The organism is Variovorax multivorans, from assembly GCF_051216835.1.
GTDB lineage: Bacteria > Pseudomonadota > Gammaproteobacteria > Burkholderiales > Burkholderiaceae_C > Variovorax.
In genome coordinates this window covers 111,979-558,711 of record NZ_JBPJZL010000001.1, presented here as the reverse complement: position 1 = coordinate 558,711, position 446,733 = coordinate 111,979, and the positions used below count along the sequence as shown (strand labels likewise).

Here is a 446,733-nt window from a genome sequence, read left to right as displayed (position 1 = left end):
GGGGCCGATCCTGGCGCTTGCGTACATGCCCTGGGCGGTGGCTCGCTGCACCTCGGCGATGGTGCTCTTGAAGTGCTCGTCGAATTGCGGGTCGTCCACGCCTGGTTGCCAGGCGCGCTTCATGTCGTACACGTAGACATCGATCCAGCCGACGCTGCTTTCGAAGCGGTGGCTGTTGCCGAGGCCTGCATTCAGCGCCTCGTAAGACTTGGAGTTGATGTAGCGCCACTGCACGCCCGCGGGCGGCGCCGGAGCCGGTTCAGCGGCGGGCGGCGTTGCTGCCGTTGTTCCTGCGGCCGGTGCCGTGTTCGGTGCGCTCGCGCAGGCGCAGAGCAGGGCGGAGAGGAGCAGGGCGAACAGCAGTTTCATGGGCTGGTCCTGGAGTCGGGGGAAAAGGCAGGTCAGTCGAGGCGGAGCTCGAAGTAAGCCTCATCGGCTTCGCCGAGTGCGCGAAAGCCGGCGGTCTTGGCGGCTTCGTAGGCCTTGGCCCAGGTGGCGGCCAGCGCAAGCTCGTCTTTGCTGAGTTCGTCAGCGCTGGACTCGCTGGCATTCTCGAAAGCCTTCAGCGCGGCTTCGACGCTGTCGCCCAGCAGCTTGTCGAGTTCGCGGCGAAAGCGCGACTCCGCGGTGGCGATGACGTCGGCCGGGGCGTCGGGGAAATCGACCAGTTTCACGGTGTAACTCATGGCCGGGATGCTACGTGATTGCGCAGGCCGGATGGAGGCAGTTTTGCTACATCCGCCTTGGGCATCGCGTCGCATGTCATCTGAATCCTGGAGGGCGTGCGCGTAGTTCGAGCGCAATTCACGCCTCGCAAAGTCGAACCCGAGACGAGCACGTGATGCTTGCCGCCGCCGGTGGTGCCTCGGCACAAAGCTTGACCCGCGACGAAGTTGTGGCGCAATTGAGGGCTGCCCATTCCAGCGGACAACTCATCGCTCTGGCGGGCGAGGATTCAGGACCGGGATTTCTTGCAAGCCGTGGATTTGAAACGGCTTCTTGAGAATTTCCAGGATCGCGTCGGACCCTGAATTGGAGCGGGTGAAGGGAATCGAACCCTCGTATGAAGCTTGGGAAGCTGCCGTTCTACCATTGAACTACACCCGCATCTGGCAAGTCGCCGACTGCATGCCTGCGAGCGACGACAGGCGGGAGTATAGATGCATGTCCTTCGACCCAGGAGCCCCGACCGAGCATGAAACTCAAGCCCACCCAACTCGCCCTTCACATGTTCTTCGCCGCAGCAGCAAGCTCGGCCGCAGCCGGAACGATCGCATGTGTACCAGCCCACAACAGCGCAGGGCCGGCCCCCTGGATCCGCAGGATCTCGATCGACGAGCACTCTCGTACCGTCAACATGGACATCGTGCGCCAAAGGACGAAAGACACGGACACCATGGGCAAGATGCGGGCCGAGTTGCTGAGCATGGACGAGACCCAGGGCGGCGAGCCGGTCTACGTCTTCAATGCCATTCCCGCGGCAGGCGATGAAGTCACGAACCTCTTCAAGCTGTTCAAGGCGGGGGAGTGGCGTCTGATAAGTGCCGGGGTGACTTTCGTGGGCAAGGTGCCGGTGCTGCGGGCGGTCGATCCGGGCACGGTCTTCAATTGCAAACGGTCGGATATGGGGTAGTCCGGCAGCGGTCAGCGGCACTCATAAATTTTTTTCGCGCACTGCCTCTTTCGCAGGCATCGCGTTGCAGGCCACGCCAGGCAAGGCTTTCGAGCGATGCGCACACAGTTTTCCACAACGTTGTCCCCGTCAAGAAGGAACAACGTGTCATGGCCGTGTGGTATGGGCAAGTCAAGAGAAAAATGGGTAGCCCGAGGGTAGGCGCGTTCCGACAGACTTGAAGGCGGGCGCGGAGGAACATGGCTTGCACCGCACCCTTGCGGTAAGGAGCGTGAAATGACGTTCGACTTCTTGTTTCGCCCGAATCACACCGCGTACCTCCGGCGCGCGGCGGCACTTCTGGAAGAGGCGCAAATGGCGCGCATCGAGCATCAGGCGGCGGCAGAACATCACAGCGCCCTGGCCCGGATGTACGCCGAACGCGTCAGGCGCCTCGAGAACGAGCTCTATCGCCAGCCGCAGGCGGTGGCGCATGGGCTGGTGGCAGAAGGCACAGCGGAAGACCGGCCGCAGCTGTATTCGCTGGACGGAACCCGCAAGCCGGGGCTGACCTCGGCGAACTGAAAGCAGCGGTGGCCGGGCGTGGGCTCGGTCTGTGCGGCGTCGCGCCAAAAAAATACCCGCCGAAGCGGGTCCGAGTGACCCTGGTGGGCCGGCTCTAAGCACTGACAGAGAGCTCTTCTTTTATGCGGCCCTGTTGCGTGACAGCGTCGGTATGGTCTGTCGTCGCCCCGGGCGGTGGTGTCAGCCGGAAACAGGCAGTCGCCGTAGGACACTTATTAAAACGTGAACTATTTGGCAGTTTTGTGCGGTTGGCAGACCGCTGGCGCTCACCTGATCGGGCCCATCAATCTGAAGTGTCGGTCCTGTCCGACAAGGCGCCGGGGCATGAGGCCCTAGATTTTGCGGACTCGCTTCGAAGTGCGAGTTCTCTGTGCGTGACAGCACTCAAGAGGTTCAACCCAGCCCTGTGCTGGGTTTTTTTTGTGCGGCGCCGGCGGCAACCCGCGTGCCTATCGATCCATCCATCCCTCAGCGCAGGAACACGTGCTGCATGAACTGCCTGATCGGGTACTGGATCACCGCTTGCACCTTCGCCGGCAGTTCCAGCGGCCGCATCAGCATCTTGAGCGTGTTGCCGGGGCTCAGGTTCGTGCGGATGGTGCTGTTCATGTCCGCGCTCAACCGCTCCACGTAGGCCGTGTCGCTGGCGCGGCCAGGCGAGCGCGCCTTCACCACGTGGCGAATCGCGCAGTCGGCGTCTTCGCTCTTGAGTTCGAGCGTGCGGCGGCCGATGGTGCCCATCACGCGGAAGCGGCTCAGCTTTTCCTGCTCGCGGTAGCGGCGGAAGAAGCGGTAGAAGTGCTTGTAGTGGTTGACCTCGTCGGTCGCGATGCGGGTTGCCAGGTCTTGCAGCACGGGCTCATTGGTGCTGCGGGCCATGGCGCGGTAGTAGGTGGCGGTGCCGGTCTCGACCACGCAGCGGGCGGTCATTTCGAGGGCGCGAGTCGGCGCCAGCAGCTCTACCTTGCAGTAGGTCGCGTATTCCTCAAGGAAGCCCTGGTAGGCGGTGTCCCATTCGAACTCGGGCCACACATGGCGAACGTAGGCGCGCAGGGCCTTGCCGTGCTGCAGTTCTTCCTGTTCCCAGTGGTTCGACAGCCAGTCGGTGACTTCGTCGTCGCCCCGGAAGAAGTCGACCAGGTTCTGCGTGTAGAGGTCGGAGCCGCTTTCTATGAAGGAGGCAGACGTCACCATGTAGAAGAGATTCTCGTCCGGGCGTACCTTGTCGAGCGCGATGCGCGAGAAATCCAGGTCTTCGATCTGCCAGTGTTGTTCCGCCTCTTGGCTTGCCATGCGAACTCCTTGATCTTTTGTCCGTACAAGTACGGATGGCGCAGACCGTATTTGGTTCTCGTTTTTTGCGCCAAGTCACATATTAGCCGCGGAGTCCGGATCGTGCAGTTTTCCCGGTGCGGTCCGGTCCGGGTGCGGGCACCATGGCCAAACCTATAATCGTTTGTTCAAGCAAATCAAGCAGTTAGGCCGGTTCGCCGCAGTGGGTTCGACATGAGGGTCGCCATCGCCGCGCCGCCCTCGACAGAAGACGAATCCAAAGATGAGCCAGCCCACATTCACGGTCGCGGACATCCGCAAGACCTTTCTCGATTTCTTCGCCTCCAAGGGCCACACCGTCGTGGCCTCGAGCTCGCTGGTGCCGGGCAACGACCCGACGCTCATGTTCACCAACTCGGGCATGGTCCAGTTCAAGGACGTGTTCCTCGGTGAAGACAAGCGCAACTACGTGCGTGCAGCCTCGGTCCAGGCCTGCCTGCGCGCCGGCGGCAAGCACAACGACCTCGAGAACGTGGGCTACACCGCGCGCCACCACACTTTCTTCGAGATGCTGGGCAACTGGAGCTTCGGTGACTACTTCAAGCGCGAATCGCTCACCTGGGCCTTCGAACTGCTGACCAAGGTCTACAAGCTGCCGGCCGAGAAGCTCTGGGCCACGGTCTACATCGAGGACGACGAGGCCTACGACATCTGGACCAAGGAAATCGGCCTGCCGCCGGAACGTGTCGTGCGCATCGGCGACAACAAGGGCGGGCGCTACATGTCCGACAACTTCTGGATGATGGCCGACACGGGCCCGTGCGGTCCGTGCTCCGAAATCTTCTACGACCACGGCCCCGAAATCCCCGGTGGCCCGCCCGGCAGCCCGGACGAAGACGGCGACCGCTACATCGAGATCTGGAACAACGTGTTCATGCAGTTCGACATGCAGCCCGACGGCTCGGTCAAGAAACTGCCCGCACCCTGCGTCGACACCGGCATGGGCCTGGAGCGCCTGGCCGCGATCTTGCAGCACGTGCATAGCAACTACGAAATCGACATCTTCGACGCGCTCATCAAGGCCGCTGGCCGCGAGACCGGCACGCAAGACCTGGCCAACAACTCGCTCAAGGTGATCGCCGACCATATCCGCGCCACCTCGTTCCTGGTGGCCGACGGCGTGATCCCGTCGAACGAAGGCCGCGGCTACGTGCAGCGCCGCATCATCCGCCGCGCCATCCGCCACGGCTACAAGCTGGGCCAGAAGAAGCCCTTCTTCCACAAGCTGGTGCCCGACCTCGCGAAGCTGATGGGCGACGCATATCCGAAGCTCGTGGCCGACGAAAAGCGCATCATCGACACGCTGAAGGCCGAGGAAGAACGCTTCTTCGAAACGCTGGCCAACGGCATGGAAATTCTCGATGCGGCACTGGCCGGCGACGCCAAGGTGCTGCCGGGCGAAGTGGCCTTCAAGCTGCACGACACCTACGGCTTTCCGCTCGACCTGTCGGCCGACGTATGCCGCGAGCGCGGCGTGAGCGTCGACGAGGCGGGCTTCAATGCCGCCATGGAAAAGCAGAAGGCCGCGGGCCGCGCAGCCGGCAAGTTCAAGATGGACCGCAACGTCGAATACGCCGGCGCGGGCAACACCTTCACCGGCTACGACCACCTGGAAGAAAGCGCCAAGGTCGTGGCGCTGTACTTCGAAGGCGCGGCTGTTCAAGAGCTGAAGGAAGGCCAGAGCGGCATCGTCGTGCTCGACACCACGCCTTTCTATTCGGAGAGCGGCGGCCAGGTCGGCGACCAGGGCGTGCTCGTTGCCGAAGGCGTGCAGTTCGGCGTGGAAGACACACAGAAGATCAAGGCCGACGTGTTCGGCCACCACGGCACGCAGACCCAGGGCACGCTCAAGGTCGGCGACGCAGTCAAGGCCGCGGTCGACACCGCCCGCCGCGCCGCCACCATGCGCAACCACTCGGTCACCCACCTGATGCACAAGGCCCTGCGCGAAGTGCTGGGCGATCACGTGCAGCAGAAGGGCTCGCTGGTCGATGCCGACAAGACCCGCTTCGACTTCGCGCACAACGCACCCGTCACGCACGCGCAGATCCTCGAGATCGAGAAGCGCGTCAACGCCGAGATCCTCGCCAACTCCGAGACGCACGCCCGCGTGATGGACATGGAGTCGGCCCAGAAGACCGGCGCGATGATGCTGTTCGGCGAGAAGTACGGCGAGACCGTGCGCGTGCTCGACATCGGCACCAGCCGCGAGCTGTGCGGTGGCACCCACGTGGGCCGCACGGGCGACATCGGCCTCTTCAAGATCGTCAGCGAAGGCGGCGTGGCCGCTGGTGTGCGCCGGATCGAAGCCGTTACCGGCGCCAACGCGCTGTCGTACCTGCAAGACCTGGAATCGACCGTGCACAGCGTTGCCGCCACGCTCAAGTCGCCGGCCGCTGAGCTGCAAGGCCGGCTTACGCAGGTGCTGGATCAGGTGAGGGCGCTGGAGCGCGAAGTGGGTGCGCTCAAGGGCAAGCTCGCATCGTCCAAGGGCGACGAACTCGTGTCGCAGGCCGTGGACGTCAAGGGCATCAAGGTGCTGGCCGCCAAGCTCGACGGCGCCGACGCCAAGACGCTGCGCGACACCATGGACAAGCTGAAGGACAAGCTCAAGACCGCCGCCATCGTGCTGGCCGCAGTCGACGGCGACAAGGTGCAGATCGCGGCTGGCGTCACGGCCGACAGCGTGGGCAAGGTCAAGGCCGGCGAGTTGGTCAACTTCGTGGCCCAGCAGGTCGGCGGCAAGGGCGGCGGCAAGGCCGACATGGCCATGGCCGGCGGCACCAATGCGGCGGGTCTTCCGGCCGCGCTCCAATCGGTGCAGGCCTGGGTCGCGGAACGCGCCTGACAGACAAACTCACACCCGGAACAAGCACGCCACCCATGCCAGACGCAATCCCCGGTGAAGTGCTTGTGATGGGGGCGGGCACCATCGGGTGCTTCATAGGCGGCAGCCTTGCGGCGGCCGGAGTGCCGGTCACTTTTGTTGGCCGTCCGCGCGTGCTCGAAAAGCTCGCGAAACATGGCCTCACGCTCACCGACATGGACGGCGCAACGCGCAAGCTGCCCGCTGAAAAGCTGCGCTTGTGCGAGCAGGTTCCCGTGGGTGCGCGGCCTTCGCTGGTGCTCCTGTGCGTCAAGAGCGGCGCCACGGCCGCGGCGGCGGGCGAGCTGGCTTTCGCGTTGCCCGCGGGCACCACGGTGGTCTCGCTGCAGAACGGCATTTCCAACTGCGCGGCCGCATCGCAGACCGGCCCCTCGCTCAATGTGCGCGCCGGCATGGTGCCCTACAACGTGGCCGAGATCGGCCACGGTGCCTTCCATCGCGGCACCCCCGGCCGGCTGGCCGCGGAAGACGACGCTGCGCTGCGCCCGTGGCTGCCCCTGTTCGAGCGCGCCGGCGTGCCGCTTGACCTGCATGCCGACCTGCTGCCCGTGCAGTGGGGCAAGCTGATGCTCAACCTCAACAACCCCGTCAATGCGCTCTCGGGCCTGCCCCTGCGCGAAGAGCTGATGCTGCGCGGTTACCGCCGCTGCTTCGCATCGCTGATCGAGGAAGCGCTGGGCATTCTCAACGTTGCGGGCATTGCGCCGGCGCAGGTCGCTGCCGTTCCGGCGCATCGGCTGGTCAGCCTGCTGCGCCTGCCCAACTGGCTGTTCCGCATCATCGCGGGACGCATGCTGCGCATCGATGCCAAGGCGCGCTCGAGCATGGCCGACGACCTTGCGCTGGGCCGTCGCACCGAGATCGATTCGCTCAGCGGGGAGGTCGTGCGCCTCGCACAGGAGCACGGCCTGAGCGCACCTCGCAACGCGCGCATGGTCGCGCTGCTCGATGCCTGGCCGCAACAGCCCAGGCGCTGGACGGCACGGCAATTGCAGGATGCGCTGGGCCTGTAGCGCTTAGCCTGTACCCTCGGCTGCGTTGCAGCAGCTTTCAAAGGGTTGTTCTCATGCAGGTCTTGATTCTCGGCAGCGGTGTCATCGGCACCTCGGTGGCGTATTGCCTGGCGCGTGCCGGGCACGAGGTGACGGTGTTGGAGCGCCAGCCAGCACCCGCGCTCGAAACCAGCTTCGGCAACGCGGGTGAAGTCTCGCCCGGCTACTCGGCGCCGTGGGCCGGGCCCGGCGTACCGGTCAAGGCCATCAAGTGGATGCTCATGCAGCACAGCCCGCTGGTCATCAAGCCCATGCTCGATCCGGCCATGTGGCGCTGGGGCCTGTCGATGCTGCGCAACTGTACGCAGGCGCGCTACGAGATCAACAAGGGCCGCATGGTGCGGCTCGCCGAATACAGCCGCGATTGCCTGAAGGCCCTGCGCGCCGACACCGGCATCGCCTACGACGAGCGCATGCAGGGCACGCTGCAACTTTTTCGCACGCAGCAGCAACTCGACGGCACCTCGAAGGACGTCGAGGTGCTCAAGGCCTCCGGTGTGCCGTACCAGGTGCTCGACCGCGAAGGCTGCGTGCAGTACGAGCCCGCGCTCGCGGCCGTGAAAGACAAGTTCGTCGGCGGCCTGCGCCTGCCCGGCGACGAGACCGGCGACTGCTTCAAGTTCACGCAGGCGCTGGCCAAGCTGGCGGAGGCCGAAGGCGTGAAGTTCAGGTTCGGCATCAACATCCAGGCCATCGAACACGATGCAGCCAAGGGCGTGACGGCAGTGCGCACCGATGCCGGCAGCTTCACCGCAGAGCGCTACGTGGTCGCGCTCGGCAGCTATTCGCCCGCGCTGGTCAAGCCGCTGGGCATTCGGCTGCCGGTGTATCCGGTCAAGGGCTTCTCGATCACCGTGCCCATCACCGATGCCGGCGGCGCGCCCGAATCGACCGTGATGGACGAGACCTTCAAGGTGGCGGTAACGCGCCTCGGCGACCGCATCCGCGTGGGCGGCACCGCCCAGCTCTCGGGTTTCGACCTGCAACTCAACGAGCGCCGGCGCGACACGCTCGAACACGTCGTGACCGACCTGTTCCCCAAGGGCGGCAATGTGCGCGACGCCTCCTTCTGGACCGGCCTGCGCCCCATGACGCCCGACGGCACGCCGGTGATCGGCGCCACCCGCATTCCCAACCTGATGCTCAGCACCGGCCACGGCACCCTCGGCTGGACCATGGCGGCAGGCACCGGCCGCGTGATGGCCGACCTGATCGCGGGCAAGGCGCCCGAGATCGACATGGAAGGCCTCACCGTGGCGCGCTACGGCGGCTGAAGAGCCCGACGCTCCCACCCCTCACAGGGCGGCCCGAAAAGGCCGCCCTGTTTTCGTTGAGACACAAAAATCAGGGTTTCTACTTAGCCACGAAGTTGTCTTCCTCGGTATTCTCACGGCGTTCCATTAATAAATCGTTGTTTCTTTAGTGAAACAAAGCCACGATCACACGGACCCGATGAAACAGACACGCCGCCATGCCATCGCCGCCGCCATTTCCCTGGCCGCCGCTTGCGCCACCGGACTCGCCTGGGCAGACAGCTACCCGAGCAAGCCGATCACGTTGGTCGTCGCCTATCCGGCCGGTGGCGACACCGACGCACTGGCGCGGCTCTTCGCCGAAAAGCTCTCGACGCGCGTCGGCCAGCCCGTGGTGGTCGACAACCGCCCCGGCGCCAGCGGCATCATCGGCAGCGCTTACGTGTCGAAGGCCGCGCCTGACGGCTACACGCTGCTGCTTGCGCCCAGCACCTTCTCCATCGCGCAACTGGTGCTGAAGACGAATGGCTCGTCGGGCTACGACGTGTTGAACGGCTTCACACCCATCGTGCAGACGGGCAGCCAGCCGCTGTTCCTCGTGGCCAGCGGCGGTAGCGGTTTCGCTGCGCTGAAAGACGTCGTGGCCGCAGCAAAGGGCGGCAAGTCGTTGAGCTATGCGAGCCCGGGCAGCGGCTCGCCGATGCACATCCTCGGCGAGATGTTCGCCCGCGCCTCGGGCACGAGCCTCGCGCACGTGCCGTACAAGGGCGTGGCGCCCGCCGTCAACGACGTGCTCGGCGGCCATGTGCCCGTCACCTTCATCACGCTCGGTCCGGTGTCGCCGTACTTCGCCAACGGCAAGCTGCGCCCGCTGGCCGTGGCCTCGGCCCAGCGTTCGCCGCTCGCGCCCAACGTGCCGACCCTTGCCGAGCAGGGCTACAAGGACGTCGAAGTGACGGCCTGGAACGGCCTCTGGGGTCCGCGCAACCTGCCGCCCGAGATCGTGAAGACGCTCAACGGCCACTTCAACGAGATCCTGAAGATGCCCGAGATCGTCACGCGCATGGCGGTGCTCGGCACCACGCCCGTGGGTGGCGACGCTGACGTGCTCGGCAAGACCAACGCCGCCGACTACACGCGCTTCGGCAAGGTCATCAAGGAGCTCGGCATCCAGGCCGACTGAACCGACCCGAGCCCGCATCCCCATGACCGAACTCAAAGCCATCCCCGATCCATCGAGCCTGCAGGCACTGCTGGCCGAACTGCCAGCCAACCTGCTGGCTGGCCGTCGCATCCTCGTGACCGGCGGCGCGCGCGGCCTGGGCCTTGCCTTCGCGCAGTGCATCGCCGCGGCGGGTGCGAGCGTGGTGCTGGCCGACATCCTGGGCGAGCTGGCCGAGTCCGAGGCGAAGGCGCTGCGCGACGCGGGCCACACCGCACACGCGCTGCCCGTCGACCTGGCGAACCCCGGCTCCATCGCAGCTTGCGCCGATGAAGCCATTCGCCTGCTCGGTGGCCTCGATGGCCTCGTCAACAACGCTGCCATCACCAACTCCGGCGGCCGCGATGCGCACCAGCTCGAAGTCGACATGTGGGACCGCGTGATGAACGTCAACGTGCGCGGCAGCTGGCTCATGGGCCGCGCCTGCCGCAGTGCACTGGCCGCAAGCGGCCGCGGCGCCATCGTCAACCTCGCGTCCGACACGGCGCTATGGGGCGCGCCCAACCTGCTGGCCTATGCGTCGAGCAAGGGCGCCGTCATTTCCATGACGCGCTCGCTGGCGCGCGAGTGGGGCGGCGACAACATCACCGTCAACGCCGTGGCGCCCGGCCTCACGCTGGTCGAGGCCACTGAATACGTGCCGATGGCGCGCCACCAGAAGTACCTCGAAGGCCGCGCCATCCCGCGCGAGCAGCAAGCGGCCGACGTGTGCGGCGCGACCCTGTTCCTGCTTTCCGGCCTCGCGCGCTTCGTGACGGGCCAGCTGCTGGCCGTCAACGGCGGCTTTGCGATGCACTGATTTTTCCGACCAAGGAGTACACCCGATGAGCGATCTGTCCGAACAGCAGAAGATCAACGAAGCCGGCACCAACAGCCTGGCGCAGCCCGAAGGCAGCAGCCTCGCGGAGTGGATGAACACCCGCATCGCGCGCTACGAAACCCGCAAGTACGACTGGGACGCGCTGAAGTTCCAGTCCGACTTCGACCCCAAGTTCCGCCGCGCGCAGATGCGCTACGTGGGCACGGGCGGCACCGGCGTCGCGAAAGACGTCAACACCGTGCCCGCCGAGCACTTCACCTTCTCGACCATGGTGATTCCGGCCGGCCACGAAGGCCCGCCGCACCTGCACACCGACGTGGAAGAAGTGTTCTTCCTGATTCGCGGCAAGCTCAAGGTGGTGATCGAGAAAGACGGCGAGCGCTTCGAAACCATCATGACCGACCGCGACCTGATCTCGGTGCCGCCCGGCGTGTACCGCGAAGAGATCAACATCGGCGACGAAGACGCGCTGATGTGCGTGATGCTCGGCGCGAAGAAGCCCGTGACGCCGACGTACCCGGCCGATCACCCGCTCGCCAAGATCAAGCGCTGAGCGAACAAGCCATGAACGACGCCATCGCCACCGACGCGCTGACGCTGCCGGCCTCCGAGCTGGCACGGCTCGACGCACGCTTTCCGGCCCGCAATGTCGCGGTCGGCAGCGGTGCAGTGGTGTCGGTGCGCGAATGCGGCCAGGGCCCTGTCGTCGTGTGCCTGCACGGCATCGGCTCGGGTGCGGCGTCGTGGATCGACACCGCCGCGCTGCTCGCGTCGCAGGCCCGCGTGATCGCGTGGGACGCTCCGGGCTATGGCGAATCGACGCCGCTCGAAGCCGCCGCGCCGACAGCCGCCGACTACGCGGCACGTCTCAGCGCCTTGCTCGATGCACTCGGCATCGAGTCGTGCGTGCTGGTCGGCCATTCGCTCGGTGCGATCACCGCTGCCTCGGCTGCGCGCACAGATTCGCGCATCCGCCGGCTCGTGCTCGTCAGCCCGGCCATCGGCTACGGCGCCCCGTCTCGCGCGGAGGCTCGTGCCAAAGTGCGCACCGAACGCCTTGCCACGCTCGACGAACTCGGCATCACCGGCATGGCCGCAAAGCGCGCGGGCCGGCTCGTCTCCGACAAGGCCAGCGACCACGCCCGCCAATGGGTGCGCTGGAACATGGCCCGGCTGAACGACCGCGGCTATCGCCAGGCCGTCGAGCTGCTGTGCAACGCCGACCTGCTGGCCGACCTGCCGCCGCCCATGCTAGTGCGCGTGGCCTGCGGCGCGCTCGACGTGGTCACGCCGCCGGTCGCCTGCGAAGAAGTCGCGCGCCAGTGCGGCGTGCCGCTCGAATTGGTGGACGATGCGGGCCACGCCGGCTATGTGGAGCAACCGCAGGCCGTCGCCGCACTGCTGCGCGAATCGCTCGCCGGCTGACCGCAACACAAACACAAGACATCCAAGGAAGGAAAAAGAGGCATGGCCAACAACGACAACGAGGCAATGGAAGAGGGCGCCGACCGCTACAACGTGCCCGCGCTGGAGCGCGGCCTGCGCGTGCTGTGCGAGTTCAGCCGCGAAAGCCGCACGCTATCCGCCCCCGAACTGGCCCGCCGCTTCGACCTGCCGCGCTCCACCGTTTTCCGCCTGCTCACCACGCTGGAGAACATGGGTTTCCTCGAGCGCGCCGAGGGCGGGCGCGACTACCGCCTGGGCCTGGCCGTGCTGCGCCTGGGCTTCGAATACCTCGCCTCGCTGGAGCTCACGCAACTGGGCACACCGCTGCTCAACCGCCTGTGCGACGAACTGCGCACGCCCTGCAACCTGGTGGTACGCGATGGCCGTTCCATCGTCTACGTGGCCAAGGTCGCGCCGCCCACGCCCTTTGCCAGCTCGGTCACCGTGGGCACGCGCTTGCCAGCCCATGCCACCGTGCTCGGCCGCATCCTGCTCGAAGACCTCACGCTGCCGCAGCTGCGCGCGCTCTACCCTGAAGACAAGCTCGAAACCTTCTCGCCGAGCACGCCCAAGACCGTGAACGAACTCTTCGACATGGTGCAGGCCGACCGCCAGCGCGGCTATGTGCTGGGCGAGGGCTTCTTCGAGTCGAACATCTCCAGCATCGCCGCGCCGGTGCGCGACCACAGCGGCCACATCGTGGCAGCGCTGGGCGCCACCATCACCTCGGACCACATCGAGGAAAGCCGCATGGACGAGATGGTGCTGCGCGTGCGCGGCACGGCCGACGAGATCTCGGGGCTGCTCAACTACTCCCCAGCGCGCGCCGCCAAGGTGGTGCCGCTTCGCAGCGCATGACGGTCATGGCACAGCAGGCTTCCTCCTTCTTTGCAGCCAAGGCGCTGGCCGGCCGCGTGGCCGTGGTCACGGGCGGCTCCTCGGGCATCGGCTTGGCCACCGTCGAGCTGCTGCTCGGCTGCGGCGCATCGGTCGCGCTGTGCGGCCGCAATGCCGAGCGGCTCGATGACGCCGTGACCGGCCTGCACGCGCAGTACCCGAACGCCAAGCTTTTTGCCCAGCCGTGCGACGTGCTCGACGGTGCCTCGGTCCGCTCCTTCGCCGCCGCCAGCGAAGCCGCGCTCGGCCCGGCCTCGATGCTCGTCAACAACGCAGGGCAGGGCCGCGTCTCCACCTTCGCCGATACCGACGATGCGGCCTGGACCGAAGAGCTCAACCTGAAGTTCTTCTCCGTCATCAACCCCACGCGCGCCTTCCTGCCGCAGCTGGCGGCACAGTGCGCGGTGCTGGGCGACGCCTCCATCGTCTGCGCGAATTCGCTGCTGGCGCGCCAGCCCGAGCCGCACATGGTTGCCACCTCGGCCGCGCGCGCCGGCCTGCTGAACCTGGTGCGCTCCATGGCCACCGAGTTCGCGCCGCAGGGCGTGCGCGTCAACGGCATCCTGATCGGCCTGGTCGAGTCGGGCCAATGGCGCCGCCGCTTCGAGGCGCGCGAAGACAAGTCGCAAGACTGGGCCGCATGGAGCGGCCAGCTCGCGAAGAACAAGCACATCCCGCTGGGTCGCCTGGGGCTTCCGACCGAAGCCGCGCGCGCGATTCTTTTTCTTGCTTCCCCGCTCGCGTCGTACACGACGGGCAGCCATATCGACATTTCCGGAGGCCTTTCGCGCCATGCATAACCCCACGAACAACAACACGGTCACCGTCGGCGCAGTCGTCGCCGCCTTCCTCGAGCAGTGCGGCGTCAAGGCGGCCTTCGGCGTGATCTCGATCCACAACATGCCGATCCTCGACGCCTTCGCGCAGCGCGGCGCGATCCGCTTCGTGCCGGCGCGCGGCGAGGCCGGGGCCGGCAACATGGCCGATGCGTATGCACGTTCGACCGCCAGCCTCGGCGTGTGTCTCACCAGCACCGGCCCGGCTGCCGGCAATATCGCGGGCAGCCTGGTCGAGGCGCTGACCGCCGGCGCGCCGCTGCTGCACATCACGGGGCAGATCGAGACGCCGTACCTCGACAAGGGCATGTCGTACATCCACGAGGCGCCCGACCAGCTCACCATGCTCAAGGCCGTGTCGAAGGCTGCGCTGCGCGTGCGCAGTGTCGAGACGGTGCTCGGTACGCTCAAGCGCGCGGTGCAGCTTGCCATGACGGCACCGACCGGCCCGGTGAGCGTGGAGATTCCGATCGACATCCAGTCCGCGCTGACGACCATGCCGGCCGACCTGTCGCCGCTGCCCATCGAGCGACCCGTGCCTTCCGCTGCTTCGCTCGATGCGCTGGCTGCACGGCTGTCTGCTGCCAAGCGCCCGATGCTGTGGGTCGGCGGTGGCGCACGCCACGCCCGCGCGGCCATCCAGCGCCTGCAGAAGCTCGGTTTCGGCGTGGTCACCACCACGCAGGGTCGCGGCACGGTGCCCGAAGACGATGCCGGCTCGCTCGGCTCGTACAACATCCACAAGCCGGTCGAGGCGCTGTACCAGCGCTGCGACGCGATGCTGGTTGTCGGCTCGCGCCTGCGCGGCAACGAAACGCTCAAGTACGAACTGAAGCTGCCGCGCCCGCTGCTGCGCATCGATGCCGATGCGGCCGCTGAAGGCCGAGGCTACGCAACCGACCTCTTCGTTTGCGGCGACTCAGCGCTGGCCCTCGAAGGCCTGGCCGACCGCCTCGAAGCCGCGAAGTACAAGGCCGACCCCGAACTGCTCGCCGACCTGCGCGCCGCGCACGAGCAGGCCGTGGCCTCGCTCACCGACGGTCTCGGCCCATATGCCGCGCTTGTGAAGGCGCTGCAATCGGCAGCCGGCCGCAACTTCAACTGGGTGCGCGACGTGACCGTGTCGAACAGCACCTGGGGCAATCGGGAGCTGCGCATCTTCGAACCCAGCGCAGGTGTGCACGCCACGGGCGGCGGCATCGGGCAAGGCATGCCCATGGCCATCGGCGCGGCCATCGGCGCGGCCGAAACGGCCTCGGGCCGCAAGACCTTCTGCCTGGCCGGTGACGGCGGCTTCATCCTGAACCTGGGCGAGCTTGCGACCGCGGTGCAGGAGCAGGCCGACATGGTCATCGTGCTCATGAACGACAAGGGCTACGGCGTCATCAAGAACATCCAGGACGCGCAGTACGGCGGCCGCCGCTGCTATGCGGACTTGCACACGCCCGACTACGCGCTGCTGTGCAAGTCGCTGTCGCTGCCGCACGCTCGCGTGCAACGCATGGACGAGCTGAAGGCGAAGCTGGGCGAGGCGCTGGCGAAGAAGGGCCCGTTCTTGCTGGAAATCGACATGCTCTCCATCGGCGATTTCAAGAGCGCCTTTGCTGGTCCGCCGACCAACACCGTCACGCAGATTCCGGCGCTCGGCAAGGCTGCTGCCGCTTCGGTGGAGTGAAGGACGTGAGCGTGTTGCCCGCATTGCGTATTGCTCTCGTAGGCTGCGGTGCCATCGGCACCTCGGTGCTCGAACTGCTCAAGGGCGATGCCGCCCTGGCTGTGGTTGCCATCGTCGTGCCTGCCGAAGGCGTGGCCGCGGCGCAGAAGGTTGCGCCTGGCGTGCAGGTTGGCAGCAGCGTGCCTGCGGATGGCATCGACCTCGTGGTTGAGACGGCTGGCCATGCGGCCATCGAAGAGCACGTGCTGCCCGCGCTGGCACGCGGCACGCCTTGCGTGGTCGCCTCGGTCGGCGCGCTGTCGGCAGCAGGCTTCGCCGAAAAGCTCGAAGCCGCTGCCATCGCCGGCAAGACGCAGGTGCAGCTGATTCCCGGCGCTATCGGCGCCATCGATGCACTCGCCGCGGCCCGCATTGGCGGCCTCGACAGCGTGCGCTACACCGGCCGCAAGCCGCCACAGGCGTGGAAGGGTACGCCGGCCGAACAGGGCCGCGACCTCGATGCGCTGGTGCAGCCCACCGTGATCTTCGAAGGCAGCGCGCGCGAAGCGGCCTTGCTCTATCCGAAGAACGCCAACGTCGCCGCCACCGTCTCGCTCGCGGGGCTCGGGCTCGACAAGACACTGGTGCGGCTGATTGCCGACCCCTCCACCACCGAGAACGTGCACACCGTCGAAGCCGAAGGCGCCTTCGGCAGCTTCGAGCTGACGATGCGCAACAAGCCGCTCGCGGCCAACCCCAAGACATCCGCGCTCACCGTGTACAGCGCCGTGCGCGCGCTGCGCAATCGCGTCGCCGCGCTCGCCATCTGAGTTACCCCATGATTTCTTCCGAACTCCTTCCGATCTGCATTGCCGGCGAATGGCGCCTGGGCGGCGGCGACGTCTACGAAAGCCTGTACCCCGCAACGGGCGAACCCATCGCACGCCTGAAGGCCGCGAGCCTCGCCGACGTCGAGGAGGCCATCACCCGTGCCGACCACGCGTTCCGCACCAGCGGCTGGGCCCAGCGCCTGCCGCACGAGCGTGCCGCCGTGCTGCACCGCGTGGCGCAGCTGATCCGAGAGGAGAGCGAATCGCTTGCGCAGAAGCAGCGCCTGGACAACGGCAAGCCGATCAACGAGACGCGCAACCTCGTGGCCAGCGCCGCGGGCACCTTCCAGTTCTTCGCCGCCGCGCTGGAGACGCTGGAAGAAACCATCACGCCGTCGCGCGGCGCCTTCGTCACGATGAGCGTGCACGAGCCGATGGGCGTGGTCGCGGCCATCACGCCGTGGAACTCGCCCATCGCCAGCGAGGCGCAGAAGCTGGCACCCGCGCTGGCTGCAGGCAATGCGGTGGTCGTGAAGCCCGCCGAAGTCACGCCGCTGATGGCGCTGGAGCTGGCCCGCATCTGCGAGCAGGCCGGCGTGCCGAAGGGCATCGTCAGCGTGCTGCCGGGCAAGGGTTCGGTGATTGGCGATGCCATCACCAAGCACCCGTTGGTCAAACGCGTGTCGTTCACCGGCGGCACCACCACCGGCAAGCACATCGCGCACATCGCGGCCGACAAGATGATGCCGGTGTCGCTGGAGCTCGGCGGCAAGTCGCCGACCATGGTGCTCGACGACGCGGACCTCGACCATGCGGTGAACGGCGTTTTGTACGGCATCTTCAGTTCGTCGGGCGAGTCGTGCATTGCGGGCTCGCGCCTCTTCGTGGCGCGCGGCATCTACGACGAGTTCCTGACGCGTCTCGCGGAAGGTGCCAATGCCTTGCGCGTGGGCGACCCGGCTTCGGAGCGCACGCAGATGGGCCCGCTCATCACGGCGAAGCATCGCGAGGGTATCGAGCGCTATGTGGACCTCGGCGTGTCCGAAGGCGGCAGGATTCGCACGGGCGGCGTACGCCCGCACGGTGATGGCTATGACCGTGGCTACTTCTACAAGCCGACCATCATCGAAGGCCTGGGCAACAGTGCCCGCATCAGCCAGGAAGAGATATTCGGCCCGGTGCTGGTCGCGATGCCTTTCGACAACGAGGAAGAGCTGATCGCGCAGGCCAACGACAGCGTCTACGCACTGGCTGCCGGCGTGTGGAGCCGCGACTTCAAGCGCGCCTGGAAGCTCGGCCGCGCAGTGCAGGCCGGCACGGTCTGGGTCAACACCTACAAGCAGTTCTCCGTGTCCACTCCCTTCGGCGGCTGGCGCGACAGCGGCCTGGGCCGCGAGAAGGGCCGCGAAGGCATCTTCCAGTACATGGAGCAGAAGAGCATGTACTGGGGCACGAACGAACAACCGCTCCCGTGGGCGAACTGAAGAGGACCGCACCATGAGCGTACTTGGCATCGACCAGATCACCTACGGCGCGGACGACCTGCCCGCATGCCGCCGGTTCTTCGAGGACTGGGGCCTCGCGCTGAAGTCGGAAGCCGCCGATGAACTCGTCTTCGAATGCCTCAACGGCTGCAAGGTGGTCGTCGCGGCGTTGGACAAGCCGGGCCTGCCGCCCGCGATGGAAGAGGGCCCGACGCTGCGCGAAGTGGTATGGGGGGTCGAAAGCGAAGCAGACCTCGACCGCTACGCCACCGCCATCGCGCAAGACCCGGCCTTCTTCGACAGCACGATCGAAGGCGCACGCCGCATCGGCTGCATCGACCCCAACGGACTGGCCGTGCGCCTGCAGGTCAGCCGCAAGCGCGCGGTGGAAGTCGATTGCGCTGCCATGAACACCTGGAACGCCAAACCGCGTATCAACCAGGCAGCACCGATCTACGAACGCGCGACACCCATCGAAGTTGGCCATGTCGTGTTCTTCGTGAGCGACGTGAAGGCCACCAGCGCGTTCTACGCGCAGCGCTTCGGCTTCGTGGCGTCCGACAGCTACCCGAACCGCGGCGCCTTCATGCGCTGCGCGGCAGAAGGCGGCCACCACGACCTGTTCCTGCTGCAGATTCCCTCGGGCAAGCGCGGGCTGAACCATGTGGCCTTCACCGTGCGCGACATCCACGAAGTGTTCGGAGGTGGCCTGCACTTCTCGCGCCGCGGCTGGGAGACGCAACTGGGCCCGGGCCGCCACCCGGTGTCGTCTGCGTACTTCTGGTACTTCAAGAACCCGGCCGGCGGCCTCATCGAGTACTACGCCGACGAAGACCAGCTCACCGCCGAATGGCAGCCGCGCGAGTTCGAGCCGGGCCCGACGGTGTTCGCCGAATGGGCGGTGGACGGCGGCCTCGATGGCAACACCCGACGCCAGAAGAACGCGGAAGGCCCGAAGGGCGCCTTCCTGACCGAAAAGAAATGAATCCCCTGATTCCCTCGACTCTCATGCAACGACGTTTCTCCTTCTCCGTTCTGTTCGCCGCGCTGGCGGCCTTCACGCTCGCGGCACCCGTACACGCACAGCAGAGCGAGGCCCAGAAGCAGCTCGCCAGCGAGCGCTTCACCATCATCTCGCCGTTCCCGCCCGGCGGCCCGGTCGACACGCTGGCTCGCGTGCTTTCCGATGGCCTTGCCAAGCGCTACGGTCAGGCGGCCGTGGTCGACAACCAGGTCGGCGCAGCCGGCAACATCGGCATGGAAAAGGTCAAGCGTGCCAAGGGCGACGGCCACACGCTGCTGGTAATTCCCGCGGGCAATGTCACCATCAACCCCACGCTGATGCCCAACTTCCCGTTCGACATGGCGAAGGACTTCGTGCCGATCACCATGCTGGCCAAGGCGCCCAACGTGCTGGTGGCGTCGCCCGCATCGGGCATCAAAAATGCGAAGGATCTGGTGGCGCAGGCCAAGGCCAAGCCCGGCACGCTGTCGTATGCCTCGCCCGGTGTGGGCAGCGGCCTGCACCTGGCGGGCGAACTCTTCAAGCAGCAGGCCGGCATCGACATGCTGCACGTGCCCTACAAGGGCACGCCGCCCGCGCTCAACGATGTGCTCGGCGGCTCGGTGCCGCTGATGTTCAGCAACCTGCCCGCGACGCTGCCTTTCCTGAAGCAGGGCAAGCTGGTTGCCATCGGCATCACTGAGGCCAAGCGCAGCCCCGCCGCACCCGACATCCCCACGCTGGCGGAGCAGGGCATCCAGGGCGTGACCGTGACCTCGTGGTACGGCCTGATGGCGCCCAAGGGCACGCCGCCCGCCGTGGTCGAACAGCTTGCGAAGGACGCAGCCGAGATGCTGTCGCAGCCCGAGGTGCGCGAACGCCTGAAGCTGCAGGGCATGACCGATGCGGCCATGAAGCCCGCCGAGTTTGCCGCCTACATCCGCGATGAGACGGCCACATGGGCCCGGATCATCAAGGCCCGCAACATCGTGGCCGAGTGAGCCGGCGCTGGAACAAGAGAGACACCCATGAAGACCACAAGCGAATCCACCATCGGCATCGTCGGCGCCGGCATCGGCGGCCTCGTGGCTGCTATTGCGCTGCGGCGCGCGGGCCACGACGTGATCGTGTTCGAGCAGGCCAAGCAGTTCGCCCGCGTCGGCGCGGACATCAACCTCACGCCCAATGCCGTGCGCGCGCTCGACGGCCTTGGCGTGGGCGAGGCGGCCCGCGTGACGGCGGCGCGGCCGTCGCACCGCATCAGCCGCACCTACGACACCGGCGAGGAAACCTCGCGGCTGGAGATGGCCGACTCGGCCGAGCAGCGCTATGGCGCGCCGCAGCTCACCATCCACCGCGCCGACCTGCTGGCCGCGCTGGCCGACATGTTCCCGGCGGAGCAGGTCGCGCTCGGCAAGCGCGCGGAAAGCATCGCGGCGGACGACAAGGGCGTGAGCATTTCGTTCACCGACGGCACCAGTGCCCGTGTCGGCGCGCTGATCGGCGCCGACGGCATCCACTCTTGCGTGCGCACCGCGATGTTCGGCGCGGAGAGCCCGCGCTTCACCGGCATCGTCGCGTACCGCGCCGTGGTGCCCGCAGAGCGCGTGGCCGGCGTGCCCAACCTCGGCGCTTTCACCAAGTGGTGGGGCCCCAACCCGCAGAGCCAGATCGTCACCTTCCCGCTCAACCGCGGCAAGGACATCTTCATCTTCGCCACCACGCCGCAGGACACCTGGCACCTCGAGTCGTGGACCGCGCCGGGCAGCGTCGACGAGCTGCGCGAGCAATACGTGGCCTACCACCCCGAGGCGCGCGCCTTGCTCGATGCCTGCGACACGGTGCTGAAGACCGCGCTGTACGAGCGCGACCCGATGCCCGCCTGGGCGCAGGGCCGCATGGCGCTGCTGGGCGATGCCGCACACCCGATGCTGCCCTTCATGGCGCAGGGCGCCGGCATGGCCATCGAAGACGCGGTGGTGCTGTCGCGTCACCTCGAAGGCGTGGCCATGGCCGACATTCCCGCCGCACTGCAGGGCTTCGAGAAGGCTCGCATCGAACGCGCCAGCCAGGTGCAGCTCGGCTCGCGCGGCAACAACTGGCTGCGCGAAGGCGGCAACGCCGACTGGGTCTACGGCTACGACGCCTGGACCGCGCCGCTCGCAACCCCGGCCATGGCCGCCGCCTGATTCATTTCACCTCGCTCGCCCCACGGAGGCTCACGATGCAACCCCAAGACCGCTACCTGCAACCGCACCAGGCGCGCCAGCGCCCCGCGACCACCTACGAAGACCTGCTGGGCGACGTGATCGAGCGCGCCTTCGGCGATGGCATCCACGACCTGCCAGGGCTGGTGCAGCGGCTCAACGACAGCGGCCTCGCCACGCCGGGCGGCCAGCCCTGGACCGAGGCGCTGTACCGCAAGGAAATGGCCTCGCTGGCCGCCTGAGGAGTACCCACCATGACCATCGCCATTCAACCTGTTCCCGCAGACCCGGTCGACCATTTGCTCGAGATCGGCCTGAAGGACCTCTGGTATCCGATCTGCCCCTCGCACTTCATCAAGGAGAACCCCATCTCCCTGCGCCGCCTCGGCCGCAAGATCGCGCTGTGGCGCGACGGCGAAGGCGTGCTTCATGCGCTGGAAGACCGCTGCCCGCACCGTGGCGCGCCACTGTCGCAGGGCGTGGTGTTGGGCGACCGCCTCTCGTGCCCGTACCACGGCGTCGAAGTGCGGCATGACGGTGTCGTCACGCGCGTGCCCGGCAGCCCCGGCTGCAAGCTCGAAGGCTCGCAGGCCACGCGGCACTTTCACGTGCAGGAGCGCGCGGGCGCCGTGTTTCTCTACAACTCGAAGGAATCGGTCGACGTGCCGCCGCCGCTGGTGCTGCCCGAGCAACTGACCGACGACGCCGAGTATTCGAGCTTCCTTTGCTACACCGAGTGGAAGGGCGACTACCGCTACGTGCTCGACAACGTGATGGACCCGATGCACGGTACGTACCTGCACAAGCAGTCGCACTCGATGGCAGAGGGCGACTCGAGCGCGAAGTTCGGCATTCGCCCGACCGACATCGGCTTCGTGTTCGAGAAGGAAGGCCAGCGCAACGTCAACTTCGACTGGACCGAGTGGGCCGACACCGGTATCCACTGGATGCGTCTCGAAATCCCGTATCCGAAGACAGGCGGCCCCGGCGGCAACTTCATCATCATTGGAGCCTTCTCGCCGATCGTGAAGGGCATGACGGCCACCTTCTTCTGGCGCGTGCGCAAGCTGCAGCCGGGCTGGCAGCGCGACACCTGGCGCTTCCTCTACAAGAACCGGCTGGAAGCGCGCCACTGGCACGTGCTGGAGCAGGACCGCGTGATGCTCGAAGAGATGGAGCCCGACGCCAACCAGCACGAGAACCTGTACCAGCACGACCTGGGCATCGTTCGCCTGCGCCGCCACATGCGCGGCCTTGCGCAGGCTCAGCTGGCAGAAGCCGCCACGGCCTGAGCGGGAAGCGATCGCCATGTCTTCTCCCACGCTCAACGCCCTCGTGCACACCATGCGCTACGAGGCCGACGGCATCGTGAGCGTCGAGTTCCGGCCGGCCACGCCTGCCGTGGACTTTCCTGCCTTCGAGGCCGGCTCCCATATCGACCTGCACCTGCCCAACGGGCTGGTGCGCAGCTACTCGCTGTGCAACCCGTCGAGCGAACGCCAGCGCTATGTGGTGGGCGTGCTCAACGACCGCAAGAGCCGTGGTGGCTCGCGCTACGTGCACCAGCAGCTGCGCGTGGGCATGACGCTGCCCATCTCGGCGCCGCGCAACAACTTCAGGCTGGAGGAGGGCGCCGAGCGCTCGGTGCTCGTGGCCGGCGGCATTGGCGTAACGCCCATCTGGTGCATGCTGCAGCGGCTGGTGGCCATTGGCAAACCAGTTGAAATTTTGTACTGCGCGCGCACTCGCAAGGAAGCTGCCTTCTGCGACGGCATCGAAGCGCTGGCCAAGGAAAAGTCGGTGCAGCTGACCTGGCACTTCGACGACGAGAAGGGCGCGCCGCCCAACTTGGCCGAGCTGCTGTCAGGCAAGGGCGCGGCCAGCCACTACTACTGCTGCGGCCCCACGCCGATGCTCGATGCCTTCGAGAAGAGCTGCGAGCAGCTGGGCTACACCAACGCGCATATCGAGCGCTTCGCCGCCGTGCATGTGGAGGCGCCCAGCGCCACGCAGAGCTACGTGGTGCAGTGCGCGAAGAGCGGCAAGAGCGTCGAGGTGCCGGCGGGCAAGTCGATTCTCGACAGCCTGATCGACGCCGGCCTCAACCCCGACCACAGCTGCAAGGAAGGCGTGTGCGGCGCCTGCGAAACGGCTGTGCTCGAAGGCGAGGTCGACCATCACGACGGCATCCTCACCAAGATCGAACGTGCGTCCAACAAGACCATGATGATCTGCGTCTCCCGCTGCAAGGGCGAGAGGCTGGTGCTCGACATCTGAGGCCCGCGGCCAGAGAAAAACCACTCCCGAAAATCCAATGAAAAACTACTTGATCGCGCTGGCTGCGGCCAGCACGGCTGGCGGAGCGCTGGCCCAATCTTCCCTCACGCTCTTCGGCGTGGTCGACGCAGCCGTCACCTACACCAAGGGCAGCGGCGACGGTTCGGCCCACAAGACGCAGCTGACCAACAGCGGCAACATGTTCAGCCGCCTCGGCTTTCGCGGCACCGAAGACCTGGGTGGTGGCTACTCGGCCAACTTCTGGCTGGAGATGGGTCTGCAGAACGACAGCGGCACGGGCTTTCCGTCGAACTCCAACAATCAGGCCAGCGGCAACGGCACCGCGGGCGTGCTGAGCTTCAACCGCCGCTCCACCGTGAGCCTCGCAGGGCCGTTCGGTGAAGTGCGGCTGGGGCGCGACTACGTGCCGGCGTTCTGGAACACCGCCATCTTCGACCCCTTCGGCACGGGCGGCGGCATCGGCGCGAACCAGATCTACTTTTCGGGCCTGGGCGGCCTCGTCGCACCCACGGGCACGCGCGCCTCGAACAGCATCGGCTACCTGCTGCCCGCCAACCTTGGAGGCTTCTACGGGCAGGTGATGTACGCGATGGGCGAGAACGACTCCAACTCGGTGCTGCCGGGCACGCGGGTGTCCAACGAGCACGACGGCGACCACACGGGCGCGCGCTTCGGCTACCAGAGCGGCGGACTCAACATCGCGTTGGCCACCGGCCGCACGCGCTATGCGAGCGGCGACCTGCGCGTGACCAATCTCGGCGCGTCCTACACCTTCGACGCCTCGCTCATGAACCTCAAGCTCACGAGCGAGCTGTACAAGGAGTCGAAGGGCACGACCGATGCCAAGGGCGCGCTCATCGGCTTGCAGCTGCCCATCGGGCCCGGCGAGATCAAGGCTTCGTATGCGCGCTACCGGCTGGAGCCTGCCGGCGCAATGCTGAAGCCAACCTCGTCGAAGCTGGCGATCGGCTACGTGCACAACCTGTCGAAGCGCACCGCGCTGTACGCGACCATCGCGCGCATCAGCAACAGCAATGGTGCGTCGCAAGCCCTCTCGGGCGCTATCACCGCGCCGAACCGCGCCTCCAGCGGCACCGAGTTCGGCATGCGCCACATGTTCTAGGCGCACGGGCGCGTCACCACTCCCACATCGGCAGGACAGGTCATGCAGAGCAACAGCATCGGCAGTAGCAAGAACTTTCGTTGGTACGGTGTCATCACGCTGTTCGTGATCGTCGCGATCTCCTACGTGGACCGCATCAACATCGCAGTGCTGATCACCGATGCTGCGTTCCTGAACCATGTGGGCATCGCGGCCACCGACCGCGTGAGCCAGGGCTTCCTCGCGACGGCCTTCATGCTGGGCTATGGCGTGTCGGCTTTCGTGCTCACACCGTTCTGCTCGGCGCTGTTCGGTGTGCGGCGCAGTCTGGTGTACGGGCTGATTCTCTGGGGCGTGGTGACGTGGGCCTCGCCGATGTTCCACAGCTACGGCATGTTGCTGGCCTCGCGCATCCTGCTGGGCGTGTCCGAGGGGCCACTGTTCTCGCTGGCCTCGGCGTACATCAAGGCGCATTTCCGTAGCGATGAAAACGGCAAGCCTAATGCCTTCGTGAACATGGGCACGGGGCTGGGGCTGGCCATTGGCTATCCGCTGGTTGGCTACCTGCTTACGCAGTTCGCGTGGGACACCTCCTTTCATGTACTCGGCGTGTTGAACATCGTGCTCGGCATTCCGCTGGTGCTGGCCTTCGTGCGCATGCCGATGGCTCAAGCCGATGGCGTGAAGCCTTCGTCGTTCGGCGAAGCGATGGCGCGCGTTGGTGGCATCGTGAAGGGCGCGCTGCACACGCGGCACCTGTTCCTCATCACGCTGCTGACCTCGGCGGCATTGGCCTACCTCTGGGGCAGCAGCAACTGGCTGCCAACGTATCTGCGCGAGGCGCGCGGCTTCTCGATGCGCGAGATGGGCTGGCTGGCCTCGCTGCCGCAATACGCCACGGTGCTTGCTGTGTTCGTGGGCGGCGTGCTCATCGACAAGGTCGGGCGCGAGCGTGTGCCCTTCATCTTCATGGGTGCAAGCGCTGGCGTGGCGCTGTCGGTGCTGATGGCCATCAATGCTCGCGATCCGTATGCGGCGGCATGCTGCCTCGTTGCAGCCAACTTCTTCTGGGGCCTCCAGAGTCCGGCCATTCCGAGCACGGTGCAGTACTGCTCGCGGCCCGAGCACACGGCCAGTGCGTTCGGCGTGACCAACGGCGCGGGCAGCCTCGTGGCGGGCTTCATGCCGGCGTTGATGGGCGGCGTGATCAGCGCGGTGTCGCATGTCTCGGGCACTGCGAGCGCGGCGGCTGCATCGGCGGCTTCGGCCTCGGGTTTCTTCGCGGGCTTTGCGCTGCTGATCGGCACGCAGGTCGTGGTGTTCGCATGCGGCCTCTTGCTGTGGCTGCGCGACCGCACGCACGGCGCTGCAGCAGTCTCAGGTTCACAGCTTTCCTGATCTTTTCGAAGGCTTGTACCTTCGTACTGTGGCCACTCAGTCACAGTGCGTGCGGCCGATTCCTGTCATCTGCGTGAGCAGGTGTTTCGGCGCTAGAACCATCTACATATCGCACGGCATGCGCTGCATGCCATGACGCCATTCGGCCTATGGAACGCGAACATTTTGAGAGAGAAAAGTTCCGCGATTCGTTGAGCTGACTTGTTCGTTCAGCTAAAACTGGCGCACATCAATGGACGAGGGAATGCGCGTGAAATCAACGACAAGAGCCGCAGAAAGTCTTGCCATAACCGACATGGCTCGTGCCGCTTCCGCTTCGCGGAAACGCATCGCGCAGATGCGCCGGCGCTGAGCGCGAGCCTTCGCACTACAAGCCCCGCGCTTGCATCCCATCACCCCGCGTCTGACGGGAATGGAACCTCTTACGCCTCGCATCCTGGGACCACCGCCTCGCGCGCGGTGCGACCTTGCATGACTGTGTGGTCCTGACGAACGAAAGCGTTCGCCGGGAGGGCACTGTGTTGCCCTTTTCTTTCAGATAACCCCGTTGTTCATCTCATCATCGCGCGCGTCACGCGCATCGCCGGCTATCCGCCGGGCGCATACGGGACGGCGCATGTTTCTTCTTACCAAGAGTACTCAGAGGCGATCATGAAAAAATTCAGTACCCCGGTGGTCAATCATCTTGCCATCACCGCAGTGACCCTTGCCGTTCTGACGGCATGCGGCGGCGGCGGAGACAGTGGCGGCGCTTCGCTCGGCGGTGCCGGCACCGGCCTCAGCGCACCGTCGGACTCCGTTGTTTCGGCACCCGTGTCCGACCCCACCGCGAAGACGCCCGACGATGGCGTGCCCAATGCGGCGAATGCTGCCGTTGCAGCGGTCGATCGTTCGGCCAAGCCGATGGAGCTGCCCGACACCATCTGGCCCAGCAACTACAAACTGTGGTTCCGTCCCGATGCGGCGCTCAAGACTTTCGTGGGCCGTGGCGATGTGGAGATCGAAGTGCTCAAGCCGGTCGATGCCATCGTCGTTGCCGCGCACAACCTGAACTTTGCAAAGGGCCGCACCACGCTGCGCAAGGTGTCGAGCCCTGGCGAGGCGATTGCGCTGATTCCCACGCCGCAGACGCTGGGCGACTTCGTGCAACTGCGCCTGAACGACGGCCAGATCGCCAAGGGCAAGTATCTGCTGCACATGGAGTGGGACGGCAAGATCCAGTTCTCCGACGCCGAGTACTGCCCGCCCGCGGAGGTGGCACGCAACCCGTTCTGCTCGGCCGCCACAGGCATCTTCAAGGTGGGGCTCTCCACGCCCGAGGGCGTGAGCAGCGATGCCATCGTGACGCAGGGCGAAACCAACTACGCGCGGCAGTGGTTCCCGGGCTGGGACGAGCCGGCCTTCCGCCACACCTTCGAGATCTCGGCCGAGGTGCCGGGCGACTGGAAGACGGTGTCGAACGGCGCACAGACCGAGGCAACGAAGCTGCCCGACGGCTACCAGCGCGTGGCCTTCGAGAAGACGCCTTCGATGCCGATGTACCTGACCTTCTTCGGCGGCGGCAAGTTCGACATATTGGCCGACAACTTCAAGAACCCGCTCGACGGCAGCGACATGCCGCTGCGCTGGTTCACGCCGCCGGGCCGCGCCGACTGGGCCAAGTTTGCGATGGAGTGGACCAAGGTGTCGATGGACTACTACTACAAGTACACCGGCATCCCGCTGCCCTTCAAGAAGTTCGACACCGTTGCGGCCAACGACAGCTACAACAACAAGCCCAACACCGGCTTCGGCGGCATGGAGAACTGGGGCTCGATCTTCGAGTTTGCCGACTCGGTGCTCACCAAGCCGGGCGACACGCCCACGCTGTACTCGGTGACGGTGGTCACGCATGAGGTGGCGCACCAGTGGTTCGGCGACCTGGTCACGCTCGACTGGTGGGACAACGTGTGGCTCAACGAGTCGTTCGCACGGTGGTTCGAAAGGCGCACCACGATCAAGTTCCACCCCGAGTACTACAGCTTCTCCGACTACGTGCTGGACAAGCACAACGTGATCGTGGCCGACCTGAAGAACACGGCCGTGCCGGTACAGCGCAACCTCAACGACGCGGGTTCGTTCGGCTTCATCAGCCCGTCGATCTTCGTCTACAACAAGGGCAGCCACGTGCTGGAGACCATCCAGAACTACATCGGCGAAGAGGCGATGCAGAAGGGCCTGCAGATCTACCTGAAGGACTACGCGTACGGCAATGTCACGCCTTCGCGGCTGTGGAGTTCGCTGGAGAAGGCCACCGACAAGAAGGTGAGCGACATCGGCGACAGCCTCATCCGCCAGACCGGCATTCCGCTGCTCACGGTCGATGCGCAGTGCGCGGGCAACAGCACCTACGTGAACATCACGCAGGAGTCGTTCCCCAACCAGAACGTGTACCCGGCCTCGACCTGGACCGTTCCAGTCACGCTGGCATACGGCGACGCGATGGAAAAGCGCCAGACCTTCGTGATGTCGAACAACAGCACGCAGATCGAGTTGCCGGGTTGCACGGCAGTGCTGGCCGGGCCGACCGGGCAGGACTACTACGTGAGCAACTACAGCGCGCAGTCGTGGAGCGCACTGCTGGCCAAGGCGCAGAGCTTTGCGAGCAACAAGCCATTGCTGCTGAACATCGAGCGCGATGCGTTCCGGCTGCTGAGCGTGGGGCGCATCACGCAGGCGCAGTACGATCAGATCAAGGGCGTGGTCAACCTGCCGGCGACCTTGCTGGCCAAGACGCAGGTGAGCCAGCAGAAGATGGCGGCGGTCGATGCCGGGGTCGAGAAGGAAGAGTACCCGCATGCGCTGCGCTTCCAGGGCAGCCTGAAGCTGCGCGACAACGACAAGCGCTGAGCATTGTTTGAACTGGCGCGCACCGTTTGGCCTATCGGTCGGTGCGCGCCTCATCGCACGAGGATCATCATGAACACAGCATTGAAATGGCTGGCCACCGGGGCGTCGGCATTGCTGCTTGCCGCATGCGGCGCAAGCAACAGCAGCGGACCCGAGGCCGAACTGGTCGGCACCTACGCCATCAAGCAGAACGGCGCGCTCAAGGAACTGATCAAGATAGAGAAGCAGGGCGACCGCTACGTGATGCGCGACAAGGTGCGCACGCCCGAGTGGAGCGAACCGAAAATGCAGATGAAGCCGGTCACGCGCGAGCAATGGACTCGCATCACCACCGACAAGGAGAGCACCGCCTTCGTCGGCATGGCGAGCGAGCAGCTAGGCATCTTCAAGGTGCCGGCGGGCTGGAAGAAGAACGGCTTCCAGACTTCGACCGGCTACTTCCTGTTTTATTCGCGGGGGCCGGTGGAGGCGTACAAGCTCTGACTAGATGAGGCACCGGCGCGTCAAGCCGCGGGCGCCACGCTCGCGCCCTCGATGCGGTGGCGCTTGAGCGCATCGGCCACGAAGCCACTGGCCTTCATCTCCTCGACGAAGGCGGCGAGCAGCGCCTGTGCTTCGGCTCCGCGGCTGGCCGGCGTGCCCATGGCCTGCTGGATCACCATGAAGCGGCCCGGCAGCACGCGCACGCCGGGTGCGCGCTGCGCTTCTCCTTCGAGCATCTGGCGGATGCCGGCCGCCACTTCGACGTCACCAGAGCGCAGTGCTGCGAGTGCCGGGCCCGCGCCTTGCAGGCGCACGATCTCGGCCGCCTTGATCTCGCGCGTGAGGAACAGGTCGTAGGCACTGCCCGAGCCGACCGAGATGCGATGGCCCTTTGCATCGACCTGCGCGTTGTCGGCGAGCGCAGAGGTTTCGGGCACGAGGTAGCTGCCTTCGATCAGCACATAGGGTGCGGTGAACAGCAGCCCTTCGCTGCGTGCCGGGTCGATGGCGAAGAAGCCGATGTCGGCCTTCTCGTTCTTCACCGCATCGACCGAAGCCGCCGCCTTCTCGAACACCACCAGTTCGACGCCCACGCCGAGCCGCCGCGCGAACTCGTGCGCCAGGTCGATCGAGACGCCTACCGGCTCGCCGCTGGCCGCGTCCTTGTTGGCGAGGATCGGGTTGCCGAGGTTGATCGAGGCGCGCAGCGTGCCGCTGGGCGCGAAAGCGGAAACGAGGGCGGGGGAGATCGTCATGGCTTGGGTCGTCGATGAGAGCTGGGGGATGCGTGGCAGTTTACGGCGCAGTCAGCGGCTCCAGCCCCGTCTTGGCAATGGTGGGCGCGGCGGCGGGCGAGTTGAGATAGCGGATCAGCTGCCGCGCCGCATCGGGTTGCTTCGAAGCAGTGGCCACGCCGGCGGAGAACACCGTCACCTGCTGCACCTCTGCCGGCAGCGGGCCGATGTAGTCGATGCCTGCGATGGGCAGCAGCTCGCTCACTTGCTGCAGGCCGAGCGCCGCGTCGCCGCGCGCTACCACCGTGCCGACGCGCTCGCTCAGGATGCGCTTGCTCTTGGGCTTGACCTGGTCTTCGATGCCGAGCTTCTTGAGCAGCTCGGTCTCGTAGTAGGTGCCGCTTGCGCTGGCCGAGTAGGCGATGGAGGGTGCTGCGAGCAGCGTGCGCTTCAGCGCATCGACGGAACTGATGTCGGGCTTGGGCGCACCCTTGCGTACCGCGAAGCCGATGGCCGAGCGCACCAGGTCGACCTGGCTGCCGGGCACCACCTTGCCCTGCGCGACGAGTGCATCGAGCGCGGGGCGAGCGAGGATCACCACATCGGCCGGCTCGTTGCGCGCGAGGCGGCTGGGGATCGAGTCGCTGGCGTTGCCCATCGAGGCGCCGTATGCCGTCTTCACGGTGCGGCCGCTGCTGTGCTCGAACTCGGGGCGCAGGTCGTTGTAGGCGGCGGTGAAGCCGCCCGAGGTCATGACGTGGATGTCGCCACCGGCGGGCTTGCTGCCGCCGCCGAGGCTGCCGCAGCCGGCGAGTGCGAGGGCCGCAATCAGCGGAAGGGCTGCGCGGCGGGTGAGGGTGCGAAAGGAAGAAAAAAGAATGGGCTTCGTCACGATGTCTCCAGTAGGAAGGGAGCGGCGGCGTGGGCGCCGCCTGCTACTGCCATCGTAGAAGCCGGGGCTGTCATTCGGCCTTCAGCGGATTTGGGGTTATCACTGAGGGGATGACGCAGGCTCGTCGGGCTTGCCCGCGTCCGCGGCGGGCAGCCTTCCTCGCCTGACCAGCCCTTCGCGCAGCAGGAACTCGACCTGCGCGTTCGCGCTTCGCAGCTCCTGCGCCGCCAGGCGTTCGATCTCGGCCCACAGGGCCGGATCGATGCGCAGGGGGTAGGATTTTTTTCCGGGACTGGCCATCGGGTGCGGGTAGAGAGGCGGGCTTCAGGTGTACAGCGTACCGGTGTTCACCACGGGCTGCGTCTCCCGGTCGGAGCACAGCACCACGAGCAGGTTGGACACCATCGAGGCCTTGCGCTCGTCGTCCAGCACCACGAGATTGCGCTCTGACAGGCCCTTGAGCGCCGCCTCGACCATGCCTACCGCGCCCGCCACGATCTGGTGCCGCGCGCTGACGATGGCCACTGCCTGCTGGCGGCGCAGCATCACCTGTGCGATCTCGGGGGCGTAGGCGAGGTGGGTGAGCTTGGCGTCGAGCACTTCGACGCCCGCGCTGGCAAAGCGTTGGTTCAGCTCGTCCTTGAGCGCGTCGGCCACTGTGTCGAGCCCGGCGCGCAGCGTGGTTTCTTCGCTTTGCAGGTCGTCGCCGCTGTCGTAGGCATAGAGAGTGGCGAGGTGACGGATGGCGGCTTCGGCCTGGATGGCGACGAACTTGTTGTAGTCGTCGATCTCGAACACGGCCTGCGCCGTGTCGTAGACCCTCCACACCACCGCCGCGCCGATCTCCACCGGGTTGCCGCGCTTGTCGTTCACCTTCAGCGGCGGCGTGTTGAGGTTGCGTGCGCGCAGCGAGATCTTCTGGCCGCTCTGCAGCGGGTTGGTCCAGCGCAGGCCCTCGGTGCGGTCGGTGCCCTGGTACTCGCCGAACAGCGTGAGGATGATGCCCTCGTTGGGCTGCAGCATGTAGAGGCCCGGAATCAGCACGAGGCCGATCACGATCAGCCCAATGCTCATGGGCAGCGGCATCAGGCGCTGCACTATTGCCCATACGCCGACAGCGATCAGCAGCAGCACCACGGCCGACACGCCGTAGCCGTTGATCGACCGGTAGGGGCGCTCCTTGCGGACCTTGCGCGGTGTTGTGGGGGTCTTCTCTTGCATGTAGCCTCCGTTAAAAGTGATATCACTTTAATATCTTTTTGAAGGCAGTCAAGATGTTTTCGATGCGAGGGCGCCGCTTCGCCGTTCGAAAGTAAAGGCGGCTTGCTTTACCCCGGGTTTACGGGCTCGCAACGCCCGGGACAGCTGTCGCGCCTGAAATGCGCGGTGGTCCTTCGAGGGCCAAGCATCGAAGGAACCCGCAATGACGATGAATCGACCCCTGCAACGCTTCGCGCTCGCCGCAGCCCTTGTCGCCGTGAGCGGCCACTGCTTTGCGCAATTCGGCGGGGGCGGTGGCATGGGCGGAGGCCGGCGCGGCACGCGGCCCGACAGCACGACGAGCCCGCGCACAGGCGATGGCCTGTCCACGCCAGCAACCGCTGCGGGCAAAGTCCGCGACAAGCTCTACGACCTGCGCGTGCAGCTCATGATCACGCCCGAGCAGTCCCCGCTGTGGGACCGCTTCTCCGATGCGGTGTGGGACATGGCCAGCCGCGTCGGCATGACAGCCGCAGCGCCGCCAGACGACCTGACCGCCGTGCAGTTCGCACAGCAGCGCGCCGCGCAGGCGCAAGACCGCGCCCGGCGCACGCAGGCAGTGAGCGATGCACTGTCGAAGCTCTACGACTTAATGACGCCCGAGCAGCGCCACACGGCCGACCAGAACCTGCCGGCCGTCATTCCCTGATCGGCACGATGCATCAGCGGCCGATCAGGTGATGAGGTCGAAGCAGCAGCCCGCGTAGTACGGCTTGTCCCCGCCATCGACGAAGGGCACCTCGATCGGCTTGCCCTCGTTGCGCCACACATCGCGCTTCCTGTAGCCGGAGCGCGCGAGGTCGGCCAGCAGCTCGTCGTGGTGCTGGATGCGATACGGGCACACCGCCACGCCGATGCTGTTGAGCGTGTAGATCGTGCGCTCGGGGTGCACGGCCGTGGTGTTCATGATGATGCGCCTGGGCTTCACGGCCAGCGAAGAAAGAATCGCGTCCATTCGGGTCGGCAGGTACTGCAGGCTGCCCGACACATACAGCACGTCGCAGCCGCTCGCATCGCGGTAGTCGGTGGTAAAGCCGAGCTGCTCTGTCGCTTCGCGCTTGACGGCCATCGCGCGGCCGCTCTCGACCACGCCGGGCACGTCGCACACGGTCCAGCGCAGGGTGTCGGGATAGCTGAGTACGCGGCGGAAGGCGTAGTACTTGATGCCGACGTGCCCGCCCAGGTCGAACACGCGCGTCAGGCCCGCATCGATGGAGCGGCCCAGCCAGAAGAGGCCGGGGTAGTCGTAGAAATAGATCTGCGGGCTGTAGAGCTCGCCCGCGTCGGCATTGGCGTAGCCGACGGCCTTGCTTGGCGGTGCACCAGCCTCGGCCGCCGCGAAGCTCTCGAACGAACCCATGAAGAGGTTCTCGTCCGTGTTGTTCAGGAACTTGCGCCTGTACGCACTTTCGCGGGGAGGAAACTGCAGAAGGCTTGAAAGCATCTATTTCTCCGGTGGCATGCCCATTCTGGGCGCAACCGGAGCATTCGAGAGCTATAGCCCAGTGCCGTTGGGGCGGTTACCCCATGGAGGTTACATACCGCTCGCCAGCGCCGCCGCAGCCGCCCGCGTCTCCACCCCCAGCTTCTCGAAGATGTGCTCCAGGTGCTTGTTCACCGTGCGCGGGCTGGTGCCCAGGATCTCGCCGATGTCGCGGTTGGTCTTGCCCTTGGCGAGCCATGACAGCACCTCTGTCTCGCGCGGCGTGAGTGCGGCGTCGGCAAGGCGGGCCGCCGGCCCTTCGCGCTGGATGGCGAAGAGCAGCATCGTCTCGCCGAGCGCCGCCGCGCCGAGGTTGCGCACCGACAGCCGCATGCCCGTGGCGGTGCCAATGGCAATGGCCGCGCCCGGCGCCAGTGCCGGTTCCAGCGATGCGGGCAGCAGGCCCGGCGCCACCGGGTCTTCCAGCGCATGCAGCCACAGCGCGGCCTGCGGCGAGCGCCACGCGATGCGCCCGCGCGTATCGACGAACACCACTCCCATGCCGGCCACGTCGACAGCGTCTCGCGCCATACGCGTGATGCGGGCGTTGCGCGCGTGCGTGTGCAGCCGCGCCAGCACCTCCTGCGCGCGGATGGGCTTCACCACGTAGTCGACGCCGCCGCATTCGAAGCCCTCGACCACGTGCGAGGTTTCCGAAAGCCCCGTCATGAACAGCACCGGTATGTGCGCCCATGCCGGGTTGGCCTTGATGCGCCTGCAGGTCTCGAAGCCCGAGAGGCCGGGCATCAGGCCGTCGAGCAATATCGCGTCGGGCACCACCAGTTCGAGCCGCTGCAGCGCGGCCTCGCCGTCGGCCGCCACCAGCACGGTGTAGCCGCTGGCCTCCAGCGTGTCGCACAGCATGCCGAGGCTGCTGGGTGCGTCGTCCACCACCAGCACCACGGGGCGTTCGGATGATGATGGCGATTCAGGGGGCGAGGGTGTCTGCATCTTCGGCCAGTGCGTTGCGGAGGTTGTCGAGTTCGAAGCGCGTGACCATGCCGCGCAGCCAGGTGCAGGTCGATGCCGCTGCGGGCGAGGCGGCCGCCAGCCGGTCGAGCGCCGTGTGCAGGCCGCGCACATGGCCCATCTGCACGAGGCGCATGAGTTCGGCTCTGTCGTCTTCCGACAGGGCAAGCTGGCGCGGGCGCTGCGGCGTGTCTTCTGCAGCGGCGGGCGGCAATGCATCGCTGCCCGACAGCCATTCGAGGCCGAGGTGCCGCTCCAGCGTGGCGATCAGCGCCGACTCGATCACCGGCTTGCCCACAAAGGCCTGGCAGTCCGCCGCGCGCAGCCGCTCGCTCTGGTTCTCGAACATGTTGGCCGAGACGATGATGATCGGGATGTCGCGAAAGCCCGAGGCGCGCACCGACGCGGCGGTCTGCCAGCCGTCCATGTCGTCCATCGTCAGGTCGAGCAGGATGGCCGAGGGCAGCTCCTCGCGCAGGCTGTCGAGGCACTCGGTGCCGCTCGCAGCCTCGCGCACCTCGAAGCCCAGCGGCGCGAGCATGCCGGCGAGCATCTGGCGTTGCACGGGCTGGTCGTCCACCACCAGCAGCGTGCGGCGCGCGCCGATGTAGCCCGACACGGGTTGCCGCAGCGCGCCGGCCTTGCTGGCCTGCGGGCCGGGGTCGGCCACTTCGCGCAGGTACACCCGCACGCTGAATGTGCTGCCTTGCGAAGAGGTAGAGGCCAGCTTGAGCTCGCCGCCCATCAGCGAAGTGAGCAGCCCGGTGATCGTGAGGCCCAGCCCCGTGCCGGGCTCGCCGCGGCGGCGGCCTGCCGCGCCGCGCTCGAAGGGCAGGAAGATGCGCTGGTGGTCCTGCGCCGCCACGCCGATGCCGGTGTCGACCACGTCGAAGCGCAGCACCTCGCGCCGCGCATCCACATGCAGCGTGACGGTGCCGCTGTCGGTGAAGCGCACCGCGTTCGTCAGCAGGTTGATGAGAATCTGCCGCAGCCATTTCGCATCGGCATGCACCCATGGCGGTAGCTGCCCGGCGTGCGTGAAGACGAAGGCCAGGCCCTTGTTCTCGGCCTGCGGCCGCACCATGTGCACGAGCTGGTCTAGAAAGGCCGGCAGTGCGAGCGGTGCGGGTTCGAGCTGCAGCCTGCCGGCCTCGATGCGCGCCAGGTCGAGCAGGCCATCGATCAGGCCCAGCATGTGCTCGCCGCTGCGGTGAATGGTCTGCACCGCCTCGCGCGGCGGCGTCACGGCGTCGCCCTTGAGCAGGATCTGCGAGTAGCCCAGGATGCTGTTGAGCGGCGTGCGCAGCTCGTGCGTCATGCCCGCCACGTAGCGCGTCTTGGCCTGGTTCGCGGCCTCGGCGGCTTCCTTGGCGGTCTGCAGTGCGGCATCGGTGCGGCGGTGTGCCTCGATCTCCAGCGCGAGCAGGTTGTTGTGGCGGTTCGATTCTTCCTGTGCCATCTGCCGGCTTTCGCTGCCCAGCACCACCCACCACGCGGCCACCGCGGCCACGACGGAGAGCAGCGCGAACACTTTCAGGAAGGCCGTCGCTATGACCGAATCGCTGGTGCCCGCCAGTGCCTCCTGCGCGTAGACCACGCCCACCACTGTGGCCAGCAATGCGATCAACGAAGCCGCGATCAGCAGGTAGTGCGCCACGCGGAAGTTCAGCCGCGCCGACAGCGCAGGTGGCAGCAGCGCTTGCAGCCAGCCGCTCATCTGCTCGGCCGCGCGCGAGTTGGTCTTGCAGCGGTCGTGGCAGCGCGATTCGAGCGTGCAGCACAGCGAGCAGATCGGCGCGCTGTAGGCCGGGCAGTGAGCCATGTCTTCCGACTCGAAGCTGTTGTCGCACACCGAGCACTTCACGCTCTGGCCCGGCTTCCAGCGGTCGATGTCTGTGCGCGCGAGGTAGTAGCGCCCGCGCGTACGCCAGGCCAGCAGCGGAGACACGGCCATGGCCGTCACCAACGCGATGAAGGGCGAGAAGGCGCGGGCCCAATGCCCCAGTACGCCCGAGTAGGCCAGCATGGCGAGCGCAGCCGCCACCAGCATCGCCATCAGCCCCACCGGGTTGATGTCGTACAGGTGCGCGCGCTTGAACTCGATGGTCTTCGGGCTCCAGCCCAGCGGCTTGTTGATGACCAGGTCGGCCACCAGCGCGCCGACCCATGCGATGGCGATGTTGCTGTAGAAGCCCAGCACGTGTTCGAGCGCCGCGAACACACCCAGCGCCATCAGCAATATCGCGATGACCACGTTGAACACCAGCCACACCACGCGCCCCGGGTGGCTGTGCGTGAGCCGCGCGAAGAAGTTCGACCACGCGAGCGAACCCGCATAGGCGTTCGTCAGGTTGATCTTCATCTGCGAGATCACCACGAACAGCACCGTGATGCCCAGCACCCAGGCCGGGTCGCGCAGCACGTACGAGAAGCCCGTGAGGTACATCTGCGTGGGCTCGATCGCATGGTTGGCCGGAATCTCGTGCTGCAGCGCCAGGAAGGCCAGGAACGCGCCGCCCATCATCTTCAGCATGCCCGGCACGATCCAGCCCGGCCCGGCGATGAGCACCGCGGTCCACCAGCGGCCACTGTTGGCGGCTGTCTTCTCGGGCAAAAAGCGCAGGTAGTCGACCTGCTCGCCGATCTGCACCACCAGCGAGAAGGCCACCGTGGCGGCGGCGCCGAACATCAGCGGATCGAAGCCGCTGCTGTCCGAAGTGCGGCCGACCAGGCTGGTGAAGTCGGCGTACAGCTCGGGCTTCTTCACCAGCACTGCGATGAAGGGGCAGACGAACAGCACGATCCAGATCGGCTGCGTCCACAGCTGCAGCCCCGATATGAGCGTGATGCCCCGCGCCACCAGCGGAATGATGACGATCGACGACACCATGTACAGCAGCCACAGCGGCCAGTCGAGGTACATCTGCAGCGCCAGCGCGAGGATGGCCGCCTCCAGCGCGAAGAAGATGAAGGTGAAGCTCGCGTAGATCAGCGATGTGAGCGTGGAGCCCAGGTAGCCGAAGCCAGCGCCGCGCGTGAGCAGGTCCATGTCCACGCCGTGCCGCGCTGCGTAGTACGAGATGGGCAGGCCCGTGAGGAAAGTGATGAGCCCCACGACCAGGATCGCCCACAGCGCGTTCGAGAAGCCGTAGCTCAGCGCGATGGCGCCGCCGATGGCTTCCAGTGCCAGGAAAGAGGTGGCGCCGAAGGCCGCGTTGGCCACGCGGAACTCCGACCACTTGCGAAAGCTGCGCGGCGTGTAGCGCAGCGCGTAGTCCTCCAGCGTCTCGTTCGCGACCCAGGCGTTGTAGTCGCGGCGGATGCGAAAGATCTTCTGTCCGGAGACGGATTGCATGGCGGGTTCTCGCGGCGGCGGTGGCATGGGGCAGGTACAGCAAGAAGCGCTCCCTGTGCTTCTTTCCCCTCGATGTTTTCCACCGATGTCTGGCTCGCGAGTCTGCGGGCAGGGCGGGCTCCCGCCGCTACGTTGAATGACGTATTCGCGCAAACCCGGGTGATTTCTAAAGTACCAGCCATGGTGCTCGGGGCACCGTCCGATGCACTGCGATGGTGCGCGGCTCTACTTTCCAACAACCTGCCTGGAGTTTCCTGATGTCGCGTGATTCAGATCTTTCTCTCGATGCCCTGGCATTGCGCCGCCGCCGTCTGCTGCAGGGCGCCGCCGCGCTGCCCGTGATGGGCCTGAGCGGCCTGAGCTTCGGCCAGGGGCAGTTCCCCACGGCCAAGGTCAACACCACCAAGCTCGCCGTGACCGACACCGAGGTAACGGTAGGCCAGCTGCATTCGTCCACCGGCACCATGGCCATTTCGGAAACCGGCTCCATCCAGGCCGAGCAGCTCGCCATCGACCAGATCAACGCCATGGGCGGCGTGCTGGGCCGCAAGATCAAGGTCATCAAGGAAGACGGCGCCTCCGACTGGCCCACCTTCGCCGAGAAGTCGAAGAAGCTGCTGGTCAACGACCACTGCGCGGCCGTGTTCGGCTGCTGGACCAGCGCCTCGCGCAAGGCAGTGCTGCCTGTGTTCGAGAAAGAGAACGGCCTCTTGTACTACCCGACCTTCTACGAAGGCCTGGAGCAGAGCAAGAACGTGATCTACACCGGCCAGGAAGCCACGCAGCAGATCATCTGGGGCCTGGACTGGGGTGCGAAGGAGAAGAAGGCCAAGACTTTCTTCCTGGTGGGCTCCGACTACATCTGGCCGCGCACCTCGATGAAGATCGCGCGCAAGCACATCGAGAACTTCCAGAAGGGTTCGGTCAAGGGCGAGGAGTACTACCCGCTGGGCCACACCAACTTCAACTCGCTGATCAACAAGATCAAGGTGGCCAAGCCCGACTGCATCTTTGCCGCGGTGGTTGGCGGCTCGAACGTGGCCTTCTACAAGCAGCTCAAGGCTGCGGGCATCACGGGCGACAAGCAATTCCTGCTGACGCTGGCCGTGACGGAAGACGAGATGACCGGCGTGGGCGGCGAGAACTTCGCAGGCTTCTACTCGTCGATGAAGTACTTCCAGACGCTGGACAACCCGAACAACAAGAAGTTCGTGGAGGCCTTCAAGGCGAAGTACGGCAAGGACGCGGTGATCGGCGACGTGACGCAGGCGGGCTACCTCGGGCCGTGGCTGTGGAAGGCGGCGGTGGAGAAGGCTGGCAGCTTCGACGTGGACAAGGTGGTGGCCGGCTCGCCGGGCATCGAGCTGAAGACGGCGCCCGAGGGGTACGTGAAGCTGGACGCGAACCACCACTTGTGGAGCAAGGCGCGCATCGGGCAGGGGCAACTTGATGGCACGTTCAAGGTGGTGGCGGAGTCGGCTGAGTTGATCAAGCCCGATCCGTTCCCGAAGGGCTACCAGTAAGCAGGCCGTCGGCCCTCACCCCAACCCTCTCCCGCGTGCGGGAGAGGGGGGCAACTCCAACATTCCGGACTTCCCGCCATGACTCTGTCGGACATGATGAACATCGGCCTCATGCAGGGCTTCGCGGGGCTGAGCCTCTTCGCGGTGCTGCTGCTGATGGGGCTGGGCCTGGCGATCATCTTCGGCCAGATGGGCGTGATCAACATGGCGCATGGCGAGTTCATGACCATCGGCGCCTACTCGATCTATCTGGCCGCGCGCATCACCGAAAGCCTGGCGCCGGCTTTCATGCCTTACTACTTCCCGATCGCCATCGGGCTGGCCTTCGTCTTCGCTTTCATCACCGGATGGATCGTGGAGTGGGTGCTGATTCGCCACCTCTACAAGCGCCCGCTCGATACGCTGCTCGCTACCTGGGGCGTGAGCCTGGGCCTGCAGCAGATCTTTCGCACCTTCATCGGCCCGAAGGAGGTGAGCCCGACGCTGCCCGAGTGGCTCATGGGCTCGTGGACGCCGCATGAAGGCCTGGACATTCCGATCAACGGCCTGTTCGTGCTGGCGCTCACCGCGCTGGTCACGGGCGGCGTGCTTATCGCTCTGCACAAGAGCCGCTGGGGCCTGCGGGTGCGCGCCACAGTGGCCAACCGCACGATGGCCAACGCCACCGGCATCGACACGAAGAAGACAGACCGCCTGACCTTTGCCATCGGCTGCGGCATTGCCGGCATGGCGGGCGCGGCCTTCACCACCATCGGCTCGACCGGGCCGACTTCGGGCTCGCTCTACATCGTCGACGCCTTCCTGGTCGTCACCTTTGGCGGCGCGGCCAGCCTGTTCGGCACGGTGGTCTCGGCCTTCGGCATTGCACAGACGCAGTCGATCTCCGAATTCTTCATGACCGGCTCGATGGCCAAGGTGCTGACGCTCTCGCTGATCGTGCTGATTCTGATGATGCGGCCCCAAGGCCTGTTCGCCGTCAAGGTCCGCCGTTGAACCCGATTCCCTCCTGGAGAACGTTCCGATGAATTTCATCAAGGCCTCGATCCAGCGCTACCAGCTCGGCAGCCTGCTGCTCCTGGTGCTGCTGCTCGCGGTGGTGCTGCCGCTGTCGCTCGACATCTTCCGCCTCAACCTCGTGGGCAAGTACCTCACCTATGCCTTCGTGGCCGTGGGCCTCGTCATGGTGTGGGGCTACGGCGGCGTGCTGAGCCTCGGGCAGGGCGTGTTCTTCGGCATCGGCGGGTATGCGATGGCGATGTTCCTCAAGCTGGAAGCCTCCGACCCCATCACGACCAAGATCCAGTCGACGCCCGGCATTCCGGACTTCATGGACTGGAACCAGATCACCGAGCTGCCCACGCTGTGGCTGCCGTTCAAGAGCCTGCCGCTGAGCCTTGCGCTGGTGGTGCTGGCGCCGATGGCGCTGGCCTGGCTCGTGAGCTTCGCGATGTTCAAGCGGCGCGTGGGCGGGGTGTACTTCGCGATCATCACGCAGGCAGTGGCACTGATCTGCACCGTGCTCATCATCGGCCAGCAGGGCTACACGGGCGGCGTGAACGGCATGACCGACCTGAAGACGATGCTGGGCTGGGACACGCGCACCGACGGCGCCAAGTACGTGCTGTATTACGTTTGCGTCGGCCTTCTGGTGGCGAGCATTCTGCTGTGCCGCTGGGTGCAGACCAGCAAGCTGGGCACGCTGCTGCTGGCCATGCGCGACAAGGAAGATCGCGTGCGCTTCTCGGGCTACGACGTGTCGAACTTCAAGGTCTTCATCTTCTGCCTGGCGGCCGGGCTCTCGGGCATCGGTGGCGCGATGTTCGCACTGCAGGTGGGCTTCATGTCGCCGAGCTTCGTGGGCATCGTGCCGTCGATCGAGATGGTGATCTTCTGCGCTGTGGGCGGGCGCATGAGCCTGGTGGGTGCGGTGTACGGCGCGCTGCTGGTGAATGCGGGCAAGACGCTGTTCTCTGAAAGCTTTCCGGACCTGTGGCTGTTCCTGATGGCCGGTCTCTTCATCGGCGTGACCATGGCCTTCCCGATGGGGCTTGCCGGAGTGTGGGAAGAAAAGATCCGGCCGTGGTGGAAGTCGCGCCGGCAGGCGCTGCGCGATGCGGCTGTCAAGCCGCCACCAGTTGCAGCAACCGCACCCGCACCGGTGGCGTCGACCGCATCACAACCCGAACCCACGCTGCCGGAAGGCGTCGGCAGCCAACGCGCCTGAACCGGAACACCCTATGAGCAACACCGACTTCGCGCTCGCCGTGGAAGACCTCACCGTCTCCTTCGACGGCTTCAAGGCCATCGACGACCTCACGCTGTACATCGACCGCAACGAACTGCGCGTGATCATCGGCCCCAACGGAGCAGGCAAGACCACGCTGCTCGACCTGATCTGCGGCAAGACGCGCGCGAGCGCCGGCAGCATCAAGTTCAAGAACACCGAACTCACGAAGATGGCCGAGCACAAGCGCGTGCGGCTGGGCATCGGCCGCAAGTTCCAGACACCATCCATCTACGAGAACCTGAGTGTGTTCCAGAACCTGGAGGTGTCGTTCCCGAAGGGCCGCTCGGTGTTCGGCGCGCTGGCTTTCAAGTGCGACGACGAGGTCAAGGCCAAGGTGCAGGCGATTGCCGAAGAGATCGGCCTGGCCGACCGCCTCGACACAGAGGCCGGTCTGCTGAGCCACGGCCAGAAGCAGTGGCTTGAGATCGGCATGCTGCTGATGCAGGAGCCCGAGCTGCTGATGCTCGACGAGCCCATCGCCGGCATGAGCGCGCGCGAACGAGAGCTCACGGCCGACTTGCTCAAGCGCATCTGCCAGAACCGCGCGGTGATCGTCATCGAGCACGACATGGCTTTCGTGAAGCAGATCGCGCACAAGGTCACCGTGATGCACCAGGGAAAGATCCTTGCCGAAGGGCCTATGGAGAAGGTGCAGGCCGATCCCAAGGTCATCGATGTTTATCTGGGGCACTAGATGAAGCGCTGTCGTTCAGGGCACTGGTTGATTGGCCGATACGAGAGCCGCGCCCACTGTGCGAAGAGCACCGGGTGCTCCCCGCAGCGAAATAAAGGAGGAGGCCGAAGGCCGGGGGACATTCGCGGAGGGGAGTACCCGGTGTTCTTCGCACGCACCCCGAACACAAGCACCTGGAGTCCAACAAGATGAGCAACATCATGCTGAAGGTCGAAGACCTGCACGTAGCCTACGGCCAGAGCGAGGCCTTGCACGGCATCTCCTTCGAGGGCCATGCCAACGAAACCATCGCCATCATGGGCCGCAACGGCATGGGCAAGACCACGCTGTTCAAGAGCTTGATGGGCGTGCTGCCATTGAAGAGCGGGCGCATCGAAGTGGCGGGGCAAGACGTGTCGCGCGACGAGAGCTTTCGCCGCGTGGCCAAGGGCATCGCCTACGTGCCGCAGGGCCGGATGATCTTTCCGACGCTGACGGTGGAGGAGAACATCCAGACCGGGCTCGAGAACTCGAAGACCCGCCGCATCCCCGAAGAGATCTACGCGCTGTTCCCCGTGCTGTGGGACATGAAGAGCCGCAAGGGCGGCAACCTCTCGGGCGGCCAGCAACAGCAGCTTGCCATTGCACGCGCCCTCGTCACCGACCCCAAGGTGCTGCTGCTCGACGAGCCCACCGAAGGTATCCAGCCTTCGATCATCAAGGACATCGCCAAGGCGCTCAACGAGATCCGCAAGCTGCGCGGCATCACCATCGTCGTGTCCGAGCAGGTGCTCAGCTTCGCGATGGATGTAGCTGATCGGCTCTTCGTGATCGAAGGCGGCCGCCTCGTGCACGAGACCGCGCGCGACAAGACCGATGTGGACCACATCAAAGCCTACCTCTCCGTTTGATCTTTCCGTTCAACCACAACCCAACCAGGAGCCACTGCAAATGACGGACACGCTGATCAAGGTCGATCTGACCAAGTCGCCCACCGAGAACGAGTTGATTCACAACCGCTGGCACCCGGACATTCCGATGGCCTGCTGGGTCAACCCGGGCGACGACTTCATCCTCGAAACCTTCGACTGGACCGGCGGCTTCATCAAGAACAACGACAGCGCCGACGACGTGCGCGACATCGACCTGAGCACCGTGCACTACCTCTCGGGCCCCGTGGGCGTGAAAGGCGCAGAGCCCGGCGACCTGCTGGTGGTCGACCTGCTCGACATCGGCGCCAAGCAGGACAGCCTCTGGGGCTTCAACGGATTTTTCTCGAAGAAGAATGGCGGCGGTTTCCTGACCGATCATTTTCCCGAAGCGCAGAAATCGATCTGGGACTTCAAGGGGATGTTCACCAGCTCGCGCCACATTCCGGGCGTGAACTTCGCTGGCCTCATCCACCCCGGCCTGATCGGCTGCCTGCCCGACAAGCCCATGCTCGATATGTGGAACGAGCGCGAGAAGGCGCTCATTGCCACCGACCCCGATCGCGTGCCCGGCCTGGCCAATCCGCCGTTCGCCGGCACCGCCCACATGGGCAAGATGACTGGCGAGGCGAGGGCGAAAGCCGCTGCCGAGGGTGCGCGCACCGTGCCGCCGCGCGAGCACGGCGGCAACTGCGACATCAAGGACCTGTCGCGTGGCTCGAAGGTGTTCTTCCCGGTGTACGTCGACGGCGCGGGCCTGAGCGTGGGCGACCTGCACTTCAGCCAGGGCGACGGCGAAATCACCTTCTGCGGCGCCATCGAAATGGCTGGCTGGGTGCACATGAAGGTCACGCTCATCAAGGGCGGCATGGCCAAGTACGGCATCAAGAACCCGATCTTCAAGCCCAGCCCGATCACGCCGCAATACAACGACTACCTGATCTTCGAAGGCATCTCGGTCGACGAGAGCGGCAAGCAGCACTACCTCGACGTGAACGTGGCCTACCGCCAGGCCTGCCTGAACGCCATCGAGTACCTGAAGAAGTTCGGCTACTCGGGCGCGCAGGCCTATTCGATTCTTGGCACGGCGCCAGTGCAGGGCCACATCAGTGGCGTGGTCGACGTGCCCAACTCGTGCGCCACGCTGTGGCTGCCCACGGGCATCTTCGACTTCGACATCAACCCGAACGCCTCGGGCCCGGTGAAGATGATCGACGGCAGCATCAGCATGCCGCTGTCGCACGACCTGCGTTGAAAGACAGCCACGCCATGCCCACCTACGACTACGCCTGCGGCCAGTGCGGTGGCTTCGAAGCGCTGCGGCCCTCGGGCCTGCGCGACGAGCCCGCCGCATGCCCCGATTGCGGATGCGCTTCGCCGCGCGTACTTTCGGCCGCACCGCGGCTCGCACTGATGGCCTCGGGCACGCGCCGCGCCATGGAAACCAACGAGCGCGCGCGGCATGAGCCCGGCAGTTCGCGCGACTACGCGCGCTTCAAGCACCCGGCGGGCTGCGGCTGCTGCAGCAGTTCGGGCAAGCGGGGTGCGACGGTGACGGCGCCCAACGGGGCCAAGTCCGCGCCTTCGCGGCGGCCGTGGATGATCAGCCACTGAGGCTGCTGTTTCATGGGGCAACCCCTATTGACCGGCTTCTTTTCAAGGCCCTGATTGTTTCAATCCTGTGAACGCCGTGGTTCATTTCGACGGCGTTTTTCAGGGCTCTTCAGGATCAAACTTCTCCTCACCAACCCATCACCTGAAGGAGATTGAAATGAATGCCTCGAAGATCCTCGCCGCTGCTGCCCTCTCGCTCCTGGCTGCTGCCGGAGCCCACGCAGAAACCTACGACGGCGTGCACGTCGTGAACTCTTCTGTGACCCGCGCTGAAGTCGCACCGCAAGCCGTTGCCGCCGCTCGTGCTGGCAACGAATACAGCGATGCCTCGGGCGCTGGCGCACAAGCCTTCACCTCGACCGCCAACCGCGCGACCGTGCAAGCCGAAGCCGTTGCCAAGGCCCATGACCCGTTCGCCAGCCTCGACCGCCGCGCGTTCTACCGCGACGAAGTGCCGGCTGCCTACAAGAAGCCCAGCGTGTCGTTCACGCGCCAAGCTGGCCTGTAAGCGCCGACCACGACACCTTCGGGTGTCGCAAAAGAAAGAACGGGCCCTCGGGCCCGTTTTTTCATGGCCGATCGCTTTGTGGTTGTTGTCAAAATATACGCATTGAGTATATATTCGCGGCCCATGAACATGCCGCAACAGGTGCTCCTCCGCGACGCGATGCGTCAACTCAACATGACGCGCGATGCATTCGCAGAGCGCATCGGCAGCCGGAGAAGGGCGCTCGACGCCTGGCTCCTGCCCGACGAATCCAACGAATTCAGGGCCATGCCCGAAGTCGCGCGACGCTTTGTCAGCGAAATCCTGGCTTCGGACGGCCGGCGCAGTGAATATACGCAAAGCGCACATGAAGGCGCTCTACGCCAGGCGCTGGCCACCGAAGGCTCGCACCACCTGCTGTCGGTCAGCCAGTTCAACCGCGACGCCATCGATGAGCTGTTCCAGCTGGCCGACGTCATGCAGCCCATCGCGCGCCGCCGCAAGGTCAGCCGCGTGCTCGAAGGGGCAGTGCTGGCCAATCTGTTCTTCGAGGCCAGCACGCGCACCCGAGTGAGCTTCGGCGCGGCGTTCTGCCGGCTCGGCGGTTCGGTGTGCGACACCACCGGCTTCACCTTCTCGTCGATGGCCAAGGGCGAATCGATCTACGACACCAGCCGCGTCATCAGCGGCTATGCCGATGCGATCGTGGTGCGGCATCCGGAGCAGGGCTCGGTCGCCGAATTCGCGCGCGCCACCAACGTGCCGGTCATCAACGGTGGCGACGGCCCGGGCGAGCACCCCAGCCAGGCGCTGCTCGACCTGTACACCATCCAGCGCGAGTTCTCGCGCCTGGGCAAGCTGGTCGACGGCGCGCACATCGCGATGGTCGGCGACCTGAAGTACGGGCGTACCGTGCATTCACTCATCAAGCTGCTCGCGCTGTATCGCGGCCTGAAGTTCACGCTGATCTCGCCGCCGTCGCTCGCAATGCCGGCGGAAATCGTGGAGGCCGTGAGCCGCAACGGCCACGTCGTCGAGACCGCCGCCACGCCTGCGCAGGCGCTGGCCGGCGCGGACATCATCTACGCCACGCGCATCCAGAAAGAGCGCTTCGCGAACGACGAAGTGCTGGAGGGCTTCGACAACGCGTTCGAGATCAACCGCGCACTTATCGAATCAGCCTGCAAGCCCGAAGTGGTGGTGATGCATCCGCTGCCACGCGATGGCCGCCCCGGTTCGCACGACCTGAGCGTCGACCTGAACAACGACCCGCGCCTGGCCATCTTCCGCCAGACCGACAACGGCATCCCGGTGCGCATGGCCATCTTCGCCACGCTGCTGGGCGTGGAAAAGCTCGTGAGCCGCTCGATGCGTGACGCAGCCTGGACGCCGCCCTCGCACATCGGGCCGGACGACAGTGTGTTTCACGGGCTCGATTGAGGCTCAGCAAGAGCGCGCGGCCCTCAGGCGTGCGCGAGGATGTTGACCAGCTTGCCGAACGGATCGCGCACGTAGAAGCGGCGCACGCCCCAGGGTTCGTCTGCAGGGCCGTATTCGATGGCGAAGCCCGCTGCCTTCATGCGTTCGAAGGCCGTGTCGATGTCGTCGACCTCGATGGACAGATCGGGCACTGGCGTACCCGAGCCGCCTTCCGACGCGAAGCTGACCTGCAACGTCATCTCGGCCTGCGAGCCGTAGGTCTGGATCCAGCCGTGGTCCATGAGCAGATCGAGGCCGAGGATGTCCTTGTAGAAGACAGCCGCACGCGCGGGCTCGAGCGCGGCGAAGTTGGCGACCAGTCGTTTGACTTTCATGGTGCGGGTTTTCTGATCGTGAAGGTTTGGAGTTGGCCGTCGCGCTCGACGTGCAGCAGGTCGCCCTCGACGCGGATGCCGGTCCACCGTTCGATACGCTCGTTCGAATGAACGATCTCGATGCTGTCGTCGGATATCACGCGGTAGTCGAACAGCGGCCCGGCCAGAGGGCCGTTCTTCTTGCCGATCGTCGCGGTCACACGGCCGGTCGATCGAAAGCAGTAGCTGTTGACCAGCGTGTCGGACACGAGGTCGAGGAAGTGGTCGATGGGCAGGGGGTGGTTAGGCGTGATCGTCATGCTCTGGCGCTCGTTGTCTCCACAAGGCAGCCTTCCGATTCAGAAGCGGCCGAATATAGAGCCTCAAGCGGCCGCACGCCGATACGTCAGCAATCGCCCCCTGTATGCCACCCGGCTCACGGTTGCGAGTTGATCCAACCGCTCCTCGCACATGCCGAAGCCCTCGTCCGCCATCTGCCTGTTGAACGCCGACCGGTTGCCCCGGTCCGGGTCGACGATCCACACCTCGGCGGCGGGGCTGGTATGGCGGGCGATGAAGGCGGCGAGCAGGCCTTCCGCATCGCGCTCGTACAGCAGGTCGCTGCCGATCACGAGGTCGAACAGGCCGTGCACGTCGCCGTCGGCCCCGGTCTCCTGCATGCCCCAATGGCCGCGCCTGTATTTCATGGGCGGCAAGGCGTTCAGCCGAAGGTTCTCCAGCAGGAAGCCGCCAGCGAGCGGGTGGCAGTCGCTCGCCGTCATGTCGTTGCCGCGCCGATGGCCGACCAGGCTTGCGAGCGCGAGGCCGCAGCCGATCTCGAGCACGCGCGCGCCCAGCACCACGGGGTGCAACGCCATGCGCGCGGCCAGTTGAGCGCCCGAGGGCCACAGCAGCCCGAACATTGGCCATGAGGCGGAAGAGATGCCCTGCGCGGCTGCCGCACCCGAGGGGTCGGAGAACTGCTGCCGATCGAGCAACGACTGGATGACGAGGTCGTCGGCACCCGCGATGGCGATGCGCTCCAGCTTGAGTAGATAGCCCGGCATCGAAGGGAGCAGGGTCTCGCGTGCGAGGCCCCGGTGCAGCAAAGGTGGGCCAGTATGCGCCCTGGCCGGCTTCGCGCCTTCTCACGCTCATCTAAGCAAACTCTCACTGCTGCGTAAGCGGCCTCTCACAGCCTGGTAAGTACCGCGTCCTAGAGTGAATTCATCGTCATCACTCAAGGAGACAACCATGAGATTTCGTATCGCAACCCTTTGCATCGCAGCCGTGCCCGCGCTGGTGCTGGCATCGTTCGCGCATGCTGGCGGGCTGGCCGACCCCGACTATCCGCAGATCTCGCATTCGACCCAGTCGCGCGATGCGGTGGCCGACGACGCCGTGCGCGCCAACAACGGCATTCACGCAACGGAAGTTCTGGAATCGCAGGTGCAGGCGCCCGTGTCGGGCGCCGACCGTGCGCAGGTGCAGGCCGAGGCGATTCGCGCGAACACCGGAATCCATCCGACGGAAGTTCTGGAATCGCAGGTGCAGCCGCCGGTGGCTTCTGCGAACCAGCCGGATGCGGCGATGACACACGCCACCAACGGGGCCGGCGCAACCACCTACTGAGCCGCCGCGGCGCCTCGCACGCCCGGCGTCAATCGCGTGTGAGCACGAAGCGCCTGCGGATGCCGCTCGCGGCCGAAGGCGCCACCCACAGGTCGAACTCGCCGGGTTCGACGGTCGGCTTCATGTCGCGGCCGATGAACGCCAGGTCATCGGCCGTGAGTGTGAACTCGACGACCGCTGAAGCTCCCGGCGCGATGCCGATTTTGCGAAAGTTCTTCAGCTCGCGCACCGGCCGCGTCACGCTGGCCGCGCGCTGGCCGATGTAGAGCTGCACCACTTCCTCCGCATCGCGCTGGCCGGTGTTGGTGACGGTGGCGCGCACGCGCAGCGTGCCCGACGTCGGCAGCCGCTCCGTGCTCAGCTCGACGTTGTCGTAGCGCACCGGTGAATAGCCGATGCCGAAGCCGAAGGGGTAGAGCGCCTCGTTCGTTGCGTCCAGGTAGCGCGTCTTGAATGACGTGTTGGGCGCGTTCTCGGGTGATGGACGCCCGGTGCGCTTGTGGGCGTAGTAGTAGGGCACCTGGCCTGCCGTTTGCGGAAAGCTCACGGGCAAGCGGCCTGAGGGGTTGAAGTCGCCGAACACGACGTCGGCGATCGCGTTGCCGGTCTGCACGCCGAGGAACCACGTGACGAGGATGGCGCGCGCATTGCGCACCGCGCCCTTCAGCGCCATCGCGCGGCCGTTGCTCAGCAGCACGATCACGGGCTTGCCAGTGGCGGCCACGGCCTCGGCCAGGTCCTGCTGCGCCTGCGGCAGCCCGATGTCGCTGCGCGAGCGAGCCTCGCCCGACATCTTCTCGCTCTCGCCGATGGCCAGCACCACCACGTCGGCATCGCGCGCGGCCGCCACCGCGGCGTCGATGCCGCCGGACAGCTGCGACTCGATGCCCGAGCCGCGCACCACGTTCACCGATGAGTTGGGGCCCAGCGCCGCGCGCAGGCCCTGGTCGATGCCCACCGGCCCCGACTGTCCGGGGAACAGGCTCCACGCACCCATCAGGTCGACGGTGCCCTCGGCGAAGGGGCCGATGAGCGCGATCTTCGTGCCGGCCTTGGGCAGCGGCAGCAGCATGCGCTCGTTCTTCAGCATCACGATGGAGCGGCGCGCGCTCTCGCGGGCCAGTGAGATGAATTCGGGGTTCTCGGGGCGCTGCGAGGCGGGTGGGCCGTCGAGGCCGTGCATCGGGTCGTCGAAGAGGCCCAGCTTCTGCTTGACGCGCAACACGCGGCGCACGGCCTCGTCGAGCCGCTCCATGGGCACCTCGCCCGAGGCCACGAGGTCGGGCAGGTAGCGCATGTACAGGCCGCTCTGCATGCTCACGTCGGTGCCGGCCATGAAGGCCTGCTTGGCAGCCTCGCGTGGGTTGGCGGCGTAGCCGTGCTCCACGAGTTCTTCGTCGGCCGTGTAGTCGGAGACGACGAAGCCCTGGAACTTCCATTCGTCGCGCAGCACGCCCGTGAGCAGCGCGGGGTTGGCGGTGGAGGGCACGCCGCCGATTTCGTTGAAGGCGCTCATGACCGAGAGCGCACCGGCGTCCAGCGCCGCGCGGAACGGCGGCAGGTACACCTCGCGCAGCGTCTGCTGCGAGATGTCGCTCACGTTGTAGTCGAGCCCGCCTTCGCCCGCGCCGTAGGCCGCGAAGTGCTTGGGCGTGGCCAGCATCGCGTCGGGCCGGGAAAGGTCTGGGCCCTGGAAGCCGCGCACGCGGGCGGCTGCGAACTGCCGCGAGAGGTACACGTCTTCGCCAGCGCCTTCGAGGCCGCGGCCCCAGCGTGCGTCGCGCGCGATGTCGACCATGGGCGCGAAGGTCCAGCGGAAGCCGTCGGCCGTGGCCTCGACCGCTGCGGCGCGCGCGGTGCGCTCGGCCAGGTCGGGCTCCCAGCTGGAGGCCTCGGCCAGCGGCATCGGGAACATGGTGCGAAAGCCGTGGATCACGTCCGCGCCGAAGATCAGCGGAATGCCCAGGCGCGACTCGTTCACCGCAATCTGCTGCAGCCGCCGCTTGCCTTCGAGGCCGGCGTTGTTGAACAGGCCGGTGAGGCGGCCGGCGCGCACGTCGGCAGTCTCCTGCTGTGCATTGCGCCAGCCGGCCTGGGGGTTGTTGGGGGTGTCGATGTCGGCGGGGCCGTACAGGGTGAGCTGGCCGGCCTTCTCCTGCACCGTCATGCGGGCGATGAGAGCCTCGATGCGGGCCTCGGGCGTCAGCGCCGCATCTGCCGCGGCAGGGGCGGCGGATGCAGGGGGAAGCAGGAGCGCGAGGGAGAGAAGGGCGGAGGCGGGAGCGAGAAGGGAAGCCGGGGTTCTGATGCGCATGGCCTCCTATTCTCCAGATAACGCCGCTGCCCCTGTTCAGCGGGTTTCCGCGCTGGCCGTAGGCCTTCTCCGATAGCCGGGGAGGTGCTTACTCTGCGGTGGCGCCCGAATCCTTCGCCACCTTCACCCATTTCGTTGTCTCGCTGCCGATGAAGGTTGCGAGCTCGGCCGGCTTCATGTTGCCGGCCGTCACGCCCTGTTCCTCGAAGCGCTTGACCACATCGGGCTGCTGCAGCACGCGCGACACCTCGGCGTTCAGGCGCTGCACCAGCTCGGGCGGCGTACCGTGCGGCGCCATGAGCGCGAACCAGGTGGTCATGTCGTAGCCCTTGAGGCCGGCCTCGTCGAGCGTGGGTACGCCGGGGTAGGCGGGCGAGCGCATCTTCGTGGTCACGGCCAGCGCCTGCACCTTGCCGGCGCGGATGTGCGGCGCGGCCGAGGGGCTTGTCTCGATGGCCATCTGGATCTGCCCGCCCATCAGGTCGGCCATCATCGGCGCGCCGCCCTTGTAGGGCACGTGCACGATGTCGGTCTTCGTCATCGAGCGGAACAGCTCCCCCGAGATGTGCTCCGTGCTGCCATTGCCCGCCGAGCCGTAGTTGACCTTGCCCGGGTTGGCCTTGATGTAGGCGACGAGTTCGGCCACCGATTTCACGGGCACCTTCTCGTTCACGATCAGCACGTTGGGCGTGGACGCTACCAGCGCCACGGGGTCGAAGTCGCGCTGGAAGTCGTAGGGCAGGCGCTTGTAGAGGCCCGGCGCAATCGAATGCGCGATGGTCGCCAGGAACAGCGTGTAGCCGTCGGCCGGCGCCTTCGACGCGATGGCCGCGCCCACGGTGCCGCCCGCGCCGCCGCGGTTGTCGATGATGACCGGCTGCTTGAGCGATTCCGACAGCTTCTGGCCCACGGTGCGCGCGACGATGTCAGTGGTGCCGCCCGCCACGAAGGGCACGACGAGGGTGATGGGCTTGGCGGGCCAGTCGGCCGCGCTGGAAGAAGCTGCGGCGGTGGCCAGCAGCAGGGCGGCCATGCCGGCGCGCAGAAAAGTCGAGGGGCGTGGGAGGGAGGATTTCATGGTCTGGATGTCGTGGGGTCGTTGTTATTGGTTATTGAAAAGAGCGCGCGCTTCACGCCACGCGGTTCAGCAGCGGCTGGTTGCGTACCCAGCGCCGCAGGTTGTCGAGAAAGATCGCGGCCACGCGCGTTTCGTTGCCGTCCGAATGGCCGGCGGTGTGGGGCGTGACGATCACGTTCGGCAAGCTCCACAGCGGCGAGTCGGCCGGCAGGGGCTCGTGCGCGAACACGTCGAGATACGCGCCGGCCAGCGCGCCGCTGCGCAATGCATCGATGAGCGCAGGCTCGTCGACCACCTCGCCGCGCGAGACGTTCACGAGCCGCGCACCAGTGGGCATGCGCGCCAGCGCCGCCCCATCGATGAGGCCGCGTGTGCGGTCGCTCAGCGGGCAGGCCAGCAGCAGCCAGTCGGCCTGCGGCAGCACCGCGTGCAGCTGCTCGTAGCTCACGCTCTCGTGGGCCGGCGTTGAGGCCGGGGCCTCGCTGCCGCGCACGGAAACGACGCGCAGGCCCAGCGCCGCGAGCAGCGCGCCGAGGCCTTGCCCGATCGGCCCCCAACCGACGACCACTGCCGTCTGCCCCGCAAGGTCGCGCGGAAGGCCGCTGCCCATGAGCGACGACCACGTGCGTGCGCGCTGCGCTGCCAGCAGCTGCGGAAACTGCCGCGCGAGCATCAGCACGCCTGCCAGCGCGGTCTGAACGACCACGCCGGAATTGGCGCCCGACGAGGTCGTGACCTCCACGCCGCGTGCGCGCAACTCGCCGTACACCGGCCGGTCGGCGCCCGCGGAATGCGCATGCACCCAGCGCAGCGAGGGCGCATGGCGCATTGCGTCGTGAAAGGCCTGCGTTTGCGGCAGCACCTCATGCTTGGTCGACAGGCCGGTGACGTCGCGCGAGACAAAAGCCACGTCAGCGTCGTCGCCCGGGTTCACCAGCACGTGAGTGCGGTCGCCGAGCGCCGCGGGCAGGCCGGACGCCGCCTGCGCCGCGGCTTGCGGCGTCATCAGAATGCGCAGCGGAGCGGTCATTCGGCCGTCGCACCCGATTCGCGCACGATCGCCCTCCACTTCTCGTACTCCTGGCGCGTGAACTTGCCGAACTGCTCGGGTGTGCCACCGACCGGGTCGGCACCCTCGCGGATCATCTGCGCCTCGAGCGAGGGCAGCGCCTCGTTCACCGACTTATTGAGCAGCGCGATCACCGGGGCCGGCGTGCCCTTCGGCGCGAAGAAGCCGAACCACGAGCCGGCGGAGAAATCGGGGAAGCCCTTCTCAGCCACGGTCGGCACGTCGGGCAGCGAGCGCGAGCGTTTCTGGCTGCTCACCGCAATGGCCCTGAGCTTGCCCGCCTTGATGTGCGCGATGACCGATGGAATGGTCGCGAACATGAACTGCACGCGGCCCGCGAGCAGGTCGTTGAGTGCGTTCGCGCCCTTGTAGGGCACGTGCAGCGTCTCGGCCCCGATGCGCTTGCTGAGCATGTAGCTCGACAGGTGCGACGAGGTGCCGACGCCGGTGGAACCGTAGTTCAGCTTGTTGGGGTTGGCCTTGGCGTAGGCGATGAATTCTTCCAGCGTCTTCGCGGGCACTTCGGGGTTCACCACCAGCACGTTGGGCACGTCTGCGATCTGCACCACCGGCACAAGGTCGGTGAGCGGGTCGTAGGGCAGGTTCTTGTAGAGCGTCTGATTGACGGCCATCGGGCCGACCGAGTTGACGATCAGCGTGTAGCCGTCGGCCGGTGCGCGCACCACAAATTCGGTGCCGATGTTGCCGCCGCCACCGGGCTTGTTGTCGATGATGAAGGACTGCTTGAGTTTTTCCGACATGTGCTGCGTGACGGCGCGCGCGAGGATGTCGGTGGTGCCGCCGGCCGTGAAGGCGACGACCACGCGCACGGGCTTGCTTGGATAGGCCGTTTGCGCGGTGGCGCCTAGGCTGGCGGCCAACAGCGCCGTGGCGCAGAGAAGTTTCCGGAAGAAGGAGGATGGCTTGTCTCGTGTCATTGTTGTGTTCTCGTGGGGGTGATCAATCAGTCGCGAAAGCCCGGGTCCATCCGGTCGAGCTTGCGCAGCAGCGCTGGCCATTCCATGAGGCCGTAGGGACGGCGCGTGCCGGGCTGGTAGTTGTTCCAGGTCTCTTCGAGGACGTGCTTTGGCACCGCCTTCAGCGGCGTGTTGCACGACATTGCGCCGATCTGCGCGCGGCAGGCCAGCTCCAGCCGGTGCATCCAGTTGAAGGCCTCGCCTACGCTGCGGCCCACCACCAGTGCGCCGTGGTTGCGGAAGATCACGGCCTCGCGGTCGCCCAGGTCGGCCAGCAGCGAGGCCTGCTCCTCGGTGTTCAGCACCACGCCCTGGTAATCGTGGTAGCCGATCTTCAGGAAGCGCATGGCTGTCTGCGTGAGCGGCAGCAGGCCGCATTCGAGCGATGAAACCGCCATCGACGCCCAGCTGTGCGTGTGGATCACGCAGGCCACGTCGGGCCGCGCGGCGTGCACGGCGCTGTGGATCACGTAGCCGGCTTTGTTGATACCGTAGTCCAACTCGCCGAAGTCGGGCTTCGAGAGGATGTTGCCGTCCTGGTCGACCTTGATGAGGCTGGAGGCGGTGATCTCCTCGTACATCATTCCGTAGGGGTTGATGAGAAAGGCACCTTTTTCGCCCGGCACGTGCGAGGAGATGTGGTTGGCCATCATGTCGGACATGCCGTAGAGGTCCACCAGCCGGTAGCAGGCAGCGAGGTCGATGCGGGCCTGCCATTCGGCATCGGAGCATTGGCCCTTCATGGAGGGAATCTGGAGTACGCCGGGTCGTGTCATGGGGTTTCCTTCGGATGCATGGGGTTCATTCAGTCGGCGCCGAGCTGCAGGCGGCTGGGCAGGCGCTTCTCGATGGCGAACTTCAGCAAGGCGGCCGAGCGAAAGATGCCGTGCGCGAACTTGCCGTAGGGCAGGGTGAGAAACAGCGCCATCACCACGCCCAGGTGCACCGCCAGCAGCAATGCCATGAAGGGCGTGTCACGCCACGCCAGCAGCGCAAGGCCGGTGAGGCTGGTGAGCAGCAGCAGCGCAATGAAGCCGCGGTCCATGGGGCGCTGGGCGACGTCACCGTGCGCCGGGTTGCGCCGCAAGTTGAGCCACAGCAGGCCGACCGGGCCCACCACCAGGCCGATGCCGCCCGCGGTGCCCAGCAGCACCGGCAGGCTGGTGAGCGCATAGGGCGCATGCAGGCTGAACAGGTAGTGATACAGCGTGGCCACGCAGGTCGAGGCGAAGCACAGCATGAAGCCGTAGAAGGTGAAGTGGTGGAAACGCCGGCGCCACAGGGTGAAGCGGTCGTCTTCGTTGTTGCAGCCTTCGCCGTGGCCCCCGCCCAGGTACTTCAGGCGCAGTGCGTCGTGCGCGGCCTCGGCGCTGGCTGCGTTGCGTACGTCGGTTACCTCGGCGGGCACGTTGTCGCGCGACGGCGATACCTCGCGCCAGAAGCGCCGCACGCCCATGGCCAGCGCGAACATCACGAAGAGAAACACCGCGCCGAACACCAGCGCGAGAAAGTTGTGCGGAAAGATCGCGTAGAAATTGCCCGCGAGCGGCTCGTGCAGCAACGAGCCCGACATCGCCACAGCAAGCACCAGGAAGAGCGCGAGCCCTCCAGCCAGCGCGAGCGCAACCGTGAGGCCCGCGCGCTGGTACAGCGCACCCATCGCCGGTGGCCAGGCGTAGTCGTGGTACGTCTGCATGCGCACCTGCGCCATCGCCTGCGGCACGTTCACCGCGAACTCGTGTGGCGGCGCGTATTGGCAGGCGTGCAGGCAGGCGCCGCAGTTGTGGCACAGATTGGCGAGGTAGTGCGTGTCGGCCTTGCCGAATTCGAGGCGGCGCGTCATGGCCGGGAACACGGCGCAGAAGCCTTCGCAGTAGCGGCAGGCGTTGCAGATCTGCAGGATGCGGGCGACTTCGCCTTCGCTCGCTGTCAACGGAAGGGCGGGCTGGATCGGGATCACGCGCGACGTGGCACCGCCACCGATGCCGTCGGCATCCGCACGGGCGCGTGCGACGAGATCAGTGAGTTGCTGCAAGGGCTGTCTCCGGGGATTTCTTCGAAAGGTTCTTTGCCGCGTTCGCAGCCTGCGTGCCGGCGATGCGCCCGAAGGCCGTGCCGATGCTCATGCCGACTCCCGCCGTGTAGCCCTTGCCGAGCACGTTGCCGGCCATCATTTCGCCGGCCACGAACAGGTTCGGGCTGGCCCGGCCGCCGAAGCGCACGGCCGCTGTTTCGTCAACCTTCAGGCCGAGGTAGGTGAAGGTGATGCCGGGGCGCACGGGGTAGGCGTAAAAGGGCGCTGTGTCGATGGGGCGCGCCCAGTGCGTCTTGGCGGGCGCCAGTCCCTCGGTGTGGCAGTCGTCGAGGGCGGTGTGGTCGAAGCGGCCCACGCGGCAGGCGGCGTTGTAGTCCTCCACCGTGCGCACGAAGGTGGCTTCGTCGAGGCCGATCTTGCGTGCCAGTTCGCCGAGCGTGCTCGCCTGCGTGCCTGGAAACACCGGTGGCATGAAGCGCCCGACCGCCTTCTGGTCGATGACCGACCAGGCGATCTGCCCCGGCTGCTGCGCGACGAGTCGGCCCCAGATGGCGTAGCGCTTGGGCCAGAAGTCTTCTCCCTCGTCGTAGAAGCGCTTCGCCTCGCGGTTGACGACCACGCCGAGCGACACGCAGTCGATGCGCGTGCAGATGCCGCCGTCGTACAGCGGCGCGCGCGCGTCGATGGCCACCATGTGGCCCTGCGACGGATCGCCGATGCTGTCTGCGCCCGCCTCGATCATGTGCTTCAGCAGCACGCCCTGGTTGAAGCGCGTGCCGCGGATCAGGAAGTTGTCGGCCGGCCATTCGCCGCGCTCGTTCTGGCCCCAGGCTTCGCGCAGCCATTCGCGGTTCGACTCGAAGCCGCCGGCGGCCAGCACGCAGCTCTTTGCTTCGATGCGCTCGCCGGCCTCGGTGCGCACGGCCACGAAGCGGTCGCCGTCGAGCTCGACCGAGGCCACGGGCGTGTCGTAGCGGATCTGCACGCCCAGCCGTTCGGCGCTGCGGAAATAGGCGTTCACCAGCGCCTTGCCGCCACCCATGAAGAAGGCGTTGGTGCGCGCCACATGCAGCGCGCCCGACAGCGGCGGTTGGAAGTGCACGCCGTGGCTGCGCATCCAGTCGCGGCAGTTCGACGAGGCGCGAATTACGAGGCGCGCCAGATGCTCGTCGGTGAGGCCACCGGTCACCTTCAGCAGGTCTTGCCAGTATTCCTCTTCAGGGTAGGCCTCTATCAGCACGTCCTGCGGGGCGTCGTGCATGCAGCGCAGGTTGCGCGTGTGCTGCGAATTGCCGCCGCGCCATGCCTTGGGCGAGGCTTCGAGCAGCAGCACCGAGGCGCCGGCCTCGCGTGCCATCAGGGTGGCGCACAGCGCGGCATTGCCGCCACCGACAACCAGTACGTCTATCACTCGTGGGTCTCCTTGGAATACAGGAGACTCTAGGCAGGCCGGCCTTCAGGCGAAAGGCCGATCCGGGCAACGGGTGTTCAGTTTTTGTGAAGACTGGCACCGGCCCAGAGACCTTCGCGCACCAGGGCGCGCGCCGTGTCGGCCATCACCACGCGGGTGGCCAGCGCGGCGGGGGAGAGTTCGTCGTCCGACAGGCTCACGAGCAGGTTGCGGCGGCCCACGTGGGCATCGGCGATCTGTGTGAGCTGCAAGTCGTCACGATCGTGCCGCGCGGTGGCGGCGCCGGGCTGGATGGTGGCGCCATGGCCGGCGCGCACCGCGTCCATCAGCAGCGCGAGGCCGTCGACTTCGGCCACGATGCGCGGCACGATGCGTGCCCGCGCGAAGGCAGCCATCAGCGTGGCGCGCAGGCCGTGGCTGCCGCTGGGCAATATCAATGGCAGTTCGGCCAGTTGCGACAGGCGCACGCGGGCGCCGGTGGGGCGCTGCGCCAGCGTGGGGGACGCGATGACGAAGAGCTTTTCGGCCAGCAGCGGCGTCACGCTCCAGCGCCGCGGCGTGTCGGTCTGGAACAGCACGGCCAGGTCGAGCTGCCGCGCCTGCAGCATGGTCGTGAGGTGGCCGGACAGCGCTTCGACCATGTGCAGCCGCACTTCGGGGTAGCGCTCGCGCATGGCGCGCATCAGCGGCACGCCGAGCACCGTGGCGGTGGTTGGCGCCAGGCCTACGCTCACGTGGCCCGAGAGCCGCGCCTGCTGCGCGGCGCGCACCGCATCGTCGGCATGGCGCAGCGTGAGCTGGGCCTGGTGGAGAAAGGCCACGCCCGCATCGGTGGGCGCAACGCCGGTCGAGCTGCGCTGCAGCAGCCGGGTGGAAAGCTCACTCTCGAGCCGGCTGATCTGCTGGCTCAGCGCCGAGGTGACCACACCCAGTTCGACCGCCGCGCGGCCCATGCTGCGAAGCTCGCAGACCTTGACGAAGTAGCGCAGTTGCCGGAGTTCCATCGTCCGATCATCGCGCAGGCACGGCGGCCGGCGCGGGCCGGCGCAACAGCAACCATCCGAACAGCGGCGCGGTGATGTACATCACCACCGAGTAGATGGCCGCCGGCAGCGCGAGCTGGAAGCTGCCGAGCACGCTCACCGCGATGAAGATCGCCAGCGTGGAGTTGTGAATGCCGATCTCGTAGCTGATGGCGGTGGCCAGCGGCTTGTCGAGGCCCGCGGCGCGGCTCAGGTAGTAGCCCGCGAGCAGGCTCACGAGATTGAACAGCAGCACCGGCACACCGATCTCTGCGAAGGTGGCCGCCATGGTCTTCCACTCGTTGGCGATGGCGAGCACCGTCACCACCGCGAGCACCACGCCGCTGAAGATCTTGGTCGGCTTTTCCATGCGCGCCGCGAAGCCGGGGCTGCGCGAGGCCACGAACATGCCGATGGCCACCGGCACCAGCACGATGGCAATCACTTCCACCAGCTTGCGTGTCTGCAGCGGCACTACCTGGCCGCCCTGCGCGAAATAGCCGATGGCCCAGTTCGCGATGAGCGGCAGCGTGACGATGGACAGCAGCGTGTTCACGGCCGTGAGCGAGATGTTCATCGCCACGTTGCCGCCGAACAGGTGCGAGAACAGGTTGGCCGAAATGCCGCCGGGCGAGGCCGCGAGCAGCATCAGCCCGACCGCGAACACGGGCGACAGGCCGAAGCCCACGATGATCGCGTAGCACGCCAGCGGCAAGCCGATGACCTGCAGCAAGAGCGCGATGGTCACGGCCTTCGGGTGCTTGAAGAGACGTTTGAAGTCGGCGAGCGAAAGCGAAAGCCCGAGCCCGAACATCACGAGCGCGAGCGCGCCGAACAGGAAGCGGGTGACGACGACGGTGGCGTCCATGGATTTGTCTCCTCGTTGGTTCTTGTAGTTTTGATGCGTAAAAAAATAGCCGCCAGCACCTGTCGTGCAGGCGCTGGCAGCCGTGGAAACCGGGGTCGACGCGTGTCTTATTGTTTGTAGCTGTCGTCGATGCGGTCGAGCTTGCGGATCAGCGAAGGCCAGACGAACTGGCCGCCCAGGCCTCCGGTCTGCACCTTCATGGCCTGGCCCACGCCTTCCACGATGCGTGGGTCCACCTGCGTGAGTTCGCTGCCGCCCGATTGCGCCGCAATCTGGATCTGGCAGGTGTTCTCGAAGGTGTACATCGAAAGAAAGGCGTCGGCAATGGTCTTGCCGCAGGTCAGCAGGCCGTGGTTGCGCAGCATGAGGAAGTTGGCATTACCCATGTCGGCTTGCAGGCGCGGCTTCTCGTCGTCGCGGAAGGCCACGCCTTCGTAGTCGTGATAGGCCAGCGAGGCCAGCACGAAGGTCGACTGCTGGCTGATGGGTAGCACGCCATTCTTCTGCGCGCTGACGGCGATGCCGGCCTTGGTGTGGGTGTGCAGCACGCACTGGATGTCTTCGCGCGCGGCGTGCACTGCGCTGTGAATGACGAAGCCCGCCGGGTTCACGGGGTAGGGTGAGTCGATGATCTTGTTGCACTGCTGGTCGACCTTGACCAGGCTCGACGCGGTGATCTCGTCGAACATCAGGCCGTAGGGGTTGATCAGGAAGTGGTGCTCGGGGCCGGGAATGCGCGCGCTGATGTGCGTGAACACGAGGTCGCTCCAGCCGTAGAGCGCCACCAGTCGGTAGCAGGCGGCGAGGTCGACGCGAAGCTGCCACTCCTCGGCGGAGACGAGCTTCTGGATTTCGGGTTGGGAGAAGGCGTTCATGATGAGGTTTCCTCTTGTCGATGTCAGGCGGCCGCGGGCTCGGTCAGCGCGGCCTTGTAGATGCTCTGCTTCGGCTGCGCCATCACGCGGCGCAGCATGGGCTCGAACTCGCTGATGGGCAGCGTCTCGGCCTTGGGGTCGAAGGCGGGGTTGTCGTAGAGCGCGCAGAACTCGGCCGTGCGCTCGTAGTGCGGGTGGCCCTTGAAGTTGTCGCGCATGTCGCGGTCCAGGCCGATGTGGTGGAAGAAGTAGTGGCCCTGGAAGATGCCGTGGTTCTGCACCATCCAGTGGTTGGCTTCGCTCACGAAGGGCTTGAGGATGGCGGCGGCAATGTCGGGGTGGTTGAAGCTGCCCAGCGTGTCGCCGATGTCGTGCAGCAGCGCGCACACCACGTACTCCTCGTCGCGGCCGTCGCGCAGGGCGCGGGTGGCGGTCTGCAGCGAGTGGGTGTAGCGGTCGACCGGAAAGCCGCCGTAGTCGCCTTCGAGAATCTGCAGGTGCTTGATCACGCGCGCCGGCAGGCCGGTCGTGAACTGCATGAATTCGCCGCCGATCAGTTGCCAGTCTTCGCGCGTGCTTTCCTGCATGCTCTTGAAACTTGCGCGTGCGTTCATCGCTGGGGTCTCCGTTCTTGTGGGGTGCCGGCCACTGTATGCCTGCGCTTGACCTTGAACTGTCAAGAATTTGACAATGTGGGGTTCTGGTAAACCCCCGCCTCGCAGCGGTTCATGCCCATGGCTGCCTCCCCTAGACCGCGTCTTTCCGCTGCGCACCGCGCCGCGCTGGAGGGCAATCCGTGGTTCATGAGCATGCCGCGCGCCCAGCGCGAGGCGCTGCTGGGCGCGGCCGAACTCCACCACGTGCGGCGCGGCGCGATGGTGTTCCGCCAGGGCGACCCGATCCATGCGGCGGGCGGCGGTTTCTACGGGCTGGTGGCGGGCACCATCAAGATTTCTTCGCTGCGCCAGGACGGGCGCGAGGCCATCCTCGCGGTGCTGGAGCCCGGCAACTGGTTTGGCGAGATCACGCTGATCGACGGCTCTCCGCGCACGCACGACGCCACCGCGCTGGAGGCACTCGACTTGCTGATGGTGCCGCCCGAGGCCTTCGGGCAGCTGATGCGCGACGTGGTGTTCTCCAACGCCATCGCCGCGATGCTGGCGGCGCGCGTGCGCATGCTCTACGGGCTGACCGAAGATGCCATGCTGCGCAGCCTGCGCGCCCGCGTGGCGCATCGGCTGCTGGTGTTGGCGCGCGGCGATGCCACGCAGTCGGTGCACCTGCGGCACGAACTGCAGTTGCCCCAGGAGGCGCTGGCGATGATGCTGGGCGTGACGCGGCAGACGCTGTCGAAGGAGCTCAATGCGTTGGCGGGTGAGGGCGTGGTTGCGCTGGGCTACGGGCGCATCGAGCTGCTGTCGCTCGATGCGCTGCAGAAGCTGGTGAGCATGGGCTGAGCCCTTGCGCCGCCGTCAGCGCAAGACCCGGCCGTCGGCAGAAATGCTGATCAGGTCGATGTTGCGCACGCTGTCGCGCAGGCCCGGGCGCAGGTTGATGCGGAAGCCGCCCACGTCGTAGTCGGTCATGCCCGACATCACGCGCTGCAGGCTCGCGGTGTTGAAGCCGCGGCCGGCGCGGCGCACTGCTTCGCCGGCTGCCTTGGCGGCGATGAAGCCTTCGAGGCCTTCGTACGACGCGGTCTGGTCGGAGTTGTCCACGGCCGCGAGGTATTCCTTGACGATGGGAATGGCCGAAGGCCGCGGCGAAGGCACCACCTGCGAGATCACGATGCCGCCGATGTCCTTGCCCAGCGTGGCGTAGAGTGGGTCGATGCCGACGATGGAAAAGGCCATGAAGCTGCCCGAGTAGCCGCTCTTGCGCAGCGCGCGGATGGCATTGGCCGTGGTGCCCGAGAGCGACACCAGCACGATGGCCTGGGGCGACTGCTGCTGCACCGTCTTCAGGGCCGCGTCGAGCTTGTTGCCGGTGGCCGGCACCAGCGCGCTCGCGACCAGGGGCGTGAGCCTGAGCTCGGTGATGGCCTGCTCGACGGCCGCCAGGCCGGCGCGGCCCATGGCGTCGTCGTCGCCCACCAGCGCGATGCGGGTCTGCCCCACGGTGGCGCACTGTTTCACGATCTTCAGGGCCTCGTCGATCATGCCGGGCCGCACGTGGAACACGTTGGGATGTTCGGCGCCGCGCAGTGTGTCGGAGGCCGCGAAGGGCGCGAACAGCAGGCTGCCCTGCTGCGTGGCGACGTTGGCGCCGGCCTCGCTGCTGGCCGTACCGACGAAGCCGAAGAGCATGTCGGCCTTGTTGGTTGTGAGCAGGGTGCGCGCGTTGGCAGCGGCGCGGGCCGCGTCGTAGCCGTCGTCGAGTTGAAGCAGCTTCAGCTGCAGGCCGTTGGCGGCGTTCTTGTCGTTGAAGTCGCTTACCGCCAAGCGGCTGCCGGCGGCGAAGGCGGTGCCTATTTCGTAGGCACTGCCGGTGAGAGGCACCGATTGCCCGAGCAGCACGACACGCGGTGTGCCGCCCGCCGCGCGCGTGGACTGGGCCATGACGGGGTGGGCGATACCGCTTCCCAGCGCCAGTGCGCCCAACGCCGCCTTGCTCAACCATTCCCTGCGAGATGGGTTCATTGGACACCTTCTTTCACATTAGTAAAAAAGTGTAGCAATAACGGGGCCAGGGGGGAAGTCGGGTGCCGGGGCGGAATTCCCTGATGAGAGGGCCCGGGAAGGGCCGAGGCCGCTCAGGCAGCGCGTTCGAACACCAGGTCCCACACGCCGTGGCCCAGCTTGATGCCGCGGTTCTCGAACTTGGTGAGCGGGCGGTATTCGGGCTTGGGCGCATAGCCCCCGGCCGTGTTGCGCAGCAGCGGCTCGGCCGCGAGCACTTCGAGCATCTGCTCGGCGTAGGGCTGCCAGTCGGTGGCGCAATGGATGTAACCGCCGGGGCGCAGGTGCTGCGCGAGCTTGGTCACGAACTCGGCCTGGATCAGGCGGCGCTTGTTGTGGCGCTTCTTGTGCCACGGGTCGGGAAAGAACACATGCACGCCGGCCAGCGTACCGGGCTGCAGCATGTGGTCGAGCACGTCGACCGCGTCGTGCGCGCAGATGCGGATGTTCGACAGCGACTGCTCGCCGATGCGCTTGAGCAGCGCGCCCACGCCGGGCTCGTGCACTTCGCAGCAGAAGAAATTGGTCTCGGGCAGCACGGTCGCGATGTGCGCCGTGGCCTCGCCCATGCCGAAGCCGATTTCCAGCACGGTCGGGCCGGCGCGGCCGCCGAAAGCCGCAGTCAAGTCGAGCGGCTCGGGCTTGTAGGGCACGAGGAAAAGCGGGCCCAGTTCGGAAAAAGCGCGTGCCTGGCCGTCGGTGGTGCGGCCGGCGCGCTTCACGAAGCTCTTGAGGCGGCGGTGCAGCGGGTGCGGCTTGGCCGCTTCGTCGTCGGCGGGCGGGAGGTCGTTGGGCACGGTGTCGGGAAGATTCATTACGGCCGCGAATTGTAGAGAGCGCGCCATTCAGGCACCCAACCGGCCAGGGCGTCTGCGCAGCCGACGGCCGTAGTGGGCCGCAGGCCGAGCACGCGCGCGGCCGCATCGAGCGCGGCCAGCGCGGCGGCGGGCGAGCCTGTGTCGATGGAAGTGGCGCCGTTCTGCTTCGACAGCTTGTCGCCGTCGGCACCGCGTACCAGCGGCGTGTGCAGGTAGCTGGGCGTGGGAAAGCCCAGCGCGCGCTGCAGCAGGATCTGGCGCGCGGTGTTGTCGGTGAGGTCTTCGCCGCGGACCACGTCGGTCACTCCCTGTTCGGCATCGTCGACCACCACGGCGAGCTGATAGGCCCAGGGGCCGTCGGCGCGGCGCAGCACGAAGTCGCCGACCTCGCGGCTCACGTTCTGGCACTGGCGGCCGAGGCGGCGGTCGGTCCAGCAGAGTTCGCTGCCGGTGCCGGAATCGGCTGTTTCATCCCAGGGCACGCCAGGCGTGGGTGGCCGGTCGGCTTCGAACTTTTCGGTGGCGAAGCGCCAGGCTCGCGCGGGCTTGCCGTGCAGCCCATCGCGGCAGGTGCCGGGGTAGACGCGCTCGCCGTGGCGCTCGTGCCGCTGGCCGAGTCGCGCGAGGGCTTCGTTGATGTCCTTGCGCGAGCAGCCGCAGGGGTAGGCGAGGCCGCGCCCCTGTAGCCGCGCCAGCGCGGCTTCGTAGCGCGCGGTGCGCTGCGTTTGCCACACCGGGGCTTCGTCGGGCAGCAGGCTACAGGCGGCCAGTTGCTGGAGGATGTGTTCGCCCATGCCGGGCAGGCAGCGCTCGGTGTCGGCGTCTTCGATGCGGATCAGCCAGCGCGCCTGCGGACCGCGGGCGCGCACGTCGAGCCAGCTCGCGAGCGCAGCCACCAGCGAGCCCGCGTGCAGCGGGCCGGTGGGCGAGGGCGCGAAGCGGCCGGTCTCCCTCATCTCCCGATCAGATGACGTCGAGCGCGAGCGACAGGCCCGAGAGGAAGGCGTCTTCGACGCGGTGGCCGGTGCACCAGTCGCCGGCCACGCCGATGCGGGCCTTGCTGTCCCAGAGGTGCGTGGTGCCCACGGGCACCTGCGTCTGCGCTTCGTTCCAGCACAGGGCCTGGGCGTGCGCGGGCGTGGCATGGATGCCGGTGATCTCGGCGAAGGCGCGCAGCAGCTTGGCTTCGACGCGCGCGGGCGTGTCGCGCAGATGCTCTTGCGACCACGTGGCGCTGGCCTGCAGCGTCCAGCGCTCGATGGGCTCGCGGCCGGGCTTGGACGACTCGCGCGCCAGCCACGCCACGCGGTGATGGGTGCTGCGCGCCGCATTCCACTGCGGGCCGAGGTGCGACATGGTGGGCTGGTTGGCCTGGGGGTAGGCGACCATCAGCGTCCAGCAGGGGGCGATGCGCACCGGTTCGATCTTGCGGCTGAGCGTGGCCGAGAGCTTGCCGTCGCCCAGCAGCGCACGGGTGCGTGCGGGCGGCACGGCGAGCAGCACGGCGTCGAAGCCGGAGTACACGTGCTGCGAATCGTCGGTGCCCGCGGTGCGCAGTTGCCAGCGCTTCGCATCGAGCGCGTCGGGCTCGATCTGCGTGACCTGCGTGCCGGTAATGAGACTGTCGCCCAGCGGCTTGGCCCAGTGGGCGGCCAGTGCATCCATGCCGGGCTGCGCCACCCAGTGCGGTTCGAGCGAGGGCAGGGCCGCCTCGGCCACGCGGCCGTGGGCGTCGAGCACTCGCACGAGGTTTGCGCTCCAGCGCTTGCACAGGCCGGGCGTGCTTTCGAGTGCCAGCGCAAAGCGCGGGTCGCGCACGGTGAAGTACTGGGCGCCGCTGTCGAAACGGCCGAAGGCGGTGTCGATGCTCGCCATGCGCCCGCCGGCCGTGGCCTCGCGTTCGAACAGCGTGACCTTGTGGCCGGCCTGCACCAGCGTTCGTGCACAAGCCACCCCGGCGATGCCGGCGCCGATGACGGCGAAATTGCGCGGCGCGCGCGGGGTGGCTGGGGTTCGGTGACGGTCGGCGGCCTTGGCCGGCTTCTTTGCAGTTGCGCGAGTGCTCATGACGAACTCTTTTCTTCTGGATGGAATGCGGTTGGATGTGTCTGCACTCTACATCGGTCCGAGAGCCGCTTCGCCTGAGGACACACCCTTAGCGGCGCTGCGCGAATCCTCGGCAATACTCGTCAACCCCTCATCGACCCCGATGCCGCTCGAGCAGTGCACGCCGCGTGCCTTCATGCTCGAACTGCGCCAGCCACCATTCGAGCGCCCGCCCCGGCTTGCCCGCGCTGCGCACGCGCCATGCGCAGTGCATCGTTCCCATCGGCGGCATGCGCTCGGTCTTCAGCTCGACCAGATGCCCGGCCTCGATGTACGGCCGCGCCATCGGCTCGGGCAGAAAGCCGCCGCCCAGCCCGTGCAATTGCGCCGCGATCTTGGCCTGCATGCTCGGCACGGTGAGCACGTCCTGCCCGCCCATGAGGTTCACCGTCATGCTCGGTCCGTGCCGCGCCGAATCGGCCGCGGCCACCGCGCGGTACTGCCGCATCACCGCGTCGCTCAGAGGCTGGGGCAGGCGTGCCAGCGGATGGTGGGGCGCCACCGCATAGACGAAGCGCAACTCGCCGATCGGCCGGGTGCGGATGCCCGTGGCGGTGAGCGCCAGGCTCGCGGCATCGAGCACCGCGCCGATGGCCAGGTCGGCCTCGCCGCTGGTCAGTGCCTCGATGGTGCCGAGCAGCGTCTCGTCGCGCAGCTTGAGGCGCGTGGGCGGCTCCAGTGCGAAGAAGGCGGTGGCCAGGTCGAGCAGCGGGTCGCGCGCGATCACGCTGTCGACCGCGATGGTCAGCATCGGCTCCCAGCCCGTGGCCACGCGCTTGACGCGGTTGGCCACAGCGTCGATCTCGTTGAGCAGCCGGTCGGCCTCGCGCAGCAGCTCGGCGCCGGCCTCGGTCAGCCGCGCCTGGCGGGCGCTGCGGTCGAACAGCAGCACGTCGAGCGCGTCCTCGATCTGGCGCACCCGATAGCTCAGCGCGCTGGGCACGAGGTCGAGGGCGCGGGCGGCGGCGGCAAAGCTGCCGGTGCTGGCAACGGTCTGGAGCATGGAAAGGGCATCGGGGGTCAGCACGTCTCTGGGGCTGGGCATGGCGGCTCCATTGATCAAATTATTTGAATGGTGCCATCAAACCGCGGCGTCTTTCCGAATGGGGTGCGGACCTAAAGTTCTTTACATCCGCTGCGCATCCGGCGCGGCATACGAAAAAGGCCCGCACACCCCCACAGGGCAGGGCCGAAGGAGTTCGACGATGTTGCAAGTCCGTAAATCACAGGAACGCGGTTATGCCGACCATGGCTGGCTGCGCTCGTTCCACAGCTTTTCTTTTGCCAACTACTACGACCCGGAGCACATGGGCTTCGGCAACCTGCGGGTGATCAACGAAGACCGCGTGGCGGCGGGCGCCGGCTTCGGCACCCACGGCCACAAGGACATGGAGATCATCAGCTACGTGCTCTCGGGCGAGCTGGCGCACAAGGACAGCATGGGCAACGTGGAAAGCATTCCACCCGGCGACGTGCAGCGCATGAGCGCGGGCCGCGGCGTGATGCACAGCGAGTTCAACCACAAGGCCGACGAGACCACGCACTTCCTGCAGATCTGGATCCAGCCGAACGTGCGCGGCATCGAGCCCGGCTACGAGCAGAAGAAGTTCAGTGATGCCGAGAAGCGCGGCAAGCTGCGCCTCGTGGCCTCGCCCGACGGCGACGACGGTTCGGTGACGGTGCATGCCGATGCCCGCCTGTTCGCCGGCCTGCTCGACGGCGACGAGAAGGCCAGCCTGGCGCTCGACCCGAAGCGCAAGAGCTACGTGCACCTGGTGCGCGGCGAGCTCGAAGTGAACGGCCAGAAGCTCGTGGGCGGCGACGCCGCGATGCTCGAAGGCGAATCGCAACTGACGCTGGGCGCCGGCAAGGACGCCGAAGTGCTGGTGTTCGATCTGGCCGCCTGATCCCCCTTGCCGGGCGCTTGCCGCCCGGCTTTTTCTTTCCCCTTTCCCTTTTCAATTTCAACAACCGAGGAGTTTTTCAATCATGGCAACTACAACCACTGCACCTAATTCGGCACAAGACACGCTGGCCCTGATCAGCCGCATCCTGATCGCCTACCTGTTCATTCCCGCCGGCATCGGCAAGCTCATGGGCTTCGGCGGCACCGTTGGCTACATCACGTCCGTCGGCTTGCCGCTACCCGAAGTGGGTGCGGCCATTGCGATCATCGTCGAGCTGGGTCTCGGCATCGCGCTGCTGCTGGGCTTCAAGACGCGTTGGACCGCGATCGTGATGGCGATCTTCACCGTGGCCACCGCACTGTTCTTCCACAAGTACTGGTCCGCACCTGACGCCATGAAGATGATGCAGCAGATCAACTTCAACAAGAACATCGCCATCGCAGGCGGCCTGCTTGCCCTCGCAGGCTTCGGCGCCGGCCGCTTCAGCATCGACAAGCGCTGATCTCGGCACCTCACCCACCCAGGAGCACCCAAACATGGCAAACATCGTCGTCGTCTTCCATTCCGGCTACGGCCACACCCAGCGCGTGGCGCAAACCGTGGCGGACGGCGCGGGCGCCCAGTTGCTCGCCATCGACGCGGACGGCAACCTGCCCGAAGGCGGCTGGGAGCTGCTGGCTGCGGCCGACGCCATCGTCTTCGGCTCGCCGACCTACATGGGCGGCGTGAGCTGGCAGTTCAAGAAGTTCGCCGATGCGTCGTCGAAGGTCTGGTACACGCAGGGCTGGAAGGACAAGCTCTTCGCCGGCTTCACCAACAGCGCCACCATGAACGGCGACAAGGTCACGACCATGACCTACCTGTGGACGCTTGCGATGCAGCACAGCGGCATCTGGGTCAGCATGGGCATCCTGCCGAGCAACAGCAAGGCCGCCACGCGCGACTCGATGAACTACGTGGGCGGCTACGGCGGCCTGCTGACGCAATCGCCGTCCGATGCGAGCCCGGCCGAAATGCTGAAGGGTGACTTCGACACCGCCCGCGCATTCGGCGAGCGCATCGCGACGGTGGCAAGATCGCGCGAATAACCGGCACCCGCCGCCCCACGGAGAAACACGATGACCGACACCGCCCCCGAGACCCAACTGCTCAAGCCGCACGACAAGGACCTCGGCGGCGGTTTCAAGGTGCGGCGCCTGCTGCCCGCGGCGCAGCGCCGCTCGGTCGGCCCCTTCGTGTTCTTCGACCATTTCGGCCCGGCCACCGAGCAGCCAGGCAGCGAGCACGATGTGCGGCCTCATCCGCACATCGGCCTCTCGACGGTCACGTATCTTTTCAAGGGCGCGATGATGCATCGCGACAGCCTGGGCAGCGTGCAGGAGATTCTTCCCGGCGCCATCAACTGGATGACCGCCGGCAAGGGCATCGTGCACTCCGAGCGCAAGCCCGATCGCCTCAAGGCCGACACCTACGTGAACCACGGCCTGCAGCTGTGGGCCGCGCTGCCGCAGGCGCATGAAGAAACCGAACCGAGCTTCGAGCACACGCCTGCCGATGCGATTCCCGAACTGGTGGAGCAGGGCGTTGCGGTGCGCGTGCTGGTGGGCGAAGCCTTCGGCGCCCGCTCGCCGGTCAAGACGCTCTCGCAAACCGTGTACCTCGACATCGCCTTGCCTGCGGGCGGGCGCTTCGAATTGCCCGCGTTGGCGCCCGAGCTGGCCATCTACGCGGTCGATGCCGATGTCAGCGTGAATGGCGAGCTGGTCGAGGAGCACACCATGGCCGTGCTGTCCGACGGGCAAGGTGCGGTGCTCACGGCGGACGCCGCCGTGCGCCTGATGGTGATCGGCGGCGAGCCGCTGGACGGCCCGCGCTACATCACCTGGAATTTCGTGTCGAGCCGGCGCGAGCGCATTCTCGAGGCGGGCTCCGATTGGGCCGCCCAGCGCATGGGCCACGTGCCCGGCGAGACTGAATTCATTCCGCTGCCCGGCAAGCCCTTCGGCGTGCGCGAACCCGATACGGGCACCACGCCGGTTTGAAGCTGGAACTGAAGCGCCAATGAAAAAGGGCCCGACGTATCGGGCCCTTTTTGTTTTTTGCAGTTACTCGTTGCCGATCGCCACAGTCTCCGACGGCGATGCACCCGGTGGCGCCTTCGGCAACTCGACCATGCCCTTGCGACCGCCACGGCCGCGCCAGGCCGAGTAGCCCACGCCTGCCAGCAGCAGCACGCACAGTCCGATGAAGGTGCCGCTGATCGGCCGCGTCACGAACACCGACATGTCGCCGCGCGAGAGCAGCAGTGCGCGACGGAAGTTCTCTTCCACCATCGGCCCGAGCACGAAGCCCAGCAAGATCGGCGCGACAGAGAATTCCAGCGACATCAGCACGGCGCCGACAATGCCGAACACCAGCACTTCCCAGATCTGGAACAGGCTGTTCTGCGTGCTGTACACGCCCGTCGCAATGAAGAACATCGCGGCCGGGAACAGGTACTTGTAGGGCACCTTCAGCAGCTTCACCCACACGCCGATGAGCGGCACGTTCAGGATCACGAGGATCACGTTGCCGATCCAGAACGAGGCGATCAGGCCCCAGAAGATGTCCGGATGCTCGGTAATGAGCTGCGGGCCGGGCTGGATGCCCTGGATCAGCAGCGCACCCAGAATGAGCGCCATCACCGCGTCGCCCGGAATGCCCAGGCTCATCGTCGGGATGAAGTCGACCTGCGTCTTCGAGTGGGCCGAGGCCTCGGGGCCGGCCACGCCTTCGATCATGCCGGTGCCGAACTTGTTCGGCGTCTTCGACACCTTGCGCTCCAGCGCGTAGGCAATGAAGGTGGTGATGGTCGGGCCCGTGCCGGGCATTGCGCCGAACACCGTGCCGACGATGGTGCCGCGGATCATCGCGGGGAAGGCGCGCTTGAGCTCTTCCTTGCTCGGGCGCATGTCGCTGAGCTTGAGCGTGCCGGTGTCGCCGATGGTCTTCATGCGGTTCACGTTGAGCAGGAAGTCGGCCACGCCGAACAGGCCCATCGAGATCGCCACCAGTTCGAGGCCGTCGCTCAGCTCGGGCAGGCCGAACGCGAAGCGGAAGCTGCCGCTGTTCACGTCGGTGCCGACCACGCCGCACAGCAGGCCGAACAGCGTCATGGCCACGCCCTTGAGCGGCGAGCCGCGCGACATGGTGGAGCCGGCGAGCAGGCCCAGCAGCATGATCGAGAAGATCTCGGTCGGGCCGAACTTGAACGCGATCTGCACCAGCAGGGGCGAGGCGAAGATCATCACGATGATGCCGACGGACGCTGCGAAGAACGAGGCGATCATCGTCACCCCTAACGCGACGCCCCCTTTGCCCTGCTTGGTCATCGGGTACCCGTCCAGACAGGTCACCGCATGCGGCGGGTGCGACGGCATGTTCATCAGGATGGCGCCGATGGCGCCGCCGTACTGCGAGCCGTAGAAGATGCCGGCCAGCATCAGGATGGCCGGCACCGGATGCATCACGTAGGTGAGCGGCAGCAGGATCGAGATGGCCTGCAGCGCGCCCATGCCCGGCAGCACGCCGATCAGGTTGCCCACCAGCACGCCGAAGAAGGACCACATCAGGTTCGAGCCCTGGAAGGCCACGCCGAAGCCGAACCAGAGGTCGTGGAGCGATTGACCGATCATGGTGTCAGCCTCCCCACTGGAACAGGGGCAGCTGCAGCTTGAGCGCCCACCAGAAGATCACCACCGCGATGAAGCACATCGCCAGCGACAGCAGCAGCGCTTCGGTCAGCGTGTTGTCGCGGTCGCCGAGCGCCGAGATGAACACGATGGCGAAGGTGGCCGGCAGCAGGCCGCCGTACTCGCCGAACAGCAGGAACGCGAGGATGCCCAGGATGATGCAGATGCCGCCGCGAATGTCGGGCATGCCGCCCGGATGGCCGTGCGACGCGGCTTCTTCGCTCGCGCCTTCAGCTTGCTTGTTGCCGCGTGCGGAGACCGCGATCAGCAGCCCCGTGAGTGCCAGCAGCGCGCCGAGCGCGACCGGGAAGAAGCCCGGTCCCATGTGCGCAAGCTCGCCTACGCGGTAGCCGATGCCGGCATAGACGGCGGCCAGTCCGATGACGATCAGCAGGGCGCCGCCGTAGTAATCTTTTTTGAATTTTGAAGCGGGCCGAAGCGCGTGCGAGGCCGGATCTTCACCGAGCTGGTGCTGCATTGAGTCTCCTTCGATTGGAAGGAGCGCAGTCTAGGAATCGAGGCTTTCAATCGCCTTTCGGAGCAGGCGTAAACGGCCTGGTGACCCGCAAAATACGTGTAATCACGTACCGGTGTATTGGGTGAAACCCTTGCAAGGAAGGGCCTCAGAAGGCGCGCAGCGGAAGCCTCAGGATCGCGCGCAGTCCGCCGCCGTTGGGGCTCTCGGGCATGTCGGCGTTGTCGAGTTCGATCTCGCCGCCGTTGCGCCGCGCATAGCTGCGCGCAATGGTCAGGCCGAGGCCCGCACCCTGTGTTGCAACGGCGGCCACGGATGGGTCGCGATGGAAGCGCTCGAACACGCTGTCGCGCCGCTCGGGTGCGATGCCCGGTCCGCTGTCGCACACCTCGGCCAGCGCATATGAGGCCTCGCGCCGCACGGTCACTGTGATGTTGCCGCCGCGCGGTGTGTACTTGATGGCGTTGTGCACAAGGTTGGCAAGAACCTCGTGCAGCTCGGCGGCGTTGGCTGCCACGGGCAGCACGGGTGAGTCGTCTTCATCGCCGGCTTCGTCGGTGCCGTCCGTGTCTTCGCCGTCGTCGCCCGCGGTGGCAATGCGTTCGGCGGCGCTGTCGCCGCGCGCGTCGACCCAGCCCAGGTCCTGGTCGTTCTCGCGCGCCAGCGGCAGGTATTGCAGCACCACCTCGCGCGCGATGGCGTTGAGGTCGACCACCGTGGGCTCGGCAGGGGTGACTTCGTCTTCGGTGGTGGCATGGGCCAGCGCCAGCAGCTGTTCGCTGAGGCGGCGCGTTCGCGCGAGCTGCCCGACGATGGCGTGCAGCGACTCGCGCATGCGTGCCGGATCGGTCTCGCGCACCGCGTAGCCCGCCTGTATCGACAGGATGCTCAGCGGCGTGCGCAGCTGATGCGAGGCATCGGCCAGGAACTGCGATTGCTCGGCCACCATGCGCCGATGGCCTGCGATGTGGTGGTTCACCGCGTCCACCAGCGGCGCAACCTCCTGCGGTACGCCGTTGGCGTCGAGCGGCGTCAGGTCGTCGCGCGATCGCTCGCGCAGCGAGCTGCGCAGGCGCTCCAGCGGGCGCAGCGTCCACGCCACGCCGAGCCACACCAGCAGCGCCATCACCAGCACCATGCGCGTGTCGCGCAGCAGCTCCTGGCGCAGCGATTCGGCCTGGGCCTCGGTGCGCGGGCCGGTGCCCTCGGCCGCCTGGATCAGCACGCTGTAGGCCACGCCGGGGTGGACGTTGTCGTACACCGTCTGCCGCAGCGCGGCCACGCGCACCGGGTGCTGCTCGTGCACCGCGTCGTAGAACACCGGCGTGCCGTCGGGTGGTTGCTGTGCCGGGCGGGGCAGGCCGGGCACGCCCATGAGCGTGGTCTCGGGCGAGTTCACGTCGAGCGTCTCGCCCTTGGGAATGCGCTGCACGCCGACGTGCAGGTACTTGTAGCGCAGGTGCGTGGACTCGAACATCGCCTGGATCGAGAACGGCTCCTGCACGCGCACGCTGCCGTCGCTCGCCACCACGATGCCGTTGGCCAGCGCCTGCACGGGTTCGAGCAGGCTCTGGTCGTAGGCGACCACGAGCGAATCGGTCAGGGCCTTGTAGTCGTTCCAGCTGTCGAGCGCCAGCAGCGCGACGATGCCGGGCAGCAGCAGCGCGAGCAGCCGCGCGCGGATGCCGAAGCGCTGGGGCGGCAGCGCCTGTGGCTCAGTCGCTCTCGCCGGGGAGTTCGGGTTGGGCTGGGGCTGAGGATCCATCGGCAATGCTCTCCAGCATGTAGCCCAGGCCGCGCACGGTGACGATGCGCACGTCGCTGTCCGCGAGCTTGCGCCGCAGCCGGTGCAGCACCACCTCGATGGCGTCGGGGCCGGCGGTGCTGTCGTTGGTGAACACCTTGGCAAAAAGCTGCGACTTGCCGACCGGTGCGCCGCTGCGCATCAGCAAGGCGGTGAGCGCGGCCTGCTCGCGCGGCGTGAGCGACAGCAGCGTGCCGCGCAGCGTGAAGGCGTGGCTCTGGCTGTCGTACGAGAGCGAGGCGCACTGCAGGCGCGGGTGCTGCTTGCCGCGGCTGCGGCGCACCAGGGCCGACAGGCGCGCTTCGAGCTCGACCAGCTCGAAGGGCTTGGTGAGGAAATCGTCGGCGCCCAGGTTCAGGCCGCGCACGCGGTCTTGCAGGGCGCCTTGCGCCGTGAGGATCAGCACCGGCGTGCGGTCGTCGGCATTGCGCATGTCGGCCAGCACGCTCAGGCCGTGCTTGTCGGGCAGGCGCAGGTCGAGCACGATGGCATCGTATTCGGTGCCGGCCATGAAGGCCTCGGCGGTGCGCGCGTCGGGCGCGTGGTCGGCCACGAAGCCGCTTTGTGTGAGCGCGCGGATCAGCCACGAGGCCATGTCCAGTTCGTCTTCCACCAGGAGGATGCGCATGGGAGGCCTGTCGACGTCTTGGTTGTTGCCGTTACTGCTTGATGGCGAGGTCGGGGTCTTCCGAGGCGCGGGCGCTGGCGCGTGCCGAGCGTGCGCTCAGGTCGGGCGCCAGGGCCTCGCGGCCGTCGAACACGAAGCAGTCGCCCGTGTAGTGCGCGCCGCCGACCTGCTCGAAATACTTGAGGATGCCGCCTTCGAGCTGCAGCACGTGCTCCACGCCTTCTTCGCGCATCAGGATCGCGGCCTTCTCGCAGCGGATGCCGCCGGTGCAGAAGCTCACGACCGTCTTGCCCTTGAACTCGTCGCGGTGCGCCTTCAGGGCGGGCGGAAATTCGGTGAACTTGCCGATGCGCCAGTCGATGGCGCCTTCGAAGCTGCCGTGGTCGACTTCGAAGGCATTGCGTGTGTCGAGCAGGGCGATTTCGCGGCCCTCGTCGTCGTGGCCCTGGTCGAGCCAGCGCTTGAGCGTGGGGGCATCCACGCCGGGCGCCCGGCCCGCGGCGGGCTGGATGGCCGGGTGGTCCATGCGGATGATCTCGCGCTTGAGCTTCACCAGCATGCGGCGAAAGGGCTGCGCGGCGGACCAGCTTTCCTTGGCCTCGAGGTCGGCAAAGCGGGCATCGGCACGCAAATGGGCCAGAAAAGCCCGTACACCGTCGGCGGTGCCGGCCAGGAACAGGTTGATGCCCTCGGGCGCCAGCAGGATGGTGCCCATGAGCCCCAGGGCCTGCGTGCGGGCGCGCAGGTCTTCACGCAGCACGGGGCTGTCGTCTATGGCCACGAACTTGTAGGCCGCGATATTCAGAATCTCTTGCACGGGGCGCGATTGTAGGGATTGCCAACCCACATCGTGGAGTGGCAGTTTCTACAATGGCCGGATGTTTGTTCACCTGCGCCTGCACACCGAATTTTCCGTCGTCGACGGCACCAATCGAATCGACGAAGTCATCAAGGCCGCCGCTGCCGACAAGCAGCCCGCGCTGGCCATCACCGACCTGAACAACCTGTTCGGAGCGGTCAAGTTCTACAAGCAGGGCCGGGGCAAGGGCGTCAAGCCCATCATCGGTGCGGAAGTCTTCGTGGAAGGGCTGGGCAAGGAGCCCGGCGTGCTCACCCGCATCGTGTTGCTGGTGCAGAACATGGAAGGTTATCTGCACCTGTCCGAGCTGCTTGCACGGGCGTGGACGCAGAACGTGGGCCGAGGGCAGTCGCAGGCGGCCTGCAAGCTGGAATGGGTTGAGGAGCTCGCGGGCGGGCTGATCGCGCTCTCGGGCGCGCAGGCCGGGCCGCTGGGCCAGCCGTTGCTGCAGGGGCAGGGCGAGCGCGCTGCCGAGCTGGCATTGCGGCTGGCGGGGATTTTTCCGCACCGCTTCTATATCGAGCTGCAGCGCGCAGGCCGGCCCGAGGATGAGCCGCACGTCATTGCCGCGGTGCAGCTGGCGGCCCGGCTGCATCTGCCGGTGGTTGCCACGCACCCCGTGCAGTTCGCCGCCCGCGAAGACTACGAAGCGCACGAGGCGCGCGTGTGCATTTCCGAAGGCGAAATCCTCGGCAACCCGCGCCGGGTGCGGCGGTTTACCGAAGAGCAGTATTTCAAGTCGACCGCCGAAATGCAGGCGCTGTTCGCCGACGTGCCGAGCGCGCTGGCCAATACGGTCGAGATCGCCAAGCGCTGCAACCTGACGCTGGTGCTGGGCAAGCCGCAGCTGCCCGACTTTCCGACGCCTTTCATCAGCGAAGGCGTGCGCATGCCGATCGACGACTTCTTCCGCAAGGAGTCGTTCGAGGGCCTGGAGGTGCGCCTGAAGCACCTCTACCCCGACGAGGCCAAGCGCGAGGCCGAGCGCGCGCGCTACGTGGAGCGGCTGGAGTTCGAGATCAACACGATCCTGAACATGGGGTTCCCCGGCTACTTCCTGATCGTGGGCGACTTCATCCAGTGGGCCAAGGCCAACGGCTGCCCGGTGGGACCGGGCCGGGGCTCGGGCGCGGGCTCGCTGGTGGCCTATGCGCTGAAGATCACCGACCTCGATCCGCTCGAATACAAGCTGCTGTTCGAACGTTTCCTGAACCCCGAGCGCGTCTCGATGCCCGACTTCGACATCGACTTCTGCCAGGGCAACCGCGACCGCGTGATCGACTACGTGAAGGACAAGTACGGCCGCAACGCAGTGAGCCAGATCGCCACCTTCGGAACCATGGCCGCGCGCGCGGCCATCCGCGACGTGGGCCGCGTGCTCGACATGAGCTACATGTTCTGCGACGGCATCAGCAAGCTGATTCCGAACAAGCCCGGCATGTCGGTCACGCTGCAGTACCCGCCCGAGAAGAAGATCGAGGGCGACAAGAACAACTACGCCATCGAGATGGAGCCGCAACTGGCGGAGCGCATCGAGAAGGAAGAAGAAGTGCGCATGCTGGTCGAGCTCGCGCAAAAGCTCGAAGGCATGACCCGCAACATCGGCATGCACGCCGGGGGTGTGCTCATCGCGCCCGGCAAGCTCACCGACTTCTGCCCGCTCTACCAGCAGCCCGGCAGCGAATCGGCCGTGAGCCAGTACGACAAGGACGACGTCGAAGCCATCGGCCTCGTGAAGTTCGACTTCTTGGGTCTCGCCACGCTCACCATCCTGGAGATTGCGCGCGAGTTCATCATGAAGCGCCACAAGGGCCAGGAGAACTTCGCGTTCGAGAACATTCCGCTGAACGACGGGGCCACCTACCGGCTGTTCTCCGACGGCAAGACGGAAGCCGTGTTCCAGTTTGAATCTCGCGGCATGCAGGGCATGCTGAAAGATGCGCGGCCTACGCGCCTGGAAGACCTGATCGCGCTGAACGCGCTGTACCGCCCAGGCCCGATGGACCTGATTCCCAGCTTCGTGGCGCGCAAGCACGGCCGCGAGACGGTGGAGTACCCACACCCGGCCGTGGCCGAGATGCTCTCCGAGACCTACGGGATCATGGTCTACCAGGAGCAGGTGATGCAGACCGCGCAGATCCTGGGCGGCTACTCGCTCGGCGGCGCCGACCTGCTGCGCCGCGCAATGGGCAAGAAGAAGCTCGAGGAGATGGCCGAGCACCGCGAGAAATTCCGCGCGGGCGCCCTTGCAACGCACGGCATCGTTCAGGACAAGGCCGACGAAATCTTCGACTTGATGGAGAAGTTCGCGGGCTACGGCTTCAACAAGTCTCACGCTGCCGCCTACTCGCTGCTGGCGTACCACACGGGCTGGCTGAAGGTCCACTACACGGCCGAGTTCTTCTGCGCCAACATGACCGTGGAAATGGACGACACGGACAAGCTCAAGCTGCTGTTCGAAGACGCCCAGAAGAACTTCGGCATCACCTTCGAGCCGCCGGACGTGAATCGCGGCAACTACCGCTTCGAGCCGGTCACCAACAAGATCATCCGCTACGGCCTGGGCGCCGTGAAGGGCACGGGCCAGCTCGCGGTCGAGGCTGTGGTGCGGGCGCGCGAAGAGGGCGGGCCGTTCAAGAGCCTGTTCGACTTCTGCGTGCGCATTGACCGCCAGCGCATCAACAAGCGCACGGTCGAAGCGCTGATCAAGGCTGGTGCTTTCGACGCCATTCAGCAGAACCGCGCATCGCTGATTGCTTCGCTTGACCGCGCCTTCGAGTTCGCGAGCGCCACCGCGGCCAATGCATCGCAGGTCGACATCTTCGGCGACGCCGAGCACGGCTCGGCCACCGCAGAGCCCGACCTCGTCGACGCTACGCCCTGGGGCGTGAAGGAGCGGCTGACGCTTGAGAAAACGGCCGTCGGCTTCTACCTCTCGGGCCACCTGTTCGACGAGGTTTCGCACGAGGTGCGGCGCTTCTGCAAGCGCGAGATCGGCGACCTGCTCGACAGCCGCGACCAGCAGGTCATTGCCGGCATCGTGAGCGACTTCCGCGTGATCAACGGCCAGCGCGGCCGGCTGGCGATCTTCAAGCTCGACGACAAGTCGGACTCGATCGACGCCACCGCCGACGAGGCGACCATCAACGCCAACCGCAACACGCTGAAAGATGACGAGCTGGTCATCGTCAGCGGCCGGCTGCAGCCTGCGCGCGGCGGCTTCGAGGCGCGCTTCCAAGTGCAGCAGGTGTGGGACCTTGCCACGGCGCGCTGCCGCTTCGGCAAGTTCCTGCGCGTGGCGGTGAACGGCAAGGCGCCCGACATCGCGCGCCTGCTGAAAGACTTTCCGCCGCGTACCGAGCAAACCGAGGTCGGCGACCTGATCCAGGGGCTGCCGGTGCGGCTGTCGATGGCGCGCGGCGGCGCGCAGGTCGAACTGCAACTGGGCGAGCGCGCCAAGTTCTTCCCGACCGATGCTGCACTGGCCAGCTGGACCGCGCAGGCGGAAGCGGGCAAGGCGCTGATCGTCTACGACTGAGGCGCGGCGCGAGACCTGGCGTGTGCGTCGTCAGTGCGCCATCGGCGCCACGGCGAGGTCGGGCACCACGTTCATGATGCGCAGCGTCTGCTGCACAACCTGGCTGAACACAGGTGCCGCCACCAGTCCGCCGAAGTATTTGCCCGCGCTGGGCTCGTCGATCATCACCGCGACGATGATGCGCGGCTTGTCGATGGGTGACATGCCCGTGTACCAGGCGCGGTACTTGTTGCTGGCGTAGCCCTTGCCGACCTGCTTGTGTGCGGTGCCGGTCTTGCCGCCCACCGAATAGCCCACGGTCTGCGCCAGCGGCGCTGTGCCGCCGGGCGCGGCCGCCATGTGCATCATCTGGCGCACCTCGCTTGCCACCAGCGGCGAGAACACCTGTACGCCGGCCGGCTCCTCGCCCATGTTCTTCAACAGGCTCACCGGGATCACCTCGCCGTTGTGCGCGAAGGCGGTGTACGCATGCGCGATCTGGAACAGCGAGGCCGAGAGGCCGTAGCCGTACGACATGGTGGCCTGCTCGATGGGGCGCCACGACTTCCACGGCCGCAGCCGGCCCGTCACCGCGCCGGGGAAGGGCGTCTGCGGCTTCTGCCCGAGGCCCACGGCCGTGAGCGAGTTCCACATCTCCTGCGCCGTCATGCGCTGCGAGATCTTGGTGGCGCCCACGTTGCTCGACTTCTGGATCACGCCCTCGACCGTCAGCACGCCGAAGTTCTCATCGTCGTGAATGGTCGCGCCCGACACGGTGATGCGTCCGGGGTTGGTGTCGATGATGGTCTTGGGCGTGACGCGGCCCAGCTGCAGCGCGGTGGCGATGGTGATCGGCTTCATCGTCGAGCCCGGTTCGAACACGTCGGTCATTGCGCGGTTGCGCAACTGCTCGCCGGTGAGGTTGCGGCGGTCGTTGGGGTCGTAGCTCGGGTAGTTGGCCATGGCCAGCAGCTCGCCCGTCTGCGCATCGACCACCACCACGCTGCCGGCGCGCGCCTTGTTGGCGACGACGGCATCGCGGATCTTCTCGTAGGCCACGAACTGCACACGGTCGTCGATGCTCAGCTGGATGTCGTGGCCCTCGGTCGGCGGCACCTGGTCTTCGGTGTCCTCGACGATGTGACCAAGCCGGTCCTTGAGGACGTGGCGCGAGCCGGACTTGCCGGCCAACTCCTGGTTGAAGGCCAGCTCCACGCCTTCCTGCCCGATGTCTTCCACGTTGGTGAATCCGGCCAGGTGCGCCGCCGCCTCGCCCTCGGGATACTGGCGACGGTAATCGCGGCGCAGGTAGATGCCCTTGATGTTGAGCGCCGCAACCTCCTTGGCAACCGGCTGGTCGACCTGGCGCTTGAGCCAGACGAAGGTCTTGTCCTCGTCCTCCAGCTTCTTGTCGAAGTCCTTCTGCGGCATGCCGAGCAGCTTGGCGGCCTGCTTGAGCTTGGCCTGCACCTCGGGGTCGTCGCGCTCGATGTCCTCGGGAATGGCCCAGATGCTGGGCGCCGGAATGTCGGAGGCCAGGATCAGCCCGTTGCGGTCGAGGATGCGGCCGCGGTTGGCCGGCAGCTCCAGCGTGCGCTGGTAGCGCACCTCGCCCTGATGCTGGAAGAAGTCGTTGTTGAAGATCTGGACGTAGGCGGCCCGGCCGGCCAGCAGCACGAAGCCGAAGGCGATGCTGGCCACGATGAACTTGCTGCGCCACACGGGAGTGGGGCTGGCGAGCAGCGGACTGCTGCCGTAGCGGATGCGGCCGTTGGGATTCATCTTGTGCGGGCGTGGCGCCCGGCTGTTGTTGTCCGCGTGTAGACAGCAGGGCGTCGAACGAGTTCCGGGCGGTTGTTCAAAGCCGCCCGGAATCGACGCATAAATCGACGCTGCTGCTGCGCCGTCAGCGCTTGGGCCGCAGCGACACGATCAGCGAGGGGAAGATGCGCCCGTCGGTGTCGCGCGGCAGCTTCTCGGTCTTGCGCAGGCCGCGTTCGGCGGCCTCGTCCCAGCCCTGCAGGCCGCTCGACTTGCTCAGCTTGACGCCGACGATGGTGCCGTCGGGCGCCAGGTTGACTTCGAACTCCGCGGCCGGGTTGCCGTTCACCATGTCGGCATCGGGGAAGGTGATGTTCGGGCGCACGGCGGCGGCGATGCGGCCGGCATAGCCGCTCGAAGGGCCCGACGAACGTTGGGCCGTGCCCTTCGAATCGTCGGCGCCGCTCGCACCAGCCAGGCCTTGCATGCGCTTGAGCGCGGCGGCACGGTCGGCGGCTGCCTGCTTCGCCGCGGCCTCTGCCTTCTTGGCTTCGGCCTGCTTGGCCTCGGCTTCCTGCTGCTTCTTCTGGTCGGCGAGTTTCTGCTGCTGCTCTTTCTTGCGCTGGGCCTCGTCTTCGGCACGCTGCTTGGCTTCGAGCTCTTTCTTCTTCTGCTGCTGTTGCTGCTCGAGTTCGCGCTCTTTCTGTTCCTTCTGCTCCTTGAGCTTCTTCTCGCGCTCCAGGGCAATGTCGGGCGCCCTTGGCGCAGGTGCGGGCTCGGGCGCCTTCGCCACCGGTGGGGGGGGTGGTGCGGGTGCGGGCGGCGGTGGCGCAGGAGCCGGCGTGGGGGCTTGCGGTGCTTGAAGGCGGGGCGCCGCCTGCTGCACCGTGGACGACCACAGCTCCGCGTCGACCGCACCTTCGTCGGGGTCGCTGCGCCAGCGCACGCCCCAGGTCAGCGCGGCAATGAGCAGCGCATGCGCAATGAGGGCCAGCACGACGGCACGCGGCGTGCCGCGCTGCGGCGGCGGCGCGAACTCGGGGCGATCCAGTGCGAGCGACATGCCTTATTTGCCGCCCGTGGTCGTGACCGACAGGCCCACGCGCTCGATGCCGCTGCGCTTGAGCTGGTTCATCGCCTTCACGACGGTCTCGTACTTCACCGACTTGTCGGCGCTGATGACCACTGGGCGCTGGTCGTCGCCGCCCTGGGCCTGCTTGGCCGCGGAGCCGATCTGGGTCATGGGGATCGAGGTGCCGCCCGAGCCGGTGGACGGATCTTTCTTGATCTGCACTTCGTCTTCGCTCTTGATGACGATCTCGATGGGCTTGTCGGGCTGCTTGTTGGCGCGGTCGACCGAGGGCAGGTTGATCACGCTCGGCGTGATGAGCGGCGCGGTGACCATGAAGATGATCAGCAGCACCAGCATCACGTCGATGAACGGGACCATGTTGATCTCGTTGATCGTCCGGCGGCCGCGGCCCCGGGATGAAACGGCGGGCATGCGCTGCGCCTCCGTTCAGCGGTTGGCCGGAGCCACCGACGATGCCGCGCCGCCGGCCGTCGGATTGGCCGACAGGTTGCGCTGCAGGATGTTGGAGAACTCCTCGATGTAGGTTTCGAGGGCAATGGCGATCTTGTCGATCTCGCGGGCGAAGCGGTTGTAGCCCACAACGGCCGGAATGGCGGCGAACAGGCCGATGGCTGTGGCCACCAATGCCTCGGCGATGCCGGGGGCCACGGTGGCCAGCGTCACCTGCGCCAGGGCTGCCAGGCCGGTGAAGGCGTGCATGATGCCCCAGACCGTGCCGAACAGGCCGACGTACGGAGAGACCGAGCCCACGGTGGCCAGGAACGAGAGGTTCTGTTCGGCCGCGTCCAGCTCGCGCTGGAAGCTCGCGCGCATCGCGCGGCGGGCGCCGTCGAGCAGCGTGGGGGCGTCGGTGACGTGGCGTTCGCGCAGCTTCTGGTACTCGCGCATGCCCGAAGCGAAGATGCGCTCCATGGGGCCTGCGAACTTGGCGTTCTGCGCGGCCGAGGCGAACAGTTCATTGAGGCTGGTGCCCGACCAGAACTCGCGTTCGAAGTCGTCGTTGAGGGCACGCATGCGCCGCAGTGCGAAGTACTTGCGGATGATCGCGGCCCAGCTGGCGATCGAGACGATCACGAGCAGCAGCACGACCAGTTGAACCACGAAGCTCGCATGGAGCAGGAGATTGATGATGGAGAGGTCTTGGTTCATGGCTTGAAAGGTTGTGTCATGGAGCCGCTGTAGCGCTCGAGGGTTCCCGTCACTTGCTTCGGAATGCGTGCGGGACGCAATGTGGCGGCGTCCACCCAGCCGATGCGGATCGTGCCTTCGCACAGCAAGACGGGTGCCGGGGCCCCCGTTCGCTCTTGCTCTGTTTTTGATAGCACTCGCTGACCGATTATCAACGACGCAGTGCCCAATTGTTGAAGATCGGCTGTAACGAGCAGTTCGTCGTCCAGCCGCGAGGGCCGATGGTATTTGAGCTGCGTTTCGCTCACCACGAACTGGCCGCCCGTTTCCTCGCGCAGCTTGCGCTGTTCGACGCCCAGCGAGCGCAGCCACTCGGTGCGGCCGCGCTCCATGAACTTCAGGTAATTGGCGTAGAACACGATGCCGCCGGCGTCGGTGTCTTCCCAGTAGACGCGGATCGGAAACGCGTAGCTCATTGCGCCTGGTTCTCTGCCATGGCCCGCAGGCGTTCGATGGATTCCTGCAGGTGCGCCATCGAACTGGCAGTGGAGAAGCGCACGAACTTGGCAGTCTCGGCCGTGCCGAAGTCGCGGCCGGGCGTGACGGCGACATGGGCGCGCTTCATGGTCTCGAAGGCGAAGTCCCAGCTGCCGGAGATGCCGAGCTTTTCGGCGAAGCTCGTGCAGTCGGCCCAGGCGTAGAAGGCGCCGTCGGGAACCACGGGCACGTTCAGGCCTAACGCGTTCAGCTGCGGAATGAACCAGTCGCGGCGCGCCTTGAATTCGGCGCGGCGGCGTTCGTACTCGGCAATGCTCTCGTCCTCGAAGCAGGCGAGCGCCGCGTACTGCGACACCGTGCTCGCGCAGATGAACAGGTTTTGCGCAAGGCGCTCGACCACCGGCACCAGCACCTCGGGCACCACCAGCCAGCCGAGGCGCCAGCCGGTCATATTGAAGTACTTGCTGAAGCTGTTGATGCTGATGACGTTGTCGTCGATGGCCAGCGCCGTCTGCCCGAAGGCATCGTCGTATGAGAGGCCGAGATAGATCTCGTCGATCAGCGTGATGCCGCCGCGCTGCGACACCACCTCGTGGATGCGGCGCAGTTCGTCGGGCGCGATCGAAGTGCCGGTCGGGTTCGACGGCGATGCGAGCAGCACGCCACGCGTCTTGTCGGTCCAGGCGGCCTCGACCTTGGCAGCCGTGAGCTGGAAGCGCTCTTCGGCCGTGGTCGGCACCAGCACCGCCTTGCCGTCCGCCGCGCTCACGAAGTGGCGGTTGCACGGATAGCTCGGGTCGGGCATCAGGATCTCGTCGCCGGACTCGATCAGCGCGAGGCAGGCCAGCTGCAGCGCGGCCGAGGCGCCGGCGGTGACGACGATCCGGCGGGCCGGCACGTCGACGTTGAAGCGCTGGCGATACCAGGCGCTGATGCGTTCGCGCAGATGGTCGAGGCCGGTGGCCTGCGTGTACTGCGTGGCGCCGGCGCGCACGGCGCGGGCAGCAGCTTCCTGCACCAGCGGCGGGGCGGTGAAGTCGGGTTCGCCGATGTTCAGGAAGATCATCGGCCGGTCGGTGTGGGCCACTTGGCGCGCCAATGCACTGGCGGCCTTGGCCACTTCCATCACATAGAAGGGCTCGATGCGCTGTGCGCGCGTCGAAATCCTCATGCCTTTGCTTTCCCCGAAGCGCGGTCTGCTTCCACTTCGAGCGGGCGCAACTGCGGCGCCAGGCCGTTGAGCACGGCGTTCACGTACTTGTGGCCGTCGGTGCCGCCGAATTCCTTGGCCAGCTCGATGCACTCGTTGAGCACCACGCGCCACGGCACGTCGGGGCAGTTCTGGAACTCGTACACGCCGATCCACATCACGGCGTGCTCGATGGGCGAGATTTCTTCGAACTTGCGGTCAAGCAGCGGGCGGATCAACGCGTCGAGCTGCTCGGCGCCTTCGATCGAACCATGCAGCAGCGCGTCGTAGTGCAGGGCGTCGGCCTTGTGGAAGCCCGCGAGGTCGCGCGTGAAGTGGTCAATGTCGGTCGGGTCGTTGCGGCCCACCAGATGCTGGTAGAGCGCCTGCAGCGCGAACTCGCGCGCGCGGCTGCGGTTCGATTTGGCCGAAGCCTTGCGCGCGCCCGTGCTGGTGAGGCCGACGCGCGACTGGCGCGGCTTGGTGCCAGCGGGCTTGAGGGGCTTGGAGGTGTCTTCGGTCATGAAAGGGTGGCCAGCAGTTGCGCCATCTCGACCGCCACGCGGGCCGCGTCGCGGCCCTTGTCGGTCTGGCGGGCGATGGCCTGCTCGAGGTTTTCGGTGGTGAGGATCGCGTTGGCGATGGGCAGGCGGTAGTCGAGCGCAATGCGGCTCACGCTCGCGCCCGATTCGTTGGCCACGAGTTCGAAGTGATAGGTTTCGCCGCGGATGATGCAGCCCAGCGCCACCAGCGCGTGGTAGCCGCCGCGTTCGGCGAGCGCCTGCAGCGCCACGGGCACTTCGAGCGCGCCGGGAACCTGCAGGTGATGGATGTCGCTGGCGGCGACACCCAGCGCCTCGAGTTCCGAGAGGCAGGCCGAGGCCAGCGCGTCGGTGATGTCGGCGTTGAAGCGCGCCTGCACGATGCCGATGCGCAGGCCTTTGCCGTTGAGCGTTGTCTCGCCCTTGTTTGAACCTTGCATGGTCGTTCAGTCTTTCGTGAGGTAGCCGGCGATTTCGAGCCCGTAGCCCGCCGCCATGCTCGGCATGCGACGCGGCGTGCCCAGCAGATTCATCTTGTGCACGCCGCATTCGCGCAGGATCTGCGCGCCGATGCCGTAGCTGCGCAGGTCCATGCGGCCGCGCTCGGGGGCTTGCGCGGGGCGCGCGGTGCCGTCGAACTGGGCGAGCAGCTCGCCGGCGGTTTCGCCACAGTTCAGCAGCACGGCCACTCCCTTGCCCTCGTTCGCTATGTGCGAGAGACTGGCGTCCAGGCTCCACGAGTGCAGCGAGCGGTTGATTTCGAGTGCGTCGAGCACCGACAGCGGCTCGTGCACGCGCACCGACACCGTGTCTTCGGGCGCCCACTTGCCGCGCACCAGCGCAAGGTGCACGCCGCGGCTGGGCTTGTCGATGAAGGCGTGGGCGGTGAAGGCGCCCCAGTTGGTCTGGATCTCGCGGCAGCCGACTTTTTCGACCAGTGATTCGACGCGGCTGCGGTGCTCGATGAGCGCGGCGATGGTACCGATCTTGAGGCCGTGCTCGGCCGCAAAGATCTGCAGGTCGGGCAGGCGGGCCATGGTGCCGTCTTCGTTCATCACCTCGCAGATCACCGAGGCGGGCGAGCAGCCGGCCATGGCGGCGAGGTCGCAGCCGGCTTCGGTATGGCCGGCGCGCATCAGCACGCCGCCGTCCACCGCCTGCAGCGGGAAGATGTGGCCGGGCTGAACGAGGTCGGCGGCCACTGCATTGGGGGCTACGGCGGCCTGCACGGTGCGGGCGCGGTCGGCGGCCGAGATGCCGGTAGTCACGCCTTCGGCCGCTTCGATGGAAACGGTGAACGCGGTCGAATGCTTGGCGCCGTTGCGCTGCACCATCGGCGGCAGCTGCAGCCGCTCGCACATCTCGCGCGAGAGCGTGAGGCAGATCAGGCCGCGGGCATGGCGCGCCATGAAGTTGATGGCCTCGGGCGTGATGTGGTCGGCCGCGACGACGATGTCGCCTTCGTTCTCGCGGTCTTCCTCGTCGACCAGGATCACCATGCGGCCAGCGGCAAGCTCGGCCACGATTTCCTCGACCGAAGAGATCGGGGCTGGGGCGCGCGCGGCGCGGGGAGCGCCGATCGGCGTGACGGAGGCGTTCATTCGGCTGTGTCCTTGGAATACGTGGAAGTGGGGGGCACCAGCACGCCCGCCTGAAGCATGCGCTCCACGTAGCGCGCCACGGTATCGATTTCGAGGTTGACCTTCGAGCCGGCCTTCAGGCTGCCAAGGGAGGTGTTGTCGACGGTGTGCGGGATCAGGTTGATGCTGATCTCGGCGCCGCCTTCGATGTCGTTCACCTTGTTGACGGTGAGGCTCACGCCGTTGACGGTGATCGAGCCCTTGTAGGCGAGGAAGCGGGCCAGCGCCGGCGGTGCCACCACGCGCAGTTCCCAGCTTTCGCCGACGGGCTCGAAGAAGCTCACGCTGCCGATGCCGTCCACGTGGCCCGACACGATGTGGCCGCCGAGGCGGTCGCTGGCGCGCAGGGCCTTTTCGAGGTTGATGCGGCTGCCTTCGTCGGTCAGGCCCGCGGTCTTGTCGAGGGACTCGGCCGAAATGTCGATGGTGAACTGCTGTCGCTCGGGGGCGAGCGTGGTGACGGTCATGCAGGCGCCGTTGAGCGCGATGCTGTCGCCGAGGCCGACGTCGTCGAGATACCCGTCGGGCACCGCAATGCTGAGTCTTTTGCCAAAGGAGGAGGAGGTGCCGAGGTCGTGGATGGCGGCGATGCGCCCCACGCCGGTGATGATTCCGGTGAACATCCGCGCATTTTCGCAGAGAACGAGAGGGGCTTCGGGCTAAACGTCAGAAGGCGTCTTTTCCGGCGATCCGGGCCACGATGCGCAGGTCGGGTCCGAGCATGTCGACGGACCTGAATTCCAGGGGCAGAACCCCCGCCAGCGAGGTGAGCGGGCCGTCGGCGTGGATGTGGCTCGCAATGTCGAGCCCGCTGCCGATCAGCTTGGGCGCCAGGTACACCAGCAGTTCGTCGACGCAGCCTTCGCGCAGCATCGAGCCGTTGAGCTTGTGGCCCGACTCGACGTGCAATTCGTTGACGCCGCGGGCTGCCAGGTCTTTCAGCATGGCGCCCAGGTCGACCTTGCCGTCGGCGTTGGGCAGGCAGGTGACTGTGGCGCCGCGTGCTTCCAGCGCCTCGGCTTTCTTCTCGTCCCGGCTGGCCGCGTAGATCCAGACGGGGCGGCCCTCGATGAATATGTGGGCGTCGGGCGGCGTCTGGAGCCGGCTGTCCACGACGACCAGGTGCGGCTGGCGCGAGGTCTGGACCAGGCGCACGTCCAGGCGCGGGTTGTCTTCGAGCACGGTTCCGACGCCCGTCAGCACCGCACTGGCGCGGGCTCTCCACGCATGGCCGTCGGCACGCGCGGCTTGCGCCGTGATCCATTGGCTCACGCCGTTGTCGAGGCCGGTCTTGCCGTCGAGCGAGGCGGCCACCTTCATCCGGACCCAGGGCGTCTTGCGGACCATGCGGCTGAAAAAACCGATGTTGAGTTCCCGTGCTTCCTCCGCACCCGACCCGACCTCGACATCGACGCCTGCGGCGCGCAGCCGCTCGAAGCCCTGACCGGCGACCAACGGATTGGGGTCGGCGATCGATGCCACGACCCGGCCAATGCCGGCTGCGATCAGCGCATCGCAACATGGGCCGGTGCGGCCATGGTGGGAGCAGGGCTCGAGCGTGACGTACGCGGTCGCGCCGGCGACCGAATGGCCTCTCGTCGCCGCATCGCGCAGTGCCATGACCTCGGCATGCGGGCCGCCGACCTGCTGGGTGTGGCCCTGGCCGATCACCGTGCCACCTGCAGTCACCAGGACGCAGCCGACGCGCGGGTTCGGATCGGTCTCGGGTCCGGCTTGATGCGCGAGATTCAGCGCCTGAATCATGAAATTCGGAGTTTCTTTTGTCATTCTTTTGTTAAATCAAATCTATTTGGGGCAGCAATTCGAAATCAATTGAAAACAATTAACCGCTGATCCATTTGCTCTGACCGCTTGTCGTGCAATAGGCCGTCAATAAGAAATCGAAAAATAGAATTTCCGGCTATTGCAATCAGGGAGAAGCGTCTGCCCGGCACCTCGGTGCAAGGCGGTGGACGGTACAACATGAATAACGGATTCTGCGCGTCCTCGTGGGGGCGTTCATGCCATGCCGAAAGGCAGCGAGGCTTCACGCTCATCGAACTGATGGTCGTCATCGCACTGATGACCGTGCTGCTGGTAATGGCGCTGCCCAGTTTCAGCGGCTTGATCGAAAAGTATCGCGTCGAGGGCATGGCCTCGGCCTTGATGGCAAGCGTGAGCCATGCGCGCTCGGAGGCGGCCCGGCGCGGAAAGACCGTGACCATCCAGGCGCGCGCAGGCTGCAGCGGCAGGGACTGGAGCTGCGGTTGGGACACGGTGGTTGGCAGCGGGGCCGCCAGCGAGACCCTCAAGCGGCAAGACCCCGACACGCGCGTCGCGGTCCAGAAGGGCACTCTCGGGGGCATCTCCTTCGACGCCATGGGCCATTCCGCGGGCGTCGCTGGCTTCAGCTTCCACCCAGTGGGAAGCGACGGTTCTTCATCCAATGCCGTCGCGGTGTGCCTGGCGCTCGGCGGACGCGTTCGGCTGGTGAAGGGGGGCAGGGGGTGCTGAGCGTTCCAATCCGCAAGCCGCGCAGTGGGCGAAGTGCGCAGGCGGGCTTTTCGATGATCGAGGCCATGGTGGCCGTTCTGGTTCTCTCGTTCGGCCTGTTGGCGCTGGCCGGCTTCCAGCTGCGTGTACTCGCCGACAGCGCAAGCGCCAGCAACCAGAACATCGCCGCGCAACTGGCTGGCGACATGGCTGACCGCATTCGTACCAATCTTGTCGCAGGCGCCGCAGCCGACAGCCCCTATGTGGCCGACTGGTCGCCGGCAAGCGCTGATGAACCCGAGTCCTCGTGCGCGGGAGCGCGCGCCAACTGCAGCGCTGCCGATCTAGCGACCGACGACCTGTGGAACTGGAAGCGCACCGTGGCGGGCGCGTTGCCGGGTGGACTGGCCGATATACAGGCCAAGGCGACGGCCGGCGGCTTGCTGTTCGTGCACATCGCCTGGAACGAGCCTGCCGTCGTCAACCCGATCGCACCGGATTCGAGCTGGGGCTGTCCGACTGGTAAGGCCTGCCTGGAAGTCATCGTTGCGGTGCCGCAGCCATGAATTGCAAAGCACTCGCTCCTCGCCTGCGGCAGGCCGGCTTCACGCTGGTCGAGTTCCTCGTCGCGCTGATCATCGGCATGCTGGTGGTGCTGGCCGCCATTGCCAGCATGCTCGGCACGCGCAGTACCGCCATGATGGGCGACGACGTCAACGCGCTCAACCAATCGTCAGCTTTGGCGTTCAGGCTGCTGGGCCAGCAGATTCGACAGGCCGGCTATATCCCCATCGATGCCACCGAGCCGCTGTATTACTTCAACGTCAATGCGGACAAGAACACCAATCTTGCGAGCGAGCCTGTCTTCTTTGCGATCAAGGGGGAAGAGTCGCCGGACAGTTCGGTGAACGACAAGCTGAAAGTCGGCTATGCGCCGAATCCCGATTACTTCAAGGACTGCCTGGGCCAAGGCCCCAGTAGCGCGGCGGGCTATGAGTACGTTCCGGAACGCCCTGCCGCGTCGGACAACGTGCGGCTGATTACCAGCGAGTTCTCGGTGGCGAACGGTGCCTTGAGATGCAGGGGCAGCGGCAATGCCACGCCGCAGCCGATCGTCGACGGCGTCGAGCGCTTCGACGTCATGTACGGCATCGGTGCCGAGGCCGGGAGCGAACGGGTGGTGCGCTACGTGACGGCCACGGACGTCGCAAATTTCAAGCAGGTTCGCACGGTGCGTGTCTGCCTGCAGCTTGCGGGCAGTTCCAGGAACAACCCCGGCGGCAGCTACACCGACTGCGACGGGGCATCGCAGACCAGCAGCGACGGCAAGCTGCGCCGCGTCTACACAGCGGTGTTCGCGCTGCGAAACAACCTGGGCGCGCTATGAAGCTCTTCCTCAGGCTCCGCGCCCCTCTGGCGCAGCGCGGGTTTTCGCTTTTCATCGTGATGATCATGCTGCTGCTCTCCGCGCTGTTGGTGGTGGGCGGCGCGCGGATGGCGCAACTGCTCGAGTCGGTGGCGGGTAACCAGCGCGAACATCAGCGTGCCTTCGAGGCCGCAGAAGCCGCGCTGCTGGATGCGGAGCGCGACATCCGGCAGCAGGTCTTCTCCACCGCGACCAAGACTTACGTGGCATGTTCGACGCTACCCACATCGCGCTGCCGCAAGGCTGAGGATGGCCGCGTCTTCCCCGACCGGGACACCGGCTGGGTGACTGCCTATGTGAACGACGGCGCCAACAGCTGCGAACGAGGCATCTGCTATTTCGCCGAGGACCGCTCGGTGGCGGCTGCATTCGGCAGCGAGGCCTACCGGTTCTGGACCCAAACCGCGTACCTGAGCAAACACGCGTCGTACGGGCAGTTCACGGGCGCGCCCACCGCCAGCAATCCGGCGCTGATTGGCGCCAGGTACTGGATCGAGGTCATCGACCGCAAGAACAGCAAATACCCGCTGTACCGGATCACCGCATTCGCCACAGGCGCTCGCAGCGCAGACACCGCAGGCGGCACACGGGTCGAGTTGCAGATGTCCTTCGATCCGGATCCGGTCACCAAAGTGAATTGAGCATTGCGAGAGGGAAGGATATGAACATCAAAGAGTTTTCGAGGAGCACCGTGGTGTGCAGCTTGATGCTGGCGCAGACCGCCGGCCAAGCTGCACAGTATTCGCTGGCGCAAGCGCCGCGCAACACCGCGGTCAGAGAGCCGGCGCCGAACGTGATCGTGTCGGTCGACAACTCGGGCAGCATGTCGGGGAGCGGCATGCTGGCCCTGAAGGCGGCGCTCAGGGCAAACTTCTCCGAGGCGAACATGCCCAATGACCAGATTCGCCTCGCCTGGCAGGCGATGAACAGGAGCGGCAACAACTGCGTCGGTTTCTTTGGCGACACCTCGGAGGGAAGTTATAGGGCCGGCAAGTGCCGGATCGGCGGCCGTGCCAACGCGAACCTGATGCGTTCGCTGGACAGCGCCCATCGCGCCAACTTCATGACCTGGGTCGATTCGCTGGTTCCGGAGGGTTGGACGCCGCTGCACGCCATGATGACCCGCGCCGGCGAATACATGAAGACCACCGGCCGGTACAGCCCCTACTCGGACGACCCCGGCGTGGAGGGGGCCGCGCAGTCGAGTTGCCGCAAGTCCTTCCACATCTTCATGACGGACGGCGAGTACAACCTCTTCGGATTCAACGAGGACCCGGCGAGGCTCAACATGCCGGCCATCGGAAACGAAGACGGAACGCGCCGCGTCCTGCCCGATTCCATGGTCTACCAGCCGCGTGCGCCCTACAAGGACAACGCCGGGGCCGTCAATGACGTTGCTAACTGGGATCGGAGCGGCCGCTGGAGACCCAAGGCTGAATATCGCCCGACCCTGGCCGACATGGCCTTTCACTACTGGGCCAGCGATCTGCAGCCGGACGTGCCGAACAACCTGAAGAAGATCGTTGTCGAGCCCGGCAGTGTGGCAGTCGGTACGGCGACGGTTCCCGAGTACTGGAATCCCAGGAACAATCCGGCCACGTGGCAGCACCTGACGACCTACACCATCGGTTTCGGTGCGGCGTCGTCGTGGAGCGGCGCGCCGGTCATTTCGGCGAGCGCGGCGCAGCCCACCTACAGCGGGGACTATGCACGGTTGGTCGATGGCGCGGCCACCTGGTCGGACCCGCTGGCAGGCTCACTGGTGCCAGACCGCTGGGACGGCGACGGATATTTGTATAGCAGCGGGGCCAACAGCGCCGCCTTGCGCATGGACCTCTGGCACGCCGCTCTCAACAGCCGCGGCACCTTCACGCCGGCCTCGAATGCTGGGGCACTCGGCAACGCCTTCAAATCCATCCTCGGGCAGATCCTGATCAACACCAGCATCCCGCTGACTTCGATCTCGGCAAGCTCCTCCAGGGTATCGACCGGCACGGCCGTCTACCGGGCCGGCTACGACACGGCTGACTGGTCGGGCGCGCTCACCGCCACGAAGTTCGGCTCCAACGGCAGGCTGGCGGCCACATCCGACTGGTCGGCACGCGATCTGCTCGATGCACGCATGGCGACGGCAGGGGCGCACAGCAGCGATCGCAAGGTGCTCAGTTTCTCGGGCACTGCAGCGGCAACGGGCGCCAGCGTCGCAACGACCGGCTCCGGCGTGCCGTTCCGGTGGGTCAATCTGAGCGATGCGCAAAAGGCCGCGCTCAGGGGAAGCACCAGCACCGATGCTGCAAGCACCGCGCTCGGGCAGGCCGTGCTCAACTTCCTGCGCGGCGACCGCAGCAACGAAAGCACGGGCCTGGAGTTGCGCAAGCGTGGCCATGTGCTGGGTGACATCGTGGGCTCCAGCGTCTGGTATGCGGGGCAGCCCAAGAGCGGCTTCACCAGCGACGCTTACGCCACGTTCGCCTCGACCGCCCGCACGCCGATGGTCTACGTAGGTGCCAACGACGGCATGCTGCATGCCTTCAATGCGGGAACCGGCAGGGAAGAGTTCGCCTATGTGCCCGAAGGCCTCTACGGCACGGCGACCGCGCCCAATCTCAAGCGACTCAGTGAGGCCACCTACTCGCACAGGTACTACGTCGACGGAAGCGCCTTCGTAGCCGATATCTACATGGGTGCGGCGGCCACTCCCACGACCACCGACGCCCAGAAGGCGGCGGGGTGGAGGTCCTTTCTTGTGGGCACGCTGGGAGCGGGCGGCAAGGGCTACTTCGTGCTCAACGTCACCAAGCCCGAGGACATCGACGAGGCCGGGGCTGCCGAGACGGTGGTGGTCGACACGACCGCGCTTCCCGACAGTGACCTGGGCCACCAGTTTCAGCAGCCCGCGCTCGACTCCTTCTCCAGGCGCGCGCTGCAGGTGGCGCCGCTGAACAACGGGCGCAAGGCCGTGATCCTGGGCAATGGCTACAACAGCACGAGCGAGAGGGCGGTGCTGTGGATCCAGTATCTCGACGACGACAAGTCGGTCCTCAAGATCCCTGCTCCCGCCACGCAGGGCACTGGCTCCGGCAACGGGCTGTCCGCCCCAAGGGTGGTGGACCGCGACGGCGACGGCAAGGTTGACTACGCCTATGCAGGCGACCTGCTCGGCAACCTGTGGAAGTTCGACCTGAGCGATGCCGACAGCCGCAAGTGGAAGGCCACCATGGGCTCCGGCGCCACCGCATCGAGCCTCGACAATGTGCCGCTGTTCGCGGCCGGCGCCACGCAGCCGATCACGGCGGCGCCGGTGGTCGTCGGCCATCCGCGCGGCGGCTATATGGTGGTGTTCGGTACGGGGCGGCTGTTTGCCTCCGGTGATGACGGCACTACCGCCAGCCAGTACCTGTATGGCGTTCGGGATCCGGCCAACGGCAGCAAGGGCACCGCAGCATCGACCGACCTGGTGGCGCAGACCATCGGCGTTGCCACCGTCGAGGAAGACGATGCCGAGTTCCGCACCGTCTCGGGCAACAGCGTGAGCTACAGCGGTTCTCTCGCCAAGCGCGGCTGGTACCTTCAACTGCCGACCGCCAGGGAGCGCATCGTCTATCCGGGCGACGCGCTCAGCAGCAGCGCAGGCTTGTTCTCGACCACCATTCCGGGCACCGGCAGCAACTCGATCGATTGCACTGCAGGCACTGGCGACGACGGCTGGTCGATGGTGGTCGACTTCTTCAGCGGCGCCGCTCCGGGCGGCATTGCCTACAACGCGTCCGCCACGGCGGGCAGCTATCTCGGCTTCCGGAACCGTTCGGGCAGGGACGACATCGCCTTCGAGCCGCAGGACCGGGCAAAGGGCAAGGACGTGATCTGCAACGCGGCCGGCGAATGCAACACGCCGAAGCGGCCGGATATCGTCCGCCGCTTCGGTTGGCGCAATCTGATGTTGTCGAACTGACGACGCGACCAAGGCAAGCCATGAAGAACAAGCATCCCAGGGCGCAAGGCCGTGAGCAGATTCGCTCGCGCGGCTTCACGCTGATCGAACTCATGATCGTGACGGTGGTGATCGCCATCCTCGCCGCCATCGCCTATCCGAGCTACACGCGCTACGTGCTGCGGGCCAAGCGGGCCGATGCCAAGCAGCAGCTGTTGCAGGCGGCGCAGTGGACCGAGCGCTACATGACCGCCAACGGACGCTACCCCCCGGCGAGCGTCGCGCTGCCGACCGGACTGAGCCAGGCGCCGTCGTCCGGTACGGCGAACTATTCCATCAGCTATGCCGCCAGAAATACCACCACCTATACCTTGCAAGCCGTTCCAAGCGGGGCGTCGAGCAACGACGAGTGCGGAACGCTCAAGGTCAACCAGCAGGGCGTCAAGCTGGCTGGCGGCAGCACCGACGCGTCGAGTGCGCTGGTGCAGCTTTGCTGGAACCGTTGAAATGCCGTCTAGAGAGGCCGGCGGCCAATGAGGCTCAGATGTCGCGCAGCAACTGCCTGAACTCGTCCACGTCCTCGAAGCTGCGGTACACCGAGGCAAAGCGCACGTAGGCGACCTTGTCGAGCTTCTTGAGTTCGCGCATCACGAGTTCGCCGACCTTGGTCGAGTCGATTTCGCGCAGGCCGCTGGCCAGCAGCTTCTGCTCGATGCGCAGCAGGGCATTGTCGATCTGCTCGATGCTCACCGGCCGCTTGCGCAGCGCCAGCATCATCGAGGCGCGCACCTTGGCCGATTCGAAGTCGGCGCGGCTGCCGTCCTTCTTCACGACAACGGGAAAATTGACGTCGGGCCGCTCGTAGGTGGTGAAGCGCTTGTCGCAGGCGCTGCACTGGCGGCGCCTGCGGACAAAGTCGGCGTCTTCCGAAACGCGGGTCTCGACGACCTGCGTTTCAAGATGACCGCAAAAAGGGCATTTCATGCGGTCAGGTCTTCTTGCTCGAAATCAGCGGTAGACAGGGAAGCGGCTCGTCAGCGCGTGAACCTTGGCGCGCACCGCGTCGATGTTCGCCGCGTCGCGCGGGTTCTCGAGCACGTCGGCGATCAGGTTCGCGGTGATGCGGGCCTCTTCGTCCTTGAAGCCGCGGGTGGTCATGGCGGGGGTGCCGATGCGCACGCCGCTGGTGACCATCGGCTTTTCCGGGTCGTTGGGGATCGCGTTCTTGTTGATCGTCATGTGGGCGCTGCCCAGCACGGCTTCGGCTTCCTTGCCGGTGATGCCCTTGGCGCGCAGGTCGACCAGCATCACGTGGCTTTCGGTGCGTCCGCTCACGATGCGCAGGCCGCGCTGGGTGAGGGTGTCGGCCACGATCTGGGCGTTCTTGACCACCTGTTGCTGGTAAGCCTTGAACTCGGGCGCCATGGCTTCCTTGAACGCGACGGCCTTGGCGGCGATCACGTGCATCAGCGGGCCGCCTTGAAGGCCCGGGAAGATGGCGCTGTTGATGGCTTTTTCGTGCTGCGACTTCATCAGGATGATGCCGCCGCGCGGGCCGCGCAGGCTCTTGTGGGTGGTGGAGGTGACCACGTCGGCATGCGGCACCGGGTTGGGGTACACGCCCGCGGCCACGAGGCCTGCGTAGTGGGCGATGTCGACCATGAAGATCGCGCCGACGTCCTTGGCCACCTTGGCGAAGCGCTCGAAATCGATGCGCAGCGAATACGCCGAGGCGCCCGCGATGATGAGCTTGGGCATGTGCTCGTGCGCCTTGCGTTCCATCGCGTCGTAGTCGATGGCTTCGTTGGCGTCCAGGCCGTAGCTCACGACGTTGAACCACTTGCCGCTCATATTGAGAGGCATGCCGTGGGTCAGGTGGCCGCCTTCGGCCAGGCTCATGCCCATGATGGTGTCGCCGGGCTTCAGGAAGGCGAGCATCACGGCCTCGTTGGCCGAGGCGCCGCAATGCGGCTGCACGTTGGCGGCGTCGGCGCCGAAGATCTGCTTGACGCGGTCGATGGCCAGTTGCTCGGCCACGTCGACGTGCTCGCAGCCGCCGTAGTAGCGCTTGCCCGGGTAGCCTTCGGCGTACTTGTTGGTGAGCTGAGAGCCTTGGGCGGCCATGACGGCTGGCGAGGCGTAGTTCTCGCTGGCGATCAGCTCGATGTGATGTTCCTGGCGCGCGTTTTCGGCTTGAATCGCAGCCCAGATTTCGGGATCGGTCTGTTCGACCAGGATGTTGCGTTGGTACATGGCAGTCCTTTGAAGACGAGGTCCTTGTTCTTCAACCAAACAAGGGCTGCCCAGGCGAACGGCTGAACGCCTGTTGTGGTCAGGCGGCACGCTTCCCAGTGGTATTCCACGTCAGCGCGTGGCACCGTGTTCGGGTGCTGCGCCTATCGCCAGTCGCGTACCTGCCGAGTGTAGCTCACACCCGGCCCAAAACCTCTTCAGGAAACGGAGGAGAGCAAGGCCACCTTGGCCGGCTCGGTGCGTTCTTCAGTAGGCTTGGGCGGCGCCGCCACAGGGATCGGCTGCGGACGCACGGTTGGCGGCGTGATCGTCGACGGCGCGCGGCCGTTGGCCACCTGCAGCAGGCGTTCGTGCTCGGCCATCACCTTGGCGGCATAGCCGCCGTCGTCCTCGAGGTTGGCTGCGCCCACGTAGTAGCGCAGGCCGCCTTCGAGGGAGCCGGCGCGGGAGATGCATTCCTGCAGCACCTTGACGCCGACGCGCATGTTGGTCACCGGGTCGAAGGCGGTGAGCGTGCCGCCCGCGCTCTCGTACTTGTCTCCATGCACGCGGGTCATGACCTGCATGAGGCCTTGCGCGCCGACCTGGCTCTGGGCAAACGGGTTGAAGCTGGACTCGACGGCCATGATCGCGAGGATCAAGGTCGGGTCGATCTTCGTGCGCTTGCCGATGCCATAGGCCTCGGCCACGAGCACGCTCAGCGGCTCGGCGGCCACGCGGTACTTCTTGCTCAGCCAGTAAGCCACGGCGGCCTGCTGCTTGGGCAGGTCGGCGGGGCTCGCGGCCGTGGTGCGCTCGATGGCGGTGGGCTCGAGATCGGTGACTTCAGGCGCAGGCTTGCGCGACTGCAGCCAGCCCATCAGTTGTTCCTCGCCGGTCTTGCGCAGGTCGGGCCGCGCCACGAGGGCGAGGGCCGCGAACACAATGGCCAGGCCGACCAGTGCAAACCCGTTGTGGGTGATTTCAAAAAAGCCGTCTGCCACATCGGACACGAAGGTCCTTAGCCCGCGGGCCGTGACATCAAACGCCTTGTTCATCGCTCTTCCTTTCTGTGCGGCACCCGAGTCGCAACGCCACGGAAGGCGATGGATGAAGGCAGCGGCGCTTGGATTGGTACGAATCAGGCTCCGCGCATGGAGTGAAGGGGGTTAGGGGCGCGGCGACCTGATCAAGCCGGGGGAGTTCGGCGGCGGATTCAGGGTGGCTCTGCCGCGTCGGGCGGTCGGAGCAGGGCGGATTCTAGCGTGGCTAAATACCCGGTCAAGCATAAGGATTTGCTTCGTTATGCTAATAGTTGTTTAAAAAAGTTGCCGTTTCGAGGCGTTTCGGCTTAGGGGAAATCCCTTTGTAAAACGCGTTTGCAATCCGAGGGTGCGACGCCTAATCTGGACGGGCCTGAGCTTTTCAGGTGTTTTTCCGAGGTCCGGCAGCCCGAGGTGCAAGTCAAGGGTTCAGCGTCCGAGGATCCACGGTGGCAATCTCTTGCTGCCAGCACGGCAGGAACCATTGACTTCCGGTCGCGCGAATCGATGGCATGGGTTTTGTGCCCGCCATCAAGCCCGGTGACAAGACATTCCGTCGAGCCACCGGGCTTTCTTCGTTTGAGGTCCGACGAAGCCGATTTCTCGGCGTTTCTGGCACTTTTCCCGGGGTTTGCCTGCGTCCTTTTTGCGTATGTAGCGTTGCTGCGTGTTTGCGGCACACTCTGGCGATGGACGTAGCTTCGATCAAACAAAACAAATGGGTGCGACGTGGGATCGTCGCGGTGCTGGTTCTGTTGGCCTTCTGGGTCATTGCCTGGCTGGCGGTGCCGCCGATTGCCAAAAGCCAGCTTCAGAAGATCGCAAGCGAGAAGCTCGGGCGGCAGGTAACAGTCGGCAAGATCGATTTCAAGCCCTGGACACTCGAGCTCACGCTGAACGACCTGCGCATTGCCACTGCTGACGGCAGCAAGCCGCAAGTGGCCGTCAGCCGCATCTACGCCGATGCCGAACTGCAGTCGATCTTCCGGCTCGCACCGGTGATCGATGCGGTCACGATCGACGGGCCCGCCATCCTGCTCACGCACCAGGCCGACGGCAAATACGACATCGACGACATCCTTGCCAAGCTCTCGGCCGGCCCGCCGCCCGACCCGAACGCCAAGCCGGCGCGCTTTGCCATCTACAACATTGCGATAAATGGCGGCTCGGTCGACTTCGACGACCAGACCGTCAAGCGCAAGCACGAGCTGCGCGACTTCGTGCTCAAGGTGCCGTTCCTGAGCAACCTCGATTCCAAGCGCGACATCAACACCGAGCCCAAGCTCGCCTTCGCGCTCAACGGCAGCAAGTTCGACTCGGCCGCCTTCACCACCCCCTTTGCAGACAACCGCAAGACCGACGCCCACGTGCAGTTCAAGGGGCTCGACCTCGTGCCGTATCTCGGCTACATCCCGGGCGGCCTGCCGGTGAAGCTCCAGGCGGGCAGTCTCGATGCCGACCTGAAGATCGGCTTCGAGCAAGCCACGACCACCGGCCTGAAAATCACCGGCACGGTCGAGGCGCACACCACCAAGGTGGCCGATGCGCGCGGCCGCGACCTGCTGGCCTTCGAATCGCTCAAGCTGGCGCTGGCCGACGTGCGGCCGCTGGAGTCGGTGTTCCATCTGAGCGAAGTCGCGCTGGTCAAGCCGCAGCTGGCGGTGGCGCGCGATGCGGGCGGAAAGCTCAATCTGCTGGCCACCGACCCGGCCACCGGAGCGACCGAGAAGGTCGCGTCGCCGCCCGCCGCAGCCGCGAGCGCACCGGCCGGCAAGCCGGCGCAAAAGCCCGTGCTGAAGGTACAGGTCGACAAGGTGGCCCTGAACGGTGGACGCATCGGCTGGCGCGACGAAACCGTCAATCCCGCTGCCGCCGTTGACGTGACCGACCTCGGCATCGACGTCACCGGCGTCACCTGGCCGATGGAAAAGCCGGCCGAATTCAACGGCAGCACGGCGATTGCCGGCGCCTCGCTCAAGTTCAAGGGCAATGCCACCGACAAGGTGGCCGACGTGCAGACCGAGGTCGATGCGCTGCCGCTGTCGCTGGCCGCGCCTTACCTGGCGCAGAGCCTGGAGCCCACGCTGGATGGCAAGCTCAGCGGGCAGATCGACATCGCCTGGGCCCAGCCCGACCTGAAGTTCAAGGCGCGCCGCCTGTCCGCCGATGGGCTTGCGCTGACCCAGGCCAAGACCGCGCTGGCCAGCGTCGGCCGCTTCGAGCTGGTCGACGCCGAGGTCGACATGACGAAGCACACATTGAACGTGGCCTCGTTCACAGCGACCAATCCCAAAGTGCGAGTCGAGCGTGACAGCGAAAAGCGCTGGATGTTCGAGCGCTGGCTCAAGACGCCGGCCGGCGGCGGCGCCAAGGAAGCCGAAGCGAAGGTCGCCGCACCCAAGCCCGCGGCCGCCGAAACGCCTCAGCCCGGCGCCAACACCAAGCCCTGGGCGCTGACCATCGGCACGCTGGCGGTCGACAACGGCGCCCTCTCTTATGCAGACAAGGCCAGCGCGAACCCGGTTACCGTGGAAGTCACCGCCTTCAAGCTCCACGCCCAGAAGATCGCGCCCGACACCAATACGACGTCGCCGCTCGAAGTTTCCGGCCGCATCGGCTCAGGGCGCTCCGACCCGGGGCGCTTCGACTACAAGGGCAACGTCGTGCTCAAGCCGCTCGCGGCCGAGGGCCGGCTGGAGGTGGTGTCGTTCCCTGCCCATACCTTCAAGGCCTACTACGCTGATGCGCTCAACGTCGACATCCGCCGCGCCTTCGCGAGCTATCGCGGCACGGTACGGTATGCGACAACGCCTGCGGGTATGAGCATCAAGCTGGCCGGCGACACCGCGCTCGACGATTTCCGCGCCAACAGCGTCTCGCTCACCCAGTCGCCCGGCTTCGACCGCAACACCAACCAGTTGCTGAGCTGGAAGACGCTGAGCCTGCGCGGCCTGCAGGTCAGCATGGCGCCCAACGCGCCGCCGAATGTGGACGTGCGCGAGACCACGCTGACCGACTTCTTTGCCCGCGTGATCATCGACCCCACCGGCCGGCTCAACCTGCTGAACCTGACCAAGAAGGGCGAGGCACAAGCCAACGCCGTTGCTGCGGCGGCGGGCGAAGCCTCCACCCGCAAGGGCCCGGGCGGCACGACCACCACGACACGAGCTGTGCCGGCCAGGCCTTCGGGCGGCGCTCCGGTGTCGGCCGAAAACATGGTCGGGGGAGCACCCGAGCCGGCCAAACCGGCTGCGGCCGCGCCTGTCACCACCGCGCAGGCGGCGGACAGCGGCCCCGCGCCCGTCATCAACTTCGGCCCGATGAGCCTGGTCAACGGCAAGATCGACTTCACCGACCTGTTCGTCAAGCCCAACTACTCGGCCGACCTCAGCGAGCTGACCGGCAAGCTCAGCTCGTTCTCATCGAACCCGCCGAAGGGCGAAAGCGGCCGGCCCGCGCTGGCCGACCTCGAGCTGCGCGGCAAGGCGCAGCAGACAGCGGCGCTGGAAATCACCGGCAAGCTCAACCCGCTGGCCAAGCCGCTCGAACTCGACATCACCGCCAAGATGCGCGACCTCGACCTGGCCCCGCTGTCGCCGTACTCGGTGCGCTACGCCGGCCACGGCATCGAGCGCGGCAAGATGAGCATGGACGTCAACTACAAGGTCGCCCCCGATGGCCAGCTGACGGCCACGAACAAGCTGGTGCTCAACCAGTTGCAGTTCGGCGACGAAGTGGCGGGCGCGCCTGCCAGCCTCCCGGTGAAACTGGCCGTAGCCCTGCTGGCCGACCGCAATGGCGTGATCGACGTCGACCTGCCGCTCAGCGGCTCGCTCAACGATCCGCAGTTCAGCGTCGGCCCGCTGATCTGGAAGGCCGTGGTCAACCTGATCGTCAAGGCCGTGACAGCGCCGTTCAGCCTGCTCACCGGTGGCCTGGGCGGCGGCAGCGGCGAATCGAGCGCCATCACCTTCGAGCCCGGCAGTTCCGAGTTGAGCGCCGCCGCCAAGGAAAGCCTGGACAAGGTCGCCAAGGCGCTGACCGACCGGGCCACGCTGCAGATGACGGTGATCGGCACTTCCAGCCTCGAGAAAGAGCGCGACGCCTACCAGCGCCAGCGCGTGCGCCAGCTCACCTACGCCGAGAAGCGCCGCGTCGCGGTGCGCGGCGGCCAGACCGGCACCGACGTACCACCCGTCACCGACGCCGAATACCCCGAGCTGCTGACCGCCGTGTACAAGCGCGCAGACATCACCAAGCCGCGCAACCTCGTCGGCCTGGCGAAAGACCTGCCGGTGCCGGACATGGAAAAGCTGTTGTTCGCCAGCGTGCCGGTCGACGAGGAATCGATGCGCCAGCTCGCCGTCGAGCGTGGCGCGGCCGTGCGCGACTACCTGCTCGCGAAGAAGCTGCCTAGCGAGCGTCTCTTCCTGGGGGCGGTGCGCACAAGTGCCAGCGGCAGCGACTGGAAGCCGGGCGCCGAGCTCAGCCTGACCATGAAGTGAGGCGCGACGACCCGATCAGGAGCCGGTCTGAGGACTTGGTTTTTTTCTACAGCTTGCTATATATGTAGTCCGTTAACCTCCACGCCCACAACCCCGCGTACGCCACCGTTTCTGGACGGAATTCAATGGCCAGCCGCAAGTGGGTGAAAATGTCGATGTGCGCCGGCCTTTGCCGGCGCCTTCGCTTTCTCTACCAAGACAACGATTTCGCGCAGTGACCTCTACTTCTTCCAAGCCACACGACCTTCAGGCCCTCGACACGCTCACCGGCGGCGCCTTCACCGCGCCGACTTCCGGCGAGCGCGCCGCGCGCATCCGCGACTGGCTCGCGGGCACTCCCACTGCCGAGCAGATGCAGGAGGTCTTCAAGGAGCTGAGCGGTCGTGACAAGGGCGCCGCGCGCCTGCTGCGCGAAAAGCTCGACGAACTCAAGCGCGCCAAGGGGCAGGAGGCAATTGCCGTCGAATGGGCGCAAAAGGCCGAAGCCCTGCTGGGCCAGTCCAAGCTCAACATCGCCGATGCACTGGCCTGGCAGCGCGACGCCGCCAAGGCTGGCGCGCCGTTGTCGCGCGAGCCGCTGGCCGGCCTGAAGCTCAAGCTGGCCGAGCGCGTCAAGGGCATCGAAGACCTGCAGCACCGCGCACAGGTGCACCGCGAAGCCGCCGTGCTGCTGGCGCAGCGCTTCGAAGTGCTGTCCACCAAGGGCTGGCAGGACGCCCAGGCCGCCGAAGAATCGCTGCGCGCCGACGTGGCCCACTGGCAGCAGCAGGCAGCCGAGATCACGACCGACGCCAACTGGACCAGCCTCGACGCCAAGTTCGCGCCGCAGCTCGAATCGTCCAAGTCGCAACTGCTGGTGGTGTCCGATGCGTTCCACAGCGCATTGGCCCAGGCCCTTGCTGCTGCCGCCGATGCTGCTGCGCCGCTGCCGCCAGTGCCCGTGTGGGCCGACGAACTGCGCGCCGCGCGCGGTGAGGTCGTGGCACCCAAGCCCGCCGCGCCCGCTCGCCCCGCCGCACCCAAGGTCGACCCGGCCTTGCGCGCTGCCGCGCAAGACGCCGTGCAGGCTGCGCTCGCCAAGCTCGAACAGGAAACTGCCGAAGGCCATGGCAAGGCCAGCGCCGGCGCGGCTGCCGCGCTGCGCGCCGTGCTCAAGGAGCACGGCAAGCTGGTCGAAGCGCCGCTCGAAGCCCGCGTGCATGCCGCGCTGGTGGCCGCTGGCGAACTCGAAGGCTGGCAGCGCTGGAGTGCCGACAAGGTGCGCGAAGACCTCGTCGCCAAGGCCGAAGGCCTGCTCAAGCGCCCCGAAGGCCAGGCCCTTGGCGGTCGCAAGATGCAGGAAACGCTGCGCGCCCTGCGCGACCAGTGGAAACAGGCCGACCAGGGCGGCGTGCCGAACCACGCGCTCTGGAAGCGCTTCGATGAAGCCTGCAACGAAGCCCACAAGGTGGTCGAGGCCTGGCTCGAAAAGGTCCGCGCCGATGCGGCCGAGCACCGCGCCCTCCGCGTCGCGCTGATCGAAGAGGTCAAGGCCTGGGCTGCCGAGCATGCCGGCGCCACCGAGCTGAAGGCGCACAACCGCGCGCTGCACCAGTTCGCCGACCGCTGGCGCGATGCCGGCCACGTGGGCGAAAAGGTGTTCGCAGAGCTGCAGCCGCTGTGGAACGAAGCCTTCGGCGCGGCCCGCGCTCCCTTCGAGACCGCGCAGAAGGCCAGCGTCGAACGCCGCCAGGCCATGATCGCCGAGGCTGCTGAGCTCGGCGCTCAGCCGATGCTGCGCATCGACGCCGTCAAGGCGCTGCAACAGCGCTGGCAGGCCGAGGCGCAGAGCGTGCCGCTCGATCGCCGCCATGAACAGAAACTGTGGGACGCGTTCCGCGCGCCCATCGACGAAGCTTTCAATCGCAAGACGGCAGAGCGCGAAAAGGCGTCGGCCGCAATGAGCGAGCACGATCGCTATGTGCTCGAAGCGTCCAAGGCGCTCGACGCAGCCAATGCCGGCGGCGACGTGCAGAAAATTCGCGCCGCCATTGCCCGCCTGGAAGGCGCGCTGCGCGGTGAAGCACCGCCGCCCGCGCCGAAGGTCGAGCAGGCTGCTGTCGCGAGCGACGGTCCGTCGGTCGGCGCGACCGAGGTCGTGGCCCCGGGGCAGGCTGCTGCCGAATTCGGCGAAAGCGCCGAGCAGGCGCCGAGCCCGAGCGATGCGGAAGCTTCGCTCGGCACGACCGCTGCCGATGCAGCGCCCGCCGCGTCGACCGATCTCGTGGCTCCCGTTGACGGCGCCGATGCTTCGGCACGCACCGATGGCGAGGCACACGACGCCGGCGAAGCCGCTGCTGTCGAAGCGCCAGCCGCGGCGCCGAAGCCCGCGCCCAAGCCCGTCGTGGCCATGCGTGGCGACGACCGCCCGAGCAGCAAGAAGGCCGAAGCAGCGCCCGCAGCTCGCGGCGCCGGTGGCCGTTTCGGTGATCGCCGCGATGCTGGCCGTCCCGGTGCTGGCGGCCCGGGTCGCCCTGGTGATCGCGGCGACCGTGGGGCGCCTCGTGGTGACGCGCGTGGCGATCGCGGTGCACCGGCCGGCCGTTTCGGTGATCGTCCGCCGCGCTTCGAAGATCGCGGCCCGCGCCTCGGCGACGCGGCCTTCCGCGCGCAACGCGAGGCGCTGGAGCGCGCCGACATGGCGCTGCGCAAGCTCGCAGCACAAGCGCACGGCGAAGCCCTGACCCAGGTGCTGGGCGCATGGGAACAGCGTGATGCCAGCCGCCTGCCGAGCATCCAGGAACTGGGCCGCGCGGTCACGCCCGCGGTGCGCAGCGGCTGGTCGCAAGCCATCGGCTCCGCGCCGACGGCTGCCGCGAACGATGCCGCCGAAGCGCTGCTGCGTCTCGAAATGGCCGCCGAAGTGCCGACGCCTGCTGAACAGCTCGACGCGCGCCGTGCACTGCAACTCAAGCTGCTGACGAAGCGCGGCGATCCCGCGCCGGCCCAGACCTGGGGTCAGGATGCAGGGAAGGTGTTGGCCGCGGCGCACGATGCTTCCAGCGCGCGCCGTCTGCAGAATGCGCTGAAGGCATTGCTGCGAAAGTAAGAGGCAGCCTCCAAGGCCTCCGGCCAGATGAAAAAGACGCCCCGCGGGGCGTCTTTTTCTTTGGGGGAGCAGCTGCGCAGCAGCTGCAAATTGACTGCCCCCTGTTCAGGTGTCAGGGCCTTCTGGGCAGAAAGAATTCATCGAAGAGCGCGAGCACGCCGGGGAAGTCACGGGCGAAGTTCGGGCGGTTCACGAAGTAGGCCTCGCAGGCCACCGCGAAGAATTCGCTGATCGACGTGGCGCCATAGGCGTCGAGCCACGGCGGCTCGGTGCCGAAGCGTTCCGCCTTGATGGTCTGCTCGCGGAAGTCGTCGTAGGCGGACTGCAGCACGGCGAGCCAGGCTTTGCGGGCTGCGCGCGCGTTGCGCTGGCCCGCAAAGCCGGGCGGCAGCGGCGGGCAGCCGTTGGCGTCGCCGCTGCGCATATCGATCTTGTGGGCGAACTCGTGGATCACGACGTTGTAGCCGCGCTCGCTGGTGACGCTGCTCGCCAGCACGTCGTCCCAGCTCAGCATGACGGGGCCACGCTCCATGGCCTCGCCGGCCACGACTTCGCCGTACTCATGCACCACCTGGGCCTCATCGACCACCTTGCGCCGCGCCACCACCTCGGAGCGGTGCACGACGATGCCGACGAAATCGTCGTACCAGTTCAGTCCGCCCTTGAGGTGCAGCACCGGCAGCACAGCCTGGGCCGCGATGGCCAGCGCCACTTCATTGGTGATGGTGAAGCCTTTGGCGCCATGGAATTCCTTGTCGCGCAGGAACTCGGCCGTCAGCGTGCGAAGGCGTTGCCGGTCGGTGTCCGGCAGTGCGCCCAGGAAGGTGTAGCGCCTGAGCGCGGCCTGCCAGGCGGCTTCGGGAATCGGGGGCAGGGCGCGCAGGCGGCGCAGCCACTTGAACATTGGTAGAGGCGGCGCGGCTAGCGCAGATCGACGCGCTGCGCGCCGGCGGTGGAGAGGCACAGCAACTGCGCGCGCGGCGGATGCGCGGCAGCATCCCAGTCGCTCAGCACGACGCGGCGCAGGCCGTTGCCCATGTCGTGATCTGCGGGGCGATGCGTGTGGCCGTGCACCAGCGTGGGGGCGTTCGCCTGTTGCAGCCACTCGCGTGCCGCTGCGGTGTCGACATCGGCCCAGACGGTAGACGGATTGCGCTTGCGGTCTTCACTCTGCACGCGCATGGAGCGCGCGAGCGCGCGGCGTTCTTCCAGCGGCCTCGCGAGGAACGCGGCCTGCCACTCGGATGTGCGAACCTGCGCGCGGAACTTGAGGTACTCGGTGTCTTCCAGGCAGAGGATGTCGCCGTGGCTCAGCAGCCAGCGCTGGCCGTGCAGCACGAGTACCGTCGGGTCGTCGAGCAGCGTGAAGCCGCATTGCGCCGCGAGCGCGGGGCCGACGAGGAAGTCACGATTGCCGTGCATGAAGAACACCGGCAGCCGCTGCGCAGTGCGGCGCAGCAGTTCGGCGCACTGGGCCTCGAAACCGGGCTGGGCAGCGGCATCGTCGCCCACCCACACCTCGAACAGGTCGCCGAGGATGATCAGCGCGTCGGCCGGCGTGGTCTGCAGATAGCCCTGCCAGGCCTCGAAGGTGGCGGGCTCGCCGGCCTGCAGGTGCAGGTCGGAAATCAGGTCGACGGTGCGCCACGCGGGTGGCGCCACCAGCTCGGTAAAAGCCGGGTTCGCCACAGTCGTCATGCCGCGTCGCGCCTGTTCGTCATTCAGCGGTGACAACGGCCTTTTCGATCACGACGTCTTCGAGCGGCACGTCGTCATGGAAACCCTTGCGGCCCGTCTTCACGGCCTTGATCTTGTCGACCACGTCGGTGCCGTTGATGACCTTGCCGAACACGGCATAGCCCCAGCCCTGGGCCGAAGGTGCGGTGTGGTTCAGGAAGCCGTTGTCGGACACGTTGATGAAGAACTGGGCGGTGGCCGAGTGGGGCGCGCTGGTGCGGGCCATTGCCACGGTGTAGTTGTCGTTCTTCAGGCCGTTGTTGGCTTCGTTCTGGATCTCGGCGTCGGTGGGCTTTTGCTTCATGCCGGGCTCGAAACCGCCGCCTTGCACCATGAAGCCGGGGATCACGCGGTGGAACACCGTGTTGTCGTAGTGACCCTTCTTCACGTACGAGACGAAGTTCTCGACCGACTTCGGCGCCTTGGCGGCGTCGAGTTCGAGCGTGATCACGCCGTAGTTCTTGATATGCAGTTCGACTTGGGGGTTGCTCATGAGGGGCTCCTGCTTGAGAAAGGGAAAGGAATTTACTTGGCCAGCAGCGTGGCGGACTTGATGGTGACGGCTTCGAGCGGCACGTTCTGCATGCCGCCCTTGTTGCCGGTGGCCACCGCGCGGATCTTGTCGACCACGTCGGTGCCGGCAACGACCTTGCCGAACACGGTGTAGCCGTAGCCGTCGGGGTTGGGCGCGTTGAGCGAATCGTTGTTCTTCACGTTGATGAAGAACTGCGAGGTCGCGGAATTCGGGTTGCCGGTGCGGGCCATGGCGATCGTGTATTTGTCGTTCTTCAGGCCGTTGCTCGCTTCCAGCGGAATGGGTGCGCGCGTGGGCTTTTGCTGCAGGTCGGCCGTGAAGCCGCCGCCCTGGATCATGAAGCCGTCGATCACGCGGTGGAACACCGTGCCGTCGTAGTGCTTGTCCTTGACGTACTGCAGGAAGTTCTCGACCGACTTGGGCGCCTTGGCTGCGTCGAGTTCGACCACGATGTCGCCGGCCGAGGTGGCGAGCTTGACGCGCGGTGCCGCGGCCGATTGCGCATAGCCCGTGGCGGCGAACGTGAGAGCAGCGGCCAGGACGAGGGCGCTGCGGCGGCTGAAACGGGAGAGGGTGTGAGTCGTCAAACGGGGCTCCATGTGCGGATGAAGGGACGGCGCTGCGCGGCGGGCACCTTGGCGGGGCCCATGCCGGCGGCGATTACTTGCTGGTGCGGCCGACCGGCTTGCGGATGACCACCGGCGGCGCGGGCAGGGCGGCCGCTTCGGCTTCGGCCTTCGAGCTGAAGATCTGGCGGATCAGCGCGAGCTTGGGAGCGACGCTGGCGTTGGTGCTGGCGAACTGTTGCGCGCGCACGTATTCCTGTGCCGCGAGGCGGGCGTACACGTCGCCGAGGTTCTCGTGCGCCGTGGCGTAGTTCGGATTGAGCTTGAGGGCTTGCTCGAGGGCGTTGCGCGCCTGGTCGAACTTGCTTTGCGACGCATAAAGCGCGGCCAGGTTGTTGTAGGGCTCGGACAGCTCGGGGAAGTCTTGCGTGAGCTGCGTGAAGGCGGTGATGGCCTCGGCCTGCTTGTTCTGCTCGGTGAGGATCACGCCGCGCAGAAAGCGCATCTGCGGGTCGCGCGGCTTGCCGGCGATGTAGGTGTCGGCCTTGGCGAGCGCTTCGTTCGACTTGCCCTGGCGCAGCAGCGCGTTCACGTCGTCGTATTCGTTGGCGTGCACGGCGGAGCCCCACAGGCTGAACAGCAGTGCGAAGGCAATGGAGAGTCTGGAGAATGCGGCGTGCTTCATGAAGCCTCGGCGGAAATGGGGGGAGATGCAGGCTTGCGGGCTTGGGGAACACCCGAACGCTGCGCGGTGGCAGCCGTTTATACTTGGTTTCATTGTAGCCGAGGGGCCATGTCCAACCCCTCGCGACCACAGTCCCCGTCACCCCTGAAAAACACCGTCGTTCGCCCGTGCCGTACGTGCGCGAAGCGACGCTTTCCGAATCTCATGAGTCTGCGCATCTACAACACGCTGTCGCGTGAATTGGAGGAATTCTCCCCATTGCAACCGGGACAGGTGCGCATGTACGTTTGCGGCATGACGGTCTACGATTTCTGCCACATCGGCCACGCCCGCATGATGATGGCGTTCGACGTGGTGCAGCGCTGGCTGCGCGCCAGCGACTACGCCGTGACCTACGTGCGCAACATCACCGACATCGACGACAAGATCATCGCCCGCTCCGTGCAGCGCGGCATCACCATCCGCGAGCTGACCGACGAGGTGATCGCGGCCATGCACGAGGACATCGGCGCGCTCGGCATCGAGCCGCCCACCATCGAGCCGCGCGCCACCGAATACGTGCCGCAGATGCTCGGCATCATCGAGAAGCTGGAGCAAAAAGGTCTGGCCTACCGCTCGGACAACGGCGATGTGAACTACGCGGTGCGCAAGTTCCCGGGCTACGGCAAGCTGTCGGGCAAGTCGCTCGACGAGCTGCATGCGGGCGAGCGCGTCGCCGTGCTCGATGGCAAGCAGGATCCGCTCGACTTCGTGCTCTGGAAGGCCGCAAAGCCGACCGAGCCCGCCGACGCCAAGTGGGAAAGCGCCTACGGCACAGGCCGGCCAGGCTGGCACATCGAGTGCTCGGCCATGAGCTGCGCCACCCTGGGCGAGACCTTCGACATCCACGGCGGCGGGGCGGACCTCCAGTTCCCGCACCACGAGAACGAAATCGCCCAGAGCGAAGGCGCCAACGGCAAGCCGCTGTCGCGCTTCTGGGTGCACAACGGCTTCGTGCGCGTGGACAACGAGAAGATGTCCAAGAGCCTGGGCAACTTCTTCACCATCCGCGAAGTGCTGCAGAAGTACGACGCCGAGAGCCTGCGCTTCTTCCTGGTGCGCACGCATTACCGCAGCGCGCTCAACTACAGCGACGCGCACCTCGACGATGCCCGCAATTCGCTCAAGCGCCTGTACACCGCGCTCGACCTGGTCGCCCCGGCTGACATGGCCATCGACTGGACGCAGCCCTACGCTGCGCGCTTCAAGGCCGCCATGGACGAGGACTTCGGCACGCCCGAAGCCATTGCCGTGCTGTTCGAGCTGGCTGGCGAGGTCAACCGCACCAAGTCCGCCGAGATCGCCGGCTTGCTGAAGGCGCTGGCCGGCTCGCTGGGTCTGCTGCAAGGCGACCCACGGGCCTTCCTGCAGGCCGGCAGCAGTTTGGACGACGCGGCCATCCAGACTCGTATCGCGGAGCGCGCCGCCGCCAAGGCCGCGAAGAACTTCGCCGAAGCCGATCGCATTCGCCAGGAACTCCTCGAGCAGGGCATCGTGCTCAAGGATTCGCCCACGGGCACGACCTGGGCGGCTGCGCAGTGAACGGAACGACGAACCCCATGCCCGCCAGCAAGAAGACCAGCGTTCAGATCTACACGCCGGACTATTGGGAAGAGGCATGCAAGCACCTCTCGCGAAAAGACCGCGTCATGAAGCGGCTGATTCCGAAGTTCGGCGACGCGTGCCTCGAATCGCGCGGTGATGCGTTCACCACGCTCGCGCGCAGCGTCGTGGGTCAGCAGATTTCGGTGAAGGCCGCGCAATCGGTCTGGGACAAGTTTGCCGCGCTGCCGCGCAAGCTGACGCCGGCCAACGTGCTCAAGCTCAAGGTCGACGATATGCGCGGGGCGGGGCTGTCGGCGCGCAAGATCGAGTACCTCGTCGACCTGGCCCTGCATTTCGATTCGGGCATGGTCCACGTCGATGCGTGGAAGGACATGTCGGACGAGCTCATCATCGAAGAACTCGTGGCCATTCGCGGCATCGGCCGCTGGACGGCAGAGATGTTCCTCATCTTCCACCTGATGCGCCCGAATGTGCTGCCTGTAGACGACCTGGGGCTGCTCAACGGCATCAGCGTCAATTATTTTTCGGGCGATCCCGTCAGCCGAAGCGATGCCCGCGACGTCGCCGTGGCCTGGGCACCATATTGCAGCGTGGCGACTTGGTATATTTGGCGATCGCTCGACCCCGTACCGGTCGCGTACTGAACAACAGGAGAAGACGTTGGCGAAACGAACCTTCCTCGACTTCGAGCAGCCCATTGCTGAACTCGAAACAAAGATCGAAGAATTGCGCTATGTGCAGACCGAATCCGCGGTCGACATCTCTGAAGAAATCGATCAGCTCGGCAAGAAAAGCCAGCAGCTCACCAAGGACATCTACAGCGACCTGACGCCCTGGCAGATCACCAAGATCGCACGGCATCCGGAGCGCCCCTACACGCTCGACTACGTCAACGAAATCTTCACCGATTTCGTCGAACTGCACGGCGACCGGCATTTCTCGGACGACCTGTCGATCGTGGGCGGCCTTGCTCGCTTCAACGGCGTGCCCTGCATGGTGCTTGGCCATCAGAAGGGCCGCGACACGAAGGAGCGCACCGCGCGCAACTTCGGCATGAGCAAGCCCGAGGGCTACCGCAAGGCCTTGCGCCTGATGAAGACGGCCGAGAAGTTCAAGCTGCCGGTGTTCACCTTCGTGGACACCCCCGGTGCGTACCCCGGCATCGACGCCGAAGAGCGCGGCCAGTCGGAAGCCATCGGCCGCAACATCTTCGAAATGGCGCAGCTCGAAGTGCCGATCATCGTCACGATCATCGGCGAAGGCGGCTCCGGCGGCGCGCTGGCCATCTCGGTCGGCGACCAGCTGCTGATGCTGCAGTACTCGATCTACTCGGTCATCAGCCCCGAAGGCTGCGCTTCCATCCTGTGGAAGACCAGCGAGAAGGCGCAGGAAGCGGCCGATGCGCTGGGCATCACCGCGCACCGTCTCAAGGCACTGGGCCTGGTCGACAAGATCGTGAACGAGCCCGTCGGCGGCGCGCACCGTGACCATCGCCAGATGGCTGCGTTTCTCAAGCGCGCGCTCAACGATGCCTTCCGTCAGGTCAGCGACCTGAAGCCGAAGGAACTGCTGGAGCGCCGCTACGAGCGCCTGCAGAGCTACGGCCGTTTCAACGACACCAAGGCCGACACCGGCAGATAACGCGCGGGCGCTGTCATGAACTCCGCTTTCGAACGCGCCATTGCCGCGTTCGAGCCGGCGCACTGGCCGCTGGCGGTGGGGTTCAGCGGCGGTGCCGATTCAACCGCCTTGCTGGCCGCCTGCGCATCGCGCTGGCCGGGGCAGGTGCTTGCCTTTCATGTGCATCACGGGCTGCAGGTTGCGGCCGACGGCTTCGAGCAGCATTGCCGTACCGTGTGCGAGCGCATGGCCGTGCCGCTGGTCGTTCATCGCGTCGATGCCAGGCATGCGCTGGGCGACAGCCCTGAAGACGCGGCCCGCCGTGCTCGCTATGGGGCGTTTGCCGAGATGGCGCGCGCTGATGGGGCGAGGGCGGCTATCAAATCCATAGCGCTGGGGCACCATGCCGACGACCAGGTCGAAACGCTGTTGCTGGCGCTGTCTCGCGGCGCCGGGCTGCCGGGGTTGGCGGCCATGCCGGTGCATGCACAACGCCACGGGCTCGACATCTACCGGCCGCTGCTTGCGGTTGCCGGCGCCGACATCCGCAAATGGCTGGCCGGCCGCGATCTGCCGTGGATCGAAGACCCGACCAACGACGACGCGCGCTACACCCGCAACAGGATCCGCTCCGTGCTGCTGCCCGCGTTGGAGCAGGCATTTCCGCAGTTCCGCGCCACCTTTGCGCGAAGCGCCGGCCACGCCGCGCAGGCGCAGCAGTTGTTGAGCGAGCTGGCGGCACAAGACTTGGACGCCGTGGGCGACCCGCCGCGCATTGCGACGCTGCAGACGCTGTCGCGCGCCCGCCAGGCCAACGTGCTGCGCCACTGGCTGATGCAGTCGCATGGCTGCGCCCCCAGCGCCGCGCAGCTCGATCAGCTGCTCGACCAGGTCCGCGCCTGCACCACGCGCGGCCACCGCATCCACCTCAAGGTGGCCGCCGGTTTCGCCGAGCGGCAGGGCGATTTCCTGCATTGGTACAATGCTCCGCCCTCGCCAAAGACTTTGCTCTGACAGCTTGCAGGGCGCCGCCTTTCAAGCGGCCCTTTCCTTTTCTCTGATTTCACCCATGGCATTGATCGTTCACAAATACGGCGGTACGTCGATGGGCTCGACCGAGCGCATCAAGAATGTCGCCAAGCGCGTCGCCAAGTGGGCGCGCGCAGGCCACCAGATGATCGTGGTTCCGAGTGCCATGAGCGGCGAGACCAACCGCCTGCTCGGCCTGGCCAAGGAACTGGCGCCCAGCAAACCCGGCGTGGCCCACAACCGCGAGCTCGACATGCTGGCCTCGACCGGCGAGCAGGCGTCGTCGGCGCTGCTGGCCATTGCGCTGCAGGCCGAGGGCGTCGAGTCCGTGAGCTATGCGGGCTGGCAGGTGTCGGTTCGCACCGACAACTCGTACACCAAGGCCCGCATCGAAAGCATCGACGACGAGCGCGTGATGGCCGACCTGAACGCCGGCAAGGTGGTGGTCATTACCGGCTTCCAGGGCGTGGACGACGACGGCAACATCACCACGCTGGGCCGTGGCGGCAGCGACACCTCGGCCGTGGCCATCGCCGCGGCCATGAAGGCGCACGAATGCCTGATCTATACCGACGTCGACGGTGTCTACACGACCGACCCGCGCGTCGAGCCCGATGCGCGTCGCCTGACGACCGTGAGCTTCGAAGAGATGCTCGAAATGGCGAGCCTGGGCTCCAAGGTGCTGCAAATCCGCTCGGTGGAATTCGCCGGCAAGTACAAGGTGCCGCTGCGTGTGCTTTCGAGCTTCACGCCGTGGGACATCGACATCAATGAAGAGGCCAAGTCCGGCACGCTGATCACTTTCGAGGAAGACGAAAACATGGAACAAGCCGTCGTATCCGGCATCGCATTCAACCGCGACGAAGCCAAGATCTCGGTGCTCGGCGTGCCCGACAAGCCCGGCATCGCGTATCACATCCTCGGTGCAGTGGCAGACGCCAACATCGAAGTCGACGTGATCATCCAGAACCTCAGCAAGGACGGCAAGACCGACTTCAGCTTCACCGTGCATCGCAACGAGTACGCGAAGACGATCGATCTGCTGCAGTCGAAGGTCATGCCCTCGCTGGGCGCGACCGAGATCGTCGGCGACACGAAGATCTGCAAGGTCAGCATCGTCGGCATCGGCATGCGCAGCCACGTGGGCGTGGCGAGCAAGATGTTCCGCGTGCTGAGCGAAGAGGGCATCAACATCCAGATGATCTCGACCAGCGAAATCAAGACCTCGGTCGTGATCGACGAAAAATATATGGAACTGGCCGTGCGAGCGTTGCATAAAGCGTTCGATCTCGACCAACCGAGCGCCTAAGTGATGGCATAATCTCGGCTTCTTTCAGGAACTGTGACCGAGTGGCCGAAGGTGCTCCCCTGCTAAGGGAGTATGGGGTGTAGAGCCTCATCGAGGGTTCGAATCCCTCCGGTTCCGCCAATCAAGCCCAGTAGCTTTCGAGCTGCTGGGCTTTTTTCTGTCCGAGCCCATGGCAGAAAAGAACTTTGGCACTAAGCCTTGCTGCGCAGGGCCGAACCTCCGACCAGGAGCGCCACCAGGCTGGCGGCCGCAGCGAACATCACGTACCACGCGGGGGCGAGCGGGCTCCCGGTCCGGGCGATCAGCGCCGTGGCAATGAATGGCGCGAAGCCACCGAAGATCGTGACAGCAAAGTTGTACGCAATCGAAAGCCCCGTGGACCTCACCTGCGGTGGATAGAGCTCGGCCATGGCGGCGGGGGCAGGGCCGGTGAACCCGGCGATCAGCACGGCAAATACGACCAGCACAGCCGTCAAGGTCGCGGCACTCGGAAAGGCCGTGAGCAGCCAGAGCGCCGGATAGGCCAGCACGAGGATCGCCGCGGCGAACCCGATCAACAGCGGCCGGCGTCCGATCCGGTCCGAGAGCCCGCCGAAAACCGGCGCCAGCACAACCAGCACCAGGAGCCCGGCGCCATTCGCCCACAGCGATGCACTCTGCGGCAGCTTCAGCGTGCGCACGGCATACGTCGGCATGTAGACCAGAAAGAAATACGTGCACACCGTCCACACGATGGTGACGCCGAACCCGGCAATGATTTCCTTGCGGTACGAGCCCATCACCTGCCTCAGTGGGGACGCCTGTTGGTTGGCCGCCTTGGCCCGCTCGAAGGTCGCGGGTTCTCGCGTCTTGGCGCGGATGTACCAGCCCACCGGGCCGATGATCAGGCCGAACAGGAACGGGATTCGCCAGCCCCACGCTTCCAGCTGCTGGGGACTCAGTATTCCCGTGAGCGTCGCGCCAAAGAGCGAGCCGAGCAGAAGCGCACCGGCCTGGCTGGCCTGCTGCCAGCTTGCGAAATATCCTTTGCGATTCTTCGGCGCATGCTCGACGAGAAACGCCGTTGCCCCTCCGACCTCGCCGCCGGCGGAGAAGCCCTGGATCAGCCTCGCCAGCACGATCCACGCGGGCGCCCAGAGGCCTGCATCGGCGTACGTCGGCGCCAGGCCGATCATTGCTGTTCCAAGCGCCATCAGCAGGATCGTTGTCGACAGTGCGGCTTTGCGCCCGTGCGTGTCGCCGAGCGCGCCAAGAATCACCGCACCGATCGGCCGCATCACAAAGCCCACGCCGAAGGTCGCTACGGTCAGCAACAGCGAAGAGGTTTCATCGCCGGTGGGGAAGAACAGCTTGGAAATCGTGATCGCGAAGAAGCCGTAGACGGCAAAGTCGAACCACTCGAGCGTGTTGCCGATGACCGCTGCGGGAATCATCCGGCGCGTTGCATCGTGGGGCTCGTTGGAGGCGAGCGCGCCGAAGGCGCTGGTGGCATCAGCCACCGTGGCTGCGTCGAGATTTTTCATGCTGTCTTGAGAGAAGGGGCGGGTGAGATATCGGCTTCGGCGAGCGCCCATGCACCGGCCGATTGCATGAAGCGATCGGCCGCCTGCAGCTGGGCTGCGGAGATCCATTCGTCCGGCTGGTGCGCCTGCGCGATGGAGCCGGGGCCGCAAACCACCGTTGAAATGCCGACCTGCTGGAAGAAGCCCGCCTCGGTGCCGAATGGCAGGTCTGCCTCCGGCCAGAGCGCGCCGAGTTCGCGCGCGACCGAGACCGCAGCGTCGTTGTCGCGTGCCGACAGCGCCGGCACGCCCGCGACCTGCATGGCCTCGACCGTGACGCCAGCGGGAAGGTCCATCAGCGCATCCCGGACCGTATCGCGCACGAGTTCCGCAGCCGCTTCATCTTGCGGACGAAACTCCCACAAGACCTCGCAGCACCCCGGCACGATGTTGATGGCGGTGCCTCCGTCGATCCGGCCGATGTTGATCGTGGCCTCGCCACCCCGGCTGGCAAAGCTGCGCCGCAGTCCGGCCAGGCAGGTGACCAGGTAGGCGGCAGGCTCGATCGCGCTGGCGCCAAGCGACGGGTCGCTCGAATGCGCAGGGAGTCCGCTGAAAAGCGCCCTGTGCCCGAAGAAACCCCGGTGCCTGACGCCGATCCGCATCTCGGTCGGCTCGCCGATGATGGCCAGCGCGGGGGCTTCCACTTGCGTCTTCAAGCGGTTCACGAGCTCCGGAACGCCGAGGCACCCGATCTCTTCGTCATAAGAGAAAGCAAGGTGGATCGGACGGCCCAGCGGACGCCGCTGCCAGGCAGGCACGGCCGACAGGCAGGCGGCGATGAAGCCCTTCATGTCCGCCGCGCCGCGGCCGTGGAAGCGGCCGTCGCGCTCGACCAGCGTGAAGGGATTGGCGCTCCAGTTCTGGTCGGTCACGGGTACGACGTCGCTGTGCCCGGAGAGCACCATGCCGCCCGCCATGTCGGGGCCGATGCTGGCGAGCAGGTTGGCCTTCCGCTTGTCCTCGCTGTGCACGAGGTGCACTTTCACCCGGTGTCCCGCGAGGTAGTCGGCGATCCAGTGGATCAGGTCGAGGTTCGAGCGATGCGAGGTCGTGTCGAATGCCACCAGGGTTCTGAGGATCTCGATGGTGGTCATGCGACACGCTCGGCCAGGGCATTGCTGGCGCTGTTGTTGCCGTTGTTCATGCTTCTGCCGGAGTTGCCGCCGCCCAGCCGCTCCTGCACGAGCTGCATGGCTGCGGATTGGGTCGGTGTACCGGTGCGTTCAGCGAGTTCGAAGATCCGGTGCAGGGTGGCGCCGATGGCTTTCACCTGCGAATCCACCTTTGCGGCATTGAATCCCTCGTGCTCCGACGCCACACGGATCAGGCCGCCCGCGTTGATCACGAAGTCCGGCGCGTACAGGATTCCCTTGTCGCGCAACTGCCTGCCATGTTCGTCGCCGGCCAGCTGGTTGTTGGCGCCGCCGGCGATCACCCGGAACTTCATCTGCGGCAGGGTTCGATCGTTCACGACGGCACCCATCGCGCAAGGAGAGAACACGTCGGCCTGAACGGCGTAGACCGCGTCGGGTTCGACCGCCTGCGCATCGAACTCGGCGCAGGCCTTGCGCGCGAGCGCCGCATCGACGTCGGATACCGTGAGGCGCGCCCCTGCGGCGGCGAGCAACCGGCACAGGCTCCAGCCGACGTTGCCCAGGCCCTGCACTGCCACTGACAGCCCATGCAGGTCACGATCCAGCCGATGCGCGACGCTGGCCACGATGCCGTGATAGACGCCCAATGCCGTGGTCGGCGAAGGATCTCCGGTGCCGCCCAGTTCTTCCGGCAAGCCGACCACGTGCCGGGTGTTTTGCCGTACCCAGGCGAAGTCGGCGACAGTGGTACCAACGTCTTCGGCGGTGATGTAGCGGCCCCCCAGGCGGTTGACCGCCACGCCCATCGCGCGCAGCAGTTCGGGCGTCTTGCTCTTGCGCGGGTCGCCGAGGATCACCGACTTCCCGCCGCCCAGGCCGAGTCCCGCAGCCGCGGCCTTGAAAGTCATTCCACGCGACAGGCGAAGCACATCGCGCAGGGCGGAAGCTTCGTCGGCGTAGGGATACATGCGGCATCCGCCCAGGGCCGGCCCGAGCCGGGTGCTGTGAATGGCGATGATGGCCCGGAGCCCGACCCGATCATCGGATACGAAGACGACCTGTTCGTGGTCCGCAAAGGACTCGGTAGAGAAGACGGTCATTTATTTATCTGTTTTTTGAGTTTCGATGTGAACGAATGCGGACGCGGCCTGCTCCAGGGCCGCTGCCGCATCAATGCCTGGGAGCGCAGGCTAGAAACAGCAGCAAGCGATGTAGATATAGCGATAGCTCTACTGGAGGAACGTCGAGCACCGCATCGGTGAGCGACAGAACTTCAGGGCTTGCTTGGCGGAATGATTGCGTCATGTGATGGCCTCGCTGTTGGGCACAGCATGACATCGGGAGACGCGGTGATATTGGTGAAAATTTGGCGCCGCAAGATCAGGCGCGGGACGGCTGCAATGCGGGTGCCGTCGTAATCAATCCCATCTCGCTGAACAGCCTTTGGTACTCGTTCAGTGCGAGATCCTGCAGCGATTGGTGATGCTCGGGATTGATCTTTATCTTATCGATTGAAAAATCGAATTTTGCCGAACTCATCCAATCTTCATATCGAAGTTTGATTGGCGATGCCGGATGCTCCAGGTCGGAAGCTTCAATCGTCGAATGAATATCCGGTATTCTCGGTTCGCCTTGAGGGATCAGGCAAGTCCAGACAAGGCCATGGCGTTCAACAGCCGGAAACATCGTGATCCTGAAGCATTCCACCGTCTTGAGTGCAAGCTTCTCGGGGGCCTTGCGGCATTGCCCATCGGACCCGTAGCGCAGGCCGTGATAGGCGCAGACCAGCTCGTTGTCTTCGATGCGCCCCGTGCTCAATGGCAGCCCGCGATGCGGGCACATGTCTCGGCCAATGCGAATGCCATCAGGCATGCGATAGATGGCCAACCTGAGGTTAAGCAAGATCATCTGCCTGGGCTTTGCCGCCACCTCGTCGACACGTGAGACCGGAAACCACTGCCTGGCCAGAACCGGCCAGTCTTGCTCGGAGAACGTGCAGTTCGGAGGCAAAAAGCCCTCGGGCAGAGGGCGCGAGGGGGGCGGTTCAACGGGCGGCATGGCTCGCTCGTCTTATTTGACCAGGCCGATCCGGATCCTCCGGTTGTGCTGCCCCTTGTTCTCGATCTTCAGGATGCGCAACGGTGCCGATTGCGAAGTCTTCGAAAGATGCGTTCCGCCGCAGGCCTGCCGGTCGAGTCCCACGATCTCGATGATGCGCGTGGTGCCGTCGTCCTGGCTCGGTGGTGCTACAGAACGGCTGCGGAGCACCCCAGGTTCGCGCGAGAGTCCGGCCGCGTCGAGGTAAACCGCATTCACCTGCAGCCCGTCGGAGATGAGGGTGTTGAGCTCGGGCTCGAGCATGCGCAGTTCGTTGTTGTCGGCCGCGGGCAGGTCGAAGTCGATGCGGGCCGTGCCGTCGGCCGCCATTTGCACGCCCGTTACCAGCGAGCCCTCGAAGCGCTGATAGACGAGCGCATTGAGGATGTGCAGGCCCGTGTGCAATTGGCTCATCATGAAGCGGAAATCCTGGTCCACTTTGGCGACGACCTTGTCGCCGGGAATGGAGGCGGTTTCAGCTTCGTCGAAGACGTGCCATGCATTGCGACCCTCCGTTTCGACCCGGCTGATCTTGATCTCGCCACCATTCCATTGCAGCGTGCCGCGATCCGCCAATTGCCCACCGCCGCCCGGATAGAAGAAAGACCGGTCGAGAAGAACCGCATTCGGGCGGCGCGCTATGACATTGGCTTCGAATTGAAAGCAATCAGGTTCGATATGGCAGAGATAAGGAGACATGAATTCCTCGGTTGACGGAAACGCTTAAGAAAATCGTCGTGCGGTAACGATGCCGATCAGAATGATCACGGCCCCCGCAAACTCGGTGGCGCTCAGATATTCATGGAACAGATAGGCGCCGAGCACGGTTGCAATGACGGGCTGTATCAGCAGGGTGATTGAAGAAAGCGCGGCCGGAAGCTTGGCCAGCGCATAGGCAATGAGGCCCTGGCCTCCGACGTGCGAGACGACTGCCAGCGCCAGCAGCATCAGCATTCCGTTGATCGTGTGCGGAACAAGCGACTCGCCGCGCAGGAGCGTGATGGGCAGGAGAATGATCAACGTACCGACGCTGCTCCATGCCATGACGGTCATCGTCCGATAGTTCGAGCGCACAAGGCTGACCGCCAGGAGATACGAGCCGTAAAAAACTGCGGTCAAAAGTCCTAACAGATTTCCCGCCATATAGGTCGAACCAAAATCCAGCCGATGCCCGATCAGGATGAATGCGCCGGCCAGCGCAAACAGCATCCCGAACAGGAAGCCGGGCTTGAACTTTTTACCCAGAAACAGGTTGGACCCAAGCACCACGAAGATCGGAGCAAGGTTGGCAAGAAGATTGGAATTGGCCAGCGTGGTCAGCGTCATCGACCAGTGATAAAGCGCCAGATTCCCGGAAAAGATGAAGCCGACAAGAATGAGCTTGACCGGAATGGCCGGCATTTTTTCAGAGGGCGAGCCGGTCGCGCGCACTGGTTCGGCTCTTGCCGCAAGCATGTCGAGCAGGAAGAAAATCGGAATTGCCAACGCAACCCGATAGACCGCGCTCGCGGTCGGAGGCAATTCGCTGTGGCGAAGAAAAACGCCACCCAGCGCCAACGCCGCCGCGCCAAGCAGAAGCGCAACGAAAGAAAAGAAGTTTTTGCTTTTTGAAGCAACAGGTAGGGCAATAGTCGTCATATTTCATTCCGGCACGACCGGGTCTCCATCGGTCGTGCCAGCCAGTTTGTTTTTTAAAGCATCAAAAGGGCAGGGCGAAGAGCTATCGCTATTCAAATCCCTCGATCACCATGAGCTGCATATCGGCTGCAGCATCCTTTCGCAATCCCTTCGCAAAGGTGTATTCCGGCGATTCGTAGAATTTTCTCGCCGCATCGGCAGATTTGAATTCAACAAGAACCACGCGCCGATCATCCAGAGCGCCTTCCAAATGCATGCGCTCGCCTCCCCGCGTCAGAAACCTGCCTCCAAACTTTTCTATGATCCCGGGCGTGAGTTGCTTGTATTGGTTGTATTGATCCGGGTCCACAATGGACATCCGGCCAATCAGATAGGCGACCATATGACAACCAGGCTTGGGGCCGCCGTTATACGTAAGCCACTTTTCTCTGCTCTGCGGCGACACCGGATTGCAGCAATGCCGCATCCAGAACGTCCCAGAGGCCGGTCAGCGAATCGAGAAAATCGTCTGCGCCTTCGATGACCAAGTGGGCGTACTCGGTTTTCAGGGCCAGCTCGACCGCGGTGCGGGCGTTTTGCTCGTGGTGCTGCTCGGCGCCGACTTCGCCCCAGTGCTCCAGCAGGTAGTGCATTTCAGGCACCTCGAGATCGGCGTTGTAGATGCCGCTGTCCACCAGGCAATACTTTTCGCCCGGAATCAATTGCTGGTTGGAGATCATTTCCAGCGCCAGCGTGGTGCCGAGATTCCGGTAGGTGTTCTCGATGTCCGTCATCTTGCGGTGATCGAAGACGCCAATGGCCTTGCGGACTTGCGCGGTCAACCCGGTGTCCATGTCGTAGCCGGGCAGGGAGCCGAGCAACTGGTTGGAGAAGTCCTTGAGCTTCGCTTCGACCTTCTCCTGGTTGTAGAGGTCCGCAAACACGGGCTTTTCGGCCGACTGGTTCACGATGTATCCCGCCATCGTTGCCAGTTCGGGGCCGTGGCCCGATTCGCTCTCGACGATTTCTTCCAGCAGCTCGCTCTGCCTGTGCAGCCCGTGCTCCTTGAGCGCATCCGGAAAACTCCATCCGGGACGCGTGGACGCGCAGAAGCTCTGGATTTGGTGGAAAAGGGCTCCCACAACAGGAGGCTCCGGTTCGATCTTTACCCAATTCTTGAAAATCGGGTGGGAATAGCAACGATGACTTTTAACTCTCTCAACCAGATCGGAAATGGTAACGCTCATTTCGTGCTCCTAATTACAGTTGGTTAAAAAATGCCGTGGGAACTCAGTTATTTACTTGCCATCAACATTCGCCCTCCAGGGTGATCAAGTATTTCGACCCGCACATTGGAAAAGCCCGCGCGGAACAATTTTTCAGTCCATTCGTCTTCACTGAGGAGTTTTCTGGACATGAAATGATTGTGCAAATGGTTGAATGCCGCGGCGAACGGCTTTTCCCAGCTGGATTGAGCAACAGGAATCGCATCGACGATGATCAGCGTGCCCTTGATTGCATTGGCGCAGCAGGCGCGCAGCAAGGCGTCGAGCGTTTCTTCTTCGGCTGGAAGAAGATCGTGCATGACAAATCCTGCGTGGATGATGTCCGCGTCCCTGATGAGAGATGCATCTTCCGTGAGGATCTGGATGGGGGCAGTCACGAACTGGAGCCTGTCGCTCATTCCCGCTTCACTGGCTGCGCGAACGGCCTGTTCGGTGGCCGACGCGCTCAGATCAATTCCAACGCCTTTTGAGCCCGGAATTTTCCTGAGCATGCGGATCAGGAACCCTCCGGAGCCTGATCCAAGATCTACGATTTTCTTTGGTGCCATCGCGACGATGGCGTTTTCCGGCTGCGGATAGAAGGATTTTTCGCCCATCCATTTCGATGTGCGGGCAACCAGGCCGCCGCTGCGCGGGTATTTGAGTTGCGCCTCTTCGTTGTTTTCCGAAAATTCTTTCGCGTTGTTGATCAATGGGGCACAAGCGCGGAGCGCCCACGAGAGGTACCCGACTTCATTGATCAGTTCGTCGAAATTGCTGCCAGCCTTGTAGGTTGCTGGTGCTTTTTCATTCAATACCTCGATGATTCCGGCCTTGCTCAGGGAGTCGAGGTAGGCGGAAATCACCGATTCCTTGATTCCGCAGGATCGGGACGCCGTTGCAGCGTCCACGATCGGCGATTTCTGGAGAAATTCAATGATTCCGTACTCCGCGCCTATTTCCAGCAGGATTGCGGAGCCTGCGAGGGAGGAACCAGTAATGCCGCGATCAACATTTTGCATGGGTCACCTGTGGGTTAAACACTATTGAAAACGAACTGATTACTTTGCAGTGGTCGAAACCATTTAGTTGCACGATAGTCAGCGCGGAGAAACCCGTATTGGTAAAAATTGCGGCCGGAAGCAATCGCGCCAAAAAGACGAATCCGAATTCCGCGCGAGCCGAGCGGAAACAAGAAGCGGAAGAAGGAAGACCCTCAGCGCATGGCTCGAGGGCCGGGGAGGCGGTCTCTCAGCAGGTCCGTGCGCGGACGTACTGGAGAGGCGTCATGCCGAAGGTGCGCTTGAAATGCCTGGTGAGAGCGCTCTGGTCGTAAAAGCCGCTCGCAACGGCGGCTTCGATCAGCGGCCGGCCGGCAGTGAGGTGACTGATGGCGGCCCTGAGCCGCAACTGCGTGAGGTACGTGTGCGGCGTCAGTCCGATCGTGCGGTTGAATGCGCCGATCAGCTGAAAGGGCGTCAGGTCGGCGGCCGCCGCCATCTGCTCGAGCGTCAATCGCTCTGCGAAGGAGTCGCGCAGCAACTCCAGCACTGGCGCGAGCACGTTGGCATCTGCCGGTACCGGGAGCACGCGTTGCCCTGGCTGTGCGTGGCTCTGGAAGAGTGTTCCGAAGCTATGGACGAACAGTTCCTGCTGCCGCAGAGGGTCCCATTGATCGCTGTTTCCGTCGTAGGCGCGATGAAGCTCCAGAAAGCTGCCGATGAGCTCCTGGTTGCAATAGATGTTCGATCCGAAGTACCGGGTCTGATCGATGCCCAGTGTCGTCATCAGATGCCTGATGCCCGGCTCGGCCAGATAGAGAGCCCTGTACCGCCAGCGGGCACTGCCGCCCATGCGGCCCGAGTGTGGTTCGGCCGGGTTGAAGACGAGGAGCGCCTGCTGATTGGCAATGCCCGTGCGGCCGCGGCTCTTGAACTCCGCGCCTCCAACCTCGGTGACCGCAATCACGAAGGAATGGTGCACATGGGGCGCGTATTCATGCGTCGTGAAGTCCGCATGGAGCATGTCCATGCCCGGCATGCCAGGCACATGCCAGTAGCGCGATGTATTCAGAGGGTCCAGCTTGGCCAACGAAGCCTCCGTTTGGATCAGCGGTTGTAACGCTTTCGGCGTCCAACCGGTTGCATGGCACCTGAATGGTGAGCAAGGCTGTCTATTCCAGTGACTACGGCGCGATCTGGGGAGCGGGCGGGGCGGCGCCAAGTCGCTGTACCTTGAGCACGCAAAGACTGTGCCATTTTGCGGTCCTGGTGTGTCGCGTGCCCGGCCCGGGAAAGAACGGATTCAGGTTCACGAATCTCGAAGAATGATTCACTATGCCTGCAGCGCGGCGAACTCCTGGAGACCTTCATGAACATGCCCCTCGAAAGTACGGCACTGGCGTTTCAGTTTCCCCTGGCCGATGGCGTCGAGACGCACAGGGTATTCAACCAGGCCAGTGCTTGCACCGGCCACAACGCATTCACAGGTGATGTGGCTCTACGAGAGCTCGTGGAGCGTCATGCGGCCTGGAGCATTCCCGACGCAACGGCGGTCGGCGCATTGGCGGGCAACGAAGAGGTGCAGGACCTTGCACGATTGGCCAACGAACACAGCCCGCAGCTGCGCACGCATGATCGGTTCGGCAATCGCCTGGACTGGGTCGAGTTCCATCCTGCATGGCATCAACTCATGGCCTTGGGGTTCGCGCATGGCGTACCGAGCCTTGCGTGGACAACCAATGAGCCCTCGGGCCACCTTGCGCGTGCGGTGCTGAGCTACCTGTGGAACCAGGTCGAGAACGGCACCGGATGCCCCACCGGCATGGCCTACGCTGCCTGCGCCGGTTTTGCGGGGCGGCCGGAGTTTGCAATGTGGCGGGAGAAGACACTCTCCGGTCGCTACGACCCACGCCGCCTGCCGCTCCCGCAGAAAACGGGCGCCGTGATCGGCTACGCCATGACCGAGAAGCAGGGCGGCTCCGACCTGCGCCAGACACAGACCACGGCCACTTTCGTCGGAACCGAGAACGGCGCCCGCATCTACAACGTGACCGGCCACAAGTGGTTCTTTTCGGTCCCTACCTCCGACGGCTTCTACACGCTGGCTCAAACCAATTCGGGCGTGAGCTGCCTCTTCGTTCCGCGCTTCCTGCCGGACGGCAGTGCCAATCGTGTTGCCGTACAGCGCCTGAAGGACAAGTGCGGAAACCGCTCCAACGCATCGAGCGAGGTCGAGTTCAACAAGACCTGGGCGATGCTGGTCGGCGAAGAGGGGCGCGGCATTCGCGAGATCCTGTCGCATGCACACCTGACCCGCCTCGACTTCGCAGTGGGTTCTGCAGGCCTGATGCGCCAGGCGCTCACGCTGGCGATCAACCACGCATCGACACGCGACGGCTTCGGTCGCCGGATGGCCGACCTGCCCATGCAGACGAATGTGCTGGCGGACCTGGCGCTGGAAAGCGAAGCGGCCATGCTGTCGGCGATGCGTGTCGCACGCGCAACCGACAGCATGGAATCGAATGAACGCGAGCGGCTTCTCGCCCGCGTGGCAACGCCCGTGGTCAAGTACTGGAACTGCCAGCGTGCGACGTACTTCGTCTACGAGGCATTGCAGGTTCACGGCGGCAACGGCTTCATCATGGAGAACCCCATCGCGCGGCTGTATCGCGAGGCGCCGCTCAATTCGATCTGGGAAGGCACGACGAACATGATGTGCATGGACGTGGTTCGCGCGCTCGGCCGCGAGAAGGGTTCGCTCGAAGTCTTTCTGGATGAAGTCTCTCAGCCGGGAGTTGCCAACGCGGCGTATGCGAAGTTCATCGCCGGCCTGCGCGACGATCTTTCTGCGGGTGCCGTCGATGAGGGCAATTCGCGCGCCATCGTGACGCGCATGGCCCTTGCGCTTCAGGCGAGCGAGATGCTCAGGCACAGCGATGGCGCGGTGGCGCAGCGCTTCGTCGAGTCACGCCTGGGCGGCCAGCACGCCGGTGTGATGGGGACTCTGGTCGCGGGGGCGGATCTGCGCGGAATCGTCTCTCGCGCCGATGTGACTGAGGCGGCGCAATCGGCATCTATCTGAGGGCTAGTCTCAAGCCGACTGGCGCTCCCGCTGCAAGGGCAGCCACAACACGAACCGCGTTCCCGTCGGTTTGGATTCCCACTGCACCACGCCTTTGATCGCCTGCGCCCGCCGCCGCTGGTTCTGCAGGCCTCGGCCCCCCGCGGACTGATTGCCCATCACCTTCTGGACGTCGAAGCCCTGGCCGTTGTCCTCGATCGTCACCTGCACGCCCGCGCCTTCAAGCGAGGTGCCCACGCGTATCTCCGTCGCGCGCGTGTGCCTCAGGATGTTCGAGATGCTTTCCTGCACGATGCGCAGGATGTGCAGCGCGCTCGATGGGTCGAGCCAGTCCAGCGCGGGCAGCTCCTGCACTTCCCACCGCAGCGAAACACCGGTGCCTTCAAGCCGCGGTTCCAGCCGGTAGCGCAGCGTGGCCAGCAGCAGCAGCAGGTCGGCCTCGATGGGCTCCAGCGAGTCGAGCGTGAGCTTCAGGTCGTCCAGGCAGCTCTTGAGAATCTGCGAGACCCTGTCGTCGCTCATGCCGCCGCCTTCGACCGAGCGGATGGCGCTGATCAGCGAAGAGCCGAGGCCGTCGTGCATGTCCTGCATCAGGCGCTGGCGTTCGTCGCTGATGGTCTGCAGGCGCTCGACCTCGCGCAGCCGCCGGTGGCTGAGCTCGAGTTCGGCTTCGCGCTTCTGCAGGCGCTGCGCAAGGCTCGCATTGAGCTGCTCGACCTCGCCTATGGCGTGCATGTACCGGCGGTACATCAGCGCGCCGAACACGCTGAAGGTGACGGCGTTGGTGTACGCCCCCAGGTACCAGCCTTCGGGGCTGATGAAGTTGTTCTGCAGCAGCCAGTCGGTCATGCCCAGCAACACGCAGATGCCGATGCCGACCGCGACCAGCCGCCCTTCGGTGGAGCGGCGCCATGCGCTGACGCTACCCACCAGGCAGACCAGGGTGCCCATCAGCGCCGCGACAGCGTAGATCAGCGGCGTTACCTGCGGCGTGTTCTGCACGATGTTCAAGCCGGGCAGGGTGACGAGGCCGATGGTGGTGGTCGCCACGACCACGCCGACGGTCAGCCACTTGAGCTGCAGGCCGTGCAACTGGCGCAGGAAGAAGTGCACCACCATCACCAGCCAGAAGAGCGAGTTGACGGTCAGCCACGCGAACCAGTCATTGGCGACGGGCAGGCTCACGTAGAAGTGAAGTCCCCGCATGAAGGAGGTGGCCGCGAGGTTGAAGAACAGCAGGTAGCCCGTCTCGTCGCGGCGCCTGAACCACACGAACAGGGCGAACACGCCCACGGCCATGAATGCCGCGCCGAGCATCGCGGGCAGCTCCTGCTGCAGCCACTGGCGCATGCCGTAGCGGCCCCTGAGCGCGTCGATGGGGCCGATCCACAGCGACGACAACGCCACCTGGGCATTGCGGGTGTGCTCCAGGCGCAGGAGGATCTCGCTGGGCGGCTTGCTGTCGACGCTGTTGTCCAGCTGGACCCACAGCGGGGTGCGGGTGCTGTTCCACAGCGGGCCCGACTGCTGTGCGCGGTGGACCAGCTGGCCGTCGGCATAGACCGCGATGGTGCCATCGGTCTTGATCCGGATGCCGTACAACGCCAGCGGCCCAGCGTCGGGCGGCAGGCCGCGCGTGGACAGCCGGATCCAGGTGGTGCGCGTCGTCCTGGTGGAGGCGGTCTCCGCCTGGCGCAGCAGCGCGATGGGAAGGGCCAGGGGCAGTTCGACCCGCTTCCAGGTGTCCGGCAGGGCGCCGCTGTCCTGCTTCAGCGGCGGGGTGCTGAAGCCCGAGGCTTCGTCGACCTGCCAGTCGGCGCGCGTCAGGTGCAGCAGCGAGTCGGACTGCTGCAGGCCGGCTGTCCCGCCCAGGAAGGCCCCGATGGCGCCCAGCAGTGCCATCGACAGGACGAGCACCACGTTGGCGAAGAAGGGTGCGGGACGGTAGTTCAAAGGGTGTTCGGATGAATCGCGCGCAAGGCTGACGCGAAGGACATGTAACCTATTTTCTCACTCTGTAACCAAGCGCGTGATGTTTCCCGCCCGATGCCCTTTGAAGCGGTGAGCGTTCCTGGGACAGACGTAGTGCATTCACGACAAATGCGGTTCAAGAGTAACTATATGTATGGTTAAATCCCCGCAACTATCGCGAAGAAGACGAGGGATTGCATGAAGCTGCTGCTGAGCATTGCGTTCGCTGCCGTGGCCCTGGCCGGTTGCGCCAGCGCACCGACTACACCCACCGAGCCCGGAACGGGCAGGGGCACTTCCTATGTGCCCATGGTCGCCATGGAGGGCGTGGACAAGGTCCGCTACGACAACGACGTGGCCGAATGCCGCACGGCGTCGAACCGCATCACGGCGCGCAGCGAAACCGGCGACGCCATGTGGGGCGCGCTGGGCCTGGGCCTGATCACGGTGCACGGACAGGGCATCGTCGCCGCGGCGTCGTACACCGGCATCACGGCGGCCATCATCGACTGGAACGGCCGCCCCGACTCGCAGCTGATTGCCGAGCACCAGCAGATCGCCATCGTGCATTGCATGGCCAAGCGCGGCTATCGCAACCTCGACCCCAACGTGCGCGACTCGTTCTACGGCAACACCTTCGACCCGGGCGTCGTCATGAAGCCGCGCCGCACCGGCGTCGATACGTACAACGTCGAAACGCTGGCCAAGGCCGGCCGCTGCAACCTGCAGCCGCGTGCCGAGCTGACGGCCAAGGGCCCCGGCTACGAAACCTACAACGTGCCTTGCGACAACGGCGGCACCTGGGCGGTGCGCTGCGAGTTCGGCAAGTGCCGCGTGCTGGCGCAGGCGCTGATCCGCCGCTCCTGAGCTTCGATGGGCCCGCGAGGGCCCCTGCCTGCTCAGCTGTCGCTCACTTGACGATCATTCCCTTGAGCGCCGGGTCAGGCGGCGGAGCCTTGAGCTTCATCTGACGCATCGTCTTCACCAGCAGCTGCGCGATCATCACGTTGCGATGCCGCTTGCTGTTGGCAGGCACCACGTACCACGGCGCGTGGTCGGTCGAGGTGGCGCCCAGCGCGTTCTGGTAGGCCTGCTGGTAGGCACTCCACTTGGTGCGCACCTCCAGGTCGTCCATGCTGAACTTCCATTGCTTGCCGGGCGTGTCGATGCGGGCCTGCAGGCGTTCGCGCTGCTCGTCCTTGTCGATGTGCAGCATGCACTTGACCACCACCGTGCCGGTCTCGGTGAGCAGCCTCTCGAAGTCGTTGATCTGCGCGTAGCGGCGTTTTGCCTCGGCCTTGTCGATCCAGCCTTCGACCACGGGTACCAGCACGTCTTCGTAGTGGCTGCGGTTCCACACCATGATCTCGCCGGTGCGCGGCACGACGGCGTGGCAGCGCCAGAGGTAGTCGCGCGCGCGTTCGTCCACGGTCGGCGCCTTGAAGGCCGATACGCGCACGCCCAGCGGCGAGGTGCGCGAGAACACCCAGCGCACGGTGCCGTCCTTGCCGCTGGTGTCCATGCCTTGCAGCACCAGCAGCAGCTTGCGCCGCCCCTCCGCGTGCAGCAGGTCTTGCAGCTCGTCGAGCTCGACGGCCAGCGCATCGACTTCGGCGCGCTGAGAGGCTTCGTCGCCCTCGCAGAAGGGCGTGTCGCCGGGGTCGATGTGCGAGAGCTTGAACTTGCCGTCGACGCGGTATTTCTTGAAGCTGGCCATGAAGCGGGACTCCGTGAAGAACAACGAAGCCGACAGCGTAAGCGATCGACCCGACGGATGGTCGTCAGCGGTCGTCGTCTTCAGGGGGCAGCGAGGCGCTCCAGCGGTTGTCCCAGTCGGCCTGCTGGCGCACTGCGCCATCGAGATCGCGTCGGTCGCGCTTGGTGGGGCGGCCCTGTTCGATGGCCAGTGCCGGTTCGCTGCCCATGCGGCGCAGCTCCCGGAAGGCGGCCTGCGCCGCCACGCTTTCGGCTGTTTCCTCGTAGAGCTGCTGCGCGACCGGTGCCGGTCCGCGCTGGCCGCTGAGGCCGAGCACCTTCACGGTTCGCGTCAGCGGACCCATGCGCATGGCCACGGTGTCGCCGGCCTTGATCTCGCGCGAGGCCTTGGCGACGTCGCCGTTCACCTGCACGCGGTTCTTGCCGATTTCCTCCGCGGCCAGCGAGCGCGTCTTGAAGAAGCGGGCGGCCCAGAGCCATTTGTCGATGCGCAGACGGTCCATGAAGTATCGGAAGTGGATTTCAGGAATTGTGCCGCGAGAGCGGCGCCGACGACAGCGGCAGGCGCACGACGGCGTCGAGTCCGATCACCCGTTCGGCACCGTCCTGTCCGGCCGGCGCAATGCGGTTGTCGAGGCTGATGCGCCCGCCGAGCGCCAGCACGATCTCGCGGCAGATCGCCAGCCCCAGCCCCGAGCCGCTCGACGTGCTGCCGGCGGAGAAGGGCGCGAACAGGCGCTGCCGCAGTTCGGGCGAGATGCCGGGGCCGCTGTCGCGCACCGTGAGCACCGCATCCGCGCCTTCAGAGCGCACCGAGACCGACAGCGCGGCGCCCGCGGGGCTCTGCTTGATCGCGTTGTGCAGCAGGTTGCGCGTGAGCTCCTGCAGCATCCAGTGGTGGGCCTGCACCGGCACGGGCTCGTCGATGGCGAGTTCGAAGTCGAGCGCCTTGTCGGCCACCAGCGGCGACAGGTCGAGTGCGATCTGCCGGGCCACCTCCCCGAGGTCGAGCGTCACCGACTCCGGCTGCTGGCGCAGTTGCTCCACCTTGGCGAGCGACAGCATCTGGTTGGCCAGCGTGGTCGCGCGCTCCACCGTGTGGCTGATTTCGCCCAGCGCCTGCTCGGGCGCCACGTCGCCGCGCTGCGCCGACTGCACCTGCGCCTTCAGCACGGCCAGTGGCGTACGCAGCTGGTGGGCGCTGTCGCGCACGAAGCGCTTCTGGTGGTCCAGCAACTGCTGCAGCCGGCCCATGACCTGCGTGGTGGCGTCGATCAGCGGCCGCAGCTCGCGCGGCGCGTCGGGCGCGTCGATGGGCGAGAGGTCGTCGGCCGGGCGCTTCTCGATGGCTTCGCCCAGCTCGCGTACCGGCCGCGTGGCGCGTTGCACCACGAACACGGTGACCAGCGCGATCACGCCCATCAGCAGCAGCTGGCGCCACAGCATGTCGATGAGCAGCTTGCGCACCAGCGTTTCGCGCAGCTCCAGCGTCTCGGCCACCTGCACCACGGCCATGCCGCGACCGGTTGCGCTTGCCACTGGCTGCAGCAGCACCGCGACGCGCACCGGCTGGTTGCGGAACTGCGCGTCGTAGAAGTCGACCAGCGCCGCATACGCGCTGCGGTCCGGAATGCGGCCGCGCCAGAACGGCAGCTCGGCAAAGCCCGAGATCATTTCACCGTCGAGCGCCGAGACCCGGTAGAACAGCCGGCTGCGGTTGTCGGCCTCGAAGGCCTCGAGCGCGGAGTAGGGCACGATGGCCCGCAGCTGCGCCAGGTCGTCGTAGCCCTCCACGTCGAGCTGTTCGCCGATGGTCTTGGCTGAGGCGAGCAACGTGCGGTCGTAGGCCGTGGTGGCTGCCGCAAGGCTCTGGCGATACAGGCTCACGCTGTTGATCACGATGAACACGGCAATCGGCGCGAGGATGCCGAGCAGCAGCCGCGCGCGAAGCGAAGAGACGCGGGTCATGCCTCGGGGCGCAATAAATAGCCGAGGCCGCGCATGGTCATCAGCACCGCGCCGGTGCCCGCGAGCTTCTTGCGCAGCCGGTACACCACCACCTCGATGGCTTCGTACTGCACCTCGGTCTCGCCGGGAAACACCAGCTCGAACAGGCGCTCCTTGGTCACGGCGTGGCCCGGCTTCATCATCAGTGCCTTCAGCAGCGCCAGCTCGCGCGGCGTGAGTTCGAGCAGTTCGGCGCGGTTGTAGATGGCGCCGTTGTCGGGTTCGAAGCGCAGCCCGCCTATCTCCTGCGGGTTGAGCCCCGCGTCCGGTCCGGCAACGCCGTGGCTGCGCCGGCGCAGCGCGCGGATGCGGGCTTCCAGCTCGTCGAGGTCGAAGGGCTTGGGCAGGTAGTCGTCGGCGCCGGCGTTCAGGCCGACGATGCGGTCGCCGACCGTGCCGCGCGCCGTCAGCAGCAGCACCGGTGTGCGCAGGCCTTCGGCGCGGGCCTGGGCCAGCACCTGCAGGCCATCGAGGTTGGGCAGGCTCAGGTCGAGGGCGACCACGTCGGGCTCGATGGCGCGCCACTGGGCGACGGCTTCGGCCCCGTCGCCGCAGACACGCACGTCGATCCGCCGGCGCCCGAGGGTGCGCTGCAGGGTGATTTGCATCGAGGGGTCGTCTTCGACCAGCAGCAGCTTCATACGTTGGCGGCGAGGGTGCGTACTTTGGTGTTTTCCCCAGTCTGGCGGACAGCCAACTGACAGCGGGGCGGCGCATGATAGCGCTCAGCTAAAAGTCAGCTTCCTTTCAAGTTCCTTCCAATTCCAGGAGACACGCATGCGTCGCGACACCTTTCTGAAGTCTTTGGCCGCACTGGCCGCCGCCGGAGCGCTGCCGCTCTCGGCACGTGCTGCAGCCAACGTCAAGATGATGATCCCCGCCAACCCGGGCGGCGGCTGGGACACCACCGGCCGCGCGCTGGGCAAGGCGCTGAGCGACGCCAAGGTGGCCGACACCGTCACCTACGACAACAAGGGCGGCGCCGCCGGCGCACTGGGCCTGGCCCAGTTCGTGAACGGCTCCAAGGGCGACGCCAACGCGCTGATGGTCATGGGTTCGGTCATGCTGGGCGGCATCATCACCGGCAAGCCGCCGGTCAAGCTCGAGCAGGCCACGCCCATTGCGCGCCTGACCACCGAATACAACGTGTTCGTGCTGCCGGCCAATTCGCCGCTCAAGACCATGAAGGACGTGGTCGACCAGCTCAAGAAGGACCCGGGCAGCGTCAAGTGGGGTGGCGGTTCGCGCGGCTCCACCGAGCACATCGCTGCGGCCATGATCGCGCAGAAGGTGGGCGCCGATCCTTCCAAGATCAACTACGTCGCCTTCCGTGGGGGCGGTGAAGCCACCGCCGCCATCCTGGGCGGCAACGTCACCATCGGCGGCAGCGGCTACAGCGAGTTCGCCGAGTACATCGCCGCCGGCAAGATGAAGGCCATTGCCGTCACCTCCGCGCAGCGCCTGCCGGGCATCAACGTGCCCACGCTGAAGGAGCAGGGCATCGACGTCGAAATCGGCAACTGGCGCGGCGTGTACGGCGCCCCCGGCATCTCGGCCGAGCAGCGCAAGGCGCTGACCGACATGGTGCTGGCCGCCATGAAGAGCGCGTCGTGGGCCGAGTCACTCAAGAAGAACGACTGGACGCCGGCCGTGCTGTCGGGCGAAGCTTTTGCCAAGTTCGTCGACGACGACTTCGCCAGCCTGCGCGCCATCATGACGAAATCCGGCATGGTCTGAAATTAGCTCGCCCCCAGGCTGCGCGCACTTCGTGTCGCTACGCCAACCCCCTACCGGGGGCAACACCTGCGGCCCGGCAAAGCCGGTTCCGCGGTGTTTCTGGAAGGGGCACCCGTACTCCCACTCCAGGACAAAAAAATGACAACTCCAGAATCCTCGGCCCCTGCGCAACCCGCGGCCACGTGGCCGCAAACCCTGGTCGGTGTCGGCGTGCTGCTGACCGGCCTGGCGCTGGCCTTCGGCGCGATCGGCATTTCTTCCGAAGCCGGCTACGGCGGCGTCGGCCCCAACTTCCTGCCCTGGCTGGTGTCCGTGGTGCTCGTGCTGTGCGGCGGATGGATCCTGTGGGAGGCACGCACCGGCGGCTTCCGCGAGCTCGACGCACCCACGGGCGCGGAGCATGCCTACTGGCCCGGCTTCGTCTGGGTGTCGGCGGGGCTGCTGCTCAACGCGGCGCTCATCACCACGCTCGGCTTCATCGTGAGCTGCACGCTGTGCTATCTGCTGGCCGTGCAGGGCCTGCGCCGCGCTAGCGGGCAGGGCGGCGTCAATTCGCTGCGCACCTGGCTCATCGACATCCTCACCGGCGCGCTGATCTCGGCCCCGGTGTTCTGGATGTTCACGCAATTCCTGGCCATCAACCTGCCTGGCCTCACTTCCACCGGGTGGTTCTGACATGGAAATCTTCAACGCACTCATGGCGGGTTTCGCCGCGGCGATCACCCCCTACAACTTGTTCTGCTGCCTGCTCGGCTGTGCCCTGGGCACGGCCGTGGGCGTGCTGCCCGGCATCGGCCCGGCCGTGGCGGTGGCCATGCTGCTGCCGATCACCGGCAAGGTCGACATCACGGCCTCGATGATCTTCTTCTCGGGCATCTACTACGGCGCCATGTACGGCGGCTCGACCACCTCCATCCTGCTGAACACGCCCGGCGAAACCGCCAGCATGGTGACGGCGATGGAGGGCAACAAGATGGCCAAGAGCGGAAGGGCGGGCGCGGCACTCGCCACGGCCGCCATCGGCTCTTTCGTGGCCGGCACCATTGCCACCGTCATCGTCACGCTGTTCGCGCCCTTCGTGGCCGAGTTTGCGGTCAAGCTCGGCCCGCCCGAGTACTTCCTGCTGATGCTGCTGGCCTTCACCACCGTGAGCGCTGTGCTCGGCAAGAGCACGCTGCGCGGCATGACGGCGCTGTTCGTCGGTCTGGCGGCCGGCTGCGTCGGGCTCGACCAGATCTCGGGCCAGGGCCGCTACACCGGTGGCGTGCCCGAGCTGCTCGATGGCATCGAGATCGTGCTGGTGGCTGTGGGCCTGTTCGCCGTGGCCGAAGTGCTGTACGCCGTGCTTTACGAAGGCAAGGTGGTCGAGGGCCAGAACAAGCTCAGCCGCGTGCACATGACCAAGCGCGACTGGAGGCGTTCCATTCCCGCCTGGCTGCGCGGCACTGCCATCGGCACGCCCTTCGGCTGCATTCCGGCCGGCGGCACCGAGATTCCGACCTTCCTGAGCTATGCGATGGAAAAGAAGCTCGCCAAGGACAAGGACGCCAAGGCCGAGTTCGGCACCACCGGTGCCATCGAAGGCGTGGCCGGCCCCGAGGCTGCCAACAACGCCACGGTGACGGCCGCGCTGATCCCGCTGCTCACGCTCGGCATTCCCACGTCGAACACCACCGCCATCCTGCTGGGCGCGTTCCAGAACTACGGCATCCAGCCGGGCCCGCAGCTGTTCACCACCTCGGCCGCGCTGGTGTGGGCGCTGATCGCCTCGCTCTACATCGGCAACGTCATGCTGCTGGTGTTGAACCTGCCGATGGTCGGCCTGTGGGTCAAGCTGCTGAAGATTCCGAAGCCGCAGCTCTACGCCGGCATCCTGATCTTCGCGACGGTGGGTGCCTACGGCATGCGCCAGAGCGGGTTCGACCTGTTCCTGCTGTACGCCATCGGCCTGCTGGGCGTGGTGATGCGCCGTTTCGACTTTCCGACCGCACCCGTGGTGGTCGGCATGATCCTCGGCCCGCTCGCCGAAGCGCAGCTGCGCAACGCCATGTCGATCGGCGAGGGCAGCGCAGTGGTGTTCTTCCAGCGTCCGATGTCGATTGCGCTGGTCGTCATCGTCGTGGCTGTGCTGGTGCTTCCTCGCCTGGCCAAGCGCATGAGCGAACGCAAGCTGAAGCGGCTGGCACAGCTGGACGCCTGACGCTCCTCGGGGCTCGAAAAAAAAGCTGCGGCATTGCCGCAGCTTTTTTTATTTCCGCCAGGGCGGCTTATCGCCCCGCCGCAGGCGTCTCGACCAGGTCGTCGTCGATATGCGGGTCCGCCGGCTGCCCGCGCAGCTTGCGCACGGTGCGCCGGATCCAGTGCTCGATGTCGTCCACGTAGGTGAACACGGCCGGCACCACCAGCAGGCTCAGCACCGTCGAGGTGATCAGCCCCCCGATCACCGCCATCGCCATCGGCGAACGGAAGCTCGAGTCGGCCGCGCCGAAACCGACCGCGATCGGCAGCATGCCCGCGCCCATGGCGAGCGTAGTCATGATGATGGGCCGCGCGCGCTTGTGGCAGGCGTCGCGCAGTGCGTCCCAGCGGCTCATGCCGTGGTCGCGGCGCGCGACGATGGCGTACTCCACCAGAAGAATCGAGTTCTTGGTGGCAATGCCCATCAGCATGATGAGCCCGATCAGCGAGGGCATCGACAGCGCCTTCTGCCCGATCAGCAGCCCCACGAATGCACCGCCCAGGGCCAGCGGCAGCGCGCACAAGATGGTCACCGGGTGCAGGAAGTCCTTGAACAGCAGCACAAGCACGATGTAGATGCACAGCACGCCCGTCAGCATGGCAAGGCCGAAGCTGGCGAACAGCTCGGTCATGACTTCCGCGTCGCCTATCTCGGCAATGCGCACGCCCGGTGGCAGGTTCACGATCGACGGCAGCTTCGTCACCGCGTCCTTGGCGTCGCCCAGGCCCACGCCCGACAGCTCGATCTCGAAGTTCACGTTGCGTGAGCGGTCGTAGCGGTCGATGACGGCCGGGCCGCCTTCCATGGTGAGCGAAGCCACCTGGTTCAGCATGACCGGCCCGCGCGTGCCCGGCACGGCCAGGCGTCCGAGCAGGTCGATGTCTTTTCGCGCCGAGTCTTCCAGCTTCACCACGATAGGCACCTGCCGCTGCGCGAGGTTGAGCTTGGCCAGCGACTGGTCGTAGTCGCCCAGCGTGGCCACGCGCAACGTCTCGGCGATGGCGGAGCTGGTCACGCCCAGGTCGGCTGCGCGCGCGAAGTCGGGGCGCACGGCAATTTCGGGACGGATCAGGCTCGCGGTGGAAGTGATGTTGCCCAGGCCGGGAATGGTGCGCAGGTCTTTTTCGACCGCGCTGGCGGCGCTGGCCAGCGCCACCGGGTCTTCGCCGGTCAGCGCCAGGATGTACTTCTCGCCCGAGCCGCCCAGGCCCACGGTGCTGCGCACGCCGGGCAGCGTTTCGAGCGCGGCGCGGATCTGGTTCTCGATCACCTGCTTGCGCGGCCGGTCGCCGCGCTCATCGAGCTTGATGGTGAGCGTTGCCTTGCGCGTCTCGGGCGTGCCGAAGTTCGCGAACGGGTCGCCGCCCGCGCTGCCGCCGGCCACCGTGGTGTAGACGCTGCGCACATGGTTGATCTGCATCACGCGGTTGCGGGTTTCCTCGGCGGCCGCGGTGGTTTGCGCCAGCGTGGAGCCGGGTGCGAGCGAAAGGTAGATCTGCGTCTGCGAGTTGTCGTCCGGCGGAATGAAGCCGGTCTTGAGCAGCGGGATCATCGCCAGCGAGCCGAAGAAGAAGAGGGTGGCCAGCACCATCGTCTTGAAGCGGTTGTGCGTGCTCCACGTCACCGCGCGCATGTACCAGCGCAGCCAGCCCGGCTCCTTTTCGGCCGTGACCACCGGCTTGAGCATGTAGGCCGCCATCATCGGCGTGAGCACTCGCGCGACCACCAGCGAGGCGAACACCGCGAGCGATGCTGTCCATCCGAACTGCTTGAAGAACTTGCCGGCCACACCGCTCATGAAGGCCGTGGGCAGGAACACCGCGATCAGCGTGAAGGTTGTGGCGATCACGGCCAGGCCGATTTCATCCGCCGCTTCCATCGCCGCCTGGTAGGGCGACTTGCCCATGCGCAGGTGGCGCACGATGTTCTCGACCTCCACGATCGCATCGTCGACCAATATGCCGACCACCAGCGACAGCGCGAGCAGCGAGATCACGTTGACCGAGAAGCCCAGCAGGTGCATGCCGATGAACGCCGGAATCACCGACATCGGCAGTGCAATCGCCGAGACGAAGGTGGCGCGCCAGTCGCGCAGGAACAGCCACACCACGATCACCGCGAGGATGGCGCCTTCGTACAGCAGGTGCAGCGAACCGTTGTATTCCTCTTCCACCGGGTCGACGAAGTTGAAGGCTTCGGTCAGCTCGATGTCGGGGCGCTGCGCGCGCATGTCGGCCAGCGCCTTCATCACCGCGTGGCCCACTTCGACCTCGCTGGCGCCGCGGCTGCGCGCCACCTCGAAGCCCACCACCGGCTTGCCGTTGAGCAGCGCGGCCGCGCGCGGCTCGGCGATGGTGTCGCTCACGCGCGCTACCTGGTCGAGGCGGATGCGCCGGCCGTCGGTCAGCACGATCTGCATGTCAGCGAGCTGGTCGGCCGACTTCACGGTGGCCATGGTGCGCACCGGCTGTTCGCTGCCGCCCAGGTCGAAGCGGCCGCCCGCGCTTTCGGTCTGCACCTGGCGCAACTGGCGCGAGATGTCGGCCGCCGAGGCGCCCAGCGCCTGCAGCTTGCTCGGGTCGAGGTCGATGTGCACCTGGCGCGTGACGCCGCCCACGCGGTTCACCGCACCCACGCCCGGCAGCGCGAGCAGCTTCTTGGTGACGTCGTTGTCGACGAACCAGCTCAGCGCCTCTGCGTCCATCGCCGACGATGCAATGGTGAAGGCCAGCACCGGCTGGGCCGCGAAGTCGAGCTTGGTGACGACCGGGTCGCGCACGTCGGCCGGCAAGTCGGCGCGCACGCGCTGCACCGCGGAGCGCACGTCGTCCACGGCTTCCTGCACCGGCTTCTCGAGGCGGAATTCGACGATCAGCGTGGCAGCGCCGTCCTGCACCTTGGTGGTGATGTGCTTCAGGCCCTGCACCGTGGCAATGGAGTTCTCGAGCTTGCGCGCGACGTCGGTCTCAAGCTGCGAAGGCGCGGCGCCGGGCAGCGACGCCGAGACCGTCACGGTCGGCAGGTCGATGTCCGGAAAGTTCTGCACCTTCATCGCGTTGAACGACAGCAACCCACCGAAGGTGAGCAGCACGAACAGCATCACCGCCGGAATCGGGTTGCGTATGGACCAGGCGGAAACGTTCATGGGCGTGTTCCTTTGAATTGCTTACTTGGCCGCGGCAGCGGAGGCGGCTGACCTGGCCGGCTGCGCCGCGGTTGCGGGCACTGGTACGGGCGCATCCACCACGCGCACCAGGTCGCCGTCGTTGAGGAAGCCCGCGCCTTGCACGATCACCTGGGCACCGTCGGGCAGCGCGCTGGTGATCTCGATGCGGTCGTTCAGGCGCCGGCCGATCTGCACCTTCAGCTGCGTCACCTTGTTGTCGGGCTTGAGCAAAAAGACGTTGTTGAAGCCGTCGCGCGGCACGATGGAGGCCTGCGGCACCGTCGGCGCCGTGCTGCGGCCCAGTTCGAAGTCGCCGCGCGCGAACATGCCGGCCTTGATGCCGGTGTTCTGCTGCACGTTGGGCAGATCGACGTACACCAGCGCAGCGCGCGTCTGCGGATCGACCGTGGGCGCGATGCTGCGCACCTTGCCGCGCACCTGCGCACCGCTGGCGCTGACCACAAAGGCCGTGGTGCCGACCGCGACGCGGCTGAGTTCGGCCGAGGTCACTTCGGCGCGCCATTCGAGCCGACCCTGGCGGATCAGGCGGAACAGCTCGGTGCCGGCCGACACCACGCTGCCCACCGTGGCTGTGCGCGCGGAGATCACGCCGTCGTCGGGCGCCAGCACCTGCGTATTGCGACCGCGTACCTGCTGCGCAGCCAGCACCGCTTCAGCTGCCTCGACGCGTGCCTTGGCGGTCTGCTCGGTGGTCTGGTACTGGTTGATCTGCTGCTGGCTCAGTGCGCCCGTGGCCTGCAGCGTACGGGCGCGTGCGGCATTGCCGGCGGCGTCGGCCGCGGTGGCGCGAGCTTCGGCCAGAGAGGCGCGCGATTGGGCGATATCGGCCTGCACCGTCTCGGGCGAGAACACCGCGAGTACCTGGCCCTTCTTGACCAGGTCGCCCACGTTCACGCGCACTTCGGCCAGCTTCAGGCCGTTGGACTCGGAGCCGACCACGGCCTCCTGCCAGGCGGCCACGTTGCCGTTGGCTGCGAGCGTGAGCATCAGCTCGGTGGCTTCAGGCTTGGCGACGGTGACGGTCAGCGCGGGCTTGGGCGAGTGGGCGCCGTCCTTGGTCTTGGCTGCTGCGGCAGGATCGGCCGACTTGTCCGACGGCTTGCCGCGCGTCATGAAGAAGATCGCCGCGATGACGACGACCAGCGCAATCAGCGCGATGACGAGGGTGGAACGCTTCATTGATTTCATGGCGACGTCGCGACCTTGGTGGCCGGGGTGGAGGTCAGTGAGGACGATTCGGAAGATGGGGCCGAGGCCGACTGGCGATTCCAGCCGCCACCCATCGAGCGGTACAGCGCAACCCATGCCTCGGTGCGCTCGCGCTGCAGCGTGACGCGCGCGGTCTGCGCGGTGAACAGCGTGCGGCGCGAGTCTTCCAGCTCGAACAGGCTCGCGAGGCCGCTGCTGTAGCGGGCCTGCGTGGCGTCGAAGGAGGCCTGGTAGTTCTTCACCGCGGCATCGGCGTCGGTGGTGCGGGCGTCGGTGGCGTCGAGGTTGACCAGCGCTTCCTCGACTTCGCGCACCGCCTGCCGCACGTTGGAGCGGTAGAGCGACACGGCTTCGGCGTAGCGCGCCTTGGCGGCATCGATGTTCGCCTTGCGCGAGCCGCCGTCGAGCAGCGGCACGGTCAGCGAGATCGGGCCCACTGTCCAGGTTTCGAGCGACTGGCGCAGACCATCGACGCGGTACTGCGTGCGCCCGATGGAGCCCGACACCGTGAGCTTGGGGTAGCGCTCGGCCTCGGCCGAGCCCACGTCGGCGCTGGCCGAGGCCACGCCGAGTTCGGCCGAGTACACATCGGGCCGCTGCGAGATCGCCTCGGCCGGCACGCTGGCGATGCTGCCCACGACCGGCAGCGCACGCTGGGCGGGCGAGGCGGCGAGCTTCTGCTCGAGCGTGGTTTCGTCGATGCCGCTGAGCGCCACCAGCGCCTTGCGCTGCACCGCGCACTGGGCACGCTGCTGCGTGAGCCGGCCCGAGGCATCGGAGGCGCTGGCGCGTGCCAGCGCGGCATCGGCCGGCGCGGTGAAGCCGGCCTTTGCGGAGAGGTCGTTGAGCCGTGCGGTTTCCGAGCGCGAACGCGCGTCCGCTTCGGACACGCGCAGCTGCTGCTGGCAGGCGCGCTCGGAAAAATAGGCGTTGGCGGTTTCGGCTGCCACCGCCACGCGGGCGTCGTGCCACTTGGCGTTGGCGCTGTTCTGCTTGGCTTCGGCGGAGTCGTGGTCGGCGCGCAGGCGGCCGAACAGATCGACTTCCCACTTCGACTGCAGGCCGGCCTGCAGCGTGGTGATTGGCGTGCTGGCCGAGAGGCTGCTGCTCGAACTGCTGCTGGAAGAAAAGCCCGAGGTGCCGCGGCTGGCCGATGCCGTGCCGTCCAGGCTCGGCAGCAGCGCGGCGCCGGCCTGCACGCGCGTGGAGCGCGCCTCGGCCACGCGCGCCGCGGCGCTGGCGACGTTGGGGCTCGCGGCTTCGGCGGCGGCGATCAGCTCGACCAGCAGCGGATCGTCGAGCTGGCGCCACCAGTCGGCCAGCGACGCGAGCGAGCCGCCGTGGGGCAGGGGGGCGTGCCATTGCGCGGGGATCGGTGCTTCCACCTGCGCCGGCGGGCGCGTCAGCGAACAACCTGCGAGGCCGATGCCCAGGCAGAGGGCTGTCATCAGTTTCAGTCGGAGTCTTCTCATCATTTCTTCAGCTTTCTCTCGGCGCGGCGGCGGGCCGCTTCGGCCTCCACCAGCGCCAGCGCATAGCCCGTGAGGCGATCGGCCCAGGTGTCGATGGCGCGCGGCGTGCGCAGCAGCGATGGGCGGATGGCCTCGATGAAATCCTGGCTCACGTAGAGCTGCATCGACAGCCCGGTGATCGCGAAGGTCAGGCGGTGGATGTCGTCGTCGGCCCGCTCCACCTTCAGGTGGCGGCACAGCAGGTCGGCAATGGCGCGGTGCGGGCCCTTGATGTCGCGCTCCAGCTCCTCGGCCCAGCGGCTGGTCGGCTCCAGCATCTCGCGCATGTGCAGCTGGATGCATTGCCGCACGATCTCGCCCTGCTTGAGCGGGTCGATCATGGACACCATGCACAGGCGCAGCGTGGTTTCGAGCGACTGCCCGGGTGCATTGCAGACGGCGATCAGGTCGCTGGAGTCGCCGCCCATCGGCTCGCTGAAGGTGGCCGCGTACAGCCCCTCCTTGTCGCCGAAGTAGTAGCTGATGGCCGAGATGTTGACTTCGGCCTCGCGGGCGATCTCGCGCGTGGAGGTCTTGGCAAACCCCTTTTGCGCGAACAGCCGCAGCGCGGTGTGGAGCAGCCTGTGGCGTGCCTCGGCGCCATCGCTGCGCGGTGCGCGGCGCGGGGCCTGGGTGATCGGGTCTCTCGCGTTCATGCCCGGCATTACACCATGCATGAAATCAAACGATTGATTTACTTAAGGCTTGCTGAAGGGTTTTGTCCGCGGGCCGGATCCTGAGCATTTCCTGAAGGCATTTGATGCCCGGTTTGTTGCGGTTTGATGCGCGCTACGATTCGCGCCATGCCCGCCGCTCCCACCGCACCGCCCACATTGCCCCTCGATGCCGAAGGGATCCTCGCGCTGGCCGCGCGCTCGATGTTTCATTTGTTTTCAAGCATCAGCCAGGGCATGTTCCTCGTGGACAGCAGCGGGCGCATCGTGTGGGTGAATGAAGGCTACCGGCGCTTCCTGCCGGCGCTGGGCTTTTCTTCCATCGACCAGTTCATGGGGCACATGGTGGAAGACGTGATTCCCAACACCCAGATGCGGCGCGTGCTCGAGACCGGCGAGCCGATATTGATCGACCTGCTCACCAACAAGGCCGGCACCTTCGTGGTCAGCCGCATCCCGCTGCGCGAAGAGCGCGAGGGTGGCGAAGGGGGAATGGGTGAGGTGATCGGCGCCATCGGCATCGTGCTGTTCGACCAGCCCGAGACCACGCTGCAGCCGCTCATCAGCAAGTTCGCGCTGCTGCAGCGCGACCTCGACGATGCGCGGCGCGAACTCGCGAGCCAGCGCAACAACCCGCTCTATCAGCATGCGCCCGACGGTCAGCGCCGCTCCAAGTACACCTTCGCGAGCTTCATCGGCAGCAGCCCGGCGGCGGTGGAGGTGAAGCGGCATGCGCGGCGCGCGGCGCAATCGGCCGGTCCGGTGCTGCTGCTGGGTGAAACGGGCACCGGCAAGGAACTGCTGGCGCATGCGATTCATGCGTCGTCTGCGCGCGCGAAGGGGCAGTTTGTCAGCGTCAACATCGCGGCCGTGCCCGACACGCTGCTCGAAGCCGAGTTCTTCGGCTTCGCGCCCGGCGCCTTCACCGGCGCCGACCGCAAGGGCCGCGAAGGCAAGTTCAAGCTGGCCGACGGCGGCAGCCTGTTCCTCGACGAGATCGGCGACATGCCGCTGGGCCTGCAGGCCAAGCTGCTGCGTGCGCTGCAGGAAGGCGAGATCGAGCCGCTGGGCTCCAACAAGCTCGTGCCCTTCGACGCGCGCGTGATCGCCGCCACCTCGCGCGACCTGCCCGAGCTGGTGCGGCGCGGGCAGTTCCGCGAAGACCTTTACTACCGCCTCAACGTGCTGCCGCTGCGCGTGCCGCCATTGCGCGAGCGGCGCGCGGATATTCCCGCGCTGGTCGAGGCACTGGGTGAAGACATGGCGCTGCGCAGCGGCGAGGCGCCGCCCGAGCTCACGCCCGACGCGCTCGCGCTGCTCGCGGGCCAGCACTGGCGCGGCAACATCCGCGAGCTGCGCAACGTGCTGGAGCAGGTGACCATGCGCAGCGACTCGCAGCGCATCGACGCCGTGCAGCTCGAACGCATCCTGCGCGAAGCCGGGCTGGACCAGATTGCGCCGCCTGACGCCATGCGGTTGTCAGGCGACGAAGAGGGAGCGCTGCTGCGGCCGCTGGCCCAGCAGATTGCAGAGCTGGAGCACAAGGCCATTGCCGCCGCGCTCGCGAGCACGGGCGGCAACAAGCTCGCCACCTCGCGGCTGCTCGGCATTTCGCGCGCTACGCTGTATGAGCGCATGACGAATCCGGGTCGCTGAAGAAGCGTTCAGGCCTGCGGGCCGGCTGCGTTCGGCAACAAAGCTGCAACACGGTGAAATTTGTGCGCAAAGCGGCTTGTGGAAGCTGCGGGTTTTAACCTGCAAGAAACCCCACATGAAAACCTTCGGCGCCCACCCCGAATCGCAGCACCACGGCCACAGCCTGGCAGAAGACCTTCCGCGCATGGAGGCACAACTCCTGGAGCGCCGCCGAGCCTTGCTCTGGCTTTCTTCCTCGGCGTTGCTGGCCAGTTGCGGTGGGGGCGGCGGCAGCGATTCGAGCGGCGCCAGTGCGCTGACCGCTGCTGCCGTAAGCGCCGCGGCGACGTCGGGCACCACGGCAGCCAGCACGAGTACGACCTCCAGCACGTCGACCAGCACAACCACCACGACCAGCAGCAGCGCGTGCCCCGCCTTGCCCGCTGAGACGTCCGGCCCCTATCCCGCGGACGGCACCAACACCGCCTCCGGCTCGACCTCCGACGTGCTCACCGCCAGCGGCATCGTGCGAAGCGACATCCGCAGCAGCTTCATCAGTTCGAGCACCGTGGCACAAGGCGTGGCCCTGACGATCACGCTGACGCTGCAGAACACCAACGCCAGCTGCGCCGGGCTGTCGGGCTATGCGATCTACCTGTGGCACTGCGACCGCAGTGGCAACTATTCGTTGTACACGGCCGCGGCCGAAAGCTACCTGCGCGGCGTGCAGATCACCGACAGCGCGGGGCAGGTGAGCTTCACGACCATCTTTCCGGCCTGCTACTCGGGCCGCTGGCCGCACATGCACTTCGAGGTGTTCACCAGCCTGTCGGCCGCCACCACCGGCAAGAACTCCGTGCTCACCTCGCAGCTGGCCATGCCGAGCGACGTCTGCAATGCGATCTACCCGAACGTCACCGGCTACAGCGCGAGCGTGGCCAACCTGGCGGCGGTGTCGCTGTCCACCGACAACGTCTTCGGCGACAACACGGCTGCGCAGATTGCGGCGATGACGCCCACGATGTCGGGCAGCGCCACCGCTGGCTACACCGCGCGTGCAGTCATCGGCCTTGCGGTGTAGATGCTCTGAGCGGTCCGAGTGATCCGAGAATGGGGGCATCGCATCACCCCCATTTCGTATCACCCATGAGCGTGCAAGCACTCAGATCGTCTTTCGGTTCCAACTGCCACTGGTGCGGTTTGCCGATGGATTTCGAAGAACCGCGCGACAAGCCCGATTCGGCGACCATCGAACATCTTTTCGACGCGACCCTGGGCGGCGTTCGAAAACCAAAGTACCGGCGGCTCGCGCATGCCATCTGCAATCACACGCGTAACGAATTCAGGCTGCAGGCGCAGCGCCAGTTCGAGCAGTGGATCGCGCAGCGCCAAACCTCTGGCAAACCCTGACTGCAAAAAATACAATTGTCTGAAATTCAGGCAATACAAGTGTTTTGAATTCAGGCGAAAGGCGTCTCTTCCGAGCGAAGAAGCCTTTGTTATCAATGAGTTGGCGCGTGGCACGAACTGTGCAATATTCAGTCACCAATATCAGGAGACATGAATATGAATCGTCGCCACCTCGTCGCGCTGGCTGCGCTCGCCACGTGTGCCGCAGCCGCCCCCGCATGGGCCCAGTCCAACGAAATCCGCATTGCCCACATCTACAGCAAGACGGGTGCGCTGGAGGCCTACGGCAAGCAGACCCAGACCGGCTTCATGATGGGCCTGGACTACGCCACCGGCGGCACGATGACGGTCAACGGCAAGAAGATCGTGGTCATCGAGAAGGACGACCAGGGCAAGCCCGACCTCGGCAAGTCGCTGCTGGCGGCTGCCTATTCCGACGACAAGGCCGCGCTGGCCGTGGGCCCGACCGCTTCGGGCGTGGCGCTGGCAATGCTGCCGGTGGCCGAGGAATACAAGAAGATCCTGCTGGTCGAGCCCGCCGTGGCCGACTCGATCACCGGCGACAAGTGGAACAAGTACATCTTCCGCACTGGCCGCAATTCGAGCCAGGACGCGATCTCCAACGCTGTGGCCGTCGACAAGGCCGGCGTTACCGTCGCCACGCTGGCACAGGACAACGCCTTCGGCCGCGACGGCGTGAAGGCCTTCGGCGCCGCGCTCAAGAAAGCCAAGCTGGTTCATGAAGAGTACCTGCCGCCCACCACGACCGACTTCACGGCCGGCGCGCAACGCCTGATCGACAAGCTGAAGGACCAGCCTGGCCGCAAGATCATCTGGATTGTGTGGGCCGGCGCGGGCAACCCGTTCAAGATTGTCGACCTCGACCTGAAGCGCTACGGCATTGAGATCGCCACCGGCGGCAACATCCTGCCGGCCATGGCGGCCTACAAGTCGCTGCCGGGCATGGAAGGCGCGGCTTACTACTACTTCGGCATTCCGAAGAACCCGGTGAACGAGGCCATGGTGTCGGCGCACTACAAGCAGTTCAAGACGCCGCCGGACTTCTTCACGGCTGGCGGCTTCTCGGCCGCGATGGCGGTGGTGACGGCGCTGAAGAAGACCAACGGCGACACCAACACCAACAAGCTCATCAGCACCATGGAAGGCATGAGCTTCGACACGCCCAAGGGCAAGATGACTTTCCGCAAGGAAGACCACCAGGCGATGCAGTCGATGTATCACTTCAAGATCAAGGTCGACCCGGCGTTCGCCTGGGGCGTGCCGGAGCTGGTGCACGAGATCAAGCCTGAGGAAATGGACATCCCGATCAAGAACAAGCGCTGAACACGACAGCGCCGATCACCCCCTGACCCGCGCGGCGCTCGAGAAAGCGCTGCACCCCTTTCGCCCCGGATGGCCGCCGGGCGAAGCGCCAGCCTGCGTCCGCGCAACCTGTCGCGACCCACGGCCGATTCGTCATTCTGCAAAGCAAGCGTTCGATACCCACAACACAAGGAGACAGCGATGCCAGCGATGAAATGGAACTGGAAGGGACTTGCCGCGGCCGCGGCAATGACGGTGGCGGCGCATGCCGCGACGGCGGCGGTGCCGCTGCCGTCGCTCGGCGCCAATCCGGCGGAGGTGAGCGTGTCGGGCCTCTCTGCGGGCGGCTTCATGGCAGTGCAATTGCACGTGGCGTACTCGGCCACATTCAAGCGCGGCGCCGGCGTGGTGGCGGGCGGGCCGTTCTATTGCGCCGAAGGCTCGGTGGTCAACGCCACCGGGCGCTGCATGACGCACAGCACCAGCATCCCGGTGTCGACGCTCGTGAGCACAACCAACAGCTGGGCGGCCAGCGGGGCGGTCGACCCGGTGTCGAACATGAGCGGCTCCAAGGTCTATCTGTTCTCGGGCACGTCCGACAACACCGTCAAGCAGGCGGTGATGGACGACCTGAAGACCTACTACCAGAGCTTCGTGCCCACGGCCAACACGGTCTACAAGAACAACATCGGAGCGGGCCACGCGATGGTCACCGACGACTACGGCAGCGCTTGCAGCACCACCGCGGCGCCGTACATCAACAACTGCGGCTTCGACCTGGCAGGCGAGATCCTCACGCAGCTCTACGGGCCGCTGAACGCGCGTAACAACGGCACGCTGGGCGGCACCTTCACCGAGTTCAACCAGTCGGAGTTCATCACCGGCCATGGCATGGCCGCTACCGGCTGGATCTACGTGCCGCAGGCCTGCACCGCCGCGTCATGCCGCGTGCACCTGGTGCTGCACGGCTGCAAGCAGAACTACACCGACGTGAGCGACCAGTACGTGCGCAAGACCGGCTACAACCGCTGGGCCGACACCAACAATATCGTGCTGATCTATCCGCAGACCAGCACGGCCGCCACCAACAGCTGCTGGGACTGGTGGGGCTACGACAGCGCCAACTACGCGAAGAAGTCGGGCCCGCAGATGGCGGCGATGAAGGCCATGATCGATCGCGTCACCGGCTCCTCGGGCGGAAGCGGCCTGCCTGCGCCTACCGGCGTGGGCACTTCGGGCGCGACCAGCAGCAGCATGGTGATCGGCTGGGCCGGCGTGACGGGCGCGAGCGGCTACAACGTGTACCGCGGCGGCAGCAAGGTCAACGCCGCGCCGGTTGCCGCCACCAGCTACACCGACACCGGCCTGGCCGCGTCCACCACCTACAGCTGGACTGTGGCCGCGCTGGACGCCAGCAACGTGGAAGGCGCGATGTCGACCGCAGCCACGGGCGCGACCACCGCAGGCTCTGGCGGCGGCGGAACGTGCTACACCGCGAGCAACTATTCGCACACCGTGGCCGGGCGCGCCTATGCGCTGTGGGGCCTCACCTATGCCTACGGCTCGGGACAGTCGATGGGGCTGTGGAACATCTACGTCACGACCACGCTGAAGCAGACGGGCCCCAACTACTACGTGATCGGCACCTGTTGAGGCCGGTCTTCATTTCTCCTTTCGATTCGCAATGACCAACAACGATGCTTGAGACCCGAGATCTGACCATCCGCTTCGGTGGGCACGTGGCCGTCAACAGTGTGAGCTGCGCTTTCGCGCCGGGCACGCTGACGGCCATCGTCGGCCCCAACGGGGCGGGCAAGACCACTTACTTCAACCTGATCTCGGGCCAGCTCAAGGCGAGCGCCGGCACGGTGTCGCTCGACGGGAAGCTGCTGTCGGGCCTGTCTCCATCCGCACGTACGCACGCGGGGCTGGGGCGGGCCTTTCAGCTGACCAACCTGTTCCCGAACCTCACGGTGCTGGAGAACGTGCGCCTCGCGGTGCAGGCCACGCGCGAGGGCGCGCATCGGCGCGGGCTCAACCTCTGGAGCATCTGGAGCGACCACAAGGCGCTGACGGAGCGCGCCGACCAGATCCTGGCCGACGTGGCGCTGAAGTCGCGCGAGCACGCGACAGTGGCGAGCCTGCCGCATGGCGACCAGCGCAAGCTCGAGGTGGCATTGCTGATGGCGCTGGAGCCCAAGGTCTTCATGTTCGATGAGCCCACGGCCGGCATGAACGCGGCCGAGGCGCCTGTCATCCTCGACCTGATCCGCAAGCTCAAGCAGGACAAGACCAAGACCATCCTGCTGGTCGAACACAAGATGGACGTGGTGCGCGAACTCGCCGACCGCATCATCGTGCTGCACAACGGCACGCTCGTGGCCGACGGCGAACCGGCGGAGGTGATCGCCTCGCCGGTGGTGCAAGAGGCCTACCTGGGCGTCGCGAAGGAGGCCGCATGAGCACTCCAAATCTTCTGACGCTCGAAGGCGTGCACACGCACATCGGGGCGTATCACATCCTCCATGGCGTGGACCTTGCCGTGCCCAAGGGCCAGCTCACGATGCTGCTGGGTCGCAACGGCGCGGGCAAGACGACCACGCTGCGAACCATCATGGGCCTGTGGCATGCATCGCAGGGCAGGGTGCGCTTCGGCCATGACAACAGGGTCGTGGAAATCACCGCGCAGCACACGCCGCAGATCGCCGGCCTGGGCATTGCCTACGTGCCCGAGAACATGGGCATCTTCTCCGACCTCACGGTGAAGGAGAACATGCTGCTCGCCGCGCGTGGCGCGAAGAATGCCGCACAGATCGACGACACGCGCCTGAAGTGGATCTTCAAGCTCTTCCCCGCGGTCGAGAAGTTCTGGAACCACCCGGCGGGCAAGCTTTCGGGCGGGCAGAAGCAGATGCTGGCCGTGTCGCGTGCCATCGTCGAGCCGCGCGAGCTGCTGCTGATCGACGAGCCCAGCAAGGGCCTTGCGCCCGTGATGATCAACAACATGATCGACGCCTTCGCCGAGCTCAAGCGCAGCGGCGTGACCATCCTGCTGGTGGAGCAGAACATCAACTTCGCCCAGCGACTGGGCGACACCGTCGCGGTAATGGACAACGGCCGCGTGGTGCACAGCGGTTCCATGGCGGCGTTCTCTGCGGACACGCAATTGCAGCAATCTTTATTGGGTCTCGCGCTATGACGTATTTGATGTCTTGTCCCCTCTCCCGCTTGCGGGAGAGGGCTAGGGTGAGGGCAGGCGGCCTGCGCAACGGCCGTGCCCTCGTATCGGCGCTGTCAGCCCTCACCCCAACCCTCTCCCGCAAGCGGGAGAGGGAGCAAGAGGAGGCGCAGCAATGAAGGCACTCGACTTCGACTGGAGGCCGCTGCTGCTGGCCCCGATCCTTGCGCTCGTCGCGCTGCCGCTCACCGGTTCGTTCTCGACCTGGCTCACGCTCACGGTCGCCGGGCTGGCGATGGGCATGATCATCTTCATCATCGCCTCGGGCCTCACGCTGGTGTTCGGGCTGATGGACGTGCTGAACTTCGGCCATGGCGTGTTCATCGCGCTCGGTGCCTTCGTGGCGAGCAGCGTGCTTGGCCTGATGGGCGACTGGACCGGCTCGGGCGAGCTGTGGCGCAACCTCGTGGCGGTGTTCCCGGCGATGCTGGTCGCGATGGCCGTGGCCGGTGCGGTGGGGCTCGCCTTCGAGCGCTTCATCGTGCGGCCCGTGTACGGCCAGCATCTGAAGCAGATCCTCATCACGATGGGCGGCATGATCATCGGCGAAGAGCTCATCAAGGTGATCTGGGGCCCGGCGCAGATTCCGCTGCCTTTGCCCGAGGCGCTGCGCGGCTCGCTGCTGATCGGCGACGCGGCCATCAGCAAGTACCGCCTGCTCGCAGTGGCTGTGGGCGTGGTAGTGTTCGGTGTGCTGGCATGGACGCTGGGCCGCACCAAGATCGGCCTGCTCATTCGCGCCGGCGTGCAAGACCGCGAGATGGTCGAGTCGCTGGGCTATCGCATCGGTCGGCTGTTCGTCGGCGTGTTCGTGGTGGGCAGCGCGCTGGCCGGCCTGGGCGGCGTGATGTGGGGCCTCTTCCAGCAGAACCTGGTGCCGCAGATGGGCGCGCAGGTCAACGTGCTGATCTTCATCGTGATCATCATCGGCGGGCTGGGCTCGACGGGCGGGGCGCTCATTGGCGCGCTGCTGGTGGGGCTGATGACCAACTACATCGGCTTCCTGCTGCCCGCGCTCACGCAGTTCGCAAGCATCTTCCTGATGGTGGCCGTGCTGCTGTGGCGTCCGCAGGGTGTGTACCCCGTGGCGAACCGTTGAGGAAGAAGACGCTATGTTCCTGAAACGACTTCTCTCCAACGACATGCCGAAGAGCCGCCTGCTGGCCGTGCTGCTGCTGGCGTTGTTCATCGCATTGGCGTTCGCGCCGTTCATCTTTCCGGGCGTGAAGGCGCTGAGCGTCGCGGCCAAGATCCTGGTGTTCGTGGTGCTGGTGGCCAGCTTCGACCTGCTGCTTGGCTACACCGGCATCGTGAGCTTTGCGCACACCATGTTCTTCGGCATCGGAGCCTACGGCATCGCGATTTCGGCGACGCGGCTCGGCCCCAGCTGGGGCGCGGTGCTGGTGGGGCTGGGCGCATCGCTGGCGATCTCGCTGGTGCTCTCGTTCGCCATCGGCTTGTTCTCGCTGCGGGTGCGCGCGATCTTCTTCGCGATGATCACGCTGGCCGTGGCCTCGGCCTTTCAGACGCTGGCCTCGCAGTTGTCGGACTTCACCGGCGGCGAAGACGGCCTGACCTTCAAGCTGCCCGAGCTGATCTCGCCGAGCTTCGAGTTTTCGGAAGAGCCGTTTCTCGGTGTTTCGCTCGACGGCAGGCTGCTGTGCTACTACCTGCTCTTCGTGGCTGCGGTGGTGCTGGTGCTGGCCTTGCTGCGCATCGTGAATTCGCCCTTCGGCCGCGTGCTGCAGGCCATTCGCGAGAACGAGTTCCGCGCAGAGGCCATCGGCTACCGCGTGGTGGTGTACCGCACCACGGCCGCTGTGCTGTCGGCGCTGTTCGCCACGCTGGCCGGCGCAATGCTCGCGATCTGGCTGCGCTACAACGGGCCCGACACCTCGCTGAGCTTCGAGATCATGATCGACGTGCTGCTGATCGTGGTGATCGGCGGCATGGGCACCATCTACGGCGCGGCCATCGGCGCGGTGCTGTTCGTGGTGGCGCAGAGCTATCTGCAAGACCTGTTGCGCTTGGGTAGCGAGGCCGCGAGCGGGCTGCCGTGGCTGGCGGCGCTGCTGTCGCCCGACCGCTGGTTGTTGTGGCTTGGCGTGCTGTTCGTGCTGTCGGTCTATTACTTTCCCACCGGCATCGTTGGCAAGCTGCGGGCGAGGGCGGCGCGATGAGCGACAACAACATTCCACTCTCCCGCTACGCGCAGCTCGCGGGCCGCGAGGTCCACTGGCTCGAATGGGGTGCGCCCGAGGCGCCGGTGGTCATTGCCTGGCACGGCCTGGCGCGTACCTGCCGCGACATGGACGAGCTGGCGCAGCACTTCGCGTCACGCGGGTTCCGCGTGATCTGCCCCGACACCATCGGCCGTGGCCTGAGTCAGTGGAGCCCGCTGCCCGACGAGGAATACAAGCTCTCGTTCTACGCGCGCATCGCCAATGCGCTGTGCGACGAGCTGCGGCTTGGGCGCGTGCACTGGGTCGGCACCTCGATGGGCGGCGCCATCGGCACGGTCTGTGCGTCGGGCCTGTTCGAGCCGCGCATGAAGGCGCGCATCGCGAGCCTGGTGCTGAACGACAACGCGCCCGAACTGGCCCAGCCCGCCATCGAGCGCATCCGCGCTTATGCGGGCCAGCCGCCCGCATTCGACACGGTGGCCGAGCTGGAGGCTTTCTTCCGCACCGTCTACAAGCCCTACGGCTGGCTCAGCGACGCGCAGTGGCGCCGCCTGACCGAGAGCTCCACGCGCCGCCTGCCCGACGGCCGCGTCACGCCGCACTACGACCCGGCGATGGTTCGCCAGTTCAGCGCGCACGACAACGACTACCTGATCTGGCCGCACTACGACGCCATCGAGGCGCCAGTGCTGTGCCTGCGCGGCGCCGAGTCCGACCTGGTGCTGCCCGGCGTGATCGAGGAGATGAAACGCCGTGGCCCTGGCGCGGCCGGCAGGCTGCAGGTGATCGAAGTGCCTGCCTGCGGTCACGCGCCCGCGCTCAACGTGCCCGAACAACTGGAGCCGATCGAAGGGTTTATTCGGGCGGCCGGTCGTTGAAGGAGCGGCGGCGTGACAATCGCCGCCCACCTCAATCACAAGGCCGATCAACGGGCCTCGAACACCATGGCGCTCTCGCTCTACGACATCTCCGTGCCCGTCTTCACCCGCGGACTCGGCCAACTCACCCATCTGCTCGACAAGAGCCTTGCGCATGCCAAGGCCAACGGCATCGACCCGGCCACGTTGGTCGAGGCCCGGCTTGCGCCCGACATGCTCACGCTCGTCGGCCAGATCCAGCGCGCGAGCGATGCCTCGAAGCTGGGCATTGCCCGCATTGCCGGTATCACCGCGCCAAGTTTTCCCGACGAGGAAAAGACCTGGGACGACCTGCTGGCGCGCATCGTGAAGACGCAGGACTTCCTCAAGAGCGTCGAGCGCACGCAGGTCGACGGCCAGGAAGAGCGCCCCGTGACCATCAAGGCGCGCGAAGGCGAAGCGCATTTCACCGCTCAGCGCTACCTGCTGCAGTTCGCGCTGCCCAACTTCTTCTTCCATGTGACCACCGCCTACGACGTGCTGCGCCACAAGGGCATGCCGGTGGGCAAGATGGACTACCTCGGCAAGTTCTGAGGTATTGAAGGCCGGCGGCCTTCACGCCGCCGGGACAAACTTCAAATTGCCGTGACACATGCGCACGCACGGCGTGCGCCGCAAACAATCGCGCCTGACCGCTGTCGGTCTGACATTAGAGCGAGGTTTGCGATCATGAACATGTTGTCCAGAAGGGCGTTCTCGGGGCTTGCCGTGGGAGCCTCCGCGCTCGTGGCGGCCGTGGGCGGCGGATGGCCGGCGAGCAATGCGCTGGCTGCGTCGCCGGGCCTGCGGGACTACGGCAAAGCCCCTGAGTTCGCGGGCATCGACAAGTGGCTCAACTCGCAGCCGCTCACGATGCAGGGGCTGGCGGGCAAGGTGGTGCTGGTCGATTTCTGGACCTACTCCTGCATCAATTGCATCCGCACGCTGCCGCACGTGGTGCGCTGGTACGAGAAGTACAGGGACCAGGGCTTCGTGGTGGTGGGCGTGCACTCGCCAGAGTTCGCCTACGAGAAGTCGACGCGCAATGTGCAGGACGCGATCGAGCGCTTCAACATCCGCTATCCGGTGGCGCAGGACAACAGCTTCACCACCTGGAAGGCCTACAACAACCAGTACTGGCCTGCGTTCTACCTGGCCGACAGCAAGGGGCAGGTGATGCGGCAGCATTTCGGCGAAGGGGAATACGCCGAGATGGAGGCTGCGATCGAGGCGTTGCTGGCGCGCAGGTCGGTCGGCTGAACGCCTGGGCAGCGTCCAGTTCTTTCTTCATGGACGCAGTGACGTTGTTGTCGGCCAGCCCGCCAGGTTGCGTTCGGCAATGTCCGCGAGTGCGGTGATCCATGCCGGGCTGTCGTTGAGGCAGGGGATGTAGCTGAAGGCCTTGCCGCCCGCGTGCATGAAGGCTTCGCGGCCCTCCATTGCGATTTCTTCCAGCGTTTCGAGGCAGTCGGCCGGAAAGCCCGGGCACACCACGTCGACGCGCTTCACGCCGGATGCGCCGAGCTCGCGCAGCGTCGGTTCGGTGTAGGGCTCCAGCCACTTGGCGCGGCCGAAGCGCGACTGGAAGGTCACGCGGTACTGGGCTGTGGAAAGGCCGAGCCGCGCCGCTAGCAGTCGCGCGGTTTCGAGGCACTGTGCCTGGTACGGATCGCCCAGCGCGATGTTGCGGGCGGGAATGCCGTGGAAGCTCATCAGCAGCACATCGCCGCGGCCTTCAGTTTTCCAATGCCGCTCGATGCCTTGTGCCAGTGCCTCGATGTAGGCGGGGTCGTCGTGGTAGTCGTTGACGAATCGGAATTCGGGCACGCGGCGTTGCCTGCGGCTCCAGTCGTTCACCGCGTCGATCACGCTGGCAGTGGTGGTGGCCGAGTATTGCGGGTAGGCCTGCAGCACCAGCACGCGCGTGGCGCCTTCGGCTTGCAATGCGCCGAGCCGGGAGGCGATGGACGGGCTGGCATAGCGCATCGCGTCGCGCACCGTCACGCGGTGGCCGCGCTCGCCGAGCCAGCCGGCCAGCAGCGTGGCCTGCTTTTGCGTCCACACCTTGAGCGGCGAGCCTTCAGGCATCCAGATGCTCGCGTACTTGGCTGCGGACTTGGCTGGCCGCGTGCGCAGGATGATGCCGTGCAGGATCAGCGCCCAGAGCACCTTCGGGATCTCGACCACGCGCGGGTCGCCCAGGAAGTCGGCGAGATAGGGGCGTACGGCGGCGGCGGTGGGGGCGTCGGGTGAGCCCAGGTTGCACCAGAGCACGGCGGTGCGGGGGGCGTGCGGGGTACTTGGAGAGGCGGTCTCATGGCTTGGAGGCATGCGATATTCTCGGGCATGACTTCCGCTCCCACGGCCTCCGCAAGCGCCACGCCTCTCGATCTCAAGCGCATCTCGGCGATCTCTCTCGACCTCGACGACACCCTGTGGCCGATCTGGCCGACCATCGAGCGCGCCGAAGCAGTGCTGCATGAATGGCTGTTGCGCGAAGCGCCGAAGACGGCCTCGCTGCTGATGACGCCGGGCATCCTGCGCGAACTGCGTGAAGCCACGGCCAAGGAGCGCTCAGACCTCGCGCACGACCTGAGCGCGCTGCGACGCGAGTCGATTCGCACCGCACTCACACGGGCGGGAGAAGACCCGGCGCTGGCCGAGCCGGCCTTCGATGCCTTCTTCGCCGAGCGCCAGCGCGTGACGCTGTACGACGACGCGCTGCCGGCGCTCAAGTGGCTCAGCGAGCGCTATCCGCTGGTTGCGATCTCGAATGGCAATGCCGATGTGCACAAGACCGGAGTCGGCCGCTGGTTTCGCACGGCTTTCAATGCACGCGCCTTCGGTAGCGGCAAGCCGCACGCGCCGATCTTTCGTGCCGCCGCGGCCTCGGTCGGCCTGCTGCCGAAAGACGTGCTGCACGTGGGCGACGACGCCGAGCTCGACGTGGTCGGTGCGCTCAGCGCCGGCATGCAGGCAGCCTGGCTGGTGCGCGACGAGCGGCCGTGGGTGCACGGTGCGCGGCCGCAGCTGATCGTGCCGAACCTGCACGCGCTGTGCATGGCGCTGGGCGCCTGAGGCGCTATTTGAAGACGGGGCGGAAGAAGCTGCGTTCGTAGCTGAGGATGCAGCGGGTTTCTTCTGCGTACTTGAATGCGGCCTGGCATTCGGCGTCTTGCATCGAATCGGCGCGGTACTTTTCGTAGGCCGCCAGGCTGGGAAACGTGAACATCGCCAGCGCAACGTTGTTGACTCCTTCCGACGGCAAAAAGTAGCCGTGATGCTGGCCGCCGAACTTCTCGACCAGCGGAATCCAGAGCTTGCCGTAGTGCTCGAATTCCTTGAGCTTGTAGGGATCGACGATGTAGCGCAGGTAGCAGGTGACCATGGGTGCTTGTTCCGTGAGGTGGGCTGATGAGGGGTATTGGCGCGGCGTCTGCAGCGATTCGCCGGGCTGACTATAGTTTCCCGTCTGTCTCAACGTCTTGCGGCCTCGCGCCGGGCAGGAACTCCAAAGTGCATTTCTCCAACTGGCTCATCTTCTGCGGCGTTACGCTGCTCGTCGCTTTCACACCTGGACCGGCAGTGCTGCTCGCGGTCTCGAATTCGATGAGCGTGGGCCCGCGACGCGCAATGATCAGTTCGCTCGGCAATGCGACGGGCCTGTTCATGGTGTCGGCCGCCGCGATGGCCGGGCTGGGTGTGGTGCTCTCGACCTCGGCCCACGCCTTCATGATGCTGAAGCTGGCCGGCGCGGCCTACCTGATCTACCTGGGCATCAAGCAATGGCGCAGCCAGGGCAGCGTGTTCGCCGACCTGCAGGGCTCGTCGGCCGCGGCCGCGCCGCGTTCGAGCTGGCGTTTGTTCGGGCATGGCCTGACGGTGGCGCTGACCAATCCCAAGGGCATTCTTTTCTTCTCGGCGCTGTTCCCGCAGTTCCTCACGCAGGACGCGCCGCTCGCCATGCAGTTCGCGGTGCTGACGACGACCTTTGCGGCTGCCTCGGTGCTGTCGCATGCGTTCTACGTGCTGCTGGCGCGTCTGCTGCGCAAGCAGCTGTCGGACCCGCGCCGCACGCGGCTGTTCAACAAGCTGTCGGGTGGGGCGTTCGTCTTGCTGGGGTTGAGCCTGCTGCGCTTGCCCAACAAGTCGGCCTGATTCTTTTCTTCTTCAGTCGAGAGCGAACTGTTCGCGCAGTGCCGCGCAGAAATCGGCTGTGCCGCTGATCGACAAGGTGACGGTGTCGAAGCGCGCATCGTCTTCCTGTGTTTGCTGCAGGTCGTAGTCCCACGTGGCACCTTCTTCGAGCGCGCCGCGCGCATCGGGGAAGGTGGCTTCGGCCCAGGCGAGCACCTGCGCGATCTCGGCCTGTACCTCGGGCGTCTTGTCGGGCGTGGTGGATGCCATCGCATCGAAGGTGCCGTGGCCTTCGGTGTCTTCGCTGTAGTCGAAATCGAGATAGCGCAGTTCGGTCGTCATGGGGCTGCCAATGCTTTTGCGGCCGCCAGTCCGCTGAGTACCGCGCCTTCGAGCGTGGCCGGGTAGGGGCCTTCGATGTAGTCGCCGCAGGCCTGCAGGCCGGGGGCGATGGCCGAAGCGGGTCTCGAAAGTGCGGGCGTGCAGGCGAAGGTGGCGCGCTTCTCGACCACGGTCTGCACGAGTTGCAGGTTCGTCTGGCCCAGCTGTGCAGCCGCCTGGGCGAGCACCTGTTCTTCCAGCACCTCGCGCGGTGTTTCATTGGCGCTCACGACCATCGCGAGCACGCCTTGCAGGCCGGTGAGCTGGCCACGGTCGAATGCGAACTGCGCCGGTGCCGTGGCCGGGTTGCTGCGCAGCGCGAGCATCGGTTCCGCAAGCGGCGACGCGCCGCGCACGTAGATGGTGGCGATGGCTTCGAAGCGCAGGGCCTCGGTGGTTTCGCACCAGGCATCCGCCTGCAGGCCGGACGCACGGACGAGCCGGGCCGCGTCCCACGGTGCGCAGGCCAGCACGACCTGGTCGAAGACTTCATCATCGACGAGCCATTGCCCGGCCTCAGGCGTGACGGCGCGCACGCGGGTGCCGATGCGTGTCACGGCACCATGCTGCGCCAGCCAACGGATCGCTGCATCGGGAAGCAGCGCGCCCAGGTCGGCACGCGGCAGCAGAAGGTCGGCGCCGCCGCTGCCGCTGAAGAGGGCGTCTTTGAGCACGCGCAGGAAAACTTCACCGCTCGACTGCGCAACGGGCGTGTTGAGGGCCGAGACGCACAGCGGCTCGATCAGCTCCTGCATCACGCGGGGCGTGAGGCCGGTGCACAGGTTTGCGACGGTGGTGCTGGCGGCGCAGCGAAAACCCGAGAGCCGCCAACCGATTGCCGTGCGCAGCAGCGAAGACTTGTCACGCCACGTCCAGCCGCGCGCTGTGAAGATTCCGGCCAGCAGGTCAAGCGGCGCGGGCAGCCGCGGCAGCTTGAGCCCGCCGCCATCGGCGAAGCGCAGGGAAAGCGGCATGCGCAACAGCGCGCTGTCGACATCGACGCCAACGTCGCGCATGAGCTTCAGCGTAGCGGTGTACGCGCCGATCAGGATGTGCTGCCCGTTGTCTAGCGCCAGCCCGTGCATGTTGTCGACCCGCCGCGCGCGGCCGCCCGGCATGTGCGCCGCTTCGAACAGCGTGACGGCGTGACCGAGACGTGTGGCCTCGACCGCGCAGGCGAGGCCGGCCCAGCCGGCGCCGATGACAGCCGTTTTCTTCAAGCTCAAATGCGCCCGAGCGCCTGAACCTTCCAGGCCAGCCAGAACTTGCGCACCGGCGTCAGGCTCACCCGCTGGTTCAGCACCTGGAAGTTGTCGCGCTCGATTTCGCGCAGCAGCGTGCGATAGATGCTGGCCATCATCAGGCCTGGCTTCTGCGTGCGGCGGTCGGCGAGCGGGAGCAGGGCGAGCGCTTCGTCATACGCCACGTGGGCACGCGCGGCCTGGAATTTCATCAGGGTGACGAAGCGGTCGGAGTGCACACGGTTCAGGATCTCGTGCGCCTTCACGTCGAACTTCTGCAGCTCGTTCACCGGCAGGTAGATGCGCCCGCGCAGGGCGTCTTCGCCCACGTCGCGCAGGATGTTGGTGAGCTGCAGCGCCAGGCCCAGCTTGTGGGCGTAGGCGGTGGTCTGCGGGTCGGTCTGGCCGAAGATGCGCGCCGCGACTTCACCGACCACGCCGGCCACCAGGTGGCAGTAGCGCGAGAGGCCGGGAAAGTCGAGGTAGCGGGTCTGGTCCAGGTCCATCTGGCAGCCGTCGATCACTTCGTTGAGCTGGCGCGCCTCGATGCCGTAGGCCGCGGTGTGCGGCATCAGCGCCTGCATGACCGGATGGCGCGGCGTGCCCGCGAAAGACTGGGCTACCTCGGTGCGCCACCAGGCGAGCTTGGTGGCGGCCACGCCGGGGTCGGTGACCTCGTCGACCACGTCGTCGACCTCGCGGCAGAAGGCATAGAAGGCCGTGATCGCGGCGCGGCGCGGCTTGGGAAGGAACAGGAAGGCGTAATAGAAACTGCTGCCCGAGGCGGCGGCCTTGTCTTGCACGTATTGCTCGGGATTCATCGGGGAGGCGCTGCTTTCATGGGGCGCCATTGTCTCCGCATCCGCATGGCCTTCCAGAGCAGCACGGGCGCGTCGGTCTTGCCGATGGTGGGGCGCTGCGAGAAGGTGTCGAAGCCCAGGTCTTCGATCTTGTCGAGGATGCGCAGGCCGCCCTGCACGACGAGGCGCAGCTCCCAGCCGGCGCGACCGGGCAGGCGGTGCACGAGAGGGGCGCCTTCGTGCATGAGCTCGCGGGCCCAGTGCGATACGACTGCTATCAGATTGATAGCTTCCTGCGGCGGCGGGGCGCTTGCGAGTGGCGCAAAGACCTTGAAGTTTTCGCGCGTCATCTTGCGGCGGGCACAGTCGGTCAGCGGAAAGTAGAAGCGGTCGCGCGGCAGGTCGACGCTCGGGTCCTGCCAGAAGTTGATGAGCTGCAGCGCGCTGCAGATGGCGTCGCTCTGCGCCAGCGCCTCGGAGTCGTGCACGCCGTAGAGATGCAGCAGCAGGCGGCCGACTGGGTTGGCGGAGCGGCGGCAGTAGTCGAGCAGCTCGGCGCGGTCGGCGTAGGTTCCGCGGTCGCGGGTTTTCTCGATGTCCTGCATGAAGGCGCTCAGCAGGTCGGCGAGCAGGTCTTCGGGCAGGCCGTGCTGGGCAATGCTGTGGGCCAGCGGGCCGAATACGTGCGGCCAGCGGGACGACGGGAGCACTTCGCCACGGGCGGCGGCGGCGAGTTCTTCGCGATAGGCGTGCAGTTCGGCCAGGCGCTCGCCGGGTGAGGCGGTGCCTTCGTCGGCAATGTCGTCGGCGGTGCGCGCGAAGTGGTAGATCGCGGCAATGGGCGCTCGCAGGTGCGGCGGGCACAGCCACGAGGCGACGGGGAAGTTTTCGTAGTGCGCCGGCGGCGCAGCGAGGTGGGGAGTGGCGGACACGCCACGATTGTCAGCGACGATGCAAAGCCCGGGCACTATGCTCGCAGCGTCGCCACTTTGAACTCCCCGCTTCATGAAAGCATCCGCTTCGGCTCCCGGGCCCCAGGTTTCAGCGTACGGCGAGGCGGCGCATCCGAAAGGGCCCACGCTCATGATCGCGGCGCTGGGCGTTGTGTTCGGCGACATCGGCACCTCGCCGCTCTATGCCTTCAAGGAAACGATGAACCCCGAGCACGGCGTGCCGTTCTCGCCCGATTCGGTGCTGGGCCTGCTCTCGCTGATCTTCTGGGGGCTGATGTTCGTGGTGACGCTGAAGTACGTGGTGTTCGTGCTGCGCGCCGACCACGACGGCGAGGGCGGCATCCTGGCGCTGCAGGCGCTGGCGCGCAGCGCAGTAGCCGGGCCAAAGACCAAGCCGTGGGTGTGGAACGTCATCGGCATGCTGGGCCTGGTGGGGGCGGCCATGTTCTACGGCGACAGCCTGATCACGCCGGCCATCTCGGTGCTGTCGGCGGTCGAGGGGCTGGAGGTGCAGGCGCCGGTGCTGCAGCGCGCGGTGATTCCGATCACGGTGGTGATCCTGGTTGCTCTCTTCATGGTGCAGAAGAAGGGCACGGGCGTGGTCGGCAAGATCTTCGGGCCGGTCATGCTGCTGTGGTTCGTCGTGTTGGCGGCAGCCGGGCTGTGGCAGGTGCTGCAGCAGCCGCAGGTGCTGGCGGCGCTGGACCCACGTCGCGCCGTGGGCTTTCTTGTCGAGCATCGGGCGCAGTCGCTGGCGGTGCTGGGTGCGGTGTTCCTGGCGTTCACGGGTGGCGAGGCGCTTTATGCCGACATGGGGCACTTCGGTGCCAAGCCGATCCGGCTGGCGTGGCTGTTCATCGCGCTGCCGGGACTGGTGCTGAACTACTTCGGACAGGGCGCGCTGGTGCTCGCGAACCCGGCTGCCATCGACAACCCGTTCTTCCGGCTCTTTCCCGCGTGGGGCGTGCTGCCGATGGTGGTGCTGGCCGCGATGGCGACGGTGATCGCCTCGCAGGCGGTGATCTCGGGCGCCTTCTCACTCACGGCACATGCGATGCGCATGGGCTACCTGCCGCGCATGCGGGTGATACAGACTTCGGGCACGGCCATCGGGCAGATCTACGTGCCCGCCGTCAACTGGCTGCTGATGGTGGGCGTGCTGCTGCTGGTGCTGGGCTTCCGCAGCTCGGGCGCGCTGTCGGCTGCGTACGGCATCGCGGTGTCGATCACGATGGTGACGACCACGCTGCTGGCCGGCATCGTGGCCTGGGGGCTGTGGCGCTGGAACAAGGTGGCGGTGGTGGTTGGCGTTGCGGCCTTCGTGGTGGTCGACCTGACCTTCGTGATCGCCAACAGCCTGAAGGTGGCCGAGGGCGGCTGGCTCACGCTGGCAGTGGCGGCCGTGGTGATGGTGGTCTTCACCACCTGGGCCAAGGGCCGCCGGCTGGGGCTGGAGGCCGCCGCGGCCGAGAGCCTGCCGCTGCGGCCGTTCGTCGAATCGCTGGCGCTGCACATGCCGCACCGGGTGAGCGGCACGGCGGTGTTTTTGAACCCCGACGCCACGGCGGTGCCGCATGCGCTGCTGCACAACCTCAAGCACAACCAGGTGCTGCATGAACAGGTGATCGTGCTGCGCGTGCTCCCCTGCGACACGCCGCGCGTCGATGCACGCATCCGCATCGAGGCCGAGCAGCTGATGGAAGGCATCTGGATGGTTACCGCGCGCCACGGCTTCATGGAGCGGCCCGACGTGCCCGAGTTCATCCGCATCCTGGCCTACCAGAAGACGTTGGCGATCGATTCGATGAAGACGTCCTACTTCGTCTCGCGCGCTTCGGTCGGCGAGGAAAACCTGCCGGGCCTGAACCCGGTCAGGCGGGTGCTGTTCGGCTGGCTGCAGCGCAATGCGGGGCGGGCTTCGGACTACTTCGAGCTGCCCGACAACCGGCTTGTGGAGATGGGCCAACGCACCTAGTGACCGGCGGGTCATTGACAGTAGTTCACGTTTACCCTAAATTACTAACCAGTGGGTCAGTAATGATCCGGTTCGTCCTTTTCAGGGTGTTTCATGACCGCCTCCGCCGTCCTCTCGTCACGTGTCCGCAGCGCCGCCTGGCTGCTGCTTCCCGCCATCTTTTTGGCCGGCTGTTCGCCGAAACCCGCGACCGAGGACCCCGTTCGCGCGGTCAAGTTCGTGACCGTCGGGGCGAGCGAATTCGATGCCCAGCCCGAGTTTTCCGCCGAGGTGCGAGCGCGTGTCGAGTCGCGCCTGGGCTTCCGCGTGGCGGGCAAGATCACCAAACGCCAGGCCGAACTCGGCCAGCACGTGCAGGCCGGCCAGGTGCTGGCCCAGCTCGATCCGCAGGACTACCGTCTCGCCGCTGAAGCCGCACGCGCCCAGCAGGCCGCCGCGTTGACCAATCGCGACCTGGCTGCCGCTGATCTCAAGCGCTACAGCGAACTGCGTGCGCAGAACTTCATCAGCGGTGCCGAGCTGGAGCGCCGCGAAACCACCTGGAAGGCCGCGCAGGCCCAGCTGGAACAGGCGCAGGCGCAGCTCGCCTCGCAAGGCAACCAGGCCAACTACACGACGCTGGTGGCCGACGTGGCCGGCATCATCACCGCCATCGAGGCCGAACCGGGCCAAGTGGTGCAAGCCGGCACGCCGGTCGTGCGCATTGCACAAGACGGCGCGCGCGACGTGGTGTTCGCGGTGCCCGAAGACCGCGCCACGCTGATCAAGGCCGGCTCGCCCGTCACGGTGCGCGGCTGGTCGGGCGGCAACGAATTGCAGGGCCAGGTGCGCGAAGTGGCGGCCAGTGCAGACGCGGTCACGCGCACGTACTCGGTCAAGGTCACCATCGACGCGGCCACCTCTCCTCCGCTCGGCGCCACGGTCTATGCGCGTCCGCAGGCGCTCGCGCACGGCACCACCACGGTGATGAAACTGCCGACCAGCGCGCTGCGCCAGGAAGGCAAGGGCTCGGCCGTATGGGTGCTCGACAAGTCGACCATGACGGTGCGTTCGCAGACCGTGCAGGTGGCCACGGCCGACGGCAATGAGGCCGTGATCGCCGGCGGTATTGCGCCCGGCATGATGGTCGTGGCCGCTGGCGTGCACGTGCTGTCGCCGGGGCAGAAGGTCACCATCTACCAGTCCAAGGAGGCGGCAGCGGCCGCCGCCAATGCCGGTGCGAAGGAATCGGCGCAGCCCGTCGCGGCTGTCGCTGCGACGAACAAGGAGATCGCAGCGGGTGCCGGCAAATGAGCGACGGCACAGCGACTCCCACTGAAAAGCCCGCCGGCTTCAACCTCTCCAAATGGGCGCTGGACCACGCGCCCCTCACGCGCTACCTGATGGTGGTGCTGATGGTGCTGGGCGCTTTCGCGTACTTCCAGCTCGGGCAGGACGAAGACCCGCCGTTCACCTTCCGTGCAATGGTGGTGCGCACCTACTGGCCCGGCGCCACCGCGCAGCAGGTGGCCGAGCAGGTCACCGACAAGCTCGAGCGCACGCTGCAGGAAGCACCGTACGCCGACAAGATCCGCAGCTACTCGAAGCCCGGCGAGTCGCAGATCATCTTCAACATCAAGGACTCGTCGAAGTCCACCGAAGTGGCCAACGTCTGGTACACGGTGCGCAAGAAGATCGGCGACATGCGCGCCACCTTGCCAGCCGGTGTGCAGGGGCCGTTCTTCAATGACGACTTCGGCGATGTCTACGGCGTGATCTACGCGCTGGAGAGCGACGGCTTCAGCTACGCCGAACTCAAGACGCTGGCCGACGACGTGCGCCAGCAACTGCTGCGCGTGAAGGATGTTGCCAAGGTCGACCAGTTCGGCGTGCAGGACGAGAAGGTCTACATCGAGATCTCGCAGAAGCGCCTGGCGCAGCTGGGGCTCGACTTCAACGCGGTGCTGGCGCAGCTCGGTTCGCAGAACGCGATCGAGAGCGCGGGCACGATCCAGTCGCCGCAGGACGTGGTGCAGGTGCGCGTCGCGGGCCAGTTCACCAGCGTCGACCAGCTGCGCGAGATGCCCATTCGCGGCAGCTCGGGCAACCAGATCAAGCTCGGCGACATTGCGGACATCCACCGCGGCTACATCGATCCGCCGTCGGTCAAGATGCACCACCAGGGCAAGGAAGTGATTGGCCTGGGCGTGTCGATGGCCAAGGGCGGCGACATCATCGCGCTGGGCAAGGCGCTGAAGGCCACCACCGCCACCATCGACCAGCGCCTGCCGGCCGGCGTGAAGCTGGCGCAGGTGCAAGACCAGCCGGTGTCGGTTGCGAGCTCGGTCAACGAATTCGTCGGCGTGCTGATCGAGGCCGTGGCCATCGTGCTGGCCGTCAGCATCATCTCGCTCGGACTGCACAAGGGCGGGCGCTTCGGCTGGTATATCGACATGCGCCCGGGGCTGGTGGTGGCAATCACCATTCCGCTGGTGCTGGCTGTGACCTTCCTGGCGATGAACTACTTCGGCATCGGGCTGCACAAGATATCGCTGGGGTCGCTCATCATCGCGCTTGGCCTGCTGGTGGACGACGCGATCATCGCGGTCGAGATGATGGTGCGGAAGATGGAAGAGGGCTACGACAAGGTCCGCGCCGCCACCTTCGCCTACGACGTGACAGCCAAGCCGATGCTCACCGGCACGCTCATCACCGCGGCGGGTTTCCTGCCGATCGGCATCGCCAAGTCGGTGACGGGCGAATACACCTTCGCGATCTTCGCGGTGACGGTGATCGCGCTGGTGCTGTCGTGGATCGTCTCGGTGTACTTCGTGCCGTACCTCGGCACGCTGCTGCTCAAGGTGAAACCGCACGACCCCGATGCGCCGCCGCACGAGCTGTTCGACACACCGTTCTACAACGTCTTCCGCCGCACGGTGAACTGGTGCGTGCAGCACCGCTGGATGACCATCGGCGCCACGATTCTGATCTTTGCGCTCGGCATCGTCGGCATGGGCAAGGTGCAGCAGCAGTTCTTCCCCGATTCGAGCCGGCCCGAGATCCTGGTCGACCTCTGGTTCCCTGAAGGCACCTCCTTCGCCGCCAACGAAGAAGTGGCCAAGCGCGTCGAGCAGCGCGTGATGCAGGAGGCCGGCGTGAAGACGGTCAGCACCTGGATCGGCTCCGGCGTGCCGCGCTTCTACCTGCCGCTGGACCAGGTGTTTCCGCAGACCAACGTGTCGCAGCTGATCGTGCTCGCCAAGGACCTGAAGGTGCGCGAGACGCTGCGCATCAAGCTGCCGCAGGTGCTGGCGCAGGAGTTTCCCGAGGTGCGTGGCCGCGTCAAGCTGCTGCCCAACGGGCCGCCGGTGCCGTACCCGGTGCAGTTCCGCGTGATCGGCACTGACCCGGCGCTGCTGCGCGGCCATGCCGACGAAGTGAAGGCCGTGCTGCGCGACAACGCCAACATGCGCGGCGTGAACGACAACTGGAACGAGTCGGTGAAGGTGATCCGCCTCGAGATCGACCAGGCCAAGGCGCGCGCGCTCGGCGTGACGAGCCAGGCCATCGCGCAAGCCTCGAAGACCATGTTCAGCGGCACCACCGTTGGCCAGTACCGCGAGAACGACCTGCTGATCGACATCGTGCTGCGCCAGGCGCCCGACGAACGCCAGGCCATCTCGGACATCGGCAACGCATACATCCCGACGACCTCGGGTCGTTCGATTCCGCTCACGCAGATCGCCAAGCCGGTGTTCACCTGGGAGCCGGGCGTGATGTGGCGCGAGAACCGCGACTACGCCATCACCGTGCAGGGCGACGTGATCGAGGGCCTGCAGGGCGCGACCGTGACGGCGCAACTGCTGCCGAAGCTGCGCGAGCTCGAAGCCGGCTGGGTGGCGGCCGGGCAGGGCGGCTACCGCATCGAGGTGGCGGGCGCGGTGGAGGAAAGCAGCAAAGGCTCGGCCTCGATCGTGGCCGGCGTGCCGATCATGCTGTTCCTGGTGTTCACGCTGCTGATGCTGCAGCTGCACAGCTTCAGCCGCTCGCTGCTGGTGTTCATCACCGGCCCGATGGGAATTGCCGGCGTTGCCGGTGCGCTGCTGGTGCTGAACCGACCCTTCGGCTTCGTCGCGCTGCTGGGCGTGATCGCGCTGATGGGCATGATCCAGCGCAATGCGGTGATCCTGATCGACCAGATCGAGCTCGACCGTGCGGCGGGCGTGCCGGCGTGGGACGCGATTGTCGAGTCGGCGGTGCGGCGGCTGCGGCCGATCGTGCTGACGGCCGCGGCTGCGGTGCTGGCGATGATCCCGCTGTCGCGCAGCGTGTTCTGGGGGCCGATGGCAGTGGCCATTATGGGCGGCCTGATCGTCGCGACGGTGCTGACGCTGCTGGCCTTGCCGGCAATGTATGCAGCAGCATTTCGTGTGAAGCGGGAGCCGAAAGAGGCGCCGATTAGCGTTTAAAATCGATAGTTGACCGATTTCAAGCGGATGGTCTTTGGCCCATGGGCTTCCATGGTGCAAAGGGGCCGTCCGCTTTTGCATTCACCTGAAAGATTGGCACTGCGCGGGTGGCGAAATTGGTAGACGCACCAGGTTTAGGTCCTGACGTTCGCAAGAACGTGCCGGTTCGAGTCCGGCCCCGCGCACCAGCCCTGCTATGTAGCCCGTCTATCGAGCAGTGAAGAAGCCCCGTTTCGCAAGGAACGGGGCTTTTTCTTTTCTACCTTCTACCAATCGCTGCTGCTACTGCTGTCACTGCTGCTGCTATCGGAGCTGCTACTGCTGCTCGAGTCGTCCCACGAGCTCGTGTCCTTGATGCCGAAATCGTTGTCCACGAAGCTGCGGTCGGGTTGCTGCTCCGGCTCCGGGTCGGACGAGGGCCAGAGGCTGCGTCCCATGCTGGCGTTGCCGTGGCTGTCGCGGTGGTTGTTGAAGATGTTGATCGTGCTGCCCCGGTTGTCGTCGGAGCGGTCGTTCAGCAGGTGGCGCAGCACTTCACCGGCAACTACCGCGCCGACGCCTGCCACGGCCCCGGCTGCCAGCGCACCGCCGATGCCCGGCCCCTGGCTGGCTGCTGCGGGAGCGGAGGCGGGGTACTCCCTGTCCTGGTCCGCGCTGCCATAGCCCATGGACGAGTCGCTGGTGGGCCTGGAGAACCGTGGCGCGCCAGCGGCGGCAGGCACATCGAACGTGGTGGCGCGCCTGCGCCGCTGGAAGACGAGGTAGGCGACGATGAACAGGGCCACGATGCCGATCGGAGTCCAGGGGATCGGGCCGGATGACGACGCGGTGTCCGCCTTCTCGGGGGAAAGGGCTGGCGCGGTGACCGGGCTGGGCACGGGCGGCGGTGGCTCGGCCTTGATCTCGGCTGGTTTCTCGAGCTTGCGTTCGAGCTTGGCGACCGAGTCGGCCTTCGCGAACTTGAGGCCCGGTGACAGCTCCTTGGCCTGCGACAGTTCGTCCCTGGCGTCGTCGAGCTTGCCGTTCATCGCGAGGAGTTCGGCGTGAACGTAGTGGGCCTTCGCGCTGTTGGGGTGGTTCTTCAGCACCTTCGCGATCATCGCGTCGGCTTCCGCCATCCTGCCGCCATTCGCCGCCTCGTAGATCTGCTGGATGGTCGGCTCTTTCGTCGCCGGCGCGCCCGCTGTCTTGGCCAGCGCGGGCGATGGCATGCCGAATACGAGGATCAGGGTGAAGGCGAGGGCGGCGAACAGTCGCTGTAGGAGCATGGGCATTCCTGTGGGCAATGGCGAATCGCAGCCACTGTAAAGGCGATGGAGGTGAAATCTCCGCGTGCAGACCTCCGGCCTGGCCAAAAGGGGTGTCTCCAGCCGATTAGAATCGCGGGTTGCCCAGTTTTGCGCGCGGCACGCGTGTGCCTCCGCTTAAATCCCGCTAGCGCGTGTAAGTCCTTGATCTGTATTGAGAAAAAGATGCAGGCCCCGCGCCCCAGCCCCCTCACAAGGAAGACATCATGACCGTGAACGTTGAAACTCTCGAGAAGCTCGAACGCAAGATCACGCTGACCCTGCCGGTCGGCACCATCCAGTCCGAAGTCGATTCGCGCCTCAAGAAGCTCGCGCGCACCGTCAAGATGGACGGCTTCCGTCCCGGCAAGGTGCCGATGAACGTCGTGGCCCAGCGCTATGGCTACTCGGTGCACTACGAAGTCATGAACGACAAGGTCGGCGAGGCCTTCTCGCAAGCCGCCAACGAAGCCAAGCTGCGCGTTGCCGGCCAGCCCCGCATCACCGAAAAAGAAGACGCACCCGAAGGCGAACTGGCCTTCGACGCGGTCTTCGAAGTGTTCCCCGAAGTCAAGATCAATGACCTGTCCGGCGCCGAAGTCGAGAAGCTCTCGGCCGAAGTGGGCGACGACGCCATCGACAAGACCCTCGACATCCTGCGCAAGCAGCGCCGTACCTTCGCCCAGCGCGCGCAAGACGCCGTGGCGCAAGACGACGATCGCGTGACCGTCGACTTCGAAGGCAAGATCGACGGCGAGCCCTTCCAGGGCGGCAAGGCCGAAGACTTCCAGTTCGTCGTCGGCGAAGGCCAGATGCTCAAGGAATTCGAAGACGCCGTGCGCGGCATGAAGTCCGGCGACAGCCGCACCTTCCCGCTGTCGTTCCCGGCCGACTACCACGGCAAGGACGTGGCCGGCAAGCAAGCCGACTTCATGGTCACCCTGAAGAAGATCGAAGCCTCGCACCTGCCCGAAGTCAACGAGCAGCTCGCCAAGTCGCTCGGCATCGCCGAAGCCACGGTCGAAGGCCTGCGCGCCGACATCAAGCGCAACCTCGAGCGCGAAGTGAAGTTCCGCCTGCTGGCCCGCAACAAGAACGCCGTGATGGACGCCCTGGTGGCCAATGCCGAGCTCGACCTGCCGAACGCCAGCGTGCAGTCTGAAGTCAACCGCATGGTCGAAGGCGCCCGCGCAGAACTGAAGCAGCGCGGCATCAAGGACGCCGACAAGGCCCCGATTCCCGACGAAGTGTTTCGCCCGCAAGCCGAGCGCCGCGTGCGCCTGGGCCTCGTGGTGGCTGAGCTGGTGCGTGCCAACAACCTGCAGGCCAAGCCCGAGCAGATCAAGGCCCACATCGACGAACTGGCCGCCAGCTACGAAAAGCCGGCCGACGTGGTGCGCTGGTACTTCAGCGACAACAACCGCCTGGCTGAAGTCGAAGCCGTGGTCATCGAGAACAACGTGACCGATTTCGTCTTGGGCAAGGCCAAGGTCAACGAAAAGTCGGTGTCGTTCGACGAACTGATGGCGCAACAGCAAGGCTGATTTCCACTGCCGCCCGCTACGCCAATGGGGCTTGTGCTTTGCGGCACGAGCCCCATTTCACTCTGGCGTACAGTGCAAACAGCAGTGAACGATCCCATCTTCCCGGAGAGCTAATTCATGATCGCAAACGAAATTCAAGGCCTCGGCATGGTCCCGATGGTCATCGAGCAGTCGGGCCGCGGCGAGCGGTCCTATGACATCTATTCGCGTCTCCTCAAGGAACGCATCATTTTCCTGGTAGGCGAGGTCAACGACCAGACGGCCAATCTCGTGGTGGCCCAGCTGCTGTTCCTCGAGAGCGAAAACCCGGACAAGGACATCTCGTTCTACATCAATTCCCCAGGTGGCAGCGTGAGCGCCGGCATGGCGATCTACGACACCATGCAGTTCATCAAGCCTGACGTGTCGACCATGTGCCTGGGCTTCGCGGCCAGCATGGGCGCCTTCCTGCTGGCGGCTGGCGAGAAGGGCAAGCGTTTCTCGCTGCCCAACTCGAAGATCATGATCCACCAGGTGCTGGGCGGCGCACGCGGCCAGGCGACCGACATCGAGATCCATGCGCGCGACATCCTGCGCACCAAAGACCAGATGAACCGCATCCTGGCCGAACGCACCGGCCAGCCGCTGGAAAAGGTCAAGGCCGACACCGAGCGCGACTATTTCCTCACGGCCGACGAGGCCAAGGAATACGGTCTGGTGGACCAGGTCGTCGCCAAGCGCGGTTAGAGCTGCGGGGCGCCGGTGGCGCCAAATGGCAAAAAACGGCGTTTTCCACACGGGAAACGCCGTTTTTGTTTAGTTATCATTGTGCATACCCTGTCACGAGGCAAAAGTCCATGGCCGATAAAAAAGGCTCTTCCAGCGAAAAAACGCTTTATTGCTCGTTCTGCGGCAAAAGCCAGCACGAGGTCAAGAAGCTGATCGCGGGCCCTTCGGTCTTCATCTGCGACGAGTGCATCGACCTTTGCAACGAGATCATCCGCGACGAGCTCCCCGCGGGCGAAGAAGCGCGTGAGGCACGCAGCGATCTGCCGACTCCGCTGGAGATCAAGACCAACCTCGACAACTACGTGATCGGCCAGGAGCCGGCCAAGCGCATGCTGTCGGTGGCGGTCTACAACCACTACAAGCGCCTGCGCCACAAGGAAAAGGCCAAGGGCGACGACGTCGAGCTCAGCAAGAGCAACATCCTGCTGATCGGCCCCACGGGCTCGGGCAAGACGCTGCTGGCGCAAACGCTCGCGCGCATGCTCGACGTGCCTTTCGTGATGGCCGACGCCACCACGCTGACCGAAGCCGGCTATGTGGGCGAAGACGTCGAGAACATCATCCAGAAGCTGCTGCAAAGCTGCAACTACGAGGTCGAACGCGCCCAGCGCGGCATCGTCTACATCGACGAAATCGACAAGATCTCGCGCAAATCCGACAACCCCTCGATCACGCGCGACGTGTCGGGCGAGGGCGTGCAGCAGGCCCTGCTGAAGCTCATCGAAGGCACGATGGCCAGCGTGCCGCCGCAAGGCGGGCGCAAGCACCCTAATCAAGACTTCCTGCAGATCGACACGACCAACATCCTGTTCATCTGCGGCGGCGCGTTCGCTGGCCTCGAGAAGGTCATCGAAAACCGCACCGAGGCCTCGGGCATTGGCTTCGGCGCCGCGGTCAAGAGCAAGGCCCAACGTAGCATCACCGAGGTGTTCCGCGAAGTCGAACCCGAAGACCTGATCAAGTTCGGCCTGATCCCCGAACTCGTGGGCCGTATGCCCGTGGTCGCATCGCTCGCGGAACTCAGCGAGGATGCGCTGGTCCAGATCCTGACTGAGCCCAAGAACGCGGTGGTCAAGCAGTTCACCAAGCTGCTGCAGATGGAAGGCGTGGACCTCGAGATTCGCCCTGCGGCGCTCAAGGCGATCGCACGCAAGGCCCTTGCCCGGAAGACCGGTGCACGCGGTTTGCGCTCGATCCTTGAACAGTCGCTGATCGACACCATGTTCGAATTGCCGAACGCGACCAATGTCGACAAGGTGGTGGTCGAGGAATCGACCATCGACGAAAACAAGCCCCCGCTGCTCGTGTACCGCGAAGCGGCGAAAAAGGCCTAAAGCCAAAGACGCGAAGGATCTGCATGTCTGGCCACACCCCTCTGCCTCCCGAAGCCCTCGACCTGCCGCTGCTGCCGCTGCGCGACGTCGTGGTGTTTCCCCACATGGTGATCCCGCTCTTCGTGGGTCGCCCCAAGAGCATCAAGGCGCTCGAGCTGGCCATGGAGGCGGAGCGCCGCATCATGCTGGTGGCCCAGAAGGCCGCCGCCAAGGACGAGCCCTCGGTCGAGGACATGTTCGAGGTCGGCTGCGTCTCGACCATCCTGCAGATGCTCAAGCTGCCCGACGGCACGGTGAAGGTGCTGGTCGAAGGCCAGCAGCGCGCACGCGTGAACCGCATCGATGACGGCGAGACGCACTTCTCGGCCAACGTGACGCCCGTCGAGGCGCCCGAAGGCGGCGAGAAGGGCACCGAAGTCGAGGCGCTGCGCCGCGCGGTGATGCAGCAGTTCGACCAGTACGTCAAGCTGAACAAGAAGATTCCGCCCGAGATCCTGACCTCGATCTCGAGCATCGACGATCCGGGCCGCCTCGCGGACACCATCGCCGCGCACCTGCCGCTCAAGCTCGACAACAAGCAGGCCGTGCTCGACCTCGACGACGTCAAGGCGCGCCTGGAGAACCTGTTCGGGCAGCTCGAGCGCGAAGTCGACATCCTCAACGTCGACAAGAAGATCCGTGGCCGCGTGAAGCGCCAGATGGAAAAGAACCAGCGCGACTTCTACCTCAACGAGCAGGTCAAGGCCATCCAGAAGGAGCTCGGGGAAGGCGAAGAGGGCGCGGACATCGAGGAGATCGAGAAGAAGATCAAGCTTGCCAAGATGTCCAAGGAAGGCCTGAAGAAGGCCGAGGGCGAGCTCAAGAAGCTCAAGCTGATGTCACCCATGTCGGCCGAAGCCACCGTGGTGCGCAACTACATCGACGTGCTGATCGGCCTGCCCTGGAGCAAGAAGACCAAGATCAAGCACGACCTGGCCAATGCCGAGGCTGTGCTCAATGCCGACCACTACGGCCTGGAGAAAGTCAAGGACCGCATCCTCGAATATCTCGCGGTGCAGCAACGTGTCGACAAGGTCAAGGCGCCGATCCTGTGCCTCGTGGGACCTCCGGGCGTGGGCAAGACCTCGCTGGGGCAGTCGATCGCCAAGGCGACCGGCCGCAAGTACACCCGCATGGCGTTGGGCGGCATGCGCGACGAAGCCGAAATTCGCGGCCATCGCCGCACCTACATCGGCGCGCTGCCGGGCAAGGTGCTGCAGGGCCTGAGCAAGATCGGCACGCGCAATCCGCTGTTCCTGCTCGACGAAATCGACAAGCTGGGCACGGACTTCCGCGGCGACCCGTCGAGCGCGCTGCTCGAAGTGCTCGACCCCGAGCAGAACCACACCTTTGGCGACCACTACGTGGAAGTCGACTTCGACCTGAGCGACGTGATGTTCGTCGCCACCTCGAATTCGATGAACATTCCGCCGGCGTTGCTGGACCGCATGGAAGTCATCCGCCTCTCGGGCTACACCGAGGACGAGAAGACGCACATCGCGATCAAGTACCTGCTGCCGAAGCAGTTGAAGAACAACGGCGTCAAGGAAGAAGAACTCCTTGTCACCGAAGAGGCTGTGCGCGACATCGTGCGCTACTACACGCGTGAAGCGGGTGTGCGTTCGCTCGAGCGCGAACTGTCCAAGATCTGCCGCAAGGTGGTGAAGGGCCTGCTGCTCAAGCAGTTCACGCCCAAGGTCACGGTCGACGGCACGAATCTCAACGAGTTCCTTGGCGTGCGCAAGTACAGCTTCGGCCTCGCCGAGAAGCAGAACCAGGTCGGCCAGGTGGTTGGCCTCGCATGGACCGAAGTTGGCGGCGATCTGCTGACGATCGAAGCCGTGACCATGCCCGGCAAGGGCGTGATCAGCCGCACCGGTTCGCTGGGCGATGTGATGAAGGAATCGGTCGAGGCTGCACGCACCGTGGTGCGCAGCCGCTCGCGCCGCCTTGGCATCAAGGACGAGGCGTTCGAGAAGCGCGATATCCACATCCACGTGCCCGATGGCGCCACGCCAAAGGACGGCCCGAGCGCGGGCGCGGCGATGACGACGGCCTTCGTGTCGGCGCTCACGGGCATCCCCGTGCGCAGCGACGTCGCGATGACCGGCGAAATCACCTTGCGCGGCGAGGTGACGGCCATCGGTGGTCTGAAGGAAAAGCTGCTGGCCGCACTGCGCGGCGGTATCAAGACCGTGCTGATTCCGGAAGAGAACGCCAAGGACCTGCAGGAGATTCCCGAGAACGTGAAGAACGGCCTCGAGATCGTGCCTGTGAAGTGGATCGACAAGGTGCTCGAGATCGCTCTCGAGAAAATGCCCGAGCCGCTGTCCGACGAAGAGGTGGCTGCATCCGCGGCTGCGGTGGCCGAACTGGCCAAGCAGCGCGCGGGAGCGCCAGCTTCGGAAGGCTCGGTCAAGCACTGACCGGTTGATCGCAAAACTTGTGGAGCCTCGAAAAACTGGTATATAATTCGAGGCTCGAAACGCGGGAATAGCTCAGTTGGTAGAGCGCAACCTTGCCAAGGTTGAGGTCGAGAGTTCGAGACTCTTTTCCCGCTCCAGTTTTGAAAAAGGGAAGCAACAGCTTCCCTTTTTTTCGCTAGTTCGATTTCGTATTTCTGCGTGGCGCGATAGCAAAGCGGTTATGCAACGGATTGCAAATCCGTCTAGCCCGGTTCGACTCCGGGTCGCGCCTCCACTCTCTCGGTTCAACCAGATTCGACTCCGACTACCAAGCCCCGCCAACCCACGTTGCCGGGGCTTGTTTTGTTTGGGTTATCGTCGATGTTCAACCTGACGCCCGGATGGTGAAATTGGTAGACACATCGGACTTAAAATCCGCCGCTTCCTTAATCGGGGCATACGGGTTCGACCCCCGTTCCGGGTACCAAACTTACAAGGGAGCATTCGATGCCTCGCTACAACGCTCCATTTGAGATCCATGTGCACGGCGACGTGCCGCTGCGTTCGGACGTGACCTTCGACCAGATCCAGGAAGCGCTCAAGCCGCTCTGGAAGTACGCCGGCGCCAAGTCGCTGGCCGACGGTGCGACCAGCACCTACGAAGAAGAGCCCGGCATCCGCTTCGAGCAGAAAGACCACACGTTGCAGATGTGCTGGACCGTGCCCGGCGACGAAGATTTCCGCCAGGCGCTCGACGAGATGTGCATGGGCCTGAACGAGCTCTCCGAACGCGGCGCGGCCATCGAGGTCACCTTCTACGACACCGACTTCGACGAGGAAGAGGGCGACCCCGAAGAAGAATCGCGTGACGACTTCCTGATGCTGTTCGTCGGCCCGAACCCGGCCGCGATCATGCAGGTGCAGCGTGACCTGCTGGTGGAAGACGTCGTCAACCTCATGGAGCGCCACTTCGACGGCGCCGAACTGGGTGGCGTGGTCTCCGAGATCGACCGCCTCTTCAGCGATCGTTTCGACGCACTCGTGAACTCGCTCGAAATCGGCAAGCGTCCGCGCGGCACCGGTGGCCCGGGCAGTGGCGGCAGCGGTGGTGGCCATGGCGGCGGTCGCCGTCCGCGTCACCTGCACTAAGCAACCCGACGCCCTGATCCAAGGCCGCATGGCCCTGTTTCCCGCCTCCGCGCTGCGTCCGGGCGTTCGCAAGCGCGAGGTCTTCGGCTGGGCGATGTACGACTTCGCCAACTCGGGCTACACCACGGTCGTCATCACGGCCGTGTTCGCCGCCTACTTCGTGGGTGGCATCGCCAAGGGCGCCCCGTGGGCCGCCTTCGCATGGACGGCGGCGCTCAGTACCTCCTACGCGATCGTGATGCTCACGATGCCAGCCATCGGCGCCTGGGCCGACTTGCGCGCGGCCAAGAAGCGGGTGCTCGTTTTCGCGACTGTCGGCTGCGTCTTCGCTACAGCGGCGCTTGCCATCACGCCGAGTTTTTCGGGCGCGTCCGGCGTCGCGCTGGCGATGGCGCTGGTGATCGTCTCCAATGCTTTCTATTCCTACGGCGAATCCCTCACGGGCGCCTTCCTGCCCGAGCTCGCCACGGCCGAGGGCATGGGCAAGGTCAGCGGATGGGGCTGGGCCTTCGGCTACGTCGGCGGCATGCTGGCGCTGGGTATCTGCCTGGCCTATGTGTTGTGGTCGCAATCGAAGGGCTTGCCGGCAGCGCATTTCGTGCCGGTGACGATGCTGATCACGGCAGTCATCTACGGTGGAGCCGCTTGCGTCACTTTCATGTTGCTGCCTGAGCGCGCAACGCCCCAGACGGCTCGCGCGGAGCAGGGCGGTGCATGGCAGCAGCTCCGCGCCACATACCGGCAGGCCCGGGCCTATCGCGACTTCATGTGGCTGCTGGCCTGCACGGTTTGCTACCAGGGCGGCGTGGCGGTTGCCATCACGCTCGCGGCAATCTACGCGGAACAGGTGATCGGCTTCGTTGCGAGCGAAACCATGGTGCTGATCTTCGTGCTCAATATCGCGGCGGCGCTTGGCGCCTTCAGCTTCGGCTACGTCCAAGACCGCGTCGGCCACAAGGTCTCGCTGGCCGGCACGCTGGTCGCCTGGATCGCGGTCTGCGTGATCGCCGCGCTGGTGACGACCAAGGGCGGCTTCTGGTGGGCGGCCGCCATCGCAGGGCTGGCCATGGGATCGAGTCAATCGGCCGGCCGCGCCATGACGGGCTATCTGGCGCCGCCGCAACAGCTCGCGGAGTTCTTCGGGCTCTGGACTTTCGCGACACGGCTGGCAAGCATCATCGGCCCGCTGAGCTTCGGCGCCATCACGTGGATGACCGGCGGCAACCAGCGCATCGCGATCCTGTCGACCGCGGTGCTGTTTGTGGCGGGGCTGTTGCTGCTGCTGCCGATCGATATGCAGCGCGGCCGCGAGGCCGCGCTACGCAGTTAAAACAGGCTGTTGTTCGTCAGAGGCCAGCCAGTGCCGCTCTGGGACTTCCAGTTGGCCGTGTTCTTCACGCTCGCGGCGAAGTTCGCGATGTCGGTCGACGTCGGCGATGCTGGCAGCATCGGGCCGTTGTAGAGCACATCGAACTTGTCCACGAAGCTGATCGCGGCGCCCGCGGCCGTCAAGCTGGTGGGAATGGCGTCCGAGTTGGGCACCGGCCCCAGTGTGATGCTGGCCAGGTAGGTTCCCACACCGCTGATCGTGCCGGCAGTGCCGGTGCCCAGGCCAGCGATGGTGCCGCCGACAAAGGCGTAGATCGTTTCGTAACTCGCGCTGATGCCGCCTCCCGCGCCCTGCACGGTGCCGATGTTGGCGATCGGATTCGTGTTCTTCACATCCGGCTGGATGGTCACGATGGTGCCCGCCGGCAGGCTGCGGTCGGCGGTCCAGACGAAGGCGCTCTCGTTGGTGATGCCGTTGAAGTCGGTGGCGGTGCGGTCGCGGTCGGTGAACACGATGTTCGTGCCCGTGTCCATCGGCTTGAGCAGCACGAAGGCGAACGCGTCGGTCTTGTCGGCGTTCGCGCCAACGAAGAGGATGTCGCCGGCGGCCAACGCGGGTGGCGCGCTGGTGGTGAAGCTCAGCGTGGTCGCGTCGGCGATGCCGGCGTAGGCATTGCCCTTGGCATCCGTGATTGCATTGGCATCCACGGTCACGTAGTAGCTGGTCGACGATGCCAGCGGTTGGCTTGGCGTCAGCGTGATCGTGTTGAACGCGCGCTGCACGCTCGCGGCTGGGCTGCTGGCCGAGAAGCTCTCGACCACCGTACCGTCGGTCTTGTGCAGCACGAGGTTGCCTGCGCCCAGGCGCACGCCTTCGTTGAAGCTCAGCGTGATTTTCGCGTTTGCGCCGACGCTGCCGTCCGAGGCCTTGGGCGAGGCGCTGCGCAGCACCGGGCCGGCGGTGTCGATCCAGGGCTGGCCCAGGCGCACGACGAAACCGTCGAACTTCTGGTCGGCTGGCGGCAGGTCCTTCGAGGCGTCTGTCTGGCCCGGCCAGACGGTGTCGCCGTTGTCCAGCAGCAGTTGCACCTCGGTGCCTGCCGTTACCGGGCCGGGCACTTCGACGGTCGATTCGAAGCTGCCGCCCGTGTTCTTGCGCAGCTTGTCGAGGTCGTTCGACAGCTCGACCGGTGCGCTGTCCGGGTTGCCGTTCCATGCGAAGAGTGCGAAGTTGCGGTCGACGTCCGCGCTGGCGGCGCCCGCAGGGCCAGCGACGATCAGGTAGTTGCCATCGGTGCCCTTGTCGATCGAACGGATGCCGCGACCCCCGAGCTCCAGTTCGATGGGGGCACCGAATGTGGCCTGCGTGGCCGTGCCCGCGACCAACGCGGCGTAGTTCTGCACCGGCACGATGAGCGCCTTCGCGCGCGTGGAAGTGCCGGTCTGCGGTGCGCGGAAGCCGAGCCACAGGGCGCTGTCGCCCGGCGCGCTGGTCATGCCCTCGATTGAGAAGCCGTCGACCCGTTCGGGCACGATGCCGGCCCCGGCCGATAGGGCGAAGCCGAGATAGTTGGCGCCCAGGCCGTGGCCGTTGGCGACGTCCCAGGCCACGAGTTGAGCTTCAAGCGCCGAAAATTGGCCGACATAGGTGAAGGCGGTGGTGGCCCCCGTGCCCGTGACTTTCACGGCGAACAGGTGCGAACGGTCGGGCGCGTCGCTGCCGTCTTTCTTGTTGCTGTTGGAGCCGGTGAGGTATAGCGTGTCGCCGATGCGCGTGCCGGCTTCGAGGTCGAGTTCCTTGCCGAGCTTCGGCCCTTCGAGTTCGTAGCTCCATTCCTTTACCGCGGCCCCGCCAGCGCGCGGATAGACGCGCAGCACGTTGGCCTCGTCGTCGGCCACGAGCATGAAGCCGTCGGGCAGGGCGAAGGCGGTTGATGCATCCGACGAGCCCTCCGTCGTGTTGGCATTGGGCGTGAACTCGGCTTTGGAAAGGAGCTGGTCCGGCTCCGGAGCCGGCGGCTGCGTCACTGGCGGAGCGACCGCCGCGGGTGGCGTGGTCGGAAAGAAGCTGCCACCTCCGTCGCTACCGCCGCCGCACGCAGCCAGCAACGCGGACAGGACACTGGCGAGCAGCATGGGTTTGAAGGGAATGCGGGAGGTGGCGAGAGGGTTCATGGTGCGCGGTTGTTGTTCTGGACAAACCGCGCATGCTGGTACTTTCGCGTGACGGTACCGTGAAAAACTGCACTAATTCAGCTGCCCGTCAGGGCGTCTGTTGCTGTAGCGATTTCGGCACCTTGAACCGCTCCCCGTCATAGCGCAGCGTGACGGTGTCGAACTTCGCGGGCAGCGCCTTCTCCACGCAGCCCTGGTCTTCCTGCTCCTGCGCACGGCTCTGCAGCAGCGTGCGCGACAGCTGCAGATCGGCAAAGCCGTTGCTGCTGCCCTTGCCAATCGACAACATGGTGCGCAGCTTCTCGAAGTGGCCGGTGCAGGTCGAGTCCCACCCGCCGTGGTCGTGGTCGAGTTCGATCTCCTGCAGCACCTGGCGCAACTGTTTGCCGTGGTGCACGTAGAGCCGCACGGTTTCGCTGGCCAGCGGGCTGCCAGGTGCGTTGGTGCCCCGGTAGCGCACGCGCAGGCCGAAGGCGCGGGCCTCGGGCGACAGCACGTAGCGCGAGGTGTCGATGCGGATGTCCTGGATCGACGTGGTGGCGTCTTCGTCGAGCGCCTCGGGCTGCACGAGCCGGCCGATGACGGTGTCGCGATCGGTATTGCCGTTGTCGGGGCGCTGGATCAGCAGGATTTCCAGGTCGAAGACCTTGGCGCCCCGGTCGGTGGTTTCGCGTGGCATCGGCAGCACGACGATGCTGCGTCCCGGAAAAGCCGGCCATACCTTGCAGGCGGCAAGCCGCTCGTCGAGCGGGCGATTGGGATGCAGCTTGGCGTGCATGCGCTCGGCCAGTCCGCTCTCGCAGGCCGCGTGGCTCAGGCCGGCGGCCGAGAGGCACAGGAGGAGGGCGGCGTGGCGCAGGAGACGCATGACTCGGACCAGGTCAGGTCGTGGCCGCAGCAGAGGGGAGCCCGAGCCATCGCGCGGCCGCGGCTTCGAGCACGGCGACGTCGCCGCTGCTCTGCAGCAGCAGGCCACCGCCGCCGCTGTCCGCAAGCTGGCCCGCCGCGGTCAACAGGCGCCGCGTCTGCTGCGCGACCGGCACGCCTGTGTCGATGAAGCGCAGCGTGGCCGGCGCATGCCGGCGCAGCTCGTCTTTCACGAGTGGGTAGTGGGTGCATCCGAGCACCACTGTGTCGACTTCTCCGGGCGCATCGCCGAAGGGGCCGGCCTCGGCCATGTAGCGCTCGCACAGTGCCGCGATGCCTGCCGAGTCGAAGCCTTCGATGGCCTTCACGAGCCCGTCGCAGGGCACGGGACGGACATCGGCCGACCCGGCGAACGAGGCGCGCAGCGTGGCGTACTTGGCGCTGGCCAGCGTGCCGCGCGTGGCCATCACAGAGATGCGTCCCGTGCGGCTCGCAGCCACCGCGGGCTTTAGGCCAGGTTCCAGCCCGACGATCGGCAGGTCGGGATTCTCGGCGCGCATCAGATGGATGGCGGCTGTGGTGGCCGTGTTGCAGGCCACCACGAGCGCCTTGATGCCGTGCTCGCGCCGCAGGTGTTCGACCACCGCGCGCGAGCGCTCGATCACATAGGCGTCTCCGCGTTCGCCGTACGGCGCATAGGCCGTGTCGGCGAAGTACACGAAGCGTTCGTGCGGCAGCTCGGCCCGCAGCGCGGCCAGCACGCTGAGCCCGCCCACTCCGCTGTCGAAGACGCCTACAGCGCTCAAGCTTCTTCCATCATGATGGTCTTGAACTCGCCGCTGGCGATGCGCTTCTGCCACTCGGCCGGGCCGGTGATGTGCGCGCTGGTGCCGCCGGCGTCGACCGCCACCGTCACGGGCATGTCGACCACGTCGAATTCATAGATGGCTTCCATGCCCAGGTCCTGGAAGCCCACCACCTTGGCGGTCTTGATGGCCTTGCTCACGAGGTAGGCAGCGCCGCCCACGGCCATGAGGTAGGCGCTCTTGTGCTTCTTGATGGCCTCGATGGCGACTGGGCCGCGCTCGGCCTTGCCGATCATCGCGATCAGGCCGGTTTGTGCCAGCATCATCTCGGTGAAGCCGTCCATGCGCGTGGCGGTGGTCGGGCCGGCGGGGCCCACGGCTTCGTCGCCCACCGGGTCGACCGGGCCGACGTAGTAGATGACGCGATTGGTGAAGTCCACCGGCAGCTTCTCGCCCTTGGCCAGCATGTCCTGGATGCGCTTGTGCGCGGCATCGCGGCCGGTGAGCATCTTGCCGTTGAGCAGCAGCGTGTCGCCCGGCTTCCAGCTCGCCACTTCGGCGGGCGTGAGCTTGTCGAGGTCGACGCGCTTGCTCTTCTTTTCGTCAGGCGCCCAGTTCACGTCGGGCCACAGGTCGAGCGACGGCGGGTCGAGGTAGACCGGGCCGCTGCCGTCCATCGTGAAGTGCGCGTGGCGGGTGGCCGCGCAGTTGGGGATCATCGCAACGGGCTTGCTCGCCGCGTGCGTCGGGTACATCTGGATCTTGACGTCGAGCACGGTGGCCAGGCCACCCAGGCCCTGTGCGCCGATGCCCAGCGCGTTGACCTTCTCGTACAGCTCGATGCGCAGCGCCTCGACCTTGCTCAGCTCGGCGCCCGACTTCTTCTTGGCCTGCAGCTCGTGCATGTCGAGGTCGTCCATCAGGCTTTCCTTGGCCATCAGCGCGGCCTTCTCGGCCGTGCCGCCGATGCCGATGCCCAGCATGCCCGGCGGGCACCAGCCGGCGCCCATGGTCGGCACCGTCTTGAGCACCCAGTCGACCACGCTGTCGCTGGGGTTCAGCATGACCAGCTTGCTCTTGTTCTCGCTGCCGCCGCCCTTGGCCGCGACCGTCACTTCGACGGTGTTGCCCGGCACGATCTCGGTGAAGATCACCGCGGGCGTGTTGTCCTTGGTGTTCTTGCGGTCGAACTGCGGATCGGCCACGACCGAGGCGCGCAGCGTGTTGTCGGGGTGGTTGTAGCCGCGGCGCACGCCTTCGTTGATGGCGTCGTCGAGGCTGCCGGTGAAGCCGCCCCAGCGCACGTCCATGCCCACCTTGAGGAACACGTTGACGATGCCGGTGTCCTGGCAGATCGGGCGCTGGCCCGTGGCGCTCATCTTGCTGTTGGTCAGGATCTGCGCGATGGCGTCCTTGGCCGCGAGGCTCTGCTCGCGCTCGTAGGCGCGGGCCAGGTGGGCGATGTAGTCGGCGGGGTGGTAGTAGCTGATGTACTGCAGCGCGGCGCTGATCGATTCGATCAGGTCGGCCTGCTGGATCGTGGTCGTCATGGTGGGGGGAGTTTTCTTGGAGTGTGAAACGCCCCCCGATTATCTCAGCCGACGCGCCTACCGCGCTGCGGCTCGGGCTTGCTCTATCCAGCCGTCGAACAGCGGGCGGTGCACCCGGATCCACCCGTCGGTGTGGCGTTCCACGTCCTGCTGCGTGTTGGCGCCCTGGCTCATGCGCAGGTTCTGGGCATTGATGTCGCCGATCGGCAGCTTCATCACCTCGAAGAGCTTGGCCGCGGCCGGGTTCTTCTCGGCGAAGGCCCGGTTGGCGACGATCTGCTCCTGGTTGGCCTGGAAGCCGTAGTTCTTGCCGTTGGGCAGCTGCGTATCGACGTTGCCGCCCTGCGAGGAACCTTGCGAGGACGAGAAGGGCACCTGCAGCCACACAACGTCCGTACCCGGACGCAGCACGGCGCTCACCCAGTACGGCGTCCACGTGTAGTACAGCACCGGCTTGTCTTGCTTGAAGCGGGCGATGGTGTCGGCCATCAGCGCGGCGTAGCTGCCCTGCTTGTGCGTGACAGTGTCGCGCAGCTGGTAGGCCGTCAGGTGGTTCTCGATGGCCAGCTCGCAGCCCCAGCCCGGGTTGCAGCCCGTGAGGTCGGCCTTGCCGTCGCCGTCTGCGTCGAACAGCTTCGCAATCGCCGGGTCCTTCAGCTGAGCGATGTTCGTGATGCCGTACTGCTCGGCCGTCTTGCGGTCGATCAGGTAGCCCTGCACGGCGCCGTCGGAGTACACGCCCTTGCGCCACAGTTTGGCGTCGCCGCCGCTGTTCTTGTAGAAGTCGGCGTGCAGCAGGCTCCAGTGGTTGGCCATGAAAGTGGCGTCGCCGTTGGCAATGGCCAGGTGCTCGGTGGCGGGCTCCAGGTCTTTCATGGGCTCGACGGTGTAGCCGAGCTTTTCGAGCGCGCGCATCACCAGCAGCGTCTGGAAGGCTTCTTCCGCGAGCGAGCTTTTCAGCGGCTGCACGGTGATGCCCTTGCCGGGCAGGTCGTTGGCAGCATGGGCGGCCATGCCCGAGGCCACGAAGGCGAGGGCCAGCAGGCCACGTGCGATGAAACTGGTTTTCTTCATGCGTTGTGTTCCTCCGTGTGGTTTATTGCGCTTGCGTGGACAAGGCGGGAACCGGCTGGTTGCCCGGTTGCGAAGGCGAACCCACGAGGCGCTGCAGCACTCGCAGCGCGAAGCCCACCGGCCCGGTGTGCCACCAGCGGCGGCCAGCGCTGCGGCGCGACTTGCCCATGGCCTGCGTCAGCCGGTCCAGCGAGATCGCCAGCAGCACGATGCCCAGCCCGCCCACGGTCGCCAGGCCCATGTCGAGCCGGCCGATGCCGCGCAGCACCATCTGGCCCAGGCCGCCCACGGCGATCATCGATGCGATGACGACCATCGACAGCGACAGCATCAGCGCCTGGTTGATGCCCGCCATGATCGACGGCATGGCCAGCGGCAATTGCACCTTCACCAACATCTGCCAGGGCGAGGCGCCGTAGGCGCGCGCGGCCTCGATGAGGTCGGGGCGCACCTGGCGCAGGCCGAGGTTGGTCAGGCGCACCAGCGGCGCCAGCGCGAAGATGATCGTCACGATCACGCCCGGCACGTTGCCGATGCCGAACAGCATCACCACCGGCACGAGGTAGACGAACGCTGGCGTGGTCTGCATCGCGTCGAGCACCGGCCGCATGATTCGCTGAGCCCGGTCGCTGCTGGCCAGCAGCACACCCAGCGGCAGGCCGATGACCATGCAGAACACCAGCGAGGTCAGCACCAGCGACAGCGTCACCATCGCCTCGGGCCAGATGCCGAGCATGGCCACGAGCAGCAGCGCCACCGTGGTGCCGATGGCCAGCGCGCGGCCGGCAAACTGCCAGGCGAAGAGGCCGATGAGGGCGATCATCGCCAGCGTGGGCAGGCCGGTGAGCAGGCCCTGCACCCAGTTCAGCGTGCTATCGATGGGCAGGCGCACGGTCTGGAAGAAGGGACGGAAGTGCTCGACCACCCAGCCGAGGCCCTGGTTGATCCACGATTCGACGGGGAGCGAGCCGTCCCACAGGCGGTGCAGCTGGAAGCCGCTGGTGGCGGCTTCGGCTTGTCCCGCAAGTTGGTGGGCGGCGTTCACCGGCGCGTCGAGCCAGGCGCTGGTGGCCGAGGTGTCGGGCGCGGCCGAGAGCGCTTCCCACGGATCAACGAAGGCGGGGGCTGCAGGCGTGTTCAGGTCGGAAGGAAGTGTGTTGTCGTTCATCGTTCAGGTCCTTCGTGAATTCAGTGCGGCTCGGCGGCGAGAGCGGGGGCGGCGTTGGGCAAGACGGGTTCGATCGGCGGCGTGTCGCGGTCGAGAAACTTGAGCAGAGTCGTCTTGCTGATCGCGCCGCAGAAGCGGCCGTCGCTCGCCACCACCGGCAGCGCGCACGGCGCCTGCGCGAGCTGGCCGATCAGGCCTGCCACCGGGGCTTCGGCGTCGATGCGTGGCAGCTCGTTGAGGAACGCGTGCTGCAGCCCCAGCGGGCCCGAATGCCCATCGAGCGCGCCGCGCAGCGTGTCCGCCGACACCACGCCGAGGAAGCGCTTGTTGGGGCTCGTCACGTAGGCGAAGTCGCGGTCCTGGTCTTCCAGCAGCTTGAGCGCCGCGCGCGCACCGCGCTCGGGGTGCTCGCACACCACGGTGAGCGACTTGCGCGCGATGTCCGCCGCCTTGAACACGGCCGCCGCGTCCACGCCGCGCACGAAGCTGCGCACGTAGTCGTTGGCGGGGCTGCGCAAAATCTCGTCGGGCGTGCCGACCTGGATCACCTGGCCGTCCTTCATGATCGCAATGCGGTCGCCGATGCGCATGGCTTCGTCGAGGTCGTGCGAAATGAAGACGATGGTGCGGCGTTGCTCCTGCTGCAGCCGCAGCAGCTCCGACTGCATCTCGGTGCGGATGATCGGGTCGAGGGCCGAGAAGGCTTCGTCCATCAGCAGGATCGACGGGTCCGAGGCCAGCGCCCGCGCCAGGCCCACGCGCTGCTGCATGCCGCCCGAGAGTTCGTCGGGGTAGCTGTCGCCCCAGCCCGCCAGGCCCACTTGCGCGAGCGCCTTGTCAGCCTGCGCCAGGCGGTCTTTCTTGTTCGTGCCCGAGAGTTCGAGGCCGAAGGCGGTGTTCTCGCGCACCGTCATGTGCGGCATCAGCGCGAACGACTGGAACACCATGCTGATGTCCTTGCGGCGCAGCGCGCGCAGCTTGTTGTCGGAGTGCTCGTTGATGTCCGCGCCGTCGATCACGATGCGGCCCGCGGTCGGCTCGATCAGCCGGTTGAGCAGGCGCACCAGCGTCGACTTGCCCGAACCCGAGAGACCCATGATGACGAAGATTTCTCCGGCCTGGATTTCGAAGGTGGCGTCGAACACGCCGATCGACTGGCCGGTGCGCGCCAGGATTTCCTTCTTGGAAAAACCTTGCCGGACCAGCTCCAGGGCTTGTTCGGGCTCGTCGCCGAACACCTTGAAGACATGGTCGATGAGAATTCCTTTGGCCATACGTCGGGGCTCCTTTGGTGAGGGGTTGACAGATCGCCACCCCCGCAAGGGCGACGCGACCACGCCCCCAGCCCATTGGATGGGCTGCCGACAGGCACTGAAGACGACATGGCGACGAAGCCAGTGCCCGCCGGACGCTTCATTCGCTGGGCAACGGGCCTGGTCGAGGGGCGCCGCCTGGATGAGCGTGACGTGGCAATGGGGACGGAAAAGATCCGGCCGGTTTGCCGGGCTGGGCCCGGCGGGAGAACCTTGCACCGCGACGGGATTCGGAGATCCGCGAGTAGTGAAGGGGGACCTGCAAGTTCAAGAGAGCGGAGAACCCGAACTCATCATGACTTGTTGGTCGTCAGAAGCCTTCGATCATAACTTTTTGACATGATGCGGTCAAGGCGGGAGGCGTATCGTGATGTCAGCGGCCAGCCAATGGCCCCGTCAGATGCGAGCTATTCCTATTGGCCGATACTCGGGCTCGCGCCCGCCGAGCGGCGCGACCTTTCATGATCCTGCGGAGCTTTTTCTCATGACGACTTCCCCCAAGACCCGTGCCGAGCGCGATACCTTCGGACCGATCGACGTGCCGGCCGACAAGCTGTGGGGCGCGCAAACGCAGCGCTCGCTGCAGAACTTCGACATCTCCGGCGAGCAGCAGCCGCGCGAGATCATCAAGGCGCTGGCCCAGGTCAAGCGCGCCTCCGCCGTGGTCAACCACGCGCTGGGCCTGCAGGACGAGAAGAAGACCAACGCCATCGTGGCGGCCGCAGACGAAGTCATCGCCGGCAAGCACCCGGGCGAGTTCCCTCTGGTGGTCTGGCAGACCGGCTCGGGCACGCAGACCAACATGAACGTCAACGAGGTGCTGGCCAACCGTGCCAGCGAAATCCTCGGCGGCGAGCGCGGCGAAGGCCGCCTCGTGCACCCGAACGACGATGTGAACCGCAGCCAGTCGAGCAACGACGTGTTCCCGACTGCCATGCATGTGGCCGCCGTGGAGGCCATCACGCACAAGCTGCTGCCGGCCATTGCCAAGCTGCGCGGCACGCTGGAGCAGAAGTCGAAGGACTTCGCCGACATCGTGAAGATCGGCCGCACTCACCTGCAGGACGCCACGCCCCTCACGCTGGGCCAGGAGTTCTCGGGCTACGTGGCGCAACTGGCGCACGGAGAGGCGCATGTGCGCGCCGCGCTGCCGCATCTGAGCGAACTGGCGCTGGGCGGCACGGCCGTCGGCACCGGGCTCAACGCGCCCAAGGGCTACGCAGAGCAAGTCGCGGCCGAACTGGCAAAGCTCACGGGCCTGCCATTCGTGACCGCGCCGAACAAGTTCGAAGCCATGGCCAGCGTCGACGCGCTGGTGCACGCCCACGGCGCGCTGAAGACGCTCGCCGCCAGCATGAACAAGATCGCCAACGACGTGCGCTGGCTCGCGAGCGGCCCGCGCAGCGGCATCGGCGAACTGAGCATTCCCGAGAACGAACCGGGCTCGTCGATCATGCCGGGCAAGGTCAACCCGACCCAGAGCGAGGCCGTCACGATGCTGGCCGCGCAGGTGTTCGGCAACGACGTGGCCATCAACATCGGCGGCGCCTCAGGCAACTTCGAGCTGAACGTGTTCCGCCCGATGGTGGCGCACAACTTCCTGCAGAGCGTGCGCCTGCTGGCCGACGGCATGGTGAGCTTCAACGACCACTGCGCAGTGGGCATTGAGCCGAACCGCGAACGCATCACCGAGCTGGTGCAGCGTTCGCTGATGCTGGTGACGGCACTGAACACGCACATCGGCTACGACAAGTCGGCCTACATTGCGAAGAAGGCACACAAGGAAGGCACGAGCCTGCGCGAAGCGGCGATTGCCTCGGGGCACCTCACGGCCGAACAGTTCGACCAGTGGGTGGTGCCGGAGAACATGACTGGCCGTTGATTCGGTCAGCCTATTAAAAAAGGACCCTCGTCGGGTCCTTTTTTGTTTCAGTAGCCGATCGTGTATCGCTGACGGGAGTGCGCCGGCTTTTCAAGCTCGTCGATGAACGCGATTGCGTAGTCCTCGAAGGTGATCCAGCTGCGGCCTTCGGCGCTCACCAGCAGGTCGTCCTTGCCCAGGCGGAACTTGCCTGTGCGCTCGCCTTCGACGAACTCGGCTGAGGGCGACAGGAAGGTCCAGTCCAGTTCTTTCTCGCTACGCAGCGTGTCGAGGAACACGCCGCCGGCCGAGGCTTCGGCACGATAGGCATCAGGGAAGTTCGGCGTGTCGATCACTTTCAGGCCGGGCGCCGCGAACAGGCTGCCGGCGCCGCCGACCACCAGCAGGCGCTTCACGCCCGCGCGCTTGACCGGCTCGATGATGGCCGCGGGCGGCACGGTGGAGAAGTGCGCGGCGCTGAACACGGCGTCATGGCCGGCCAGCGCTTTTTCGAGCGCTGTGCCATCGAGCACGTCGAGATCAATGGCCTTCACGTTGGCGCGGCCTGCCAGCTTGTCGCTGGCCTTGCGGGCGATGGCCGTGACGGTGTGGCCGCGACGCAGGGCTTCTTCCAGAAGGCGGCCGCCGGCGCGTCCGGTGGCGCCGATGATGGCGATGTGGCTCATGAGTGACTCCTGTAAAAGATCGAAAGATCGGATGGGATGAACCGCATCTTAGGTTTCTGGTTTCGAAAGAAATACCTCGATTTGCGCGCTTGTTTATTCCTAAAATCGTTCGAATGGACCGATTGAATGCAATGCGCGTGTTCGTGAACGTGGTCGATTCGGGCAGCCTTTCGGCCGCCGCCGACAAGCTCGACATGTCCCGCCCGGTGGTCACGCGCTACGTGGCCGAACTGGAACAATGGACCGGCGCGCGCCTGCTGCACCGCACGACGCGCCGCCTCAGCCTCACCGCCGCAGGCGAAGAACTGCTGCCGCGTTGCCGCCAGGTGCTGGAACTCACGGGCGACATGCAGGCCGCGGTGCGGCATCCGGCCGAGGCGCCGCGGGGGCAATTGCGCATCACCACCGGAACCTCGTTTGCGCAGGCACAACTGGCCGACGCGATTGCCGACTATGTGCGGCTCTATCCGGCCGTGATGGTCGACCTGGTGCTGCTGGACCGAACCGTCAACCTCGTGGACGAGCGCATCGACCTCGCGATTCGTACGGCGGCGGAGATCGACCCCAATCTGATTGCGCGCCGGCTCACCACGTGCCGATCGGTGGTTTGCGCCTCACCGGCCTATCTGAAGGAGCACGGAAAACCCCTGCGCGTGGAAGAGCTTGCCCAGCGCAACTGCCTCACGCATTCCTACTTTGGACGCAGCCTGTGGAACTTCACGCGCAAGGACAACGGGGAGCCGGTGTCCGTGGCCGTGGATGGCAATGTCTCCGCCAACGACGCGGCGAGCCTGATGTACCTGGCAAGGGCAGGGGCCGGCATCGCGATGCTGCCGACCTATCTCACGTCGGAGCTGCTGCAGAAGGGCGAACTGGTGCGCCTCTTCGGCGATTTCGAGCCGCAGGTGGTGGGCATGTATGCCGTGTACGCCTCTCGCAAGCACATGCCGGCCACCTTGCGCACGATGCTCGACTTCCTGGCCGAGCGATTCACCGAAGTGCCTGCGTGGGACGCGCCGCACGCAGGCTAGGAGGCAAGGCTCAGTGGCCGTCGCCGGCGTGAGGCGCCGGGGCCATCAGCCGGTCGGTGTAGGCAATGGCCATTGCCGAGAACAGGAAGGCGATGTGGATCACGGTCTGCGCGATCAGCACGCGGTCGGTGTAGTTGTCCGCGTTGATGAAAGTCTTCAGCAGGTGAATGGAGCTGATGCCGATGATGGCGGTGGCCAGCTTCACCTTGAGCACCGAGGCGTTCACGTGGCTCAGCCATTCGGGCTGGTCGCGATGGCCTTCGAGATCCATGCGGCTCACGAAGGTCTCGTAGCCGCCCACGATCACCATGATGAGCAGATTCGAGATCATCACCACGTCGATCAGCGCCAGCACCACCAGCATGATCACCGTCTCGTTCAGTGTGCCGACCGGCGCGGTGGTCTTGTAGCCGATGCTGGTGATGAGCGCCTGCAGCGCTTCCTTGCTGCCGAACGCGGCCTCGACCAGATGCAGCAGCTCGACCAGGAAGTGCACGACGTACACGGCCTGCGCCACGATCAGCCCCAGGTACAGCGGCAGCTGCAGCCAGCGGCTCGCAAAGATCAGCTTGGGCAGGGGGCGCAGCGGTGAAGCGCGGGCTGGTACGGGCGGGTTCCGGGTGTCGAAAGGTTCGGGAGCGGACATCGGCAAGGCGGTGGTTGGGGACCGGGGATTCTAGAGGTGCCCCCGTGACGCACTCGTGATAACCCCGAGAACTAACATCTGACCTTCGCAAGCCCGTCAGTGACCCGTAAGTGGACCCGTCGACATTACGGCCGCACCCATCCAGGAGACATAGAGCATGAGCAGCGCATCGAAGAACATTGAATCCGTCCTGGTCGAGAACCGCGTGTTCCCGCCCGACGCCCGCGCCACGCAGGGCGCCCGCATTTCCGGCATGGCCGCCTACGAGGCCCTGTGCAAGGAGGCCGAGCAGGATTTCGAAGGGTTCTGGACCCGCCTGGCCAAGGACAACCTGGACTGGACCAAGCCCTTCACGAAGACACTCGACGAGTCGAAGGCACCGTTCTACGAGTGGTTCGGCGACGGCGAGCTCAACGCCAGCGCCAACTGCCTCGACAGGCATATCGGCACCCCGGTCGAGAACAAGACGGCCATCGTCTTCGAAGCCGACGACGGCACCGTCACCAACGTCACCTACAAGGAACTACTCGCCCGCGTGAGCCAGTTCGCCAACGCGCTGAAGGCGCAGGGCATCCAGAAGGGCGACCGCGTCGTCATCTACATGCCGATGACGGTCGAGGGCGTGATCGCCATGCAGGCCTGCGCGCGCATCGGCGCCACCCACAGCGTGGTGTTCGGCGGCTTCTCGGCCAAGGCGCTGCAGGAGCGCATCATCGACGCGGGCGCGGTGGCGGTCATCACTGCCAATTACCAGCTGCGCGGCGGCAAGGAACTGCCGCTCAAGGCCATCGTGGACGACGGCATCGCGCTCGGCGGCTGCGAATCGATCAAGACTGTGTTCGTGTACGAGCGCACGCCCACCGCGTGGGCACGCGTCGAAGGCCGAGACAAGACATTCGCCGAAGCGCTGAAAGGCCAGAGCACCGATTGCTCGCCCGTGCCGGTCAACGCCGAGCACCCGCTCTTCATCCTCTACACCTCTGGTTCCACCGGCAAGCCCAAGGGCGTGCAGCACGCCACCGGCGGCTACCTGCTGTGGGCCAGGCTCACGATGGACTGGACCTTCGACATCCGCCCCGAAGACGTGTTCTGGTGCACGGCCGACATCGGCTGGATCACCGGCCACACCTACGTTGCCTACGGTCCGCTCGCGGCCGGCGCCACGCAGGTGGTGTTCGAAGGCATTCCGACCTTCCCGCACGCGGGCCGCTTCTGGCAGATGATCGAGAAGCACAAGGTCAGCGTGTTCTACACCGCGCCCACCGCGATCCGCTCGCTCATCAAGGCGGCCGAGGGCGACGAAAAGGTGCACCCGAAGAACTGGGACCTCACGAGCCTGCGCATCCTCGGTTCGGTCGGCGAACCGATCAATCCCGAAGCGTGGATGTGGTACCACCGCAATATCGGCGGCGAGCGTTGCCCCATCGTCGATACCTTCTGGCAGACCGAGACCGGCGGCCACGTGATCACGCCGCTGCCGGGCGCCACGCCGCTGGTGCCGGGTTCTTGCACGCTGCCGCTGCCGGGCATCATGGCCGCCATCGTCGACGAGACCGGCAAGGACTTGCCCAATGGCGCGGGCGGCATGCTGGTCATCAAGCGGCCGTGGCCCTCGATGATCCGCACGATCTGGAACGACCCCGAGCGTTTCAAGAAGAGCTACTTCCCCGAGGAGATGGGCGGCACGATCTACCTTGCTGGCGACGGTGCGGTGCGCAGCGCGGACCGAGGCTACTTCCGCATCACCGGTCGCATCGACGACGTGCTGAACGTGTCGGGCCACCGCCTGGGCACGATGGAAATCGAATCGGCGCTGGTGTCGAAGACCGACCTCGTGGCCGAAGCCGCCGTCGTAGGTCGACCCGACGACGTGACGGGCGAGGCGGTGTGCGCCTTCGTCGTGCTCAAGCGCGCACGCCCGACTGGTGAAGAGGCCAAGCAGATCGCCAACGAGCTGCGCGCCTGGGTCGCAAAGGAAATCGGCCCCATCGCCAAGCCCAAGGACATCCGCTTCGGCGACAACCTGCCCAAGACGCGCAGCGGCAAGATCATGCGGCGCCTGCTGCGCAGCATCGCCAAGGGCGAGGCGATCACGCAGGACACATCGACGCTCGAAAATCCCGCGATCCTCGAACAGTTGTCACAGACCAACTGACCGGTGCTGTAGGACATGGCCGTCTATGCGGCCATCTGCGCCGAACGGAGCTCTTCGCTGAGGTAAAACCGTCGCAACCACCGTGTGCCTCGACGCGCACGGGTTTTCGACGTGTTCGATCTTTCCGAAGGAGGCCCCCATGGGCGTGAGATCTGCTTTTCTTTTTGTCATCGTCCTGCTCATCGCGGCGCTCGCCGCGCTGAACTGGGGCACGCTGTCTGCATCCACCGACGTGTGGCTGGGCTTCATGACCGTCTCGGCGCCGCTGGGCCTGATCATGCTGGGCCTGACGGTGGTGCTGGCCGCTTTCTTCCTCGTGTACGTGCTGTACCTGCACAGCTCGGTGCTGATCGACACCAAGCGCCACACCAAGGAAATGCAGGTCCAGCGCGACCTGGCGGACAAGGCCGAAGCCTCGCGCTTCACCGAGCTGCGCAATTTCCTGGAGGCGCAGGAGAACAAGCACATGGCGCAGAACGCTGACCGTCAGGCGGCGATGCTGGCTCGTCTGGAGCAGCTCGAAACCGCGATCCGCCTGCGCTCGGATCAGACCGACAACACCGTGGCCGCCCATATCGGCCAGCTCGAAGACCGCATCGAACGCCGGCCGGTGCCGGCGGACATCAACCCGCAGGCGTGATGCCTCTTCGGGTGCTGCCTACTTCGTCGACAGCACCCAGGCCGCGAGCTTCTTCGCGTCGGCTTCGCTGACCTGGTTGTTCGCCGGCATCGGCACCGGTCCCCACACGCCGGAGCCGCCCTTCATGATCTTGCTGGCAAGGGTGTCGGCGGCGCCCTTGTCGTCCTTGTACTTGGCGGCCACGTCCTTGAACGACGGGCCGAGCACCTTGCGCTCGACCGCGTGGCAGCTCATGCAGTTCTTCGAAGTCGCCAGGGCCAGGTCTGCGAAGGCGGGCGCGGCGAGTGCTACGAGGCCGAGGCCCAGAGCAGCCGACAACAAGACTCTTTTCATGGGGGATCTATTTGGTAAGGGCTGAGTTACATTCGACTCAACGCGATTGTAGGTAGCACCGTGCACGGCGTACGGATGCGTTGCCAGTACGACCCGGAGGGATTCGCAATGTGGTTTCTGGCATTGGGCCTGCTTGGACTGGCCCTCAAGTATTTCGAAGTGGGCATGGTTGCTGGCTGGAGCTGGTGGATCGTGCTGTCTCCGTTTGCAATGGCTGTCGCGTGGTGGGCCTGGGCCGATTCGTCGGGCTATACCAAGCGCAAGGTCATCGAGCGGGAAGAACGGCGCAAGCAGGACCGCATCGACCGCCAGAAGACCAACATGGGCATGAAGACCAGCAACGGGCAGCGCCCGCGCCGGTGAGTCAGCTCCATCGGTTGAAGTCCCGGCACCGCATGCATCAAGCAGAAGTGTCATGGACGAAGAAGCCACCACCCACGCGCTGATCGTCTTCGGACTATCCCTGCTGGTCGGTCCGGCCCTCGGCGGGCTTGTGGGGTGGCTCAAGAGCTTTTTCTGGGGCGTGGGTGTCGGGGCGCTGGTGATCGGCTTGGCCGGCCTCTACGGTGCGGCCACCATCGGCTGGCACCGCTATCAGTCGATTGCCGGAACCACCAGCGTGCAGGGCAGCCTGGTCGAGTTCGTCGACGAACAAAGCAAGGACAGCAACGGCCGCACGACGGTATCGCGCGCGCCCATCGTCGAATACACCGCATCCGACGGGGAGAAGCGCCGCGTCAAGGGGCTGGGCGGCGGCCTGTCGGGCAAGGAGTGGGGCGACGCGGTGGAGGTGCGCTACAGCGTGGCCGATCCCTCGAAGGCGCTGGTGGCCGATTTCCAGAACATGTGGGGCGGGGTCTGGGGGCTCGGCATCTTTGGTGCGTTTCCGAGCATGTTCGGCCTGTTCTTCATCGGCATGGCGCTGAAGGAGGGGCGCAGCAGGTACGGCTACGGCAGCAGGCCACCGCCGGTGCGCGAGCCCACGCCTGGGCAGAAGCGCTGGCGTACGCGCGGCACCGTGCTCGCCAACATCGTCTTCCTGGCCGGCTTTGCGCTGGTGTTTCTCTATCCCGACCCGGAACCGATGAAACAGTTCGGCGCGGGCTTCATGACCATCGGTGCCGGCGCCATGCTGCACTTTCTCGTGCAAAGCCTGCCGCCGGCACTGGAGTTCCAGGCTCGCAGCATCCTCGCGATCGTAGGCCTCGGGTTTCTGGCCTTCGGCTACGGCGCGTGGATGATGGCCTGACTGGCGGATTTCAGAACTTGTCGAGCACCGCGCCCGAACTCGCGCTCGAGGCGTTGAACGCGAATTTCGCCTGCACGCCGCGCGTGTAGCGCGGAGCCGGTGCCTTCCAGCCTTCGCGGCGCTTGGCGATCTCGGCCTCTGGCACGTTCAGTTCGAGCTTGAGTTCGTGCGCGTCGATGGTGATCGAGTCGCCCTCGTTCACGAAAGCGATGGTGCCGCCGGCCGCAGCCTCGGGCGCCACGTGGCCCACCACCATGCCCCAGGTGCCGCCCGAGAAGCGGCCGTCGGTGATCAGGCCCACGCTTTCGCCGAGGCCCGCGCCGATCAACGCGCCGGTCGGCGCCAGCATCTCGGGCATGCCCGGTCCGCCCTTGGGGCCGAGGTAGCGCAGCACCATCACGTCGCCGGCCTTGATCTTGCCGTCGAGAATCGCCTTGAGCGCCGATTGCTCGTCGTCGAACACGCGCGCCGGGCCGGTGATGACCGGGTTCTTCAGGCCGGTGATCTTGGCGACCGCACCTTCGGGCGACAGGTTGCCCTTCAGGATGGCGAGGTGGCCTTCGGCGTACATGGGCTTGTCGATGGGGCGGATCACGTCCTGGTCGGCGCGCGGCACGTCGGGCACGTCCTTCAGCACTTCGGCGATGGTCTGGCCGCTGATGGTGATGCAGTCGCCGTGCAGCAGGCCGGCTTTCAGCAGCACCTTCATCACTTGCGGAATGCCGCCGGCCTGGTGCAGGTCGACCGCGAGGTATTTGCCCGAGGGCTTCAGGTCGCAGATCACCGGCACCTTCTTGCGCATGCGCTCGAAGTCGTCGATGGTCCACTCGACCTCGGCCGCGTGCGCGATGGCCAGGAAGTGCAGCACCGCGTTGGTCGAGCCGCCCGTGGCCATGATGACCGCCACCGCGTTCTCGATGGCCTTCTTGGTCACGATGTCGCGCGGCTTCAGGTCTTTCTTGATCGCCTCGATCAGCACCTTGGCCGATTCCTTGGCCGAGTTGGCCTTTTCGTCGTGCGGGTTGGCCATCGTCGACGAGTAGGGCAGCGAGATGCCCAGCGCCTCGAATGCGCTGGACATGGTGTTAGCCGTGTACATGCCGCCGCACGAGCCGGTGCCGGGAATGGCGCGCTTCTCGATCTCGTGCAGGTCTTCGTCGCTCATGTTGCCGGCGGCGTTCTGGCCCACGGCCTCGAACACGCTCACGATGTTCAGGTCTTGCCCCTTGTAGCGGCCCGGCAGGATGGTGCCGCCGTACACGTAGATGGCCGGCACGTTGGCGCGCAGCATGCCCATGAGGCCGCCGGGCATGTTCTTGTCGCAGCCGCCGACCACCAGCACGCCGTCCATCCACTGGCCGCCCACGCAGGTTTCGATGCAGTCGGAGATGACTTCGCGGCTGACCAGCGAGTACTTCATGCCCTCGGTGCCCATGGCCATGCCGTCGGAGATGGTGGGGGTGCCGAACACCTGCGCGTTGCCGCCGGCTTCCTCGATGCCCGCGATGGCCGCGTCGGCCAGCTTCTGCAGGCCCGAGTTGCAGGGCGTGATGGTGCTGTGGCCGTTGGCGACGCCGACCATCGGCTTCTTGAAGTCGCCTTCTTCGTAGCCCATGGCGTAGAACATCGAGCGGTTGGGCGCGCGGCTCTTGCCTTCGACGATGTTGGCGCTGCGGCGGTTGATCTGGATTGGCTTGGTGTCCATGGTGTCTCTTCTATCGTGGGGAGATCGGGGGGAGCCCAAGTATCGGACTTCTGATTGATTGCTTCCAATCCATTTTCAAGAACAGATTGATATGCTTGGCATATGAATGAAGCCCTGATCGACCTGCGGGCCTGGCGCCAGTTCGTCGCCGTGGCCGAAGAGCTGCACTTCGGCCGCGCCGCGCTGCGGCTGCACATGACGCAGCCACCGGTCACGCAAGCCATTGCCCAGCTCGAGAAGACGCTGGGCGTGGTGCTGTTCGACCGTACCCGGCGGCGCGTGGCGCTCACGCCGGCCGGCGAGGCCCTGCTGCCAGATGTGCGCGAGCTGCTGGCCCGTGCGCAGGCGCTGCCGGCAAGGGCACGGGCAGCAGCGGCGGGGCAGGTGGGGCGCGTGCGCATCGCCTTCGTCTCGACCGTCGGCTTCGAGCAGTTGCCGGCCTGGGTGCGCGAGTTCCGCGTGCTGTGCCCTGAGGTGGCGCTCGAACTGGTCGAAGCCACCGGCGATGTGCAGCTCGAAGCCTTCGCACGTGGCGAGATCGACGCGGGGCTGATGCTGCATTCGCCCGGTGCGGCGCCGCCCGGGCTGGCCCGGTTGCCGGTGGAGGAAGAGGCGCTGGTGCTGGCCCTGCCGGCGCAGCACCGGCTCGCTCGCGCGCGGCCCGTGCCGCTGGCGGAGGTGCTGGCCGAGCCATTGGTGATCTTTCCGCGCCGCATCGTGCCCTCGCTGCACGACGCGGTCTTCGACCTCTATCACGCGGCCGGCCGCGTGCCGCAGGTGGCGCAGGAGGCAATCCAGATGCAGACCATCGTCAATCTGGTGTCGGGCGGCATTGGCGTTGCCTGGGTGCCGCACAGCGTGATGCAGTTCCGGCGCGCGGGCGTTGTCTACCGGCAGGTCGACGAGTTCAAGGGTGTGGGGCGGCGTCGTGTGGTGTTGCCGGCCTGCGAAACAAGCCTTGTGTGGCCCGCACAGGCCGCGCATCCGGCGCTGGCGCGCTTCGTGGCATTCGTGCGCGAGCGCACGGCGCAGACCCAGGCGAAATAGCGGGCAGGGCGCCTGCCTTTGCCTCTATCTGCGCGATGCCCGCGCGCCACCCGTCTTCGACGTAGCTCGCGGGTCGAGCGAATCGGAGAGCAGGGTTTCGAGCCAACCCGCGAAGGCCTGCACACGCCGCGACAGGTTGCGCCGGTGCGGGTACACCAGTTGCACGGGCAGCGGCTCGGCGCGTGCGTCGGGCAGTACCTCGACCAGCTCGCCGGCCGCGAGGTGCTCGCGCACGTCGTATGCCGGAATCTGGATCAGGCCCAGGCCGGCCAGTGCGCAGGCGATGTAGGTCTCGGCATTGTTCGCCGCCACCTGGCTGCGCATGCGCAAGCTCGCGGTTTCGCCGTCGCGTTGCCATTCCCACGGTGCCGCCCGCCCGCTGGTCGGCGAGGCGTAGTTGACGGCCATGTGCTGCGGCAGATCGGCGGGTGTGCGCGGCGTGCCGTGGCGCGTCAGGTAGGCCGGGCTCGCGCAGTTGATCAGCGTGAAATGCCCGAGCGGCCGTGCCACCAGGCTGCTGCTGGCCAGCGGCCCCACGCGCAGTGCGCAGTCGACACCTTCGAGCACGAGATCCACCGCGCGGTCGCTGGAGCCCAGTTCGAGCTCGATGGCCGGGTGGCGCTCGAAGAAGCCCGGCAACGCCGGCGCGATCAGCCGTCGCGCGATGCGGCTCGGCACGTCGACCTTGAGCCGTCCGCTCACCTGGCCATGCGCGGGCAGGAACTGCTGCTCCATGTCTTCCATGTCGGCGACCAGCGCGCGGGCGCGCTCCAGCATCACTTCGCCGTCGGGCGTGAGGCCCACGCGGCGCGTGGTCCGGTGCAGCAGGCGCGAGCCGAGACGGGTTTCGAGCTGCTGCACGGCCGTCGAGATGGTCGCGCGCGGCAGGCCCAGGCGATCGGCTGCGCGCGTGAAGCTGCCGGCTTCGGCCACGCGCACGAAAACCTGGAGGAGGTCGATGCGGTCCATGGAATTGCCGAGATTGTTCGTGAATTAATGAACAGTCTAGCCTTGGCCAGGTGATTTATCTGCCATGTACTGATCAATAGACTGAATGCTCCGTCACGCATCACCCTCTGCAAAGGAGTCCATTCATGTCCGCACGCACTCTCAAGAACAAGGTCGTCGTCATCGCCGGAGGTGGCAAGAACCTCGGCGCCCTTATCGGCCATCAGATGGTCGACGGCGGTGCCCGTGGCGTCGCCATTCACTACAACAGCGATTCCTCGCGCGCCGACGCCGAGAAAACCGCCGCCGCGCTCAAGGCCAAGGGCGCCGACACGCTGCTGGTGCAGGGCGATCTCTCGGTGGTCGACAACAGCGTGAAGCTGTTCGACCAGGCGGTGAAGCATTTCGGGCAGGTCGACATCGCCATCAACACCGCCGGTGTCGTCATCAAGAAGCCGATCCTCGACGTCACCGAAGCCGACTACGACAAGAGCTTCGACGCCAACGCCAAGGCTGCCTTCTTCTTCATCCAGCAGGCCGGCCGCACGCTGGCCGACGGCGGCAGCATCGTCACGCTGGTGAGTTCGCTGCTGGCGGCCTACACGCCGTTCTATGCGATCTACCCGGGCTCGAAGGCGGCGGTGGAGCACTACACGCGGGCCGCGTCGAAGGAGTTCGGCGATCGCGGCATCTCGGTCAACGCGATCGGCCCCGGCCCCATGGACACGCCGTTCTTCTACGGGCAGGAGAGCAAGGAGGCCGTCGAGTACCACAGCAGCGCCGCCGCGCTCAGCAAATTCTCGAAGAAGGGCCTCACCGACATCGAAGACATCGCACCCATCGTGCGCTTCCTCGTCACCGAAGGCTGGTGGATCACCGGGCAGACGATTTTTGCCAACGGCGGCTACACCACGCGCTGATCCGGCAAGATGCCGCCTGGAGGACGAACGACATGCACACGATCATGGTGATGGGCGGCGGCTTCGTGCTGCTGGTGGTGTTCCTGCTGGCCGCGCGCTTCATGGGCGATGGCTCTTCGGCGGCGCTGGCCGTGGCGGCCAAGTGGTTCATTCCGGCGTGGTTCATCGGCGCGGGCATCAACATGGCCGTGGGCGTGATCAAGGCGGGGTACTCGGTGGCCGAGGAGTTGCCGATCTTCCTGCTGATCTTCGCGGTGCCGGCCGTGGTAGCGGGGCTGCTGTGGTGGAAGTTCGGGCGCTAGTTCTTCGGTAGCGGCCTGAATATCCCCGTCCCGGCCCCGACATTCGGCCGGGGCACAATCCGCGGATGCTCATGTATCCGCAGATCAACCCCATCGCCCTGCAGCTCGGGCCGGTGGCCATTCACTGGTATGGCCTGACCTACCTGGCCGCGTTCGCACTGTTCTATTTTCTCGGCACGCGCCGGCTGCGGCATGAGCCGTACCGCTCGCTGGTGGGCGCGGGCGCATGGCAGCGCAGGGACATCGAGGACATTCTTTTCCTCGGTGTGATGGGCGTCATCGTCGGTGGGCGGCTGGGCTATTGCCTGTTCTACAAGCCCGAGTTCTATCTCACGCATCCGCTCGAAATCCTCTACGTGTGGCAGGGCGGCATGAGCTTCCACGGCGGGCTGCTCGGCGTGATCGGCGCGATGGTCTGGTTCTCGCGTTCGCGCGCACGGCCGTTCTGGCAGGTGATGGACTTCGTCGCGCCCTGCGTGCCGACAGGTCTTGCCGCCGGCCGCGTGGGCAACTTCATCAACGGTGAGCTGTGGGGCCGCTTCAGCAGCCCCGATCTGCCCTGGGGCATGGTGTTTCCGCAAAGCAACTCGATGCTGCCGCGCCATCCCTCGCAGGTTTACCAGTTTCTGCTCGAAGGGCTGCTGCTCTTCGTGGTGATGTGGCTCTATGCGCGCAAGGAACGCAAGCAGGGGCAGGTGGCCGCGGTGTTCCTGATTGGGTACGGCGTGCTGCGCTTTGTGGCGGAGTACTTCCGCGAGCCCGACGACTTCCTCGGTCTGCGGGCGCTCAACCTGAGCCAAGGGCAGTGGCTCAGCGTGCCGATGGTGATCGCCGGCATCGCGCTGTGGTTCTGGTTCGGCCGCGCCGGCAGCAAGGCCGCCACCGCGCGCGCTTGAGCCTCTTGAATCGGAAGTTCGCAGGGTAAGTACCAGCCGCGCCGGATCGGGTGCAGGCTCAGAATTACGCGTAATTACAGGAAATTACGCTGCACTTGCTGCCCCGATCCGTATGCGCCTGGTCCCCAACTCCCTGCACGATGAAGTCGCTGCCACGCTGCGCGAGCAGATCTTCGACGGCACGCTGATTCCCGGCAGCTTCCTGGACGAAGCGGCCCTGTGCGAGCGGCTTTTCATCTCTCGCACGCCGTTGCGCGAGGCGCTCAAGGTGCTTACCGCCGAAGGCCTGCTGCGGCACGAGCCGCGGCGCGGCTGCTTCGTCAACGAGGTGACCGAGCGCGACCTCGACGAGATCTTTCCCGTCATCGCGCTGCTCGAAGGACGCTGCGCCTACGAGGCAGCCCGCAATGCCAGCGACGCCGAGCTGCACGAGCTCGACGCGCTGCACGAGCGACTGGTGCGCCACGCCAAGGCGCGCCGCATCAACGACTACTACGCCACCAACCACATCATTCACGAGGCGATCATCAAGCTCGCTGACAACAAGTGGCTGGCACAGGTGATTGGCGACCTGCGCAAGATCCTCAAGCTCGCGCGGCTGCAGCAGCTGCATGCGCCGGGTCGGCTCGACCAGAGCCTGTCGGAGCATCTGGCCGTGTTCGCCGCGCTCAAGGCGCGCGACAGCGAAGGCGCCGACGCCGCCATGCGCACGCACATGACGCGCCAGCGCGAGGCGCTGCGCGAAGTCATGCGCAATCAGAAATCCAGGGTGATGCCGTGACCATCCCCTCAAAAATTGGAGTGCCCCGATGAGTGCGACCGAATGGTTCCAGGCGCGGCTGCGTTCTGGCGAAAAGTCCAAGGTGCCGGTGGCGCCCGAAGCTGCTGCCAAGAGCGCGCCGAAGAATGCGCCCAAGCCCAGTGCACGCTCGACCGCCGAGCGCCTGCAGGTCACTCTGCGCAAGGCCGACGAAGCCCTGTCGCCGCGCGCGCTGCGCCGCGTGCTGGCCGACCTGCAGGCCGTGATCGACCCGCGCGTGAGCGAGGTCGAGGGTGGCCGCCGCGCCCACGCCATCGCGGACGCCTACCGTACCGCCACGGCCGAAGAGCGCCGCGACTACTGGGCGCTCATGAGCGAGCATTTCGCCGCCGATGCGCAAAAGCTCAAGACTGCCCGCGACCAGCACCAGGCGGCGGTCGGCACGCCCGACGAAGGCCAGGCCGAACTGCGCCTGCGCCGCGCGCTGGTGTCGCCGCGCATGCGCTTGCTGCAGCGCTTTGCGGTCGAGCCCGAAGGCATGCGCTTCCTGGTCGACCTGCGCGCTGACCTGCTTCCGTGCCTGAAGGCCGACAAGCGCCTGCTTGCGCTCGACGCCGAGCTGGAGCAACTCTTCTCCACCTGGTTCGACGTGGCCTTCCTCGAACTGCGCCGCATCGACTGGGATTCGCCGGCTTCGCTGATCGAGAAGCTCATCCGCTACGAGGCGGTGCACGACATCAAGAGCTGGTCCGACGTGAAGAACCGGCTCGACGACAGCGACCGCCGCTGCTACGGCTTCTTCCATCCGCGCCTGCCCAACGAGCCGCTGATCTTTGTCGAGGTGGCGCTGGTCGACCGCATCAGCGACGGCATCACGCCGCTGCTCGACGAGGCCGCCGTGCCCGTGCTGCCGGCAAGGGCCACCACCGCGATCTTCTATTCGATCAGCAACACGCAGAACGGCCTGCGCGGCGTGAGCTTCGGCGATTCGCTCATCAAGCGCGTGGTCGAGACCCTGCAGGACGAGCTGCCGCGCCTGAAGACCTTCGCCACGCTTTCGCCGATTCCGGGCTTTCGCACCTGGCTCGCGAAGAACGCCGCCGACCTGCTGCCGCGCCTCGACGAGAAGCGCGAAGCCGAGCTCGGCCGCCTCGTCGGCTCGTTGCCGCCGACCGCCGAGCGCCTGCTCGCCGCATTCGACGCGGCCGCCACCTTCGACGCGGCCGCCACCTTCGACGCGAAATCGCCGCTGCGCCAATGGCTGATGCAGGCCGCCGCCGAGTACCTCGGCCGCGCGCTGGTCGACGGCACGCCGGCCGATCCGGTTGCGCGCTTTCACCTGGGCAACGGCGCCCGCGTGGAGCGCCTGAACTGGGCCGGCGATCCGTCGCCCAAGGGGCACAAGCAGTCTTACGGGCTCATGGTCAACTACCTCTACGACCTCAAGCGCCTGGACAAGCATCGCACCTGGCTGGCGGATGGCAAGGTGGCAGTATCGGGAGACGTCGAAAGCCTGTACTTCAAAAAAGGCTGAAGTCCGTATCGGAAAGTCCCAAGCGCCGGCGCCACAAGCGCCTGCAACAGCCGCATCGTGCGGCAAGATCCACAACGACAGACAGGAGAAGAGACACATGAACCCAAGCTTTCAACGCCGCGACGTCCTGCGCGTGGCTGCCGCCGGTGCGGCCGTTCTCTGCGGCGCAGCGCGGGCCCAGCAGGGCTGGCCGACGAAGCCCGTGACGATGATCGTGCCGTTCCCGGCCGGCGGCGGGACCGACGCGTTCGCGCGGCCGCTGTCGGGGCAGTTCTCGCGGCTGACGAACCAGTCGCTCATCATCGACAACCGCGGTGGCGCTGGCGGCACGCTGGGTGCGAGCGTGGCCTCGAAGGCTTCGGCCGACGGCTACTCGCTGTTCATGGGCGCGGTGCACCATGCCATTGCGCCGTCCGTCTATCCCAAGCTCGACTACGACATCGAGAAAGACTTTGCGCCGCTGATGCTGCTGGCCAACGTGCCGCAGGTGGTGGTGGTCAATCCGCGCCGCGTGGCGGCCAACAACATCAAGGAATTCATCGCGCTTGCCAAGGCCAGCCCCGGCAAGCTGAACTACGGCTCGGCTGGCGCCGGCACCTCGCACCACCTGGCCGGCGAGTTGTTCAAGATCCAGACCGGCACCTTCATCACCCACATTCCTTACCGTGGTGCCGGGCCGGCACTGGCGGACCTGATCGCCGGCAATGTCGACCTGATGTTCGATGGCCTCGGTTCCTCGGCCCAGTACATCAAGAGCGGCCGCATCAAGGCACTGATGGTGGCCGGCGCCAAGCGCAACCCCGCGTTCCCCGACGTGCCGTGCGCCGCAGAGGTGGGCTTGCCCGACTACACCGTGACCACCTGGTACGGACTGTGGGCACCCCGGCGCACGCCTGCCGACGTGCAGCCGCAGATCGTCGCCGAGATGCAGAAGGTGCTGGCGGCTGACGACATCAAGAACATCTGGGCCCAGAACGGCTCGGAAATCCCGACCCTCACGGGCCCTGCCTACGGCAGCTTCGTGAGCTCCGAGATCAAGCGCTGGGCCACGGTTGTGAAGGCCTCGGGCGCAAAGATCGAATGACGGGCGGCAGCGGCATCTCGTTGCGCCAGGAAGGCGCCATCGCGTTCGTCACGTTGTCGAACGCGGGGCGCCTCAATGCCATGACGCGCGCCATGTGGCGCGAGCTGCGAGCGGTGTTCGACGGCCTGCGCAACGACGATGGCGGCCTGCGCTGTGTCGTCGTGCGCGGCGAGGGCGGGGCTTTCTGCGCGGGCGGCGACATCTCCGAGTACCCGTCGTTCCGCTTCGAAGAGCCAAGTCTGCGCGAGTTTCACGAGAACGAAGTGTGGGCCGCGCTGCAGGCCATGCTCGACTGCGCGCTGCCACTCGTCGCGCAGATCGAGGGCGCCTGCATGGGCGCGGGCATCGAGATTGCGAGCTGCTGCGACATCCGCCTGGCCGGCGCGTCCGCGAAGTTCGGCGCGCCCATCGCAAAGCTCGGTTTCCCGATGGCACCGCGCGAAGCTGCGCTGGTGCATGGCACCATCGGCGACGTGCTCGCGCGCGACATGCTGCTTGCCGCCGGCGTGCACGGCGCGCAGCGCCTGTACGACGCGGGCTTTTTGCTGCAGGTGCTGCCCGACAACGAAGTGGCAGCCGCCGTGCAGGCGCACGCCACGCGCATCGCCGCGCTCGCGCCGCAGGCCGCGCGCCTGCACAAGCAGACCTTTGCCGCGCTGCGGGCCGGAGCCCCGTCGGCCCGCGACTTGCTGGCCACCGCCTACGACTACGCAGACTCCGCCGAACACCGCGAGGGCATCGCCGCCTTTCTCGCCAAGCGCACCCCGAATTTCTGAAGACAAGAAACCGCCAGATGAAGAAGACCGCCAACGCCAACCTGTTTGCCGCCCTGCGCGCGGCTTTCCCTGCCGACCTCGACAGCATTGCCGTCGAAACCGACAACGGCCTTTTCTATTCCTGGCGCGACGTCGAGCGCGCCAGCGCCATGATCGCCAACCTGCTCGATGCGCTGAAGCTGGAGAAGGGCGCGCGCATCGCGGTGCAGGTCGAGAAATCTGTCGAGGCCATGCTGCTGTACCTCGCCACGTTGCGCGCGGGCTATGTGTTTCTGCCGCTCAACACCGCCTACCAGAGCGCCGAGATCGAATACTTCATCGGCAACGCCGAGCCGGCCGTGGTGGTGTGCACCAGCCGCAATGCGCCGTGGGTCGGGCCGATTGCCAACGCGGCGGGCACGCAGCACGTCTTCACGCTGGACGACGACCGCACCGGCACGCTGCTCGAAATCGCCGCGCAATGCAGCGACAAGCACACCGTAGCCCAGCGCAAGGCCGACGACATGGCCGCGATCCTCTACACCAGCGGCACCACCGGCCGCAGCAAGGGCGCGATGCTCACGCACGGCAACCTGCTGTCGAACGCCCAGGTGCTGAAGGACTACTGGGGCTGGACCGAAGGCGACGTGCTGATCCACGCGCTGCCCATCTTCCACGTGCACGGCCTGTTCGTCGCACTGCACGGCGCGTTGCTCAACGGCAGCAAGATGCTGTGGTTCTCGAAGTTCGACCCGAAGCGCGTTGTGCAGAAGCTGCCCGAAGCCACGGTGTTCATGGGCGTGCCCACCCTGTACGTGCGGCTGCTGGCCGAGCCGGGCCTCACGCGCGAGGCGGTGCGCAACATGCGCCTGTTCGTCGCGGGCTCGGCGCCGCTGCTGATCGAAACCTTCGACGAATGGCGCGAGCGCACCGGCCACACGATTCTCGAACGCTACGGCATGAGCGAAACGGTCATGCTCACGTCGAACCCCTACACCGCCGCACAGGGCGAACGCCGCGGCGGCACCGTCGGCTTTGCGCTGCCGGGCGTGCAACTTCGCGTGCGCGACGACGGCGGCCGCGACTGCACCACCGACGAGATCGGCAACATCGAAGTCAGCGGCCCCAACGTGTTCGCGGGCTACTGGCGCATGCCCGAGAAGACGAAGGAAGAGTTCACCTCCGACGGCTTCTTCAAGACGGGCGACGTGGGCAAGATCGACGGCCTGGGCTACATCGTCATCGTCGGGCGCAGCAAGGACCTGATCATCAGCGGCGGCTACAACGTGTACCCGGCCGAGATCGAGGGCTACATCAACGAGATGGCCGGCGTGGCCGAGAGCGCGGTGGTCGGCGTGCCACACCCCGACTTTGGCGAGGTGGGCGTGGCCATCGTCATCGCGAAGGCGGGCGCCTCGCTGGATGCCGAGGCCATCGTGGCCGACCTGAAGGCCAGGCTCGCGAACTTCAAGATTCCGAAGCGCTGCTTCGTCGTGCCGGAACTGCCGCGCAACACGATGGGCAAGGTGCAGAAGGCGCTGCTGCGCGCGGAGCACAAGGCGCTGTTCGCGGGCTGATCGAATCGGCTCATGCAACGGGCGCGAGCCCGTTCATCAGCCCACTGCGTGCATGGCAGTTGATGTACTCGTAGCTCTGCTCGTCGGCCTTCAGCACCGACACCTCGTGGTACACGCGCAGCTGCAGCTGGAAGTTCAGCGCCTGCACGTACCGCATGAAGCTGCCGAAGATCGCGACGTGCGTGGGGTGCGACTCGGCCCAGCGCTCCATGTCGGCCAGCGAGCGCCAGTAGCTCAGGCCGAACGACTTCTGCAGCGTTGCGCCTTGCGCATCGAGGTGATGCATGTAGCGGTTGCTGTAGCAGCCGATGCCCAGGCCCTGGTCGCGCAGGAAGTCCATGCCCTCGCGCAGCACCGGCTCCATGTCTTGCAGGTAGAGCGTGCGTTCCTGCCCGGTGGTGTCGGTCCATTCCTGGCCGGAGCGGATCATCGCGATGTTCTCGTGGCCCGCGATGCGCACGCGCTGGCGCGGAGCCGGCGTGCCGGCAATCACTGCACGCGTGCCCGAAGGTGCCATCGCATCGGTCTGTGACAGCGGGATGCGGTCGCGCATCGAACCCCAATAGCCGTGCTCCTGCAGTTCGCCGCTGACCTCGCCCATGACCACGCCGACGCCCTCGAAGCGGTCTGGCGTGTTGAACATGGTCTCGAAGTGCTCGACGCGCGGTGACGCGATCTCGCGGAAGTAGCCAAGGCCTTCGTTGAGTCGCTCGTCGGAGCGCCACCAGGCATCGATGGCGGGCGTGGCGCACCAGCGTGTGTAGGCCGCGGCGTCGCTCCAGTAGGCGATGGCGATCATGTTGTCGAAGCCGTCTGCATCGACGTAGTGCGTCAGGTCGTGGTGGCCCGGGCCGTCGGGCAGGGCGAAGTCGCGGGCGATCTTCATCAGCGCGGCGCAGGCGCGGCCCTGCATTTCAGGGCCGCGCGATTGCACGCCGAAGTAGCCCATCACGGCCTGCTTCACCGACGTGGGCGCACGGGCCGACCACACGGGGTAGGGCGGCGTGTAGTCGTCTTCCACGCGGCGATGCCGCGTGCGAGGGCACTTCAGGTGCTCGGCAATGGCTGATTCCATGGCGTGCCTCCGTGGGTTCAGGCCGCAACTGGCTCGGGCACGCTGGTTTCAGGCTCGGGCGTGTGCTGCACCACCACGGGTTCGCGGCGCGTCTTGTTGAGCAGCAACTGGGTGACGTCGGGCCGCGAGTAGTGGCCGCTTGGGTCGGCAGCCGCCTTGGCGAGCGAGATCATGCCGAGGTCGATGTCGGCGATGACCAGGCCTTCTTCGTCTTCGGCGAGCGGCGTGCCCAGCGGAGAGCCGTCCGGTGCGTAGATGCGTGCGTAGCCGCCGCCGACGCCGAGCATCTGCTGCTTGCCGGCGTCGGTGCATATCAGCTCGCTCATCGCCTTCGACACGGTGGCGCAAGGCGCGATCACGAAGCACCCGCCCTCGGCGGCGTATACCTGGCTCGCCGCGTTGTTGACCTCGTGGCCCAGCGCGTAGGCCGCACCGCGGTAGAGCGAGAAGCTCGGCCATGCCCCGCAGTGGATCTGCTCGTTCTGCGAATACATCGCGTACTTGCTGAGCGGCTGCAGGTGCTCCCAACAGCACAGCGAGCCGATGTTGCCGATGGGCGTTTCGACCACGTGCAGATCGGCGCCATCGCCTTCGCCGAACACCGTGCGCTCCACGTGCGTGGGCTTCAGCTTGCGCCGCGTCTGCACGGTGTTGCCCTGATCATCGATGAGCGCCTGCGCAATGTAGAGGCTGCCCGCCGCCTTCTCGCTGTAGCCGAGCGACACCCAGATCTTGAGCTTGCGCGCCGCCTCCCTGATGCGGTCGAACTCGGCCGAGCCGACGACCAGCGAGTTGTCGTGGTAGCGCTGCACGAACTGCATGCCCCAGGCCGGCGAATCGAGCCAGATCCACCACGGGTAGCCGGGCACCCAGGTCTCGGGAAAGGCAATGAGCTGCACGCCCTGTTTCGCGGCCTGCGCCATCAGGTCGATGGTCTTGTCGATGGTGCCGTCGAGGTCGAGGAACACGGGGGCGGCCTGCACGGCGGCAACGCGCAGCTTGGGGTGGACGGTGGTGGGCATGGTGAGTTCTCCAGATGCAATGAAAGTAACGAAGCGTCTGCCGCACGCACGACGCACCGGGTTTGCGCTGTGGCATGCGGGTTGCTTGAAGCGTAAATTCGCGCCGCCGGAACGCCTTGACCCGGATTGGCGGCGTTCTTGTTCCAGCGTTGCATGCCTTTGCTGTTGAGGCTTTCCGAGGAACCCAGATGAACCAGTTGCTCAGCACCGACGCCGTCCCGCGGGACCAGCGGCTTGCCTACTGGACCGACATGATCTGCAACGTCTACGTGCAGCTAGGCTGCGATCCGGTGCGCGAAGGCGATAGCTGCGATTTCGAAGGCAGCATCCGCCAGCACACGCTGCCGGGCCTCGACGTGTCGGTCGTCACCTCGGGCCCGCAGAAGGTGATGCGCACGCCGGGGCACATCTCGCACTCCAGCGACGACTACTTTCTCGTGAGCATCCAGGCGCGTGGCCGTGGCGTGGTACGGCAGGACGGCCGCGACGCCGTGCTGTCGGCCGGCGACTTCGCGCTGTACGACAGCACGCGGCCTTATCAGCTGCTGTTCGACGAATCCTTCGAGCAGATCGTGCTCAAGCTGCCTGGCGAACGCCTGCGCAGCGAGTTGCGCGACACCGAGGCGCTGACGGCCACCACGGTGTCGGGGCGCGCGGGCGCGGGGCACCTGCTGCTGGGCATGATCCACACGCTGCGCGAAGACATCGACACGCTGCAGCCCGCATCGGCACTTGCAGTGGCCAACGGTGTGCAGAACATCCTGGTGGCGGGGCTGCAGACGCTGCCTGCGGCGAGTGCGCCGTCGCTCAGCAATCTCACGGCGTATCACCTTGCGCGCGTGAAGCGGCTCATCGACGAGCAGCTGGCCGATCCTTCGCTGTCGGTGGGCACGCTGGCCACCGGGCTGGGCGTGTCGGTGAGTCACATCCACCGCGTGTTCAGGAGCGAGCCGCTGACACCGTCGCAGTACATCTGGGAGCGCAGGCTGGAGGCGTGCAGCCGAGACCTGCTGGAGCCGCGCCTCGCGGGCCGGCCGGTGGCCGAGATTGCCTATGGCCGCGGCTTCAACGACGCGGCGCATTTCAGCCGCGCGTTCCGCGAGCGCTTCGGCTGCTCGCCGCGCGAATGGCGGCAGCAGCGCATGCAGTAAGAAGGGCTACTGGACCAGCATCACCGTCGTGTTGGTTTCGGCGACCACCTTGGTGGCGACCGAGCCCATCAGCGCGCGGCCGAAGATGCCGTGGCCATGGGTGCCGAGCACGATCAGCCCCACTTGCGCCGCCGCGGCCGACTTGAGGATTTCCTCGGCCACATGGCCGTGGCGCGAGTCGATCGTGTAGTTGCTCACGCCGCTCTCGGCGAACAGCGCCTTCACCGGGTCGAGCACCTTGGCGTTTTCCTCGGCGTAGTAGTCCGTCACCAATTCTTTGCTCAGGTGGCGTGCGACGTGGCCCGAGATGCCGGTGCACACGTGCACCACCACCAGTTGGTGCCCGTCCACGAACATGGCGCGATTGGCAAGCAGGTAGTCGAGCGCCTTGCGGGTGTAGGCGCTGCCGTCGACGGCGATGAGGATTTTCATGAAACCCTTATACGGCGCGGCTCCGCGCACCGCAACGGGGCGTACCTCAGGCCCGAAGGGCTTTGCCCGGCCGGATCAGCCGTGCAGGCCCTTCCAGAGCATGTAGGCCGCGAGCAGATACAGGATGCTCGCGAACACGCGCTTGAGCTTCTTCACCGGCAGGCTGTGCGCCGCCTTCGCACCCAGCGGTGCGGTGAACACGCTGCACAGCGCAATCACCGCCAGCGCGGGCAGCCAGATGTAGCCGAAGGAGCCGGCCGGCAGGCCTTGCACCGACTGGCCGCTGACCGCATAGCCGAGCACGTTCGCCACAGCAATCGGAAAGCCCAGCGCCGCGCTGGTGGCCACCGCGTTGTGAATGGACACGTTGCACCACGTCATGAACGGCACGCTGATGAAGCCGCCGCCCGCGCCCACCAGGCCCGAGATGAAGCCGATCGCGCCGCCCGCCGCGAGCTGGCCGCCCGTGCCCGGCATCTGCCGTGTGGGCGCGGGCTTCTTGTCGAGGAACATCTGCGTGGCCGAGAAGCCCACGAACAGCGCGAAGAAGATGGCCAGCGCCGTGCCCTTGAGCAGCGAGAACACGCCCAGGCTGCCAGCAAGGCTGCCGATGACGATGCCGGGCGCGAGCCGCCGCACGATGTCCCAGCGCACCGCGCCGCGCCGGTGGTGCGCACGCACGCTGGACACCGAAGTGAAGATGATCGTCGCCATCGAAGTGGCGATGGCCATCTTCACCGCGAGGTCGGCCGGCACGCCGCGGTGGCCCATGATGATCGTGATGAACGGCACCATCAGCATGCCGCCGCCGATGCCCAGCAGGCCCGCGAGAAAACCGGTGCCGAGGCCGAGAGCGGCGAGTTCGGCGATCAGGAGGGGGTCGAGCAGGGCAGCGATATTCACGGGAAAGTCACGCAAGGGAAGTGAGGGGCTGGAAAAAGCAACGGCCCCGAGCAGTGGATGCAGGGGGCCGTGGCAGGAAAAGGTGTCTGCAGGTGATGTGCCGGACCCGCATCCTGAACCAGGGTTCAGGTGGGCGAGGGCAGCAGGACTTCGGGTTCATCTGACGCGAGATGATCACGCCCGTCGAGCGATGTACCAAGCCCGGCTCCGGAGAGCATTGGAACAAGGAAATATTAAGCCCGACACAGTCTGCAGACGGATTGGATTTTACGCCTCGTCCGTCTTCGTGCGAGCCTTATTCAGAGTAAATGTCCATCGCCAGCCAGGGCCTGATCGAGTTTCTGGATGAGCTGCGTGGCCTTCGCGTCGGTTTCGACACTGTCTGCAGCCGAAGTGGCAACTGGTGCAGCGGGCGCTGCGGCAACAGCGGCCTGCTGCGCGGCGAGGTCGAATGCCAGGTTCAGCGAAGCCAGCACTGCAATGCGGTCGCGGGCCTTGACTTTTCCGGCATCGCGGATCTTGCACATGGCTGCGTCCACGCGTTCGACGGCTTCGCGCAGCTGCGCCTCGCCGCCATCGGGACAGCCGAGCAGATAGCTCTGGCCCATGATCTGTACTTCAATCTGCTTCATGCGGGGGAATCTTCGGAGGGTGGTTCAGCCGGCAACCGTTCGAGCAGGGCATCGAGGCGCGTGCGTGCCGCAACGAGCCGCGACTTCAGGGCGTCGCGTTCGCGCGTGAGCGCATCGACCTGCTCCTGCAGCAGCGCATTGGTGCGTTGCACCTCTTCGTGACGCACAAGCAGTCGTTCAACACGCTCGGCGATCTGATCGATAGGGCTGGAGGCGGGCATGGTTGGCGATTGTAGTTTCCCAAGGAAGCGGCCCCCAGGCGGGGCCTGGGCGTGGCATGGATTCTGCTGCCTTCCAGTTGCCTTTCAAACTCCAATAGCCAGTCAATGACCACGAAGAACAACACTTTATTCAGTCGGCGCGACCTGCTTACGCTCATTGGCAAGACCGCAGGGGGCGGCGCGATGTACCAGGCGATGACCTCGCTGGGCTTTGCCGCCGAATCCAACTACAGCGGACCACCGAAGCTCGATGGCGCAAGGAAGGGTGCGTCGGTGCTGGTTCTTGGTGCAGGCCTGGCCGGCATGGCCGCCGCGCTCGAACTGCGCAACGCGGGCTACTCGGTCAAGGTCCTCGAGTTCAGCAATCGTGCGGGCGGCCGGTGCTGGACGCTGCGCGGCGGCGACACCTTCACCGAGCTGGGTGGCGCCGTGCAGCAATGCGGCTTCGCCAAGGGTGAGTACTTCAATCCGGGACCATGGCGCATTCCCTATCACCACCATGCGGTGCTGGGCTACTGCAAGCGACTGGGCGTGGCGCTGGAGCCCTTCGTCCAGGTCAACTACAACGCACTGGTGCATTCGAGCAAGGCCTACGGCGGCAAGCCGCAGCGCTACCGCCACGTGCAGGCCGACTACCAGGGCTACGTCGCCGAACTGCTCGGCAAGGCCACGACGCAAGGCAACCTCGACGCGGCACTGACGAAGGAAGACAAGGAGAAACTGCTCGAAGGCCTGCGCCGCTGGGGTGCGCTCGACACGCAGTTCCGCTATCTCGAAGGCACCATCAGCAGCGATCGCCGCGGCTATGAGGTCGATGCGGGCGGCGGCCTCATGCCGTTGGCCAAGCCGTCGAAGCCGCTCGACATGAGCGAGCTGCTGCAATCAAACCTTTGGCGTTACATCGCCAGCGGGCAAGACTACGAATTCCAGAGCGCGATCTTCCAGCCCGTGGGCGGCATGGACATGATCGCCAAGGCATTCCAGAAAGAAGTCGGCAGCCTGATCCGCTACGGCGCCAAGGTCACGAAGATCGAGCAGAACGACCGCGGCGTGACGGTCACCTACACCGATGCATCGAAGGGCGGCGCAGTCACGCAGGCCAAGGCCGACTGGTGCCTGTGCACCATTCCGCTGTCTGTGCTGAGCCAGATCGACATCCAGGTGGGCTCGGCAATGCAGGAGGCCATCAACGCCGTGCCTTACGGCGCATCGGTGAAGGTGGGCCTGCAGTTCAAGCGCCGCTTCTGGGAAGAAGACGAGCACATCTACGGCGGCATCAGCTACACCGACCTGCCGATCTCGCGCATCTCGTACCCCTCGACGCGCTACGGCGCAAAGGGCAAGTCGGTGGTGCTGGGCGCCTACGTGTTCGACGGCCCGAACTCCTACGAATTCACCGCCATGGCGCCCGAGGAGCGCGTGCGCCGCGCGGTCGAGTTCGGCACGCAGCTGCATCCGCAGTACGCGAGCGAATTCGACAACGGCATATCGGTGGGCTGGCACCGGGTGCCCGGCACGCACGGCTGCTATGGCATATGGACCGACGAGACGCGCCAGAAGCACTACAAGAACCTGTGCCAGGTCGATGGTCGCATCGCGCTGGCCGGCGAGCACGCTTCCTACATTCCGGCCTGGCAGGAGGGCGCACTGCTCTCGTCGCTCGACGCCATACAGCGGCTGCATGCCCGCGCCGTCGCGTGAAAGCCGAGTGAAGGACACACCCACCATGAACAACAACATCACGACCTTCAAGCGCGCGCTGCTCGGCCTTTCGCTGGGTGCGCTGGCCTCGGTGGCCGGCCAGGCCGCTTTCGCGCAGTCTCCGGAGCCCGTCTTTTCCGTCGGCCCCCGATTCCAGGAGAGCTCGGGCGAGGCGATCTACCGCGCGACCTGCCAGGGCTGCCACATGGCGCAAGGGCAAGGGGCGAAGGGCGCAGGCGCCTATCCGCCGCTCGCCTCGAACCCGCGGCTCGCGAGCGCGGAATACCCGCTTTACGTGGTGATCAACGGCCAGAAGGGCATGCCTGCCTTTGGCAAGATGCTGAGCGACGAGCAGATCGCTTCCGTGGTCGGCTACGCGCGCACCCATTTCGGCAACCAGTACCCTGACGCCATTGCGGCGGAGAGCGTCAAGAAGCTGCGGCCTTGATCGGCCTTCTTCTTTTGATGCCTGGCAGACCTTTCATTCATCCATCCCAGCAGAGAGACAACACGCATGACCATGACCTCCATCACGAAGAAGCTGGCGCTCGTCGCCGCACTGCTCGCAGCCGGCACCGGCGCCGCCCATGCGGCCGATGAAATCATTCGCCACCGCATTCCGAACTCCACCTTCCCGATCTCGGCGGCGGTGGAAGTGCCGTCTTCGTTCACCAACGTCTACCTCTCGGGCCAGGTGCCGCCGCTGCAGGACGCGACCGCGCCCAAGAACAGCGCGGCGGCCTATGGCGGCGACACCAAGGGCCAGACCGTCGGTGTGCTCAAGGCCATCGAGAAGAGCCTCACAGGCCTGGGCCTGACGATGGGCGACGTGGTGAAGATGCAGGTGTTTCTCGTCGGCGATCCGGCCAAGGACAACAAGATGGACTTCGCCGGCTTCATGGAGGGCTACACCCAGTTCTTCGGCACCACCGCGCAGCCCCGGCTACCGGTGCGCTCAGCGATGCAGGTGGCGGCGCTCGCCAACCCGGCCTACCTGGTCGAGATCGAGGTGATGGCGGTGCGTCCCGCCAAGTAAAAAGCAGTGCTGCGCTACTCGCTCAGCCGCACGTAGGTGGCGAGCAGCGCGCTCTTGGCGACAACGCCCAGCAGCGCGGGGTTGTCGGCGCTCTCGATCACCGGCAGCCGCTCGCCCAGGTGGTCGAGAAAGCGCTGCAGCGCCTCGCCCAGACCGGTGTCGGCGGTGATCGGCTGGATGGTCTGCGAGAGCAGGGCGCCCGCGGTCGTTTCTGCTGGCGCCGTGCCGAGTGCCGAAAGCGGCACCACGCCGAGGTAGCGGTTGCCCGCGTCCACCACGTACAGGTACTTCACCGGGTGCTGCAGGAAGAGCCTGCTCATCGCTTCGCGGTCCGCCTCCGGGCCAACCACCGTTTCGGCAGGCTGAACCAGGTCGCGCATGTGCAGCCCGCGCAGGCGCATCTGCGTGTCCCGCTGCTCGTTGCGGTGCAGGGTGATCTCGTACATCGAGCCGGCATTGGCCGAGCGCGCGACGAAATAAGCGATGACGCTCGCCGCCATCAGCGGCAGCATGACCTGGTAGCTCAGCGTCATCTCGAAGATCATCAGGATCGCCATCAGCGGCGCCTGCGTCGCGCCCGCGAGGAACGCGCCCATGCCGACGATGGCATAGGCGAACGGTGCCGAGGTGGCCGCTGGCCACAGTGCCTGCACGCCAAGGCCGAACAGCGCGCCGACCATGCAGCCGAAGAACAGCGCCGGCGTGAACACACCACCCACCGCACCCGAGCCGGCCGTGGCCATCGTGGCGACCGCCTTGGCGACCAGCACCATCGCGATCAGCGTCCACGGCCAGGGGGTGTGCAGCACCGAATTGACCACGCTGTAGCCGTTGCCCCAGACCTCCGGCATGGGCACCGACACGGCGCCCATCACAAGCCCGCCCAATGCCAGCCGCAATGGCAGCGCAACCGGCAAGCGCGAGAACAGCGCGCGGCTGCCCTGCAGCGCGCGCAGGAAGCCGACCGCCGCAAAGCCCAGCAGCACGCCGAGCACGCAGAACAGCACGACCTCGGTGCCGTGAATTTCAGGGAACGCCGGCATCCTGTACGGTGGCTGGTAGCCGGGCAGGGCCCGCATCGCGACATTGGCGACGACCGAGGCGATGATGATCGGCCCCACGCTTTCCATCGCGATGGAGCCCAGCACGATCTCGGCGACGAAGAAGGCGCCGGCAATGGGCGCGTTGTAGGCAGCGGTAAGGCCGGCCGCCGCGCCGCAGGCCACCAGCAGCCGCAGCCGCTCGACCGGAAAGCGGAACACCCGCCCCAGCAGAGACGACGCCAGCGCCGCCAGCTGCACCATCGAGCCCTCGCGCCCGATGGAGCCGCCGGTGCCGATGCTCACCAGCGACGATGCGCTGCGCACCAGTGTCTGAACCACTGGAATGCGCCCGTTGCCGAGCACGATGGCTTCCATGTAGTCGGAGGCGGCGCTGCGCAAGGCGACGCGTTTCGCCAGCACCAGCAGGCCGCCGGCCACCAGTCCGCCCAGCGTGGGGCAGGCGATGCGCGCCCACCATGGCAGGTGCTTCGCCATTGCCACCAGCCCTTCGCCGGGACCGAGCACCAGGTGCTCGAAGTGATAGAGCGCCGCGCGAAAGAGTTCGGTGGCCAGCGTGCCGAGCAACCCGGCCACGATGGACCACAGCAGCATCGACTGCCAGCCCGAGACACCGAAGACACGCTGCAGCGCCGAACGAAGATTGAGGAATACCGAGGCGGGCCGCATCATGGCCGTCGATGTTAGCGGCGTCGCAACTTTCGACTTAAGCGGCGTCCGGCAGGGCATAAAATCCCGCCCGTTGGTGCCTGCGGCGTGGTTCACGCGCCGCGGTTCAACGGGAAGCAGGAGTGGAAGCCCCCGACCTCAGCAGGTCGGAACAAGGCCGAAGCCGCCTGCGCTGCCCCCGCAACGGTCAAGCAGACGGCGCCGCAAGGCGCCAACCCCTTTCCATCGAAGCCACTGGGCGCCCTGAAACAGGCGCCTGGGAAGGCGAAGAGGGGCCTTTCTGCCAGCCCGGATACCGGCCAACAAGGCGGCTGCCGCATGCGCGATTTGATCTGTGCATGGGGCGGCCATGGCGCCCAGGCGCTGGCGGGGAGGCCGGCGAGGGGTATTGACGTTCGTTCGGCTCATTCATGATTTCCCACGTTTGCTTTTCTCGCGGCCGCGCTCCTGCGCGCCGTCTCCGCCACGCCTGCCTGCCGCTGGCGCTGGCTTCCGCCTTCGGTGGCCTGGCCCATGCACAAGACGCCCCCACGCTGGGCGAAACGGTGGTCACGGCCAACCGCACGCCGCAGGCGCTGTCGGACCTGGTGGGCGACGTGTCCATCATCGACCGCAAGACCATCGAGCGCAGCGGTGCGACCGGCGTGGCCGACGTGCTGGCGCGCCTGCCCGGCATCGAGATCTCGCGCAGCGGCGGCGTGGGCAACACCACCAGCCTGTTCATCCGCGGCGCCGAAACGCGCTTCACGGCCGTGTACCTCGACGGCGTGCGCATCGACTCGCAATCGACCGGCGGCGCCGGTTGGGAAGGCATTCCGCTCTCGCAGATCGACCGCATCGAAGTGCTGCGCGGCCCGGCCGCCGCGGTGTATGGCTCCGATGCCGTGGGCGGCGTGATCCAGCTCTTCACCAAGCGCGGCGAAGAGGGCGTGTCGCCTTACGCGGGCATCGGCTTCGGCAGCCGAGGCCTGCGCAAGATCGAAGGCGGCGTGAGCGGCAAGTCGGGCCTGTTCGACTATTCGTTCGGCGTGGCGCACGAGGAAAGCAAGGGCTACAACGTGCAGCCCGCAAGCAAGCGCAACGTGGTGAAAGACGGCTACACCAGCCCCGACCGCGACGGCTACAACAGCACCTCGGGCAACGTGAAGCTGGGCTTCCAGATCACGCCCGACCAGCGCCTGGAGGCCACGCTGCTCACCAGTGACATCAAGGCCGGCTACGACGCCACCGTCTCCTACAGGACCAAGCCGCCGATCCTGTTCCGCGACGACGTGTCGAACAACACGCTGCGCACCGCCGGCCTGACCTGGTCGGCCAAGTGGAACGACATCTACAGCACCCGCGTGCAGGTGACCGATTCGCAGTCGGTCTACAAGACGCAGCCTTCGTTCTACCGCACCGAAACCAACCTGCGCGGTTACCTGTTCCAGAACGAGTTCCGCTTCGGCCCGCACCTGGTGACGGCCACCCTCGAGCGCCGCGAAGATGCGCTCGAAAACGCACCTACCACCTCGTCGAAGCTGCTGTCGCGCGACCGTTCGCAGGACGCGATTTCGCTCGGCTACGGCTTCGTGCAGGGCCCGCATTCGCTGCAACTGCACGTGCGCCACGACAGGGACAGCGAGTTCGGCGGCAAGACGACGGGCAGCGCGGCCTATGGCTATGCCATCACGCCGTCGTTGCGCTTCACGGCATCGGCCGGCACCGCCTTCCGCGTGCCCACGCTGTACCAGCGCTTCAGCGAATACGGTGTGTCCACCCTGCAACCCGAAAGCAGCCAGAACGTCGAGCTGGGCATGAACTACGCCAAGGACGGCACCACCGCCGGCATCGTGGTGTATCGCAACCGCGTGCGCAACCTCATCAACTTCGTCGGCACCGCCAAGGGCTGTGCCTCGACGTTCGGCTGCTACACCAACGTGAACCGTGCCACCCTGCAGGGCGCCACGCTGTCGGCCAGCCAGCGCCTGGGCGATGTCACGCTGCGTGCCTCGCTCGACGTGCAGGACCCGAAGGACGCCGACACCGGCAACCTGCTCGCACGCCGCTCCAAGCGCCATGGCACCCTGGGCGCCGACTGGCGCATCGCTGGCTGGACGCTGGGCGCCGAAGTGCAGTCCTCGAGCAAGCGTTATGACGATTCGGCCAACACCATCAAGCTCGGTGGCTACACCGTGCTGAACCTGTCGGCCAGCACGCAGATCACGCGTGACCTCAACCTCGTGGCGCGCGTCGACAATGCAGGCAACAAGGACTACCAGTTCGCGCGGCTGTATGCCAATGCCGGCCGCACCGCGTACGTCGGTCTCAAGTGGACGCCTCACTAAGCCAAGCTCCCCAACCAGGCGACACCGCCGGTGCCGCGGCAGCCTCGTGCGCCGCGGTGCTGGTGGCCGCCCCGGCTTCGGGGCAGGGCAAGACCACCGTTGCGGCGGCGCTCGCGCGGTTGCATGCGCGCCAGGGCCGGCGCGTGCGCGCCTTCAAGTGCGGGCCCGACTTTCTCGACCCGCACTGGCTGGCGCTGGCCACCGGCGCGCCGGTGCATTCGCTCGACCTCTGGATGACTGGCGAGGCCGATTGCCGGGCGCGCCTGCGCGCCGCGGCGGCCGAGTGCGACTTGCTGATCGTCGAAGGCGTGATGGGCCTGTTCGACGGCACGCCAAGCGCGGCCGACCTGGCCGAGCGCTTCGGCCTGCCGGTGCTGGCGGTGATCGACGCGCACGCCATGGCGGGCACCTTCGGCGCGCTGGCCTACGGGCTGCAGAACTTCCGGCCCGGCTTGCCATGGGCTGGCGTGCTGGCGAACCGCGTGGCCAGCGAAAGGCATGCGGGCATGCTGAAGGACTCGCTGCGCGAGCCTTCGCAATGGCTAGGCGCCTTGCCGCGCGACGCGGGGTTCACGTTGCCCGAGCGGCATCTGGGGCTCGTGGCCGCCACCGAGCTCGGTGATGCGATGGCGCGTCTCGACGCGGCGGCCGATGTGCTGGCCGCCACGCCGCTTGGCCAGATGCAGATCGGCCAATTGCCGCAGGTGCGTTTCGAGGCACCCGTATCCGACGAGGCAGAAGCCGTGCCGCCGCTGCTCGCTGGCAACACCATCGCCATTGCGCGCGATGCCGCCTTCTCGTTCATCTATCCCGCGAACCTCGACGTGCTCACGGCACTGGGGGCACGGCTGTCCTTTTTCTCGCCGCTTGCGGGCGATGCCCTGCCAGCTTGCGACGCGGTCTGGCTACCTGGCGGCTACCCGGAGCTGCACGCCGAAGCACTGGCCGCCTGCGCGCCGATGCGCGAATCGCTCGCCGCGCACGCCGCTGCGGGCAAGGCGGTCTGGGCCGAGTGCGGCGGCATGATGGCGCTGTTCGACGAACTGGCCACGCAAGACGACGCGCAGGTTCACCGCCTCTGGGGCCTGCTGCCGGGCCGCGTGACCATGCAGAAGCGGCTCGCCGGCCTTGGTCCGCAACAGCTCACCCTCGGCAGCCACACCTTGCGCGGACACACCTTCCACTATTCGCGCTGCGAAACGCCACTGGCGCCCGCCGCGCTCACTGCCAGGCCCGGCGCGACGCAGCCCGTGGGCGCACGCGGCGGCGAGGCGCTGTACGTGCACGGCCCGGTGCGCGCGAGCTATTTCCATGCGTGGTTTGCCTCCAGCCCGCAAGCCACGGCCCGCCTTTTCGGCGCCATGCCCATCGAGTTGGAGAGCCATGCCGCAATCGAATAAGCCGAAGACCGTCGAGCACGAGTTCATCCTGGGCGGCCAGAAGAGCGGCAAGTCGCGCCGCGCCGAGCAGCGCGCGATCGACTGGTTCGCGGCCGATTCCCGCACGCATCGCGCCGTGCTGATCGCCACCGCGCAGGCCTACGACGACGAGATGCTGGAGCGCATCGTGCGCCACCAGGCCGACCGCGCCGAACGCGTGCCCGGCATGCGCACCATCGAGGAGCCAGTCGAGCTCGCGCGCGCAATCGTCACGCAGAGCACGCCCGAGACGCTGGTGGTGGTCGACTGCCTCACGCTGTGGCTCACGAACCTGCTGATGCCCTTGCACTCCGAAGACGCCCGCCCCGTGACGCGCACCCCGGCGACGCACATCGCCATGCTGCTGGTCGCGTTGCGCGAGGCGCGCGGGCCGGTGGTGCTTGTCGGCAACGAGATCGGCCTGGGCGTGATCCCGTTGGGCCGCGAGACGCGCGCCTTCGTCGACGCGCTCGGCCGGCTGAACCAGGACGTGGCCGCCGCCTGCGGCCGCGTCACCCTGATGGCCGCAGGCCTGCCGTTGAGCCTGAAAGCGCCTGCTGCATGAAGAAGAAAAAGATGATGCGCACTCCGCTGGCTGCCCTCGGCCTGGCCCTGTTCGCGCTGGCCGCGCATGCATTTGACGTGGTCGACGAGCGCGGCGTAACCGTGAGCCTGCCGCAGCCACCGCAGCGCATCGTCACGCTGCTGCCATCGCTCACAGAATCGGTCTGCGCGCTCGGCGCCTGCAACCGGCTGGTGGGCGTCGATCGCTATTCCAACTCGCCCGAACAGGTGAAGGCGCTGCCGCAGCTCGGCGGCGGGATCGACCCGAACGTCGAGGCCATCGTCGCGCTCAAGCCCGACGCGGTGCTGCTTGCCAAGTCGTCGCGCGTCACGCAGCGGCTCGAAGCGCTGGGCCTGAAGGTGCTGGTGCTTGAACCCAAGAGCCATGCCGACGTGCAACGCGTGCTCGACAAGCTCGACCAGGTGCTCGGCACGCACGAAGCGCCGAAGGTCTGGCGCGTGATCGATGCCAGCGTGTCGGCCGCCGCGCAGTCGGTGCCCGCGAGCGCCAAGGGCACGCGCGTGTACTTCGAAGTGAACAGCGCGCCGTACGCGGCGGGCGAGTCGTCGTTCATCGGCGAAACGCTCACGCGGCTCGGAATGAGGAACATCGTGCCGGCTTCGCTCGGCCCGTTCCCCAAGCTCAACCCCGAATATGTGGTGCGCGCGAACCCCGACCTCATCATGGTCAGCGTTCGCAGCGCGCAGGGGCTGGAGCAGCGCCCCGGCTGGGCCGGCATCCGCGCGGTGCGTGAAGGCCGCATCTGCCGCTTCAGCGCGGAACAGTCCGACGTGCTCGTGCGCCCCGGCCCACGCATGGACGAGGCCGCGCGCCTGATGGCGCAGTGCCTTGCCGACAAGGGAAGCAAGCGGTGAACGCAGCGCGAAGGCACACGGTCCATCTGCGCCGCGTCTTGCTGCTCGGCGCCGGCCTGCTGGTGGCGGGCGCCGCGCTGATGGTGCTGGGCCTGGGCATCGGCAGCACCGGCTTTGAGAGCCTGCTCGCGGCGCGGCACGACCCGGTGGCGCTGCAGATCGTGTGGGACATCCGCCTGCCGCGCACGCTGGGCGCATGGCTGGCCGGCGCGCTGCTGGGGCTGGCGGGCGCGGTGGCGCAGGGGCTGTTCCGCAATCCGCTGGCCGACCCGTACTTGCTGGGCAGCGCCTCGGGCGCCTCACTGGGCGTGGCACTGGCGCTGTTGATGTTCGGCGGTTCCGCCGCCAGCGCACAGTGGGTGATGCGGCTCGGGCTCACCGGCGCGGCCTTTCTCGGCGCGGTGCTGGCGGTAATGCTCACGCTGATGCTGGCGCGGGGCGTGCAGCAGACGCTGCGGCTGTTGCTGGCCGGCGTGATCGTCGGCGTGGTGCTCGGCGCGGCGAAAGACCTCATCACCATCGCTTCGGCAGACATCCTGCAGGCCATTCAGGGATTCATTCTCGGCAGCACCGGCCTTGTCGGCTGGAGCGCCTGCGCGGTGATGGCGATGGTCGGCGCGGTCTGCCTGCTGCTGGCCTGGGCGTTGGCGCCGGTGCTCGACGGGCTCGCGCTCGGTGAGGCCACGGCGCGCAGCCTCGGCCTGCCGTTGGGCGCGATGCGCGCGGCGCTGGTCGTGGTGCTGGCACTGGCCACAGGCGCAGCCGTGGCGCAGACCGGGTTGATCGCCTTCGTCGGCCTGGCGGCGCCGCACCTCGTGCGCTCGGCCATCAAGACCACGCACGCGCGGCTGATCCTGCTGTCGGCGCTGATGGGCGGGCTGCTGCTGATGGCGGCCGACCTGCTGGCGCGCTGGCTGATCGCACCGCAGGAACTGCCGGTTGGTGTGCTCACGGCCGTGCTGGGCGGCAGCTACCTGCTGTGGCTGATGCACCGGCGCAGCGCGCGGAGTGGCGTGGCATGAGCAGCAGGCACAACAACACCCCGGCTCTCGAAGCACGCCGCGTGAGCGCCACGCTCGGCGTCACCGAGGTGCTGCACGACATCGATCTGGCGCTGTCGTCGGCCCGCTGGACCAGCATCGTCGGCCCGAACGGTGCGGGCAAGTCGACACTGCTGAAGGCGCTCGCGGGCCTGCTCGCGCACCGAGGCGAGGTGCGGCTCTTCGGCGAGGCGCAGAACAAGGTGCCGGCGCGCATCCGTGCCCAGCGCCTTTCCTGGCTCGGCCAGAGCGGCACGGGCGAGGGCAGCGCCGACGACCTGATGGTCTACGACGTCGCCATGCTCGGCCGCCTGCCGCACCAGCGCTGGCTGGCTGCTCCCAGCGAGGCTGACCGCGAGGCGGTGGAGCGCGCGCTGCGCAGCACGCAGGCCTGGGACTGGCGCGACCGCCCGCTGGGCCAGCTCTCCGGCGGCGAACGTCAACGGGTGCTATTGGCGCGCGCGCTCGCGGTCGAGGCCGAACTGCTGCTGATGGACGAACCGCTTGCCAACCTCGACCCTCCGCATCAGGCCGACTGGATGCAGACCGCTCGCGCGCTTGTGGCCGAAGGCAAGACCGTGGTCAGCGTGCTGCACGAGCTGCCGATGGCGCTGGCGGCCGACGAACTCGTTGTGATGGATAGCGGCCGGGTGGTGCACCACGGCGGCTGCAGCGACCCTGCTACCCACGCCGCGCTGGAGCAGGTGTTCGACCATCGCATTCGGGTGCACCGGGTGGCCGAGCAATGGATTGCGTTGCCGTTATGAGATGTGCTGTGTTTTCGGTGCGTTGTTCGGGGCGCGATCACGCCGACGGGGTACCTTGCTCCGCGAATGTCCCCCGGCCTGCGGCCTCCTCCTTTATTTCGCTGCGCAAGGCACCCCATCGGCGTGATCGTTCAGCGCCGTCGTTGATCGGCCGGCACAACAGCAGCGCTCATGTGCGAATGGCATCGGGTGCTCCCCGCAGCGAAATAAAGGAGGAGGCCGCAGGCCGGGGGACATTCGCGGAGGGGAGTACCCGGTGTCATTCGCACGCACCCCGAAACAGCAGCCCCGAAACTGAACTGGAAAAGCCATGCAAATAGAGACACCCCCAAGCGAAAAGCCATACGAGAAGCCAGAAGGCGAACGCAGAGGCCTCGTCATCGTCAACACAGGCGACGGCAAGGGCAAGAGCACCGCCGCCTTCGGCCTCGCGCTGCGCGCACATGGCCGCGGCAAGGCCGTGAAGATCTACCAGTTCATGAAGGTGCCGACCGCGCGCTTCGGCGAACACCGGATGTTCGAGCAGATCGGCATTCCGATCGAAGGGCTCGGCGACGGCTTCAGCTGGAAGAGCCAGGACCTCGAACGCTCCGGGCAACTGGCGCGCGACGGCTGGGAGAAGGCCAAGGCTGCGATCCTGTCGGGCGAGTTCTTCCTGGTGGTGCTCGACGAGATCACCTATCCGCTGATCTACGGTTGGCTGCCTCTGGAAGGCGTGCTCGAAACGCTGCGCGCGCGGCCAAAGCACGTGCACGTGGTGCTCACCGGCCGGCGCTGCCCGCCCGAGATCATCGAGCTGGCCGACACGGTGACCGAGATGACGTTGATCAAGCACGCCTTCAAGGCCGGCATTCCTGCGCAACGCGGCATCGAAGATTGAGTTCAATGGCACATGCGTTCGCGGCCAACGAGGCGAGGGCGGTCTACCGCGCCATCCACGAGCGGCGCGACATGCGCCACTTCGCGGGCGGGCAAGTCGAACCCGAGGTGCTGCGCCGGCTGCTCGATGCGGCGCACCATGCGCCAAGCGTCGGCTTCATGCAGCCGTGGCGCTTCATCCGTATTCGCGGCGAGGCACTGCGCCAGCAACTGCACCGTGTCGTCGAGCAAGAGCGCGTGCTGACCGCTCGGGCACTCGGCGAGCGCGAGGACGCGTTCATGCGCCTGAAGGTTCAGGGCCTGCTCGACGCGGCTGAGCTGCTGGCAGTGACGCTGGCCGACGGCCGCGAGAAGCACGTGTTCGGTCGCCGCACGTTGCCGCAGATGGACCTGGCCTCGGCCTCCTGCGCCATCCAGAACCTCTGGCTCGCGGCGCGCGCCGAGGGGCTGGGCATGGGGTGGGTGTCGCTGTTCGATCCGGCCGAGGTGTCGGTGCTGCTCGGCCTGCCTGAAGGCGCGGAGCCTATCGCCTTGCTGTGCCTGGGGCCCGTGCACAGCTTTTACGAAGAACCGATGCTGCAGCGCGAACGCTGGGCGAAGCGCGAACCGCTTTCGTCGCTGGTGTTCGACGAGGGCTGGGGCCGGCCTTCGGACCTTTTCGACCATCCGTCTTTCGTGGAGCCCACCTGATGCTGGCTTTCGACACCGTTCTCTTCGAGCTTGCGCGCCTGTTCCTCTGGCCGGTGACGCTGGGCGTGCTGCTGTCCTTCGTCTATGCCGTGTACTGCCTCGGCGCGTTCGGCATCGAGTACCTGCAGCGCCGCCGTGACCCCTCGCGCGCGCTGGTGCTGCAGGGCCATGCGCAGGCCAGCCAGGAGCAGATGGAGCTGGTCGTGCTCAAGCAGCTCGAAGGCGTACGCCTGTGCAGCCGTGTGGCGCCGATGCTGGGGCTGATCGCCACCATGATTCCGATGGGCCCCGCGCTCGTGGCCGTGGCCTCGGGCGAATCGCAGGGCGTGGCGCAGAGCCTGGCGCCCGCGTTCGCGAGCGTGATCGTCGCGCTGGCCTCGGCCTCGATCACCTTCGTGGTCTACACCGTGCGCCGCCGCTGGCTGATGCGTGAACTGGTGACGGTGCTCGACGCGCGGGACCGGCTGTCATGAGCCGTCGCCAGTTCTCCATTTTGAGCAGCCTGGACAGCGATGACGACGACCCGGTGCTCTCGACGATCAACCTGATCGACGTGTTCATGGTGGTGATCGGCATGCTGATGATCGCGGTCATCAACAACCCGATGAATCCCTTTGCGCAGGACAAGGTGACGATCATCCGCAACGAGGGCCAGCCGAACATGGAGATCGTCACGCGCGAGGGCCGCAAGATCACGCGCTTCAAGGCCAGCGGCGCGACGGGGCAGGGCGACGGCGAGAAGGCTGGCACTGCCTGGCGGTTGAAAGACGGCACGATGGTCTATGTGCCGGCGGATGCGGTTCCGGCGCAGGGCGGGAAGTGACGCGGTTTTTCTTCTTCTGGCTCTTGGTGGCGATGCTGGGGTTTTTTGCGCCGGCACAAGCGCAGCCTGCGGGGGCGCGCGTCGTTGTGCTGAGCACCTCGCTGGTTTCGCCGGCGCGGGTGGTTCGATTGGAGGCTGCCGCGCGTGAAGCCGGGCTGCCGTTGCAGGTGGTGTCGGCGTCGCAGGACTCGCCCGAAGCGCTGGCCGCTGCGCTGGAAGGCGCGCGTTTGCTCGTCATCGATGCACCGCACATCAGCGTCGCGCAAGCTGCCGCGGCGCGCTTCGGCGACACGATCTTGCGCAGCACTGCGCCGTATGTGCTGATCGGCGAGTTCGCGCTGGTGGCAAAGGGGCAGGCCGCTGCTGCCGCGCCGCTGGTGGCCGAGCGCGGCGTCGATGCCACATGGGCACAGCGGCTGCGCGAGTATTGGCGCTTCTCGGGCGCGGCCAATCTCGGCGCGGCGATGAAAGCCCTGGCACAGCCCGGCAAGCTCGACGGCCTGCCCGATCCCGTGCCACTGCCGCTGACCGGCCTCTATCACCCGGGCTGGCCCCGCATCGAGGCCGACATCGCGGCCATCGAGCGGTTGCCCGGCAGCAGCGGCACGGTCGCCATCGCCATCAACAGCGCCACCGTGACGAGCGACGACACCGGCTGGCTCGACACGCTGATCGCCTCGCTCGAACGGCGCGGCTTGCGCGCCTATGCCTTCTACGGCCCGCGCCAGCAGAAAGACCTGTTCTTCCGCATGACGCATGCCGGCGATCGGCGCGTGGTCGATGCGATCGTCAATGCCTCGCTCGTCTTCAGCCCGAACGAGCGCAAGGCCGAGCTTGAGCGCATCGGCGTGCCGGTGCTGCAGACGCTGCCCTCGCTGGCCATGGACGCCACGCAATGGGCGCAAAGCAAAGACGGCCTCTCGCAAACCGACATCGCTGCCTACTACAGCCCGAGCGAGCTGGCCGGCATGACCGACCCGATGCTCGTGAGCGCGCGCGATGCGGCGGCCGGCACGCTGCAGCCGCTGCCCGCGCAGATCGATGCGGTGGCCGACAAGGCGGCCGCATTGCTGCGCCTGCAACGCACGCCCGCCGCGGACCGCCGTGTGGCGATGCTGGTCTACAACTACCCACCGGGCGAAGCCAACTTCGGCGCATCGTTCCTCAACGTGCCGCGCAGCGTGAGCAGCATGCTCGCGGCAATGAAGTCCGCCGGCTACCGCACCGACCTGCCGGGCGCCGACGCGCTCATCGCGCAGGTACAGGCGACGATGACGGCCTACTACCCGGCCGGGCAGGGCGACGAACTGCAGTCGCTGCTCGACAAGGGCCTGGCCGATGCGATGCCGCTGTCGCGGTACCTCGCGTGGTTCCGGTCGCTGCCGGTGGAAACGCAGCGCCGCATCGAAAGCTACTGGGGCCCGCCCGAGAAGTCGACCATGCTGCGCCCCGTCGCGGGTGAGCAAGCCTTCGTGATTCCGCGCGTGCAGTTCGGCAACGTTGTCGTGTTGCGCCAGCCGCCGCGCTTCGAGCCTGGCACGCAGGTGGCGAGCAAGGCTGAGCAGGTGTACCACCGCTCGGCTATTCCGCTGAGCCACGGCTACCTGGCTACCTACCTCTGGCTGCGCACGCAGTTCGGTGCGAGCGCGGTGGTGCACGTGGGCACGCACGGCACGGTCGAATGGTCTGCGGGCAAGGAGCGCGGCCTGTCGGTGCAGGACGACCCATTGCTCGCGCTCGGCGATCTGCCGAACGTCTACCCGTACATCATGGACAACCTCGGCGAGGCCACCACCGCCAAGCGCCGCGGCCGCGCGACCATGGTGAGCCATTCGACGCCGATGTTCGCGCCCGCCGGCTTTCGTCCCGGCGTGCAGGCCATGCACGAGCGCATGCACGACTGGGAGACGCTGTCGCCCGGCCCGGTGAAAACGGCGATGGAAAAGCAGCTGACGGCCGAGTTCGTGGAGCAGCACTACGACCGCGACCTGAATTGGACGCCCGCTCGGATTCGCGCAGACTTTGCTGGCTTCATCGCGGTGCTGCATCCGTACCTCGACGAACTCGCGCAGACCGCGCAGCCGCTGGGCCTGGCGACCTTCGGGCAGGCGCCCGATGCGCAGCGCCGGCGCATGACGATCCTGCAGATTCTCGGCAGGCCTTTGGTCGAAGCGCTTGGCGAAGACATCGACGAGGCCTTTCTGATCGATGCGAAGAGCGTTGCCGGCTCGCGGCCCGCGCGCTGGGTCGAACTCGCGCTCAGCGATGCGCAGGCGGCAAGTGCCGTGGGCAAGACCCCGGCCGAACAGCGGAGCCTGCTGTCGCTGGCCGAACGCGCGCAGAAGCTCGACGCGGTGCTTGCCCACAACGAAGAAATCGAAGGCCTGCTGACAGCCCTCGACGGCCGTTACCTGAAGTCGAGTTACGGCGGCGATCCGGTGCGCAACCCTGACAGCCTGCCGACCGGCCGCAATCTCTACGGATTCGACCCGAGCCGCGTGCCGACGCGCGCGGCCTGGGATACGGGCGTTGCCGCGATGGACGCCTGGATCGCCGAACAAGCGAAGACCCATACCGGCAAGGCGCCGGAAAAGATCGCCTTCACGCTCTGGGCCGGCGAGGCCTCGCGTCACCAGGGCGTGCTTGAAAGCCAGGCCTTCTACGCCATGGGCGTGAAGCCGCGCTGGGACGAAGGCGGGCGCATGACGGGCATCGAGGTGATTCCAGCGTCGGCGTTGAAGCGGCCGCGCATGGACGTGCTGATCAGCGTCACTGGCTCTTACCGCGACCAGTTTCCCAATGTGATGCGCTGGCTCGACGAGGCGGTGCAGCAGGTAGCTGCCTTGCGAGAGCCCGGCAACGCCGTCGCGCAGCACAGCGAGGCGATGGCGCGCAAGCTGCGTTCGGAAGGTGCATCGGTGCAAGAGGCGCAACGCTGGTCGACAGCGCGCGTGTTCTCGAACGAGCAGGGCAGCTACGGCGCCGGGCTCGAGGAAGCCGCGCTCGCCAGCGATGCGTGGAAAAACCAGCAACGCGGCGGCGGCGACGCGCAGATGGCGCAGCTCTACATGGACCGCATGGGTCACGCCTACGGCAAGGGCCTCGACGGCTCGGCACGGCCGGGCGCCTACGCGGGCAATCTCATGCAGGTCGATGCGGCGCTGATGGCGCGCAGCTCCAACCTGTACGGCGTGCTGACTAACGACGACCCGTTCCAGTACCTCGGCGGAATCGCACAGGCCGTGCGCCAGCTCACGGGCAAGGACCCGGCGCTGTACGTGCAGAACCTGCGCGACGGCAGTGCGGTGCGTACCGACACCGCAGCAGGCGCCATCGCACGCGAGATGCAGACCCGCTACCTGCATCCGCAGTGGATCGAAGCGCAGAAGGCCGAGGGCTACAGTGGCACGCTGCAGGTGCTGAAGACCGCGCAATTTCTCTGGGGCTGGCAGGTCACGGCGCCGCAGGCCGTGCGGCAGGACCAATGGCAGTCGCTGCACGATGTGTATGTGCGCGACAAGTACAAGCTGGGCACGCGCGAATGGTTGGAAGGCGACAACCGGGCTGCCTTCGCGCAGACGCTGGAGCGCATGCTCGACGCGGTGCGGCTGAATTACTGGAAGCCGGATGGCGCCACGCGGCGCGAACTGGCACGGGCCTATGCGGAAGCGGTGCGTGCGACCGGACTGCGCGAGCGGAATGCGGGTGTGCAGCGGTTCGCGCAGGCAGAGCTGTCGCCGCCTGCGCCTTCGCACCAGCCGCGCTCACCGGTCGAACCCGTGGTTGCGGCAGCGCCTGCGCCGGCTCCCACCCCGGCAGCCGAGCCGGCGCCGGACGGCCCCCAGCCCGTCAGCGGCCTCAAGCTCGAACCGACGCCCGCTGACGCGCCATCGCCCAAGGCCGAAGCCATCGTCCTTCGGCTCTGGGTGGCGTTGGGGGCCGCGTTACTTGTTGCGCTTGGTGCCCTGATGCAGTGGCGCCGGGGCAGGGCGACTGCCTGATTCGCGAGAATGGCGGCTCTCATGCTCCTCCAGAATCTCGAGTACGCCATCGCTGTAGCCGCCGCGCTGTGGATCGCGCTGGCCATCGACCGCTGGCTGGGTGAGCCGCTTGCGGCGTTGCATCCCGTCGTGTGGATGGGGAGTTACCTCGGGCTCGGTTCGCGTATCGCGCCGCCTGCGTACCCAGCGAAGTCGGTAGATCTGCCGATGTTCTTCATTGGCGCGTTGGTGTGGTGCGTGGGGGCCGTGTGCGTCTGGGGCGTCGCCTTTGCCTTGCAGACGCTCATGGTGCTGTCGCTGCCTGCGTGGGCCGTGGCGCTGTTGCTGGGCCTGCTGCTGAAGCCGCTCTTTGCCTGGCGCATGCTGCGCGATGAAGTACTTGCGGTCGAGGCCGCGCTGGCTGTTTCGCTCGATGCCGGCCGCAAGCAATTGGCGCGTCTGGTGAGTCGCGACGTTTCCCAGCTCAGCGAGCGCGAAGTGCGCGAGAGCGCCATCGAATCGCTCGCGGAAAACCTCAACGACTCGCTCGTGGCCCCGGTGTTCTGGTTCGTGCTGCTCGGCCTGCCGGGTGCGGCGCTCTACCGTTTTGCCAACACCGCCGACGCGATGTGGGGCTACCGCGGCGAGCGCAACGGCCGTGATTGGACCTGGCTCGGCAAATGGGCCGCGCGCGCGGACGACGTGCTCTCGTGGGTACCGGCGCGCATCACTGTGGGGCTGCTGGCGCTGGCGGCATGGCGCTGGCCTGCGGGGCTGTCCGAAGAGGCGCGCCGCACGCCGTCGCCCAACAGCGGTTGGCCGATGGCGGCAATGGCGCTGCTGCTGGGCGTGCGGCTTGCGAAGCCGGGTGTGTATGCGCTGAACGCCGAGGGGCGTGCGCCTTCCGCGTTGGACATGCAACGCACCGCGCAACTGGGTGGCCGGGCCGCGTTGGCGGCGGGTGTGTTCGCGTCGCTGGCCATCGTGGCGACAGCCGGCTGGAGGTGGGTATGAGCACGGTGGTGCACGGCGGCCCCGATGCGGCTGGCGTAGCGCCGCACGACTTCTCTACCAATGGCAATGCTGTGGGCTCGTGCCCGGCCGTGCTGCCGGCGTTGCGCACTGCCGATGCCGCGCACTATCCGGACCCGCACTACACGGCGCTGCGAGGCCGCCTGGCGGCCTTTCACGGCGTGGCGGCCGAACGCATCGTGATCGCGGCGAGTGCGAGCGAATTCATTCACCGCATCAGCGCTGCGGTGGCGCAAGGTGGCGGCAAGCAGGTCTGGCTGCCGGCGCACAGCTATGGCGACTACGAGCGCGCGGCGCTGGCCTGGGGTTTGCAGGCGGTGCGCGCGCCGCAGGCGCATGCCGATGTCGCGCTGCGCTGGTGCTGCGAGCCGTCGAGCCCGCTGGGGCAGCCGCAAGCCGATCTGCCGTTGCAGGCCGCGAGCAGCCATGGCGCATGCGTGCTCGACCTGGCCTATGAGCCGCTGCGCCTCGAAGGCCGGCCATCGCTCGACGCTGCGCAACGGCACCGCATCTGGCAGCTGTGGACACCGAACAAGGCCATGGGCCTGACCGGCATCCGCGCCGCCTATGCAATCGCGCCCGAGGATGTCGATGCGCTTTTCATGCAACGCATCGAGCGGCTGGCCTCGTCATGGCCGCTGGGCACGCATGGCGTGGCGCTGCTCGACGCCTGGGCCGGCGACGAGGCGCAACGCTGGCTCGCACAAAGCCTGCAGACTCTGAAAGCCTGGAAGGTCCAGCAACGCGCGATGTGCGAATCGCTCGGCTGGCAATGCCTTCCGAGCGATGCCAACTTCTTCTGCGCACGCACCGACCGGCCGTATCCCGACGTGGCCGCAGCGCTGCGCGCCGAAGGCATCAAGCTGCGCGACTGCGCCTCCTTCGGCCTGCCCGGCCATGTGCGCCTTGGCGTGCTGCAGCCCGCCAGCCAGCAGGCGTTGAAAGAGGCCTGGACAAACGCGTCCTGAACACATACACCCGCATCCACAAGAAAAATGCTCTACGCCATCACCACGCTCTTTCTCTGCCAACTGGCCGGCGAACTGCTCGTGCAGTGGCTCGGCCTGCCTATTCCCGGTCCGCTGATCGGCATGGTGCTGCTGTTCATCGGGCTACTGGTGCGCGGCGGCGTGCCGCAGGTGCTGAGCGACACCTCGGGCCATTTGCTGCGCAACCTGATGCTGCTGTTCATCCCGGCCGTGACCGGCGTGATGCTGCATTTCGAGCGGGTGGGGCGCGAGTGGCTGCCGTTTCTTGCGGCGGGCATCGTCGGCGCGGCCTTCACCATGACGGTCACGGCGCTCACGTTCCGCTGGATGATCCGCCTCACTGGCAAGGACGCGCAATGACCGCGCCGGCCAGGCTTTCGGAAATCTGGGTCTTCCTCGCGCAGTCGCCGCTGCTGTGGCTGTCGCTCACGCTGCTGGCCTATCTTGGCGCGCTGTGGCTGCACACCCGCAGCGGGCGCAACCTGGTGGTCAACCCGGTGCTGATTTCGGTGATCGTCATCGTCGGCGTGCTGCTGCTCACGCGTACGCCCTATGACACGTATTTCGAAGGCGCGAAGTTCGTGCACTTCCTGATCGGCCCCGCCACCGTGGCACTGGCGGTGCCGCTGCACAGCCAGGTCGGCCGGCTGAGGCGGCTGTGGCTGCCCATCGGCGTGGCGCTGCTCGTGGGTTCGGTCGCGGCCATCGTGTCGGCCATCGGCATTGCGTGGGTGCTGGGCGGCTCGCACGAGCTGATGATGTCGCTCGCGCCCAAGTCGGCCACCATGCCCATCGCGATGGGCGTGGCCGAGAAGATCGGCGGGCTGCCGTCGCTGGCGGCTGTGGCGGCGGCCGTTGCCGGCATCTCGGGCGCGATCATGGCGACCGGGCTGCTGAACCTGCTGCGCATCAAGGAGCCCGCGGTTCGCGGCTTCGCGGTTGGCATGGCTGCGCACGGCATCGGCACGGCGCGGGCCATTCAGGTGAATGAGACGGCGGGTGCGTTCTCCGCGCTGGCCATGGGGCTGAACGGCATCGCGACTGCGCTGCTGGTGCCGTTGATCGTCAGGCTGATGGGAGCCTGAACCGATGCTCAAGGCGGCCGTCACCCCCAAGACCCAGCCGATGAAGCTGGTCTGGCCCGCCAAGGCCTACCTGCCCAGCTATGTGTCGGCCCTGAACCGGGGCTGGGCGCGCGACGAGACGCGTCCCGAATCGGGCTCCGAGGAGCGCGCCGCCATCAAGGCCAATGCAGACCGCTTCCTTGCCAGCCTGGTGGACCGCGAGGCCAAGGGCGGGCGCATCGTCATGCCCGACGGCTCCAAGGTGCGGCGCCTGCCTGGCTACAAGTGCTGGATGTGGGACGGCGAGTTCTGCGGCAGCATCGACCTGCGCTGGCAGCCCGGCACCGACGCCTTGCCGCTCTACTGCCTAGGCCATATCGGCTACAACGTCGTGCCGTGGAAGCAGCGCAAGGGCTATGCGACGCGTGCGCTCGGCGCCATGCTGACGCTGGCCGCGGGCGAGGGGCTGAACCGCGTCGAGATCACGACCAGCCCGGACAACTTCGCGTCGCAGAAAGTGATAGCGGCCAATGGCGGCGTGCTGATCGAAACCTTCATCACCCTGCCGAGCCAGGGCAGCCTCACCAAGTTTCGCTACCGCATCGATCTCTGAAGGAAATTGCGCATGGCTCACTACACCGCTGAAATCCTCTGGCTGCGCGGCGAACAGGACTTTCTAGGCAACACCTACAGCAGACGGCATTCGCTGCGCTTCGACGGCGGCGCGGAAGTGGCGGGCTCGTCGTCACCGCACGTGGTGCCGCTGCCGATGTCCGATGCGTTGGCGGTCGATCCGGAAGAGATGTTCGTCGCGTCGCTCTCGAACTGCCACATGCTGTGGTTCCTCACCATGGCCGTGAAGCGCAAGTTCGTCGTCGACCGCTACTTTGACGCGGCCACCGGCGTGATGGAGAAGAACGCCGAGGGAAAGATGGCGATGACGGTGGTCACGCTGCGGCCGGAGGTGACGTTCTCCGGCGAGAGCGTTCCGACGCGCGAGCAGATCGAGCAGATGCACCACCGGGCGCATGAAGAGTGCTTCATCGCCAATTCGGTGAAGACCGAAGTGCGCTGCGAGCCGGTGTACTGACGCGCTCGTCGCCTGGGCCACCCGCGCGGGCCGATTCAGCGGCGCTGCAGCCGCGGGTTCTTGGCGAACAGTTCGGCCGCCCAATCAACGAAGGCCCGCACCTTGGCGCTCAGGTGCCGGTTGGGCGGGTACACCACGTGAATGGGCAGCGGATCGCGACTCCAGTCCGGCAGCACCTCGACCAGCTCGCCGCTTTCCAGCAGTGGCTCAGCCATGAAGGTGATGCACTGCGAAATGCCGAAGCCACCGAGCACCGCCGTGATGTGCGCATTGCTCTCGTTGACCGACACGCGGTAGTGCCCGTTGAGCTCGATGTGCTCGTCGCCCTTCTTGAACTCGTGCGGGTACACGCGGCGCGTGGTGCCCGAGAAATAGCTCACCACCACGTGGCGCTTCTCGATGTCGTTCGGGTGCTGCGGCACGCCATAGCGTTTGATGTACGCCGGCGACGCCACGGTGACGAAGTGCAGGGTGCCGATGCGCCGTGCCACCAGCGACTGGTCGCTGAGGTCGCCCGCGCGGATCACGCAGTCGACGTTGTCGCTGATCAGGTCGACGGTGCGGTCGCTCACGCCCAGGTCGACCTGGATGTCGGGGTAGCGGTCGCAGAAGGTGGCCAGCGCGGGCAGGATGATCTGCCTGGCCACCGAGGTGCCTATGTCGATGCGCAGCCGCCCCGTGGGGTTGGCCTGCGCATTCGTCATGCTGGCTTCCATGTCGTCGAAGTCGTTGAGCAGGCGCGCGGCGCGCTCGTAGTAGGCCGCGCCGTCGGGCGTGACGGTGACGCGGCGCGTGGTGCGGTTGAGCAGCTTCACGCGCAGGCGCGATTCGAGCGCCTGAATCTGTTTGGTGACCGTGCCTTTGGGCAGGGCGAGCGAGTCTGCCGCCCGGGTGAAGGTGCCGGCTTCCACGACGCGGACAAAGATCCGCATTGCCTGGATTTGATCCATCGAATGCCTGTTGTTGGTGCCCGGCCCACACCGGGGGGAGCGGATTCTCACACAAGGCGCCAAACCCTTGCGAAGCGCCGCGATTGTTGTCGGTTTGGAAACAGAGTAGGGGCGGCTTGCCTGTTTAACGTCACACTGGGCGACTTATATTTCAACCATCGCCCAATTCCCTGAGGTCGCCCATGTCACCCGTTCCATCGTCCCGTTCTGCCGAAGCCGCCGCCCGTGCGGCAGCGCAAGGCGTGGAAGCCGATCTGTCGATCGAGCTGCCCGGCCGCGAACCGGTCGGTGCCCGTGTGTACGGCCAGCGCGCCAAGGGTGACGTTGCGCCGCTGGTGCTCCACTTCCACGGTGGCACCTTCGTCTGCGGCGACCTCGACAACGGCCGCAATGTGGCCCGGCTGCTGGCCGGGGCGGGTGCGGTGGTGGTGTCGCTGGCTTACCCGCTGGCGCCCCAGTCGCCGTTTCCGGAGCCGATCGAGGTGGGCTATGCCGCCCTCGAATGGCTCTACAAGCAGCGCACCAAGCTCGGCGGCAAGGGTGCGCAGGTGTACCTGGCCGGCGAAGAAGCCGGTGGCAACCTGGCAGCTGCGGTGGCACTCATCGCTCGCGACCGGGCACATCCGCCGGTGGCAGGCCAGATCCTGCTGTCGCCCATGCTCGACCCGTGCGCCGGTACCGCCTCGCTGCGCAACGCCACCAGCGACGAGCCCGAGTGCCGTTGGGCCAGCGGCTGGGAGAAGTACCTGAGCTGCCCATCGAATGCCACGCACCCCTATGCGGTGCCGAGCGGTTCGCTGCGGCTGTCGTCACTGGCGCCCGCGCTGGTGCTGGTGGGTGCGGACGACGCCATGCGCGACGAGGCGCTGACCTTCGCGGGCCGCCTGCGTGCCGCCGGCATCGAGGTTACGAGCAGCGTGCTGCCCAGCGCCTCGAACTGGCCCAAGGCGCTGTACGACACCGAGAACACGGGTTGCGTGGCCTGTGAGGCGACGGTGCAGCAGCACTTCCGCGAGTTCTTCAGCGCGACCACACCGCCGACCACCGTGCCCACGGGTGCGGCGCCCAACCACCCCAGCTAGCTCCCGGCCAGCCACGGCTGCCTGATCGACACGCTGCCAGCGCGGCAGCGTGCGAGGGCCCTCTTTTTCCTGAATTCCGCCTCCTGGTGCCAAAAGCGCCGGGGTGGCCTGTTGCATCCCCAAAGTCATCGAGAAGGACGAACCATCATGTCGAACAACGAGAAAAAGCTGTCTTCCGTAGCCCGCAAGGGCCTGTGGCCCGCCGTGACCGGCATTACCGCACTGCTGGCGGTGGCCGCCGCGGTGGTGGGCATGTACAGCTTCAAAGCCGAAGCCAACAACGCCCCGGCCGCGCCGCAAGCCACGCCGGTTTCTGTCGCCACCGTGGCGTCGAGCGAGATCAATGCCTGGGACGAGTTCTCGGGCCGGCTCGAAGCCGTCGAGCGCGTCGATGTGCGCTCCCGCGTCGCGGGCGCCGTGCAGTCGCTGCACTTCCGCGAAGGCGCGCTGGTGAAGCAGGGTGAGTTGCTGGTCACCATCGACCCCGCACCGTACGCGGCCGAGGTCGAGCGCGCCGAAGCGCAGGTGGCATCCGCGCAGGCCCGCCAGTCGTTCAGCCGCAGCGAGCAGGAGCGTGCCAAGCGCCTGTGGGACGACAAGGCCATTGCCCAGCGCGAATACGACGAGCGTGTGAACGCCGGCCGCGAAGCCGATGCCAACCTGCGTGCGGCGCAAGCCTCGCTGCAGTCGGCGCGCCTGAACCTGGGCTACACCCAGGTGCGGGCTCCGGTGTCGGGCCGCATCGGCAGGATCGAGGTGACGGTGGGCAACCTGGTGGCGGCCGGTCCGGGCGCTCCGGTGCTGACCACGCTGGTGTCGGTGAGCCCGATCTATGCGAGCTTCGATGCTGACGAACAGGTCATCACCCGTGCGCTGAAAGACCTGCCGAGCGGCTCCAGCGCTCGCGGCCAGATCGAAAGCATTCCCGTGCAGATGGGCACCGCCGGCCTCGAAGGCACGCCCTTCACCGGCAAGCTGCAGCTGATCGACAACCAGGTCGACGCCCGCAGCGGCACCGTGCGTGTGCGTGCCTCGTTCGACAACAAGGACGGCGCGCTCATTCCCGGCCAGTTCGCCCGTATCCGCATGGGCCAGGCTCGCAACGACACCGCACTGCTGGTGAGCGAACGCGCCATCGGCACCGACCAGAACAAGAAGTTCGTGATGGTCGTGGGTGAAGACAGCAAGGCCACTTACCGCGAAGTGACGCTGGGCACTTCCATCAACGGCCTGCGTGTCGTGAGCAAGGGCCTGAAGGCGGGCGACCGCGTCATCGTCAACGGCCTGCAGCACATCCGCCCGGGTGCGCTGGTGGCGCCGCAGCAAGTGACCATGGACGCCAAGGCGGACCCCAAGCAACAACAACCGGAACGCGTGGCCGAGGCCGCGAAGTCCTGATTTCGGAGGAGGGCGCACCCGCGCCCACCGGAGAACCATCATGAATCTCTCAAAATTCTTCATCGACCGGCCGATCTTTGCCGGCGTGCTGTCGCTACTGATGCTGATAGCCGGCCTGATCGCGCTGCGCGGGTTGCCGATCTCGGAGTACCCGGAAGTCGCGCCACCTTCGGTGGTGGTGCGCGCCACGTACCCCGGCGCCAACCCGAAGGTGATTGCCGAAACCGTTGCCACACCGATCGAAGAGCAGATCAACGGCGTCGAGGGCATGCTCTACATGGGCAGCCAGGCAACCACCGACGGCGTGCTGACGCTCACCGTCACGTTCCGCCTCGGCACCGATCCCGACAAGGCACAACAACTCGTGCAGAACCGCGTCTCGCAAGCCGAGCCGCGCCTGCCTGAGGAAGTGCGCCGGCTTGGCATCACGACCGTCAAGAGCGCGCCTGACCTGACGATGGTGGTCCACCTCGTCTCGCCGAACAATCGCTACGACATCAACTACCTGCGCAACTACGCGGTGCTGAACGTGAAGGACCCGCTCGCGCGCATCGAAGGCGTGGGCCAGGTCCAGATCTTCGGCGGCGGCGACTACTCGATGCGCGTGTGGCTCGACCCGCAGAAGGTCGCGCAGCGCGGCCTCTCGGCCAGCGACGTGGTGGCCGCCATCCGTGGTCAGAACGTGCAGGCCGCGGCCGGCGTGGTCGGCGCTTCGCCGGGCCTGTCGGGCGTGGACATGCAGCTGTCGATCAATGCGCAAGGGCGCCTGCAGAGCGAGGAAGAGTTCGGCGACATCATCGTCAAGAGCGGCACCGACGGCGCCGTGACCCGTCTGCGCGACATCGGCCGCCTCGAAATGGGCGCCGCCGACTACTCGCTGCGTTCGCTGCTGAACAACGACCCGGCCGTCGGCATGGGTGTGTTCCAGGCGCCGGGCTCCAACGCGCTCGACATCTCGTCGAACGTGCGCAAGACGATGGCCGAGCTCAACAAGAACATGCCCGAGGGCCTGGAATACCGCATTGCCTACGACCCGACGCAGTTCGTGCGCGCATCGATCGAGTCGGTGATCCACACGCTGCTCGAAGCCATCATGCTGGTGGTGCTGGTCGTGATCCTGTTCCTGCAGACGTGGCGCGCCTCCATCATTCCGCTGCTGGCCGTGCCGGTGTCGGTGATCGGTACCTTCGCGGTGCTGCACATCCTCGGTTTCTCGATCAACGCGCTGAGCCTGTTCGGGCTGGTGCTGGCCATCGGCATCGTGGTGGACGACGCCATCGTGGTGGTGGAGAACGTCGAGCGCAATATCGAGGCCGGGCTCACGCCGCGTGAAGCAACGTACCGTGCGATGCGCGAAGTGTCGGGCCCCATCATCGCGATCGCGCTGGTGCTGGTGGCAGTGTTCGTGCCGCTGGCTTTCATCAGCGGCCTCACGGGCCAGTTCTACCGCCAGTTCGCAGTGACGATTGCGATCTCGACGGTGATCTCTGCGATCAACTCGCTCACGCTGTCGCCCGCGCTCGCTGCCTTGCTGCTGCGCGGCCACGACGCCCCCAAGGACACGCTGACGAGCGGCATGGACAAGGCCTTCGGCTGGCTGTTCCGCGGCTTCAACAAGCTGTTCCATCGCGGCTCCGAGGCCTACAGCGGCGGCGTGAAGCGCGTGATCTCGCGCAAGGCGCTGATGCTGGCGATCTACGTCGCGCTCATTGCCGTGACCTTCGGCCTCTTCAAGGCGGTGCCCGGCGGCTTCGTGCCGGCGCAGGACAAGCAGTACCTGATCGGTTTTGCCCAACTGCCCGACGGCGCCACGCTCGACCGCACGGAAGAGGTGATCACCCGCATGGGCGACATCATGAAGAAGAACCCGAACGTGGAAGACGCCATCGCCTTCCCGGGCCTGTCGATCAACGGCTTCACCAACAGCTCGAACTCGGGCATCGTGTTTGCCACGCTCAAGCCCTTCGACCAGCGCAAGCGCCCTGACCAGAGCGGCGGCGCGGTGGCTGGCCAGCTCAATGGTGCCTTCGCGGGCATCCAGGACGCCTTCATCGTGATGTTCCCGCCGCCGCCGGTGGCGGGCCTGGGCACCACGGGCGGCTTCAAGCTGCAGCTGGAAGACCGTGCCTCGGTTGGCTACGACCAGATGGACCAGGCAGTGAAGGCCTTCATGGCCAAGGCACAGCAAGCGCCCGAACTGGCCGGCATGTTCACGAGCTGGCAGGTCAACGTGCCGCAGCTGTATGCCGACATCGACCGTACCAAGGCTCGCCAGCTCGGCGTGCCGGTGACGGACATCTTCGACACCATGCAGATCTACCTCGGCAGCCTGTATGCGAACGACTTCAACAAGTTCGGCCGCACGTACAGCGTGCGAGTGCAGGCCGATGCGCCTTACCGCGCCCGTGCCGAAGACGTGGGCCTGCTGAAGGTGCGTTCGACCTCGGGTGAGATGGTGCCGCTGGCCGCGCTGATGAAGGTGAATTCGACCTTCGGCCCGGAACGCGCCATGCGCTACAACGGCTACCTGGCTGCCGACATCAACGGCGGCCCGGCACCGGGCTACTCGTCGGGCCAGGCGCAGGACGCGATCACCAAGATTGCGGCCGAGACGCTGCCCAAGGGCGTGAGCTTCGAGTGGACCGAGCTGACGTACCAGGAAATTTTGGCCGGCAACTCCGCCTTCCTGGTGTTCCCGCTGGCCATCTTGCTGGTGTTCCTGGTGCTGGCCGCTCAGTACGAAAGCCTGACGCTGCCGATCGCGATCATCCTGATCGTGCCCATGGGCATCATGGCCGCGATGGCGGGCGTATGGATATCGGGGGGGGACAACAACGTCTTCACGCAGATCGGGTTGATCGTGCTGGTGGGGCTGAGTGCGAAGAACGCGATTCTTATCGTGGAGTTCGCACGGGAGCTTGAGTTCGCCGGCCGCACACCGATACAGGCCGCCATCGAAGCCAGCCGCCTGCGCCTGCGCCCGATTCTGATGACCTCGCTGGCCTTCGTGATGGGCGTGCTGCCCCTGGTGCTGTCGACCGGCGCGGGCTCGGAGATGCGCAAGGCCATGGGCGTGGCGGTGTTCGCCGGGATGATCGGCGTGACGGCCTTCGGCCTGTTCCTGACGCCGGTGTTCTACGTGCTGCTGCGCCGCCTGGCGGGCAACCGGCCGCTCAAGCTGCATGGCGAAGTGCCGCATGGCGACGACTTCGTGTCGGCCGAGCATCCGGCGACGCCAGCATCGCAAGGTCCGCACGGTGGTTCGGGCGGTGGTGGCCTGCACCCGGTGCCTGCATCGCCGCGTCCCTCACATGACGACTGATCAATAAGAAAGAGAAAGCTCATCATGAAATTCTCAGTTCAACCGCTGGTGAAGCCTCTTCGTAGCGCCTTGCTGCCGCTGATGGCTGCCCTGGTGCTGGCCGGCTGTGCCACCGTGCCTTCGGGCCTGCCCGAGATCACGACCACGGCGCAGTTCAAGGAACAAGGGCCGACGCCGCCCGCCGGCTTCACGCGCGCCGTGCCTTCCGAGGCACAGGCACGCGGCGCCTGGTGGCTGGCGTTCAACGACCCGACGCTGAATGCGCTGGTCGAGAAGGCCGACGTCAGCAACAACAACATTCAGGCCGCGGCCGCGAGACTGGCCGAGGCCCGCGCGCTGGCGCGCAGCGCCAACGCCGACCGCCTGCCGCAGATCGGCCTGAGCGCCGGTGCCAATCGCGGCGCCGGCCTGGACAAGGCCACGGCCAGCACCACGCCGGCCACGATGACCAACATCGGTGCCACGTTCTCGTACGAAGTCGACCTGTTCGGCCGCCTCTCGGGCGCCAGCAACGCGGCCAAGCTCGACGCGACCGGCCGCGAGGCGCTGCTGCAAAGCACCCGGCTCGCGGTGCAGGCCGAAGTGGCGCAGACCTACCTGCAGCTGCGCGCGCTCGATGCCGAACGTGCGCTGGTGCGCGAGCAGGTCGAGGCCTACCGCGACACGCTGCGCCTGTCGCAGCGCCGCGAACAGGCCGGCGACATCGCCGAGCTCGACGTGGCGCGCGTGCAGACCGAGGTGTCGTCGACCGAATCGGACGCGCTTGCGCTCGACCGTCAGCGCGCCCAGGTGGAGCATGCGCTCGCGGTGCTGGTGGGCGATTCGGCTTCGAGCTTCGGCCTGCGCAGCGACGAGTGGTCGACCGCCTTGCCGTCGATCCCGCCGGGCGTGCCGGCCAAGGTGCTCACGCGCCGGCCCGACGTGTCAGCGGCGCAGAACGCGGTGCTTGCCGCGCAGGCCCGTGTCGGCGTGGCACAGGCCGCGTGGTTCCCGGACATCTCGCTGACCGGCGCCGCCGGCTACGCCTCGCCCGAAGTCGGCGACCTCTTCAAGTGGTCGGCGCGTTCGTGGGGCGTGGGCGCGCTGCTGTCGCTGCCGATCTTCGACGGCGGCCGCCGCGAGGCCGGTGTGCAGGGCGCCAATGCCCAGCTCGACGGCGCTCTGGCCAGCTACCGCACGCAGGTGCTGGTCGCCTTCCAGGAGGTCGAAGACCAGTTGGCCGCCATCCGCATCCTGCAGGAGCAATCGGTGGTGCAGGCGCAGGCCGTGACCTCGGCCCAGCGCGCCACCAGCCTGTCGGACACGCGCTATCGCAACGGCTACATCAGCCAGCTCGACCTGCTCGACGCACGTCGCAGCGAACTGCGCAACCGGCGGCAGGCGCTGCAGGTGAAGTCGGCGCAGTACCAGGCGGCCGTGGGGCTGATTCGCGCCATCGGTGGCGGCTGGGAAGCTCCGGCGCCCGTGGCGGCTGCCGGCGCACAGACCAAGGTGGCCGCGCGCTGAACGACGACGGCACGGAATCGAAATTGACAGCCTGAACGCCGCAAGGCGGTCTTTGCGCCGTCGTGGGTTCAGTCGGTTCTGCCGGCTGAATTCGCGGCGGCGCTTATTTTTTGCAGCTCCGCCGCGCCCATAGCCAGGGCGCTGGAATAGCTGGCCTGCGGTCTGGCCGCCGTCCGGTAGACCCGGTAGTCGAGAGTCTCGGAGGCTTCGTCGCCATGACGGGCTTCGAGCAGGTTCCAGAAGAACTGGCCCGGTTCGCGTTCCTCGACGGTGAGTGCCAAATCGTTCAAGGCTGGCATGGGTCCCTGGGGTGCAGTGCGATGTGTGATGTCGGGTGTACGCAAGAACGGGACTGTTGGATTCACCGGATGCGTTTGCAACGCCTCAGGTGTGAAAAATGTCTCATTTCGTCGGTCTGGTTCTGTCTCGCTCGGTCTTTTTCGGGCCGGCGCGGTGCTCAACGACAATCCGCCGATGAGTTCAAAGGCGAAAAGCGGGCCGGCGCGGTGCGTCATGGTTCTGGGCACCACCAGCGGCGCCGGCAAGAGCTGGCTGGCCACGGCGCTGTGCCGCTGGTATGCGCGGCAAGGCCTGAAAGTGGCGCCCTTCAAGGCGCAGAACATGAGCAACAACGCTCGCGTGGTCGATGGCGGCGAAATCGGCAGCGCTCAGTATTTCCAGGCCCTGGCCGCGAATGCGCTGCCCGACGTGCGCATGAACCCGCTGCTGCTCAAGCCCGAGCGCGACACCCACAGCCAGGTGGTGCTGATGGGGCAGGTGAGCGAAGAGCTTTCGGCCTTGCCCTGGCGCGGCCGCAGCGAGCGCGTCTGGCCGCAGATTGCGCAGGCACTCGATGAACTGCGCGACGAGAACGACGTGGTCGTGATCGAAGGCGCTGGCTCGCCGGCCGAAATCAACCTGATGGCCAGCGACATCGTCAACATGCGCATCGCCCGGCATGCCCAGGCGCGCTGCCTGCTGGCGACTGACATCGACCGTGGCGGCGCTTTCGCCCATTTGTACGGCACCTGGGCGCTGCTGCCCGAGGCCGACCGCGCGTTGCTGCGCGGCTTCGTGCTCAACAAGTTCCGTGGCGATGCCTCGTTGCTCGCGCCCGCGCCGCAGCAACTGCAAGAGCTGACTGGCGTGCCCACCGTGGCCACGCTGCCGATGTGGTGGCAGCACGGCCTGCCCGAGGAAGACGGCGTGTTCGACGACCGCAGCCGCGCCAGCGGCACCGTCACCCGCACGGTGGCGGTGGTGGCATATCCGCGCATCAGCAACCTCGACGAATTCCAGGCGCTGAAGAACGTGCCGGGCGTGCGGCTGGTCTGGGCCCGCACGCCGGCCGACGTGGCGGGCGCCGACTGGATCGTGCTGCCCGGCTCCAAGCACACCAGCGGCGACCTGGCCTGGCTGCGCGCGCAGGGGCTGGACCGCGCCGTGGCCGCGCACGCCGAACGCGGCGGCGCGGTGCTGGGCATCTGCGGCGGGCTGCAGATGCTGGGCGAGGCGCTGGTCGATCCGCACGGCATCGACGGCAATGCGCCGGGGCTGGGCCTGCTGCCGCTGGTGACGGTGTTCGCGCGCGAGAAGACGGTGCAGCATCGCGCCGCGATCTTCGGCGAGCTGACCGGCACTTGGGGCCCACTGTCGGGCGTGCCAGTTGCCGGCTACGAAATTCATCACGGCCAGACCGCCGCGCACCCGCAGATGGCGCAAGACGGCCACGCGGTGATGCCCGACGGGCTGGCCTGGCAGAACGCGCGCGGCAACGTGCTCGGCATCTACCTTCACGGCCTGTTCGAAGACCCCGGCACGCTGCATGCATTGTTCGGCGCCTCCGTGCCCACGCTGGACGCTACCTTCGACGGCCTGGCCGATTTCATCGACACCCATTTCGACGCCGGCGTACTCGCCGGACTGATTGCATGACCGAGACCATCCCCACCATTTCCGACATCACTGACGCCTCGCTCGCAGTCCGCCTGCACAGCGCAATCGACAACAAGACCAAGCCGCTCGGCGCGCTGGGCCGGCTCGAAGCACTGGCCTTGCGCATCGGCAGCATCCTGGGCACCGAGAACCCTGTGCTCGAAGCGCCGCAGATGCTGGTCTGCGCGGGCGACCACGGGCTGGCTGCGCGCGGCGTCTCGGCGTTTCCGAGCGACGTGACATGGCAGATGGTCGAGAACTTCCTCGCCGGCGGCGCGGCCGTGAGCGTGCTCGCGCGCCAGCACGGGCTGGCGCTGACGGTGGTCGATTGCGGCGTGCGGCGCGACTTCCAGCCCCGCCCGGGGCTGGTGTCGCGCCGCATTGCCGAGGGCACGGCCGACGCTTCTACGAGCCCGGCCATGACGGGCACTCAATGCGCACAGGCCATCGTCAACGGGCGCGAGGTGGTGCGTGCGCTGCCGGGCAATGCGTTGCTGCTTGGCGAAATGGGCATCGGCAACAGCTCGTCTGCTGCGCTGCTGCTGTCCCGACTGGGCGGGCTGGACATCGACGTCTGCATTGGCGTCGGCACGGGCCTCGACGCGGCGGGGCTGGCGCGCAAGCGCGAGGTGCTGCGGCAGGTGCTTGCGTTGCACGCGGGGGCGACGGCGCCGCTGGACGCGCTGGCGGCTTTCGGCGGTTTCGAGATCGCCACGCTGGTCGGTGCCGTGCTGCAGGCGGCCGAAGAGCGGCGCGTGATCGTGGTGGATGGCTTCATCGCCAGCGCAGCGGTGCTGGTGGCACAGGCGCTGCAGCCCTGCGTGGTGCAGCGCTGCGTGGCCGCGCACTGTTCTGCCGAGCCCGGGCATCTGCTGCTGCTGGAGCGGCTGGGGCTGGACCCGCTGCTGAACCTCGAACTGCGCCTGGGCGAAGGCTCGGGTGGTGCGCTGGCCTGGCCGCTGCTCGAATCGGCCTGCCGCATCCTGCGCGAGATGGCGAGCTTCGAGTCGGCCGGCGTGTCGCGCAAGGACACCTGAAGCGGATGAACGGCATTCGCCACTTCCTGCTCGCGCTGCAGTTCTTCACGCGCGTGCCGGTGACGGGACCGCTGGCCGCATGGGTCGGCTTCAGCCCGCAGATGCTGCGAGCGAGTGCGGCCCATCTGCCCGGCATCGGATGGCTGGTGGGTGGGGTGGCGGCGCTGGTGTTCATGGGCGTAGGCATGGGGCTGCCCGGCGTCGCTGGCGCGCTGGCCGCCGCCTTGCTGAGCACCGTCGCCACGGTGATGCTGACAGGCGCCTTCCATGAAGACGGACTGGCCGACGTGGCCGATGGCTTGGGCGGTTCGGCTGACCGGGACCGGGCGCTGGAGATCATGAAGGACTCGCGCATCGGCGCCTTCGGTGCGATTGCGCTGGTGCTGGCGCTGGGCCTGAAGTGCGCGCTGCTCGCCGTGCTGGCCGGGCGCGGCCTGCAGGCGGTGGCCATTGCCATCGTCGGCGCGCATGTGCTGTCGCGGCTGATGCCGCTGTTCCTGATCCGCTGGCTGCCCTATGTGGGCGACAGCGGGGCGAGCAAGGCCAAGCCGCTGGCGGATGCGATCAGCGGTGGAGCGCTGGTGACTGCGCTGGTGTGGACGGTTCCGGCGGTGGCGCTGCTGCTGTGTGCGCATGACGCGGCGCACGTTGGGGCGGCCGTGCTTGCGGCCGTTCTTGCCGCGGGCTGGATGGCGAGGCTGTTTCTTCGGCGGCTGCAAGGCTTCACCGGCGATGGCCTGGGCGCGACGCAGCAAGTCTGCGAGCTGGCGATCTACCTCGCGCTGGCGTGGCGTGCATGAGCACGAGCCGAAACCTCTGGCTCCAGCGCCATGCGCCCGTGGTGGCCGAGGCTGGCCTTTGCTACGGCGCCACGGACCTCGAAGCCCATGCGGACGCCACGCTCGCCGCCGCGCAGCGCATCGCGCCTTTGCTGCCTGCGGACATCACGTTGATCAGCTCGCCGCTGCGGCGCTGCGCCGGACTGGCCGATGCCATCGCTGCATTGCGGCCCGATCTCCGGGTGCAGCACGACGCCCGGCTCGCCGAAATGAACTTCGGCGGCTGGGAAGGGCGGCCGTGGTCCGCCATTCCGCGCGAGGACTTCGAGGCCTGGACCGGTAACTTCGCCGACGCGCCCGCGGGCGGCCATGGCGAAAGCGTGCGCGCCTTCATGCAGCGCGTGGCCGCCGCGTACGACGAATGGCTGCTGAGCGAGGGCGACGCGCTGTGGGTCACGCACGCTGGCGTGCTGCGCGCGATGACGCTGCTGCACCGGGGTGTGCGCTGTCCCGCAGCTGCTGCCGATTGGCCTGCCGGCGAGATTGCATTCGGCAGCTGGCTGACTTTCGACAATTCGCCCGTCATCTGACAGGCGACCTGGTCAGTCAGCTCAGTTCTTCTGCCGCCACTGCTCGCGCCAGAGTCGGTCCAGCTGCGGTGCCAGCGCCGCCGGTGGTGAGCCCACGAGGCGGTTGCTGCCGTTTCGCTGCACCAGACCGTAGATGCGGCCGGAGCCCTGGTCGTAGAGCGCGATCGCGTTGTTGTCGAAGCAGTCGTGCGGCTTGCAGAAGGCGTGCAGGAGGTAGCGCGTGCCCTCGACCGTCACCCATTGCGGCTCGGGCGCCGGGCCTTCGCGGCGCACCAGCCAGCGGTCGTTCTCGCGAGCGCCAAGGGCGGCGCGCCAGGCCTTCTGCATTGCCGGGCCTTGCGCCAGCGCTGCGGGGCTGCCTGTGGGCGGGGGAGGCACCTTGGCCTTGGGCTCGGTGGGCGGGGGCTCGGCCCGCGCGGCGCCTTCGCAGCGCCAGTAGCGCTGCTTCATCAACTCGGGGCCCAGCTGGCCAGCGACTGGCTTGTCGGCGTCCAGCGTGATGTACTGGCCGCGCGCCGCGCGGTAGACGAGGAAGGTCATCGAGCCGGCCTTGCCCGCGTCGCTCATCAGCGCCACGTCGAAGCCTGCCGGCGGCGGGCTGTTGCCGAAGAAGCTGTGGGCCGTCTGTGGCTCGCGGGCGACCACGCGGCGCTTGCCGCTCTCTGCGATCAGCATGTCCTGGCGTACCTGCAGCGTCGGCGCCGCGGCGTCGGCGCAGTTCGTCGACCAGCGGCCGCCGTAGAGCGTCATGGCGTCGGGCGGCAGGCCTGCGGCCGGCTGCTGCGACCAGGCCGCGGCCGGGAGGAGGGCTGCCAGCAGGGCGGTGGCCAGCAGCGTCCGGGTGTCGTTCTTCCGTGTCGTCATTCTTCAGGCCGTTTTCGGGGAGGGCGTCTTTGGTTTATAGGCGCAGAAAGTGGACACCGCGCACTCCCAGCACCGCGGCTTGCGCGCCACGCAGATGTAGCGGCCATGCAGGATCAGCCAGTGGTGCGCATGCAGCCGGTACTCCGGCGGAACGCGCTTCTCGAGCTTGAGCTCCACTTCGAGCGGCGTCTTGCCGGGCGCGAGCCCGGTGCGGTTGCCGACGCGAAAGATGTGCGTGTCGACCGCGATCGTCGCTTCGCCGAAGGCCACGTTCAGCACCACGTTCGCGGTCTTGCGGCCGACGCCGGGCAGCGCCTCCAGCTCGGCGCGGGTGCGCGGCACCTCGCCGCCGTGCAGCTCCACCAGCATGCGGCAGGCCTCGATCAGGTGCTTGGCCTTGCTGCGGTACAGGCCGATGGTCTTGATGTATTCCTCCAGTCCCTCGACACCCAGGTCGAGGATGGCCTGCGGCGTGTTCGCCACCGGAAACAGCTTGCGGGTGGCCTTGTTCACGCCCACGTCGGTGGCCTGCGCCGACAGCAGCACGGCGGCCAGCAGCTCGAAGGGGGTCGTGTATTCGAGCTCGGTCTCGGGTGTGGGGTTGGCCGCCTGCAGGGTGGCGAAGAAGAGGGGGATGTTGTCTTTTTTCATTGGGCTTCGTGAGGGCGGCTCGCGCAATATATCGTTGAAAGGCGATAGCCTTACGCAGCTTTATTGCCCGAGCTTTGGTGACAATGTCACCCAGAAAGTGAGACCGACCATGCAATTCGCCTCCCGCCTCGACAACGTCGAGACATCCGCCATCCGCGAACTCTTCAAGCTGCTGGGCAAGCCCGGCATCATCAGCTTTGCGGGCGGCTTCCCCGATAGCGCCATGTTCGACGTCGAGGGCCTCAAGGAGGCGAGCAACAAGGCGCTCACCGAAGAACCCGGCGGCGCGCTGCAATACGGCGCTACCGAAGGCTACGAGCCGCTGCGCGCCCAACTCAGCGCCTTCATGAAGACCAAGGGCGTCGACGTCGACCCCAGCGGCCTGATCGTCACCACCGGCAGCCAGCAGGCGCTGGACCTGCTGGGCAAGACCATGATCTCGCCCGGCGACAAGGTGATCGTCGAGGGCCCGACCTTCCTGGCAACCATCCAGTGCTTCCGCCTTTATGGCGCGCAGCTCATCAGTGCGCCCATCGACGCCAACGGCGTGAAGACCGACGAGCTCGAAAAGCTCATTGCCGAGCACAAGCCCAAGTTCGTCTACCTGATCCCTACCTTCGGCAACCCCAGCGGCGCGATGCTCACGCTGGAGCGCCGCAAGAAGGTGCTCGAGCTGGCCGTGAAGTACCAGACGCTGATCGTCGAGGACGACCCCTACGGCGATCTCTACTTCGGCGAAGCCCCGCCGCCGTCGATCCTTGCGCTGAGCAAAGATGTGCCCGGCAGCCGCGAACTGCTGGCGCATTGCGGCAGCCTGAGCAAGGTTCTGAGCCCCGGCCTGCGCATCGGCTGGATGATTGCCCCGCCCGAGCTGCTGGCCAAGGCGACGATGTGCAAGCAGTTCAGCGACGCGCACACGAGCACCTTCTCGCAGGCCACAGCGGCCCAGTACCTCAAGAGCGGCCGCATGCCCGCCACGCTGGCGCATGTGCGCGAGGTGTACGGCCAGCGCGCGCAGGCCATGGGCGCGGCACTGAAACGCGAGCTGGGCGATGCGGTGAGCTTCACGCAGCCCAACGGCGGCCTGTTCTTCTGGGCGCGCCTCACGGGTGCCAACGGCAAGCTGGCCGATGCGAACGAACTGGCCAAGCGCGCGATCGAGAAGCTCGTGGCCTTCGTGCCTGGCGCGCCGTTCTTTGCCGAGAAGCCCGATGTTGCGACGCTGCGTCTGAGCTTCGCGACGGCCGATGTGGCCAAGATCGAAGAGGGCGTGAAGCGCCTCGGTCAAGCGCTGTAAATCACGGCGATCGGTGCAGCCGGGGCGCCGCAAGCAGCTCCAGGTTGTCCGCAATGGCCGCATCCACGTTCGGATAGCGGCCTTTCATTTTCGAGAGCGTCATGATGGTCTGCAGCGCCTTCAGGTCCTTGACCGAGGGCGCGACCTTGATCTGCGCGATGGCGGCGGTGGGGTTGCCACCGTTGATCAATGCCATCACCTTGCTTGCCCAGTCGTTTGCGCGCGCCATGTCTTTACCTGCTTCCATTCGAAGCGCCGACTGTACACAGCGCAGCGGCCGTCGCTGCCAAGACCATCACGCGATATCCGCGAATCCCCCGAAGAAGGCGCTTGCGTTGGCTTCCAGGCTCTCGAGGTGATAGCCGCCTTCCTGGACGATCAATGTCGGCAGGCCCAGGGCACCCACGGCCTTGCCCAGGCGCCCGAAACCCTCGGTCGTCACCGCGACCTGGGACTGCGGATCGTCCTTGTAGATGTCGAAGCCGAGCGCCAGCACCAGCGCGTCAGGCGCGAAACTCCGCAGCACTTTCGTTGCATCGTCGAGCCGCTCGAAGAAGGTCTCTTCCGGCGCGCCGTGCGGCATCGGGAAGTTGACGTTGAAGCCTTCGCCCCCGTCGGCCCCGCGCTCGTCCTCGTAGCCGGCCACTGCCGGGTAGAAGTTGGTCGGGTCGCCGTGGATCGAAACGTACATCACGTCGCTGCGGCCATAGAAGATTTCCTGCACGCCCTGGCCGTGGTGCATGTCGGTGTCGAGCACCGCTACACGGGCGAAGCGCCCGCGCAGCGCCTGGGCGGCGATGGCGGCGTTGTTCAGGTAGCAGAAACCGCCGGCGGCGTCGACGCGTGCATGGTGGCCGGGAGGGCGGCACAGCGCATAGGCTGCGCGGGCGCCGTCGGTGATGGCCGCTGCGCCGGCCACCGCACTCTGGGCTGACCAGTACGCGGAGCGCCAGGTCTCGGCTCCGACCGGGCAACTGCCGTCGGCCAGGTAGCGCGCCGCCTTGGCGAGGATGCCGCGCAGGCGGTTGGGCTCCCGCACGTAGACGTTCGACATCACCTCGTCGCCCCAGTCGGGTGGCATCTGCTTCCATTCGCCGTGCGCTTCTTCGAGAAAACGCAGGTAGTCGCCGCTGTGCACAGCGGCCAATGGCGCCATGCCGGCATCAGCCGGTGTCTGAAGATCGAAGCCGAGCGATTGCACGGCGGCGACGAGCCGCAGCGCGCGCTCGGGAATTTCCTGCGGCGTGCGCATCTGTCCGCGCGACAGATAGCTGCGCGGATGGTGCAGCAACTGCTCCGGATGAAAAAAGGTCAGCATGGGTGATTCGGCGTGGCCGCCGCAAAATTTGCCTGGCAACCATGGTAGCGAGCAAGATCGGTGCCCATCCAGGGCATCGGGCGGTGCCGGATTCGGTGGCTTTCACATTGGTTACGATCACCCATGAGAAAAACCTTTCAGCTTCAGGTCGAGGGCAAGCACCCCGACCGTCTCCTCGAAGCCATCAAGCACGAGATCCGCAAGTACATCAAGCGCGAGCGGCGGCGCGTATTGCCAGAAGGCGCGGACTTCTGGGACTTCGACTGCAAGTTCGGCACCGAGGCCGAGAACGCCGAAGTCGTTCACCTGTCGGCCATCACCGGCCTCATCGACGGCGTTGTGAAAGAAGCCGGCAAGCAGTTCTACGTCGAAATCCTGGCCAAGCCCGGCCAGCGCAAGGCTCGCCCAGCGGGCGAAGCCGCGGCGTCGCCCGACGCTGAAGACTGACCCTCGCTCAGACCAGCGCCTGCGCCAGCCGCAGGCCGTGGCGCTGCTCCGCAGCGTGCAGCGAGCGCGCAATCGACGGGTGCAGCCGCACCCCGTTCTTCGACTGCGCTTCCCGACGCTTCAACCCGCCTTCGCCCGGCAGCCGCACAGGCTTGGCCGGGTCGATGGGCGTGTTGTCGCGGCACTTCGCCGCCACATGGTCCATCTGGTGCAGGAAGGCTTCCTTGCCGCCGAAGGCGTTCAGGTCATGCAGCGTGATGTGCACCGTCGCGCCCCAGCCCTCGGGCGGGTCGGCCCGGCCATGGCCTGCGAGGCCGGCCGTGAGCGTCTCGACCAGCAGCGCCATTCCGTAGCCCTTGTGCCCGTGGCTCAGGCCGCCGACCGGCAGCAGCGTGCCGGGCGGCTGGTCGAACAGCACTTGCGGGTTGTTCGACGGCTTGCCGGTGGCGTCGATCAGCCATTCCTCGGCGAATGTCTCGCCGGCCGCGCGCTTGCGGTTGCTCATGCCGTTGGTTGTGATGGAAGCCGAGATGTCGACCATCACGCCGCCCTGCGAAAGCGGAAAGCCCATGGCCAGCGGGTTCGGCGTGAACACAGCCTGCGTGCCGCCGAAGGGCGCGACGCTGGCGGCATTGGGGTCGGAGCAGGCCAGCAGCATCAGCATGTCTTCCTGCAGCGCGCGCAGCATGTAGACGGCGAGGCAGGCGATGTGGTGGCTGCGGCGGATGACCAGCGAGGCGGTGCCCAGCTCGCGGGCGCGCGGCACCAGCAGGTCCATGCCCTGGTCCATGAGCCAGGGGCCGGGCAGGCGCTTGCCGTCCCACAGCACGGCGGCGGGGCGGTCCGACAGCACTTCGGGGGCGCCGTCGCGCGTCATGCCGCCTGACTCGATTTCCTTCACGTAGCCGGCCAGCAATGCGAGACCGTGCGTGTCGTGGCCCAGCAGGTCGCCTTCGACCAGCGTGCGCGCCACGCTGTCGGCCTTCGATGCAGCGAGGCCGGCTTTCTGCAGCAGGGCGCTGGCGTAGTCCCTGAGCGCGTCGGCGCTGTAGAGCGGAGTGGTGTCGGTCATTTCAATACCTCCAGCACGCGGTCGAGGCCGCCTTCGTTGATGGCCACCATGGCCTGCTCGCGCACCTTCGGCTTGGCGTGATACGCGACCGAGAGGCCGGCCTCGCCCATCATCGGCAGGTCGTTGGCGCCGTCGCCCACGGCGATGGTTTCCTGCGGCGAGATGCCCATGAGCGACGCCACTTCGAGCAGCGTGCGGCGCTTTTCGGCGCCGTCGCAGATGTCGCCCCAGCTCTGCGTGACGACCTGGCCGGTGAGCTTGCCGCCGGCTTCGTCGAGCAGATTGGAGCGCGCGAAGTCGATGCCCAGCCGGTCCTTCACTCGGTTCGCAAAGAAGGTGAAGCCGCCCGAAACCAGCAGCACCTTGAGGCCGGCCGCCTTGCAGGCTGCGACCAGTTCGGCAGCACCCGGGTTGAGCTTCAGGCGCTCGTCGTACACCTGCTGCAGCGCTTCGACCGGCACGCCCTGCAGCAGCGCCACGCGGCGGCGCAGGCTTTCCTTGAAGTCCTTGATCTCGCCACGCATCGTGGCTTCGGTGATCGCGGCCACCTCTGCCTTCTTGCCGACCGCATCGGCGATCTCGTCGATGCACTCGATGTTGATCAGCGTCGAGTCCATGTCGAACGCGATCAGCTTGAAGTCGGCGAGCTTGAGCGGCGGCTTCACGCGCTGGATGACGAGGCCGGGGGAGATTTCTGTAGCGCTCATGCGGTGACGGTTTCCTTGACGATGGGTTGGCCCAGGCTGCGCAGCACGTCGCGCACCAGCTGGGCCCGGTCTTTCGGCTCTTTCAGTTCGCGCTCGATGCGCAGTTTTTCGTTGCCGGCGAGCTTGATGTGCTTGTTCTTCTGGATCAGCTGGATGATGGCCATGCCATCGACCGGCGCGTCCTTCTTGAAGGTGATGTTGATGATGCCGGGCGCCGCATCGACCTTCACCACGCCGTAGGGCCGCGCCAGCACACGCAGGCGGTGCGTGTCGATCAGCGTCTGCGCCTGCGGCGGCAGCTTGCCGAAGCGGTCGACGATTTCTTCCAGCAGCGTGTCGATCTGGTCGGGCGTCTTTGCGGTGGCCAGCTTCTTGTAGAACGACAGCCGCAGGTGCACGTCGCCGCAGTAGTCGTCGGGCAGCAGGGCGGGTGCGTGGAGGTTGATTTCGGTCGTGACCGACAGCGGCGACAGCAGGTCGGGCTCCTGGCCGGCCTTCAGCGCGCGCACGGCCTCGCTCAGCATCTCGTTGTAGAGCTGGAAGCCGATCTCCATCATGTTGCCGCTCTGGTTTTCGCCCAGCACCTCGCCGGTGCCGCGGATCTCCAGGTCGTGCATGGCCAGGTAGAAGCCGGAGCCCAGTTCTTCCATCTGCTGGATGGCGTCGAGCCGCTGCGCCGCGTGCTTGGTCAGGCCTTCGGTGTCGGGCACCATGAGGTAGGCGTACGCTTGGTGGTGCGAACGCCCGACGCGGCCGCGCAGCTGGTGCAACTGCGCCAGGCCGAACTTGTCGGCGCGGCTCATCACGATGGTGTTGGCGGTCGGCACGTCGATGCCGGTCTCGATGATGGTCGAGCACAGCAGCAGGTTGTAGCGTTGCGCCACGAAGTCGCGCATCACGCGCTCCAGCTCGCGCTCGGGCATCTGGCCATGGGCCACGGCGATGCGGGCTTCAGGCAATATTTCTTCGAGCTTCTGGCGGCGGTTCTCGATGGTCTCGACCTCGTTGTGCAGAAAGTAGACCTGCCCGCCGCGCTTGAGCTCGCGCAGCACGGCTTCGCGGATCACGCCGGTGCCTTCGTTGCGCACGAATGTCTTGATGGCCAGCCGGCGCTGCGGCGCGGTGGCGATCACGCTCAGGTCGCGCAGGCCTTCGAGCGCCATGCCCAGCGTGCGCGGAATCGGCGTGGCCGTCAGCGTCAGCACGTCGACCTCGGCGCGCATGGCCTTCATCGCCTCTTTATGGCGCACGCCGAAGCGATGCTCCTCGTCGATGATGAGCAGGCCCAGGTTCTTGAACTTGACCGACTGCGAGAGCAGCTTGTGCGTGCCGACCACGATGTCGACCTGGCCCTCGGCCAGGCCCTTGGCTGCGGCGGTGATTTCCTTGGCCGAGCGGAAGCGGCTCATCTCTGCCACCTTCACGGGCCATTTGGCGAATCGATCGACCAGCGTCTGATAGTGCTGCTCGGCCAGCAGCGTGGTGGGCGCAAGAAACGCCACCTGCTTGCCGCCGGTGACGGCGATGAAGGCGGCGCGCAGCGCAACCTCGGTCTTGCCGAAGCCCACGTCGCCGCACACGAGGCGGTCCATCGGCTGGGGCGAGATCATGTCCTGCACCACGGCGTGGATGGCCGCCTTCTGGTCGGCGGTTTCCTGGAAGCCGAAGTCGTTGGAAAACACCTCGTAGTCGGCCGGCGAGTAGCGGAAGGCGTGGCCTTCGCGCGCGGCGCGGCGGGCGTAGATGTTGAGCAGCTCGGCGGCGGAGTCGCGCACCTGCTCGGCCGCCTTGCGCTTGGCCTTTTCCCACTGGCCGGAGCCCAGCTTGTGCAGCGGCGCCTCGTCGGCGCTGACGCCGGTGTAGCGGCTGATCTGGTGCAACTGCGAGACGGGTACGTAGAGCGTGGCCTTGTCGGCGTACTCCAGGTGCAGCATTTCCTGCAGCAGCGGCTTGCCTTCGGCGTCGGTGCCCTGGCCCAGGTCCATGTGGATCAGGCCGCGGTAGCGGCCGATGCCGTGCGCGCTGTGGACCACCGGGTCGCCCACGTTGAGCTCGGACAGGTCCTTGATGAGCGCCTCGACGTCGCTGACCTGTTCCTGCTTCTTGTTGCGCCGGCGCGTGGTGGGCGCGGTGGCGAACAGCTCGGTCTCGGTGACGAGGTCGATGCCCTGTTCGCGCCAGGCGAAACCCGAGGCCAGCGCGGCGGTGGCGATGCCGATCTTTTCGTCGGCGGAGGCTTCGAACTCGGCCAGCGAGTCGAAGGCCGGCGGGCTCACGCCGCTGGCGCGCAGGAAGTCGAGCAGGCTCTCGCGGCGGCCGTCGCTTTCGGCGATCAGCAGCACGCGGTGCGGCGTGGCGCGGATGTGGGCCTTGAGGCCGACCAGTGGGTCTTCGGCACCGCGCACCACGGCGAACGGCGGCAGCTTGTCGAACTCGGCGTAGGGCGCGTCCGTAGGCACGTCACCGCGAATTGCGAGCTGCGCATGGGGCTTGGCGCGCTGGTAGAACTGCTCGGCGTTCAGGAACAGCGCCTCGGGCGGCAGGGCGGGGCGCTCGGGGTCGCCGCGCACCAGCCGGTAGCGCTCGTTGGTGTCCTGCCAGAAATGCTGGAAGGCCGGCTCGAGATCGCCGTGCAGCACCACGGTGGCATCCGGCCCGAGGTAGTCGAACACCGTGGCCGTCTCGTCGAAGAACAGAGGCAGGTAGTACTCGATGCCGGCGGTGGCCACGCCGTTGCCCATGTCCTTGTAGATGCGGCTTTTGGTCGGGTCGCCTTCGAGCAGTTCGCGCCAGCGGCTGCGAAAGCGCCCGCGCGCGTCGTCGTCCATCGGGAACTCGCGGCCCGGCAGCAGCCGCACTTCGGGCACCGGGTACAGGCTGCGCTGGGTGTCGGGGTCGAAGGTGCGGATGGAGTCGATCTCGTCGTCGAACAGGTCGACGCGGAAAGGCACCGGCGAGCCCATGGGGAACAGATCGATCAGGCCGCCGCGCACCGCGTATTCGCCGGGGCTCACCACCTGGGTCACATGGGTGTAGCCGGCCAGCGTGAGCTGGGCCTTGAGCTTCGACTCTTCCAGCTTCTGCTTGGCCTTGAAATGGAAGGTATAGCCAGCCAGGAAGGCGGGCGGCGCCAGCCGGTAGAGCGCGGTGGTGGCGGGCACCAGCACCACGTCGGCCTCTTTCTGGCTGATGCGCCAGAGGGTGGCAAGGCGCTCGCTGATCAGGTCCTGGTGGGGCGAGAAGCTGTCGTAGGGCAGCGTTTCCCAGTCGGGGAACAGGGCACAGCGCAGGTCGGGCGCGAAGAAGGCGATCTCGTCGATCAGGCGCTGGGCGTCGTTGGCGTCGGCCGTGAACATCGCCGTGGCGCGCCCCGCGGCTTTCTCGCGCATGGCCAGCTGCGCCAGCAGCAAGGCATCGGCCGACAACGGGGGACGCGGCAGCGTGAAACGCTTGCCCGCCGTGAGGTGGGGGAGGTCCATGGAACGCTTGGTGGAAATGCACAACACCCCGCGCCGGCTGGCGAGGGGTGTGCGTAACGGGCAATTCTAGAATGGCGGCCCCTTATTCGCTTGTCGGCCACCGCCGACGCCGGGCTCCCCCTCATGTCCTCTTCCCGACTCTTCGTGCTGATCCCGTGTGCCGGCTCCGGCTATCGCGCGGGGCATGCGCAGTCCACCCAGCCCAAGCAGTACCGGCGCCTGGCCGGCCTGCCGATGGTGGCCCACACGCTGGAGGCCTTTCGCGCGCTGGCGGGGCGCTTCGCCGGGCTGGCGCTGGTGGTGTCGCCGGACGACCGCGATGTGGATGCGGTGCTGCCGCGCTTTCCCGCCGAGAACGAATACCTGCTGCGCGTGGGCGGCGTGACCCGCGCGGCCACGGTGCGCAATGGCCTCGTGGCGCTGCGGCAGAAGGGCGCTGGCGCACACGACTGGGTGCTGGTGCACGACGCGGCGCGCTGCCTCGTCACCTCGAGCCAGATCGAAGCGCTGATCGCGGCCTGCGAGCACGACGCCGTCGGTGGCCTGCTGGCGCAGCGGCTGGCGGACACGCTGAAGTCATCGACCACCGAAAGCCGCGTGGCCCAGACCCTGCCGCGCGCCGACAAGTGGCTGGCGCAGACGCCGCAGATGTTCCGCATCGGCATGCTGCTCGACGCGCTGGAACGCACAGGCGACACCGTGACCGACGAGGCCGGCGCCATCGAGGCGGTAGGCCTGTCGCCGTTGCTGGTGCCGGGCAGTGCGCAGAACTTCAAGGTGACGTTCCCCGAAGACTTCGCCCTGGCCGAAGCGGTTCTGTTGGGCCGCAAGAAGGGCCTGGCATGACGAGCGCTTTCAATATCCGCGTGGGCGAGGGCTGGGACGTTCACCAGCTGGTGGCGGGGCGCAAGCTGATCCTGGGCGGCATCGAGGTGCCGCACACCACCGGCCTGCTGGGGCACTCGGACGCCGACGTGCTGCTGCACGCCATTACCGATGCGCTGCTGGGTGGTGCGGGGCTGGGCGACATCGGCCGGCATTTTCCGGACACCGATCCGCAGTTTCGCGGCGCCGATTCGTCGGTGCTGCTGGCCGAGGCGGCGCGCCGGGTGCGCGCGGCGGGCTGGGAGATCGGGAATGTCGACAGCACCGTGATCGCGCAGGCGCCCAAGCTCGCGCCGCACATTCCGCTCATGTGCCAGCGCATCGCCGACACGCTGGGCATTGCGATCGAGCAGGTGAACGTGAAGGCGAAGACGGCCGAGAAGCTCGGCCCGGTGGGCGAGGGCCGCGCGATGGAAGCTCGCGCGGCCGTTCTTCTTCACCGCTGACGCGGTCGGATCAGACCGGCTTCTTGCCGCCGCCCTGCGGCTCGCCGGGCTTGGCGCTGCCCGGCGGCATCGCGCGCGGCATCCGGATGTGTGCCGCCAGGCCGCGGCCCGGCGTGCTTGTCAGCGCAAAGGTGCCGCCCATGCGCTCGATGTTCTTCGCCACGATCGACAGGCCCAGGCCCGCACCGGCGGCTGACGTGCGCGCCGCATCGCCGCGGAAGAAGGGCTTGGTCAGCTGCGAGAGCAGGGCGGGCTCGACGCCCGCGCCGTGGTCGCGCACCTTGATCAGCACCGCGTCGTTGTTGGCCTGCGCCTGGATCGTCACGTCGGCCACGCCTGTGGAGGGCGATTTGCCGTAGCGCCGCGCGTTCTCGACCAGGTTGGAAATCACGCGCGTGAGTTCGACTTCGTCGCCCAGCACCCGCAGGTCGGGGGGCACCTCGACCTTGATGTTCATCTCCTCGTAGTCCTGCACTGCATAGGTACAGGCATCCACCACGTCGCGCAGCAGCACGGGGCGCGGATCGACATGGTCGGGCCGCGCGTAGTCGAGGAACTTGTCGATGATCGCGTCGAGTTGGGCGATGTCAGCGGCCATGTGGTCGCGCGCGTCTTCGTCGGCCACGCTCATTTCGGTTTCCAGCCGCAGCCGGGCCAGTGGCGTACGCAGGTCGTGCGAGATGCCGGCCAGCATGATGGCGCGGTCCTGCTCGATCTTGGCGAGCTGGTCCGCCATTCGGTTGAAGCCGATGTTGACCGCGCGGATCTCATTGGTGCGGGCGCGCTCGTCGAGCCGGTGTGCCTCGTACTCGCCTTCGCGCACCTGCATGGTCGCGCGCGACAGCTGCTTGAGCGGCAGGTTGATGAGCCGGGTGATCAGCGCCGCGCCGGCCAGCGACAGCGCCATGGCGGTGCTGAGCCACACCAGCCAGGTGCGCCCGCCCACGCGGCTGAAGCGCGTGGGGTCGAGCAGCAGCCAGTAGGTGTCGCTCTCGATGGTGAAGCCGATCCACAGGCCCGCCTCGTCGTTCACGCGGCTTGCGACCGTGGTGCCTTCGCCCAATTGGTCGATCAGCTCCTCGGTCACGCGCAGGTCGAGCGCGCCGCTGGTGTAGGGCTGGAACCGGTCGTTGGGCTCGCGCGGCAGGATGCGCACGCCCTCCTGGTCGGCCAGCGTCTTGATCAGCGACACCCGGGTGATGGCGTCCGAATACACCAGCGCGGCGCGCGTGAGGTTCACGAGCGAGGCGATCTGGTGCGCGGTTTGAATGGCGCGGGGCTCGTATTCGAGCGAGCGGAAGGTCTGCAGCCAGGCGACGGTACAGCCGATCAGCAGCAGCGCCAGCAGGAAGAAGGTGCGCCAGAAAAGGCTGAAGCCCAGCTTGAGGCCGGGGCGTCGGTCACGTTGCGCGCTCGCTTCGAGCGGGCTCGGCATCGTGACTTGTGCGCCGTCCTCCTGAGCGGGGCCTGGTCTGGTGGATTGGCCGATGGCCACCTCTCAACGTGGCGTCAGGCCGTGCCGTCCGGCACGAACACGTAGCCCACGCCCCAGACGGTCTGGATGTAGCGCGGCGCTGCGGCGTCGGACTCGACCAGCTTGCGCAGGCGCGAAATCTGCACGTCCAGGCTGCGGTCGAAGGGCTCGAACTCGCGCCCGCGCGCCAGCTGGGCCAGCTTTTCGCGCGACAGCGGTTGACGCGGATGGCGCACCAGCGCCTTCAGCATCGCGAACTCGCCGGTGGTCAGCGAGAGCTCTTCGCCATCCTTTTTCAAGGTGCGCGAGCCGAGATCGAAGGCGAACGGGCCGAAAGTGACGGTCTCGTTCTCCGTGGAAGGGGCACCCGGCGCTTCGAGCGGCGGGCGGCGGCGCAGCACTGCGTGCACACGTGCCAGCAGTTCGCGCGGGTTGAAAGGCTTGCCGAGGTAGTCGTCTGCGCCGACTTCGAGACCGACGATGCGGTCCACGTCTTCGCCCTTGGCGGTGAGCATGATGATCGGCGTGCGGTCGTTGGCCGCGCGCAAGCGTCGGCAGACCGAGAGGCCGTCTTCGCCGGGCATCATCAAGTCGAGCACGATCAGGTCGACCGTGTCGCGCAACAGGATGCGGTTGAGCGCCTTGCCGTCCTCGGCCACGATCACTTCAAAACCTTCCTGGGTCAGATAGCGGCGCAGGAGGTCGCGGATGCGGGCGTCGTCGTCGACGATCACGATCTTGTCGGTGCGAGCGGGAACTTGAGTCATTTCTACAACGATGAATTTGTAACAGGGCCGATTCTGAAGGCGTTGGGTGGTCGTTGAGCCGGATTTACTTATGGTTTGACACTAAGTTACAAAACTTGCGGACGCTCGCCGTCTGGTCATCTGACGTTAGCGCGGAGGTGGCAAAGTCGCTCTTCCTGATGACTTCCACTCAATGAGACGTCCTTTTTCAGCCCTCCCGTTCATCCTCGTTTTCGCCTGCGGCCCGTCGCTGGCGGTGTCTGGCGACTTTTTCAGGGTGGGCGAGGTGCGTCGCAGCGAGGTCCGGGACGCGGTGGCGGCCCATCGGGCCGCGCAGCGCGAGGAAGTCCGCCGCGAACAGGCAATTGCCGGCCGGCGCCTTACCGCCGCCGAGCTGTTCGAGCTGCGGCAGCAGGTCCGCGGCCAATGGACCCCGCCCGCGGCGGGTGCTTTGCTCAATTCGGCAGAATCGCAGCCGGCCGAGCGGATCGTGCCGGTGCCTTCGGCCGCGGACCGCCAGTCGCTGACCGCGCCGCGCAGCCAACGCCGCTGACGCACCGGCTGGCCTGCCTGCGTGCTTGCTAACGCAGGCCTGTTTTTCACACCAACAAAAGGGAGTACTTCGCCTTGAAGAAAAAAATCAAACTGCTCGCGGCCTGCGCCGCCCTGGCCGCTGCCGGTAATGCACTGGCCCAGAACGTCGTCACACCCGCGCCACAGAACGTGCTGCAGCTGACGGCTTCCGGCGCGATCGAAGTCCAGCAGGACATGCTGAGCATGACGCTCGTGACCACCCGCGACGCGACCGACGCAGCCACCGTGCAGACGCAGCTGAAGGCCGCGCTCGACGCCGCACTGGCCGAAGCGAAGAAGAACGCGCAGGCAGGCCAGCTCGACGTGCGCACCGGCAACTTCAGCCTGTCGCCGCGCTACACGAAGGACGGCAAGATCAACGGTTGGCAGGGCTCGACCGAGCTGGTGCTCGAAGGCCGAGACTTCCCGCGCATCACCCAGACGGCCGGCCGCATCACCACGCTCAGCGTGGGCAATGTGGGCTTTGGCCTGAGCCGCGAACAGCGCGCCAAGACCGAGACCGAGGCGCAGAACATCGCCATCGAGAACTTCAAGCAGAAGGCTGGCGAACTGGCCAAGGGCTTCGGCTTCGGCGGCTACACGCTGCGCGAGGTGTCGGTAAACGCGAGCGACAACGGCCCGATCCGCCCGCGCATGATGGCGGTGCAGGCCAAGTCGTTCTCGGCCGATTCGGCTGTGCCGGTCGAAGCCGGCAAGACCAGCGTGGTGGTGAGCGTGTCGGGCTCGGTGCAGCTCAAATAAGAGAAACCCGTACCGACGGGCTACCCTTTATTGGGCAGTCCAGCCGCCGTCCATGGCCCAGGCAACGCCCCGGACCTGGTCGGCCGCCGGCGAGCACAGGAAGACGGCGAGGCCGCCCAGTTGCTCGACCGTGGTGAACTGCAGCGAAGGCTGCTTTTCGCCCAGCAGGTCGTTTTGTGCCTGCGCGGCCGTGATGCCTTCTCGCGCTGCGCGGTCGTCGATCTGCTTTTGCACCAGCTGGGTCAGCACCCAGCCTGGGCAGATTGCATTGACGGTGATGCCGGTGGTTGCGGTTTCGAGTGCGACCGACTTGGTCAGGCCGACGATGCCGTGCTTGGCCGCCACATAGGCCGATTTCTGCGCCGACGCCACGAGGCCATGGGCCGATGCGATGTTGATGACGCGGCCCCAGTTGGCTTCGCGCATCGCGGGAATTGCCAGGCGCGTTGTATGAAACGCGCTGGTGAGGTTGATTGCGATGATGGCGTCCCAACGTTCGGTGGGAAAGTCTTCGACCTTGGCCACATGCTGGATGCCGGCGTTGTTCACGAGGACGTCGACGCGGCCGCACTTCGAAGCGGCGAAGCTCATCATGTCTTCGATCTGGTCGGGCTTGCTCATGTCGGCGCCGTGGTATTCGGCGCGCACGCCGAGAGCTTCGATCTCGGCCTTTGGGGTTTCGGCATCGCCGAAGCCGTTGAGCACGATGTTTGCTCCTTGTTGAGCGAGAGCCTTGGCGATGGCGAGGCCAATGCCGCTGGTGGACCCCGTGACAAGCGCGGTTTTGCCTTTGAGCATGAAGATCAATCTCCGGATGAATTAGGATGCGACGAGACAATTATCCGCACCAGGACGACTTCGTTTTCATGACCGAACCGACGCTTCATTACGTGGCGTGCGACGACGCCCAGGGCGGCCATCGCATGGCCTATTGGCAATGGGGCGACGCGCGCAGTGCGCATGTCGTGATCTGCGTGCACGGGCTGACCCGGCAGGGTCGCGATTTCGACCTGCTGGCGCAAGCCATCGTGGCGCGCGCCGAAGGCAATGTGCGCGTGGTCTGCCCTGACGTGGTGGGCCGTGGGCGCAGCGACTGGTTGCGCGACCCGGCCTTCTATCAAGTGCCGGTGTATGCGGCAGACATGGTCGCGCTGATTGCGCAGCTGCATCGCGAGCAGGCCATCGACACGCTCGACTATCTGGGCACCAGCATGGGCGGGCTGATCGGCTTCGTGCTCGCGGGCCACAAGGAACTGCCGCTGGCGCGGCCCATCCGCCGCTTCATCGCGAACGATGTCGGTCCGACGATCGAGCCGGCCGCGGTGCAGCGCATTGGCGCCTACGTGGGGAAGAACGGCAGCTACGAGAGCGTGCAGGCGGCGGCCGATGCCATGTGGGCGCTGTCGACCACCTTCGGCCCGCACACGCCGGCCCAGTGGCTGGCGCTGTCGCAGCACATGGTGGTGCCTGCGTCGCAGCGCACGGCCGATGGCTCGGCCAAGGTCGAGGCGGGCGGTGGTGATGAAGGCTCCTGGCTGCTTCACTACGATCCGGCCATCGGCGTGGCGCTGCGCGCCATCACCCCCGAGGCCGCGGCACAGGGTGGCGCAATCATGTGGAGCCTGTACGACGCCATCGAGGCGCGCACGCTCATCACGCGCGGCGCCGTATCGGATCTGCTGTCGCGCGAAACGGCTCTGGCCATGACGCAGCGCGGCCCGCATGCCAAGCTGATCGAGTTCGAGGGCGTGGGCCATGCGCCGACCTTTGTGGACCCCGCACAGATCGCTGCCGTCACCGACTTCCTTTTCGACTGAGTGATTGAGTGAGCGAAGCGTGAAGCGCGATTCTTCGAGCCTCCAGACGGCACCCATGTCCGATGCGGCCATGGTCGACTACCCGTTGTCCGCCGCAACGGCCGACCGCACGCCGGTGATGGAGAACATGCTGGCGCGCGCACGTGCATTCGCCGAGCCGCTGATCGCCGATGAAAAGCTCGACACGGGCGAGAACACGCTTGCACACGCCGACGCGGTGGCCACCATCGTCGCGAAGATGGGTGGCTCCGAGGCCATGCAGGCGGCGAGCTACCTGGTCTATTCGTGCCAGCACCTGAATCGCCCGCAGGAGGTGATCGCCAAGGTGTTCGGCGACAACTTCGCGGCGCTCGCGGTCGAGACGACCAAGCTGGTGCGCGTGCAGGAGCAGGCCCGCTCGGCCTCGCAGGGGCATCACGCCGAAGGCGCCGGCGCTCAGACCGAGAACGTGCGCAAGATGCTGCTGGCGTTCTCGCGCGACCTGCGCGTGGTGATGCTGCGGCTGGCCTCGCGCCTGCAGACACTGCGGCATGCGGCTGCGAGCAAGCGGCCTGCGCCGGAGGGTGTGGCGCGCGAGTCGCTGCAGGTGTTTGCGCCGCTGGCCAACCGCCTGGGCATCTGGCAGGTGAAGTGGGAGATCGAAGATCTTTCGTTCCGCTTCCTCGAGCCTGAAACCTACAAGCTGATCGCGCGCCTGCTCGACGAAAAGCGCATCGAGCGCGAAGGGCACGTCGAGCAACTGCGCTCGCAGCTGGAGAGCGAACTGCAGGCCGAAGGCGTCAAGGCCGCGGTGCAGGGGCGGCCCAAGAACATCTACAGCATCGTCAAGAAGATGCGCGGCAAGTCGCTCGACTTCGAGCAGGTCTTCGACATCCTCGCGCTGCGCGTGGTGGTGCCCGACGTGAAGGACTGCTATGCGGCCCTGGCGTGGGTGCACTCGCATTTCCAGCCCATCGACGAAGAGTTCGACGACTACATCGCGCGGCCCAAGCCCAACGGCTACCAGTCGCTGCACACGGTGGTGCGCGAGCTGTTGGATGGCAAGGCAGGCAAGCCGATCGAGATCCAGATCCGCACCGAAGAGATGCACGACCACGCCGAGCATGGCGTGGCGGCGCACTGGGCCTACAAGGAAGCGGGCCACAAGGGCTACGCGGGCGTGTGGGCCAGCGGCGAGTACGACGCGAAGATCGCGGTGCTGCGGCAACTGCTGGCGTGGGAGCGCGATCTTTCGGGTGGCCTGCAGGGGCAGGGGCTTTTCGACGACCGCATCTATGTGCTGACGCCCGATGCTGCCATCGTCGAACTGCCGCAGGGCGCGACGCCGGTCGACTTTGCCTACACCGTGCACACCACGCTGGGCCATCGCTGTCGCGGGGCGCGTGTCGACGGCGCGATGGTGCCGTTGAACACGCCGCTGTCGAACGGGCAGACGGTCGAGATCATCGCGGCCAAGGAAGGCGGGCCCTCGCGCGACTGGCTCAATGCCGAACTGGGCTACCTCGCCAGCCATCGTGCACGTGCGAAGGTGCGTGCATGGTTCAACGCACAGATCACGCACGAGACCGTGGCGCGCGGACGCGAAGCGGTCGAGAAGCTGCTGCAGCGCGAAGGCAAGACGGCCGTGCGGCTCGAAGACCTGGCGTCGCAGCTGGGCTTCAAGTCGGCGGACCATCTGTTCGAAGTGGTCGGCAAGGACGAGTTCTCGCTGCGCAACATCGAGACGCTGCTGCGCCCACCGGAGCCCGCGCCAGGGCCCGACGACGGCGTGCTCATCAAGAAGGCGCGCGGCAGCGAGAAGTCGGGCAAGGGCGGCGTGCTCGTGGTGGGCGTGTCTTCGTTGATGACCCAGCTTGCCAAGTGCTGCAAGCCCGCGCCGCCCGATGCCATTCGCGGCTTCGTCACGCGAGGCCATGGTGTCAGCGTGCACCGCAGCGATTGCAGCAACTTCCGCACGATGGCGGCGAAGGATGGCGAGCGCGTCATCGACGTGGAGTGGGGTGTCGCGAAGAAGGGCGCCGACGCGCCCGTGTATGCGGTGGACGTGGCTGTCGAAGCGGCCGACCGGCAGGGCTTGCTGCGCGATATCTCCGACGTGTTCGCACGCGAGAAGATGAATGTGATCGGCGTGCAGACGCAGTCGATCAAGGGCACGGCGTGGATGACGTTCACCGTTGAAATCGCGGATGCCGCGCGGCTCACGCAGGTTCTTGGCATGGTCACGGCAGTGATTGGTGTGCGATCTGCACGTCGTCGCTGAAAAGCACGTTTTCTCCTGCTACAATAGCTGCTTCTCGGACACATCCTTAGGCGCGTAGCTCAGCTGGTTAGAGCACCACCTTGACATGGTGGGGGTCGTTGGTTCGAGTCCAATCGCGCCTACCAATTTCTGCTTCAGTCCCGGCCAACCACCGGATCAGCTGACAGAGCATGCACCGGGTTCCCCGGTGCACATATCGTCCCTTGTGGTGATGCAGGCAAAGACCTTGGCCATGTTGTTGTGCTACCTTGGCTGCTCTGCAATTCCATTCCACTTTTCTTGATAAGCGATCAGATGAATACGCGATCAACGCCTGTTGATCGGGCTCATGCCGACAAGCGCCTGGCCGCACTGTTGAGGCAGGCTCCTCTCGAGTTTGCGCGTGCTGTCTACGGCATCAACGACTATGCAGGTGGGCGTACCGACACCATGGCGGCACGCGAGGTGGTGCGTGCGCAACGCCAGGGCATGCCTCTCACCGAAGAGCGTGCCGAGCAACGCGCTCGCGCATATCTGCCGACCCTGGGGCAAGAGCACTGCCCGCGCTGCTGGGTGGTCTACGGGCAGAAAACGCCGCTGCGGTTTCGGGAGGCTGACAAAGAGCGACCCGAGACGGCCGCCTGCCATGCGTGCGGCGCGGAGTACGCGACATCGCCGGATTGAGGAAAGTGCCGCGTCTGGTCAGGGTAAACCTTGTCGCGGCGCAGCAAAACCGCTCCCTAGAATCATCCGATGACATGGGCGTCCATGTGAAGGAGTCCGCAGTGCAGAGCAAGAAGTCCGGGGTCAAGCCGGTACAGCGTGTGATCAAGAAGTACCCCAACCGAAGGCTCTACGACACCGAGACATCCACGTACATCACGCTGACCGAGGTGAAGCAGCTAGTCATTCAGAGTGCCCAGTTCGTGGTGCGCGATGCCAAGACCGGCGACGACCTCACGCGCAGCATCCTGCTGCAGATCATTCTCGAAGAAGAGGCGGGTGGTGCGCCGATGTTCACCGAGCAGGTGCTGGCCAACATCATCCGTTTCTACGGGCAGGCAATGCAGGGCTACATGGGTCCGTACCTCGAGAAGAACATTCAGGCCATGACCGAGGTGCAGGCGCAGCTCGCCGAAAAGGCCGAAGGCCTGACGCCCGAGATGTGGTCGCGCTTCATGACCATGCAGTCGCCGATGCTGCAGGGGCTGATGGGCAATTACGTCGAGCAGTCGAAGAACGTTTTCCTGCAAATGCAGGAGCAGATGCAGAAAAACACCGAGCAGGTACTGGGGGCCTTTGGCATTAAGCGGCCCTGAATGTCCTGCCGTCACCGATAGCTGGGACAATAGAGGCATATGAGCGAAGTTGCCTCCCCCGAACGTACGGCCATGCCGACCGCCCCCAAGGTCGGTTTCGTGAGCCTGGGCTGCCCCAAGGCCCTGACCGATTCCGAACTGATCCTGACCCAGCTGAGTGCCGAGGGTTATCAAACCGCCAAGACTTTCGAGGGTGCCGATCTGGTGATCGTCAACACCTGCGGCTTCATCGACGACGCCGTGAAGGAGAGTCTGGACACCATTGGCGAGGCGCTGGCCGAGAATGGCCGTGTGATCGTTACTGGCTGTCTGGGCGCCAAGACTGGCGACCAGGGCGGCAATCTGGTGCGCCAGATGCACCCGAGCGTGCTGGCCGTGACCGGCCCGCACGCCACGCAGGAAGTGATGGATGCGGTGCACGCCAATCTGCCGAAGCCGCATGACCCATTCGTCGACCTGGTGCCGAACACTTTCGGTGTCGCCGGCCTCAAGCTGACGCCTCGCCACTATGCGTACCTGAAGATCAGCGAGGGCTGCAACCATCGCTGCACCTTCTGCATCATTCCCTCGATGCGCGGCGACCTCGTCTCGCGGCCGGTGGATGACGTGTTGAGCGAGGCCAAGGCCTTGTTCGAAGGCGGCGTGAAAGAGCTGCTGGTGATCAGCCAGGACACCTCGGCCTACGGCGTCGACGTGAAATACCGAACCGGGTTCTGGGATGGCAAGCCGGTCAAGACCCGCATGCTCGAATTGGTGCGCACACTGGGTGAAATCGCCGAGCCGTATGGCGCCTGGGTTCGCCTGCACTACGTGTACCCGTACCCGAGCGTCGACGAGATCATTCCGTCGATGGCGAGCGGTCAGGTGCTGCCGTACCTCGACGTTCCTTTGCAGCATAGCCATCCTGATGTGCTGAAGCGCATGAAGCGCCCGGCCAGTGGTGAAAAAAATCTGGAGCGGCTGGCGCGCTGGCGCGAGGTGTGCCCGGAGCTCGTGATTCGCAGTACCTTCATCGCTGGCTTCCCCGGCGAGACGGAGCAGGAATTCGAGCATCTGCTCGAATTCATCCGTGAAGCCGAAATCGACCGTGCCGGTTGCTTTGCCTACAGCCCGGTGGCAGGTGCTACCGCCAACGATATTCCGGGCATGCTGCCCGAAGCCGAGCGCGAGGCGCGCCGCGCGCGTTTCATGGAGGTGGCTGAGGCCGTGTCGATCGCCAAGCTGCAAAGGCGCATCGGCTCGACGATGCAGGTGCTGGTCGATTCGGCGCCCGGCATGGGTCGCAAGGGCGGGGTGGGGCGCACGTATGCCGATGCGCCGGAGATCGACGGCACGGTTCGCCTGCTGCCGCCCGAGAAGATCAGCAAGACGCTGAAGGTGGGTGAGTTCACCCGCGCGCGCATCGTGGGTGCTGAGGGCCACGACCTGATCGCATTGCCCGTTTGATGCGGATTCGAATGGACAAGAAAAAAGCCACCGGAGGCCGGTGGCTTGAATCGAATGACCTGGTAAGGGTCTGCTTGAATTTGGTGCCCAGAAGAGGACTCGAACCTCCACGATGTTACTCGCTAGTACCTGAAACTAGTGCGTCTACCAATTCCGCCATCTGGGCTTGTTCTGCTTTTCAGCAAAGACTACGAGTATACACAATTTGGCCCGGCAATTCCGTCGTTTCGAAGCGTGTGGAGAAGCTCAAGTGTCTGCTTGGTCTCGCTCGTGAGGGCTGCGTCGGGCGTTTGATGCGGATTCAAGCGGCCATGAAAAAAGCCACCGGAGGCCGGTGGCTTGAATCGAATGACCCGGTAAAGGTCTGTTTAAACTTGGTGCCCAGAAGAGGACTCGAACCTCCACGATGTTACTCGCTAGTACCTGAAACTAGTGCGTCTACCAATTCCGCCATCTGGGCCCACAGAGCTGCCGAAGCAGCAATGTTTTGAATTTCAGGAAAGAAGGAGATCATATCAAAAATAATGTCACTTCCAGCGGCTTGCTGGATGAATTCGAAGGAACTGTTCAAGGACATCGCGATGGGCACGGCTTCGTGCAGCGCGACGACGGTGAAGCAGACATCTACCTGCCGCCGAACGAAATGCGCGCGGTGCTGCACAAGGACCGCGTCAAGGCGCGCGTCGTGCGCCAGGACCGCCGCGGCCGCCCCGAAGGGCGCGTGGTGGAAATCGTCGAGCGTCCCGAGCAGCCCATCATCGGCCGCCTCTTGCACGAAGGCGGCATCTGGCTCGTTGCACCGGAAGACAAGCGCTATGGCCAGGACGTCCTGATTCCCAAGGGCGCAACCGGTCCCGCGAAGGTGGGGCAGGTTGTGGTCGTGCAACTCACCGAGCCGCCGGCTCTGTTTGGCCAGCCCGTTGGTCGTGTGAAAGAAGTGCTGGGCGAGATCGACGACCCCGGCATGGAGATCGAGATCGCCGTGCGCAAGTACGGCGTGCCGCACGAGTTTTCCGCGGAGTGCCTGGCCGAGGCCAAGGCGCTGCCCGAGAAGGTCCGTCCCGCCGACAAGAAGGGGCGCGTTGACCTCACCGACATTCCGCTCGTCACCATCGACGGCGAAGACGCACGCGACTTCGACGATGCCGTGTATTGCGAGCCTGCGAAAGTGGGCCGAGGCAAGGGCTGGCGCCTGCTGGTTGCCATTGCCGACGTCAGCGCCTATGTGCAGACCGGCTCGGGCATCGACATCGACGCCTACGACCGCGCCACCAGCGTCTACTTCCCGCGCCGCGTGATCCCGATGCTGCCCGAGAAGCTGTCGAACGGCCTGTGCTCGCTCAACCCCGAGGTCGAGCGCCTGTGCATGGTGTGCGACATGCTGGTCGCGGCCGACGGCGAAATCTACGCGTACCAGTTCTACCCGGCCGTGATGTTCAGCCATGCGCGCTTCACGTACACCGAAGTCGCTGCCATCCTTGGCAACACGCGCGGCCCCGAAGCCGCCAAGCGCAAGGATCGCGTCAAGGACCTGCTGAACCTCGCTGACGTCTACAAGGCGCTGCTCAAGCAGCGCGGCAAGCGTGGCGCGGTCGACTTCGAAACCACCGAGACGCAGATCATTTGCGACGACGTCGGCCGCATCGAAAAGATCGTGCCGCGCACGCGCAACGAGGCGCACCGCCTGATCGAAGAGGCAATGCTCGCGGCCAACGTCTGCAGCGCCGACTTCATCGCCGAAGGCAAGCACCCGGGCCTGTACCGCGTGCACGAAGGCCCGACGCCCGAGAAGAAGGAAATCCTGCGGGGCTATCTGAAGGCCATGGGTGTCGGCCTGAGCATCACCGACGATCCCAAGCCGGGCGAGTTCCAGGCGATCGCCGACGCCACCAAGGAGCGCCCCGACGCGCAGCAGATCCACACCATGCTGCTGCGCTCGATGCAGCAGGCGATCTACACGCCGATCAACAGCGGCCACTTCGGCCTGGCTTACGAGGCCTACACGCACTTCACGAGCCCGATCCGGCGCTATCCGGACCTGCTGGTGCACCGCGTGATCAAGGCGATCCTGTCGAAGACGCGCTACCAGCTGCCGATGCTGCCCACGCCCGGCGAGGCGCATGCCAAGCTGGCCAAGCGGCTCGCGTCGCGCGTGAAAGCGCCAACCAGCAAGCCGCAGAAGGCCACCGTCGCTCCCACCAAGGAAGTGCTGGCATGGGAAGCCGCAGGCCTGCATTGCAGCGCCAACGAGCGCCGCGCCGACGAGGCCAGCCGCGACGTCGAGGCCTGGCTCAAGTGCAAGTACATGCGCGAGCACCTCGGCGAGGAATACGGCGGCGTGGTCACCGCAGCCACGACCTTCGGCATCTTCGTCACGCTCGATGCGATGTACGTCGAAGGCCTGGTGCACATCACCGAGCTCGGCGGCGAATACTTCAAGTTCGACGAGATGCGCCAGGAGCTGCGCGGCGAGCGCACCGGCATCCGCTATGCCATCGGCACGCGGGTGCGGGTGCAGGTAAGCCGCGTCGACCTGGACGGCCGCAAGATCGACTTCCGCCTCGTGCGCGAAGGCGAGGAGCTCACGGCCCGCGCCATGAAGGACAAGGGTGCGGCATCATCGGGCGTGCCGGTCAAGGCCTCGGCCAAGCGCAGTACGCGCCACAAGGCCGAAGCCGGCAACGCCGAGTCGCGCGCGGAGCGCGGCAGTTCGGCTACGGCAGGGCCGCAGTCGGCGATGCAGGCCTTCAAGTCGGCGGTCAAGAAGGCCGCCAACAAGATGAAGGGGCGCAAGCCGCGCCGCTGAAGCAAGCCTCGCACGCCGCACGAACCATCGACAAACCGAAAAGAGAAAGAGACAGACAGCATGAGCGCTGAAGACAACAAGGGCCGCATCGCTATCGTCACGGGTGCGGGCTCCGGCATCGGCCGCGCCGCCGCGCTGGCGCTGCTGGGCGACGGCTGGAGCGTGGTTCTGGCAGGGCGCCGCCTGGAGCCGCTGGAACAGGTGGCGCAAGAATCGGGCGCCGGTGCGCGCGCCTTCGCGGTGCCGACCGACGTGTCCAATGCGGACTCGGTGCAGGCTCTGTTCGCCGCCACCGTCGAGCGCTTCGGCCGCGTCGACCTGCTGTTCAACAACGCCGGCGTGGGCAACCCGCCGGGCCCGTTCGAGGACTGGACGCCTGCGCAGTGGCAAGGCGTGGTCGACATCAACCTGACGGGTATGTTCTTCTGTATCCAGCAGGCATTCCGCACGATGAAGGCACAGACGCCGATGGGCGGCCGCATCATCAACAACGGCTCCATCTCGGCCACGGCGCCGCGGCCGAACTCGGCTGCCTACACGGCGACCAAGCACGCGGTCGAGGGGCTGACCAAGACTGCGTCGCTCGACGGCCGCAAGTACGACATCGCCGTGGGGCAGGTGGACGTGGGCAACGCCATGACAGAGTTGGCTGCGCGCATGGCCAAGGGCGTGCCGCAGGCTAATGGCGAACTCGCGATCGAGCCGCTGATCGACGTCAAGATCGTCGGCCAGTCGGTGCTCTACATGGCGAACCTGCCGCTGGAGGCCAACGTGCTGTTCCACACCATCATGGCGACGAAGATGCCCTTCGTCGGGCGCGGCTAACGCTCGCTCCTCAGACGGGCGCGCGGCGGGCCAGCGTGCCGGCCGTTAGCGGGGCTGCATCGGACGGCCATGTGTCGGCGATGTGGCCGTGCTGCCAGACGGCTTCGCGCGCTGCCTCGAGGGCTGGCCGGCGCATGGCCAGCGCAGCGCCGATCATGCCGGTCAGTACGTCGCCGGTGCCTGCGGTCGCAAGGCGGGCGTTGCCGGTCAGGTTGATGACTGGCAGAGTGTCGGTGGCGCCTGCAATGACGGTGCCCGAACCCTTGAGCACAACTACGACGTCGAAGCGCGCGGCGAGTTGGCGGGCCGCGGCCAGTCTGTCAGCCTGAACGTCGCTGACCGTGCAGCCCAGCAGGCGCGCAGCTTCCAGCGGATGCGGTGTGATCACGGTGGGCGACCCGCTTTTTCCCCGCGACGTCAGCTGTGTTTGCAATGCGCCATCGGCCGCGATTGCGTTCAGCGCGTCGGCGTCGAGCACCAGGGCGGCCGCCGTCGAGAGCACGCGCGGCAGCAGTTCGCGCACGGCCTCCCCACCGCCGCAACCGCACACCGCCGTCATGCCTGACAGGTCGAGCGTTCGGGCGTCGCGCAGCATCAGTTCGGGTTGGGCGGTGTCGACGGGGGCCGCGCTCGGGTCGAGCAATCCGACGAACACGCGTCCCGCGCCGCCATGCAGTGCCGCCGAACCGGCCAGCAAGGCTGCACCCGCCATGCCGGACGCTCCGCCGATCACCGCGACATCGCCGTAGCTACCCTTGTGCGAGGCATGGGTGCGCGGCTGCGCATCGGGTTCTCCCGCGATTCGGGCGACGGGTTGATCCTTGAACGCGCCGCAACCCAGATCGTCGAACCACACCGTGCCCGCCGCATCACGACCCTGAGCTGTGAACAGGCCGGGCTTCAATGAAAGAAAGGTGATGCAGGTGCGGGCCGATGCCTGCGCGTGGTCTATGCCGTAAGGCAGCGTGCCGGTGTCCGCATTCAGGCCCGATGGCACGTCGACGCAGAGCACGGGTTGGCCGCTCGTATGCATCTTCGCCAGCCATTCGGCCATCGTGCCTTCGGGTGGCCGCGTCGATCCGATGCCGAGCAGCGCGTCGATGGCCAGTTCATAGGCCGAAGGCGGCGTCGATGCAAAGGTGACGCCCGCATCGCGGGCACGCTGTAGCGATGCCTTGGCGTCCGGCGGCAAGCGGCTTTCATCTCCCAGGAATGTGACGACAGGAAAGAAGCCCCGGTGACGCAACTGCGCAGCCGCCTCGAAGCCATCGCCGCCGTTGTTTCCCGGCCCGCAGGCCACCCAGATCGTGCGCGCGTGCGGCGCAATCGCCATCGCAAGCCGTGCCACTGCGAGGCCGGCGCGCTGCATCAGCGCGTGGGCGGGCAGGGCGGCCGCCGCAGCATGTTCGATGCGGCGCGTGGCGGCGATGTCGAACAACTCGGCAGCGGTGGCGGAGGTGATGCGTTGCATCGGCGCATTGTGCCGCCGTGCTGTCTCCCTATCATCCGGGGATGAGCTTCAAAGGCGTCGGTTGGCTGCTTGTCCTGCTTTTCGCAGCGCTTGTCTTTTTCCTCGCTGCGACGATGGCGTGGATTGCCGGGCTGGGATGGGTTCTGGGCCTGCTGTGTGTCGTATGGGGCGTCTTCCTGCTGGCCGAGCTGAAGCGATGGGTGCCTCTGCGGGACGTGGCCTGGGCCGCCAATGTCGGCTTCGGCTGCAGCGTGATCCGGTGGTTCGACGTCCCGGGCGAAACGGCTTCTGGCCTGATGCGCCTGGCCCTGCTGGGTGCTGCTGCGCTGTGCCTGATTTTCTTTGCACTGCTCGGCCCCGGACTGCTGGGATGGATTGCCAGCAGACTTCGCTCCCCGCCGGAGCCCGCGCTGCCTGTAGAGCAGCCGGCGAGCCCCGAGGCCCTGCGCCAGTGGGGTCCTAAAGACTGAGCCGTTCGACCCCGAGCCCTTCGAGGTCGATGCCAGGGTCCTGTCCGGCAATCAGGTCGCCCAGCACGCGCGCACTGCCGCACGACAGCGCCCAGCCGCTCGACCCATGGCCAAGGTTGAGCCACACGCCGGGAATGCCGCTGGCACCCAGCACCGGTGGGCCGTCCGGCAGCATCGGCCGTGCGCCTTTCCATTGCTGCACGCCGGACTGCAGCGTGGCCGCACCCGGGAACCAGTCGTGCAGCACCTTGTAGAGCGTTTGCACCGCGGCCGGGTTCATCGTGTCCAGCGAGCCGCCGATCTCGGCGCTGCCGGCCACCCGCACGCGCTGGCCCAGGCGGGAGATGGCGACCTTGTAGCGTTCGTCCATCACCGCGCTGCGTGGCGCGTTGAGCGGCTCGCGAATCGGCGCGCTCACCGAATGGCCGTAGACAGGCGCCATCGGGATGCGCAGGCCCAGCGGCCGAAGCAGCGTGGCCGAGGCCAGGCCGGCGCACACCACGACCGCGTCGTAGCGCACGGGGTCGGAGCCGCTCGCCAGCGACAGCGAGGTGGGCGCCGCGCGGCTCAGCGGCGCGATGTCGCAGTTGAAATGAAACTGCGCGCCGAACGACTCGGCCTCCCACTTGAGCAGCAGCGCGAACTGGCGGCAATTGGCCACCTCGTCTTCGGGCAGGTGGATGGCGCCCAGCAGCGGGGTGTCGGGGTTGAGGGCGGGCTCGATCAGCCGGGCCTCGTCGGCGTCGACCTCCTTGAAGACGCTGCCGGCGGAGCGCAGCACCTCCAGTCCGGCCTGCACCAGTTTCTTGTCGCGCTTGGAGCGCAGCAGCACCAGGTAGCCGTCGCTGCGTTCGTAGCTGAGCTCGCGCGCCTCGGTCACCTCGTGCAGCCGGTTGCGGCTGTAGAAGGCCAGGCGCTGCATGCGGGCGCGGTTGGCCAGGTAGGTTTCGAGCTTGCAGGCCTTCTGCCAGCGCGAAAGCCAGCCGAGGTCGCGCGAGCCCAACGGCCAGCGCAGCTTGATGGCGCCGTGCGAAGACAGCAGCGAGCGCAGCACCTTGCCGCGCATGCCAGGGGCGGCCCACGGTGTGACGTACCCGGGAGCGACCACGCCGGCATTGGCGAAGCTGGCTTCTTCTGCGGCGGCGCCCCTGCGCTCGAACACGGTCACTTCATGGCCGTCGGAAACCAGTTCCCAGGCGGTGGTGACGCCGATGATGCCGGCGCCCACGATCGCGATTTTCATTGAATGTTCTGAATAAGAGAGATGGCTGACGCCCGTGAGGTGGACAGTGTCAGCTGTTAATTTTGCAGTGTGCGCTCGGTCTGGAGCGCTATCGCGAGCACGGCGTCGTCGTGCAGCGCGGCGTGCCACAGCATCAGACCGACCGGCAGTTCGCCGGCGGCGTGGCAGGGCAGCGAGATGGCGCAGCCGTCGAGCATGTTGATGATCGACGGGTTGCGCAGCAGCAATGCATTGACGCGGAAGAATTCGTCATCGCACTCGGCGCCCGGCGCTACGCTGGCGATGGACGGCGCAGTGATCGGCACGGTTGGCGACAGCACAGCGTCGAACGGAGCGAGTGTGGTTTCGACTCGGGCGATCCAGTCGCGGCGGGCATGGATCAGGTCGATGTATTCATGGGCCTTCATTGTGGCGCCGCGCAGGATGCGCTGGGCCACGCGCGGGTCGTAGCCTGCGCCGCTGCGTTCCAGCAGCAGGCGGTGCCAAGCGTGCGACTCGGCGGCCGAGAAGCCACCGGTGGCATTGATGGTGGCCAGTTCTGCGAGCTCGGGCAGTTCGATCTCCACGATGCGAGCGCCGGCTGCGCGGAGCGCCTTCAGCGAGCGCTCGAAGGCGGTAGACACGGCGGGTTCGATGCCATCGAAGAACACGTTCTTCACCACCGCCAGCCTATAGGCTGCCAGAGGGGCGTTGCCGGCGGTTACTCGGCGCGCCGCGAGGATCTCGTGCGCGGTGATGGCGTCGCGCACCGAGCGCGTCATGGCGCAGACGGTGTCCAGAGTGGTCGAAAGCGGCAGTGCGCCGTCGGCTGGCGTCAGGCGGGCCGTGTTCTTGAAGCCGACGATGCCGTTCAGTGCCGCAGGGATGCGGATGGAGCCGCCGGTGTCGGAGCCCAAGCCGATGAACGCGGCTCCGCTGGCCACCGAGATCGCCGCGCCGGACGACGAGCCACCCGGGATGCGCGGCGTGGCGGCATCGCTCACGTTGGCCGGTGTGCCATGGTGCGGGTTGACGCCGACGCCCGAGAAGGCGAACTCCGACATGTTGGTGCGGCCGGTCAGCACGCCGCCCGCGGCGCGCAGCCGTGCCACGGCGAGGGCATCGGCGTTGGCGGCTGGCGCATGGGCCAGGACCACGGAGCCGGCGGGCGTTGGCTGGCCTTTGATGTCGAACAGGTCCTTAGCGGTGAAGGCGAGGCCCGAAAGCCGGCTGTCGGGGTTCGACGCGGCGGCAGCCTGCCTGGCCTCGTCGAACATGGTGCGGGTGAAGACGTGCGCGCAGACCGGGGACTGGGCGATGCCGATGGCACGCTCCATTTCGGTGCGTGCATCGGAGCCACCTGCCAGAAGATCGAGACGGGTGGCGTGAAGGTCGTTCATGGGTGGAGGCAGAGGCTGTGCGAGCAGCTCGGGTTCAGGGAGGAGGGGCCGGCGGCCGTGCTATACTCTTTGGGTTTCGCTGGCTGAGCGACGGCTCCCGTTGCACCCAGTCAAACACATCCGCAAACCGGCCCAATCAAGGTGTTGTGACTCCATTCAGAAAGAGCACAAAACGGGCTGGATTTTAGACCCAACCTTTGGAGTAATTTCAATGTCTACCACCATGCGCGAAATGCTGGAAGCAGGTGTCCATTTCGGTCACCAAACCCGCTTCTGGAACCCCAAGATGGCCCCGTACATCTTCGGCCATCGCAACAAGATTCACATCATCAACCTGGAAAAGTCGCTCCCGATGTTCCAGGACGCGATGAAGTACGCCAAGCAGCTCACCGCCAACCGCGGCACGATCCTGATGGTCGGCACGAAGCGCCAAGCCCGTGAAATCGTGGCGGCAGAAGCCCGTCGCGCCGGCGTGCCCTTCGTCGACACCCGCTGGCTCGGCGGCATGCTGACCAACTTCAAGACCGTCAAGACCTCGATCAAGCGTCTGAAGGACATGAAGGCCCAGCAGGAAGCCGGCCTGGACTCGCTGAGCAAGAAGGAGCAACTGACCTTCTCGCGCGAAATCGAGAAGCTCGAAAAGGACATCGGCGGCATCCAGGACATGGCCGCGCTGCCCGACGCCATCTTCGTGATTGACGTGGGCTTCCACAAGATCGCCGTGGCCGAAGCCAAGAAGCTCGGCATTCCGCTGATCGGCGTGGTGGACTCCAACCACTCGCCCGAAGGCATCGACTACGTGATCCCTGGCAACGACGACTCGTCGAAGGCTGTCACGCTGTACGCCCGCGGCATCGCCGACGCGATCATCGAAGGCCGCAACAGCGCCACCGGTGACGTGGTCAAGGCCATCGCCGAAGGCAATGGCGACGAATTCGTCGAAGTCGAAGAAGGCGCTTCGGCCTGATTGGCGCACCTGCGAGCCTGAAGAAGGGGCTTTGGTGCCCCTTTTTTTTAACCTGATTTTTGGATTTACGGAGATACCACAAATGGCTGCAATCACCGCAAGCATGGTCGGCGAACTGCGCGCAAAGACCGACGCGCCGATGATGGAGTGCAAGAAGGCCCTGACGGAGGCCGACGGCAACATGGAAAAGGCCGAAGAGTTGCTGCGCATCAAGCTCGGCAACAAGGCTGGCAAGGCATCGGGCCGCATCACCGCTGAAGGCGTGGTCACGGCTTTCGTCGACGGCGCTGCCGGCGGCATGATCGAAATCAACTGCGAAACCGACTTCGTCACCAAGAACGACAGCTTCCTGGCCCTGGCCAACGCTGCCGCCATGCTGGTCGCGAAGAACAACCCCGCGGACATCGCCGCGCTGGGCGCACTCGCCTATGAGCAAGACGGCTTTGGTCCCACGCTCGAAGACGTGCGCAAGGGTCTGATCGGCAAGATCGGCGAGAACATGAGCTTCCGCCGCTTCAAGCACTTCGCCGGCAACGGCAAGCTGGCTTCGTACCTGCACGGCACGCGCATCGGCGTGATGGTCGAGTTCGAAGGCGACGACACGTCGGCCAAGGACGTGGCGATGCACATCGCCGCCATGAAGCCGGTCGCCATCCAGGCATCGGACGTGCCTGCCGACCTGATCGAAAAAGAGCGCGCAGTTGCCAAGGGCAAGGCCGACGAAGACCGCAAGACGGCCGAAGCCGAAGGCAAGAAGCCGCAGCCGGACGACATCGTTGCCAAGCGCATCGAAGGTGGCGTGCAGAAGTTCCTCAAGGAAGTCTCGCTGCACAACCAGCCGTTCGTGAAGAACGACAAGCAGACCGTCGAGCAGATGCTCAAGGCCGCCAGCACCACGATCAAGGGCTTCACCCTGTACGTGGTCGGCGAAGGCATTGAGAAGAAAGTTGACGACTTCGCAGCCGAGGTGGCCGCGCAAGTTGCAGCGGCCAAGGCTGCTGCTTAAGCCTTTAAGGCTCAACGGCGGTGCGCCCACGCGCGCCGCCGTTTTTTCATCGCTACGTTTTACACTCGTCCCAGTCCAACCAAAGGAAATTGCCCATGTCTGATGCCCGCCCAGCCCACAAGCGAATCTTGTTGAAGCTGTCGGGAGAGGCGTTGATGGGCGATGACGCCTTCGGCATCAACCGCGCCACCATCGTGCGCATGGTGCAAGAGGTGGCCGAGGTCGTGAACATGGGCGTGCAGGTGGCGGTCGTGATCGGTGGCGGCAACATCTTCCGCGGCGTCGCGGGCGGCTCGGTCGGCATGGACCGCGCCACGGCCGACTACATGGGCATGCTGGCCACGGTCATGAACTCGCTGGCGCTGGCCGATGCGATGGACAAGCAGGGCCTCGTGGCCCGCGTGATGTCCGCCATTGCCATCGAGCAGGTGGTCGAGCCCTATGTGCGCCCCAAGGCCCTGCAGTACCTCGAAGAGGGCAAGGTCGTGGTGTTCGCAGCCGGCACCGGCAACCCGTTCTTCACCACCGACACGGCCGCTGCGCTGCGCGGTGCCGAGATCGGCGCAGAACTGGTGCTCAAGGCGACCAAGGTCGACGGCGTCTACACCGCCGATCCCAAGACCAATCCCGATGCAACGCGCTACGTCTCGCTCAGCTTCGACGAGGCGATCGCAAAGAATCTCGGCATCATGGACGCCACGGCCTTCGCGCTGTGCCGCGACCAGAAGCTGCCGATCAAGGTGTTCTCGATTCTCAAGAACGGCGCATTCAAGCGCGTCGTCATGGGCGAGGACGAGGGCACGCTGGTGCATGCCTAGGAGTATTTGAGATGACCATTGCAGATATCCGCAATGCGACCGACGCGAAGATGAATCAGTCGCTCGCCGCATTCCAGAACAACCTTACGAAGATCCGTACTGGCCGCGCCAACTCTGCGCTGCTCGACTCGATCCACGTCGAGTACTACGGCTCGCAGGTGCCGTTGAGCCAGGTGGCCAACGTCTCGGTGCTCGATTCGCGCACCATCAGCGTCCAGCCTTGGGAAAAGGGCATGGGCGCCAAGATCGAGAAGGCCATCCGCGAAAGCGACCTGGGCCTGAACCCCGCCTCCATGGGCGACCTGATCCGCGTGCCGCTGCCCGCCATGAGCGAAGAGCGCCGCAAGGAAATGACCAAGCTGGTCCGCAACGAAGGCGAAACCGCCAAGATCGCCACGCGCAACCTGCGCCGCGATGCGAACGAGTCGGTCAAGAAGCTGGTCAAGGACAAGCTGGCGTCCGAGGACGACCAGAAGCGCGCCGAAGCCGAGATCCAGAAGGTCACCGACCGCCACATCGCGGAAATCGACCGCCTGGTCGCGGCCAAGGAAGCGGAGATCATGGCCGTTTGAGGCCTGTCATGGCCTCTTCAGCGCCACGCATTCCCCACCACGTTGCCATCGTCATGGACGGTAACGGTCGCTGGGCCACGCGGCGCTTCCTGCCCCGCGTCGCGGGGCACAAGCAGGGCGTCGAATCGCTGCGCCGCTGCGTCAGGGCCTGCGCCGACCGTGGCGTGGGCGTGCTCACGGTGTTCGCGTTCTCGTCCGAGAACTGGAACCGTCCTGTCGAGGAAGTCTCCGGGCTCATGGACCTGATGGTCGGTGCGCTCGCTCGCGAGGTGCCGAAGCTCAGCGCCGATGGCGTGCGGCTGCATTTCGTCGGCGAACGGGCCGGCCTGTCGCCGAAGATGGTGAAGGGCCTGGTCGATGCCGAGGCGGCCACGGCGCACAACACACGCATGGTGCTCAACGTCTGCTTCAACTACGGCGGCCGCTGGGACATCGCGCAGGCTGCCGCCAGGCTGGCGGCGCAGGGTGAGGCAATCACCGAGGCCGGCCTCGACCGCGCCATGGCCATGGCCCACGTGCCCGACCCCGACCTGTTCATCCGCACGGGCGGCGAGCAGCGGTTGTCCAATTTCCTGCTCTGGCAGAGTGCCTATGCCGAGCTTTTCTTCAGCGACAAGCTGTGGCCCGAATTCGACGAGGCTGCGCTGGACGAGGCCATTGCCGCGTTCCAGGGCCGCGAGCGGCGCTTCGGCCAAACCTCGGCACAGGTCAAGACTGCTACGGCCTGAGGGCCTGACAACCTCCCGCATGCTCAAACAACGCATCCTCACGGCGATCGTGCTGCTCGCGATCCTGCTGCCAGCGCTGTTCTATCGAAACTACATCCCCTTCGCCTGCGTCATGCTGGTGCTGATCGGCGCTGGTGCCTGGGAGTGGGGGCGTCTGAACGGATACGGCCAGCGGCTGTCGGTGTTTCTCGGCATCGAGACGGTGGTGCTGTGCGCGCTGTCCTGGTGGCTGGGGCTGCTGGAGCAGCCGCTGGTCCTGATGTGGACCCTGGCCAGTGCGGCCTGGGTGCTCGGAGGTGCGGCGCTGCTGCGCGTGGCGGTGCCGGGCTGGCCCCGCATTCCGCGCGGGCTGCGGCTGGTCGGTGGCTTGCTGGCACTGTGGGTGGCATGGCTTGCCGCGGTGCAGGCGCGCATGATCGGCATCAACTTCCTGCTGTCGATCCTGGTGCTGGTGTGGGTGGCCGACGTGTTCGCCTATTTCGCCGGCCGCGCCTTCGGCCTGAAGTTCACCCGCAACAAGCTCGCTCCCGCGATCAGTCCCGGCAAGAGCTGGGAAGGCGTGTGGGGCGGAATGATCGGCGTGGTGGTGCTGGCCTTTGCCTGGGTCTGGGCCGACAAGGCCACGGGCGCGACCGTGGCCAGCCTCTACACCCGTCTCAACGAGCGTGGCTGGTGGCTGTTGCTGCTCGCCGCGTTGTTCCTCGCGGCCATGAGCGTCGTGGGCGACCTCGTCGAATCTCTCATCAAGCGCAGTGCCGGCGCCAAGGACAGCAGCCGGCTGCTGCCCGGCCACGGCGGCGTCCTCGACCGCGTGGATGCCCTCTTGCCGGCGCTTCCCATTGCCATGATGCTGGCTTTCCTGTGAACTCACCCAGAAGACAACGCGTTACGGTGCTCGGCTCGACCGGTTCGGTCGGTGTGAGCACGCTCGACGTCATTTCGCGGCACCCCGAGCGTTTCGAGGTGTTTGCCCTTTCGGCGGCTACCAAGGTCGACGAGTTGCTGGCGCAGTGCGCGCAGTTCTCTCCGAAATTCGCCGTGATGGCCAGTGCGCCGCACGCCGCGCTGCTGGCTGAAAGGTTGAAGCAGAACGGTCTGAAGACGGTTGTCCTGATGGGTGATGATGCTCTCGAAACGATAGCATCCCACGATGAAGCCGATGCCGTGATGGCCGCCATCGTCGGTGCAGCGGGCCTTGGCCCCTGCCTGGCCGCCGCGCGCGCCGGCAAGCGCCTGCTGCTGGCCAACAAGGAAGCGCTGGTCGTCGGCGGTGAACTCTTCATGCGTACCGTGCGCGAAGGCGGCGCGACGTTGCTGCCTATCGATAGTGAGCATTCGGCCATCTTCCAGTCGCTGCCTGAAGACCCGTCCACCTGGGCGCGGCGTATCGACAAGATCATCCTGACCGCATCGGGCGGCCCGTTCCGCACTCGTGCGCCGGAAACCCTGGGTACGGTGACGCCCGAACAGGCCTGCGCCCATCCGAACTGGGTCATGGGCCGCAAGATTTCGGTCGACTCGGCCACCATGATGAACAAGGCGCTCGAAGTGATCGAGGCGCGTCACCTGTTCGGCGTTGCGCCCGATCAGATCGAGGTGGTCATCCATCCGCAGAGCGTGGTGCACTCAATGGTGCAGTTCACCGACGCATCGGTCATTGCCCAACTCGGTACGCCCGACATGCGGGTGCCCATCGCGGTGGGCCTGGCCTGGCCCGAGCGCATCGAGAGCGGTGCCGCGCGGCTCGACTTCCGCCAGATGGCCTCGTTGACCTTCGATGCGCCCGACGCGGCGCTCTTTCCCGGACTGGGCCTGGCATGGCATGCACTGCGCGCCGCGCCGGGCACGACGGCGGTGCTCAATGCTGCCAACGAGGTCGCAGTTGAAGCTTTCCTGAACCGTCGCCTGCGTTTTGATTGCATACATGCGGTCAACATGGAAACTTTGGAAAGGGTCGCCCCCTCCAAGCCGGCATCGCTGGCCGACCTGCTGGCGATCGATGCCAGCGCCCGCGCGGCGGCCAATGCCGCAGCGCTGCGTTTCGCAGCCTGACCTGACGACCCTCCGTAGAGACCAAGGACCCCGATGCTGCTCACTGTCATAGCCTTTGTGGTCGCACTCGGTGTCCTGATCGCGGTGCACGAATACGGGCACTACCGCGTGGCCGTTGCCTGCGGCGTCAAGGTGGAGCGCTTCTCCGTCGGGTTCGGCAAGGCACTGCTCCGCTGGCAGCCCAAGCGCCAGCATCCGGGGCAGCAGACCGAGTTCGTCATAGGTGCATTCCCGTTCGGCGGCTACGTCAAGATGCTCGACGAGCGCGAAGGGCCGGTCGCGCCTGAAGAGCGCCATCGCGCCTTCAATACCCAACCTTTGCGTTCCCGCGCAGCCATTGTTGCGGCGGGGCCGATCGCCAATCTGCTGCTGGCTGTCGTGCTCTACACGGCGGTCAATTGGATCGGCGTGCAGGAGCCGGTCGCCAAGCTGGCGCGGCCGGTGGCGGCCTCCCTGGCCGAAGCGGCGGGTCTGCGCGGCGGCGAGCACATCACACAAGCGGGCTTCGATGGCGAGCTGTCGCCGGTTCAGTCCTTCGAGGATCTGCGCTGGCGCATGACGCGTGGCGCGCTCGATGGCCATGACCTGACGCTCGAAGTCGCAGGGGAGGCCGGCCGGCCGGCGCGTCAGCTGGTGCTGCCATTGAGCCGCATGGAGACCAAGGACGCTGATCCGCAGATGTTCCGCAAGATCGGCGTGGTGGCGCCCCTGACCCGGCCCGAGATCGGCGAAGTCATGGCGGGCAGTGCGGCGGAAAGCGCCGGCCTGCGCAACGGCGACGTGGTGCGCGCCATTGGCGACACGGCCATATTCGACGGACAGCAGCTGCGCGAGGTGATCCGGGCGTCGGTCGACGGCGACCAGCCGCGCATTCAGGCTTGGCAGGTCGAGCGCGGCGGCCAGCCGCTCAAGATCGACGTGAAGCCCGAGGTGCGCGAAGAGGGCGGCGTCAAGGTGGGGCGCATCGGCGCCTACGTTGGTGCGCCGCCCGAAATGGTGACGGTGCGCCAGGGGCTGGTCGACGGCGTCTGGCGTGGCGTGGTGCGCACCTGGGAGGTGTCCGCGCTGACCGTGCGCATGATGGGCAAGATGGTCATCGGCGAGGCTTCGCTCAAGAACCTGAGCGGTCCGCTCACGATTGCCGACTACGCTGGCAAGTCCGCAAGCCTCGGTTTCACTCAGTATCTGGTCTTCCTGGCTCTCATCAGCGTGAGCCTCGGGGTCCTCAATCTCATGCCGCTGCCGGTCCTCGATGGGGGACACCTGATGTATTATCTTTGGGAGGGCCTGACCGGCAAGAGCGTCTCCGACGCCTGGATGGAACGGCTTCAGCGCGGGGGTGTGGCCCTGCTGCTGGTCATGATGTCGGTTGCACTCTTCAACGACGTCACACGGCTCTTTGGTTAACTTTCTGCCCGGCCCTTTCCGTGCCGGCTCAATTCTCAGATGAACAAAAACTTCAGTCGCTTTCGCCTGCGTAGCGTTGCCGCGGTGGTTGCCAGTGCGCTTGCAGCCACGGCAGCCTGGGCCGTAGAGCCTTTCACGGTGCGCGACATTCGCGTCGAAGGTCTGCAACGCGTCGAAGCCGGTACGATCTTCGCGTCGCTGCCGCTGCGCGTGGGTGATACCTACAGCGACGAGCGCGGTTCCGCCGCCATCCGCGCGCTGTTCGACCTGGGGTTGTTCAAGGATGTGCGCATCGATGTGAACGGCAACGTGCTGGTGGTGATCGTCGAAGAGCGGCCGACCATTGCAGACGTCGATTTCGTCGGCACCAAGGAGTTCGACAAGGCCGCGCTGCAGAAGGCGCTGCGCGAAGTCGGCCTGACCGATGGCCGTCCCTACGACAAGGCACTGGCCGACCGCGCCGAGCAGGAGCTCAAGCGCCAGTACGTGAGCCGCAGCCTCTACAACGCGCAGGTCGTGACCACCGTCACGCCCATCGAGCGCAACCGCGTCAACCTGACCTTCACCGTGACCGAAGGCGAATCGGCCCGCATCCGCGAAGTGCACGTGGTAGGCAACAAGGCCTTCAGCGAATCGACGCTGCTGAGCCTGTTCGACCAGGACAGCGGCGGCTTCATGAGCTGGTACACCAAGTCGAATCAGTATTCGCGCGCCAAGCTCAACGCCGACCTCGAAACCCTGCGCTCGTACTACATCACCCGCGGCTACCTGGAGTTCCGCATCGACTCGACCCAGGTTGCCATTTCGCCGGACCGCAAGGACCTGACGGTGACCGTGAACATCAGCGAAGGCGAGAAGTTCGTGGTGTCGAGCGTCAAGCTCGACGGCAACTACCTCGGTCGCGACGACGAGTTCAAGTCGCTCATCACGATCAAGCCGGGCGAGCCCTACAACGGCGAGCAGGTCACCGAGACCACCAAGGCCTTCAACGACTATTTCGGCACCTTCGGCTATGCGTTCGCACGCGTGCAGGCGCGCCCTGACATCGACCGCGTAAACAACCGCGTGGCGCTCACGCTGCAGGCCGAACCTTCGCGCCGCGTGTACGTGCGTCGCGTCTCGGTGGGCGGCAACAACAAGACCCGCGACGAAGTCATCCGCCGCGAGTTCCGCCAGTACGAAGCCTCCTGGTACGACGGCGACAAGATCAAGCTCTCGCGCGACCGCGTGGACCGCCTGGGCTTCTTCACCGAAGTGAACGTCGAAACGCAGGAAGTGCCCGGCTCGCCCGACCAGGTGGACCTGACCGTCAACGTGGCTGAAAAGCCCACCGGCAGCCTGCAACTCGGCGCCGGCTACTCGAGCGCCGAAAAGGTCGCGCTGACCTTCGGCATCTCGCAGGAAAACGTGTTCGGCTCTGGCAACTTCCTGGGCGTGCAGGTCAACACCAGCAAGTACAACCGCACGCTGTCGCTGACCACGACCGACCCGTACTTCACGCCGGACGGCATCTCGCGCACGATCAGCGTCTACCACACCACAACGCGCCCGTATCAGACCTCCACCGATGGCGACTACAAACTGGTGAACCAGGGCGCTTCCATCCGTTTTGGCGTGCCGTTCAGCGAAGTCGATACCGTTTTCTTCGGCATCGGTCTCGAGCGCTATGCGTTCGACCCCAACAGTTCGACGGCATTCTCCGGTCTGTACACGCCGCCGTCTTACCTTGCCTATTTCCAGTGCCAGAAGGATGCCACGGGCTTGCTGGTGGTCAGCTGTGATCAGAAGAGCGTCTGGGGCGTCCCGCTGAGCGTCGGCTGGGGCCGTGACAGTCGCGACAGCGCACTGATCCCGACCACGGGCCGGCTGCAGCGCGCCAACCTCGAAGTGGGTGCGGCCGGGGACATGAAGTACATCAAGACGAACTACCAATACCAGCAGTTCTTCGCGATCAGCAAGCAGTACACCTTCTCGATCAACGGCGAAGTCGGCTATGCGAAGGCGCTCGGCAACAAGGTCTACCCGATCTTCAAGAACTTCTATGCCGGTGGCCTGGGTTCGGTTCGTGGCTTCGAGCAGAACTCGCTGGGGCCGCGCGATGCCCCTCTGTTCCTCCAGAGCGAAGGTGCAGCCCTCGGTGGTACCAAGAAGGCAGTCTTCAATGCCGAATTGAGCACGCCGTTCCCGGGTGCCGGCAACGACCGCACGCTGCGCTTGTACGGCTTCTTCGACGCCGGCAACGTGTTCGGCACGCGTGCCGCTGGCGTGACCGACGAGCAATGGAAGGCCGAGAAGAAGTTGCGCGCGTCGGTCGGCCTGGGCGTCAGCTGGATTTCGCCGCTGGGCCCGCTGCGTCTTGCTTATGCCTTCCCCGTCAGGTCCCAGAAGGAAGTCGGGCAGCCGTTTACAGCCGGGTATATCCCGAAGGATAGAATTCAGCGCCTCCAATTCCAGATCGGAACGTCTTTCTAAATGAAGCATTTGATTCGCGCTGCGGCAGGCGCGTTGTTGATTCCCGCTCTCGCATTCGCTGCGGTGCCCGCCCAGGCGCAGGAAACCTTTCGCATCGGTTTCGTGAACCCGGACCGCGTGCTGCGTGAGGCACAGCCGGCCAAGACTGCCCAGGCGAAGCTCGAAGCCGAGTTCCTGAAGCGCGAGAAGGACCTGACCGCACAGGGTGACGCCCTGAAGGCGGCTTCTGAGAAGTTCGAGCGCGAGGCGCCCACCCTGTCGGAAAGCCAACGGGTCACGCGCCAGCGCGCGCTGGTCGACCAAGACCGCGACTTCCAGCGCAAGCGCCGTGAATTCCAGGAAGACCTGAACGCGCGCAAGAACGAAGAGCTCCAGCAGGTTTACGAGCGCGCCAACCGTGTCGTGAAGCAGGTGGCCGAGGCAGAGAAGTACGACGCCATCCTGCAGGAAGCGATCTACATCAATCCGAAGCACGACATCACCGACAAGGTGATCAAGGCGCTGAACGCGTCGGTCGGCTCTCCTACGCCTGCGGCCGGCAAGTAACGCCGCGAACCGGCGTGTCACTGCAGCTCGGAGCCATCGTTGACGCCCTTGGGGGCGAGCTCCATGGCGATGCGGCGCTGTCTATCGAGCGGCTTGCGCCGCTGCAGAATGCACAGCCCGATGCGCTCAGCTTCCTGAGCCATCCCAAATACCAGCAGGAACTGGCGGCCTCGAAGGCTGCTTGCGTGATCGTCTCGCCCGCCATGCGCGAGGCGGCTGCGGCGCGTGGCGCTTTCATCGTCACGCCAGATCCGTACTTCTACTTTGCCCGCCTGACGCAGCTCTGGAAGGCGCATCATGCGCGCCCGGAGGCTGATTTCATCCACCCCAGCGCCGTGATCCACGCCGAGGCGCAGGTCGACGCGACGGCGCGCATCGGCGCGCTGTGCGTGGTGGAGCGGGGCGCGCGCATTGGTGCGGGCACGGTGCTGAAGTCGCGGGTGACGGTCAGCGAAGACTGCACCATCGGCGAGCGCTGCCTGCTGCACCCGGGTGTGGTCATCGGCGCCGACGGCTTCGGCCTCGCGCCGCACGAGGGGCGCTGGGTCAAGATCGAGCAACTGGGTGCGGTGCGCATCGGCGACGACGTCGAAATCGGCGCCAACACCTGCATCGACCGTGGCGCGCTCGACGACACCGTGATCGAAGACGGCGTAAAGCTCGACAACCTGATCCAGATCGGCCACAACGTGCGCGTCGGCAAGAACACCGCGATGGCGGGCTGCGTTGGCGTGGCCGGCAGCGCCGTCATCGGCGCCAATTGCACTTTCGGCGGTGGCGCCATCGTGCTGGGCCATCTGACAGTGGCCGACGGCGTGCACATATCCGCCGCGACCGTGGTCACCCGTTCAATTCACAAGGCCGGCCAGTACACCGGTATGTTTCCCATCGATGACAATGCGAACTGGGAAAAAAATGCGGCAACGCTCAAGCAGTTGCACAGCCTGCGCGAACGACTGAAGGCGCTGGAGAAAGCTCCCTCGAAAAAATGACGACGATGCAGGAACAGAAAATCATGACGACGACGCTCGATATCCATCAAATCCTCAAGCTGCTGCCCCACCGATACCCGTTCCTGCTGGTGGACCGCGTGCTCGACATGGAAAAGGGCAAGCGCATCACGGCGCTCAAGAACGTGACGATGAACGAGCCGTTCTTCAATGGCCACTTCCCCCACCGTCCGGTGATGCCGGGCGTGCTGATGCTGGAAGCCATGGCCCAGGCCGCAGCCCTGCTGTCGTTCCATTCGCTCGACATCGTGCCGGACGACAACACCGTCTACTACTTTGCCGCCATTGACGGTGCGCGCTTCAAGCGCCCGGTGGAACCCGGCGACCAGCTGACGCTCGAAGTCGAAATCGAGCGCATGAAGGCGGGCATTTCCAAGTTCAAGGGCCGGGCCCTGGTGGGCAGCGAGCTCGCCTGCGAGGCAACGCTGATGTGCGCCATGCGCCAGATCAGCTGATCCGGCTGCAGACAGTCGTTTCACAAGGCATGACCCAGGTTCATTCGACAGCACTCGTCGACCCCAAGGCACAACTCGACGCCTCGGTGTCGGTCGGGCCCTATACCGTGATCGGCCCGCACGTGCGGGTGGGCGCGGGCACCACCATCGGCGCGCACTGCGTGATCGAAGGGCGCACGACCATCGGGCGCGACAACCGGATCTTCCAGTTCTCGTCTCTCGGCGCCATACCGCAGGACAAGAAATACGCCGGTGAGCCGACGGAACTCGTCATCGGCGACCGCAACGTGATCCGCGAGTTCTGCACCTTCAACCTCGGCGTGCCGGGCGCGGGGGGCGTGACACGCGTGGGCAGCGACAACTGGATCATGGCGTACACGCACATCGCGCACGACTGCCGTGTCGACAACCACACCACGCTGTCCAACAACACCACGCTGGCGGGGCATGTGCACCTGGCCGACTGGGTCACGGTCGGCGGGCTCACGGGCATTCACCAGTTCGTTTCGATCGGTGCCCACGCCATGCTTGGCTTTGCCAGCGCTGTCACGCAAGATGTGCCGCCCTTCATGCTGGTCGACGGCAATCCGCTGGCTGTGCGCGGCTTCAACGTCGTCGGTCTGCGCCGGCGCGACTTTTCCGCCGAGCGGCTCGCGGCGGTGAAGCAGATGCACCGCCTGCTGTATCGCCAGGGCAAGACGCTCGAAGAGGCGCGCGCGGGCATCGCCGCGCTCGCGACGGAAATGCCGGAAGCGGCAGGCGACGTCGCGCTGATGGAAGCCTTCCTCGCCAACTCGACGCGCGGCATCGCGCGCTGACGTGACGGCGATGCAGAAGGACGAACAGCGACGTTTCGCGCTGGTCGCGGGTGAAGCCTCCGGCGATCTGCTAGCAGGGCTGCTGCTCGACGGCCTCCAGGCCCGTTGGCCCGATCTCCAGACCGCCGGCATCGGCGGCCCCCGGATGCTGGCCCACGGCTTCCAGAGCTGGTGGCCCCAGGAAAAGCTCGCGGTGCGCGGCTACATCGAGGTGCTGCGGCATTACGCCGAGATTGCCGGCATCCGCCGCAAGCTCAAGGCCCGGCTGCTGCAGGAACGCCCCGAGCTCTTCATCGGCGTTGATGCGCCCGATTTCAACCTCGACCTCGAGGCCGGCCTGCGCAGCCACGGGATGAAGACAGTGCACTTCGTCTGCCCGTCGATCTGGGCCTGGCGGCCGGAGCGCGTCGAGAAGATCCGGGCGGCGGCTGACCATGTGCTGTGCATCTTCCCGTTCGAGCCCGCATTGCTGGCGGAGCACGGCGTGGCCGCGAGCTACGTCGGCCACCCCATCGCCAACGTGATCCCGATGACGCCTGACCGCGCGGCAGCGCGTGCTGCGTTGGGTCTGGCGCCCGATGCAAAGGTTGTCGCGTTGCTGCCGGGCAGTCGTCGCTCGGAGATTCGCTACCTGGCCGCACGTTTCTTCGCTGCAGCCGCACTGATGCAGAAGGCGCGCCCGGAACTCCAGTTCGTGGCCCCCATCCTGCCGGGCCTGCGTGCCGAGGTTGAGGCCCTGCTGCAGGCCAGCGGCATGGCCGGGCGCGTGAAGTTGCTCGATGGCCAGTCGCACGCTGCGCTGGCCGCCTGCGACGTCACGCTGATCGCCAGCGGCACCGCCACGCTCGAGGCTGCGCTGTTCAAGCGGCCGATGGTCATCGCGTACAACATGAATGCGCTGTCTTGGCGTTTCATGCAGCGCAAGCAGTTGCAGCCGTGGGTTGGCCTGCCCAACATCCTGTGCCGCGAGTTCGTGGTGCCCGAGTTGTTGCAGGAAGCCGCCTCGCCCGAGGCTCTGGCCCAGGCCACGCTGGCCTGGCTCGACGCGCCCGCGAAAGCGCAGGCCCTGCAACAAAGATTTTCAGAGCTGCATGTGCAATTGCAGCGCGATACGCCGACACTTTGCGCCGATGCGATCCAGAAAGTTCTTGAAGGCTGAGCAGGCCCCGCTGGTGTGGGACGCACCGGGGCTGATGGCGGGCGTCGACGAGGCGGGGCGTGGCCCCCTGGCCGGCCCGGTGGTGGCTGCCGCGGTGATCCTCGACGACCTGCGGCCGATTCGCGGGCTGGCCGATTCCAAGACTCTCACGGCCCTGCAGCGCGAACGCCTGCACGATCAGATCCTGGCCAAGGCGCTGTGCTGTTCCATCGCGCAGGCCACCGTCGAAGAGATCGACACCCACAACATCCTGCAGGCCACCATGCTTGCGATGCGGCGCGCGGTCGAAGGGCTGCGGCTGAAGCCCGTCAAGGTGCTGGTCGATGGCAATCGCCTGCCGACGCTCGACGTGCTGGCCGAAGCCATCGTCAAGGGCGATTCGCGGGTGAAGGCCATTTCCGCTGCGTCGATCCTGGCGAAAGTGCATCGCGACCGGCTGTGCGAGCAGTTGCATGCCGAATTTCCGCATTACGGCTTTGCCGGCCACAAGGGCTACGGCACGCCCGAGCATCTGGAAGCGCTGCAGCGCCACGGCGCGTGTGTGCACCACCGCAGGTCGTTCAGCCCAGTGGCCGCAGCGCTCGCCCGCACGGGCGGTGTCTTGAATGTGGTGCTGTCGACCGAATCCGAGCAGCCAGCGATGCTGGTTGGCGCCGCCGAGGCCGCGCGCCCCGAACTTCGCGCAGCGCCCTGAACCCCCGATGACCTCCGACACCGGCGCCAGCCACATCAGCTCGCGCGACAACCCGCTGCTCAAAGACCTGCGCAAGCTTGCGCAGGACCCGGGTGCTTACCGCAAGCTCGGCCGCCTTTGGCTCGAAGGCGACCATCTGTGTCGGGCGGCGCTGGCGCGGGGTGTCAAGCCCGCGATTGCCGTGTTTTCGGAGTCTTTCTGGCCCCAAGCACCTGCTGAATGGGCGAGCAGTGCTATCAAAACTGTAGTGGTTGCCGACGACCTGTTGCGCGGCATCAGCGGGTTGGAATCGCCTGCACCCATGGGCTTCGTGCTCGACCTGCCATCCCGCCCGGAACTGATTCCCGACGCCCCCAGCGTCGTGCTCGACCGCCTGCAGGACGCCGGCAATGCGGGTTCCATCCTGCGCAGCGCCGCCGCCTTCGGCTTTACCCAGGTGATCGCGCTCAAGGGCACGGCCGCGCTGTGGGCGCCGAAGGTGCTGCGCGCCGGCATGGGCGCCCATTTCGGCCTGCGGCTGATCGAAGGCGTGGACGCCGACGTGCTCGACGGTCTGAAAGTGCCGCTGGTGGCGACCAGTTCGCACCGCGGCGAGTGGCTCCACAAGGCCGAACTGCCGCACCCCTGCGCCTGGCTCATGGGCCACGAGGGGCAGGGCGTTTCGCCCGTGCTGGAAGCCCGGGCGACCCACCACATCCGCATCGCGCAGCCGGGCGGCGAGGAGTCGCTCAACGTGGCCGCCGCCGCCGCGATCTGCCTGCATGCGAGCGGAGCAGCCCTGCAGGCCAAATAACACACTCAGTCCGGGCTACAATCGGGGGCTTACTCGCAAATCAGCGTCGCCCGGCCGCCTTTAACGCCAAAATCCCCTTAAGCAGCAGCTCGCAGGCAACGCGCCTGGGGCTCCGGGCGACCGTAACCATCCGGAGAACCCAGTGCTTTTGTCTCTCAAGGGAAGTTTCCCGCCCGCCATCCTGGCGCTCGCAGACGGCACGGTCTTTCAAGGCAATTCGATCGGAGCCGCCGGCTCTACGACCGGTGAAGTGGTGTTCAACACCGCCATGACCGGTTACCAGGAAATCCTCACCGACCCGAGCTACTGCCAGCAGATCGTGACGCTCACGTATCCGCACATCGGCAACTACGGCGTCAACGGGGAAGACATCGAAGCCGACAAGATCCATGCCGCGGGCCTGATCATCAAGGACCTGCCTCTCGTCGCCTCCAACTTTCGCAAGACTGCCACGCTGACCGAATACCTCGTGTCCGGCAAGACGGTGGCCATCGCGAACATCGACACCCGCAAGCTCACGCGCCACCTGCGCACCCACGGTGCTCAGAACGGCTGCATCCTGGGCCTGGCCGAAGGCGAGACTGTGACGCAGGCGCTGATCGACAAGGCCATCGCCGCCGCCAAGGCCGCACCGAGCATGTCGGGCCTCGACCTCGCCAAGGTGGTGTCGGTCAAGCAGACCTACGAATGGACCGAAACCGAGTGGAAGCTGGGTTCGGGCTACGGCGTGCAGATCACGCCGAAATTCCACGTTGTCGCCTTCGACTACGGCGTCAAGAAGAACATCCTGCGCATGATCGCGCAGCGCGGGGCGCGCATCACCGTGGTGCCGGCGCAGACGCCCGCGGCCGACGTGCTCAAGCTCAAGCCCGATGGCATCTTCCTGGCCAACGGTCCCGGCGACCCGGAGCCTTGCGACTACGCCATCAGCGCCGTCAAGGAACTGATCGAGACCGGCATTCCCACCTTCGGCATCTGCCTGGGCCACCAGATCATGGCGCTGGCCTCCGGCGCGAAGACCTTCAAGATGAAGTTCGGCCACCATGGCGCGAACCATCCGGTGAAGGATCTCGACAACGGCCGAGTGAGCATCACCAGCCAGAACCACGGCTTCGCAGTCGACGAGAAGTCGCTGCCGGCCAACCTGCGCCCCACCCACATCAGCCTGTTCGACAACACGCTGCAGGGCCTGGCGCGCACCGACAAGCCCGCGTTCTGCTTCCAGGGCCACCCTGAAGCCTCGCCGGGTCCGCACGACATCGGCTACCTGTTCGATCGCTTCACGGCACTCATGGAAAAGAACAAGACGGAAAAGACGGAGAAAGAGAATGCCTAAGCGCACAGACCTCAAATCGATCCTCATCATCGGCGCCGGCCCGATCATCATCGGCCAGGCCTGCGAGTTCGACTACTCCGGCGTGCAGGCCTGCAAGGCGCTGCGCGAAGAGGGCTACAAGGTCATCCTGATCAACAGCAACCCCGCGACGATCATGACCGACCCGGCCACGGCCGACGTCACCTACATCGAGCCCATCACCTGGCAGACGGTCGAAAAAATCATCGCCAAGGAGCGCCCCGACGCGATCCTGCCGACCATGGGCGGCCAGACTGCGCTCAACTGCGCTCTCGACCTCTGGCGCAACGGCGTGCTCGACAAGTACACCGGCGCGGCCACCAACAAGCCGGTCGAGCTGATCGGCGCCACGCCCGAAGCCATCGACAAGGCCGAAGACCGCCTTAAGTTCAAGGACGCGATGACCAAGATCGGACTGGGCTCGGCTCGCTCCGGCATTGCGCACTCGATGGACGAAGCCTGGGCCGTGCAGAAGTCGGTCGGCTTCCCCACCGTCATCCGCCCCAGCTTCACGCTCGGCGGCACCGGCGGCGGCATCGCCTACAACCCGGAAGAATTCGAGACCATCTGCAAGCGCGGCATCGAAGCCTCGCCGACCAACGAACTGCTGATCGAAGAGTCGCTGCTCGGCTGGAAAGAGTACGAGATGGAAGTCGTGCGCGACAAGGCCGACAACTGCATCATCGTCTGCTCGATCGAAAACCTCGACCCGATGGGCGTGCACACCGGCGACTCGATCACCGTAGCCCCCGCGCAGACGTTGAGCGACAAGGAATACCAGATCCTGCGCAACGCCTCGCTGGCTGTGCTGCGCGAGATCGGCGTCGACACCGGCGGCTCGAACGTGCAGTTCTCCATCAACCCGAAGGACGGCCGCATGGTCGTCATCGAGATGAACCCGCGCGTGTCGCGTTCGTCGGCGCTGGCCTCCAAGGCCACGGGCTTCCCGATCGCCAAGGTCGCGGCCAAGCTGGCCGTGGGTTACACGCTCGACGAGCTGCGCAACGAAATCACGGGTGGTGCCACGCCCGCGTCGTTCGAACCGTCGATCGACTACGTGGTTACCAAGATCCCGCGTTTCGCGTTCGAGAAATTCCCGCAGGCCGACTCGCGTCTCACGACGCAGATGAAGTCGGTGGGCGAGGTGATGGCCATGGGCCGCACCTTCCAGGAATCGTTCCAGAAGGCCCTGCGCGGCCTTGAAGTGGGCGTCGACGGCCTCAACGAGAAGACGCAGGACCGCGAAGTGCTCGAAAAGGAACTGGGCGAGCCCGGCCCCGAGCGCATCTGGTACGTGGGCGATGCCTTTGCCATGGGCTTGAGCGTCGATGAAGTGTTCGTGCTGACGAAGATCGACCCGTGGTTCCTGGTGCAGATCGAAGAGATCGTGAAGATCGAACTCGAGCTCGAAACCAAGTCGCTCGACGACATCGACCGCGACACGCTGCTGGCGCTGAAGAAGAAGGGCTTTTCCGACCGCCGCCTCGCCAAGCAGCTCAAGACCACCGACACGGCCATTCGCGAGAAGCGCCGCGCCCTGGGCGTGCGCCCGGTCTACAAGCGCGTGGACACCTGCGCAGCCGAGTTCGCGACCAACACGGCCTACATGTACTCGACCTACGAGGACGAGTGCGAAGCCGACCCAACGGACAAGAAGAAGATCATGGTGCTCGGCGGCGGCCCGAACCGCATCGGCCAGGGCATCGAGTTCGACTACTGCTGCGTGCACGCCGCGCTCGCCATGCGCGAGGACGGCTACGAGACCATCATGGTCAACTGCAACCCCGAGACCGTGTCGACCGACTACGACACCTCGGACCGCCTGTACTTCGAGCCGCTCACGCTCGAAGACGTGCTCGAGATCGTCGACAAGGAAAAGCCCCTTGGTGTGATCGTGCAGTACGGCGGCCAGACGCCTTTGAAGCTCGCGCTCGATCTCGAAGCGAATGGCGTGCCGATCATCGGCACCTCGCCCGACATGATCGATGCGGCCGAAGACCGCGAGCGCTTCCAGAAGCTGTTGCATGAGCTGGGCCTGCGCCAGCCGCCGAATGCCACCGCGCGCACCGAACCCGAAGCCCTCGAAAAGGCCGCGGCCCTCGGTTATCCGCTGGTGGTGCGCCCGAGCTACGTGCTCGGCGGCCGCGCGATGGAAATCGTGCACGAGCAGCGCGACCTCGAGCGCTACATGCGGGAAGCCGTCAAGGTCAGCAACGATTCGCCGGTGCTGCTCGACCGCTTTTTGAACGACGCCGTCGAGTGCGACGTCGACTGCATCCGCGACGCCGAAGGCGGCACGCTGATCGGCGGCGTGATGGAGCACATCGAACAGGCCGGCGTGCACTCGGGCGATTCCGCCTGCTCGCTGCCGCCCTACAGCCTGAACGCCGACACGGTGGCCGAGCTGAAGCGTCAGAGCGCCGCGATGGCGGCCGCGCTGAACGTGGTCGGCCTGATGAACGTGCAGTTCGCCATCCAGCAGAAGGACGGCAAGGACGTCATCTACGTGCTCGAAGTGAACCCGCGTGCTTCCCGCACCGTGCCTTACGTGAGCAAGGCCACGGGCATCCAGCTCGCCAAGGTTGCGGCTCGCTGCATGGCGGGCCAGTCGCTGAAGTCGCAGGGCATCACGAAGGAAGTGACGCCGCCGTACTTCAGCGTGAAGGAAGCCGTGTTCCCGTTCGTCAAGTTCCCGGGCGTGGACACCATCCTTGGCCCCGAGATGAAGTCGACCGGCGAAGTGATGGGCGTGGGCAAGACCTTCGGCGAAGCCTTCGTGAAGTCGCAGCTGGGTGCGGGCACGCACCTGCCGAAGTCGGGCAAGGTCTTCATCTCGGTGAAGAACAACGACAAGGCGCGCGCGGTCGAAGTGGCACGCGGCCTGGCGAAGCTGGGCTTCGAGCTGATTGCCACCAAGGGCACGGCCGCCGCCATCAGCGCTGCCGGCATCGAGTGCGCGACGGTGAACAAGGTGACCGAAGGCCGCCCGCACATCGTGGACATGATCAAGAACAACGAGATTGCTCTGGTCATCAACACGGTGGAAGAGCGCCGTAACGCCATCACCGATTCGCGGCAGATCCGCACCTCGGCACTGCTGGCGCGCGTAACCACCTTCACCACGATCTTCGGTGCCGAAGCCGCGGTCGAGGGCATGGGCTTCATGGACGAACTCGGCGTGATCTCGGTGCAGGAGATGCACGCGCAACTGGCCTCGGCCTGAGCGTCATCATGGAAACGCAGCTCGTCGAACTGGACCTGACGGACTGGAACGCGGCCACGCCCAACGAGGCGTGGATCGCGGAACTCGAAGCGGGCAAGGTGCTGTACTTTCCGCGCCTGGGCTTCGAGCTTCTGCCCGAAGAGCGCAGCCTGCTCACGCCCAGCCTGCTGTCGCCCGACGTGCGCAACATCAGCCTCGACGCCAATGGCAAGCTCAAGGGAGCAGTCGGCGACAAGGCGGTGCAGCGCATGGCGGCCGCGATGGTGGGGCGCTTTCGGGCGCAGGCCACGCAGCTGATTCATGGGCTGCTGCCGCACTACACGCCGGCCTTGCGGCTGGCGCCCACCAGCTACCGGCCAGCGAAGGTCGAGACGCGGGTGCAGTCGTGGCGTGCTGATGACCGGCGTTTGCACGTCGACTCATTCCCGTCGCGTCCCAACTACGGCGAGCGCATCCTGCGCGTCTTCACCAATGTCAACCCTGAAGGCGCGCCGCGCGTGTGGCGCGTGGGCGAGCCGTTCGAGGACGTTGCCAAGCGCTTCCTGCCGCGTGCCAAGCCTTATGTGCGTTGGCAGGCAAAGCTGCTGCGCGCGTTGCGCGTGACCAAGTCGTTCCGCAGCGAGTACGACCACCTGATGCTGCAGCTGCACGACGGCATGAAGTCGGACATGGCATACCAGGAAAACTCGCCGCAGGAAACCGCCAAATTCCCGCCGGGCTCGGTGTGGGTGTGCTTCTCGGACCAGACCTCGCACGCCGTGATGGCGGGCCAGTACATGCTCGAGCAGACCCTTCATCTGGCCGCTTCCAAGCAATACAATCCCGAATCGAGCCCGCTCGCCATCCTGAGCCGGCTGACCGGACGCACACTCGTCTGATCAATTCCCTCAATCGACCGCCGAACGGCAGCGTTCGGCGGTTTCGCTTTATGGAGAACCAACAACATGGCAACCATCCCCATCACCAAGCGCGGCGCTGAAAAACTGCGCGCCGAACTGCATCAGCTCAAGACGGTAGACCGTCCCTGGGTCATCAATGCGATTTCCGAAGCACGCGCCCAGGGCGACCTGAGCGAAAACGCCGAATACGAAGTCGCCAAGGACCGCCAGGGCTTCATCGAAGGCCGCATCCAGGAAGTCGAAGGCAAGCTGTCGGCCGCGCAGATCATCGACCCGAGCGAGCTCGATGCCGGCGGCAAGGTGGTGTTCGGCTCGACCGTCGAACTCGAGGAAGAGGAAAGCGGCGAAGCCGTGAAGTACCAGATCGTCGGCGAAGACGAAGCCGACCTGAAGCTCGGCCTCATCAACATTTCCAGCCCGATCGCGCGCGCTCTCATCGGCAAGGAAGAGGGCGACACCGCCGAAGTGCAGGCCCCTGGCGGCCTCAAGCGCTACGAGATCGTGGCCGTTCGCTACCTCTGATTCTTCGACCCATGAAAGACCGCATTGCGCTGATGCTGGCCGCCTTCTGGTGGGGCAGCCTCACCACGATCGGTTTCCTGGTGGTGCCGATGCTGTTCGCCAGGCTCGGCAACCCGTCGGTGGCTGGTAATTTCGCGGCGCAGCTGTTCGAGGCGCAAAGCTGGATCGCGATCGGCTGCGGGCTGATCCTGCTGATCCATTTCAGGGCCAAGGCTGACGATCGCATGAGCGGGCCAGCGATGACAGCCATCTTCTTCATCCTGGGAGCGCTGTTGCTGGCGCTGCTGCAGCAGTACGCCGTGGCGCCACGCATCCTGGCGCGCGAGAACCTCAAGCTGTGGCACGCCGTGGGCAGCGGCATGTACCTTGTGCAGTGGGTGTGCGTCGGCGTGCTGCTCTGGCGCATGAGCGCCCGCAAGCCAGACTGAATGGCAGAGGCGGCAGCTGCCGCCTCCGTGCTTACTCTTTCCAGTACTTCGCGACCCAGCGCGCCGGCCGGATGAACCGGAAGGCCCGGTTGCGGCGGCCCGCCAGCGCGTCCGGCGGATTGCACTCGCCATGGAACACCATGATGCGTGCGCCCTCGGGCACGAAAGGCTCTTCCCAGTAGTTGGTCGGCCAAGTCGGGATGCCGTGATACTTGAAGCTCGGGCACCAGGCGTCGGGCCAGTAAGCCAGCTTGCCCTGGTTGTGGAGCACGTCCGACAGGTAGGCCTGCTCGTTGCGGTATTCGGCCTGAACCTTGTCAATGTTGGCGCGGAAATACGCCAGCACGTCGGCGTGGGCGCCCAGCTCGAAGCGGTAGACCGACGAATTGCCCGTGATTCGCTCGCGCCGCCAGGGGCGAGCGTAGTCGTGAATGATCAGGAATTCACCGGGTTGCTCGAAGAAGGCGTCCAGGCTGCCCACCACGACCACGTCGAGGTCGAGGAAGAGGGCGGGACCGCGCAGGCCGTGCAGGTCCTGCTCGAAGGTCGTGAGCTTCTTCCAGGCGCCATCGCGCTGGCCGGGGGCCAGATGCAGGTTGAGCGGCGGAATCGGCAGGCAGGTCACCTCGGGGCGAACGCCGTTGCCATCGTCGGTCAGGCACACGAACTTGAAGTCGCCACTGAGGTTGCGGCGGACCATCGCGTAGAGGCGGTTGACGTATTCGGGGCCGTATTTCGTGCCCCACTTCATGCAGAGAATATGGCGCTGGGCGCCTTGCGCTGCCACCAAGCTCAGTCCGCCTGGTTGCGCTTCTTGGCCGACAGGGGCCGTTTTGCCTTGGCGCGCTTGATGGTGCCGCCAGGGGTCAGGCGCTGGTTGCCGAGCACGCGCAGGGTCTTGATTTCAGGCCGTTGGCCGCCGCGCTTGCTGTACTTGACGATCTTCACGTCGCGCGGGCCGGGCATGCGGTCTTCATCGACCACGCGCTCTTTTTCGGGCTTCGGGCGCCACAGCACCAGCAGCTTGCCGATGTGCTGGATGGGGGCGGCATCGAGCTCGTCGGACAGCTCGCGCAGCATGGCGTCGCGGGCGAGGCGGTCGTCGGAGAAGACGCGGATCTTGATCAGGCCATGGGCCTTGAGTGCCGCGTCGGCTTCTTTTTTTACGGCAGGGGTGAGCCCGTCTCCACCGACCATGACGATCGGATCCAGGTGGTGAGCTTCGGCGCGGTGCACCTTGCGCTCGGCAGGGGTAAGTTGAATGGCGGGCATCCCCGTATTATCGACGCGTACACGAAGACCCTCATGAGCACCAAAGCCAAAAGCAAAAAAGTCAATAAAGCGTGGCTTCACGACCATATCAACGATCCCTACGTGAAGCTCGCCACCAAGGAGGGTTATCGCGCGCGCGCCGCCTACAAGCTCAAGGAAATCGATGAGTCGCTCGGTCTCGTCAAGCCGGGCCAGCTGGTGGTGGACCTCGGCTCCACCCCCGGCGCCTGGAGCCAGTACCTGCGCCGGCGCATGTCGCCCGGCGGCGCCGCAGCTGGCGAGCTGAACGGCACCATCGTTTCGCTCGACATCCTGCCGATGGAGCCCATCGAGGGCGTGACCTTCCTGCAGGGGGATTTCCGCGAAGATGCGCTGCTGCAACAGTTGCTGGGCGTCCTGGCAGGCCGCAAGGCCGACCTGGTGGTGTCGGACATGGCACCCAACCTGTCGGGCATCCATTCAGCCGACGCCGCCCGGGTGGCGCACCTGATCGAGCTTGCCATCGACTTTGCCCAGCACCACCTGAAGCCCGAGGGGGCGCTGGTGGCCAAGCTGTTCCACGGCGGTGGCTACGACGAGCTGGTGAAGCTCTTCAAGGCGAATTTCCGCATCGTGAAGCCCTTCAAACCCAAGGCGTCGCGGGACAAATCGGCCGAGACCTTCCTGGTCGGCATGGGCCTGAAGGCCCCGGATACGCCTTGATACCTTGCCGCCGAGGGTGCGTTTGTGGCGCAAACCCTTGTCAGGCTATGGCTGCATTAGGGAAATGCCCGCTTTTCGCAGCTTGAAAAGCCTAAAATGGGGCGCAATTGCGTACCCACAGCGCGTTTTTTCATTTAACTGTCACGCGCTTTAGCCTGGAGCTTCGTTTGAACAATCAGTGGTTTTCCAAAGTTGCCGTATGGCTCGTCATTGCCATGGTGTTGTTCACTGTGTTCAAGCAGTTCGACACCCGCGGTGGCGTCGGCTCGGGGACAGTCAGCTACTCCGAGTTTCTGGACCAGGTCCGCAACAACCAGGTCAAGAGCGCCGTCATTCCCGAGGGCGCGGCCGGCGGCGAGATCGTCGCAGTCACCAATGACGATCGCAAGATCCGCACGACCGCCACGGTGCTCGACCGCGGCCTCGTGGGCGACCTGATCGACCACAACGTCAAGTTCGACGTCAAGCCGCGCGAAGAGAGCTCGCTGCTCATGACGCTGCTGGTCAGCTGGGGCCCGATGCTGCTGCTGATCGGCGTCTGGATCTACTTCATGCGACAGATGCAGGGCGGCGGCAAGGGCGGGGCGTTCAGCTTCGGCAAGAGCAAGGCCCGCATGATGGACGAGAACAACAACACGGTCACTTTTGCCGACGTCGCGGGCTGCGACGAGGCCAAGGAAGAAGTCCGTGAAGTGGTCGACTTCCTGAAAGACCCGCAGCGCTTCCAGAAGCTCGGCGGCCGCATTCCTCGCGGTTTGCTGCTGGTCGGCCCTCCGGGCACCGGCAAGACGCTGCTGGCCAAGTCGATCGCCGGCGAAGCCAAGGTGCCTTTCTTCTCGATTTCGGGTTCCGACTTCGTTGAAATGTTCGTCGGCGTGGGCGCGGCCCGTGTGCGCGACATGTTCGAGAACGCCAAGAAGAACGCGCCTTGCATCATCTTCATCGACGAAATCGATGCTGTGGGCCGTCAGCGCGGCGCCGGCCTCGGCGGCGGCAATGACGAACGCGAACAAACGCTCAACCAGATGCTGGTCGAGATGGACGGCTTCGAAACCAACCTCGGCGTGATCGTCGTGGCAGCCACCAACCGCCCGGACATCCTGGACGCCGCACTGCTGCGCCCCGGTCGCTTCGACCGTCAGGTGTACGTCACGCTGCCCGACATCCGCGGCCGCGAACAGATTCTCGGCGTGCACATGCGCAAGGTTCCGCTGGGCCAGGACGTGAACCCGAGCGTGATCGCCCGTGGCACGCCTGGCATGTCCGGCGCCGATCTGGCCAATCTCTGCAACGAAGCCGCCCTGATGGCCGCCCGCCGCAATGCGCGCGTCGTCGAGATGCAGGACTTCGAGAAGGCCAAGGACAAGATCTTCATGGGCCCCGAGCGCAAGAGCATGGTCATGCCCGAGGAAGAGCGCCGCAACACGGCCTACCACGAGTCCGGCCACGCCCTCATCGGCAAGCTGCTGCCCAAGTGCGATCCGGTCCACAAGGTCACGATCATTCCGCGTGGCCGCGCCCTCGGCGTGACCATGAGCCTGCCAGCGCAGGACCGCTACAGCTATGACCGTGAGTACATGCTGAACCAGATCAGCATGCTGTTCGGTGGCCGCATTGCCGAAGAAGTGTTCATGCACCAGATGACCACCGGCGCGAGCAATGACTTCGAGCGCGCGACCTCCATCGCTCGCGACATGGTCACGCGCTACGGCATGACCGACGCGCTGGGCCCGATGGTCTACGCCGAGAACGAAGGCGAAGTGTTCCTGGGCCGCTCGGTCACCAAGACGACCAACATGAGCGAGCAGACCATGGAAAAGGTCGACTCCGAAGTGCGCCGCATCATCGACGAGCAGTACGCCCTGGCGCGCCGCCTGATCGAAGAGAACAGCGACAAGATGCACGCCATGGCCAAGGCGCTGCTCGAGTGGGAAACCATCGACAGCGAACAGCTCGACGACATCATGGCCGGCCGTGCGCCGCGCCCGCCCAAGGACTGGACGCCGCGCATCCCGCCTTCGGGCAGTGGTGGCAGCGGCGGTACGCCGGCAGTCAACCCTGACCCGGCGCCCACTGCGGCCTGAGGTGGACTTGGCATCAAGCAACAACGGGGCCTCTGGCCCCGTTTTCCATGGGGCGCCATCCGGCGGGGTGTGGCAGACCTCGCGCTTTCGCATCGACCTCGCGCAGCCGCGCGTGATGGGCATCGTCAACGTCACGCCCGATTCGTTCTCCGACGGTGGTGCCCACGCTTCTACCCAGGCGGCGCTGCAGCACTGCGAGCAGTTGCTGAAAGAGGGCGCCGACATCCTCGACATCGGCGGCGAATCGACCCGCCCCGGCAGCCCCGCGATACCGCTCGACGCCGAGCTGGCGCGCGTTCTGCCCGTGGTACGCGAGGCGGTGAAGCTCAACGTGCCGATCTCCATCGACACCTACAAGCCGGAGGTGATGCGCGCGGTGCTCGACCTGGGCGCGGACATCGTCAACGACATCTGGGCGCTGCGCCAACCGGGCGCGCGCGAGGCCGTTGCGGCACACCCTTTGTGCGGCGTCTGCCTGATGCATATGCACCGCGACCCGCAGACCATGCAGGCCGTGCCCATGGCGGGCGATGTGATCCCCGAGGTGCTGTCTTTCCTCACGACGCAGGTGCAACTTCTGCACGCGCTGGGGGTCGACCATTCGCGCATCACACTCGACCCCGGCGTGGGCTTTGGCAAGACGGTGGCGCAGAATTTCGCCTTGCTGGCGCGGCAGCGTGAACTGCTCGCCGGCGGCTACCCGCTGCTGCTGGGCTGGTCGCGCAAGTCGTCGATCGGCGCGGTCACCGGCATCGAGGCGGCGGGCGAGCGCATCGTGCCCAGCGTCGCTGCTGCCGTGCTGGCGGTGGACCGGGGGGCGGCCGTGGTGCGCGTGCATGACGTGCGCGATACGGTTGCCGCGCTCGCGGTATGGCGCGCCATGAAGGCGCAAGAGTCACAACAACAAACACAAGAGCAGACATCAACACCATGACTCGCAAATATTTCGGCACAGACGGCATTCGCGGCACGGTCGGCCAGGCGCCCATCACGCCAGATTTCGTGTTGCGCCTCGCGCACGCCGTGGGCCGCGTGCTCAAGAAGACCCAGTCACGCCCTACGGTGCTGATCGGCAAGGACACGCGCATCTCGGGCTACATGCTCGAATCGGCGCTGGAGTCGGGCTTCAACTCGGCGGGTGTCGACGTGGTGTTGCTCGGCCCGTTGCCCACGCCCGGCGTGGCCTACCTCACGCGCGCCCAGCGCGCGAGCCTCGGCGTGGTGATCAGCGCGAGCCACAACGCCTACCCCGACAACGGCATCAAGTTCTTCAGCGCGCAGGGTACCAAGCTCGACGACGCCTGGGAACTGGCCGTCGAAGCCGTACTGGAAGAAGCGCCGGTGTGGGTGGACTCCGCCAATCTCGGCAAGGCGCGCCGCCTCAACGACGCGCCGGGCCGCTACATCGAGTTCTGCAAGAGCACCTTCGCCAACGACCTGACGCTGCGCGACATGAAGCTGGTGATCGACGCGGCGCACGGCGCGGCCTACCAGGTGGCGCCCAACGTGTTCCACGAGTTGGGCGCGGAAGTGACCAGCATCGGCGTTTCGCCCGACGGGCTCAACATCAACAAGGGCTTCGGCGCCACGCATCCCGAGGCCCTGGTGGCCGCGGTGACGACGCAGCGGGCGGACTACGGCATTGCCCTCGATGGCGACGCCGACCGCCTGCAGCTGGTCGATGCCAGCGGGCGGCTGTTCAACGGCGACGAACTGCTCTACCTCATGGTGGCCGAGCGTATTGCGCGCGGCGAAAAGCCGGTGGGCGTGGTTGGCACACTCATGACCAACAAGGCCGTCGAAGTCGCGTTGCGCGGGCACGGCATCGAGTTCGTGCGCGCCAAGGTCGGTGACCGCTACGTGCTCGAAGAGCTCGACAAGCGCGGTTGGCTGCTGGGTGGCGAGGGCTCCGGCCATCTGCTGGCACTCGACCGCCACACCACTGGCGACGGCATCGTGAGTGCACTGCAGGTGCTGCAGGCCTGCGTGCGCAGCGGCAAGACCGTGGCGCAGTTGCTCGAAGGCGTCACGCTGTTCCCGCAGACGCTGATCAACGTGCGCCTCGCGCCCGACCAGGACTGGAAAGACAACAAGGAACTCGCAAGCGAAACGAAGCGCATCGAGGCCGAACTCGGCGACAGCGGCCGCGTGCTGATCCGTGCGAGCGGCACCGAGCCGCTGGTGCGTGTGATGGTCGAGGCGCGCGATGCGAAGCAGTCCGAGTCGTGCGCCAAGCGCCTCGCCGCCACGCTGGAGCCAGCGAAATGAGCATCGAAACCTTCGTGGTGGACTACCGCGACGCCGCGCAGGCTGCCGCTCTGGTGGATCTTCTCAACGCCTATGCCAGCGACCCGGCCGGCGGCGGCACGCCACTCGATGCCGATGTGCGCAAAAACCTGCCCGCGGCACTGGCGGCGCGTCCCCAGGCCTTCAGCGTGCTGGCTTACGACGGTGGGCAGCCCGTAGGCCTGATCAACTGCATCGAGGGCTTCTCGACCTTCGCCTGCAAGCCGCTGGTGAACGTGCACGATGTGGTCGTGCTGCCCAGCCACCGTGGGCGGCGCGTGGCGCAGAAGATGTTTGCGCAGGTGGAGCAGGAGGCGCACAGGCGCGGTGCCTGCAAACTCACGCTTGAAGTGCTCTCGGGCAACGCGCCCGCGCTGCGCGCCTACGAGCGCGAAGGGTTCATGGGCTACCAGCTCGATCCAGCGTTCGGGAGCGCTGTCTTCCTTCAGAAGAAGCTCTGAAAAGAAAAAGGGCCGGGGCGAATCGATCGCCGTCGGCCCTCATCCCAGCCCTCTCCCCAGGGGGGACAGGGGGCAAGACACAGATCAGAAGCGCGTCACCGGCATTTCAGCGTCGGCCTTGTTCGGCGCGTACTTACCCAGTTCCCACTTGGCGATCGCGTTGCGGTGCACTTCGTCCGGACCATCCGCAAAGCGCAGCGTGCGCGCGCCGGCATAGGCTGCTGCCAGCGGGAAGTCGTCACACATGCCGCCGCCACCGTGGACCTGCATGGCCCAGTCGATCACCTGGCAGGCCATCGACGGTGCGACGACCTTGATCATGGCGATCTCGTTCTTGGCGACCTTGTTGCCGGCCACGTCCATCAGCCATGCGGCCTTGAGCGTGAGCAGGCGGGCCATGTCGATCTTGCAGCGGGCTTCGGCGATGCGTTCCTGCGTCACGGTCTGCGAGGCCACGGTCTTGCCGAAGGCCACGCGCGACGAGGCGCGCTTGCACATCAGTTCGAGCGCGCGCTCGGCCAGGCCGATCAGGCGCATGCAGTGATGGATGCGTCCCGGGCCAAGGCGGCCTTGCGCAATTTCGAAGCCGCGGCCTTCGCCGAGCAGCATGTTGCCGGCCGGCACGCGCACGTTCTCGAAGTACATCTCGACGTGGCCGTGCGGCGCGTCGTCGTAGCCCATCACGTTGAGCGGGCGCACGATGCGGATGCCCTTGGCGTCGGCCGGCACCACGATCATGCTTTGCTGCGAATGGCGAGGCGCGTCGGGGTCGCTCTTGCCCATGGTGATGAAGACCGCGCAGCGCGGATCGGCCGCGCCGGAAATCCACCACTTGTGGCCGTTGATGACGTACTCGTCGCCCTGGCGTTCGATGCGCGTGGAGATGTTGGTGGCGTCGCTCGATGCCACTTCGGGCTCGGTCATCGCGAAGGCCGAGCGGATCTGGCCTTCGAGCAGCGGCTTGAGCCAGCGTGCCTTGATCTCGTCCGAGCCGTAGCGTGCGATGGTCTCCATGTTGCCGGTGTCGGGCGCCGAGCAGTTGAAGGCTTCGCTCGCCCACGGCACCGCGCCCATGATTTCGGCCAGCGGGGCGTATTCCTGGTTGGTCAGGCCCGCGCCTTCATAGCCCGAGGCGGCGGCGCTGTCGACCGGCAGGAACAGGTTCCACAGGCCCTGGGCCTTGGCTTTGTCCTTGAGCTTCTCGACCGTCTTGAGGGCCGACCAGCGCTTGCCGGCGACCGTGTTGGCAGCCAGTTCGGCGTGGTACTCGGCTTCGGCCGGATAGATGTGGTCGTCCATGAACGCCTTGACGCGTTTCTGCAGGTCTTTGGTCTTGGCCGAGTATTCGAAATCCATCTTCGTCTCCTGGTGGGTGTGGGGCGGCTTATGCCTTTTGGGCAAACTGCCAGGCCATTTCGGCCATGGGGCGTGCGCCGCGGGCCGAGGCCGCGGCTTGTTCGCTCGACGCGGTGCCGGCCTCGACCCGCTTGGCAATGCCTTGCAGGATCGCGGCCATGCGGAACAGGTTGTAGGCCTGGTAGAAGTTCCAGTCGGGCGCCAGTGCTTCGGGCGTGCTGATGCGGGTGCGTTCGCAATAGCGGCGGATGTATTCGCTCTCGGTGGGAATGCCCAGCGAGACGAGGTCTACACCACCGATGCCGCGCCCGGTGCTGGGCGGCATGTGCCAGGACATGCAGTGGTAGCTGAAGTCGGCCAGCGGATGGCCCAGCGTGGAGAGTTCCCAGTCGAGCACCGCGATGATGCGCGGCTCGGTGGCGTGGAACATCACGTTGTCGAGGCGGTAGTCGCCGTGGACGATCGACACCTTGCTTTCGTCGCGTGCGCTCGCCGGCATGTGGGCGGGCAGCCAGTCGATCAGCCGCTCCATGGCCTCGATGGGCTGCGAGAGCTCGCCGGCACCATCGGCCGAGGCCTTGTACTGCTTGCTCCAGCGGCCGATCTGGCGCTCGAAGTAGTTGCCGGGCTTGCCGTAGTCGGCCAGGCCGCGGGCGGCGAAGTCGACCGTGTGCAGCGCCGCGATCACGCGGTTCATCTCGTCGTAGTAAGCCGCGCGCTCGGCGTTGCTGAAGCCGGGCAGCGACTGGTCCCACAACACGCGGCCCTGCATGAACTCCATGACGTAGAAGGCGCGGCCGATGATGGCTTCGTCTTCGCATAGGCAATGCATGCGTGGCACCGGCACGTCGGTGCCGGCCAGGCCGCTCATGACCTTGAATTCGCGCTCTACCGCATGGGCCGAGGGCAGCAGCTTGGCGACCGGGCCGGGCTTGGCGCGCATCACGTAGCTTTGCGAGGGCGTGACGAGCTTGTAGGTCGGGTTCGACTGGCCGCCCTTGAACATCTCGACCGTCAGTGGGCCCTTGAAACCGTCGAGGTTCTTTTCGAGCCAGGCCGCGAGCGCATCGACATCGAAAGCGTGCTGTTGCGAGACGGCACGGGTGCCGATGAAGTTGGAGAAGTCCTGGCTCATGTCGGTGGGTCTTGTCTGTCTGTCCGTGTTCTAGTTCTCAGCTTCCGAGACGCGCATCAGCGCCGCGCGGTCCAGAACCACAAGGCCGCCCGGCTCGATCCGGATGGTGCCCTCGCGCTCCATGGTCTTCAGTTCCTGGTTGACCCGCTGGCGCGACGCGCCCAGCAGCTGCGCCAGTTCTTCCTGCGCCAGTTGCAGGCCGATGCGCATCTGGCTGCCGTCTTCCAGGTTCGGCACGCCATAGCTGCGCACGAGGTGAATGAGTTGCTTGGCCAGCCTTGCCCGCAGGGGCAGGGTGTTGAGGTCTTCCACCAGCCCGAACAGCGTGCGGATGCGGCGCGCCTGCAGCCGCATCAGCGCTTCGTACAGCTCCACATGCGAGGCAAGGATCTTCTGGAAGTCGGCCCGCGCCACGCACAGGATGGTGCTGTCGCCATGCGAGTAGGTGTCGTGCGTGCGCCGATCCCCGTCGAACATCGCCACGTCGCCGAACCAGATGCCCGGCTCCACGTAGGTCAGCGTCACCTGCTTGCCCGAGACGGCCGTCGAGCTGACGCGCACCGCGCCCTTGGCGCAGGCAATCCAGTGGTCGGGCGGGTCGCCGCGGGCAGCGATCAGGTCGCCGTCCTTGTAGCGTTTGACAAAGGCGCATCGGAGGATGTCGTGCCGTAGCGATGGAGATAGAGAAGAAAACCAGCGACCACTGTTGATCGCTTCACGTTCTTCGATGGTAAGAATGGGGTCGTCCATTGGTCTGTCCTCTCGGCGACTGAAAAGCTGGGGGGTGTCACGGGAGCGACGCCATTTGGCGTTACTCGTACTGCGGCGGCTTCTTCTCGAGGAACGCGGCGATGCCGATGCCCGCGTTCGCATGGTGCAGGTTGCGCACGAAATGGTCGCGCTCCTGCGAGAGCTGCGAAGCCAGCGTGGCGCCCCGTGCCTCGCTGAGCAGTTCCTTGATGCTGGCCAGCGAATTCGGTGCGCGCGCGTTGAGCCGGGTGGCCAGGGCCAACGCGCCCGCGAGCGCCTGGCCGTTTTCGGTGAGTTCGTTGACGAGGCCCAGCGCATGCAGGCGCGGTGCGCCGATGCGCTCGCCGTTCATCAGCCATTCGCTCGCCAGCTGGCGCGGCAGCTGCTGCCCCAGGTGCCAGCTCAGGCCGCCGTCGGGCGACAGCGCCACGTTGCTGTACGAGGCCGCGAACACCGCGTCGCGCGCCGCAACCACGAAGTCGCAGGCCAGCGCGAGCGAGAAGCCGGCGCCGGCCGCCGCGCCTTCGACAGCCGCGATGATCGGCTTGGGAAAGGTGCGGATCGAATCGATCCAGTTGTGCAGGCCCTCGATGCTCTCGGCCTGCACCGAGCGGTCGAGCTGCCTGTTGGCCAGCAGCCGCTGCAGCGAGCCGCCGGCGCAGAACCATGAGCCTTCGCCCACGATGACGACGCTGCGGATCTCGGCGCTGTTCTCGGCGCCGTTAAGCGCCTCGATGCCAGCGGCGTAGATCTCGGGGCCCAGTGCGTTGCGCTGGGTGGGGTTGGCGATCGTCAGCACCATGGTGCTGCCTTCGCTTGTGCTTTTGAGTTCGGCGGTCATGGCTTGTTTTTATTCTTCTTCGTGCAGCAGGCTCAGGCCCAGCGCGCCGCGGCGGCGCAGCCACGGGCTCGGGCGATAGCGCGGGTCGCCGTAGACCGTCTGCAGGTTGAACAGCACTTCGAGCATGTTGGTCGGGCCGTAGAGGTTGCCCATGGCGAGCGGGCCGCGCGGATAGCCGAGACCCAGCTGCACCGCGGTTTCGAGGTCGGCCGGCGTGCACACGCGCTGCTGGCACATGTCGGTGGCGATGTTGACGATGGTGCCGATCACGCGCTGCGTGACGAAGCCGCCGCTGTCGCGGATCACGCTCACGGCCTTGCCGTCGCGGGCGAAGAGGGCGTGCGCGGCGTCGCGGATGTCGCGGCGCGTGGCGGGGTTGGTGGCGAGTACGCGGCGCTTGGTGGCGGCGTCGTCGATCAGCATGTCGATGCCGATGGTGCGCGTGGCGTCCAGGCGCTCGACCGCGGCGACCGTGGTCACGTCGAAGCCCAGCGGCGCAACCAGGATCAGCGAATGCGGCGCGGCCGTGGCGCCGCTGTCGATCTGCGCGCCCAGCGTGTTCACGAGGCGCAGCAGCTCGGCGCGACGTGCTGCGCGCGGCGAGACCCAGACGGAGGGCGTGCCCTCGACCACTGGCGGCGGCGCCTCGGGCGTCTGCTGCATCACGCCGTCGTTGTAGCGGTAGAAGCCCTCGTTGGTCTTGCGGCCCAGGGCGCCGGCTGCCAGGCGCTGCGCGGTGATCACGCTCGGGCGGAAGCGCGGCTCCTCGAAGTACTGGTGGTAGATCGACTCCATCACCGGGTGCGACACGTCGAGCGCCGTCAGGTCCAACAGCTCGAACGGGCCGAGGCGAAAGCCGGCCTGGTCCTTGAGGATGCGGTCGACCGTCACGAAGTCGGTCACGCCTTCGCCGACGATGCGCAGCGCCTCGGTGCCGTAGCCGCGGCCCGCGTGGTTGACGATGAAGCCGGGCGTGTCTTGTGCCTGTACGGCGCTGTGGCCCATCTGCACCGCATAGTCGGCCAGTTGCTTGCAGACCTCGGGCGCGGTCTTGAAGCCCGCGACCACCTCGACCACCTTCATCAGCGGCACGGGGTTGAAGAAGTGGAAGCCCGCGATGCGCTCGGGGCGCTTGAGCCCGGCCGCGATCGCCGTCACCGAGAGCGAAGAAGTGTTGGTGACCAGCGTGGCGGTCTCGGCCACCACGCCTTCGAGCTCGCGGAACAGCTTGCGCTTGATTTCCAGATCTTCGACCACGGCTTCGATCACAAGATCGCAGCCGGCCAGCGCCTGGATGGAATCGACGGCCTTGACGCGGGCGATCTGGGCATCGCGCGTGGCGGCGTCGATCTTGTTCTTCTCGTGCAGCTTGTTCCATTGGGCGACGAGGGCTTCGCGGCCGCGTTCGGCGGCGCCCGCGAAGCTGTCGAGCAGCAGCACTTCGCTGCCCGCCTGGGCGGCAATCTGCGCGATGCCGCGACCCATGGCGCCGGCGCCGATGACGCCGATTCGGGAGTAGTTCACTGTCATTTGCTGGAGATTTTCACTGGTTGGGTGGTATCCGGGCCTGCCGTGCAGGCGCCAAAGTAGGTGTCGAAGCAGGTGCCGAGCAGATGCTGCTGTCGAAGGCTTCGATTTTGCAGTCCCGCGCGGATGGGGCGTGACGGGTTTTACGCGGAGGCGTTTTCAGGCCGTGCGGCGGCTGCGGTCGATGGCCACGCTCAGCGCAATGGCGATCAGCACCAGGCCCAGGCCGGCCCAGCTCATCCAGGCGCCCGCATCGTTGGCGAGCAGCCAGCCGCCGAGCGCAGCGCCCACGGCCTGGCCGGTATAGATGCCGGAACTGTTGAGCGCCACCGAGCCCGGCGCGAGTGCGGGCGCCAGGCCCACCAGCCGGGCCTGTTGGGCCGAATTGGTGGCGAAGCAACCCAGACCCCAGGGAACGAGCACAACGGCCAGCCAGGCGAGCGTGGAGGCCAGCGGCCACACGAGCAGGCTCGAAGCGATCAGCACGGTCGTGATCAGCACCATGCGGCCGGCGCCCACGCGGTCGATGTACCGGCTGACCACCATGTTGCCGACCAGCCCGCAAACGCCGAACAGCGCCCACATCACGCTCAGTGTGGTGGCGTCGGCACCGAAGCTCTGCTTGAGGATCGGACCGAAATAGCTGAACAGCACGAACTGGCCGGCGCCCTGCAGCGCCGTGACCGACACGATGCCCATCAGCACCGGGCTGCGCAACACGCGCAACCATGCTTCGGCGGTCAACGCGGCAGGGCGGATGCCGCCCGGCAAGGTGAGCCAGATCGATGTCGCGCTCGCGACACTGAGTGCCGCGATTGCCATGAAAGCCATGCGCCAGCCCAGATGCCCGCCGATCAGCGCGCCGATGGGCAGGCCCAGCACCGATGCCATCGACCAGCCGAGGAAGACGAAGGTGACGGCGCGTCCGCGATGCTCGGGCGGCACCAGCATGCCGGCGCAGGCCGCAGCCTGGGGCGTGAAGATGGCCGGCGCGATCACCGTGAGCATGCGCACCGGCAGCAGGGCGCCGAAGCTCGGCATCAGCGCGCAGAGGACGTGGCCGGCGGCGTACCAGAGCAGGGTGATGGCCAGCAGTTGCCGGCGGTCCCAGCCCGCCACTGCGGCGGCCAGCAGCGGAGCGCCGATGCACATCACCGCCGCGGCGGCCGTGATCAGTTGCCCCGCGGTGGCGACCGTGACCGAGAGCGATGTGCTGATTTCATTGAGCGTGCCGGGCACCACCATCACGCCCGTGCCAATCACGAAATTGCCAACGAGCAGCGCCCAGAGCGCACCCTGTGGCGCCGGCCGGCTCACCGGCGGACCTGCAGCGCGCCGGGATTCACGATGTTCGTGGGGTTGCCGTTGATGTAGCTCACGACGTTGTCGAAGGCCTGCCCGAAATAGCTTTCGTAGCTTTCCTGCTCGACGTAGCCGATGTGCGGCGTGCAGATGCAGTTCTCGAGGCGCAGCAGCGCATGGCCTTGCAGCGGCGGCTCGCTCTCGAACACGTCGATGGCTGCCAGCCCGGGGCGGCCGCGGTTGAGTGCGGCGAGCAGGGCGTCGGCTTCGACCAGTTCGGCGCGCGAGGTGTTAACGAACAACGCAGTCGGCTTCATGCGCGAGAGGTCTTCCAGCGTGATGAGACCGTTGGTTTCTTCGTTGAGCCGCAGATGCACCGACAGCACGTCTGCAGCGGCGAAGAACTCGTGACGGTTCTGCGCGACCTGGAAGCCGTCGGAGCGGGCCTTGGCGCAGCTGGCTTCACGGCCCCAGATCACGACCTGCATTCCGAAGGCCTGCCCATAGCGCGCGACCAACTGGCCGATGCGGCCATAGCCCCAGATGCACAGCGTCTTGCCCTTGAGCACCGAGCCGAGCCCGAAGTTGGGCGGCATCGAGGCCGACTTGAGGCCTGACTGTTGCCATGCACCGTGCTTGAGGTTGCTGATGTACTGGGGCAGCCGGCGCATGGCAGCCATGATGAGCGCCCAAGTGAGCTCCGCAGGCGCCTGCGGAGAGCCCGAGCCTTCCGCCACCGCCACGCCGCGCTCGGTGCAGGCCGCGACGTCGATGTGCCCGGCGACGCGCCCGGTCTGCGAGATGAGCTTGAGCTTGGGCAGCTTCTCGATCAGCTGGCGCGAGATATGGGTGCGCTCGCGGATCAGCACGATCACGTCGGCATCCTTGAGGCGGACCGACAGTTGCCCGATGCCCTTCACCGTGTTGGTGTAGACCTTGGCCGCGTACGCGTCCAGCTTGGCGGCGCAGCGCAATTTGCGCACGGCGTCCTGGTAATCGTCGAGGATCACAATGTTCATGGCGTGCCATTGTGCCTCGCAGCATTGGAATGTCGTGCCCGTGAACGTTTGGATACCCGCCCCCACAGCCGCTCGCAGGGGTGTTCGGGCTCAATGCAGGCGTGTTGAACGCGGGGGCGTGGCCATGGTTTCGGCGGTTTCGAGCGCTGCCAGCCGGTCGAGTTCGGCGCAGACGTCGGCCATGCGACCAGAGATCACGACGCGGTTGCTGTGCTGCTGGCCCTTGCCGTCGACCACGCGGACCACGCGCAACGGACGCGCTGGGGCTGTGGGCGTTGCAGTGCCGCTGGAGCGGGCGGTGCAGGCAGGGCGCACTGCTACATAGCGCAATCCGGCCGAGGTTTCGGCTGCGTCGAGGCGATCCCTGCGGTGAGGGCGGCGCGCCGGCATCAGGCGGCTGGCCAGCGATTGCAGCGGCATCCAGAAATCAGCGATGGCGAGGAGGGCGATTCCCATGTGAACTCCAAAAAAGTATGAGGTTGAACACAGGCAGGATTTCTTGAATCGGCCGCGACAGGGTGATGGCGACTCTTCGCCATACGCCCGCCACCTGTCGCTGCCGGATGGGGTGCTGCGGAAAGCAGGCCGCGAGGCCTACATCAGCATGGTGTTGCGGATGAGGCCAACCGCGAGGCCTTCGATTTCGAAAGGCTCGCCCGGCTGGACGATGATGGTCGGGTAGTCGGGGTTTTCGGCGTGCAGTTCGATGACCTGCTTGTTGCGCTTCAGGCGCTTGACGGTCACTTCGTCACCCAGGCGCGCAACCACGATCTGGCCGTTGCGCGCTTCCTTGGTGGCCTGCACCGCGAGCAGGTCGCCGTCCATGATGCCGGCGTCGCGCATCGACATGCCGCGCACCTTGAGCAAATAGTCGGGTTGGCGCTGAAACAGCGTGTTCTCGACGTAGTAGGTCTGGTCGACGTGTTCTTGCGCCAGGATGGGGGAGCCGGCTGCGACGCGGCCAATGAGCGGCAGCGCCAGCTGGGCCATGCCGGGCAGCGAGAGCGAGAACTGGCCACCTTCGCGATGACGCGTTTCGTTGAGAGAGCGCAGGGCGTCGCCCTTGAGGCGGATGCCGCGGGAGGTGCCGCTGACGAGTTCGATGACGCCCTTGCGTGCCAGCGCCTGCAGGTGCTCTTCGGCGGCGTTGGCCGACTTGAACCCGAGCTCATTGGCGATTTCGGCGCGCGTGGGTGGCGCACCAGTGCGTGCGATGGCGCTCTGGATGAGATCCAGGATCTGCTGCTGGCGGGCTGTAAGCTTCACGGCGAACTGCATATGTGGTTCCTTGCGGCACTGGCTAGATATCCAGTACCTGTATTTTTAACCAGTTTTTAAAAGTTGACAAGCCATGGTCAATTCCTCTTCGCCTGAAGTGCGCCGTCGTGTGGTGGTTTTGGGAACGGGCGGCACCATTGCCGGCCGGGCAGCCAGCAGCGGCGACAACATCGGCTACACCGCCGGGCAGGTGGGCGTGGCCGATCTGTTGGGCGGGATCGAGGCGCCCCAGGGTGTATCGCTGGAAGCAGAGCAGGTGGCGCAGGTCGACAGCAAGGACATGTCGTTCGACATCTGGCAGCAGCTGGCCCGGCGCTGTGCGCATTGGCTGGCCCAGGCCGACGTGGCGGGCGTGGTGATCACGCATGGCACCGACACGCTCGAAGAGACGGCGTTCTTCCTGCACTCTGTGCTGGCTCCGTCCAAGCCCGTGGTGCTCACCTGTGCGATGCGCCCGGCCACCGCGCTGGCGCCCGACGGACCGCAGAACGTGCGCGACGCCGTCAGCGTCGCCGCGACGGAAGGCGCACGGGGCGTGACCGTGGTGTGCGCCGGCGCTATCCACAGTGGCGTCGATATCCAGAAGGTGCACACCTATCGGCTCGATGCCTTTGCTTCAGGCGATGCGGGGCCGGTCGGCTACGTCGAAGAAGGAGAGGTGCGCCGTGTCCGGGAGTGGCCCGAGGGATCGGCGTCGCAGGCGTCGAAGCTCTTCGAGGCGACCTCCGTGCAGTGGCCCCGCGTCGAGATCGTCGTGAGCCATGCCGGCGTCAGCGGAGCTGTGATCGAAGCCCTGCTGCAGCACGGCGCTGCCGGGCCCGTGCGCGGGCTGGTGCTCGCCGCCACCGGCAACGGCACCCTGCACCATGCGTTGGAAGCGTCAGCGCTCAAGGCGCAGGACGCGGGCGTTGCGGTGGTTCGAGCCACGCGTTGCGCGAACGGACGCATCCTGCCGAAGGCCGGGGACCAGCTCCGTGATGCGGGCGCGCTGACACCCGCGAAGGCGCGCATCGCGCTGATGCTGGAACTACTGGGGTGAAAACAAAACCGCCCCGTTGAAGGGGCGGTTTCGGGAATCAGATCGGGATCAGCTGCTCAGTGCAGCCAGCGCACGCTGCGTGATCTCGTCGACCGTGCCCACACCCTTGATGGCGCGGTACTTCGGCGCGGCGGCTGGGTCGGTCTTGGCCCAGGCGGAGTAGTAGTCGACCAGTGGCCGCGTCTGCTGGCTGTACACGTCGAGCCGCTTGCGCACGGTTTCTTCCTTGTCGTCTTCGCGCTGGATCAGGTCTTCACCAGTGACGTCGTCCTTACCTTCCACCTTGGGCGGATTGAACTTGACGTGGTAGGTGCGGCCCGAGGCCGGGTGCGAGCGGCGGCCGCTCATGCGTTCGATGATGTCGCTGAAGGGCACGTCGATTTCGAGCACGTAGTCGAGCTTGACGCCGGCCGCCTTCATAGCGTCGGCCTGGGGGATGGTGCGCGGGAAACCGTCGAACAGGAAGCCGGCTGCGCAATCGGGCTGCGCAATACGTTCCTTGACGAGATTGATGATCAGGTCGTCGCTGACCAGGGCGCCTGCGTCCATGACGGCCTTGGCTTGCAGCCCGAGCGGCGTGCCGGCCTTGACAGCAGCGCGCAGCATGTCGCCGGTCGAAATCTGGGGAATGCTGTATTTTTGGCAGATGAAGGCCGCTTGCGTGCCTTTGCCCGCCCCGGGCGCGCCCAGCAAAATTAGTCTCATGGTGTCCTCGGACGGTTCTTAGATTTTGTGTCGCGCCGAGCGTCGGCCCGAGGGCTGGGCAAGGCGGAGTTGCGTCGAGGATAGCACGCGTGCCCTCGAAGAATTTCCACCGCCCGCGCAGGCATGGGAGCGCCTCAGGCGGGAGGCGCGGCGGCGAAGACGGCGCGCACGCGCGCCAGGTCTTCGGGCGTGTCGATGCCCGGTCCGGGTGCAACATGGCTCACGTACACCGCGATGCGATGGCCGTGCCACAGCGCGCGCAGCTGTTCGAGTGCCTCGGTCGCCTCGACGGGAGCCGGTGGCAGCGAGGGAAACTGTCGCACGAAGCCCGCGCGATAGCCGTAGATGCCGATGTGACGCAGCGGGGCAGGGGTAGGCAGCACCGCAGGCGCCGCGCCATTGGCGGAGCCGTCACGCCACCAAGGGATTGGTGCGCGGCTGAAGTACATGGCGTTGCCTTGCGCGTCCAGCACGGCCTTCACTACGTTGGGGTTCATGAAGTCGTCGACAGAGTCGATTTCGTGGGCGGCCGTGCTCATCGCGGCTTCTGCATGGGTGGCCAGCGTGGATGCCACGGCGTCGATCAGCGCGGGGTCGATCAGCGGCTCGTCGCCTTGAACGTTGACGACGATGTCGTCGCCGTCAAGGCCCAGCAGTTCGCATGCCTCGGCCAGCCGGTCGGTGCCGCTGGGATGGTCTTGACGAGTGAGGATGGCCTCGACACCGTGCGCCTGGCATGCCGCAATGATCGACGGGTCGTCGCCAGCGACCACCACGCGCGCCGCGCCGGATTCGCTGGCGCGCTGCGCCACGCGCACCACCATGGGCACGCCGGCGATGTCGGCCAGGGGTTTGTTGGGAAGCCGTGTCGACGCCAGGCGCGCCGGCACCAGAACGGTGAAGCTCACAGCCCGAGCTCTTCGTCGGAGAGCGTGCGTGCTTCGTTTTCGAGCAGCACCGGAATGCCGTCGCGCACGGGATAGGCGAGGCGCGCGCTGCGCGAGCAGAGCTCCTGCTTCTCGGGGTTCCAGGTCAGCGGCCCTTTGGTGACGGGGCAGACGAGCAGTTCAAGCAGCTTGATATCCATCGAGCGATGATAGCTTTGCGTCGAGCGCGGCGAAGAATTCCGCGGAGGGCGCGAACTCCAGCGGCACGGCCAGCGCATCGGGCACCTTGCGCCACAGTTTGACGGCGTCTTTTTCGGTGCAGACGAGGGTGCTCGCCGTGTCTGCGGGGCGCTGCCAATCCTCGAAATCGAAGTGATCGGGCAGTGTGATGGTGTTGGCGAGCTTCAGGCCGCGCGCGCGCAGCATGTCGAAGAAGGCCTCGGGCCGTGCGATGGCCGCCAGTGCTGTCACGGGCTGGCCGGCAAGGGCGGCCAATGGCACGCGCTTCCCGTCACTGCCCACCGCATCGTGCGCGAGAGCCCGGGTGGCCGTATGGCCCCCGGCAAAGGCCGGCCGTGCCCCGCTGTGCAGCACCAGATCGCAGCGGCGTGGCCAGGCTTCGCGCAACGGACCTGCGGGCAGTTGCCAGCCATTGCCGATGCCCCGGTCGTCGAACACGCAGATCTCGATGTCGCGCGCAAGCGCCAAGTGTTGCAGACCATCGTCGCTCACGATGACCTGCGTGGCCGGATGCCGCTCGAGCAAGGCGCGCGCGGCATCGATGCGCTGGCGTGCAACGAACACCGGCGCCTTCGTGGCATGGTGAATCAGCGCGGGTTCGTCTCCCACATCTTGCGGATCACTGTCGCCGAGCACTTCGCGGCAGTCATCGGTGCGGCGGCCGTAGCCGCGCGACACCACGCCGACCCGAAATCCCCGCTCTTGCAGATGTCGCACAACGGCCATCACGACTGGAGTCTTGCCGGCCCCGCCTGCAATCACATTGCCAACCACGATCACCGGGACGCGCACACGCTCGGTCCGCAGCCATCCCGCGCGATAGAGCCACCCACGCGCGGCGAAAAGCGCAGCGTAGATGAGCGACAGCGGCCACAGCAGGCAAGCCAGAGGGCCGCGGCTCAACCAGGCGTTCTGCAGCCGCGAGGCCGACGGCGAACCCGTGCTGCCGCTGCTGCCGTCGGAAGGCACTCAGTGCCCGGCTTGCGCCGTCGACTGTGCGGCGAAGGTGATCTGCATCAGGCCGGCGCGGCGCGCGGCCTCCATCACCGTCACCACCGCCTGGTGCGGGCTGGTCGCGTCGGCGCTGATGATCACCACGCTGTCCTTGCCGCCGGTGGCCGCTGCGGCGAGGGCGGCCGTCACGGTCTCCACGCTGCGGTCGGCCACCGGGTTCTTGTTGATCGAGTAGCGGCCGTCGGCCGACACCGCCACGATCACTTCCTTCGGGTAGTCGCGCTGCGCATCGACGTCCGCCGTTGGCAGCCGCAGCTGCATCTCGGTGAACTTGCTGTAGGTGGTCGACAGCATCAGGAAGATCAGGATCACCAGCAGCACGTCGATGAACGGGATCAGGTTGATCTCCGGCTCGTCGCGCGCGCCGTGGCGGAACTGCATGCGGGCGCGGGTCATTTGCGCAGGGCGTTCAGGTGGCGGGCAAAACGCTCGCCTGAGAGTTCGAGATTCAGCAGGTATTCGTCGACCCGGCTGCGGAAATAGCGCCAGAAGATCAGCGTCGGAATGGCGACGATCAGGCCGAAGGCCGTGTTGTAGAGCGCGATCGAGATGCCGTGCGCCAGTTGCGCAGGGTTGCCCGAGCCGACAGCGCCGCTGCCCGGCGACTGCGAGCCGAAGATCTCGATCATGCCGATCACCGTGCCCAGCAGCCCCAGCAGCGGGGCTGCCGACGCGATGGTAGCCAAGGCAGGCAGGTAGCGCTCGAGCTTGTGCGCCACGGTGCGGCCGGAGGCCTCCATGGCGGCGCGCAGGTCGTCTTCGGTGCAGCGCGGATTGGCGTTCAACGCTCGCAGGCCTGCGGCCAGCACCTGGCCGAGCATCGAGTTGCGTTCAAGTTTGGTCACGATGTCCGGGCCGGGAATGGCGCCGTGCGACACGGTGATGGTTTCGTCGAGCAGCTTCGGCGGCAGTACCCTCACGGTCTTGAGACTCGTGAAACGTTCTATAACCAGCGCGAGCGCAATGACTGAACAAGCGAGCAAGGGCCAGATTGGCCAACCCGCGGCAACTATGATGGAAAACAAGAAAATCCTCCGGCCCGTAGACTGCAAATGCGCGGCGATTATCCACTGAGCCCACCATCGGCACGCGCCTTGTTTTTGTGTCGGCAAGGACGCACAGATTCTGTGGATAACTTTGTGATTAACCTGCTGCGCAACTCATCCGGACCCGCATGGGGCGGCCTTTCCGCTAGATCGACTGAATTTTGAGCAGCACTTTTTTCAATGAAATCAATGGCTTGCACGAGAAACCGTGCGCCTGCCCCGCACCGGGGTCTGATGACGAGGGGCGTGCGGCCCGTTGTGGAAGAGTGGCATTTGGCCGAGCGTGCATTTTGTGAACTTGCGTGAATCGAATTCCGCGCCCGGGCCGCGTGTCTGGGCAGTGGGCGCGCTGTGCCATGCGGTGGCCGACGCGCTCGATGCGCGCTTCAATCCGGTGACCGTGCGCGGCGAGATCTCGGGTTTTTCGCGCGCGTCAAGTGGACATTGTTACTTCGCGCTCAAGGACGAGTCCGGCCAGCTGCGCTGCGCGATGTTCCGGCGGGCAGCCGGTTTGCTCGACTTTTCGCCTCGCGATGGCGATCAGGTCGAGGTGCGCGGGCGTCTTGCGGTGTACGAGCCACGCGGCGATCTTCAACTGGTTGTAGAGAGTTTGCGGCGAGCCGGGCAGGGCGCCTTGTTCGAGCAGTTCATGCAACGCAAGGCACGCCTGGAAGCCGAAGGACTCTTCGATCCGGCGCGCAAGCGGGCGCTACCGGCCATGCCGCGCGCGGTCGGCGTCGTCACGTCGCTGGGCGCGGCGGCCTTGCACGACGTTGTGACGGCGCTACGAAGACGCGTTCCACACATTCCGGTCGTACTTGCACCCGCGGCAGTGCAAGGAGCCAATGCGCCGGCCGAACTGATGCGGGCGCTGCAATCGCTCTATGACTTTGCACCCGCCGTCGATGTGATCCTGCTGGTGCGTGGCGGTGGCTCCATCGAAGACCTCTGGGCCTTCAACGATGAGACCCTGGCGCGCACCATCGTGCAGAGCCCGGTGCCGCTGATCAGTGGTGTGGGGCACGAAACCGACTTCACCATCGCCGACTTCTGCGCCGATCTGCGCGCGCCCACGCCAACCGCCGCGGCAGAATTGGTGAGTGCGCCGCGCGACATGTGGCTCGGTGCGCTCGATCTGCTCGACGAGCGTCTCGGCGATGCGCTGGGCGGGCGCCTTGATGCCCTTGGACAGCGCGTCGACCAGGCGGCGGGGCGCCTCGGTCGACCCTCGAGCCTTGTGACGCGCCAGCAACTGCGCCTGGCGCACCATGTGCAGCGCCTTCGGTATGCGGTGCTGTCGAGGCGGGAGCGCCTGTCGCAGGTGCCCCGGTCGATCGCTGCGGACTTTCCCCTGAAGCTGGGGCGTGCACTGGTGCAGCGTCGTGAGCGCCTGGAACGCGTGGCGTTGCGCATGCGGCTGCTCGATCCGGCACTGGTCTTGCAGCGTGGCTATGCGTGGCTGACCGATACAGAAGGTCATGCGATCGTCAGCGCAACGCAACTGGCGCCGGGCGACGCCGTCAAGGCGCGGCTCGCCGATGGCGAAGTCGACCTGACCGTCACGCCGGGCGACGCGACGGGAACGCGTCCGACGCTACCTCAATAATTACTTCCTAGAATCCCTGATTCCCACAACCAACCCACGAGAAAAAACCATGGAACATGTGCTCCCACCCCTGCCGTACGCCCTCGACGCGCTGGCACCCGAGTATTCGAAGGAAACCCTCGAGTACCACTACGGCAAGCACCACAACGCCTACGTGGTGAACCTCAACAACCTGCAAAAGGGCACTGAGTTCGAGTCGCTCACGCTCGAAGAGATCGTCAAGAAGTCCAGCGGCGGCATCTACAACAACGCCGCGCAAATCTGGAACCACACCTTCTTCTGGAACTGCATGAAGCCCCAGGGCGGCGGCGCTCCCACTGGCGCGCTGGCCAAGGCCATCGAAGCCAAGTGGGGCAGCTACGACGCCTTCAAGGAAGCCTTCGTGAAGTCGGCCGTGGGCAACTTCGGCTCGGGCTGGACCTGGCTGGTGAAGAAGGCCGACGGCTCCGTGGATATCGTGAACACCGGCGCCGCCGGCACGCCGCTGACCACTGCAGACAGCGCGCTGCTGACGGTAGACGTCTGGGAACACGCCTACTACATCGACTACCGCAACCTGCGCCCGAAGTTCGTCGAGACCTTCCTGGCCAAGCTGGTGAACTGGGACTTTGTCGCCAAGAACTTCGGCTGAGCCCGGGTTTCCCCATCAAAAAAGCCGACTCAAGGGTCGGCTTTTTTGCGGGCTTCAGGCGGCAAAAACTCAGCGTTTGGTGGCTGCGAACAGTTCGCCGCCGAGCTTTGCGCCCTTCTTGATGTTCTTCTTGGCAAACCAGCCCTGGTTCATTTCGAGGACGTAGCGCACGGGCTCCAGAGAGCAGTGCGAGTTCTCGGTCATGGGTTGCATGTCGACCAAGTTGACGATGCGGCCGTCGTCGGCCACGAAGGCGGCGGTCAGCGGAAGGATCGTGTTGCGCATCCAGAAGCACTGAGTGGCAGGCTGCTCGAACACGAAGATCATTCCTTCAGCCTGCGGCATTTCCTTGCGGAACATCAGGCCGATTTCGCGTTGCAGGGGTGTTTGCGCAATCTGCGCATCGATCTTGTACAGGCCGACCGACAACTGCGTACGCGGCAGGTCGGTCTGGGGTTGCTGCTGGGCGTGTGCCGGCATCATGAAGGACGCGGACGCGAGGAGCAGGGCGGCTAGACGCTGGAACATCGGGCAACTCTTTCAGGGCGGGGTCAGGGCCCGGCCTAAATCAAAAAAACGCCAATAAAAATGCCCGCTGATGCGGGCATTGCCGGTGAGCGTGAAAGCTTACACCTTCTTGGCAGCGGCCGTGTGGGCCTTGGCCACGTGGCTGACCTTGTGCTTCTTGGCCGCAGCGTGCTTCTTGGCAGGCGCGTGCTTGGCGGCCTTGGGAGCGGCTGCGGGAGCTGCGGTGGTGGGTTCGGCTTGTTGAGCGAAAGCACCGGCAGCGAAGAGACCGGCGACCAGGGCTGCGAGCAGCTTGTTCATGAACATATCCTTTGAAATTCGTTGATTTGGATTGCCCTCCCTGCGGAAGGTAGACATTCAACGGAGGCCGATTCCTGCGGTTGACAACAGAACGCTTGCGGCAGGCGAAAAAAAAGCGCTCCGAAGAGCGCTCTTTTCTGGGCTGGGCCGACTTACTTGGCACCTGCCATGTCAGGCGTGCCGCCTTGGGTCGACTTGCGCTTCACGCTGCCGTCCTTGTTGCGACGACGCTGGTCGCGGGTGCTTGCGCGCTTCTCGCCAGAGGCAGCAGCCTTGTCGGCACCGATGGCGCCGCCTTCGGGCGTCTTGGCTTCGTCGCCAGCGGCAGCCTTGACTTGGCCAGCGGGCTTTGCAGCCTTCTTGGCTTCGGCACGTTGCTGCGACTTGCTGTTGGTGGCGTTACCTTGCTCAGGCGTCGTACCGGCCGGGTTTTGGGCGTAAGCGCCAGCGGCGAACAGGCCAGCGATCATGACTGCGAGAATTTTGCTCATTGATGATTCCTCTATCGAGAATTGGTTGGAAACGCCTCCCGGCGAGCAGAAGGTCAGCCACTAACGAGCCCATTGGCTCGCCGGTTGACAAACGCTTGCTGATGGGTTGCGTCTAAAATGTACAGCGATTTGTTCGCGGGCTGTACAGCGAATCCACCCCGTGTCTGAATTCGCTGACAGTCGTCAAAATTACGTCAATCCCGGAGCCATCCCCCCTCATGACCAGTTATCAGCACATCAAAGTCCCGACCGAAGGTCAGAAGATCACGGTCAACGCCGACAACTCGCTGAATGTGCCTGACCAACCGATCATTCCTTTCATCGAAGGCGATGGGACTGGCCTGGACATCACGCCAGTGATGCTGAAGGTGGTGGATGCAGCGGTGGCCAAGGCCTACGGCGGCAAGAAGAAGATCCACTGGATGGAGGTCTATGCCGGCGAAAAGTCGACCAAGGTCTACGGCCCCGACGTCTGGCTCCCCGAGGAAACCCTGCACGCTGTGCGCGACTACGTGGTCTCCATCAAGGGCCCTCTGACCACGCCCGTCGGCGGTGGCATCCGCTCGCTGAACGTCGCGCTGCGTCAGGAACTCGACCTTTATGTCTGCCTGCGCCCCATCCAGTACTTCGAAGGCGTGCCGAGCCCAGTGCGCGAGCCGCACAAGACCAACATGGTGATCTTCCGCGAGAACTCGGAAGACATCTACGCGGGCATCGAGTTCGAAGCCGAAAGCGACAAGGCCAAGAAGCTCATCAAGTTCCTGCAGGACGAGATGGGTGTCAAGAAGATCCGTTTCCCCAACACCTCGGGCATCGGCGTCAAGCCTGTGTCGAGGGAAGGCACCGAGCGCCTCGTGCGCAAGGCATTCCAGTACGCCATCGACAACGACAAGCCCAGCGTCACCTTGGTGCACAAGGGCAACATCATGAAGTTCACCGAAGGTGGCTTCCGTGATTGGGGTTACGGCCTCGCTGCCAAGGAATTCGGTGCCGAACTGATCGACGGTGGCCCGTGGATGAAGTTCAAGAACCCGAAGACGGGCAAGGAAATCACCGTCAAGGACAGCATCGCCGATGCATTCCTCCAGCAGATCCTGCTGCGTCCCGCCGAGTACAGCGTGATTGCCACGCTCAATCTCAACGGCGACTACGTGTCCGACGCGCTGGCTGCGCAGGTCGGTGGCATCGGCATCGCCCCGGGCGCGAACCTGAGCGACACCGTCGCCATGTTCGAAGCCACCCACGGCACGGCACCCAAGTACGCCGGCAAAGACTACGTGAACCCAGGCTCCGAGATCCTCTCGGCCGAAATGATGCTGCGCCACATGGGCTGGAAGGAAGCTGCCGACCTGATCATCAGCTCGATGGAAAAATCGATTGCCAGCAAGAAGGTCACTTATGACTTCGCCCGCCTGATGGACGGTGCCACGCAGGTGAGCTGCTCGGGCTTCGGCCAGGTGATGATCGACCACATGTAATTGCCGCGTGCTTCGACGTCTTGCGACGTCGTTGCAATGCAATGAGCCCTTGAACTTCCAGAAGGAATTCAAGGGCTTTTTATTGGCTCTTCGATCGGGTCGCAGCCGTCCCTTTTTGCCTAAAACTCTTCGCGGGTGCGCTTCATCAAAAATACTGTCGCAACCGCCGCAATGCCCTTGAATTGTCGGATACGCGCCACCAAGTTTTTTTCGCCGGCACGGTGCTTGCACGCTCTATAGAATCTTTTTCATGGCAACGAGAATTCCCAAAACTCCCAACACTCCGCCGGCCCAGAAGCCGGCCGGGGATGACGGAGATTCGGTCGTCCTGGAGCGCCGGCCGCAGAAAACCGCGCCGCCCCAGATGTACCAGGTGGTCATGCTGAACGACGACTACACCCCCATGGAGTTCGTGATCGTCGTGCTGCAGGAATATTTCAGCAAGGACCGAGAAACCGCGACCCAGATCATGTTGAAGATCCACCTCGATGGCCGCGGCGTCTGTGGGGTCTATTCCCGCGACATGGCGGCCACCAAGGTCAATCAGGTCATGGAAGCGGCGCAGCAGGCTGGGCACCCGCTGCAATGTGTCAGTGAGCCAGTTGCGTGAACCTGTTGAATTGCGCAAGCTCCAACCCATCTGAGAACTTATTTACAGCAAGGCAAAAGGAAATCACATGATTGCCCAGGAACTGGAAGTCAGCTTGCACATGGCCTTTGTCGAGGCCCGGCAGCAGCGCCACGAGTTCATCACCGTGGAGCATCTGCTGCTCGCTTTGCTGGACAACCCGAGCGCCGCAGAAGTTCTGCGCGCCTGCTCGGCGAACGTCGACGACCTTCGGGCGTCGCTCACCAACTTCATCAAGGACAACACGCCTCAGGTGGCGGGTACCGACGATGTAGACACCCAGCCGACCCTGGGTTTCCAGCGCGTCATCCAGCGCGCCATCATGCATGTGCAGTCCACCGGCAACGGCAAGAAGGAAGTCACCGGCGCCAACGTGCTGGTCGCGATCTTCGGCGAGAAGGACTCGCACGCCGTGTACTACCTGCACCAGCAGGGCGTCACCCGCCTCGACGTGGTCAACTTCATTGCCCACGGCATCAAGAAGAGCGATCCGCCTGAAGCCGTCAAGGGTAGCGGCGAAGCGCCTTCGGGCGAGGGCGAGGACGGTGGCGGCGAACGCAACGAGAAGGCGTCGCCACTCGAGCAGTTCACGCAAAACCTCAACCAGATGGCCAAGGACGGCAAGATCGATCCGCTGATCGGCCGCGAGTACGAGGTCGAGCGCGTCATCCAGATCCTGTGCCGCCGGCGCAAGAACAACCCGCTGCTGGTGGGTGAAGCCGGCGTGGGCAAGACCGCCATCGCCGAAGGCCTCGCATGGCGCATCACGCAAGGCGACGTGCCGGAGATCCTTGCCGAGTCGAACGTGTTCTCGCTCGATATGGGCGCGCTGCTGGCCGGTACCAAGTACCGCGGCGACTTCGAACAGCGCCTGAAGGGCGTGCTCAAGTCGCTCAAGGACAAGCCGAACGCCATCCTGTTCATCGACGAAATCCACACCCTGATCGGTGCGGGCGCGGCCTCGGGCGGCACGCTCGACGCGTCGAACCTGCTCAAGCCGGCGCTCTCCAGCGGCCAGCTCAAGTGCATAGGTGCGACCACCTTCACCGAGTACCGCGGCATCTTCGAAAAGGATGCGGCCCTGTCGCGTCGCTTCCAGAAGGTCGACGTGGTCGAGCCGTCGGTGCAGGAAACCGTCGACATCCTGAAGGGCCTGAAGTCGCGCTTCGAGGAACACCATGGCGTGAAGTACGCCGTGGCGGCCCTGCAGGCCGCGGCCGAGCTCAGCGCCAAGTACATCAATGACCGTCATCTGCCCGACAAGGCCATCGACGTCATCGACGAAGCCGGCGCCGCCCAGCGCATCCTGCCGCCGAGCAAGCGCAAGAAGACCATCAGCAAGACGGAAGTCGAGGAAATCGTGGCGAAGATCGCGCGCATTCCCCCGGCCAACGTCAGCAACGACGACCGCAGCAAGCTGCAGACCATCGAGCGCGACCTCAAGAGCGTGGTGTTCGGCCAGGACAAGGCGCTCGAAGTGCTGGCCTCCGCGGTCAAGATGGCGCGCTCGGGCCTGGGCAAGGGCGACAAGCCGATCGGCTCGTTCCTGTTCTCCGGCCCCACGGGCGTCGGCAAGACCGAAGCGGCGAAGCAGCTGGCCTACATCATGGGCATCGAGCTGATCCGCTTCGACATGTCGGAGTACATGGAGCGTCATGCGGTGAGTCGCCTGATCGGCGCGCCTCCGGGCTACGTCGGTTTCGACCAGGGCGGTCTGCTGACCGAGGCCGTCACGAAGAAGCCGCACGCGGTGCTGCTGCTCGACGAAATCGAGAAGGCGCACCCGGACATCTTCAACGTGCTGCTGCAGGTCATGGACCATGGCACGCTGACTGACAACAACGGGCGCAAGGCCGACTTCCGCAACGTCATCATCATCATGACGACGAATGCGGGTGCCGAGACCATGAACAAGGCGACCATCGGCTTCACCAACCCGCGCCAGGCGGGCGACGAAATGGGCGACATCAAGCGCCTGTTCTCGCCCGAGTTCCGCAACCGGCTGGATGCCATCGTCAACTTCAAGGCGCTCGATGAAAACATCATCCTGCGCGTGGTCGACAAGTTCCTGCTCCAGTTGGAAACGCAACTCAGCGAGAAGAAGGTTGAAGTCACCTTCAGCGACAAGCTGCGCAAGCACCTGGCGAAGAAGGGCTTCGATCCGTTGATGGGCGCACGCCCGATGCAGCGCCTGATCCAGGACACGATCCGTCGTGCGCTGGCCGACGAACTGCTGTTCGGTCGCCTGACCGACGGCGGCCGCCTCGAAGTCGACCTCGACGACAAGGACGAAGTGCTGCTCGACATCCAGCCACTTTCGAAGAAGGAAGGCAAGTCGAAGCCCGAAGCGGAAGAAGCTGCGACAGGTTGAAAGAACCGGGCAGTCCGCGGCCGATGAGGTTGCGGAACCGCCTCCAAAGGCCGGTAGCATCACGCTGCCGGCCTTTTTCTTTGGGCCGCCGAAATCACGAAGCCTCCTCGCCTTGATCCTCCCCGAACTCAGCCACGAATGGAAAACCGGCCTCTCCCTGGCGTGGAGCGGCTACATCGCGGTGTTGTCGGTCTGGATCGTGATGCAGAAGCGCGCGCCGGTGTCCACCATGAGCTGGATCCTGTCGCTGGCGCTGCTGCCGTTTGCGGGCTTCGTCATCTACTACTTTCTCGGGCCGCAGCGCCTGCGAAAACAGCGGCTCAAGCGCCTGCGCAGCCGCGCTGGCGCCTCCGCCCAGGCCGACGTGGCGCGGCTGCGCGACGCGGCGCAGAACGCTCCGCCGGCGCTGCAGCAGATGGCCAAACTGGGCACCGCGACCTGCGGGCTGCCGGTGTCGAGCGCCGTTGATGTCGAGCTGCTTTCAGGCGGCGCACGCACTTTCGACGCGATCTTCGAGGCCGTGCGCGCCGCGCAGAACCACATCCACCTCGAGTACTACATCTTCGAGCCCGACAAGATCGGCACTGCCTTGCGCGACCTGCTGATCGAGCGCGCGAAGCAGGGCGTGACGGTGCGGCTGCTGATCGACGCACTGGGCTCCAAGCGCATCGGCCGCAATTTCATGGCGCCGATGCTCGAGGCAGGCGTGAAGGTCGCGCTGTTTCACGACACCAAGATTGGCCGCCGCCTGCGCCCGGTGACCAACTACCGCACCCACCGCAAGATCGTGGTGTGCGACGGTCGCGTCGGCTTCACGGGCGGCGTGAACATCACCGACGAGGAAGACAAGCGCACCAACCCCGACGCCTACCATGACGTGCACCTGCGCATCGAGGGCAGCGCGGTGCGCTGGCTGCAAACCACCTTCCTCGAAGACTGGACCTACGCCACCGGTGAAGACCCGCGTGGCATGGACGACACCCTGAACGCCATGCTGCCGCAGCTGGAAGCCGGCGACATCCCCGTGCAGATCGTCACCAGCGGCCCCGACAACGCGATGGAAGCCATCCACCGGATGCACGTCGAGGCGATCCATTCGGCCACGCATCGCGCCTGGCTCACCACGCCGTACTTCGTGCCCGGCGAGCCGGCGCTGATGGCGCTCACCAGTGCCGCATTGCGCGGCGTCGATGTGCGCCTGCTGGTGCCGCGCCGTAGCGACTCAGCCGTCGTGAGCGCCGCCGCGCGCTCGTACTTCGACGAGCTCATCGCCGCCGGCGTGAAGGTCTGGGAGTACAAGGCGCGCATGCTGCACTCCAAGACCTTGGTGGTCGACGACCATTGCGCGATGATCGGCACCGCGAATTTCGACAACCGCAGCTTCCGCCTCAACTTCGAGGTGTGCGCGGTGGTTTATGGTCCGGAACTGACCCGGCCGCTGGCGGCGCAGTTCGAGACCGACCTGCAGAGTTCCAGCGCGGTGCGCGGCAACCGGCACCAGAGTTTCTGGCGCCGCCTCGGCGACGCCATTGCGCGCTTGTTTTCACCCTTGCTCTGAATGAACCATACCTTTCTCTGGCACGACTACGAAACCTTCGGCGCGGTGCCGCGCCGCGACCGTCCCTCGCAGTTCGCCGCCATCCGCACCGACGCCGAGCTCAACGAAGTCGGCGAGCCGCTGATGATCTACTGCAAGCCCGCGCCGGACTATCTGCCCAGCCCCGAGGCCTGCCTGATCACCGGCATCACGCCGCAGGTGTGCCTGGAGCGTGGCATTCCCGAGCATGAATTCGCCGCGCACATCGAGCGCGCCTTCTCGCAGCCCGGCACCATCGGTGTGGGCTACAACACGATTCGCTTCGACGACGAGGTCACGCGCTTCCTGTTCTGGCGCAACCTGATCGACCCGTATGCGCGCGAATGGCAGAACGACTGCGGCCGCTGGGACCTGCTCGACGTGGTGCGCCTCACGTACGCGCTGCGCCCCGACGGCATCGAGTGGCCGAAGAAGGAAGACGGCAAGCCCAGCTTCAAGCTCGAAGACCTGGCGCGTGCCAACGGCCTGCTGCACGAGTCGGCGCACGATGCGCTTTCCGACGTGCGCGCCACCATTGCACTGGCACGCCTGATCCGCGACAAGCAGCCCAAGCTGTTCGACTTCGCATTCGGCCTGCACAAGAAAGACCGCGTTGCCAGCGAACTAGGCTTGCCCGCGATGCGCGAAACCGCGAAGCCCTTCCTGCACGTCTCGGGCATGTTTCCGGTCGAGCGCGGCTGCCTGGCCGTGATGTGGCCGCTGGCCAGCCATCCGACCAACAAGAACGAGCTGCTTGCCTGGGACCTTGCCCACGACCCGAGCGAGTTGCGCGACATCGACGCCGACACGCTGCGGCTGCGCCTGTTCACCCGCACGGCCGACCTGCCCGAAGGCGTGGTGCGCCTGCCCGTGAAGGGCGTGCACCTGAACAAGTCGCCGATGGTGGTCGGCAACCTGCGCACGCTGGCACCGGCCATGGCCGAGCGTTGGGGCGTCGACCTCGACACGGCCATGCGCCATGCCGCCGTCGCACGCGACCTGCCCGACATGAGCGCCATCTGGTCACAGGTGTACGCCCGGCCGAAGGAGGCCACACCTGACGTCGACGAAGACCTCTACGGCGGCTTCGTCGGCAACGCCGACCGCCGGCGCCTCAACCAGCTGCGCGGCCTGTCGCCCGAAGAACTGGCCAAGGACCGCACCGGCTTCGACGACGGACGGCTCGACGAGATCCTGTTCCGCTACCGCGCACGCAACTGGCCCGAGCTGCTCAACGAGGACGAGGCCGAACGCTGGGAAGCCCTGCGGGTGGCGAAGCTCTTCAAGGGCGAGGGCGGGGCGCGCACCATCGAGATGCTGTTCAGCGAGGTCGATGCGCTGTCCGAGAACGCCGACGAGCGTGGCGAGGAAATCCTCGGCGCGCTCTACGAATACGCCGAGGCCATCGCGCCCGAGGCTTGATCCGCGTCGCCCATGAGCCTTTCGATCAACGCCGAACTGTCGAAGGGGCTGGAGAGCTACGACACTGGAGGCCGCCGTTGCCGAAGGCAGTCTGTCGCGCTGGAGTCCCGGCTGGCGCCTGCTCGCCCACGGTACGCCGCCCGCCGAGGGCCAGCCCGCGCCGCTGGTCTTTCTACCGGGTTGATCACGCATGGAGGTATTTCGCATGACTACAGGTATTTCGCCCCTTGTCCGCACCGCGCTGGCAGCCGTCGCGATGGCCGCGGCGCTCGCCGGATGCAGCGCCTTGCCATCGGCGCCCGGTGCTGCGAAAGCCTGCGGGAGCAGCTTCGAGACCTTCGAACGTGACACGCTCTATTTCGGCCGGGCCATTCCCTCGGGCGGCCAGGTGTCGGATGCGGAGTGGACGGGCTTTCTCGACACCACCATGACGCCGGCTTTTCCGCAGGGCCTGACGGTGATCGATGCCGCCGGCCAATGGCGTGGCGTGTCGGGCGAGGTGGTGCGCGAGCGCTCCAAGCTGGTGGTGCTGCTGCATCCGCGCAGCGACAAGGACGACGCCGCCATCGCCAGCATCATCGGCACCTACCGCCAGCGATTCGCTCAAGAGGCGGTGCTGCAGGAGCGGCAATCCGTCTGCGTCCGCTTCTAAGGCTGCCGCGCTCAGGAGGGTTGCCCGTCGATGGCCGGTAGCCCGCTCAGGTCTTCCGACCACGCCAGCGCGGAGCGGCACCAGATACGGCGATGCGGGGGCAGCAATGAGCGCTGCGCCAGCGCTCCCACGCGCAGCGCATAGCTTGGCGGCGTGTCGCTGTCCGCGGCCGCCCAGATCGGGGAGCCGCAGTTCGCGCAGAAGCCGTGCCGTCGCCGCGCACCGCTGTCCGCCGTCTTCACGTAGGTCTTCGGCGTGCCGGTCAGCAGCCGGAAGCTGGAGGCCGGCACCGGTACCGACACCCGGTAGGCGGAGCCCGACAGCACCTGGCAGTCGCTGCAATTGCACAGCGAGACCTTCTCCGGATCGATGTCGGCTTCGAAGGTGATCTGGCCGCAGTGGCAGGCGCCTTGTACTTGCATGCGAATTCCTTTTTTTGGGGGGAAGCAGGCATCGTAGAAAGAGTGGCCTGCGGGCGCAATGGCTGGCTATTTCCCCGGCCGCGCAGCCTCTGGCGCGGCCACGTATGCTCCCCGGATGGACGCCAATTCCACTGCGCTCGCCGACTTCGCCACCCGCCACCGCAAGCTCTTCGTGCTCACCGGCGCGGGGTGCAGCACCGAATCGGGCATTCCCGACTACCGGGACGTCGAGGGCGAATGGAAGCGCCCGTCGCCCGTCACTTACCAGGCCTTCATGGGCGAGGAGTCCACGCGACAGCGCTACTGGGCGCGCAGCCTGATCGGCTGGCCGACCATGGCCGGCGCCCGCCCGGGTGCGGCGCACCGTGCACTGGCGCGGCTGGAGGCAGCGGGCCGCGTGGGTTTGCTGCTCACGCAGAACGTCGATGGCTTGCACGAAGCGGCCGGCAGCCGCGGCGCCATCGATTTGCACGGGCGCATCGACACCGTGCGCTGCATGGCCTGCGAGCGGCGCACGCCGCGCGCGGCGCTGCAACTCGAATTGCGGCAGCGCAATCCGAGTTGGGCCGCACTCGAAGCCCGTGCCGCGCCCGACGGCGACGCCGATCTCCAGGGGCATGATTTCTCTGCCTTCGAGGTGCCCGCGTGCACGCACTGCGGCGGCCTGCTCAAGCCCGACGTTGTGTTCTTCGGCGAAAGCGTGCCGAAGGAGCGCGTCACGGCCGCCTTCGCGGCGCTGGAGGAGGCCGATGCGGTGCTCGTGGCCGGTTCGTCGCTGATGGTGTATTCGGGCTTTCGCTTCGTGCAGGCGGCCGCCGCGGCGGGCAAACCGGTGGCGGCGGTGAACCTGGGGCGCACGCGCGCGGACGCGCTGCTTTCGCTGAAGGTCGAGCGGCCGGTGGGCGAGGCGCTGGAGGCGCTTGCGCAGCAACTGGCGCCCGAGCCGCAGCCGGATCGCGTGGCCTAGCGTTCGCCCGGCGCCTTGCGCAGGGATCGGATGAACACGTCGACCGACGCCGTGTATGCACCGGGCAGGCCCAGTTCGCCGTCGATCTGCGCGTGCGAGAGGTCTTCAGGCACTACCTCCGCGCGGCCACCAATTGCCGTGACCCGAGTCGCGAACTGATTCGCCTGCGTGCACGAGCCATCGCGCCGCTGGGTCGAGCACACCAGCAGCATCGGCGGTGCACCAGGCGCAAGGGTGTCGGTGGGCGATACGGTGCGCCAGTAGGCGGGGTCGTTGCCGAACACGCGGTCATAGAAGGGCATGTGGCGACGTCGCATCAGTGCCGCAGTGTCCAGCGCAGCGCTGTCGAGTGCCACGGTGCCGAGCCACGGACGTGCGCCTTGCTGCCGCGCGATGTCGGGCGATGCACTGACCAGCGCAACAAGGTGCGCGCCGGCCGAATGGCCCATGAGCACGAAGCGGCCCGCATCGCCGCCCCACGAAGGCGCGCTTGCCTGCGCAGTGGCCACCGCGCGCGCCACGTCCTGAGCCTGCTGCATCACGTCGACCTGCGGCACGAAGCGGTAGCCCACCGACACCAGGATGAAGCCCTGGTCGCGCACCCAGTGCTCGATCTTCATGTCGACCACCGAGGCGGCTGCCTTGTTGCCGAACATCCACGCGCCGCCATGGACCATCACGAGCACCGGGGCGTTGCGTGCGTTCGGTGGCAGATAGACGTCCATGTGCTGGCGTGCATCGGGGCCGTAGGGCACGTCGGCAAGCCGTTGCACGCCGGTGGGGGCGACCGGCGCGCCAACTTGCTGCGCCATCGCCGGAAAGAAGGCCAGCATGCCCAGCCAGGCCGCGCAGATCCGCAGCAAATGTGTCATGACGAAGCTCCCGGAGGACCGAAGAGGGTCGAGATTTTCGCGCGCCAGCCGTCGGCCTTCCAGAGGTCGCGGCCCAGGTTCGCCCACTCGTGGAAGGCGATGCGCAACGGGTTGTGGGTGCGCAGCGGCGTGGTGAGGCCGTAGCGCAGCGTCACGTCCTCGCGCTCGGCAGCGAAGGTGCCGAACATCCGGTCGAACACGATCAGCACGCCGCCGTAGTTGCGGTCGAGGTATTCCGGGTTCGACGCGTGATGCACCTTGTGGTGAGTCGGCGTGTTCAGCACCCATTCGAGCGGCCCCAGGCGCGGCATCCACGGCGCGTGCAGCCAGAACTGGTAGAGCAGGTTGGCCGCCAGCGTGGCCACCACCGTCAGCGGCGGAAAGCCCAGCCACACCAGCGGCGCGAAGAACAGGGCCGTGCCGGTGAGCTTGCCCGTCCAGCCCAGGCGCAGCGCGGCAGCCAGCGTGAGCTCGTTGGGCGAGTGGTGCACCGCGTGCGTGGCCCAGAACCAGCGCACGCGGTGTGCCGCGCGGTGATACCAGTAGTAGCAGAACTCCTGCCCCACGAAGAGCAGTGCGAAGGCCGCGGGCGTCGACAGCGAAATGGTGTCGACCCGGTGCGCGTGCGCCCAGGCCAGCACCGGCGCGGCAATCGACAGGCCCAGCGCATCGACCGCGCGCCGGCCCACCGCGTCGGCCAGCGAGGCGCCGTAGGCGCGCCAGTCGTAGGCCTGGCGCCGCACGAAGGTCTGCACCAGGCCTTCGAGCGTGGCTGCGGCCAGCACGAAGACGAGCAGGCCGGTCAGCCACAGCGCGATGCCCGGCCCCATCGACTCGCGGATCAGGTCGAAGGACATGCTATTTCTGCCGGCTGTTGCGCTGCTGGGTCACGGCATAGGCCTCGATCTGCGCCATCGTCACCGAGCCCGCGTGAGCGCTGTCGATGGCGTCGAAGTTGCGGTAGACCCACGGCATCTTGCCGCGTGCTTCGTCGCGTGTGAGGCGGCCATCGACGTTGGTGTCGGCGGCGCCGAAGCGCTTGTGCAGCTCGGTGCGCATCTGTTCGGCTCGGCCGGCATCGGGCGCCTGGGCGCAGGCGGCGAAGGACACGGCTGCGAGCAGCAGCGGCAGGACGTGGCGGGTTGTCATGGTCACGCTCCCTTGCATCAACGGCAGGGAATGACCGCGCCGGCCGCGCTGTAGCAGGTGGCGCTGTGCGTCAGGCCGGTGGCGCTGTTGTAGCTCGTGCTGCTCTGCACGCTGTTGCCGGTGGCGGCGCTGGTGGCGGTGGTGCTGCGGCTCTGGGTCACGTTGCCCGATGCGTCACGGCTCGCGCTGCCGCTGCTTTCTGCGCTGCCGCGCGTGCCGGCTGCAGCGAAGCCACTGCGGTGGCTGGCCGAGCCGTCGGGGTTGACCGAGGTCGTGCCGGCGCGGGCTGCATAGCCTCCGCCGGGCCCGCGTACCGCGCGCATGTTCGTGGCGGTGGTGCCACCCGCGGCGTTGGGCCGCACGACATGCCGGCTGGCAGCGCCAGCCTCGGTGGCCGTGAAGGCCGCCGCCAGCAGCACGCCGGCCAGCGCGGCGGAAGTGGACAGGGAAAGAACGCGCTTCATGTTCAAGACTCCTTGCGGTGCCGGCTGCGCACCTCGCGAAGCCGTGAAAGCGACTGTGGCCGCGAGATGTGAGCCGACCATGGCGCAGCGCGGTGCGTTCATGACAATCCGTGAGCGGCCGTCCGGGGCTCTGTCATCGTTTGTCATGAATTCCCGCGCGACCGGGCAGGGCAGCCGCCGTTACGATTCGCCGCATGACCGAAGCGCTGGCCCGCATCCTGATTGCCGACGACGAAGCCGACCTGCGCGCGCTGCTGCAGCGCTACCTCGGCGACCAGGGCTATGCCGTGCGCACCGTCGAGAGCGCCCAGCCGCTCGACAAGCTGCTCGCGCGCGAGCGCTTCGACGTGCTGGTGCTCGACGTCATGATGCCCGGCGAAGACGGCCTGGCCGTGTGCCGCCGGCTGCGCGCTCAGGGCGAGACCATTCCAATCCTGATGCTGACCGCGCGCGGCGACCCGGTCGACCGCATCGTCGGCCTTGAGATGGGCGCTGACGACTACCTGCCGAAGCCCTTCAACCCGCGCGAGTTGCTGGCGCGCATCCAGGCGCTGGTGCGGCGCCAGCGCATGCTGGGCGCGCACACCGGGCCGGCGCCGGTGCAGGAAAGCGTGCGCTTCGGCGCCTTCACGCTGCACCTTGGCGAGCGACGCCTCGAGCGCGAGGTGGAGGGCGCGAAAGAAGACATCCCCCTGACCACCGGTGAGTTTTCGCTGCTGCAGGCGCTGGCGCTCAACGCCAACCGGCCGCTGGGCCGCGAGCGCCTGATCGAACTGGCCCACGGCCGCGAGCACGAGGCCACCGACCGCAGCATCGACGTGCAGGTCATGCGCCTGCGCAAGCTCATCGAGGCCGATTCCGCTCAGCCGCGCCACATCCGCACGGTCTGGGGCGTGGGTTACCTGTTCGTGCCATGAAGCTCTTTCCGCGCAGCCTGTTCGGGCGCAACGCGCTGCTGCTCGTGCTGCTCATCGCGCTGGGCCAGATCGGCGGCGGGTTGCTGTTGCGCGAGATGGTCATCAAGCCACGGCTCGACCAGATTGCCGAGAGCGTGGCGCGCAACGTGGCAGCCATCCGCGCGGGCATGCTGGCACTGCCGCCGGCCCAGCGGCCGGCATTCGTGGAGGGGTTCAACCAGCAGGCGATGGCCGGCCGTGCCGACAAGGCGCACGGCCCGCGCGCACTGCTCACGCCGCTGGAGCGCGGCTTCGTGCGCTCGGTGTCGGCGCGCATCGCGAGCCAGGGCGTGGAGGCCGTGTGGCGCCGCGAGCCCGACGGCGGCCTGGCGCTGCGGCTCACGCTCGACGGAAGCGATCACTGGGTCGTGATGCCCGGCCTCTTGCCCGCGCGCGAATTCACGGGTGCGCTGGTGGCGGTATCTGTAGGCAGTGCGTTGCTCGCGCTGGCGGGTGCGCTTTGGTTCCAGCGCCGGCTCAACCGGCCGCTGGTGCGCGTGGTGGAGGCCGCGCACACGCTGGCGGCGGGCCGCGAGCCCATGCCGCTGCCCGAAGACGGCCCCACCGAAGTCGCGACCGTGAGCCGCAGCTTCAATCAACTGGTCGGCAGCCTGCGCCAGACCGAGCGCGAGCGCGCCCTGATGCTGGCCGGCATCTCGCACGACCTGCGCACGCCGCTCACCAAGCTGCGCCTGGGCGTGGAAATATTGCGCGACCGCATGGAGCCCGAGCTCGTGAGCAGCATGACGCGCAGCGTGGAAGAAATGGACGCCATCGTCGGCCAGTTCCTCGACTTTGCGCGCGGCGATGGCGACGAGCTCCCGGTGCCGACATCGCTCGACGACATGGCCCGGGCGCTCGGCGCAGCCAGCGCCGACCATGGCCGGCCCATGGCGCTGCAACTGGGCGGCGCGCCCACGCTGCCGCTGCGCCAGCAAGCCATGCAGCGCGCCATCGGCAACCTGATCGAGAACGCCTGGCGCCACGGCCGGGCGCCGGTCACGCTGTCGACGCGCGTGGTGGGGCAGGAGGCGATTGTCGAAGTCGCCGACCACGGCGACGGCATCGACGCGGCCGAGGCGGATGCTCTCAAGCAGGCGTTTCGCCGTGGCAATGCGGATCGCGGCGGGACGGCAGGTGCGGGGCTCGGCCTGGCCATCGTGCAGCGCATCGCACAGGCGCATGGCGGTCGGCTCGAACTGGAGACGCCCCCGGGCAAGGGCCTGCATGCACGCCTGCGGCTGCCATTGCCGCCCGGCTGACGGCCTCGCTCAGCCGGCGCGCTTCGGTGCCATCCAGCTCGTTGCGGCGTCGCGTCCCGCGAGGTGCAGGCTTGCAGTGGCGGCAGGCGTTTCGGCCAGCAAGCGCCCCTTGCGAAACACCTTGAGCCGCGCGGCGCGCAGGCGAATCGCCTCGACCGGATCGCGCGCCTGCAGCAGCACGAAGCTCGCGTCGCAGCCCGCCTCGATGCCGTAGCCCTGCAGGTGCATCACGCGCGCTGCATTCGTCGTCACCGCCTCGAAGCACTGGCGGATGCCGGCCTGGCTGGTCATCTGCGCCACGTGCAGGCCCATGTGCGCCACTTCGAGCATGTCGCCCGAGCCCATGCCGTACCACGGGTCCATCACGCAGTCGTGGCCGAAGGCAACGTTGACGCCAGCGGCCATCAGCTCGGGCACGCGCGTCATGCCGCGGCGCTTGGGGTAGGTGTCGTGGCGGCCCTGCAGCGTGATGTTGATGAGCGGGTTTGCGATGACGGACACGCCGCTCTGCGCGATCAGCGGCAGCAGCTTGCTCACGTAGTAGTTGTCCATCGAGTGCATCGATGTGCAGTGCGAGCCCGTCACTCGGCCTTGCATGCCGAGGCGCTGCGCCTCGAAGGCCAATGTTTCGATGTGGCGCGAGAGCGGGTCGTCGGACTCGTCGCAATGCATGTCGACCAGCTTGCCGCGCTCGGCCGCTATTTCGCACAGCAGCTTCACGCTGGCCGCGCCATCGGCCATGGTGCGCTCGAAATGCGGAATGCCGCCGACCACGTCCACGCCCTTGTCGAGCGCGCGTTCCAGGTTCTCGACGCCGCCCGGGGAGCGCAACACACCGTCCTGCGGGAAGGCGACCAACTGCAGATCGAGGTAGGGCGCCACCCGGCGCTTGACTTCAAGCAGCGCGTCGACCGCCAGCAGGCTCGGGTCGCTGGTGTCCACGTGAGAGCGCACGGCCAGCAGTCCTTTGGCCACGGCCCAGTCGCAGTAGGCCAGCGCGCGTTCGATCAGCGCATCGGCCGTGAGCAGCGGCTTCAGCTCGCCCCACAGCGCAATGCCTTCGAGCAGCGTGCCGCTTTCGTTGACGCGCGGCAGGCCGTAGCTCAGCGTGGCGTCCATGTGGAAATGCGGGTCGACGAAGTGGGGCGCGAGCAGCAGGCCTTGCGCATCGAGCGTTTCGTGCGCCGGGGCGACGAGGCCTTCGGCCACTTCGGCGATACGGCCGCCCTCGACGGCAATCGACATGCCGGTGCGGCCGTCAGGGAGGGTGGCGTTGGTGATGAGGAGGTCGAGCATCGTGGGGCCCTGTGATCGGTTGAACGGTATTTTCGGCCGCTTTGAGCGCCGCCGGAGAGCCGCTTCAGCGCGTGCTCTGCGCCCGGTACCGGTACTGCCCCGGCACGGGTCCGACCTCGATGGTCACGCGGCGCAGCTTGTCGTCGTGGCCGGAGTCGGCCTTCGCCGTCACCACGATGCCGCGCGGCGTGGCGCGACAGGTTAGATCCGTGAGCGTGATTTCCGAATGGTCGTTGTCGAGTTCAGCGATGGCGACCGTGTGCTCGGCATGCAGGCTGCCGTTGGCGTCGCGCGTCATCCACTGCACGTACAGGAATGACTGCGCGTACTGGTCGGCGTGCACCACGCGGTAGGTGCCCTGGTGGTCCTTGCCCCAGGTGCCGCACATCTGAACCCAGCTGACCGCGTCTGGCGTCTTGAAGGCTTCGTAGCTGTAGTCCATTCCCAGCGCCTGGGCCCCGACGCCGGAGAGCGCCAGCAGTGCGGACAGCAACGTGGCCCGAACTCGCGACCCGATCATCGTCATCAACGTTCCCCCTTTCGGTAGGGCTTCATCAGCGCCTGCGGATAGCTCGCCTTGCGCGCCACCAGCACCAGCGCCAGGATCGACAGCAGGTACGGCAGCATCAGGTACAGCTGGTAGGGCAGCACGGCATCGCCCGATTGTTGCAGCCGCAGTTGCAGCGCGTCGAAGAATGCGAACAGCAGCGCGCCGATCAGCGCCTTGCCCGGCCGCCACGAAGCGAACACCACCAGCGCCACGCAGATCCAGCCGCGGCCGTTCACCATGTTGAAGAAGAAGGCGTTGAAAGCCGACAGCGTGAGGAACGAGCCGGCCACGCCCATCAGCGCCGAGCCCGCGACGATGGCGCCGGTGCGCGCGGCCGCGACCGACACGCCCTGGCTCTCGGCCGCCTGCGGGTTCTCGCCGACCATGCGCAGCGCCAGGCCGAGCGGCGTGCGGTACAGCACCCAGCCCACCACGGGCACCAGCAGCAGCGCGAACAGCGTGAGCGCGGTCTGCGCGTTCAGGATCGGCACCGGCAGCCAGTCCATCGGCGCAAACGGCGTGATGGTCGGCGGCGTGTTCACTTTCGGAAAGCTCACGCGGTAGCCGAAGTAGCTGAGCGCGGTGGCAAGCAGCGTGATGCCCAGCCCCGACACATGCTGCGACAGCGCCAGGCCCACGGTCAGAAAGGCATGCAGCAGCCCGAACACCATGCCCGTGAGCGCGGCCACGCCGACGCCCACCCACAGCGGCGCACCCGCATACACCGCGAGCCAGCCGGTGAAGGCGCCCGCGACCATGATCCCTTCGATACCGAGGTTGAGCACGCCCGCGCGCTCGCACAGCAGCACGCCGAGCGTGCCGAGAATCAGCGGCGTGGCGATGCGCAGCACCGCGACCCAGAAGGCGGGGTTGGCGAGGATGTCGAGGAAGTCCGTCATTTCTTCATCCGCACCCGGTATTGCGTCAGCAATGTCGCCACCAGCACCGCGATCAGCGATGCGGCAACGATCACGTCGGCGATGTACGTCGGCACACCGACCGTGCGGCTCATGGTGTCTGCACCGACCAGCACGCCCGCAACGAATACGGCGGCTGCGATCACGCCCAGCGGATGCAGCCCCGCCAGCATTGCGATCACGATGCCCGTGTAGCCGTAGCCCGGCGACATGTCGAGCGTGACGTAGCTCGTGCGGCCCGCCACCTCGATCGCGCCCGCCAGCCCGGCCAGCGCACCCGAGAGCAGCGCCACCATCACCACGGTGCGTGTCACCGGCACGCCCGCAAAGGCCGCGGCGCGTGCATTCGCACCCACGGCACGAATGTCGAAGCCCAGCACCGTGTACTTGAAAACCGCCCACACCATCACCGCGAGCGACACGGCCCACAGCAGCCCGGTGTGCACGCGCGTCTGTGCGATGAGCTTGCCGAGTTCGAGATCGGACTGCAGCGACACGCTCTGTGGCCAGCCCATGGCGCTCGGGTCTTTCATCGGCCCGTCGAGCAGCGCCGACACGCCCAGCAGCACGATGAAGTTGATCAGCAGCGTTGTGACGACTTCGTCCACGCCGAGCTTGTTCTTCATCAGCGCCGGGCCCAGCAGCATCAGCGCACCCGCCACGGCGGCGGCCAGCATCATCAGCGGAAACAGCAGCCACGGCGACAGCTCGAAGCCCGTGCCGCCATGCATGCCGCCCACGGCGACGGCGGCCAGCGCGCCGGCGTAGAGCTGGCCCTCGGCGCCGATGTTGAAGAGCCGCGCCTTGAAGGCGACGGTGGCCGCCAGCCCGGTGAGGATGAGCGGGATCGCGCGCGTCAGCGTCTCGCTCCATGCGAAAACCGAGCCGAAGCCGCCCTGCAGCAGCAGCGCGTAGGTGCGGCCGACCGGCGCACCGGCCCACAGCACGAGTAGCGCGCTGACTGCCATGGTGAAGACGACCGCGCCGATGGGCGCAAGCACCAGCGCCATGCGCGAGGTTTCGTGGCGTCGTTCGAGCCGCATCATGGCGTGGCTCCCTTGGAGTGGGGCGCTGTCGCGCCGGCCATTGCCAGCCCGATGGCTTCGCGTGTCCAGGCTGCGGCCGGGCGTGCCTCGCCCAGATGGCCGCCATGCATCACGGCCACGCGGTCACCGAGCGCGAGCACTTCGTCGAGGTCGTCGGAAATCACCAGCACCGCTGCGCCGGCATCGCGCGCGGCAATGAGCTGCTGCTGCACATAGGCGACGGCGCCGATATCGAGACCCCAGGTCGGCTGGTGCGCGACGATCAGGCGCGGCGCGCGGTTCGGGTATTTCTTGTTGTCGTCGCCCTTGGCCATCTCGGGCTGCTCAGGCGCCAGCAGGGCGCGCCCCAGAATCAGTTTCTGCATGTTCCCGCCGGAGAGCGAACGGGCCGGTGCCATCAGGCCGGCGCCGCGCACGTCGAATGCCTTTTCGATGCGCCGCGCATGCAGGCGGGCGGCCGCGCGCTTCACGATCCACGACCAGCGCGAGAACACCGGGCTGCGCAGGCGCTCCGACACAGCGTTCTCCCACACCGGCAGGTCGCCGACCACACCGACGGCGTGCCGGTCTTCAGGAATGCGCGCAACGCCGCGCTGCACCAGCCGGGCGGGCGAGGGCGGCAAGGCGCGGCCCATCAGCTGAGCGGTGCCTGCAGTGGCGCGGCGCGTGCCGCACAGCAACTCGGCCAGCGCCACCTGCCCGTTGCCGGAGACGCCGGCGATGGCGGTGATCTCGCCGGCGCGCAGCGTCAGCGACACCTCGCGCAGCCGGTCTTGCCCGCCGTTCTTGTCTGATGCCGTGCTCACGTGGTCGAGAACGCAGACGGCATCGCCCACCGACTTGGCTGGCCGCCGCTGCGGCGCATCGACTGCATGCCCGACCATCCACAGCGCGAGCTGTGCCTGCGTGGTATCGGCCGTGCGCACTTCGGCCACGAGCTTGCCGCCACGCAGCACGGCGATGCGGTGCGATACGCGCAGCACCTCGCCGAGCTTGTGGCTGATGAAGATCACCGACAGCCCCTGCGCCACCATCTGCGCGAGCGTGGCGAACAGTGCCTCGCTTTCCTGCGGCGTCAGCACGGCGGTCGGCTCGTCGAGGATCAGGATGCGTGCGCCGCGATACAGCGCCTTGAGAATTTCCACGCGCTGGCGTTCGCCGACAGACAGGTTGCCGATCAAGGCGTCAGGCTGCACCGGCAGGCCGAAGCGCTGGGCCACGTCGAGCAGCCGAGTACGTGCGGCCGCGCGGCGCGACACCGGGCGCCATAGCGGCTCGGTGCCCATCATCACGTTGTCGAGCACGCTCAGGTTGTCCGCCAGCGTGAAATGCTGGTGCACCATGCCCACGCCGGCAGCGAGCGCTGCCTTGGGGTTGCCCGGAGGCAGCGGCGCGCCGAAGACTTCGATGCTGCCTTCGTCGGCGACGTAGTGGCCGAACAGTATCGACATCAGCGTCGACTTGCCCGCGCCGTTCTCGCCGAGCAGCGCCAGCACCTCGCCGGCCTGCAGGTCGAGGGAAATGGCGTCGTTGGCGACGAGGCTGCCGAAGCGCTTGGTGATGCCCTGGAGGCGCAGGACGGTGGCGTCGCTTCCTCCCTCCGTGGGAGAGAGGGAAGGCGGGGTCACTTCCACGCAGCCAGGAAAGCCAGCATGACCTTGGCGGAGTTGTCCGCCGCGATGCCCATGAAGGTGCCCATCTCGTTCTCGCCGTCGCCGCCGCCCGCGAGGTCGCTGAGCGAGCGGAAGGCGATGTAGGGCACGCCGTTGCTGTAGGCGACCATGCCCACGGCTGCGGTTTCCATGTCGAGCACGTTGGCCTGGAAGGTCTTGTAGGTGTATTCGCGGTAGGCCTTGTTGTCCATGAAGGCCTGGCCCGAGACACCGTTGCCACCGACCACCAGCTGGGGCTTGCGCGGCAGGCACTTGCCGGCGCTGCAGTTGGCCAGGTCGACGTTGCGGATGCTGCGTGCCACCTCGAGCATCTTCGGATCGGCTTCGAACCAGAACTTGCGCTGGATCTCCGGACGCGCGGCCGAGCGCACCTCCACCGGGCGCGGGAACATCATGCCGAAGTTGGGCAGCGTGGCATCGGTGATGAAGGGCGGCGCAGCGTACTTGCCGGGCGCGGTTTCGCGCGCCATCAGCACTTCGAGGTACTGGCCCCATTGCGCCGGCACCGTGACGTCGCCGACATGCAGCGATGGATTCACGCCACCCGCAATGCCGCTGAACACGATGTTCGTCACGCGAAAGCGGTTGAGCACGAGCTGCGTGTTCATCGTCGCGTTCGTCATGCTGATGCCCGACAGGAACAGCACCACGGGCTTGCCTTCGAGCGTGCCGGTGGTGAACTCCACGCCGTTCACGCTGTGCTTCACGGGGCCTTGCAGACGCGTGAGCAGCAGCTTGAGCTCGGGCTCGAAGGCCGAGAGCACCGCGATGCGCGGGGTGTCGTCGAGCCGGGTGCTGCTGTTGATGCTGACACCGGTACCCTTGTAGACGCCAACGCAGCCCGCGAGGCCAAGGGCCAGCACGCCGGCCGCGAGAAGGGAAGCCCAGCGGATCTTCATCGGCGCGCTCACTTTGCGGTGGACTTCGGTTGCGCGTCGTCCACCTTCACGATGAACTTGCCCGAGAGGATGTCAGCCTGCCTGGCGTTCACCTTGGCGACGATGTCGGCAGGCACTTTCTTCTCGAAGGTGCCCAGCGGCGCCAGCTCGGAGCCCTTGTGCTTCATCTGCGCATACACGCCGTAGTCTTCGGCCGCGAACTTGCCTTCCTTCACGAGCTTGATCGCGCGGTCGGCCGCGGGCTCGAAATTCCACAGGGCCGAAGCGACCACCGTGTCTGGGTACTGGCTCTGCGTGTCGATCACGTTGCCGATGGCGAGCTTGCCCTTTTCCTTGGCCGCGTCCGAAACACCGAAGCGCTCGGCGTACATCACGTCCGCGCCCTTGTCGATCATGGCGAAGGCCGCTTCCTTGGCCTTCGGCGGGTCGAACCAGCTGTTGATGAAGCTCACGCTGAACTCGACCTTCGGGTTCGTTTCCTTCGCGCCGGCCATGAACGCGTTCATCAGCCGGTTCACTTCGGGAATCGGGAAGCCGCCGACCATGCCGATGCGATTGCTCTTCGTCATGCCGCCGGCCACCATGCCGCTCAGGTAGGCCGGCTCCTGGATGTAGTTGTCGAACACGCTGAAGTTGGGCGCCTGCGGCTTGAGCGACGAGCCCATCAGGAAGGCCACCTTCGGAAAGTCCTTCGCGACCTTGCGCGCCGCAGCTTCCACGCCGAACACCTCGCCCAGGATCAGCTGGTTGCCGGCCGTGGCGTACTCGCGCATCACGCGCTCGTAGTCGGCGTTGCTGACGTTCTCGGTGGCCTTGTATTCGATCTCGCCGCGAGCCTCGGCCGCCTTCAGCGCCTTGTGGATGCGACCCACCCATTGCTGCTCGAAGGGAACGGTGTACACCGCCGCCACCTTCAGCTTGGCCTGCGCGAGCGCAAGGCCGGGTGCGCCGGCCGCAAGTGCTGCGGCAATGGCGACGGAACGGATGATCAACTGGCGGCGTGCTGTCACGGTGCTTCTCCTCGAGGTATGGAAATCTTCTTGTCGCTGCCCGGGGGCAGCGCGGCGCCCTTCAATCGGACGCCGGGGCGTTACTTGGTGCCGAAGATGCGGTCGCCTGCGTCGCCCAGGCCGGGCAGGATGTAGCCGTGGCTATTGAGCTCCCGGTCGATCGCAGCGGTGTAGATCGGCACATCCGGATGAGCCTTCTGCATCGTCGCCACGCCTTCGGGGCAGGTCAGCAGGCAGACGAACTTGATCGACTTGGGGTTGAGCTCCTTCAGGCGCTCGACCGCGGCCACGGCGGAGTTGCCGGTGGCCAGCATTGGGTCGACCACGATCACGTCGCGGTTCTCCATTTCGCCGGGCATCTTGAAGTAGTACTCGACGGCCGTCAGCGTCTTCGGGTCGCGGTACAGGCCGATGTGGCCGACGCGTGCGCCGGGCACCACCGTCAGCATGCCGTCCAGGATGCCGGTGCCGGCGCGCAGGATGGAAACCAGCACCAGCTTCTTGCCGTCGATGACTTTGGCCTGCATGGTCTCGAGCGGGGTTTCGACCTCGATGTCCTGCATCGGCATGTCGCGCGTGACCTCATAGGCCATCAGCATGCTGATTTCATTGAGGAGCCGGCGGAAGCTGTTGGTGGACGCATCCTTGCGGCGCATCAGCGTGAGCTTGTGTTGGACGAGGGGGTGATTGACGAGGTGGACGTTGCTCATTGGATTTTTTCTATCGTTGCTGCTGAACCCGGGAGTCTAAAAGACGGTGCCGTCGCTCTCGATCAACAGAGGTGGAGCACCGTCACGCAAGCGTTGTGCCAGCGCCCGGCCCGCGGCCCAGGTGCCGCCTTCGAGCACGCAGGCCAGCGGCAGCTCTTCCTCGGTGCGGTCGAGCACCTTGCGCACGCGCGGCGCCACTTCGTCGAGCAGCGCCACGGTGAGCGCGCGCCATTCGACGATGAATTCGTCGCTCGCCTTCCAGCGGCGGGTGAGAAAGGCCGGGTCCTTCGGCACGATCACGCCGCTGTCGATCAGCAGGCCGCCGTTGCGGTACTCGGGCAGGGCGGTGAGCGCATCGAGGTGGCGCACCTTCACGCCGGCCCATTCGAAGGGTTCGAGCAGCGAATACGTGAGCCACTGCGAGAGCTTGTGAAAGGGCATCCAGCCGTTGGTGAGGCCGGGGCCGCGCACCGCGCTGTGACGCCAGCAGTCGCCCAGCGCCAGCGCCGGGTCGCCCGAGCCGATGCCGCCCGCGCTGTCGCTGCCGTCGACCGCGATGCTGTCCACCGCGTTCGCCGAGGGCCAGATGCGCGACAGCGTTTCGAGCAGCAGCGAGAGGATCTGGTGCGCGGTGATCTCCGCGGTGGGCGGAGCGGCCGGGCCGTAGGGGCCGACCAGCGCGTCGAACAGGCCACCGGGCCGGCCGTCGTCACCGAAGGTCTCGGGCTGCTCGCTCATGGCCTCGCCGAGCCGGCGCAGCAGCGTGGTGCGGCCCGCCAGGCCGACCAGCGGATTCACCTCGCTGACCTGGAAGGCGTCGCCGAGCCGGTCGGTGACCAGGCCGCGCAGGCCGGCCGCATCGGCCTGGTAGGGGTGGTTTGGGTCGGACGAGAAAAGCCCGCTCATGAACGCGTGGTAGCTCGCCACGCCCAGCCCCTCGGAACGCGTGAAGCGCTCGCCGGTGGCCGATTCGATGTAGTGCCAGTCGGGGCCGGCACCGGCGTCGAGCAGCACGCTCACCAGCACCAGGTCGATGTGGGCCCGGGCGCGCTGGCGGGCGTCGCATTCGCCAAGCAATGCGTCGAGTTCTTCGAGGCGATTGACACCGCCAGCCTCGAAATGGCGCCAGCGGCTGTGGTACGGGATGGTGTCCCACGGGTAGCGCTCGCGCGTGACCTCGGCGACGGTGCGCGCCGCGTCTTCGAGCATGTTGTCGCCGCCGATGCGGAACCACGGCGATTCGCCTCGGCGCGCGCGCGCCAGCAGGGCGCCCGCGCGCTGGCGAATGGCTGCGGTGGTGCGCAGCAGGCTGGCCGCGCCGGCCGGGTGCGCGGTGTCGGCTGTGAACTCGATGGACGGATCGACCTTGCCCGCGCCGCCTGGCGGCAGGCTGCCGGAGCCGTCGACGGGCATGTTCTTGTCGTCGCTGTTGCGGTTGCTCATTCGCTCAATCCCCGGCCCTTGGCCTTCTTCAGTTCTTCTGCGTCCGGCACCGGGCCGGGCGTGAAATAGCCGGCGGCCATCTTGGCGTCCATCTCGACGCGGGCGTCGGCCGGAATCAGCGCGTCGGGAATGTTCACGCGCTCGCCGATCTCGATGCCCGAGCCGGTGATCGCATCGAACTTCATGTTGCTCATCGACACGAGCCGATGGATCTTCCTGATGCCCAGCCAGTGGAAGACGTCGGGCATCAGCTCCTGGAAGCGCATGTCCTGCACGCCGGCCACGCACTCGGTGCGCGCGAAATACTGGTCGGCCGTGTCGCCGCCCACCTGGCGCTTGCGCGCGTTGTAGACCAGGAACTTGGTGACTTCGCCGAGCGCGCGGCCTTCCTTGCGCGAGTAGGCGATGAGGCCCACACCACCGCGCTGCGCGCCCTGGATGCACTCCTCGATGGCGTGCGTGAGGTAGGGCCGGCAGGTGCAGATGTCGGAGCCGAACACGTCCGAGCCGTTGCACTCGTCGTGGATGCGCGCGGTGAGCTCGACCTCGGGGTTGGCCAGGTCACGCGGGTTGCCGAAGATGTAGAGCGTTTGCCCGCCGATGGGCGGCAGGAACACTTCGAGGTCGGAGCGCGTGACCAGCTCGGGGTACATGCCGCCGGTCTCCTCGAACAGCGTGCGGCGCAGGTCGGTTTCGGAGCAGCCGAAGCGGCGCGCCACCTCGGGCAGGTACCACACGGGTTCGATGGCGGCCTTGGTCACCATCGCGGCACCGCCAGTGGTGAGGAAATGGCCGTCGGCCTTCAGGCGGCCGCTCTGCAGGGCTTCGATGACTTCCGGCAGGATCACATGCGCCTTGGTGATCGCGATGGTCGGGCGGATGTCGTAGCCCGCCGCCAGCTCGGTGGAGAACACATCCGCCACCAGCGCGCCCCACGGGTCCAGCGACACGATGCGCCCCGGCTCGCTCCACTGCGGGTAGGGCCCGATCACGTCGGTGGGCGCGGTGTTGGTGAGGTCTGCCTTGTGCTCGCGCTTGAGCGCCCCGGCTGCCACTGCCAGCGCGCGGTACACGCTGTAGGAGCCGCTGTGCGTGCCGATCACGTTGCGATGCGCCCGCTTGGTGGTGGTGCCGACCACCGGCCCGCGCTCGGTTGCCGTGGCCGCGCCCCAGTGAATGGGCAGCGCACCGAAGCCGCCGGCGTGCGAAGTCAGACGGATGTGGCCGGTCGACGACGAGGGATGGAGTGGGGGGAGGGGCGTGACGCCGCCCGGGACGGAAGGGATCGTTGTGCTGTCTGCAGACATTGGTAGCCCTCAAAAAATGCAATGTACCGATCACTTGTGCGGCTGGCAAGCGAGGGCGCGCCCTTGGTCGCAGGCCCCCTTCGCTGTTCGCCGGCCCGCGGATGTTGAACAACAATGCGCCTGGACGGACCGCACCCACAACATCTTTTGCTGGAGGAAATCAATGCGCACGCTTCTCTGTGTATTTCTCGTCTTGAGCCTGTCTGCCTGCGACAAGGCCACCGAAGGCTTCTCGCAGGGCTTCGATTCGGCCTTCAAGACCAACTTCAGAACAAGCTTCATCGACAGCTGCGTCAAGAGCGCTGGATCGCGCGGGAACAAGTCGCAGGAAGAGCTCACCAAGCTGTGCACCTGCGCGGCCGATGGCGTCATGAAGGACGCCACCGTGTCGGATCTGCAGGACGTGGAAAAGACCAAGAGCAGGAGCGGCCCGATCATCGAGCGATGCGTGAAGGAGTCCGTCGGCCTCGTGGTGGATACGCCGGCGCGGGTGTCTTGAGGTCCCGGCCCGGGGCCGGCCGCTGGGCGCGGCACAATCCACCGGAACTTTTTTCGACAAGGCTGTAACCAGCCAGCCCGATGGAACGAAACACCGTAGGCAGCAGGACGAACCCAGGCGACGCGGAAGCGGCGCTGCGCAGCCTGTTCCTTCGCGGCCTCGACGGCGACGCGAAGGCCTACCGCGACTTCCTGCAGCGACTCAGCGCGCACCTGCGCGCCTTTCTGGGCAAGCGCCTCTTTGGCTGGCCCGATGAAGTGGAAGACCTCGTCCAGGAATGCCTGCTCGCCATGCACAACCAGCGCCACACCTACCAGAGCGACCAGCCGCTGACGGCATGGGTGCATGCGATTGCGCGCTACAAGATGATCGACCTGCTGCGCGCCAAGTCGGTCCGCGAAGACCTGCATGACCCGCTGGACGACGACCTGGCCGTGTTCGCCGAATCCGCCGAAGAGGCCAGCGATGCGAAGCGCGACCTCGGAGGCCTGCTCGAAACCTTGCCCGAGCGCCAGCGGTTGCCGATCGTGCACGTGAAGATCGAAGGCCTGTCGGTGGCCGAGACCGCGAGCCTGACGGGCATGTCGGAGTCGGCGGTCAAGGTCGGCATCCACCGGGGGCTCAAGGCGCTGGCCGCCCGGTTCGGCAACAGCTGGGGAGGTGCGGCATGAAGACCGACGATCTGGTCGCGATGCTGGCGAGCGGCGAGGTGGCCGTGCCGCGCCGCCGTGCCAGTCGGCGCATCTGGCTGGCGGTGCTGCTGGGTCTGCCGTTCTCGTTCCTGATCCTGTTTGGCGAGTACGGCATGCGGCGCGACATCGTGCAGGCCATGTTCTGGCCGATGTTCTGGGTCAAGGTGCTGTTTCCCTTGTGCATCGCAGCGGCTGGCTTCGTGGCCGTGGAGCGGCTTGCGCGGCCGGGCGTCGAGCCGCGGCGCACCTGGGTGGGCGCGGTGCTGCCCGTGCTCGCGGTGTGGGTACTGGCGGTGATCGCCTGGTTCACCGTGCCGGCCGAGGAGCGCATGCCTTCGCTGATGGGGCAGTCATGGCGCGTCTGCGCGCTGAGCATCGGGCTGATGGCGCTGCCGGTGTTCGCGGCCACGATGGTGGCGCTCAAGGGAATGGCGCCCACGCGGCCGGCGCTGGCCGGGGCCGCGGCAGGGGCGCTTGCCGGGGGCATTGGCGCGGCGGTCTATGCGCTGCACTGCATGGAGCTGACCGCGCCGTTTCTCGCGGTCTGGTACGTGAGCGGGATCGCGGTGCCGGTGCTGGTTGGTGCCGCGCTCGGGCCACGCCTGCTGCGCTGGTAGGCCCTCGACAGAGCCCGATGTCCCCGCCGTGGGACAAACCCTAGTCGGGCCCGAAATGTCGTTCCGATAACAGTTCGCAGAAAACGAAAGTAGTGGAATCGCGTCGCCTTTTTCTTCAAATAACGAAGGAGACACGATGCGAGACATCTATCGAGCAGGGCTCAGGATACTGGGCCTGTGTGTATTGGCTTCCCTTATCAACTGCGGCGGCGACGGGGGAGGCGGCAGCGGCTTCGTGCCGATCGTCCCGCCATCGGGCAACGCGCCGCCCGCGACCAACCCACCCGCGCCGGTAGTCGGCGAACTGAAGATCCGCACGCTGTCGAACCGCGCCGACATGATCAGCGACGGCGATGCCTACGTCGAGATCGTGCTGCCGGAGGGCAAGAGCGCGCTCGACCTCGCCGTGGACCTCGACGGCAAGGACGTGTCCTCGGCGTTCGCCTTGCGCGCCAACGGCCGCGTGCTCGGCACGGTCACCGGGCTTCGCGTGGGCAGCAACACGCTCACCGCCACGCTCAAGTCCAGCAAGACGGGCGCCAAGCTGGCCATCGAGAACTTCGGCCGCGGCGGCAACATCTTCGCGGGCACGCCGATCCAGCCCTGGGTCTGCGCCACGAAGGCCGGCACGGTCGCGACGGTGACTGTGTCCGGCACCGGCCTCTCGGCCACCGTGACGACGCAGGTGAGCGGGCTCGACGCCGACCCCGTCGATGCCGATTGCAATGCGCCCACCGTCTACACCTATTACTACCAGCCCAAGGCCAAGGAAGGCACCGACTGCGGCCAGCAGCCGTTCGGCCCCTACGCCTGCTTCGTGCAGTACGACCCGGCCAAGCGCCCGAAGGATGCCGACATCGCGAACTTCACCACCGACGGTGGCGACACCGTGAAGGCCCTGCTGCGGGTGGAGCTAGGCACGATGGGCCGCAGCGAATACCAGGTGGCGGTGTACTTCGACCCGGCCAAGCCCTGGACGCCCTGGGAGCCGCAGAAGGGCTGGAACGGCAAGGTGCTCTGGAAGATGGGCGCCTCGGCCTCGGGCAACCGCTTCCAGCAGAACCCGGGCACCGCGCTCTTCGACGACAACGCGCTGCGGGCCGGCTACATGACGGTCAATTCGCAGCTGACCAACCACAACGACAACAACAACGAATTCCTGGCGACCGAGAACATCATGATGGTCAAGGAGCACATCGTCGATACCTACGGCGAGATCCGCTTCACCATGTCCGACGGCGGCTCGGGCGGCTCGATGATGCAGACCGTGCCGGCTTCGGTGATGCCCGGCCTGCTCGACGGCTTGCAGACAGGCTACAGCTACCCCGATGCAGTGACGACCTGGATCGAGACGCGCGACTGCGGCAACCTCTGGCGCTACTACGGCACCGGCCCGGGCGCGGGCCTGTCGCCCGCAGCGAGGGCGGCGATCGAGGGCCATCCGACAGCCGACTACTGCACCAGCTGGGTCTATTCCTTCCTGGCGCCGCAGAACCCCGTGCTGGCCACCAACTGCGGACCGGGCTTTCCGGCCGCGCTCGTGTACGACCCGGTGCTGCGGCCCGACGGCGTGCGCTGCACGATCCACGACGTGATGACTTCGATCCTCGGCACCGCTGACCTCAACGGCCGCACCGTGCCCAACCTGCCGTACGACAACACCGGCGTGCAGTACGGGTTGAAGGCCTTGCGCTCCGGCGCCATCACGCCGGAAGAGTTCGTCGCGCTCAACGAAGGCGTCGGCAGCTGGGACGCCGACATGGTCTGGTCGGGCGACAAGGCCGTCACGCCCGCCGTGCGCGCCAGGGCGCAGCCGGGCGCGATGACAGCGCTCTACCGCAGCGGCCTGGTCAGCTACGCGAAGAACCTCGCGAAGGTGCCGATCATCGACCTGCGGCCCGAGCTCGGCGCCGACATCCATATGGCGTGGCGCACCTTCGAGCAGCGCGCGCGCCTGGACGCGGGCAACGGCGGGCACGACAACCACGTGGTTCTGGCGAGTGCGGCCGGCACGGGCATCGCGCTGACCAAGCAGGCCTTCCTGATGATGGATCGCTGGCTGAGCGCTATCGAGACCGACAAGTCGCAGGGCGCAAAGGAGGCGAAGGTCGTGAAGAACAAGCCCTCCGACGCGATCGATCTCTGCCTCGCGACCGCGGGCACGACCAACGCCGAACTGGTGGACATCGGCTTCACGAGCGCCGCTTGCCCCGTGAAGCCCTACGAGTCGGTGCGCATCGTGTCAGGCGGTCCGCTGTCGGAGGATGTGTTCAAGTGCCAGCTGAAGCCGATCGACTTCGCATCGGCCGACTACGCCGGCATCGGCTTCACGGGCGGCCAGCAGGTTCGCCTGCAGGCCACCTTCCCCGATGGCGTGTGCGACTGGAGCAAGCCGGGCGTGGGGCAGGTGCCATGGACGCCGACCACCTTCCGCAACGGCCCCGGTGGGCAGGACATGCCGGCCGCGCCGGCCTCCGTGGCGTTCTGAGCGGCGCCGCGTTACACCGCATTCAGCCGGGCTGATTGGTCGGGTATCTCGACAGGCGTTGCCTGTCGAGCACGTTGATGTAGCCGTAGCCCGTCTTGATGAGCCGGACCGCTTCGAGCTCGTGCAGCGCCACGTTCACCCGCTGGCGCGACACGCCGACCATCCAGCCGATTTCTTCCTGGCTGATCTGCAGCGTGGCGTCGGTGTTCGGATAGAGCACCGGATGGAAGAGGCTCGCAATGCCGCGCGCCACGCGGGCAGTGGGCTCCAGCAGCCGGTCGAACTTCACGGTCGCGATGAACTGGCTCAGCCGCTCGTTCAGGTGCGACAGCATGAAGTGATTGAAGGGGATGCTGCGGTCCAGCAGCCACGCGAAGGTGTCGCGCGGCAGGTGCAGCGTGGTGGTGGGGCGGGTCGCGGCAATCTCGTACTTGCGCTGCTCTACCTTCAGCAGCGAGCCTTCGCCGATCCAGCCGCCAGCGGCCACGCCGGTGAACATCACCGGCTTGCCATCGGCCGAGGTGTCCTGCACGCGGAGGAAGCCGCGGATCACGCCGATCCAGCTGTCGGCGATCTCGTTGCGCTGGCAGACGAATTCGCCCGGGCCGTGCTCGCGCGTGAAGAGCGCCTTGTAGACCACGTCGCGCTCGCTCTGGGTCAGCACGCGCGGCCAGATGCAGCGCTCCCAGAATTCGTAGACCTCCTTGTCCGGCAGCTTGCTGGTGGACATGCAGGTCTTCGTGCGCGGCTGGTTGCCGTCGGCCTCAGCGCTTCTTGGAGCCGAAGATCCCGCCGAGCACGCCGCGCAGGATTTCCTTGCCAACAGACGTACCCATGGTGCGCACCGCCGACTTGGCCATGGTCTGCACCAGCCCGTCGTGCTTCGCGCCGCGCGGGCCGGTGGTGCCGAAGAGCATGTCGTTGAGGACGCCGCCCATGCCGGAACCCGACGATGCCGCTGCATCCTTGCCGCCGGGCACTGTCGCGGTCGGTGCGTCGGGTGCGCTGTCGGCGCGGCCCTTGAGCTTTTCATAGGCCGATTCGCGGTCTACCGTTTTCTCGTAGACGCCGGCGACGAGCGAGCCGGCGATCAGTGCCTTGCGCTGGTCAGGCGTGATGGGGCCGAGTTGGCTGCCGGGCGGCAGCACGAACACGCGCTCGGTCACGCTCGGGCGGCCCTTTTCGTCGAGGAAGCTCACCAGCGCCTCGCCGACCGCGAGTTCGGTGATGGCGGTCTCGATATCGAGGCCCGGCTTCTGGCGCATGGTGCTGGCAGCCGCCTTCACGGCCTTCTGGTCGCGCGGCGTGAAGGCGCGCAGCGCGTGCTGTACGCGGTTGCCCAACTGGGCCAGCACCGTGTCAGGGATGTCCAGCGGGTTCTGCGTAACGAAATACACGCCCACGCCCTTGGAGCGCACCAGCCGCACCACCAGCTCGATGCGTTCCACCAGCGCCTTGGGCGCCTCGTTGAACAGCAGGTGGGCCTCGTCGAAGAAGAAGGCCAGCTTGGGCTGCTCGGGGTCGCCGATTTCGGGCAGCTGCTCGAACAGCTCCGACAGCATCCACAGCAGGAAGGTGGCGTACAGGCGCGGCGAGTTCATGAGCTTGTCGGCCGCAAGGATGTTCACGACCCCCTTGCCGCCCACGGTCTGCATGAAGTCGGCGATGTTGAGCATCGGCTCGCCGAAGAACTTGTCGCCGCCCTGGGTTTCGATCTGCAACAGGCCGCGCTGGATGGCGCCCACGCTGGCGGCGCTGATGTTGCCGTACTGGGTGGTGAACTGGCTGCTGTTTTCGCCCACGTACTGCAGCATGGCGCGCAGGTCCTTCAGGTCGAGCAGCAGCAGGCCGTTGTCGTCGGCGATCTTGAACACGAGGTTCAGCACGCCGGCCTGCGTTTCGTTCACGTCGAGCATGCGGCCCAGCAGCAGAGGCCCCATGTCGGAGACGGTGGCGCGCACCGGGTGGCCCTGTTCGCCGAACACGTCCCACACCGTGACGGGGCAGGCGGAGGGCTCGGGCACCTCGATGCCGCGTTCCTTCAGGGTGGCGGCCAGTTTGCCGCCGATGGCACCCTTTTGGCTGATACCGGTCAGGTCGCCCTTGACGTCGGCCATGAACACCGGCACGCCGATGGCGGAGAGCTTTTCGGCGATGGTCTGCAGGGTGACTGTCTTGCCGGTGCCGGTGGCGCCGGTGATCAGGCCATGGCGGTTGGCCAGGCTGGGGAGAAGACTGCACTCGATGGCGTCGTGCCGTGCGATCAGAAGTGGGTCGGCCATGGGGCGCTCCGGGTCGTATCGAAGCGGGCAGTCTAATCAAGCGGCACTCCTATAATCCACGGCCCGCACGGTAGTTCAGGAAAAAGTTTTAGGAGGTTTTTTTGTCATCGACTGCTCAGCCCCCCATTCCCGCCACTGGCGATGCCTCCGAACAGTCGCCGATCGAAAAAGAGCTGGCCGTGCTGCTCGTGAACGCGCTGAACCTCGAAGTGGCCCCCGAGGACATCGTGCCGACCGATCCGCTCTACGGCGAAGGCCTCGGACTCGACTCGATCGACATCCTCGAAGTGGCGCTCGAAGTCTCGCGCCGCTATGGTTTCCAGCTGCGTTCGGACGACGAACGCAACCAGCAGATTTTCCAGTCGCTGCGCACGCTCGCGACCCACGTCGCCGAGCATCGCGTGGCTTCCTGATCCCATGTCACGATGGCGAATAGCACTCCTGCTGGTGGCGGGCGTGGCATATGCCGGCCTGTCTCACTGGATGACGCTGTTCCATGCCACGGAACCGTGGGCGGTCGTGGTGTTGCTCGGTCCGCTCTGGCTCGCGGCCATGGGCCTTGCCGCCAGCTGGTTCGGTCGCTGGGGCCTTGCCGCCGTGGCTGTTCTGGGTATCGGCGGGTTCTCGCTCGTCTTCCTGGGTGAGGCGGGCGATCCCAACCGCTTGTACGTGCTGCAGCACGTGGCCATCAACGCCGCGCTGTGCGGCTGGTTCGGCTCCACGCTGCGTGGCCGGGGCCTGCCGCTGATCACGCAGTTCGCGCAGCGGGTGCACCCGCTCAAGGGGCACATGCTGTCCTACACCACGCAGCTCACGCGCATCTGGACCGGCTTCTTTGCGCTGACGGTGCTGGCGTCGATCCTCATCTACCTGACCCGGCCGTTCTCCGACTGGTCGTTGTTCGCCAATGTGCTGTCGCCCGTGATGGTGACGCTGCTCTTCGTGGGCGAGCACTTTGTGCGCTACCGGCTGCATCCCGAATTCGAACGCACGCGCCTCGTGGATGCGGTGCGCGCGTTCTATGGCACATCGTCGGTGGATACCAGCCCCGGCGGCCAATGACACAGGCGCCGCCCGCGTGACGACAGATACCCGTTTCCTGCCACTGCTCACCGACCGAGACCCAGATTCCATCCTGGCCTGGCGCGCCGGCGTGCCGGTGAGCACGCGGCAGTTCCTGGCCGACGTGGCCCGCTTCGCGCCCGAACTTCCGGGTGAGGGCTCCGCCGTCAATCTCTGCGTAGACCGCTATGCCTTTGCCGTAAGCCTGGGCGCGGCGCTGGTGCGCGGCCATGCCAGCCTGCTGCCGCCCGACGCGCGGCCTGACACGCTCTCGCGCCTGCTCGAATCCGGCGGCCCGCATCTTTTTGCGCTCACTGACGATCTGAAGCAGCAAACGCCCGGCATGCAGCGCGTGCTGGTCGAAAACGGCCAAAACCGCGCGAGTTCTGAGGGCCCCGTGCCGCAGATCGACGCAGCCATGCACGCCGCAAGCCTGCTGACCTCTGGCTCGACCGGCGTGCCGCAGCCGCACGCCAAGACCTGGGGCACGCTGGTGGGCGACGTGGCGGTGGCCGTGAAGCGGCTGTGCCGGGTGCTCGAGCGCCCCACGCTGGAAGGCCTGACGCTGGTCGCAACCGTGCCGGTGCAGCACAGCTACGGGCTGGAGTCGTCGGTGCTGCTGGCAATGCTGGGCGGCGCTGCCTTCGAAAGCGGCCGGCCCTTCTTTCCGGCGGACGTGGCGAAGACGCTAGCCTCGGTGCCGCGGCCCCGCGCGCTGGTGACCACGCCGTTCCATCTCAAGACATTGCTGCTCTCGGGCATCGAGCTGCCGCCGGTCGACCTGATCCTGTCGGCCACCGCGCCGCTGTCGCCGCAGCTTGCGCAGCAGGCCGAGCAGGCCATGGGCGGCGTGCTGCTCGAAATCTACGGCAGCACCGAGTCGGGCCAGGTCGCCACGCGCCGCACCACCGACAACGAGATCTGGGAGACATTCGGCGAGATCCGCGTGCACGCCGAGCCTTCGGCGGACGGTGGCCCCGAGCGCTTCATCTTCAGCGGCGACTTCATACCCGAGCCCACGCCGATGGCAGACGTGCTCGAACTGCTGGACGAGCGCCGCTTCCGCCTGTTCGGCCGGGCCAACGACCTGATTCACGTGGCGGGCCGACGCAGTTCGCTCGCGCACCTGAACTTTCACCTCAACAGCATTCCCGGCGTGGACGACGGCGCCTTCTGGCTGCCCGACGAGGTAGCCGACGGCGTCGTGCGGCCGGTGGCTTTCGTGGTGGCGCCCACGCTTTCGGGGGGCGACATCATCGCGGCCCTGCGGCAGCGGCTCGAACCCGTGTTCGTGCCGCGCCGCGTGGTGCAGGTCAAGGCCTTCCCGCGCGAAGGCACGGGCAAGCTCACCGTGAGGGCGCTGCGCGAATTTGCGCTGGCGCAGCTCGCGGAAGACGACACACCGGTGCAGATGGCTCACGTGGTGCCGGCCGATCACCCGGTCTTTGCCGGTCATTTCCCGGGGCAGCCGCTGCTGCCGGGTGCGCTGGTGCTGGCGGAGGTCATGGAGGCCATTCGCCGCGTGCCGGCTCTGATGGCGCGGCTGGGGGCCAACCCCACGCTTGCGGCAGCCAAGTTCCTGGCGCCGGTGCGGCCTGGCGCCGCGCTGTCCATCGAGCTGCATCCGGAAGCCGGGCCCGGTCGCGGCGTGCGTTTCGACGTGCGTTGCGACGGCGTGGTGGCTGTCACGGGCCGCTGGACGGCCGTGCAAGAGTCCGCGTGATGAAGCACACCGACGTCGAGGCGCGCGCCGTGAAAGAGGCAACCCGGGCAGGGCAGGCAGCACCGAAAGGCGAAAGCGGCGACTGGGCCCGTGCGCCCGAGCGCAGCAACATGCTTGCGCTGCGGTTCATCGTCCTGATGGCGCTTGTGTGCGGACGTCACGTCACGCGCCTGCTGCTGCCGCCCATCGCGCTCTACTTCCTGCTGTTCGCGCCGGCGCAGCGCCGGCACATCAAGCGCTACCTGTTCCGGGCCATCGGTCCGCAGGCGGGTTGGGTCGACGGCTTCCGCCTGCTGCACGCCTTTGCCTCGACGGTGCTCGACCGCGTGTACTTTCTGCGCGGGCGCCTGGACCTGTTCAAGGTCAGCATCGAAGGCAATGCCCCGATCGATGCCGAGATCGCGCGGGGGCGGGGTGCCTTCCTGCTCGGCGCCCACATCGGCAGCTTCGAGGCGCTGGGCGCCTGCAAGCAGCAGACGCACCAGCACAACCTGCGCCTGGCGATGCTGATGTACCCGGACAACGCGCAGCGCATCACGGCCATCCTCAACACCATTGCCGTGCCCGAATTGCGGCCGCACGTCATCGCGCTGGGTCGGCCGCATTCGATGCTGGCCCTGCGCGACTGGCTCGACGGCGGCGGCCTGGGCGGCATGCTGGCCGACCGCACACTGCCGGGCAGCGAAGAGCAGCCCGCGCACCAGCGCGGCAACAACATCGTGCTGCCGTTTCTCGGGCAGCCCGCGGTTTTCAACGATGGTCCCTTCCGACTTGCGGCCTTGCTGCGCCGCAAGGTGTTTTTCATGGCCGGACTCTACGGCGGCGGTGCTCGCTACGATGTTCGGTTCGACCCGCTGGCCGACTTCGGCGAGCCGGTTTGCAGCCCTGCGGAGCGCGAAGCGCGCATTCGTGCGGCCGTCGAAGCCTATGTGGCACGCCTTGAAGCGCTGTGCCGCGCATACCCCTACAACTGGTTCAATTTCCATGATTTCTGGCTCGAAGATGCGGCTTGACTGGCTTTGCAGGGCATGCGTGCTCGCACTGGCCTTCTGCGCCGTGCCGGCCTGGGCGGCGTTCGACCTGCCCGAGCTGATGACGCTGCTGGCCAAGCAGAAGAGCGGGGAGGCCCGCTTCACCGAACAGCGCTTCGTGCACGGCCTGGAAGGCCCGCTCGACGCCAGCGGCACGCTGAGCTTTGACGCGCCCGACAAGCTGGTGCGCCGCACGCTGTCGCCACGCGTCGAAACCATGGCGGTCGAGGGCAACACGCTGACGCTGTCGCGCGGCGGCCGCAACCGCACGCTGGCGCTCGACAGCATGCCCGAGCTGCTCGGCCTGGTCGAAGCCATGCGCGGCACGCTGACCGGCGATGGCGCCACGCTGCAGCGCTATTTCCGCAGTACCGTGTCGGGCTCCGCCGCCAAGTGGACGCTCGACCTCGTGCCGATGGACAGCCGGCTGGCCGCGCAGGTGCGCAGCATCCGCATCAGCGGCCGCGCGAGCGACGTGCTGGGGCTCGATATGGAGTTTGTCGGCGGTGACCGCTCGGCCATGAACATCACGCCGGGCGCCACAGCACCCGCGCCAGCCAACGCGGCTCCGTCCGGCGCCACCGGACGCACCACACCGTGACGCCACAGCAGCGGGCGGGCCGCCCGCCGGGTTGGCGGCGCAGGGCGGTCGTGCTGCTGGCGTGGCTGCTGGTGCTGCTGTGCGGCGCCGTAGTCATTGCGCGCACGCAGATCGGCGCCGATCTCTCGGCCTTTCTGCCCAAGAGCCCCGACGTGCGCCAGCGCGTGCTGATCGAGCAGCTGCAAAGCGGCGTCGCCTCGCGCACGCTGATGCTGGGCATCGAAGGCGGCAGTGCCGAGCAGCGCGCCGCAGCGTCGCGCGCGGTGGCAAAGGACATGCGCGAGAGCAAGCTCTTCGACCTGATCCAGAACGGAGACGTCGGCGACTGGAGCGAGGCGGGAAACTGGGTGCTCCAGCACCGCTACCAGCTGTCGCCCGGCGTCACGCCCGGGCAGTTCACTGCCGAGGGCTTGCGCGACGCGATCAACGAAACGCTGTCGATGCTGGGCACGCCTGCCGGCAACGTGATCAAGCCCCTCCTTGATCGCGACCCGACGGGAGAGACGCAGCGCATTGCCATGGAGCTGACGCCCGCCAGCGCGCCGCGCAGCGAGGACGGCGTGTGGATGTCGCGCACCGCGCCGCGCGCGCTGATGGTCGCCACTACGCGTGCCGCTGGCAGCGACCTCGACGCGCAAGCCATCGCCATTGCGCGCGTGCACGCCGCCTACGCGGCCGCGACGCGCGACATGGAGGCCACGGCGCCCAAGCTGCTGCTGAGTGGTCCGCCCGTGTTCTCGGTGATGAGCCGCGACAAGATCAAGACCGAAGCGATCCACCTCGCGGTGGTGGGTGGCATCGTGATGGGCGGGCTGCTGTTGCTGGCGTTTGCATCGCCACGCGCGCTGGTCATCGCCTTCCTGCCCGTGGCCACGGGCGTGGTGATCGGCACCGCGAGCGTGAGCCTGGTGTTCGGCTCGGTGCATGGCCTCACGCTGGGTTTCGGCAGCACGCTGATCGGGGAGACGGTCGACTACGCCATTTATTACCTCATCCAGGCGCGTGGCGCCGCCGTGGCAGGCACCGGCTGGCAGCGCTGGCGCGACCTGAACTGGCCGACCGTACGGCTCGGGCTGCTGACCTCGGTGTGCGGCTTTGCAGCACTGGTGTTCTCGGGCTTTCCGGGGCTGGCGCAGCTGGGTGTGTTTTCCATTGCAGGCCTCGTTGCGGCCGCGCTGGCCACGCGTTACGTGTTGCCGATGCTGGCGCCGGACGGTGCCACCGGCATGGGCATGCGCAAATACATGGCGCAGATGGCCGGCGCGCTGGTGCGCGGCCTGCCGCGTCTGCGCTGGCCGCTGGCCGCGCTGGGCGTGGCAGCACTGGCACTGGTGCTGTGGCAGGGCGGCCACCTGTGGCGCGCCGACCTTGGCGCGATGAGCCCGGTGCCCAAGGCAGCCCAGCAGCTGGACGAAATGCTGCGCAACGACATTGGCTCGAGCGACGGTGGCGTGCTGGTGGTCGCCTATGGCGACGACGAACAGGCCGCGCTGCGCAACACCGAAGCGGCGGCGCAGCGGCTCGATGCGTTGGTGGATCAGGGCGAACTCGTCGGCTACGAAACGGTTACGCGCGTGCTGCCCAGCGTAGAGGTGCAGACGGCGCGCATCGCAGCCCTGCCGGACGCCGAAACGCTGCGCGCCAACCTGGCCGAAGCAACCAAGGGCATGCCGCTGCCGGCTTCGCGGCTCGGGCCGTTTCTGGCCGACATCGAGGCTGCGCGCAAGCTGCCACTGGTGCAGCGCGCCGAACTGGCCGCCGGGCCGCTCGGCGCGGTCCTGAACACGCTGATGTACCAGCGCCCGGGCGGCGGCTGGGGCACGTTGGTCGTGCTGCATCCGGGCGCCAAGTTCGACCAGGGCCGTCTTGAAGCGGCACTGGCCGGCCTGCCCGAAGTGCAGGTGGTCGACGTCGGCCGCGAACTCGCGAGCCTCTATCAGCGCTATCTGCACGAGGCCTTCGTGCAGGTGCTGCTCGGCGCACTGGCGGTGGTGCTGCTGCTCGGCATCTACCTGCGTTCGTGGCGCCGGCTGCTGGCCGTGTGCCAGCCGCTGGTGTTCGCGGTGGTGCTGACGCTCGGCGGCATGGCCGTGCTGCAGGCAGCGCTGGGCATCCTGCATCTGGTGGGGCTGCTGCTGATCGTGGCGGTGGGGTCCAACTACGCGCTGTTCTTCGACCAGTTGCGCACCACCGGGCGGGCCGACGAGGACACGCTGGCGTCGCTGATGCTGGCCAACCTGACGACCGTGGTGTCGTTCGGGCTGATCGCGATTTCGGACATTCCGGCGCTGTCGTCCATCGGCCGCGTGGTTGCGCCCGGGGCGCTGCTGGCACTGTTGCTTTCGGCAGCATTCGCACGCAGCGTGGGGCCTTCGCAGGCTTCGCGTGGCTGACGGGGGAAAATCCGGCCTCATGTCTACCGCTCCCGTACCTACCGAATCCTGGCCCTGGCCGCCGGCCATCCGCGCCAGCGCGGCGTGGCACGTCGCGGCCATCGGTGCGGGCGTGCTGGTGCCAGGAGCGTTGCCATGGGCCATCGGCGCGATCGTGTTGAACCATGCGCTGATCACCGGTGCCGGCCTGACGCCGCGCAGCAGCCTGCTGGGCCCCAATGTCACGCGGCTGCCCGAAGCGGCTGCGGCGCGGCACGAAGTGGCGATCACCATTGACGACGGGCCGGAGCCCGAGGTAACGCCGCGCGTGCTCGACCTGCTTGACGCGCACGGCCAGCGCGCCACCTTCTTCTGCATCGCCGAGCGCGTGCTGGCACATCCCGAACTGGCGCGAGAGATCGTGGCACGCGGCCATAGCATCCAGAACCACACGGCGCGGCATCGACACAATTTTTCCTTTCTCGGCCCACGCGGTTTCGCTGCCGAAATCGCGCGGGCGCAGGACATCCTGAGCGACGTCACCAGCCAGCGCCCAACCTGTTTCCGCGCGCCCGCCGGCCTGCGCAACCCGTTCCTCGAACCCGTGCTGCACCGCCTCGGCCTCTCGCTCGTGAGCTGGACGCGGCGCGGCTTCGACACGCGCGAAGGCGACGCCGCCAAGGTGATGGCACGCCTGAGCCACAACCTGCAGGCGCGCGACATCCTGTTGCTGCACGACGGCAATGCCGCGCGCACCGCTGCGGGACAACCTGTTTTGCTGGAGGTATTGCCCTTGTTGCTCGAACGCCTGCGCGCCGATGGATTGCGCTCTGTGACCCTGCCTGAAGGGCTGACGTCATGAGCGCCGTGATGTTGTCGACCGATAGCGCTTGGCGCGAACTGCATGAAGCCGCGACCATTCCCTACAAGAAGGGCGGCAGCTTCGCCTGGCACTTCGCGCGCGGCAAGCTGGGGCGCGACCCGGTGTTTCGCGGGCTGCTCGAGCGCGGGCTGTTCGGTGCGCCGCACCGCCGCGTGGTCGACATCGGTTGCGGGCAGGGCCTGTTCGCGAGCCTGCTGGCATCGATGAGTGCGATGCAGAAGCAGGGCCGTTGGCCGTCGTCATGGCTTGCCACGCCGCACAGCGCCGACTACACCGGCATCGAGCTGATGCCGAAAGACGTGGCGCGCGCCGAGGCCTCCATTGGCCATCTGGAGCCCACGCCCAGGCTCGTCTGCGCCGACATGTGCTCGGCCGCCTTGCCGGACTGCGACCTCGTCGTGATCCTCGACGTGCTGCATTACGTGAACCTCGAAGCACAAGAAGGCGTGCTCCAGCGCGTGCGCGACGCCTTGCATCGTGGCGGCAATCCGCACGCACGGCTGCTGCTGCGCGTGGGCGATGCATCGAGCCGCCGTGGCTTCGCAATCAGCCAGTGGGTCGACCGCACGGTGACGCGCATCCGCGGCCACAAGGTCTCGCCGACCTGGGGCCGTCCGCTGGCCGACTGGACCGCGCTGCTGCAGCGCCTGGGCTTCCGCGTGCAGAGCATTCCGATGAGCGAAGGAACGCCGTTTGCCAACGTGCTGCTGGTGGCCGACCTGGAGGCCGCAGCTTGACTGCACCGCAGACGCTCGACCGCGCGGGCATTGCGCAGCGCATTCCGCACAGCGGCAGCATGTGCCTGCTGGAGCGACTCGAGAGCTGGGACGCCGACGCGATCCACTGCAGCACCACGACCCATGCGCAAGCGGGTAACCCGCTGCGCACGGAAGGCGGCCTGCTCGCACCGAACGCAATCGAGTACGCGGCGCAGGCCATGGCGCTGCACGGCGGCTTGCTGGCCACCGAGGGCAGCACGCCATCGGCCGGTTTCCTGGCGAGCGCGCGCAACGTGAAGCTTGCGGTGGCACGCCTCGACGACGTACCCGGCGCCTTGCAGGTAGGTGCCCGGCGCCTGTCGGGCGACGATCGTCAGATCCTCTATGAATTCACCGTCAAGGCCGACGACGGCCGCATGCTGGCCGAAGGCCGTGCCGTCGTGGTCCTGAACACGCCGCTCGCAGCAGAACAACAAGAAAGCACGACATCGCCATGAGCCTCGAAGGAAAACGCGCACTCATCACCGGCGCAAGCGGCGCACTCGGCGCTGCCATGGCCGAGCGCCTGGCACGCGACGGCGCCACGGTGCTGCTGCATGCCAACTCGCGGCCCGAGGCGGTCGAGCAACTGGCGGCATCGATCACGACCGCGGGCGGCAAGGCGGAATGCCACGTGTTCGATCTGCGCAGCGACGAGGCTTCTGCAGCGGCATGCGCGCGCATCCTGGAGGGCGGGGCGGTCCAGATCCTCGTCAACAACGCGGGCGTGCACGACGACGCCGTACTGCCGGGCATGCGCGCCGAGCAGTGGCACAAGGTGATCGACGTATCGCTCAACGGCTTCTTCCGCGTCACGCAGCCCTTGCTGCTGCCGATGATGCGCACGCGGTGGGGCCGCATTTTGAACATCTCGTCGGTGGCCGCGATTGCGGGCAACCGGGGGCAGGTCAACTACGCCGCTGCCAAGGGGGCGCTGAACAGTGCGACCAAGGCTCTGTCACTCGAAGTGGCGTCGCGCGGGGTGACGGTGAATGCGATTGCGCCAGGGATCATTGCATCGCCGATGGCGGATGCGGTGTTCGACCAGGCGGTCATCAACCAGATGGTGCCGGTGAAGCGGGCGGGGACGCCGCAGGAAGTGGCGGCGCTGGCGGCGTTCCTGGCTAGTGAGGAAGCCGCCTACATCACGGGGCAGGTGATCTCGATCAATGGCGGGATGATCTGAGCCGGATTTCGAGCGCGGTGCCGGGCGGCACCGAATCGCCGGCTACTGCGGCTTGATGTTGCCGGTCTTTTTCCACGCGGCGATCCGCGTCATGTGATGCTGCAGGTAGAAGATGCTGAAGAAGAAGGTCATGGCTCTGGAGAGTTGCAGCCCGATCGATTCGACACTGTTGTAGTGCTCGATCATCGAGCGCCTCATCGAGTAGCACCCGCAATAGAAGAGCACATACGACAGGATCTGAAGCAGCCCACCAAACCCCTGGGCGCCTGAAGAGTCCGAGGAGGCATCGATCACGCCCCCGACGACAGCCAGAACCACATAGCCGATCAGGTACATGGTGGCATTGGATCGAGGATCGATACTGCGCACCCATGTCGACTGGATAAACGGCCAGACGATGGCAAAAATGCCGAAGCTCAGTACCGTGAACAACAGGACCAGCCCCCAGTGCAATTTGGGTGGCAGGTTCTCCTGTGGCATCGAGGCTTGTGCTCCGTAGGAGGACGGCGGTGCGGCGTAGCCTGGCACAGGGGGCACCTGATGGGCCGGCAGAAGGGGCGGCGGGACAATGGGAGGCGCAACGGAGTGCGTCGTTCGCGCGCCGAAGAGTTGCAAGGCCGTTTGCCATTCGGCCATTCCATCGCGCCAGACCAAGTCTGTCACAGCGATATTTCCCCGGGCATACAGCGACCTGGCCTCGCTCTCTTCGTAGGGGCCGAAAGCCTGACCATTTCGGTTGACGTGGATGTCCAAGGTGAATCTCCCTCTTTTGGGTTTTTTGGATGTCGAGTCAGGTCAAGTGTTCAGGGCGGAATCTCGACCGACCGCATGAAGGACTTAAAGAGGCAACGTATCGAACGCAGCGTAAACCGTAGCCAGCCAAGACTTCACGCGTTGCCGTTCCAACAGCCCCAGGGCATGTGGCCCTTCGCGGTCGTTCACGGCCTTCCAGAAGCTGGTGTTCTGCGCATCGATCTTCCGCATGCTCGCGTCATGCAAACGTGGCAGCGCAATCACGCGAGCGCCGTTGGCCGTGGCCTTCGAAAGCGATTGCGAACCCAGCAGCATCCCGAAGTCGCTGCCACGCCCGTAGTTCTGCACCACGATGTAGTTGGGCCGGTTGCCGAAGGTGTCGATCAGCGAGCCGAGCAAGTCGGTCGAGTCCTTGCCGTCGTCCAGCACGTGCCAGAAATTGACCGTGACACCGATCTCGGCGAACACGTCGAACAGGTCCGACTCCTTGATCCAGCGCGACAGCGGCGCCAGCGTCTGGGCCGCGAGGTCGACGATCACGCTTTGCTGCGGGTTGGTCTCGAAGCCATTGACGACCGTGTCGAGCCCTTCGAAGCTGTCGACCACCACGGGTGAGGCAAAGCCTTCGTAGAAGCGCGTGAACGAGCTGTGCGAGCGGTCGGTGTCGAAGCCGGTGAAGGGGCGGCTGTGGTCGATGAAGTACTGCGCCAGCACGCGCGCGGTGACCGACTTGCCGACACCGCCTTTTTCGCCGCCGATGAAATTGATGGAGCTCATGAGTTGATGCTGCCTCGAATGGGTTGAGGAGGGGGTGGAGGGCTGATTCATTCTAGGGGGCTGCTTTTTCTTTTTGTTTGCCACCTTTTGAAATGGCTTGCAGCAAGGGATGTGCCTGCAAGCGCTGCTGCAGCCGTTTCTTCCACGGGGCCGGCAGCGCCGAGGCTTCGATCATTGCGGGCCACTTGTCGCGGGCGAGCCGCGCGGTGTCCGCGATCACACGGCGCACCAGCGGCTCGTGCAGCCCGGTCGAGAAGCAGAAGGCGCGCACGCTGGCAGGCGTGAACAGGGCCGTGCGCCTGGCCGTGCCGGCGGCTGCGGGCAGCAATGGCAAGGCGTGGCCGTCGACACCTTGCAGCGCTGCGTACGCGACGATGTCGTAGGCCGGGGCAAAGCGCGGCGCGATGCCATCGGGGTACAGCACGCCGAAGTTCTTCAGATGCGCATCGGGGTTGCCGAGCAGGTCGTTCACTGCAAGGCGTCGCACGAGTTCGAGCACCGCTTCGTCCCCCAGCGACGGAAAGGCGCGCATCGCGAGCGCCATGTCGAGGTAGCTCGCGCCGTACTTGCGCATCGGGTCGATCGCCAGCACCTGCGCGAAGTCTTCAAAATGGATGCGGCGCGCGCCGTCGCGGTCGAAACGCGTCACTGCCAGAAACTCGGGTTCGTCGGGCAGCGCATAGCTGTGCTCTGCGGCAATGGCTGAGAGCGGGGCGAGTTCGGCATGGCAAACCTCGACGCCCGCCGCGCCGGCCATCTGCAGTGACAGCATCTCGAGTTGCGGCATGTGCGGCCTGCCGGCGACCGGCAGCTTGGCGATGACCCGTGTGCTCGCGCCGGCCCGCGTGCGGGCGACATACCGTCCGCCCTGGCGGCGCAGGCCCAGCTTGGGCTGCACGCCCGAGACCGAAATGCCCTGCGGCATCGGCAGCTCGACCACCGACATCTCCAGCGCATCCTGGTCCTGCGTGATGAGCCGCTGCAGCGTGCCGCGGTCTACCGACACGGGCCTGGCGCTCACGGCACCGGGCAGGTCGCCGCCACAGGCCGCGAGCAGCTCGAAATAGTCGTTCTCGCGGCAGCCGCGAAGCTGCGCGATGTGGCTGCGCAGCACGCCCTCGGGCAGCAGGTTCTGGAAAAAGCTGGGCAGCAGGCCGCTCTGGGCGTTGAACAACGGGTTCTTGACGTCGCTCCACAGCGCCGACTGGGTGGCTGAATCGCTCGCCACCATCGAGAGCGACAGCACTTCGGGCGACGGACTGGCGACCAGCTCGGGCTCTGCCACGAAGCGGCACAGGTCGGCGTACTGGAACAGCTTGCCGAAGCGGCGTGCGCCGAGCGAAATCTCGAGGATCTTGACGTTCATTGCGGCGAGCGGCGCTTGATGTAGGGCGGGGCGGGCGCCTGCGCCACGGCATGGCCGACGCGCGTGGTCACGGGGCGATAGCCGGCATCGGTTGCCGTCGTTTCACCGAAGCCCTTGGGCGCAAGCTGCAGTTCGAGCCCCAGTGCATCGACCAGCGCCAGTAGCGAAGACAGCTGCGGATTGCCCCGCAGGCTCAGCGCGTTGCGCACGGAGCGCTCGGTGAGCCCCGAGCGCAGCGCGATCTCGGCATTCGAGATGCCGGCGGCCTCGCGGCGGGCAGTCAGGGTGGTGATGAGTTCCTGTTTGTTCACGGAAATATATTACCGCAAATGCATATTTGGGAAATATCTTTCCAAAGACTGCATTCCCCGCGACCTCACTTGGGCAGCAGTGTGAAGAAGGGCATGACCACACCCATCACCCAGTTCTGGCCGAAGTCGAGCGCCGCACGGCGGTATTTCTCGTCGGCCTGGGCGGCCAGCAGGTCGAGTCGCGCCACCACTTTCGACAGTTCGCGGTCGGCCACGAGGTTGCGGCCGCGGTCGCTGATTTCGGTGGCCAGCAGCAGCGGCTGGCCGTCGGGGCCGGTCTTGGAGGAAATGAGCCAGAGCGAAATTTCGAAGTTGCGCGCGGCCCGGAAGCTGTTCTCGGCGTTGACGCCGTCGATCATGGTCTGGTCCCAGGTGTCGCCGTTGGCCTGCTTGAGCATCGTGGCCCAGCCGACCACCAGCGCCGCCACGCGGTCGCCCTGGTAGCCCTGGGGGCCGGTGTCGAAGGCCATGCGGATCGCGTCGATGCCGGTGGCGCCCTTCAGCTCAGGCAGGGGCGGGCCCTTGAGCACGGCGTCCCAGGCGCGCTGGGTGGCTTCGTCCATGCTGGCGGCCGACTTGCGCCATTCGCGCGGGTTGCGCTTGTACAGGGTGCTCTGGACCCGGCGCACCGACTGCAGGTTGTCGCGCAATGACAGGTTCGCGATGCGGTTGGCGCCGGACTGCAGCCATTCCTGGTTGTTGTAGGGTTCGGCGCGTTGGGTGTCGCGTACCGACGAGCAGCCGGCAAGACCGAGCAGGGCGGCCGTGCCCGCCAACAGCCAGGTTCGTCTTACGGCAAGGGGTGAAACCGGGGAATCGCTCATGCCCTGACGTTATCATCCACGGCTGGGGCGGCGGCCTGCATCAAGCTGCGGGCCCGTGCAATTTTCCTTACAAATCAATACCTTGGCGCTACAGCCAAGGCAGGCCGACAAGTCGTGCGTCTTAATTCCATCAAGCTTTCGGGCTTCAAGTCGTTCGCCGAACCCACCAACTTCCTGCTGCCGGGCCAACTGGTCGGCGTTGTCGGGCCCAACGGTTGCGGCAAGTCGAACATCATGGACGCGGTGCGCTGGGTGCTCGGCGAGTCGCGTGCGTCGGAGTTGCGCGGCGAATCGATGCAGGACGTGATCTTCAACGGCACGACCACCCGCAAGCAGGCCAGCCGTTCGAGCGTGGAACTGGTGTTCGACAACGCCGACCACCGCGCCGGCGGCCAATGGAACCAGTTCGGCGAAATTGCCGTGCGCCGCGTGCTCACCCGCGATGGCACCAGCAGTTACTACATCAACAACCAGCCGGTGCGCCGCCGCGACGTGCAGGACGTGTTCCTGGGCACGGGCCTCGGGCCCCGCGCCTACGCCATCATCGGCCAGGGCACGATCAGCCGGATCATCGAATCGAAGCCCGAGGAACTGCGCCTGTTCCTCGAAGAAGCCGCAGGCGTTTCCAAGTACAAGGAGCGCCGCCGCGAAACCGAAAACCGCCTGGGCGACACGCGCGAGAACCTCACGCGGGTCGAAGACATTCTTCGCGAACTCAACGCCAACCTCGAGAAGCTCGAAAAGCAGGCCGAGGTGGCCGCGCGCTACAACACGCTGCAGGGCGACGCCACGAAGAAGCAGCATCAGCTGTGGTTCCTGAAGCGCAGCGAAAGCAACGCCGACCAGTCCAAGATCAAGGCCGACTCCGAAAAGGCCATCAACGACCTCGAATCGCGCACGGCAGACCTGCGCCACATCGAAGCCGAACTCGAAACCGTGCGCCAGGCCCACTACGGGGCCGGCGACCAGGTCAACCAGGCGCAGGGCAAGCTCTACGAGGCCAGCGCCGAAGTCGGCCGGCTCGAGGGCGAGATCCGCTTCGTGGTCGAAGGCCGCCAGCGCGTCGAGCAGCGTCTTGTGCAACTGCGCGAGCAGATGGGCCAGTGGGGCCGTCGCCGCGAAGAAGCCGAAACCGAGATCGAAACCCTGGCCGGCGCGGGCGTGGACGCCGAAGAGCAGGCCATCATGCTGGCCGCCCAGCTCGAAGAGCACGACGCGCGCATGCCCGACCTCGAAGAAGCCGTGCAGCGTGCGCAGGACGAAGCCAACACCCAGCGCACGACCGTGTCGCAGGTGCAGCAGCAGATCCAGGTGCTGGCCGCCGACCAGCGCAACATCGAAGAACAAAGCCGCCAGCTCACGCAGCGCAGCGAACGCCTGCGCGCCGACCAGAACGCGCTGGCCGCGCCCGACGAAGCCCGCCTGCTCGACATGCAAGAGCAGCACGCCATGGCGCAGGAAGCCGTCAGCGAAGCCGAAGCGCGCCTGCACGAATTGCAGGAAGCCGTGCCGCAGCTCGACGACGACCGCCGCGCCAAGCAGCAGGCCGTCAACACCGAGGGCGCCCGCCACGCCGAGTACTCGGCCCGCCTTGAGGCGCTGCGCGCGCTGCAGGAAAAGGTCAAGACCGATGGCAAACTGGCTCCCTGGCTCGCCAAGCACGGCCTCGACGGCCTGCAGGGCCTGTGGAGCCGCATCCACATCGAACAGGGCTGGGAAAGCGCGCTCGAAGCCGCGCTGCGCGAGCGCCTGGGCGCGCTCGAAGTCAGCCGCCTGGAGATGGTGCGTGCCTTCGGCAACGATGCGCCGCCCGCCAAGCTCGCCTTCTACAGTCCGCCGGCCGCCGGAGCACCCGAAGGCGCCGCCGCGTTGCCGCGCCTGTCGAGCCTGCTGCGCCTGAACGATGCGGGGCAACAGGCCTTGCTGAACGACTGGCTGCACGGTTGCTACACCGCCGCGAGCTTCGAAGAGGCGCTGGCCCAGCGCGCCACGCTGCAGCCCGGCGAAGTCATCTATGTGCGCAGCGGCCATGCCGTGTCCTCGCACAGCGTTAATTTCTACGCACCCGACTCCGAGCAGGCTGGCCTGCTGGCTCGCCAGCAGGAAATGGAAAACCTGGAGCGCCAGCTGCGCGCCCAGACGCTCATCAACGAAGAGGCGCGCACCGCGCTGGTCCGCGCTGAAGCCGCTTACGCCGACGCCGCCCAGCGCCTCGTGACTGCGCGACGCGAAGCCGCTGAAACCCAGTCGCGCGCGCACGAACTGCAGGTCGAGACCCTGCGCATGACGCAGCTGGCCGAGCAGACCCGTGCCCGCAGCCAACAGTTGGCCGCCGATCTCGGCGAAGTCGACGCGCAGCTCGAAGAACTGCAGGAAAAACGCATCGCTGCCGAAGGCCGCTTCGAAGAGCTCGACATGCAGCTGGCCGACAGCCAGGAGCGCCATGCCGAACTCGACGAGCGCGTGATCGAGGCCAGCCGCGCACTGGCCGCGAGCCGCGAGCAGCACCGCAGCCTCGAACGCCAGGCGCAGGAAGCGACCTTCTCGCAGCGCACGCTCGAAGCTCGCCGCGCGGAACTCAACCGCTCCATTGAAACGGCAATGCAGCAGACCGTGGCGCTCACCGACGAAGACGAGCGCGCCCGTGCCGAGCTGAGTCGCCTGTCCGACGCCGCCGCGCAAGCCGGCCTGCAAGATGCCCTGGCCCTCAAGCTCGAACGCGAAACCGCGCTGGGCTCGGCGCGCAGCCAGTACGACGACCTCACGCTCAAGCTGCGCGCCAGCGACGAGCGCCGCCTGCAGCTCGAGCGAGAACTCGACCCGCTGCGCCAGCGCATCACCGAGTTCCAGTTGAAAGAGCAGGCCGCGCGCCTGGGCGTAGAGCAATATCAGCAGCTGCTGGACGACGCCGGCGCCGACCTTGAGGCCGTCGAGCAATCGATCGAAACCGACAAGGTGAAGCTCACCGGCCTGCAAAGCGAAATCGACCGCCTCAACCGCGAGGTGGTCGCGCTCGGCGCGGTGAACCTGGCCGCGCTCGACGAACTGGCCATTGCCAGCGAACGCAAGACCTTCCTCGACGCCCAGTCGGCCGACCTGAACGAAGCCATCGGCACGCTCGAAGACGCCATCCGCAAGATCGACGCCGAAACGCGCGACCTGCTCGGCGGCACCTTCAAGATCGTCAATGAGCACTTCAGCCGTATGTTCCCGGAGCTGTTCGGTGGTGGCAATGCCAAGCTGATGATGACCGGCGACGAAATCCTCGACTCCGGCGTGCAGGTGATGGCCCAGCCCCCGGGCAAGAAGAACCAGACCATCCACCTGCTCTCGGGCGGCGAGAAGGCGCTCACGGCCATTGCGCTCGTGTTCGCCATCTTCCAGCTGAACCCGGCGCCTTTCTGTCTGCTCGACGAAGTGGACGCGCCGCTGGACGACGCGAACACCGAGCGCTATGCCAAACTCGTCACCGCCATGAGCCGTGAAACCCAGTTCCTCTTCATCAGCCACAACAAGATCGCCATGGAAATGGCCGAGCAACTGATCGGCGTGACGATGCAGGAGCAGGGCGTGTCGCGCATCGTCGCGGTCGATATGGAGTCGGCGGTCTCGATGGTCGAAGCCGCGTAAGCCGAGCGGCACCCATGAGCAACCTCACTCTCGCCCTGGCAATCTTCGGCGGCCTCGTTCTCGCGGCCGTCGTGGGCTACGAGGCCATGATGTCGCGCCGCAATGCACCGCGGCAGCCCGATGCGGTCGACCTCGCGCTGGCCGATGCAGAGCGCGCAATGTCGGGCTCGCCCGACGGCGCGGAGCCGATGCTGCACGTCGACCCGTACCAGGTGCAGCAGGGCGCCGATCGCCACGAGCCTTTATTCGACCCCGACCTGCCGGCGCCCAGCGGCGTGCCCGTACCGACCGGCGAGCGCCGCGGCGGGCTCGATCCGCTGATCGACGTGATCGCGCCGATCTCGCTCGACGGGCTCGCGTCCGGTGACGCCGCCATTGCCGCCATGCCGTCGACGCGGCGCGCCGGTAGCAAGCCAGTGGCCATCGAGGGCCTGAACGAACACAACGGGCAGTGGGAGCCGCCCGTGCCCGGGCAGCGTTACAGCGCCTTCCAGGTCGGCGTGCAGCTGGCCAACCGCACGGGCGCGCTCAACGAAATCGAGTACTCCGAATTCGTGGTCAAGGCGCAGGCATTTGCCGACGCGGTCAACGGCGCGCCCGAGTTCCCCGAGATGCTCGACGAAGTGGCACGCGCCCGCGAGCTCGACCAGTTCGCCAGCGCGCACGACGCGCAGCTGGGCTTTGTTCTGCGCGCATTGCATGCGGCCTGGAGCCCGGGCTATGTGCAGCAGAACGCGGCGCGGCTCGGCTTCGTGGCCGGCATCATTCCGGGGCGCATGGTGCTGCCGACCAGCGAAGTTGGTTTGCCGCCGGTCCTCGGGCTGGCCTTCGACACGCAGGCTGCGCTGGCCGACGACCCAGCCCAATCGGCCATTCGCGAACTCAGCCTGAGCCTCGATGTGCCGCAGGTCGATCGCGGCGAAGAGCCGTTCCGCCGCATGCGCGAAGCCGCCGCCACGCTGGCGCGCGAAATGGACGGCGTGGTCACCGACAGCGACGGCCAACTGCTGCGCGACGAGACGATGGACGTGATCGGCGCTGACCTCGAGCAGCTCTACGACACGCTCGATGCGCGCGACCTCGCTGCGGGTTCTCCGCTGGCGCGACGCCTCTTCAGCTAACAACTCCGACCTTCGGGAGACACCCCATGACGACGCGCGACGAAGCGGCACGCGAAGCCGCCGCACTGAGCGAACAGCTCCACCGGCACGCCCACCTCTACTACGTGCTCGACACGCCCGAACTGCCGGACGCGGAGTACGACAAGCTCTTCCAGCGCCTGCAGGCCATCGAGGCCGAGTACCCCGACCTGCGCACGCCCGATTCGCCGACGCAGCGCGTGGGCGGCAAGGTGCTCGACGGTTTCGTCAAGGTGCGCCACAAGGTGCCGATGCTGTCGATCCGCACCGAGACCGACATCACGCCCGGCGGCGCGAGCGCCTTCGATGCGCGCGTGCGAAAGGAGCTGGGCTTGCCCGAGGACGGGCCGCAGGTCAGCTATGTCTGCGAGCTGAAGTTCGACGGCCTCGCCATGAACCTGCGCTACGAGAACGGCGTGCTCGTGCAGGCCGCCACGCGCGGCGACGGCGAGGTGGGCGAAGAGGTCACGCAGAACATCCGCACCGTGCGCGAGATTCCCTTGCGGCTCAACGGCACGGCGCCGCCCGTGGTCGAGGTGCGCGGCGAGGTCTACATGAAGCGTGCCGATTTCGATGCGCTCAACGAGCGCCAGCGCCAGAAGATCGCGGGTGGGCAGAAGAACGAGAAGGTGTTCGTCAATCCGCGCAATGCGGCAGCCGGCGCGGTGCGTCAGCTCGACCCGGCGATTGCCGCGGCGCGGCCCCTGAGCTTCTTTGCCTATGGGCTGGGCGAAGTCACGCCGGCGGCCGAAGGCGGGCCCGACTGTCCGACGCAGTTCGACTGGCTGCAGCAGTTTCATGCGTGGGGCTTTCCAGTGGCAACGCAGACGGCGCGGGCTACGGGTGCTATTGAACTCATAGCGTTTCACGAAAACATCGGCCGCCAGCGCGATGCCTTGCCCTACGACATCGACGGCGTTGTCTACAAGGTCGACAGCATCGAGCTGCAGCGGCAGCTGGGCTTTGTCTCGCGCGAGCCGCGCTGGGCCGTGGCTCACAAGTACCCGGCCCAGGAGCAACTGACCGAAGTGGTCGGCATCGAGATCCAGGTTGGGCGTACAGGCAAGCTCACGCCGGTGGCCAAGCTCGCGCCGGTGTTCGTCGGCGGCGTGACCGTGACCAACGCCACGCTGCACAACGAAGACGAAGCGCGCCGCAAGGACGTGCGCGTGGGCGACACGGTGATCGTGCGCCGCGCGGGCGATGTGATTCCCGAAGTGGTTGGCGTGGTGCCCGAAAGCCTCGCAAAACCAGAGGGCGAGCGCGGCCCGCAGTTCACCATGCCGCACAAATGCCCCGTGTGCGACTCGGAAGCCGTACGCGAGGAGGGTGAGGTCGACTACCGCTGCACTGGCGGCTTGTTCTGCGCTGCGCAGCGCAAGGAAGCCATCCTGCACTTCGCGGCGCGGCGCGCGGTCGATGTCGATGGGCTGGGCGACAAGCTGGTCGAACAGCTTGTCGACGCCAACCTGATCCGCACCTTGCCCGATCTCTACAAGCTGGGCTTCACCACGCTGGCCGGGCTGGAGCGCATGGCCGAGAAGTCGGCGAAAAACCTTGTCGATGCGCTCGAAGCCTCGAAAAAGACCACGCTGCCGCGCTTCCTGTTCGGCCTGGGCATCCGCCACGTGGGCGAGACCACTGCGAAGGACCTGGCCAAGCACTTCGGCAAGCTGGACGCGATCATGGACGCGACCGAGGAGCAACTGCTCGAAGTGAACGACGTCGGCCCGGTGGTGGCGCAAAGCCTGCGCACCTTCTTCGACCAGCCGCACAACCGCGAGGTGGTCGAGCAACTGCGAGCCTGTGGCTTGACGTGGGAAGAGGGCGAGCCCGCCGCGCGCGCTCCGAAGCCTTTGGCGGGCCTGACCTTCGTCATCACCGGCACCCTTCCTACGCTGAGCCGCGACGAAGCGAAGGATAAATTGGAGGCGGCCGGTGCCAAGGTTTCCGGCTCCGTCAGCAAGAAAACCCATTACCTCGTGGCCGGGGAAGAGGCCGGGAGCAAGCTCGACAAGGCACGTGAGAACGGCGTCGAGATCATCGACGAGGCGCGTATGCTGGAGATACTCGCCAACGGTGTCCCGGCAGAAGACGCGGGCGAGTGAGCGGGAAAACGTGACGGCAGATCCTCTTTACCGGCCGTTACGCGACTTCATCGCAGCGCAGTCAACAGGGTCTACAACCTGGCGTTGAAAGCTAATTGAAGGCCACAAGGAGAGTCCCTCATGCAAAAAATTCGAGTTCTCGGTGCCTGTGTTGCACTCGGCGGCGTTGCGCTGCTGAGTGGCTGCGTGGGCGTGCCCGGCGATCCCTACTATGGCGGCGGAGGCTATTCGTCGGGGCCTTACTACAGTGAGCCAGCGCCCGTGGTCGTTGCGCCCGCGCCGGTCTACATCAACGGTGGCGGCTACTACGAACGACGCCCGAACTACTACTACGACAGGCCCTACTACGGCCGTCCGGGTTATCCGGTGCGGCCTGCCTATCCCGGCGTGCGTCCAACGGCCCCGCCGGCCTGGGGCGGCGGAGGTCGTCCTTCCGCCGTGGTCCCGGCGCGGCCCGGTGGTGTGCCGGGCATCACGCCCACGCAGCCGCAGCAGATGCCGCGAGGGCCTGCGCGGTTGTGGACCTCGCCGGACTCCAAGACGCAAACCCCTCCCTGACCCCACCAGGGGCGAGCGCGCGAGGCTGTCGCGATAATCCCGCCATGGCCATCCGCGAAATCCTCAAGATGGGCGACCCCCGGCTGCTGCGTATCGCGCAGCCGGTCGCCGCCTTCGACACCGACGAGCTGCACCTGCTGGTGCGCGACATGTTCGAGACCATGCATGCGGTCAATGGCGCCGGCCTTGCCGCGCCGCAGATCGGCGTGGACCAGCAGTTAGTGATCTTCGGCACCGATGTCGTGAACCCCCGTTATCCCGACGCTCCCCCGGTGCCGCGCACCGTGCTGCTCAATCCCGTCATCGCCCCGCTGAACGACGAGGAAGAAGAGGGCTGGGAAGGGTGCCTGTCAGTGCCTGGCCTGCGCGGCGTGGTGCCGCGCTTCGCCAACATCCGCTATACCGGGTTCGACCCGTACGGCGACCCGATCGACCGGGTCGCCACTGGCTTTCATGCGCGCGTGGTGCAGCATGAAGTCGATCACCTGCTGGGCAAGCTGTACCCGATGCGGGTGCGCGATTTCTCGCGCTTCGGCTACACCGAGGTCCTGTTCCCAGGTCTCGATGCAGCCGATGACGATTGATCGAACCTGATCAGTTGTATTTGCTGCTGAGCGCGAAGCGGCCACCGCCCATGAAGGCAAGAGCAAGCGCCGCGAACAGGAACATGCCTTGCAGTTCCAGCGCCCAGCCGCCTTGCTTGCCGAGCGAGGTCAGGTCCTTCATGTGGACCAGCGCGAACGCCACCAGCATGTTGATGACCACGATCCACGCCGCAGGACGCGTGTAGAGGCCGATGATCAGCAGCACGGGCGCCACCACCTCGCCGATGTAGACCAGATAGGCCAGTGCGCCCGGTAGCCCGTGCTGGGCCAGCATGCCGGAGATGAAGCCGACGCCGCCTTGCAGCTTGGCGATGCCGTGCAGCAGGATCAGGACGCCAAGCGAAACGCGCAGGATGAACTTGCCGGTGTCGTCGGATTTGACCATTTGTGTGGATTCCATTGGAGTGGTTGATTGGAGGGCCGTATGGTAGTGAACCTGCGACGCTTCGAGCCAGCTTTTGCGGCGCATATGCATCCAACCCGGAGTTCTTTGGCAGAGTCTGGTGTCGGCCCGTACACTGCCTTTTGCCTACTGTTGAGGAGAACACACCAATGAACAATCGATTCCGCCCGGCGTTGCTTGCAGCCGCTTCCGTCATCGCACTGGCCGCTGCTGCGCCAGCCTTCGCCGGCAAGACGCTCGACGCGGTCAAGCAGCGCGGCACCGTCAAGTGCGGCGTGACCAACGGCGTGGCGGGCTTTTCCGCGCCAGACACGCAGGGCAACTGGTCGGGCCTCGACGTCGACACCTGCCGTGCCATTGCGGCGGCCGTGCTCGGCGACGGCAAGAAGGTCGACTTCGTGCCGCTCAACTCGCAGCAGCGCTTCTCGGCCCTGCAGGCCGGCGAAATCGACATCCTCGCGCGCAACACCACCTGGACGCTCACGCGCGACGCCTCGCTGGGCTTCAACTTCACCACCATCACCTACTACGACGGCCAGGGCTTCCTGGTGCCGAAAAAGCTCAAGGTGACAAGCGCCAAGCAGCTCAAGAACGCGACCATCTGCACGCAGTCGGGCACCACCAACGAGAAGAACGTCTCCGACTACTTCCGTGCCCAGAACATCCCGGTGAAGACGGTCGTCTTCGAGAGCTTCGAAGCCTCGTTCAAGGCCTTCTTCTCGGGCCGCTGCCAGGCCTTCACGACCGACGCCTCGGCGCTGGCCGGCCTGCGCAACAAGGAAGCGCCGAACCCCGACGACTACGTCATCCTGCCCGAGCTGATCTCCAAGGAGCCGCTCGCGCCCCTGGTGCGTCGTGGCGACGACGAGTGGTTCGCCATTGCCAAGTGGGTGCCCAACGCGCTCATCGAGGCCGAGGAATTCGGCGTGACGCAGGCCAATGCCGATGAGCTCAAGGCCAGCAGCAAGGACCCGGGGCAGCAGCGCCTGGTCGGCACCGGCGAAGACCTCGGCAAGCTGCTGGGCCTCGACAAGGACTGGTCGTTCCGCGCAATCAAGGCTGTGGGTAACTACGGCGAGATGTTCGAGCGCAACGTTGGACCGAAGTCGGTGCTGAAGCTGCCGCGTGGCTCCAACAACCTCTGGAGCAAGGGCGGTCTGATCTACGCACCCCCGGTTCGATGAACGGCGGGGCCTCGCGCCGCGGGGTCTGGCTGGCGTGGGCCGTCCAGGCACTGCTGGTGCTGGCCGTGGTGGCCGGCGCAGTCTGGGTGGTTCACCATGCGCTCGAGGTGCTTCGTGCGCGCGGGGTTCGCTCGGGCTTTGACTTTCTCACTGAGCCCGCGGGCTTTTCCATCAGCGAAGGCTGGCTCGACTTCGATGCCAGCCAGCCGTTCTGGCGCGCCTTTCTCGCGGGCCTGATCAACACGGTGCGCGCGGCCGTGCCGGCCGCCATCTTCTCGGTCGTGCTCGGCACGCTGATCGGCATCGGACGGCTCGCGCCGCACGTGCTGCTGCGCGGCATCTGCACCGCGTACGTCGAACTGCTGCGCAACGTGCCGCTGCTGGTGCAATTGCTGATGCTGGCCTTTGCCATGGCCAACCTGCTGCCCGACCCGACCGAGCCGCTGCGGCTGCTGCCGGGCGTGTGGCTCAGCAAGGGCGGGCTCAGCGTGCCGTGGCCCATGGTGGGCGAGGGCGGTCTGCATTTCGAGTTTCCCGAGCGCGGTGACTTCGGCGTGAGCGGTGGCGCGGCGCTGAGCCCCGAGTACGTGACCATCGTCGCGGGCCTGAGCTTCTATTCGGCCGCCTTCGTGGCTGAGATCGTGCGCGCGGGCATCCTGTCAGTGTCGCAAGGACAGGTGCTGGCGGGGCAGGCGCTGGGGCTGTCGCCGGGGCAGCAGCTGCGCATCGTCGTGCTGCCGCAGGCGCTGCGGGTGATCGTGCCTTCGCTCACCAACCAGCTGTTGAGCCTCACCAAGAATTCGTCGCTGGCGGTGGCTGTGGGCTATCCGGAGCTGGTGTCGGTGGCCAACACCACCATCGGCTCCAACGGCCGCGCCTTCGAGTGCATCGCGATCATCATGGCGGTCTACCTGCTGCTGTCGCTGCTGATTTCCTTCGGCATGAATCGCTACAACGCGCGCGTTGCATTGCGAGGCTGGCGATGAGGAACGTTGCACAAGGCCCCATTGCATGGCGCAGTGAACTCTGGGGTTCGCCGCTGCGCTCGCTGGCCACGGTGATGTTGCTGGCCCTGCTGGCGTGGGGCGGCTTCCACGTCGTCGAATGGGGCATCGTGCATGCGGTGTTCCGGGCTGACGCCGAGGCTTGCCGCGCGGTGCAGCATGGCGCGTGCTGGGGCGTGGTGGCCGAGAAATGGCGGCCGATGCTTTTCGGGCGCTTTCCATATGAAGAGCAGTGGCGTCCGGCCATCGCGGTGGTCGTGCTGTCTGCTGTCACGATGCTCAGCGCCTGGCCGCGCAGCTGGCGCTGGTGGCTGGTGCCGCTGTGGGCTGCTGCATTGCTGCTGTTCGTGCTGTTGATGCGCGGTGGCGTGCTCGGCCTGGAACATGTGCCGACGAGCCGCTGGGGCGGCCTGCCGCTGACCATCGGGCTGGCGGTGGTGGGGCTGGCGCTGGCCTTTCCGCTGGCCTTGCTGCTGGCGCTGGGGCGCCGCTCGGGCTGGCCCGTGGTGCGCACGCTGAGCGCGAGCTATATCGAGCTGGTGCGCGGCGTGCCGCTGATCTCGGTGCTGTTCATGGCCTCGTTCCTGCTGCCGCTGCTGTGGCCGGCCGGATGGCAGCCCGACGTGCTGGTGCGGGTGCTCGCGGGCCTCGTGCTGTTCGTGGCCGCCTATCTGGCGGAAATCATCCGCGGTGGCCTGCAGGCCGTGCCGCGCGAGCAGACCGAAGTGGCCATGGCGCTGGGCTTCGGCCGCTGGCCGGTGCAGCGCGACATCGTGCTGCCGCAGGCGCTGCGCCTCGTCGTGCCCGCGCTCACCAACAGCGTGGTCGGCACGCTGAAAGACACCTCGCTCGTCACCGTGGTCGGCCTGTTCGAGCTGACCGGCGCGCTCGGGCTGGCGCTCGGCGGCGACCCGACATGGCGGCCGTTCTACCTCGAGGGCTATCTCTTCATCGCCGCGGTGTACTGGGTGCTGTGCTTCGGGCTCTCGCGCTACAGCGTGTGGCTCGAAAAACGGCTGTCGGCCGCTCCCTGAGCCAAGCGCCGCCGGGCTCCTGTACACTCCGGGCCTTCATGTCGAGCCACAACTCCCACCCCGCATCCAACGCAGCCCTGATGGCTCGCATGATGCCGCCTGCCTCCGCGCAGGCGATGGTTGTTGCTCGAATGATTACCACCATTACCACCGCGGTCACCTGACACGCGCAGGTGGCCGTTCCGGCAGCCACCTGGTGTATCGCTCTCTCCCCGAACGAATGAACCCAGCTCTGGCAGCTGGGTTTTGTTTTTTCGTCTGGAGATGTCCATGTACCGCGATCCTGTTGAATCCTTAGAGCCCCTGCACAGCCGCCCCGCGGCCATTCGTACCCTGCGCGTGGGGATGATCGGCATCGGTACCGTGGGCTCTGGCACCTTCCGCGTGCTGGCGCGCAACCGGGCCGACATCGCGGCGCGGGCCGGCCGTTCAATCGAGCTCGTGATCGTCGCCGCGCGCAACCTGGCGCGGGCCGCCGGCATCGTGGGAGAGGGCGTTCCGCTCACGGCCGACGCGATGCATGTGGCCACGCACCCCGATGTCGACGTGGTGGTGGAAGTGGCAGGCGGCACAGGCCTGGCGCGCGACTGGGTGCTGGCCGCCATCGCGCACGGCAAGCACGTGGTGACGGCCAACAAGGCCCTGTTGGCAGTGCACGGCACCGAGATCTTCGCCGCCGCGCGGGAGAAAGGCGTGGTCGTCGCCTACGAGGGGGCAGTGGCCGTGAGCATCCCCATCATCAAGGCACTGCGCGAAGGCCTTGCGGCCAACCGCATCGAATGGGTGGCGGGCATCATCAACGGCACCACCAACTTCATCCTGAGCAAGATGCGCGACGAGGGTCTCGACTTCGCCGCCGCGCTCGCGCAAGCACAGGCGCTGGGCTATGCGGAAGCCGACCCGACCTTCGACATCGAAGGCATCGACGCCGCCCACAAGCTGACCCTGCTCGCCGCCAATGCTTTCGGCATGCCGCTGCGCTTTGCCGATGCGCAGGTGGAGGGCATCACCGCCCTGCAGGGTGTGGACGTGGCGTGTGCCGAACAGCTCGGCTACCGCATCAAGCTGCTGGGCGTGGCGCGGCGGCAAGCATCTGGCGTCGAACTTCGCGTGCAGCCTGCGCTAGTACCCGCAGACCACCTGATGGCGCATGTGAAGGGCTCGATGAACGCCGTCATGGTCAAGAGCGATGCGGCTGGCCTCACGATGTACTACGGCGCGGGCGCCGGCTCGGAGCAAACGGCTTCGGCCGTGATCGCCGACCTCGTGGACGTGGCGCGGCTGGACGGCGTCGACGCCGTGCAGCACGTGCCGCACCTGGGCGTCCACGCGCATGCGACGAATGCCTTGTCGGTGCTGCCGCGTGCGGCTGTCGATACATCGCACTACCTGCGTGTGCCGGTGCATGCGGTCGGCCAGATCCAGGCGGTCACGGCCTGTCTAGCCGCGCAGAAGGTGCCCGTGCGGCAGGTCGCGCTGGCGGCCGAATGCTCCGGCACCGGGCCGCAGGTGCTGGTGCTGACCGGGCCTGTAGTGCAGGGCACGCTCGATCTCGCCGTGCACGCGCTCCAGGCGCGGACCGAAGTGGCCGGCCCGGTGGTCACGCTGCGCGTGGAAGCGTTGGAAGGCTGATCAGGCCGCCCGGATCTGCAACCCCAGCGCGACCGCATCGCGCTGCGGCGCCCGGGTGGCCAGGCTCACCACCACGACCACGGCCGCATTGATCGCCATTGCAATCAGCCCCGCCTCCCACTGCGGCACCGCGGTCGCCCAGAACTTCGCAGCGAACGGTGCCAGCAGCGCGACGAAGCCCGCGACCAGACCGGCCAGCACGCCGACCGCGCTCGTGCGCTTCCAGAGGAACCCGAGGAACACACCCGGCGCGAGCATGCCGATGGCCGAATAGGCGTCGAGCAAGATCTTCACCAGCGAGCCCTTCTGGCTGATCGACAGCCACACCGCAATCGCCGCGAACACCACCAGCGAGCCGCGCGAGAGGGCCAGCGACCCGCGCTCGCCCAGCCCCGGGCGAAACGGCCGCACCACGTTGCGCGTGAAGATTGAGCCCGCCGTCAGCAGCAGCAGCGAGCCCGGCGCCAGCGCCAGCAAAAAGCCCGTGCCCGCCAGCAGCCCGACCGTCCAGGCCGGGTAGCGGTCCGACACGAACTGCAGCAGGGCCGCGTTCAGGTTGCCGCCCGGCGGCTGCGTGTTCGCCAGAAGCGCCGCGAAGCCGAGCAGGATGATGAAAAAGTAGGCCAGCGAATACAGCGGCTGCCAGATCGCGTTGCGCCGGATCGCGGTGGCGCTGTGCGCCGTGTACGACATCTGGAACAGGTGCGGAAAGACCCAGTTGCCCAGCGCGATGTTGATGGCCGAGGTCATGAGCCAGATCGCCGTGGTGGGCGAGGTGGCGTCGAGCCCCGGGAACTTGCCGATGCCCGGGTGCTTGGCTTCCGCCATCGAGAACAGGTCCATCAGCGAGGCTGCTCCGACCTTGCTGGCCACCGTCACGCTGAGCAGCACCACGACGACGACCATCAGGATGTCTTTCACGCCGGCCGCGAAGGCGGCGGAGCGCACACCGGCCGCGAACACGAAGGCGATCATCAGCACGCCCGCGCCGATGGTCGCGGCTTCGCTCGAGATGCTGTTGCCCAGCGTGAGCTGCACGATCAGCCCGAGGCTGACGAGCTGGATCTGCACGTACACGACCAGCGACGCGATGCCCACCAGGCCCGTCAGCACGCCGAGCCAGGGTGCGTCGTAGCGCGCGGCGAAGAAGTCCGATTGCGTGAGCAGCCCGCGCAGCCGTCCCGCGCGCCAGATCTTCGGCATCAGCCAGTAGCCGACCGCGTAACTCATCGAGACGGAGCAGAACGCGAGGTACGCGGGCGCTCCCAGTGCCCAGGCGTAGCCCGAGATGCCGAGCACCGCGAAGGTCGTGTAGACCTCGCCCGCATTCATGAACCAGAACACGAGCGTGCCGAGGCTGCGGCCGCCCACGGCCCAGTCGGCAAAGCTCTTGCCGTGGCGCGTGCGGCGGCCGTAGGCCATGGCGCCTGCCACCGTGGCCAGCAGGATGGCGAGGACGATTGCGAGTTTCATGCCGCGCCGTCCTTGTCGTTCTTGCCAGCGTCTTCGGCCTTCAGGCTCCTGTCGAGGAAGTCGGCCTCTTCGGCCTCGACGCCGGCCCGGGCGTCGAGCCTGAAGACGATCGCGATCACCACGCTCGTGAGCACGATGCCCGCCATCTGCCAGAACATGGGAAAGGGCATGCCGAAGGGCCTGGCCGCGATGTCGTTCACCGCCGGCGCGAGGCAGGCCTGCCAGACGAAGGGGAAGACCAGCAACCATCGATGGCCGAGGCGGGGTGAATCGCTGCTGCGCGCGGGAGGGGTGTCGACCATCTCTCTGCTCCTGTAAAGTGATACTGCACAAAAACTGGCTGGAGTGTGCAATCGGATTGTCGAAAAGCGCAAGCTGGATTTCAGCTACTACCCGAGAAAATACCAATGCACAAATGTGACGCGAGTGCACCATTGACGTGCAGCCACACAGCACATACCATCGCCATCCAATGAAGCCACACTGCACAGACAACGGAGCGACCGGATGATCGGCGAGCGATTGAAAGAGCTGCGGACCGTGCGCGGCCTGTCCTTGCGCGAGCTCGCAGCCCAGGCCGGTGTGTCGGCCACGCTGCTCAGCCAGATCGAGCGCTCGGTCACCGACCCGAGCCTCGAAACCATGCGCCGGCTGGCCGGCGTGTTCGGCGAATCGGTCTCGTCGCTGTTCTCCGAGCCCGCGCCGCCCTCGGTGTGGATCAGCCGTCCGGGCGAACGCTCGCTGCTCACTGCGCCCAAGGGGCAGGTCGGATACGAGCGCCTGACGGCCGGCAACGGCCAGCTCGAAGTGCTGCGCGCCGTGCTCCAGCCGGGTCAGGTGTCGGCGGACGAACCGCGCGGCCACGCATCGACTGAGTGCGTGTACGTGGTCGCGGGCGCGCTGGTGGCGCAGATCGCGGGCGTCGACTACCCGGTGCTGGCGGGCGAGAGCATCTCGTTCGACTCGCGCCTGCCGCATCGCTATCTGAACCAGTCGCAGGCGCCGACCGAAATCATCCTGTCGGTGACGCCGCCCAACCCCTGAACACGCGAGGCCCACGATGACCCCCGACCCCAGTTTCACGCTCCACGACCTGCGCGTCGAAGTCGTCGCGCCGGAAGGCGCCCGCATCTACTGCGGTGCCAAGGTCGGCGACTATTTCGAGCTGCGCGGCGAGATGCTGCATCTGCCCGAGGGGCAGGGCTTCTCGATTTATTCGCTGGGCGCCTTGCTGCCGCTGCTGGCCGCCAAGCAGCGGCCCACCGACGCGAACGACTGGATGAGCACCGACGCCGAGGTGGCCTGCCCCGACCCGAATTGCCCCTCGCGCTTTCGCATCACCCGCATGGGGCTGCGCACTTTTCGCCACGCCGACACCACGGCGGTTGTCCATCCATCGAACGAGTCTTCATGAATCCCTCGCAGCATTCGCACCATCGCATCGAGCTCGCGCCCGGCTATGAAATTTCCCGCCTGCTGAAGGGCGGATGGCAACTGGCCGGCGGCCACGGCGACGTGGATCAGGCAGGTGCCATCGCCGACATGGCGGCCTACTATGACGCCGGCATCACCACCTTCGATTGCGCCGACATCTACACCGGCGTGGAAGAAATGATCGGCGAGTTCCGCGCCGACTACCTGCAGCGCCACGGCCGCGACAGCCTTTCGCAGCTGCGCGTGCACACCAAGTTCGTGCCCGACCTCGCCCTCCTGCCGAGCATCGACAAGCGCCAGGTCGAGCAGATCATCGATCGCTCGCTGAAGCGCCTGCGCATGGAGCGGCTCGACCTCGTGCAGTTCCACTGGTGGGACTACGGCGTGCCGCGCTATCTCGAGGTTGCGCACTGGCTCCTGGAACTGCAGCGCGCCGGCAAGATCGACCGCGTGGGCGGCACCAATTTCGACACGGCGCATGTGCGTGAACTGGCCGACGCCGGCGTGCCGCTCTTCAGCATGCAGGTGCAGTATTCGCTGCTCGACCAGCGTCCCTTGCCGCTGATGACGCCGTACTGCGAGCAATCAGGCATGAAGCTGCTGTGCTACGGCAGCGTGGCTGGCGGCTTCCTCTCGGAGCGCTGGCTCGGCGTGAGCGATCCGGGCCAGTCGTTCGAGAACCGCTCGCTGGTCAAGTACAAGCTCATCATCGACGACTTCGGCGGCTGGGACCTGTTCCAGCAACTGCTGGCGCGGCTCAAGCAGATCGCGCTGCGGCATGGCGTGTCGATTTCGACCGTGGCGATGCGCTGGGTGCTGCAGCAGCCGTCCGTCGCGGCCGTGATCGTCGGCGTGCGGCGCGGCGACCACCTGGCGGACCACCTGAAGGTGCTCGACCTGCAACTCGACGCGGCCGACCTCGCGTCGCTTGATGCAGTGCTCTCGCAACGCAACGCGCCGAGCGGCGATGTCTACGCCGTAGAGCGCGACCTCGAAGGCCGCCATGGCCGGATCATGAAGTACGACCTGAACGACAAACCGCACTGAGTTCGGCGTAGCCGGTGAGCGGGTCGTGCGTGCGCGCGAACTGCCAGTCGGGCAGCACGGCGATGAGGATTTCTGCCGTGGTGCGCACCGAGCATCCGGGCGCTGCATGGCCGCCGAAGACTCGGCCTTCTGCATTCGACACGCTGACGTGAAGATGCGAGCCGTCCGGCGAGAGGCTGCCTGCCAGCGTGAGGATTTCCAGGTCGCCTTCGATGCGCGATGCGTTCTCCGCGCCCGCAAAGCGGATGCTCGCGCCGCTCAGGCTGCCGATGCCCGAGACCACGAACGCAGCCTCGGCACCGCCTTGCTTCAACGCCGAGTCGAGCGAGGCGCGCAGGTCGTCGCCCGGGTTCAGCCGCAGCACCAGCGTCTGCATGCGTTCAGGCTCCCGAGAGCGCCCCGTCCACCACCTGCTGCGCCTCTTCGAGGATGCGCGCGAGGTGTTCCTTGCCCTTGAAGCTCTCGCCGTAGATCTTGTAGATGTTCTCCGTGCCCGAGGGCCGCGCGGCGAACCAGCCGTTGTCGGTCACGACCTTCACGCCGCCGATGGCCGCGCCGTTGCCCGGCGCATGGCTCAGCACATTGACGATCTTGTCGCCCGCCAGCTCGGTCGAACGGATCTGTTCCGGCGACAGGCTCGACAGCCGCTTCTTCTGCTCGACGGTGGCTGCTGCATCCACGCGGTCTGACACCGGCTGGCCCAGCGCCTGCGTCAGCTCGGCGTAGCGTTCGCCCGGGTCGCGCCCGGTGCGCGCGGCGATCTCGGCCGAGAGCAGGGCGGGCACCAGGCCGTCCTTGTCGGTGGTCCACACCGAGCCGTCCTTGCGCAGGAAGGTCGCGCCCGCGCTTTCCTCGCCGCCGAAGGCCAGCGACGCATCGACCAGCCCGTCGACGAACCACTTGAAGCCCACCGGCACCTCGTACAGCCTGCGGCCGAGCCGTGCGGTGACGCGGTCGATCATCTGGCTGCTCACCACCGTCTTGCCGACCGCTGCCTGCGCCGGCCATTGCGGGCGGTGCGTGTAGAGGTAGTCGATCATCACCGCGAGGTAGCTGTTGGGTTGCATCAGCCCTGTGCTGCCCGAGACGATGCCGTGGCGGTCGTGGTCGGTGTCGCAGGCGAAGGCGATGCCGAAGCGGTCCTTCAGTTCGATCAGCTTGTGCATGGCGTCGGGCGACGACGGGTCCATGCGGATGCGACCGTCCCAGTCGAGCGACATGAAGCGGAAGGTCGGGTCGACCTCCTGGCTCAGCACGTTCAGGCGCGTGAGCTTGTAGCGCTCGGCAATCGCGGGCCAGTAGCGCACACCCGCGCCGCCCAGCGGATCGACACCCAGGTCGAGGTTCACGTCGCGGATCGCGTCCATGTCGAGCACTTGCGCCAGGTCTTCGACGTAGGTGTTCAGGTAGTCGTGCCGGTGCGTGGTCGATGCGCGCAGCGCCTGCGGGAGCGGCATGCGCTTCACGCCTTCGAGCTTGTTCGCCAGCATCTTGTTGGCGGCCGCCTCAACGGCGGAGGTGATGTCGGTGCCGGCCGGCCCACCGTTCGGCGGGTTGTACTTGAAGCCGCCGCTCTCGGGCGGGTTGTGCGAGGGCGTGATGACGATGCCATCGGCCAGACCGCTTGTGCGCCCACGGTTGTAGACCAGGATGGCGTGCGACACGGCCGGCGTCGGCGTGTATTCGTCGTTCTTCGAGATCATCAGCTCGACGCCGTTGGCCGCGAGCACCTCGACAGCGCTGCTGAAGGCAGGCGTCGACAGCGCATGCGTGTCGATGCCGAGGAAGAGCGGACCGTCGATGCCTTTCTGCTTGCGGTAGTCGCAGATGGCCTGGCTGATCGCCAGCACGTGCCATTCGTTGAATGCATCGTCGAAGGAGGAGCCGCGATGCCCCGAGGTGCCGAAGGCCACGCGCTGGCTGGCCACCGACGGATCGGGCCGACCGGTGTAGTAGGCCGAGATCAGGCGCGGCACGTTGACCAGCAGTTCGAGAGGGGCGGGCTTTCCCGCGAGAGGGTTGGTTGCTTGGCTCATGTCGATGGAAAGTCAAAGTTGATCAGGTCGCCGATGCGTTCGACGGTGATGTCGGCAGGGGCGTAGGCGGCAATGGCCTGCTCATCAAGTGCATAGTGCCCTTGCCGCACGAAGACCGTCGTCAGACGAGGCCCCCAGATGGCCTTCATGGCCGAAAGAATGCGCAGCTTGTCGTCGACCATCACGTAGTGCTGGGCGGGGTGGCACTGCTCGATGGTGTCGAGCATCTGCTCCTTGTGCACGTAGATCAGCACGCGGCCCTCGGTGGCGTCCCACAGGCCCGAACGCTGCACCTTGCGCGGCTGGAACACCACGTCGCCGTCAGACAGGATCACCGTGGGCCCGTGGCGGCGCAGATGTTTCAGGGCTTCCAGCGCGCCGGGGTAGAGCCGGTCGGCAAAGGGGTAGTCGATGAGAAAGCTCGACATCAGCAGCAGCCGCGAATCGCTCATGCCGCGGCGGCTCTCTTCGGCGCGGTAGCGCTGCAGGGCGCCGAGGTAGTCGACGTAGCCGAGCTCGCTGCGCAATTGCTCGAAGGCCACCCAGTAGCGGCCGGCGCTTTCGGCGCCGAAGGCCTGCTCGAGATGGGCGCGAAGATCGGCCACGACGCGGTCGTTGTCGAGCAGGGTGTTGTCGACGTCGATCAGGAAGACGGTGGCGTGAGGAGGTGTCATGGGTGTGCGGCCAAAGTGCCTGAACTGGAGCCCGAACTGCGCGTGTCGCGGCCAGCATACGCCCTGAATGGCCCCGAATGCGACGCCAGACAGCCGTCGCGTGAATTGGTTGCCGCTTTGCGGACCATTGACTTAATCCCTGCCACGGGAGTGGCCCCGGAGTCGAATAAGCTTCCGCCCAGATTGAAGAAGAAGGAGCAAGACAGATGCGCATCACGAACGGTCGACTCCGGGCCGGCTTGCCGGCTGTGGCCCTGGGCCTTTTGCTGGCTGGCTGCCAGACGCCCCCGGCCGACCGGCCCCTGACATCGGAAGTGCCTGAACCCCCGAGCTTCGTCACACCGCCGGAAACCTGTCAGGCCACGGCCGTGCGTTTCGGCCTGGGGTTGCGCATCAGCCAGCAACTGCTGGAAGAAATGCGCCAGCGCTCCGGCGCCCGCGTGGCACGCACCGTGCTGGCCACCGAAGCCGCCGACCCGGCGCAAGACATGACGCGGCTCAACGTGCAGGTCGAGCCCACCGGACGCGTGGTGGGCGCCTATTGCGGCTAGCCATACTGTATGCACGAGTGTTGTTCGTACACCTCGTCTGTAACAAAATCTCACTGCAAGGTGTGGAACGGCCCGGATTGGGAGAACAATAGCCCGCGACTTTCGGAGCCCCAGTCTTTTGTCGAACCAGCAACCCACAGTCTCCTTGCCGTCGTACTACGACGGGTCGGCACGTCTTCCGCCGGATGAAGTGCTGCGCCCGTTGATGGCCGACTGGGCCCGCGCCGGCAAACGCCTGGCTGCCGTCTGCTACATCGACGTCGACCGCTTTGCCGAGCTGAACGATCACCTCGGCATGGTCGCCGGCAATGCGGCCCTTGAAGAGGTGGCTCGCCGCATCAAGGCCCAGCTGCCGCGCGAGAGCGTGATGGCCCGTGTGGGCGGCGACGAGTTCGCGGCCCTGTTCGCCGGTATCGGAACCTCGCAGTGCACCCAGGTGCTCGAGCGCATCCAGGCCTCGCTCGGCGAGCCCTGGAGCTGGCGCGACCAGACAGCCAGCATCGGCGCGAGCATCGGCGCCATGATGCTCGACAGCAACGGCCCGCCACCAGAGACAGCCCTGCGCCAGGCGCAGCACGCGGCCTTCTTCGCCAAGCGCGCGGCCGACGGCAAGGTGCATTACTTCGACGCGCCCCAGGCGCGCGCCGATGAACAGGTGGTGCGCGAGCGCCAGCGCATCCAGGAAGGCCTGCTGCAGGGCGAGTTCTTCCTGGTCTACCAGCCCAAGGTCGACATGCGGCGCGGCGTGGTGGCCGGTGTCGAGGCGCTGATCCGCTGGCAGCACCCCGAGCGCGGCCTGCTGCCGCCGGCGCAGTTCGTGCCGCTGATCGAAGACGACCAGCTGGTCGAGCAGGTGGGCGACTGGGCCATTGCCACGGCCCTGTGGCAGGCGCACCAGTGGCGCCTGGCGGGCCTGCAGATTTCGGTGAGCGTGAACGTGGCACCGCGCCACATGATGCGCTGGGACTTCGTCGAACGGCTCGCGCGGCACCTGGCGCAGTTTCCGAAGATGGGCGTGGGCATGCTCGAGCTCGAAATCCTCGAGACCACGGCGATCAGCCAGTTTGCGAACGTCGCGTTGTTCGTCGAGGCCTGCAAGATGCTGGGCGTGGGCGTCACCATCGACGACTTCGGCACCGGGTACTCGTCGCTCACCTACCTGCGGCAGTTGCCGGTGTCGACCGTGAAGATCGACCAGTCCTTCGTGCGCGGCATGCTCGACAACGACCAGGACCGCGCCATCGTGCAGGGCATCGTCGCGCTGCTCCACGCGCTCGGCCTCACGGCCGTGGCCGAGGGGGTGGAAACGGTGAAGCAGGGCGAAGCGCTGCTTGCGCTGGGCTGCACGCTGGGCCAGGGCTACGGCATCGCGATGCCGATGGCGGCCAAGGACATCGTGCAATGGGTGGCGCAGTATGAGAGCGCCCCGCTGTGGGGCAAGGACGAACGGCCCGGCGTGGCGGCGTTGCCCGACGTCGCCTAGCTCACGGACCCTGCCGGAATCAGAGCAACGGCGTATAGGGCGAGGTCATGGGTTTCAGCGTGGTGCCGCTTCCGCCGTCATACCCAGGCGCTCCGATGCTGCTCGAGCCGCCGAACACATAGCGCAGATAGATGCTGCTCGTGAACTGCCGGTAGTTCTGTGCGTTGTTGAAGCCCAGCGCGCCGCCCAGGAACATCTTCGGCGCCAGCTGGTACTCGAGCACCGCAGCCAGGTTGTAGGCAAGGCCGGTCTTGGAGCTGCTGGCATACATGTTGTTGTATGCCGCGCTGCTCAGGCCCAGCGCCAGCGCCTGTGCGGCCGCGCTAGACGCCGCGCTGTTGCGCGACGGATCCGTAGGGAAGTAAGGCGATGTCTTCTGGGTGAACGACTGCACCCCGAGCGACGCGTTCACGCGCCACGAGAGCCGGTCGCTGCGGCCGGTCCAGTCGACAGGGAAGGCCACGCTCACGAAGCTCTGCGGGCTGAAGTAGCCGCCCTGGCCGAATGTGTAGTAGCTGAGGTTCTTCTCGTAGCCCATCAGCCCGATGTTCATGCCCAGAGTGAGCTTGGAGCCGGGGCTGTTGATCAGGTGCAGGTACGCGCCGCCGCCGGTTTCCACGCGCGAGTTGCTGGCCACGTTCTTGCCGGTGATGCCGTGCGCCGCCAGGTAGCTGTACACGCCGTAGGTGCCGTCGTCGTAGCCGATGTCGCCGCGCACGCCGGTGGCGACCACGCCGCCCCAGCGCTCGTTGGTGCGCTCGTCCTTCGCGCCCGCGAACGACAGCACGCTGTCGGTCACAGCGCGGCGGGAGATGTCGGCCTTGTAGTTCCAGGAGTCGCCGAAGCTTCCCTTGAACGTGACGTTGCCGACCAAGTTGGTGGTGGGAAAGCCCAGCGGCGTGGTGCCGATGCCGGCATCGAGGTTCTTGCCTTCGTAGCCCACGTTCAGGCCGACGCCGGACGCGTTCTGCTGGCCAGGCGATGCGCCGGTGGTCAGTGCTTTGAGGGCCGCCGCGGGGCCGCCGCCGAAGCGGCTGCCCGTTGCGTAGTCGCTGGCGGGCGTGCCGGCGTCGAGCACCGTGGGCGTCACGCCCACGACGATCTTGCCTTCGCCGACCGGGAAGCGCGCCTGCACCGGCAACTGGAAATCGGAGAGCCGGCTCAGGCCGGCCTCGCCCGCGCGGTTGCGGTAGACCGTGCCTGCCGTGAGGCTCACCGCGCGCTGCGCCTCCAGTTCCTGCAGCTCCGAGGTCAGCGTGTTGGCAGGCGCGGTGCGCAGCGGTGCATTCCAGCTCGGCTCGGTGCGCGGTGTGTTGGCCTGCGCATAGGCGGCGTTGGCCTGCGGATAGACCGGATAGCCGCCAGGTTGACCGGGTTGAGGCTGCGCCTGCGGAATGTAGACCGGCGCAACCTGCTGCATGCCTGGCACCGGATACTGCGGTAAGGGCTGCATCGATGGTGCAGCGTAGGCCGAGGCTTGCGGCACGTTGTTGTTCGGGTTGTTGCGCGCGTTGCGCGTCGACGCCTTGGCCGTCGACTGGCGGCCCTTGGCATCCGATGCGGCGGGCGCCGTCGAATTCCAGGGCAGGGCACCTGGCGGGTAGGCCTGCGCGCCTGCCGCGGGGTAAGCGGGATACCCTGCCGCCGGATAAGCCCCGGCGACCGGTGCCGCCGGATAACCCACCGGCTGCATGCGCGCCTGCGCGAACGGGTTGCCGTTGGCGGGTGGATAGCCCGCGGGCACGGCTGCGCCCGGCGCGCCGCCGGTCATGCCGGCGAACGGATTGGCAGCGGGCATCTGCTGCACGGGCACGCCGCCCGGCGCGAAACCGCCAGAGGCGACCTGCCGTTCGGCGTCCACCGCGGCACGAAGGTACTGCTCGGCCTTGCGGCTGTCACCCGCGTTGCGGTAGACGCGGCCGGCTGCCGCGAGCACGCGCGACTGGTCGGGCGCCTGCTTCAGCGCGGCCATCACGTAGTTCTCGGCCTCGCTGTGTTCGCGCCGCGCGCTGGCGCTGGCGGCGGCGGCGAGCAGGGTGTCGAGGTCGGTCGGGTTGCGTTGCAGGATGCGCTGGTACAGCGCCAGCGCCTGGCCTTCGTCTCGCGCCGCCGAATACAGGCGTGCCAGTGCGGCCATCGCCTGCGGGTCGTTCGGCCGCTCGGCGAGCACCGGCGCCATGGCGTTGTAGGCAGCCTCGAGGTTGCCGGCTTCGCGCAGGGCGTCGGTCTGGCGCAGCGCGAAGGCCACGCGCAGGTTGTCGAAGTCGTTGCGCTGGGCGGCCGTCATGTTGGCGCTCGCCAGTTGACGCAGCGTGGCCGACAGCTCGATGTCCTGCCTGGTCTTGAGCAGCACCGACGCATACAGCAGCCGGTCGCCGATGCTCGGGCTCGGCGTGCGTGCCAGCAGCTGGCGGCTCATGGAAAGGGCGCGCGGCGCATCGCCGATCTCGGCGTAGGCGCCCGCGAGCTGGCCCCACAGTTCGGCCGGCATGTCGGCGCTGAGCGCCGCCTCGGTCTGCGCGAGCACGCCGCGCGCCGCGTCGACCTGGCCCTGGCGGGCCAGTGCCAGCGCGCGCGCAGCCTGCGACTGCGCCCACAGGCGGCGTTGCAGCGCGGCCATGTCGCGTGTGCGCGAGCCGGCAGGAATGCGTTCGAGGTACTGGATGCCCGCCGCCGCATCGCCGGTCTCGGAGGCGAGCAGGGCGCTGGCGTACAGCGCGTCGGGCATGTCGGGTTGCGACATCAGCAGCCCTTCCATCACGCCGCGCGCCTCGGACACCAGGCCTTGCCTGCGATAGATGTTGGCCAGGTCCAGCCGCACCCACGGGCTGTCGGGCGCGGCGAGCATCGCATCTTCGAGCGTGCGCTGCGCGCCGGTGGCATCGCCGGCCTCGGCCTGCTGGCGGGCGCGGTTGCGCGCCTGCTCGACCTGGATGTCGCGCAGGCCGCCGAGTTGGGTGGCCTGTTCGGGCGTGAGGCGGCGGGACAGGGCCAGCGCCTCGTCGGGGCGGCCCGTCTGGCCGTACAGCGAGATCAGGCCGCGCAGCGCCTGCGTGTTCTGCGGCCTGCTCTCGAGCACGCGCTTGTAGCCCTGCTCGGCCTGGGCGTAGTCGCCGGCGGCGGCGCGCAGGTCGGCCAGCGCGTTCTGGCCCACGGGCTCGCGCGGGTCGATGCGCACGGCGCGCTCGTAGAGAGCCTGCGCACCGCGCGTGTCGTTCCTGGCTTGCGCGGCGCGGGCCTGTCCGACCAGCGCCCAGTAGGTGGCGCTTTGCAGTGCCGAACTCCATTTGCCGCCGCCGCCGCGCGCTGCTCGCTCCAGCAGCTCCTGTGCCTCGGCAAAGCGCTCCTGGCGCAGCCGCACGAGGCCCAGGCCGCCCAGCGCCTCGGTGTCGTCCGCCTTGGCGCGCAGCGCCTGCTGGAAGCGCTGCTCGGCGGTGTTCGCGTCACCGCGGTCCAGTGCCTTGAAGCCTTCGCCCACGGGCACGTCGGGTGAATTGGCCGCCGCCGTCTTGGCGGTGGTGAGCGTTTCAAGCCGTGCGGCCACGGCAGCGTCGGTCTGGTTGTTGCCCAGATAGTCCTGGTAGAGAGGAACGTCGGGCTGGCGCGCGTCCAGCCAGATCAGTGCCTGGCGCCAGGCCGCGCGCGCGGCGCCGGCCACGGCGGGCTGCTTCGTCAGCTCGGCCAGTTCGCGGATGCCTGCACGGCGCGTGGCTTCGCTGTAGGTTTTCTGCTGGGCCAATGCAAGACGGTAGCCGGCGTTCTCCGGGTGGTCCTTCACCAGCTGCTCCAGGCCCTTGCGGCCCTCGTCGGCGCCTTGCGGCGTGCTGGCCAGCACCTGGTAGTACTCAAGCGCCAGCGCTTCGGGCGGCGGGCGGTTGTCGAACTGGCTGCGGTACAGCTCCACCGCCTCGGCGGAGCGGCCGGCACGCGCTGCGGCGCGGGCGCGCTGCAGCGTGCTTTGCTGGCCGGCCGGTTGCTGCGACTGCTGTTGCAGGCGGGCAATGCGGGCGTCGTTCGGGTTTGCGGTGCGCAGCCGCGCGATCCAGCTGCGCGCCGCTTCGGAATTGCCGCGCGAGAGCTCGACCTGCGCCATGCCGTACATCGCATCGGTCGATTGCGGCTGAACGCTCAGCAGCTTCTTCCAGCTTTCCTCGGCAAGGTCGGCGCGGCCCTGGGCCTGCCAGTAGTTGCCCTGTTCGGTCAGCGCCGCGCTGGCGTCGGCCTGTGCATGCGCGGGGTTGGCGGTGCACAGCACGGCGAGCATGCCCAGGCAGGCCATCGGTGCGAGACGCTTCGGCTTCAAGCCGGTCGATTGGAACGGCATAGCGTCCTCCATGAGGTTTGCAGCTGGCCATTGCGACCGAATTCGTACCGGCCGTCGAGCCAGGCCTGGCCGAAAAGCAACAGGCACTGTTCGTAATAAGGCAAGGGCGCCACGGGCGGTGCGGCGCGGCCACCCGGCACGCGGGCGACCTGGGCGGCCAGCGCGTCGGTGGCGCCCAGCGCCTTGAGGTAAGGCAGCATCGCACCCGAAAAACCGAGCGGCGCCATGCCGCGCACAGCGCCGCTCGTGGTGTCGACGTACTCGGGCACCGGCTGGTGGTCGGCCAGCAATTGGCCCGGGCCACGCAGGCTCAGCAGCAGCATCTTGCGCGCCGGGTCCTTGTCGGACAGCATGCCCGCCCAGAGATAGACGCGGATCGCGTCATAGCTGCCGGCAGCGCCCTTCTGCGGATCGGCCACGAAGCCGCGCGAATCCTGCGACCAGGCACACCAGTCGGGCGCGAAGCCCTTCGGCGTGACGGCGCCGAACATGCGCAGCGTGTTCTCGGTGACCTCGCTCCACGGACCGGTCGGGTCGGCCTGCTGGAAGTAGCGCAGCAGCTGCAGCGGCATGTAGCTCGGGTTGAGCCGCCATAGCGGCCCGCCGGCCGCCGACTTGGGCCACGGCAGCAGCATGCGGCCGAGCCCGGGCACGGCGATGACTTCGTCGCGCACCGCCAGCGCCAGCAGGCTGCGGCCGAGTGCGCGGTAGTTGGCGTCGTTCCACAGCCGGCCGGCTTCCATCAGCGCATAGGCGATCCAGAGGTCGGCGTCCGACGCGGCATTGGGGTCGAGCACGCCCCAGCCGCCCTCGGGCTTGCGGCCCCATTGCCAGGCCGGCAGTTGTTTGGCCAGGCTGCCACCCGCGAGGTTGGCTTCGGTCCATGCCAGCACGCGCGCGAAAGTGGCGCGGTCGTTGTGCACCAGCGCGAAGAACATGCCGTAGGACTGGCCTTCGGAAGTCGATTGCTGCTGCGGCGTGTTGAAGTCGATCACCCGGCCGTCGGGCTGGATGTGGCGCGCGGCGAAGGCGGCCCAGTCGGTCGCGGGGTGGCACGTGTCGGCAGGGGCAGCGGCGGCGGATGCGGAAGCCGCGGGCGCTTGGGCCGGTGCGGTCGCCGGTGCCGCTGTCACGAGCTTCGGCAGCGCCAGCGCGAGGCCGGCCGCACGCAGAAGGGCGCGCCTGCCCGAAAGGCGGTCGTGGGAAGGCGTGATGGGCGAACGTTGCATGGGCTCGTTACTTCGCCTTCTTCACTTCGCCGACCGACAGCCGGCGGCGTGCCCGCAACTGCAGGCCGGCGTACGACACGGCCGCCCCCAGCAGCGCAAGCACGAGCACCAGCCCGGCCAGCATCAGCGGGCTGCGCGACAGGTGCCACTGCACCCAGGCGATCGGAGGCAGGCGGCCAACGTAGTAGGTGTCGCCGCCAAGCACGCTGTTGACCTGCGTGTCGCGCACGATCGTCATGCTGCCTTGCACGCTCTTGAGCAGGTCGGGCGTCATCAGCGCGTTGAGCAGCGCCTCCTTCGAGTCGGGGCCGGTGATGGCGGCAATCACGCTGCGGCCGCTGCGCAGCGGCGATTCGAAGCCGGCCAGCACGGCGTCACGGCCGTCGCTGCTCACCGCGATCTGCATCGAGCCGGGCAGGTCCTGGCGCGTGCGGGCGCCGATCACGAAGTTGACGGCGTTGTCGATCCAGCTGTCGAGCTTGAGCTCGGGCGCGGCGCCGTTGCGCTTGAGCGGCATCTTGTCGGCCCATTGCGTGAACAGCGGCTGGCTCTGCAGGTTGCCGATGACGAGCAGGTCCTTGTCGGCCCACTGAGCGGCCTCCGCCGAGCGGCCCACCTTCACGCGCAGCGCGGGGTAGCCGGTGGAGCGGCCGATCTGGCCGAGCAGGCCGAGGTAGGTCTCGGTGTCGGTGTCGTTGGGTTGGTCCGGGAGAATGACGGCCGTCTCGGACAGGTCGGCCATGCGCGAGAACGGGAAGCCGCCGTTGGCGTAGGCCGCCAGCTCGGGCATGGCAATGAAGTGCGGGAAGCCCGACACGTCGATGCTGGAGGTCGGGTCGATCGAGCCGCGCACGTTGTCCAGCTGCGGCACGCAGCGCCCGCCCACGGGCTCGAAGTAGTAGTGCAGGCGCAACTGGCTGCGCGGGCCCATGGCCAGCGGCGGCAGGATCACTTCCCGGTGCTCGGCCAGCGTACCGTCGGGCATCAGCTTCACGGCCAGCGGGTTCCACCAGCTGTCGCCGGCCGGGTTGGCCGAGCGCAGCGGCGATCCGCCCACGAAGTTGTCGTTGACGTTGACGTTCAGCGTCGACTGGTCGGGCCGCACGCGCGGCGTGTAGCGGTATTGCAGGTCGAGCGGAATGCCGCGGCTGCGCCAGGTGAAGAGGTCGGGCGGCAGCTGCAGGTTGATGCGGACCACGTCGGGGTTGTAGCCAGTCACCGACAGGTTGGCGGCCGTCGCCAGTTCGCCCAGCTGCAGCGCGCGGTCGCTCGGAATCCAGCGCGGCGCGTCGTAGGGCTTGCGCGCCGGCGGTTCCTGGAAGGCGGTGACCGCCGCTGTCGCGCCCGCGAAGGCCTTGCTGTTCAGCGCCAGCGCCGCGGCGGCGGTGCGCAGTTCGTCCGGGGTGCGACCCATCACCAGCAGCAGCTTGCCGGTGGCGTCGCGCGGGTTGTCGACCACCGCCAGCCCCGGGCCCTGGATGGCGGGCAGCGCGAGGCCTGCAATGGCCGACTCCGGCGTGACGAACACCACCGCGTGGCCGGTGGGCAGTTCGCCGCTGGACACGGGGAAGGTCGCGCCGCGGTAGTCGGTCAGCGCGCCGAACCACGACGACAAGACACCGGCCGCTTCGAGCACAGGGCCCGTGGCGGCGGCGCCGAAGACGAAGGGAATGCGTGCGCGCCGCACGTCGCGGCGGTCGAAAAATGGCTGGGGCAGCGCGGCCAGGTCATTCGCGAGCTTCAGCGGCGCCACCGTCAGCTTCAGCGAACTGGAGGCGTCGATGCGCGCCCACAGGCTGGTGTGGGCCGGGTCTTCGCACTCGCGCGTGTAGTGGCCGACGAGCTCGACGTTGATGCGGTTGAACTCGGTGATCAGGCGGCGGTCGATCGGAATGTCGGCCGTCTGCGGCCGGCCTGCTTCGGCGCGGGTTACCGCCAGCGTGGCCACCAGCACGTCGTTGACCGTGACCTTGAGGTGCGACAGCTCGGGAATCAGCGAGGGTGAATACGCGTAGTTCAGCTTGAACGAGGCGGCCGTGACCAGCTCGTCGGCGCGCACGTTGAACGGAATGCCGACGGTGCCGCTGACACCGCGCAGCTGCACGGCGTAGTCGATGCCCAATTGCGTGAGGTTCAGTTCGCGCACGGTTGCACTGGCTGCCGCCGATGCGGTTGCCGGGGCACTGGTCGCCGGCTGCGCCACGGCGCCGCCGGCGGCAGCGAAGGCGATCGCAAGCAGGACGGCGCTGGCGGCGAACGAGGGCGAGGCTGCGCGGGCAAGGGACGCGTCGCGGCGATGCGCGCGCAGGGTGAACGTCACGTGGATTCCTTCGCTTTGGCAGGACGCAGCCGCGAGGTGGCTGCACGGTAGTAGTGGCTGAACATGTCGCGAAAGCCGGTGCCGCTGATGCTGATGAGGTGGCCGAGCACGCGGTGGATCGGCACGCGCGGATGGTTGCCCCAGCGGGCGGCCCAGATGTCGGCGCGCGCAGTCGTGCACTGCACGAGTGCGCGTTCCTGCGCGAAGCTCATCGGCGCGAAGCGCAGGCCCAGGCGCTTGCCGCTGCTGAAGCGCACCGTGGAGGCAAAGCGCGACTCCTGGTCGTCGCGGTACAGCGCAACCACGACCGGGGTTTCCGCATCGAGCTTCATGTCCTGCGGCAGGTCCACGCCCAGGCCGCCGCTGGAGAAGTCGAAGGTATTGCAGCGCAGCGAGCGGCCGTCGGCGAAGTACAGCGTGGCCGGCAGCACGAGCTCCACGCGGTGCGCGCCGCGCAGCTGGCGCGACTCGTTGGCCGCCGCCACGCAGGCGCCCAGGATCATCATGTTGTAGATGGTCCAGGCCAGGTTGAGCCAGACGGTGGCGATGTTCTGCGGGTCGACCCAACTCAGGCGCCACGCGCCCAGGCACACGCCCACGAAGTTCAGCGCCAGCAGCACCAGGCTGGCCTTGGCGATGGTGCTGTCGAAATACTCTTCCTGGATCAGGCCGCCCTTGGCCGTCACGTTGAAGCTGCCGAGCTTGGGGTTGATGAGTGCCACCAGCGTCGGGCGGAAGATGTACCAGGCCAGCACCGCCTCGTACACCTCGTTCCACAGCAGGTAGCGAAAGCGCCCCTGGATGCGGCTGTTGGTCAGGTTGGCGTGCAGGATGTGAGGCAGCGCGAAGGCGAAGATCATCGACGCCGAGGCGTGGATCACGCTCGCGCCGAAGTACAGGTACGCCAGCGGCGCCGTCAGGTAGATGAGCCGCGGCAGGCCGTACAGGAAGTGCAGCATCGCATTCACGTAGCAAAGGCGCTGCGCCCAGTGCAGGCCGCGCCCGAACAGCGGGTTGTCGATGCGGAAGATCTGCGCCATGCCGCGCGCCCAGCGAATGCGCTGGCCCACGTGGCCCGAGAGGCTTTCGGTGGCCAGGCCGGCCGCCTGCGGCAGCGCCAGGTAGGCCGTGCTGTAGCCCAGGCGGTGCATCTTCAGCGCCGTGTGGGCGTCTTCCGTCACGGTCTCCACCGCGATGCCGCCGACTTCCTCGACGATGTTCCGGCGCAGCACCGCGCAGGAGCCGCAGAAGAATGTGGCGTTCCAGAGATCGTTGCCGTCCTGGATCAGGCCGTAGAACAGCTCGCCCTCGTTGGGCACCTTGCCGAAGGTGTCGAGGTTGCGCTCGAACGGGTCGGCCGAGAAGAAATAGTGGGGCAGCTGGACCATGCCCAGCTTCGGGTCGCGCCCGAACCAGCCCATGGCGATCTGCAGGAACGAGCGCGTGGGGATGTGGTCGCAGTCGAAGATCGCGACGAACTCGCCGGTGGTGTTCTTCAATGCGGCATTGATGTTGCCGGCCTTGGCGTGGCGGTTGTTGTCGCGCGTGACGTGGGTCACGCCGACCTGCTCGCAGAACACGCGGAACTCCTCGCGCCGGCCGTCGTCGAGCACGAAGATCTTGATCTTGTCGCGCGGCCAGTCGATCAGCTGCGCGGCCAGCACCGTGGAACGCACCACCGACAGCGCCTCGTTGTAGGTCGGGATGAGCAGGTCGATGGTCGGCCACTCGGCCGGGTCTTCCGGCAGCGGCACTGGCTTGCGCTCCAGCGGCCAGGCGGTCTGCACGTAGCCCAGCAGCAGAACCACGAAGGCGTACAGCTCGGCCACCAGCAGGCCCACGCCCAGCACCAGGTCGACCGGGTTGTCCATGAACATGGTCTCGGTCACGCGCCAGTAGGTGTAGCGCGAGGACACGACGACTGACAGGAAGATCAGCACCAGGCTGGCAAAGCGGCCGCGAAACCGGTTGGTAACGAGCGCCGCCAGGAAGATGCCCACCGACAGCACGATCTGCTGCTCCAGGGTCATGGGCGCGATGATCAGCGCGGGCAGCATCGTCAGGGCGACGATCCAGCCGAGGATGCGCACGGGCAGCAGGCGCAGGATGGCGGGCGCCGGCCGTGGCGCGGGCTGCTGCAGAGGGACAGACCGGGCGCTTTTCATCGGTTCGGCTCCAGGGTCCGCAGGGATGGGAAAGACGCGGCCTGCCGGCCGGTGTCGATGCGCTCGAGCAGCCGCTCGGCGCAGGAGGCGATGTCCTGGGTGGCCTGGCTCATCGGCGCATAGCGGTGCACCGGCGAGGCCGAGGCCAGTGCCTCGGGCACTGCCTGGTCCAGGTGAAGCACGCCCAGCAGTTCAGGGCGCAACCGCTGGCGCAGCATCTCGAAGACGTCGCTGTTGAGCCGCTTGCCCGGGTCGACCTGGTTCACCACGTAGCCGGTGCCGAGGTAGTCGGCGCGCGGCCGGCCGTACTTGTCGAGCATGCGCTCGATGATCGGCAGGGTGGCGAAGGAGCCGGCGTCCGCCAGCATCGTGACGATGCCGAAGTGGGCCGCGCGCAGCGCCTGCTGCAGGTACACCGAGGGGCCGGGCGGGGTGTCGAGCAGCACCAGCGTGTCGCCCGGCAGGCCGAAGCGCGCGAGCGTCTCGGCCAGCCAGCCGGGATTGCGGGCCAACTGCTGCTCGAAGGCGATCTGGCGCTCGTCGTCGACGTCCCCGAAAGGCAGCAGCATGACTCCGGCATGGGCCTGCCGGATGGCGCGCGCCCACGGCATCAGGCCTGTGGCGGCCTCGACCAGTCCGCTGTCGCCGGCCTGCGGCTCGTTGGCGATGTGGAAGCGCAGGGCATTCTGCGGATCGAGGTCGATCGCCAGCACTTGCCGGCCGCGCTGGGCGAGTGCGCTGCAGAGGTTGGCGGCGATCGTGGTCTTGCCTACACCGCCCTTGGAGGAAATGACGGGGATGACAACCATCGTCACGTCGGCCTTCGCCAGCGCGACATGGGCCCTGACGCAGCAGCGGGCGGCTGCGACCCGGCCAGGCGCGCGAACAGCTGCTCGAGCGGCGTGAGCGCAGCGCCAGTGCTGTCGACGGCCGGCGTCACCGGTGGAGCGATGGGGGGCGCGACGGGCACCAGTGCGGGAGGCGGGGTGTGCAGCACAGGTTCGCTGCGAGGGGGCGGCGCGGTAGCCGGCATCGGCGCGGGAGCCGGCGCAGCGGCTGCCGGCGGGTGCACGATCTTCTGGCCCGACAGCAGCGGCCACACGCGGGGCGCTTCGGTCTCGTCCTCGGGCGGTGCGAATTCCTTGTAGCCGTTCGCATCGCCGCCGAACTTCCGGAACAGGCCTGCGATGTCTTCGGGTGTGGAGTCGTCGGCGCTCATGCAACCGCTCTCGACAAACGCAGATCGACACGGGGCCCTGCGGCCTGTGCGGTGGCTGGCTGCAGCGCCCGGACGCGCAGCGACGGGGGCATGCGCTGCGAATCGAACCAGGCCTGGTACGCGCCCTCGAAGAAGCCGACGCTCCAGTCGGAGGTTTCGGGGCCGAAGGCCATGGCGATCGGACTGCACGCGTGCGTGATGGCGACGCCGTTAGCGTCTTCGCTCAGGACGGTGAAGCCCCAGTCGATGCCGTCCCAGCGCGCATTGAACTGGTCCTGCAGGTCGCTGAGCGTCTGGCATGGCGGAACCGGCAGGGCTTGCGCGAGACGCTGGCCGATGCGGTAGAAGAGCTGCCGCAAATCCTCAGGTGGCAATCCGGCACTCAACTCGGCGGCCATGCCCCGGTTGAATTCCAGCCATTGCGCACTGCATGATTTCCTCTCGTAGTACGTCGCGCCTATGTCCATGTCGACGCATTCTCTGGCATCGATTAACTATTGACAACAAATGTGAACTTGTTGGCTTCTACTGGGGCGCGAGCTGTCTGAATTCGGGGACGGACTACCGTGAGATGCTCGATTTTGTTAACGGAAGCTGCATTTCCGGCGCCACTCAGGCGGACGGCACTTCGGTGTCGTTGACTGCAACGCCCTGGCTGAGGGCCGCGCGGCGGCTGTGCTTGACGGCGTACATGGCGGCATCCGCCTGCCGCAGGGCTTCCTCGGCCGAGGTGGTTCGCGGGTCGACCGCCACCACGCCGACGCTGGCGCCTGCGTAGTCGATCGTCATGCGCTTCAGCCGCAGCTCGCCGATGGTGTTTTCTGCCAGGCGGTCGGCCAGCGCCCGCGCCCCGGTGCGCGGCGACTCGCCCAGCGCGGGCCCCAGCCCGATCACCACGAACTCGTCGGAGCCGAAGCGCGCCAGCATGTCGCTTGCGCGCACGGAGTTCGCGAGCTGCTTTGCCATGGCCGCGAGGAATTCGTCGCCGATGGCGTGGCCGTGCGCATCGTTGATTTTCTTGAAGTCGTCCAGGTCGACGAAACCGACCAGCACGCTCTGGCCACTGCGCGCGCCTTGCGCCAGCATGCGCTGCAGCGCGTCGACGAGCACGCGGCGGTTGGGCAGGCCGGTGAGTGCGTCGATGGCTGCATGCGTGGCGAGTTCGGCATGGGCCTTCCTGAGCTTCTCGACCAGCAGTTCGCGCTCCACCTGCTGTCCGATCAGTCGCGCGAACAGCCGCAGCACCGGCTCCGCCTGGGGCGGCAAGGGCATTTGCTGGGCGCTGGCGGCGCACAGGGCGCCGAAGAGCTCGCCGCTGTCGGTTTTTACCGGGGCACTCACGCAGGTCTGGATGCCGAGTGCGTGGGCGGCATCGGCGTCGCCCCAGCAGCCGCCGGCGTCGTCGGTGTAGGTGCGGTCTTCTTCGAGGGCGTGCCGGCAGAGCGTGTTGGCCCAGGGCACGAAGGCTCCCTCGGGAATGGTCAGCAGTTCGCCGGCGTTGTGGGCGAAGAGGATGTGCTGGCGGCCCTTGTCCGGGTCGACGCTCACGAGGTAGGCCGACTCCAGCCCTGTGGCCGCCTCGAGCATCTCGAGCATCGGGCGGGCGAGGTCTTCCAGCGTCTTGGCGGAGGAGACGCAGTCGGATAGCTGTTCGATCAGGGATTCCATGGCCGACATTCTGAGGGGATAGGTTGTTTTCAGGAGGCCAGGGCTTCCATGAGTTCGGTCTCGATGGCCAGCTGCGTCTTCTGGCCCTGGAGTTCGGGGCCGCTGATCAGGAAGGTGTCTTCCACCCGTTCGCCCAGCGTCGTGACCTTGGCGAGCTGCAGATTCAGGTGATGGCGCGCCAGCACCCGGGCCACCGAATACAGCAGGCCGGCGCGGTCGCTGGCCGAGATGTTGAGCAGCCAGCGCTGCGCCTTGTCGTCGGGCAGCAGGCTGATGCGCGGCTTGATCGGGAAGCTGCGAACCCGGCGGGACACCCGGCCCATGCTGGGCGGGGGCAGGGCGCCGGCTTCGGTGAGTGTCTGCGCCAGACCCGACTCGACCATGCTGATCAGGTCGCGGTAGTGGTCCGGCAGGAAGGTGGTTACTACCTGGAAGGTGTCGAGCGCGTAGCCGTTGCTCGTGGTGTGCACCTTGGCGTCGAGGATGCTGAACGATGACTGGTCGAAGTAGCCGCAGATGCGCGCGAACAGGTCGGGCTGGTCGGGCGTGTAGACGACCACCTGCAGGCCTTCGCCCACCGGCGACAGGTGCGCGCGCACGATGGGTGGCGCCTTCGGGTCGATCGGCACGTTGGGCGGCGGCACGAAGCGCGAGAGCTGCTTGGCGTGCCAGGCGATCTCGGTAGCGTCGTGGCGCATGAAGTAGCCCACGTCGAGCGTGTCCCACAGGGCCTTGTGCGCCTCGAAGCGCTGGGCGTGCAGGGCCAGCTGCACCAGCGCCTCGCGCTTGCGCGACTCGACCTCGGCGTCCGGGTCGGGCATGCGGCCGCCCAGCGCGCGCAGGGTGTAGCGGTACAGGTCTTCGAGCAGCTTGCCTTTCCAGGCATTCCACACGCGCGGCGAGGTGCCGCGGATGTCGGCGATGGTCAGCAGGTAGAGCGCGGTCAGGTAGCGCTCGTTGCCCACGCGCTTGGCGAAGGCGCCGATCACTTCGGGGTCGCTCAGGTCCTGCTTCTGGGCGACCTGGCTCATCACCAGGTGCTCGGCCACGAGGAATTCGATGAGCTTGGCGTCTTCGCGGGCAACGCCGTGCTGCTTGCAGAAGCGCTGCACGTCGCGCGCGCCCAGCGTGGAATGGTCGCCGCCGCGGCCCTTGGCAATGTCGTGGAAGAGGGCCGCCACGTACAGGATCCAGGGCTTGTCCCAGCCGGCCGCGAGCTGCGAGCAGAACGGGTACTCGTGCGCATGCTCGGCGATGAAGAAGCGCCGCACGTTGCGCAGCACCATCAGGATGTGCTGGTCGACCGTGTACACGTGGAACAGGTCGTGCTGCATCTGCCCCACGATGCTGCGGAACACCCGTAGGTAGCGCCCCAGCACCGAAGTCTGGTTCATCAGCCTGAAGGCATGCGTGATGCCATAGGGCTGCAGCAGGATCCGCATGAAGGTCTCGTGGTTGACCGGATCGTTGCGGAACTTGCTGTCCATGACATGGCGCGCGTTGTAGAGCGCACGCAGCGTGCGCGCCGACAGGCCCTTCACGCCGATGGTCTTCTGGTACAGCAGGAAGGTTTCGAGCACAGCGTGCGGCTCGCGCTCGTAGAGGTCGTCGCTGGCAATCTCGATCAGGCCGGCACGCTCGTAGAAGCGCTCGTTGACGGGCGTGTGCTGCTCGTCGCTCGGCTGCAGGCGCTCGGAAATGTTGAGCAGCAGGATCTGGTTGAGCTGCGAGACCGCCTTGGCGGCCCAGTAGTAGCGCCGCATCAGCGCTTCGCTCGACTTGCGCTGCGATTCGCTCTCGTAGCCGAAGCTGGCCGCCACCGCGGTCTGCAGGTCGAACACCAAGCGGTCTTCGCGGCGGTTGGCAATCACGTGAAGCCGCGCGCGGATGAGCGAGAGCAGGGCTTCATTGCGCTTGATCTGCTGCGCCTCGAAGGAGGTGGCCAGGCCGTTCTTGGCGAGGTCGTCCCAGCGGCTGCCGTAGCCGGCCGCCTTGGTCATCCAGAGGATGGTCTGCAGGTCGCGCAGGCCGCCCGGCGATTCCTTGCAGTTGGGCTCCAGCGCGTAGGGCGTGTTGTCGAACTTCTGGTGGCGGTGCCGCATTTCCTGCGACTTGGCCACGAAGAAGGCCTGCGGGTCGATGGCGCGGATGAAGCGGCGGCGAAAGGCCGTGAAGAGCTTCTTGTCGCCCGCGATCAGCCGGGCCTCGAGCAGCGAGGTCTGGACGGTGACGTCTTTCTCGGCCTCGGCCAGGCATTCATCGACCGTGCGCACGCTGGAGCCGATTTCCAGGCCCGCGTCCCAGCAATGGCCGATGAAAGCCTCGATGCGGGCCGGATCGATTTCGCTTTTGTCGCCTTCGGGCGGCAGCAGCAGCAGCACGTCGACGTCGGAATACGGAAACAGTTCGCCGCGCCCGAAGCCTCCCACCGCGGCCAGGGAGAACGAGTCACCGAAGCCGGCGTCACGCCACAGCGTGCAGAGCGTTTCGTCGGCCAGTGCCGAGAGCTGGCGCAGCACCGTGTGCACGCTGCGGGTGGGGGCGCGCGCGAAGCGCAGGGTGTCGAACAAGGCGAGCTTTTTCGCGCGATAGGCTTCGCGCAGCGTCGCCACGTCGATGTTGGCTGCTTCGATCACGGCGGGGAGACGCGTTGCCGCGTCAGGTCTTGGTCGAGGTGACGAAGGAGGGCAGCGGCGGGCTGCCTGCGGAGAGCGTCAGCACCTCGTAGCCGGTTTCGGTGACGAGCACCGTGTGCTCCCACTGGGCCGACAGCGAATGGTCGCGCGTGACGATGGTCCAGCCGTCGTACTGGCCGCCCTTGAAGTCTTCCTTCACGTCGCGCTTGCCGGCGTTGATCATCGGCTCGATGGTGAAGATCATGCCGGGCTTGAGTTCTTCCATGGTGCCCGGGCGGCCGTAGTGCAGCACCTGGGGTTCTTCGTGGAAGCGCTGGCCCACGCCGTGGCCGCAGAACTCGCGCACCACCGAAAAGCCCTGGCCCTCGGCGAATTTCTGGATCGCGTGGCCCACGTCGCCCAGGTGCGCGCCGGGGCGCACCTGCAGGATGCCGTGCCACATGGCTTCGAAGGTGATGCTGCACAGGCGCTTGGCGGCAATGGAGGCGTCGCCGATCACGTACATGCGGCTGTTGTCGCCGAACCAGCCGTCCTTGATGACGGTCACGTCGACGTTCATGATGTCGCCTTTCTTCAGGGGCTTGTCATTGGGAATGCCGTGGCACACCACGTGGTTCACCGAGGTGCACAGCGACTTCGGGTACGGGACGCTGCTTGCGCCCATGTATCCCACCGTGGCCGATGTGGTGCCCTGCTTGACCATGTACTCGGCGGCCAGCCGGTCGACATCGTTGGTCGTGATGCCGGGCTTGATGAGAGGCGTGAGGTAATCCAGCACCTCGGAAGCCAGGCGGCAGGCGACCCGCATGGCTTCGATGCCCGCAGCGTCTTTGTAGTTAATGCTCATCCCCGAATTATCCCATTCGGCAAGCTAAAATTCCCGGCTAACGCGGATGGCCCCAGTCAGCGGCCATCTGCCTCGATTCCTTGATTTCCAACGCGGCCCCCGAGGCCCCATCGACCGTGACGCAGCCCGCACCTCAAGCCCTTCCTGTCGTAACCATGTTCGAGGGCGGCAGCGCGCTCAGCGACTTCCGCGCACGCCAGTTGCTGCCGAAGCTCCAGGCCATCGAACCGCGCATCGAGGGCATTTCGGCCCGTTTCGTGCACCTCGTGGTCACCGATGCGGCGCTGGATTCGGCCGGCCGCGAGCGCTTTGCGGCGCTGCTGACCTACGGCGAGCCCTTCGAGGCGCCGGCCAAGGCGGGCACCTCGGTGGTGGTCACGCCCCGCCTGGGCACGGTGTCGCCCTGGGCTTCCAAGGCCACCGACATTGCCCACAACTGCGGCCTGGCCTTGCGCCGGGTCGAGCGCGTCACTCAGTACCACCTGAAGCTCAAGGCCCCGCTGATCGGCAAGGCCCCCGTGCTCGAAGGCGACACGCTGGCCGCCGTGGCCGGCCCGCTGCACGACCGCATGACCGAATCGGTGCTGGCCACCGTCGATCAGGCCGCAAGCCTGTTCAGCGAACTGCCTGCCCAGCCGATGGCGCAGGTCGACGTGCTGGCCGGCGGCCGTACGGCGCTGGTGGCAGCCAACACCGGTTTCGGTTTGGCGCTGGCCGAGGACGAAATCGACTACCTGGTCGACGCCTTCACCCGCCTGGGCCGCAATCCCAGCGACGTCGAACTGATGATGTTCGCGCAGGCCAACAGCGAGCACTGCCGCCACAAGATCTTCAACGCCGACTTCACCATCGACGGCAAGGCCCAGCCGCAAAGCCTTTTCTCGATGATCCGCCACACCGAGAAGCAGAACCCGCAGCACACGGTCATCGCCTATGCGGACAACGCCTCGGTCATGGAGGGCGCGACCGTCGAGCGCTTCATTCCCGCCACCGGCTCACAGAGCTATCAAAAAGATAGCGCCCTGAGCCACGTGCTGATGAAGGTCGAGACGCACAACCACCCGACCGCAATTTCGCCTTTCCCCGGTGCATCGACCGGCGCGGGCGGCGAGATCCGCGACGAAGGCGCCACCGGCCGCGGCTCCAAGCCCAAGGCCGGCCTGACCGGCTTTACCGTGTCGAAGCTCTGGCCTGAAGAAGGCCACTACGGCAAGCCCGAGCACATCGCCAGCCCGCTGCAGATCATGACCGAGGGCCCGCTGGGCGGCGCAGCGTTCAACAACGAATTCGGCCGTCCCAACCTGCTGGGCTACTTCCGCGAGTACGAGCAGACCGTGGCGAGCGACCTCGATACCGTGCAGCGCGGCTATCACAAGCCCATCATGATCGCGGGCGGCCTGGGCAGCATCGACGCCACGCAGACCAAGAAGATTCGCTTCCCGGCCGGCTCGCTGCTGATCCAGCTCGGCGGCCCCGGCATGCGCATCGGCATGGGCGGCAGTGCCGCCAGTTCGATGGCCACCGGCGCCAACGCGGCCGAGCTCGACTTCGACTCGGTGCAGCGCGGCAACCCCGAAATCGAGCGCCGTGCGCAGGAGGTCATCAACCACTGCTGGCAGCAGGGCGCGGCCAACCCGATCCTGGCGATCCACGACGTGGGCGCGGGCGGCCTGAGCAACGCCTTCCCCGAGTTGACCAACGACGCCGGCCGCGGCGCGCGCTTTGACCTGCGCGCCGTGCCACTCGAAGAATCGGGCATGGCGCCGAAGGAAATCTGGTGCAACGAAAGCCAGGAGCGCTACGTGCTGGCCATCGCGCCCGAATCGCTCGACCAGTTCAAGGCCTTCTGCGAGCGCGAGCGCTGCCCGTTCTCGGTGGTCGGCGTGGCGACCGAAGAGCGCCAACTGCTGGTGGCCGACGAGGGTGCGGCGGTGCAGCCGGTCGACATGCCGATGGACGTGCTGCTCGGCAAGCCGCCCAAGATGCACCGCGACGTCAAGACCGTGGCCCGCAGCTTCAAGCCGCTCGACCTCACGGGCGTCGATCTGCAGAAGGCCGCCATCGACGTGCTCGCGAATCCGACCGTGGCCTCGAAGCGCTTCCTCATCACCATCGGCGACCGCACCGTGGGCGGCCTGAGCCACCGCGACCAGATGGTCGGCCCGTGGCAGGTGCCGGTGGCCGACTGCGCCGTGACGCTGGCCGACTACAAGGGTTTTGCCGGCGAAGCCATGAGCATGGGCGAGCGCACGCCGCTGGCCGCGCTCGACGCGCCGGCTTCGGGCCGCATGGCCGTGGCCGAGGCCATCACCAACCTGCTGGCCGCGCCTATCGAACTCTCGCGCGTCAAGCTGTCGGCCAACTGGATGGCCGCTTGCGGCGAGCCTGGCGAAGACGCAGCGCTGTACGAGACCGTCAAGGCCGTGGGCCTGGAGCTGTGCCCGGCGCTGGGCGTGTCGATTCCGGTCGGCAAGGATTCGCTGTCGATGCGCACGCAATGGAAGGATGGCGCCGAGGCCAAGAAGGTCACGTCGCCCGTGAGCCTGATCGTTACCGCCTTCGCCTCGCTGGCCGACGTGCGCGGCACGCTCACGCCGCAGCTCGACGCTGAAGAGGCCGACACCACGCTGGTGCTCATCGACCTGGGTCAGGGCAAGCACCGCATGGCCGGCAGCATCCTCGCGCAAACGCTGGGCCAGAGCGGCGACACCGTGCCCGACCTCGACGACCCGGCGCAGCTCGTGGCGCTGGTCAACGCCGTGAACGCCCTGCGCGCCGACGGCAAGATCCTCGCAATGCATGACCGCAGCGACGGCGGCCTGTTCGCCACCGCCTGCGAAATGGCCTTTGCCGGCCACGTCGGCGTGGCGCTGAACGTCGACATGCTCGTCACCGAAGGCGACGGCATCTCCGACAGCCGCATGGAAACCGGCGACGCCAAGAACTGGGCGCAACAGGTCAGCGCGCGGCGCGAAGAACTCACGCTCAAGGCGCTGTTCAACGAAGAGCTGGGCATGGTGCTGCAGGTGCGCACCGCCGAGCGCAACGACGTCATGCAGGTGCTGCGCACCCACGGCCTCAGCACGCACAGCCACTTCGTCGGCAAGACCCGGCCCGCCAGCTCCGCCATGGACGCGGGCAAGGGCAAGGTCGAAGTCTGGCGCGATGCCAAGTCGGTGTTCAGCGCGAGCCTGCACGACCTGCAGCAGGTGTGGGACTCGGTCAGCTGGAAGATCGCTCGCGAGCGCGACAACCCCGCCTGCGCCGATGCCGAGCACACTGCAGCCGGCGTGCCGAGCGATCCGGGCATGCATGTGTTCCTGCCGAACGCACAGCCTGCCGCGCCGGCCATTCTGCAGTCGCGCCCCAGGGTCGCCATCCTGCGCGAGCAGGGCGTCAACTCGCACGTCGAGATGGCCTACGCCTTCACCGAGGCCGGCTTCGAAGCCTTCGACGTGCACATGACCGACCTGCAGACGGGCAGGGCGGACCTCGCCGACTTCAAGGGCGTGGTCGCCTGCGGCGGCTTCAGCTATGGCGACACGCTGGGCGCCGGCATCGGCTGGGCGCGCAGCATTACCTTCAACCCGAAGCTGGCCGAGCAGTTCAAGACCTTCTTCGGCCGCACCGACACCTTCGGCCTGGGCGTGTGCAACGGCTGCCAGATGTTCGCCGAGCTGGCCGACATCATTCCGGGCGCCGAGGCCTGGCCGCGCTTCACCACCAACCAGAGCGAGCGCTTCGAGGCGCGCCTGTCGATGGTCGAAGTGCTCGAATCGCCGAGCATCTTCTTCGCGGGCATGGCCGGCAGCCGCCTGCCGATCGCAGTGGCGCACGGTGAGGGCTATGCCAACTTCAAGCACCGCGGCGACGCTGCCAAGGCCATCGGCGCGATGCGTTTCGTGGACAACCACGGCCAGCCCACCGAGCAGTACCCGTTCAACCCGAACGGCAGCGCCAACGGCCTGACTTCGGTGACCACGCCGGACGGCCGCTTCACCGCGGTGATGCCGCACCCGGAGCGCGTGTTCCGCAACATCCAGATGAGCTGGACCTCGGGCGACAGGAGCGATCTGAGCCCGTGGATGCAGATCTGGCGCAATGCGCGCCGCTGGGTGGGCTGATCGACACAAGCCCGCCACGCGGCGGGCAACAAAAAAGCGGCCCGCGGGCCGCTTTTTTCATGGGGCTGCAAGGCTCCGGTCTTACTCGACCTTGGCCTTGGCGCGCAGATCCTCTTGGTACTTCTGCAGGCGCTGCTGCTGCAGCTGCTGCGTGATTTGCGGCTTCACTTCTTCCAGCTTCGGCAGTTGGGCCTGGCGGATGTCGTCGACGCGGATGATGTGATAACCGAACTGGGTCTTGACCGGGGCGGGGGTGGTTTCGCCCTTCTTGAGCTTGATCATCGCTTCCGAGAACTCGGGCACGAAGCTCGCGGGGTTGGCCCAGTCGAGGTCGCCGCCGTTGGCGCCCGAACCCGGGTCCTTGCTCTGCTTCTTGGCGATGTCTTCGAACTTGGCACCCTTCTTCAGGTCGGCCATGATCTTCTTGGCCTGGTCTTCGGTCTCGACCAGGATGTGGCGGGCCTTGTATTCCTTGCCGCCGTTGGCCGCCACGAACTTGTCGTACTCGGCCTTCACGTCTGCGTCCGAGACCGGGTTGGTCTTGCGGTAGTTCTCGAACAGCGCGCGGATCAGGATGGCCTGGCGGGCGAGTTCGAGCTGGTTCTTGTAGTCGTCGCTGGCGTCCAGGCCCTGCTTTTGCGCTTCCTGCATGAACACTTCGCGAGCCACGATTTCCTCGCGCAGCTGGCTCTGCATTTCAGGCGTCACCGGACGGCCTGCGGCTGCCAGTTGCTGGGCCAGAACGTCCATGCGGGCCTTGGGCACCGGCTTGCCGTTCACGATGGCTGCGTTCTGCGCCAGAGCCGCCATGGACGTGGCACCGAGCAGCACTGCGGCCGCGACGGCCTGCAAGATTTGTTTTTTCATGGAATGAATATCGAGCTGGAAAGGAAATGCGCGTGTAGGAAAAGGCGCGGGAAAGAAAGCAGGGATATGGGAGAAAAGAAGGGGAGCAACGGCCGGTGCAAACGCGGCGTGCGATCCGGTGGACGACTCAGAGCACCTCGATGGCGATGGCGTGCAGACCCTGTGCGATAAAAACCTGGAGGGCATCATACACAAGCCGATGTCGCGCCACGCGGGGCTTCCCTTCGAACAGAGGGGAGGCGATGCGCACGCGGAAATGGGTGCCGCGGCCCTCCGCGTTGGCGCCCGAATGGCCTGCGTGGGCGGCGCTCTCGTCGATCACTTCGAGCTGCGTGGGGGCAAGCGTCTTGCGCAACGCGGCTTCGATGTCGGCGGCTGTGGGCAGCAGTGCGGTGCTCGTCGTCATGCCGTCGGCTTGTCTTCGTTCTTCAGGTGCGGCGCGATGTACAGGCCCTGCGCCACCAGGAAGACGATGGGGAACACATAGCCCCAGAGCTTGAAGTTGACCCAGGCCTCGGTCGTGAAGTACGCCGCCACGTAGCCGTTGATGATGGCCATGAACAGGCAGTAACCGATCCACGCCACATTGAGCCGGCCCCAGATGCGGTCGGGTAGTTCCAGCTGCGAGCCCAGCAGCATCTTCAAGAAGTTCTTCTTCAGCGCCCAGAGCGCCACGGCCAGCGCAATGGCCATTGCGCCGTACAGCACCGTCGGCTTCCACTTGATGAAGCGGTCGTCGTGCAGTGCCAGCGTGAGCGTGCCGAACAGCAGGATCAGCACCAGCGTGGCCTTCTGCATGGCCTGCAGCTTGCGCTCGGTGGCGTAGATGATCGCCATCTGCACCACGGTGGCGGCCATCAGCACGCCGGTGGCGGTGTAGATGTCGCCGAGCTTGTAGGCGCCGAAGAACAGCAGGATCGGGAAGAAGTCGAGGAGCAGTTTCATTTTTTCTGGAAGTCGAGCGACGCCGAGTTCATGCAGTAGCGCAGGCCGGTTTCAGTGGGGCCGTCGGGAAACACGTGGCCCAGGTGGGCGCCGCAATTGGCGCACACGTTCTCGGTGCGCACCATGCCGTGCGAGCGGTCGACGATGTTGCGGATGGCGCCGGGTACAGCTTCTTCCGAGAAGCTGGGCCAGCCGCAGCCAGCGTCGAACTTGGTCGTCGACTCGAACAGCTTGGCGCCGCAGCACACGCAGTGATACGTGCCGTCGTCCCAGTGCGCTTCGTACTTGCCGGTGAAGGGGCGTTCGGTGGCGGCGTGTCGCGTTACTTCGAAGGCCGCGGGCTCAGCGCCTTTTTCAGCGAGCAGGGCTTTCCATTCGGCGTCGGTTTTCTGTACGGGAGTGGTCATGATGAGCAGCTGATTTCGATCGTGGAGGCCCAGTCGGGCGGGAAGCCGGCCAGTGCGTCGGCGTCGGGATGTTCTTCAAATGGGGACTGGAGCACAGCCAGCAAGGTTGCCACAGCCGAGTGGTCCTTTTGCTGACTTGCTTCGATGGCTTGCTGCCCCAGGTGGTTCCGCAGCACGAATTTCGGGTTGGATTTGAGCATCAGATCGGCGGCTTGCGCGCGTCCAGCGGGCGTGTGGCGCTCCGAAAACGCTAGCGCCCACGCATCGAAACCCTCGCGGTCCAGGAACAGGTCGCGTACCGGCTCGATGTTGCCATCGGCCATGTAATGCGACAGGCGCCGCCAGAAGATCGTGTAGTCGACCTTGCCCGCGGCCAGCAGCTTGAGCACACCCTCGATCAACGCGCGATCGCCTTCGCCCGCGTCGGCAAGGCCCAGCTTGGCGCGCATGCGGCCCTCGAACTCGTTCGGGAACACCGTCTTGTAAGACTCCAGCGCGGCCACTGCCACTTCCTGGTCGCCGATCAGCGGCAGCAGTGCCTGCGCCAGGCAGAACAGGTTCCAGTAGGCCACGTTGGGCTGCTGGTTGAAGGCGTAGCGCCCGTTGGTGTCGCTGTGGTTGCAGATGTGGCGCGGGTCGAATCCATCGAGGAACTGGAACGGTCCGTAATCGATGGTGAGCCCGAGGATGCTCATGTTGTCGGTGTTCATCACCCCGTGGCAGAAGCCCACGGCCTGCCATTGGGCGAGCAGGGCGGCGGTGCGCTCGCTCACGGCTTCGAGGAAGGCTGCGTACGCATTGCCGTTGAAGCGGTCGGTGGTGCGGCACGCCGGGTAGTAGCGGTCGATGACGTAGTCGGCCAGCGCCCGCAACTCGTCTTCGCGCTGGTTGGCCGCGAAGTGCTCGAAGTGGCCGAAGCGGACGAAGCTCGGTGCCACGCGTGTCACGACGGCCGAGCTTTCCGGCTCCTCGCGGTACACGCGGGCGTCGGAGCCGGTCACGCACAGTGCGCGGGTGGTCGGGATGCCGAGACCGTGCATGGCCTCGCTGCAGAGAAACTCGCGGATGCTGGAGCGCAGCACCGCGCGGCCGTCGCCGCCGCGCGAGTAGGGCGTGCGGCCTGCGCCCTTCAATTGCACTTCGAGCCCGCTTTCGGTTTCGCCGATCATGATGGCGCGCCCGTCGCCGAGCTGGCCGGCCCACACGCCGAACTGATGGCCGCTGTACACACTGGCGAAGGGGCGGGTGCCGGCGATAGGCAGGCTGCCGGTCAGGGCCGCCAGCGTTGCATTCGACGAATGCCAATCAGGCGGCAGGCCCAGCTCGCGGGCGACGGCTTCGCTGCGGCCTACCCAGTACGGATCGGGCAGCGGCGTCGGCCGCAATTCGGTGAGAAACGCCGGGCCAAGGGTGGCGAAACCGGGTTTCCAGTGCAGCCCCAGGTCCGCGACCTCGGTGTCTTCAGCAAGCAAGCTCATGGGCGGATTGTCCGGCAGAGCGCGTAACCCCTTGCCAAGCGGGCCATCGCGGCCCCTGCACGCGACCCGGGAGGCTCAGGCAGCCAGCGGCGCGGGGTTGTCCCAGATACGCGCCCGGTACTGCGCCGGCGGAACGCCGAACCAGCGCTTGCAGGCGCGAAAGAAGTTGCTGGTGTCGACAAAGCCCAGCATGTCAGCCACGTCGGTCAGCGTATGCCGGTCTTCCGCCAGGTACTGCTGCGCGAGTTCGCGGCGGGTGCGGTCGAGCAAGCCCTGGAACGACACCGATTCTTCCTGCAGCCGCCGCTGCAACGTGCGCTCGGCCAGCCCCAGGCCCGAGGCCACGTCCTGCCGGCGCGGCTCGCCGTGCTGGAGCCGGCGTGCGATCTCGGCGCACACCAGGCTGCTGGTGGTGGTCTGGCCCAGCAAGTTCAACTGGTCGTCGAGCAGGTGCTCCTGCATCTCGCCGAGCACCGGGTGGAAGGTGGGCAGCGGCATCGTCATGTCGGCCGTCGACAGCAACAGCCGGTTGGCGACGGCGTTGAAGCGCACTTCGCAGCCGAAGGCCTCGCGGTGCAGCCGGTCGTTGGCCGGCGCGGGGTACACGAACTCCATGGCCAGCGGCTGCAGGTCGCGCCGCGTGAGCCACTGGCACTGCATGAGCACGGTCAGCAGGGCGTATTCGACGCGCTGGCGCGGAATCGGCAGGCTACCGCCGGTGTGCTCCATCACCATCCAGCAGCCGCGCGGCTCGGGGTGCATCGAGAAGGCGGTCGCGTCCGAGATCACCGCCATGTAGCGAGTCAGCCGTGTGAGCGCAGCGCCCAGGTCGGGGCTGCAGGCCATGGCGTGACCGACCGTGCCCAGTTTGCTGTGCGTGGCGGCCAGGTCGCGGTGCAGGCCCAGAGTGGGCTTGCCGGCGCGCGTCACCGCGAGCTGCCAAAGCACCGAGATCTCGTCGACCGGGATGCGCGTGTTCTGGCGGTGCAGTGAATCGGGGTCGAAGCCGGCATCGCGTAACAGCGAAGGCACGTCCAGCCCTTCGGCCTCGAACATCGACAGCACGCCTTCGAGCCATGCGGCCGAGCTGGTGCGCAGCTCCGGCTGCGGCATGCCGCCGGCCCGTCGCTGCGGCCCGCGCTGGCGGTGCGACAGGGAGGCTCCTGAAGTCATTCGTTTGGCTTCCTTGCGATAGCGGTGAAAACGACGCCGGTTTCTAGAATTTTTTTGCGTGCTCGGCGGCCCGGAGTATGGGTGCCGCGCACCAGGCCAGGAATTCCGATTAACCCGGTGTGGAGACAAAAACATGAAGACAGAGACAACGGCACAAAACCAGGGTGCAGCAAGAAAAACGGCGGTGGGCAAGGCCATCGCCACCATGGTGGCAGCGGCTGCCCTTGCGGCCCTCTCGGCCTGCGGAGGCGGTTCATCCGGTTCGTCCGGCTTCACCTTCCTGCCGAGCGCGCCCCCACCGGCGCCGGCGCCCCCGGCCCCGCCTCCAGCCGATGGCCCGATGGTTCGCCGGACCACGGCCGGCAAGATCGAAGGCGTGGACGACGGCGCCACCTCGGGCACTTACTACTGGAAGGGCGTCCCGTTCGCCCAGCCGCCCGTGGGCGCGCTGCGCTGGCGCGCACCGGTCGCGCCCGAAGCCTGGAGCGGCATCCGCCAGACCGCCAAGTTCGGCAACGCCTGCCTGCAGATCGGCCGCATCTTCAGCCCCGGCCTCAACAACACATACGACGCCACCATCGGCACCAACCTCGGCAAGCCGGTCGGCAGCGAAGACTGCCTGTTCGTCAACATCTGGCGCCCGGCGACGGACGAGAAGAATCTGCCGGTGCTGCTGTTCGTGCATGGCGGGAGCAACATCTCGGGCTACACGGCCGACCCGCTGTACGACGGCGCCAAACTGGCGAAGACCGCCAACGCGGTGGTCATCACCGCCAGCTACCGCCTCGGCATCCTGGGCTTCCTGAACATGCCGCAGCTACGGCCGGGCGGCACCGCGGGGGACGACTCGGGCAACTTCGCGCTGCTCGACAACATGGCGGCGCTACGGTTCATCCAGAACAACGTTGCCAACTTCGGCGGCGATCCAGGCAACGTCACGCTGTCGGGCGAGTCGGCCGGCGCCACCAACCTGCTGTCGGTGATGACTTCGCCGATGGCCAAGGGCCTGTTCCACAAGGCCTTCGAGATGAGCGGTGGTATTTCGCTCGCGAGCAACCTGCCGCCCGGTACGCTGCCTTCGCTGTCGCCGGCCTCGACCTCGCTTGCGCAGGGCGCAGCCATCCTGGAGAAGATGCTCGTTGCAGACGGCACCTCGGCCGATGCAACCGCTGCCAAGGCCTACATCGCCACCCGCACGCCGGAGCAGATCGCCGAGTACCTGCGCGCGCAGGACGGCGGCAAGATGCTGGGCACCGTGGTCGCCGCAGGGTTGGGCTCGGTCGGGCCCATTCCCGATGGCACCGTGATCCCGACCGACCCCATCGGTGCCATCGCAGCCGACCAGTACGCGAAGGTGCCCATGCTCGCCGGCAACACGCGCGACGAGGGCAAGCTCTTCGCGTCGCTGCTGGGGACCATCGGCTTTCCGACCTCGGGCTGGATCGTCAACGACGCCCAGCGCTTCTCGCTGATGTTCAACTTCGACCCCGATGCCGCACCCACGCTCACCGTGAACGACATCATCGACCCGTTCTACCTTCCGGTAGACAAGCTCGGCACTGGCTACAACGCAGCCACCGCGCTCGTCACGAAGGGGCTGTTCGAGGCCAACCGCAGCAACCTGCTCGACACGATGAAGACGCGCCAGTCGAACATCTGGCACTACCGCTTCGACTGGTCGCAGGAGGCTGCACCGTGGAATGACGTGTATGGCGCCGCGCACGCCTTCGACCTGCCGTTCGTGTTCGGCAATTTCGGCCCGTCGGTGCTGTCCAGCTCCATCGGCGGCAAGGCCAACGAGAAGGGGCGGCTCGCGCTGTCGAGCGCCGTCATGGCCAGCATCGGCGTCTTCATGCGCAAGGGCGATCCGAACACGCCCGAACTTGGTGCGACCTGGGCGCCGTGGCCCTCGCAATTGCTGCTCGATGCCACGCCCACGGCGGCCAGGATCACGCCGGTGCAATGAGCCGCTTCGTTCAATCGTGCAGTGCGGGTTTGTGTCATTGTGGAAGTGGCCGAAGCTTGCGTGAATCCGTTGTTCGCAGGTTTTCATGAAGTCATTTCACATAGGAGTTCGTAGATGCTGGGTTTGATGCAAGACCAACCGCTTTTGATCTCGTCGCTGATCGAGTTCGTCGAGCGCCACAACGGCGACGGCGAGATCGTCTCGCGCCGTGTCGAAGGCGACATCCACCGCTGCACCTGGAGCGACATCGCATCGCGCGCCAGGCAGGTGGCCAATGCGCTGGACGGCGAGCAACTGCTGTTCAGCGACCGCATCGCCACCCTGGCCTGGAACGGCTATCGCCACCTGGAGCTGTACTACGGCGTGAGCGGCAGCGGCCGCGTGCTGCACACCATCAACCCGCGCCTGCACCCCGACCAGATCGCGTGGATCGCCAACCATGCCGAAGACCAGATCCTGTGCTTCGACCTCACATTCCTGCCGCTGGTACAGGCCGTGCATGCGCGCTGTCCCACGATCCGGAAATGGGTTGCACTGTGTGATGCGGACAAGCTCCCCGCAGACAGCGGCGTGCCCAACCTCGTGAGCTACGAGAGCTGGATGGGCGCGCAGTCCACCGACTACGAGTGGCCCAGCTTCGACGAGAACTCCGCCTCGAGCATGTGCTACACGAGTGGCACCACGGGCAACCCGAAGGCCGCGCTCTACAGCCACCGCTCGACCATGCTGCATGCCTACGCAGCGGCCTTGCCCGACGTCATGCGCCTGTCGGCGCGCGACTCGGTGCTGCCGGTGGTGCCGATGTTCCACGTCAACGCCTGGGGCATTCCGTACTCGGCGGCGCTGGTGGGCTGCAAGATCGTGTTCCCCGGCCCGGCGCTGGACGGCAAGTCGGTGTTCGAGCTGATCGAAGGCGAGGGCGTTACCTTCGCGGCGGGCGTGCCCACCGTGTGGCAGATGATGCTCGGCCACATGCAGGCAAACGGGCTGAAGTTCAGCAAGCTCAACCGCACTGTCATCGGCGGCTCGGCCTGCCCGCCGGCCATGATCAAGGCGTTCCAGGAGAACTACAACGTCGAGGTGCTGCACGCCTGGGGCATGACCGAGATGAGCCCGCTGGGCACGCTGTGCACGCTCAAGAACAAGCACCTGTCGCTGCCGGCCGACGCGCAGCTGCAGATCCGCATGAAGCAGGGCCGCGCCATCTTCGGCGTCGACATGAAGATCATCGACGGCGACGGCAAGGAGCTGCCGTGGGACGGCAAGGCCTATGGCGACCTGCTGGTCAAGGGCCCGTGGATCGTCAAGGAATACTTCAAGGGCGAGGGCGGCGATCCGCTGATTCCCGACGAGCAGAACCGCGGCTGGTTCCCCACCGGCGACGTCGCCACCATCGACGCCGAGGGCTACCTGCAGATCACCGACCGCAGCAAGGACGTGATCAAGTCCGGCGGAGAGTGGATCAGCTCCATCGAGATCGAAAACATCGCCGTCGCGCACCCCGCCGTGGCCATGGCGGCGTGCATCGGCGTGTTCCATCCGAAGTGGGACGAGCGGCCGATCATCGCTGTGGTGAAGAAGCCCGGCGCCGAAGTCACGCGCGAAGAGCTGTTGAAGTTCTATGAGGGCAAGACCGCCAAGTGGCAGATCCCGGACGACGTGGTGTTCGTCGAGGCCATTCCGATCGGCGCCACCGGAAAGATCCTCAAGACCAAGCTGCGCGAGCTGCTGAAGGACTACAAGCTGCCGACCCTCTGAAGACAAGGACACGAGCCAAGCCCACCCGCACTGTCGCCTACGCGATAGGAAAGCCGCTCCGGCGGCCTTCCTTCCGGGCATTCCCTGTGCGGCGAAAAAAAGGGCGCTTGTACGCTGGCATTCCGCCTTTCACACTGGAGACTCTTCATGCAATTTGCTATCAAGTCAGTAGCTGCCTGTGCAATGTTGGTGAGCGCTGCCGCCGCATTCGCTCAGAAGGGCGAGACCGTCAAGATCGCCTGGCTCGACCCGCTGTCTGGCCTCATGGCCGCGGTCGGCACCAACCAGCTCAAGACCACGCAATTCCTTGCTGAAGAGTTCAACAAGAAGAACCAGTCGGGCGTGAAGTTCGAGATCATCGCGCTCGACAACAAGCTCAGCCCGCAGGAGACCACCGCCGCGCTGCGTTCCGCGCAGGACCAGGGCGCGCGCTACATCATGCAGGGCAACGGCTCCGGCCCCGCGCTCGCGATCATCGACGCCGTCGAGAAGAACAACGCGCGCAATCCGGGCAAGGAGCTGCTGTACATGAACTACGCGGCCGTCGACCCCGACCTGACCAACAGCAAGTGCAGCTACTGGCACTTCCGGCTGGACGCCGACACCTCCATGAAGATGGAGGCGCTGACCACCTGGATGAAGGACCAGCCAGACATCAAGAAGGTCTACATCCTCGGCCAGAACTACGCCCACGGCGTGCAGGTGTCCAAGTTCGCCAAGGAAGACCTGAAAGTGAAGCGCCCCGACATCCAGATCGTGGGCGACGATCTGCATCCGCTCGCGCAGGTGCGCGACTTCTCTCCGTATATCGCCAAGATCAAGGCTTCGGGCGCCGACACCGTCATCACCGGCAACTGGGGCTCCGACCTGTCGCTGCTCATCAAGGCGGCCAACGACTCGGGCCTGAACGTCAAGTTCCTGACCTACTACGCGCCGGGCGCGGGCACGCCCACGGCCATGGGCGCCACCTCTGACGGCAAGGTCTACACCGTCGCCTACGCCCACTACAACATGGGCGGGGAAATCCAGCAGCTGCTCGCCGGCTACAAGAAGCGCATGAACGACGACCTCACGCAGTCGTCGATCTATCACGTGTTCGCGCTGCTCGACGCGGCCTTCGCCAAGACCAAGTCGACCGACCCGGTCAAGGTGGCTGCGGCGCTGGAGGGCATGAAGATCAAGAGCTTCAACGGCGAGGTCGAGATGCGCAAGACCGACCACCAGTTGCAGCAGGGCCTGTACATCTCGCGTTGGGAAAAGGCCAGCGCCAAGTACCCCTACGACGCGGAGAACACCGGCTACACGAACGTTCCCGTGAAGTACTACGAATCGTACGTGGCGAGCACGCCCACGTCGTGCCAGATGAAGCGCCCCTAGGCGTCTTTGTGAACGCGTTTCCTACCCATTGGTAGCAGCTGTCTACCAACGGGTAGCAAATTGGAGAAACGCGGTGTCGCATGCGCGATAGAAACGGGCCTTTGCAGCACCCCTCTTACGGGCATTCCCTGAGGGGAGGGGCTGCAAACGCTTGTACTCTCGTGCGGCGTTTTGAATCGGTTTGACCAGGAGATATAGATTGAAGTTCGCTCTGAAAATCGCTACCGCGGCCGTCATCGCGGCAACCGCCACCGGCGCCCTTGCCCAGAAGGGTGAAACCGTCAAGATCGCATGGCTCGACCCGCTGTCGGGCCTCATGGCCGCGGTCGGGACGAACCAGCTCAAGACCTTCCAGTTCTTTGCCGAAGAGTTCAACAAGAAGAATGCGGCAGGCGTGAAGTTCGAGATCATCGGCATCGACAACAAGCTCAGCCCGCAAGAGACCACCAGCGCACTGCGCTCGGCCCTCGACCAGGGTGCGCGCTACATCGTGCAGGGCAACGGCTCCGGCCCCGCGCTGGCCATCATCGACGCGCTCGAGAAGAACAACGCGCGCAACCCCGGCAAGGAAGCGCTGTACCTGAACTACGCCGCCGTCGACCCCGACCTGACCAACAGCAAGTGCAGCTACTGGCAGTACCGCTTCGACGCCGACACGTCGATGAAGATGGAAGCGCTGACCACCTACATGAAGGACCAGCCGGAGATCAAGAAGGTCTACCTGCTCAACCAGAACTACGCGCACGGCCAGCAGGTTTCCAAGTTCGCCAAGGAAAACCTCAAGAACAAGCGCCCCGACGTGCAGATCGTCGGCGACGACCTGCATCCGCTGGCCCAGGTGCGCGACTTCGCACCCTACATCGCCAAGATCAAGGCCTCGGGTGCCGACACCGTCATCACCGGCAACTGGGGCTCCGACCTTGCGCTGCTGATCAAGTCGGCCAACGACTCGGGCCTGAACGTCAAGTTCTACACCTACTACGCCGTGACCAGCGGCACGCCGACAGCCATGGGCGCAGCGTCCGACGGCAAGGTGTACCAGGTCGGCTATGCCCACTACAACATGGGCGGCGACATGCAGAAGTACGCGGAAGAGTTCAAGAAGAAGTTCAACGACGACCTCTACACCACCGACGTCTACACCGTGTTCCAGGCGCTGACCGAAGCCTTCGTGAAGACCAAGTCGACCGACCCCGTCAAGGTGGCCGCCGCCATGGAAGGCATGAAGTTCAAGAGCTTCAACGGCGAGATCGAACTGCGCAAGACCGACCACCAGGCACAGCAGGGCCTGTACATCGCCAAGTGGGAGAAGGCCAGTGCCAAGTACCCGTACAGCCCGGAGAACACCGGCTATACGCTGGCCCCGGTGAAGTACTACGACGCCTACGTGGCCAGCACGCCCACCTCCTGCCAGATGAAGCGGCCCGGCGGCGGCGCCTCCTGATCGCTGTCTGACAGGTCGAGGCCCGACTTCAACACTCGGGCCTTTTTCTTTTTTCACCCGACACGAAAGACCGATGAACGTCGAATTCTTCGTCATCTCGCTGCTCAACGGCGTGAGCTACGGCTTGCTGTTGTTCATGCTGAGCTCTGGCCTCACGCTGATCTTCAGCATGATGGGCGTGCTCAATTTCGCGCACGCCAGCTTCTACATGCTGGGCGCCTACTTCGCCTACACGCTGTCGGGCGTCGTCGGTTTCTGGCCGGCGCTCTTCATTGCGCCGCTGCTGGTGTTCGCGCTGGGCGCGGCCTTCGAGCGCTACTGCCTGCGCCGGGTCCACAAGTTCGGCCACGTGCCCGAGCTGCTGGTGACCTTCGGTCTTTCGTACCTGATCCTCGAACTCGTGCAGCTGGTGTGGGGCCGCTCTACAGTGCCGTACGGCCTGCCGTCGGCGCTGCAGGGGCCGCTCTTCTCGCTCTACGGCACGCAGTTTCCGAAGTCGCGCTCGTTCATCATGCTGGTGGCGGTGCTGATGCTGGTGTCGGTGTGGCTGCTGCTCACGCGCACGCGCATCGGCCTGGTCATTCAGGCGGCGCTGAAGCACCCCGACATGGTCGAGGCGCTGGGCCACAACGTGCCGCGCGTGTTCATGCTGGTGTTCGGCGGCGGCGCCGCGTTGGCAGGCCTTGCGGGCGTGGTCGGCGGCAACACCTACGTCACCGAGCCGGCCATGGCGGGTTCGGTCGGCTCCATCATCTTCGTGGTGGTGGTGGTCGGCGGCATGGGCTCGCTGGCGGGCGCCTTCCTGGCCTCGCTGATCATCGGCGTGGTGCAGACCTTCGCCGTGGCCATGGACCAGTCGCTCGCCACCGGCCTGCAGGCGCTCGGCGTGGCGGTGAGCGACCAGACCTTCGGCTACGAACTGCTCAAGCTCACCATTTCGCAGGTGGCGCCGATCCTGCCGTACCTGTTCCTGGTGCTGATCCTCATCTTCAGGCCCAAGGGTCTTCTCGGAACGCGGGAGGACTGACGCCATGAACACTGCAACCTCAACCACTCCAACCGGGTCGGCCAACAAGGCGCCGACCCAGTACTACCGATTCAAGCCGCTGAATATCGGCCGCATCCTGATCTGGTCGCTCTTCGCGCTGCTGCTGATCGTGGCGCCGATGATCTTCACCAGCAGCCTGGCTCTCACCATGCTGTCGCAGATCGGCTACCTGATCATCATCTGCCTGAGCTACAACATGCTGCTGGGGCAGGGCGGCATGCTCAGCTTCGGGCATGCGGTGTACGTGGGCCTGGGCTCGTTCATCGCCATTCACGCGATGAACCTGGCCAGTGCCGGCAAGCTGCCGATTCCGCTGGTGCTCATTCCGCTCGTGGGCGGCCTGGGCGGCATGTTCTTCGCCGTGGTGTTCGGCTACGTGTCGACCAAGAAATCTGGCACGACCTTCGCGATGATCACGCTCGGCCTCGGCGAGCTGGTGGCCGCCATGGCGCTGATGTTCCCGAGCTTCTTCGGCGGCGAGGGCGGCATCACCACCAACCGCGTGTACGGCGCTTCGTTCTTCGGCATCAACTTCGGGCCGCAGAATCAGGTGTATTACCTGATCGCCGTGTACTGCTTCATCTGCACCGGGCTGATGTTCGCCTTCACCGGCACGCCGCTCGGGCGCATGCTGAACGCAGTGCGCGACAACCCGGAGCGCGTGGAGTTCATCGGCTACAACACGCAGCGCGTGCGCTACTACGCCTTCATCATCGCGGGCTTCTTCGCGGGCATCGGCGGCGGGCTGGCGGCCATCAACTTCGAGATCGTGAACGCGGCCGACAGCCTGAACGGGTTGCGCTCGGGCAGCTACCTGCTGTTCACCTTCCTCGGTGGCGCGACCTTCTTCTTCGGGCCGATCATCGGCGCGGCGTTGCTGGTGTTCGCGCTGGTGCTGCTGTCCGAACTCAGCAAGGCCTGGCTGCTGTACGTGGGCCTGGTGTTCCTGCTGATGGTGATGTTCGCGCCCGGCGGTGTGGCCAGCCTGATCATGATGAACGTGCGCGTGGCGCTGTTCGGCAAGATCAAGCGCTTCTATGCGCTCTACGTGGGCCTCTTCATCGGCGCGGCCATCATGCTCGCGGGCGCTGCGGCCATCGTCGAGATGATCTATCACATGCAGCTGAATGCGGCACTTGGGCCGGTGGTGCCGTTGGCGGGCCTGCAACTCGACACCTCGTCGGCCACCAGCTGGATCGTCGCGGTGGCGCTGCTGGCAGTGGGCCTGGGCGTGTTTGAGGTGGTGCGCCGTCGCTTCGCGAAGGTCTGGGGCCATGCACAGGAAGAAATCGAAGCCGAGATCAAGCGGCGGGAGACGGCATGACCTATTCACTGGAACTCAAGAACCTGCGCAAGAGCTTCGGCAAGACCGACATCATCCGCGGCGTCGATCTGGCCGTGACGGCCGGCGAGCGCATCGCCATCATCGGGCCGAACGGCGCTGGCAAGTCCACGCTGTTCAACCTGATCAGCGGGCGGCTCACGCCCACAAGCGGCGAAGTGCTGCTCAACGGCCAGCGCATCGACGGCATGAAGCCGTACGAGATCAACCGCATGGGGCTGTCGCGCAGCTTCCAGATCACGAACATTTTCCCGAAGCTCACGGTCTTCGAGAACCTGCGCTGCGGCGTGCTGTGGAGCCTTGGCTACAAGTACACCTTCCTGCGCTTTCTCTCGAACCTCGATGACGCCAACGAGCGCACCGAAGAGCTCATCAAGCAAATCGGCCTGGAGAAGAAGCGCGACGTGCACGCGGTGAACCTCACCTACGCCGAGCAGCGCGCGCTGGAAATCGGCGTGACCATCGCGGGCGGCGCCAGCGTCATCCTGCTGGACGAACCCACGGCGGGCATGAGCAAGACTGAAACCTCGCACTTCATTTCGCTCATCAAGCACGTCACTGTCGGCAAGACGCTGTTGACGGTGGAGCACGACATGGGCGTGGTCTTCGGGTTGGCCGACAAGATCGCGGTGGTGGTGTACGGCGAAGTCATTGCCTTCGACACGCCTGCTGCCGTTCGTGCGAATGCGCGTGTGCAGGAGGCGTACCTGGGCTCCTCGGTAGCCGATGCGCAAGGGGCGGGACACTGACATGCTGAAGCTCAAAGACATCCACGCCTACTACGGCAAGAGCCATGTGCTGCATGGCGTTTCCTTCGACGTGAACCCCGGCGAAATCGTCGCGCTGCTGGGCCGCAACGGCTCGGGCCGCTCGACCACGGCCAAGGCCATCATGGGCCTGGTGCATGCCGAGGGCGGCCTGCACTGGAAGGGGCAGGACATCCTGCGCCGCAAGGCCTACGAGATCGCGCATTTCGGCATTGGCTACGTGCCCGAGAACCGCGACATCTTTCCCAAGCTCACGGTGCACCAGAACCTGCTGCTGGGGCAGAAGGGCTCGGGCAAGGGCAGTCGCTGGCAGTTCGACGACATGTACGGCATGTTCCCGCGCCTGAAGGAGCGCCAGCACACCGAAGCGGGCGTGCTCTCGGGCGGCGAGCAGCAGATGCTCACGCTGTGCCGCACGCTGATGGGCGACCCCGACCTCATCATCATCGACGAGCCCACCGAAGGCCTTGCTCCCAAGATCGTCGAGCTGGTGGGGCAGTACCTGCGCACGCTGAAGGACAAGGGCATCTCGGTGCTCCTGATCGAGCAGAAGCTCACCATTGCCATGCAGATCTCCGACCGCGCGCTCGTCATGGGCCACGGCAGCATCGTGTTCGACGGCACGCCGGACAGCCTCCGCGCCGACGCCACCACTCGCAAAGAGTGGTTGGAGGTTTGATACCCCCAGGGGATTCGGGCCACGCCCCGGATCCCCTTGTCTCTCCAGCGACTGCGTGCCATTGTTGGGCCACGCGAAACGCCTAGAATCCCCCGAAAAAGAACACTCGTGCTTTTTCTTCTTTTTCTTCACACACCAAGGAACGCAGCATGACGGCTGAATACAAAGTGCTCGGCGATATCGCCGTGATCACAATGACCAACCCTCCGGTCAACGGTCTCGGTTTCTCGACACGCATTGGCATCACCGATGGCCTGTCGAAGGCCAATGCCGACGACGCCGTCAAGGCCATCGTCATCACCGGCGCCGGCAAGGCTTTCTCGGGCGGCGCGGACATCAAGGAGTTCGGCACGCCCAAGGCACTGCAAGAGCCCAACCTGCTGAGCGTGATCCTCGCGCTCGAAGCCTCTCCCAAGCCCATCGTCGCTGCCATTCACTCGGTCTGCATGGGCGGCGGCCTCGAACTGGCCCTGGGCTGCCACTATCGCGTGGCTGCCCCCGGCACCAGCGTGGCACTGCCTGAAGTCAAGCTGGGTCTGCTGCCTGGCGCCGGTGGCACGCAGCGCCTGCCGCGCGTGCTCGGCGTGGAGACCGCCCTGAACATGATCGTCAGCGGCGAGCCCGTGAAGAGCGAACTGCTCGCGAGCCTGCCCGGCCAGAAGCTGTTCGACAAGCTGGCTGCCTCGGCCGAATCGGTGTTCGAAGAAGCCGTGGCTTTCGCCAAGAGCGTGGCCGGCAAGACCGGCGCCGACGCGCTGCCGCTGGTGCGCAACCTGCCGTGCAAGCACCCGCAGGGCGATGCCTACTTCCAGTTCGCCAAGAACATGGTCGGCGGCATGTCGAAGAACTACCCCGCGCCGCTGAAGTGCGTCGACGCCGTGCAAGCCGCGACGAAGATGAAGTTCGACGAAGGCATGGCCGAAGAGCGTCGCCTGTTCACGGCGCTGATGTTCACGCCCGAATCTCTGGCCCTGCGCCACCTGTTCATGGCCGAGCGCGCCGCGAGCAAGATCCCCGACGTGCCCGAAGACACGCCCAAGCGCGAGATCAAGGCCGTTGGCGTGATCGGCGCCGGCACCATGGGCGGCGGCATCTCGATGAACTTCCTGAACGCGGGCATCCCCGTCAAGATCCTCGAGATGAAGCAGGAAGCGCTCGACCGCGGCGTTGCCACCATCAAGAAGAACTACGAAGCCCAGGTCAAGAAGGGCAAGCTCAAGCAGGACAAGTACGAGCAGCGCATGGCGCTCTTGAGCACCACGCTGAGCTACGACGACCTGAAGGACGCCGACCTCATCATCGAAGCCGTGTTCGAAGAAATCGGCGTCAAGGAAAAGGTCTTCAAGGAACTCGACCGCGTCGCCAAGAAGGGCGCGATCCTGGCCTCGAACACCTCGACGCTCGACGTCGACAAGATCGCTTCGTTCACCGACCGTCCGCAGGACGTGGTCGGCATGCACTTCTTCAGCCCCGCCAACGTGATGAAGCTGCTCGAAGTGGTGCGCGGCAAAGCCACCGCCAAGGACGTGCTGGCCACAGTCATGGCCATCGGCAAGAAGATCAAGAAGACCTCGGTGGTCTCGGGCGTGTGCGACGGCTTCATCGGCAACCGAATGATCGAGCAGTACTCGCGCCAGGCAGGCTTCCTGCTGGACGAAGGCGCAACGCCGCAGCAGGTCGACAAGGCCGTCGAGAAGTTCGGCTTTGCCATGGGCCCGTTCCGCATGGGCGACCTGGCCGGCAACGACATCGGCTGGGCCATTCGCAAGCGCCGCGCCACCGAGCGCGCCGACATGAAGTACAGCCGCACGGCCGACAAGCTCTGCGAGCTGGGCCGCTTCGGCCAGAAGACCGGGGCAGGGTGGTACGACTACCAGGCCGGCAAGCGCGACGCTATTCCGTCGGAGCTCGTCAACAAGATGATCGAGGACCACCGCAAAGAGCTGGGCATCACGCCGCGCAAGATTTCCGATGAAGAGATCGTGCAGCGCCTGGTGTACGCCCTGGTCAACGAAGGCGCGCACATCCTGGAAGACGGCATTGCCTCGAAGTCCGGCGACATCGACATGGTGTACCTCACCGGCTATGGCTTCCCGATCTGGCGCGGCGGCCCGATGCACTATGCATCGCAAGTCGGCCTGTACAACGTGGCCGAGACGATGAAGCGCTTTGCCAAGAACCCGCGCGACGACGGCGCGTTCTGGCAGCCCGCACCGCTGATCCAGAAGCTCGTGGCCGAAGGCAAGCAGTTCAGCTGATCCACGAAGGCAAAGGGACCGACCGCCAATGTTGAAACGCATCTTCCTCGGGCTGCTGCTGGCAATCGTCTTGCTGGTGGCCGCCGTGGCGGTCAAGACCTGGACCACACCGTCGCAGCAACTGGCGGTGGCGCCCGCGCCGAAGCTGGACATCGACCTGCAGGCGGCCGCCAAACGGCTCTCTACAGCGATCACGTTCCGCACGGTGTCGGGCATGGACGATCCGGCCGCCAATGCGGCCGAGTTCGACAAGCTGCACGCATTCCTCGCACAGCAGTTCCCGAAGGTGCATGCCACTCTCAAGAAGGAAGTGGTCGGCAACAAGGCACTGCTCTACACATGGACTGGCACTGACCCTTCTGCCAAGCCCATTGCATTGATGGCGCACCAGGACATGGTGCCCATCGCCCCGGGCACCGAGAAGGCGTGGACGGTCGACCCCTTCGCGGGCGAGATCAAGGACGGCTTCATCTGGGGCCGCGGCACGCTCGACAACAAGAGCAATCTTTTCGCGCAGATGGAAGCCATCGAGCTGCTCATCGGCGCCGGCTTCAAGCCCAGGCAGACCGTCTACCTGGTGATGGGCGACGACGAAGAAGTGAGCGGCTTGCGCGGCGCGCTGCCGATTGCCGAACTGCTCAAGTCGCGCAATGTGCGCCTGGACTGGGTGCTCGACGAAGGCCTGCTGGTGCTCGACGGCGTGCTGCCGGGCCTGAGCAAGCCTGCGGCGCTCATCGGCCTGGCTGAAAAGGGCTACGGCACCTTCTTCCTCTCGCTCGACACTGCCCCCGGCCACTCATCGATGCCGCCGCAGCACAGCGCCATCGGCAGCATGAGCGCGGCGCTGGCGCGGCTCGAAGCCAACCCGATGCCCGGCGGCATCAAGGGCGTGGCCGGCCAGATGTTCGGCGCGCTCGCGCCCGAGATGAGCGGCGTCAACCGCGTGATGCTGTCCAACCTGTGGCTCACCGAGCCGCTGGTGCGCGGCCAGCTCGAGAAGAGCCCGAGCAGCAACGCCATGCTGCGCACGACCACCGCGCTGACCATCGTGCGCGCCGGCAACAAGGACAACGTGCTGCCCGGCCGCGCCGAGGCTGCCGTCAACTTCCGCATCCTGCCGGGCGACACGATCGCCAGCACCGAAGCGCATCTGCGCAAGGCGCTGGGCAACGACGACATCAAGATCAAGGCGTACCCGGGCAATTCCGAGCCTTCGCCCGTGTCGCCGACAGACAGCACCGGCTACCGCGCGATCCAGCAGGCCGTGCGCCAGACCTTCCCCGATGCGGTGGTGGCCCCAGGCCTCATGACCGCCGCCACCGACTCGCGCCACTTCAGCCTCGTGAGCGATGCCGTCTTCCGCTTCTCGCCGTTCCGCGTGAAGGGCGAAGACCTGGCGCGCTTCCACGGCAACAACGAACGCCTGGCCATCTCGAACTACGGCGAGATGATCGGCTTCTATCACCAGCTCCTGAGCAACACCAACGCTGCTCCGGCGCAATGACGACAACCTCTTTTCCCTTCCATCTGCTTCAAAGGACCTCACCATGACCAGCGCCGTCATTGTTTCCACCGCCCGCACGCCGCTCGCGAAGAGCTGGAAGGGTGCCTTCAACATGACGCACGGCGCCACGCTCGGCGGCCACGCCGTGCAGCACGCGGTGCAGCGCGCCGGCATCGACCCTGCTTCGGTGGACGACGTCATCATGGGCTGCGCCACGCCTGAAGGCGCGACCGGCTCCAACATCGCGCGCCAGATCGCGCTGCGCGCTGGCCTGCCGATCACCACCTCGGGCATGACCATCAACCGTTTCTGCTCGTCGGGCCTGCAGACCATCGCCACCGCCGCCCAGCGCATCATCGCGGGCGAGGGCGAGGTGTATGTGGCCGGCGGCGTCGAGAGCATCTCGTGCGTGCAGAACGAAGCCAACAAGCACATGCTGGCCGACCCGTGGCTCGTGAAGCACAAGCCCGAGATCTACTGGAACATGCTGCAGACGGCCGAGCAGGTCGCCAAGCGCTACAACATCGGCCGCGACGCCATGGACGAATACGGCGCCGCCAGCCAGCAGAAGGCCACCGCCGCGCTCGAAGCCGGCCGCTTCAAGGACGAAATTGCCCCCATCACCGTGCTGGCCGGCGTGGCCGACCCCGTGCTGGGCCTGCGCACCAAGGAAGTCACCATCGAGAACGATGAAGGCATTCGCGCCGGCACCACCAAGGAAGGCATCAGCGGCATCCGCCCGGCCATTCCCGGCGGCCTGATCTCGGCCGGCAATGCCAGCCAGTTCTCCGACGGCGGCGGCGCCTGCGTGCTGGTCGACGAGAAGTACGCGCAGCAAAAAGGCCTGAAGCCCATCGGCCGCTTCCTCGGCTTTGCCGTTGCCGGCTGCGAGCCCGACGAAATGGGCATCGGCCCGGTCTTCGCGATTCCGAAGGTGCTCAAGCGCCTGGGCCTCACGGTCAACGACATCGACCTGTGGGAGCTGAACGAAGCCTTCGCCGTGCAGGTGATCTACTGCCGCGACAAGCTCGGCATTCCGGCCGACCGCCTGAACGTGGACGGCGGCGCCATCGCCGTGGGCCACCCCTACGGTGTGAGCGGCCAGCGCCTGACGGGCCACGCGCTCATCGAAGGCAAGCGCCGCGGCGCCAAGAAGGTCGTGGTCACGATGTGCATCGGCGGCGGCATGGGCGCTGCGGGCGTGTTCGAGGTCTTGTAATCATGTCCGGCTTGGGCCACGACCAGGAGGTCTCGCCCGAAGCCGTTCTGGCCTACGGGCGCCGCATGCTTGCATCGCAGCCGTTCAGCGTGCTGATCGGCGCGCAGTTGCACGCGCTGGCGCCGGACTATGTGGAGCTCCAGCTACCGCTCACGGCGCAGCTGAAGCAGCAGAACGGCTTTGCCCACGGCGGCATCGTGAGCTACATGGCCGACAACGCGCTCACCTTTGCCGGTGGCAGCGCGTTGCGCGTGCCGGTGGTGATTTCCGAATTCAAGATCAACTATGTGCGGCCCGCTCTTGGCGAGCGCCTGATCGCACGCGCCAGGACGGCCCATTCCGGCAGTTCGCAGGCCGTTTGCACCTGCGAGGTGTTCGTGGTGAACGACGGTGCAGAGAAGCTCTGCGCGCTGGCGCAGGGCACCATCGCCAAACTGCCCGACTCCCCGAAAAAGTAGCAAGAAGAGACATTCTCATGAGCCTGCGTTCCACCCTCGACTTCCTGCTCTACGACTGGCTCGACGCCGAGTCGCTCAACCAGCGCGAACGCTTTGCCGACCATTCGCGCGAAACCTTCGACGCAGTGCTCGACACCTGCGAACGCATCGCGCGCGAGAAGTACGCACCGTTCAACCGCACGGTCGACACGCAGGAGCCGCATTTCGACGGCGAGAAAGTCATCCTGCCGCAGGCCACGCACGACGCGCACAAGGCTTTCGTCGAGTCGGGAATGATGAGTGCCGCGCAAGACTACGACATCGGCGGCATGCAGCTGCCGTACACGCTCTCGGCCGCGGCCAACAGCTTTTTCGCGATGGCCTCGGTGAGCATCGGCTCGAACATGCTCACGAGTGGCAATGCCAATCTGCTGATGGTGCACGGCACCGAGATGCAGAAAGAGGTGTTCGCCAAGAACGAGTTCTCGGGTCGCTGGGCCGGCACCATGTGCCTGTCTGAGCCGCAGGCCGGTTCGTCGCTGAGCGATGTGGCCACGCGCGCAGTGCCCGATGGCGTTGACTTTCAAAACGACCCGCTGGGCCCGCGCTACCGCCTCACGGGCAACAAGATGTGGATCTCGTCGGGCGACCACGAGCTGACCGAGAACATCGTGCACATCGTGCTCGCCAAGATCCCCGACGAGAACGGCAAACTGGTGCCGGGTACGCGCGGCATCTCGCTCTTCATCGTGCCCAAGCGCATGGTCGATACCAAGGGCGAGCTGACGGGCCAGCGCAACGACGTGGCGCTCGCGGGCCTGAACCACAAGCTGGGCTGGCGCGGTACCACCAACACGCTGCTGAACTTCGGCGAGGGCAAGTACCCGGTCGATGGCAAAGCGGGCGCCGTGGGCTACCTGGTCGGTGCGCCCGGCAAGGGCCTGCACTGCATGTTCCACATGATGAACGAGGCACGCATCGGCGTCGGCACGGCTGCCACCATGCTCGGCATGGCCGGCTACCACGCCTCGCTCGAATACGCCAAGAGCCGTCCGCAGGGCCGGCTGGTGAAGAAGCCGGACGCCGCTGGAACGGCCGTCGCCAAGGACTCGGCCGCGCCGCAGGTGCGCATCATCGAGCACGCCGACGTGCGCCGCATGCTGCTGGCCCAGAAGGCGTACTGCGAAGGCGCGCTGGCGCTGGAGCTGTACTGCGCCCGGCTGGTCGACGAGCAGAAGACCGGCGACGCGCAGGCCGCCGACGACGCGCGCCTGCTGCTCGAAGTGCTCACGCCCATCGCCAAGAGCTGGCCCAGCGAGTGGTGCCTGGAGGCCAATTCGCTGGCCATCCAGGTGCACGGCGGCTACGGCTACACGCGTGACTTTCCGGTGGAGCAGTACTGGCGCGACAACCGCCTGAACATGATCCACGAGGGCACCCATGGCATCCAGGCAGCCGACCTGCTGGGCCGCAAGGTGCTGATGGAAAAGGGTCGCGGCCTGCAATTGCTGGCCGGCCGTATGACCGACACCATCGGCCGCGCCGCCAAGGTGCCGGCATTGGCGGCCCACGCCAAGGCGCTGGGCGCCGCGCTGCAGCGCATCGGCAGCGCGACCGAGGCCGCATGGGCCACCGGCGACCCGGCCGACGCGCTGGCCAATGCCGTGCCGTACATGCAGGCCTTCGGCCACACGGTGCTGGCCTGGATCTGGCTCGACGTGGCCCAAAGGGCCCTGCAGACCGACGGTGAAAAGGCGAGGGCGGTAACAGCTGGCAAGATCGGCGCCACGGACTATTTCTTCCACTACGAGCTGCCGAAAATCGGCGCATGGCTCAACGTGGTTGAAACCCGCGACCCGACCTGTACAGCTTTGCCCGAGGACGCCTTCTGATGGCCACTACCGATTCGCCGAACGCCAACCCCAACAACACTCCCGCCGTCAAACCTCCCAAGCCGCACGCGCGGCTCGAGAAGTGGATCTGGATCCTGATCTACGGCGGCCTGTTCGTCGTGATCCTGGGCATTGCCACCGGCCGCACCGACGCCGCGCTGGGCTGGTCCATCGCCGTGCCCGGCGGCATCGTGGCGGTGGTCGGCTTCGTGCTGATCTACGTGCGCTCGCGGCTGCCCAACACCCCTACCAAGTAACGAGACCCGCCATGCTCAAGCACATCGTGATGTGGAAGTTCAAGGAGCACGCCGAGGGCACCGACAAGGCGACCAACCTGCTGAAGGCCAAGGCGCTGCTCGACGCCTGCGCGAAGCTGTCGCCCGGCACGCTGCGCTTCGAGGTGGCCATTGCCCAGCCCGGGCTGGAAGCCACCTACGACCTGGTCCTGTACTCGGAATTCACCGACTCCGCCGCGCTCGCGGCCTATTCGGACCACCCGCAGCACGTGGCCCTGAAGCCTTTCATCGGCGCCGTGCGCGAAGCCCGCCAGTGCATGGACTACGAGATCTGAGCCTGACATTCAAAACCGGAGACACCTCATGACGCCCCGCAACATCAAGCAGCTGTTCGACCTCACCGGCAAGACTGCCCTCATCACCGGCGGCTCGCGCGGCCTGGGCCTGCAGATGGCCCATGCGCTCGGCGAAGCCGGCGCGAAGATCATGCTGAGCTCGCGCAAGGCCGACGATCTGGAGCAGGCCGCAGCCGAGCTGCAAGCCGCCGGCATCGACGCGCGCTGGATCGCCGCCGACTGCTCGAAGGAAGAAGACACCCGCCGCCTGGCAGACGAAACGCTGCAGCGCATGGGCGCAGTCGACATCCTCATCAACAATGCGGGCGCCAGCTGGGGTTCGCCGGCCGAGAGCCACCCGGTCGAGGCCTGGGACAAGGTGATGAACCTCAACGTGCGCGGCTATTTCATCCTGTCGCAGCAGATCGCCAACGGCTACATGATTCCGAAGAAGACGGGGCGCATCATCAACATCGCCTCGATCGCCGGGCTGAACGGCAACCCGCCCGAAATGCAGACGCTGGCCTACAACACCTCCAAGACAGCGGTCATCGGCTTCACCCGCACGCTGGCCGCTGAATGGGGCCGCTACGGCATCAACGTGAACGCCATCTGCCCCGGTTTCTTCATGACGAAGATGGCCGCCGGCCTCATCAAGTCGCTGGGCGAGGAAAAGATGGCCGCCCAGGCCCCCCTCGGCCGCCTAGGCGACGAGGAAGACCTGAAGGGCCTGACGCTGCTGTTCGCGAGCGATGCCGGCAAGCACATCACCGGCCAGTGGCTGGCTGTGGACGGCGGCGTGAGCGTGGTGCTGGGTGCGGCCTGACATGTCTTCTTCTTCAGATTCCAGCGACATCAACATCCGCTCGTACACGAGCCAGATTCCGTTCGCGCGGCACCTGGGCTTTGAGCTGACGAGGTTCGAGGGCGGCGAGTCCGAGATCATCTACACGGCGAAGCCGGAGCACCTGAACACCTTCGACGTGACGCACGGCGGCGCCTGCATGACGCTGCTCGACATCACGATGGCAGCAGCCGCGCGCAGCGTGGCGCCAGAGACGGGCGTGGTCACCATCGAGATGAAGACCAGCTTCATGCAGCCCTCGGTCGGCCCGCTGCACGCGCGCGGCACGCTCATTCACAGGACGGCGACGCTGGCTTTCACCGAGGCCAAAATCTACGACGAGCAGGAGCGCGTGTGTGCCCACGCCACCGGCACCTTCAAGTACGTGAAGCGCCGGCTGCCGACCGGCCCCGCCAGCGCCAACGAGATGCGCCCGCCGTCGACCGACTGACTGACTGACTGACACTTTTCCGGAGACATTCATGCCGATCAACAAACAGATCCACCTCGACAACCGTCCCGACGGCGAGGCCGTGGCCAGCAACTTCAAGCTCGTGTCCGCCGAGACCCCCGCGCTCAAGGACAACCAGGTGCTCGTGCGCCACCACTACATGAGCCTCGACCCGTACATGCGTGGCCGCATGAACGACTCCAAGAGCTACGCGCAACCCCAGCCGCTGGGCCAGACGATGCAGGGCGGCACGGTCGGCGAAGTGGTCGAGAGCAAGCACCCCAAGTACGCCGTGGGCGACAAGGTGGTCGGCTTCGGCGGCTGGCAGGAATACAGCGTGGTCGATGCCTCGCAGCCCGGAGCGCTGAAGAAGGTCGACACCACGCACGTGCCGCTGTCGCACTACCTTGGCGCGGTCGGCATGCCGGGCGTCACGGCCTGGTACGGGCTGGTGAAGATCATTGCGCCCAAGGCTGGTGAAACGGTGGTCATCACCGCCGCCAGCGGCGCGGTGGGCAGCGCCTTCGGGGCGCTGGCCAAGGCGCGCGGCTGCCGCGTGGTCGGCATTGCCGGCGGCCCCGACAAGTGCAAGTACGTGACCGACGAGCTGGGCTTCGACGCCTGCATCGACTACCGCGTGCACGCCGACGTCAAGTCGATGAGCGCTGCGCTCAAGGAAGCCTGCCCGAACGGCATCGACGGCTACTTCGAGAACGTCGGCGGCTACATCTTCGACGCGGTGCTGCTGCGCGCCAACGCCTTTGCCCGCGTGGCGCTGTGCGGAATGATCGCGGGCTACGACGGACAGCCGCTGCCGCTGGCCAACCCGGCGCTGATCCTCATCAACCGCATGAAGATCGAAGGCTTCATCGTCAGCGAGCACATGGAAGTGTGGCCCGAGGCGCTGACTGAGCTGGGCACGCTGGTGGGCACGGGCAAGCTGAAGCCGCGTGAGTCGATTGCGCAAGGCATCGAATCTGCTCCTGAAGCCTTTTTGGGCCTGCTCAAGGGTCGGAACTTCGGCAAGCAACTCGTCAAACTGATCTGATGCACTGGATGAACTGAATGCACGGCAAGGAGGCCGGTCATGGAAACCACGCACGAGGTGTTCAACCAGCCTACGCCGCTGGTGGACTACAACCTCTTCGACACCAACCGGCCTCTGCGCGATGCGCTGAAGTTCAACGCGCCCGCGTTGCAGACCACGCAGCTGCATGAGCTGGGCGCCACCCTCGGCACGGCCGGCATGCAGGCGCATGCGCGGCTCGCCAACATCCACACGCCCGAGCTGCACACGCACGACCGCTTCGGGCGGCGCATCGACGAGGTGGAATTCCATCCGAGCTACCACGCGCTGATGACCGCCGCCGTGGGTGCCGGGCTGCACGGCACGCCCTGGACGGGCACTTCGGCCTCGCCGCATGTGCTGCGCGCAGCGGGCTTCATGCTCTTCACCGAGCTGGAGCCATCGATTCTTTGCCCCATCTCCATGACCTACGCGGTCACGCCCGCGCTGCGCGGCAATGCGGGCGTGTACGCCGACTGGGGTCCGAAGCTCGGCAGCCTCTGGTACGACCCGGCGCTGAAGCTCTTCAGCGACAAGCCCGGCGTGACCATGGGCATGGGCATGACCGAGAAGCAGGGCGGCTCCGATGTGCGGGCCAACACCACCCAGGCCGTGCGCGACGGCAGCGATGCCTGGGGCGAGCGCTATGCCATCACCGGCCACAAGTGGTTTTTCTCGGCGCCGATGTGCGACGCCTTCCTGGTGCTGGCGCAAGCGCCCGCGGGGCTCTCGTGCTTCTTCCTGCCGCGTGTGCTGCCCGATGGTTCACGCAACGCCATCCAGATCCAGCGGCTGAAAGACAAGCTCGGCAACAAGGCCAACGCAAGCTCCGAGGTCGAGTTCCAGGGCGCCAGCGCATGGCTCGTGGGAGAAGAGGGCCGCGGCATTCCGCAGATCCTCGAGATGGGCACGATGACGCGGCTCGACTGCGCACTGGGCACCAGCGGACTGATGCGCCAGTCGCTGGGCATAGCGCTCAACCATGCGACGCAGCGCAAGGCCTTCGGCAAGCCGCTGATCGAACAGCCCTTGATGAAGAACGTGCTGGCCGATCTCGCGCTCGAAAGCGAAGCCGCCACTGCGCTCGCCATTCGCCTGGCACGCGCCTTCGACAACCAGGCCGACGAGCACGAGCGCTTGATGGCCCGCCTGCTCACGCCGGTCGCCAAGTTCTGGATCTGCAAGCGCGGCAGCGCCTTCGCGCAGGAGGCCATGGAATGCCTCGGCGGCAACGGCTACGTGGAAGAGGGCGGCGAGGGCGTCATGGCCCGCATCTACCGCGAGATGCCGCTCAACTCCATCTGGGAAGGCGCGGGCAACATCATGGCGCTCGACCTGCTGCGCGGCCTGCGAAAAGGCGATGCCGTGGCCGCGCTGACGAAGGAGCTGGCGCCCGCGCGTGGCGAGCACGCCGCGCTCGACCGGCTGACCGACGCGCTGCCCGCGCGCATCGAGGCGATGGCCTCCGAAGCCGAGGCCCGCCGCCTCGCGCAGGACGTGGCGCTCGCCGTGCAGGCTGCGCTGCTCGTGCAGACCGCGCCATCCGCCGTCGCTGGCGCGTTCTGCGCCTCGCGACTGGGCGGCGACTGGGGCAACGCCTTCGGCACGCTGGCCGCAGGCACCGATTTCGATTCGATCATCCAGCGCGCGCAACCCCGGTGACGCGTGCCAAACCCATCACAGAAGAAAGACCCCCACCATGGCCGACCTGATCCTTCATCACTACCTGACCTCGCCGTTCTCGGAAAAGGTGCGCCTGATCCTCGGCGCCAAGAAGCTGCCGTGGAAGTCGGTCTTCATCCCGCCGATCATGCCCAAGCCCGACGTGGAGGTGCTCACTGGCGGCTATCGCAAGACACCGTTCCTGCAGATCGGCGCCGACATGTATTGCGACAGCGCGCTCATCGCCGACGTGCTCGAACACCTGCAGCCCGAGCCCACGCTCTATCCGGAGCCCGAGAAGGGCATGTCGCGCATCCTCGCGCAGTGGGCCGACACCACGCTCTTCTGGGCTGCCATGGCCTGGAACCTGCAGCCCAGGGGCGCGGCCGAAGTGTTCGCCAAGGCCCCACCCGAAGCCGCAAAAGCCTTCGGCGAAGACCGCGGCAAGATGAGCGCTGGCAACATGACGCGCCTGCGCCCGGCCGACGCCACCAGCGCCTACAAGTCATACCTGCGCCGCCTGTCGGACATGCTCGACGAAAAGCCCTTCCTGCTCGGTGAGGTGCCCAGCATTGCCGACTTCTCGGCCTACCACCCGCTCTGGTACACGCGGCGCATCGAGTCGGTCCGCACCATCCTCGATCTGACGCCCGCGGTGATCGACTGGCTCGACCGCATGGCCGCCATCGGCCACGGCGTTCCCGAGAAGTTCACGAGCGACGAGGCTATTGCAGTGGCCAAGGCCGCGACGCCGCACACGCTGCTGACCGACAGCACCTTCCAGGACGACCACGACATTCCGCTCGGCAGTGCCGTCACCGTGCGCGCCGAAAGCTTCGGCCTCGAGGAGACGCCCGGCACGCTGGTCGCGGCTACGCGCACGCACTACACGCTGGAGCGCAGCAGCGAGCGGACGGGCACGGTGCATGTGCACTTTCCGCGGATCGGGTATGTGCTGAAGAAGGCTGAGGGTTGAGAGGGCTGCGGCCGGTGATTGCCGTGCATCAACGCTTGAACCCGGGGATCGGAACCGGGTTGCAGTCGGGCAACTTCAGCGCCTCGTAGTCGGGGTGAAACTGCACCACGACAAAGTCGTTGCTCGCCTCCCTCGACATCTTGTTGTCTTCGTAGATGCTCGACGTCGTTTCCAGCTTGATCTCGGTCGGCTGGAGCTGCTTGTACGCTCGGGTCACGTTTTCGGCGCGCCGTCTTGCCAACTGCCTGGCTTGGGCTGGTGTTCTGCCTGGAACTTTGACGGTGGCGCCTCCGTCGATTGAAACCTCGAGGTATTTCGGAAACGCCGAGTTTGCCCGGTCAATAAACTCCACCAGCTTCGCTATCTGCGCCGGTTCGAGGTCTGCGGCGCCTTCGGCAAAAAAAGTCAGCCTTGTTACCACGACGGGCTTGCAAGCCATGGCGCTGCAACCTGTCAGCGTGGTAGCGATGACGAGGAAGGCCCTGATCGTGCATTTCATTTGGATGCTTTCGCAACAACGCCAAGAATGTACGCAGCGATGCTGTCGGCGTTGACACGAGACCGGGGGTCTTCTGCGTGATCCCTCGCGTGCTTCGTTCCATACCAGGGATCGAATGAACTGAAGGTGTCGTCGAAGTGCGTGACCTCGTGAATCAATGTCAGGAGCTTCGAGTCCCCGTCGCGAATGATGTCCGTATCGTAGATGAGCATGTTCTCCGGGAGGTCGCAAAAACTCAGCCCGATGGCAATGGTGCGGGTCGCAGTGTCTGGTTTGCAAACTGCCGCTACTGTCACGACCGGGTCGCTTGAGAAGATGCAGCCGAGATTCTTCTTGCTTGCTTCCGAGTACCGGATGAAGTTCTCGCATCCCAGTCCCTCGAGCACTCGCTTGCACGCAGCCAGTCCTTTCTGGAGATGCTCTCGCATCGATTGGTCGGCAACGCCAAACCATTCCTGCACTCGCGCCTGCGCATCTTTGTCCCATCGCTCGAGTTCCGGGAGGCGCTGCTTCGCAATGAACGCCACGGCCTGATCGCGCAGCTTGAGCACTACCGCGCAGAACTCCTTGTTCGTCATGTTCGGGCAGATCCTTTCGGCCAGTTCCGCCCCTGGTGGGTGGGTCACATTCTTGTCTACCGTTTTCTTGAATGCCGCCAATTCATCCTCGGCTCCAACGGCATGCCAAGCCTCGTCCTCGTATGTTGCCCATCGCTGCAGGGTGGAAAGTATGGGCTGTGGCACCGGGCAGTGGCAGACCACCACGTCTCCTTCCAGCGCCGCCTCCGATATGAATTGAGGGCGCCGCGGCCCTCCGGTCTTCGCGATGATGCCCACGCTGTTGCAGCCTTCGCAGTAGGCCCTGCCGCCGATCAAGGCGACCCGGTGTCCGTACAAATCGAGCATGGGGCCGTCGTAGGGCAATACCTGTCCGCCAGACGCTGGCGGATCGCCGACTACAAGAATTTTTCGCTCCATTCGCTACGCTCCCCGTTCATGACGGGGCGTTGTAAGCGGCAGCAATTGCTAACACTGTTGTCTATGGTCAACCGCTTGGTTCTTTGTCACGAAGGAGCGGGTTTTCGATCTGCAGGGTGCTGGGTGTGGCCGGAGTCGGCTCGAGGCGGTCGCAGACACGCGTCACACGAACGACAGTCAACCGGGCTGCAAAGCGTTCCAATAGGAGGCGCAGAGCCAACCACAGGAAAGAATTCAATGATTCAAGACTTCAAGGGCAAGACCGCCGTACTCACCGGCGCGGGCTCGGGCTTCGGCCTGGAGTGCGCGCGCATCGGCGCCGCCCGCGGCATGAACCTCGTGCTGGTCGACGTGCAGCAGGACGCGCTCGACAAGGCCCAGGCAGAAATGGGGGCTGCCGGCGCACAGGTGCTGGCGCGCAAGGTCGACGTGTCGAACGCGGCGCAGATGGAAGCGCTGGCCGCCGCTGTGAAGGAACGTTTCGGTGCGCCGCACTTCGTGTTCAACAACGCGGGCGTGGGAGCCGGTGGCCTGGTGTGGGAGAACACGGTGGCCGACTGGGAATGGGTGCTGGGTGTGGACCTGTGGGGCGTGATTCACGGCGTGCGCCTGTTCACGCCGATGATGCTGGAGGCTGCCGCGAAAGACCCGGCCTACCGCGGCCACATCACCAACACCGCCAGCATGGCGGGCTTGCTCACACCGCCCAACATGGGCATCTACAACGCGGCGAAGGCGGCAGTCGTGAGCCTTACCGAAACGATGTACCAGGACCTGAACCTCGTCACCGACCAGATCGGCGCGAGCCTGCTGTGCCCGTACTTCGTGCCCACCGGCATCACCAGCAGCGAGCGCAACCGCCCGAATGCGCCGAAGGAAACCGAGCTCACCAAGAGCCAACTCATCGGCCAGGCCATGAGCAACAAGGCGGTGAGCAGCGGCAAGATCACGGCCGCCGAAGTCGCGGCCAAGGTGTTCGACGCCATCACTGCCAACCAGTTCTACGTGTTCAGCCACCCGAAGGCGCTGGGCAATGTGCGCAGCCGCATGGAGAACATCGTCTCCATTACCAACCCGGCCGATCCCTTCCTGGAGCGGCCCGAGATCGGGCAGAAGCTGCGCGAGCAACTGCGCTCGGCGTAGGCAGCAGCTTCCTTTTCAGGAGGCCTGCAATTCGGCCACCAGCGCCTCGACGCGGGCGAGCGCGCTGGCGATGGAGCGGTCCAGCAAGTCGTCATGGTCTTCGGCGTGTTCGATGGCCACGCTGTGCACTTCGTTGAGACCGAGCAGGGCCAGCGGGCTTGTGATGCCGGGCGTGAGCAGGTCCAGATGCGCCTGGAATCCGCCCGGCCCGTAGCCGCTGCTGCCGCACGAGGTCAGCAGCACCGTGCGGCGGTTGCGCTCGGCCAGCAGCGGCACATACGGGTTCTCGCGGCTGCGGTCGAAGTCGAAGGTCGCGCCGATGCGCACGATGTTGTCGATCCATGACTTCAGCGGTGCCGGCATGCTGAAGTTGTACATCGGCACGCCGATTACCAGCACGTCGGCGCGGCGGATCTCGGCGATCAGCGCATCGCTCTCGGCGAGCACGGCGTGCATCCACGGTTCGCGTTCTGCGGCCGGCGTGTAGCCCGACGCAATCCACTCGCCGGTGACGTTGCTCGGCGGTGCGGCACCGATGTCGCGGTAGATCACCTCGGTGCCCGGCTGTGTCGCGCGCCAGCTCGACACGAAGTGATGGCTCAACCGGCGCGAATGCGAGCCGTGAACGTGGGTGCCGGAACGACCGGGGCGGGCGCTGGCGTCGATGTGGAGCAGTGTGGTCATGGCGCGGTCCTCGTTGACGTGAAAGGTGGGATGAAGAGAATTCAGCTGTCTGCTTGACATGGTTCTCAATTTATCCAGGCACCGCCAACGCGACAAACGACGATTTCTTTGTGCTGCTGAAAAATTAATTCATCCATGGCCAACCTTCGCCAACTCCCTCCGCTGGCGGCGCTGCGCGCCTTCGAGGCGGCCGCGCGGCACTGCAGCGCCAAGCTCGCAGCCAACGAACTCTCGGTGACGCCTACCGCCATCAGCCACCAGGTGCGGCAGCTCGAAGACTCACTCGGCGTGCCGCTGTTCATCCGCCAGCCGCGGCAACTGGTGCTCACGCCGCAGGGCAGGGCGCTGCAGGTGGTGCTGAGCGAATCGTTCAATGCCATGGCGAATGCGGTGGCGCGGCTGCGTGCACCGCCCGAGCGCAGCGCCATCACCCTGTCGGCCACGCCGGCCGTTGCGGCGCGCTGGCTGTTGCCGCGCGTGAGCACCTTGCGCGCGCTGCACCCGAGGCTCGATCTGCGCATTCATGCATCGCACGAAGCGGTTGCGCTCGACGGTGTCACGGCCGACATCGCCATCCGCTACGGCAAGGGGCAGTGGCCGGGCATGGTGGCCGAGAAGCTGTTCGACACCGTCTTCGCGCCGGCCTGCAGCCCTGCGCTCAAGCTGCGCCGGCGCAGTGACCTGGCGCGGCACACGCTGCTGCACTTCGCGGTGCCCGGCAACAAGAGCCAGCCCGGCACGTGGGCCGAGTGGCAGCAGCGGGCGCAGGTGCCCGGCCTCGACGTATCGGCCGGGCCGGTGTTCTCGGATGAAACACACACCGTGTCGGCCGCGCTGCAGGGGCAGGGCGTGGCGTTGATGGGCCTTGCGCTGATTGCCGATGAACTGCGCGCGGGCAATCTGGTGCAGCCCTTCGGTCCGGAGTTGCCTGGGCTGCCGTTCTATCTGGTGTGCCTCGAGGCGCGGCGTTCGGAGCCGGCCGTGGCGGCGGTGTTCGAGTGGGTGAGAGGGCTTCAGCCGCTGGGCGCCTGAGCGCGTGACTTTCGACACTGGTGGTGGCTCGTTCGCAGTCCTAGAGTCCAACCGTGAGTCGCTTGCGCGGCTCATCTCGGGTTGCAGGAGCGAAATGCCCTGCGTTCAAAAGTACCAATGGAGGGAAGAAATCATGAAACGTGCAACCGCAATCAAGGCTGGCGCCGTGGCCGCGATCTTGTCGTCGCTGGCTCTGGCTGCCCCGGCTGTCGCAGGGCCGTTCACCCAGTGCAGCGACCACTGGCTGTTCTGGAGCGGCTACCAGCTGATCATGGAAGCGATCTTCGACCTCTGCGGCTGAGAGGCGCCTGCACTGCGCAATGTTTGACATTAGTCAAATATTGCGCAGGTTCACTGGCTTTCTGCACCGAACCCACTCTCATGTGCGGTGCGCGCGAATTAATCCCTTAGCCCGATCGGCTGTTCTTCTTAACCTTCCTGTACTTTTTTGACGAAGGTCAGGAAAGGTTGCGAGCAGTCCATGCTGCTTCGCAACTGCCTGCGCCGGCTAACGAATTACACGCGACATCTTGCGAAGAGGGAGGCTATTCATGCGCACACCGTTCCAACCCGAAACCAGCCCGGACGAGCCTTTGGCGGCCGGGCGCGGGCCAGCTTACATGGCATGGCTGTCCGTGCTCCTGTGCATCGTGGCGGCAGTTGTCTTCGTGGTCGTGGCCATCCTCGTGCCGAACATCATTGCGGCATCGATGTTCACGACGGCAGCCATCATGTTCCTGGGCGCAGGCCTGATCCTCGGCTTGAGCATGTGGGTCTTTCCGGACCTTCCCCGCTAGATGGCCTCGCAAGAACCCATGGCGGGTAAATCCGCAGCATCCATCTTTCGCGTTCAGGGCTGGCGGGTGACCCTGGTCGCAGCCTTGATCGGCTTGCTGATCGTGCTGGCCATGCTCATGAAGTGGATCGTCGAACTCCAGGTCGAGGCGGCACGGGAGCGGCGCTTGAGCGAAGCCGTTGCGCGCGAGGCGGTAGCGCGTTGCCACGAGAAAGTACCGCTCCAGGCGGTCAACGCCTGCCTGGGCGAACTGGCTGCTGCCAGGGCTCTTCAATCCAATCGCTGACGATCAGTCAGTCGGCACTGCGCCATCGTCCGGAGTCCGGGCACACGATGGCCCGCGCGCCGTTCAGCCAGACTTGCTCTTCATCCAGCTGCGGCGAGGTCGAAAGATCGATGTCGAAGGCGACTCCCAGTGCGTGCCCGACATGGACCTCCTCGATGGGAAGCTCCCAGGTCAGGAAAACTTGGCTGCAATCCCGCCCGGGCGCGAAGTCGGCTGCATCGAAGCCGCTGCTGCCGCGTTGAATGACGGCGTGAGGCTGGCCGGTGTCGAAGATCACTGCTGTGCCCCGGGTCAGCGGGATCCGGTGATCTGCAAAGGGGAAATGCAGGTCCAGCCCCTTGTCCTCGCTCATGAAGAGATTGCAGAAGGCCGCGCCGCCGTACTGCGCTCCGTCGTGGTGGTACTTCGCGCCGCGGCAGGCCATGAGGGCCACGTCGCTGGAGGCAAGCACCTCGGACAGCTCCAGCGTGCGCATCCAGTCGGACATGGCCTGCACGCAGTGCTTGTAATCAGGCCATCGCGCACGCGCCCGGGCCAGGGGCAACGGTTCGACGTCTCCGGGTTCCAGGAACAGGCGCGAAGAGATTTCGCTTTCCCAATCCGCAAGCAGACGCGCAGGAGGCGCAGGCACGTCGACCGTGGCAGACAGCACGACATTGCTCACGCTCCGGCTGCGGATGACGTCGCCGCTCCAGAAGTAGGAAGTCAGGATGTCTCGCGCGTGCTGCGGTCGAGGAGGATTGTTCATCGGGGGGCAGTGTAGTGAGCTTGGTAGCATCGCCGCGTTTAGCCGGGAGCCTTCAAGGACACCGTATGCACGTTGAACTTGTCTCTGAAGCCCAGCATGAGTCGCTGACAGACCTGCTGTGCGAGTTGCATGCCTTCTACAACGATGGCGCCAAAGTCTCTCGGGAGGCCGTGAGAGAACACCTCCTCGGCAACCTCCTGGCGGCTGGGTCGCCGCATCGCCTGGCCGTGGCTTCAGGCGATGACGGCGCAGTGGTTGGCCTGGCGGCCATCTCGCTGGTGTATTCGCTCGTCGAATTCGCTCCCGACAGGCGCAAGCATTGCCAGCTCAAGGAGCTGTATGTGAAGGCTTCTGGCAGGAGCAATGGAGCAGGCAGGGCGCTTATGGCCTGGGTGGCCCGGTACGCTGTCGAGAACGGTTGCTGTCGCATCGACTGGCCCGTCAAGGCATCGAACGACAGGGGCATCTCGTTCTACGAAGGCCTTGGTGCAGGCCGGGTTCTCGACAGGCTCAGCTACCGGCTGTCTGAACCCCAGTTGAGTCAGCTCGCCCAAGGCCTTGGCGCATGACAGGGCCGCCCGAGTTCAGGAGCGAGGAAGCCAGGGCGCGGTACAAGACGCGGAAAAGCTTTACGAACCCCAGGCGATGCTGGAGCTGGCGCAGCGCCGGATGCCTGGCCTCGAGGCTGCGATCGTGCCGGGCGCGGACCACATCGCCGCTATGTCGCAGCCTGAGGATGTCAATGGCCAGATCATCCGATTCCTGCAAAAGGGAGAGGCGGGCAAGAATGGCGGCCGTTGACGCTCAGAAAATACCCTGATGAATATTTGAGTACCAAAGAGTTAATATTTGGGCTGTCAGGCAGACAAGGAGGATCCCATGGAAACGTACCCAACCCTAAGACAGGCCACCGGCGTGGCCCGCACCCTCAGCAAGCACTCGTCGTGCACCATGGTGGTCTATCGCGTGACAGAGGAAAAATTCGTGGCTGCGCATGCCACCGACCGCGTGCAGGGAAGCATCGAGGCCGTGTACCGCGACGGTTATGTCGTGCCGACCCTCCTGAGCAAGCGGGTCGAATGAAGAGAAAGCCCGGGCTCCGCCTGGAACCCGGTCAGCGCAGGCCTCCTTCGGGAGGCCTTTTCACGTTCACGACGAGCTGGGCACAGCCTGCATCAGCAGCGTCAGCGCCTTTCGCAGGCTTGTGGCCGACGCGCGCTCCCCCTTGTCATAGCCAAGCCGCACCACCACCAGGTCGTGCGAAGGAACGATCAGCACCGTCTGCCCGCCCGCACCCAGCATGTAGTACGCCGTGGTCGGCACCGGCCAGGTGCTCGCACCGTTGATCGCGCCGTTGAGCCAGAAGAAGCCGCCGTAGATCGGGCGCTTGTCGGCAGCCCAGGCCGGCGCCAGGGTGCTCACGAACTTGACGAAGCCCTCGGGCAGGATTCGTTCGCCGTTCCAGATGCCGTCCTGCAGATACAGGTTGGCCAGTCGCGCCCAGTCGCGCCCCGACATGAAGTCGTAGCCCTGTGCCAGGAAGTTGCCGTACGGATCGGTCTCCAGCGTCATCGTGCGGATGCCGATCTTGTCGAACAGGTTTCTCTGCGGGAACGACAGGTACTCTTCGCCGCGCTTCTCCACGGCAAGGCGGATCAGGTAGTTTGCGAGCACCGGGTCGGTGTTGCGATAGCGGCCGATGGTGTTGGGCGGCCATTGCTGCGGACGCGTGGCTGCATAGTTGAACGAGTTGATGCGGCCGGTGTAGAGATAGATGTGGTCGGGGTAGGTGCCGTTGGGGTCGAAGTCCGGATCGTCCGGCGCCTTGATGCGCAGTCCGCTCGACATGTGCAGGATGTCCTGGATCTTGATTTCCTTGCGCTTGTCGTCCGCTCCCTGCCATTCCGGAATGGGCGCCGGCTGGTCGAGCCGGTACTCGCCCTGCTTCATCAGCACGCCCAGCATCGTCGCGGTCACGCTCTTGCCCATCGACCACGATTCGAGCGGCGTGCTTGCCGTGATGCCGTTCATGTAGCGCTCGCCGACGATGCGCCCTTTGTGCGTGACGATGAAGGCTGCGGTGTAGGCCTCCGGCAGCTCGAAGGCCGCATCGACTGCCTGGTTCACTTTCGTCGTGTC

Annotated in this window: 418 protein-coding genes, 9 tRNA genes and 2 riboswitches (2 of these 429 cut by a window edge); of the genes, 242 read left to right on the top strand and 185 right to left on the bottom strand. The window is 66.3% G+C overall.

The annotated features are described in order from the left end of the window. Positions 1–369: the 5' portion of a hypothetical protein gene (locus ACSFCA_RS02645; protein WP_435458513.1), read on the bottom strand. The gene continues 252 nt to the left of window position 1, outside the view; the window shows 369 of its 621 coding nt (coding positions 1–369); its start codon is at positions 367–369; the stop codon falls past the left edge of the window. 32 nt (positions 370–401) lie between these two features. Then, positions 402–686, bottom strand: a complete 285-nt coding sequence (locus tag ACSFCA_RS02640) for a hypothetical protein (RefSeq protein WP_258354288.1) — start codon at positions 684–686, stop codon at positions 402–404. A 155-nt stretch (positions 687–841) separates the two neighbouring features. Here ACSFCA_RS02640 and ACSFCA_RS02635 point away from each other — a divergent pair, with 155 nt between their 5' ends. Beyond that, on the top strand, positions 842–1,003 hold the full coding sequence (locus tag ACSFCA_RS02635; protein WP_258354289.1) for a hypothetical protein: 162 nt from the start codon (positions 842–844) through the stop codon (positions 1,001–1,003). A gap of 30 nt (positions 1,004–1,033) precedes the next feature. On the opposite strand, the gene ACSFCA_RS02630 is transcribed toward ACSFCA_RS02635, so the two are convergent. Then, positions 1,034–1,107 (bottom strand) — tRNA-Gly (locus tag ACSFCA_RS02630). 88 nt (positions 1,108–1,195) lie between these two features. On the opposite strand from ACSFCA_RS02630, the gene ACSFCA_RS02625 reads away from it, so the two are divergent. Both ACSFCA_RS02625 and ACSFCA_RS02620 read left to right on the top strand, forming a co-directional pair. Continuing rightward, positions 1,196–1,633, top strand: coding sequence for a hypothetical protein (locus tag ACSFCA_RS02625; protein WP_258354290.1), 438 nt, complete (start codon positions 1,196–1,198; stop codon positions 1,631–1,633). Between the two features lie 276 nt (positions 1,634–1,909). Then, positions 1,910–2,197 carry a hypothetical protein gene (locus ACSFCA_RS02620; protein WP_093055798.1) on the top strand — a complete coding sequence of 96 codons (288 nt, stop codon included), beginning with the start codon at positions 1,910–1,912 and terminating at the stop codon, positions 2,195–2,197. Positions 2,198–2,665: 468 nt separating this feature from the next. Here ACSFCA_RS02620 and ACSFCA_RS02615 read toward each other — a convergent pair whose 3' ends face one another. Then, positions 2,666–3,490, bottom strand: a complete 825-nt coding sequence (locus ACSFCA_RS02615; protein WP_435458512.1) for a ferritin-like domain-containing protein — start codon at positions 3,488–3,490, stop codon at positions 2,666–2,668. Between the two features lie 262 nt (positions 3,491–3,752). Between ACSFCA_RS02615 and alaS the strand changes: the two genes are divergently transcribed. From alaS to ACSFCA_RS02505, 22 genes are all read left to right on the top strand, one after another. After that, positions 3,753–6,377, top strand: a complete 2,625-nt coding sequence (gene alaS, locus ACSFCA_RS02610) for an alanine--tRNA ligase (RefSeq protein WP_435458511.1) — start codon at positions 3,753–3,755, stop codon at positions 6,375–6,377. 35 nt (positions 6,378–6,412) lie between these two features. Continuing rightward, positions 6,413–7,429, top strand: a complete 1,017-nt coding sequence (locus ACSFCA_RS02605) for a 2-dehydropantoate 2-reductase (RefSeq protein WP_435458510.1) — start codon at positions 6,413–6,415, stop codon at positions 7,427–7,429. Positions 7,430–7,482: 53 nt separating this feature from the next. Beyond that, on the top strand, positions 7,483–8,742 hold the full coding sequence (locus ACSFCA_RS02600) for a D-amino acid dehydrogenase (RefSeq protein WP_435458509.1): 1,260 nt from the start codon (positions 7,483–7,485) through the stop codon (positions 8,740–8,742). Positions 8,743–8,920: 178 nt separating this feature from the next. After that, on the top strand, positions 8,921–9,904 hold the full coding sequence (locus ACSFCA_RS02595; RefSeq protein WP_435458508.1) for a Bug family tripartite tricarboxylate transporter substrate binding protein: 984 nt from the start codon (positions 8,921–8,923) through the stop codon (positions 9,902–9,904). Positions 9,905–9,926: 22 nt separating this feature from the next. Further along, entirely contained in the window at positions 9,927–10,742 is an 816-nt protein-coding gene (locus tag ACSFCA_RS02590) for an SDR family oxidoreductase (RefSeq protein ID WP_435458507.1), read from the top strand. 25 nt (positions 10,743–10,767) lie between these two features. Then, positions 10,768–11,316: a cupin domain-containing protein gene (locus tag ACSFCA_RS02585; protein ID WP_093073561.1), complete on the top strand. Its 549-nt coding sequence runs from the start codon at positions 10,768–10,770 to the stop codon at positions 11,314–11,316. Between the two features lie 11 nt (positions 11,317–11,327). Next, positions 11,328–12,188, top strand: a complete 861-nt coding sequence (locus ACSFCA_RS02580) for an alpha/beta fold hydrolase (protein ID WP_435458506.1) — start codon at positions 11,328–11,330, stop codon at positions 12,186–12,188. A gap of 42 nt (positions 12,189–12,230) precedes the next feature. Beyond that, entirely contained in the window at positions 12,231–13,067 is an 837-nt protein-coding gene (locus tag ACSFCA_RS02575) for an IclR family transcriptional regulator (RefSeq protein ID WP_258354297.1), read from the top strand. Between the two features lie 5 nt (positions 13,068–13,072). Next, positions 13,073–13,906: an SDR family oxidoreductase gene (locus ACSFCA_RS02570; RefSeq protein ID WP_435458661.1), complete on the top strand. Its 834-nt coding sequence runs from the start codon at positions 13,073–13,075 to the stop codon at positions 13,904–13,906. Then, complete coding sequence (locus ACSFCA_RS02565) at positions 13,899–15,617, top strand: thiamine pyrophosphate-binding protein (protein ID WP_435458505.1); 1,719 nt, start codon at positions 13,899–13,901, stop codon at positions 15,615–15,617. Before ACSFCA_RS02570 ends, ACSFCA_RS02565 begins: the two co-directional genes overlap by 8 nt. 14 nt (positions 15,618–15,631) lie before the next feature. Next, the gene (locus ACSFCA_RS02560) at positions 15,632–16,426 is read left to right on the top strand and encodes an aspartate dehydrogenase (protein WP_435458660.1); all 795 of its coding nucleotides are present in this window, start codon (positions 15,632–15,634) and stop codon (positions 16,424–16,426) included. 8 nt (positions 16,427–16,434) lie between these two features. Continuing rightward, on the top strand, positions 16,435–17,910 hold the full coding sequence (locus ACSFCA_RS02555) for an aldehyde dehydrogenase (protein WP_435458504.1): 1,476 nt from the start codon (positions 16,435–16,437) through the stop codon (positions 17,908–17,910). A gap of 13 nt (positions 17,911–17,923) precedes the next feature. Beyond that, the gene (locus ACSFCA_RS02550) at positions 17,924–18,895 is read left to right on the top strand and encodes a VOC family protein (RefSeq protein WP_435458503.1); all 972 of its coding nucleotides are present in this window, start codon (positions 17,924–17,926) and stop codon (positions 18,893–18,895) included. 23 nt (positions 18,896–18,918) lie between these two features. Further along, on the top strand, positions 18,919–19,914 hold the full coding sequence (locus tag ACSFCA_RS02545) for a Bug family tripartite tricarboxylate transporter substrate binding protein (RefSeq protein WP_435458502.1): 996 nt from the start codon (positions 18,919–18,921) through the stop codon (positions 19,912–19,914). A 27-nt stretch (positions 19,915–19,941) separates the two neighbouring features. Beyond that, a complete protein-coding gene (locus ACSFCA_RS02540; protein WP_435458501.1) occupies positions 19,942–21,102 on the top strand; it encodes an FAD-dependent monooxygenase in 1,161 nt (386 codons plus the stop codon). Between the two features lie 35 nt (positions 21,103–21,137). Beyond that, positions 21,138–21,362, top strand: coding sequence for a recombinase-like helix-turn-helix domain-containing protein (locus tag ACSFCA_RS02535; RefSeq protein WP_258354303.1), 225 nt, complete (start codon positions 21,138–21,140; stop codon positions 21,360–21,362). A 12-nt stretch (positions 21,363–21,374) separates the two neighbouring features. Next, positions 21,375–22,412 carry a Rieske 2Fe-2S domain-containing protein gene (locus ACSFCA_RS02530; protein WP_435458500.1) on the top strand — a complete coding sequence of 346 codons (1,038 nt, stop codon included), beginning with the start codon at positions 21,375–21,377 and terminating at the stop codon, positions 22,410–22,412. Between the two features lie 16 nt (positions 22,413–22,428). Further along, positions 22,429–23,397: a PDR/VanB family oxidoreductase gene (locus ACSFCA_RS02525; protein WP_435458499.1), complete on the top strand. Its 969-nt coding sequence runs from the start codon at positions 22,429–22,431 to the stop codon at positions 23,395–23,397. A gap of 37 nt (positions 23,398–23,434) precedes the next feature. Continuing rightward, entirely contained in the window at positions 23,435–24,541 is a 1,107-nt protein-coding gene (locus ACSFCA_RS02520; protein ID WP_258354306.1) for a porin, read from the top strand. Positions 24,542–24,583: 42 nt separating this feature from the next. Continuing rightward, the gene (locus tag ACSFCA_RS02515) at positions 24,584–25,918 is read left to right on the top strand and encodes an MFS transporter (RefSeq protein WP_435458498.1); all 1,335 of its coding nucleotides are present in this window, start codon (positions 24,584–24,586) and stop codon (positions 25,916–25,918) included. A gap of 651 nt (positions 25,919–26,569) precedes the next feature. After that, positions 26,570–28,807, top strand: coding sequence for a M1 family metallopeptidase (locus ACSFCA_RS02510; RefSeq protein WP_435458497.1), 2,238 nt, complete (start codon positions 26,570–26,572; stop codon positions 28,805–28,807). 69 nt (positions 28,808–28,876) lie between these two features. Beyond that, positions 28,877–29,290, top strand: a complete 414-nt coding sequence (locus ACSFCA_RS02505; RefSeq protein ID WP_435458496.1) for a hypothetical protein — start codon at positions 28,877–28,879, stop codon at positions 29,288–29,290. Between the two features lie 20 nt (positions 29,291–29,310). On the opposite strand, the gene ACSFCA_RS02500 is transcribed toward ACSFCA_RS02505, so the two are convergent. The 4 genes from ACSFCA_RS02500 to ACSFCA_RS02485 form a co-directional block, all read right to left on the bottom strand. Beyond that, the gene (locus ACSFCA_RS02500) at positions 29,311–30,045 is read right to left on the bottom strand and encodes a transporter substrate-binding domain-containing protein (protein ID WP_435458495.1); all 735 of its coding nucleotides are present in this window, start codon (positions 30,043–30,045) and stop codon (positions 29,311–29,313) included. 40 nt (positions 30,046–30,085) lie between these two features. Next, positions 30,086–30,916, bottom strand: coding sequence for a substrate-binding domain-containing protein (locus ACSFCA_RS02495; protein ID WP_435458494.1), 831 nt, complete (start codon positions 30,914–30,916; stop codon positions 30,086–30,088). A 99-nt stretch (positions 30,917–31,015) separates the two neighbouring features. Then, positions 31,016–31,216, bottom strand: coding sequence for a type II toxin-antitoxin system antitoxin (locus ACSFCA_RS02490; protein ID WP_093055839.1), 201 nt, complete (start codon positions 31,214–31,216; stop codon positions 31,016–31,018). Positions 31,217–31,240: 24 nt separating this feature from the next. Next, positions 31,241–32,137, bottom strand: a complete 897-nt coding sequence (locus tag ACSFCA_RS02485) for an SPFH domain-containing protein (RefSeq protein WP_435458493.1) — start codon at positions 32,135–32,137, stop codon at positions 31,241–31,243. 202 nt (positions 32,138–32,339) lie between these two features. Here ACSFCA_RS02485 and ACSFCA_RS02480 point away from each other — a divergent pair, with 202 nt between their 5' ends. Beyond that, positions 32,340–32,825: a Spy/CpxP family protein refolding chaperone gene (locus ACSFCA_RS02480; RefSeq protein WP_435476144.1), complete on the top strand. Its 486-nt coding sequence runs from the start codon at positions 32,340–32,342 to the stop codon at positions 32,823–32,825. Between the two features lie 24 nt (positions 32,826–32,849). On the opposite strand, the gene ACSFCA_RS02475 is transcribed toward ACSFCA_RS02480, so the two are convergent. The 3 genes from ACSFCA_RS02475 to ACSFCA_RS02465 all read right to left on the bottom strand — a co-directional run bounded on the left by ACSFCA_RS02475 (position 32,850) and on the right by ACSFCA_RS02465 (position 37,983). Continuing rightward, positions 32,850–33,620 carry a TIGR04325 family methyltransferase gene (locus ACSFCA_RS02475; RefSeq protein ID WP_435458491.1) on the bottom strand — a complete coding sequence of 257 codons (771 nt, stop codon included), beginning with the start codon at positions 33,618–33,620 and terminating at the stop codon, positions 32,850–32,852. Between the two features lie 90 nt (positions 33,621–33,710). Then, a complete protein-coding gene (locus ACSFCA_RS02470) occupies positions 33,711–34,610 on the bottom strand; it encodes a response regulator (RefSeq protein WP_435458490.1) in 900 nt (299 codons plus the stop codon). Continuing rightward, positions 34,588–37,983 carry a hybrid sensor histidine kinase/response regulator gene (locus ACSFCA_RS02465; RefSeq protein WP_435458489.1) on the bottom strand — a complete coding sequence of 1,132 codons (3,396 nt, stop codon included), beginning with the start codon at positions 37,981–37,983 and terminating at the stop codon, positions 34,588–34,590. Before ACSFCA_RS02465 ends, ACSFCA_RS02470 begins: the two co-directional genes overlap by 23 nt. Positions 37,984–38,240: 257 nt before the next feature. On the opposite strand from ACSFCA_RS02465, the gene urtA reads away from it, so the two are divergent. The 9 genes from urtA to ACSFCA_RS02420 all read left to right on the top strand — a co-directional run bounded on the left by urtA (position 38,241) and on the right by ACSFCA_RS02420 (position 46,936). Then, a complete protein-coding gene (urtA, locus tag ACSFCA_RS02460; RefSeq protein WP_097198976.1) occupies positions 38,241–39,506 on the top strand; it encodes an urea ABC transporter substrate-binding protein in 1,266 nt (421 codons plus the stop codon). A 78-nt stretch (positions 39,507–39,584) separates the two neighbouring features. Then, positions 39,585–40,499 carry an urea ABC transporter permease subunit UrtB gene (urtB, locus tag ACSFCA_RS02455; protein ID WP_093055853.1) on the top strand — a complete coding sequence of 305 codons (915 nt, stop codon included), beginning with the start codon at positions 39,585–39,587 and terminating at the stop codon, positions 40,497–40,499. A 28-nt stretch (positions 40,500–40,527) separates the two neighbouring features. Further along, positions 40,528–41,730, top strand: a complete 1,203-nt coding sequence (urtC, locus tag ACSFCA_RS02450; RefSeq protein WP_435458488.1) for an urea ABC transporter permease subunit UrtC — start codon at positions 40,528–40,530, stop codon at positions 41,728–41,730. Positions 41,731–41,743: 13 nt separating this feature from the next. Beyond that, on the top strand, positions 41,744–42,487 hold the full coding sequence (gene urtD, locus ACSFCA_RS02445) for an urea ABC transporter ATP-binding protein UrtD (protein ID WP_093073602.1): 744 nt from the start codon (positions 41,744–41,746) through the stop codon (positions 42,485–42,487). A gap of 200 nt (positions 42,488–42,687) precedes the next feature. Then, positions 42,688–43,377, top strand: a complete 690-nt coding sequence (urtE, locus tag ACSFCA_RS02440; RefSeq protein ID WP_093075114.1) for an urea ABC transporter ATP-binding subunit UrtE — start codon at positions 42,688–42,690, stop codon at positions 43,375–43,377. Positions 43,378–43,417: 40 nt separating this feature from the next. Then, positions 43,418–44,650, top strand: a complete 1,233-nt coding sequence (gene fmdA / locus ACSFCA_RS02435; protein WP_093055859.1) for a formamidase — start codon at positions 43,418–43,420, stop codon at positions 44,648–44,650. A gap of 14 nt (positions 44,651–44,664) precedes the next feature. After that, entirely contained in the window at positions 44,665–45,009 is a 345-nt protein-coding gene (locus ACSFCA_RS02430; RefSeq protein ID WP_435458487.1) for a zinc ribbon domain-containing protein, read from the top strand. 157 nt (positions 45,010–45,166) lie between these two features. Continuing rightward, on the top strand, positions 45,167–45,517 hold the full coding sequence (locus tag ACSFCA_RS02425) for an alpha/beta hydrolase (RefSeq protein ID WP_093055861.1): 351 nt from the start codon (positions 45,167–45,169) through the stop codon (positions 45,515–45,517). Positions 45,518–45,640: 123 nt separating this feature from the next. Continuing rightward, a complete protein-coding gene (locus ACSFCA_RS02420; RefSeq protein WP_093055863.1) occupies positions 45,641–46,936 on the top strand; it encodes an aspartate carbamoyltransferase in 1,296 nt (431 codons plus the stop codon). A gap of 23 nt (positions 46,937–46,959) precedes the next feature. Here the strand turns inward: ACSFCA_RS02420 and ACSFCA_RS02415 are convergent, their stop codons facing one another. The 3 genes from ACSFCA_RS02415 to ACSFCA_RS02405 all read right to left on the bottom strand — a co-directional run bounded on the left by ACSFCA_RS02415 (position 46,960) and on the right by ACSFCA_RS02405 (position 48,356). Next, positions 46,960–47,310: a VOC family protein gene (locus ACSFCA_RS02415; RefSeq protein WP_435458486.1), complete on the bottom strand. Its 351-nt coding sequence runs from the start codon at positions 47,308–47,310 to the stop codon at positions 46,960–46,962. After that, positions 47,307–47,609, bottom strand: a complete 303-nt coding sequence (locus tag ACSFCA_RS02410; protein WP_435458485.1) for a hypothetical protein — start codon at positions 47,607–47,609, stop codon at positions 47,307–47,309. The genes ACSFCA_RS02415 and ACSFCA_RS02410 overlap by 4 nt, the downstream gene beginning before the upstream one ends. A gap of 63 nt (positions 47,610–47,672) precedes the next feature. Continuing rightward, positions 47,673–48,356, bottom strand: coding sequence for a class I SAM-dependent methyltransferase (locus tag ACSFCA_RS02405; RefSeq protein ID WP_435458484.1), 684 nt, complete (start codon positions 48,354–48,356; stop codon positions 47,673–47,675). A 187-nt stretch (positions 48,357–48,543) separates the two neighbouring features. Here ACSFCA_RS02405 and ACSFCA_RS02400 point away from each other — a divergent pair, with 187 nt between their 5' ends. Beyond that, positions 48,544–48,921 (top strand): hypothetical protein, encoded by a 378-nt coding sequence (locus ACSFCA_RS02400; RefSeq protein WP_435458483.1) that lies wholly within the window; start codon positions 48,544–48,546, stop codon positions 48,919–48,921. A 28-nt stretch (positions 48,922–48,949) separates the two neighbouring features. Here ACSFCA_RS02400 and ACSFCA_RS02395 read toward each other — a convergent pair whose 3' ends face one another. The 11 genes from ACSFCA_RS02395 to ACSFCA_RS02345 all read right to left on the bottom strand — a co-directional run bounded on the left by ACSFCA_RS02395 (position 48,950) and on the right by ACSFCA_RS02345 (position 61,184). Continuing rightward, positions 48,950–51,235, bottom strand: a complete 2,286-nt coding sequence (locus ACSFCA_RS02395) for a glycoside hydrolase family 3 N-terminal domain-containing protein (protein WP_435458482.1) — start codon at positions 51,233–51,235, stop codon at positions 48,950–48,952. An 88-nt stretch (positions 51,236–51,323) separates the two neighbouring features. Beyond that, positions 51,324–52,313, bottom strand: coding sequence for a tripartite tricarboxylate transporter substrate binding protein (locus ACSFCA_RS02390; RefSeq protein ID WP_435458481.1), 990 nt, complete (start codon positions 52,311–52,313; stop codon positions 51,324–51,326). 52 nt (positions 52,314–52,365) lie between these two features. Further along, the gene (locus ACSFCA_RS02385) at positions 52,366–53,343 is read right to left on the bottom strand and encodes a D-2-hydroxyacid dehydrogenase (protein WP_435458480.1); all 978 of its coding nucleotides are present in this window, start codon (positions 53,341–53,343) and stop codon (positions 52,366–52,368) included. Beyond that, on the bottom strand, positions 53,340–54,320 hold the full coding sequence (locus ACSFCA_RS02380) for a Bug family tripartite tricarboxylate transporter substrate binding protein (protein WP_435458479.1): 981 nt from the start codon (positions 54,318–54,320) through the stop codon (positions 53,340–53,342). Before ACSFCA_RS02380 ends, ACSFCA_RS02385 begins: the two co-directional genes overlap by 4 nt. Positions 54,321–54,346: 26 nt before the next feature. Beyond that, on the bottom strand, positions 54,347–55,135 hold the full coding sequence (locus tag ACSFCA_RS02375) for a class II aldolase/adducin family protein (RefSeq protein WP_435458478.1): 789 nt from the start codon (positions 55,133–55,135) through the stop codon (positions 54,347–54,349). 29 nt (positions 55,136–55,164) lie between these two features. Further along, on the bottom strand, positions 55,165–56,394 hold the full coding sequence (gene tcuB, locus ACSFCA_RS02370) for a tricarballylate utilization 4Fe-4S protein TcuB (protein WP_375338450.1): 1,230 nt from the start codon (positions 56,392–56,394) through the stop codon (positions 55,165–55,167). Continuing rightward, a complete protein-coding gene (gene tcuA / locus ACSFCA_RS02365; protein WP_435458477.1) occupies positions 56,378–57,805 on the bottom strand; it encodes an FAD-dependent tricarballylate dehydrogenase TcuA in 1,428 nt (475 codons plus the stop codon). Before tcuA ends, tcuB begins: the two co-directional genes overlap by 17 nt. A gap of 77 nt (positions 57,806–57,882) precedes the next feature. Continuing rightward, positions 57,883–58,809 (bottom strand): LysR family transcriptional regulator, encoded by a 927-nt coding sequence (locus tag ACSFCA_RS02360; RefSeq protein ID WP_258354325.1) that lies wholly within the window; start codon positions 58,807–58,809, stop codon positions 57,883–57,885. A 7-nt stretch (positions 58,810–58,816) separates the two neighbouring features. Then, a complete protein-coding gene (locus tag ACSFCA_RS02355; protein ID WP_258354326.1) occupies positions 58,817–59,695 on the bottom strand; it encodes a bile acid:sodium symporter family protein in 879 nt (292 codons plus the stop codon). 107 nt (positions 59,696–59,802) lie between these two features. Then, positions 59,803–60,570 carry a class II aldolase/adducin family protein gene (locus ACSFCA_RS02350; RefSeq protein WP_258354327.1) on the bottom strand — a complete coding sequence of 256 codons (768 nt, stop codon included), beginning with the start codon at positions 60,568–60,570 and terminating at the stop codon, positions 59,803–59,805. Positions 60,571–60,593: 23 nt separating this feature from the next. Next, positions 60,594–61,184 carry an HD domain-containing protein gene (locus ACSFCA_RS02345; protein WP_093176018.1) on the bottom strand — a complete coding sequence of 197 codons (591 nt, stop codon included), beginning with the start codon at positions 61,182–61,184 and terminating at the stop codon, positions 60,594–60,596. A 120-nt stretch (positions 61,185–61,304) separates the two neighbouring features. Here ACSFCA_RS02345 and ACSFCA_RS02340 point away from each other — a divergent pair, with 120 nt between their 5' ends. Continuing rightward, on the top strand, positions 61,305–62,027 hold the full coding sequence (locus ACSFCA_RS02340; RefSeq protein ID WP_435458476.1) for a Crp/Fnr family transcriptional regulator: 723 nt from the start codon (positions 61,305–61,307) through the stop codon (positions 62,025–62,027). A gap of 15 nt (positions 62,028–62,042) precedes the next feature. Here ACSFCA_RS02340 and ACSFCA_RS02335 read toward each other — a convergent pair whose 3' ends face one another. From ACSFCA_RS02335 to ACSFCA_RS02315, 5 genes are all read right to left on the bottom strand, one after another. Beyond that, positions 62,043–63,209, bottom strand: a complete 1,167-nt coding sequence (locus ACSFCA_RS02335; protein ID WP_435458475.1) for an ABC transporter substrate-binding protein — start codon at positions 63,207–63,209, stop codon at positions 62,043–62,045. A gap of 113 nt (positions 63,210–63,322) precedes the next feature. After that, complete coding sequence (trmB, locus tag ACSFCA_RS02330) at positions 63,323–64,063, bottom strand: tRNA (guanosine(46)-N7)-methyltransferase TrmB (protein ID WP_435458474.1); 741 nt, start codon at positions 64,061–64,063, stop codon at positions 63,323–63,325. Continuing rightward, positions 64,063–65,022, bottom strand: coding sequence for a tRNA glutamyl-Q(34) synthetase GluQRS (gluQRS, locus tag ACSFCA_RS02325; protein WP_435458473.1), 960 nt, complete (start codon positions 65,020–65,022; stop codon positions 64,063–64,065). The genes trmB and gluQRS overlap by 1 nt, the downstream gene beginning before the upstream one ends. A 7-nt stretch (positions 65,023–65,029) precedes the next feature. Continuing rightward, positions 65,030–66,133, bottom strand: coding sequence for an NAD(P)/FAD-dependent oxidoreductase (locus ACSFCA_RS02320; protein WP_435458472.1), 1,104 nt, complete (start codon positions 66,131–66,133; stop codon positions 65,030–65,032). A gap of 130 nt (positions 66,134–66,263) precedes the next feature. Next, on the bottom strand, positions 66,264–67,217 hold the full coding sequence (locus ACSFCA_RS02315; RefSeq protein WP_258354334.1) for a LysR family transcriptional regulator: 954 nt from the start codon (positions 67,215–67,217) through the stop codon (positions 66,264–66,266). Between the two features lie 160 nt (positions 67,218–67,377). Here ACSFCA_RS02315 and ACSFCA_RS02310 point away from each other — a divergent pair, with 160 nt between their 5' ends. The 4 genes from ACSFCA_RS02310 (at position 67,378) to ACSFCA_RS02295 (ending at position 70,121) form a co-directional block, all read left to right on the top strand. After that, a complete protein-coding gene (locus ACSFCA_RS02310; protein ID WP_435458471.1) occupies positions 67,378–68,079 on the top strand; it encodes a pirin family protein in 702 nt (233 codons plus the stop codon). Positions 68,080–68,161: 82 nt separating this feature from the next. Continuing rightward, the gene (locus ACSFCA_RS02305) at positions 68,162–68,581 is read left to right on the top strand and encodes a DoxX family protein (RefSeq protein WP_435458470.1); all 420 of its coding nucleotides are present in this window, start codon (positions 68,162–68,164) and stop codon (positions 68,579–68,581) included. Positions 68,582–68,615: 34 nt separating this feature from the next. Continuing rightward, entirely contained in the window at positions 68,616–69,167 is a 552-nt protein-coding gene (locus tag ACSFCA_RS02300; protein ID WP_093055910.1) for a flavodoxin family protein, read from the top strand. 30 nt (positions 69,168–69,197) lie between these two features. Then, positions 69,198–70,121, top strand: coding sequence for a pirin family protein (locus ACSFCA_RS02295; RefSeq protein WP_435458469.1), 924 nt, complete (start codon positions 69,198–69,200; stop codon positions 70,119–70,121). 63 nt (positions 70,122–70,184) lie between these two features. Here ACSFCA_RS02295 and ACSFCA_RS02290 read toward each other — a convergent pair whose 3' ends face one another. From ACSFCA_RS02290 to ACSFCA_RS02270, 5 genes are all read right to left on the bottom strand, one after another. Beyond that, complete coding sequence (locus tag ACSFCA_RS02290; RefSeq protein ID WP_435458468.1) at positions 70,185–71,753, bottom strand: tripartite tricarboxylate transporter permease; 1,569 nt, start codon at positions 71,751–71,753, stop codon at positions 70,185–70,187. A gap of 4 nt (positions 71,754–71,757) precedes the next feature. Continuing rightward, positions 71,758–72,288 carry a tripartite tricarboxylate transporter TctB family protein gene (locus tag ACSFCA_RS02285; protein WP_435458467.1) on the bottom strand — a complete coding sequence of 177 codons (531 nt, stop codon included), beginning with the start codon at positions 72,286–72,288 and terminating at the stop codon, positions 71,758–71,760. Between the two features lie 145 nt (positions 72,289–72,433). Next, positions 72,434–74,050 (bottom strand): sensor histidine kinase, encoded by a 1,617-nt coding sequence (locus ACSFCA_RS02280; RefSeq protein WP_435458466.1) that lies wholly within the window; start codon positions 74,048–74,050, stop codon positions 72,434–72,436. Further along, entirely contained in the window at positions 74,001–74,717 is a 717-nt protein-coding gene (locus tag ACSFCA_RS02275; RefSeq protein ID WP_258354342.1) for a response regulator, read from the bottom strand. Before ACSFCA_RS02275 ends, ACSFCA_RS02280 begins: the two co-directional genes overlap by 50 nt. A 31-nt stretch (positions 74,718–74,748) precedes the next feature. Continuing rightward, positions 74,749–75,534, bottom strand: coding sequence for a sulfurtransferase (locus ACSFCA_RS02270; protein WP_435458465.1), 786 nt, complete (start codon positions 75,532–75,534; stop codon positions 74,749–74,751). Between the two features lie 61 nt (positions 75,535–75,595). Here ACSFCA_RS02270 and dnaE point away from each other — a divergent pair, with 61 nt between their 5' ends. Beyond that, a complete protein-coding gene (gene dnaE, locus ACSFCA_RS02265; RefSeq protein WP_435458464.1) occupies positions 75,596–79,114 on the top strand; it encodes a DNA polymerase III subunit alpha in 3,519 nt (1,172 codons plus the stop codon). A 30-nt stretch (positions 79,115–79,144) separates the two neighbouring features. On the opposite strand, the gene ACSFCA_RS02260 is transcribed toward dnaE, so the two are convergent. From ACSFCA_RS02260 to ribD, 11 genes are all read right to left on the bottom strand, one after another. Continuing rightward, complete coding sequence (locus ACSFCA_RS02260) at positions 79,145–80,875, bottom strand: peptidoglycan D,D-transpeptidase FtsI family protein (RefSeq protein ID WP_435458463.1); 1,731 nt, start codon at positions 80,873–80,875, stop codon at positions 79,145–79,147. A 124-nt stretch (positions 80,876–80,999) separates the two neighbouring features. Next, positions 81,000–81,917 carry a cell envelope integrity protein TolA gene (tolA, locus tag ACSFCA_RS02255; RefSeq protein ID WP_435458462.1) on the bottom strand — a complete coding sequence of 306 codons (918 nt, stop codon included), beginning with the start codon at positions 81,915–81,917 and terminating at the stop codon, positions 81,000–81,002. A gap of 3 nt (positions 81,918–81,920) precedes the next feature. Continuing rightward, positions 81,921–82,358 (bottom strand): ExbD/TolR family protein, encoded by a 438-nt coding sequence (locus ACSFCA_RS02250; RefSeq protein WP_093055930.1) that lies wholly within the window; start codon positions 82,356–82,358, stop codon positions 81,921–81,923. Positions 82,359–82,373: 15 nt separating this feature from the next. Continuing rightward, positions 82,374–83,096: a protein TolQ gene (gene tolQ / locus ACSFCA_RS02245; protein ID WP_093055932.1), complete on the bottom strand. Its 723-nt coding sequence runs from the start codon at positions 83,094–83,096 to the stop codon at positions 82,374–82,376. Then, entirely contained in the window at positions 83,093–83,551 is a 459-nt protein-coding gene (gene ybgC, locus ACSFCA_RS02240; protein ID WP_258354346.1) for a tol-pal system-associated acyl-CoA thioesterase, read from the bottom strand. The genes tolQ and ybgC overlap by 4 nt, the downstream gene beginning before the upstream one ends. Beyond that, positions 83,548–84,744 (bottom strand): pyridoxal phosphate-dependent aminotransferase, encoded by a 1,197-nt coding sequence (locus tag ACSFCA_RS02235; RefSeq protein ID WP_093073647.1) that lies wholly within the window; start codon positions 84,742–84,744, stop codon positions 83,548–83,550. Before ACSFCA_RS02235 ends, ybgC begins: the two co-directional genes overlap by 4 nt. Further along, positions 84,741–85,286 (bottom strand): transcription antitermination factor NusB, encoded by a 546-nt coding sequence (gene nusB / locus ACSFCA_RS02230; RefSeq protein ID WP_435458461.1) that lies wholly within the window; start codon positions 85,284–85,286, stop codon positions 84,741–84,743. The genes ACSFCA_RS02235 and nusB overlap by 4 nt, the downstream gene beginning before the upstream one ends. Continuing rightward, positions 85,283–85,744: a 6,7-dimethyl-8-ribityllumazine synthase gene (gene ribH, locus ACSFCA_RS02225; RefSeq protein ID WP_093055938.1), complete on the bottom strand. Its 462-nt coding sequence runs from the start codon at positions 85,742–85,744 to the stop codon at positions 85,283–85,285. Before ribH ends, nusB begins: the two co-directional genes overlap by 4 nt. Positions 85,745–85,750: 6 nt before the next feature. Further along, entirely contained in the window at positions 85,751–86,905 is a 1,155-nt protein-coding gene (ribBA, locus tag ACSFCA_RS02220) for a bifunctional 3,4-dihydroxy-2-butanone-4-phosphate synthase/GTP cyclohydrolase II (RefSeq protein ID WP_258354347.1), read from the bottom strand. After that, entirely contained in the window at positions 86,902–87,567 is a 666-nt protein-coding gene (locus ACSFCA_RS02215) for a riboflavin synthase (protein WP_258354348.1), read from the bottom strand. Before ACSFCA_RS02215 ends, ribBA begins: the two co-directional genes overlap by 4 nt. A 43-nt stretch (positions 87,568–87,610) precedes the next feature. Then, positions 87,611–88,708, bottom strand: a complete 1,098-nt coding sequence (gene ribD, locus ACSFCA_RS02210) for a bifunctional diaminohydroxyphosphoribosylaminopyrimidine deaminase/5-amino-6-(5-phosphoribosylamino)uracil reductase RibD (RefSeq protein WP_435458460.1) — start codon at positions 88,706–88,708, stop codon at positions 87,611–87,613. 219 nt (positions 88,709–88,927) lie between these two features. Between ribD and ACSFCA_RS02205 the strand changes: the two genes are divergently transcribed. Genes ACSFCA_RS02205 through ACSFCA_RS02180 form a run of 6 tightly spaced genes read left to right on the top strand, consistent with a single transcriptional unit; the run spans position 88,928 to position 95,300 of the window. Further along, positions 88,928–89,458, top strand: a complete 531-nt coding sequence (locus tag ACSFCA_RS02205) for a GspH/FimT family pseudopilin (RefSeq protein ID WP_435458459.1) — start codon at positions 88,928–88,930, stop codon at positions 89,456–89,458. Continuing rightward, positions 89,452–90,003 (top strand): type IV pilus modification protein PilV, encoded by a 552-nt coding sequence (pilV, locus tag ACSFCA_RS02200; RefSeq protein ID WP_435458458.1) that lies wholly within the window; start codon positions 89,452–89,454, stop codon positions 90,001–90,003. The genes ACSFCA_RS02205 and pilV overlap by 7 nt, the downstream gene beginning before the upstream one ends. Continuing rightward, positions 90,000–90,824, top strand: coding sequence for a PilW family protein (locus ACSFCA_RS02195; protein ID WP_435458457.1), 825 nt, complete (start codon positions 90,000–90,002; stop codon positions 90,822–90,824). Before pilV ends, ACSFCA_RS02195 begins: the two co-directional genes overlap by 4 nt. Then, on the top strand, positions 90,821–91,504 hold the full coding sequence (locus tag ACSFCA_RS02190; RefSeq protein ID WP_435458456.1) for a pilus assembly PilX family protein: 684 nt from the start codon (positions 90,821–90,823) through the stop codon (positions 91,502–91,504). The genes ACSFCA_RS02195 and ACSFCA_RS02190 overlap by 4 nt, the downstream gene beginning before the upstream one ends. 20 nt (positions 91,505–91,524) lie before the next feature. Then, the gene (locus tag ACSFCA_RS02185; RefSeq protein WP_435458455.1) at positions 91,525–94,815 is read left to right on the top strand and encodes a pilus assembly protein; all 3,291 of its coding nucleotides are present in this window, start codon (positions 91,525–91,527) and stop codon (positions 94,813–94,815) included. Between the two features lie 20 nt (positions 94,816–94,835). After that, positions 94,836–95,300 (top strand): type IV pilin protein, encoded by a 465-nt coding sequence (locus tag ACSFCA_RS02180; protein ID WP_435458454.1) that lies wholly within the window; start codon positions 94,836–94,838, stop codon positions 95,298–95,300. Positions 95,301–95,334: 34 nt separating this feature from the next. Here ACSFCA_RS02180 and nrdR read toward each other — a convergent pair whose 3' ends face one another. The 3 genes from nrdR to ACSFCA_RS02165 form a co-directional block, all read right to left on the bottom strand. Further along, on the bottom strand, positions 95,335–95,778 hold the full coding sequence (gene nrdR, locus ACSFCA_RS02175) for a transcriptional regulator NrdR (protein WP_215245097.1): 444 nt from the start codon (positions 95,776–95,778) through the stop codon (positions 95,335–95,337). A gap of 24 nt (positions 95,779–95,802) precedes the next feature. Next, a complete protein-coding gene (gene glyA, locus ACSFCA_RS02170; RefSeq protein WP_093073667.1) occupies positions 95,803–97,047 on the bottom strand; it encodes a serine hydroxymethyltransferase in 1,245 nt (414 codons plus the stop codon). A 41-nt stretch (positions 97,048–97,088) separates the two neighbouring features. Beyond that, positions 97,089–97,214: riboswitch (ZMP/ZTP riboswitch) on the bottom strand. Positions 97,215–97,244: 30 nt separating this feature from the next. Continuing rightward, positions 97,245–98,084 (bottom strand): lytic transglycosylase domain-containing protein, encoded by an 840-nt coding sequence (locus ACSFCA_RS02165; RefSeq protein WP_258354356.1) that lies wholly within the window; start codon positions 98,082–98,084, stop codon positions 97,245–97,247. Positions 98,085–98,758: 674 nt separating this feature from the next. On the opposite strand from ACSFCA_RS02165, the gene ACSFCA_RS02160 reads away from it, so the two are divergent. Beyond that, a complete protein-coding gene (locus tag ACSFCA_RS02160) occupies positions 98,759–102,574 on the top strand; it encodes a DUF748 domain-containing protein (RefSeq protein ID WP_435458453.1) in 3,816 nt (1,271 codons plus the stop codon). A 214-nt stretch (positions 102,575–102,788) separates the two neighbouring features. Continuing rightward, on the top strand, positions 102,789–105,662 hold the full coding sequence (locus ACSFCA_RS02155; RefSeq protein WP_435458452.1) for a DUF349 domain-containing protein: 2,874 nt from the start codon (positions 102,789–102,791) through the stop codon (positions 105,660–105,662). 112 nt (positions 105,663–105,774) lie between these two features. On the opposite strand, the gene ACSFCA_RS02150 is transcribed toward ACSFCA_RS02155, so the two are convergent. From ACSFCA_RS02150 to ACSFCA_RS02130, 5 genes are all read right to left on the bottom strand, one after another. Continuing rightward, positions 105,775–106,566 carry a M90 family metallopeptidase gene (locus tag ACSFCA_RS02150; protein WP_435458451.1) on the bottom strand — a complete coding sequence of 264 codons (792 nt, stop codon included), beginning with the start codon at positions 106,564–106,566 and terminating at the stop codon, positions 105,775–105,777. 17 nt (positions 106,567–106,583) lie between these two features. Then, positions 106,584–107,360: a UDP-2,3-diacylglucosamine diphosphatase gene (locus ACSFCA_RS02145; RefSeq protein WP_258354360.1), complete on the bottom strand. Its 777-nt coding sequence runs from the start codon at positions 107,358–107,360 to the stop codon at positions 106,584–106,586. A gap of 19 nt (positions 107,361–107,379) precedes the next feature. Then, entirely contained in the window at positions 107,380–107,892 is a 513-nt protein-coding gene (locus ACSFCA_RS02140) for a peptidylprolyl isomerase (RefSeq protein WP_093056403.1), read from the bottom strand. A gap of 32 nt (positions 107,893–107,924) precedes the next feature. Then, positions 107,925–108,533: a peptidylprolyl isomerase gene (locus ACSFCA_RS02135; RefSeq protein ID WP_435458450.1), complete on the bottom strand. Its 609-nt coding sequence runs from the start codon at positions 108,531–108,533 to the stop codon at positions 107,925–107,927. A gap of 61 nt (positions 108,534–108,594) precedes the next feature. Further along, entirely contained in the window at positions 108,595–109,185 is a 591-nt protein-coding gene (locus ACSFCA_RS02130; RefSeq protein ID WP_093056405.1) for a tetratricopeptide repeat protein, read from the bottom strand. A gap of 204 nt (positions 109,186–109,389) precedes the next feature. Between ACSFCA_RS02130 and cysS the strand changes: the two genes are divergently transcribed. The 6 genes from cysS (at position 109,390) to ACSFCA_RS02100 (ending at position 114,868) form a co-directional block, all read left to right on the top strand. Further along, positions 109,390–110,766, top strand: a complete 1,377-nt coding sequence (gene cysS, locus ACSFCA_RS02125) for a cysteine--tRNA ligase (protein WP_435458449.1) — start codon at positions 109,390–109,392, stop codon at positions 110,764–110,766. 17 nt (positions 110,767–110,783) lie between these two features. Beyond that, entirely contained in the window at positions 110,784–111,434 is a 651-nt protein-coding gene (locus ACSFCA_RS02120; protein WP_093056579.1) for a DNA-3-methyladenine glycosylase family protein, read from the top strand. A gap of 16 nt (positions 111,435–111,450) precedes the next feature. Continuing rightward, positions 111,451–112,431 carry an acetyl-CoA carboxylase carboxyltransferase subunit alpha gene (locus ACSFCA_RS02115; RefSeq protein ID WP_093056407.1) on the top strand — a complete coding sequence of 327 codons (981 nt, stop codon included), beginning with the start codon at positions 111,451–111,453 and terminating at the stop codon, positions 112,429–112,431. A gap of 15 nt (positions 112,432–112,446) precedes the next feature. Beyond that, positions 112,447–113,424 carry a tRNA lysidine(34) synthetase TilS gene (gene tilS / locus ACSFCA_RS02110; RefSeq protein WP_435458448.1) on the top strand — a complete coding sequence of 326 codons (978 nt, stop codon included), beginning with the start codon at positions 112,447–112,449 and terminating at the stop codon, positions 113,422–113,424. 55 nt (positions 113,425–113,479) lie between these two features. Beyond that, on the top strand, positions 113,480–114,748 hold the full coding sequence (locus tag ACSFCA_RS02105) for an aspartate kinase (RefSeq protein ID WP_093056409.1): 1,269 nt from the start codon (positions 113,480–113,482) through the stop codon (positions 114,746–114,748). Between the two features lie 27 nt (positions 114,749–114,775). Further along, positions 114,776–114,868: transfer RNA gene (locus ACSFCA_RS02100), tRNA-Ser, on the top strand. A 71-nt stretch (positions 114,869–114,939) separates the two neighbouring features. Here ACSFCA_RS02100 and ACSFCA_RS02095 read toward each other — a convergent pair. The 10 genes from ACSFCA_RS02095 to ACSFCA_RS02050 all read right to left on the bottom strand — a co-directional run bounded on the left by ACSFCA_RS02095 (position 114,940) and on the right by ACSFCA_RS02050 (position 124,477). Further along, positions 114,940–116,271 (bottom strand): MFS transporter, encoded by a 1,332-nt coding sequence (locus ACSFCA_RS02095; RefSeq protein ID WP_435458659.1) that lies wholly within the window; start codon positions 116,269–116,271, stop codon positions 114,940–114,942. Then, positions 116,268–117,407: an acetylornithine deacetylase gene (gene argE / locus ACSFCA_RS02090; RefSeq protein WP_258354366.1), complete on the bottom strand. Its 1,140-nt coding sequence runs from the start codon at positions 117,405–117,407 to the stop codon at positions 116,268–116,270. The genes ACSFCA_RS02095 and argE overlap by 4 nt, the downstream gene beginning before the upstream one ends. Next, complete coding sequence (locus tag ACSFCA_RS02085) at positions 117,404–118,507, bottom strand: Leu/Phe/Val dehydrogenase (RefSeq protein WP_435458447.1); 1,104 nt, start codon at positions 118,505–118,507, stop codon at positions 117,404–117,406. Before ACSFCA_RS02085 ends, argE begins: the two co-directional genes overlap by 4 nt. A gap of 280 nt (positions 118,508–118,787) precedes the next feature. After that, positions 118,788–119,465, bottom strand: coding sequence for a Rieske 2Fe-2S domain-containing protein (locus ACSFCA_RS02080; protein ID WP_435458446.1), 678 nt, complete (start codon positions 119,463–119,465; stop codon positions 118,788–118,790). Between the two features lie 12 nt (positions 119,466–119,477). Next, positions 119,478–120,203, bottom strand: coding sequence for an alanyl-tRNA editing protein (locus tag ACSFCA_RS02075; protein ID WP_258354369.1), 726 nt, complete (start codon positions 120,201–120,203; stop codon positions 119,478–119,480). 24 nt (positions 120,204–120,227) lie between these two features. After that, a complete protein-coding gene (locus ACSFCA_RS02070; RefSeq protein ID WP_258354370.1) occupies positions 120,228–121,142 on the bottom strand; it encodes a DMT family transporter in 915 nt (304 codons plus the stop codon). Positions 121,143–121,230: 88 nt separating this feature from the next. Then, positions 121,231–121,524: a DUF1330 domain-containing protein gene (locus tag ACSFCA_RS02065; RefSeq protein ID WP_097199017.1), complete on the bottom strand. Its 294-nt coding sequence runs from the start codon at positions 121,522–121,524 to the stop codon at positions 121,231–121,233. Between the two features lie 25 nt (positions 121,525–121,549). Further along, on the bottom strand, positions 121,550–122,368 hold the full coding sequence (locus ACSFCA_RS02060; protein WP_093056417.1) for a hypothetical protein: 819 nt from the start codon (positions 122,366–122,368) through the stop codon (positions 121,550–121,552). A 47-nt stretch (positions 122,369–122,415) separates the two neighbouring features. Further along, positions 122,416–123,408 (bottom strand): class I SAM-dependent methyltransferase, encoded by a 993-nt coding sequence (locus tag ACSFCA_RS02055; protein ID WP_435458445.1) that lies wholly within the window; start codon positions 123,406–123,408, stop codon positions 122,416–122,418. Between the two features lie 229 nt (positions 123,409–123,637). Next, the gene (locus tag ACSFCA_RS02050; protein ID WP_435458444.1) at positions 123,638–124,477 is read right to left on the bottom strand and encodes an AraC family transcriptional regulator; all 840 of its coding nucleotides are present in this window, start codon (positions 124,475–124,477) and stop codon (positions 123,638–123,640) included. A 279-nt stretch (positions 124,478–124,756) separates the two neighbouring features. Here ACSFCA_RS02050 and ACSFCA_RS02045 point away from each other — a divergent pair, with 279 nt between their 5' ends. Continuing rightward, positions 124,757–126,469, top strand: coding sequence for an acyl-CoA dehydrogenase family protein (locus ACSFCA_RS02045; RefSeq protein ID WP_435458443.1), 1,713 nt, complete (start codon positions 124,757–124,759; stop codon positions 126,467–126,469). Positions 126,470–126,478: 9 nt separating this feature from the next. Here the strand turns inward: ACSFCA_RS02045 and ACSFCA_RS02040 are convergent, their stop codons facing one another. Then, positions 126,479–128,422, bottom strand: a complete 1,944-nt coding sequence (locus ACSFCA_RS02040; protein WP_435458442.1) for a sensor histidine kinase — start codon at positions 128,420–128,422, stop codon at positions 126,479–126,481. 216 nt (positions 128,423–128,638) lie between these two features. Here ACSFCA_RS02040 and ACSFCA_RS02035 point away from each other — a divergent pair, with 216 nt between their 5' ends. Next, entirely contained in the window at positions 128,639–129,307 is a 669-nt protein-coding gene (locus ACSFCA_RS02035; protein WP_435458441.1) for a hypothetical protein, read from the top strand. 43 nt (positions 129,308–129,350) lie between these two features. On the opposite strand, the gene ACSFCA_RS02030 is transcribed toward ACSFCA_RS02035, so the two are convergent. From ACSFCA_RS02030 to ACSFCA_RS02015, 4 genes are all read right to left on the bottom strand, one after another. Continuing rightward, positions 129,351–130,157 carry a PPK2 family polyphosphate kinase gene (locus ACSFCA_RS02030; RefSeq protein ID WP_435458440.1) on the bottom strand — a complete coding sequence of 269 codons (807 nt, stop codon included), beginning with the start codon at positions 130,155–130,157 and terminating at the stop codon, positions 129,351–129,353. Between the two features lie 64 nt (positions 130,158–130,221). Beyond that, positions 130,222–130,659 (bottom strand): RNA-binding S4 domain-containing protein, encoded by a 438-nt coding sequence (locus ACSFCA_RS02025; RefSeq protein WP_435458439.1) that lies wholly within the window; start codon positions 130,657–130,659, stop codon positions 130,222–130,224. A 19-nt stretch (positions 130,660–130,678) separates the two neighbouring features. Continuing rightward, on the bottom strand, positions 130,679–132,124 hold the full coding sequence (locus tag ACSFCA_RS02020; protein ID WP_435458438.1) for a sensor histidine kinase: 1,446 nt from the start codon (positions 132,122–132,124) through the stop codon (positions 130,679–130,681). Next, entirely contained in the window at positions 132,121–132,804 is a 684-nt protein-coding gene (locus ACSFCA_RS02015; protein ID WP_093056424.1) for a response regulator transcription factor, read from the bottom strand. Before ACSFCA_RS02015 ends, ACSFCA_RS02020 begins: the two co-directional genes overlap by 4 nt. A 136-nt stretch (positions 132,805–132,940) precedes the next feature. On the opposite strand from ACSFCA_RS02015, the gene ACSFCA_RS02010 reads away from it, so the two are divergent. The 3 genes from ACSFCA_RS02010 (at position 132,941) to ACSFCA_RS02000 (ending at position 136,100) form a co-directional block, all read left to right on the top strand. After that, on the top strand, positions 132,941–133,900 hold the full coding sequence (locus ACSFCA_RS02010) for a tripartite tricarboxylate transporter substrate binding protein (RefSeq protein WP_435458437.1): 960 nt from the start codon (positions 132,941–132,943) through the stop codon (positions 133,898–133,900). Between the two features lie 138 nt (positions 133,901–134,038). Beyond that, on the top strand, positions 134,039–134,575 hold the full coding sequence (locus ACSFCA_RS02005; protein ID WP_435458436.1) for a tripartite tricarboxylate transporter TctB family protein: 537 nt from the start codon (positions 134,039–134,041) through the stop codon (positions 134,573–134,575). Position 134,576: 1 nt separating this feature from the next. After that, the gene (locus ACSFCA_RS02000; protein WP_258354380.1) at positions 134,577–136,100 is read left to right on the top strand and encodes a tripartite tricarboxylate transporter permease; all 1,524 of its coding nucleotides are present in this window, start codon (positions 134,577–134,579) and stop codon (positions 136,098–136,100) included. A 67-nt stretch (positions 136,101–136,167) separates the two neighbouring features. On the opposite strand, the gene ACSFCA_RS01995 is transcribed toward ACSFCA_RS02000, so the two are convergent. Genes ACSFCA_RS01995 through ACSFCA_RS01980 form a run of 4 tightly spaced genes read right to left on the bottom strand, consistent with a single transcriptional unit; the run spans position 136,168 to position 142,711 of the window. Continuing rightward, positions 136,168–139,284 (bottom strand): efflux RND transporter permease subunit, encoded by a 3,117-nt coding sequence (locus ACSFCA_RS01995; protein ID WP_435458435.1) that lies wholly within the window; start codon positions 139,282–139,284, stop codon positions 136,168–136,170. A gap of 21 nt (positions 139,285–139,305) precedes the next feature. Continuing rightward, positions 139,306–140,514 carry an efflux RND transporter periplasmic adaptor subunit gene (locus tag ACSFCA_RS01990; protein ID WP_258354382.1) on the bottom strand — a complete coding sequence of 403 codons (1,209 nt, stop codon included), beginning with the start codon at positions 140,512–140,514 and terminating at the stop codon, positions 139,306–139,308. Beyond that, positions 140,511–142,007, bottom strand: coding sequence for an efflux transporter outer membrane subunit (locus ACSFCA_RS01985; RefSeq protein WP_435458434.1), 1,497 nt, complete (start codon positions 142,005–142,007; stop codon positions 140,511–140,513). Before ACSFCA_RS01985 ends, ACSFCA_RS01990 begins: the two co-directional genes overlap by 4 nt. Then, positions 142,007–142,711, bottom strand: a complete 705-nt coding sequence (locus ACSFCA_RS01980; RefSeq protein WP_375338453.1) for a TetR/AcrR family transcriptional regulator — start codon at positions 142,709–142,711, stop codon at positions 142,007–142,009. The genes ACSFCA_RS01985 and ACSFCA_RS01980 overlap by 1 nt, the downstream gene beginning before the upstream one ends. A gap of 138 nt (positions 142,712–142,849) precedes the next feature. On the opposite strand from ACSFCA_RS01980, the gene ACSFCA_RS01975 reads away from it, so the two are divergent. From ACSFCA_RS01975 to ACSFCA_RS01920, 12 genes are all read left to right on the top strand, one after another. Beyond that, positions 142,850–144,376, top strand: a complete 1,527-nt coding sequence (locus ACSFCA_RS01975; RefSeq protein ID WP_435458433.1) for a sigma-54 interaction domain-containing protein — start codon at positions 142,850–142,852, stop codon at positions 144,374–144,376. Positions 144,377–144,491: 115 nt separating this feature from the next. After that, positions 144,492–145,436 carry a dioxygenase family protein gene (locus ACSFCA_RS01970; protein ID WP_435458432.1) on the top strand — a complete coding sequence of 315 codons (945 nt, stop codon included), beginning with the start codon at positions 144,492–144,494 and terminating at the stop codon, positions 145,434–145,436. Between the two features lie 65 nt (positions 145,437–145,501). Continuing rightward, the gene (locus ACSFCA_RS01965; RefSeq protein ID WP_093056431.1) at positions 145,502–145,765 is read left to right on the top strand and encodes a hypothetical protein; all 264 of its coding nucleotides are present in this window, start codon (positions 145,502–145,504) and stop codon (positions 145,763–145,765) included. Positions 145,766–145,921: 156 nt separating this feature from the next. After that, complete coding sequence (locus ACSFCA_RS01960) at positions 145,922–147,109, top strand: substrate-binding domain-containing protein (RefSeq protein ID WP_093056432.1); 1,188 nt, start codon at positions 145,922–145,924, stop codon at positions 147,107–147,109. A 180-nt stretch (positions 147,110–147,289) separates the two neighbouring features. Further along, the gene (locus tag ACSFCA_RS01955) at positions 147,290–148,741 is read left to right on the top strand and encodes an extracellular catalytic domain type 2 short-chain-length polyhydroxyalkanoate depolymerase (protein WP_435458431.1); all 1,452 of its coding nucleotides are present in this window, start codon (positions 147,290–147,292) and stop codon (positions 148,739–148,741) included. 44 nt (positions 148,742–148,785) lie between these two features. Then, positions 148,786–149,550 (top strand): ABC transporter ATP-binding protein, encoded by a 765-nt coding sequence (locus tag ACSFCA_RS01950; protein WP_435458430.1) that lies wholly within the window; start codon positions 148,786–148,788, stop codon positions 149,548–149,550. Beyond that, entirely contained in the window at positions 149,547–150,287 is a 741-nt protein-coding gene (locus ACSFCA_RS01945; RefSeq protein WP_435458429.1) for an ABC transporter ATP-binding protein, read from the top strand. The genes ACSFCA_RS01950 and ACSFCA_RS01945 overlap by 4 nt, the downstream gene beginning before the upstream one ends. Before the next feature lie 154 nt (positions 150,288–150,441). Further along, the gene (locus ACSFCA_RS01940) at positions 150,442–151,425 is read left to right on the top strand and encodes a branched-chain amino acid ABC transporter permease (RefSeq protein WP_435458428.1); all 984 of its coding nucleotides are present in this window, start codon (positions 150,442–150,444) and stop codon (positions 151,423–151,425) included. A 13-nt stretch (positions 151,426–151,438) separates the two neighbouring features. Continuing rightward, positions 151,439–152,506: a branched-chain amino acid ABC transporter permease gene (locus ACSFCA_RS01935; protein WP_258354389.1), complete on the top strand. Its 1,068-nt coding sequence runs from the start codon at positions 151,439–151,441 to the stop codon at positions 152,504–152,506. Continuing rightward, a complete protein-coding gene (locus tag ACSFCA_RS01930) occupies positions 152,503–153,387 on the top strand; it encodes an alpha/beta fold hydrolase (RefSeq protein WP_435458427.1) in 885 nt (294 codons plus the stop codon). Before ACSFCA_RS01935 ends, ACSFCA_RS01930 begins: the two co-directional genes overlap by 4 nt. A gap of 66 nt (positions 153,388–153,453) precedes the next feature. Continuing rightward, complete coding sequence (locus ACSFCA_RS01925; RefSeq protein WP_435458658.1) at positions 153,454–153,960, top strand: DUF1993 domain-containing protein; 507 nt, start codon at positions 153,454–153,456, stop codon at positions 153,958–153,960. A gap of 141 nt (positions 153,961–154,101) precedes the next feature. Next, positions 154,102–154,665, top strand: a complete 564-nt coding sequence (locus ACSFCA_RS01920) for a thioredoxin family protein (protein WP_435458657.1) — start codon at positions 154,102–154,104, stop codon at positions 154,663–154,665. Positions 154,666–154,692: 27 nt separating this feature from the next. Here ACSFCA_RS01920 and hemH read toward each other — a convergent pair whose 3' ends face one another. Continuing rightward, the gene (gene hemH / locus ACSFCA_RS01915; RefSeq protein WP_435458426.1) at positions 154,693–155,736 is read right to left on the bottom strand and encodes a ferrochelatase; all 1,044 of its coding nucleotides are present in this window, start codon (positions 155,734–155,736) and stop codon (positions 154,693–154,695) included. Between the two features lie 15 nt (positions 155,737–155,751). Here hemH and ACSFCA_RS01910 point away from each other — a divergent pair, with 15 nt between their 5' ends. Then, a complete protein-coding gene (locus tag ACSFCA_RS01910) occupies positions 155,752–156,483 on the top strand; it encodes an HAD family hydrolase (protein ID WP_258354392.1) in 732 nt (243 codons plus the stop codon). A 4-nt stretch (positions 156,484–156,487) separates the two neighbouring features. Here the strand turns inward: ACSFCA_RS01910 and ACSFCA_RS01905 are convergent, their stop codons facing one another. Then, complete coding sequence (locus tag ACSFCA_RS01905; RefSeq protein WP_258354393.1) at positions 156,488–156,793, bottom strand: NIPSNAP family protein; 306 nt, start codon at positions 156,791–156,793, stop codon at positions 156,488–156,490. 128 nt (positions 156,794–156,921) lie between these two features. Between ACSFCA_RS01905 and ACSFCA_RS01900 the strand changes: the two genes are divergently transcribed. Next, positions 156,922–157,563, top strand: a complete 642-nt coding sequence (locus tag ACSFCA_RS01900; RefSeq protein WP_435458425.1) for a LysE family translocator — start codon at positions 156,922–156,924, stop codon at positions 157,561–157,563. Positions 157,564–157,575: 12 nt separating this feature from the next. Here ACSFCA_RS01900 and ACSFCA_RS01895 read toward each other — a convergent pair whose 3' ends face one another. From ACSFCA_RS01895 to hpnC, 4 genes are read right to left on the bottom strand one after another with little or no spacing between them, the layout of a single operon-like run. Beyond that, the gene (locus ACSFCA_RS01895) at positions 157,576–157,884 is read right to left on the bottom strand and encodes a hypothetical protein (protein ID WP_435458424.1); all 309 of its coding nucleotides are present in this window, start codon (positions 157,882–157,884) and stop codon (positions 157,576–157,578) included. After that, positions 157,881–159,149: a hydroxysqualene dehydroxylase HpnE gene (gene hpnE / locus ACSFCA_RS01890; RefSeq protein WP_435458423.1), complete on the bottom strand. Its 1,269-nt coding sequence runs from the start codon at positions 159,147–159,149 to the stop codon at positions 157,881–157,883. Before hpnE ends, ACSFCA_RS01895 begins: the two co-directional genes overlap by 4 nt. Beyond that, entirely contained in the window at positions 159,146–159,985 is an 840-nt protein-coding gene (hpnD, locus tag ACSFCA_RS01885) for a presqualene diphosphate synthase HpnD (protein WP_258354397.1), read from the bottom strand. The genes hpnE and hpnD overlap by 4 nt, the downstream gene beginning before the upstream one ends. Continuing rightward, positions 159,982–160,896: a squalene synthase HpnC gene (gene hpnC, locus ACSFCA_RS01880; protein ID WP_435458422.1), complete on the bottom strand. Its 915-nt coding sequence runs from the start codon at positions 160,894–160,896 to the stop codon at positions 159,982–159,984. Before hpnC ends, hpnD begins: the two co-directional genes overlap by 4 nt. A gap of 151 nt (positions 160,897–161,047) precedes the next feature. Here hpnC and ACSFCA_RS01875 point away from each other — a divergent pair, with 151 nt between their 5' ends. The 4 genes from ACSFCA_RS01875 to ACSFCA_RS01860 all read left to right on the top strand — a co-directional run bounded on the left by ACSFCA_RS01875 (position 161,048) and on the right by ACSFCA_RS01860 (position 167,528). Continuing rightward, on the top strand, positions 161,048–162,892 hold the full coding sequence (locus tag ACSFCA_RS01875) for a potassium transporter Kup (RefSeq protein ID WP_258355282.1): 1,845 nt from the start codon (positions 161,048–161,050) through the stop codon (positions 162,890–162,892). A 93-nt stretch (positions 162,893–162,985) separates the two neighbouring features. Beyond that, positions 162,986–164,185 (top strand): efflux RND transporter periplasmic adaptor subunit, encoded by a 1,200-nt coding sequence (locus ACSFCA_RS01870; RefSeq protein ID WP_435458421.1) that lies wholly within the window; start codon positions 162,986–162,988, stop codon positions 164,183–164,185. Continuing rightward, the gene (locus ACSFCA_RS01865; protein ID WP_258354400.1) at positions 164,182–167,340 is read left to right on the top strand and encodes an efflux RND transporter permease subunit; all 3,159 of its coding nucleotides are present in this window, start codon (positions 164,182–164,184) and stop codon (positions 167,338–167,340) included. The genes ACSFCA_RS01870 and ACSFCA_RS01865 overlap by 4 nt, the downstream gene beginning before the upstream one ends. Positions 167,341–167,441: 101 nt before the next feature. Beyond that, positions 167,442–167,528: transfer RNA gene (locus ACSFCA_RS01860), tRNA-Leu, on the top strand. Between the two features lie 78 nt (positions 167,529–167,606). Here ACSFCA_RS01860 and ACSFCA_RS01855 read toward each other — a convergent pair. Beyond that, a complete protein-coding gene (locus tag ACSFCA_RS01855) occupies positions 167,607–168,608 on the bottom strand; it encodes a tetratricopeptide repeat protein (protein ID WP_435458420.1) in 1,002 nt (333 codons plus the stop codon). Between the two features lie 245 nt (positions 168,609–168,853). On the opposite strand from ACSFCA_RS01855, the gene tig reads away from it, so the two are divergent. The 9 genes from tig to ACSFCA_RS01810 all read left to right on the top strand — a co-directional run bounded on the left by tig (position 168,854) and on the right by ACSFCA_RS01810 (position 177,195). Then, the gene (gene tig, locus ACSFCA_RS01850; protein WP_258354402.1) at positions 168,854–170,170 is read left to right on the top strand and encodes a trigger factor; all 1,317 of its coding nucleotides are present in this window, start codon (positions 168,854–168,856) and stop codon (positions 170,168–170,170) included. 117 nt (positions 170,171–170,287) lie between these two features. Further along, on the top strand, positions 170,288–170,896 hold the full coding sequence (clpP, locus tag ACSFCA_RS01845; protein ID WP_093056454.1) for an ATP-dependent Clp endopeptidase proteolytic subunit ClpP: 609 nt from the start codon (positions 170,288–170,290) through the stop codon (positions 170,894–170,896). A gap of 110 nt (positions 170,897–171,006) precedes the next feature. Beyond that, positions 171,007–172,272 (top strand): ATP-dependent Clp protease ATP-binding subunit ClpX, encoded by a 1,266-nt coding sequence (gene clpX, locus ACSFCA_RS01840; RefSeq protein ID WP_007829783.1) that lies wholly within the window; start codon positions 171,007–171,009, stop codon positions 172,270–172,272. Positions 172,273–172,295: 23 nt separating this feature from the next. Further along, positions 172,296–174,737, top strand: a complete 2,442-nt coding sequence (gene lon / locus ACSFCA_RS01835; protein ID WP_093056455.1) for an endopeptidase La — start codon at positions 172,296–172,298, stop codon at positions 174,735–174,737. Positions 174,738–174,798: 61 nt separating this feature from the next. Next, positions 174,799–174,874, top strand: a tRNA-Gly gene (locus tag ACSFCA_RS01830). 63 nt (positions 174,875–174,937) lie between these two features. Further along, positions 174,938–175,011, top strand: a tRNA-Cys gene (locus ACSFCA_RS01825). Positions 175,012–175,111: 100 nt separating this feature from the next. Continuing rightward, positions 175,112–175,203: transfer RNA gene (locus ACSFCA_RS01820), tRNA-Leu, on the top strand. 20 nt (positions 175,204–175,223) lie between these two features. After that, positions 175,224–175,865 (top strand): DUF6806 family protein, encoded by a 642-nt coding sequence (locus ACSFCA_RS01815; RefSeq protein WP_093056456.1) that lies wholly within the window; start codon positions 175,224–175,226, stop codon positions 175,863–175,865. Between the two features lie 28 nt (positions 175,866–175,893). Next, the gene (locus tag ACSFCA_RS01810; protein WP_435458419.1) at positions 175,894–177,195 is read left to right on the top strand and encodes an MFS transporter; all 1,302 of its coding nucleotides are present in this window, start codon (positions 175,894–175,896) and stop codon (positions 177,193–177,195) included. On the opposite strand, the gene ACSFCA_RS01805 is transcribed toward ACSFCA_RS01810, so the two are convergent. The 7 genes from ACSFCA_RS01805 to proV form a co-directional block, all read right to left on the bottom strand. Further along, on the bottom strand, positions 177,192–179,369 hold the full coding sequence (locus ACSFCA_RS01805; protein ID WP_435458418.1) for an Ig-like domain-containing domain: 2,178 nt from the start codon (positions 179,367–179,369) through the stop codon (positions 177,192–177,194). The two genes, ACSFCA_RS01810 and ACSFCA_RS01805, sit on opposite strands and share 4 nt — an antisense overlap. Positions 179,370–179,457: 88 nt before the next feature. Then, positions 179,458–180,237: a PA3715 family protein gene (locus tag ACSFCA_RS01800; protein ID WP_435458417.1), complete on the bottom strand. Its 780-nt coding sequence runs from the start codon at positions 180,235–180,237 to the stop codon at positions 179,458–179,460. A 13-nt stretch (positions 180,238–180,250) separates the two neighbouring features. Next, positions 180,251–181,042: a glutamate racemase gene (gene murI / locus ACSFCA_RS01795; RefSeq protein WP_435458416.1), complete on the bottom strand. Its 792-nt coding sequence runs from the start codon at positions 181,040–181,042 to the stop codon at positions 180,251–180,253. Then, a complete protein-coding gene (locus ACSFCA_RS01790) occupies positions 181,039–182,592 on the bottom strand; it encodes a fumarate hydratase (protein ID WP_435458415.1) in 1,554 nt (517 codons plus the stop codon). Before ACSFCA_RS01790 ends, murI begins: the two co-directional genes overlap by 4 nt. Positions 182,593–182,649: 57 nt before the next feature. Continuing rightward, on the bottom strand, positions 182,650–183,666 hold the full coding sequence (gene proX, locus ACSFCA_RS01785; protein ID WP_435458414.1) for a glycine betaine/L-proline ABC transporter substrate-binding protein ProX: 1,017 nt from the start codon (positions 183,664–183,666) through the stop codon (positions 182,650–182,652). Between the two features lie 22 nt (positions 183,667–183,688). Beyond that, positions 183,689–184,834 carry a glycine betaine/L-proline ABC transporter permease ProW gene (gene proW / locus ACSFCA_RS01780; RefSeq protein ID WP_258354409.1) on the bottom strand — a complete coding sequence of 382 codons (1,146 nt, stop codon included), beginning with the start codon at positions 184,832–184,834 and terminating at the stop codon, positions 183,689–183,691. A gap of 20 nt (positions 184,835–184,854) precedes the next feature. Then, positions 184,855–186,108 carry a glycine betaine/L-proline ABC transporter ATP-binding protein ProV gene (gene proV / locus ACSFCA_RS01775; protein WP_435458413.1) on the bottom strand — a complete coding sequence of 418 codons (1,254 nt, stop codon included), beginning with the start codon at positions 186,106–186,108 and terminating at the stop codon, positions 184,855–184,857. Between the two features lie 523 nt (positions 186,109–186,631). Here proV and fumC point away from each other — a divergent pair. Next, complete coding sequence (fumC, locus tag ACSFCA_RS01770; RefSeq protein ID WP_435458412.1) at positions 186,632–188,029, top strand: class II fumarate hydratase; 1,398 nt, start codon at positions 186,632–186,634, stop codon at positions 188,027–188,029. Between the two features lie 47 nt (positions 188,030–188,076). On the opposite strand, the gene ACSFCA_RS01765 is transcribed toward fumC, so the two are convergent. Further along, the gene (locus tag ACSFCA_RS01765; protein WP_435458411.1) at positions 188,077–188,694 is read right to left on the bottom strand and encodes an NAD(P)-dependent oxidoreductase; all 618 of its coding nucleotides are present in this window, start codon (positions 188,692–188,694) and stop codon (positions 188,077–188,079) included. Positions 188,695–188,807: 113 nt separating this feature from the next. Here ACSFCA_RS01765 and ACSFCA_RS01760 point away from each other — a divergent pair, with 113 nt between their 5' ends. After that, positions 188,808–189,725: a LysR family transcriptional regulator gene (locus tag ACSFCA_RS01760; RefSeq protein WP_093056467.1), complete on the top strand. Its 918-nt coding sequence runs from the start codon at positions 188,808–188,810 to the stop codon at positions 189,723–189,725. Between the two features lie 10 nt (positions 189,726–189,735). On the opposite strand, the gene ACSFCA_RS01755 is transcribed toward ACSFCA_RS01760, so the two are convergent. Continuing rightward, complete coding sequence (locus ACSFCA_RS01755; RefSeq protein WP_258354414.1) at positions 189,736–190,371, bottom strand: YqhA family protein; 636 nt, start codon at positions 190,369–190,371, stop codon at positions 189,736–189,738. Between the two features lie 157 nt (positions 190,372–190,528). On the opposite strand from ACSFCA_RS01755, the gene acs reads away from it, so the two are divergent. After that, positions 190,529–192,526 (top strand): acetate--CoA ligase, encoded by a 1,998-nt coding sequence (gene acs, locus ACSFCA_RS01750; protein WP_435458410.1) that lies wholly within the window; start codon positions 190,529–190,531, stop codon positions 192,524–192,526. A 139-nt stretch (positions 192,527–192,665) separates the two neighbouring features. Further along, positions 192,666–193,166: an SPFH domain-containing protein gene (locus ACSFCA_RS01745; RefSeq protein WP_093073774.1), complete on the top strand. Its 501-nt coding sequence runs from the start codon at positions 192,666–192,668 to the stop codon at positions 193,164–193,166. Between the two features lie 18 nt (positions 193,167–193,184). Here the strand turns inward: ACSFCA_RS01745 and ACSFCA_RS01740 are convergent, their stop codons facing one another. After that, on the bottom strand, positions 193,185–193,499 hold the full coding sequence (locus tag ACSFCA_RS01740; protein ID WP_258354417.1) for a c-type cytochrome: 315 nt from the start codon (positions 193,497–193,499) through the stop codon (positions 193,185–193,187). A gap of 108 nt (positions 193,500–193,607) precedes the next feature. Here ACSFCA_RS01740 and ACSFCA_RS01735 point away from each other — a divergent pair, with 108 nt between their 5' ends. Both ACSFCA_RS01735 and ACSFCA_RS01730 read left to right on the top strand, forming a co-directional pair. After that, a complete protein-coding gene (locus ACSFCA_RS01735; protein WP_258354418.1) occupies positions 193,608–193,862 on the top strand; it encodes a TIGR04438 family Trp-rich protein in 255 nt (84 codons plus the stop codon). A 52-nt stretch (positions 193,863–193,914) separates the two neighbouring features. Beyond that, positions 193,915–194,748, top strand: a complete 834-nt coding sequence (locus ACSFCA_RS01730) for a DUF3592 domain-containing protein (protein WP_258354419.1) — start codon at positions 193,915–193,917, stop codon at positions 194,746–194,748. 10 nt (positions 194,749–194,758) lie between these two features. Here ACSFCA_RS01730 and ilvD read toward each other — a convergent pair whose 3' ends face one another. Next, positions 194,759–196,453 carry a dihydroxy-acid dehydratase gene (gene ilvD / locus ACSFCA_RS01725; protein ID WP_093056474.1) on the bottom strand — a complete coding sequence of 565 codons (1,695 nt, stop codon included), beginning with the start codon at positions 196,451–196,453 and terminating at the stop codon, positions 194,759–194,761. A gap of 102 nt (positions 196,454–196,555) precedes the next feature. Between ilvD and ACSFCA_RS01720 the strand changes: the two genes are divergently transcribed. Further along, entirely contained in the window at positions 196,556–197,500 is a 945-nt protein-coding gene (locus tag ACSFCA_RS01720) for a LysR family transcriptional regulator (protein WP_435458409.1), read from the top strand. A 24-nt stretch (positions 197,501–197,524) separates the two neighbouring features. Here the strand turns inward: ACSFCA_RS01720 and ACSFCA_RS01715 are convergent, their stop codons facing one another. Then, positions 197,525–198,469: a LysR family transcriptional regulator gene (locus ACSFCA_RS01715; RefSeq protein WP_435458408.1), complete on the bottom strand. Its 945-nt coding sequence runs from the start codon at positions 198,467–198,469 to the stop codon at positions 197,525–197,527. A gap of 125 nt (positions 198,470–198,594) precedes the next feature. On the opposite strand from ACSFCA_RS01715, the gene ACSFCA_RS01710 reads away from it, so the two are divergent. From ACSFCA_RS01710 to ACSFCA_RS01675, 8 genes are all read left to right on the top strand, one after another. Beyond that, positions 198,595–199,368: an SDR family oxidoreductase gene (locus ACSFCA_RS01710; protein WP_258354423.1), complete on the top strand. Its 774-nt coding sequence runs from the start codon at positions 198,595–198,597 to the stop codon at positions 199,366–199,368. Positions 199,369–199,400: 32 nt separating this feature from the next. Further along, the gene (locus tag ACSFCA_RS01705; RefSeq protein ID WP_093056478.1) at positions 199,401–199,670 is read left to right on the top strand and encodes a hypothetical protein; all 270 of its coding nucleotides are present in this window, start codon (positions 199,401–199,403) and stop codon (positions 199,668–199,670) included. A 65-nt stretch (positions 199,671–199,735) separates the two neighbouring features. Further along, a complete protein-coding gene (lgt, locus tag ACSFCA_RS01700) occupies positions 199,736–200,566 on the top strand; it encodes a prolipoprotein diacylglyceryl transferase (RefSeq protein ID WP_258354424.1) in 831 nt (276 codons plus the stop codon). Between the two features lie 112 nt (positions 200,567–200,678). Beyond that, on the top strand, positions 200,679–201,347 hold the full coding sequence (locus ACSFCA_RS01695) for a GntR family transcriptional regulator (protein WP_435458407.1): 669 nt from the start codon (positions 200,679–200,681) through the stop codon (positions 201,345–201,347). A 28-nt stretch (positions 201,348–201,375) separates the two neighbouring features. After that, positions 201,376–202,860, top strand: coding sequence for a malonyl-CoA decarboxylase (locus tag ACSFCA_RS01690; RefSeq protein ID WP_435458406.1), 1,485 nt, complete (start codon positions 201,376–201,378; stop codon positions 202,858–202,860). 97 nt (positions 202,861–202,957) lie between these two features. Continuing rightward, positions 202,958–203,944: a Bug family tripartite tricarboxylate transporter substrate binding protein gene (locus ACSFCA_RS01685; RefSeq protein WP_435458405.1), complete on the top strand. Its 987-nt coding sequence runs from the start codon at positions 202,958–202,960 to the stop codon at positions 203,942–203,944. Then, entirely contained in the window at positions 203,941–204,720 is a 780-nt protein-coding gene (locus tag ACSFCA_RS01680) for an enoyl-CoA hydratase/isomerase family protein (RefSeq protein ID WP_435458404.1), read from the top strand. The genes ACSFCA_RS01685 and ACSFCA_RS01680 overlap by 4 nt, the downstream gene beginning before the upstream one ends. Before the next feature lie 17 nt (positions 204,721–204,737). Next, positions 204,738–206,276 (top strand): malonate--CoA ligase, encoded by a 1,539-nt coding sequence (locus ACSFCA_RS01675; protein WP_435458403.1) that lies wholly within the window; start codon positions 204,738–204,740, stop codon positions 206,274–206,276. A 10-nt stretch (positions 206,277–206,286) separates the two neighbouring features. On the opposite strand, the gene ACSFCA_RS01670 is transcribed toward ACSFCA_RS01675, so the two are convergent. After that, the gene (locus tag ACSFCA_RS01670) at positions 206,287–207,351 is read right to left on the bottom strand and encodes a phenylacetaldoxime dehydratase family protein (RefSeq protein ID WP_435458402.1); all 1,065 of its coding nucleotides are present in this window, start codon (positions 207,349–207,351) and stop codon (positions 206,287–206,289) included. A 17-nt stretch (positions 207,352–207,368) separates the two neighbouring features. Beyond that, on the bottom strand, positions 207,369–208,373 hold the full coding sequence (locus ACSFCA_RS01665) for a carbon-nitrogen hydrolase family protein (RefSeq protein ID WP_258354431.1): 1,005 nt from the start codon (positions 208,371–208,373) through the stop codon (positions 207,369–207,371). A 188-nt stretch (positions 208,374–208,561) separates the two neighbouring features. On the opposite strand from ACSFCA_RS01665, the gene ACSFCA_RS01660 reads away from it, so the two are divergent. Beyond that, a complete protein-coding gene (locus ACSFCA_RS01660; protein ID WP_435458401.1) occupies positions 208,562–209,524 on the top strand; it encodes an AraC-like ligand-binding domain-containing protein in 963 nt (320 codons plus the stop codon). Positions 209,525–209,530: 6 nt separating this feature from the next. Here the strand turns inward: ACSFCA_RS01660 and ACSFCA_RS01655 are convergent, their stop codons facing one another. The 4 genes from ACSFCA_RS01655 to ACSFCA_RS01640 form a co-directional block, all read right to left on the bottom strand. Next, positions 209,531–209,956, bottom strand: coding sequence for a universal stress protein (locus ACSFCA_RS01655; protein WP_258354433.1), 426 nt, complete (start codon positions 209,954–209,956; stop codon positions 209,531–209,533). Positions 209,957–210,031: 75 nt separating this feature from the next. Continuing rightward, entirely contained in the window at positions 210,032–210,853 is an 822-nt protein-coding gene (locus ACSFCA_RS01650) for a sulfite exporter TauE/SafE family protein (protein ID WP_093056586.1), read from the bottom strand. A gap of 305 nt (positions 210,854–211,158) precedes the next feature. Beyond that, positions 211,159–211,491: a cell division protein ZapA gene (locus ACSFCA_RS01645; RefSeq protein ID WP_435458400.1), complete on the bottom strand. Its 333-nt coding sequence runs from the start codon at positions 211,489–211,491 to the stop codon at positions 211,159–211,161. Then, complete coding sequence (locus tag ACSFCA_RS01640; protein ID WP_019652365.1) at positions 211,488–211,712, bottom strand: hypothetical protein; 225 nt, start codon at positions 211,710–211,712, stop codon at positions 211,488–211,490. Before ACSFCA_RS01640 ends, ACSFCA_RS01645 begins: the two co-directional genes overlap by 4 nt. Before the next feature lie 105 nt (positions 211,713–211,817). On the opposite strand from ACSFCA_RS01640, the gene ACSFCA_RS01635 reads away from it, so the two are divergent. From ACSFCA_RS01635 to ACSFCA_RS01625, 3 genes are all read left to right on the top strand, one after another. After that, on the top strand, positions 211,818–213,413 hold the full coding sequence (locus ACSFCA_RS01635) for a flavin monoamine oxidase family protein (RefSeq protein WP_435458399.1): 1,596 nt from the start codon (positions 211,818–211,820) through the stop codon (positions 213,411–213,413). A 25-nt stretch (positions 213,414–213,438) separates the two neighbouring features. Next, positions 213,439–213,861, top strand: coding sequence for a c-type cytochrome (locus ACSFCA_RS01630; protein WP_258354436.1), 423 nt, complete (start codon positions 213,439–213,441; stop codon positions 213,859–213,861). A gap of 66 nt (positions 213,862–213,927) precedes the next feature. Then, on the top strand, positions 213,928–214,449 hold the full coding sequence (locus tag ACSFCA_RS01625; RefSeq protein ID WP_218132233.1) for a RidA family protein: 522 nt from the start codon (positions 213,928–213,930) through the stop codon (positions 214,447–214,449). A 14-nt stretch (positions 214,450–214,463) separates the two neighbouring features. Here the strand turns inward: ACSFCA_RS01625 and ACSFCA_RS01620 are convergent, their stop codons facing one another. Beyond that, positions 214,464–216,182: a ClcB-like voltage-gated chloride channel protein gene (locus ACSFCA_RS01620; RefSeq protein ID WP_435458398.1), complete on the bottom strand. Its 1,719-nt coding sequence runs from the start codon at positions 216,180–216,182 to the stop codon at positions 214,464–214,466. 55 nt (positions 216,183–216,237) lie between these two features. Further along, positions 216,238–216,497: riboswitch (cobalamin riboswitch) on the top strand. A 92-nt stretch (positions 216,498–216,589) separates the two neighbouring features. On the opposite strand from ACSFCA_RS01620, the gene ACSFCA_RS01615 reads away from it, so the two are divergent. The 17 genes from ACSFCA_RS01615 (at position 216,590) to ACSFCA_RS01535 (ending at position 233,718) form a co-directional block, all read left to right on the top strand. Next, the gene (locus tag ACSFCA_RS01615; protein WP_435458397.1) at positions 216,590–218,506 is read left to right on the top strand and encodes a TonB-dependent receptor domain-containing protein; all 1,917 of its coding nucleotides are present in this window, start codon (positions 216,590–216,592) and stop codon (positions 218,504–218,506) included. Further along, a complete protein-coding gene (locus tag ACSFCA_RS01610; RefSeq protein WP_435458396.1) occupies positions 218,491–219,906 on the top strand; it encodes a cobyrinic acid a,c-diamide synthase CobB in 1,416 nt (471 codons plus the stop codon). The genes ACSFCA_RS01615 and ACSFCA_RS01610 overlap by 16 nt, the downstream gene beginning before the upstream one ends. Further along, the gene (locus ACSFCA_RS01605) at positions 219,890–220,489 is read left to right on the top strand and encodes a bifunctional adenosylcobinamide kinase/adenosylcobinamide-phosphate guanylyltransferase (protein WP_435458395.1); all 600 of its coding nucleotides are present in this window, start codon (positions 219,890–219,892) and stop codon (positions 220,487–220,489) included. Before ACSFCA_RS01610 ends, ACSFCA_RS01605 begins: the two co-directional genes overlap by 17 nt. After that, complete coding sequence (locus tag ACSFCA_RS01600) at positions 220,486–221,364, top strand: ABC transporter substrate-binding protein (RefSeq protein ID WP_435458394.1); 879 nt, start codon at positions 220,486–220,488, stop codon at positions 221,362–221,364. Before ACSFCA_RS01605 ends, ACSFCA_RS01600 begins: the two co-directional genes overlap by 4 nt. After that, positions 221,361–222,386 (top strand): FecCD family ABC transporter permease, encoded by a 1,026-nt coding sequence (locus ACSFCA_RS01595; RefSeq protein ID WP_435458393.1) that lies wholly within the window; start codon positions 221,361–221,363, stop codon positions 222,384–222,386. Before ACSFCA_RS01600 ends, ACSFCA_RS01595 begins: the two co-directional genes overlap by 4 nt. Then, positions 222,383–223,171, top strand: a complete 789-nt coding sequence (locus tag ACSFCA_RS01590) for an ABC transporter ATP-binding protein (RefSeq protein WP_435458392.1) — start codon at positions 222,383–222,385, stop codon at positions 223,169–223,171. Before ACSFCA_RS01595 ends, ACSFCA_RS01590 begins: the two co-directional genes overlap by 4 nt. 310 nt (positions 223,172–223,481) lie before the next feature. After that, entirely contained in the window at positions 223,482–224,051 is a 570-nt protein-coding gene (gene cobO, locus ACSFCA_RS01585) for a cob(I)yrinic acid a,c-diamide adenosyltransferase (protein ID WP_258354444.1), read from the top strand. Between the two features lie 5 nt (positions 224,052–224,056). Beyond that, positions 224,057–224,740: a 5,6-dimethylbenzimidazole synthase gene (gene bluB / locus ACSFCA_RS01580; protein WP_435458391.1), complete on the top strand. Its 684-nt coding sequence runs from the start codon at positions 224,057–224,059 to the stop codon at positions 224,738–224,740. Then, entirely contained in the window at positions 224,740–225,213 is a 474-nt protein-coding gene (locus ACSFCA_RS01575; protein WP_435458390.1) for a MotA/TolQ/ExbB proton channel family protein, read from the top strand. Before bluB ends, ACSFCA_RS01575 begins: the two co-directional genes overlap by 1 nt. Further along, the gene (locus ACSFCA_RS01570; RefSeq protein WP_093073817.1) at positions 225,210–225,563 is read left to right on the top strand and encodes a DUF2149 domain-containing protein; all 354 of its coding nucleotides are present in this window, start codon (positions 225,210–225,212) and stop codon (positions 225,561–225,563) included. Before ACSFCA_RS01575 ends, ACSFCA_RS01570 begins: the two co-directional genes overlap by 4 nt. Then, positions 225,560–229,564 (top strand): cobaltochelatase subunit CobN, encoded by a 4,005-nt coding sequence (cobN, locus tag ACSFCA_RS01565; protein WP_435458389.1) that lies wholly within the window; start codon positions 225,560–225,562, stop codon positions 229,562–229,564. The genes ACSFCA_RS01570 and cobN overlap by 4 nt, the downstream gene beginning before the upstream one ends. 21 nt (positions 229,565–229,585) lie before the next feature. Next, on the top strand, positions 229,586–230,557 hold the full coding sequence (cbiB, locus tag ACSFCA_RS01560; RefSeq protein WP_435458388.1) for an adenosylcobinamide-phosphate synthase CbiB: 972 nt from the start codon (positions 229,586–229,588) through the stop codon (positions 230,555–230,557). Continuing rightward, positions 230,554–231,543 carry an aminotransferase class I/II-fold pyridoxal phosphate-dependent enzyme gene (locus ACSFCA_RS01555; protein WP_435458387.1) on the top strand — a complete coding sequence of 330 codons (990 nt, stop codon included), beginning with the start codon at positions 230,554–230,556 and terminating at the stop codon, positions 231,541–231,543. Before cbiB ends, ACSFCA_RS01555 begins: the two co-directional genes overlap by 4 nt. Positions 231,544–231,570: 27 nt before the next feature. Continuing rightward, the gene (locus tag ACSFCA_RS01550) at positions 231,571–231,924 is read left to right on the top strand and encodes a CidA/LrgA family protein (protein ID WP_258354451.1); all 354 of its coding nucleotides are present in this window, start codon (positions 231,571–231,573) and stop codon (positions 231,922–231,924) included. Further along, on the top strand, positions 231,921–232,649 hold the full coding sequence (locus ACSFCA_RS01545; protein ID WP_435458386.1) for an LrgB family protein: 729 nt from the start codon (positions 231,921–231,923) through the stop codon (positions 232,647–232,649). Before ACSFCA_RS01550 ends, ACSFCA_RS01545 begins: the two co-directional genes overlap by 4 nt. A 4-nt stretch (positions 232,650–232,653) precedes the next feature. After that, on the top strand, positions 232,654–233,241 hold the full coding sequence (locus ACSFCA_RS01540; protein WP_258354453.1) for a GNAT family N-acetyltransferase: 588 nt from the start codon (positions 232,654–232,656) through the stop codon (positions 233,239–233,241). A 12-nt stretch (positions 233,242–233,253) separates the two neighbouring features. Continuing rightward, the gene (locus ACSFCA_RS01535) at positions 233,254–233,718 is read left to right on the top strand and encodes an OsmC family protein (protein WP_435458385.1); all 465 of its coding nucleotides are present in this window, start codon (positions 233,254–233,256) and stop codon (positions 233,716–233,718) included. 35 nt (positions 233,719–233,753) lie between these two features. Here ACSFCA_RS01535 and ACSFCA_RS01530 read toward each other — a convergent pair whose 3' ends face one another. Continuing rightward, positions 233,754–234,668, bottom strand: coding sequence for a LysR family transcriptional regulator (locus tag ACSFCA_RS01530; protein ID WP_093056509.1), 915 nt, complete (start codon positions 234,666–234,668; stop codon positions 233,754–233,756). 182 nt (positions 234,669–234,850) lie between these two features. On the opposite strand from ACSFCA_RS01530, the gene ACSFCA_RS01525 reads away from it, so the two are divergent. The 4 genes from ACSFCA_RS01525 to ACSFCA_RS01510 all read left to right on the top strand — a co-directional run bounded on the left by ACSFCA_RS01525 (position 234,851) and on the right by ACSFCA_RS01510 (position 241,976). After that, positions 234,851–235,750: an alpha/beta hydrolase gene (locus tag ACSFCA_RS01525; protein WP_258354455.1), complete on the top strand. Its 900-nt coding sequence runs from the start codon at positions 234,851–234,853 to the stop codon at positions 235,748–235,750. Positions 235,751–235,897: 147 nt separating this feature from the next. Continuing rightward, entirely contained in the window at positions 235,898–237,148 is a 1,251-nt protein-coding gene (locus ACSFCA_RS01520; protein ID WP_435458384.1) for an efflux RND transporter periplasmic adaptor subunit, read from the top strand. Positions 237,149–237,188: 40 nt separating this feature from the next. Beyond that, entirely contained in the window at positions 237,189–240,470 is a 3,282-nt protein-coding gene (locus ACSFCA_RS01515) for an efflux RND transporter permease subunit (protein ID WP_435458383.1), read from the top strand. Positions 240,471–240,494: 24 nt separating this feature from the next. Then, a complete protein-coding gene (locus tag ACSFCA_RS01510) occupies positions 240,495–241,976 on the top strand; it encodes an efflux transporter outer membrane subunit (RefSeq protein ID WP_435458382.1) in 1,482 nt (493 codons plus the stop codon). 68 nt (positions 241,977–242,044) lie between these two features. Here the strand turns inward: ACSFCA_RS01510 and ACSFCA_RS01505 are convergent, their stop codons facing one another. Beyond that, positions 242,045–242,491 (bottom strand): hypothetical protein, encoded by a 447-nt coding sequence (locus ACSFCA_RS01505; RefSeq protein ID WP_435458664.1) that lies wholly within the window; start codon positions 242,489–242,491, stop codon positions 242,045–242,047. Here ACSFCA_RS01505 and ACSFCA_RS01500 point away from each other — a divergent pair. The 4 genes from ACSFCA_RS01500 to ACSFCA_RS01485 are packed head-to-tail and all read left to right on the top strand — an operon-like array spanning position 242,451 to position 246,317. Next, on the top strand, positions 242,451–243,911 hold the full coding sequence (locus ACSFCA_RS01500) for a cobyric acid synthase (RefSeq protein ID WP_435458381.1): 1,461 nt from the start codon (positions 242,451–242,453) through the stop codon (positions 243,909–243,911). The genes ACSFCA_RS01505 and ACSFCA_RS01500 overlap by 41 nt on opposite strands. Continuing rightward, the gene (gene cobT / locus ACSFCA_RS01495) at positions 243,908–244,948 is read left to right on the top strand and encodes a nicotinate-nucleotide--dimethylbenzimidazole phosphoribosyltransferase (protein WP_435458380.1); all 1,041 of its coding nucleotides are present in this window, start codon (positions 243,908–243,910) and stop codon (positions 244,946–244,948) included. The genes ACSFCA_RS01500 and cobT overlap by 4 nt, the downstream gene beginning before the upstream one ends. 5 nt (positions 244,949–244,953) lie before the next feature. Then, positions 244,954–245,748, top strand: coding sequence for an adenosylcobinamide-GDP ribazoletransferase (locus ACSFCA_RS01490; RefSeq protein ID WP_435458379.1), 795 nt, complete (start codon positions 244,954–244,956; stop codon positions 245,746–245,748). Continuing rightward, positions 245,745–246,317 carry a histidine phosphatase family protein gene (locus ACSFCA_RS01485; RefSeq protein WP_435458378.1) on the top strand — a complete coding sequence of 191 codons (573 nt, stop codon included), beginning with the start codon at positions 245,745–245,747 and terminating at the stop codon, positions 246,315–246,317. The genes ACSFCA_RS01490 and ACSFCA_RS01485 overlap by 4 nt, the downstream gene beginning before the upstream one ends. A gap of 21 nt (positions 246,318–246,338) precedes the next feature. On the opposite strand, the gene ACSFCA_RS01480 is transcribed toward ACSFCA_RS01485, so the two are convergent. Continuing rightward, positions 246,339–247,181, bottom strand: coding sequence for an Ivy family c-type lysozyme inhibitor (locus tag ACSFCA_RS01480; protein WP_435458377.1), 843 nt, complete (start codon positions 247,179–247,181; stop codon positions 246,339–246,341). Positions 247,182–247,184: 3 nt separating this feature from the next. Further along, a complete protein-coding gene (gene nth, locus ACSFCA_RS01475; RefSeq protein WP_435458376.1) occupies positions 247,185–247,832 on the bottom strand; it encodes an endonuclease III in 648 nt (215 codons plus the stop codon). A gap of 109 nt (positions 247,833–247,941) precedes the next feature. On the opposite strand from nth, the gene ACSFCA_RS01470 reads away from it, so the two are divergent. After that, positions 247,942–249,129 carry an aminotransferase-like domain-containing protein gene (locus tag ACSFCA_RS01470; protein WP_435458375.1) on the top strand — a complete coding sequence of 396 codons (1,188 nt, stop codon included), beginning with the start codon at positions 247,942–247,944 and terminating at the stop codon, positions 249,127–249,129. A gap of 1 nt (position 249,130) precedes the next feature. Here ACSFCA_RS01470 and ACSFCA_RS01465 read toward each other — a convergent pair whose 3' ends face one another. Continuing rightward, positions 249,131–249,358, bottom strand: a complete 228-nt coding sequence (locus tag ACSFCA_RS01465; protein ID WP_081267286.1) for a hypothetical protein — start codon at positions 249,356–249,358, stop codon at positions 249,131–249,133. A gap of 66 nt (positions 249,359–249,424) precedes the next feature. Further along, a complete protein-coding gene (locus ACSFCA_RS01460; RefSeq protein WP_435458374.1) occupies positions 249,425–250,447 on the bottom strand; it encodes a histone deacetylase family protein in 1,023 nt (340 codons plus the stop codon). A 123-nt stretch (positions 250,448–250,570) separates the two neighbouring features. Between ACSFCA_RS01460 and ACSFCA_RS01455 the strand changes: the two genes are divergently transcribed. Beyond that, complete coding sequence (locus tag ACSFCA_RS01455) at positions 250,571–250,894, top strand: DUF6172 family protein (RefSeq protein WP_258354467.1); 324 nt, start codon at positions 250,571–250,573, stop codon at positions 250,892–250,894. 7 nt (positions 250,895–250,901) lie between these two features. Here ACSFCA_RS01455 and ACSFCA_RS01450 read toward each other — a convergent pair whose 3' ends face one another. From ACSFCA_RS01450 to mfd, 3 genes are read right to left on the bottom strand one after another with little or no spacing between them, the layout of a single operon-like run. Then, positions 250,902–251,966 carry an Ldh family oxidoreductase gene (locus tag ACSFCA_RS01450; protein WP_435458373.1) on the bottom strand — a complete coding sequence of 355 codons (1,065 nt, stop codon included), beginning with the start codon at positions 251,964–251,966 and terminating at the stop codon, positions 250,902–250,904. After that, positions 251,963–252,673, bottom strand: a complete 711-nt coding sequence (serB, locus tag ACSFCA_RS01445; protein ID WP_435458372.1) for a phosphoserine phosphatase SerB — start codon at positions 252,671–252,673, stop codon at positions 251,963–251,965. The genes ACSFCA_RS01450 and serB overlap by 4 nt, the downstream gene beginning before the upstream one ends. Beyond that, entirely contained in the window at positions 252,670–256,152 is a 3,483-nt protein-coding gene (mfd, locus tag ACSFCA_RS01440) for a transcription-repair coupling factor (protein WP_435458371.1), read from the bottom strand. The genes serB and mfd overlap by 4 nt, the downstream gene beginning before the upstream one ends. Positions 256,153–256,275: 123 nt before the next feature. On the opposite strand from mfd, the gene ispD reads away from it, so the two are divergent. Both ispD and ispF read left to right on the top strand, forming a co-directional pair. Continuing rightward, complete coding sequence (gene ispD, locus ACSFCA_RS01435; protein WP_093176353.1) at positions 256,276–256,998, top strand: 2-C-methyl-D-erythritol 4-phosphate cytidylyltransferase; 723 nt, start codon at positions 256,276–256,278, stop codon at positions 256,996–256,998. Continuing rightward, on the top strand, positions 256,995–257,483 hold the full coding sequence (gene ispF / locus ACSFCA_RS01430) for a 2-C-methyl-D-erythritol 2,4-cyclodiphosphate synthase (RefSeq protein ID WP_435458370.1): 489 nt from the start codon (positions 256,995–256,997) through the stop codon (positions 257,481–257,483). The genes ispD and ispF overlap by 4 nt, the downstream gene beginning before the upstream one ends. A gap of 10 nt (positions 257,484–257,493) precedes the next feature. Here ispF and ACSFCA_RS01425 read toward each other — a convergent pair whose 3' ends face one another. Next, complete coding sequence (locus ACSFCA_RS01425; protein WP_435458369.1) at positions 257,494–258,918, bottom strand: sensor histidine kinase; 1,425 nt, start codon at positions 258,916–258,918, stop codon at positions 257,494–257,496. A gap of 74 nt (positions 258,919–258,992) precedes the next feature. Then, positions 258,993–259,724 carry an osmolarity response regulator transcription factor OmpR gene (gene ompR / locus ACSFCA_RS01420; protein WP_007837017.1) on the bottom strand — a complete coding sequence of 244 codons (732 nt, stop codon included), beginning with the start codon at positions 259,722–259,724 and terminating at the stop codon, positions 258,993–258,995. Positions 259,725–259,896: 172 nt separating this feature from the next. Here ompR (ACSFCA_RS01420) and ACSFCA_RS01415 point away from each other — a divergent pair, with 172 nt between their 5' ends. Together ACSFCA_RS01415 and ACSFCA_RS01410 are read left to right on the top strand one after the other, a co-directional pair. Further along, positions 259,897–260,256: a hypothetical protein gene (locus tag ACSFCA_RS01415; RefSeq protein WP_258354472.1), complete on the top strand. Its 360-nt coding sequence runs from the start codon at positions 259,897–259,899 to the stop codon at positions 260,254–260,256. Positions 260,257–260,330: 74 nt separating this feature from the next. Continuing rightward, positions 260,331–261,038 carry an SIMPL domain-containing protein gene (locus ACSFCA_RS01410; protein ID WP_258354473.1) on the top strand — a complete coding sequence of 236 codons (708 nt, stop codon included), beginning with the start codon at positions 260,331–260,333 and terminating at the stop codon, positions 261,036–261,038. Positions 261,039–261,065: 27 nt separating this feature from the next. On the opposite strand, the gene ACSFCA_RS01405 is transcribed toward ACSFCA_RS01410, so the two are convergent. Continuing rightward, entirely contained in the window at positions 261,066–261,836 is a 771-nt protein-coding gene (locus tag ACSFCA_RS01405) for a 3-hydroxybutyrate dehydrogenase (protein WP_435458368.1), read from the bottom strand. Between the two features lie 26 nt (positions 261,837–261,862). Here ACSFCA_RS01405 and ACSFCA_RS01400 point away from each other — a divergent pair, with 26 nt between their 5' ends. The 6 genes from ACSFCA_RS01400 to rimO all read left to right on the top strand — a co-directional run bounded on the left by ACSFCA_RS01400 (position 261,863) and on the right by rimO (position 267,859). Further along, positions 261,863–262,855: an alpha/beta fold hydrolase gene (locus tag ACSFCA_RS01400; RefSeq protein ID WP_435458367.1), complete on the top strand. Its 993-nt coding sequence runs from the start codon at positions 261,863–261,865 to the stop codon at positions 262,853–262,855. A 55-nt stretch (positions 262,856–262,910) separates the two neighbouring features. Then, complete coding sequence (locus ACSFCA_RS01395; RefSeq protein WP_375338473.1) at positions 262,911–265,115, top strand: RelA/SpoT family protein; 2,205 nt, start codon at positions 262,911–262,913, stop codon at positions 265,113–265,115. Positions 265,116–265,163: 48 nt separating this feature from the next. Continuing rightward, a tRNA-Val gene (locus ACSFCA_RS01390) sits at positions 265,164–265,240 on the top strand. Positions 265,241–265,409: 169 nt separating this feature from the next. Beyond that, the gene (locus tag ACSFCA_RS01385) at positions 265,410–265,778 is read left to right on the top strand and encodes a hypothetical protein (protein ID WP_435458366.1); all 369 of its coding nucleotides are present in this window, start codon (positions 265,410–265,412) and stop codon (positions 265,776–265,778) included. A 74-nt stretch (positions 265,779–265,852) separates the two neighbouring features. Further along, a complete protein-coding gene (phaR, locus tag ACSFCA_RS01380) occupies positions 265,853–266,413 on the top strand; it encodes a polyhydroxyalkanoate synthesis repressor PhaR (protein ID WP_093073861.1) in 561 nt (186 codons plus the stop codon). 39 nt (positions 266,414–266,452) lie between these two features. Beyond that, a complete protein-coding gene (rimO, locus tag ACSFCA_RS01375; protein WP_435458365.1) occupies positions 266,453–267,859 on the top strand; it encodes a 30S ribosomal protein S12 methylthiotransferase RimO in 1,407 nt (468 codons plus the stop codon). Between the two features lie 81 nt (positions 267,860–267,940). Here the strand turns inward: rimO and ACSFCA_RS01370 are convergent. After that, positions 267,941–268,025, bottom strand: a tRNA-Leu gene (locus ACSFCA_RS01370). A gap of 209 nt (positions 268,026–268,234) precedes the next feature. Then, positions 268,235–268,319: transfer RNA gene (locus tag ACSFCA_RS01365), tRNA-Leu, on the bottom strand. 81 nt (positions 268,320–268,400) lie between these two features. Here ACSFCA_RS01365 and rnr point away from each other — a divergent pair. Further along, positions 268,401–270,665, top strand: a complete 2,265-nt coding sequence (gene rnr, locus ACSFCA_RS01360; RefSeq protein WP_435458364.1) for a ribonuclease R — start codon at positions 268,401–268,403, stop codon at positions 270,663–270,665. Between the two features lie 60 nt (positions 270,666–270,725). Continuing rightward, the gene (locus ACSFCA_RS01355) at positions 270,726–271,490 is read left to right on the top strand and encodes an SDR family oxidoreductase (RefSeq protein ID WP_258354479.1); all 765 of its coding nucleotides are present in this window, start codon (positions 270,726–270,728) and stop codon (positions 271,488–271,490) included. A 10-nt stretch (positions 271,491–271,500) separates the two neighbouring features. On the opposite strand, the gene ACSFCA_RS01350 is transcribed toward ACSFCA_RS01355, so the two are convergent. Continuing rightward, entirely contained in the window at positions 271,501–272,961 is a 1,461-nt protein-coding gene (locus tag ACSFCA_RS01350) for an NAD(P)H-hydrate dehydratase (protein ID WP_435458363.1), read from the bottom strand. A 41-nt stretch (positions 272,962–273,002) separates the two neighbouring features. On the opposite strand from ACSFCA_RS01350, the gene ACSFCA_RS01345 reads away from it, so the two are divergent. Further along, positions 273,003–273,431, top strand: coding sequence for a hypothetical protein (locus tag ACSFCA_RS01345; RefSeq protein ID WP_435458362.1), 429 nt, complete (start codon positions 273,003–273,005; stop codon positions 273,429–273,431). Here the strand turns inward: ACSFCA_RS01345 and ACSFCA_RS01340 are convergent. Both ACSFCA_RS01340 and ACSFCA_RS01335 read right to left on the bottom strand, forming a co-directional pair. After that, positions 273,421–274,674: a D-amino acid dehydrogenase gene (locus tag ACSFCA_RS01340; RefSeq protein ID WP_435458361.1), complete on the bottom strand. Its 1,254-nt coding sequence runs from the start codon at positions 274,672–274,674 to the stop codon at positions 273,421–273,423. The two genes, ACSFCA_RS01345 and ACSFCA_RS01340, sit on opposite strands and share 11 nt — an antisense overlap. 56 nt (positions 274,675–274,730) lie before the next feature. Next, positions 274,731–276,053: an amidase gene (locus ACSFCA_RS01335; protein ID WP_258354483.1), complete on the bottom strand. Its 1,323-nt coding sequence runs from the start codon at positions 276,051–276,053 to the stop codon at positions 274,731–274,733. A gap of 211 nt (positions 276,054–276,264) precedes the next feature. Here ACSFCA_RS01335 and rpsB point away from each other — a divergent pair, with 211 nt between their 5' ends. The 21 genes from rpsB to ACSFCA_RS01230 all read left to right on the top strand — a co-directional run bounded on the left by rpsB (position 276,265) and on the right by ACSFCA_RS01230 (position 297,976). Then, on the top strand, positions 276,265–277,020 hold the full coding sequence (rpsB, locus tag ACSFCA_RS01330; RefSeq protein ID WP_093056541.1) for a 30S ribosomal protein S2: 756 nt from the start codon (positions 276,265–276,267) through the stop codon (positions 277,018–277,020). Positions 277,021–277,102: 82 nt separating this feature from the next. After that, positions 277,103–278,026, top strand: a complete 924-nt coding sequence (gene tsf / locus ACSFCA_RS01325; protein ID WP_093056542.1) for a translation elongation factor Ts — start codon at positions 277,103–277,105, stop codon at positions 278,024–278,026. A gap of 95 nt (positions 278,027–278,121) precedes the next feature. Then, entirely contained in the window at positions 278,122–278,844 is a 723-nt protein-coding gene (pyrH, locus tag ACSFCA_RS01320) for a UMP kinase (protein ID WP_093056543.1), read from the top strand. 11 nt (positions 278,845–278,855) lie between these two features. Then, a complete protein-coding gene (frr, locus tag ACSFCA_RS01315; protein ID WP_056592642.1) occupies positions 278,856–279,416 on the top strand; it encodes a ribosome recycling factor in 561 nt (186 codons plus the stop codon). Between the two features lie 8 nt (positions 279,417–279,424). Further along, entirely contained in the window at positions 279,425–280,144 is a 720-nt protein-coding gene (uppS, locus tag ACSFCA_RS01310; RefSeq protein ID WP_435458360.1) for a polyprenyl diphosphate synthase, read from the top strand. Between the two features lie 19 nt (positions 280,145–280,163). Beyond that, positions 280,164–281,009: a phosphatidate cytidylyltransferase gene (locus tag ACSFCA_RS01305; RefSeq protein WP_435458359.1), complete on the top strand. Its 846-nt coding sequence runs from the start codon at positions 280,164–280,166 to the stop codon at positions 281,007–281,009. Next, positions 281,006–282,196 (top strand): 1-deoxy-D-xylulose-5-phosphate reductoisomerase, encoded by a 1,191-nt coding sequence (gene ispC, locus ACSFCA_RS01300; RefSeq protein ID WP_435458358.1) that lies wholly within the window; start codon positions 281,006–281,008, stop codon positions 282,194–282,196. Before ACSFCA_RS01305 ends, ispC begins: the two co-directional genes overlap by 4 nt. Before the next feature lie 33 nt (positions 282,197–282,229). Further along, complete coding sequence (rseP, locus tag ACSFCA_RS01295; protein ID WP_258354487.1) at positions 282,230–283,603, top strand: RIP metalloprotease RseP; 1,374 nt, start codon at positions 282,230–282,232, stop codon at positions 283,601–283,603. A 39-nt stretch (positions 283,604–283,642) separates the two neighbouring features. Then, a complete protein-coding gene (gene bamA / locus ACSFCA_RS01290) occupies positions 283,643–286,075 on the top strand; it encodes an outer membrane protein assembly factor BamA (RefSeq protein WP_258354488.1) in 2,433 nt (810 codons plus the stop codon). Continuing rightward, entirely contained in the window at positions 286,076–286,621 is a 546-nt protein-coding gene (locus tag ACSFCA_RS01285) for an OmpH/Skp family outer membrane protein (protein ID WP_258354489.1), read from the top strand. A 14-nt stretch (positions 286,622–286,635) separates the two neighbouring features. Beyond that, on the top strand, positions 286,636–287,613 hold the full coding sequence (gene lpxD / locus ACSFCA_RS01280) for a UDP-3-O-(3-hydroxymyristoyl)glucosamine N-acyltransferase (protein ID WP_435458357.1): 978 nt from the start codon (positions 286,636–286,638) through the stop codon (positions 287,611–287,613). A gap of 23 nt (positions 287,614–287,636) precedes the next feature. Continuing rightward, positions 287,637–288,086: a 3-hydroxyacyl-ACP dehydratase FabZ gene (gene fabZ, locus ACSFCA_RS01275; protein ID WP_013541729.1), complete on the top strand. Its 450-nt coding sequence runs from the start codon at positions 287,637–287,639 to the stop codon at positions 288,084–288,086. Positions 288,087–288,115: 29 nt separating this feature from the next. Beyond that, positions 288,116–288,904: an acyl-ACP--UDP-N-acetylglucosamine O-acyltransferase gene (gene lpxA / locus ACSFCA_RS01270; RefSeq protein ID WP_093073883.1), complete on the top strand. Its 789-nt coding sequence runs from the start codon at positions 288,116–288,118 to the stop codon at positions 288,902–288,904. Between the two features lie 10 nt (positions 288,905–288,914). Beyond that, positions 288,915–290,063: a lipid-A-disaccharide synthase gene (lpxB, locus tag ACSFCA_RS01265; RefSeq protein ID WP_258354492.1), complete on the top strand. Its 1,149-nt coding sequence runs from the start codon at positions 288,915–288,917 to the stop codon at positions 290,061–290,063. Further along, positions 290,035–290,757, top strand: coding sequence for a ribonuclease HII (gene rnhB, locus ACSFCA_RS01260; protein WP_435458356.1), 723 nt, complete (start codon positions 290,035–290,037; stop codon positions 290,755–290,757). Before lpxB ends, rnhB begins: the two co-directional genes overlap by 29 nt. 7 nt (positions 290,758–290,764) lie before the next feature. After that, positions 290,765–291,550 (top strand): TrmH family RNA methyltransferase, encoded by a 786-nt coding sequence (locus tag ACSFCA_RS01255; RefSeq protein ID WP_435458355.1) that lies wholly within the window; start codon positions 290,765–290,767, stop codon positions 291,548–291,550. A 142-nt stretch (positions 291,551–291,692) separates the two neighbouring features. Continuing rightward, positions 291,693–292,886, top strand: a complete 1,194-nt coding sequence (gene carA / locus ACSFCA_RS01250) for a glutamine-hydrolyzing carbamoyl-phosphate synthase small subunit (protein ID WP_258354495.1) — start codon at positions 291,693–291,695, stop codon at positions 292,884–292,886. After that, positions 292,879–296,127, top strand: a complete 3,249-nt coding sequence (carB, locus tag ACSFCA_RS01245; RefSeq protein WP_435458354.1) for a carbamoyl-phosphate synthase large subunit — start codon at positions 292,879–292,881, stop codon at positions 296,125–296,127. Before carA ends, carB begins: the two co-directional genes overlap by 8 nt. An 8-nt stretch (positions 296,128–296,135) precedes the next feature. Next, positions 296,136–297,005: a Kdo hydroxylase KdoO gene (locus ACSFCA_RS01240; RefSeq protein WP_435458353.1), complete on the top strand. Its 870-nt coding sequence runs from the start codon at positions 296,136–296,138 to the stop codon at positions 297,003–297,005. Positions 297,006–297,071: 66 nt separating this feature from the next. After that, positions 297,072–297,548: a transcription elongation factor GreA gene (greA, locus tag ACSFCA_RS01235; RefSeq protein ID WP_056581276.1), complete on the top strand. Its 477-nt coding sequence runs from the start codon at positions 297,072–297,074 to the stop codon at positions 297,546–297,548. 11 nt (positions 297,549–297,559) lie between these two features. Next, positions 297,560–297,976, top strand: coding sequence for a DUF4149 domain-containing protein (locus ACSFCA_RS01230; RefSeq protein WP_435458352.1), 417 nt, complete (start codon positions 297,560–297,562; stop codon positions 297,974–297,976). Positions 297,977–298,007: 31 nt separating this feature from the next. On the opposite strand, the gene ACSFCA_RS01225 is transcribed toward ACSFCA_RS01230, so the two are convergent. After that, positions 298,008–298,766: a glycosyltransferase gene (locus ACSFCA_RS01225; RefSeq protein ID WP_435458351.1), complete on the bottom strand. Its 759-nt coding sequence runs from the start codon at positions 298,764–298,766 to the stop codon at positions 298,008–298,010. Positions 298,767–298,768: 2 nt separating this feature from the next. Next, on the bottom strand, positions 298,769–299,248 hold the full coding sequence (locus ACSFCA_RS01220; RefSeq protein WP_093056559.1) for a YhbY family RNA-binding protein: 480 nt from the start codon (positions 299,246–299,248) through the stop codon (positions 298,769–298,771). 33 nt (positions 299,249–299,281) lie between these two features. Between ACSFCA_RS01220 and ACSFCA_RS01215 the strand changes: the two genes are divergently transcribed. The 5 genes from ACSFCA_RS01215 (at position 299,282) to ACSFCA_RS01195 (ending at position 304,781) form a co-directional block, all read left to right on the top strand. Continuing rightward, positions 299,282–299,950 (top strand): RlmE family RNA methyltransferase, encoded by a 669-nt coding sequence (locus ACSFCA_RS01215; RefSeq protein ID WP_258354499.1) that lies wholly within the window; start codon positions 299,282–299,284, stop codon positions 299,948–299,950. A gap of 167 nt (positions 299,951–300,117) precedes the next feature. After that, positions 300,118–302,034, top strand: a complete 1,917-nt coding sequence (gene ftsH, locus ACSFCA_RS01210; RefSeq protein ID WP_093056561.1) for an ATP-dependent zinc metalloprotease FtsH — start codon at positions 300,118–300,120, stop codon at positions 302,032–302,034. Positions 302,035–302,149: 115 nt separating this feature from the next. Then, the gene (folP, locus tag ACSFCA_RS01205; protein WP_435458656.1) at positions 302,150–302,968 is read left to right on the top strand and encodes a dihydropteroate synthase; all 819 of its coding nucleotides are present in this window, start codon (positions 302,150–302,152) and stop codon (positions 302,966–302,968) included. Then, complete coding sequence (glmM, locus tag ACSFCA_RS01200; RefSeq protein ID WP_435458350.1) at positions 302,965–304,302, top strand: phosphoglucosamine mutase; 1,338 nt, start codon at positions 302,965–302,967, stop codon at positions 304,300–304,302. Before folP ends, glmM begins: the two co-directional genes overlap by 4 nt. Then, the gene (locus ACSFCA_RS01195) at positions 304,299–304,781 is read left to right on the top strand and encodes a GNAT family N-acetyltransferase (protein ID WP_435458349.1); all 483 of its coding nucleotides are present in this window, start codon (positions 304,299–304,301) and stop codon (positions 304,779–304,781) included. The genes glmM and ACSFCA_RS01195 overlap by 4 nt, the downstream gene beginning before the upstream one ends. 84 nt (positions 304,782–304,865) lie before the next feature. On the opposite strand, the gene ACSFCA_RS01190 is transcribed toward ACSFCA_RS01195, so the two are convergent. From ACSFCA_RS01190 to lexA, 9 genes are all read right to left on the bottom strand, one after another. Continuing rightward, positions 304,866–306,137: an acyl-CoA dehydrogenase family protein gene (locus tag ACSFCA_RS01190; protein ID WP_093175711.1), complete on the bottom strand. Its 1,272-nt coding sequence runs from the start codon at positions 306,135–306,137 to the stop codon at positions 304,866–304,868. A gap of 28 nt (positions 306,138–306,165) precedes the next feature. Then, positions 306,166–307,272 carry a phosphotransferase gene (locus ACSFCA_RS01185; protein WP_258354502.1) on the bottom strand — a complete coding sequence of 369 codons (1,107 nt, stop codon included), beginning with the start codon at positions 307,270–307,272 and terminating at the stop codon, positions 306,166–306,168. Between the two features lie 30 nt (positions 307,273–307,302). Further along, positions 307,303–308,022, bottom strand: a complete 720-nt coding sequence (locus ACSFCA_RS01180) for a Crp/Fnr family transcriptional regulator (RefSeq protein ID WP_237680243.1) — start codon at positions 308,020–308,022, stop codon at positions 307,303–307,305. Positions 308,023–308,083: 61 nt separating this feature from the next. Then, positions 308,084–308,863 (bottom strand): oxepin-CoA hydrolase, alternative type, encoded by a 780-nt coding sequence (locus ACSFCA_RS01175; protein ID WP_258354503.1) that lies wholly within the window; start codon positions 308,861–308,863, stop codon positions 308,084–308,086. Between the two features lie 9 nt (positions 308,864–308,872). After that, entirely contained in the window at positions 308,873–310,393 is a 1,521-nt protein-coding gene (locus tag ACSFCA_RS01170; RefSeq protein ID WP_258354504.1) for a 3-hydroxyacyl-CoA dehydrogenase, read from the bottom strand. Positions 310,394–310,549: 156 nt separating this feature from the next. After that, positions 310,550–311,707, bottom strand: a complete 1,158-nt coding sequence (locus ACSFCA_RS01165; protein ID WP_435458348.1) for an MFS transporter — start codon at positions 311,705–311,707, stop codon at positions 310,550–310,552. Continuing rightward, the gene (locus ACSFCA_RS01160) at positions 311,704–312,711 is read right to left on the bottom strand and encodes a D-2-hydroxyacid dehydrogenase family protein (RefSeq protein WP_093056570.1); all 1,008 of its coding nucleotides are present in this window, start codon (positions 312,709–312,711) and stop codon (positions 311,704–311,706) included. Before ACSFCA_RS01160 ends, ACSFCA_RS01165 begins: the two co-directional genes overlap by 4 nt. A gap of 90 nt (positions 312,712–312,801) precedes the next feature. After that, positions 312,802–313,167 (bottom strand): hypothetical protein, encoded by a 366-nt coding sequence (locus tag ACSFCA_RS01155; protein WP_435458347.1) that lies wholly within the window; start codon positions 313,165–313,167, stop codon positions 312,802–312,804. A gap of 138 nt (positions 313,168–313,305) precedes the next feature. Then, entirely contained in the window at positions 313,306–313,989 is a 684-nt protein-coding gene (gene lexA / locus ACSFCA_RS01150) for a transcriptional repressor LexA (RefSeq protein WP_013541704.1), read from the bottom strand. 73 nt (positions 313,990–314,062) lie between these two features. Here lexA and ACSFCA_RS01145 point away from each other — a divergent pair, with 73 nt between their 5' ends. Next, complete coding sequence (locus tag ACSFCA_RS01145) at positions 314,063–315,028, top strand: asparaginase (RefSeq protein WP_435458346.1); 966 nt, start codon at positions 314,063–314,065, stop codon at positions 315,026–315,028. A gap of 48 nt (positions 315,029–315,076) precedes the next feature. Here the strand turns inward: ACSFCA_RS01145 and adk are convergent, their stop codons facing one another. The 6 genes from adk to ACSFCA_RS01115 form a co-directional block, all read right to left on the bottom strand. Next, complete coding sequence (gene adk, locus ACSFCA_RS01140) at positions 315,077–315,733, bottom strand: adenylate kinase (protein WP_435458345.1); 657 nt, start codon at positions 315,731–315,733, stop codon at positions 315,077–315,079. A 134-nt stretch (positions 315,734–315,867) separates the two neighbouring features. Then, positions 315,868–316,641: a 3-deoxy-manno-octulosonate cytidylyltransferase gene (gene kdsB / locus ACSFCA_RS01135; RefSeq protein ID WP_435458344.1), complete on the bottom strand. Its 774-nt coding sequence runs from the start codon at positions 316,639–316,641 to the stop codon at positions 315,868–315,870. Continuing rightward, on the bottom strand, positions 316,638–316,820 hold the full coding sequence (locus tag ACSFCA_RS01130; protein ID WP_093056575.1) for a Trm112 family protein: 183 nt from the start codon (positions 316,818–316,820) through the stop codon (positions 316,638–316,640). Before ACSFCA_RS01130 ends, kdsB begins: the two co-directional genes overlap by 4 nt. Next, positions 316,801–317,829 (bottom strand): tetraacyldisaccharide 4'-kinase, encoded by a 1,029-nt coding sequence (gene lpxK / locus ACSFCA_RS01125; RefSeq protein ID WP_435458343.1) that lies wholly within the window; start codon positions 317,827–317,829, stop codon positions 316,801–316,803. The genes ACSFCA_RS01130 and lpxK overlap by 20 nt, the downstream gene beginning before the upstream one ends. Further along, the gene (locus ACSFCA_RS01120) at positions 317,830–318,255 is read right to left on the bottom strand and encodes an ExbD/TolR family protein (RefSeq protein ID WP_373423637.1); all 426 of its coding nucleotides are present in this window, start codon (positions 318,253–318,255) and stop codon (positions 317,830–317,832) included. An 11-nt stretch (positions 318,256–318,266) separates the two neighbouring features. Further along, positions 318,267–318,899 (bottom strand): MotA/TolQ/ExbB proton channel family protein, encoded by a 633-nt coding sequence (locus ACSFCA_RS01115; protein ID WP_042674017.1) that lies wholly within the window; start codon positions 318,897–318,899, stop codon positions 318,267–318,269. Positions 318,900–319,212: 313 nt separating this feature from the next. On the opposite strand from ACSFCA_RS01115, the gene xseA reads away from it, so the two are divergent. Next, positions 319,213–320,526: an exodeoxyribonuclease VII large subunit gene (gene xseA / locus ACSFCA_RS01110; protein ID WP_435458655.1), complete on the top strand. Its 1,314-nt coding sequence runs from the start codon at positions 319,213–319,215 to the stop codon at positions 320,524–320,526. Between the two features lie 49 nt (positions 320,527–320,575). Beyond that, entirely contained in the window at positions 320,576–321,157 is a 582-nt protein-coding gene (locus ACSFCA_RS01105; RefSeq protein ID WP_435458342.1) for a superoxide dismutase, read from the top strand. A 69-nt stretch (positions 321,158–321,226) separates the two neighbouring features. Here the strand turns inward: ACSFCA_RS01105 and ACSFCA_RS01100 are convergent, their stop codons facing one another. From ACSFCA_RS01100 to ACSFCA_RS01090, 3 genes are all read right to left on the bottom strand, one after another. Then, on the bottom strand, positions 321,227–321,685 hold the full coding sequence (locus ACSFCA_RS01100; RefSeq protein ID WP_093173288.1) for a DUF192 domain-containing protein: 459 nt from the start codon (positions 321,683–321,685) through the stop codon (positions 321,227–321,229). Between the two features lie 99 nt (positions 321,686–321,784). Next, positions 321,785–321,985, bottom strand: coding sequence for a hypothetical protein (locus ACSFCA_RS01095; RefSeq protein WP_093075170.1), 201 nt, complete (start codon positions 321,983–321,985; stop codon positions 321,785–321,787). 152 nt (positions 321,986–322,137) lie between these two features. After that, complete coding sequence (locus ACSFCA_RS01090; RefSeq protein ID WP_093056973.1) at positions 322,138–322,476, bottom strand: cell envelope biogenesis protein TolA; 339 nt, start codon at positions 322,474–322,476, stop codon at positions 322,138–322,140. Positions 322,477–322,694: 218 nt separating this feature from the next. Between ACSFCA_RS01090 and icd the strand changes: the two genes are divergently transcribed. The 6 genes from icd to ACSFCA_RS01060 all read left to right on the top strand — a co-directional run bounded on the left by icd (position 322,695) and on the right by ACSFCA_RS01060 (position 330,603). Then, on the top strand, positions 322,695–323,954 hold the full coding sequence (icd, locus tag ACSFCA_RS01085; RefSeq protein ID WP_093073915.1) for an NADP-dependent isocitrate dehydrogenase: 1,260 nt from the start codon (positions 322,695–322,697) through the stop codon (positions 323,952–323,954). A gap of 250 nt (positions 323,955–324,204) precedes the next feature. Then, positions 324,205–324,564, top strand: coding sequence for an ATP-dependent Clp protease adapter ClpS (gene clpS, locus ACSFCA_RS01080; protein WP_070060554.1), 360 nt, complete (start codon positions 324,205–324,207; stop codon positions 324,562–324,564). Between the two features lie 67 nt (positions 324,565–324,631). Continuing rightward, complete coding sequence (gene clpA, locus ACSFCA_RS01075; RefSeq protein ID WP_093056971.1) at positions 324,632–326,953, top strand: ATP-dependent Clp protease ATP-binding subunit ClpA; 2,322 nt, start codon at positions 324,632–324,634, stop codon at positions 326,951–326,953. A gap of 112 nt (positions 326,954–327,065) precedes the next feature. Continuing rightward, entirely contained in the window at positions 327,066–328,511 is a 1,446-nt protein-coding gene (cls, locus tag ACSFCA_RS01070) for a cardiolipin synthase (protein WP_258354514.1), read from the top strand. Beyond that, positions 328,512–329,951: an exodeoxyribonuclease I gene (gene sbcB, locus ACSFCA_RS01065; protein WP_435458341.1), complete on the top strand. Its 1,440-nt coding sequence runs from the start codon at positions 328,512–328,514 to the stop codon at positions 329,949–329,951. A gap of 205 nt (positions 329,952–330,156) precedes the next feature. Further along, on the top strand, positions 330,157–330,603 hold the full coding sequence (locus ACSFCA_RS01060) for a DUF3574 domain-containing protein (RefSeq protein ID WP_435458340.1): 447 nt from the start codon (positions 330,157–330,159) through the stop codon (positions 330,601–330,603). 11 nt (positions 330,604–330,614) lie between these two features. On the opposite strand, the gene ACSFCA_RS01055 is transcribed toward ACSFCA_RS01060, so the two are convergent. Continuing rightward, complete coding sequence (locus ACSFCA_RS01055) at positions 330,615–331,025, bottom strand: GFA family protein (protein ID WP_435458339.1); 411 nt, start codon at positions 331,023–331,025, stop codon at positions 330,615–330,617. A 115-nt stretch (positions 331,026–331,140) separates the two neighbouring features. Here ACSFCA_RS01055 and ACSFCA_RS01050 point away from each other — a divergent pair, with 115 nt between their 5' ends. After that, entirely contained in the window at positions 331,141–331,992 is an 852-nt protein-coding gene (locus tag ACSFCA_RS01050) for an NAD-dependent protein deacetylase (RefSeq protein WP_435458338.1), read from the top strand. Here the strand turns inward: ACSFCA_RS01050 and ACSFCA_RS01045 are convergent. The 4 genes from ACSFCA_RS01045 to ACSFCA_RS01030 are packed head-to-tail and all read right to left on the bottom strand — an operon-like array spanning position 331,989 to position 334,477. Next, complete coding sequence (locus ACSFCA_RS01045) at positions 331,989–332,864, bottom strand: alpha/beta hydrolase (RefSeq protein ID WP_435458337.1); 876 nt, start codon at positions 332,862–332,864, stop codon at positions 331,989–331,991. The genes ACSFCA_RS01050 and ACSFCA_RS01045 overlap by 4 nt on opposite strands. Then, a complete protein-coding gene (locus tag ACSFCA_RS01040; protein ID WP_435458336.1) occupies positions 332,861–333,721 on the bottom strand; it encodes a sterol desaturase family protein in 861 nt (286 codons plus the stop codon). Before ACSFCA_RS01040 ends, ACSFCA_RS01045 begins: the two co-directional genes overlap by 4 nt. 1 nt (position 333,722) lies before the next feature. Continuing rightward, the gene (locus ACSFCA_RS01035; protein ID WP_435458335.1) at positions 333,723–334,013 is read right to left on the bottom strand and encodes an EF-hand domain-containing protein; all 291 of its coding nucleotides are present in this window, start codon (positions 334,011–334,013) and stop codon (positions 333,723–333,725) included. Positions 334,014–334,030: 17 nt separating this feature from the next. Then, positions 334,031–334,477 carry a hypothetical protein gene (locus tag ACSFCA_RS01030; RefSeq protein ID WP_435458334.1) on the bottom strand — a complete coding sequence of 149 codons (447 nt, stop codon included), beginning with the start codon at positions 334,475–334,477 and terminating at the stop codon, positions 334,031–334,033. A gap of 194 nt (positions 334,478–334,671) precedes the next feature. Between ACSFCA_RS01030 and ompR (ACSFCA_RS01025) the strand changes: the two genes are divergently transcribed. Beyond that, positions 334,672–335,394, top strand: coding sequence for an osmolarity response regulator transcription factor OmpR (gene ompR / locus ACSFCA_RS01025; RefSeq protein WP_093073933.1), 723 nt, complete (start codon positions 334,672–334,674; stop codon positions 335,392–335,394). Then, positions 335,391–336,695: an ATP-binding protein gene (locus tag ACSFCA_RS01020; RefSeq protein WP_435458333.1), complete on the top strand. Its 1,305-nt coding sequence runs from the start codon at positions 335,391–335,393 to the stop codon at positions 336,693–336,695. The genes ompR (ACSFCA_RS01025) and ACSFCA_RS01020 overlap by 4 nt, the downstream gene beginning before the upstream one ends. 9 nt (positions 336,696–336,704) lie before the next feature. Here the strand turns inward: ACSFCA_RS01020 and ACSFCA_RS01015 are convergent, their stop codons facing one another. The 10 genes from ACSFCA_RS01015 to ACSFCA_RS00970 form a co-directional block, all read right to left on the bottom strand. Beyond that, positions 336,705–337,991, bottom strand: coding sequence for an amidohydrolase family protein (locus ACSFCA_RS01015; protein ID WP_435458332.1), 1,287 nt, complete (start codon positions 337,989–337,991; stop codon positions 336,705–336,707). Between the two features lie 64 nt (positions 337,992–338,055). Further along, positions 338,056–338,517, bottom strand: a complete 462-nt coding sequence (locus ACSFCA_RS01010) for a hypothetical protein (protein ID WP_435458331.1) — start codon at positions 338,515–338,517, stop codon at positions 338,056–338,058. Beyond that, positions 338,517–339,440 carry an ABC transporter permease gene (locus ACSFCA_RS01005; protein ID WP_435458330.1) on the bottom strand — a complete coding sequence of 308 codons (924 nt, stop codon included), beginning with the start codon at positions 339,438–339,440 and terminating at the stop codon, positions 338,517–338,519. Before ACSFCA_RS01005 ends, ACSFCA_RS01010 begins: the two co-directional genes overlap by 1 nt. Next, on the bottom strand, positions 339,437–340,501 hold the full coding sequence (locus tag ACSFCA_RS01000; RefSeq protein WP_435458654.1) for an ABC transporter permease: 1,065 nt from the start codon (positions 340,499–340,501) through the stop codon (positions 339,437–339,439). The genes ACSFCA_RS01005 and ACSFCA_RS01000 overlap by 4 nt, the downstream gene beginning before the upstream one ends. After that, positions 340,501–342,132, bottom strand: coding sequence for an ABC transporter ATP-binding protein (locus ACSFCA_RS00995; protein WP_435458329.1), 1,632 nt, complete (start codon positions 342,130–342,132; stop codon positions 340,501–340,503). The genes ACSFCA_RS01000 and ACSFCA_RS00995 overlap by 1 nt, the downstream gene beginning before the upstream one ends. After that, entirely contained in the window at positions 342,129–343,076 is a 948-nt protein-coding gene (locus ACSFCA_RS00990; protein WP_435458328.1) for a 5'-methylthioadenosine/S-adenosylhomocysteine nucleosidase, read from the bottom strand. The genes ACSFCA_RS00995 and ACSFCA_RS00990 overlap by 4 nt, the downstream gene beginning before the upstream one ends. 8 nt (positions 343,077–343,084) lie before the next feature. After that, positions 343,085–344,086, bottom strand: coding sequence for a BMP family protein (locus ACSFCA_RS00985; protein ID WP_435458327.1), 1,002 nt, complete (start codon positions 344,084–344,086; stop codon positions 343,085–343,087). Between the two features lie 80 nt (positions 344,087–344,166). Beyond that, the gene (gene upp, locus ACSFCA_RS00980) at positions 344,167–344,796 is read right to left on the bottom strand and encodes a uracil phosphoribosyltransferase (protein ID WP_007837874.1); all 630 of its coding nucleotides are present in this window, start codon (positions 344,794–344,796) and stop codon (positions 344,167–344,169) included. Positions 344,797–344,832: 36 nt separating this feature from the next. Further along, positions 344,833–346,239 (bottom strand): URC4/urg3 family protein, encoded by a 1,407-nt coding sequence (locus tag ACSFCA_RS00975; protein WP_435458326.1) that lies wholly within the window; start codon positions 346,237–346,239, stop codon positions 344,833–344,835. Further along, on the bottom strand, positions 346,236–347,546 hold the full coding sequence (locus tag ACSFCA_RS00970; protein ID WP_435458325.1) for a GTP cyclohydrolase II: 1,311 nt from the start codon (positions 347,544–347,546) through the stop codon (positions 346,236–346,238). Before ACSFCA_RS00970 ends, ACSFCA_RS00975 begins: the two co-directional genes overlap by 4 nt. 163 nt (positions 347,547–347,709) lie before the next feature. On the opposite strand from ACSFCA_RS00970, the gene ACSFCA_RS00965 reads away from it, so the two are divergent. The 4 genes from ACSFCA_RS00965 (at position 347,710) to ACSFCA_RS00950 (ending at position 351,842) form a co-directional block, all read left to right on the top strand. Next, positions 347,710–348,045: a hypothetical protein gene (locus ACSFCA_RS00965; RefSeq protein WP_435458324.1), complete on the top strand. Its 336-nt coding sequence runs from the start codon at positions 347,710–347,712 to the stop codon at positions 348,043–348,045. An 80-nt stretch (positions 348,046–348,125) separates the two neighbouring features. After that, positions 348,126–348,716 carry a sigma-70 family RNA polymerase sigma factor gene (locus ACSFCA_RS00960; protein WP_258354534.1) on the top strand — a complete coding sequence of 197 codons (591 nt, stop codon included), beginning with the start codon at positions 348,126–348,128 and terminating at the stop codon, positions 348,714–348,716. After that, the gene (locus tag ACSFCA_RS00955) at positions 348,713–349,354 is read left to right on the top strand and encodes an NrsF family protein (RefSeq protein WP_435458323.1); all 642 of its coding nucleotides are present in this window, start codon (positions 348,713–348,715) and stop codon (positions 349,352–349,354) included. The genes ACSFCA_RS00960 and ACSFCA_RS00955 overlap by 4 nt, the downstream gene beginning before the upstream one ends. Before the next feature lie 136 nt (positions 349,355–349,490). Continuing rightward, positions 349,491–351,842 (top strand): DUF6351 family protein, encoded by a 2,352-nt coding sequence (locus ACSFCA_RS00950; protein ID WP_435458322.1) that lies wholly within the window; start codon positions 349,491–349,493, stop codon positions 351,840–351,842. A 22-nt stretch (positions 351,843–351,864) separates the two neighbouring features. Here the strand turns inward: ACSFCA_RS00950 and ACSFCA_RS00945 are convergent, their stop codons facing one another. Beyond that, entirely contained in the window at positions 351,865–352,572 is a 708-nt protein-coding gene (locus tag ACSFCA_RS00945; RefSeq protein ID WP_435458321.1) for a Crp/Fnr family transcriptional regulator, read from the bottom strand. 34 nt (positions 352,573–352,606) lie between these two features. Further along, entirely contained in the window at positions 352,607–354,124 is a 1,518-nt protein-coding gene (locus ACSFCA_RS00940; protein WP_435458320.1) for a helicase HerA-like domain-containing protein, read from the bottom strand. Between the two features lie 101 nt (positions 354,125–354,225). Here ACSFCA_RS00940 and ACSFCA_RS00935 point away from each other — a divergent pair, with 101 nt between their 5' ends. From ACSFCA_RS00935 to fabG, 10 genes are read left to right on the top strand one after another with little or no spacing between them, the layout of a single operon-like run. Then, entirely contained in the window at positions 354,226–354,537 is a 312-nt protein-coding gene (locus ACSFCA_RS00935) for a phosphopantetheine-binding protein (protein ID WP_116908994.1), read from the top strand. Between the two features lie 4 nt (positions 354,538–354,541). Further along, a complete protein-coding gene (locus tag ACSFCA_RS00930) occupies positions 354,542–355,186 on the top strand; it encodes a COG4648 family protein (RefSeq protein WP_258354538.1) in 645 nt (214 codons plus the stop codon). A gap of 16 nt (positions 355,187–355,202) precedes the next feature. Continuing rightward, entirely contained in the window at positions 355,203–356,909 is a 1,707-nt protein-coding gene (locus ACSFCA_RS00925; RefSeq protein WP_435458319.1) for an AMP-binding protein, read from the top strand. Continuing rightward, positions 356,909–357,922, top strand: coding sequence for an acyl-CoA synthetase (locus ACSFCA_RS00920; protein WP_258354540.1), 1,014 nt, complete (start codon positions 356,909–356,911; stop codon positions 357,920–357,922). Before ACSFCA_RS00925 ends, ACSFCA_RS00920 begins: the two co-directional genes overlap by 1 nt. Next, the gene (locus ACSFCA_RS00915; RefSeq protein WP_309148884.1) at positions 357,912–358,541 is read left to right on the top strand and encodes a LolA-related protein; all 630 of its coding nucleotides are present in this window, start codon (positions 357,912–357,914) and stop codon (positions 358,539–358,541) included. Before ACSFCA_RS00920 ends, ACSFCA_RS00915 begins: the two co-directional genes overlap by 11 nt. Beyond that, positions 358,538–360,934: an MMPL family transporter gene (locus ACSFCA_RS00910; protein ID WP_435458318.1), complete on the top strand. Its 2,397-nt coding sequence runs from the start codon at positions 358,538–358,540 to the stop codon at positions 360,932–360,934. Before ACSFCA_RS00915 ends, ACSFCA_RS00910 begins: the two co-directional genes overlap by 4 nt. A 19-nt stretch (positions 360,935–360,953) precedes the next feature. Then, positions 360,954–361,775, top strand: a complete 822-nt coding sequence (locus tag ACSFCA_RS00905; RefSeq protein ID WP_435458317.1) for a polysaccharide deacetylase family protein — start codon at positions 360,954–360,956, stop codon at positions 361,773–361,775. Further along, on the top strand, positions 361,772–362,533 hold the full coding sequence (locus tag ACSFCA_RS00900) for a class I SAM-dependent methyltransferase (protein WP_435458316.1): 762 nt from the start codon (positions 361,772–361,774) through the stop codon (positions 362,531–362,533). Before ACSFCA_RS00905 ends, ACSFCA_RS00900 begins: the two co-directional genes overlap by 4 nt. Continuing rightward, on the top strand, positions 362,530–363,012 hold the full coding sequence (locus tag ACSFCA_RS00895; RefSeq protein ID WP_258354545.1) for a hotdog family protein: 483 nt from the start codon (positions 362,530–362,532) through the stop codon (positions 363,010–363,012). Before ACSFCA_RS00900 ends, ACSFCA_RS00895 begins: the two co-directional genes overlap by 4 nt. Beyond that, positions 363,009–363,740 carry a 3-oxoacyl-ACP reductase FabG gene (gene fabG, locus ACSFCA_RS00890; protein WP_435458315.1) on the top strand — a complete coding sequence of 244 codons (732 nt, stop codon included), beginning with the start codon at positions 363,009–363,011 and terminating at the stop codon, positions 363,738–363,740. The genes ACSFCA_RS00895 and fabG overlap by 4 nt, the downstream gene beginning before the upstream one ends. 42 nt (positions 363,741–363,782) lie before the next feature. On the opposite strand, the gene ACSFCA_RS00885 is transcribed toward fabG, so the two are convergent. The 5 genes from ACSFCA_RS00885 to ACSFCA_RS00865 form a co-directional block, all read right to left on the bottom strand. Then, positions 363,783–364,493, bottom strand: a complete 711-nt coding sequence (locus ACSFCA_RS00885) for a DUF4339 domain-containing protein (protein WP_435458314.1) — start codon at positions 364,491–364,493, stop codon at positions 363,783–363,785. A gap of 84 nt (positions 364,494–364,577) precedes the next feature. Next, positions 364,578–365,270, bottom strand: coding sequence for a P-loop NTPase family protein (locus ACSFCA_RS00880; protein WP_093056939.1), 693 nt, complete (start codon positions 365,268–365,270; stop codon positions 364,578–364,580). Positions 365,271–365,322: 52 nt separating this feature from the next. Beyond that, positions 365,323–366,636 (bottom strand): type II toxin-antitoxin system HipA family toxin, encoded by a 1,314-nt coding sequence (locus ACSFCA_RS00875; protein ID WP_435458313.1) that lies wholly within the window; start codon positions 366,634–366,636, stop codon positions 365,323–365,325. Further along, positions 366,633–366,947, bottom strand: a complete 315-nt coding sequence (locus ACSFCA_RS00870; protein ID WP_258354549.1) for a helix-turn-helix domain-containing protein — start codon at positions 366,945–366,947, stop codon at positions 366,633–366,635. The genes ACSFCA_RS00875 and ACSFCA_RS00870 overlap by 4 nt, the downstream gene beginning before the upstream one ends. Positions 366,948–367,012: 65 nt before the next feature. Then, a complete protein-coding gene (locus tag ACSFCA_RS00865; protein WP_093073975.1) occupies positions 367,013–367,771 on the bottom strand; it encodes a hypothetical protein in 759 nt (252 codons plus the stop codon). 114 nt (positions 367,772–367,885) lie between these two features. On the opposite strand from ACSFCA_RS00865, the gene smc reads away from it, so the two are divergent. From smc to def, 5 genes are all read left to right on the top strand, one after another. Continuing rightward, the gene (gene smc, locus ACSFCA_RS00860; protein ID WP_435458312.1) at positions 367,886–371,401 is read left to right on the top strand and encodes a chromosome segregation protein SMC; all 3,516 of its coding nucleotides are present in this window, start codon (positions 367,886–367,888) and stop codon (positions 371,399–371,401) included. A gap of 14 nt (positions 371,402–371,415) precedes the next feature. Then, complete coding sequence (locus ACSFCA_RS00855; RefSeq protein ID WP_258354551.1) at positions 371,416–372,522, top strand: cell division protein ZipA C-terminal FtsZ-binding domain-containing protein; 1,107 nt, start codon at positions 371,416–371,418, stop codon at positions 372,520–372,522. A gap of 26 nt (positions 372,523–372,548) precedes the next feature. Beyond that, on the top strand, positions 372,549–374,648 hold the full coding sequence (ligA, locus tag ACSFCA_RS00850) for an NAD-dependent DNA ligase LigA (RefSeq protein ID WP_435458311.1): 2,100 nt from the start codon (positions 372,549–372,551) through the stop codon (positions 374,646–374,648). Between the two features lie 120 nt (positions 374,649–374,768). After that, entirely contained in the window at positions 374,769–375,206 is a 438-nt protein-coding gene (locus tag ACSFCA_RS00845) for a hypothetical protein (protein ID WP_435458310.1), read from the top strand. 44 nt (positions 375,207–375,250) lie between these two features. Then, positions 375,251–375,790, top strand: a complete 540-nt coding sequence (gene def / locus ACSFCA_RS00840) for a peptide deformylase (protein ID WP_435458309.1) — start codon at positions 375,251–375,253, stop codon at positions 375,788–375,790. 10 nt (positions 375,791–375,800) lie between these two features. On the opposite strand, the gene ACSFCA_RS00835 is transcribed toward def, so the two are convergent. Further along, complete coding sequence (locus ACSFCA_RS00835) at positions 375,801–376,196, bottom strand: DoxX family protein (RefSeq protein WP_093073981.1); 396 nt, start codon at positions 376,194–376,196, stop codon at positions 375,801–375,803. A gap of 167 nt (positions 376,197–376,363) precedes the next feature. Here ACSFCA_RS00835 and ACSFCA_RS00830 point away from each other — a divergent pair, with 167 nt between their 5' ends. From ACSFCA_RS00830 to ACSFCA_RS00815, 4 genes are all read left to right on the top strand, one after another. Continuing rightward, positions 376,364–377,398, top strand: coding sequence for an amino acid ABC transporter substrate-binding protein (locus ACSFCA_RS00830; protein ID WP_435458308.1), 1,035 nt, complete (start codon positions 376,364–376,366; stop codon positions 377,396–377,398). Beyond that, a complete protein-coding gene (locus tag ACSFCA_RS00825; RefSeq protein WP_435458307.1) occupies positions 377,395–378,384 on the top strand; it encodes an amino acid ABC transporter permease in 990 nt (329 codons plus the stop codon). The genes ACSFCA_RS00830 and ACSFCA_RS00825 overlap by 4 nt, the downstream gene beginning before the upstream one ends. Beyond that, positions 378,381–379,436 carry an amino acid ABC transporter permease gene (locus ACSFCA_RS00820; RefSeq protein ID WP_435458306.1) on the top strand — a complete coding sequence of 352 codons (1,056 nt, stop codon included), beginning with the start codon at positions 378,381–378,383 and terminating at the stop codon, positions 379,434–379,436. The genes ACSFCA_RS00825 and ACSFCA_RS00820 overlap by 4 nt, the downstream gene beginning before the upstream one ends. A gap of 270 nt (positions 379,437–379,706) precedes the next feature. Continuing rightward, positions 379,707–381,068 (top strand): homoserine dehydrogenase, encoded by a 1,362-nt coding sequence (locus ACSFCA_RS00815; protein WP_435458305.1) that lies wholly within the window; start codon positions 379,707–379,709, stop codon positions 381,066–381,068. On the opposite strand, the gene ACSFCA_RS00810 is transcribed toward ACSFCA_RS00815, so the two are convergent. Both ACSFCA_RS00810 and ACSFCA_RS00805 read right to left on the bottom strand, forming a co-directional pair. Further along, on the bottom strand, positions 381,069–382,541 hold the full coding sequence (locus ACSFCA_RS00810) for a sodium:solute symporter family protein (protein WP_258354559.1): 1,473 nt from the start codon (positions 382,539–382,541) through the stop codon (positions 381,069–381,071). Next, complete coding sequence (locus tag ACSFCA_RS00805; protein ID WP_258354560.1) at positions 382,538–382,843, bottom strand: DUF3311 domain-containing protein; 306 nt, start codon at positions 382,841–382,843, stop codon at positions 382,538–382,540. Before ACSFCA_RS00805 ends, ACSFCA_RS00810 begins: the two co-directional genes overlap by 4 nt. A 205-nt stretch (positions 382,844–383,048) precedes the next feature. Between ACSFCA_RS00805 and ACSFCA_RS00800 the strand changes: the two genes are divergently transcribed. Genes ACSFCA_RS00800 through ACSFCA_RS00790 form a run of 3 tightly spaced genes read left to right on the top strand, consistent with a single transcriptional unit; the run spans position 383,049 to position 385,022 of the window. Further along, positions 383,049–383,585, top strand: coding sequence for a cupin domain-containing protein (locus ACSFCA_RS00800; protein WP_093056923.1), 537 nt, complete (start codon positions 383,049–383,051; stop codon positions 383,583–383,585). Positions 383,586–383,601: 16 nt separating this feature from the next. Next, positions 383,602–383,955 carry a TIGR04076 family protein gene (locus tag ACSFCA_RS00795; RefSeq protein ID WP_258354561.1) on the top strand — a complete coding sequence of 118 codons (354 nt, stop codon included), beginning with the start codon at positions 383,602–383,604 and terminating at the stop codon, positions 383,953–383,955. Then, entirely contained in the window at positions 383,952–385,022 is a 1,071-nt protein-coding gene (locus tag ACSFCA_RS00790; protein WP_435458304.1) for an aldo/keto reductase, read from the top strand. Before ACSFCA_RS00795 ends, ACSFCA_RS00790 begins: the two co-directional genes overlap by 4 nt. Here ACSFCA_RS00790 and ACSFCA_RS00785 read toward each other — a convergent pair. Genes ACSFCA_RS00785 through ACSFCA_RS00775 form a run of 3 tightly spaced genes read right to left on the bottom strand, consistent with a single transcriptional unit; the run spans position 384,988 to position 387,732 of the window. Then, positions 384,988–385,398 carry a PPC domain-containing DNA-binding protein gene (locus ACSFCA_RS00785; RefSeq protein ID WP_435458303.1) on the bottom strand — a complete coding sequence of 137 codons (411 nt, stop codon included), beginning with the start codon at positions 385,396–385,398 and terminating at the stop codon, positions 384,988–384,990. The two genes, ACSFCA_RS00790 and ACSFCA_RS00785, sit on opposite strands and share 35 nt — an antisense overlap. Before the next feature lie 4 nt (positions 385,399–385,402). Beyond that, positions 385,403–387,058 (bottom strand): phosphoglucomutase (alpha-D-glucose-1,6-bisphosphate-dependent), encoded by a 1,656-nt coding sequence (gene pgm / locus ACSFCA_RS00780; RefSeq protein ID WP_435458302.1) that lies wholly within the window; start codon positions 387,056–387,058, stop codon positions 385,403–385,405. Next, positions 387,055–387,732, bottom strand: a complete 678-nt coding sequence (locus tag ACSFCA_RS00775) for an HAD family hydrolase (RefSeq protein ID WP_435458301.1) — start codon at positions 387,730–387,732, stop codon at positions 387,055–387,057. The genes pgm and ACSFCA_RS00775 overlap by 4 nt, the downstream gene beginning before the upstream one ends. 206 nt (positions 387,733–387,938) lie before the next feature. Here ACSFCA_RS00775 and ACSFCA_RS00770 point away from each other — a divergent pair, with 206 nt between their 5' ends. After that, a complete protein-coding gene (locus ACSFCA_RS00770; protein WP_093173357.1) occupies positions 387,939–388,283 on the top strand; it encodes a hypothetical protein in 345 nt (114 codons plus the stop codon). A gap of 118 nt (positions 388,284–388,401) precedes the next feature. Further along, on the top strand, positions 388,402–389,766 hold the full coding sequence (locus ACSFCA_RS00765) for a putative bifunctional diguanylate cyclase/phosphodiesterase (protein WP_258354566.1): 1,365 nt from the start codon (positions 388,402–388,404) through the stop codon (positions 389,764–389,766). Between the two features lie 19 nt (positions 389,767–389,785). Here ACSFCA_RS00765 and ACSFCA_RS00760 read toward each other — a convergent pair whose 3' ends face one another. The 10 genes from ACSFCA_RS00760 to map form a co-directional block, all read right to left on the bottom strand. After that, positions 389,786–394,090 carry a cellulose biosynthesis protein BcsC gene (locus ACSFCA_RS00760; RefSeq protein WP_435458300.1) on the bottom strand — a complete coding sequence of 1,435 codons (4,305 nt, stop codon included), beginning with the start codon at positions 394,088–394,090 and terminating at the stop codon, positions 389,786–389,788. After that, positions 394,066–395,319 carry a cellulose synthase complex periplasmic endoglucanase BcsZ gene (gene bcsZ, locus ACSFCA_RS00755; protein WP_435458299.1) on the bottom strand — a complete coding sequence of 418 codons (1,254 nt, stop codon included), beginning with the start codon at positions 395,317–395,319 and terminating at the stop codon, positions 394,066–394,068. The genes ACSFCA_RS00760 and bcsZ overlap by 25 nt, the downstream gene beginning before the upstream one ends. 7 nt (positions 395,320–395,326) lie before the next feature. Next, positions 395,327–397,639 (bottom strand): cellulose biosynthesis cyclic di-GMP-binding regulatory protein BcsB, encoded by a 2,313-nt coding sequence (gene bcsB, locus ACSFCA_RS00750; protein ID WP_435458298.1) that lies wholly within the window; start codon positions 397,637–397,639, stop codon positions 395,327–395,329. Beyond that, a complete protein-coding gene (gene bcsA / locus ACSFCA_RS00745; RefSeq protein ID WP_258354570.1) occupies positions 397,636–399,804 on the bottom strand; it encodes a UDP-forming cellulose synthase catalytic subunit in 2,169 nt (722 codons plus the stop codon). Before bcsA ends, bcsB begins: the two co-directional genes overlap by 4 nt. Further along, the gene (gene bcsQ / locus ACSFCA_RS00740; RefSeq protein WP_176928837.1) at positions 399,801–400,613 is read right to left on the bottom strand and encodes a cellulose biosynthesis protein BcsQ; all 813 of its coding nucleotides are present in this window, start codon (positions 400,611–400,613) and stop codon (positions 399,801–399,803) included. Before bcsQ ends, bcsA begins: the two co-directional genes overlap by 4 nt. Positions 400,614–400,615: 2 nt before the next feature. After that, positions 400,616–401,023: a BcsR/BcsP family cellulose biosynthesis protein gene (bcsR, locus tag ACSFCA_RS00735; RefSeq protein WP_435458297.1), complete on the bottom strand. Its 408-nt coding sequence runs from the start codon at positions 401,021–401,023 to the stop codon at positions 400,616–400,618. After that, positions 401,020–401,490 (bottom strand): cellulose biosynthesis protein BcsD, encoded by a 471-nt coding sequence (gene bcsD / locus ACSFCA_RS00730; protein WP_435476045.1) that lies wholly within the window; start codon positions 401,488–401,490, stop codon positions 401,020–401,022. Before bcsD ends, bcsR begins: the two co-directional genes overlap by 4 nt. Before the next feature lie 145 nt (positions 401,491–401,635). Continuing rightward, positions 401,636–402,691, bottom strand: coding sequence for a sensor domain-containing diguanylate cyclase (locus tag ACSFCA_RS00725; RefSeq protein WP_258354573.1), 1,056 nt, complete (start codon positions 402,689–402,691; stop codon positions 401,636–401,638). A gap of 29 nt (positions 402,692–402,720) precedes the next feature. Then, on the bottom strand, positions 402,721–405,327 hold the full coding sequence (locus ACSFCA_RS00720) for a [protein-PII] uridylyltransferase (RefSeq protein ID WP_258354574.1): 2,607 nt from the start codon (positions 405,325–405,327) through the stop codon (positions 402,721–402,723). A gap of 22 nt (positions 405,328–405,349) precedes the next feature. Next, the gene (map, locus tag ACSFCA_RS00715) at positions 405,350–406,174 is read right to left on the bottom strand and encodes a type I methionyl aminopeptidase (protein ID WP_093056906.1); all 825 of its coding nucleotides are present in this window, start codon (positions 406,172–406,174) and stop codon (positions 405,350–405,352) included. Between the two features lie 155 nt (positions 406,175–406,329). On the opposite strand from map, the gene purL reads away from it, so the two are divergent. Beyond that, the gene (purL, locus tag ACSFCA_RS00710) at positions 406,330–410,298 is read left to right on the top strand and encodes a phosphoribosylformylglycinamidine synthase (RefSeq protein WP_435458653.1); all 3,969 of its coding nucleotides are present in this window, start codon (positions 406,330–406,332) and stop codon (positions 410,296–410,298) included. 81 nt (positions 410,299–410,379) lie between these two features. Here the strand turns inward: purL and ACSFCA_RS00705 are convergent, their stop codons facing one another. The 6 genes from ACSFCA_RS00705 to ACSFCA_RS00680 all read right to left on the bottom strand — a co-directional run bounded on the left by ACSFCA_RS00705 (position 410,380) and on the right by ACSFCA_RS00680 (position 415,150). Beyond that, positions 410,380–411,165 (bottom strand): peptidylprolyl isomerase, encoded by a 786-nt coding sequence (locus tag ACSFCA_RS00705; RefSeq protein WP_093074013.1) that lies wholly within the window; start codon positions 411,163–411,165, stop codon positions 410,380–410,382. 127 nt (positions 411,166–411,292) lie between these two features. Beyond that, positions 411,293–411,571 carry a BolA family protein gene (locus ACSFCA_RS00700; protein WP_435458295.1) on the bottom strand — a complete coding sequence of 93 codons (279 nt, stop codon included), beginning with the start codon at positions 411,569–411,571 and terminating at the stop codon, positions 411,293–411,295. Next, positions 411,568–412,110, bottom strand: coding sequence for a septation protein A (locus ACSFCA_RS00695; RefSeq protein ID WP_093056902.1), 543 nt, complete (start codon positions 412,108–412,110; stop codon positions 411,568–411,570). The genes ACSFCA_RS00700 and ACSFCA_RS00695 overlap by 4 nt, the downstream gene beginning before the upstream one ends. Further along, complete coding sequence (gene msrB / locus ACSFCA_RS00690) at positions 412,107–412,517, bottom strand: peptide-methionine (R)-S-oxide reductase MsrB (protein WP_093056901.1); 411 nt, start codon at positions 412,515–412,517, stop codon at positions 412,107–412,109. The genes ACSFCA_RS00695 and msrB overlap by 4 nt, the downstream gene beginning before the upstream one ends. After that, complete coding sequence (locus tag ACSFCA_RS00685) at positions 412,514–413,995, bottom strand: protein adenylyltransferase SelO (protein ID WP_435458294.1); 1,482 nt, start codon at positions 413,993–413,995, stop codon at positions 412,514–412,516. The genes msrB and ACSFCA_RS00685 overlap by 4 nt, the downstream gene beginning before the upstream one ends. 75 nt (positions 413,996–414,070) lie before the next feature. Continuing rightward, on the bottom strand, positions 414,071–415,150 hold the full coding sequence (locus tag ACSFCA_RS00680) for an AraC family transcriptional regulator (RefSeq protein WP_435458652.1): 1,080 nt from the start codon (positions 415,148–415,150) through the stop codon (positions 414,071–414,073). Between the two features lie 223 nt (positions 415,151–415,373). On the opposite strand from ACSFCA_RS00680, the gene ACSFCA_RS00675 reads away from it, so the two are divergent. The 20 genes from ACSFCA_RS00675 (at position 415,374) to ACSFCA_RS00580 (ending at position 438,429) form a co-directional block, all read left to right on the top strand. Then, positions 415,374–417,134, top strand: coding sequence for a carboxylesterase/lipase family protein (locus ACSFCA_RS00675; RefSeq protein ID WP_435458651.1), 1,761 nt, complete (start codon positions 415,374–415,376; stop codon positions 417,132–417,134). Between the two features lie 114 nt (positions 417,135–417,248). Then, entirely contained in the window at positions 417,249–418,892 is a 1,644-nt protein-coding gene (locus ACSFCA_RS00670; RefSeq protein WP_258354579.1) for a 3-(methylthio)propionyl-CoA ligase, read from the top strand. A gap of 147 nt (positions 418,893–419,039) precedes the next feature. After that, positions 419,040–420,269, top strand: coding sequence for a branched-chain amino acid ABC transporter substrate-binding protein (locus ACSFCA_RS00665; protein WP_258354580.1), 1,230 nt, complete (start codon positions 419,040–419,042; stop codon positions 420,267–420,269). A 199-nt stretch (positions 420,270–420,468) separates the two neighbouring features. Further along, a complete protein-coding gene (locus ACSFCA_RS00660) occupies positions 420,469–421,713 on the top strand; it encodes a branched-chain amino acid ABC transporter substrate-binding protein (RefSeq protein WP_258354581.1) in 1,245 nt (414 codons plus the stop codon). A 73-nt stretch (positions 421,714–421,786) separates the two neighbouring features. Next, positions 421,787–422,740, top strand: coding sequence for a branched-chain amino acid ABC transporter permease (locus tag ACSFCA_RS00655; RefSeq protein WP_093056896.1), 954 nt, complete (start codon positions 421,787–421,789; stop codon positions 422,738–422,740). Between the two features lie 4 nt (positions 422,741–422,744). Continuing rightward, entirely contained in the window at positions 422,745–424,085 is a 1,341-nt protein-coding gene (locus ACSFCA_RS00650; protein ID WP_435458293.1) for a branched-chain amino acid ABC transporter permease, read from the top strand. Continuing rightward, a complete protein-coding gene (locus tag ACSFCA_RS00645; RefSeq protein ID WP_093173370.1) occupies positions 424,082–424,852 on the top strand; it encodes an ABC transporter ATP-binding protein in 771 nt (256 codons plus the stop codon). Before ACSFCA_RS00650 ends, ACSFCA_RS00645 begins: the two co-directional genes overlap by 4 nt. Before the next feature lies 1 nt (position 424,853). Further along, complete coding sequence (locus ACSFCA_RS00640) at positions 424,854–425,549, top strand: ABC transporter ATP-binding protein (RefSeq protein ID WP_258354584.1); 696 nt, start codon at positions 424,854–424,856, stop codon at positions 425,547–425,549. A 149-nt stretch (positions 425,550–425,698) separates the two neighbouring features. Next, positions 425,699–427,807: a 3-hydroxyacyl-CoA dehydrogenase NAD-binding domain-containing protein gene (locus tag ACSFCA_RS00635; protein ID WP_258354585.1), complete on the top strand. Its 2,109-nt coding sequence runs from the start codon at positions 425,699–425,701 to the stop codon at positions 427,805–427,807. 28 nt (positions 427,808–427,835) lie between these two features. Next, the gene (locus ACSFCA_RS00630) at positions 427,836–429,311 is read left to right on the top strand and encodes a M20 family peptidase (protein WP_258354586.1); all 1,476 of its coding nucleotides are present in this window, start codon (positions 427,836–427,838) and stop codon (positions 429,309–429,311) included. A gap of 43 nt (positions 429,312–429,354) precedes the next feature. Further along, positions 429,355–430,530 (top strand): acetyl-CoA C-acyltransferase, encoded by a 1,176-nt coding sequence (locus ACSFCA_RS00625; protein ID WP_258354587.1) that lies wholly within the window; start codon positions 429,355–429,357, stop codon positions 430,528–430,530. Between the two features lie 2 nt (positions 430,531–430,532). Then, positions 430,533–430,988, top strand: coding sequence for a PaaI family thioesterase (locus ACSFCA_RS00620; RefSeq protein WP_435458292.1), 456 nt, complete (start codon positions 430,533–430,535; stop codon positions 430,986–430,988). Positions 430,989–431,005: 17 nt separating this feature from the next. Beyond that, positions 431,006–432,859 carry an acyl-CoA dehydrogenase gene (locus ACSFCA_RS00615; protein WP_435458291.1) on the top strand — a complete coding sequence of 618 codons (1,854 nt, stop codon included), beginning with the start codon at positions 431,006–431,008 and terminating at the stop codon, positions 432,857–432,859. After that, positions 432,859–433,116: a hypothetical protein gene (locus ACSFCA_RS00610; protein WP_258354590.1), complete on the top strand. Its 258-nt coding sequence runs from the start codon at positions 432,859–432,861 to the stop codon at positions 433,114–433,116. Before ACSFCA_RS00615 ends, ACSFCA_RS00610 begins: the two co-directional genes overlap by 1 nt. 11 nt (positions 433,117–433,127) lie before the next feature. Continuing rightward, positions 433,128–433,430 carry a Dabb family protein gene (locus ACSFCA_RS00605; protein WP_093074035.1) on the top strand — a complete coding sequence of 101 codons (303 nt, stop codon included), beginning with the start codon at positions 433,128–433,130 and terminating at the stop codon, positions 433,428–433,430. A gap of 28 nt (positions 433,431–433,458) precedes the next feature. After that, positions 433,459–434,256, top strand: a complete 798-nt coding sequence (locus ACSFCA_RS00600; protein ID WP_093056885.1) for an SDR family oxidoreductase — start codon at positions 433,459–433,461, stop codon at positions 434,254–434,256. A gap of 1 nt (position 434,257) precedes the next feature. Further along, complete coding sequence (locus tag ACSFCA_RS00595) at positions 434,258–434,725, top strand: PaaI family thioesterase (protein WP_435458290.1); 468 nt, start codon at positions 434,258–434,260, stop codon at positions 434,723–434,725. A 31-nt stretch (positions 434,726–434,756) separates the two neighbouring features. Next, complete coding sequence (locus tag ACSFCA_RS00590; protein ID WP_258354592.1) at positions 434,757–435,773, top strand: NADP-dependent oxidoreductase; 1,017 nt, start codon at positions 434,757–434,759, stop codon at positions 435,771–435,773. Positions 435,774–435,812: 39 nt separating this feature from the next. After that, positions 435,813–437,453, top strand: a complete 1,641-nt coding sequence (locus ACSFCA_RS00585) for an isovaleryl-CoA dehydrogenase (protein WP_435458289.1) — start codon at positions 435,813–435,815, stop codon at positions 437,451–437,453. 37 nt (positions 437,454–437,490) lie between these two features. Continuing rightward, positions 437,491–438,429, top strand: coding sequence for a glutathione S-transferase family protein (locus ACSFCA_RS00580; protein ID WP_435458288.1), 939 nt, complete (start codon positions 437,491–437,493; stop codon positions 438,427–438,429). Between the two features lie 28 nt (positions 438,430–438,457). Here the strand turns inward: ACSFCA_RS00580 and ACSFCA_RS00575 are convergent, their stop codons facing one another. Further along, positions 438,458–438,928 carry a hypothetical protein gene (locus ACSFCA_RS00575; RefSeq protein ID WP_435458287.1) on the bottom strand — a complete coding sequence of 157 codons (471 nt, stop codon included), beginning with the start codon at positions 438,926–438,928 and terminating at the stop codon, positions 438,458–438,460. Then, positions 438,925–439,905, bottom strand: a complete 981-nt coding sequence (locus ACSFCA_RS00570; RefSeq protein ID WP_435476035.1) for a M35 family metalloendopeptidase — start codon at positions 439,903–439,905, stop codon at positions 438,925–438,927. The genes ACSFCA_RS00575 and ACSFCA_RS00570 overlap by 4 nt, the downstream gene beginning before the upstream one ends. Positions 439,906–440,142: 237 nt before the next feature. On the opposite strand from ACSFCA_RS00570, the gene ACSFCA_RS00565 reads away from it, so the two are divergent. Beyond that, on the top strand, positions 440,143–441,048 hold the full coding sequence (locus tag ACSFCA_RS00565) for an SDR family oxidoreductase (RefSeq protein WP_435458286.1): 906 nt from the start codon (positions 440,143–440,145) through the stop codon (positions 441,046–441,048). A gap of 15 nt (positions 441,049–441,063) precedes the next feature. On the opposite strand, the gene ACSFCA_RS00560 is transcribed toward ACSFCA_RS00565, so the two are convergent. Beyond that, a complete protein-coding gene (locus tag ACSFCA_RS00560; RefSeq protein ID WP_258354597.1) occupies positions 441,064–441,732 on the bottom strand; it encodes an FMN-dependent NADH-azoreductase in 669 nt (222 codons plus the stop codon). Between the two features lie 135 nt (positions 441,733–441,867). Between ACSFCA_RS00560 and ACSFCA_RS00555 the strand changes: the two genes are divergently transcribed. From ACSFCA_RS00555 to ACSFCA_RS00540, 4 genes are all read left to right on the top strand, one after another. After that, positions 441,868–442,764, top strand: a complete 897-nt coding sequence (locus ACSFCA_RS00555) for a LysR substrate-binding domain-containing protein (RefSeq protein ID WP_435458285.1) — start codon at positions 441,868–441,870, stop codon at positions 442,762–442,764. A 133-nt stretch (positions 442,765–442,897) separates the two neighbouring features. Next, positions 442,898–443,065 (top strand): hypothetical protein, encoded by a 168-nt coding sequence (locus ACSFCA_RS00550; protein ID WP_176928836.1) that lies wholly within the window; start codon positions 442,898–442,900, stop codon positions 443,063–443,065. Between the two features lie 250 nt (positions 443,066–443,315). After that, a complete protein-coding gene (locus ACSFCA_RS00545; RefSeq protein ID WP_435458284.1) occupies positions 443,316–443,561 on the top strand; it encodes a hypothetical protein in 246 nt (81 codons plus the stop codon). Beyond that, complete coding sequence (locus tag ACSFCA_RS00540) at positions 443,562–443,846, top strand: hypothetical protein (RefSeq protein ID WP_435458283.1); 285 nt, start codon at positions 443,562–443,564, stop codon at positions 443,844–443,846. It begins immediately after the preceding gene. A 7-nt stretch (positions 443,847–443,853) separates the two neighbouring features. Here ACSFCA_RS00540 and ACSFCA_RS00535 read toward each other — a convergent pair whose 3' ends face one another. Next, on the bottom strand, positions 443,854–444,594 hold the full coding sequence (locus tag ACSFCA_RS00535) for a hypothetical protein (RefSeq protein WP_435458282.1): 741 nt from the start codon (positions 444,592–444,594) through the stop codon (positions 443,854–443,856). A 65-nt stretch (positions 444,595–444,659) separates the two neighbouring features. Between ACSFCA_RS00535 and ACSFCA_RS00530 the strand changes: the two genes are divergently transcribed. From ACSFCA_RS00530 to ACSFCA_RS00520, 3 genes are all read left to right on the top strand, one after another. Beyond that, a complete protein-coding gene (locus ACSFCA_RS00530) occupies positions 444,660–445,163 on the top strand; it encodes a GNAT family N-acetyltransferase (protein WP_435458281.1) in 504 nt (167 codons plus the stop codon). A gap of 76 nt (positions 445,164–445,239) precedes the next feature. After that, positions 445,240–445,395, top strand: coding sequence for an alpha/beta fold hydrolase (locus tag ACSFCA_RS00525; RefSeq protein WP_258354603.1), 156 nt, complete (start codon positions 445,240–445,242; stop codon positions 445,393–445,395). A gap of 78 nt (positions 445,396–445,473) precedes the next feature. Next, entirely contained in the window at positions 445,474–445,677 is a 204-nt protein-coding gene (locus ACSFCA_RS00520) for a hypothetical protein (protein WP_258354604.1), read from the top strand. A gap of 66 nt (positions 445,678–445,743) precedes the next feature. Here the strand turns inward: ACSFCA_RS00520 and ACSFCA_RS00515 are convergent, their stop codons facing one another. Continuing rightward, positions 445,744–446,733, bottom strand: the 3' portion of a protein-coding gene (locus ACSFCA_RS00515) for a serine hydrolase domain-containing protein (protein WP_435458280.1). It continues 540 nt past the right edge of the window; the window shows 990 of its 1,530 coding nt (coding positions 541–1,530); its start codon lies off the right edge, out of view — the gene reads right to left on this strand; the stop codon is at positions 445,744–445,746.

What these genes read in the sequence shown, in the direction of transcription:
- ACSFCA_RS02640 (WP_258354288.1), bottom strand. Translation starts at nt 686, where the DNA reads ATGAGTTACACCGTGAAACTGGTCGATTTCCCCGACGCCCCGGCCGAC.
- ACSFCA_RS02635 (WP_258354289.1), top strand. Translation starts at nt 842, where the DNA reads ATGCTTGCCGCCGCCGGTGGTGCCTCGGCACAAAGCTTGACCCGCGAC.
- ACSFCA_RS02625 (WP_258354290.1), top strand. Translation starts at nt 1,196, where the DNA reads ATGAAACTCAAGCCCACCCAACTCGCCCTTCACATGTTCTTCGCCGCA.
- ACSFCA_RS02620 (WP_093055798.1), top strand. Translation starts at nt 1,910, where the DNA reads ATGACGTTCGACTTCTTGTTTCGCCCGAATCACACCGCGTACCTCCGG.
- ACSFCA_RS02615 (WP_435458512.1), bottom strand. Translation starts at nt 3,490, where the DNA reads ATGGCAAGCCAAGAGGCGGAACAACACTGGCAGATCGAAGACCTGGAT.
- alaS (WP_435458511.1), top strand. Translation starts at nt 3,753, where the DNA reads ATGAGCCAGCCCACATTCACGGTCGCGGACATCCGCAAGACCTTTCTC.
- ACSFCA_RS02605 (WP_435458510.1), top strand. Translation starts at nt 6,413, where the DNA reads ATGCCAGACGCAATCCCCGGTGAAGTGCTTGTGATGGGGGCGGGCACC.
- ACSFCA_RS02600 (WP_435458509.1), top strand. Translation starts at nt 7,483, where the DNA reads ATGCAGGTCTTGATTCTCGGCAGCGGTGTCATCGGCACCTCGGTGGCG.
- ACSFCA_RS02595 (WP_435458508.1), top strand. Translation starts at nt 8,921, where the DNA reads ATGAAACAGACACGCCGCCATGCCATCGCCGCCGCCATTTCCCTGGCC.
- ACSFCA_RS02590 (WP_435458507.1), top strand. Translation starts at nt 9,927, where the DNA reads ATGACCGAACTCAAAGCCATCCCCGATCCATCGAGCCTGCAGGCACTG.
- ACSFCA_RS02585 (WP_093073561.1), top strand. Translation starts at nt 10,768, where the DNA reads ATGAGCGATCTGTCCGAACAGCAGAAGATCAACGAAGCCGGCACCAAC.
- ACSFCA_RS02580 (WP_435458506.1), top strand. Translation starts at nt 11,328, where the DNA reads ATGAACGACGCCATCGCCACCGACGCGCTGACGCTGCCGGCCTCCGAG.
- ACSFCA_RS02575 (WP_258354297.1), top strand. Translation starts at nt 12,231, where the DNA reads ATGGCCAACAACGACAACGAGGCAATGGAAGAGGGCGCCGACCGCTAC.
- ACSFCA_RS02570 (WP_435458661.1), top strand. Translation starts at nt 13,073, where the DNA reads ATGGCACAGCAGGCTTCCTCCTTCTTTGCAGCCAAGGCGCTGGCCGGC.
- ACSFCA_RS02565 (WP_435458505.1), top strand. Translation starts at nt 13,899, where the DNA reads ATGCATAACCCCACGAACAACAACACGGTCACCGTCGGCGCAGTCGTC.
- ACSFCA_RS02555 (WP_435458504.1), top strand. Translation starts at nt 16,435, where the DNA reads ATGATTTCTTCCGAACTCCTTCCGATCTGCATTGCCGGCGAATGGCGC.
- ACSFCA_RS02550 (WP_435458503.1), top strand. Translation starts at nt 17,924, where the DNA reads ATGAGCGTACTTGGCATCGACCAGATCACCTACGGCGCGGACGACCTG.
- ACSFCA_RS02545 (WP_435458502.1), top strand. Translation starts at nt 18,919, where the DNA reads ATGCAACGACGTTTCTCCTTCTCCGTTCTGTTCGCCGCGCTGGCGGCC.
- ACSFCA_RS02540 (WP_435458501.1), top strand. Translation starts at nt 19,942, where the DNA reads ATGAAGACCACAAGCGAATCCACCATCGGCATCGTCGGCGCCGGCATC.
- ACSFCA_RS02535 (WP_258354303.1), top strand. Translation starts at nt 21,138, where the DNA reads ATGCAACCCCAAGACCGCTACCTGCAACCGCACCAGGCGCGCCAGCGC.
- ACSFCA_RS02530 (WP_435458500.1), top strand. Translation starts at nt 21,375, where the DNA reads ATGACCATCGCCATTCAACCTGTTCCCGCAGACCCGGTCGACCATTTG.
- ACSFCA_RS02525 (WP_435458499.1), top strand. Translation starts at nt 22,429, where the DNA reads ATGTCTTCTCCCACGCTCAACGCCCTCGTGCACACCATGCGCTACGAG.
- ACSFCA_RS02520 (WP_258354306.1), top strand. Translation starts at nt 23,435, where the DNA reads ATGAAAAACTACTTGATCGCGCTGGCTGCGGCCAGCACGGCTGGCGGA.
- ACSFCA_RS02515 (WP_435458498.1), top strand. Translation starts at nt 24,584, where the DNA reads ATGCAGAGCAACAGCATCGGCAGTAGCAAGAACTTTCGTTGGTACGGT.
- ACSFCA_RS02510 (WP_435458497.1), top strand. Translation starts at nt 26,570, where the DNA reads ATGAAAAAATTCAGTACCCCGGTGGTCAATCATCTTGCCATCACCGCA.
- ACSFCA_RS02505 (WP_435458496.1), top strand. Translation starts at nt 28,877, where the DNA reads ATGAACACAGCATTGAAATGGCTGGCCACCGGGGCGTCGGCATTGCTG.
- ACSFCA_RS02500 (WP_435458495.1), bottom strand. Translation starts at nt 30,045, where the DNA reads ATGACGATCTCCCCCGCCCTCGTTTCCGCTTTCGCGCCCAGCGGCACG.
- ACSFCA_RS02490 (WP_093055839.1), bottom strand. Translation starts at nt 31,216, where the DNA reads ATGGCCAGTCCCGGAAAAAAATCCTACCCCCTGCGCATCGATCCGGCC.
- ACSFCA_RS02485 (WP_435458493.1), bottom strand. Translation starts at nt 32,137, where the DNA reads ATGCAAGAGAAGACCCCCACAACACCGCGCAAGGTCCGCAAGGAGCGC.
- ACSFCA_RS02480 (WP_435476144.1), top strand. Translation starts at nt 32,340, where the DNA reads ATGACGATGAATCGACCCCTGCAACGCTTCGCGCTCGCCGCAGCCCTT.
- ACSFCA_RS02475 (WP_435458491.1), bottom strand. Translation starts at nt 33,620, where the DNA reads ATGCTTTCAAGCCTTCTGCAGTTTCCTCCCCGCGAAAGTGCGTACAGG.
- ACSFCA_RS02470 (WP_435458490.1), bottom strand. Translation starts at nt 34,610, where the DNA reads ATGCAGACACCCTCGCCCCCTGAATCGCCATCATCATCCGAACGCCCC.
- ACSFCA_RS02465 (WP_435458489.1), bottom strand. Translation starts at nt 37,983, where the DNA reads ATGCAATCCGTCTCCGGACAGAAGATCTTTCGCATCCGCCGCGACTAC.
- urtA (WP_097198976.1), top strand. Translation starts at nt 38,241, where the DNA reads ATGTCGCGTGATTCAGATCTTTCTCTCGATGCCCTGGCATTGCGCCGC.
- urtB (WP_093055853.1), top strand. Translation starts at nt 39,585, where the DNA reads ATGACTCTGTCGGACATGATGAACATCGGCCTCATGCAGGGCTTCGCG.
- urtC (WP_435458488.1), top strand. Translation starts at nt 40,528, where the DNA reads ATGAATTTCATCAAGGCCTCGATCCAGCGCTACCAGCTCGGCAGCCTG.
- urtD (WP_093073602.1), top strand. Translation starts at nt 41,744, where the DNA reads ATGAGCAACACCGACTTCGCGCTCGCCGTGGAAGACCTCACCGTCTCC.
- urtE (WP_093075114.1), top strand. Translation starts at nt 42,688, where the DNA reads ATGCTGAAGGTCGAAGACCTGCACGTAGCCTACGGCCAGAGCGAGGCC.
- fmdA (WP_093055859.1), top strand. Translation starts at nt 43,418, where the DNA reads ATGACGGACACGCTGATCAAGGTCGATCTGACCAAGTCGCCCACCGAG.
- ACSFCA_RS02430 (WP_435458487.1), top strand. Translation starts at nt 44,665, where the DNA reads ATGCCCACCTACGACTACGCCTGCGGCCAGTGCGGTGGCTTCGAAGCG.
- ACSFCA_RS02425 (WP_093055861.1), top strand. Translation starts at nt 45,167, where the DNA reads ATGAATGCCTCGAAGATCCTCGCCGCTGCTGCCCTCTCGCTCCTGGCT.
- ACSFCA_RS02420 (WP_093055863.1), top strand. Translation starts at nt 45,641, where the DNA reads ATGAACATGCCGCAACAGGTGCTCCTCCGCGACGCGATGCGTCAACTC.
- ACSFCA_RS02415 (WP_435458486.1), bottom strand. Translation starts at nt 47,310, where the DNA reads ATGAAAGTCAAACGACTGGTCGCCAACTTCGCCGCGCTCGAGCCCGCG.
- ACSFCA_RS02410 (WP_435458485.1), bottom strand. Translation starts at nt 47,609, where the DNA reads ATGACGATCACGCCTAACCACCCCCTGCCCATCGACCACTTCCTCGAC.
- ACSFCA_RS02405 (WP_435458484.1), bottom strand. Translation starts at nt 48,356, where the DNA reads ATGCCGGGCTATCTACTCAAGCTGGAGCGCATCGCCATCGCGGGTGCC.
- ACSFCA_RS02400 (WP_435458483.1), top strand. Translation starts at nt 48,544, where the DNA reads ATGAGATTTCGTATCGCAACCCTTTGCATCGCAGCCGTGCCCGCGCTG.
- ACSFCA_RS02395 (WP_435458482.1), bottom strand. Translation starts at nt 51,235, where the DNA reads ATGCGCATCAGAACCCCGGCTTCCCTTCTCGCTCCCGCCTCCGCCCTT.
- ACSFCA_RS02390 (WP_435458481.1), bottom strand. Translation starts at nt 52,313, where the DNA reads ATGAAATCCTCCCTCCCACGCCCCTCGACTTTTCTGCGCGCCGGCATG.
- ACSFCA_RS02385 (WP_435458480.1), bottom strand. Translation starts at nt 53,343, where the DNA reads ATGACCGCTCCGCTGCGCATTCTGATGACGCCGCAAGCCGCGGCGCAG.
- ACSFCA_RS02380 (WP_435458479.1), bottom strand. Translation starts at nt 54,320, where the DNA reads ATGACACGAGACAAGCCATCCTCCTTCTTCCGGAAACTTCTCTGCGCC.
- ACSFCA_RS02375 (WP_435458478.1), bottom strand. Translation starts at nt 55,135, where the DNA reads ATGACACGACCCGGCGTACTCCAGATTCCCTCCATGAAGGGCCAATGC.
- ACSFCA_RS02360 (WP_258354325.1), bottom strand. Translation starts at nt 58,809, where the DNA reads ATGGAACTCCGGCAACTGCGCTACTTCGTCAAGGTCTGCGAGCTTCGC.
- ACSFCA_RS02355 (WP_258354326.1), bottom strand. Translation starts at nt 59,695, where the DNA reads ATGGACGCCACCGTCGTCGTCACCCGCTTCCTGTTCGGCGCGCTCGCG.
- ACSFCA_RS02350 (WP_258354327.1), bottom strand. Translation starts at nt 60,570, where the DNA reads ATGAACGCCTTCTCCCAACCCGAAATCCAGAAGCTCGTCTCCGCCGAG.
- ACSFCA_RS02345 (WP_093176018.1), bottom strand. Translation starts at nt 61,184, where the DNA reads ATGAACGCACGCGCAAGTTTCAAGAGCATGCAGGAAAGCACGCGCGAA.
- ACSFCA_RS02340 (WP_435458476.1), top strand. Translation starts at nt 61,305, where the DNA reads ATGGCTGCCTCCCCTAGACCGCGTCTTTCCGCTGCGCACCGCGCCGCG.
- ACSFCA_RS02335 (WP_435458475.1), bottom strand. Translation starts at nt 63,209, where the DNA reads ATGAACCCATCTCGCAGGGAATGGTTGAGCAAGGCGGCGTTGGGCGCA.
- trmB (WP_435458474.1), bottom strand. Translation starts at nt 64,063, where the DNA reads ATGAATCTTCCCGACACCGTGCCCAACGACCTCCCGCCCGCCGACGAC.
- gluQRS (WP_435458473.1), bottom strand. Translation starts at nt 65,022, where the DNA reads ATGAGGGAGACCGGCCGCTTCGCGCCCTCGCCCACCGGCCCGCTGCAC.
- ACSFCA_RS02320 (WP_435458472.1), bottom strand. Translation starts at nt 66,133, where the DNA reads ATGAGCACTCGCGCAACTGCAAAGAAGCCGGCCAAGGCCGCCGACCGT.
- ACSFCA_RS02315 (WP_258354334.1), bottom strand. Translation starts at nt 67,217, where the DNA reads ATGCCCAGCCCCAGAGACGTGCTGACCCCCGATGCCCTTTCCATGCTC.
- ACSFCA_RS02310 (WP_435458471.1), top strand. Translation starts at nt 67,378, where the DNA reads ATGTTGCAAGTCCGTAAATCACAGGAACGCGGTTATGCCGACCATGGC.
- ACSFCA_RS02305 (WP_435458470.1), top strand. Translation starts at nt 68,162, where the DNA reads ATGGCAACTACAACCACTGCACCTAATTCGGCACAAGACACGCTGGCC.
- ACSFCA_RS02300 (WP_093055910.1), top strand. Translation starts at nt 68,616, where the DNA reads ATGGCAAACATCGTCGTCGTCTTCCATTCCGGCTACGGCCACACCCAG.
- ACSFCA_RS02295 (WP_435458469.1), top strand. Translation starts at nt 69,198, where the DNA reads ATGACCGACACCGCCCCCGAGACCCAACTGCTCAAGCCGCACGACAAG.
- ACSFCA_RS02290 (WP_435458468.1), bottom strand. Translation starts at nt 71,753, where the DNA reads ATGATCGGTCAATCGCTCCACGACCTCTGGTTCGGCTTCGGCGTGGCC.
- ACSFCA_RS02285 (WP_435458467.1), bottom strand. Translation starts at nt 72,288, where the DNA reads ATGCAGCACCAGCTCGGTGAAGATCCGGCCTCGCACGCGCTTCGGCCC.
- ACSFCA_RS02280 (WP_435458466.1), bottom strand. Translation starts at nt 74,050, where the DNA reads ATGGATCCTCAGCCCCAGCCCAACCCGAACTCCCCGGCGAGAGCGACT.
- ACSFCA_RS02275 (WP_258354342.1), bottom strand. Translation starts at nt 74,717, where the DNA reads ATGCGCATCCTCCTGGTGGAAGACGAACTGGACATGGCCTCGTGGCTG.
- dnaE (WP_435458464.1), top strand. Translation starts at nt 75,596, where the DNA reads ATGTTTGTTCACCTGCGCCTGCACACCGAATTTTCCGTCGTCGACGGC.
- ACSFCA_RS02260 (WP_435458463.1), bottom strand. Translation starts at nt 80,875, where the DNA reads ATGAATCCCAACGGCCGCATCCGCTACGGCAGCAGTCCGCTGCTCGCC.
- tolA (WP_435458462.1), bottom strand. Translation starts at nt 81,917, where the DNA reads ATGTCGCTCGCACTGGATCGCCCCGAGTTCGCGCCGCCGCCGCAGCGC.
- ACSFCA_RS02250 (WP_093055930.1), bottom strand. Translation starts at nt 82,358, where the DNA reads ATGCCCGCCGTTTCATCCCGGGGCCGCGGCCGCCGGACGATCAACGAG.
- tolQ (WP_093055932.1), bottom strand. Translation starts at nt 83,096, where the DNA reads ATGAACCAAGACCTCTCCATCATCAATCTCCTGCTCCATGCGAGCTTC.
- ybgC (WP_258354346.1), bottom strand. Translation starts at nt 83,551, where the DNA reads ATGAGCTACGCGTTTCCGATCCGCGTCTACTGGGAAGACACCGACGCC.
- ACSFCA_RS02235 (WP_093073647.1), bottom strand. Translation starts at nt 84,744, where the DNA reads ATGAGGATTTCGACGCGCGCACAGCGCATCGAGCCCTTCTATGTGATG.
- nusB (WP_435458461.1), bottom strand. Translation starts at nt 85,286, where the DNA reads ATGACCGAAGACACCTCCAAGCCCCTCAAGCCCGCTGGCACCAAGCCG.
- ribH (WP_093055938.1), bottom strand. Translation starts at nt 85,744, where the DNA reads ATGCAAGGTTCAAACAAGGGCGAGACAACGCTCAACGGCAAAGGCCTG.
- ribBA (WP_258354347.1), bottom strand. Translation starts at nt 86,905, where the DNA reads ATGAACGCCTCCGTCACGCCGATCGGCGCTCCCCGCGCCGCGCGCGCC.
- ACSFCA_RS02215 (WP_258354348.1), bottom strand. Translation starts at nt 87,567, where the DNA reads ATGTTCACCGGAATCATCACCGGCGTGGGGCGCATCGCCGCCATCCAC.
- ribD (WP_435458460.1), bottom strand. Translation starts at nt 88,708, where the DNA reads ATGATTCAGGCGCTGAATCTCGCGCATCAAGCCGGACCCGAGACCGAT.
- ACSFCA_RS02205 (WP_435458459.1), top strand. Translation starts at nt 88,928, where the DNA reads ATGAATAACGGATTCTGCGCGTCCTCGTGGGGGCGTTCATGCCATGCC.
- ACSFCA_RS02195 (WP_435458457.1), top strand. Translation starts at nt 90,000, where the DNA reads ATGAATTGCAAAGCACTCGCTCCTCGCCTGCGGCAGGCCGGCTTCACG.
- ACSFCA_RS02190 (WP_435458456.1), top strand. Translation starts at nt 90,821, where the DNA reads ATGAAGCTCTTCCTCAGGCTCCGCGCCCCTCTGGCGCAGCGCGGGTTT.
- ACSFCA_RS02185 (WP_435458455.1), top strand. Translation starts at nt 91,525, where the DNA reads ATGAACATCAAAGAGTTTTCGAGGAGCACCGTGGTGTGCAGCTTGATG.
- ACSFCA_RS02180 (WP_435458454.1), top strand. Translation starts at nt 94,836, where the DNA reads ATGAAGAACAAGCATCCCAGGGCGCAAGGCCGTGAGCAGATTCGCTCG.
- nrdR (WP_215245097.1), bottom strand. Translation starts at nt 95,778, where the DNA reads ATGAAATGCCCTTTTTGCGGTCATCTTGAAACGCAGGTCGTCGAGACC.
- glyA (WP_093073667.1), bottom strand. Translation starts at nt 97,047, where the DNA reads ATGTACCAACGCAACATCCTGGTCGAACAGACCGATCCCGAAATCTGG.
- ACSFCA_RS02165 (WP_258354356.1), bottom strand. Translation starts at nt 98,084, where the DNA reads ATGAACAAGGCGTTTGATGTCACGGCCCGCGGGCTAAGGACCTTCGTG.
- ACSFCA_RS02160 (WP_435458453.1), top strand. Translation starts at nt 98,759, where the DNA reads ATGGACGTAGCTTCGATCAAACAAAACAAATGGGTGCGACGTGGGATC.
- ACSFCA_RS02150 (WP_435458451.1), bottom strand. Translation starts at nt 106,566, where the DNA reads ATGTTCAAGTGGCTGCGCCGCCTGCGCGCCCTGCCCCCGATTCCCGAA.
- ACSFCA_RS02145 (WP_258354360.1), bottom strand. Translation starts at nt 107,360, where the DNA reads ATGACGACTGTGGCGAACCCGGCTTTTACCGAGCTGGTGGCGCCACCC.
- ACSFCA_RS02140 (WP_093056403.1), bottom strand. Translation starts at nt 107,892, where the DNA reads ATGAGCAACCCCCAAGTCGAACTGCATATCAAGAACTACGGCGTGATC.
- ACSFCA_RS02135 (WP_435458450.1), bottom strand. Translation starts at nt 108,533, where the DNA reads ATGGAGCCCCGTTTGACGACTCACACCCTCTCCCGTTTCAGCCGCCGC.
- ACSFCA_RS02130 (WP_093056405.1), bottom strand. Translation starts at nt 109,185, where the DNA reads ATGAAGCACGCCGCATTCTCCAGACTCTCCATTGCCTTCGCACTGCTG.
- cysS (WP_435458449.1), top strand. Translation starts at nt 109,390, where the DNA reads ATGAGTCTGCGCATCTACAACACGCTGTCGCGTGAATTGGAGGAATTC.
- ACSFCA_RS02120 (WP_093056579.1), top strand. Translation starts at nt 110,784, where the DNA reads ATGCCCGCCAGCAAGAAGACCAGCGTTCAGATCTACACGCCGGACTAT.
- tilS (WP_435458448.1), top strand. Translation starts at nt 112,447, where the DNA reads ATGAACTCCGCTTTCGAACGCGCCATTGCCGCGTTCGAGCCGGCGCAC.
- ACSFCA_RS02105 (WP_093056409.1), top strand. Translation starts at nt 113,480, where the DNA reads ATGGCATTGATCGTTCACAAATACGGCGGTACGTCGATGGGCTCGACC.
- ACSFCA_RS02095 (WP_435458659.1), bottom strand. Translation starts at nt 116,271, where the DNA reads ATGAAAAATCTCGACGCAGCCACGGTGGCTGATGCCACCAGCGCCTTC.
- argE (WP_258354366.1), bottom strand. Translation starts at nt 117,407, where the DNA reads ATGACCACCATCGAGATCCTCAGAACCCTGGTGGCATTCGACACGACC.
- ACSFCA_RS02085 (WP_435458447.1), bottom strand. Translation starts at nt 118,507, where the DNA reads ATGACCGTCTTCTCTACCGAGTCCTTTGCGGACCACGAACAGGTCGTC.
- ACSFCA_RS02080 (WP_435458446.1), bottom strand. Translation starts at nt 119,465, where the DNA reads ATGCCGCCCGTTGAACCGCCCCCCTCGCGCCCTCTGCCCGAGGGCTTT.
- ACSFCA_RS02075 (WP_258354369.1), bottom strand. Translation starts at nt 120,203, where the DNA reads ATGTCTCCTTATCTCTGCCATATCGAACCTGATTGCTTTCAATTCGAA.
- ACSFCA_RS02070 (WP_258354370.1), bottom strand. Translation starts at nt 121,142, where the DNA reads ATGACGACTATTGCCCTACCTGTTGCTTCAAAAAGCAAAAACTTCTTT.
- ACSFCA_RS02065 (WP_097199017.1), bottom strand. Translation starts at nt 121,524, where the DNA reads ATGGTCGCCTATCTGATTGGCCGGATGTCCATTGTGGACCCGGATCAA.
- ACSFCA_RS02060 (WP_093056417.1), bottom strand. Translation starts at nt 122,368, where the DNA reads ATGAGCGTTACCATTTCCGATCTGGTTGAGAGAGTTAAAAGTCATCGT.
- ACSFCA_RS02055 (WP_435458445.1), bottom strand. Translation starts at nt 123,408, where the DNA reads ATGCAAAATGTTGATCGCGGCATTACTGGTTCCTCCCTCGCAGGCTCC.
- ACSFCA_RS02045 (WP_435458443.1), top strand. Translation starts at nt 124,757, where the DNA reads ATGAACATGCCCCTCGAAAGTACGGCACTGGCGTTTCAGTTTCCCCTG.
- ACSFCA_RS02035 (WP_435458441.1), top strand. Translation starts at nt 128,639, where the DNA reads ATGAAGCTGCTGCTGAGCATTGCGTTCGCTGCCGTGGCCCTGGCCGGT.
- ACSFCA_RS02030 (WP_435458440.1), bottom strand. Translation starts at nt 130,157, where the DNA reads ATGGCCAGCTTCAAGAAATACCGCGTCGACGGCAAGTTCAAGCTCTCG.
- ACSFCA_RS02025 (WP_435458439.1), bottom strand. Translation starts at nt 130,659, where the DNA reads ATGGACCGTCTGCGCATCGACAAATGGCTCTGGGCCGCCCGCTTCTTC.
- ACSFCA_RS02020 (WP_435458438.1), bottom strand. Translation starts at nt 132,124, where the DNA reads ATGACCCGCGTCTCTTCGCTTCGCGCGCGGCTGCTGCTCGGCATCCTC.
- ACSFCA_RS02015 (WP_093056424.1), bottom strand. Translation starts at nt 132,804, where the DNA reads ATGAAGCTGCTGCTGGTCGAAGACGACCCCTCGATGCAAATCACCCTG.
- ACSFCA_RS02010 (WP_435458437.1), top strand. Translation starts at nt 132,941, where the DNA reads ATGCGTCGCGACACCTTTCTGAAGTCTTTGGCCGCACTGGCCGCCGCC.
- ACSFCA_RS02005 (WP_435458436.1), top strand. Translation starts at nt 134,039, where the DNA reads ATGACAACTCCAGAATCCTCGGCCCCTGCGCAACCCGCGGCCACGTGG.
- ACSFCA_RS02000 (WP_258354380.1), top strand. Translation starts at nt 134,577, where the DNA reads ATGGAAATCTTCAACGCACTCATGGCGGGTTTCGCCGCGGCGATCACC.
- ACSFCA_RS01995 (WP_435458435.1), bottom strand. Translation starts at nt 139,284, where the DNA reads ATGAACGTTTCCGCCTGGTCCATACGCAACCCGATTCCGGCGGTGATG.
- ACSFCA_RS01990 (WP_258354382.1), bottom strand. Translation starts at nt 140,514, where the DNA reads ATGAAATCAATGAAGCGTTCCACCCTCGTCATCGCGCTGATTGCGCTG.
- ACSFCA_RS01985 (WP_435458434.1), bottom strand. Translation starts at nt 142,007, where the DNA reads ATGAGAAGACTCCGACTGAAACTGATGACAGCCCTCTGCCTGGGCATC.
- ACSFCA_RS01980 (WP_375338453.1), bottom strand. Translation starts at nt 142,711, where the DNA reads ATGCCGGGCATGAACGCGAGAGACCCGATCACCCAGGCCCCGCGCCGC.
- ACSFCA_RS01975 (WP_435458433.1), top strand. Translation starts at nt 142,850, where the DNA reads ATGCCCGCCGCTCCCACCGCACCGCCCACATTGCCCCTCGATGCCGAA.
- ACSFCA_RS01970 (WP_435458432.1), top strand. Translation starts at nt 144,492, where the DNA reads ATGAAAACCTTCGGCGCCCACCCCGAATCGCAGCACCACGGCCACAGC.
- ACSFCA_RS01965 (WP_093056431.1), top strand. Translation starts at nt 145,502, where the DNA reads ATGAGCGTGCAAGCACTCAGATCGTCTTTCGGTTCCAACTGCCACTGG.
- ACSFCA_RS01960 (WP_093056432.1), top strand. Translation starts at nt 145,922, where the DNA reads ATGAATCGTCGCCACCTCGTCGCGCTGGCTGCGCTCGCCACGTGTGCC.
- ACSFCA_RS01955 (WP_435458431.1), top strand. Translation starts at nt 147,290, where the DNA reads ATGCCAGCGATGAAATGGAACTGGAAGGGACTTGCCGCGGCCGCGGCA.
- ACSFCA_RS01950 (WP_435458430.1), top strand. Translation starts at nt 148,786, where the DNA reads ATGCTTGAGACCCGAGATCTGACCATCCGCTTCGGTGGGCACGTGGCC.
- ACSFCA_RS01945 (WP_435458429.1), top strand. Translation starts at nt 149,547, where the DNA reads ATGAGCACTCCAAATCTTCTGACGCTCGAAGGCGTGCACACGCACATC.
- ACSFCA_RS01940 (WP_435458428.1), top strand. Translation starts at nt 150,442, where the DNA reads ATGAAGGCACTCGACTTCGACTGGAGGCCGCTGCTGCTGGCCCCGATC.
- ACSFCA_RS01935 (WP_258354389.1), top strand. Translation starts at nt 151,439, where the DNA reads ATGTTCCTGAAACGACTTCTCTCCAACGACATGCCGAAGAGCCGCCTG.
- ACSFCA_RS01930 (WP_435458427.1), top strand. Translation starts at nt 152,503, where the DNA reads ATGAGCGACAACAACATTCCACTCTCCCGCTACGCGCAGCTCGCGGGC.
- ACSFCA_RS01925 (WP_435458658.1), top strand. Translation starts at nt 153,454, where the DNA reads ATGGCGCTCTCGCTCTACGACATCTCCGTGCCCGTCTTCACCCGCGGA.
- ACSFCA_RS01920 (WP_435458657.1), top strand. Translation starts at nt 154,102, where the DNA reads ATGTTGTCCAGAAGGGCGTTCTCGGGGCTTGCCGTGGGAGCCTCCGCG.
- hemH (WP_435458426.1), bottom strand. Translation starts at nt 155,736, where the DNA reads ATGCCTCCAAGCCATGAGACCGCCTCTCCAAGTACCCCGCACGCCCCC.
- ACSFCA_RS01910 (WP_258354392.1), top strand. Translation starts at nt 155,752, where the DNA reads ATGACTTCCGCTCCCACGGCCTCCGCAAGCGCCACGCCTCTCGATCTC.
- ACSFCA_RS01905 (WP_258354393.1), bottom strand. Translation starts at nt 156,793, where the DNA reads ATGGTCACCTGCTACCTGCGCTACATCGTCGATCCCTACAAGCTCAAG.
- ACSFCA_RS01895 (WP_435458424.1), bottom strand. Translation starts at nt 157,884, where the DNA reads ATGACGACCGAACTGCGCTATCTCGATTTCGACTACAGCGAAGACACC.
- hpnD (WP_258354397.1), bottom strand. Translation starts at nt 159,985, where the DNA reads ATGAATCCCGAGCAATACGTGCAAGACAAGGCCGCCGCCTCGGGCAGC.
- ACSFCA_RS01875 (WP_258355282.1), top strand. Translation starts at nt 161,048, where the DNA reads ATGATCGCGGCGCTGGGCGTTGTGTTCGGCGACATCGGCACCTCGCCG.
- ACSFCA_RS01870 (WP_435458421.1), top strand. Translation starts at nt 162,986, where the DNA reads ATGACCGCCTCCGCCGTCCTCTCGTCACGTGTCCGCAGCGCCGCCTGG.
- ACSFCA_RS01865 (WP_258354400.1), top strand. Translation starts at nt 164,182, where the DNA reads ATGAGCGACGGCACAGCGACTCCCACTGAAAAGCCCGCCGGCTTCAAC.
- ACSFCA_RS01855 (WP_435458420.1), bottom strand. Translation starts at nt 168,608, where the DNA reads ATGCTCCTACAGCGACTGTTCGCCGCCCTCGCCTTCACCCTGATCCTC.
- tig (WP_258354402.1), top strand. Translation starts at nt 168,854, where the DNA reads ATGACCGTGAACGTTGAAACTCTCGAGAAGCTCGAACGCAAGATCACG.
- clpP (WP_093056454.1), top strand. Translation starts at nt 170,288, where the DNA reads ATGATCGCAAACGAAATTCAAGGCCTCGGCATGGTCCCGATGGTCATC.
- clpX (WP_007829783.1), top strand. Translation starts at nt 171,007, where the DNA reads ATGGCCGATAAAAAAGGCTCTTCCAGCGAAAAAACGCTTTATTGCTCG.
- lon (WP_093056455.1), top strand. Translation starts at nt 172,296, where the DNA reads ATGTCTGGCCACACCCCTCTGCCTCCCGAAGCCCTCGACCTGCCGCTG.
- ACSFCA_RS01815 (WP_093056456.1), top strand. Translation starts at nt 175,224, where the DNA reads ATGCCTCGCTACAACGCTCCATTTGAGATCCATGTGCACGGCGACGTG.
- ACSFCA_RS01810 (WP_435458419.1), top strand. Translation starts at nt 175,894, where the DNA reads ATGGCCCTGTTTCCCGCCTCCGCGCTGCGTCCGGGCGTTCGCAAGCGC.
- ACSFCA_RS01805 (WP_435458418.1), bottom strand. Translation starts at nt 179,369, where the DNA reads ATGAACCCTCTCGCCACCTCCCGCATTCCCTTCAAACCCATGCTGCTC.
- ACSFCA_RS01800 (WP_435458417.1), bottom strand. Translation starts at nt 180,237, where the DNA reads ATGCGTCTCCTGCGCCACGCCGCCCTCCTCCTGTGCCTCTCGGCCGCC.
- ACSFCA_RS01790 (WP_435458415.1), bottom strand. Translation starts at nt 182,592, where the DNA reads ATGACGACCACGATCCAGCAGGCCGACCTGATCGAATCGATCAGCGCC.
- proX (WP_435458414.1), bottom strand. Translation starts at nt 183,666, where the DNA reads ATGAAGAAAACCAGTTTCATCGCACGTGGCCTGCTGGCCCTCGCCTTC.
- proW (WP_258354409.1), bottom strand. Translation starts at nt 184,834, where the DNA reads ATGAACGACAACACACTTCCTTCCGACCTGAACACGCCTGCAGCCCCC.
- proV (WP_435458413.1), bottom strand. Translation starts at nt 186,108, where the DNA reads ATGGCCAAAGGAATTCTCATCGACCATGTCTTCAAGGTGTTCGGCGAC.
- fumC (WP_435458412.1), top strand. Translation starts at nt 186,632, where the DNA reads ATGACGACTTCCCCCAAGACCCGTGCCGAGCGCGATACCTTCGGACCG.
- ACSFCA_RS01765 (WP_435458411.1), bottom strand. Translation starts at nt 188,694, where the DNA reads ATGAGCCACATCGCCATCATCGGCGCCACCGGACGCGCCGGCGGCCGC.
- ACSFCA_RS01760 (WP_093056467.1), top strand. Translation starts at nt 188,808, where the DNA reads ATGGACCGATTGAATGCAATGCGCGTGTTCGTGAACGTGGTCGATTCG.
- ACSFCA_RS01755 (WP_258354414.1), bottom strand. Translation starts at nt 190,371, where the DNA reads ATGTCCGCTCCCGAACCTTTCGACACCCGGAACCCGCCCGTACCAGCC.
- acs (WP_435458410.1), top strand. Translation starts at nt 190,529, where the DNA reads ATGAGCAGCGCATCGAAGAACATTGAATCCGTCCTGGTCGAGAACCGC.
- ACSFCA_RS01745 (WP_093073774.1), top strand. Translation starts at nt 192,666, where the DNA reads ATGGGCGTGAGATCTGCTTTTCTTTTTGTCATCGTCCTGCTCATCGCG.
- ACSFCA_RS01740 (WP_258354417.1), bottom strand. Translation starts at nt 193,499, where the DNA reads ATGAAAAGAGTCTTGTTGTCGGCTGCTCTGGGCCTCGGCCTCGTAGCA.
- ACSFCA_RS01735 (WP_258354418.1), top strand. Translation starts at nt 193,608, where the DNA reads ATGTGGTTTCTGGCATTGGGCCTGCTTGGACTGGCCCTCAAGTATTTC.
- ACSFCA_RS01730 (WP_258354419.1), top strand. Translation starts at nt 193,915, where the DNA reads ATGGACGAAGAAGCCACCACCCACGCGCTGATCGTCTTCGGACTATCC.
- ilvD (WP_093056474.1), bottom strand. Translation starts at nt 196,453, where the DNA reads ATGGACACCAAGCCAATCCAGATCAACCGCCGCAGCGCCAACATCGTC.
- ACSFCA_RS01720 (WP_435458409.1), top strand. Translation starts at nt 196,556, where the DNA reads ATGAATGAAGCCCTGATCGACCTGCGGGCCTGGCGCCAGTTCGTCGCC.
- ACSFCA_RS01715 (WP_435458408.1), bottom strand. Translation starts at nt 198,469, where the DNA reads ATGGACCGCATCGACCTCCTCCAGGTTTTCGTGCGCGTGGCCGAAGCC.
- ACSFCA_RS01710 (WP_258354423.1), top strand. Translation starts at nt 198,595, where the DNA reads ATGTCCGCACGCACTCTCAAGAACAAGGTCGTCGTCATCGCCGGAGGT.
- ACSFCA_RS01705 (WP_093056478.1), top strand. Translation starts at nt 199,401, where the DNA reads ATGCACACGATCATGGTGATGGGCGGCGGCTTCGTGCTGCTGGTGGTG.
- lgt (WP_258354424.1), top strand. Translation starts at nt 199,736, where the DNA reads ATGCTCATGTATCCGCAGATCAACCCCATCGCCCTGCAGCTCGGGCCG.
- ACSFCA_RS01695 (WP_435458407.1), top strand. Translation starts at nt 200,679, where the DNA reads ATGCGCCTGGTCCCCAACTCCCTGCACGATGAAGTCGCTGCCACGCTG.
- ACSFCA_RS01690 (WP_435458406.1), top strand. Translation starts at nt 201,376, where the DNA reads ATGAGTGCGACCGAATGGTTCCAGGCGCGGCTGCGTTCTGGCGAAAAG.
- ACSFCA_RS01685 (WP_435458405.1), top strand. Translation starts at nt 202,958, where the DNA reads ATGAACCCAAGCTTTCAACGCCGCGACGTCCTGCGCGTGGCTGCCGCC.
- ACSFCA_RS01680 (WP_435458404.1), top strand. Translation starts at nt 203,941, where the DNA reads ATGACGGGCGGCAGCGGCATCTCGTTGCGCCAGGAAGGCGCCATCGCG.
- ACSFCA_RS01675 (WP_435458403.1), top strand. Translation starts at nt 204,738, where the DNA reads ATGAAGAAGACCGCCAACGCCAACCTGTTTGCCGCCCTGCGCGCGGCT.
- ACSFCA_RS01670 (WP_435458402.1), bottom strand. Translation starts at nt 207,351, where the DNA reads ATGGAATCAGCCATTGCCGAGCACCTGAAGTGCCCTCGCACGCGGCAT.
- ACSFCA_RS01665 (WP_258354431.1), bottom strand. Translation starts at nt 208,373, where the DNA reads ATGCCCACCACCGTCCACCCCAAGCTGCGCGTTGCCGCCGTGCAGGCC.
- ACSFCA_RS01660 (WP_435458401.1), top strand. Translation starts at nt 208,562, where the DNA reads ATGAACCAGTTGCTCAGCACCGACGCCGTCCCGCGGGACCAGCGGCTT.
- ACSFCA_RS01655 (WP_258354433.1), bottom strand. Translation starts at nt 209,956, where the DNA reads ATGAAAATCCTCATCGCCGTCGACGGCAGCGCCTACACCCGCAAGGCG.
- ACSFCA_RS01645 (WP_435458400.1), bottom strand. Translation starts at nt 211,491, where the DNA reads ATGAAGCAGATTGAAGTACAGATCATGGGCCAGAGCTATCTGCTCGGC.
- ACSFCA_RS01640 (WP_019652365.1), bottom strand. Translation starts at nt 211,712, where the DNA reads ATGCCCGCCTCCAGCCCTATCGATCAGATCGCCGAGCGTGTTGAACGA.
- ACSFCA_RS01635 (WP_435458399.1), top strand. Translation starts at nt 211,818, where the DNA reads ATGACCACGAAGAACAACACTTTATTCAGTCGGCGCGACCTGCTTACG.
- ACSFCA_RS01630 (WP_258354436.1), top strand. Translation starts at nt 213,439, where the DNA reads ATGAACAACAACATCACGACCTTCAAGCGCGCGCTGCTCGGCCTTTCG.
- ACSFCA_RS01625 (WP_218132233.1), top strand. Translation starts at nt 213,928, where the DNA reads ATGACCATGACCTCCATCACGAAGAAGCTGGCGCTCGTCGCCGCACTG.
- ACSFCA_RS01620 (WP_435458398.1), bottom strand. Translation starts at nt 216,182, where the DNA reads ATGATGCGGCCCGCCTCGGTATTCCTCAATCTTCGTTCGGCGCTGCAG.
- ACSFCA_RS01615 (WP_435458397.1), top strand. Translation starts at nt 216,590, where the DNA reads ATGATTTCCCACGTTTGCTTTTCTCGCGGCCGCGCTCCTGCGCGCCGT.
- ACSFCA_RS01605 (WP_435458395.1), top strand. Translation starts at nt 219,890, where the DNA reads ATGCCGCAATCGAATAAGCCGAAGACCGTCGAGCACGAGTTCATCCTG.
- ACSFCA_RS01600 (WP_435458394.1), top strand. Translation starts at nt 220,486, where the DNA reads ATGAAGAAGAAAAAGATGATGCGCACTCCGCTGGCTGCCCTCGGCCTG.
- ACSFCA_RS01590 (WP_435458392.1), top strand. Translation starts at nt 222,383, where the DNA reads ATGAGCAGCAGGCACAACAACACCCCGGCTCTCGAAGCACGCCGCGTG.
- cobO (WP_258354444.1), top strand. Translation starts at nt 223,482, where the DNA reads ATGCAAATAGAGACACCCCCAAGCGAAAAGCCATACGAGAAGCCAGAA.
- bluB (WP_435458391.1), top strand. Translation starts at nt 224,057, where the DNA reads ATGGCACATGCGTTCGCGGCCAACGAGGCGAGGGCGGTCTACCGCGCC.
- ACSFCA_RS01575 (WP_435458390.1), top strand. Translation starts at nt 224,740, where the DNA reads ATGCTGGCTTTCGACACCGTTCTCTTCGAGCTTGCGCGCCTGTTCCTC.
- ACSFCA_RS01570 (WP_093073817.1), top strand. Translation starts at nt 225,210, where the DNA reads ATGAGCCGTCGCCAGTTCTCCATTTTGAGCAGCCTGGACAGCGATGAC.
- cbiB (WP_435458388.1), top strand. Translation starts at nt 229,586, where the DNA reads ATGCTCCTCCAGAATCTCGAGTACGCCATCGCTGTAGCCGCCGCGCTG.
- ACSFCA_RS01555 (WP_435458387.1), top strand. Translation starts at nt 230,554, where the DNA reads ATGAGCACGGTGGTGCACGGCGGCCCCGATGCGGCTGGCGTAGCGCCG.
- ACSFCA_RS01550 (WP_258354451.1), top strand. Translation starts at nt 231,571, where the DNA reads ATGCTCTACGCCATCACCACGCTCTTTCTCTGCCAACTGGCCGGCGAA.
- ACSFCA_RS01545 (WP_435458386.1), top strand. Translation starts at nt 231,921, where the DNA reads ATGACCGCGCCGGCCAGGCTTTCGGAAATCTGGGTCTTCCTCGCGCAG.
- ACSFCA_RS01540 (WP_258354453.1), top strand. Translation starts at nt 232,654, where the DNA reads ATGCTCAAGGCGGCCGTCACCCCCAAGACCCAGCCGATGAAGCTGGTC.
- ACSFCA_RS01535 (WP_435458385.1), top strand. Translation starts at nt 233,254, where the DNA reads ATGGCTCACTACACCGCTGAAATCCTCTGGCTGCGCGGCGAACAGGAC.
- ACSFCA_RS01530 (WP_093056509.1), bottom strand. Translation starts at nt 234,668, where the DNA reads ATGGATCAAATCCAGGCAATGCGGATCTTTGTCCGCGTCGTGGAAGCC.
- ACSFCA_RS01525 (WP_258354455.1), top strand. Translation starts at nt 234,851, where the DNA reads ATGTCACCCGTTCCATCGTCCCGTTCTGCCGAAGCCGCCGCCCGTGCG.
- ACSFCA_RS01520 (WP_435458384.1), top strand. Translation starts at nt 235,898, where the DNA reads ATGTCGAACAACGAGAAAAAGCTGTCTTCCGTAGCCCGCAAGGGCCTG.
- ACSFCA_RS01515 (WP_435458383.1), top strand. Translation starts at nt 237,189, where the DNA reads ATGAATCTCTCAAAATTCTTCATCGACCGGCCGATCTTTGCCGGCGTG.
- ACSFCA_RS01510 (WP_435458382.1), top strand. Translation starts at nt 240,495, where the DNA reads ATGAAATTCTCAGTTCAACCGCTGGTGAAGCCTCTTCGTAGCGCCTTG.
- ACSFCA_RS01500 (WP_435458381.1), top strand. Translation starts at nt 242,451, where the DNA reads ATGAGTTCAAAGGCGAAAAGCGGGCCGGCGCGGTGCGTCATGGTTCTG.
- ACSFCA_RS01505 (WP_435458664.1), bottom strand. Translation starts at nt 242,491, where the DNA reads ATGACGCACCGCGCCGGCCCGCTTTTCGCCTTTGAACTCATCGGCGGA.
- cobT (WP_435458380.1), top strand. Translation starts at nt 243,908, where the DNA reads ATGACCGAGACCATCCCCACCATTTCCGACATCACTGACGCCTCGCTC.
- ACSFCA_RS01490 (WP_435458379.1), top strand. Translation starts at nt 244,954, where the DNA reads ATGAACGGCATTCGCCACTTCCTGCTCGCGCTGCAGTTCTTCACGCGC.
- ACSFCA_RS01485 (WP_435458378.1), top strand. Translation starts at nt 245,745, where the DNA reads ATGAGCACGAGCCGAAACCTCTGGCTCCAGCGCCATGCGCCCGTGGTG.
- ACSFCA_RS01480 (WP_435458377.1), bottom strand. Translation starts at nt 247,181, where the DNA reads ATGACGACACGGAAGAACGACACCCGGACGCTGCTGGCCACCGCCCTG.
- nth (WP_435458376.1), bottom strand. Translation starts at nt 247,832, where the DNA reads ATGAAAAAAGACAACATCCCCCTCTTCTTCGCCACCCTGCAGGCGGCC.
- ACSFCA_RS01470 (WP_435458375.1), top strand. Translation starts at nt 247,942, where the DNA reads ATGCAATTCGCCTCCCGCCTCGACAACGTCGAGACATCCGCCATCCGC.
- ACSFCA_RS01465 (WP_081267286.1), bottom strand. Translation starts at nt 249,358, where the DNA reads ATGGCGCGCGCAAACGACTGGGCAAGCAAGGTGATGGCATTGATCAAC.
- ACSFCA_RS01460 (WP_435458374.1), bottom strand. Translation starts at nt 250,447, where the DNA reads ATGCTGACCTTTTTTCATCCGGAGCAGTTGCTGCACCATCCGCGCAGC.
- ACSFCA_RS01455 (WP_258354467.1), top strand. Translation starts at nt 250,571, where the DNA reads ATGAGAAAAACCTTTCAGCTTCAGGTCGAGGGCAAGCACCCCGACCGT.
- ACSFCA_RS01450 (WP_435458373.1), bottom strand. Translation starts at nt 251,966, where the DNA reads ATGACCGACACCACTCCGCTCTACAGCGCCGACGCGCTCAGGGACTAC.
- serB (WP_435458372.1), bottom strand. Translation starts at nt 252,673, where the DNA reads ATGAGCGCTACAGAAATCTCCCCCGGCCTCGTCATCCAGCGCGTGAAG.
- mfd (WP_435458371.1), bottom strand. Translation starts at nt 256,152, where the DNA reads ATGGACCTCCCCCACCTCACGGCGGGCAAGCGTTTCACGCTGCCGCGT.
- ispD (WP_093176353.1), top strand. Translation starts at nt 256,276, where the DNA reads ATGTCCTCTTCCCGACTCTTCGTGCTGATCCCGTGTGCCGGCTCCGGC.
- ispF (WP_435458370.1), top strand. Translation starts at nt 256,995, where the DNA reads ATGACGAGCGCTTTCAATATCCGCGTGGGCGAGGGCTGGGACGTTCAC.
- ACSFCA_RS01425 (WP_435458369.1), bottom strand. Translation starts at nt 258,918, where the DNA reads ATGCCGAGCCCGCTCGAAGCGAGCGCGCAACGTGACCGACGCCCCGGC.
- ompR (WP_007837017.1), bottom strand. Translation starts at nt 259,724, where the DNA reads ATGACTCAAGTTCCCGCTCGCACCGACAAGATCGTGATCGTCGACGAC.
- ACSFCA_RS01415 (WP_258354472.1), top strand. Translation starts at nt 259,897, where the DNA reads ATGAGACGTCCTTTTTCAGCCCTCCCGTTCATCCTCGTTTTCGCCTGC.
- ACSFCA_RS01405 (WP_435458368.1), bottom strand. Translation starts at nt 261,836, where the DNA reads ATGCTCAAAGGCAAAACCGCGCTTGTCACGGGGTCCACCAGCGGCATT.
- ACSFCA_RS01400 (WP_435458367.1), top strand. Translation starts at nt 261,863, where the DNA reads ATGCGACGAGACAATTATCCGCACCAGGACGACTTCGTTTTCATGACC.
- ACSFCA_RS01395 (WP_375338473.1), top strand. Translation starts at nt 262,911, where the DNA reads ATGTCCGATGCGGCCATGGTCGACTACCCGTTGTCCGCCGCAACGGCC.
- ACSFCA_RS01385 (WP_435458366.1), top strand. Translation starts at nt 265,410, where the DNA reads ATGAATACGCGATCAACGCCTGTTGATCGGGCTCATGCCGACAAGCGC.
- phaR (WP_093073861.1), top strand. Translation starts at nt 265,853, where the DNA reads ATGGGCGTCCATGTGAAGGAGTCCGCAGTGCAGAGCAAGAAGTCCGGG.
- rimO (WP_435458365.1), top strand. Translation starts at nt 266,453, where the DNA reads ATGAGCGAAGTTGCCTCCCCCGAACGTACGGCCATGCCGACCGCCCCC.
- ACSFCA_RS01355 (WP_258354479.1), top strand. Translation starts at nt 270,726, where the DNA reads ATGAGCGCTGAAGACAACAAGGGCCGCATCGCTATCGTCACGGGTGCG.
- ACSFCA_RS01350 (WP_435458363.1), bottom strand. Translation starts at nt 272,961, where the DNA reads ATGCAACGCATCACCTCCGCCACCGCTGCCGAGTTGTTCGACATCGCC.
- ACSFCA_RS01345 (WP_435458362.1), top strand. Translation starts at nt 273,003, where the DNA reads ATGAGCTTCAAAGGCGTCGGTTGGCTGCTTGTCCTGCTTTTCGCAGCG.
- ACSFCA_RS01340 (WP_435458361.1), bottom strand. Translation starts at nt 274,674, where the DNA reads ATGAAAATCGCGATCGTGGGCGCCGGCATCATCGGCGTCACCACCGCC.
- ACSFCA_RS01335 (WP_258354483.1), bottom strand. Translation starts at nt 276,053, where the DNA reads ATGAACGACCTTCACGCCACCCGTCTCGATCTTCTGGCAGGTGGCTCC.
- rpsB (WP_093056541.1), top strand. Translation starts at nt 276,265, where the DNA reads ATGTCTACCACCATGCGCGAAATGCTGGAAGCAGGTGTCCATTTCGGT.
- tsf (WP_093056542.1), top strand. Translation starts at nt 277,103, where the DNA reads ATGGCTGCAATCACCGCAAGCATGGTCGGCGAACTGCGCGCAAAGACC.
- pyrH (WP_093056543.1), top strand. Translation starts at nt 278,122, where the DNA reads ATGTCTGATGCCCGCCCAGCCCACAAGCGAATCTTGTTGAAGCTGTCG.
- frr (WP_056592642.1), top strand. Translation starts at nt 278,856, where the DNA reads ATGACCATTGCAGATATCCGCAATGCGACCGACGCGAAGATGAATCAG.
- uppS (WP_435458360.1), top strand. Translation starts at nt 279,425, where the DNA reads ATGGCCTCTTCAGCGCCACGCATTCCCCACCACGTTGCCATCGTCATG.
- ACSFCA_RS01305 (WP_435458359.1), top strand. Translation starts at nt 280,164, where the DNA reads ATGCTCAAACAACGCATCCTCACGGCGATCGTGCTGCTCGCGATCCTG.
- rseP (WP_258354487.1), top strand. Translation starts at nt 282,230, where the DNA reads ATGCTGCTCACTGTCATAGCCTTTGTGGTCGCACTCGGTGTCCTGATC.
- bamA (WP_258354488.1), top strand. Translation starts at nt 283,643, where the DNA reads ATGAACAAAAACTTCAGTCGCTTTCGCCTGCGTAGCGTTGCCGCGGTG.
- ACSFCA_RS01285 (WP_258354489.1), top strand. Translation starts at nt 286,076, where the DNA reads ATGAAGCATTTGATTCGCGCTGCGGCAGGCGCGTTGTTGATTCCCGCT.
- fabZ (WP_013541729.1), top strand. Translation starts at nt 287,637, where the DNA reads ATGACGACGACGCTCGATATCCATCAAATCCTCAAGCTGCTGCCCCAC.
- lpxA (WP_093073883.1), top strand. Translation starts at nt 288,116, where the DNA reads ATGACCCAGGTTCATTCGACAGCACTCGTCGACCCCAAGGCACAACTC.
- lpxB (WP_258354492.1), top strand. Translation starts at nt 288,915, where the DNA reads ATGCAGAAGGACGAACAGCGACGTTTCGCGCTGGTCGCGGGTGAAGCC.
- rnhB (WP_435458356.1), top strand. Translation starts at nt 290,035, where the DNA reads ATGCGATCCAGAAAGTTCTTGAAGGCTGAGCAGGCCCCGCTGGTGTGG.
- ACSFCA_RS01255 (WP_435458355.1), top strand. Translation starts at nt 290,765, where the DNA reads ATGACCTCCGACACCGGCGCCAGCCACATCAGCTCGCGCGACAACCCG.
- carB (WP_435458354.1), top strand. Translation starts at nt 292,879, where the DNA reads ATGCCTAAGCGCACAGACCTCAAATCGATCCTCATCATCGGCGCCGGC.
- ACSFCA_RS01240 (WP_435458353.1), top strand. Translation starts at nt 296,136, where the DNA reads ATGGAAACGCAGCTCGTCGAACTGGACCTGACGGACTGGAACGCGGCC.
- greA (WP_056581276.1), top strand. Translation starts at nt 297,072, where the DNA reads ATGGCAACCATCCCCATCACCAAGCGCGGCGCTGAAAAACTGCGCGCC.
- ACSFCA_RS01230 (WP_435458352.1), top strand. Translation starts at nt 297,560, where the DNA reads ATGAAAGACCGCATTGCGCTGATGCTGGCCGCCTTCTGGTGGGGCAGC.
- ACSFCA_RS01220 (WP_093056559.1), bottom strand. Translation starts at nt 299,248, where the DNA reads ATGCCCGCCATTCAACTTACCCCTGCCGAGCGCAAGGTGCACCGCGCC.
- ACSFCA_RS01215 (WP_258354499.1), top strand. Translation starts at nt 299,282, where the DNA reads ATGAGCACCAAAGCCAAAAGCAAAAAAGTCAATAAAGCGTGGCTTCAC.
- folP (WP_435458656.1), top strand. Translation starts at nt 302,150, where the DNA reads ATGGGCATCGTCAACGTCACGCCCGATTCGTTCTCCGACGGTGGTGCC.
- glmM (WP_435458350.1), top strand. Translation starts at nt 302,965, where the DNA reads ATGACTCGCAAATATTTCGGCACAGACGGCATTCGCGGCACGGTCGGC.
- ACSFCA_RS01195 (WP_435458349.1), top strand. Translation starts at nt 304,299, where the DNA reads ATGAGCATCGAAACCTTCGTGGTGGACTACCGCGACGCCGCGCAGGCT.
- ACSFCA_RS01190 (WP_093175711.1), bottom strand. Translation starts at nt 306,137, where the DNA reads ATGGATTTCGAATACTCGGCCAAGACCAAAGACCTGCAGAAACGCGTC.
- ACSFCA_RS01185 (WP_258354502.1), bottom strand. Translation starts at nt 307,272, where the DNA reads ATGAGCCAGGACTTCTCCAACTTCATCGGCACCCGTGCCGTCTCGCAA.
- ACSFCA_RS01180 (WP_237680243.1), bottom strand. Translation starts at nt 308,022, where the DNA reads ATGGACGACCCCATTCTTACCATCGAAGAACGTGAAGCGATCAACAGT.
- ACSFCA_RS01175 (WP_258354503.1), bottom strand. Translation starts at nt 308,863, where the DNA reads ATGACCGCCGAACTCAAAAGCACAAGCGAAGGCAGCACCATGGTGCTG.
- ACSFCA_RS01170 (WP_258354504.1), bottom strand. Translation starts at nt 310,393, where the DNA reads ATGACAGTGAACTACTCCCGAATCGGCGTCATCGGCGCCGGCGCCATG.
- ACSFCA_RS01160 (WP_093056570.1), bottom strand. Translation starts at nt 312,711, where the DNA reads ATGAACATTGTGATCCTCGACGATTACCAGGACGCCGTGCGCAAATTG.
- ACSFCA_RS01155 (WP_435458347.1), bottom strand. Translation starts at nt 313,167, where the DNA reads ATGGGAATCGCCCTCCTCGCCATCGCTGATTTCTGGATGCCGCTGCAA.
- lexA (WP_013541704.1), bottom strand. Translation starts at nt 313,989, where the DNA reads ATGCAGTTCGCCGTGAAGCTTACAGCCCGCCAGCAGCAGATCCTGGAT.
- ACSFCA_RS01145 (WP_435458346.1), top strand. Translation starts at nt 314,063, where the DNA reads ATGGTCAATTCCTCTTCGCCTGAAGTGCGCCGTCGTGTGGTGGTTTTG.
- adk (WP_435458345.1), bottom strand. Translation starts at nt 315,733, where the DNA reads ATGAGACTAATTTTGCTGGGCGCGCCCGGGGCGGGCAAAGGCACGCAA.
- ACSFCA_RS01130 (WP_093056575.1), bottom strand. Translation starts at nt 316,820, where the DNA reads ATGGATATCAAGCTGCTTGAACTGCTCGTCTGCCCCGTCACCAAAGGG.
- ACSFCA_RS01120 (WP_373423637.1), bottom strand. Translation starts at nt 318,255, where the DNA reads ATGCAGTTCCGCCACGGCGCGCGCGACGAGCCGGAGATCAACCTGATC.
- ACSFCA_RS01105 (WP_435458342.1), top strand. Translation starts at nt 320,576, where the DNA reads ATGGAACATGTGCTCCCACCCCTGCCGTACGCCCTCGACGCGCTGGCA.
- ACSFCA_RS01100 (WP_093173288.1), bottom strand. Translation starts at nt 321,685, where the DNA reads ATGTTCCAGCGTCTAGCCGCCCTGCTCCTCGCGTCCGCGTCCTTCATG.
- ACSFCA_RS01095 (WP_093075170.1), bottom strand. Translation starts at nt 321,985, where the DNA reads ATGAACAAGCTGCTCGCAGCCCTGGTCGCCGGTCTCTTCGCTGCCGGT.
- ACSFCA_RS01090 (WP_093056973.1), bottom strand. Translation starts at nt 322,476, where the DNA reads ATGAGCAAAATTCTCGCAGTCATGATCGCTGGCCTGTTCGCCGCTGGC.
- icd (WP_093073915.1), top strand. Translation starts at nt 322,695, where the DNA reads ATGACCAGTTATCAGCACATCAAAGTCCCGACCGAAGGTCAGAAGATC.
- clpS (WP_070060554.1), top strand. Translation starts at nt 324,205, where the DNA reads ATGGCAACGAGAATTCCCAAAACTCCCAACACTCCGCCGGCCCAGAAG.
- clpA (WP_093056971.1), top strand. Translation starts at nt 324,632, where the DNA reads ATGATTGCCCAGGAACTGGAAGTCAGCTTGCACATGGCCTTTGTCGAG.
- sbcB (WP_435458341.1), top strand. Translation starts at nt 328,512, where the DNA reads ATGAACCATACCTTTCTCTGGCACGACTACGAAACCTTCGGCGCGGTG.
- ACSFCA_RS01060 (WP_435458340.1), top strand. Translation starts at nt 330,157, where the DNA reads ATGACTACAGGTATTTCGCCCCTTGTCCGCACCGCGCTGGCAGCCGTC.
- ACSFCA_RS01055 (WP_435458339.1), bottom strand. Translation starts at nt 331,025, where the DNA reads ATGCAAGTACAAGGCGCCTGCCACTGCGGCCAGATCACCTTCGAAGCC.
- ACSFCA_RS01050 (WP_435458338.1), top strand. Translation starts at nt 331,141, where the DNA reads ATGGACGCCAATTCCACTGCGCTCGCCGACTTCGCCACCCGCCACCGC.
- ACSFCA_RS01045 (WP_435458337.1), bottom strand. Translation starts at nt 332,864, where the DNA reads ATGACACATTTGCTGCGGATCTGCGCGGCCTGGCTGGGCATGCTGGCC.
- ACSFCA_RS01040 (WP_435458336.1), bottom strand. Translation starts at nt 333,721, where the DNA reads ATGTCCTTCGACCTGATCCGCGAGTCGATGGGGCCGGGCATCGCGCTG.
- ACSFCA_RS01035 (WP_435458335.1), bottom strand. Translation starts at nt 334,013, where the DNA reads ATGACAACCCGCCACGTCCTGCCGCTGCTGCTCGCAGCCGTGTCCTTC.
- ACSFCA_RS01030 (WP_435458334.1), bottom strand. Translation starts at nt 334,477, where the DNA reads ATGAAGCGCGTTCTTTCCCTGTCCACTTCCGCCGCGCTGGCCGGCGTG.
- ompR (WP_093073933.1), top strand. Translation starts at nt 334,672, where the DNA reads ATGACCGAAGCGCTGGCCCGCATCCTGATTGCCGACGACGAAGCCGAC.
- ACSFCA_RS01020 (WP_435458333.1), top strand. Translation starts at nt 335,391, where the DNA reads ATGAAGCTCTTTCCGCGCAGCCTGTTCGGGCGCAACGCGCTGCTGCTC.
- ACSFCA_RS01015 (WP_435458332.1), bottom strand. Translation starts at nt 337,991, where the DNA reads ATGCTCGACCTCCTCATCACCAACGCCACCCTCCCTGACGGCCGCACC.
- ACSFCA_RS01010 (WP_435458331.1), bottom strand. Translation starts at nt 338,517, where the DNA reads ATGACGATGATCGGGTCGCGAGTTCGGGCCACGTTGCTGTCCGCACTG.
- ACSFCA_RS01005 (WP_435458330.1), bottom strand. Translation starts at nt 339,440, where the DNA reads ATGACGGACTTCCTCGACATCCTCGCCAACCCCGCCTTCTGGGTCGCG.
- ACSFCA_RS01000 (WP_435458654.1), bottom strand. Translation starts at nt 340,501, where the DNA reads ATGCGGCTCGAACGACGCCACGAAACCTCGCGCATGGCGCTGGTGCTT.
- ACSFCA_RS00990 (WP_435458328.1), bottom strand. Translation starts at nt 343,076, where the DNA reads ATGAAGATCCGCTGGGCTTCCCTTCTCGCGGCCGGCGTGCTGGCCCTT.
- upp (WP_007837874.1), bottom strand. Translation starts at nt 344,796, where the DNA reads ATGAGCAACGTCCACCTCGTCAATCACCCCCTCGTCCAACACAAGCTC.
- ACSFCA_RS00975 (WP_435458326.1), bottom strand. Translation starts at nt 346,239, where the DNA reads ATGAGCAACCGCAACAGCGACGACAAGAACATGCCCGTCGACGGCTCC.
- ACSFCA_RS00970 (WP_435458325.1), bottom strand. Translation starts at nt 347,546, where the DNA reads ATGTCTGCAGACAGCACAACGATCCCTTCCGTCCCGGGCGGCGTCACG.
- ACSFCA_RS00965 (WP_435458324.1), top strand. Translation starts at nt 347,710, where the DNA reads ATGCGCACGCTTCTCTGTGTATTTCTCGTCTTGAGCCTGTCTGCCTGC.
- ACSFCA_RS00960 (WP_258354534.1), top strand. Translation starts at nt 348,126, where the DNA reads ATGGAACGAAACACCGTAGGCAGCAGGACGAACCCAGGCGACGCGGAA.
- ACSFCA_RS00955 (WP_435458323.1), top strand. Translation starts at nt 348,713, where the DNA reads ATGAAGACCGACGATCTGGTCGCGATGCTGGCGAGCGGCGAGGTGGCC.
- ACSFCA_RS00950 (WP_435458322.1), top strand. Translation starts at nt 349,491, where the DNA reads ATGCGAGACATCTATCGAGCAGGGCTCAGGATACTGGGCCTGTGTGTA.
- ACSFCA_RS00945 (WP_435458321.1), bottom strand. Translation starts at nt 352,572, where the DNA reads ATGTCCACCAGCAAGCTGCCGGACAAGGAGGTCTACGAATTCTGGGAG.
- ACSFCA_RS00940 (WP_435458320.1), bottom strand. Translation starts at nt 354,124, where the DNA reads ATGGCCGACCCACTTCTGATCGCACGGCACGACGCCATCGAGTGCAGT.
- ACSFCA_RS00930 (WP_258354538.1), top strand. Translation starts at nt 354,542, where the DNA reads ATGTCACGATGGCGAATAGCACTCCTGCTGGTGGCGGGCGTGGCATAT.
- ACSFCA_RS00920 (WP_258354540.1), top strand. Translation starts at nt 356,909, where the DNA reads ATGAAGCACACCGACGTCGAGGCGCGCGCCGTGAAAGAGGCAACCCGG.
- ACSFCA_RS00915 (WP_309148884.1), top strand. Translation starts at nt 357,912, where the DNA reads ATGCGGCTTGACTGGCTTTGCAGGGCATGCGTGCTCGCACTGGCCTTC.
- ACSFCA_RS00905 (WP_435458317.1), top strand. Translation starts at nt 360,954, where the DNA reads ATGTCTACCGCTCCCGTACCTACCGAATCCTGGCCCTGGCCGCCGGCC.
- ACSFCA_RS00900 (WP_435458316.1), top strand. Translation starts at nt 361,772, where the DNA reads ATGAGCGCCGTGATGTTGTCGACCGATAGCGCTTGGCGCGAACTGCAT.
- fabG (WP_435458315.1), top strand. Translation starts at nt 363,009, where the DNA reads ATGAGCCTCGAAGGAAAACGCGCACTCATCACCGGCGCAAGCGGCGCA.
- ACSFCA_RS00880 (WP_093056939.1), bottom strand. Translation starts at nt 365,270, where the DNA reads ATGAGCTCCATCAATTTCATCGGCGGCGAAAAAGGCGGTGTCGGCAAG.
- ACSFCA_RS00875 (WP_435458313.1), bottom strand. Translation starts at nt 366,636, where the DNA reads ATGAACGTCAAGATCCTCGAGATTTCGCTCGGCGCACGCCGCTTCGGC.
- ACSFCA_RS00865 (WP_093073975.1), bottom strand. Translation starts at nt 367,771, where the DNA reads ATGAGCGATTCCCCGGTTTCACCCCTTGCCGTAAGACGAACCTGGCTG.
- ACSFCA_RS00855 (WP_258354551.1), top strand. Translation starts at nt 371,416, where the DNA reads ATGAGCAACCTCACTCTCGCCCTGGCAATCTTCGGCGGCCTCGTTCTC.
- ligA (WP_435458311.1), top strand. Translation starts at nt 372,549, where the DNA reads ATGACGACGCGCGACGAAGCGGCACGCGAAGCCGCCGCACTGAGCGAA.
- ACSFCA_RS00845 (WP_435458310.1), top strand. Translation starts at nt 374,769, where the DNA reads ATGCAAAAAATTCGAGTTCTCGGTGCCTGTGTTGCACTCGGCGGCGTT.
- def (WP_435458309.1), top strand. Translation starts at nt 375,251, where the DNA reads ATGGCCATCCGCGAAATCCTCAAGATGGGCGACCCCCGGCTGCTGCGT.
- ACSFCA_RS00835 (WP_093073981.1), bottom strand. Translation starts at nt 376,196, where the DNA reads ATGGTCAAATCCGACGACACCGGCAAGTTCATCCTGCGCGTTTCGCTT.
- ACSFCA_RS00830 (WP_435458308.1), top strand. Translation starts at nt 376,364, where the DNA reads ATGAACAATCGATTCCGCCCGGCGTTGCTTGCAGCCGCTTCCGTCATC.
- ACSFCA_RS00825 (WP_435458307.1), top strand. Translation starts at nt 377,395, where the DNA reads ATGAACGGCGGGGCCTCGCGCCGCGGGGTCTGGCTGGCGTGGGCCGTC.
- ACSFCA_RS00820 (WP_435458306.1), top strand. Translation starts at nt 378,381, where the DNA reads ATGAGGAACGTTGCACAAGGCCCCATTGCATGGCGCAGTGAACTCTGG.
- ACSFCA_RS00815 (WP_435458305.1), top strand. Translation starts at nt 379,707, where the DNA reads ATGTACCGCGATCCTGTTGAATCCTTAGAGCCCCTGCACAGCCGCCCC.
- ACSFCA_RS00810 (WP_258354559.1), bottom strand. Translation starts at nt 382,541, where the DNA reads ATGAAACTCGCAATCGTCCTCGCCATCCTGCTGGCCACGGTGGCAGGC.
- ACSFCA_RS00805 (WP_258354560.1), bottom strand. Translation starts at nt 382,843, where the DNA reads ATGGTCGACACCCCTCCCGCGCGCAGCAGCGATTCACCCCGCCTCGGC.
- ACSFCA_RS00800 (WP_093056923.1), top strand. Translation starts at nt 383,049, where the DNA reads ATGATCGGCGAGCGATTGAAAGAGCTGCGGACCGTGCGCGGCCTGTCC.
- ACSFCA_RS00795 (WP_258354561.1), top strand. Translation starts at nt 383,602, where the DNA reads ATGACCCCCGACCCCAGTTTCACGCTCCACGACCTGCGCGTCGAAGTC.
- ACSFCA_RS00790 (WP_435458304.1), top strand. Translation starts at nt 383,952, where the DNA reads ATGAATCCCTCGCAGCATTCGCACCATCGCATCGAGCTCGCGCCCGGC.
- ACSFCA_RS00785 (WP_435458303.1), bottom strand. Translation starts at nt 385,398, where the DNA reads ATGCAGACGCTGGTGCTGCGGCTGAACCCGGGCGACGACCTGCGCGCC.
- pgm (WP_435458302.1), bottom strand. Translation starts at nt 387,058, where the DNA reads ATGAGCCAAGCAACCAACCCTCTCGCGGGAAAGCCCGCCCCTCTCGAA.
- ACSFCA_RS00775 (WP_435458301.1), bottom strand. Translation starts at nt 387,732, where the DNA reads ATGACACCTCCTCACGCCACCGTCTTCCTGATCGACGTCGACAACACC.
- ACSFCA_RS00770 (WP_093173357.1), top strand. Translation starts at nt 387,939, where the DNA reads ATGCGCATCACGAACGGTCGACTCCGGGCCGGCTTGCCGGCTGTGGCC.
- ACSFCA_RS00760 (WP_435458300.1), bottom strand. Translation starts at nt 394,090, where the DNA reads ATGCCGTTCCAATCGACCGGCTTGAAGCCGAAGCGTCTCGCACCGATG.
- bcsZ (WP_435458299.1), bottom strand. Translation starts at nt 395,319, where the DNA reads ATGCAACGTTCGCCCATCACGCCTTCCCACGACCGCCTTTCGGGCAGG.
- bcsA (WP_258354570.1), bottom strand. Translation starts at nt 399,804, where the DNA reads ATGAAAAGCGCCCGGTCTGTCCCTCTGCAGCAGCCCGCGCCACGGCCG.
- bcsQ (WP_176928837.1), bottom strand. Translation starts at nt 400,613, where the DNA reads ATGGTTGTCATCCCCGTCATTTCCTCCAAGGGCGGTGTAGGCAAGACC.
- bcsR (WP_435458297.1), bottom strand. Translation starts at nt 401,023, where the DNA reads ATGAGCGCCGACGACTCCACACCCGAAGACATCGCAGGCCTGTTCCGG.
- bcsD (WP_435476045.1), bottom strand. Translation starts at nt 401,490, where the DNA reads ATGGACATAGGCGCGACGTACTACGAGAGGAAATCATGCAGTGCGCAA.
- ACSFCA_RS00725 (WP_258354573.1), bottom strand. Translation starts at nt 402,691, where the DNA reads ATGGAATCCCTGATCGAACAGCTATCCGACTGCGTCTCCTCCGCCAAG.
- map (WP_093056906.1), bottom strand. Translation starts at nt 406,174, where the DNA reads ATGAGCATTAACTACAAAGACGCTGCGGGCATCGAAGCCATGCGGGTC.
- purL (WP_435458653.1), top strand. Translation starts at nt 406,330, where the DNA reads ATGTTCGAGGGCGGCAGCGCGCTCAGCGACTTCCGCGCACGCCAGTTG.
- ACSFCA_RS00705 (WP_093074013.1), bottom strand. Translation starts at nt 411,165, where the DNA reads ATGAAAAAACAAATCTTGCAGGCCGTCGCGGCCGCAGTGCTGCTCGGT.
- ACSFCA_RS00700 (WP_435458295.1), bottom strand. Translation starts at nt 411,571, where the DNA reads ATGACGACGAGCACCGCACTGCTGCCCACAGCCGCCGACATCGAAGCC.
- ACSFCA_RS00695 (WP_093056902.1), bottom strand. Translation starts at nt 412,110, where the DNA reads ATGAAACTGCTCCTCGACTTCTTCCCGATCCTGCTGTTCTTCGGCGCC.
- msrB (WP_093056901.1), bottom strand. Translation starts at nt 412,517, where the DNA reads ATGACCACTCCCGTACAGAAAACCGACGCCGAATGGAAAGCCCTGCTC.
- ACSFCA_RS00685 (WP_435458294.1), bottom strand. Translation starts at nt 413,995, where the DNA reads ATGAGCTTGCTTGCTGAAGACACCGAGGTCGCGGACCTGGGGCTGCAC.
- ACSFCA_RS00675 (WP_435458651.1), top strand. Translation starts at nt 415,374, where the DNA reads ATGGTGGCAGCGGCTGCCCTTGCGGCCCTCTCGGCCTGCGGAGGCGGT.
- ACSFCA_RS00670 (WP_258354579.1), top strand. Translation starts at nt 417,249, where the DNA reads ATGCTGGGTTTGATGCAAGACCAACCGCTTTTGATCTCGTCGCTGATC.
- ACSFCA_RS00665 (WP_258354580.1), top strand. Translation starts at nt 419,040, where the DNA reads ATGCAATTTGCTATCAAGTCAGTAGCTGCCTGTGCAATGTTGGTGAGC.
- ACSFCA_RS00655 (WP_093056896.1), top strand. Translation starts at nt 421,787, where the DNA reads ATGAACGTCGAATTCTTCGTCATCTCGCTGCTCAACGGCGTGAGCTAC.
- ACSFCA_RS00650 (WP_435458293.1), top strand. Translation starts at nt 422,745, where the DNA reads ATGAACACTGCAACCTCAACCACTCCAACCGGGTCGGCCAACAAGGCG.
- ACSFCA_RS00645 (WP_093173370.1), top strand. Translation starts at nt 424,082, where the DNA reads ATGACCTATTCACTGGAACTCAAGAACCTGCGCAAGAGCTTCGGCAAG.
- ACSFCA_RS00640 (WP_258354584.1), top strand. Translation starts at nt 424,854, where the DNA reads ATGCTGAAGCTCAAAGACATCCACGCCTACTACGGCAAGAGCCATGTG.
- ACSFCA_RS00635 (WP_258354585.1), top strand. Translation starts at nt 425,699, where the DNA reads ATGACGGCTGAATACAAAGTGCTCGGCGATATCGCCGTGATCACAATG.
- ACSFCA_RS00630 (WP_258354586.1), top strand. Translation starts at nt 427,836, where the DNA reads ATGTTGAAACGCATCTTCCTCGGGCTGCTGCTGGCAATCGTCTTGCTG.
- ACSFCA_RS00625 (WP_258354587.1), top strand. Translation starts at nt 429,355, where the DNA reads ATGACCAGCGCCGTCATTGTTTCCACCGCCCGCACGCCGCTCGCGAAG.
- ACSFCA_RS00620 (WP_435458292.1), top strand. Translation starts at nt 430,533, where the DNA reads ATGTCCGGCTTGGGCCACGACCAGGAGGTCTCGCCCGAAGCCGTTCTG.
- ACSFCA_RS00615 (WP_435458291.1), top strand. Translation starts at nt 431,006, where the DNA reads ATGAGCCTGCGTTCCACCCTCGACTTCCTGCTCTACGACTGGCTCGAC.
- ACSFCA_RS00610 (WP_258354590.1), top strand. Translation starts at nt 432,859, where the DNA reads ATGGCCACTACCGATTCGCCGAACGCCAACCCCAACAACACTCCCGCC.
- ACSFCA_RS00605 (WP_093074035.1), top strand. Translation starts at nt 433,128, where the DNA reads ATGCTCAAGCACATCGTGATGTGGAAGTTCAAGGAGCACGCCGAGGGC.
- ACSFCA_RS00600 (WP_093056885.1), top strand. Translation starts at nt 433,459, where the DNA reads ATGACGCCCCGCAACATCAAGCAGCTGTTCGACCTCACCGGCAAGACT.
- ACSFCA_RS00595 (WP_435458290.1), top strand. Translation starts at nt 434,258, where the DNA reads ATGTCTTCTTCTTCAGATTCCAGCGACATCAACATCCGCTCGTACACG.
- ACSFCA_RS00590 (WP_258354592.1), top strand. Translation starts at nt 434,757, where the DNA reads ATGCCGATCAACAAACAGATCCACCTCGACAACCGTCCCGACGGCGAG.
- ACSFCA_RS00585 (WP_435458289.1), top strand. Translation starts at nt 435,813, where the DNA reads ATGGAAACCACGCACGAGGTGTTCAACCAGCCTACGCCGCTGGTGGAC.
- ACSFCA_RS00580 (WP_435458288.1), top strand. Translation starts at nt 437,491, where the DNA reads ATGGCCGACCTGATCCTTCATCACTACCTGACCTCGCCGTTCTCGGAA.
- ACSFCA_RS00575 (WP_435458287.1), bottom strand. Translation starts at nt 438,928, where the DNA reads ATGAAATGCACGATCAGGGCCTTCCTCGTCATCGCTACCACGCTGACA.
- ACSFCA_RS00570 (WP_435476035.1), bottom strand. Translation starts at nt 439,905, where the DNA reads ATGGAGCGAAAAATTCTTGTAGTCGGCGATCCGCCAGCGTCTGGCGGA.
- ACSFCA_RS00565 (WP_435458286.1), top strand. Translation starts at nt 440,143, where the DNA reads ATGATTCAAGACTTCAAGGGCAAGACCGCCGTACTCACCGGCGCGGGC.
- ACSFCA_RS00560 (WP_258354597.1), bottom strand. Translation starts at nt 441,732, where the DNA reads ATGACCACACTGCTCCACATCGACGCCAGCGCCCGCCCCGGTCGTTCC.
- ACSFCA_RS00555 (WP_435458285.1), top strand. Translation starts at nt 441,868, where the DNA reads ATGGCCAACCTTCGCCAACTCCCTCCGCTGGCGGCGCTGCGCGCCTTC.
- ACSFCA_RS00550 (WP_176928836.1), top strand. Translation starts at nt 442,898, where the DNA reads ATGAAACGTGCAACCGCAATCAAGGCTGGCGCCGTGGCCGCGATCTTG.
- ACSFCA_RS00545 (WP_435458284.1), top strand. Translation starts at nt 443,316, where the DNA reads ATGCGCACACCGTTCCAACCCGAAACCAGCCCGGACGAGCCTTTGGCG.
- ACSFCA_RS00540 (WP_435458283.1), top strand. Translation starts at nt 443,562, where the DNA reads ATGGCCTCGCAAGAACCCATGGCGGGTAAATCCGCAGCATCCATCTTT.
- ACSFCA_RS00535 (WP_435458282.1), bottom strand. Translation starts at nt 444,594, where the DNA reads ATGAACAATCCTCCTCGACCGCAGCACGCGCGAGACATCCTGACTTCC.
- ACSFCA_RS00530 (WP_435458281.1), top strand. Translation starts at nt 444,660, where the DNA reads ATGCACGTTGAACTTGTCTCTGAAGCCCAGCATGAGTCGCTGACAGAC.
- ACSFCA_RS00525 (WP_258354603.1), top strand. Translation starts at nt 445,240, where the DNA reads ATGCTGGAGCTGGCGCAGCGCCGGATGCCTGGCCTCGAGGCTGCGATC.
- ACSFCA_RS00520 (WP_258354604.1), top strand. Translation starts at nt 445,474, where the DNA reads ATGGAAACGTACCCAACCCTAAGACAGGCCACCGGCGTGGCCCGCACC.